Origin of the sequence: Halopseudomonas sp. MFKK-1, assembly GCF_027474385.1 — a bacterium.
Lineage (GTDB): Bacteria > Pseudomonadota > Gammaproteobacteria > Pseudomonadales > Pseudomonadaceae > Halopseudomonas > Halopseudomonas aestusnigri.
Genome location: NZ_CP114836.1, coordinates 2,401,209 through 2,856,839 on the forward strand (window position 1 = coordinate 2,401,209; position 455,631 = coordinate 2,856,839).

The window sequence follows — 455,631 nt, forward strand, 5'->3', positions numbered from 1 at the left end:
TGAGGGTGATGCCTGGGCGATGCGGGTTCATATCAAGCCCTTTGTGCGCTGGATCTGGCTGGGCGGCCTGATGATGATGGCTGGTGGCCTTCTGGCTGCCAGTGACAAGCGCTACCGTCTCAAGGCGCGCCAGCGCGCCGACCAGCCGGCCAGTCGCGTTGCCGGGGAGCCTGCCTGATGCGTCGTCTATTGCTGATTGTGCCGCTGCTGCTGTTTCTGGTGCTGGCCGGCTTCTTCCTGCAGAGCCTGATGACCAAGGAAGAAGGCGTGACCGAGCTGGAGCTGCCGTCACCGCTGTTGAACAAGCCGTTCCCGACGTTTGATCTGCCATCGGTGATCGATGGCGAGCCGCGCATTACCCAGGCTGATCTCAAGGGCCCGGCGCTGGTCAATATCTGGGCGACCTGGTGTGTTGCCTGCCGCGTCGAGCATCCGGTGCTGAACCGTCTCGCTGCCGAAGGCGTGGTGATCTACGGGGTCAACTACAAGGACACCAATGCAGACGCGATCAAGTGGCTGAAGGACTTTCATAACCCCTATCAGTTGAACATCAGCGATGCTGATGGCCGACTCGGGCTTGATCTGGGCGTTTACGGCGCACCGGAAACCTATCTGATCGATGCCAACGGCGTGATCCGTCACAAGTTTATCGGCGTGATTGACGACCGGGTTTGGGACACCGACCTGGGCGCGCGTTATCAGGCGCTGGTGGAGGAGGCCAAATGAGCCGACGACTGCACTGGCTTGCCCTCGGGCTGCTGCTGATGGCTGGCGGCGTCGGGGCGGCGGTGGATACCTTCGAGTTCAGCTCGGAGCAGGAGCGTGATCGCTTCTACGCCATCGGTTCCGAACTGCGCTGCCCGAAATGTCAGAACCAGAACATTGCCGACTCCGATGCGCCGATTGCGGCTGACCTGCGTCAGGAGGTGTTTCGACTGCTGGAGGACGGGCGCAGTGACGACGAGATCGTCGACTACATGGTCGCCCGCTATGGCGAGTTCGTTCGCTACAAGCCGGCTCTGAACCGCGATACTGCGGTGCTCTGGTTCGGACCGCTGGCGTTCCTGCTGGTTGGCGTGCTGGCGTTGGTCTTACTGGTTCGCCGCCGGCAGCGGGCGGTGAATGAATCCTCTGATGCCGGTCTGTCGCCGCAGGAGCAAAAGCGGCTGGACGAACTGCTCAACAAGAAGAGCCAAGATGACTGATTTGTGGTTGGGAGCCGCCGCCCTGTTGCTGGTCGCGGCCGTGATGATGCTGTGGCCGCTGCGCCGGCGCCAGCGGATGGATCGGGTGGATCGTACCGCCCTGAACGTGGCCCTTTACGAGGAGCGCGTCGCCGAGCTGGAAGCGCAGGCGCGGGCGGGGGATCTGAGTGAGTCGCAGCTTGCTGCCGCCAAGGGCGAGGCCAGTCGGCTGCTGCTTGAAGACACCGCCGCTGCCGACGCGCGGCAGGCGCCGCTGACCCGTCAGTTCACCTGGCTGCTGATTATCGCCGTTCTGGTACTGCCGCTCGCCGTGCTGGGGCTTTATCGTCAGTGGGGCGCGGCCGATGGCCTGGCGCTGTACCGCGAAATGCAGGCTACCCCTCAGGTGGATTCGCTAGAAGCGCTGATCGACCGCACCCGGCGGGTAGTGCAGGTGCAACCCGAGAACGGAGAGGCCTGGTACATGCTGGGGCGCGCCTATATCAGTGCCCAGAACCCGGAAAAGGCGGCCGATGCCTTTGGCAATGCGCTGGCGCGTCTGGGTGAGCAACCCGAGGTATTGGCCCAGCTGGCACAGGCACGTTATTTCGCCAACGGCAACAAGCTCGATGCCGAGTCTGCGCTGGCGCTGGACAAGGCCATCGAGCTGGACCCGCAGCAGCCTACCGCGCTGGGCCTGCTCGGTATCGCCGCCTTCGAGGCGGATGACTTTGCCGGTGCCATTCGTTACTGGCGGCAGTTGCAGCAGGGTATGGCAGAGAACAGTCCCGGCGCTCAGGCCATTCAGGGCGGTATTGACCGTGCCCGTCAGCGCATGATCGATGCCGGCCAGACACCGCCGGAAGCGCCGGTGCTGCTGGCGGTCAAGGCGCAGATCAGCATTGACCCGGCGCTGCGCGCCAGCCTGCCGGATAGCGCCAGTGTATTTGTCTTCATCCGCGAGCCGAACGGCCCGCCGATGCCGCTGGCGGCCAAACGTCTGACCTTGGCCGAGCTGCCTCTGGAGCTGAGCCTGAGTGAAGCCGATGCCATGCTGCCCGGCGTCAAGCTGAGCGCAGAGCAGCCACTTGAGCTGGTCGCGCGGGTATCGCTGGATGGCGATGCGCGCAGCGGTACCCATATCGGCAGGGTCGACGAGGTTCGCGCCGGCTCCGAGCAGGTGTATCAACTGGTCATTGATCAGTCCGTCGAGTAACTCTGTCCGGGCTCCCGGCTGTCCGGCCGGGAGTCATGCCCCGTTTCCTGTTGTCCAATTCGGCATGGCCCTGCCACGGGCCGCTCATACAGGAGGCGGTCGCCATGTTCACCCTGATTCCCTTCGCCAACGACAAGGTGCTGGGCTTTCGCATCGAAGGCAAGATCACCGGCGAGATGCTGGAGCAGATGCTTGCGGTAGTTGAAGCCAAACTGCAGGAACACCCCAGAGCGCGGATCTATGTCGAAATGCCGGCCTTTGAGGGTATGTCGGTTGAAGCCCTGTACAAGGATCTGAAATACGGCATCAGCCACTGGAACCGTTTCGAGCGCGAGGCTGTTGTAACGGATCAGCGCTGGCTCGAAGTGATGGTTGGTCTGGCTGACCGTCTGATTCCGGGCGTTGAGGTAAAGGTCTTTCCGACCAGTGAGGCAGCTACCGCCCGCGACTGGATTCAGGCCCTCTGATTCAGTCCTGCTGTGCTGTTAGTCCTGTTGTACTTCGGGTAGCGTGGTTGCCAGCAGCGCCCCAAGCAGGCCGATGGCCGAGAGCAGCAACAGCATGCCTGCCGCGCCGATCAGGCCGCTGAGCAGGCCGAACAACCCGGTGGCGAGCAGGATCAGGCCAATGACGCTGTTGCCGACCGAAACATAGTCCGTACGTTTGTTGCCGCCGGCCATGTCCAGCACATAGGTCTTGCGGCCGACCCGCACGCCGGCATGGGCAATACCGAGCACGAAGAACGCCAGCGGAAACAGCCAGGCATGCAGCGCGTCGGGCAGGTTGGCCCAGCGATCAACCGCAATCACCAGCGGCCCCAGCAGGCTCGCCAGCAGTGCGGCGCGAATCAGCACCTGACGACTCGACGCATCCGACATCCGCCCCCAAACGCCCGCGCTCAGGCTGCTGGCCAGGCCGTTGGCAACCAGAAAGGCTCCCAGCATGCCAAAGCCGCTCTCCACGTCTCGGGCAAGTACCACGTAGTAGGGCGCCGACAGCGCCGAACACAGCAGCAGCGCCCGGGTGACGACAAAACGCCGGAAGGGCGCGTCGTCGCGCAGCAGGCTGATGTTGCCGAGCGCGTGGCTGAAGGCGTTGCCGCCGCCCTCGGTCGCACCGGGGGCCTCGTCGATGCGCCGGTAAACCAGCGCTGCGAGCATCCATAGCAGTGCCGCGCCAATCAGCAATGCGGCGTAGAACAGCATATCGTCGTCATTTGGCGGATAGATCAGGCAGTAGACCCCGAAGGCCAGAGCCAGCCAGCCGGACAGGCTGGTCGCCAGGCCGTTAAGCCGGCCTCGGCGGGTCTTGGGGACGGTCTTGCCGATCACATCCTTGCTGGCCACCGAGCACAGCCCACGGGCCAGACTGAAGACGATCAGGCAGGCAATGATCAGCCCGCCCGCCAGCGCCCCCTCAAAGAACCACGCCACCGCGCCCATGGCCAGCAACGCCGCTGCCTGCAGCAGGCTGCCGCATACCCAGACGCCGCGCCGATAGGGCAGGCGACGAATCCAGGCGGCGATCAGCAGTTGCGGCAGCATCGAGCCGGACTCGCGAATCGGTACCAGCCAGGCGATCAGCGCAACCGGCGCACCGACCACGCCGAGCAGCCAGGCGAGGGTGGTTTTCGGGTTGGTCAGGGTATCGCCCAGGCTGGTCAGGGTGTTGGCCAGCACCTGCAGGAAGAAGTTCTGCGGCACGTCTGAACAGGCCGAATCGGGGATGTCCTTGCAGACTCTGGCGTCTTCTTCGTTCATCAGCTTGCTGTAGAGGCTGTCGAGTCGCGGTTCTGCGGCCATGATCGTTCCGGTATCCCTGTATGGTGCGGCGCTGAAAGTGTGCCGCAAGCGGCTGCATCAGGCCAGCGAATTGCCCCAAGGGGCTTCTCATGGGCGCGCAGACCGGGTAAAAATGCGGGTTTGCTGGTCGGTTCGACCTGCGACACGGCAGTGCAAGGATATGCCCCTCAATGCGACTCAAGTGCATCAAGCTGGCCGGCTTCAAATCCTTCGTTGATCCAACGACGGTCTACTTCCCGACCAACATGGGCGCGGTGGTCGGGCCGAACGGCTGTGGCAAGTCCAATATCATCGACGCGGTGCGCTGGGTCATGGGCGAAAGTTCGGCCAAGAACCTGCGTGGCGAGTCGATGACCGACGTCATCTTCAACGGTTCCAACTCGCGCAAACCGGTCGGCCAGGCGTCTATCGAGCTGGTGTTCGACAACAGTGACGGCACTCTGCAGGGCGAATACGCCGGTTACAACGAGATATCCATTCGCCGCAAGGTCACCCGCGAAGCGCAGAACCAGTATTTCCTCAACGGCACCAAGTGCCGCCGCCGCGACATTACCGATATCTTCATGGGCACCGGCCTCGGGCCGCGCAGCTACTCGATCATCGAGCAGGGCATGATTTCCCGCCTGATCGAAGCCAAACCGGAAGACCTGCGGCTGTTTATCGAAGAAGCCGCCGGTATCTCCCGCTACAAGGATCGCCGCCGCGAGACCGAAAACCGCATTCGCCGCACCCACGAGAACCTGTCGCGCCTGACCGATCTGCGCGAGGAGCTGGAACGCCAGCTCGCGCATTTGCATCGGCAGGCGCAGGCGGCCGAGAAGTACAAGGAATACAAGGCTGAAGAGCGGCAGCTCAAGGCACAGCTGCAGGCGCTGCGCTGGCAGACGCTGAACGAGCAGGTGGGCCAGCGTGAGCACCGGGTACGCGACCTTGAGGTGGCGCTGGAGGCGCTGATTGCCGAACAGCGCAACGCCGACAGTGAGATCGAAAAACAACGTGATCAGCACAGCGACCTGACCGAGACCTTCAACCGGGTACAGGCCCAGTATTACAGCGTCGGTGCCGATATCAGCCGCATCGAGCAGATTCTGCAGTTCAACCGTGATCGTCAGCGTCAGCTGCACAGCGACATTGAAGAAACCGAGCAGGCCTGGCAGGAAGCGCAGAGCCATCTGACCCAGGACGAAGCCCTGCTGGCAGACCTGCAGGCGGAACTCGATGGCATTGAACCCGAGCTGGAGATGGCCGGCGCCGCCGAAGAAGACATCGCCATCACGCTGCAAAGCGCCGAAGACGCCATGCAGAACTGGCAGAGCGCTTGGGACCAGTTCAACCAGCGCGCGGCTGAACCGCGTCAGCAGGCCGAGGTGGAGCAGTCGCGCATTCGCCACATGGAGCAGTCGGTCGAGCGGCTCGGCGAGCGCATCCAGCGCCTGGAAGACGAACGCAGCGGGCTGAACGCCGGCTCGCTGGATGACGAACTGGCCGAATTGGCCGAACAGCTGGCCGAGCTGGAGCTGCGCAGCGAAACGGATCAAATGAAGCTCTCCGACGTCAGTGAACGCCTGCAGCAGGATCGCGAGACACTGAACGCCCTGCAGCAGGAACAGGATATTCACCGCGGTGAACTGCAGCGTGGCAGTGGCCGTCTGGCTTCGCTTGAAGCGTTGCAGCAGGCAGCCCTGGCCAAGGGCAGCGACGTCGGTGACTGGTTGGCAGGCCAGGGCGTACAGGGCCATGGCCTGCTGGCCGAGCAGCTGCAGGTCGAGAGTGGCTGGGAGCGTGCGGTCGAGGCGGTATTGGCGGATGATCTGCAGGCCATCGCGCTGGATGATCTTGATCAGCTGGATACCGCGCTGGCCAGTTTCGAACAGGGCAGCTTGCGTCTGCTGCAACGCGGCGGCGAGCCGGTCAGCGCACCTGGCAGCCTGCTGGACAAGGTCAGCAGCGGTCTGGACTTGAGCCCCTGGCTGGCCAGCATTCGCCCGGCAGAGAGTCTGGCGCAGGCGCTGAGCGCGCGCGCGATCCTGGCCGCGCACGAATCCTTTATTACCCGCGAAGGCCATTGGGTGGGTCCCAACTGGTTGCGGTTCCGCCGTGGTGAGGCCAGTGAAACCGGCGTGTTGGCCCGTCAGCAGGAGATGGAGCAGCTGCAGGCCAGCCTGGATGAGCAGCAGGCCGCGCTGGAGTCGGGGCAGGAGAAGATCGATCAGTTGCGTGAAGCGCTGCGTCGCCTGGAGCTTGAACGTGATGCGTTGCAGCAGACGCTGGCTGGCACCGGTCGTCAGCAGGGCGAACTCAAGGCGCAGTGGTCGGCGCGTCAGGTGCGTCTCGAGCAGATCAACGCCCGCCGTCAGCGCATCAGCGAAGATCTGGAAGAACTCAAACGCCAGCGCAGCGACGAACTGGAGCAGATCGGTGAAGCCCGGCTGACTCTGCAGGCGGCGCTGGACAGCATGGCCGAAGACACCGGCCGGCGTGAAGAATTGCTGCAGCAGCGTGATCTTGCGCGTGAAACCCTGGACCTCGCCCGCCAGCAGTCCCGTCAGCAAAAAGACCGTGCCCATCAACTGGCGTTGCGCGCGCAGTCACTCAATGCGCAGTTGAAAAGCACGCGGCAGGGGCTGGAACGGCAGCAGGTGCAGGCTGAGCGGCTGTCCGAGCGCCGTGAGCAGCTGCGCATGACGCTGGAAGAAAGTCAGGCGCCGGAAGATGACCAGCGCATCGAGCTGGAAACCCTGCTGGAGCAGCGCATTGCGGTCGAGCAGGAGCTCAGCGCGGCCCGTCAGGCGCTGGAAGGGGTCGACCAGCAAATGCGCGCGCAGGAAACCCGCCGCGTGCAGGCTGAGCAACAGGCGCAGGTGCTGCGCACCCAACTGGATGAACAGCGGCTCAACGCCCGCGACCTGCAAACCCGCCGTCAGGGCCTGCAGGAGCAGTTGACCGAGGCCGGTTACGATCTGCACGGCGTGCTGGCAACACTGCCGCAGGGCGCTAACGAAGGCGATTGGGAGCAGCAACTGGCGCAGTTGGATGCGCGTATCCAGCGTCTGGGCGCGATCAACCTGGCGGCCATCGAAGAATACGACCAGCAGTCAGAGCGCAAACGCTATCTGGATGCGCAAAATGCCGATCTGGAAGAAGCGCTCAGTACGCTTGAGCAGGTTATTCGCAAGATCGACCGGGAGACCCGCGCACGCTTCAAGGAGACCTTCGACAAGATCAATCAGGGGCTGCAGACGCTGTTTCCCAAGGTGTTTGGCGGCGGTCACGCCTATCTGGAGCTGACTGGCGATGACTTGCTCGATACCGGCGTCGCCATCATGGCGCGTCCACCGGGCAAGAAGAATAGCACCATTCACCTGCTGTCCGGCGGGGAAAAGGCGCTGACGGCGATTGCCCTGGTGTTCTCTATCTTCCAGCTCAACCCGGCACCGTTCTGCATGCTCGACGAGGTGGATGCGCCGCTGGATGACGCCAACGTCGGCCGTTATGCGCGTATGGTGAAGGAGATGTCGGCGCGGGTGCAGTTCATCTACATCACCCACAACAAGATCGCCATGGAAATGGCCGATCAGTTGATGGGGGTCACCATGCATGAACCCGGCTGCTCCAGGCTGGTCACAGTGGATGTGGAAGAGGCGGCTGCGTTGGCGGCAGTGTAGTTTTGATGGCGGCCGTGCTAGCATCCGGCCAGACGAGAGGCGGACAGTCAACCGCCCGATCAGCAAAGTGACGACAGGAACGGGTATTCATGGATTTCGGTTTGCGTGAGTGGCTTTTCATCATTGGCCTGCTGGTGATCGCCGGCATTCTGTTTGATGGCTGGCGGCGCATGGGTGGGCGATCAAAAATTCGCTTCAAGCTCGAACGCAACCTCGCTGACCTCCCCGAGGAGGGTAACGACGAGCTGCTCGGACCGCCGCGCGTTGTCAATCGCCAGGAACGTGCCGAACCGTCCTTTGGTGACAGCGGCCCGTCGGCTGCGCCCACAGGCGATGAAAAGTGGCATGAGCCAGAGCAGGTTGGTCTTGATCTGGACGAGCCTCCGGTGCTGGTCGACCCTATCGTTGCCGAGCCGCGCAGCAAGGCCCGTCCGGCCGCTGAAAAGCCTGCTGCCAGCGAAGCGGCTCCGCGCCCTGAGCAGCAAAGCCTGCCGGTGGAGCTGGTGCTGGTAATCAACGTGGTTGCTCGTGACGAGCAGGGCTTTCCCGGTTCTGCGCTGCATCAGAGCATTCTCGAAAGTGGTCTGCGCTACGGCGATATGAATATCTTCCATCGTCATGAAAGCATGAGCGGCAATGGTGATGTGCTGTTCTCCATGGCCAACGCGCTCAAGCCGGGCGTGTTTGATCTGGACGAGCTGGACCAGAGCCACGTCCGCGCGGTCAGTTTCTTCATGGGCCTGCCCGGCCCGCGCCATCCCAAACAGGCACTGGATCTGATGATCGCCGCAGCCCGCAAGCTCGCCCACGAACTGGGCGGTGACCTGAAAGACGAGCAACGCAGCGTACTGACCGCCCAGACCATTGAGCACTATCGGCAGCGTATCGCCGAGTTTGAGCGGCTCAACTACAGCCAACGGCGCTAGGCGCCGCTGGCTAGCCGCAAGCTACAAGCTTCAAGCTACAAGTAACCCGGCTCCGCTGCTCGGGCTCGGAGTGCTTTGGGTTTCGCTTGCAGCTTGCGGCTTAAAGCTTTGGTTCGGTTAGAATAGCCACCGAACTCCCAGCCCAGCGACCGCACATGCCCCAGCACGCCACTCCCGCCGAACGCGCCCTTGCCCTGCGTGAGGAAATCGCGCAGCACAATTACCGCTACTACGTCCTCGACGAGCCTGCAGTGCCGGACGCCGAGTACGATCGGCTGTTCAACGAACTCAAGGCCATCGAGGCGGAGCACCCTGATCTGATCACCCCCGACTCGCCGACCCAGCGGGTGGGTGGTGCGCCTGCATCGGGCTTCGGTGAGGTCAGGCATGAAGTGCCGATGCTCAGCCTGGGCAACGCCTTTGCCGAGCAGGACATGCTTGATTTTGACCGCCGGGTGCGTGAAGGGCTGGACCTGCCGGCTGGCGACCTGTTTGGTGGTGGGGCGGAGGTCGAGTACTGCTGCGAGCCTAAACTGGATGGCCTCGCGGTCAGTCTGCTTTACGAGAACGGGCTGTTGGTGCGCGGCGCTACCCGTGGCGACGGCACAACTGGCGAAGACATTTCCACCAACGTACGCACCATTCGCAATATTCCGCTCAAGCTGCGTGGCGAGGGCTGGCCTGCCGTGCTGGAAGTGCGCGGCGAAGTGTTCATGAGCAAGGCCGGCTTTGAGGCGTTGAATGAGCGTGCGCGCGAGGCGGGCAGCAAAACCTTCGCCAACCCGCGTAACGCTGCAGCCGGCAGCCTGCGCCAGCTTGACCCGACCATTACCGCCAGCCGCCCGCTGGAGTTTTGCTGCTATGGTTTTGGCCGCGTCGACGGCGAGCTGCCCGACAATCAGTACGCTATTTTGCAGGCGTTCAAGGGCTGGGGGATTCCGATCAGCCGTGAATTGAAGCTGGTGAAGGGCGTGGACGGCACCCTGGATTACTACCGCGATATCGGCGAGCGCCGCGCCGGGCTGGAATACGAGATCGACGGCGTGGTGTTCAAGGTCAATCAGCTGAGTTATCAGCGCGAGCTGGGTTTTCGCGCCCGTGAGCCGCGCTGGGCGATTGCCCACAAGTTCCCGGCAATGGAAGAGCTGACCGAGCTGCTGGATGTCGAGTTTCAGGTTGGCCGCACCGGTGCGGTGACGCCGGTGGCACGGCTGAAGCCCGTTCAGGTAGCAGGTGTAACCGTGTCCAACGCGACGCTGCACAACATGGATGAAGTCGCACGGCTGGGTGTGATGATCGGCGACACCGTGATCATCCGCCGCGCCGGCGACGTGATCCCGCAGGTGATGCAGGTGGTTGCCGAGCGTCGCCCGGCCGATGCGCGTCCGGTCGAGGTGCCAACGGCGTGCCCGGTGTGTGGCTCTGCGGTGGAGCGCACCCAGTTGGTCAAGCGCGGCAAATCGGGTTCGACCACCAGCGAAGGCTCGGTCTACCGCTGTGTTGGCCGTCTGACCTGTCAGGCGCAGCTCAAGCAGTCGATCATTCACTTCGTTTCACGCCGCGCCATGGATATCGACGGGCTGGGCGAGAAGAGCGTCGAGCAACTGGTAGATACCGGGCTGGTGGCGTCCCCGGCAGACCTTTACCGGCTGACCTTTGAACAGGTGCTGGCACTGGAGGGGTTTGCCGAGCTGTCGACCAAGAATCTGCTGACCGCTATTCAGGCCAGCAAGAAGCCGACACTGGCTCGTTTCATCTATGCCCTTGGCATTCCCGATGTGGGAGAAGAAACCGCCAAACTGCTGGCGCGTGCGCTGGGCAAGCTGGAGCGTATCGAGCGTGCGCTGCCTGAGGTGCTGGTCTATCTGCCGGATGTGGGGCTGGAAGTGGCGCACGAGATCCACTCCTTCTTCGCCGACGCCCATAACCGCCAGGTCATCGACCAGTTGCTTGAGCGCGGTGTCACGCCTGAGGAGCCGGGCGAGCTGGCGGCCGAGTTTGCTGCTTGCGTCTCGCTGGCCGATTTTCTGGCGCGACTGAATATCCCGGGCATCGCCAACACCGGTGCCGAGCGGCTGGCGAGCCAGTTCGGCAGTCTGGAGAAGATCATTAACGCTGACTGGCTGGACTTGAAACAGGTCGAGCGCCTGAACGACAAGGCAATCAAGGCGCTGCGCGAGTATTTCCAGAACCAGGCCCTGCGCGCCGGCGCGGAAGCTGTCGAGCAGCAGCTGCGCGACTTCGGCATGCACTGGCAAAGCCCGCGCGCGGAGACCTCCGGCGGGTTGTTGCTGGCGGGGCAGACCTGGGTGCTGACCGGCACGCTGGAAGCCATGTCGCGCGATGTTGCCAAAGGGCATCTGGAAAGCCTCGGTGCCAAGGTCGCCGGCAGCGTGTCGGCCAAGACCCATTGCGTTGTCGCAGGGCCCGGTGCCGGCAGCAAGTTGGCCAAGGCCGAGCAGCTGGGTGTGAACGTCTGGACCGAACAGCAGCTGCTCGACATGCTGGCCGAGCATGGCATCAGCGCATGAGCGGCCCCGAGCGCATGAACAGCCTTGAGCGGATAAACGGCCCGGTCGTGCTGGCCCCGATGGAGGGGCTGGCCGATGCACCCATGCGCGATGTGCTGACCCGCATCGGCGGGATCGACTGGTGCGTGAGCGAGTTCATTCGCGTGACCGAAGGGCTGCTCAACGTCGCCACCATTCGCCGCAGCGTGCCGGAAAGCGAGCACGGCTGGTGCACCCGCGCCGGTGTGCCGGTGCGCCCGCAATTGCTCGGCTCGGATGTGCGCTGGATGGGGGAGAACGCGGCGCTGCTGGCGTCGATGGATGCGCCGGCAATTGACATCAACTTCGGCTGCCCGGCCAAGACGGTCAACCGTCATCGTGGCGGCGCCGCGCTGCTGACCGAACCCGAGTTGCTGCGCGAGATTGTTGCCAGCGTGCGCGCGGCAACACCGGCGCATATTCCCGTGACCGCCAAGATGCGCTTGGGCCTGACCGATACCAGCCAGACGCTGGAATGCGCGCAGGCGCTGGCTGACGGCGGCGCCAGCGAGATCACCGTGCATGCGCGCACTAAGGTGGAAGGCTACAAGCCGCCGGCGCATTGGGAGTGGCTGGCGCGCATTCGCGAAGCGGTTGAGGTACCGGTGATCGCCAATGGTGAGGTGTGGAGCACCGAGGACTACCGCCGCATTCGTGAAGTCAGTGGCTGTAACGCCGTGATGATTGGACGCGGATTAGTTAGGTGCCCGGATCTGGGGCTGCGCATCGCGCAGAATACCGATGAGATCGTGCTTGGCTGGGAGTCGCTGTGGCCCTGGCTCGGTGACTTCTTCCGTCAGACTCGGCTGCGGGTAGTAGATCGTCACGCGCCGGGCCGGCTGAAACAATGGTTGGCCATGCTCGGCCAGCATTACCCTGAAGCGCGCGCGTTGTTTGACAGTCTGCGCCGCGAGACCTGCGCTGATGCCGTTACCCGACGGCTGGAAGGCCCGCTGCAATCGGCGGCCTGATTAACCATACCCGGTGTCTCGCCACTATCCCGCCCGGTGCGAAGCCGGGTAGGGTGGTGAACGCCGAAGGCCTCGCCACCATCGCCCTGTCAGCGACCGCCGGTACGGCGGCGCCGGCCTAGAGGCTGCGATTGGTGCTAGGCGGATTTTGCCCGCCCACGGCCGAGCAGCAGAACCTTGGTGTTACCTGAGGCCTGTCCACTTGCCCAAAGCAAATAGGCGGCAAGAAACAGCATTCCACCAAAAAATGCCAGAATGCCCAGCACAATGCCGGAGCCCGAGAACTGGTGGCGCCAGGCTACCCAGATAGCAGACAAACTGAGGAATGACATGAAGTCGAGGTTGAACTGCCCTTGCCAGCTCATTTCGACGATATTGCCAAAGAAAATCGGCAGCAGGTTCCAGCCATGCTCCATTCCGACCAGCATGGTGTATGTCACCAGCCCCAGTGTTATTGCCAATAGATAGGCACGAAACAGCGCCATAGCCTTTTCCCCGTGTTTTACCCGACAAAGCATCCGGTCAGTCGTTACTGTTCCGGCTTGTACCCCAGCCGCAGCCCGCCCCAATGCTCACCATTCACCATGATAGGCACTGACAGATCGTGCATCACCTCGCCGGTATCCCGTTTGTAGGTCTGCAGCAGCAGGGCTTGCTCATGGCTGCCGCAACGCCGGCCGGTCGGATCATCAAACAGTCGCTTGCTGCGGCAGTGCAGGGTGTCGTGCTGTACGTCGCCGGTGGGTTGCTTGCTGAAGCGCAGGTTGTGGGTCGGCACATAGCCCGAGGGAATGGCCGCGATGGCATAGACCAGTTCCGGGTGCTGTTGCAGGAGCGGCTCCTGAATGGCCGGCAGCACCTGATCGGTGTAGCTGTCGAAAGCGCTGCTGTAGCGGGCCGGGTTGCTGCCGGGGATGAGTTTCAGGTTACGGTCAAATAGCGCGCTGCGCTGGATCTTGCCGCTGGCCAGATCCGCCTCAAATCTCGCGGCAATGGCGCTGGCGGTTTGCTGTGCGGCATCGAAGAAGCGTTGGTGGTATTCGTCCAGGGCGACATCAGCCAGCATCTCACTGACCTGCTCGGCCAGCGACACCAGGTTGATCGCTTCGCCGCCGAGGCGTCGGGTTTGCTCATCACTCTGTTCGATATCGCTGCGTACCTGCTCCAGCGCGCTGCTCAGGTTGGCCAGCTGGTCACGATTGGTCAGGCTACTGTCGGCGATCTGCCCGGTAACGGCCTTAACCTCGTCACCCTGGGTGCTGATTTCTTCCAGCTGGCCGGCGGCACTTTCAATCAGGCTGACGCCGCCCTGGACCTGCTCTACCAGCGCGGCAAAGTCGGCATTTACCCGCTGACTCTGCTGATGCATGCGTTCAATGATCTCGGCGACTTCAGAGGTGGAGGAGGCGGTGCGGGCGGCCAGTGCCCTGACTTCATCGGCGACGACGGCGAAACCACGGCCCATGTCTCCTGCACGGGCGGCTTCGATGGCGGCATTGAGAGCGAGCAGATTGGTCTGGCTGGCAATGGAGTCGATTACCTCGGTGACCTGTACGATCCGGGTGGTCTGGGCATTGAGTTCGTTGAGTACCGTGTTGGCTGCGTCAGTCTGGCTGGCCAACTGGTGCATCACCTGGGTGGCCTGATCCAGTGCGTCTCGGCCCTGCTGACTGCGGCTGCGCGCCTGTTCGGCGGCGCCGTCGGCGCGTTCGGCATAACGGCTGGTAGCGTCGACCTCGGCGGCTATCTGCTGGGCGCTGTCGGTCACCTGACGAATCGCCAGCAGCTGTGACTGCTGGCGCTGGCGCAATTGCTCGACCGAGTGCGCGACCTCGGCCGCGGCAATGGCGTTTTGGCTGGTAGCGCGGGACAGGCGCGCGCTGAGATCGGCGCTGCCCGTTGTGCTGCCTGATGGTTCGATCACCGATGACGGGTCGGAGGGCGGATAAAACCAGGGCAGCCCGATCCAGGGCAGCACGGCGAGGATCAGCGCGGGCGCAAGCACGTCAACGCCGGCGCTGTAGTAAAGCCAGCCAAGGGTGCCCAGTTGCAGCAGGGCGAGAATCGCTTTGCCGATAAATCCGGTGTGCATAAGCAGAGGTCCATTCAGGGGCGCAATGCCCAGTATTGTTCTTGTTATGGTCGATTCAGCCTCATTTAGCCATTTGTCTCGGGTACCGACAATTGATCTTTGGTCTTGGCCCGCCGTCAGGCTGGGGGGCAGTCAAGCTGCAGGCTGCGCATGAAGTCGGTGTCGAGCCTGTTCTTCAGCCACAGCGCCGCGCGACTGCGCAGCGCCAGGGGGCCATAACAGGCCAGGGCCTGCCGGTCTGCGGTGGCCAGCAGGGCAAGTGCTCTGGGCTGGGGCTCAAAGCGCAGCTGTGGCGGGCCACCCTGCAATTGGGCGCGCAGATTCGCGCCCAGTATCGGCCCCTGGCGTACGGCGTAAACGCCGGAGTGAGGGCAGCCGGCCAGCGCCGCACAGTCGCCGCTGGCAAAGATCTGCGGATGCGAGGTGCTCTGTAATGTGGCATCGATGCTGGTGAATCCGGCTTTGTCGGTCGCCAGCCCGCTTTGGGGTTGCCAGGCAGCCGGTGCGGTACCGGTAGCCAGGATGACCGCGTCAGCGGCAACCGGCGGGGCATCTGCCGATCTCAGGGTGCCGCGCTCGATTGCCGTGACAGCAGTATTCTCGTGCAGCGTGATACCGCGCTGGGCAAACAGGGATCGGGTCGTGCGCGCAGCTCCGGCTGGGTGCCCGGCGAGCAGCCGGGATGCGCACAGCAGCGTCAGCTGACTGCGGGGCAGAGCCTTTTGCAGCGCCAGAGCCAGCTCTACCGCGGCTGCGCCGCCGCCCAGAATCACCAGCTTCTCCGGGCTTTCGCCGGCCTGCCATGTCTGCCAGTAACGGAACAGATCGGCAAAGGGTTTGGCGCCGATGACGGCAAGGCTCTGGTCATTGTCGGGCGGCGCTGGATTCATTGCACCGCTGTTGATGGATAGTACGGTGCTGCGCAATTGCTCCCCGCTGTCCAGCTCCAGCAGCCGGTTGTCGGCGTCAAGATGTGCCAGCCGCCCGATGTGCAGGGTCAGACCCGTGGCGTCACAGAGCGGGGCCAGTGCAATGCGGCATTGCTCTGGCTGCCAGCGGCCGGCCAGCATGCCGGGCATCATGCCGGAGTACCATGCATGGGGTTCCGGCGAGATCAGTGTGCTGCCGGGCGGAACCTGATAGCCCTGTTCAATCCAGCCGCGCAGGGCGATCAGGTGGGCATGGCCGGCACCGACCATGATTAGGGGTGAGCTCATGGTGCGAGGGCCTTTTCAGAGAGCTGCGGAAACTGTTTGAACAATACATAGCCTCCGGTGATAGACACGCATTGAGGTTGCTGATCGCTGTATTTCGAAATCGACTTTCGCTGTGCGAACCTGATAGTCTCGTCCTGCTGATAATTCCAACTACAAAAAATGGAGCATAGCGTGGACGAGAATAATAGTTATCCGTCGCCCAAACGAGCCTGGCTGACGGTCAGTATTTTGCTGGTTGCCTATGTTCTGTCCTTTGTAGATCGCCAGATTCTGAACCTGCTGGTTGGGCCTATTCGCCAGGACCTGCAGATTTCCGATACTGAAATGAGCCTGCTGATGGGTCTGTCATTTGCCGTTTTCTACACTGTAGCCGGTATTCCGCTGGGGCGGATTGCCGACTCCAAGAGCCGCCGCGGCCTGATCGCTGCGGGCGTGGCCGTGTGGAGTCTGATGACCGCGTTCTGCGGTCTGGCGCAGCAGTACTGGCATTTCATCGTTGGTCGCATTGGCGTGGGCGCAGGAGAAGCTGCGCTGTCTCCAGCTGCCTATTCGCTGATCGCCGACAGCTTCCCGGCCAATCGTCGCGCAACGGCCATCAGTGTCTATGCCATGGGTATTTATCTTGGGGCTGGCGCTGCATTTTTGCTCGGTGGCCTGGTGGTGACGTGGGCTAACGCGCAAGGCCCGATGGTGCTGCCGCTGCTGGGTGAAGTCCGCCCCTGGCAACTGATTTTCCTGGTGCTGGGTGCCGCAGGCCTGCTGTTCTGCCTGGTGCTGCTGGCGATCAAGGAGCCGTCCCGCAAGGGTATTGGTGCCGGCGTCGCCGTGCCGCTGAAGGACGTGGGCCGTTACCTGATGGGTATTCGCAAGGCGGTGCTGTGCCATAACTTCGGTTTTGCCTGTCTGTCGTTTGCTTCCTACGGCGCCTCGGCCTGGATTCCGACCTTCTTTATTCGCAACCACGGGCTGACTCCGGGCGAAGTCGGTGTCTACTACGGCTCGCTGGTGATGGTTGCCGGGTCTCTGGGGATTGTATTCGGCGGGCGTCTCGCCGACTTTCTTGCCCACCGCGGCTGTCGCGATGCCAACATGCGGGTTGGTCTGCTCTCGGCTATCCTGACCCTGCTGTGCAACGTGGTGTATCTGGTCGACAACATGCCGCTGCTGTGGACCATCATGTTCTTTAACGTATTCACGGTCGCCATGCCGTTTGGTGTCGCACCGGCGGCGATTCAGGAGGTCATGCCCAACGCCATGCGTGGTCAGGCCTCGGCCATCTATCTTTTCACCATTACCCTGATCGGTCTGGGTATTGGTCCGACCGCCGTCGCGCTGTTCACCGACTACGTGTTCCAGGACGACATGGCGATCCGTTATTCCATATTCATCGTTGCCAGCGTGATTACCGTGGGCGCCATCATCCTTCTGGCCATGGGGCTCAAACCCTACCGGGAGGCACGGGACACGCTGACACGCTGGGGTGAACAGCAGGGCCAGCCGGGCTGAGGGATAACCCCGGCTGCAGGCTGATGTACTTGAATTTCAACAGGAGCAACAACATGACAGACGCAGTTATCGTATCTACGGCCCGTACCGGCCTGGGCAAATCCTATCGCGGCGCACTGAACAACACCCACAGTGTTGACATGGCCGGCTTCGTCATTGAAGAAGCGGTCAAGCGCGCAGGTATCGACCCGGCGCTGGTTGAAGACGTGATCCTCGGCGCAACCTTCCACGAAGGTGCCCAGGGCAAGAACATGGCGCGTCTGGCTGCCATCCGCGGCGGTCTGCCGGTTACCACTGCCGGTATGTCGCTGAACCGTTTCTGCAGCTCCGGCCTGCAGTCCATCGCCATCGCTGCCCAGCGTGTTGTCAGCGAAAAGATCCCGGCCATCGTTGCCGGTGGCGTTGAGTCCATCAGCCTGTGCCAGAACGACAAGATCAACATGTTCCACGGCACCAACGAGTGGATCATGAAGAACAAGCCCGAGCTGTACCTGTCCATGATCGAGACTGCCGACATCGTAGCCCAGCGCTACAACGTCAGCCGCGAGTCCCAGGACGAGTACTCCCTGCTGAGCCAGCAGCGCGTGGCTGCCGGTCAGCAGAGCGGCAAGTTCGCCGACGAAATCGTACCGTTCAAGGCCATCATGAAGGTCCAGAACAAGGAAACCGGCGAAATCACCGACCAGGAAGTGGTTCTGGATCGTGACGAGTGCAACCGTCCGAGCACCACTCTGGAAGGCCTGTCCTCCCTGCAGCCGGTCCGTGGCCCGGGCAACTTCATCACCGCCGGTAACGCCAGCCAGCTGTCTGACGGCGCGTCTGTCTGCACCGTGATGAACAGCAAGGTTGCCGAACAGCTGAACGTTGAGCCGATGGGTATTTTCCGCGGTTTCGCCGTTGCCGGTTGCGAGCCTGACGAAATGGGCATCGGCCCGGTCTTCGCCATCCCGCGCCTGCTGCAGCGCAATGGCCTGACCATGGACGATATCGGTCTGTGGGAACTGAACGAAGCCTTCGCTTCCCAGGTTGTCTACTGCCGTGACCGTCTGGGCATCCCGGCCGAGAACCTGAACGTCAACGGTGGCTCCATCGCCATCGGCCACCCCTACGGTGTAACCGGCTCCCGCCTGACCGGCCACGCGCTGATCGAAGGCAAGCGCCGCGGCGTCAAGTACGTGGTTGTCACCATGTGCATCGGCGGTGGCCAGGGCGCAGCCGGTCTGTTCGAGATCGTCTGATCCCAGCCGCAAGCTTCAAGCCGTAAGCTGCAAGCAAACCCGGGCCATGCTCGGGTTTCGCTTTTCGGGCTTGGCTTGCCGCTTGAGGCTTGGCGCTTGTAGCTAAAAATTCCAGAGGAATTTTCCGTGTCCCAGAAAATCATCAATACCGACGATCTGGCGTTTCTGCTCTATGAAATGCTGGATATCGAGCGCTTTACCCAATTCCCGCGTTACGAAGACCACAGCCGCGATACCTTTGATGCCGCCATCGAGCTGGCGCTGAAGGTCGCGAGCGAGACCTTTGCACCGCACAACCGCCTGTGCGATGAAGACGAGCCGCGCTTCGAGAATGGCAAGGTTGTGATTCGCCCGGAAGTCTCCGAGGCGCTGGCCGTGCTGCGTGATACCGGCCTGATGGCTGCCTCGCAGGATTACGAGCGTGGCGGCATGCAGCTGCCGGCGGCTGTTGCCCAGACCTGTATCGGACTGATCAAGGGCGCCAACGTCAGCACCCAGGCCTACGCCGGTCTGACCATCGCTGCTTGCAACCTGATCATGGCCCACGGCACCGACGAGCAGAAGCAGCGTTACGCCGAGCCGATGATGGCCGGCCGCTTCTTCGGCACCATGTGCCTGACCGAGCCGCACGCCGGCTCCTCGCTGGGTGACATCAAGTCCCGCGCGATCCCGCAGGACGACGGCACCTACCGCATCAGTGGCAACAAGATCTTTATCTCCGCAGGTGACCACGAGCTGAGCGAGAACATCGTGCACCTGGTGCTGGCCAAGCTGCCCGACGCACCGCCCGGTGCCAAGGGCATCTCGCTGTTTATCGTGCCCAAGTTCCTGGTCAACGACGACGGCAGCCTCGGCGAGCGCAACGACGTTCAACTGGCCGGTCTGATCCACAAGATGGGTTACCGCGGCACCACCTCCACCATGCTCAACTTCGGTGAGAAGGGCGGGGCGGTCGGCTACCTGGTCGGCGAGCCGCACAACGGTCTGGCCGGCATGTTCCACATGATGAACGAGGCCCGCATCGGCGTAGGTCTGGGTTCGGTCATGCTGGGCTACACCGGCTACCTGCACGCGCTGGAATACGCCCGCGAGCGTACCCAGGGGCGTGGTCTGGCCGAGCGTGATCCGGCAACCCCAATGATCCCGCTGGTGCAGCACGCCGACATTCGTCGTCTGCTGCTGGCGCAGAAAGCCTTCGTTGAGGGTGGTCTGTCGCTGTGCCTGTTCTCCTCGACCCTGGTTGACGAGAAGAAGCACGCACCGGATGCCGCAGCGCGCGAAGAGGCCGCTGGTTTGCTCGACCTGCTCACACCGATCGTCAAATCCTGGCCGTCGCAGTTCTGTCTGGAAGCCAACAGCCTGGCGATTCAGGTGCACGGTGGCTACGGCTACACCCGCGAATACCCGGTCGAGCAGTTCTATCGCGACAACCGCCTGAACCCGATCCACGAAGGCACCCACGGTATTCAGGGGCAGGATCTGCTGGGCCGCAAGGTGAGCATGGCCGGTGGCCGGTTCTACCAAAGCCTGCTGACCCGCATCCGCGCCACCCTGAGCGAGTGCGCCAGCGTCGCCGAGCTGAAAGCCAATGCCGAGCTGCTGAGCACTGCGCTGAACACCGTCGAAGGCATCACCGATGCGCTGCAGGCGATGAAGAAGAGCGACCCGGATCGCGCCCTCGCCAACGCCTACCTGTACATGGAGTGCTTCGGTCATCTGGTCGTTGGCTGGCTCTGGCTGCGTCAGGCCCAGGCTGCCCTGCGTGGCCTGCAGAACGGCGGCGAGCGCCCGGCGAGCTTCTATCAGGGCAAGCTCACCGCCTGCGATTACTTCCTGCGTTACGAACTGCCCAAGCCGATGGCACTGGCAGACGTGCTGCGCAGCGCGGATCGCACCACGCTGGATATGCCGCTGGATTGTTTCTGATCCCGCAGGTGTGACGAAAAGCCGGGCCTTGGCCCGGTTTTTTGTGGCTGCCAGAAGTGCGGGCGCTGACTGTTCTGTTGGTGTCGAGGTATCCTTGCGCGATGTACAGCCTTGCCCATCCCGTCACCAGTTCGCTGGAAATCCGCAAAAGCCGTTTCCTTGCCTGCGTTGAGCCCATCGCCGACCGTGCTGCAGCGCAGGCGCGGGTAGATGCCCTGCGCGCCGAACACCCCGGCTGTGGGCATGTGTGCTGGGCACTGCTGGCGGGCGGTCATAGCGCAGCAGTGGACGACGGCGAGCCGTCGGGAACAGCAGGGCGCCCCATGCTGGACGTACTGCGCCATCAGCAGCTCGACGGCGTGCTGGCAACGGTCGTGCGCTATTTCGGCGGCGTAAAGCTTGGCGCCGGCGGGCTGGTGCGCGCCTACACCGATGCGGTTGCCCAGGCGCTGCTGCAAGCCGAGAAGATCGAACACATCCCCAGCCAGACGCTGACCTGCGAACTGGCCTACGCCCACGAAGGCGTCGCCCGTAACCTGATTGCCGAGCTGGGCGGTGAGCTGCTCGAGGTCAGTCATGGCCAGGCCGTGCGGCTGCAGGTGCGCCTGCCCGCCAGCGCCACCGAAACCCTGCATGAGCAACTGATGTCCATTACCCGTGGTGAGCTTGGCTGGGACGCTGAGGGGCCGGTCGAGTGATACTTCACTGCGGATAGGGGCAGTGCAGAGGGTGCCTGAGTGCATGTCAGGAAAGGCCCGCACCTGCACACACGAACCACCCAGCCCGTCTGTCAGCGCACCTTCCTGAACGTCAGGTTATATCGCACCGCGCCGGTGGCGCGGTGATTGGCCTTTTTGCCCAGCGGTGCGACGCCGTGAAAGTACAGTCGACTGACACCACCCCAGACTACCACATCACCGTGCTCGAGCAGCCAGCGACTGGTCGGGTCGCTGCGGTTGGGGCCGCCGAACAGGAAGGTGATGGGGGCGCCGAGGGAGACGGAGACGATGGGGGCGGTGAAGTCCTGTTCGTCCTTGTCCTGGTGTAGGCCCATGCGGGCGCCGGTTTCATAGCGGTTGATCAGGCAGGCTTCCGGGGCGAAGTGGGCGAAGCCGGCGTTTTGCGCGGCGCGCTCGGCCAGTTCTGCGAACAGCGCGGGCATGGCGGGCCAGGGCTGGTTGGTTTGCGGGTCTTGCGGGCTGTAGCGGTAGCCGTGGCGATCGGTGACCCAGCCATAGGCGCCGCAGCTGCTCATGGCGGCGGACATCTGATAGCCGCCGGGGGTGACCTGGTGGCGAAAGGGCGCCTGCGCGGCGATCTGTTCAATGGCTGCCAGCAGGGCGTCGGCGTCATTCAGCGCAAAGCCTTTCAGCAGCCAGGCATCGGGGCCGATCTGCTGCTTTGCCGCTGACGCGGGCGCGGTGAGGTCAAGCAGGCCTTGCATGGCGGCAGTCCGGATTGAATGGTAGGGCTGGGTAAGACGGCATGGGCAGACCGGTAGTTAAGGTGTCCGGCCATGATGCGGGAGCAACGGGTGTTTGCTCAACCCTGAGACTGAATCAGGGAGCCGTCCCCAAGCAGAAGACTCAGACCGTTCGAGTCAGGGGGAGGGCAGGGGGCTGCGCCATGACGACGTGCAATGGTTTGCAGGCCGGGAGAGAAGTACAGAATCAGTTGGCAGTGCAGGTCGCCTGATTCGAGCTTTTGCAGTACCGCTTCACCGGCAGGCACAGGCGCCAGTTCGGCGCGCAGTGCCTCCAGCAGCGGCTCGGCCAGCGTTGGGTCACCGACGACCCAACGCGACCACCCGGCGTTCATCAGAACTTCATGCCCGGCAGGTTGAGCGAGGCGGTGTTGCCGCCGTCGACGGCCAGCGCCTGGCCGGTAACGAAGCTGGCGTCGTCGCTGGCGAGGAAGGCGATGGCGCCGGCGATCTCTTCCGGTCGGCCATAGCGGCGCAGCTCGCAGCGGGTGCCGAGCTTCTCTTCCTTGTTGTTTTCGCGGGCGTACTTGAACACCGGTGCGGTCATGCCGGTTTCAATCAGGCCGGGGCACACGGCGTTGACGCGAATGTTGAACTGGCCGAGGTCGCAGGCCGCGGTCATGGTGAAGTTGATCACGCCAGCCTTGGACGCGCTGTAGGCGTTGCCACCAGCACCAGAGCGAATGCCTGCCACCGAGGCGGTGTTGACGATGGCGCCGCTGTTCTGCTCGCGCATCTGACGCGAGGCGTACTTGGTGAACAGCATGACGCCGAACAGGTTGACGTTGATGATCTTCTGCCAGGTTTCCAGGCTCTGATCGGTGGCGATGCTGTAGTCACCACCGGCGATGCCGGCGTTGTTGCACAGCACGTCCAGGCGGCCGTAGTGAGCGATGGTGTCGGCGACGCACTGCTCAACGGCGGCTTCGTCGCTGACATCCAGTGCGCGCTGCAGTACCTCGGTGCCAGCTGGCAGTTCCTTGATGGTCTGCTCCAGACCTTCGGCGTTGCGGTCCACCAGCATCAGGCGCGCGCCTTCGCTAGCCAGACGTTTGGCGGTGGCACGGCCGATGCCGCTGCCGGCGCCGGTGATCAGGGCGATTCTGTTCTCGAAGCGTTGCATTTCAAACTCCTTTGGGGCGAAAGCGGCAAGCCACAAGCGGCAAGCTGCAAGCAAAGCTGGCGCGGTGTTGATCTGCGCGGGTTGTCTCAAAGTCCAGCAGGGGTATTAAAGGCCGTAAAAACAATTGACTGGCCTGTCGCATAGCGCACCCTGTTGTAGCTTGTAGCTTGTAGCTGCGTTAATGACTAATACTCGGATCATCCGCCGCAGTATTGTTGGCGCCGTTCTGATCGATACCCAACTGGTCGGCCATGTCGCTGGTGTCGACTTGCCAGCTGCTGGCGATGTCGCGTTCAAAGCGTACCGGGGACAGGGCGATCAGGCCGTCGCGCAGGGCACCGACGTCGGTCTGACGGCCGGTGATGCGGTCGGTCTGGCGCTGGAAGCCGAGCCAGTAGTAGGGCACGCCGCGGGTGTCTTCCCGGCGTTCGATGTTCACGCCGCCGATGCTGCCGCGTTGCGGGCGGCAGATGGCGACACCGCGGACGTCTTCCGGCGGGCGAGCCGGGAAGTTGATGTTCATGGCGCAGTCTTCCGGCCAGCCGGCGTCCAGCAGTTGGCGCACCAGGTTGGCCCCGTACTGGCGGGAGGTTTCCCAATATACGTCGTTGCCGGGGATGTAGGCCTGGCTGAGGGCAATGGACGGAATGCCCAGCAGGGTGCCGGTCAGCGCGCCGCCGATAGTGCCGGAGTAGGCGACCGAATCGCTGATGTTGGCGCCGTTGTTGACGCCGGACAGCACCAGATCGGGTTTGACCGGCAGCAGTTCGGCAACGCCGAGCAGGACGCAGTCGCTGGGAGTGCCACTGACGCTGAACCGGCGTTCTTCAAACTGGTGAACGCGCAGCGGGTGGTGGACGGAGATAGACATGGACACGCCGCTCTGGTCCAGATCGGGCGAGACGATCCACACTTCCTCGGCGATCTCGTTGGCAATTTCTTCGAGCACTTGCAGGCCCGGGCCGCGCCAGCCATCGTCGTTGGTCAGCAGTACGCGTTTGACGGGTTTGCTCATTGGCAATCCTCATTGTTCGAAACGGGTGGGGCTTGAATGTGCAACGGGGCAGCTTGAGCTGCCCCGCTTGGTCCTACTTCTGGGCGATTTCCCAGCCACGCTCAGCCAGCAGGCTGGCGCGTTTGCCGACTTCCAGAGCGTCGGCGTTGCTGGCGTTGCCTTGCAGTGCGCGGTGGTAAACACCCTGCACAATGGCGGCCAAACGGAACAGCGAGAAGGCGATGTAGTAGTTCCAGTTCGGCACGCCGCTACGGCCGGTGTATTCGCAGTACCAGTCCAGCAGTTGCTGCTCTTCCGGCAGGCCGAGGGATTTCAGGTCGGCGCCGACCATGCCCTTGGCGCCGTCGACGTTGACCGGCATGTGGTACGGCAGACAGCAGTAGGCCAGATCCGACAGCGGGTGGCCGAGGGTTGCCAGCTCCCAGTCGAGGATCGACACGACCTTGGACTCGGTCGGGTGCAGCATCAGGTTGCCGATGCGGAAGTCGCCGTGGGCGATGGTAGTGCTTTCGTCGGCCGGGATGTTCTCCGGCAGCCACTTCATCAGGGCGTCCATCGCCGGCATGTCGTGGGTGCGGCTGGCTTCGAACTGGCCGCCCCAGCGTTTGACCTGACGGGCAATGTAGTTGTCGGGCTTGCCATAGCCTTCCAGGCCGATGGCCTTCCAGTCGGCGTTGTGCATCTTGGCCATGGTTTCGATCATCGACTGGTAGATCGGCATGCGCTCTTCCTGCGCTACCTCGCTCAGCAGCGGCTGGGAGTAGACGCGGCCTTCGACGTAATCCATGACGTAGAACGCTGTGCCGATGATCTCGGGGTCTTCACACAGCAGGCGTGCGGTCGGTACCGGCACGTCGGTCTTGCCCAGGGCGTTGATGACCTGGAACTCGCGCTCGACCATGTGGGCCGAGGGCAGCAGTTTTCCCGGCGGCTTCTTGCGCAGTACGTAACGCTTGCCGGCGATTTCCAGCAGGAATGTCGGGTTGGACTGGCCACCCTGGAACTGCTGAACCTTGATGCCCTGGTTGGCTCCCGGAAGGTAGTCCTGCAGGTAGTTGGCGAGCTTTGCCTCGTCGAACTTGTGGGCAGGCAATACGTCAATCAGGGTCGCTCCGCTCATCTTTGAAGATCCTGTTGTTGATGGGTCAAGTCGGCAAAAATAACACGCCAGGGCGAGCCCTGGCGCGTTGAACAGCGAGGTGAATCAGACGTTATCAGGCAATGGTATCGCCGCCATCGGCGACGATGGTCTGCCCGGTAACGTACGCCGAGGCGCTGGAGGCCAGAAACAGCGCGACCCCGGCGATATCCACCGGCTCGCCTACGCGGCGCAGCGGCAGCTTCTCTTCCACCTTGCGCAGGCGGTCCGGATCTTCCAGCAGGGCCTGGGCAAAATCGGTACGGATCAGGCCAGGGGCGATGCTGTTGACGCGGATACCCTGCGGGCCCCACTCCAGCGACAGGTTGCGGGCCAGGCCTGCTTCCGCCGCCTTGGACATGCCGTAGACGCCGATATTGGCGCTGGCACGCAGCCCCGCAATGCTCGACAGCAGGACGATGGAACCGCCGCCTTGCTCGACCATGTGCGGGATGACCATGTTGCACAGCCAGAAGGTGCCCTTGACGTTGGTGCCCATGATCTTGTCGAAGGCCTCGTCACTGACTGTGTGGGTCGGGCCATAGACCGGGTTGGTGGCCGCGTTGCAGACCAGTACGTCGATGCGGCCAAAGGCCTCCAGGGTGCGATCAACCAGATTCTGCAGCTGGGCCTTGTCGCCCACATGACAGGCAACCGGCAGAGCGTCGAAGCCCTGACTGCGGAGCTCGTTTGCCACCTGCTGACAGGCGTCAGCCTTGCGGCTGGAAATCACCACCTTGGCGCCAGCCTTGGCGTATTCCTCGGCAATCGACTTACCGATGCCCTTGGTCGAACCGGTGATGATGGCGACTTTACCGGTGAGATCAAACAATGTGCTCATAGAACCTCGCTTCGCTCGAGCCACAAGCTTCAAGCCTCAAGCTAAAACCAGTGCAAGGTCAGCTTTAGGCTTGCAGCTTGCGGCTTGACGCTGCCCTTACAGATATTGGCTCATCTCCATCTTCGCAATGGCATTCAGATGCACTTCGTCCGGGCCGTCGGCCAGGCGCAGGGTGCGGGCTTTGGCGTAGGCGGAGGCGAGGAAGGTGTCCTGGCACACGCCCTTTGCGCCGAAGATCTGAATGGCGCGGTCGATCACGTTGCAGGCCATGGTCGGGGCTACGGCCTTGATCATGGCGATCTGCTGACGGGCGACCTTGTTGCCGAACTTGTCCATGCTGCGCGCGGCGTGCAGGGTCAGCAGGCGGGCCTGGTCGATCTCGCAACGGGAGCGGGCGATCATTTCCGGCACGCTGCCCAGCTTGTACATCGGCTTGCCGAAGGCAACGCGCTCGCTGGCGCGGCGGCACATGGCTTCCAGTGCGCGCTCGGCGATACCGATGCTGCGCATGCAGTGGTGAATGCGGCCCGGGCCAAGGCGACCTTGGGCAATCTCGAAGCCACGGCCCTCACCCAGCAGGATGTTGGAAACCGGGACGCGCACATTGTTGTATTCGATTTCGGCGTGGCCGTGCGGGGCGTGGTCGTAGCCGAATACGTGCAGGTCGCGCACGATCTTCACACCGGGGGTGTCCAGCGGCACCAGAATCATGCTCTGTTGCAGGTGCTTCGGCGCGTTTGGGTCGGTCTTGCCCATGACGATCGCGATCTTGCAGTGCTCGTTCATCGCTCCGGAGGACCACCACTTGGTGCCGTTGATGACGTACTCGTCACCTTCGCGGCGGATCTCGCACTGGATGTTGGTGGCATCGGAGGAGGCGACGTCGGGCTCGGTCATGGAGAAGCAGGAGCGGATTTCACCCGCCAGCAGCGGCTTGAGCCACTGTTCTTTCTGCTCGTCGTTACCGTAGCGCTCGATGGTTTCCATGTTGCCGGTGTCCGGCGCGTTGCAGTTGAAGACTTCACCGGCGAAGGAGACGCGACCCATGATTTCACACAGGTGGGCGTACTCTTCGTTGGTCAGGCCGGCGCCACGCTCGGACTCGGGCAGGAACAGGTTCCACAGACCCTGCGCTCGGGCCTTTTCCTTGAGCTCTTCCAGGATGGCCGGGTGGCCCCACTTGTTCTGTTTTACCTGCTCGTAGAACACGGCTTCGTTGGGGTAAATGTGCTCATCCATGAAGCCCTGGAGCTTGGCTTTCAGATCTTGGACGCGGGGGCTGAGGTCAAACATGTTGAATCCTTTGGCGGTGGTTCGTGGGTATGTGCTGTGATGCTGCTGACCATATAGTCACAGCTGCCAAAGGAGAACGATGTAGTGTCGATGGCAATAGGTATGCATAACTTACCCTGATAACTCAGGGCGGGCATTATTAGTGCGGGCGAGACAAAATCGTCACGCACATGGGCGCGTTATGTCCTGCAGTTCGCTGGGCAGGCGGCCAAGGTCCTCGGGTGTGTCCAGATCCCAGAGTGCCGGGCCTTCCCACAGCGTCAGGCCGGCAGCTTCGAGGCGTTTGCGGGTATCGTTCAGTACCTGCTCGTGACTCCAGTGCATGTTCTGAAAGGGGGCTGGATTGGCTTCACGCTGGCCTATCAGCACATAACCGCCGTCTTCACTGGGAATAATCGCGGTGTCGTGCCGATTTAGTGCACGGCAGGCGGCAAGCACGTGCGTGCTGTCCATGTCGGGGCAGTCGCTGCCAATCAGCAGGGCTCCATCGGGATGCTCGGCAATGGCATTGGCCATGCGTTCGCCGAGGTCTTCGCCGCACTGCTGCCGCAGCTTAAGGCCGTGTTCGCTGGCCAGTGCGCGCAGCACCGGGTGTTCGGGATTGGTGGCGTAGAGAAAGCGCGGCCCCGGCCAGTCGAAGGTCTGGGTCAGGGTGCGTTGCAGGAGTCTGAGGTAGAGATCACGGGCGCCAGTGGCGCCGAGAGCGGGGATCAGTCGGGTTTTCACCCGGCCGGGTTCGGGCGCCTTGGCGAAGATCAGCAGTGGCAGAAAGGCGGATTCAAATTGCATGGCTGTTTCTCGCTTGCAGGACACGTGGTGGCTGTGACCTGGACTCCTGCAAAATGTTCGCCAGTACGGTCATTGTTATCTGGCAACGGTGCCTTTTTGTGATGCAGGTCGGCGTTATGTTTTTCAGCATAGATTCTTGTGCGGGGTGCTGTGGTGCCTGCCGACAACCGGTTACAGTTGACGACGGGGAGCGCTGTAGCGCCGGGCCAGATCACGGGGATCTGCCCCCAGCCAGTAACGCAGCCGCAGCTGCCACATCAGCGTGATGGTGCGCAGGGTGCCGTTCTGCTGCCAGCGCCGGCTGGAGGTAGTGAGGCGCTCGGACAGGCACAGCGGCCTGTCGTGGCGGCGCAGCCGTTTGCTCAGCTCGATGTCTTCCATCAGGGCGATAGGCGCATAGCCGCCCAACTCGTTGAACAGGCGGCGCTCGACAAAGATGGCCTGGTCACCGGTGCACACGGCAGTCAGCCGCGAGCGCCAGTTCATCATCCACGCGACCACCGCCAGCAGTGGCGAGGAGGGGCTGAGCCGGACGTCAAAACGGCCCCAGCGATGCGGGCTGCCTGGTTTTGGCAGCAGATTGATAAAGCCGTCGGGCAGGCGGGTATCGGCGTGCAGAAACAGCAGCCAATCGCCTTTTGCCGGCGCCGCGCCGGCGTTCATCTGGGCTGCCCGGCCCGGCGCAGTCTGGATCAGTTGATCCACCAGCGGCCTGGCAAGGGGCACGGTGCCATCGCTGCTGCCGCCGTCGACCAGAATGATTTCCAGCTCACCGCGCAGCGGTTGCAGCGGCGTAAGGGCGGCAACGATGCCGGCAGCTTCGTTGCGCACCGGCATGATGATCGACAGCTTCAACCGCGCCTCCAGGCGTGAAAGCGTGCGACCCACTGCAGCAGGCGCTCCGGCTGATGGGCACGTTTCCATTGGCCGGCGGCGTACTTGTTCGCTTCGCTCAGGGTTGGGTAGCTGTGCACGGTGCCGAGGATCTTGTTCAGGCCGAGGTTGTGCTTCATCGCCAGCACGTATTCGGCGATCAGCTCACCGGCGTGGGCGCCGACGATGGTGACGCCGAGAATGCGGTCGCGGCCGGGCTCGGTCAGCACCTTGACGAAGCCTTCTGCGGCCTCGTCGGCAATAGCACGGTCCAGGTCGTCGATACCGTAGCGGGTTACCTCATATTCGACCCCTTGTTCTTGCGCTTCGGTTTCCGACAGCCCGACGCGGGCGACCTCCGGATCGGTAAAGGTGCAGTGCGGCAGCACCCGGTAATCCACTTTGAAGCGGCGGAAGCTGCCGAACAGCGCGTTGACGGCGGCATACCAGGCCTGATGGGATGCCGCGTGGGTGAACTGGTAGGGGCCGGTTACATCGCCCACAGCGAAGACGTTGGGGAAGCGGGTGGCGAGATACTCGTTGGTATCCAGCGTGCCGTTGTCGCGCACTGCGAGGCCCAGCGTTTCGATGCCATAGCCCTGGGTGTTGGCTACCCGGCCGAGGGCGACCAGCACGCAGTCAAACTCGATTTCTACTGACTGGTCACTGTCCTGCGAGCGGCAGATAACGGTCGGTGTGCCATTACGCAGTTCAAAGCGCTCGGCCTGGTGGTTGAGGCGCAGATCGACCCCTGCGTTGCCCAGACTGACCGTCACCAGTTCGCTGGCGTCGGCGTCTTCACGGGGCAGCAGGCGGTTGCCGCGCTCAACCTGGATGACCTGCGAGCCGAGCTGCTGGAAGGCCAGTGCCAGCTCGCAGCCGATCGGGCCGCCGCCGAGCACCAGCAACCGGCGCGGTTGCTCGCGCAGGTTCCAGACGGTGTCTGAAGTAACCATCGGCACGCTGTCGAGCCCCGGCAAGTCCGGTACGAGGGGGCGCGCACCGGCAGCGATGATGATATTGCGCGTGCTGATGCTGCGCCCGTTTACCTCTACGTGCCAGGGTGAGGTGATGCGCGCCTCACCGGTGATCACGTCGACGCCGAGGTCGGTGTAGCGCTCGACCGAATCATGTGGCTCGATCTGCTTGATTACCCGCTGGACGCGTTCCATTACCGCGGCAAAGTCGACGGTTGCCTCGGCGTGGCTGTAGCCCAGCGCGGGCGCCGTGCGGACTTCTGCGGCGAGCTTGGCCGAGCGGATCAACGCCTTGGACGGCACGCAGCCGGTGTTGAGGCAATCGCCGCCCATGGCGTGTTTCTCTATCAGGCTGACGTCGGCCTTGACCGCTGCGGCAATGTAGGCGCTGACCAGTCCGCCGCTGCCAGCACCAATTACCACCAGATTGCGGTCGAACTGTTTGGGCTTCTGCCAGCCTTTGTAGACGCGACGGGCCTTGATCACGTCCAGCAGGCGCCGGGCAATCAGGGGGAACAGCCCCAGCAGCACGAAGGCGCCGAGCAGCCCCGGCGAGAGGATGCCGGCCAGCGAGTCGAGCTGACCGAGTTCACGGCCGGCGTTCACGTAAACCAGGGTGCCGGGCAACATGCCGAGCTGGCTGACCCACCAGAAGGTACGGGCGGGCAGGCGGGTGAGGCCCATTGCCAAGTTGATCAGAAAGAACGGAAACGCCGGCACCAGCCGCAGGGCAAACAGGTAGAACGCGCCTTCGCGGTCGATGCCATGGTTGATGCGTTCCAGTCGTGAGCCAAAGCGCTGCTGAACCCAGTCCTGCAACAGAAAGCGGCTGATCAGCATCGCCAGCGTCGCCCCGGCGGTGGAGGCAAAGGACACCAGCAGCAGACCCCAGCCAAGACCAAACAGGGCGCCGCCGATCAGGGTCAGCAGCGCGGCGCCGGGCAGCGACAGCGCCGTCACCAGCACATAGAGCCCCACATACAGGGCGCTGGCGAGTATTGGCTGGCTGGTTACCTGCTGGTCAAGGACCTGCTGCTGGGCTTTCAGCGCGTCCAGACTCAGGTGCTGCTGCAGACCCGAGGCAAAGAAGCCCGCGACCAGCGCCACGACCACGGCGAGCAGCAACAGACGACGCAGGTTCATGACAGCATCTCCAGCGCACAGAGCACGTTGGCGAGGGTAAAGCCCTTGATGCAGGCCTGTTCGGGCGTCATGTCGGTTCCTTGGTTGATGCGCTGCCAATACGACAGCGCAGCGGGTGAGTTGTCAGGCCACTGGCGTTTGAACTCAGCGGCAAAGGCGCGCTGATCGTAAGTGACGGGCAGTGCTTCGACGATCAGCGAGCCGACCCGCACGCGGTAGAGCGCGGCGGCGGAAGCAGTGCGCGCGATGCGCGTGATCAGGCCGTAGCGGCCGTTGTTGAAGTTGGGCATGCCAGCGGCGCCGTTGTTGATCACCGCCCACTCGCCGTTGCTCAGCGCGGCCGGGCTGCAGGTATGGCTGCAGGCAAGTACGCGGATGCAGTTTTCTGCGAACCAGCGGTGCAATTGCTGCTGACGCTCCGGTTTCTGCAGTTGCGCGTGATCGCACTGCCAGCCGGCCAGCGACTGCTCATCGCCGTGGGTGATGGCGATGCGCTCGCCGGCGACGTTGGCTATCAGGGTGGCGGGGCGGTTGCCGAGCTGTTCAGCCATGCCGGGCAGGCTGTTGACCGTCTGTTGCAGCTGCTGATGAATGCGGTTGGAGCGCTCGACCGTGGCGGCGTCGGTCTGCTCCGGGTAGGCGCAGCCGCAACCGAAATCGTCGCCCGCGCGGGCCAGTTCGGTTTCAACATTGCCGCGCAGCGGGTAGTGCCGTTGCAGGCGTTGCTCGATATCGCTGAACACCTCCGGGTCGCGGTCGAACCAGTGGGCGTCACCGTTGAATACGGCTGTGGCGCCGGGTTCGCCAGCGACGCGCCGCTCAATGGCGTCCAGCGCCTGACGGTTACCGTAGAGCCCGCCGATCACGTACAGCACCTCGCACGCAAGGTTTACGGGGGCGCTGAAGGTCTCGGCGGGCAGTCGATAGTCTGCCGGGCAACTACGTCCCTTGCTCATACGGCTTTCCGGGTCAGCATGCCGGGCAACAGGTATCCGGCGGTACACAGAATCAGCCCGTACAGGTTGGTGCCGAGCAGCAGTGCGTAGCGACCGTCACCAATAGCCCAGCTCTGCGGAATCCAGCCAAGGGTGAGGGCAACGCCAAGCCCGATGCCGGTCCAGAAACTCAGGTGAAAGCCGAGCCGGGTGGGCCGCACGAAGCCGTGCAGCAGAAACACCGGTGCCAGCCCGATAACCATGGTGCCGCTGATGGTGGTGGCCTTGAGAATGTCGGTGCCGGCGAGCATCGGCAGGTTGCCGAGCAGGGCGAACACCAGCATGGTCGCCATGCCGACGCCGATGGCTTTCTGGCCCAGATCACGCTGCAGCAGGGCGGGCAACTCGCGGCCGCTGAGGCGGGCGAGGCTGGAGAAGGTCGAGTCGAGGGTGGAGCCGGCGGCGGAAATCATCACCAGCGTCATCACGATCAGTGCGCCAACACCAAGACTTTTCGCCAGCGCGGCGGGTACGTTGCCACCGGCCTCGATACCACCGAGGGTGGCGTGCACGCCGATCAGGCTGAAGGCCAGAATGGCAGCGAAGCCCAGCACGCCAGCCAGGGTGAAGGCGCGCAGCATGGATTTCTCTTCACTGATGAAGCCGCGGTCGGTCAGCACCGGGTCGTGAAAGGGGTAGCTCAGTAGTTGCAGGCAGGCGACCAGAAACAGATCCACACCGGCGTTAAGCGCCCAGTGGCTGGTGCTGGTCAGCTCGGCGGTGCTGTGATTCGGCAATACCAATCCCAGCACCCAGACCAGTGCGATGACGAAGATTGCGGCCTGCGCCGCGTCGGTCAGAATCGAGCTGCGCAGACCGCCGCGCAGGCTGTAGGCCAACGTCACAGCGGTAAACAGCAGTGCTGCGCCGATAAACGCCGGACTGCCGCTGTCGCCGTAGTAGCCGCCGACTACGGCGGTATTGCTCCAGACCTCATTGAACAGGCGAATCAGAATCGCCGCCGAGAACGCCAGCGCGGCGCTGCGGCCGTAGTTGCTGGTCAGAAAGCTGACCAGACTGGTTGCCTGAAAACGTCGGCGCAGGCGGTAGATCACCAGCCCGCAGAGCGGGATAGACAGCCAGTAGGTGGCGTAGGCGAGGCCGCCGACCAGACCAAACTCGGCACCGAGATTGGCGGCATTGGTGACCGACTTGGCGAAGATCCAACTGATGAAGATGCTGGTGGTCAGCAGCAGTGGCGAGGCTTGGCGGCCCTGGCTGTCTTCGCCATTGAAAAAGCCGCCAATGGTGACGGTGCGCGGCGACAGCCAGTACATCAGCGCGCCGTAGGCGATCAGAAAGCCCCAGAAAAACAGGCCGGTAAGGCTAGTCGCGGTCATGTGGTGCAATCCTGTCCCTGATCAGTTTGTATTGAGAACGCCGCCGCAGCTGGAGCCCTGTCCGGCGGTGCAGGCGAAGCAGTGGTCGCGGGTGGCGATGGGGTGGTCGGGCAGATCGGCGTTGAGCAGATCACGCAGGTGCGGACGGTCCGACGCCAGTACCGGCATGGGCAGCTCCAGCATCTGGTTGAAATCGCAGTCGTATAAATAGCCGCGCCAGTCGATGCTGACGGTACTGCGGCACATCAGGCCGGGCAGGTTGCCTGGGCTGAAATTGTCGCGCAGCAGCTGCATGTACTGGTTGAACTGCCCGCGGCTGACCAGGGTACTGCCGAAGCGGGCAATCGGCTGGTTGGTGATGGTGTGCAGGTGGTTGAACTGGATGCCGAAGTCTTCCTGCAGGTGCTGTTTATAGTCTGCTTCCAGCGCTTGCTGCGGCGGCGGCAGGCTGGGGCCTTGCGGGTTGTAGACCAGATTCAGCTCCAAATCGCTGCCTGGCTGGCCGTAGCCCAGCGCGTTCAGCTGCCTGAGCCCGGCGATGCTGCGCTCGAATACGCCGTCGCCGCGCTGGCTGTCGACGTTGTCGCGCGAATAGCAGGGCAGGGAGGCGGAGATCGCCACGCCCGAATCGGCAAGGAATTGTGCCAGATCCTCATGGCCGGGTTCGGACAGGATGGTCAGATTGCAGCGGTCGATCACCTTCAGCCCCGCTGCACGGGCGCGGGCGACCAAGGTGCGAAACTGCGGGTGCATCTCCGGCGCCCCGCCGGTCAGATCCAGCGTGCTGACCGGGTGAGCGTCAATGACGTCACACAGCAGCTCGATCAGCTCGTCCGACAAGGCCTCGGTGCGGGTTGGTCCGGCGTTGACGTGGCAGTGCAGGCAACGCTGGTTGCAGCGGTAGGTGAGATTTACCTGTAGCGTTTCGAGTGCACTGCGCCGAAGCGATGGAAAGTCCAGCTGATTCAGTAAGGGCAGGGTATCGCGCACGTTTTTTCCTCATATCCGTTGACCATCAGACGCAGCAGAATGGGCTTTGTTACAGCGTCGCACATCTTGGTCGGCCTGGCATCAGAGTCTGGAAGCTTGAGAGGGGTTACGCCAGTGCGTCGCCCGTTGGCGGCTTGCGCCTCGGCCGAGTGCGGTACGGGCGCTTTGGTGGTGGCAGACTTGAGTAAGTGTTTAACCTGAGCCCGAGCAATGCTCTGCTCAGGCAGGCGTCAGGGGTTCTCGTCGCTGCGATTCAGCTCGCGCCGATAAGCGGTCGGGCTCATATTGGTCCAGCGGCGGAAGGCGCGGGTAAAGCTGCTGGGGTCCAGAAAGCCCAGCTCGTAGGCAATGCTGGTAAGCGAAAGCTGACCGTCGCTGATCATGCGGAGGGCAGCTTCGCGGCGCACGTCGTCGGCCAGCTGCTCGTAGCTGGTCCCTTCCTGGCTGAGCTTTCTGCGCAGATGGCGCGGACTGATGTTGAGCGGCGCAGCTACCCGTTCTGCGCTGATGTCGCCTGAGCCGAGTAGCAGATGGATACGACGCTTGACCTGTTCGCTCAGCGCGTGGCTGGGCAGCACAGCCTGCATCGCTTCCAGCGTCTCAATCAGCCTTGGCAGGATGAAGGGGCTGGAGGTGGCGAGTGGCTTGTGCATCAGGCGGCGATCCAGAACCAGTCGGTAGTCGTCACCGAACTCCACTGTGTTGCGGGAAAACAGGCGCCGCTGGCCCTCCGGGTCTTCATCTGCGCGAACCAGCTGCAGCTTGCGCACCAGGCCCTGGTCATCCAGATCCAGGCGATTGAAATAGCGGGCCAGATAGCCAATCACCGCTTCCACATGCTGCTGGTGGGGGCTGCCAATCGGGCGCAGTGTCAGCGCAATGCCTTCGTCATCGGGTTCGCACACCAGTTTCAGCTGAATGCTGAACAGGCTGAAGAAACGGGTCAGCAATGTCAGTGCCGCTTCGATATGCTCGCTGGCCGCTGCTGCCAGGGCGAGGGTGGCGAATGGGGTTGGCACAAACACCCGATGCATGCGCAAGGCGAAGTGGGGATCTTCCGAGACTTTCAGGGCTTCGCTCCAGCCGTGGGAACAAAGTGCCTGATCGACGAACTGAGGTTGGCCTACTGGAAGCGTTATCCAGGGAGCCAGCTGGCTGGAGCTGCCCAGTGAGACGCCATACTGTTTCAGTGCCTGTTCCATGGCGCGCAACCAGAAAGCACTTTCGCGCACCCGCGCGAAGGAATCTGAGCTTGAGTATTCGAGCATCGAGACGCTGATCCATTCTTGTTGTGACAAAACAGCATTTTGTCTTTATCGCCGGGCAGTATAGCGATAAATCCGAGCGGGAAAAGCCTGCGCGCAGTTCCGCAGAGCAAAATTATGTTGCAGTTAATGTATCGGCTGCGTTGTTGGCTTTTTTTCTTGGTGATGTATTGCTTTGTGTCTGTCAGGCTGGGTGGGGTTTGGCGAAATTGTCGCGAAAGGCTGCTTGAGGATGACAAGACCCCCTTTAAGCAGGGAGTTTCAGAGCATTTAGAGGCGTTTCCAGGTCCGGGCGGAAGCCTGATGCCGTGACATCTACTCATGCTTATAGTGTCAATTCATCAAATGAATGTCCTTTCCGGTCAAGTATGTTGGCCGTATGGGGCAAGTCTTTCGTGCTGGCCTCGTGACAGACTGCGGGAGCCTTGAACACGCACAGGTCGTGCGTGAGTTCATGTCACCCAAACGGAGCAGCACAATGACAAAAAAAATGCATTGCTGGTCTCTTGCCGCATTGCCTCTGGCGATTGGCATGGCCACTTTCTCGGGCGCTGCAAACGCAGTCGCTTTCAATATCGGTGAAGTCGAAGCCCAACTGGACTCTCAGCTGTCCGTGGGTGTGAGCGTTTCGACTCAGAACGCTGATAAGCGCTTTATCTCTGTAAATAACGGTGGTGAAGCAGCAGCGCGGACTTCCGACGATGGTCGCCAGAACTACGGTTCCGGTGATGCTTTCTCCAAAATTTTCCGCGGTGTTCACGACCTTGAGCTGCGTTACGGCGACTCCGGCGCATTCTTCCGTGGTAAGTATTGGTACGATTTTGAAACCAAGGATGGCCACCAGAGCTTCTATGATATCGACGATTCAAGTCGTGATCCGCTTCAGAAAGCGTCCGGCGTAGCGCTGCTCGACGCGTTCATCTATCACAACTACTTTATCGGCAACAATCCCGGCAATATCCGCCTCGGCCGTCAGGTTGTAAGCTGGGGTGAGTCTACCTTTATTCAGAACTCTATCAACTCCATCAACCCGATTGACGTTGCCGCCCTGCGCCGTCCGGGAGCTGAGTTGAAGGAAGGGCTGCTGCCGGTCGAAATGCTTTATCTGTCTCAGGGCTTGACCGAGAACCTGAGCATGGAGGCGTTCTACCAACTGAAGTGGGCTCCGACCGTTCTCGACAACTGCGGCACCTTCTTTGGCTCGGATACTTTGGCGAAGGGCTGTATTGATCGCTTGGTCTTCAACGGAACAGACTTCCCGCAGGGTGAACAGCCTAATTTCACCTACATCGCCCGCAGCGAGAAGGATCGTGAGGCGAAGGACGAGGGGCAGTTCGGCGTTGCGTTCCGCTGGTTTGTACCTGAGCTGAACGACTCTGAGTTCGGTTTCTACGCTATGAACTATCATAGCCGCTCTCCGATTTACTCCAACATTGCTGGCGATCTGGCTGGTCCGTTCAATAACGGAATTCCGACACCTGGTCTTGATGGAACACTCGGTGCTGCCGGATATTTCTTTGAATATCCCGAAGATATTCGTCTGTACGGCGTGAGCTTACAGACCAGCGTGGCTGGTGCGTCAGTGGGTGGTGAAATCAGCTACCGTCCCAATATGCCGATGCAGATCAACACAGGTGATATGAGCCGTACAGCGCTGCAGCTGGGTGCCGACAATACTCACCGCGATTACGCGGATGTTGCTCCGGGAACCTACATTCCAGGCTATCAGCGTAAAGAGTTCTGGCAGGCCCAGGTCAGCGTAATTCAGTTCTTTGATCGTGTCCTGGGCGCAAGTCGTCTGGCTCTGGTCGGTGAAGCGGGCGTCAACTACATCGGTGGCCTGGGTGACGTGAAGTTTGGTCGTGACTCGCTGTTTGGTCAAAGCCCATTCGTCGATGGCGATACCGGTCTGGGCGCTTTGCCGGCTGGCCAGTGTTCCTCCAACGAGGGTACGGCTGCACCGGGTCGATCCCCGAATGCGGCAAGCTGGTGTGAAAACGATGGTTTCTACACCTCCTGGTCTTCTGGTTACCGCATCCGCGCGTCGCTGGACTACAGCAACGTTATCGCCGGTATCAACCTGAGCCCGAATGTGTCCTGGTCGCACGACGTTGAAGGCTATGGCCCGAACTTCACTGAAGACGCCAAGGCAATCAGCATCGGCCTTAACGCGGACTACGGTAACAAGTACAACGCCAGTATCAGCTACACCGACTTCTTCGACGGCAAGTACAACACCGCCGTTGACCGTGACTTTGCGTCCGTCAGCTTCAGCGTAAGCTTCTAATACGGACCACAGGAGAGTAACACTATGCGTATGCAACAAACTCTGATGGGTGTCGGCGGTCTGGCACTCAGCCTGATGGCCTCAAGCGTCATGGCCCAAACCCTGACCCAGGCTGAAATCGATCAGCTGGGCACTTCCCTGACGCCGATCGGCGCAGAGAAGGCTGGTAATGCTTCCGGCACTATTCCGGCCTGGACCGGTGGTCTGCCGACAGATGCCGGTCAGTCCTTGCCGAACAACTTCCTGGAGAATCCGTTCAAGGGCGAGCAGCCCGAGTTCGTGATCACTGCCCAGAACCTGGAGCAGTACAAGGCTAACCTGACCCCTGGTCAGATCGCCCTGTTCGAGCGCTATCCGGAAACTTTCCGTATGCCGGTCTACCAGAGCAAGCGTACCGTCGCGTTCCCGCAATCTGTCTACGACCAGGTCAAGGCTACTGCCGGCCAGGCCAAGCTGGTCAATGGCGGTGATGGTATCTCCAACTTCGCTCATGGCTCCTTCGCGTTCCCGATTCCGAAGTCCGGTGCTGAAGTGGTTTGGAACCACAACACCCGCTATCGCCTGAACGTGCACCGCTGGTACATGCAGGCCATGCCGCAGACCAACGGCTCCTTCACCCTGATCAAGATGGAAGAGGAAGTCGGTTATCCGGAGCAAATGTCCGATGTTGACGCATCGACCATGCCGAACACCCTGCTGTTCTTCAAGCAGCGTGTGAATGCGCCGGCCCGTCTGGCAGGTAACGTGCTGCTGGTTCACGACAGCCTGGATCAACTGAAAGAGCCGCGCATGGCGTGGGTCTACAACGCCGGTCAGCGCCGTGTACGTCGTGCTCCGCAGGTTGCCTACGACGGCCCGGGTACCGCCTCTGACGGTATGCGTACTTCTGACAACTTCTCCATGTACAACGGTGCACCTGACCGTTACGACTGGACCCTGGTTGGCAAGAAGGAAATCTACATTCCTTACAACAGCGGCAAGCTGACCGAGCCGGGCGTTCAATACGCCGATGTACTGCAGGCTGGTCACGTGAACCCGGAATACACCCGGTTTGAGCTGCACCGTGTATGGGAAGTGCAGGGTAACGTCAAGCAGGGTCAGCGTCATATTTACGCTCAGCGTAACTTCTTTGTTGACGAAGACTCCTGGATGATCAGCATGGCCGACCATTACGATGGTCGTGGCACGCTGTGGCGGGTGGGTGAAGGCCACCTCGGCTTCAACTACCAGCAGAAGATCCCGGGTTATGCACTCGAGACCCTGTACGACCTGCTGGCAGGCCGCTACATCGCTCTGGGTATGTACACCGAAGAGAACTCTGCGCCGCAGTACGACTTCGACCCGAGCTACAACCAGTTCACTCCGGCAGCACTGCGTGCATCCGGCGTTCGCTGAGTTGAGCTGATCGCAGTACAGGAAGGGAGCCGCAAGGCTCCCTTTTTTGTTTATGGGGCTGGAGCTCAGTCGGGAATGTGGCGGGTGCCCGGCAGGATGGCCGGGTGAGTGCAGCTCCTGCGTAGGGACGCGACATGTCGCGTCCGTCAACGCTGGCTAGCTCGTCATGCCAAGCCCTGATGCAGGCCTGGCCAGTGTCAGGAGGGGACGGCGCTTTGCTTTGCCTGGCTGCGAAAGCTGGTTGGGCTCATGCCTGTCCAGCGTCGGAATGCGCGGGTAAAACTGCTGGGGTCAAGAAAGCCCAGTTCGAAGGCAATACGGCCCAGGTTCAGTTTCCCTTCCTTTATAAGGCGAATGGCAAGCTCCATTCGAACCTCATCCAGCAACTTCTCGTAGGTGGTTCGGGTCTCACTGAGTTTGCGGCGAAGGTGCCTCGGGCTCATGTTGAACGGTGTTGCCACCAGTTCTTCAGATACCTCCCGTTCAGACACCAGAACCCGGATGCGCTGTTTGACCTGTTCCGCAAAGTCGAGGTTGGGCAGGTCGCTGAGCATGTCTTCCAGCGAGGCGTCCAGGCGCTTGCGCAGGAAGGCATCGGCATTGGGCAGGGGCGTGCGCAGCAGGCTCCGGTTCAGGCGGAATGACATGCGCTTGGCGCCGAGGCGAACCCGGTTGCCGAGCAGTGTCTCGCACAGGTCCCGGTTGCGTTCGTGCTCGCCAGTGAGGCGGCTTTCCAGCATCAGCGAAGCCCGTCCGATGCCAAGCCCTTCCCAGATCTTGTTGCATTGGCTCATCACCGCTTCCATATGCAGAGGATGCGGGTTGCCGCGCGGCTGGAAGTACAGAGTGAGGTACTGATCATCCTCTACCGAGTAGAGTTGAACCTGGCTGCTGAAAATCGGCATGAAGCGGATGAGGCGCTGAATGGCTTCGCCCAGTGTTTCGCTGGAGGCGGCGGAAAGCGCCAGCAGGGAGAGGGTGTTGGACTGATAGTGGCGGCCCATGCGCAGGCCGAAGCACTCATCCTGGGACAGTTTGGCTGCAGCGTTCCAGAGACGGTTCATATCGCTCTGGCTGATGTGCATCTGGCTGAGGTCTGAAGGCTTGCAATGCTGGCGCAGGTCAGCGGGCAGGTCGCGGACTGTTTTGCCGTACAGTTCGAGCCCCTGGGCAATCCCCTGTGCCCAGAAGCAGCGTTCGTGCACGCGCTCCGAGGAAAGAGCATGGTTCTGTGGAGTCATGGGCTTTGTCGCCTGAATTTTATTATTTTGATCGACTGCAACTGGCGTTAACAATAAAACACAAAGTCCTATTGTGCAAAATTATGCAACGGATAATTGCGGGCTTTGGATCAAGGGTATTCAGCATGTGAATGTCCCTAGCGGCCAAAAAACTCGTCCGAATCGGCCAAATCGCGTTCCGATCTCGTGACAGACTTGGTTCCGGTGCTAGACGGCTCGCGTCGTCTTGAACCCATGATTCAAATCTAACGGAGCAGCACAATGACAAAAAAAATGCATGCTTGGTCGCTTGCCGCATTGCCGCTGGCAATCGGTCTGGCCAGTTTCTCTGGATCGGCTGGGGCAGTTAACTTCAATATCGGTGACGTGGAAGCGCAGCTGGATTCGCAAGTATCTGTAGGTATGAGCGTATCTACTCAGAATGCGGACAAGCGTTTTATTTCGCTGTCCAATGGGGGAGAGGCTGCTGCTCGGACCTCTGACGATGGCCGACTGAACTACAGCTCCGGAGACGTATTTTCCAAAATCTTCCGTGGCGTTCACGACCTTGAGCTTCGCTATGGCGACTCTGGTGCATTTATTCGCGGTAAGTACTGGTACGATTTTGCGACAAAAGACGGCCACCAGAACTTCTACGATATTGACGACTCCGGTCGCCCGCCGCTGGTCAAGGGTGCAGGCGTGGCTTTGCTGGACGCCTTCGTCTACCACAACTATTTCATCGGCAACAATCCGGGCAATATTCGTCTGGGTCGCCAGGTAGTCAGCTGGGGTGAGTCAACCTTTATCGGTAACTCCATCAACTCCATCAACCCGATTGACGTGGCCGCTTTCCGCCGCCCGGGCGCCGAGATCAAGGAAGGTCTGTTGCCGGTCGAGATGCTGTACATCTCTCAGGGCCTGACCGAAAACCTGAGTATGGAAGCCTTTTATCAGCTCAAGTGGCATCCGTACGCGATTGATAACTGCGGTACTTTCTTCGGTTCTGATACCCTGGCCACTGGCTGTAACGATCGCCTGGTTTACGCTGGTACTGACTTCCCGCAAGGTGAACAGCCTGCGGGAACTGTTATTTCTCGTACAGAGAAAGACCGTGAGGCCAAGGACGAAGGGCAGTTTGGTGTCGCTTTCCGCTGGTTCGTTCCTGAGCTGAACGACTCCGAGTTTGGCTTCTACGCTATGAACTACCATAGCCGCACTCCTATCTATTCCAACACTGCGGGTCTGTTTGCAGTGACTACTAACCCCGCTCATCTGCTGCCGGGCTTGGGCGGAACGCTGGGTGCTGCGGGCTATTACTTTGAATATCCGGAAGATATTCGCCTTTATGGCATGAGCTTCCAGACTTCCGTTGCCGGTACTTCGCTGGGTGGTGAAATCAGCTACCGTCCGAACATGCCGCTCCAGCTGAACACCGGTGATATGAGTCGTACCGCTCTGGTGAACCCTGCAACTGGCCAGGACAATACCCACCGTGGCCTGACTGTCGGCTTTGGTGATGATATCGAAGGCTACGAGCGCATGGAGGTTTACCAGGCGCAAGTGACCGCTATCAAGTTCATTGAGCGCGTGCTTGGTGCTAGCCGCTTGTCTCTGGTTGGTGAGGCAGGTGTCAACTATGTTGCCGGTATTGGTGATCTGAAATTTGGTCGTGACTCACTGTTTGGTCAGAGCCCGTTTGTCGAAGGCGATGGCGGTCTGGGAGTGCTCCCTGCAGGTCAGTGTTCCTCTAACGAAGGCACTGCTCCGGCTGGTCGTTCGCCGAATGCCGCAAGCTGGTGTGAAAACGACGGCTTCTACACTGACTGGTCCTGGGGCTATCGTGTCCGCGCCTCGCTGGATTACTCCAACGTTTTCGCTGGGGTGAACCTCAGCCCGAACCTGACTTGGTCGCATGACGTTGAGGGTTACGGCCCGAACTTCACCGAAGATGCCAAGGCAATCAGTATTGGTCTGAACGCCGATTACGCGAACAAGTACAACGCCAGCATCAGCTACACCGACTTCTTCGACGGTAAGTACAACACCGCCGTTGACCGTGACTTTGCGGCCGTCAGCTTCAGCGTAAGCTTCTGATCAGACAGGCCATAAGGAGAAATAACAATATGCGTATGCAACAAACTCTGATGGGTGTCGGCGGTCTGGCCCTGAGCCTGATGGCATCCTCTGTAATGGCGCAAACCCTGACCCAGGCTGAAATCGATCAGCTGGGTACTTCCCTGACACCGATCGGTGCAGAGAAGGCCGGTAATGCTGCGGGGACCATTCCGGAATGGACCGGTGGTCTGCCGCGTGATGCCGGTAAGGAACTGGAAGATCACTTCTACGAGAACCCCTTCGCTGGTGAGCAGCCGGAGTTCGTGATCACCGCTCAGAACTACCAGCAGTACAAGGACAATCTGACCCCGGGTCAGGTCGCCATGTTCGAGCGTTATCCTGAAACCTTCCGTATGCCGGTCTACCAGAGCAAGCGTACTGTCGGTTACCCGCAGTCTGTCTACGATCAGGTCAAGGCAACTGCCGGTCAGGCCAAACTGGTCAACGGCGGTGACGGCATCTCCAACTTCAGCCACGGAACCTTTGCGTTCCCGATTCCGAAGTCCGGTGCCGAGGTTGTCTGGAACCACAACACCCGCTATCGCGTAAACGCTCATCGCTGGTACATGCAGGCCATGCCGCAAACCAACGGATCCTTCACGCTGATCAAGCTGGAAGAGGAAGTGGGTTACCCGCAGCTGATGCCTGACGTCGACGAGTCGACCATGCCGAACACCCTGTTGTTCTTCAAGCAGCGTGTGAACGCTCCGGCCCGTCTGGCAGGTAACGTACTGCTGGTTCACGATAGCCTGGATCAGTTGAAAGAGCCGCGTATGGCGTGGGTATACAACGCCGGTCAGCGCCGTGTACGTCGTGCTCCGCAGGTTGCCTACGACGGCCCGGGTACCGCGTCTGATGGTATGCGTACTTCCGACAACTTCGCCATGTATAACGGTGCACCTGACCGTTATGACTGGACCCTGGTTGGCAAGAAGGAAATCTACATTCCGTACAACAGCGGCAAACTGACCGAGCGTGGCACCCAGTACGCCGACGTTCTGCAAGCTGGTCACGTCAACCCGGAATACACCCGTTTCGAGCTGCACCGCGTATGGGAAGTTCAGGGCAACGTCAAGGCAGGTCAGCGTCACATTTACGCTCAGCGTAACTTCTTCGTTGACGAAGACTCCTGGATGATCACCCTGGCCGATCACTACGATGGTCGCGGTACTCTGTGGCGTGTAGGTGAAGGTCACCTGTCCTTCAACTACGACTACCAGATCCCGGGTTACTCGCTGGAAACGCTGTATGACCTGCTGGCAGGTCGTTACATCGCACTGGGTATGTACACGGAAGAGGTCTCCGCTCCAGACCTGACCTATGTACCGACCTACAATCAGTTCACACCGGCTGCCCTGCGTGCTTCGGGTATCCGTTAAGTTCTGATGCTGCTGTAAACGTTTGGGTTTGAGGGGATATCTTCGGATATCCCCTTTTTTTGTCTCTGGTCCGCTCCCGACAGGGAGCTTCGTCCTTCACTCTGCTAAACTTCGGCTCTGTTAATTCCCGAACTTCAGAGTGACTTCATTGTTCAGCCAATTTGATCTGCACGAGCGTCTGCTCAAGGCGCTTGCCGAGCTTTCCTTTCAGCAACCAACCGAGGTTCAGGCCGCAGCTATTCCGCCTGCCATTGAAGGCAAGGACCTTTATGTCATCGCCCAGACCGGCAGCGGCAAGACGGCCGCGTTCGTGCTGCCCATGCTGCAACGGCTGCTGGCAGACGAAAGCAAGCCGCTCGCGCCCCGCGCTCTGATCCTGGTGCCCACGCGCGAACTGGCCCGTCAGGTGTCGAAGGATTTTGCTGCGCTGGCCAGGTTCACCTTTATCAAGGCTGAGCAGGTTACCGGCGGCGAAGACTTCCGCGTCCAGGCGGCGCGTCTGCGCAAGAATCCGGACATTGTGGTGGCCACTCCGGGACGCGCGCTCGAGCAACTGACAGCGGGCAATCTGGATCTGGGCAGTGTGCAGACTCTGGTGCTGGATGAAGCGGACCGCATGCTGGATATGGGCTTTGCCGAGGATGTGGGCAAGTTGGCTGACGCCTGCCCGGGCGAGCGCCAGACCATGCTGTTTTCCGCCACCAAGGGTAATCGCGGTCTGCAGCGCATGATCGACTCGGTTCTTTCCGAGCCGCAGATTCTTGAGCTGAACTCCGTACGCGATGACACGCCGAGTATCACTCAGCAAGTTATTCCTGCGGACGACAACGCCCACAAGGAAGCCATGCTCAAGTGGCTGTTGCAGAATCAGGGCGATGGCAAGACCATCGTCTTCACCAATACCCGGGTCATGGCGGATCGCCTGAACGGAGTGCTGCGGGCTCTGGATCTGCGCGTCTACGTGCTGCACGGCGAGAAGGATCAGAAAGATCGCTATCTGGCGGTGGAGCGCTTCAAGCAAAGCGCCAACGGTATTCTGGTGGCGACTGACGTTGCTGCCCGTGGTCTGGATATCGTTGAGCTGGATCGGGTCATCAACTTTGACATGCCGCGCAGTGGCGACGACTACCTGCACCGGGTTGGCCGCACCGGCCGTGCGGGTGCCGAAGGTCTGGCTATTTCGCTGGTCAGCCCGCACGAGTGGAACCTGATGTCGAGCATCGAGCGCTACCTGCGCCGCCAGTTCGAGCGTCGTCTGCTGGCTGAAGTGCCCGGCAGTTTCAAGGGGCCTAAAAAGGTCAAGTCTTCGGGCAAGCCGGTTGGCAGCAAGAAAAAGAAAGACGGTAAAAAGGATGGTAAGAAGGCGGCGCCAAAGTCGAAGAAGCCGAGGGCGGGCAAGCGTCCGTCACGCCCGCCGACAGGGCAGGTAGTGACGTCGTCTGACGGTCTGGCACCGCCTAAACGTCGATGATTGAAGGCGGAAGGGGGTTGCGCCCTGCGCAACTCATCCGTTAGAGTCGGGCTATTGTTTAAAGGTAATCAAGCCATGACACACCGTTCCGCCCAGATTGTTGTCGCCAGCGCCCTGCGTGCTGTCGCTTCTGCGCGCGTGGCGGTTGGTTACTTTTATTTTGGGTATTGGTTTAGCCAAAGGCGCGCCTGATACCCCACAGGCGCCCTGAATTGACGGGTCGCCACCAGAGAATCAAGAAACCCCGGTCGGCTACCCGACCGGGGTTTTTTATTTGGCTTTGCAGATTCGAGGAATGACCATGTACGCACAACGCTCTTACAACCCGCGCTCTTACTGCAGCTGGCGATTTTGCTTCGGCACCCTGACCTCACGACATTCACTCGATCGAACACCAAGATAGCGCCGCGGCGGCAAGACCGCCCCGGCTAAGGAAGCAAAAGATGACTGCCACTGTAACCGCACTTGCCAGCGCTGCTCCGACCACCAAGAGTGCCGCCCGCCGCACCCAGACCTTGTCGACACCGGCTCAGCTGCGCGAACGCCTGCCACTGAGCGACGCTCAGGCCGAGGCCATTAACGCTCATCGCCAGGCTGTTCGTGACATCCTTGATGGCAAGGATGACCGTCTGCTGGTGATTACCGGCCCGTGTTCCCTGCATGACCCCGACGCCGCGCTTGAATACGCCGAGCGACTGGCCCAGTTGCAGCGTCGTGTTGCTGATCGCCTGCTGCTGGTCATGCGTGCCTACGTCGAAAAACCGCGTACCACGGTTGGCTGGAAGGGCATGCTCTACGATCCGCAGCTCGACGGCAGCGGTGACATGGCGGCCGGTCTGGCGCTTTCCAGACGCACCATGCTGGCAATCAGTGAGCTGGGTCTGCCGATTGCAACCGAGCTGCTGCAACCGCTGGCCGCCAGCTACCTTGATGACCTGCTCAGCTGGGGTTGCGTTGGTGCGCGTACCAGCGAGTCGCAGATTCACCGGGAGATGGTCAGCGGGTTACACCTGCCGGTTGGCTTCAAGAACGGGACCGACGGCAGTGTGGCGGTTGCCTGTGATGCCATGCGATCCGCCCGGCATCCGCATCAGCATTTCGGCATGGACATGCATGGCCGGCCGGCGCTGGTTGAAACGACCGGCAATGCTGATACGCATATTGTGCTGCGTGGCGGTCATGGCGGCCCGAATTACCAGGCCGAAGCCGTAGCGAGGGTGCGAGCAGAGCTCGAGCGCCTGGGCATGCCGGCCTCGCTGGTGGTCGATTGCAGTCACGCCAACAGCGGCAAGGATCCGCTGCGTCAGCCAGAGGTACTGGCTGATGTGGTTGCCCAGCGCGCTGCGGGCGACCTCAGCCTGCGTGGCGTGATGCTGGAAAGCCATCTGTTTGACGGTTGTCAGGCACTGTCCGGTGAGCTGCGTTACGGCGTATCCATCACCGATGGTTGTCTGGGTTGGGAGGCTACCGAGCAGGCTTTGCTTGCTGCTGCCGATCGACTTCGCTGAGCCGGCCGCCAGCTAACGCAGGTTGAACCGGGGTCGACCGAGCAAACGTCACCAGGAATCGACGGTGGCGTTTGCCCGGGTGCCTCATGCCATTTGTGGCTCGCGGTGTGCGGAATACAGCAAGAATCCACCCAGCGAGCACAGCGCGGCTGCGCTCAGCAGCAGGCCCAACGTCAGTGACGGTGGCAGGGCAATGGCACTGATCAGGCCGGTGCCGATGGCGGCGACAGTCATCTGCAGAAAGCCCAATAACGATGATGCCAGCCCCGCCTGCTCGGCGAAGGGCTGCAGGGTTACTGCGGTGCCCAGCGGGTTGATCACGCCCATACCGGCCAGAAACAGACAGATTGCCAGGCAAAATTGCAGCAGATCCTGGCCTTCATGCAGCAGTACCTGCGACACGCCACCTGACAGCGCAAGCAGACTGCCAATAATCACAACTGGAATGGCGCCCCATCGCTGGGCCAGTCGCGGAGCCAGTATTCCCGCGCTGAAAACCACCAACACCGTCGCGGCAAAGAACACGCCGAGCTGCAGGCTGCTGTAGCCCATCCCGCGTATCATGATGGCTGGCGCGGACGCGAAGAACGCATAGAGTCCGCCGATTACCAGGCTGACTGACAGTGCCGGAAGAGCAAACCGGCGGTCCCCAAGCAACTGCAGATAAGCCGTTGCCGTACCGGCTACAGTCATCTTCAAGCGTGCTGAAGGCGCATGGGTTTCATTCAGCAACAGGCTGTAGCTCAGGATCAGCGCCGAACCCGCTGCGGCGACCAGTACAAAGCTGGTGCGCCAGCCAAACTGACTGTCTATCACGCTACCTATCAAGGGCGAGAAGCCCGGTGCGGCGGCCATGGCAACCATAATGAAAGCCAAGGCCTTTGCCAGCAGCGGGCCGTCATACAGGTCGCGTGCCACCGCTCGCGCCAGTACCGATGCAGCGCACACACCGGCTGCCTGAATCACCCTGGCGGCCACCATGGTGCTCAGGTCGGTTGCGCCAGCGCCGAGCAGGCTGCCAAGCACAAACAGCGTCAGACCACCGAGAATCAGCGGCCGACGACCGTAGCGGTCGGAAAGCGGCCCTACCAGCAGTTGTCCGACAGCAAACACCAGAAAGAAGCTGCTCAACGTCAGCGCCATGTCGGCCGGGGCGGCATTCAGCGAGGCGGCCATCGCCGGGAAGGAGGGCAGAATGATGGTGGTCGACAGTGTGCCGACAGCCGCCAGCCCGGACAGCAGTACCAGCGTGCGGGTCGAGGTCCTCATGCCTGGGCTCCGGCTTTGTGGGTGCTGCTCAGTAGCGCACAGCTGCGTGCAATCACCTGCGGGTCGGTCAGGATTCTGCGGTGCCCCAGACCTTCCAGCTCGACCAGTTCGGAGTCGGCCCAATGGCGGTGCAGGTCAGCCGAGGCGATGAAGGGCACCACACGGTCGGTCGGATCGTGCATGATCAGCGCCGGGTGCCGCAGCCCGTGCTTGAGCGCCTGCAGGTTCATCTCCGCCGGCGGGATGCCGATATGCTGCTCCACCCACGTGCTGAATTCGCGCTGTTCTTCGGCTGTAAGTCCATGCCCCAGCGCCTGCAATTGCAGCATGGGGCTGAGCGAGGAAGGACCGCACAGGTGCACGCTGGCGTTGACACTCAGCCCGTGGGCAAAGGCCCAAAGGCTGGCTGCCGAGCCCAGCGAATGAGCAATCACGCCGTGGATTGGGCCAAGGTGTTCTGCCAGCGCGGCCAGAGCGCGTCCGGCGTGCACCGGGCTGCTGAGACTTCCACCGGAATCACCATGCGCTGGCAGGTCGAAGAGGGTGACTGCAAAGCCAGCGCGCAGCAGCGGGTCGACGAAGGCCGCCAGGTGTGAGCCGCGGCTGTCCCAGCCGTGTACCAGCAGCACGCGCGGGCCGAGACCCATGTTCCAGACGGAGATGTCGCCATCAGCGTAGGGGAAGGTGCCGTGCTGAGCCTGGGAGAGAAGCGCGCGCTCCAGGCTGCTTGCCCGAATGCGCTGCGGCACGCTGAATGCGCGACAGGCGCTATCGATCGCAGATGATGGTGCGGTGCTGGCATGAGAGCTGTTCATGGCGGAACTCCTTTTTAAATGACGACTTTAATTTAAATTAAATGTCGACCATCATCTTAAAGGAGTCAAGCTTTTTCGCTGTCTCGGAAATGGTCAGTTGGAGATAGGAGTGCCTGCCAGCGCCTCGAGGAAGCTTTCCAGTACCAGATGGCGGCGTCTGCCCTTGCGAGTGACTGCAGACAGCACCAGGTCGTAGTGATAGCGAGTGGGATCGAGTGCGCGCATGCGCCCACTGGCAACCCATTGGGCCGCATAGTGGTCCGGCAGGTAGCCGATGTAATGCCCGGTCAGCAGCAGGAAGGCAATGCCCTCGCGGTCGGAGGCTGTGGCGGTACAGCGCAGGGCCTGAAACTGTTGCTGAACCTCGGCCGGAACGCGAAAGCTGGGCGAGATGGCATCGTGGCGGCGCAGTTCTTCCAGCGTCAGCTTGCTGTCCTCCAGTGCAAACAGGGGGTGGCCGGCAGCGCAATAGAGTTCGGCGCGCTCGCTGTACAGCGGCTGGTACTCAAGCCCTGACAGCGCGCCGACCTGCGGAATCACACCAACGTGCAGGCGACCATCCAGTACGCCCTGTTCGACCTGGCCCGGAGCGGACATGCTGATCTGTATGCGCACGTCCGGCCCTCGGGTTTTCAAACGTGCCAGCGCATCTGTGACCCGCATGTGCGGCATGGTGACAAGGTTGTCGGTCAGGCCGATGTTCAATTCGCCGCGCAGGTGCTGGTGCAGACCATTGACCTCGGTGCGGAAGTTTTCCACCGCCGAGAACAATTGCAGTGCGGCCTGATAGACCTCGCGGCCGTCCTCGGTCATGGCAAAGCCCGCGCGCCCGCGCTGGCACAGGCGCAGGCCCAGACGTTGCTCCAGGTCGCTCATCTGCTGGCTGATCGCCGAGCGGCCGATACCCAGCACGCTTTCGGCGACCGAAAAGCCGCCGCATTCGACGACCGTACGAAACACCCGCAGCAGGCGCAAATCAATATCCGAGAGCTGGGCAAAGGGGGCAGGGCGGCGGGATTTCATTGTTTAGTTATTTCCAAACTGAAGGTATGAAAAGTCATGTTTTATCATACCTTTTGCTGTGGCACCGTATAGCCATTGAAAACACCGGCGTAGACGCGCCCTTTGCCGACTTTTCGTGAGGCACCAGCATGCAAGACCAAAGCACCCAACAGATCGCCGGCCAGCTCAAGCTGGATGCGCACTGGATGCCGTTTTCGGCCAACCGCAACTTCCATCGTGACCCGCGCCTGATCGTTGCTGCGAAAGGCAGCTGGCTGACCGATGCCGACGGACGGCAGGTCTACGACAGCCTGTCTGGCCTCTGGACCTGCGGTGCCGGACACTCGCGCAGCGAGATCCAGCAGGCGGTCGCCCAACAGTTGGGGACGATGGATTACTCACCGGGTTTCCAGTTTGGCCACCCGATGTCGTTCCAGCTCGCTGAACAGATCGCTGCCAAACTGCCGGGTGACTTGAATCATGTGTTCTTTACCAACTCCGGGTCCGAGTGTGCCGATACGGCGGTAAAAATGGCGCGTGCCTACTGGCGCTTGAAGGGCCAGCCGAACAAGGCGCGGATGATTGGTCGCGCCCGTGGCTACCATGGTGTCAACATCGCCGGCACCAGTCTGGGCGGCATTGGTGGTAATCGCAAAATGTTCGGTCAGTTGATGGAGGCCGATCATCTGCCGCATACCCTGCAGCCGGGGATGGCGTTTACCCGCGGAATGGCCGAGACCGGCGGTGTCGAGCTGGCCAACGAGATGCTCAAGCTGATCGAGCTGCATGACGCCTCCAATATCGCGGCGGTCATCGTCGAGCCGATGTCAGGCTCGGCGGGTGCCATCGTACCGCCCAAGGGCTACCTGCAGCGTCTGCGCGAAATTTGCGACCAGCATGACATTCTGCTGATTTTTGACGAGGTCATCACCGGTTTTGGTCGCCTGGGCTGCTGGACCGGCGCCGAGTACTTTGGCGTCACCCCGGACATCATGAACCTGGCCAAGCAGATCACCAACGGCGCCATTCCAATGGGGGCGGTGGTTGCAACTAGCGAGATCTACAACACCTTCATGCAACAGAATGCCCCGGAGCACGCGGTCGAGTTCGGTCACGGCTACACCTATTCGGCGCATCCGGTGGCCTGCGCTGCCGGTCTGGCCACCCTGAAACTGCTTGAAGACGACGCGCTGGTGCAACAGGCTTCCGAGCTGGCACCACACTTCGAGCGCACATTGCACGGCCTGCAGGGCGTGAACCATGTACTGGATATCCGTAACTGCGGACTGGCGGGAGCCATTCAGCTGGCGCCGCGTGGCACCGACCCGATCATTCGCCCCTTTGAAGCGGGTATGGCGCTCTGGAAGGCAGGCTTTTATGTTCGCTTTGGTGGCGATACCCTGCAGTTTGGACCGACTTTCAATGCGCGGCCTGAGGATCTGGACCGCCTGTTTGATGCCGTGGGCAGCGTGCTGAGCACGCTTGACTGACTTTTTCGGCTGCCTGCACAGCGGGCAACGCCATGTTTCCCAGGAGTAGATGATGACCAATATTACCCATTTGATCGACGGCCATCCGGTGGCTGGCAGCGGCCGCAGTGCCGACGTGTTCAACCCGTCCACTGGCGCGGTCAGCGGTCAGGTACCGCTGGCCGATGAGTCCGTCATCCAGCAGGCCATTGATTCGGCCAAGGCTGCCTTCCCGGCCTGGCGACGTACGCCGGCGGCCAAGCGTGCGCAGATCATGTTCCGCTTCAAGCAATTGCTGGAAGAGAATGAAAACGCCATCGCAGAAATGATCAGTGCCGAGCACGGCAAGACCATCGAGGACGCCATTGGCGAACTCAAGCGCGGTATCGAGAACGTCGAATACGCCTGCGCCGCCCCGGAGGTTCTCAAGGGCGAATACAGCCGCAACGTCGGCCCGGATATCGACGCCTGGAGCGACTTTCAGCCGGTCGGCGTGGTGGCCGGTATCACCCCGTTCAACTTCCCGGCCATGGTGCCGCTGTGGATGTATCCGCTGGCCATCGTCTGCGGCAACTGCTTCATTCTCAAGCCGTCCGAGCGTGATCCGACGTCCACCTTGTTCATTGCCGAATTGCTGCACCAGGCCGGTCTGCCCAAGGGGGTACTGAACGTCGTCCATGGCGACAAGCAGGCGGTCGATGCGCTGATCGCCGCGCCTGAGGTCAAGGCGCTGAGTTTTGTCGGTTCGACCCCGATTGCCGAATATATCTACGCTGAAGGTACCAGGCGCGGCAAGCGCGTGCAGGCGCTCGGCGGCGCCAAAAATCACGCGGTGCTGATGCCCGATGCGGATCTGGACAACGCGGTCAGCGCATTGATGGGGGCTGCCTACGGCTCCTGCGGCGAGCGCTGCATGGCCATTTCAGTGGCGGTTTGTGTAGGTGATCAGATTGCCGACGCACTGGTCGAGAAACTGGTACCCCAGATCAAGGCGCTGAAGGTCGGTCCAGGCACTACCTGCGGTCTGGATATGGGGCCGCTGGTGACCGGGCAGCATCTGGATAAGGTCACCGGCTACGTTGAAGACGGTGTGAAAGCCGGCGCCGAGCTGGTGGTCGATGGTCGCGGGCTGAGCATCGATGGCCACGAACAGGGCTTCTTCCTCGGTGGTTGCCTGTTTGATCGCGTCACCCCTGAAATGCGCATCTATCAGGAGGAGATATTTGGTCCGGTGCTGTGCGTCGTGCGCGTGAACAGCCTGGAAGAGGCCATGCAACTGATCAACGATCACGAGTACGGTAACGGCACATGTATCTTCACCCGTGACGGTGAGTCTGCGCGTCTGTTCTGTGATGAGATCGAAGTCGGTATGGTCGGCGTCAACGTACCGCTGCCGGTGCCGGTCGCCTATCACAGCTTTGGCGGCTGGAAGCGCTCGCTGTTTGGTGATCTGCACGCCTATGGCCCGGACGGGGTGCGTTTCTATACCCGCCGCAAGGCAATCACGCAGCGCTGGCCCAAGCGCGCCAGTCATGAGGCGGCGCAGTTTGCGTTCCCCAGCAATGGCTGAGCAGTAGGTCTAAAGGCCGCCTCCGGGCGGCCTGTTTGTTTTGGCCATCATTGTTCGCAGTCGAGCCCTAAGCGGTGTTCCTTGAAGGCTTGATTACGATTTTTGATGCCTGTTTAGGTTGGCGGTCTGTGATGTGGCACCTACAATGCGGAGGCTTACGCATTTTGCGTTCTGCCAGCGGGTTCAGGAGCGAACATCCAGGCATGTCAAATAAAAACAGCGCGGATATGCACCGCAGTGAGCAACGTCCCGAGTTCTGGGCCTTGTCCATGCGTTGTTGCCAGTTGGCCGGCACGGTCGACATCTGTTTCTTTTTTATCTTCCTTTGGCTTGGTTCTCCGATTCTGGCCTGGATCAACGTGATCAGCGTCGGCATGTACGTTTGGGCCTATCGTGCTTTCCGCGATCGTCGCAACCGCCTGGCTATCATGCTGATCCGCACCGAAGTGCTGGTGCATGCGGCACTGGGAACGGTGCTGGTTGGCTGGGACAGCGGTTTCCATTATTTCCTGCTGATGTTCATTCCGGCGCTGTTTGCCACCATGCGCCAGCGCAGCGCCTGGACTCTGGCGGTCTGCCTGTGGGGCTATTACGTCGGTCTGTATGTGTTGATGTGGTTTATTGAGCCACTGCAGCCGATCTCGCCCAACGCGCTGTTGTCCGTCAATATCTTTAACTTCACGACCGTTTTCCTGATGTTTGCCTACCTGACCATGTATTACGTGGTGACGGTGACCCGGGCGCACCGGCGACTGGCACGCATGGCGACCACCGACCCATTGACCGGCCTGTTCAATCGGCGGCATATGGTTGACCTGACCGAAAAGCTGCTTGCCCGGGAACAGCGTCAACAGGGGAAGCTGACGCTGATGCTGATGGACCTTGATCATTTCAAGGACATTAACGACCAGTATGGTCATGAACTGGGAGATCGGGTGCTGCAGCGGGTTGCGCTGCTATTGCGTGATCAGGCACGTGAACAGGACTTTGTCGGCCGCTGGGGTGGCGAGGAGTTTCTCGCGGTACTGCCGGAAACCGATCCGGAGCAGGCCCTTGTAGCCGCAGAGCGGATTCGGGCTGCGGTGCAGGCGCTGGAATGGACTGATCTGAAGCCGGGCCTGCAGGTCACGCTCTGTGCGGGTATCAGTCAGTTAAATGACCGGGAAAGCTTCAGCAGTGCCATTGCCCGTGCCGATCGCGCGCTTTACCGGGGCAAGGCGCACGGCCGCAATCGAGTGGAGCAGGCTCGCCTGGGTGATGCAGGTCTGGGGCTGGCAGAACAACCCGTCTGATGGCCTAGTCGGCCTCAAGGGACGGGCCAATCATCCCGGCGACCTGATCGTATACGCCGGGGCAGGCGACCAGGTAGGGGTTGCCCTTGAGTAGCCCTTCGCCGCGCAGGAAGTTGTTGCTGCGCCCGCCGGATTCAGCCAGCAGGGCCAGGCCGGCAACACAATCCCAGCTTTTCAGACGGGTCTCGTAGTAACCCAGCAGCCGCCCGGCGGCGACGTAGGCGGTCATCAGTGCGCCCGAGCCGTTGCGCAGGAACATCCCTCCTGCGTCCAGCAGTTTGCCCAGGAACGGCATGAAGTGCTGCTTTCCGTCTGCGTAGAAGGTACCTACACCCAGTAATCCGGCATGCAGGTCTGTGGCATCGCTGACCCGCATCGGTTGCGCGTTGACCCAGGCACCGAAACCGCGACCGCCATGAAACACCTCGTCGTGATTTGGGTCTGCTACGACGCCAATGGTCGGTACGCCATCGACCAGCAGGCCGATGGACACGCACCAGTTGTGCAGGCCGTGGAGAAAGCAGGCGGTGCCGTCAATGGGGTCAACCACCCAAACACAGCGTGCATTGAGTCGCTCGGCGCCGGTTTCCTCGCCAACAAAGCCGTCCTCGGGGAACGCGGCCATCAGCTGCGCACGGATGAGGTCTTCGAGTTCGCGGTCGGCAGCGCTGACCATATCCTGGTTAAAGCCGCCCTTGTGCTCTACCGCCAGCTGATCGCGCTGGCGATAGAGGGTCAGACCGCGCTGAGCCGCCTCGCGTGCCAACTGGCAGGCCAGCTCGTAGCGACTGTCGAGATCCTGCTCAGAGGCGTCATGCATTGCCGGTTGTGCAATCGGGAGAGGTGGTGAAGGTACGCGAGCTGTCTACGTTGCCCAGTCGGTCCAGAGTACGACGTCCCAGCAGAACCGGGTAATGCATATTGCTGCGGTCGCGCAGGGAAAACTCTTCATTCAGACGTTCGCCGGCAACACACACATCCATGCGCACGACCGGACGCTGTTCCGAACCGCCGGCACCGCGCACGCGAAGATCGCGCTCCAGAGGTCGCTCAAAGGTTTCGCTGATCAGACGGTCTGATTTCAGGTCTTCCAGGGTGACCTTGAAACGCACCCACTGCTGACCGTCGCGCTCGAAGCGCTCAATATCCTCGGCGTGCATGGAGGAGGTGAGTGCACCGGTATCGAGCTTGAACTTGACGGTCATGTCGGCCGGCTCGATGACGCCATGCTCGATCCAGCCGAGGTTACGGGGAGATTCAGCGTGAGCCAGAGGGGATAAAGCGGTGACGCCTGCAAGCAGCGCAGGCAGGAACAGATTCTTGAAAGTGGAAGGCATCGGAATGTCTCCTGTTTACAGCCATTTCAATATGCACAAATGGAATGACCACGGGAAGCGGTAGATAATTCCGCTCCCCCTGACAGGAAAGGGTCCGTTTTCACTATCGAGGGCGGGTCGCTGCTGTCTTTGCATCGACCCGCTCTATCACTGAGGGGTTAGTCGATAGAGGCCGTTGTCGATGTCGGAGGCGAAGTATACGCGCCCCTGTGCATCCGCCGCCAGAGCCGTTGGAATACCGGTCGGAGGCATCCCGGGCCCGGGTTTGAGGCCTATCGGCAGCTGCTCGGCAGCGATTGTGCTCTCACCGGTTTGGGGGTTGATGGTTACCAGGCGCTGGGCGCTCGGCTCGGCTACCAGGAGGTGGCCATCCGGCAGCTCGGCAAGCCCCTCCGGCAGACGCAGGCCTTCGGCTACGCTGGTCAGTTCACCCGTGGCAGGGTTGAAGCGGCTCAGGACGCCGCTCATTTGCGTCAGATAGACCATGCCGTCACGCGCCCGGATCATCTGCACGGGGCCTTGCAGCCCGTTGAGGACGTCGATGCGCTCGCCAAGATCAGCCCCCGACAGCCTCAGCAGCTTGCCGGTGCCCATTTCGCTGACCAGGATACTGCCATCATCCAACTCAACGGCCGCCGACGGGGCATTGAGCTGATGGACCATCGCCAGCGTGCTGTTGTCGGCGCGGCTGATCAGTTGCAGGGTGCCGGTCGAGAAGCTGGTGACCAGCAGGCGCTCTTTGCCGAGGCCGACATTGATCGGGTACTCGGCGTCGGAACCGTGGGCCCGGCGTAGGTCGGTCACCTTGCCACTGGCGGTGTCGATCGCACGCAGTGCGAAAACGTCGGCGATATACAGGGTCTTGCCGTCTTCGCTCAGGGTCAGCCCGGCCGGAACCGCCAGTTCGCCGCCGACAATCTGCCGGGCCTCGCCGGTCTGCGGGTTGACCCGGGTGATGCGGTTGTTGGCCATGTTGGACACGTAGATGTTGTCCTGCGCGTCCAGCGCCAGATTATCCAGTGCGCTGTCCAGCTGGGCGATCACACGGGTTTCGCCGCTGCGCTGGTCAACCTGTTTGAGTTGCCCGCTGAAGGTATCGATGGCGTAGAGGTTGCCCTTGGAGTCGAAGTTGGCTGCAGCCGGGGTCTTGAAGTCGCTGGAGATGACCTTGATCTCGCCATCTTCCGGGTTGATGCGTACCACCTGGCCCTTGAACCAGAGCGGGCCATACAGCCAGCCGTCGGCTCCGACTTCGAAGCCATTGAAGCCGCCCATGTCCTTGGCGATCAGTCTGGGTGGTTGCTGGCCGGTGCGGTCGATCTCCCACAGGGCATCGCCGAGAAATACCTGACTGGCGTAGAGCGCGCCGGTTTCGTCGTTGAAGTCTAGCGAGTTGATGCCGGGCAGATCGCTTGCGAGCACCTGGATCGGAGCGTCGTCATTCTCCCGGTACATGACTTTGCCGGTATAGAAACCGGTCCAGGCCATCTCGCCGTTGGGGCCGATGGCGATGTCGTCGGCCTGGCCGTCGTCCGGGCCGATCAGGGTGCTCACGCTGCCGTTGTCGATATCAACCTGGTAGATGCTGTTGCCGACCACGCTGCCGGCAAGCAGGCGGCCCTGCTTGTCGACGGCCAGGCCGTGGACGCCCTTGAACGGGGAGGGGGCAACGATGACTTCAGGGCTTGAGTAGCTGGTGGCGAGCGCCAGAGGAGCCAGGCTGAACAGCCCGGCCAGGGCCAGAGCCCGCATGGGAGACTTCATTTGCGATCTTCCTTGTTGTTATTGATCTGCTCCGTGATTCTAGACCCTGATAGCCGCCCGTGCGGGCGGCATCATCTGGCTTGATGACGGCGGATAAGTGCAAGGTTCAGGCCGGCTCGCCGGTTTCTTCCAGGTCTTCGCCGATGAATCCGCCGGATTGGCGCGCCCACAGACGGGCGTAAACGCCACCCTGTGCCAGCAGTTCGGTATGGGAGCCCTGTTCGATGATCCTGCCTTGCTCCATCACCACCAGTCGATCCATCTGCGCGATGGTGGACAGGCGGTGAGCGATGGCGATGACGGTCTTGCCGTCCATCAGCCGGTTCAGGTTCTGCTGGATGGCGGCCTCTACGTCGGAGTCCAGTGCCGAGGTGGCTTCATCCAGAATCAGGATGGGCGCGTCCTTGAGCATGACCCGGGCGATGGCGATGCGTTGGCGCTGACCGCCGGACAGTTTGACGCCCCGCTCGCCAACGTGGGCGTCGAAGCCGCGACGACCCTGTGCATCCTCCAGCGTTGCGATGAACTGATCTGCTTCGGCGTCTCGGGCTGCCTGCAGCATCAATTGCTCATCGGCGTCGGGACGACCGTAGAGGATGTTGTCGCGCACAGAGCGATGCAGCAGCGAGGTGTCCTGGGTGACCATGCCGATCTGCTCACGCAGACTGTCCTGCCTGACCTCGGCAATATTCTGGCCATCAATCAGAATGCGCCCGCCTTCAACGTCATAGAAGCGCAGCAGCAGGTTGACCAGGGTCGATTTGCCAGCGCCGGAGCGGCCAACCAGGCCGATCTTCTCGCCAGGACGGATATGCAGGTTGAGGTGATCCATCACGCCGCCGCCCTTGCCATAGTGAAACTCCACGGACTCGAAACGGATATCGCCCTGCGTTACCCGCAGCGCCGGCGCCTGTGGCACGTCCTCGACAAGCTGCGGGCGTGAGATTGAACTGATGCCATCCTGCACGGTACCGATGTTTTCAAACAGCGCCGACAGTTCCCACATGATCCACTGCGACATACCCCACAGGCGCAGCACTAGGCCAACGGCGACGGCCACGGCGCCGACGCTGATACTGCCTTGCACCCAGAGCCACAGCGCCAGCCCGGCGACGCCCAGCAGCAACAGGGCATTGAGCAGGTAGAGCAGGGTATAGAGGGTGGTGACCAGCCGCATCTGGGTGTAAACGGTGGTCATGAAGCCGTCCATGCCTTCGCGGGCATAGGCGGATTCGCGGCGGGCATGGGAGAACAGCTTGACCGTCTGGATATTGGTGTAGCTGTCAACAATTCGGCCGGTCATCACCGAGCGCGCATCGGCCTGGGCTTCGGCGACGCGGCCGAGAATCGGGATATAGTGCCGCATCAGTAATACATACCCTACCAGCCATCCCAGCAGAGGCAGCATCAGACGCCAGTCGGCGTTGCCAACCAGCAGCAGGGTGCCGATAAAGTAGACGCAGATGTAGTTCAGCACGTCGATCAGCTTGATCACGCATTCGCGCACGGCCAATGCGGTCTGCATCAGCTTGGTTGCGATGCGGCCGGCAAACTCGTCCTGGTAGAACGCCATCGACTGCCGGAGCAGGTAGCGGTGGACCAGCCAGCGGATGCGCATTGGATAGTTGCCCATCAGCGTCTGGTGCGTCATCAGGCTGTTGACGAAGATCAACGCCGGCAGTGCGACCAGCACCATAAAGGCCATGCCCGCCAGCTTCCAGCCTTCTGTTTGCAGGAAGGTGTCGCGGTTCTGGACTGAAAGCCAGTCAACAATGCTGCCCAGAAAGCCGAACAGCCAGACCTCGGCAATGGCAATGCAGGCCATCAGCAGCGAGGCGAGAATGATGTAAGGCCAGGCTCCACGGGTGAAGTGCAGGCAAAATGGCAGCAGCCGGCGCGGTGGTTCGCTCAGCTCTTCGGTGGGAAAGGGGTCAAGACGTTTTTCGAACCAGCGGAACATGCATCGGGCCTGCGAGGTGAGCTATAGGGCGGGCCGAGCATTATGAGCGCCGCCGGGGCGAGGCTCAAGCCGGCACTGCCTTGTGTGTCTCTTGGCGCAAATCGATATCGGATCGTTCTCAGAAGAACGGCAGGCCACCGCTGGCAACAAAATGCGGGTTCTCGAAACCGGGTTTGCCATAGAGCAGCGGTGCGCCATCGAACGTCTGGATCTGGCCGCCAGCGGCCGCGAGTACGGCATGACCCGCTGCAATATCCCACTCCATGGTGCGTCCCTGTCTCGGATACAGGTCTGCCTTGCCCGCAGCGATCAGGCACAGTTTCAGTGACGAGCCTGCGTTGATCAGGTTACGAACGGGGCGGCCGGCCAGCAGCCGCTGGAGTGCGTCTGCATCGCCGTGAGAGCGGCTGGCCAGAACGTCCATGCCATCAGCGGCAGGCTGGCGCACCCGAATCGCGTGTCGCCCGCTACTGTCCTGGTAAAACGCCCCCCCGGCCAGTGAGCCGGTGTACAACTGATCCAGGGCCGGAGCCAGAACCACCCCCAGTATCGGACGTCCGTGCTCAATCAGGGCAATGTTGACGGTAAATTCGCCGTTGCGGTTGACGAACTCACGGGTACCGTCCAGCGGGTCGACCAGCCAGAAGCAGTCGTCGACATCAGGGATGTTGCCGGCTGCACAGGCTTCTTCTGCCACCACCGGAAAGGACAATGGCAGGGCGGCCAACCCCTCAAGAATAATGGCTTCGGCCTTTTCGTCGGCTTCTGTGACCGGAGAGGCATCCGCCTTGCCCCGCACGGCAAAATCGCTGTGGTAGATATCCATGATCAGCCTGCCGGCCGCACGACTGAGCGGGATGAGTGCGTCTACGAGCTGCTGTTGGTCACTGGCCTGCATGGCGGTTCCTGAAACGGTTGAGCGGGCCTGAAGGATACCATCAGGTTTCGCGCAACAGGGTTGTTCAGTTCATCTTGGCGGACAGACTCGACCAGCGCCACTCGGCAGGCTGAGTGCACAGTCCGGCTGCGACCGGGCTGTTGTGGACCTGGCGGATGGCGGGCGCTATTTCCCGTGCGTCCGGAATGTAGCGATCCCAGTAGTCGCGCATCCACAGCATGCGCCCGGGTGTTGGCAGTTGCAGCTCTTCCTTGTGCATCAGCATCCAGCGAGTCGTAGCTGTTTTCCAGGCCTGGACGATGCGCGGCATCGAGTAGGTCGGTTCGAGCAGGATGTGGGCGTGGTTGGGCATGATGCACCAGGCGATCAGCTTGTAGCGCTTGCGGTTGTGCAGCTCCAGCGCCTCGGTCAGCTCGGCAGCCATCAACGGGTGCTGCAGCAGGCAGCAACCCTTGCCTTGCTGCAGTACTTCTTCCAGTTGCTGACGTCGCTGCAGTGCCCGCTGGGCCTGCGGGTAGTCCCTGATGGCGTGACTGATGGTGCGCTGGCTGCTTTGCGGAATGGCATCGGCCAGTTTCAGGGTAATCAGTTGGACATCATAGGGGATCTGACGTTCGGGCTGAGCGCCGGGGCGCTGCCAGCCTTGCCAGAGATGGGTGCGATCGAATCGGGGGCTGAAGTGGTCGCGGGACATTGATCTTCCTTGTCGTTGTTCCAATGGGAACCTTAGCAGCGGGAAGCTGGAAGTCCTGACGATGAATTCAGAAGATGTGATGCAAATAGTGTTTTTGGCTCGAGCATGGCTCGAATGGGTGAGGTGGCTAAGATCGAACCTGCCGGGTCAACATCAGCCAGGCTGCGATCAGCAGTAGCCCGGCCACCAGCCCGGAGCTGTTTGCCAGAATGTCTCCCCAGTCGGGGGAGCGGGTGGGGTGAAGTGACTGGACCAGTTCAACAGCTAGTCCGACCAGGCTCATAAAGCCGGCGCGGAACCACCAGCGCCAGCGTGGAAAGGCTGCAAAGCTGAGCAGGGTCAGGGCAAAAATGCCTCCGGCGTGATAACCGGAGGCCTGCCAGGCATAGGCTGTGGGGGGCGGTGTTGGGCGCATGCCCAGGTACAGGCCCAATGCGAGCAGTGCAAAGAATGTCAGTTTGAACCACAGGCTGTAGCGCACCATCAGGCGCTCGATGAGCAGCTTCATGGTCAGCGTGTCAGATTCTGAAAGCTATTGTCGAAACGGTCCAGATCCCGGTCTTGAGTCAGACGGTAGAGTTCATAGTTACGCCAAAGCTTGGCGCCACCATCTCGGGTCAGCGGGTTCCAGCTGAGCGTACCCACGGATTTGGTCGAACTCAGGAAAAAGGCGTCGAAAGGCACCCTGAGGTAAACACCCTTGTCGAAGCTGCCTTCGCCAAACTCTTCCTTGGATACGTCGGTAAAGGTTGCCCAGCCACCAAACTCGAAGCCGTTGCGGAAGCGTCTGGACAGATCAATGGTACCGCCAATGTCCCCGGCCAGATAACGACCTACGCTGCCTTTGATCAGCACGTCATGGAAACCGGTGCGCAGGTAGCCGGTGACATGGCCTGTCAGCGTCGAATAATCACGGAAGCTGAAGTCCTGTCTGTAGCCACGCTGCTTGACCCAGTTGACGTCTACGCCAACCGCCCAATCTACACCATGCGGCCGATAGAGCACCTCAGCGCCAATGCCGCCGTACATGTCTTCCAGCAAACCGGCATACGCCATGCCGAACCAGTCCCGATTGATTTGCTCGGTCTGCGTATATTGCAGACGGTTCAGCTGAACGTCGGAGCTCGTCAGGTACTGGCGCAGGTCCGTACGAACACGCGGCAGGTTGCTTGGACCGTCGTATTCGAACTTGTCATAGTTGTTCAGCAGGTTGATGCCCACTGTGCCATCAAGCCATTTGTTGCGGTCGAAGTAGAACTGACCGTTGGCACGCAGCAGGAACTGGTAGAGGATGAAACTGTCCGGGCCGCCCACGTTCTGCCGGTAGCCGAGTGCCAGGCCTGCGTTGGCTCGATCAAGCTCACCGTTGTACACCTCGCCACCCTGGCGTACCGACGGAACCGCGTTCTCCATGCCATAACGCAAAGCACGACGGTCTGTTTCGAAACGTTCGTATTCACGCAGTGTCTGCGCATTCACGCTGGTCTGGTTCAGCGCCATGCCGTAGGGCTTGTGTACCAGCGTGTACCAGTCGTAGCTGCCTTCTCCCAGACTGTTATCCAGCACCCGGGCGGCTCGACTCATACCCTCCGCATCGCTGGGATAGGTAGTCTGTTGGCCGGTAATGACTACCTCATCACCGTTGACGGCGATGCTCTCAACCGCGATCCCGGCGTTATCTTCCAGCCTCTGGCTGATATTGGCCCAGTCGACATCCGCGCCACTGACGCCTGCAGGAAGCGGGCGGCGGGGTTCGGGAGCCGGGTCCAGCAACTTGGGTGGGCGTTGTACGGACTTGACGTTGGAGCGCAGGGTAATGCCGAACATGGCCGTATTGCCGCGCTCCCAGGCTGCCGTCAGGTCAACATTGCTGCCCAGGCTGTAGAGCACCCCCAGGTTGACCGGGTGGTCCTGCGCCTGGTTGTTACGGAACGGTTCCGACTGGTAATCGTTACCCTCAACCTCCAGTTTCAACCGCACGTTGTCCCACGGCGTCTGGTACTCGATACCGCCGAACAATGCGGGGCGACCACTGAAATAGCTGCTGGTATTCAACGTGCCGCCGGGGTCGTCGTTGCGGGCACGATCATCAAAACTGTCGCTGATCAGCGACAGGGGATTGCCGAAGTCACCGCGGTTCCCGATGTAGCCCCAGGCTACGCCAAGACTGAAATCCAGGTCGTAGAAGCGTTTGTTGGCGACGATGAATTCACTCGAGAACAGGCCGGTACCGCCGATGTCGCGAAAACCCAGAGCAACCTGCGGCAGCCAGCGACTCTCTTGCCAGAGTCGAAACTTGGCATCGATTGCCTTGTCTTTCAGGCTCTGGTCGCTGAAACCCTCGTCGCCATAATTAATGTTGCTGATCGCGATATAGCGGATGGTACTTTCCAGCCACGGTAGCGGTTGCACCGAAATGCTGTAGCGTGAGTAGGGCGAGGTGCGGTTGGCATTGAAGCTGAACTCGCCTGCTGGTGCCATGCGTGCAGTGGGCGTTTGCAGCAGACCGACACCGCCAAAGTCGTGCTGGGTAGTGCGGTAGCGCGGGTTCTCACTGGCCAGTGCGCAGCTGGCTCCGGCGGCCAGCAACGGTAGCGTGGATACGGTGGCCAGTCGACGAAGCAGGTTACTCATGGTCTGCGGAAGCCTCTACACCGGTGTACTGGGTTGCAAGCAAGGCTGCCATCTCGTTATTGAAGGTATTTCCGCTGTCACTGAACAGCGCCGCGCGCAAGGGGACATAGATCATGCCGCCCTCTGCGAGCCAGGCATCTTCGCTGTTCCATGATGCAACACCCAGACGGGTAACAGCCCCGTCCGGTTGTATCAAATAGATCTCGTCGGGGTTTGCTACCCAGTGACGTGGGCACTGATCGATATATCGTTGGGGACGCAAGCCCGATACAAAGTCCAGAGTGCAGGTCGCAGTGACCGCTCCGGTAACCTTGATCGTGCCGGGATTTGCCGGGTAGACCAGATGATCGCCAGGCTCAAGCAGCGGATTGTAGCGAGCCAGGCGCTGCTTCAGCGGATTCATCTCGGCCTGGATTCTGCCGGTTATCGGCATTCGCAGTACCTGCTCCTGCAGATCGGAAAGCAGATCCGTGAGGGAATTGTCGCCTATGGTCGCGGCCTTGACCCGGGCGGTGCCCAGGTCGAACAGAACGCCCGCCTTGAGTTTGCGTTGTTCCGGCTCCGCGCTCTCACGCAGCAATGCGGCACCCAATGGCCAGCTGTTAACGCTGACGCCGGCTGACGTTGTCAGATCCAGCAGGCGTAATCCGTCCCGCCAGGCGTACTCTCCGGGAGTCTGAACCTGCCCCTCAACCATCAGGTTGCTGGCCATCAGCGGTGCGACGTACAGCGCAGCGATCAGCGCAAGCAGCGGAAGTGTCAGCCGTTTCAAGGTTGCTTGCCCCGAGCCGGTTGGTGGGTAAACAGCAAGTCAAACGTTGGCAGGCCGGGTGCCGGATTCTGGATGCTGCGGCGCACGCGGCCGGTCTCCGGGTCGAGCCAGTAGTAATTGGTTGTCTGGAAACCAATCTGCTCCATTCGGATATGTTCGTCGATACGTTGCAACGATTGCTGACCGATTGCCTCAAGGGGGCCGCGATAGTAGACCGCTTCCTGGTGCAGGCCGGTTTGATAGGTCAGCGGCAGATCTACCAGCCGGCTGATGCGGGTACCGTCGGCTACGCCAATCAGGCCACTGCGGAATGGATCGTTGGCTGCGAGCGGAACCAGAACTTCGACGTCCATGCCAACCAGCTGGGTAATGCGGCCGTTATCGGTCTCAAGCTGTTCGGTCACACCTCGCCACTGAATCTGGCCGTGGCTACCGGGCGGCGCAATAAACAGTCCCTGAGCACTGGCGGTGGACACCAGCAGGGTGTCTGCGCGGGGATCGTTTACCCGCTCCGCCGGTATGCGATTACGGTCTTCGTCAAACAGCAGTCGAAAGGAGCTGATGGTGTCTGACGTCAACGAGTTGCAGGCTGTCAGCATTAACAGCCCGCACAGCACCGCACCGGTCCGTAGTGAGATCGTCACTGTCAGACCTGTCAGTTGTCGTTACGCAGATCGTCGTAGTCGCTACCCACCCGAACGGCGGTACCGATGATATTGGCGCTCGGGAACAGCTGGCTGACGAAGCGATTCCAGCGTGTGATGCCGGCGGCGCCAACGAATACCACGTCCTGGGGCCGCATTTCGAACTGGTCGGCCAGAATAAAGGCGGATGGCGATTGGGCGTTCAGCTGGAAGATGGTCGCTTTCTCGGTTTCCAGGTTTTCGACACCACGGATAACGTAGACCTCGCGGCCGCTGGACGTTGCGGGGGAGGGGCCGCCGACAGTTGCCAGAACCTCGCTGAGGGTCATGCGGCTGGTGCTGTAGGACAGCGCGGTCGGCCGTGCTACTTCACCCATCACAAAGACCTTGCGTGCATCGTTGAGCCCCAGATGCAACTTGTCACCGGCTTTGAGATAGATGTTGCCGATGTCACTGGGATGGCTGGTCAGGTAGTCGTAGTCCAGTGTAAATACCTGGCCGTCGCGGATCAGATTCAGGCGAGACAGGTCGGCGCGCTCGCTGTCGATACCGGCCTCACCGATAGCCTGCAGCAGCGTCAGCGGCTGCGAGGTAATGGCGCGGAAGCCGGGCTGCATGAAGGCGCCGCTAAGCGTTACCTTCTGGCTGTTATAGCCAATGATGTTGATGTCGACCTGGGGCTGTTCGATGTACCGGGCGAGCCGTTGGGTAATGACCTTGCGCAGCTCTTCCTGAGTCACGCCGGCAACCTGGACGCTACCGATGAACGGGTAGAACAGGGTGCCGTCGTCCCTCACGACGCGGGCGTTGGCCTCGGTGGCCTGTTGCTGGCCGCCCGGAACTGTCAGTTCGGGGTGATCCCAAACGGTGATGAACAGGCCGTCGTTCGGGCCGAGACGATAGTTGTCCGGGGTGTAATCCAGCAGGGCTGCCGGTACCTGACGGTTGGGCTGTACGGCCTGTTCCTGGGTCAGCACCTTGGGCGTGATCTGGACCATTTCGACCAAACTTTCCTCGGCGGAGTCTTCGGCCAGCAGTCTGTCGGTATCCATGTGCATGCCGGGAGAGAACATGCAGGCTTGCAGAAACAGGGCTGAGAGGCTCAGTGCGGCGAGAGGAAAGCGGTTCATAGGTTTGATCTTATTCGCGTTGTTGTCGGTACAGAACAAAAAGCCATCTGATGTTAAGGGTCAGATGGCTTCGATTGCTTCAAAAGCCGATGTTCAGTTGGAGCCGGTGGTGCCGGTTCCGCCTGCGCCATCGGAGCTGCCGCCAGAAGAACCGGCTGCAGCTGCAGCACCGGCAGCCAGGCCAACACCGAGAGCTGCACCACCCATTCCACCCAGGCCCCCTTGGGCGTCAGGCAGGGTGTCGCCGTTCTGGGTCACGGTCGGATCGTTGACCTGTTGAGTAGTATCATCCTCTGATTGGGCATATGTGACGCTGGAAGCAATCAGCAGGCCCGCAGCAATAACTGAAACCAGTTGCGTTTTCATGGGTATCTCCTTGAGTCCGTGAGCGCGTGCCCACCTGATTATACGCAATGACCTTGGCAAGGGAAGTGCAGGCCGTTTGCTACTGTGGTTGGGCAGGCGTGAGCCCAACCCGGTTGTCAGTTGGTACCGGTAGAGCCGGTTGTACCACTGGTGCTGTCGGAACCGCCCCCGGAAGAACCCAGTGCTGCACCAGCGCCAATGGCTGCCGTCACACCCAGGGTCCAGCCGCCAAGATTGGAAAATCCGCCTTGAGGCTCGGGCTGTTCGGCGATATTGGCCGGCGGCATGGAAGCAGGAGGGCGCGGCAGGTCCTGAATCTTGGGCGGTTGCGGCTGAAACCAGCTCCAGGGCTTGTACCAGAGCGATTGTGCCTGTGCGGCGCCGGCACCAAGCAGCAGGCTGAGAGTGACTCCTGAAATGATCTTGTGCTTCATGTTTGTTCCCGAATAGGTTGCTTTCGCTGGCATCGAGTATACGTCACGATGCCGGCGCGTACAGTACTGCGTTACTTTTTGTCCGACTTGTACTCGTACTGGTAATAGCCGTAATTGCCGTAGCCATAGGCCGAGGCTTTCTTCTCGACTGCGTTGAAAATCGCCCCTTTGATCTCGACACCATTGTTGCGGAAGCGTTGCAGGGTTTGCTCCACTTCCTTCACCGGGTTGAGGCCAAAGCGCGAAACAATCAGGCTGGTGCCGGCCAGGCGGCCAACCAGAGCAGCGTCGGTCACAGCCAGAATCGGTGGCGTGTCGACGATCACGAGGTCATACATGCCACTCAATTGCTTCAGCAGTGATTCGAAGTTCACATGCATCAGCAGTTCGGACGGATTCGGCGGAATCTGGCCGCGCGGAATGAAGTGCAGGTTGGGTACTTCACTCTTCTGCAAGGCGTCGGCCAAGGTGTGGGTATTGACCAGCAGGTTCGACAGCCCGGGTTCCGCCGGCAGGCTCATCAGCTTGTGGGCGTAGCCCTTGCGCATGTCACCGTCGATCAGTACCACCTTCTGACCGGCCTGGGCGACAATGGCAGCCAGGTTGGTGGAGATGAACGACTTGCCGACACTGGGGCTGGGGCCCGAGATCATCAGAATATTGTTGCGTGCTTCCATCATGGCGAAATGCAGGCTGGTGCGCAGGCTGCGCAGGGCCTCAATGGAGAGGTCTGCCGGGTTGGTAGCTGCCAGCAGTTGCGAGTTCTGGGTGATGGTCTTGCCTTTGGCATTGCGCTCGATCTGCTGCTGATCCTTGCTGAACGGGACGGACGCGTAAACAGGCAGGCCTATCTGCTCCAGCAGCTCCGGGTTTTCGATGCCGCGATTCAGTGCGTGGCGCAGCAGGGCAATGGCAACGCCCAGCATGCCACCCAACAGGGTTGCCAGAACGACGATCAGCGCTTTCTTCGGCTTGACCGGCTGGCTGGTATCGACCACCGCATCGTCAATGATCCGGACGTTACCAACCGTGCCTGCGCGCACCACATCCAGCTCCTGCGAGGTGTTGAGCATCGCGGTATAGATTTCGGTACTGACCTTCACATCCCGCGACAGGCGCAGCAGCTCTTGCTGGGTAGCAGGCAGATCGCCGACACGGTCAACCAGCGCATTACGGCGGCTGTTCAACTGATTGAGCTGTTCCATCAGCGCCTGATAGCTGGGGTGCTGGCGAGTGAAGCGGCGCTCCATTTCCGAGCGCTTGAGCTGCAGCTCCGAGATGGAGGTGTCCAGCTCAACCACCTGATCCAGAACCGCCTGGGTCTCGAGGGTGATGTCGACCGATCCGGCTTTGGCCTGATAGGCATTCAGCGCCTGCTCGGCTGCTTCGAGCTGGCGTCGGACGGTGGGCAGCTGCTCCTTCAGGAAGTCGAGGCTTTGCTGGGCCTCTGCGGATTTTCGCTGGACGTTTTGCAGCACATACAGGCGGCTGACTTCATCAAGAATCCGGGCTGCATCGGCCGGGCGCGGACTTTCCAGGTTCAGCAGAAGAATACCGGAGTCGCGACCCTTTTCACTGACGCCGATGTCACGCTGATAGGCGAGGGTGGTGCTCAGACTGTTGCGCTTGGTGACCAGAAACTCGGTCCCGGGATTGGCAATCAGCTTGGCGATCTGGACGCGAAAGCCCTGTTCTTCTATCCGGGTACCGACTTGCCCCTCGAGCAGCAGCTCATCTTCACCATTGAGCAGCGCGAACTGTCCCTCAGCCCCCGCCCGCAGGATAAGCTGCTTGCCTTCCCAGGCTGCGGGCACCTCAAGCTGAAAGATATCCAGCTTTTCCCCGCCCCAGGCGTAGCTGTCCATGCCCAGCAGGGCGTCAGCAACCGGCTGTTGTTCCGTCGGGCTGTAACGACGGTAGAAATATGAGCCGATCACCGGGTACAGCTTGGGTTCGGCTACCACATCCAGCTTGAGATTTTCGACGGTCTGACCAATCACCTTGCGTGACTTCAGCAGTTCGATTTCGGTCGCAGCGGCGCTGGTACTGGCGAACATGTCGGCGGCACCGGCATCGCCAAGCAGACCACCGAGCCCGCTGGATTTCTCTTCAATCTGGATTACCGCATCGGCCCGGTAGATAGGCGTTGCCAGCAGCGCGTAGGCAATACCGACGAACGCAAACACCAGTGTGCAGATGATGATGGTCAGCTTGTGATCGATCAGAGCGCCCAGCAGGGCCAGCAAGTCGATTTCGTCTTGGTTGTTTTGTGCGGCGGCGGGGGTGCTGTTCTGCATCAACAATCAGGTTCCGTGACAGAGTAGGGCGAAGGGTGTAGGGCGATTAAAGATAGCGCAACCAGGCAGTCGTTGCCTTGTCGAGTACCTTGAAAACGTGCTCGAACGCGGGCAGTTGCTGACGATAGGGGTCTGGTACTTCAGCATTGTCCAGCCATTTGCCGATCAGCAGCGCCTTGCCGCGGGTCTCGGGTGCCAGGCTGTGGAGTTTTTGCAGGTGACGCTGTTCCATGGCCAGGATCAGATCCGCCGCGTGCAGCATCTCGGGGGTGACTTGACGGGCCCTGTGCTCTGGCAGCGTGAGGCCGGCGGCGGCCATCACCTGTGCGGCTGAGGCATCTACCGGTTTGTCCACGAGTGCTCCCAGCCCGGCAGAACTGACGGTGATGCCTTTGCCGGCGAGCTTTTGCTGCAGCAGCGCCTCAGCCGTAGGGCTGCGGCAGATGTTGCCGACACAGACAACCAGAATCTTCTTGATCATAGGTTCGCAGGCCTTTGCCTTTGCCAGGTACGCCATCGCAGTCACAGGCTGTCTGGCGTCGTCAATTCATCCCTTGGGCCGGGCATGATAACAGGCTCTGCACGGATGAGAACCCATGGATGTTGCAAATCTGGCGTCAGCAATTTGATGTGCAAGGTGCCTCCGGTTGGGCGATAAGGCCTATTCAACGCACTGTTCCAGCGTGTTCGCGTCAGACTGTTGCCTTTTATCCCTTTGACGCGGCTTAACAAGCTGCAGGGTCAGGCGCAGATTCGTCGACCGGAAGAATCAGTCGCGCCACTCTCCCGGCTCGGCCAGCGCCCGGCCTTGCATGGCCTCAATGCCCAGTTGTTTCAGTGCAGAAACCTCGCTCTGGCTCTGTACCTGCTCTGCGATCAGCAGCAGGTCGATCCGTTGTGCGGTGCGCACCAGTGCTTCCAGATACAGATGCTTGTCGCTCTCGGTATCCAGGTCGCGGATGAAGCTGCTTTCGATCTTCAGGTAGCTCAGGCCAATAAGGGCCAGTTCGCCGATCAGACTGAGCTGGCGGCCAAAGTGCTGAAGGCCCACTTGCACGGACAGCGGACGCAGCTCCTGAGCCAGGCTGGCCAGGTCGTTACACCCTTGCAGGTAGCGCGCGTCAACTTCCAGCGTCAGATGGGCGGCCTCGGTTCGATGCTGCTCCAGCAATTGGCGGATCTGCTTGCGATGCTCTGCATTGTGCAGCGTGTCGTTGGTAATGCTGAGTGCCAGCGGGCCCGGGTGGCGCTGAAGGTGGGACAGGGCCAGCCCGACCATGCAGCGGTCGAAGGCGGGCGATAGCCCCAGACGCTCTATCCATGGCAGAAACTGGCCGGCCATCATGAGTTTGCCATCAGTGCCCCGCAGGCGAACCAGAGCCTTCTGATGCAGCAGTTTCTTGAGATCGTGGCCGTGCAGTACCGGCTGGAAGTGCAAGGTGAAGCTGAAGTCCTTCAGCGCGGCTTCGAGCAGCTCGCGCCAGTCGTGGCTGCTGCCCGGTGACTGACTGCTCTCGTTTGCTGGCTCATAGCCGGGCTGGATGGTTGCGCCGTTCAGGCTCGACTCGGTCATGGCCTGATCAAGTCGCCGCAGTACTTGCTTGCTGTCATCGCCAACCCGGTAGCCGGTAATGCCGAGTTCAATTGGTTGTGCTTCGCCGAGCGACGTCAACGTCTCCAGCGAGGCAACCTGGTTTGCCAGTTGTTCGGCCAGCTTGCGAATGTCGGCAAGGTCGCCGCCCGGCGCCAGAGTGAGAAATTCGCCACCGCGTGAGCGGCAGCAAAGCCAGCTGGGGTGGGCGTTCTGCAGGGCCTGCAGCTGGCCGCCGATGCTTTTGAGCAGCGCGTCTGTGCTGGCTGCGCCGAGTTGCTGGTTGATCCGGTTGAGGTCGGATACCCGCAGGCCGAGCAGCATGCCGTCGGGATTTTCCGTCGAGGTGAGTGCTGCGGCCAGTGCATGATCAAAGGCCAGTCTGTTCGGCAGATCTGTCAGAGCGTCATGGTAAGCCTGACGGCGGTAATGCTCGGTCCGGGCGGCCTCTTCCTCAAACAGGGTCTTTAGCTTGCCGACCATTTGGTTCATGGCGACGACCACGTGCTTGAGCTCGGGCGTCCGGGGGATCCGTGGCAGCGTCCGATACTCGCGCCGGGTGATTGCTTCGGCCTGGTCGGCCATGGACATCAGCGGCGTCAGTTGACGCTTAAGCAACAGAGCGCCGAGAAGGGCGCTGAACAACCCGCAGGCCACCAGCCAGGCCAGGGTACCCAGGGCGCTGTCCCAGAGTTTGTTCAGGGCGAACTGCGGATGGCTGACAACCTCGACGCGTGCGGACTGTTGCCAGCCGTCCATGACGATAGCGTCACCGGCCTGCTCCTGCAGATTGACCAGGTTGACGAACCAGCCAGGCGCCTTGGTCTCGTCAAGGCTGCGTGTGCGTTCAACCAGAACCTCGCCGTTGCTGACCGCATAAACGCGAATGCGGGCGAAGTAGCCACTGTCAAAGATCGAGCTGACCATCAGCTCGATCATGGCCGGATCTCTGACGTGGGGTGTCAGGGACAGGCCAAGCGCGGTAGCAGCGTCCTGAGCATGGGAGCGCAGCTGGGTCTGCAGCTGGTTGCGGGAGCTTTCCAGACTGACGATGAAGCTCCCGCTGAAGGCGACCAGCAGGAACAGACAAATCGCCAGAATAAGCTGTTTGACCAGTGACATGGTTGGGTCCTCTTGACTCAGGGTAAGCCGGGGGCATCGAAGCCCTCGTTCTGCATTTTTTTCAACAGATCCTGCCAGCGCGACAGTTGTTTTGCCGAGCCGGTCTGGGTGTTGCCGCGGCCGGCCAGCCATAGCCCTTCCGCATTGAAACTGTAAACCGGCAACAGGTCGCTGCGCTGCGATGCGGGCAATATGCTATCGATCAGGTTGTCCAATACCAGCGGTTCGCTATCGGGGGTGGCGTAGTAGGTCAGCACCATATGAGCCTGATTCAGTTCCAGCGCCTTGACGTAGGTCAGGCGTAGCTGATCGTTGGATATGCCGGCCCGGCGCAGGCTGAAGTATTTGGCGATGGAGTAGTCTTCGCAGTCTGCCGCACCCTTGACCATGGATTCGGCCGGTGATGCCCAGTAGTCCACCTGGCCCCAGATGTCGATGTCGTCGCTGAAGCGCAGGCGCTGATTGAAGAAGGTGTTGATGGTTTCGAGCTTCTGCGCTTGCTCGAGCGCCTGGCTGTTGTCGAGCATGCTGCGCCATTCCTGCAGGCGCCACTGGGCTTGCATGTCCGGACGATAGAGGGTGTTGATGCGCGCGAAAATCTGTTCGTAGTCCCAGCCGATCGCAGACAGGGCGACCAGCAGCAGACTGGCAGGGAGAAAGAAGCGGAGGCGGATGGGTCGTTTCACTGCAGTGGCATTCCGGCAGCGTTAGCCGAGGTAATGCCACCCAGTGTAGGCAAGCGCGCGCAGTTCGTCATGTCTGCTGCGCGCACCCGTGTGGCTCAGGAACGTTTCAACAGGGCTGGACGAGGCTTTTCTTCCGGGGCGTGGAACAGCAGGAAAAGCTGGGTGAGTACCTGCGGAATGTGCTCGACCATATCCTCGACCATGTCTTCGTCCTGCTCGATCTCGGCGAACTCGGGTTGATCGGCAAACAGGCCGGAGCCGACCATGACCGGCAACAGCAACTCGCTGACCAGCTCTTCGTCATTGCTGAACCAGGCCTCCTCACGCAGGAAAACCCCCTCCATAAAGCCGATACACCAGCTGCGCAGGTCCGAGTAATCGGGCTCGTCACCCAGGGTCAGCTCACAGGGCAGTTCGAGATCCTCGTCGCTGGCCAGCTCGCGAGCGATGCGGGCCTTGAGCTCCAGCAGGGTGCCGATGATCTCGTCCTGCTGCGCGGGGCTCTCGTAGGGCGGGGTTTCGGCGAACAGCTCGGCCAGCAGTTCCTCGTCGGCAACCGGCTCCGGGCTGATGGCCAGTGCGCTCAGGTAGCCACAGGCGGCCATGTAGTCCAGCGCTTCGTCGTGCAGGTCATCGGCGTCCAGAAAAGCTTGCAGGCGCTGGAGTTGGTCATTGAAGGACATGGGACACCTCTCATTGTTTGTTCGGTCATTTTACGCATGCCCCGGGCAATTGCCAAAGACGTTATACTCTGCGGCCGCTGATTCTGCCCATCAACGGAATCGGATCTGGTGAGGAGACCCATGCGCGAGCAAGCACTGCAGCAACTCAGGAACGTGTTTGGCTACGGCGAATTCCGTGGTCAGCAAGCGGATATCATTGATCAGGTGGCCTGTGGCGGCGATGCGCTGGTCTTGATGCCGACCGGTGGTGGCAAGTCACTGTGCTATCAGGTGCCCGGGCTGCTGCGTGAGGGGCTGACAGTGGTGGTTTCGCCGCTGATCGCGTTGATGGACGATCAGGTCGCGACGCTGAACGAGCTGGGGTTGACGGCGGCGGCGCTCAATTCCACGTTGAGCGAAGACGCCCAGCGCGAGGTGGCCCGGCAGATGCGCGCCGGTGAGCTGCAGTTTCTCTATCTGGCCCCGGAGCGTCTGCTCAAACCCCGTACTCTGAATTTTCTGCAGTCTTTGCCGATTGCCCTGTTTGCGATTGACGAGGCGCACTGTGTTTCCCAGTGGGGGCACGATTTTCGCCCCGAGTATCTGCAGCTGGGTCAGTTGGCAGAGCTGTTCCCCGGCGTGCCGCGCATGGCGCTGACCGCCACGGCGGATGAACGTACCCGCGAAGAGATGGTCCAGAGGCTGAAACTGGAGCAGGCTGCCTGCTTTGTTTCCGGCTTTGATCGCCCCAATATTTTTTATCGCATCGTGCCCAAGGATAAGCCCCGTCAGCAGTTGCTCGGTTTTCTGCGCGAGCACAAGGGGGACGCCGGCATTGTCTATTGCCTGTCGCGCAAGAAGGTAGAAGAAACCGCCGCCTGGCTGTGCGAGCAGGGCTGGCCTGCCTTGCCCTATCATGCGGGCTTGCCGCAGGAGTTGCGCTCCACGCATCAGCGCCGCTTCCTAAATGAGGAGGGGCTGGTAATGGTCGCGACCATCGCCTTCGGTATGGGTATCGACAAGTCCAATGTGCGCTTTGTCGCTCATCTGGATCTGCCCAAGAGTGTCGAGGCCTACTACCAGGAAACCGGTCGTGCCGGCCGTGATGGTCTGGCTGCCGACGCCTGGATGGCCTACGGCCTGCAGGATGTGCTGATGCTCAATCAGATCATGGCCGGCTCGGAAGGTGACGAGCGCCATAAACGCATTGAGCGGCACAAGCTTGACGCCATGCTGGCCCTCTGCGAACTGACTACCTGTCGCCGGCAGACGCTGCTGGGCTACTTCGGTGAAACCCTGGAGCAACCCTGCGGTAACTGTGACAACTGCCAGGAGCCGGTTTCGACCTGGGACGGCAGTGAGGCGGCGCGGATGGCGCTGTCGACGATCTATAGAAGCGGTCAGCGTTATGGCGTGGGTCACCTGATCGACATTCTGCTCGGTCGCGATAACGAGAAGATTCGCAGCGCCGGTCATCAGCACCTTTCTACCTACGGGATTGGCAAGTCACTGGGTGAGAATGAATGGCGCTCGGTGTTCCGCCAGTTGATCGCCCTGGCTCTGGTCGAGGTGGATCTCGATGGCTATGGCAGCCTGCGCCTGAGCGAACGCTGTCGTCCGCTGCTGCGTGGCGAGCAGAGCCTGCAGCTGCGCCGTGATGTCAGCAAGCCGGCAGCCTGGGGCAGCCGGGGCAGCAACAAGCCGGTGATTGCCGAGGCTGATCGCGCCCTCTGGGAGTCGTTGCGCACCCTGCGCAAACAGCTGGCGGACGCTCACGGTGTGCCGCCCTACGTCATCTTCACCGACAATACGCTGGTCGATATGCTGCGTCAGCGGCCGACTACCCTGCAGGATATGGCACTGGTCAGTGGCGTCGGTTCGCACAAGCTTGAGCGCTATGGCGCTGATTTTATTCAGGTTCTGGCCGGTGATGGAGCGGCGGCACAGGCTCAGGAGACCCGTGATGCCCATGAGGCGATTGCCATGGTGCGCGCCGGAATGAGCCCGGAACAGGCAGCCATGCAGCTGGGGCAACCGCTTCGCAAGGTCTACGGTCAGCTGGCGCAGGCGATTACCACCGGCAACCTGACCCTGGAGCAGGCTATCGACATCGGACCCGCTCAGCTTGAGCGGTTGCAGGATGCCTTTCTCAATTTCGACGGCGAGGATCTGCCCGGCGTAAGAACCCTGGCGCGTGAGCTGGACGAGCCGGTTGACGAAGGGGTGTTGCACTGCATCCGTGCCGCACTGGTGCTGGAAATCAGCGGCTAGGGGGCTGCCGGTTCAGAACGTCTGGCCCAGCTTCATATACAGGGCCTCGTGGCCCTCTTCGTTGACGCCCAGCCCGAAGAACAGCGGGCCAACCAGCGTATCCATGCCCATCAGCAGGCTGCCGGCACCGAAGTAACCGGTATCGAACCCGGCATCGTCGCGGTTGTATACGCGGCCGTACTCCAGGCTGGCGCCCAGGTAGAAAGGCAGGCTGAGCGTGTTGAAGTAGCTGGGTGCCAGGCGCCGATAATAGACCAGCCGGCCGAGCTGGTAGTTCTGACCGGCCAGACCGTCCTGGCGGAAACCGGAAAACCAGCCGGGGCCGCCGAGACTGAAGCTGCTTTGCGCCACATCCACGTCACTGTCGGTACGACCGATAAAACCGCCCAGTTGCAGGCTGTTGGGGCCGAAGCCGAAGGCTTTGTTGACCCTGAGCTCGATCTGCTGGTAACGCGCGTCGGCCCCCAGATCCGGCTCGGACTGGCGCCAGCTCAGGCGCGCCTCTTCCCCCGAATGCGGGAAGTTCACATCGTCCAGCGTGTCGCGGTCGATCTCCAGCGAGTAGAAGGCTTCGTTGAAGTCGATGGAGGGCAGGTCGGGGTCGCCGATGCGTACTCGCGAGTTGCCGCGGTAGCGCGACAGGCCGAAACGCACTTCACCGCTGTTGGCGATCTGGCGGCCCAGATTCAGGCCGGCACCATAGCGTTTCTGGCGGTAGCCAACGATCGGATCGTCGTCGTCGATAACGTCGATGTTGCGCGCTTCGGCATCGATAAAGGGCGCAACAAAATAGCGTGAGCCATAGTCAAGCGGCTGGTAGAACTCGGTATAGAGCTCCTGTTCCGACCCGACCTGCAGCCGGGTCAGCCATTCCGCGCCGAGCGGGTTGAGACCGTTGACGCGAAAGCTGGCGCCAACGTTGTACTGACTGTCGCCTTCAAAGTCGTCTACCAGATTCAGGCCCAGACGCAGATAATCGGTGCCGGTGCGGCGGCCAGCCGTATGTACCAGCAGGGTGTTGCGGCCCTGGTCGTGGACGATTTCGTAGGTGACTCGGCTGAAATAGTCGGTGCCGTAGATGGTGCCCATGTCGGTTTGCAGGCGGGCCAGATTCAGAGGCTCGCCGATTGGCTGGCGGATCATGCCGAGCACCACCTCGTCGGCCACCTTGCCGCTGTTGTCCACTTCGATGGCATGAATGATGGCCTGGCGCTGAGGCCTGCTGCTGGCCAGGTTGCCGCCGCTGTCGGCACCGTCCGGGGCGACGAATGCCAGCACGCCATTGGCCTCGGCGAGGCTGCGGGCGCCGGCATCAATGGCCTGCTGTGCGTCGGCGAAGCTGCTGAACCCCATGTTGCCAAGCGCCGGTTGCAGCAGCAGGTCACGATCGGTCAGGGTGGCAAGCTGCTTCTCGGTGTTGGTGCGGGTCAGCAGGGTTGTTGTCTGGTCCATGATGTCGAGCACCGAGGTCAGCTCGCTGGCAGACTTCAGCGGAGTGCCGATGTCAACCACGATGACCCTATCCACGCCCATGGCGCGCGCGACGTCGATGGGCACGTTCTTGCTCAGTACACCGTCCACCAGCAGGCGGCCATCCACTTCGACCGGGGCGAAGAATCCGGGCAGTGCCAGGCTGGCTCGGATGGCCAGCGGCAGATGCCCGTGGTCGAATACCACGGCTTCACCTGTGGCAATGTCGGTCGCCACGGCACGGAACGGGATAGGCAACCTGTCGAAGTTGTCGATTTCATTGGTGTGGACCAGCAGGCTTTCCAGCACCACTCCCATGTTCTGGCCCTGCAGCAGGCCAAGCGGCAGGCTGAGAACGCCGTTGTTGAAGGTGAGCCGTTGCTTGACCAGGAAGTCGCGGTCGTCCTGTTTGCGACGGTAGGGTATGTCTTCGCGCTGGGGGGAGTCACTCAGCGCATCCTGCCAGTCCAGTTCGAGTGCGAGCTTCTCCAGTTCTTCGGCACTGTAGCCTGAGGCATAAAGGCCGCCGATGACCGCGCCCATGCTGGTGCCGGCAATGGCGTGGATCGGGATGTTGAGTTCTTCCAGTTGCTTCAGTACGCCGATGTGGGCCAGGCCACGGGCACCGCCGCCGGACAGCACCAGACCGGTACGCAAGGGTTCGGCCGCGGTCCAGCCCGAAAGGATCAGCAACAGTAACGGCAGCAGGCGTTTGAACATGGTGTGGGTCCGGATAAGGCAACGGCTGGAGGCCGCCATTGTATACGAAGCGGCGAATTCCTGCGGTGCTGTGGTGTTGTCATATTGCGGTCATCCGGATGACACAGTCCGGTCACCGCCGGACGGTAGCGTGAAGACAACTTCCCGAGGAGGCAGGCGCATGAATACAGCGGTGTTGTTGCCAGAGGCGCAAAAACAGCGGGTCAGGACGCTGTGGATATCGGATCTCCATTTGGGCACGCGCGGATGCCAGGCCGACAAGTTGGCGACCTTCCTCAAGTCTGTCGAGTGCGATCAGCTGTATCTGGTGGGCGATATCATCGACGGTTGGCGGCTGCGCAAGGGTATCTACTGGCCCCAGGCGCATACCAACGTATTGCGGCGTATCCTCACCATGAGCAAGCGCGGCACCCGGGTAACCTATGTCACCGGCAATCACGACGAGTTTCTGCGGCGCTACTCCACGCTGGTGCTGGGCAATATCGAACTGGTTGACGAGGTGGTACATCAGTGCGATGACGGCCGCCGGCTGCTGGTAATCCACGGCGACCAGTTCGATGTCATTACCCGCTGCCACCGCTGGCTGGCCTTTCTCGGCGATCACGCCTATGAGTTCAGTCTGGTTCTGAACCGCTGGCTCAATCACTGGCGTTCGCGCTTCGGCCTGGGCTACTGGTCATTGTCAGGCTATCTCAAGCATCGGGTGAAGAAAGCGGTTAACTTCATCAGCGAGTTTGAGGAGGCGCTGGCGCACGAATGCAATAAGCGCGGTCTGGATGGCGTGGTGTGCGGGCATATCCACCATGCCGAGATCAGCAGGGTCAGCGGTATCGATTATCTCAACTGCGGTGACTGGGTCGAGTCCTGTACGGCGCTGATCGAACACCAGGATGGCCATATCGAGCTCTATCGCTGGCATGATGCTCAAGCGCAAATGCTGCAGCCGGTGAGCGACGCGCTTGAGGAGCGGGCGGCCTGACGCCGTCTAGACAATGACCTTGTCGCGTAACTTGCGGGCGGCCTGCTCCAGTGCCTTGATGATCTGTTCCTTGTCATAGTTGCGAACGTGAGTGGTATCCAGATACATCGAAAAACCGGTCAGCTCGTGCTCCACATAGGTCGGCGCGGCGCCCAGTTCGCGGCGCAGCCCGACCACTTCGTAAATCTGCACCGGTCGTGAGAAGCCTTTCACGCTGATCTGGCCCTTGTCGCGGCACATGATCAGTTCCTTCACCAGGGAGTAGGTCTCGTGCGAGATCAGAATCTCGCCGGCGTCGGCTGCGCCCTCCAGGCGGCTGGCCAGATTCACCTCGCGGCCGATGATGGTGTAATCCATGCGGGTCGCGGTGCCGAAGTTACCGACGGTGCAGTAACCGGTGCTCAGCCCCATGCGGATTTCCAGCGGCTTGGTGATGCCGCGGCTGCGCCACTGCTGGCGCAGCACCTTCATATGCTTGCGCATGGCAATGGCCATGGAGACCGCAGCCTCTGCGTCCTGCTTGGCGCCACGTGTTGACGGGTCGCCGAAGAAGACCATGACGCAATCACCGACGAACTTGTCGATGGTGCCACCGTATTGCAGGGCGATACGCGACATCTCGTCCAGGTAGTTGTTCAGCAGGTCGGTCAGGGCTTCGGCTTCCAGCTCCTCGGCCAGCTCGGTGAAGCCGCGAATGTCCGAAAAGAATACGGTCAGCTTCTTGCGTCGTGTTTCCAGTCGAGCGCTGCGTTTACCCGAGAAAATGGATTCCCAGACCTGCGGCGACAGGTATTTGGAGAGGTTGGCGGCCAGCCGTGACGTCTTCTCCTGCTCGCGTTGCAGCTGCTGCTGGGCCTGTTCCAGGTGGCGGCCCTGGCGATGCACGAATGCCGCGACGATCAACAGGAAGAAGCCTCCGCTGATAAGGCTGACCAGGGTCACCAGATTCGAGCTGGCGAAGACCAGTTGTGGCTGAAAGGCTGCCGCGCCCAGCAGGGCGCCGGCGATAGTCAGCAGACTGCCGGCGATCAGGTAGGGTGAGCCACCGGCAATCAGGCAGGAGAAGCCTACCAGCAGAAAGAACATCAGGCTGGGTACCACGGTGAATCCGAGCACCGCCATGAACGCGCCGGTATGAACGGCATCGAGGGCAAGCAGGGTAAGGCGCTTGGTGGTTGAGTGTTGGGGCGGGACCTTACGGCTGATCAGGTGAGCCAGTTGCGGATAGGCAAGCGCATAGAGAATGCTGATCAGATAGGCCAGCTGATGGCCGCGTTCGACCAGCACGGCGCTGAAGGTCAAGGCGACGCACAGGTAGGCAATGGTGCGCGAGTAATAACCTTCAAGGGGCGGTTTGGCGAGCGGTTTGTGGGTGTCGGTGATCATGTTCAGTCGAATCCGTGGCCGGGCAAGAGCACCGAGCGGGTGTCTGTGACTGGGCATGATAGGCCGTAATCCGCACGGCGGACAATGCCGCGCGGACAGGCTGCGAGTTGCTGGCGAGGTGTGGATTAATGCCGCGCGTAACCGGGCGTAGCGCAATGCCCGGTGCGTGCGCCGTCCACGCTGCTCGCCTAGACCTTGTAGATACTGTTGCGCGGTTTGGCGAACACGCGGCGCAGCATGGGTTCGAAGAATTCCAGCGGCTCGCTTTCATAATCCGGATCAAAGGCCGGTGCGTCGTACTTGGCGCAGAACTCGGCGGTGTACTGATACTGCGGATGATCCTTGAACTGGTCGCGCAGATGCCGATCCATGCCGAGGTGGTGGAAGAAATAGTAGCCCTGGAAGACGCCGTGCTTTTCAACCATCCAGAGGTTCTCCGGGCTCACAAACGGCTTGAGGATGGCGGCGGCAATGTCCGGGTGGTTGTAGCTGCCCAGGGTGTCACCGATATCGTGCAGCAGCGCGCAGATGACATATTCCTCATCCCGACCGTCACGGTGGGCGCGCGTCGCGGTCTGGATCGAATGTTCCAGGCGATCGATCGGAAATCCGCCGTAGTCACCGTCCAGCAGGCGCAGGTGGGCGAGGATGCGGTCGGGCAGATTCTTGGCGAACGGACGGAAGTGCTCGGAGATGATGCTCCAGTCTTCTGCGGTTCCTTCCTGCATGGCACGGAACGTGGCGTGTTGCTCACCCATGATGGATCTCCTCTTGTTATCTGTTTTGGGTCAGGCTGCAGGCATCATAGAGGCGATAGCTGGAGGTGACTGTCGCTGTGCTGACATTCAGGCGATTCACCGCTCAGAAGCGGATTCGGCCGGTCAGCGCATCGCGCAGCATGACCCAGTCTCCCAGAAAACTGTAAAAGGGATGGGTAAAGGTCGCCGGCTTGTTGTGTTCAAAAAAGAAGTGGCCAACCCAGGCAAACCCGTAGCCGGCGATCGGCAGGGCCAGCAGCCACCACAGATTGCCGCTGAGCAGGCTGTAAAGCAGCAGGATGATTACCAGACTGCTACCGGCGTAGTGCAGGCGGCGACAGGTGTCGTTCTGGTGCTCGCTCAGGTAGTAGGGGTAAAACTCGGCAAAGGTGCTAAAGCGAGTCGGTTCGGGTGTGCTGGATGCTGGCATGATAGCGGTCCTGTAGGTGGCAGAAACGGTTGAACTCGGCCGCTGAGGCGCGTGACATTAGCTTAGAAAATGCAGTAATAGACCGGTATGGCTATCGCGGCCAAGTCGAGCTGCGCAGGTTTTTTATTCGCCTGCACTTTTAGTCTATGATCGTCCGCCGGATACCAAAAACGAACGTCTGAATCCGCTCACAGCGGCGAGAAATCATGGATCGCGCAATACGGACCACATCAGCAGGTTGGGTTTCTGCCATCGGCCACGCTCTGGCCGTCGACGGGCTGGACATTGCTGCAATATTCCGCGAGCTGGGGCTGGATGCCGAGGTGCTGACCGACCCGGATGCGCGGATCAGCCAGGACAGCATGACCCGGGTCTGGCAGCTGGCGGTCGAGCGCAGTGGCAATCCGGCTATCGGCCTGAACATGGCAAGGGTAGTGCGGCCAGGTCATTTCAGTGTGGTCGGTTACTCGCTGATGTCCAGTCGCACGCTGCGAGAAGGCTTTGGCCGGGTGGTGCGCTATCAGCGGCTGATCGGCGAGTCGGCCGATATGGTAATGCAGATCGAACCTGATACCTGCCGGCTGCAATTTGCCATCCACGGCGATCGGTTGCCCGCAGCGCGGCAGAGCGTGGAGGCAGCCATGGCTTACGCGTTGGCGTTCTGCCGCTGGATGACCGCGGAACCCATTGTGCCGCTCAAAGCCACCTTCGCCCGACCCGAGCCACAGGTCACCACGCCCTATCGCGCACTTTTCGATTGCCCGCTGGAGTTCGATGCGCCGAGCTATTCGCTGCTTATGTCCCGTCAGTTGATGGAAGCGCCTCTGGCTACCGCCAATGACAGCCTGGCCAAGTTGCACGATCGCTTTGCCGGCGATTTTCTGGCCCGCTTTGAATCCGACCCTGTCACTCACCAGACCCGTCAGGTACTCTGCCGCCTGTTGCCCCAGGCCGAGCCCAAGCGGCAGACGGTTGCCAGTGCCATGAACATGAGCACGCGGACCCTGCAGCGTCGCCTGCAGGAAGAGGGTGTCAGCTTCCAGCAACTGCTTGAGCGCACCCGCCGGGAACTGGCGCTGCAGTATCTGGGTCAACCCCAACTCACACTGTTCGAGATCGCCTGCATGCTGGGCTTTGCCGATCCGAGCAATTTCTTTCGTGCCTTCAAGCGTTGGTTCGGCCTGCCGCCGGGCCAGTATCGTGAACAGGTACTGCAGGACCAGTCCGAGGAGGAATGATACCCGTGGATGCCTTGACCCTGCTGCATGAGCGGGTTTCCGTGCCGCGCCTGGTTGGCCCGGCCCCGACTGCCGAGCAGCAACAGGCGATGTTTCTGGCTGCCCTGCGGGCGCCTGATCATGCCTATCTTCGTCCCTGGCGTTTTCTGGTCATCGAAGGTGGCGGTCTTGACGCTCTGGGTGAGCTGTTTGGCCGGGCCGCGCTGGCCGATACGCCGGACCTGTCGGCGGATACGCTGGCGCGCTATCAGGGGTTGCCGTTGCGGGCGCCGCTGATGATTGTGGCCATCAGCCGCCATCAGGAACACGCCAAGGTGCCGGTGATCGAGCAGGATCTGGCCTGCGGTGTTGCCGTCGGCAACATGCTGCTGGCAGCACATGCGATGGGGCTGGGGGCGGTTTGGCGTACCGGAGCGCTGGCCTATCACCCGGTGGTGCGTCGCGGGCTGGCGCTAGAGGAAAACGAGCACATTCTGGCCTTTCTCTACGTCGGCCATCCTGCCGGAGAACGCAAGGCGGTGCCGGCCCTGGACGTTGATCGGTTCTTCACTCGCTGGCCGGCACAAGATTGACTCAGTGCTGAACGGTCGGCAGGCTGATGTCGACCCGCAGTCCGCCTGCCGGATTGTGTGAAAAGCACAGACGGCCGCCGTGTCGCGCGATGGCCCGCCGGGCAATCGTCAGCCCCAGACCGTAGCCACTGTCCTGACTCTGGCCCGGCACCCTGAAGAAGGAATCACCAAGTTTGTCCAGCCATTCATCGGCAACCCCCGGACCCTGATCATCAATCCGAATCAGTGCCTGCCCTGCGCTGCGGCGCAGGCTGATCTGAATCTCGCCGTTCTCCGGGCTGAAGCGCACAGCATTGCGAAGCAGGTTATCGATGGCGGCTGCCAACTGGTCCGGCCAGCCGTGGAGCGTTAAACCGGTTTCACCGCTCAGGGCAATGGCAAGATCGGATGCGCCAAAGCGCGCATCCTCAACAATCTCGGCAATCAGCGGGTCCAGGGCAAATGCGCTGGCCGGCTCGCGCCGGGTATCCAGCCGGCTGAGGGTCAGAATGCCGTCAATCAGTTGGTCCAGGCGGTCGCATTCGCGATCCAGACGCTGCCAGAGCGGGTCATCGGCTGGCAGGTTCTGCTGGCTGCCGAGCGCCAGTCCGACGCGAAGCCGCGCCAGCGGCGAGCGCAGTTCATGGGATACATCACGCAGCAGTTGCTGCTGGCTGTCCAGCAGTGTCTGGACCTGCTCGGCCATGCTTTCGAAACGGCGGGCCAATTCGCCAAGCTCGTCGCGACGAGCCGTGGTTTTTTGCAGACGCTGTGCATTGAACTCGCCTTTGGCCAGCGACTGGGCAGCAGCGCCCAGATCACCCAGCGGGCGCGTCAAATAGCGGCTCAGCAGCAGACTCAGCAGGGCCAGCACAACGACCGCCAGACCAATATTGAGCAGCAGGGTTAACGGGGTGCGTTGACTTCGCCACAGGGTTGGGGCGGGTACATGAAGGGCGATGATGTAGCTGGCCTGGTCGGTAGTCCAGGCCAGCTGAAACAGGCGTCCTGGTCCGGGGGGCTGTTCTGGTGGTCCCGGAGGTACGTGTGACTCGGCCTGTAGCCGCGGCCGGCGCGACAGGGTGCCAGGCAGCAGGCTGTCGCCGGCGGCGTCAAACAGTCGAGCGCGCAGGCGATGTTCGCTGCGTTGCCGTTCGAGCCACTGCTGAGCGGCGCTTGGGCCGCTCTGCTCGTAGACGGTTGCAAGCTGCGCTGCAAAGTCGCGCAGCTCGGGATTCAGTTGCAGCAGCAACCAGTCCTGCTGCAGGGCGCGACTGACCAGAAAGCCTGAGCCGCCGACCAGCAGGGTTGCCAGCCAGAGTACGGCAAATACTTTCCAGAACAGGCGCATGCAGCGTTCTCTTGGTCAGGTTCAGCGGTTACAGGGTTCGCCGCGCGACAGGCGGCCTTCGCGGCGTTCCTGCATCTGCTCGCGGCGCTGTTCATGCAGTTGTTCCATCTTTTGCCGTTGCTCGGCGGTCAGGACGGCATCAAAGCGCGCCTTGCTTTCCTCGCGCAAGGTCTGGAACCTGGCGCGCTCTTCTTCACGAATCTGGCTCAGCTGGGCTTTTTGTTCGTCAGTCAGCGACAGCTCTTCAGCCATGCGCTCGAAACCGCGCTGGTGCATTGAACCGTCCCGAGGCTCTGCAGGTGCGGCCATCAGGCCGGCAGACAGGCTCACAGTCAGCAGCAGGGTAGTAGCAAGCAGGGTGTTTTTCATGGTCGTTCTCCGTGGATATCTGACCGGGAAATCCGCTCATTGCCTGCAGAGTCTAGTGATCCTTTTGTCAGCGGCGGCCTGTATTGGGTAAAGACTGTGTAAATCAGCTGCCAAGCAGATAGCCGCGTCCGCGGATCGACTGGATGCGCGGGCGACCGTCCGGGTACGGGCCCAGCTTGCGGCGCAGATTGCTGATGTGCATGTCGAGGCTGCGGTCGTAGGCGCCCAGTGGCTTGCCGAGCGCCTCGCGCGATAGTGTCTGGCGGTCCACTACCTGCGCGGGCCGGGTCATCAGCGCACGCAGAATCAGTGCTTCGCTTTGAGTCAGTTGCAACGGCTCGTCGTCCAGCCAGGCCATCAGGCTGCCGCTGTCCAGGCGCAGGCCGGCATGGGTCAACACCTCGCCGGCGCTGTCTTGTGACGGCTGGCTTCGGCGCAGCAGCGCCCGCAGTCTGGCGACCAGTTCGCGCGGGTCGCAGGGTTTGGCCAGATAGTCGTCAGCGCCCAGTTCGAGGCCGAGAATGCGGTCCACCGGTTCGCCGCGCGCACTGAGCATCAGCAGGGGAGTCCTGCAGCTCTGGCGCAGTTCGCGGAGGATTTCCAGTCCGTTCATGCCGGGCAGCATGACGTCCAGGATGATGACGGCAAAGTGATCGGAGCGCGCAGCCTGGAGGCCGCTGGGGCCGTCGTGGCAGGCGCTCAGGGCAAAGCCGTCGGTGGCAAGCCAGTCGGCCAGCAGGTCGCAAAGTTCCTGATCGTCGTCGATGATCAGGATAGGGGTCAGTTCAGCCATTCGCGGCGTTTCTGGCGGCCCAGCTTGGCCAGCATGAAGCCCAGCAGCAGGCTGCCGGCAACCGTCAGTCCGCCGACCAGGAACCAGCGCTGCTGTTGCGCGACCAGGCGGCTCTGTGCCTCCATGCGCGCTGCCAGATTATCCGCGCGCAGTTGCTGATTTTCTTCCTGCAGCTGGCTGATCTCTTCCGATTCGCCACCGGCGGCGAGCTGGTCGGCGAGGCGCTGACGTTCAGCTTCCACACTGGCCAGTTCGGCCTGGAGCGTGCCGATGTCCTGTTGGCTGTTCGCCGTTGCGCTCGGCGCTGTCTCGGGTGCGACTGTCTCGGGCACGGTATCGGCAGTTTGTGCTGTCGCGGCGTTGACCAGGCCGCACAACATTAGCGCAAGGGTGAATGGTCGTAACATGGGCAGCATCCTTGATCAGGCCGGAAATACACGCTTGAAGGGTTTGACGGTGACCTGCTGGTAGACGCCGGCTGCAACATAGGGATCGTTGTCGGCCCAGTGCTGTGCATCATCCAGTGACGGGAACTCGGCGACCACCAGGCTGCCGGTAAAGCCGGCGCTGCCCGGATCTTCGCTGTCGACTGCCGGCAACGGCCCTGCCAGCAGCAGGCGGCCTTGCTCCTGCAGTGTCTGCAGGCGGGCCAGATGATCCGGGCGGGCGGCCAGACGGGCGGAGAGACTGTCGGGGGTGTCGGTAGCCATGATGGCGTAGAACATGCGGAATCCTTGCTGTGTGATTCGGGCGGACAAATGCAGGGTGGCGAGCCGGCGGACTCTTTCGCAGGCTGCGTTGATTCACGGGCGGACTTACCTGCCTGAGCGTATAGCCGGCATAATAGGCGAAAGTCCCGCCGTGGCGTCAAGCGGCCCGCCAGGAGAGTTTTCGTGATTGTCGACTTGCACATGCACAGCACCGCCTCTGACGGCAGTCTCAGCCCCGAGGCGCTGATGCAGCGCGTCCACGCCGCCGGCGTTGATCTGGTCGCACTGACCGATCACGACTGTATCGATGGCCAGGCAGAGGCCGCAGCGACCGCCCGCGCGCTGGGTGTCCGATGGGTCAGTGGGGTGGAGATGTCCGCCCAGTGGTTTGGCCACACATTGCATATTCTGGGTTATGGATTTGACCTCGATGCACCTGCAATGGTGGATGCGCTCGCAGCGGTGCGCGAGGGGCGCTGGAGCCGCGCTCATCAGATCAGCGAGCGGCTTGCGGGCAAGCGTATGCCTGGTGCGTTCGATGGCGCGGTGGCGGTTCAGCAGGCCGCGGGCGGCGATGCGTCGCAGCCGCCGGGGCGCCCGCACTTTGCCGAATGGATGGTGCAGGCCGGTCATGTTCGCGACCACGGTGAGGCATTCCGCAAGTGGCTCGGTGCCGGCAAGCTCGGCGACATTCGCCAGCATTGGCCGACCGTCGCCGAGGTCGTTAGCCAGATTCGGGCTGCCGGCGGAGTAGCGGTTATTGCGCACCCCTGGCATTACGGGCTGACCCGCAGCAAGCTGAGAGCGTTGCTGCGTGAATTTGCCACTGCCGGAGGCCGGGGCATTGAAGTGGTGAACGGCAAGCAACCGGTCGACCAGGTGGCCTATCTGGGCAAGCTGAGTGTCGAATTCGGTTTTCTGGCCAGTTGTGGCAGCGATTTCCACAGTCCGGATTCGCCCTGGACCAGCCTGGGTAACATGACGGCTCTGCCGGCCGATTGCGATCCGGTCTGGGAGGATCGTGTGTTCTGCGGCTAAACTGCGGGTAAACCATTTCAGAGACGGCTCATGAGTCAATTCTTCCAGATCCACCCGAATAATCCGCAAGTCCGCCTGATTCGTCAGGCGGCTGACATCGTTCGGCAGGGTGGCGTGATTGCCTACCCGACCGACTCGGCCTATGCGCTGGGCTGCCAGTTGGGCAACAAGGCCGCGCTGGAGCGAATTCGGCGCCTGCGTCAGCTTGATGACAAGCACAACTTCACGCTGGTCTGTCGGGACTTGTCCGAGCTGGGTGTCTACGCCAAGGTAGACAACACGACGTTCCGCCTTCTCAAGGCGGCGACTCCCGGGCCCTATACCTTCATTCTGAATGCCACCAGTGAAGTGCCTCGTCTGTTGCTGCATCCCAAACGCCGCACTATTGGCCTGCGCGTGCCGGATCACCAGATCACGCTGGATCTGCTCGAGGCGCTGGGCGAGCCTTTGCTGAGCGTAACGCTGATCCTGCCGGACGATCCGTTGCCGCTGACCGATCCGGAGCAGATTCGGGATCGGCTGGGCAAACTGGTTGATCTGATCATCGATGGCGGAGCCTGTACGGTCGAGCCAACGACTGTGATCAGCCTGCTTGACGGTGAGGCGGAGTTGCTGCGCGAGGGGCGCGGTGATCCGGAGCCGTTCGGTCTGAGTCGCGATGAAAACCTTGACTGATTGCTGTCGGGCGCTGACGCTTGGCGCTTTATCGGTATAATCGCCGCTGGTTAACCATCTCAATACGTCTTTTCAGGAGTTCCCCTTGAGTTCTGTCGATTCGCAGCGCCGGGTTTTGTCAGGCATGCGTCCCACCGGGCGTTTGCATCTGGGCCACTATCACGGTGTGCTGAAAAACTGGGTGAAGCTGCAACATGAGTACGAGTGCTTCTTCTTCGCTGCCGACTGGCACGCGCTGACCACGCACTACGAAGATCCGCAGAGCATCGAGCAGAACGTCTGGGACATGCTGATCGACTGGCTGGCAGCCGGTGTCAGCGGTACCTCGTCAACCCTGTTTATCCAGTCACAGGTGCCCGAGCACGCAGAGCTGCATCTGCTCCTGTCGATGGTGACGCCGGTCAGTTGGCTAGAGCGCGTACCGACCTACAAGGATCAGCAGGAAAAGCTCAAGGATCGCGATCTGGCAACCTACGGCTTTCTGGGTTATCCGCTGCTGCAGAGTGCCGATATTCTGATTTACCGCGCCGGCCAGGTGCCGGTTGGTGCTGATCAGGTCGCGCACGTTGAGATTACCCGTGAAGTGGCGCGTCGCTTCAACCATCTGTACGGCAAGGAAGTCGGCTTCGAAGAAAAGGCCGAAGCAGCCGTCAAGAAAATGGGCAAAAAGGCCGCCAAGCTGTATTCCTCGCTGCGCAAGGCCTATCAGGAGCAGGGCGATGCCGAGGCGCTGGAAACGGCTCGTGCGTTGTTGAAAGAGCAGCAGAACATCACTCTGGGTGATCAGGAGCGCCTGTTCGGTTATCTGGAAGGCGGCGGCAAGGTCATCCTGCCCGAGCCGCAGGCGCTGCTGACGCCTGACTCGAAAATGCCGGGTCTGGACGGTCAGAAAATGTCCAAGTCCTACGGCAACACCATCACCCTGCGCGACACCACCGATGAGGTATCCGAGAAGGTGCGCCGCATGCCGACCGATCCGGCCCGCGTGCGCCGCAACGACCCGGGCGATCCGGCCAAGTGTCCGGTCTACCAGTTGCATCAGGTGTATACCGACAAGGCCACCCACGACTGGGTGCAGGAAGGCTGCCGCAGCGCCGGTATCGGTTGTATCGATTGCAAGAAGCCGATCATCGACGCGATCAGCGCTGAGCTTGAGCCGATGCAGCAGCGCGCGGCGGAGTATGAAGCCAACCCGGACGCGGTGCGCATGATCCTCAACGAGGGCACCGAGCGCGCCCGTGACGCCGCGCGGGACACCCTGATCGAAGTGCGTCAGGCCATGGGCCTGCAGTACCGCCAGTAACCGATGGCTGACCCAACGCAGGACGCTGAGGTCAGCCCCGACTCCGATGCCCCGGTGGATCGCTCCCGGGGTGTCGGGCGGCAGCAGGAGCTGCCCCTGGCTGTCGTCTACGGCGAGGCCTACACCGAGGTCCCGCAGGATCTGTATATCCCCCCTGAAGCCCTTGAGGTTTTTCTAGAAGCCTTTGAAGGCCCGCTCGATCTGCTGCTCTATCTGATTCGCAAGCAGAACATCGATATTCTCGACATCCCGGTTGCTGAAATAACGCGTCAGTATATGTCCTACGTCGAGTTGATGAAGGCGGTGCGGCTGGAGCTGGCGGCAGAGTATCTGGTGATGGCGGCGATGCTCGCCGAGATCAAATCTCGCCTGTTACTGCCGCGCCCCGAGGAAATGGAGGATGACGAAGGCGACCCGCGTGCCGAACTGATCCGCCGGCTGCAGGAGTACGAGCGCTTCAAGAAAGCCGCCGAGGATATGGATGCACTGCCGCGCATGGGCAGGGAAACCTGGGCTGTACGGGTCGAGGTAGGTGAGCTGCCCAGCCGGCGTGCCCATCCGGAGGTCAGCATGCAGGAGCTGCTGCTGTCGCTGTCCGAGGTATTGCGCCGGGCAGAAATGTTTGAAAGCCATCAGGTTACCCGCGAGGCGCTGTCGACCCGCGAGCGCATGGCCGAGGTGCTTGACCGGCTCAAGTCAGGGCAATTCGTGCCCTTTGTCAGCCTGTTCACCGCCAGCGAAGGCAAGCTCGGCGTGGTTGTTACCTTTATGGCGGTGCTGGAGCTGGTCAAGGAACAACTGGTTGATCTGGTGCAGAACGAGCCGTTTGCACCCATTCATGTCAAGGCGAGGGGAGAGGATGAGTCAGCCGCCGATTGAACACATCATTGAAGCCGCCCTGCTGGCTGCCGGTCGCGCGTTGTCGATCGACCGTCTGCGCGAACTCTTTGATGAAGACCGGATGCCGGGTTTTGACGACGTTCGCAAGGCGCTGGAAAAAATTGCTGCCAGTTACGAGGGGCGGGCGATCGAGCTGCGCGAGGTTGCCAGCGGCTGGCGCCTGCAGGTGCGCGAGGCTTACGGCCCCTGGGTGGCGCGGCTCTGGGAGGAGCGCCCGCAGCGTTATTCCCGCGCTCTGCTGGAGACCCTGTCGCTGATTGCCTACCGCCAACCCATCACCCGCGGCGAGATTGAAGACATCCGCGGCGTGGCGGTCAGCACCCAGATCGTCAAAACCCTGCTGGATCGCGAATGGGTGCGTATCGTCGGGCACCGAGATGTACCGGGCCGCCCTGCGATGTACGCGACTACTCGCCAGTTTCTCGACTATTTCAATTTGCGCAGCCTGAACGAGCTGCCGCCGCTCGCTGCGGTGCGTGAAATGGATGAGCTGGACCTTGAGCCTGAGCTGGCGTTGTCTGGAGAGAGTGAACAGCCAGTGTCTGTTGATGGGGCAGTGGATGAACCCTGGCTCCCGGTTGAGCCGCTCAAGCCACTGGATTCAGTAGAGGGGCAGAGCGGTTTCCGTAATCTGCTTGATGAGCTCAATGCGATGGAAGCCAATCTCAAGAGTGATTTTGATGACATGCCGGTCTCGGACATGCCGGTCTCGGACATGCCGGTCTCGGACATGCCGGTAGCGGACATGCCGGTCTCGGACATGCCGGTAGCGGACATGCCGGTCGCCGATGAGCACGATCGACCAGATGATTCCGACGAAGAGCCTGTGAACTGATATAGCTGGCGCAGGGCGTCGGTGTTATCCTGCTCGGCTTTTATCTACACCGGGAGGTGCTCCAATGACCGACGAATTTGAAGTAAACGATAGCCCGGCGGCCCCCGCCGCAGGCGAAAAGCTGCAGAAAGTGCTGGCCCGCATGGGGCTGGGCTCGCGCCGCGAAGTGGAAGGCTGGATCGCAGCCGGTCGCGTCAGCGTAAATGGTCAGCGCGCCGAGCTGGGCTGCCGTGTCGACAGCATGGATCAGATCAGTGTCGATGATCGCCCGCTGCGGCGTGACCTGAGCACCGAGGTTGTGCGCCGCGTGATGCTCTACAACAAGCCCGAGGGCGAGGTCTGTACGCGCGATGACCCGGAGGGTCGCCCGACGGTCTTTGATCGCCTGCCGCGTCTCAAGCACGGCCGCTGGATCAATGTTGGCCGTCTCGATATCAACACCAGCGGTCTGCTGCTGTTCACTACTGACGGTGAGCTGGCAAACCGGCTGATGCACCCGTCCTGGCAAATGGATCGCGAGTACGCGGTGCGGGTCATGGGCGAGGTGGATGACGAGATGATTGAGCGTCTGAAGGAAGGTGTCATGCTGGAAGACGGTCCGGCCAAGTTCACCGACATTGTTTCTTCTGGCGGCGAAGGTATCAACCGCTGGTTTCACGTCTGCCTGATGGAAGGCCGCAACCGCGAAGTCCGCCGTCTGTGGGAGTCGCAGGGCGTGCGCGTCAATCGTCTGAAGCGGGTGCGCTTCGGGCCGGTCTTCCTTGGGGCAGAGCTTCCGGTCGGTCGCTGGCGCGAGCTGAAACAGAACGAGCTGGATGCTCTCAGCATGGAAGTGGGGCTGGAGCCGATTGCCCTGCCGGCGATGAAAACCAGCGACAAGGAAAAACTGCAGCGTCTGGCCCGCAAGCCGTCCATGCATCAGGCTCGTCAGCCGCGTGGTGGGCGCAAGCCGACGCGCTCGCGCTGAGGTGTTTGTAAGCAGGCGTGACAGATTACTGTCACGCCGCGTCATCTCCGGGTTTCGGCGTCATCGGTTCGCCCTTTGCACCGTTGTTGATTGCTTAGCGTTTTGCTACAGTGCGCTGTCAAAAATTTATTGTCGACAGTGAGGTTGGCATGGCCAGCGCAGGGAAAGCGAAGAAATCGGGTGGGCGTTCGACTCAGGTTTCTGTATTCAACCGTCATCCGTTAACAGTTTTGATGTTGGCTTCGGGCATGATGCCCGGCTGGAGTCTGGCCAACGACATCACGCTGCACACCGGTAGTGGAGGGCAGACCGCCACCACGATTGCGGTCAACGGCGCCAATACCGACATCACCACCGCAACGGTGCGTGGTCAAACCGGCTTCAACTCCTTCGGTAACTTCACTGTCGACGCCGGCAATACGGTCAATCTGCACGTGCCCGGTGGCGCGAGCAATCTCGTCAACCTCGTCCACGACTCGCGCGCGGTCATCAACGGTACCCTGAACGGCCTCAAGGGTGGCAAGGTTGGCGGCAATATCATCTTTGCCGACCCGCACGGCTTTGTTGTTGGCGCCTCCGGTGTGGTCAACGTCGGCAGCCTGACCGTCACCACGCCCAATACCGCGACCATGGACGAGCTGCACCGGATTGCGGCAGTTGATGGTGCTGTGACCGACAGTCAGGCCGATGACTACGTCGCCAGGTTGGCTGCCGGCGAGCTGCCCAGCGCCGAGCTGGCCAGTGATGGCAGTAATGCGATTGTCATTCGCGGCATGGTCAATACCAACGGTTCGATCAACCTCCACGGTGCTTCGGTACTGGTTGAGGCCACTGCCAACCTGCAGGCCGGCACCGACGTTGCCCGGACTGTGTTCAACAGCACGGTAAATACCGAGGGCCTGGCGATTGGCGACGCGGTTGCCCGTGCTGATGGCGGAATCGTTATCACCGCGACTGACAATGTCGAAATCTCCGGCGAGCTGGCTGCGCTGATGGCCGATGACTCGGGGGCGCAGGTTCAGATCGCAGCTCGGAAGTCGCTGGAACTGAATGGCGATGCGTTGATCAGTACGCGAGGCGAGAATGGGCAGGACAGCGGTAATGTCACCCTGGAGGCGCCGTCAATTACGCTCGCCGCCAATGCTCAGGTGGTTACCCGCGCCACCGGTGCGGGTCGCTCGGGCGATATTGCGCTCAACGCGCTCAGTGATATCAGCTGTACCTTCTGTGACGAAGACGCCGAAGCTCAGACCCTTGATGACCTGAAAACCGGCATTCAGTATCAGGCCAATCCCTGGTTATCCGCCAATCTGGGCAAAGCCGAAATCATCGTCGGTGAGAACGCTGTGCTGGACGCCGGACACGCTACCGGTGACAACGCCGGCGACGTTACCCTGGATGCCTACGGGCTGAACAGGCAAATGGCCGGGTACGCCGAAGCCGGTGCGCGGATTGATGTTGACGGCACTATCACCGGACGTAATGTCACCATCACCGCTGACGCGCGGGCCGAGGTTTCTCGCGACATTCTCGGCATGCTGCTCAGCAAGTACGACCTCAAGGACGACATCGCCCAGCTGGCTTCCGACAATGGCTGGAGCGAGGCAGAAACCTGGGCCAATGTGCTCGATACTCTGGCCGATCCTATCAAGGCCTACGCCGGAACGGCAGACACCAACGCCTTTCTGGAAACACCGACCAACTTTTCCGAACTGACCCTGCTGGTGCCGAACCTGTCGGCCTACATCGCCAAGGCCGACGCTGTCGTTGATATTGGCGCCACAGCCAATATCAACGCCAGTAACGATCTGACCGCCTGGGCAACCACCCAGCGCGCGGTAGACAGCTCCACCTGGAGCATTCCGGTACTCGGCAAGAAAATTCCCTTCGGCTTCGATGCTGCCTACGGCCAGATTTCCGGCCTGACCGAGGTCGTGGTGAACTCGGGCGCTACGCTCGATGTTGGGCGGGACTTGTCGGTAGTCGCGCACAGTGACAACAGCCTGTCGGTCACCGCTGCTGCAGAAAACAGCGTTGATGGCGAAGGCAGTGCACTCAAGACCATGGGTCTTGGGTTCGGCATGGCGATGAGCAATATCAACACCCGCGCGGTGGTCGCCGATGGCGCCAACCTGACGGTGGACCGGGATGTCAACGTACTCGCGCTGACCGAGCAGGAGCTGGAGACCAGTGTCAGCTTCAAGGCCAGTGGTGAGGGTGCAACCGGCGGCCCCGCAGTTGGTGTATCGCTCTTCAATAGCGATACCTACGCCGAGTTCAGTGCCGACCTCGACGGTGCGCGTAACCTGAATGTCAATGCAGCCAATGTGGTCTACAAACAGATTACGTCGGTTACCGTCTCTGCCGGCGCCTCCGAGCCGGGTTATCTGGACAAACTCAAGGAAAAAGCCAACGAGCAGGTAGCCAAGCCGGTTACCGACTACCTCGGTGATAGCCTCAAGGACTTTTTTGGCATCAAGCCCGAGTCCAAGGAAGAGGGCGGCGCCAAGCCGACAACCGACAGCAAGTTCCGTCTGGCCTCGGCAATTGACGTAACCCTGTCCGACCACAGCGTCAAGTCGGTATTGGGCGGTGGTAGCAGTGCACCGGTTATCGACATCAGTGGCGACTTGGCCGTCCAGGCCTGGCAACAGCAGAAAAATCTGCACAACGCCGCCGAAAGTACGGTCAATGCCTCCGCCAAACGCGATGATGGCAGCACCGATGGCGCCGCGGTGTCGTTGAGCGTCGCTGCCGTCTATACCGAACTCGATCAGCAAACCCACGCAATCATTGGTGACGGAACCGAGGTAACCGCCGGCCGAATCGGCGTGGGTGCGCGTTTTGATCAGCCCGTCGGGCTGCTGGGGCTGGACCGCTGGAGTTCGCTCAAGCAGGTCTATGCCAACCTGAAACTGCTTGCTGAGGGTGGGCAGGCCGTTATCGGCAAGATTGCGACCCAGTATGCCAATTCGACTGGCGAGGCTGACAAGCTCGGCATGGCCGGCTCGTTGTCTATATTGCAGAACCGCATCGATACCCTGGCCTGGGCCGGAGACAACGTCAATCTGACTGCTACCTCCACCGACGATGCCCCCTGGGCGAGCCTGCTGGCCGCAGTGCTGCCCGAACTGGACAGTACGACAGCGCTGGAAGCGCGTCGGGAGGCACTGCGCACTCTCGGGTGGGAGTGGTCTGCTCCGCTGCAGGTGACCGCCGACAATCAGCTTGAGCAGTTGGCCATCTCGGGGAACTTCGATGCGCTGTTCGGCACCACGAGTGAGGATGGTGGCGCGGTGGGCGCCGGCATCAATATCCAGATTACCGGTAATCAGGCAGTCGCAGGCATTGGCGCCAACGGCAGCCTGACTGCCGAAGCCATCAATGTGGAGGCGCTGCAGAACGAACTGATCATCGCGGTCAGCCCTTCTGCGGGTAAGGGGGCCAGTGTTGCCGGTAACGGCTCGATCGTCGTCAGCGTTGTGGACAGCACCGTGCATGGCTCGATCCACAGCAGCACCGATGTGACTGCCGATACCGTAAATATCGATGCAGAGCATCAACTGGGTCTCTGGAGCGCCGCCGGCGCCATCGCTGCCTCCGAAAACGTCGGTGTTGGTGCGGGTGTTGCAGTCAACGTCGTCAATACCGACGTCTATGCCCTGGTGGGCGACAATAAGGGCTGGCGTCCGGATTATCTGTCTGACGGCCTGAACGACAGCAGCAAGGGTACATGGCTGGTTAACGATCTGACGCTCAGTGCGCAGAGCTCTGGCCAGAGCGGTGCCTTCTCGATTGCCGGTGCATTGGCGCGCTCCGAGCAGGAACAGGCCCAGCAGGACGAGGTCGCCAGCGAGAGTGGCGGTGCCGATGCCGGCTCGCAGGAGAAGGCCGGTAGCCTCGGCGAGGCGATCAAGACCTCGCTCACCAATGGTTTGGCGCTGATTACCGGCGAAGTGCAGAACGCCAAGGACAAGGCCGTTTCCTCCGGGGAAGCGGCAATGGACAAGATCGGCGAATACTGGGAAAAGCTGCAGACCGCATTCAATGGTGACAGCAGCAGCGACGGCAGTGACGGTACTACCAAGGAAGGCCTGAGCCTCGCGGCTGCCGCCTCTGCCAGCGTCAACGTATCGGGACAGAAGAACCGCGCTCACCTGGGCAACATCGTGCTGGATCCGCGCGATGCCGCCGGCAGCAAGGTCAATGTGCTGTCGCTGAACCAGACCCACCAGTTCAGTGGCTCCGGCGCCGGTGCCCTGACCCTGTCGGGCGGCGACAAGAGCCAGCACAGCGCGGCGCTGTCCGGTGCGGTTGCGTTCAATCAGCTCAAAAACGTCACCGAAGCGCTGATGCAGGACACCGTTCTGCGCAGCAACGATCTGCTCAAGGTGCAGGCTGCCAGTGGTGGCGATCAGATCGCCATGGGGCTTGGGTTGTCAGTCGCGGCCGGTGGCGAGACTAATGTCGCGGTCGCGCTCTCCGGCTCGGCCGGGGTGTTCAATAACAAGACCCGTGCCGCGGTAATCGATAGCCAGATCGAGCAGCGCGCTGCAGCGCCAGGCGTCATTGGGGTCAACGCTTACGATCGTTCCCGCTCGCTGCTGGGCGGTGGTGCCTTTGCTGTCAGCAAGGACAAGGGCGGCAGTGGCGGTGGCTCCATGGTGCTGGCCATTATGGGTAACGAGCTGGAAGCCGAGTGGCTGGGCAGCTCCGCAACCGATTTTGACAGCCTGGAAGTCAAGGCCAACAGTGCCTCTCGCGTGCTGGCCGGTGCGCTGGCTGTTGCTGCCAGTACCGGACAACAGAGTGGCTCCGGTGCCGGCTCGCTGTTCGTTGTGGTGATGAACAACAAGGTCAAGGCGAACGTCGACAAGACAGGCAGCAATGACTCCTCGCTGACTGGCGCAAACGTGACAGTTGCTGCAGCCAGTGTGCCGGGTGGCGACGCGTTGAACGATATCTTCAACTACGACGCCAGCGCCGACACCACGCTCAGTGAAACCGGTCTCGATATGACCGGCAGCAGCGCCACCTCACAGATTGAGGTGGAAGCTGAAACCAACGATGAGCTGTTCAGCGAAGACGGTATCGATACCAATACCGACGAGACATCAAGCACTGCCGATACCACTACCCGCAACCTGTTCGACAGCGGTGATATCGCGGGTGAGGCGGTACTGGCGATTGCCGGCAGCGTTGCCGGCACCGGTGGCAAGGCCGCTGTGGGTGGCGCCATTGGCGTGGTGTACAACGGCAGTGACTACAGTGCCAATGTCGCCAACACCGATATTGACCTGACCGGCGATCTGGCGGTTGTCGCACGCAATGAAACCGATGTTCTCGCCGGCACCATTGGCGCCGCGGGGGCCACAGATATTGCTGTTGCCGGCTCTGCTACGGCCTTGATCGGCCGCGGCTCCGTATCCGCCGAGCTGGATATGACCGGTCGCACCCTGAACGCCGACGATCTGACGGTTCAGGCGCTGAAAACCGGCGGCTTCTACTCGCTGGCCGGCAGTATTGCCGGCAGCAGTAACACGGCTGCCGTTGGTGCGGCATTCAGCATCAACGACATGCAGCAAAGCGCGAAAGCGAATATCGTCGGTGGCACCTATGAATTGACCGGTGACGCCACACTCAGTGCTGCGCAGCAGAGCCGAATCATTACCGCTGCGCTGTCCGGTTCGGTCTCCGCCAGCGGCTCCGGAGTCGGTGCCGCCATGACCTACAACCGCATTGCCGACACGACCACCGCAGAGCTCAGTTCGGCGCTGCTGAACGCACGAAATCTGACCATTTCCGCCAGTCAGCCGAATCTCGGTGCCAGCATCTGGTCGCTGGCGTTCAACCTGGCTGCCGGCGGGGGATCTGCCGGCGTTGGCGCCGGTGTGGCGGTCAACCTGATTGACGCCGAACGCGAAGCAAAACTGAGCAACAGCACTGTCAATCTCAGCGGCAATGCTGCTATGACATCGGCCCTGGATGGCGAAATCTGGAGCATCGGTATCGATGCCGCCGGTGGTGGGACCGCGGGCGTGGGTGGCTCCTTCGCGGCCAACAACATTAACGGCAGGGACGAAGTCAGCATTTTCGGCAGCACCGTTAACGCTGCCGGCAGCAACCAGACATTGTCACTGGATGCCAGCGCAGGTCAGGGCTTGACCATCGCTTCGCTGGCCGGCTCGATTACCGGCGGCGGTACCGCTGCGGTGGGTCTTGCTGCGTCGGTCAACCGCATTGCCGCTGATCGCCGCGCAGTGATCGGAGGCGGCAGCCTGATTGATGGCTTTGCCGATGTCAGCCTCAAGAGCGGTGTGCAGCAGGCGATCTATTCGATCGCTGTTGCCGGTGGCGGTGCCGGTACGGTAGCCGTTAACGGCGCGACCACTACCAATATTCTGGATGGCGAGGAGCGGGCAGAGATTCTCGATAGCCAGCTCGACAACGTGGGTAACCTGTCGCTGTCTGCCGCGGAAGGGGACCGCACCATCTGGGGCCTTGGTGCTGTTGTCAATGGCGCCGGCACCGCTGCGGTCGGGGCCGCGAACGTCAATAACATCATCCTTGCCAAACGAGTGGCGAAGATTGACGAGTCGGCCATCGCACTGACCGGAACCCTGAATCTGAGCAGTGGCGGTGATGCGCTGATACGCTCCGCCGCGTTGGGTGGCGGCGGTGCCGGCACTGCCGCAGTCGGCGCCTCCATCGCGGTCAACGTGGTGGCTGGCGAAGAGTCTGCCAGCATTGAAAACAGCGATATCGACGGTGCCAGTGAACTGACGGTCGAGGTAACTCGCGGCGAGGTCGATATCAAAACCCTCGCCGGTAACGTGCAGGGCGCCGGCAGCGGTGCCGGTGCCGGAGCGGTCGCAGTCAGCACAGTTACTCAGATGCGTCAGGCCTGGATCAGCGACAGCTCTGTGGATCTGGCGAGCGGCGCCGATGCCCGTGTCGAGGCGCTCACCCGAGCCAACATCGATACCCTGGCGCTCAGCGGTGCCGGTGCGGGCACTGCCGCTGCCGTTTTCTCCAATACCAGCAACAATATCGATGCGCGTACCTATGCGCGGGTGCTCAACAGTGACGGTGACGCGGACCGGATGCTGGTCAGAGCGCGTGATGCCTCCAGCATCAATTCGCTGTCGGGTGGCATTGCAGCCGCCGGCAGTGTCGCCGTCGGCGTCGCGACGGCGGTGAACCGCATCAACAACGATATCGAAGCCCGTGTCTCCGGCCGCCATGCGGACGGCGGATTCACGCTGAATGACCTGGCGGTGCAGGCTGAGTCGGATGCCGAGATCAATACCATCTCGGTCTCCGGCGGCTTCTCCGGTACCGCTGCGGTAAATGGTGGTATCTCAACCAGCATTCTGGATACCCGCGCGCGCGCGCTCATCGATGGTGGTGCGGCAATTCTGGCCCGCAACAACGTCGCAGTGACGGCGTTCAACAATGACACCGTCAATTCCTATGCCGGTGTTGTCGCCGGCAGCGGCAACGCGGCTGTCTCCGGTCTGGTAACAGTGAATGTGCTGCAGAGCGAAACCGAAGCAGCGATTCGCGGTGCGACAACCGAGGTAACCGCGCTGGCACTGGGTGCCGGCGTGTCGGTTGATAACGGCGAAGTAGCCAATGCGCCGGATACCGATGCCTGGGCTGATGCCGAACAGTTCAATCCTGTGCTCAATCTGCAGACTGGCTCCGAGCTGGTCAAAGGGGTGGCGGTAAGAGCCACATCGCTGCAGCAGACCGGTCAGACCAGCGTCAGTGCTGCCGTATCTCTGGTCCCGTTGGCCAGCGCCTCGGTTGGTGGTGTGAGCAATACCCAGGTACTGGGTGGCTCCACACTGGCGGCGATTGATGATGCGCAGATCAACCAGAGCAACACCGGTGCTGCGTCTGGTCAGCAGGTCAGCGTTGGCGCCGCCAGCCATAGCTATAGCTTTGGCGGTGTGCTCAACGCGGCGCTTTCGCTTGGCGCTGCAGCGGTCGCTGTGACCGCAGATACCGGTGTTATCAGTCGCGATGTTACTGCCCGGGTGCGTGGCGCCAAGGTCACCAGTCGCGGCGCGATGGATGTCGATGCCAGCGCCACCAACTCCGCCAGCAATATTGTTGTCAGTGCATCCGGTGCGATTGTCGGTGTAGCCGGCAGCGCCGCAGTGCTGGTGCTTGAGGGTAATACCGAGGCTTTGGTCGACGGCGGCAGCGACCTGACCGTGGGCAGCCTCAAGGTGAGTGCGGATGCGATCAACAGTCTGGCGCCAAGCGCAGATACCGCCAGTGGCGGCGCGGTTGGCGCCGGTGCCGGCGTGGCGGTGGGCTACAACCGCAGCACCGTGCGTGCCTGGTTGGGTGCTCAGCAGGGTAGCACCGAGGCGCGCACCAGAATCACCAGCCCCGGCGCGATCAGTGTCGAGGCCGATAGCGTGACCCGGTTGCTCGGCAACAGTGTCAGCGTCAGCGGTGGCGGTGCCGCCATGGCGGGCTCGGTGAACGTATTTATCGTTGAGAACGTCACCGAAGCCGGAGCCGGCAAGCTGGATCTGGGAACCTCGGCAAGTCGGGCCGGCAGTCTGACGGTAGACGCATACGACAAGCTGATTGCTCTGAGCAACGCCGGCTCTGCCGCTATCGGTGGTGTGTCGCTCGGCGCCAGTGCCAACGTGCTGGTAGCCAACAATGCAACCCGCGCGATGCTGCTCGACTCGCAGGTGTATACCACCGGAGCGGTGAAAGTGGCCGCTGCGCGCGATGTGGATGTGCAGCTTTACACCGTCACGGGCGGCGTGGGTGGGAGTGCTGCGCTGGGTGGCAGTGTCGGTCTGCTGATGCTGGGGTCTGGCGCGACCTCGGTCGAGGGCACTGATCCGCTGGATGAACTGGACAGTGGCGGTAACGGTACGCTGTCCATGGTTGACGGTTTCACCAGTCGGGAAACCGCCGAGACCGGCTATGACACCGTGGTGTATGACAGCGCAACCGGTGAGTACGTCATCGAGCGTCGCAGTAACACAGACGAGACCAATCTGCTCAATCAAAGCGGGCGGATTGGCTCAAGTGCGGATCGCCTCAAGGCAGGCACCACCTACTCCCACGAGACGCTGGCCCGCATCAAGGGCGGGCGTGTTGACAGTCAGGGAGCCGTCACGGTTAGCGCGCTCGACTCGATTGCAACGCGCAATCTCACCGGCTCCGCTCAGCTGTCAGGCAGCGCGGCAGTGGGCGCTGCGGTGGCCTATACCCTGTCCAATGCCCGGGTGAGTACCGAGGTCGATGCGACCGTACGTGCCGCTTCGCTGTCGGCCACGGCCAAGAGCAAGGCCCTTAACGGCGAACCGGCGGTGAAGGTCGAGAGTTACACCGGCGCTGCGGGATTTGCTGCCGGTATTGGTGCGGCTGTATCGGTTGCCGATATGAACAACACCATCGGCGTCAATCTGGGTGGTGACCAGCAATACGGCAATGCTCTCAGCGCGACTGCAGAAGATACCCTGGGACTCTCGGTGAAGGCCGATGGTGCCGCTCTGGGCGCCGTGGCAGCTGGTCTGGTTATCGGTACCGGTCTGCGCGACAGCACTGTGGGTGTCAACGTGGCGGCAGGCAGCAGTCTGACGGCCAACGGCATCAGTCTGTCGGCCAATGGTGCCGGTTTGCTCAGCGTAGATACGGTTGGTGCGGCGGGTGGTCTGTTTGCCGCAGGTACCGCCGTCGCGGCGCTGGGTATCGACAGTACCCGGGTTGCCACCGAAGTGGGTGATGGTGCCATGCTGGACGGCAAGGCCGGCGGCGTGACGGTGCAGGCATCCGCAGCGCCGCAGATTGATGTCAGTGCCATCGGCGCAAGTGTGTCTGCAGGTGCCGGCGTGGGTGCCTCCTACGCCCGGGCGCAAGGCAGCACTCGGGTCACGGCCAAGCTGGGTAATGCAGTTGATATCAAGGGCACCGGCGGTCTCAAGGTCGCTGCCAAACTGGATAACCAGCGCAGCGGTAACGAGGTTGATCCCGACGAGGCAGCGGTCCGGGCGCGTTCGGTTGCCGGCAGTGGCGGCCTGTATTTCTCTGCCAATGGTTCGGTTGCCGAGGCGGTTAACAGCTCTACCGTCAGCGCTACCACAGGAACTGACCTCAAACTGCCCTCCGGTCGGGTTGAAATCGATGCCCGTAGCGAAACCCAACAGTACGCCGAAGCCACCGGGATTGCGGTCGGTGGGTTGGCGGTTGGGGCATCTGTTGCCGAGGCGCGCTCGACAACCACCACCGAGGCGAAGCTGGGTGATCGCGCCAATGATCGTCAGGGCGCGTCGCTGCTGACTGATCTGGTCGTCTCTGCCGACGGCGAGGACATCAATCAGGCCAAGAGCATCGCGGGTAGCGGCGGTCTCGTCGCGGGCAATGCCACCATCGCCCGGACCCGCACTACCGGGAACGTGTATGCCGAGATCGGCAAAGCCGTTGACATTGCTGCCGATAGCCTGGCGCTTACCGCCAAGTTCAATGCCCTTTACGGGACCCATGCCAACTCGGTCAACGCCGCGGTAGTCGGCGGCAGTGGTGCCAGCTCCGATAATGAGGTGACAGTCACTACCCGAGCCAGGATCGGTAATGATGCCGCACTGTACCTTGGGCAGGACGCATTGCTCAGCGCCAACTCCAACATCTACACGCGTCATCTTGGTTCTGCTGCCAGCGGTGCCGGTGGCGGCGTGATCAGCGGCCAGGCGGTCACCAATCGGTCTGATGTGACGGCTGATTCGCTGGTGGATATCGGCGAACGGGTAATTCTGGTTGCCGGACTGGCCGGTGGCGATTATGACGGCAAGCTGATTGCCCGTGCCTTTACTCGCCATGAGGTAAACGAAAGTGTCACGCTCAGCACCGGTGGTGCGATTGCCGGCGGCGGTGCGGACAACGTTCACGATGCCAGCTTTACCAATGCGGTCAACGTGGGTGATGGGGCAACCCTCACGGCCTATGGTCAGATCGGTCTGGGTACCTACACCCTATCGTCGTCAGCTATCGAATCCCTGGTCAGCACCTGGGGAGCAGCAGGTGTCGGTGTCGCGAATGCCAAGGCCGATATTGCCAGCCAGCAATCCGTGTCCGTAGGCGAGGGCGCGACGCTGTCTGCGCTGGGCAATATCGATCTGTCGGCAGGCCGTGATCCCGAGGGGCTGTGGCAGACACGCATCAATGCCGATACCGTAGCGCACAGTGTCGTGCGCGGTATTATTGCGGTGCCTGATGCGCGCGCCGAGAGTCTGATCACTAACGTTGCCGGCGTTTCCGTTGAGCAGGGTGCTTCGGTTCTTGCCGCGCGCAACATCACCGCAGGCGGTTACAACGGGCTTAACGCCGCGCTCGCCGATGGCGAGGCGCGAGGTTATCAGCTCGGTTTTATCCCGGTTACCAACCGTGACAGCAGAACCAATGTCGTGCGCGACAGCTTCGCCCATCTTGATGGTAACTTCCTGGCCGGCCGTTATAACGAGCTGATCATCGATATCGCGCCCAACGGTAATGTGACCCAGAGTGCCGGTTTGCCGGTTCTGGTTCTCAGCACCAGCAGCTTTGTTCCGACTGATTTCCTTGACAGTTACTCGGGTATTGACCCGGTTACCAAGCAGATCCTGCGCAGTACCATTTCCAGTTCGGCCACCGGTTCGGTGGAGCTGGGTTCCATGCTGGCGGCAGGCGGTAATATCACCGTCAATGCCGACCGGCTATCGGGCGCCGGTACCCTGACGGCCAACGGCGGTCCCAAGATCCAGGTGACCAACCGCAGCAGCAAGTATCTGCTGGTAGGTGACGTGCTGATTCCGGATGAGCCGGGCGGCCATGTGCTGTTCACCGGGGGAGCCGATCGCTCGCGCTTCACCAGTGGCACCATCAATGAGGTCAACGCTGATCGGCGAGCCCAGGTGCGCATTGACAACAGTTACAGCGGTTACTCGGGCAACGTCAGCTATGGCCCGGCCATTTTCCTGACCGGCGATATCTACAACCTGGGTGGTTTGGTTCATATCTCCAATGCCAAGGGCTCGCTCGGACAGTTCGGCGCTACCTTCGGCCAGCAGGTGCTGGTTGAGGTACCGGAAGGCTCGATGTCGGTCTTCCAGCCGAACGGCTACTGGTCTGTCGGCTCAAACCCGCTTTCGGAGTGGAAGAGCTTCGCCGGCGTGACCGGTTCCACCACTGTCGCCATCGAACTGATTGCCAACTATGTTTACGGCAGCAGTGGACTGTCGAACAACAATGCGGGGCTGCTCCTGCAGGGAGCGCCCAGCAGTGGACAGTCCGGTCGCAGTGATGTTCTGTTTGGAGGGTGTCTGCCTGCGTCGGTAAGCAGCGGCAGTAACTGCTCGGAGAGCACCGGGAAGTCCTACACCGGGCTGGCGTGGCAGTTCCGTGGCATCGATAACGCTGCGTCCTGGATGCCGATTCTGCGCCAGCGCAATCTTCACAGCAGCACCGCCAGCTATGCGTCGGCTGATCTGAGCGGCAGCGCTGCCAGCAAACGAATAGTCGGCGGTCAGGTTGGTATTCAGGCCCGCTATATCGACATCAACGGCACCATTTCCAGTGGTCAGGCAACCAGCCGCACCCTGACCGTCAGTGCCAGCCTCGACAACTGGCTTGCCAGCCATTACTGCGCCAGCAATACCTGTGTTTCTGCGGTCGACATCCCGCTGGAATACCTGTCCGCGACCGGTGGCAGCTCGTTGATTCGTGCCAAGTACGACTTTGTCAATCAACGCATTCTGGTCGATGACGTCAACGCCTCGGGTGGCGGTTACGTCTACCTCAAGGGCGGAATCATCAGTACCAATCCATTGGGGCGGATTGAGGTCAACAACGGCTACGGTCAGGTCAGTATCGACAACCTGTCGCAGGCTCAACTGCAGCTGGGTGCCATTGATACCGGCGCGGGATCGGTGGGTATCGTACAGATCGTCGATACGCTCAAGGCCCCAGTCGCCGGCCAGCACGCCACGTCCTGGTATGTGCATACCCAGGGCAGCGGTCTGTCGGTTTTCGATAACCGCAATGGCGGCACCTCTATCTCCAACGCCTACCTGGTAAGCAGCTCCTCGGCCAGCAGTGCAACGTATTCACCGAGTACGAATCTGCGCTATGAGTGGAGTCAGCAGGCATCACTCCATCGCACATACAGCTACGACGGCGACAGTTACTATGTCAGCGACTGGGCGTGGGTCTACCCGTCAGGGCAGCCGAATGATCCCTGGAATGTCAGCACCGGAAACGTGGTTTACGGGAACGCTTCGCAAGGCGTGTATGAGCAGAATATCAGTGGTTCGCTGAGCAACTTCAAAGGTTTCAACGTCAACTACCACGGTTGCGGTGAAAGCCTGGGATCCGGTTGTAACTGGGGCTTCAAGGCCAGTGGCCAGTACACCAGCGGCGATCGCGCCGGTGAGTACTACTCGCAGTGGAACTATCGTTTCCCGCTCGACGCATCGATCACTATTCGCCATTCGGTCAAGGCCGATAATCCGTTCCAGATTGCTTTTATCGGAAACGCGACAGGGCTGATTGAAGCGACCACACTCAACGACCTGTATGTGGGCGGTCGTCTGAATAACCCGGGCGGCTCGACTACGCTGACGGCTGGTGGCGATATCATCGATATGCCTGACGGCAGCGTCTATACCGGGCATCTGACCCTTAACGCCGGTGGCGAGATCGGTAACGCGGGCAATCGCTTCTCCGCGAGTTTGGCGCCGGGCGGTACCCTGACCGTTCAGGCCGGCTCGGCTGGTGTGAACCTGAACTTGGGTTCTGATGCCATTATCAAGCGTGTTGATGCCGGTAACGGCAGTGGCGATGTGGTTATTTCGGCTTCCGGTGACCTGCTTGGCAGCCAGCAAACCGCTGCTGCTACCCCGCACGTTCGCGGCCGCAACATTACACTGACCAGCCTGTCGGGCGGCATTGGCGAGAGCGGCAAGGCTCTGCGTGTTCATGCCAAAGAGGTTTCAACCCTCAATGGCGGTGTTGAGCACGGGGTACTTAACGCTACTGCCAATCGCGGTATCTACCTGCACGAAACCGAAGGCGACAGCTGGGTCGGCAGTATCCGCTCGGAAACCGGCGACGTCTGGCTGCGGGTTGAGCAGGGCTCTCTGTACGATGCAGGTCGTCGCCTCGCCTCCGACACGCTGGATGAAACCCAGCGCAAGGCGGTTTGGGAGAAACTGCGACTGACCGAAGCCTATGGCGCCGAAGATAATATTTACGCCACCTCGGTCAAGCCGTTCCAGGATCTGGTGGATGCAAGCTACCGTGAATATTGGCAGCTAAAGGCGCTGGGCAGCGTCAGCGGCTCGGAGTTTGTGCTTGATGCCGGCAATCTGGCGTTCATGCGGCCATTGGCTGAGTTGAAGCTGGGTGTCTCCGGGTTGACTGATGCGCAGGTGCAACAGTTTGCCAGCGAACGCTTTGCCGAGCTGGAATCCTTCTTCAGCAATAATGTTGCGGGCGACTGGCGGTCGCAGAGCGCATTCCAGAGTTATGACGCGCTGTTTGCCTACACGGCATCGGCAGCGCAGATCGAGTCGCTTACCAGTGACGCGATCTGGACCGAGAATGAACTGCTGTACGCGATCGAGCTGGCGGCGCTGCGTCCGTCTTCGGGCACCTCTGTGGGTTCTGCCGAGCCTAACCTGACCGGGCGTCATGTCACTGTGCAGGTTGCCGGTGATGTTGGTCAGCTGGCTGATGCGTTGCTGATTGATCTGGCAGACCTCAAGTCCGGTGCACTCAGTGCCGAGCAGGCTGCCGCGCTGGCGCTGGCCAATGCACCGGGTGATGTGGTGTTCAACCGCAATGATGCCGGTGAAGTGGTCAGTCTGTCGGTTAGCCGAACTGCACCTTTCTATGTAGAGGCATCCGAGCGTTTTGATGCCGACGTGACCGGATCGCTGTATCTGCAGTCGGCGGGTGACCTGAAGATTGGCTCGGTCAGTGCCGGAGAGAATGCGCGGCTGGCCGCAGCCGGCAGCATTCTGGCCGCAGAGGGCAGTGGCTTTGGCCAGTTCCAGGTTGGTCAGGATCTGACCCTGCAAGCGGGCACCGGCAGTCTGGGCACAGGCGAGAGTGTAGACACCATGCTGACCCTGAATGTCGGCGGGCGCCTGCTTGCGGCATCCTCAGGTCAGGATGTGGCGCTGCGCTGGGCCAATGGCGACTTCGAGATTGGCCAGGTGTTTGCTGTAGGCGACATTCATCTGGACGCCATCGACGGCAGTCTGATCGGTGTGCTCGATCAGGTGAGCGTCAGTGGCCGCAACATCCACCTGGTTGCCAGGGACGACATTCGGGGCGTCGACGGCGCGCTGCAGATCGAGTTGCAGTCTGCCAGTGCGGGTGAGCTGTCTGGCTATGCCGGCGGCGATGCTGACCTGAGCAGCGGCAAAGCCCTGTCGGTTGGCGAGCTGGCTGCCGAGGGTGATCTGAGCCTGAGCAGCGCTGTTGATCTGCAGGTGCGTGATGTGCAGTCAGGTGCCAACATGCAGCTTGATGCCCAGGGTGACATCACCGTCGCGCAGGCCCAGGCGGGCGGCAATCTGCTGATCAATACGCTGTCTGATGCGATCCTGACCGGCAGTGCGCAGGCAGATGGCAATCTGACCCTGCTGGCGAGCAGCCTGGACATGGCTGACGACAGCCGTTTCAGTGCCGGCGGCACGCTGGCGCTGACCACTGTCGGCGACATGCATCTGGGGCTGCTGGAAAATACCGGTACCGCCGCCACCCAGTTCCTGCTCAAGGCTGGTGGCTTCGTACGCGGCAACGGCGACGGCCAGGTCAACCTCACTGGTTCGCACGCAGGCATCGCCGAGATCGAGGCGGGGCTTGGCATCGGTAGCGAGACCACTGCCTTGCTGGTCGACTTGCCGCAGCTGACGTCGGTAGAGGCGTTGAGTGGCGATATCTATCTGCAACACCGTAACGACCTGTCGATCGGCAGCCTGCTGGCGCAGGACGGTCACGTGGTGCTGGGCAACAATGGCGGGCTGCTGTCGGCCGGTACGCTGGATGCCTATCAGTCATTCGACTTCACCGGTGGCAGTCTGACTGCGACCGAAATCTGGGCGCGTAACGACGACATGGTCGTTGATGCCAGCGGTGCTGTGGACATCGGCTCGCTGTATACGGCGGGTAACCTCGAATTGCTGGTTGATGGTGAACTGGGTCTGACCCGCGCCGAGGTCGATGGCAACGCACTGCTGCAGCATCGTGGTGCTGCCGGTACTGCGCTGCAGTATGGCAGCCTGATTATCGGCGGCGATCTGACTGTGAACGGCGCTGGTGACTGGCAAGGCACCGAGGCCATCGTTGAGAACAACGTGGTGTTCGACGTTGGCAGCGCCGATCTGGGCAGTGTCGACAGCATTACCGGCACCCTGTCGCTGGCAGCCAGCGCGCTGTTTGCCGCCGAGCAGCTGACAAGCCGGACGCAATGGGTTGACCTGCAGGCCGGTTCCGCTCTGCTGGGGGATGTTGAGGCCTATTCGACGCTTGATGCGCACACCTTCGGCGACCTGACCATCGGGACCGGTCGCAGTGGTGGCAACCTGACGCTGACTACCGAAGCTGGCTCGCTCGGAACCATCCGCTTCGGCGAACTGGCCGACGCCGAGGCCCTCGATGTGCTGGTTCCTGCCCATCTCTACTCGGGAGCAGACCTGCTGGTACAAACCGACGGTGACGTTTTTGGCGGCAATGCCGAGGCCGAAGGTGAAGTCCGGATGATCGGTCGCAACCTGTTCTTTGGTCGAGCCCAGAGTCTCGGCACCGATGTGTTCCTGCAGGCAACCGGTGATGCGGGGCAGGGCGACGGCAACATCACCGGCCTGATGGTCGAGGCTGCCCGAGATGTGGCCATCCTGGCCAACGGCAACCTGCTGATGCCGACGGTTCGCTACGGTGGCACCTACTCGTTGAAGGCTGGCCGCGACCTGACTGTCGGTATCGGACAGGATATGAGTCTGGGTGGGTCGGCAGAAGCGGGCCGTGATCTGACCTTTGTGGTCGGCGGCTCTGTTGATCTGGCCAATGTGACGGCCGGCCGGCATGTGAGCATCACCTCTGGCGAGTACATCAACATTAACGACAGCGTCGTGGCCGGAGGCAATATTCTGCTGGATGCGGCAAACGGCGACATTACCGTCGGCAACGACATTATCTCTACCGGCGTGCCCTACCAGGGTGAGTCGCTGAGCGGCAATATTCACCTGACCGCATCTGGTGACATCCGCGCCAGGACGGTGAGCACAGCGTTGGGGCAGATTGACGCTGACGGTCACCACCTGTCGTTCGATAACCTGATTGCCGAGCAGGACATCAACCTGCTGGCACTGGGCGCGATAGCGGTTGGTGAGAGCACCAGCGGCGGCGACCAGGACTGGAGCGCCGATGAAGACATCAGCTTCCAGCGCCTGCTGGCCGGTGGCCAGGTGCTGCTTGATAGCTTGCTTGATACTACGGGTGACGTGGTCGTGGCAGAAGGCGGCCTGACCGCCAATGCGGGTTGGCGCGATGGCACTGCCACGCCGGCGGTTATCGAGTTGCGGCAGGTGGTAACACCGACCATGAGTCTGTGGGCTGGCTCGGCTATTCGGGTTGCCGATGCGCAACTGGGTGTCGCTGCCGATCTGCATGCGCAGGACGTTGAGCTGGGTGCGCAGCAAACCGGCAGTGGTGCACTGCAGTTGCTGGTGACCGGCCTGAACAACGACGGCGCGGCCGGTGATCGTTTTGTCCTGCGGCTGCAGGGCAGTGCGGTTACAACCTCGCTGCTGGACATGGTCTACACCGACTTTGAAACGACTGCTGCCATCGCCGACTTCGACGATATTCGCAATGCCGACTTCTTCCGGTTGAGCACGCCTCAGGCGCTGCTGATCGCGGATAACCTGTCGCCGGCATATCGCGCGGACGCCAATGTGCAGCTGTATGAGCTTGATAAGGCTTTCTGGTTGTATCAAAGCGATGTATCGACCTATACCAACGCCTATGTGCTGCACCGCGATGCGACTCATCTGGTGCGAGTGCCGAACTTTGCCGAAGGGCATCAGGACGGTGGCGTCGACTACCAGGGCATTACCGCTGCGCGTTATGCCCAGGCAATGTTGTCGCCGGACATGATGCACCTTCGCCTTGGCCAATTGATGAATCGCGCTGCGGGTCTAGGAGAGGTACCACAGGAGCAGGTGCAGGTCCCTGAAATGATGGGCCCGCTGAATTTGCAGTGGCCACAGGGTGCAACCAACAACGAGGATGATGAACAGCGGTGGAAAATCTGATGGCAGCGCATGCATGGAGCACCAAGCGAGTATGGACGCTGGCGGCAATGGCCTTGCTGCCTTGCGTTGCCCACGCTCAGGTAGTATTGCCCGGTGGCGTGAGCGCCGGGCAGGTCAACCCTAGTCTGCAACGCGAGCAAATTGATGCCCAGCAGCGTCAGCAGCAGATTGAAGAGCGTGCGCGCCGAATCGAGATACCGGCTTTGCAGGGCGCGCAGCCGGAGCAGGGTGATGCACTCCCGAGCGACAGCCCGCCTTTTGTACTGAGTGGCATCAGCTTCAACCCGTCGGTCTTTCTCACCCAGACGCAATTGAAGGATATCGCCGGACAGTATGTGGGACGCGAGATTACCTTTGCTGACCTCAATGACATGATTCGGCAGGTCAACCAGCTATATACCGACGGTGGTCAGCTGACTGCTCGGGCGATTATCCCGCCGCAGTCCCTGGAGGACGGTCAGCTGCGTGTTGTGCTGGTTGAGGCAAAGCTGGACAGCGTGGTATTCAGTGGCGAGCGGCAACAGGTTGATGAGTCTTTTTATCGCGACCGAATTGGTCTGACCGAAGGGGAGACGCTGGACAGTCCGATGCTGATCGAGGCGATTCGCCGTTTCAATGCGACCAGCCAGGGTCCGCAGCTTTCTGCAGGGTTGGCTCCAGGCGAGCGCTTCGGCACAACGCGGGTGGATCTGGAGCGTTTCGAGCCGAAACGCTTCGACTGGTCGTTGTTTGCCAACAACTACGGAAGTGAGGGAACGGGCTACGAGCAGTTGGGTGGCACGTTCAACTGGTTCTCGCCGACCGGCGTGGCGGACAACATCAGCGCAGTGCTGGTCGGTACCCGCGGTAGCCAGTATCTGAATCTGCGCTATACCCGTCCGGTTACCCGCAGCAACGGCTTTGCCTGGGTTGAAGCGGGGGCCAACAGCATGGAGATCAAGCGAGGCCCGCTGGCTGATCTCAATATCGAAGGGGACTCCAGCAACTATGGCCTGGGCTTTGATCAGCCGTGGTGGCTGTCTGACCGCTGGTTGCTGCTGGGCGGCGTGGGTTACACCTTTCAAACCTCTGAAACGACGCTGGAGGGTGTGACGCTCAGTGAAGTGGACATTCAGGAGGTCTTTCTCAAGGGCCAGTTCGAGTACCGTGCCGCACCCTGGTATACCCGCTACGAACAGCGCCTGCGTCAGGCCTCGCCGGATAACGCCCTGACCGGAGAGAGCGGCAACTTTACCATTCTGACCGGCGACCTGTACTCGTCGCGTCAGTTGGGTGAGGCGTACGAACTGGTGGGCAAAGCGGGCTGGCAATATGCAACCCGTCAGGACGAGTTGCCTTCGGCGCTGCACAAACAGTTTGGCGGGATCAGTGCCCAGCGCGGCTATGAACCCGGCATCATTACGGCCCCATGGGGAGTTAACGCCAGCGTTGAAGGATACTGGCATCTGAGCGAACGCTGGCAGCCCTTTGTATTCATGGACTACGGCAGGGCTATGGAGCTGGGCGATGAAGATGTGGACCTGATCAGCGGCGGCGCCGGTATCAACAGCCGCTGGTGGCATGATCGGGTGTCTGCAAGCCTGGTGGTTGCAGGCGCATTCAAGGACGTAGTGCCCGACCAGGACAGCGGACAGGTATTGCTGCAACTGGTTTTCCGATAGGCTCGGGCTTGGAAAAAACGAAATAACCGGACCCAAGTCCGGACAGGGAGTAGAAGGATGTCAACGTTGTTGCTTTACAAGGAAATCAAGGCGCTCAATCGTGATCAGCACAAGGCGCTCAAGCTGAAAACCGATAAGGGTTGCGAGTTTGCCGCAGGCACGCACATTGTGCCGCTGGCTGGTCTGGAATTTTTCCAGGCTGCACGCAGTTATCCCATTGTGTTTATCGGTGAAGGTGATGGGCTCAGTCCGATTGCGTTGATGGGCCTAAAACAGGGATTGAACAGTTTCGTTGGCGATTCCGGGCAGTGGCGCAGCAACACATACGTGCCCGCGTTCATTCGTCGCTATCCTTTTGTGCTTGCTCAATCGGACAACGATGAGTTTACGGTTTGCTTTGATGAGGCCTATGCCGGCTGGAACGAAGAGGAAGGCCGTGAGCTGTTTGCCGAGTCCGGCGAGAACAGCCCCTATCTGGACGAGATGATCCAGTTCCTGCAGAACTTCACCGCCGAAATGCAGCGCACCCGCCAGTTTGTTGCAATGCTGCGAGAAATGGATCTGCTGGTACCGCGTACGTTGAAGCTGACCCATGTCAGTGGCGAGAGTTTTGTCCTGAAGGACTTCCACGCCGTTGATGAAGAGCGCTTCCTGGCACTGGCTGACGAGCAAGTCCTGGCATTGAACAAGGCCGGGTTCCTCGGCTGGGTTTACGCCCACCTGATGTCGCTGGGCAATGCCAATCTGCTGTTTGAAGACTATCTGGCGAACAAGCCGGCACAGACTCACTGAGTCTGGACGGGGCGGCGCTCGTCGCCCCGCTGCTTCCTACTCCTCCCCGACAACCCGGTTACGGCCATTGCGCTTTGCCGCATACATGCGCTGGTCTGCGCGATCCAGCAGGCTGCGTGCGTCGTCGGTGGGGCGCAGCGTGGCATGGCCAAGGCTGGCCGTCATTGGCAGTGGCTGGCCGTCAATCTGGAACTGCAGCTGTTCAATCGATTGTCGGATGCGCTCGGCTACCAGGTTGCAGGCGTCGGCGTCAGTGTTGTTCAGCAGGACCACGAATTCCTCGCCGCCCAATCGATAAAGCCCGTCTACGTTTCGCAATGTCGCCGTGACGCAGTCGACTACGGCCTTTAGCGCCTCATCTCCGTATGCGTGGCCATAGTTGTCATTGACGCTTTTGAAGTGGTCAACATCCAGTACCAGCAGTGAGAGCGGCTGCCCGCTGCGTTTGCTGCTGCGAATGTCGCGTTCCAGGTTCTGGTTGAGCGCGAGCCGGTTGCCTGCACCGGTGAGCGCATCGTTCAGCGCGCAGGTCAGAGCTTCTCGGTAGAGAAGTGCGTTGCGCAGGGGGAACAGCAGGGTGGCCAGCAGTCCCTCAATGCTGACGAGCTCAGCCTCGTCGAACCGCGTCTGACGACTCAATTGCAGTTCTCCCAGGTAATCTCCGGCGTGCGACATGCGATAGCTGCAGCGGTGGATTCCGTAGTGCCCATGCAGAATCGGGCTGGCTGCGCCGGTATGGCGATACTCCAGCCCATCGATATACAGCAGCTCGCGCAAGGCGTCGTAAAACATGCCCAGCACGCGCTCAAGCTCAAGGCTGGTTTGCAGCGTTTGGGTCAACTCGCGTCGGGTGTCCTGCAGGGTGACATTGGGCTTGCCGTTGCGACGTCGCTGCGAGCAGGTTTGACCGAGCTTTACGCGCGCCGAGTCGAAGTCGATGGTATTTCCCTGAACTGGCATGATTGCTTTATCCGCTAGTCTACTGACAAGGTGGGTAAAGCAATCAATGTGCCATTATTTAAAGTTCTTTATAATCAATGCCTTAGGCTTTGTTTGTTCTGGGCTATGGCTGCTTGCGGCAAAAAAATGCCGCCCTCGACCGGGGCGGCGATGGTGGCGCGGCAAGGGATCGTCAATATCCCGTCTTACTGGGCGTTGATCGCCTGACCATTGCAATCCTGGCTATCGGGGCCGAGCAAATAGAGAAATGCGGGCATGATGGCATCCGGCGCCGGATTGGTTTCTACCGGCTCGTTCGGGTATGCCTTGGCCCGCATGCGGGTGCGGGTGGCCCCCGGGTTCAGGCTATTGACCCGGATGTTGCTGGTGCCGTCCTGTTCGTCTGCCAGAACCTGCATCATGCCTTCCACTGCGAACTTGCTGATCGCGTAGGGGCCCCAGTAAGCGCGACCTTTGCGACCGACGCTGGAGGACAGCAGGACGATCGACGCATCACTGGACGCACGCAGCAGCGGCATCATGGCCTTGGTCAGCAGGAAGGGGGCATTGACGTTGACCTGCATTACCCGCATCCAGGCATCCGCCTTGACGTTGTCCAGCAGGGTGCGCGGCCCGAGTTCGGCGGCGTTGTGTACCAGGCCATCGAGTTTGCCGAAGGTATCGAACAGCTGGTCGGCCAGGTCTTCGTAGTCCTTTTCCGTTGCTGTTTCCAGATTCAGCGGGCACAGCGCCGGTTGCGGATGACCGGCTGCCTCGATGGCGTCGTATACCTCTTCCAGTTTGCTCTGGGTACGGCCCACCAGCACAACTGTCGCGCCATGGACGGCACAACTCAGCGCGCAGGCGCGGCCGATGCCATCGCCGGCGCCGGTAATCAGAATCACGCGTCCGGCCAGCAGGTCGGCGGGGGCGGTATAGTCAAACATGCATTGTCTCCGGGTTGTGCCGGCCGCGCAGCCAGGGCTGCAGATCGCTGGCGGTTTGAACACTGTGGGTAGCCTGCCAGCTTGCAGGGTCTTCGTCTGGCGGCAGATAGCCGTAGAGTGCGGCTATGGTTGTCAGTCCGGCGGCCTGGCCCGCCTGAATATCGCGCAGGTGGTCGCCTATGAAGACGCAGCGTTGCGGATCGGCGCCTAGCTCGGCGCAGGCCTTGAGCACCGGTTCCGGGTGCGGCTTGCCTCGACTGACCTGATCCGGGCAGACCAGGCTGGCGCAGCGCTCGGCCAGACCAATCTGTTCCATCAGCGGTATGCTGAAGCGACTCAGCTTGTTGGTCACAACGCCCCAGGGCAGGCCCTCGGCTTCCAGCCAGTCGAGCAGCGGCAGGATGCCGGGGAACGGTCGGGTGTGCACGCTCAAGGCCTGCTCGTAGCGACTGAGAAATTCCTCCCGCAGGACATCAAAGCCGGGCTCGCCCGGGCGCGTGGCAAAGGCGGCCGACAGCATGCCGATGGAGCCGTCGGATACCTGTGCGCGGATCAGCGCCGGTGCCACGCGTGGACGCTGGTGGTCGTCCAGCATGGCGTCGATGACGGCCATGAAGTCGTCAACGGTGTCCAGCAGGGTGCCGTCCAGATCAAACAGAACGCCGCTGAGCATCAGGCGTCGGCTCCCAGCTGGCAGTAGACCATGTAGTTCACGTCGACGTCGCTGCCGAGTTTGTAGGTGCGGGTCAGCGGGTTGTAGGTCAGGCCGGTGATGTCCTGAAGGTCCAGCCCGGCGTCACGAATCCAGCCGCCCAGCTCGGCCGGACGAATGAACTTGGCGAACTCGTGAGTGCCGCGCGGCAGCATGCGCAGGACGTATTCTGCGCCGACGATGGCGAACAGGAATGACTTGGGGTTGCGGTTGATGGTCGAGAAGAACACCTGGCCGCCGGGTTTGAGCAGGCGGGTGCAGGCGCGAATGACCGAGCCCGGGTCGGGTACGTGCTCCAGCATCTCCAGACAGGTCACTACGTCAAAGGTGCCGGCGTGTTGCTCGGCGAACTCTTCAGCGGTGCTTTGTTCATATTCGACGCTGACGCCGGATTCGAGCTGATGCAGGCGGGCCACGGCCAGCGGCGCTTCGCCCATGTCGATGCCGGTGACCTGGGCGCCGCGCTGGGCCATGGCTTCGGCCAGAATGCCGCCACCGCAACCTACATCCAGTACCTTCTTGCCCGCCAGACCAACGCGCTCATCGATCCAGTTGGTACGCAACGGGTTGATTTCGTGCAGTGGTTTGAACTCGCTGTTGCGGTCCCACCAGCGGCTGGCCAACGCTTCAAACTTGGCGATTTCGGCGCGATCGACGTTAAGACTCATGGGTATCCCCTTTGGCGATGAGTTCAGCCAGGCTGCGAGCCTGCTGCAGAATGGGTTGTGGATCGATTTCGGTCAGTTGTCCGTCACGCAGCTTGCAGCGCCCGGCAACCCAGACATCACTGACCTGACTGGCGCTGCAGGTATAAAGCAGTTGGGACACGGGATGATAGAGCGGCTGCTGGGCCAGACCGGACAGGTTGACAGCGGTCAGGTCGGCGGCCTTGCCGACCTCGATGGAGCCGGTTTCCTCGTCCAGTCCAAGTGCACGTGCGCCGGCGAGCGTGGCCATGTGCAGGGCGCTGTGGGCGTCCAGCGCGGTCGGGGCGCCGGCGACGATCTTTGCCAGCATGGCAGCGGTGCGCATTTCGCCAAGCATGTCGAGATCATTGTTGCTGGCGGCGCCGTCGGTGCCGAGCGCCACATTCAGGCCGGCGTCCAGCAGGCGCTGAACCGGCATCATGCCACTGGCCAGCTTCAGGTTTGATTCGGGGCAGTGGATCAGCTGGACACCGTGCTCGACCAGCAGGTCGAGGTCTTCGTCGTTGATCTCGGTGACATGCACGGCCTGCAGACGCGGGCTTAGCAGACCCAGCTGTTGCAGGCGACGCAACGGGCGCAGGCCGGTCTGCGCTACCGCGTCGGCTACCTCGCCGGCAGTCTCGTGGAGATGCATGTGAATCGGCATGTCCAGTTCGTCCGCCAGGGTGCGGATGCGGGTCAGGTTCTCATCGCCGACGGTATAGGGTGCGTGTGGGCCGAACGCGACGCTGATCAGGCCGTTGTGACGGGTGTCATCGCGCAGGCGCAATCCCTTGGCAATGGCCTCTTCAGCATTGCGTGCACCCGGGATCGGATTATCTATGACCGGAAAGCACAGTTGGGCCCGGATACCCGCATCCATTGCGGCGGCCGCGGCTACGTCCGGGAAGAAATACATGTCGGAAAAACAGGTTGTGCCGCCGCGCAGCATCTCGGCAATCGCAAGGTCAGTGCCCAGACGGACAAAATCGGCGTTGACCCAGCGGCCTTCTGCGGGCCATATATGGTCTGTCAGCCATGTCATCAGCGGCAGATCGTCGGCCAGGCCACGGAACAGCGTCATGGCTGCGTGGCCATGGGCGTTGATCAGGCCCGGAATCAGGACATGGTCTGGCAGGTCGCGTCGCTCGCGCGGATTCAACGCGTTGGCGGAGGCCACCGGCACAATGCCGACGATGCGCCCCTGATGGACTGCCAGGGCATGATTTTCAAGGACCTGGCCGTGCGGGACAACGGGCACGATCCAGCGTGGCACGATCAGCAGATCGAGCTCGCGGGGCAGCGTGGTCATGTTCAGTTCACCTTGCATCATGGTCGGCAAGTATACCTGCTGGTGGTGCGCAAATGCAGCGTGAAAGTGGCGGCGGTTGCTGACAGGCCGCCGCATCGGAATAGGGGATTCGCTCATGTTGCATGTAGAGACCGTAGCTGTAGACCATCCGTTGCAGGGCCTGGTCTGGTTGCCCGAGGGAAAGCTCCGGGTGCTGGATTTGCGCACGCTTGATGGTCAGCCGGCAGTTGCTACCTGCTCGGCGCCGGCCGAGGTGCTGGTTCTGATGCGTGATGGCGCCGTCTGCGGAGGGGTTGCGCTGGGGATCGCTGCAGCCTATGCGCTGGCGCTGGCTGCGCGCAGGCCGGTTCCTCCGGTTGCCTGGATGGAAGTATTGCAGCCGCTGATGGATGAACTGGCGGCGATACAGCCGATGGCAGCGGCATTGCAGTGGGCGCTGGGCATCATGCGCCAAACGGTTGTCAGTTCCAGGTCGGGGGATGACATGGCGCTGCGGTTGCTGCAGGCAGCCCAGGCTATTCAGGCCGCCGATCGTGAGGCCAATCAGGTCATGGCGCGGCTCGGGGTGCAGCTGTTGCGGCGCCACAAGGCATCTGTTCATCGGATCATGCTGCATGGCTATGGTGGCGACCTGTCCGGTGGCGGTGGTGGCACCACCTATGGGGTAGTGCGCTCTGCAAGTGCGGCAGGGCTGGTGGGCGAGGTGCTGGTCAACGAGGCCCGTTCAACCATGCCGCACGCGGAGGCGGGTGTCTTCGAGCTTGTGCGTGACGGGGTATCTGCCTCCTTGCATGCCGACGTCGAAGCCGGGCGGCTGATGAAATATGACGGGGTTACCTGGGTGGTGGTTGGTGCGGAGAAAATTGCGGCCAATGGCGACGTGATCGGTCCACTGGGCAGCTACGCGCTGGCCATTCTGGCAATGCACCACGGTCTGCGTTTTATGGTGGTGGCATCCACAGCCACCATTGATTCGAGTTTGCCTGATGCTGATGATCTGAGGCCGGATCAGTTGGGAGGAGCTGCGCCCGGTGGGTTCGGCGGCGGGGAGATGGCGCTGGATGTGACGCCGGTCGAGTTGATAGACGCGATCGTCACTGAAAAGGGCATTATCGAGCAACCGGACGAGGGCAAAATTGCCAATCTGATGAGTGTGCGTCAGCTGCACTGAGACGCTGGCGCAGGTGTGCTTCATGCTCCCGCCTGCGGGTTGTCTGTGGTATCCTCTGCCGCTTTGATCGGGCGGGACGCGTCCCGCTGCGGGCCTCGGCCTGCGGTGCGGGTTGGTCGGCGTGTTCGTCCTCCTTGCGCATGTGACTAATGCTTTTGGCATCAATGGGTTGCCGACAATAAAAGGAATGCCGTTTCATGGGTGAACTGGCCAAAGAGATCCTTCCAGTCAATATCGAAGACGAACTGAAGCAGTCCTATCTGGATTATGCGATGAGCGTAATTGTCGGACGGGCACTGCCGGACGTGCGCGATGGCCTCAAGCCGGTGCACCGTCGCGTGCTGTACGCGATGAGCGAACTGGGCAACGACTGGAACAAGCCGTACCTGAAGTCGGCCCGTGTTGTTGGTGACGTGATCGGTAAGTACCACCCGCACGGTGACTCTGCCGTATACGACACTATCGTGCGTATGGCGCAGGACTTTTCCATGCGCTATCCGCTGGTCGACGGTCAGGGCAACTTCGGTTCCATCGATGGCGATAACGCGGCAGCAATGCGTTACACCGAAGTGCGGATGGCCAAGCTGACCCATGAACTGTTGGCCGATCTGGACAAGGAAACCGTCGACTGGGTACCCAACTACGACGGCAAGGAGCAGATTCCAGACGTCCTGCCGACCAAGATTCCGCACCTGCTGGTCAACGGTTCCAGTGGTATCGCCGTCGGTATGGCGACCAATATCCCGCCGCACAACCTGACCGAAGTGATCAACGGCTGTCTGGCGGTGATCAGCAATCCCGATATCAGCATCGACGAGCTGATGGAGTTCATTCCGGGGCCTGACTTCCCGACCGCCGGTATCATCAATGGTCGTGCGGGCATCGTTGAGGCCTACCGTACCGGGCGCGGTCGCATTTACGTCCGTGCTCGCTGCCATATCGAAGATATCGACAAGGTTGGCGGTCGCCAGCAGATCGTGATTTCCGAATTGCCCTACCAGCTCAACAAGGCGCGTCTGATCGAGAAGATCGCCGAACTGGTAAAAGAGAAGAAGCTTGAGGGTATTACCGAGCTGCGCGATGAGTCTGACAAGGACGGTATCCGCGTGGTAATCGAGTTGCGCCGGGGCGAAGTGCCCGAGGTGATACTCAACAACCTTTATGCCCAGACCCAGATGCAGAGTGTTTTCGGCATCAACGTGGTCGGCCTGCTCGATGGCCAGCCGAAGATCCTGAACCTCAAGGAGCTGCTGGAGGCGTTCGTGCGCCACCGCCGCGAGGTGGTTACCCGCCGTACCGTGTATGAGCTGCGCAAGGCCCGTGAGCGCGGTCACATCCTCGAAGGTCAGGCGGTTGCGCTGTCCAACATTGATCCGGTGATCGAGCTGATCAAGCAGTCGCCGACCCCGGCCGAAGCCAAGGAGCGCCTGCTGGCGACTGCCTGGGCGCCGGGCACGGTGATCGAAATGGTCGAACGTGCGGGTGCCGAATCCTGCCGCCCTGACGGGCTCGGTGAGGAATTCGGCCTGCGCGATGGTCAGTACTACCTGTCTGCCGAACAGGCCCAGGCGATTCTCGACATGCGCCTGCATCGCCTGACCGGTCTGGAACACGAAAAACTGCTCACCGAGTATCAGCAGATTCTGGAACAGATTGGTGAGCTGCTGCGCATTCTCAACAGCCATGAACGTCTGATGGAAGTCATCGTTGAAGAGCTGGAACAGGTCAAGGAAGCCTTCGGCGACGAGCGTCGTACCGAGATCGTTGCGTCGCGCATGGATCTGACCATCGCTGATCTGATTACCGAAGAAGAGCGCGTGGTGACCATTTCCCACGGTGGCTATGCCAAGAGCCAGCCGCTGACCGATTACCAGGCTCAGCGCCGTGGTGGTCGCGGTAAGGCGGCGACCGGTGTGAAAGATGAAGACTACGTCGAGCACCTGCTGGTTGCCAACAGTCATGCCACGCTGCTGCTGTTCTCCAGCCGCGGTAAGGTTTACTGGCTGAAAACCTACGAAATTCCTGAGGCTTCGCGCACCGCGCGCGGCCGTCCGCTGGTGAATTTGCTGCCGCTGGAAGAGGGCGAGTGGATTACCGCGATGCTGCAGATTGATCTGGAAGCGTTGCAGCAACAGAGTGCCGAGGAAGGCGAAGAGCTGGATGATGAAAACAGTGTGATCGAAGGCGAGGCTGTTGAGGTCGAGTCCGATGACGCTGATGCTGAAGATGGCGACGATGACGACAGCGATGAGCCTACCGGCGCCTACATCTTTATGGCAACCGCGCGCGGTACCGTGAAGAAAACACCGCTGGTGCAGTTCAGCCGTCCGCGCAGCAACGGCCTTATCGCGCTGCGTCTGGAAGAAGGCGACACCCTGATCGCTGCAGCCATCACCGATGGTTCGCGCGACATCATGCTGTTCTCCGACGGCGGCAAGGTCATTCGCTTCAAGGAGCGCCACGTGCGCACCATGGGGCGTACTGCCCGCGGTGTGCGTGGTATGCGCCTGCCGACCGGTCAACGCCTGATCTCGATGCTGATTCCGGAGCGCGAAGCACAGATTCTGACCGCTTCCGAGCGCGGCTATGGCAAGCGTACGGTTCTGGAAGAGTTCCCCCGACGCGGCCGTGGTGGTCAGGGCGTCATCGCCATGGTGTCCAACGAGCGCAATGGCCCGCTGGTTGGTGCCGTACAGGTAGTTGACGGTGAGGAAATCATGCTGATTTCCGATCAGGGTACGCTGGTGCGGACCCGGGTCAGCGAGGTATCCAGCCTGTCGCGCAATACCCAGGGCGTGATGCTGATCCGCCTGGCACCGGAAGAGAAGCTTGTCGGTCTGGAGCGCGTGCAGGAACCGTCTGACGAAGACGAAGAAGATGTTGAGCTGGAAGGTGAGGCGGCCGCCGACGGCGAGGCCCAGCTCCCGGCAGGTGATGAGCAGCAACCCGTGGATGATCAGGAGTAATCGTGAGTAAGCGTCTGTTCAATTTCTGTGCAGGGCCGGCCGCGTTGCCGGAAGCGGTGCTGCAGCGGGCTCAGGCCGAGCTGCTTGACTGGCAGGGCAAGGGCCTGTCGATCATGGAAATGAGCCACCGCAGCGACGAGTTCGTCTCGGTAGCCCAGCAGGCCGAACAGGACCTGCGCGACCTGATGTCCATTCCTGACAACTACAAGGTGCTGTTCCTGCAGGGCGGCGCCAGTCAGCAGTTTGCCCAGGTCCCGTTGAACCTGATGCCCGAGGGGGGCAGTGCGGACTATATCGATACCGGTATCTGGTCGCGCAAGGCCATCGAGGAAGCGTCGCGGTTCGGTAACGTCAATGTCGCCGGCAGCGCCAAGTCATACGATTACTTCGCGATTCCCGGTCAGAACGAATGGCAGCTGTCCGCTGATGCGGCTTACGTGCATTACTGCCCGAACGAAACCATCGGCGGGCTCGAGTTCAACTGGGTGCCGCAGACCGGCGAGGTGCCGCTGGTGGCGGATATGTCCTCGACCATCCTGTCGCGCCCGGTTGATGTATCGCAATTCGGCATGATCTATGCCGGTGCGCAAAAAAATATCGGCCCGAGCGGTCTGGTCGTCGTGATCGTGCGTGAAGACCTGCTGGGTCGGGCGCGTGCCAGCTGTCCGACCATGCTGGACTATGCCGTCGCCGCCAAGAACGATTCGATGTACAACACGCCTCCGACCTTTGCCTGGTACCTGTCTGGCCTGATCTTCCAGTGGCTGAAGGAGCAGGGCGGTCTGGAGGCGGTCAAGCGCGTCAACGATGCCAAGCAGAAAGCCCTGTACTCGGCGATTGATGCCAGCGAGCTGTACACCAACCCGATCAACGTGGCCGATCGCTCCTGGATGAACATCCCGTTCCGTCTGGCCGATGATCGCCTGGACAAACCCTTCCTGGCTGGCGCTGAAGAGCGCGGCCTGCTGAACCTGAAGGGTCACCGTTCGGTGGGCGGCATGCGTGCCTCCATCTACAACGCGGTGCCGCAAGCGGCGGTTGACGCTCTGGTGGCCTATATGGCCGAGTTCGAACAGCAGCACGGTTGATACTCATGTCTGATGAAGATCAGTTGAAGGCGCTGCGCAAGCGCATCGACACCATTGATGAAAAGATTCTTGACCTGATCAGTGAGCGCGCAACCTGTGCGCAGACGGTCGCTCAGGTCAAGCAGAAGGCGCTGGAACCTGGTGTCAAGCCGGTGTTCTATCGCCCCGAACGTGAAGCCTGGGTGCTCAAGCACATCATGGAGCTGAACAAGGGGCCGCTCGATAACGAAGAAATGGCCCGTCTGTTCCGTGAGATCATGTCGGCCTGTCTGGCGCTTGAAGAGCCGCTGCGTGTGGCCTACCTCGGCCCGGAAGGCACCTTTACCCAGGCGGCTGCGCTCAAGCATTTTGGTCACTCGGTGGTCAGTGTGCCGATGGCGGCAATCGACGAGATCTTCCGTGAAGTTGCTGCAGGCGCGGTGCATTTCGGTGTGGTGCCGGTAGAGAACTCCACCGAAGGCGCGATCAATCACACGCTGGACAGCTTCCTTGAGCACGATCTGGTGATCTGCGGTGAAGTGGAGCTGCGTATACACCACCATCTGCTGGTGGGTGAGAACACCAAGACCGACAAGATTTCCCGCGTCTACTCCCACGCCCAGTCGCTGGCCCAGTGTCGCAAATGGCTCGATGCCCACTATCCGAATGTCGAGCGCGTTGCGGTTGCCAGCAACGCCGATGCGGCGCGGCGGGTCAAGGGCGAGTGGAACTCGGCGGCGATCGCCGGCGATATGGCGGCCGACCTCTACGGTCTGACCCGTCTGGCCGAGAAGATCGAAGATCGCCCGGACAACTCCACGCGCTTTCTGATCATCGGTAACCAGCAGGTTCCGCCGACCGGCGACGACAAGACATCGATCATCGTCTCCATGCGCAACAAGCCGGGTGCTCTGCATCATCTGCTGGAGCCGTTCCACTCCAACGGTATTGATCTCAGTCGCATCGAAACCCGCCCGTCGCGCAGCGGCAAGTGGACCTATGTGTTCTTTATCGATTTCTTCGGTCATCAGCACGATCCGTTGATCAAGGATGTGCTGGAGAAGATCAACGACGACTCGGTAGCACTCAAGGTGCTGGGGTCGTATCCGAAGGCGGTGCTCTAAATCATCAGCGACAAGCTGCAAGCCGCAAGCTGCAAGCAACTGCGGCCTGGTGTGACTTGAAGCTTGCTGCTTGTAGCTTGAGGCTTGTGTTCTATGAGTTGCGATTTTCTCAGCCTGGCGCGTCCAGGCGTACAGAAGCTGTCCCCCTATGTGCCGGGTAAGCCGGTCGAGGAATTGGCGCGCGAGTTTGGGCTGCGCCCTCAGGATATCGTCAAGCTGGCGAGTAACGAGAACCCGCTGGGTCCCAGCCCGGCGGTGCGGGAGGCCATTGCCGCTGCGTTGCCGGAGCTGACTCGTTATCCGGACGGTAACGGCTTTGCATTGAAGCAGGCGTTGGCGGCGAAGTCGGGGGTGAATACGGCCGGTATCACTTTGGGCAACGGTTCCAACGATATTCTTGAGCTGGTTGCGCGTGCCTTCGTGGGGCCTGAACATGAAGTGGTGTTCAGTGATCATGCCTTTGCGGTGTATCCGATTGTGACCCAGGCGGTGGGTGCCAGGGCAGTATCGGTGCCGGCCAAGGACTGGGGGCATGATCTGGACGCCATGGCGGCGGCCATCACGCCGTCTACCCGCGTGGTCTTTATCGCCAACCCGAACAATCCGACCGGTACCTGGATTGAGCGCGATGCGCTGGAAGCGTTTCTGGATCGCGTACCCGAGAACGTGATAGTCGTGCTGGACGAGGCCTATACCGAATACGTTGAAACCGACGATGTTCCCAACGGTGTCGACTATCTCGGGCGCTACAGCAACCTGCTGGTGTCGCGCACATTCTCCAAGGCCTACGGTCTGGCAGCGCTGCGTGTGGGCTACGGCCTGTCCCACCCGGCAATTGCCGATGCACTGAATCGGGTGCGTCAGCCGTTCAATGTCAACAGCCTCGCGCTGGCCGCTGCGCTGGCTGCCCTGGAGGACGAGGCGTACCTGATCGAAAGTCGCCGCATCAACCGTATTGGCATGCAGCAGCTGGAAGAAGGATGTGCCGCGCTTGGGCTGAGCTGGATTCCGTCCCGTGGCAACTTCCTGGCTATTGATCTGGGGCGCGAGGCTGCGCCGGTGTTCCAGGGGCTGCTGCGTGAGGGTGTGATCGTGCGGCCGGTGGCCAACTACGGCATGCCGAATTACCTGCGCGTGACCATAGGCTTGCCGGCCGAAAACCAGCGTTTTCTCGATGCCCTGAAGCAGGTGCTGGCGCGTGTCTAACGTAACCACGCTGTCACAGGGCACGCCGATAATCGGGCGCCTGGCTGTTATCGGTCTGGGGCTGATTGGCGGCTCTTTTGCCAAGGGTATGCGCGAGAGCGGCCTTTGCCGGGAAGTCATTGGTTGTGATCTGGACCCGGTTGCCCGTCGTCAGGCTGTTCCCCTTGGTGTGGTTGACAGTACGACTGCAGATCTGGCGGAAGCCGTCCGGGGTGCCGATCTGATCATGCTGGCCGTGCCAGTGCTGGGCATGCGCGCGGTGCTGGCCCAGTTGGCTGCGATGGATCTCGGTCAGGCGGTAATGACCGATGTGGGAAGTACCAAGGGTGCGGTTGCGCTGGCGGTAGAAGAGGTTTTTGGACAGGTGCCAGCCAACTTCGTGCCGGGACATCCGATCGCCGGTTCTGAAAAGAGCGGTGTGGAAGCGTCCCGCGCCGATCTGTTTCGTCATCATAAGGTCATTTTGACGCCTTTGGAGCAGACGGCCGATAGTGCTATCGAGCTGGTGCAGCGTTGCTGGCAGGCGCTGGGTGCCGATGTGGAGCAGATGTCACTGGCCGACCATGACGAAGTCCTGGCGGCCACCAGTCATCTGCCGCATCTGCTGGCCTTTTCGCTGGTCGATACGCTGGCGTCGCGTAACGAGAATCTTGAGATTTTCCGATACGCGGCAGGTGGTTTCCGGGACTTTACCCGCATTGCCGCGAGTGATCCGGTGATGTGGCGCGATGTGTTTCTGGCCAACCGGGATGCGGTACTTCGCAGCCTGGACGCCTTTACTCAGGATCTGGGTCGGCTGCGTGAGGCGGTGGAAACCCGCGATGCCAACACGCTGCTCGGTGTGTTTACCCGAGCCAAGTCGGCACGAGAGCATTTCAGCACTATTCTGGCCCGCAGGGCTTACATGGAACCTATGCAAAGCAAAGAATTCAATTTCATCGCGCGCCCTGGCGGGCAGGTGAGCGGCCGCATTCGCGTGCCGGGCGATAAATCCATTTCCCACCGCTCCATCATGCTCGGCTCCCTGGCCGAAGGTGTGACCGAGGTTGAGGGTTTTCTCGAGGGTGAGGACAGCCTGGCAACACTGCAGGCATTTCGCGATATGGGTGTGGTTATCGAAGGTCCGCATCATGGTCGAGTCACGATCAATGGTGTGGGTCTGCACGGCCTGAAGGCGCCGCCGGGCTCGCTGTATCTGGGTAACTCCGGTACTTCCATGCGCCTGCTTTCCGGCCTGCTGGCGGGGCAGGAGTTCGACACCGTGCTGACCGGCGATGCGTCGTTGTCCAAGCGCCCGATGGGGCGGGTGGCCAAGCCCCTGCGCGAGATGGGTGCGCAGATCGAAACCGGTGATGAAGGTCGTCCGCCGCTGCGCATCAAGGGTGGCAGTCGCATGATGGGTATGGACTATCAGATGCCGATGGCCAGTGCGCAGGTCAAGTCCTGCATTCTGCTGGCCGGCCTGTATGCTTCCGGTGCCACGTCCGTGACCGAGCCGGCGCCGACCCGTGATCATACCGAGCGCATGCTCAAGGGCTTCGGTTATCCGGTCAAAGTCGATGGCGATACCGTCACCATCGAGTCAGGTCACAAGCTGACTGCCTGTCGTATCGACGTGCCGGCAGATATTTCTTCTGCGGCGTTCTTCATGGTGGCCGCCAGCATCTGCGAGGGCGCGGATCTGACGCTCGAGCACGTCGGCATCAACCCGACTCGCATCGGCATCATCAACATCCTGCGCGAAATGGGCGGCAACCTGGAGTTGCTGAACGAGCGCGAAGTAGGTGGTGAGCCGGTTGCCGATATTCGCGTGCGTTACGCTCCGCTAAAAGGCATCGATATCCCGGTGGATCAGGTGCCGCTGGCAATCGACGAGTTCCCGGTGTTGTTTGTTGCTGCAGCCTGCGCCGAAGGGCGCACTATCCTGCGTGACGCCGAAGAGCTGCGGGTCAAGGAGTCGGACCGGATCCAGGTCATGGCTGATGGTCTGCAGGCGCTGGGCGTCAAGGCCGAGCCGACTCCGGATGGCATTATCATCGACGGCGGCCCGATTGGCGGTGGCAGCGTTGAAAGCCACGGAGACCATCGTATTGCGATGTCGTTCTCGGTAGCCGCGCTGCGCGCCACCGGTGACATTTACATCAAGGACTGCGCCAACGTGGCAACGTCGTTCCCGGGCTTTGTCGAACTGGCGCAGTCGGTCGGCATGAAAGTCCAACTGGAGGAAAGCGCGTGATTGATCAACAGGCCCCCGTCATTACCATCGACGGCCCCGGCGGCTCAGGCAAGGGAACCATTGCCGGTCTGCTGGCCCGCCGACTGGGCTGGAATCTGCTCGACTCGGGGGCGCTGTATCGTTTGCTGGCATTTGCCGCCCGCAATCACGGGGTTGACCTGACCAACGAAGCCGCGCTTGAGGCCTTGGCTGCGCACCTGGACGTGCAGTTTGTTGCTGCCGAGGACGGGCGCGAGCAGCAGATTATTCTGGAAGGTGAGGACGTCAGCCGGGCTATTCGCACCGAAGCGGTCGGCGCTGGCGCCTCTCAGGTTGCGGCGCTGCCGGCCGTGCGCGACGCCCTGCTGCAGCGTCAGCGTGCGTTTCGTGAGGCACCCGGTCTGGTCGCGGACGGTCGTGATATGGGAACGGTGGTCTTCGCCGACGCCCAGCTAAAAGTGTATCTGACAGCCAGCGCCCAGGAGCGCGCGTCCCGTCGTCATCGGCAGTTGCTCGAAAAGGGCGAAACTGCTAATCTGGCGAGTCTTCTAGATGAGATCGTCGCCCGTGACGAGCGCGATATGAATCGCAGCGTCGCTCCGCTCAAGCCAGCGGACGATGCCATTCAGATCGACTCCACGCAGATGGGCATCGAAGAAGTACTTGAAACAGTCCACGCAATGGCGCTTGAGCGCAATTTGCTGGGCTGATCAGTTGGTACTTTCCGGGCAACCAGCGACACCGGAAGGCGCATTGAGATAATCAACCCACGCAAGCTGGTGGCGTGGCGGGACAGTGGCTGCACAGCGCGCTCTTGAGCGGCTATGCGGTAGCATCCCAAATACTTAATTTACAGGATTCCAAATGAGCGAAAGCTTTGCCGAACTTTTTGAAGAAAGCCTAAAAACCCTTGATATGGAGCCGGGCTCCATCATCACTGGTATCGTTGTGGACATTGACTCCGACTGGGTCACCGTTCACGCCGGTCTGAAATCAGAGGGTGTCATCCCGCGTGATCAGTTCCTGGACGAGCAGGGCGAACTGACCATCGCTGTGGGTGATGAGGTGCACGTTGCACTGGATGCCGTTGAAGACGGTTTCGGTGAAACCAAGCTGTCCCGCGAGAAGGCCAAGCGCGCCGAATCGTGGAAGGTCCTCGAAGCTGCTTTCGCTGCAGAAGAAGTCGTCAAGGGCGTCATCAACGGCAAGGTCAAAGGTGGCTTTACCGTCGACGTCAACACCATCCGTGCGTTCCTGCCGGGCTCGCTGGTTGACGTACGTCCCGTACGTGATACCACCCACCTGGAAAACAAGGAACTGGAATTCAAGGTCATCAAGCTGGACCAGAAGCGCAACAACGTTGTCGTTTCCCGTCGTGCTGTCCTGGAAGCCGAGAACTCCGCCGAGCGCGAAGCCCTGCTGGAAACCCTGCAGGAAGGTCAAGTCGTCAAGGGTATCGTCAAGAACCTCACCGATTACGGTGCGTTCGTCGACCTGGGCGGCGTCGATGGCCTGCTGCACATTACCGACATGGCGTGGAAGCGTATCAAGCATCCGTCCGAGATCGTCAACGTTGGCGACGAGATCGACGTCAAGGTCCTGAAGTTCGACCGCGAGCGCAACCGCGTTTCTCTGGGTCTGAAGCAACTGGGCGAAGATCCGTGGGTTGCTATCACCGGTCGTTATCCGGAAGGCACTCGCGTTACCGCCAAGGTCACCAACCTGACCGACTACGGCTGCTTCGCCGAGCTGGAAGAAGGCGTTGAAGGCCTGGTTCACGTTTCCGAAATGGACTGGACCAACAAGAACATCCACCCGTCCAAGGTTGTCAACGTTGGCGACGAAGTGGAAGTTATGGTTCTGGACATCGACGAAGACCGTCGTCGTATCTCCCTGGGGATCAAGCAGTGCAAGATGAACCCGTGGGAAGAGTTCTCCAGCAAGTTCAACAAGGGCGACAAGATCTCCGGTTCCATCAAGTCCATCACCGACTTCGGTATCTTCATCGGTCTGGATGGCGGCATCGACGGTCTGGTTCACCTGTCCGACATCTCCTGGAACGAAGCTGGCGAAGAAGCGGTACGTCGCTTCAAGAAAGGCGACGAGATCGAGACTGTCATCCTGTCTGTTGATCCGGAGCGTGAGCGTATCTCCCTGGGCGTCAAGCAGCTGGAAGACGATCCGTTCTCCAACTTCGTTTCCCTGAACGAGAAGGGCAGCATCATCACCGGTACCGTCAAGGAAGTTGATGCCAAGGGTGCAGTAATCACTCTGGGCGACGACATCGAAGGCACTCTGAAAGCCTCCGAAATCAGCCGTGACCGTATCGAAGACGCTCGCAACGTTCTGAACGTTGGCGATGAAGTCGAAGCCAAGATCATTGGTGTCGACCGCAAGAGCCGCGTTATCAGCCTGTCCATCAAGGCGAAGGACGTTGAAGACGAGAAAGAAGCCATGCAGGATCTGCGTAAGCAGGAAATGCTGGCCGCTGGTCCGACCACCATTGGTGATCTGATCAAGCAGCAGATGGAAGGCAAGGGCAACTAAGCCTTTCCAGCTGTAAAAAAGGGTGACTTCGGTCGCCCTTTTTTGTGCCCGCCCGTTAGAGCGGCTACAAGCCACAAGCCACAAGCCGCAAGCCGCAAGCTTCAAGTAAAACCCTGGCTTGCCAGTTGCGCGGATTCTCTGAGGATTATGAATACGTGAGAAGGCTTATAGAAAAGACTTGATAGCCCGGTAAGGCAACGCATCCTGATTACGCTTGCAGCTTGCAGCTTGCAGCTTGCAGCTTGCAGCTTGCAGCTTGCAGCTTGCAGCTTGCAGCTTGCAGCTTGCAGCTGCGAAGCGCGCAAGCGCTTCGCTTAACAGGCTGTTCAAACCTAGTCAAGCATGGTACAACCTTGTAAAACGAGTCTACTCGCTTGATAAGAAAGGGAAAACCATGACCAAGTCGGAGTTGATCGAGCGCATTGTCGAGCAGCAGGGGCAGCTGTCGGCGAAGGATGTCGAGTTGGCAATAAAAACCATGCTGGAGCATATGTCCCAGGCACTGGCTACCGGGGAGCGTATCGAGATTCGCGGGTTTGGCAGCTTCTCGCTGCATTACCGAGCGCCTCGGGTCGGTCGTAACCCGAAAACCGGAGACTCTGTCGAGTTGGACGGCAAGTTCGTTCCTCACTTCAAGCCAGGCAAGGAGTTACGTGACCGGGTTAACGAGTCGCTCGAAAACGCCTGATCCCATACCTCGCCGCCGACACCCTGGGTTATACTTCGCAAACACTCAACGGATGCGGAGTCGTCTCACATGCTGTGGTTAAAGCGCGTGTTGCTGATCCTGGTTTTCCTGCTGGTCGCACTGGCAACCATGGATTTCATGCTGGAAAACCAGCAAAGCATTTCGCTGCAGTTTCTCGAAATGCAGTCTCCTGCTCTTCCTCTCTCCCTCTATGTTGTTCTTTCGTTCATCCTCGGCAGTGTGCTGGGCATTTTCGTTGGCTGGCTGATCACCACGCGTCTGCGTTTGAAGCTGATGGTGCAAAGCAATGAGCTCAATCGCTACCGCAAGGAAATAGATAAGCTGCGCACTCAAGCTGTCAAAGGCTGATCCCATGCAGGAACTGATGTTCCTGGGCCTGTTTGTGCTGGCCCTTGCCATAGGCTGGTTTCTGGGCCGCAGGGAGGCGATCAAGGTGGGCTTTATGCTCAAGCCTCACGGGAGTGCTGTCGATCGGCAGTACTTTATCGGCCTGAATTACCTCCTGAATGAGCAGCCGGACGAGGCGATTGAGACCTTTATTCGCGCCCTGGAGGTCAATCCGGAAACTGTCGAGACACATATCGCTATTGGCAAGCTGTTTTGCCAGCGTGGTGATGTGGAGCGGGCGATCAAGGTGCATCAGAATCTGCTGGCGCGGCCAAATCTCACCGCTCTGCAGGCGGACCGTGTCCAGCTTGAGCTGGCAAGGGATTATCTGGCCGTTGGCATGCACCAGCGTGCTGAACGCTTGCTTGAGGCATTGGCCGATTCCAGATCGTCCTTGCGCGCCGAGGCGTTGGGTGATCTGGTTACGGTCTACGAGCAGCAGCATGAATGGCGGCAGGCTATTGCTATCGGGCGCAGATTGCTGCGTGAGCAGCCGCGGTTTGCCGTGACGCTGGCGCAATATCACTGCGAGATGGCGGTTGTGGCCCTGGCCTCCAGAGAATTCGAGCAAGCCCGTAGCTGGTTGCAGGCCGCCTTAAAGGTAGATGCCGGATGCGTTCGGGCGCTTATCCTTCTGGCAGAGCTGGAGGAGCGTTTGGGTAATCTCAAGGCGCTACCCGGGTTGCTGCGTCGAGTCGCCGCCGATTCTCCCGACTTTGTGCCCGAGGTGCTGGCGTTGGCGGAGCGCTGTGCGGATAATGGCGCGCTGAATTTGGCTGACTATCTGGATCAGGCGCTCGGCCAGGCGGGCTCGCCGCCGGTCAGAATACTCTTGGCCCGTGCGCAGCACATGCGACGAGCTGAGGGCCGGGAAGCGGCAGAGCGATTCCTGCTTCAACACCTTGAGCGACGGCCCTCGCTGGGCGGTGTGCTGGGATTATTGAGACTGGGGGATGAGTGTGACTCCGAGACCGGTGTGTCAGCCTCTCGTCGGTTGCTGGAAACGCTTCAGCGCGCTCGGCCGCAATACCGCTGTGAGCACTGCGGTTTTTCCGGTATCAAGTTGCACTGGCAATGTCCAGGCTGCCAGCAATGGTCTACGGTCAAGCCGCTGAAAGGTCATGAGCTGACCTGATGTCTGCCGAAAAATGTTATTACCAACAGGAAATATGTTATGCCGACTACCAGCCCTATTATCGTTGCCCTTGATTTTCCTGAGGCGAATGCAGCCCTGGAGATGGCTAAGGCGCTGGACCCGGGAAAATGTCGCGTGAAGGTGGGTAAGGAGCTGTTCAGCAGTGCCGGTCCGGCAGTTGTCGAGTCGCTGCAGCGTCTGGGGTTTGAGGTTTTTCTGGATCTCAAGTTTCATGATATCCCCAACACGACCGCCAGCGCCGTTCGCGCTGCCGCCGAGCTGGGGGTTTGGATGGTCAATGTTCATGCCAGCGGCGGTCGAAGGATGATGGAAGCCTGCCGCGATATTCTGGAGCGCCGCGGTGGCCAGCGCCCATTGCTGACAGCGGTGACCATTCTGACCAGCCTGGAGCAGGAAGACCTGCAGGAAGTCGGAGTCGATATTGAGCCGATGGTCCAGGTACAGCGTCTGGCGCGCCTGACCCAGGACTGTGGTCTCGACGGTGTGGTCTGTTCAGCACGTGAGGCGCGCGCGCTGCGCGGTGCACTGGGTGAGGACTTCCTGCTGGTAACGCCGGGCATCCGCCCGGCTGATAGTGCAGCTGACGATCAGAAGCGCATTGTGACGCCCGCCCAGGCGCTGGAAAATGGCAGCAGCTATCTGGTCATCGGGAGACCGATTACCCGTGCCGATGAGCCGGGTGCCGCACTTGAGGCGATTCTGGCCACGCTCTGAGTGGCGGGGGCGGACAACAAAGGCCGGGTTATTCCGGCCTTTGTCGTTTCAGGGCGTTATTGCGACTTTAAGTACGCCGTCCCGTTGGTGGCTGAAGAGGTCATAGGCCTCGACGATGTCATCCAGTGCAAAACGATGGGTGACCATGGGCGTCAGGTCTACTCGGCCGGAGGCGACCACCGCCATCAAGCGGCGCATGCGCTCCTTGCCCCCGGGGCAGAGCGTGGTAATGATCTTGTGATCTCCCAGGCCGGCGGCAAATGCATCGAGCGGCATGGACAGTTTCCCCGAGTAGACTCCCAGGCTGGAAAGGGTGCCACCGGGTTTCAGCGAGCGCAGACAGGATTCGAAGGTCTGCTGGGTGCCCAGTGCTTCAATGGCAACGTCCACGCCTGCGCCGCCAGTAATCTCCTGAATGCGCTGCACCGGATCCTGCTCCCGAAAGTTGATGGTGATATCGGCGCCGAGCTGGCGGGCGACCGCGAGCCGCTCGGGCACACCATCTACGACGATGATGCGGGTTGCGCCCATCAGTTTTGCGCCAGCGGTTGCGCATAGGCCGATTGGTCCCTGGGCAAATATCGCCACTGTATCGCCAATGCGGATATGACCACTCTCCGCTCCGCCAAAGCCGGTACTCATGATGTCCGGGCACATCAGCACCTGTTCGTCGCTCAGTCCGTCGGGTACGGGGGTGAGGTTGGCCTGGGCGTTGGGGATGCGCACATACTCGGCCTGGCAGCCGTCAATACTGTTACCCAGTTGCCAGCCACCCATGGCTTGCCCGCCACATTGGCTGGAATGCCCGTCAAGGCACGGATGGCATTGCCCACAGGGGGTGATGGCGCCGGCAATGACGCGCTGCCCGATCTCGTAACCGGTGACGGCGCTGCCCAGCTTTTCGATGATGCCGACGGGTTCGTGACCAACGATCAGCCCCGGTCGCACCGGATACTCACCCTTGAGAATATGGACATCGGTACCGCAGATCGTCGTGGTGGTAACGCGGAGCAGGGCGTCGGTAGGCCCGATGTCAGGAATGGGGCGTTGCTGGAGTTCGATTTTGCCGGGTTCAACAAACACGGCTGCGCGCATGGTGCTCATAACTCCTCCTTGACCAGGCAGTGAGGTGGAGATATGAGCATAGTTGATCTCGAGCGTGAGAGTTTGACCGGGATCAATTCAAGGCAAGCAGCACCTCTCGACGGTGCTGCAGGGGGAGGGCTTTACTCAGCCGATCTGGGACTGCTGATAATTTTCCAGGCCAACAGCTTCGATCAGGCTCAGTTGGGTTTCCAGCCAGTCGACGTGCTCTTCTTCTGCTTCGAGAATGTCTTCACAGACTTCACGGCTGCCGTAGTCGCCCGCGGTCTCGCAGAACGCAATCGCTTCTTTCAGTGCCGGCAGAGCCTGCATCTGCAGTTTCAGATCACAGTCGAGGATTTCCTTGGTGTTTTCGCCGATCTTCAGCTTGCCAAGGTCTTGCAGGTTGGGGAGGCCTTCCAGGAAAAGGATACGCTTGATCAGCCGATCCGCGTGCTTCATGACGTGAATCGACTCGTGGTATTCCTTGTCACCGAGCTTTTCCAGGCCCCAGTCCTGCAGCATGCGGGCGTGCAGAAAGTACTGGTTGATGGCAATCAGTTCAAAACCGAGGACGGTGTTCAGGTGCTGGATGACTTTTTTGTCGCCTTTCATAGCGCTGCCCTCTGGACTATTCAGTCCTGCAGTGTGGGCTGGCGCTAGCAGGTTGTCAAATCTAAGTGCTTGAAAAGAAAGGCGTTAAAAATGATTATCAGGCGATAATGAGAGTCGCCATCAGGCGGCAATGAATTGACCTGTGGCCATGCCGGCGGAAGCTTGCGCGGTAAGTGTTTCATTCAGCAGCGATTTGCAGTCACGGGCGCATTTGCCGCACTGCGTACCCACATCAAGATCATTGCGCAGGTCGCGCATCGAGCAGGCCCCGCCAGCGATGGCGTCCTTGATCTGGTTGTCGGTTACACCCTTGCAGAGACATACGTACATGCAATCACTCCTGAACAGCCATGGCTGACAATAGGTGCATGCTAATTTGAATGAGAATGATTGTCAAAGGAAATAGCATCCATCTATCTGGCTGATTGAGCGTGCTGGATATCAGGGTGACTGTGTCGGAGAGGTAGCGACATGGCGGGCCGTGATGCCCGCCTGCAGGGCAGGTCAGTCGAGAACGTCGTAGATGATCGATTCAATAACGCCGGTGGTTACATCTGCTAGAACGACATCGCGGTCGATCTGTCGCCACTCATAGCCGTCATAGTGGGGCAGTCTATCGGCCAAGCGCGGGTCCAGTTGCCTCGCTATGCCCGGAGGCAGGGGTTTGCCGCGTGCCAGGTTCTTGCGAATGCCCGGTGGCAGATTGCTGCCGCGTGTTACCAGATCGCGGTTATCCCGGAAGATGCGACGAATGACGTCCTCTTCAACACGGTCGTAGGGCCGACTGTAACGGTCCCGGTCCCGGTCCCGGTCCCGGTCTTCATAATGATCACGGTCATGGTGTCGATCCCGATCTCGGTCGCGATCATCGCGGAACTGGCTCTGGTGCGGAGAGTGACCATTGTTGCCGTTGCCGCGCTCCTCCTGCCTGGCCTGGGAGGGAGTTGCGATGACCGCGGCGAGCAGGCCGGCAATCAGCATCGGGGTTATCTTCGGGTGCATAGACCTTTCCTCAAGTCAGTTGTCATGAGCTTTGGAGCGCCAAACTGGCGTGGCGGTTCCCGGCTATTTGTCTGGCTGAGGTGTTTTCGCTGTCCAGATCAGACTCCAGAGCAGGGCGCCGGCGCCAAGCCATAGGGTTTCCGGCAGCACGCCGCCGCGACCCAGCCACTCGTGGGCCAGCCACGGGCCGATCAACTGAGTAACACTGTAGAGCGCAATCAGGGCGGCTGACAGTCTGGGGCCCTGATGCGGTTGCAGGCTGCGGCCCAGCCGCTGGGTCAGCAGCACTGCGCCGAGAAAGCTGCTGCCCATGAGCAGTGAGCAAAGTGCGATACCCCATACGCCCGGCAGCAGCAAGGCAAAAACGACGCTGGCAAGCTGTGTTGCGTAATTGATCATCAGGGCTGGCTGGTCACCAAGGCGCTGTCCCAGATGATTCCACAGCCAGGCTGCGGGCAAGGTCGTGCAGGCGACGATCAACCAGCTCTGGTGCACCATTGGATGAGCCTCGCCAAGCTGAATGCTGGCGATCATCGGCAGAAAGGTCATCGGCAAAATGTAGCCCAGACCGGCACCGGCATAGGCGAAGAACAGCGGACGCGTTTGCTTGTCCAGTAGCGGGGAACGGCCGCTGGCCGTTGGCGCAACAGATGGTGCTGGCTGGGCGCCAACCCGCAGACGCACGATGATCCAGCCGCCCCAGAGTGCCAGCGGAAGACTGAGCAGGGCTGCAGGCCACCAGCGTGCTGCCGCGGTCTGAGCGAACCCGGGCGGGTTGGCGAGTACGCCGGAAACCAGCAGCCCTGCACCGACCCCAAGGTATATCAGGCCGCTGAGGTTGATGCGCTGGCGCGCCGCCAACCACTCCATGACCAGTGCGGGGACCATGACAAAAATCAAACCGTTGCTCACGCCGTTGCCGAGCCGCAGCACAGAGATGCCGGTTGTTCGGTCGGTCAGTGCCAGACCAAGCAGGGTAAGGCAGTGCAAAGCCAAAGCCGCAGGCACCGTGCGGGCAATCTGCGCCGGCTGGTGCCAGCGAATGGCGATCAGCGCACCAATCAGGTAGCCAATGTAGTTCCAGGTAGCCAGCGATGCCCCCTGGCTGGTAGTGAACTGTCCGTCTCCCACAAGCAGTGGGAGCAAGGGGGTGAAGATAAATCGGCCGAGGCCATGTACCACCAGCAGCAGTATTGCAGCGGCGGCCACTGCCTGGAGGATGGATGGTGCGCGAGTCGGCATCGGACAGCTCCCGATTCATGTTTGGAGGGTGCGGCATCTGGCTCTTCAACAGAAGCTGGCTGCGCCATCAACACTGCGAATAGCCGGTATACGCTTTACTGATGATGAGGCTGAAGTGGGGTTCTTGCTGCTGCAGGCCGCATGTGTTCTGGGTTTTGCGCTTTACGACGCGGCCGCAGCATAGCAGCGGCTGAAACAAATTGCATGAAGTTGGGTTGGGCCGCCGAGCTGGCAAGGGGTGCGACAGACACACTCTGCGATATAGAGTATACAAACGTACACCGGCACTCCCCATGTCGGTGTGGGTGAGAAGACAAATATAAGAAAGCGGGCGATGCTCGCACGATTCTCTGGAGAGTGGCATGTCCCAGTCGAACACCGATGCAAATGGCGTTCTGAAACGCTCAACGATTCTGCTCCACGGGTCCATCGGCATGCCGCTGGCCATTATCGGCTACCCCCTGGTGGTCTACCTTCCCCCGTTCTACGCCCAGGAAGTGGGTCTGAACATGGCGCTGATGGCGCTGGTGCTGGTCATCGCTCGCCTGTCTGATGTGGTGACCGATCCGCTGATCGGTACGCTGAGTGATCGCTGGCGTACCCGCTTTGGCCGGCGCAAGCCCTGGCTGGTGATGGGGGTGCCGTTGATGCTGGCGGGAACGGTGATGATATTCATGCCTCCGGACGGAGCAGGCATTGGTCATCTGTTGCTCTGGACGGTGCTGATGTACCTGGGCTGGACCATGGTGACCCTGCCGTATGGCGCCTGGGGCGCGGAGCTGTCCAATCAGTATCACCAGCGCAGTCGGGTGGTGGCCTCCCGTGAGGGGTTCGTGCTGATCGGGCTGTTTCTGGCGGCGCTCGCGCCGGCGCTGGTGCAGGCACTGGGGGCGCGCTATCAGGCGGGCCAGACTGACGGCTGGCTGATGGAGACAGCGGTATTGCTGTTCGGCAAGGATGGTGAGCTGGGTATCGGCTACGGTCCGATTCTCGCCGTCATGGCCTGGATGCTGCTGATTCTGCTGCCGTTAACCGTGTTCTGGGTCGTGGGTGCGGTCAAGGAAGCGCCCCCACAGTCGGCGCAGCGGACCGATTGGAAGAAGGGCCTGCGGGTAATGAAGAACAACGGCCCGTTCAAGCGAATGATTCTGATGCTGCTGGTTGTGGTTACCGGCGAAGCGTTCCGCAATGCGCTGTCGGTGTTTTTCATGCAGCACGTCATTCAGATTCAGGGCCAGATCGGTCTGATGTATCTGCTGTACTTTGGCATTGGCATTGTCGGCATTCCGTTCTGGCTGCATGTGGGCAAACGCATCGGCAAGCATCGCGCGTTCTGTGCAGCGCTGGCCATCTCCAGCACCAGTATCCTCGGCATGTTTTTCCTTGGGGCTGGGCAGCTGTTGCCCTTTGCCGTGCTGTTTGCGATCAAGGGCTTCTGCTTTGCCGCGTTCCAGTTCCTGCCGCTGTCGATGCTGGCCGATATTGTCGACCTGGATACCGCTCGTAGCCGGGAGCATCGCACCGGTCTGTTTTTCGCCATCAGCGGCATGGCGCAGAAAGCGGCGATGGCCTTGGGCCTGGGTTTATCGCTTGGTCTGCTGTCGCTGGTGGGCTTTGACGCCAAGGCTGTTGAGCACAGTGCCCATCAGTTGTTATCGCTGCGCGTACTGTACATTCTCGGACCGGTTCTGCTTTACATGACGGCGTTCTTCATCGCCTGGCGCTATCCGTTGACAGCCGCGCGGCAGGAGCGCATTCACGGCTGGGTTGTACGCCGTGAGGCACGGCTGAGCGTGACGGCTGTCTCTCGCTGAGCCGTCTATTGGCGATTTTGTCGGCACATTCCGCGCGCGGGTGTGCCGACATTGGGTATGCTGGCGTCCTGAACAGGAAGCGGGTGGTGCTGGTATGCCACCCGAGTCGCACATCTGACCTGAAGGACGCGCAGGATCATGTCGGAACACTCGCAGTTTCGTTTGCTGGGCAGCAAACGGTTTCTCCCTTTTTTCCTCAGCCAGCTGCTTGGCGCCTTTAATGACAATCTCTTCAAGCAGGCGCTGATTCTGGCGATCCTGTTCAAGCTGAGTTTCAACGCCGACCGCGATCTGCTGATCAACCTCAGCGCATTGCTTTTTATTCTGCCTTTCTTTCTGTTTTCGGCGCTGGGTGGACAGTTCGGCGAGAAGTTCGACAAGGATATGCTGATCCGCCGCATCAAGCTGGGCGAGGTCGGCATCATGTTGCTGGGAGCGCTTGGGCTCTGGCTTGGCAGCCTGCCGCTGTTGCTGGTGGTGCTGTTTGCGATGGGCACGCAGTCGGCGCTGTTTGGCCCGGTCAAATACTCGATTCTGCCGCAGGCGCTGGCAGAGGACGAACTGGTCGGCGGCAATGCGCTGGTCGAGATGGGCACCTTTCTGGCGATTCTGGGTGGCACACTCTGCGCAGGCATTCTCATGGCCTCGGGCGGCTGGGCTGCGCTGGTGGGTGGCTCGGTGGTGCTGGTCGCCATCGGTGGCTATCTGGCGGCGTGCCGAATTCCTGCGGCTAGCGCCGGCCTGCCGAACCTGGCCATCGACTGGAATATTTTCCGCCAGTCTTGGGTGATTCTGCGATTGGGCCTGAAAGAGCAGGTGCCGTCGGTGTCGCGCTCGATTCTCGGCAACTCCTGGTTCTGGTTCCTCGGCGCAACCTATCTGACCCAGATCCCCGGTTTTGCCAAGGATTACCTGCACGGGGATGAAAGCGTTGTGACGCTGATTCTGACCGTCTTTTCGGTAGGTATAGCGCTGGGCTCGGTGCTGTGCGAGCGGTTGTCCGGGCATAAGGTCGAGATTGGCCTGGTACCCTTCGGCTCCCTTGGGTTGAGCGTGTTTGGCCTGCTGATCTGGAGTCTTTCAGGCAGCATTGCCGTCGGGGCTTCGCCCTATGACTGGATAGAATTGCTCAAGCAGCCGGGCGCCTGGGGTGTGATGGGCAGTATTCTCGGGTTGGGCGTGTTTGGCGGCTTTTACATCGTGCCGCTGTATGCATTGATTCAGTCACGCAGCCATGAGGATGAGCGCGCGCGCGTCATTGCCGCCAATAACATCCTCAATGCCTTGCTGATGGTGTGCTCGGCGATTCTCGCGATCGTCATGCTCAGTGTGCTGGAGCTGTCGATCCCGACCCTGTTCCTGACCATTTCGCTGCTTAACCTGCTGGTCAACGGCTACATCTTCAAGGTGGTGCCCGAGTTCAGCATGCGCTTTCTCATCTGGCTGCTGGGCCACTCCATGTACCGGGTTGAACATCGCAATCTGGAGGCGATTCCGGATGAGGGCCCCTGCGTGCTGGTCTGCAACCACGTGTCGTTTGTGGATGCGTTGCTGATTGGCGGCGCAGTGCGCCGCCCCGTGCGTTTTGTCATGTATTACAAGATTTACCAGCTGCCGGTGCTCAACTTTGTTTTCCGCACCGCGGGTACGGTCCCGATTGCCGGTCGCCAGGAAGATGGGGCAGTGTACGAGGCTGCCTTCAAGCGTATTTCCGAGTATCTGCGGGCGGGGGAGGTGGTGTGTATCTTCCCCGAGGGCAAGCTGACCGCCGATGGCGAGATGGATGTGTTTCGTGCCGGCATCACGCGGATTCTGGAAAGCGACCCGGTACCGGTCATCCCGATGGCATTGCAGGGGTTGTGGGGCAGCTTCTTCAGTCGTGACCCGAGAAAGGGCTTCTTCCGCCGCTTCTGGTCGCGGGTCGGGCTGGTTGCGGGCGAGCCTGTTGCTCCCGAAGATGCATTGCCCGAGCGCCTGCATCAGCAGGTATTGGCGTTGCGCGGGGCTCGGCGCTGAGCTCGGTGGTACGCAACAACACTGGACCACAACCCTGCGTAGGGACGCAGCATGCTGCGTCCGAAGGCCGTGACCAGCGCGCTGCGGCCGAGTTGCGGACGCGACATGTCGCGTCCCTACGGGTAGCGATCAGTGGTTGTGGCCACCGACGCCATGGGCGTGGCCGTGGGCCAGCTCTTCTTCGGTAGCTGCGCGCACGTCCAGGATCTCGACGTTGAAGGTCAGCTCACGGCCGGCCAGCGGGTGGTTGGTATCAACCAGAATCTGGGACAGCCCGGGCTTGACTACCACAACCTGACGCGGGCCCTGCTCGGTCTGCAGCACGGCGATCATGCCCGGCTTCCACTTTTTGGCGCCTTGCAGGTACTTGGCCTGCACTTTCTGCAGGGCGTCCTCGCGCGGTTGGCCATAGGCCTTCTCCGGTGGGATGGTGACGCTGAAGGATTCGCCTGCGCTGCGACCCTCCATGGCTTCCACCAGACCATCAATCAGACCTGTCTGACCATGCAGATACAGCACCGGCTCATGCTCGCGAGAGGATTCGATCGGGCCATCGGCATCGGACAGGTCGTAGTGAAACTGGACAACGGTTTTCTCGGCAATCTGCATGGTTCAATTCGCTTGGGTTGAGTGATCAAAGGCGGTCATTATCCAGACTCGAGCAGTATATTTCCATCCGCGCTTCAGTTGCCCCAGAGTTCCTCCAGGCGTGCATCACGGCCGCAGGTGGTGCGGTAGAAGTTATAGCGCAGCGGATTTTTCTGGTAGTAGTCCTGGTGGTACTCCTCGGCCGGGTAAAACGGCTGACGCGGCAGAATCAGCGTGGCGATCGGCTGCTCGAATCGGCCAGAACGCGCCAAGGCCTCGCGCGAAGCCTCCAGTAGGGCCTTTTGTTTGTCGTTGGCGTAGTAGAGCGCACTGCTGTACTGGCTGCCATGATCACAGAACTGGGCATTGGGTGTGATCGGGTCGATGGTCTTCCAGAAGGCTTCCACCAGTGTGGCGTAGCTGGTCTTGCTCGGGTCGAAGAACACGGCCACCGATTCGATATGGCCGGTGCCACCAGCAGACACTTGCTGGTAATCAGCGGTGCTGGCTTCTCCGCCGGTGTAGCCCGAAATGGTTTCGACGACGCCGGGCATCTTGTCGAAATCCGACTCGGTGCACCAGAAACAGCCTCCGGCAAACACCGCCATTTCCGTACCGGCAGGCCCTTCGGTAATCGCCTCATTGGCAAAACTGGCCGGCGCAATCAACAGCAGACCAAGCAGTATTGAGCGGATCATGCGTCACCTCGCAGGGCCGGCAGTGGCTCGCCGGCGGCAATGAACTTAAGGGCCACGCCGTTGTTGCACCAGCGCTCACCGCGCGGCGGCGGACCATCATTGAATACGTGCCCCTGATGCCCGCCACAGCGAGCGCAGTGGTACTCGGTGCGCGGCCAGATCAGCGCGTAATCCTGTTTGGTGCCCATGTGGCCAGCTATCGGCTGGGTAAAGCTGGGCCAGCCGGTACCGCTGTCAAACTTGTGCTTGGATGAGAACAGCGGCAGGTGGCAGGCGGCGCACACATAGGTGCCGTTGTCGTACAGCTTGTCCAGCGGGCTGCTGCCGGGGCGTTCGGTATCTTCCTCGAAGAGCACTTTCCAGGCGGCTTCCGAGACCTTGTCACGCCAGTAATCCGGGCTGAGATCCAGAGCTTGTACTGTCGATTCATGGAAGGCATCGGCAGCCTGGGCGTTGGCGGTCAACAGGGGCAAGGCCGGTGCGGCCATCAGGCCGGAAAGCAGGGTGCGGCGTTTCATGGTCGTTCCTGTGCTGTGAGTTCAATTATCAGACGCCTTGCAGGGGCATTTGTTACATCGAGTCTGAATGATCATTCGGAATGATTGTGGCTGAGACAGCTTGGCGGTGTGTCCCATGGTAGGTAAATTAGCCATTCCAATCCCATAACAGAGTAGAACAACAATGATCGGATTACGGATACGTACCCTGTTGGGCGGGATGTTGCTCGCCGGCGGCCTCGTCTCTGGCAGTTGGGCTGACAGCGCGCCCGAGGCGTTCTCCCAGCAGCGTCTGGATGCCTTTGGTGCGGCGATGGCCGAGGAAGTCCAGCAGGGGCGAATCGCGGGCATTGCAACGCTGGTCTACCAACACGGTGAGGTGGTACAGCGTGGCCAATACGGGTTTGCCGACCGCGAGCAGGGCAAGCCGCTGACGTCCGACAGCCTCTACAAGATTTTCTCGCTGACCAAGCTGGTGACGGGCACTGCGCTGCTGACGCTCTACGACGAGGGGCGTTTCGAGCTGGATGAGCCGGTCGGTAAATACATTCCCGAGCTGCAAAATCTTCAGGTTGCCATCGCCGATGGCCCGGACGGTATGCCCGAGACGGAGCCGGCAGCGCATCCGGTGACCATTCGTGAGCTGATGACCCACACCGGCGGCTTTACCTATGGTCGCTTCGGCAATACCCAGGTCGATCAGCTGTATGTCAAGGCGGATATTCAGAACCCCGATTCCACCTTCGCCGACATGATGGCCAAGCTGCAGCACATTCCGCTGCTCTATCAGCCGGGCACCGTATGGAATTACAGCATCTCGGTTGATATTCAGGCCTATCTGGTCGAGGTGCTGTCGGGCAAATCGTTTGATGTCTACCTGCAGGAGCGCCTGTTCGATCCGCTGAAGATGGTCGATACCGATTTTTATGCGCCGGCAGGCAAGGCCGAGCGACTGGCGCTGTCCTACAAGCCACAGGAAGACGGTTCGCTGGCGCCGTTGCCCAATACACCGTTCCTCAGCAAGCCGCGGTTTCTCAATGGTGGCGGCGGGCTGATCTCGTCAATGGATGACTACCTGCGGTTCGCGCGCATGTTGCTGGCTGGCGGCGAGCTGGACGGGGTGCGGATTCTCAAGCCGGAAACGGTCGAGTTGATGCGTCAGAACCAGCTGCCGGAGGGCGTGGACAATATTGGCCCGTTCTTTCCCGGTAACCAGTTTGGCCTGAACGTGGCGGTGGTCAACGACTCGCCCGCTGCGGGTTACTTGCCCGAAGGCACGTTCTGGTGGTGGGGGATTCAAGGGGCCTGGTGCTGGATTGACCCAAGCAACGACGCCATCATCATCGGCATGATGCAGAATACCGACTATCGTCTGTCGCGGATGATTCACGGCAAGGCGAGCAGGGCGCTGTACGGCCCGGCGCAGCCCTGACGCGGTCGCGCGCGGAGAAGCCTGCGGCGTTCTCCGCGCACTGCGGGCTCAGGCAGAGCGACCGGTATCCAGTACCTGCTCCAGTGGCAGCTGGGCGTGCAGATTGACGCTGCCTTGGGCTGGAAACACGACCAGGTGCTCCGCCGCGACCCGAAGCCCGACCTCGTCGCCGGGCTGATGGTCGGCGTGGCTGGGAAACAGGGCTTCCAGCTGGGTGCCGGTCTGCAGTTGCATACGGTAGAGGATGGTTGCGCCCTGGAAGGTGCGATCAATAATTCGCGCCCGCAGCTCGCTGTGAGCATCTCCCACCAGGTCATCCGGCCGTAACAGGACATCGACCGCACCGCCTACCGGCAGCTGGTAAGCCCGGTTGCCGTGAATGACTCCCAGCTCGGTCTGTACCGTGTCGCTGGAGAGCAGTTGCCCACGAATGAAGTAACCCTGACCGATGAAGCTGGCAACAAAGGGCGTCGCCGGTTCGTGGTAGAGGTTGTACGGGGTGTCCCATTGCTGCAGTTGGCCGTCTTTCAGCACGCCGACGTGATCGCACACGGCAAAGGCCTCGGCCTGATCATGGGTCACCAGCATGGCACTGATACCGCGGGACTTGAGAATGTCGCGCACTTCAGCCGAGAGTCGGCGGCGCAGTTCACCATCGAGATTGGAGAAGGGTTCATCCAGCAACAGCAGACGCGGGTTGGGAGCCATGGCCCGAGCCAGCGCAACGCGCTGCTGTTGACCGCCGGACAGCTCATGCGGATAGCGTGAGCCTAGCTTGTCCAGCTTGACCAGAGCCAGAAGCTCTTCGACGATGCGTTTGCGATCCGGACTCTTGTGAATGCCGAAGCCGACATTTTCGGCGACGGTCAGATGCGGGAACAGTGCATAGTCCTGAAACACCATGCCAATTTGCCGCTGCTCGGGGGCAACTCGCAGGGTTGGGGTGCTAAGGGCCTTGCCATCGAGCAGGATTTCGCCGCCGCTGATGGGTTCAAACCCGGCGATGGCGCGCAGAGTCGTGGTTTTGCCACAGCCGGACGGCCCCAGCAGACAGCCTATGTCACCTTCTCGCAGGCGAATACTCAGGTCGTTGACGATCAACTGCCGGCCATAGCCGCATTTGAGGTTGTTCAGCTCTAGTACCGGGCTGGACATGCTGCCTCACTCAACCAGCAAAAATTCGACCAGCGCCTTTTGAGCGTGCAGGCGGTTTTCGGCCTGATCCCAGACAACGCTGCGCGGATCGTCCATCAGTTCGTCGCTGACTTCCTCTCCGCGGTGGGCCGGAAGGCAGTGCATAAACAGTACGGACTCGTCGGCCGCATCGAGCATCGCAGGCGTGACCTGATAGGGCGCGAACTGCTTCAGGCGTGCTTGTGCTTCGTCTTCCTGGCCCATGGACGCCCAGACGTCGGTATTGACCAGATGGGCGCCGGCAACGGCTTCCATCGGATCGCGCATTACGGTGACACGGTCACCGGCCTGTTGAAGGAACTGCGCCGAGGGCTCGTAGCCTTCCGGGCAGGCGACGCGAAGCTGGAAATCAAACTGGATGGCAGCCTGGATAAAGGTATTGCACATGTTGTTTCCATCGCCAATCCAGGCCACGGTCTTGCCCTTGATCGGACCGCGGTGCTCCAGATAGGTCTGCATGTCGGCCAGCAGCTGGCAGGGGTGCAGGTCGTCGCTCAGGCCATTGATGATCGGCACCTTGGAGTACTGGGCAAAGGTTTCCAGCGTGCTGTGGGCGAAGGTGCGGATCATGATCGCATCGCACATGCTGGACAGTACACGGGCGCTGTCTTCGATCGGCTCGCCGCGGCCCAGTTGGGTGTCACGCGGGGACAGGAAGATGGCCTGGCCACCCAGATGAATCATGCCGGCTTCAAAGGAGACGCGGGTACGGGTCGAGGCCTTTTCGAAGATCATCCCCAGTACGCGGTTTTTCAGCGGCTCGTACACCACGCCCTGGCGATGCAGTGACTTGAGTTCGATGCCGCGCTTGATCAGACCAATGAGTTCTGCTTCGGAGCAGTCCATCAGCGATAGAAAGTGCCGTGTAGTCATATGTGTACTACCTGAGTTACCTCGGCCGCCCGGCGACCGGAAACAGTGACCCGTACCACGACCTGACGGCCTGGTATCAGCCACAGCAAATAAAGAGAAGCGGGGATCTTATAGGGAAATTCCGGGCAAAGGCAAATAAAGCGGTCTGGCCGGCAGATTCAGTGGCTGAATAGACCCGTATTCTGCCGCGCGCGGCGCGGTGGCGAGCCAACCGCAACAGCCCCTAGAATGGCTGATCATAATAATACCTGCCTGGTGAATGACATGTCTGTGACCCACTACCGCGCCTGCCACCTGTGCGAGGCCATCTGTGGCCTGGCGATTGAGACCGAAGGTGACCGCATTCTCTCAATCAAGGGCGACCCGCAAGACCCCTTCAGCCGCGGCCACATCTGCCCCAAGGCGATTGCCCTGCAGGATATCCAGGATGATCCGCAGCGCCTGCGCCGGCCGGTGAAGCGGGTTGACGAGCGCTGGGAAGAGATCAGCTGGGACGAGGCGTTTGCACTGGTGACAGAGCGTCTGGCGGAGATCCAGCAAAAGCATGGCAATAACGCCGTGGGCGTCTACATGGGCAACCCGAATGTGCATAACTACGGCTCCATGACCCATGGCAACTACTTCCTGGGGCAACTGCACACCCGTCAGCGCTACTCGGCCACCTCGGTTGATCAACTGCCGCACCATCTGGTGTCGCTCTGGCTCTATGGCCACATGCTGATGATCCCGATCCCTGATATTGACCACACCGATTACTTCCTGATGCTCGGCGCGAATCCGCTGGCCTCCAATGGCAGCATCATGACCGTGCCGGACGTGACCAAGCGCATCAAGGCGCTGCAAGGGCGGGGTGGCAAGCTGGTAGTGGTCGATCCGCGGCGTAGCGAAACCGCTGCCATCGCCAGCGAGCACCTGTTCATTCAGCCAGGCACCGACGTTGCATTGCTGCTTGGCTTGCTCAACACCCTGTTCAGCGAGCAGCTGACCCGCCAAAGCCCGGTACTCGATGCCGTAGCAGGGCTGGCAGAGGTGCGCGATGCGGTTGCCGAGTTCACCGCCGAGCGGATGGCTCCGGCGTGCGGCATTCCAGTCGAACAGATCCGCCAGTTGGCACGTGACTTTGCTGGCGCCGAGCGCGCGGTTTGCTATGGCCGCATGGGCGTGTCGGTACAGCGTTACGGCACCCTCTGCCAGTGGCTGATTCAGATCATCAACCTGGTCACCGGCAATGTGGATGTGCCCGGCGGTTCGCTGTTTCCAGAGCCTGCGTTTGAGGTGGCATCGGCCCGGCGCCCCGGCCATTTTGACAAGTGGCGCTCGCGGGTCTCCGGGCTTCCGGAGTTTAACGGCGAGCTGCCGGTTGCTGCGCTGGCTGAGGAAATTCTCACCCCGGGCGAGGGGCAGATACGCGCGTTGGTCACCTCGGCGGGTAACCCTGTGCTGTCCACGCCCAACGGTCGTCAGCTTGATGCAGCGCTGGAGAGTCTGGAGTTCATGGTCAGTGTGGACCTCTATATCAACGAGACCACCCGTCACGCCGACGTGATTCTGCCGCCCACCGCATCGCTGGAACACGATCACTACGACATCACGTTCAATAACTTCGCTGTGCGCAACGTCACCCGCTATAACCAGCCTGTGTTGAGTAAGCCCGAGGGCGCGTTGCACGATTGGGAGATATTTGTCGGACTAGGCAAGGCCTTTGCCGCTGCCACCGGGCAGCCGGCGCGGCCGACGCAGCCACCCCATGAACTGGTCGATATGGCGGTGCGGGCCGGTCCCTATGGCGACCGCCTGTCGCTGGATGTACTCAAGGAAAACCCGCACGGTATCGATCTTGGCCCGCTGCAGCCCAACCTGTTGCGTCGAATTCAGACCGAGAGCCGGCGCATTGAACTGGCTCAGCCTGCCATGCTGCAGGATCTGCAGCGGGTTGCCGCCGAGCTGGCAGAACTGGCACCCGCCGCTGGTGAGCTGCGCTTGATCGGTCGTCGCCATGTGCGCAGCAATAACTCCTGGATGCATAACTATCAGCGTCTGGTGAAGGGCAAGCCGCGTGATCAGTTGCTGATGCATCCGGACGACCTGACCGCGCGCAATCTGCAGGATGGGCAGCAGGTAACCGTGCGCTCGCGGGTGGGTGAGGTGCAGGTGGCGGTGTGCGCCAGCGATGAAATGGCACCGGGCGTAGTCAGTCTGCCCCACGGTTGGGGGCACAACCGGCCCGGCATTCAGATGGATGTTGCCGAGCAGCATGCCGGTGTCAGCGTCAACGACCTGACCGATGAGCGCTTCCTTGACCCGGTCACCGGCAACGCCGCGCTGAACGGTCTGCGGGTTGAGGTGGTGGCAGCATAAGCGGGCGCTTTGCTGTAGAATGCCCGGTCAGCAACGCGTTCGAACGCCCTTTACGTCACGAGGAATACCATGGATATCATCGATACCATCAAAGAACAGATCGCCAATAACCCGGTGCTGATCTACATGAAAGGCGCGCCGAATGCTCCGCAGTGCGGCTTCTCTGCCCGTGCCGTGCAGGCGCTGATGGCCTGTGGCGAGAAGTTTGCCTATGTGGATATCCTGCAGAACCCGGAAATTCGCGCCAACCTGCCGGCTTACGCCAACTGGCCTACGTTCCCGCAGTTGTGGATCAACGGTGAACTGGTTGGTGGCAGTGACATTATTCTGGAACTGCACGAATCCGGTGAGCTGCAGGAAATGATCAAGGCTGCCCAACCGGCAGCCTGAAGCTCTTCCACTACTGCAGTAAAACGCCCGAGCGCTTCAAGCCTCGGGCGTTTTTGTTTTTCCTGCCTGATCAAGTCAGTGGCAGTGGGGTGGGGAGGGGCGTGAAACCGGCACGCATGCTCCGCAGGGATTACCGCTGGGGCTGGCTCCGAGCTCCGAGTGAATGTTGCCGCTGTTCGTGGATCAGATCGACAATGCCATTGCTGGGCTGGTAACCGTTGACGGTATCCAGCAGCAAGGCTCGGACATCATCGTAGGCATCTGCTTTCACTGCCTGACTCATACGGTTCAGTACGTCACGCAGGGTTGGCCAGTCGATGAACTCCTCGTTTGCCCGATGGATCTTGGGGTGCGCGGTCGGTTCTGGGTTGTCGCCGATCAGCAGCTCTTCGTAGAGCTTTTCCCCGGGTCGCAGGCCAGTGAAGGTAATGGCGATATCGCCGTTGGGGTCTACCTCGTCCCGTACGGTCAGACCCGACAGCATGATCATCTTGTGTGCCAGTTCGATAATGCGCACCGGCTCGCCCATGTCCAGCACAAACACGTCGCCGCCTTCTCCCATGGAGCCCGCCTGAACAACAAGCTGCGCAGCCTCGGGAATGGTCATGAAGTAGCGGGTAATATCGGGATGGGTGACGGTAATCGGTCCGCCGCGCTTGATCTGTGAGCGAAACAGCGGGATCACCGACCCAGACGAGCCCAGTACATTACCAAAACGCACCATGGTAAAGCGGGTGCGATTGAGCACCGGCACGCCACTATCGTCGCCCCACAGATTCGGTGCAGACTCGGCGCTGAGCGCCTGCAGTACCATTTCCGCCAGGCGCTTGGTCGCACCCATCACATTGGTTGGACGAACGGCCTTGTCGGTAGAGATCAGTACGCAGTTCTGCACGCCGCAGCGAATCGCCGCCTGAGCGACTTTCAGAGTGCCGAACACGTTGTTCATGATGCCTTCGGCCACATTGTGCTCGACCATGGGAACATGCTTGTAGGCGGCGGCATGGTAGACCGTGTTCACCTTCCAGGCAGCCATGGCGTCGACCAGGCGGCCACTGTTGCGCACCGAGCCCAGAATCGGGATCAGCTCTATTTGCAGCTGCTGGGCGTTGATCCAGCCCTGCAGCTCGGTATGAATGGCATACAGACCGAACTCGTTGTGCTCAAACAGGACAAGCTTGGTCGGACCGGCATTGACGATCTGGCGGCACAGCTCACTGCCGATGGAGCCGCCGGCGCCCGTTACCAGCACGACCTTGTCCCGAATGCAGAAGTCCATCAGTTGTTCGACCGGCTCGACAGGGTCACGCCCCAGCAGATCGGCAATGTCCACTTCCTGCAGGTCGTCAACCTTCACCTTGCCGCTGGCAATATCCATGATCCCCGGGATACTGCGCACGTGAACCTGAAATCCGGCCAGGTGATACAGGATCTGCTGCCGGGTTGCTCGTGTTGCAGACGGAATGGCCAGCAGGACTTCCTTGATATCCGCCTCGGCGATCAATTTTGCGATGTGCTCGGAAGAGTACACCGGCAACCCGCCTATGACTCGCCCGACCAGACTGGGATCGTCGTCGATGAAGGCCTTGGGTTTATACATTCGCCCCAGACGCAGCGACGCCAGCAACTGATTGCCTGCCGCTCCAGCACCGAAAATCGCTACCGGCACGCCGGCTTCCTGATCGACAGCGGTCTGCTGCGGTCGAGGACCTGCGCCCATAAGCCAGTCACCCATGAAGTACTCACGGGCAGCAAGGCGCAAGCCGCCGATCAACAGCAGCGATAGCCACCAGTATGAAACCATGGCCGAGCGCGGAAACAGGATATCCCAGCCGCTGTCGCGCGCGGCCAGTACCACCATGACCAGGGCCAGGAATGACAGCGTTACCGCCTTGAAGATACACAGCAGCGCCTGACTGCCGAAGTAGCGCATAACCGCGCGGTACATGCCCATGCGAATGTAGATAGGCAGTGCGAGCGCCGGCGCGAGGACAAACAGCAGACGTTGTTCACTCGTGGGGAATACCCAGTTGGTTTCTGCACCCAGGCGCAGGAACAGTGCAAGCCACAGGGCAGCCCAGATCAGAAGTAGGTCCGCAACAATCTGGATGGAGCGCTTCTGGGCGTAACTCAATCCAATCAGTCTTTCCTTGAGCATCTTGCTCTCCAACGTAACAAAACAGGTGCGAGTATACGTGATGTTAAATAGCTATTATCCGATACAGTTTGAGGTCAATTTTGTGCATTGCCCATTTCCTGTCGGCACATCAATCTGTCGGTTATCCAGACCCGGAAATAGCCCGATATTATTGGTGCGATAAAGAATCGAGTCGGCAAGCACTCTGCATGCAGTGCTTCCTGGTGAGGATAGCCGGGCGCGCACCATCATGCCTTCGAACTCATCACACTATTGGTCGACGTGAGCCTGTTGTGACCCGATATGCCCGAGGCAGTTCACCGGTAACCGTTGGGGTTCTGTTGCTGCCAGCGCCAGGCGTCGACACACATGGCGTCGACATCATGCTCGGCGTGCCAGCCGAGCTCACGGGCAGCGAGGGCAGGGTCGGCATAGCAACTGCCCACGTCGCCGGGGCGCCGGTCGACGACCTGGTAGGCCAGCGTCTTGCCGCAGGCTCGCTCGAAGGCATGCAGCATGTCGAGTACGGAGTATCCGTTGCCGGTGCCCAGATTGAAGGCGGCCAGCCCCTGCCGGCGTGCAAGCCATTGCAGCGCCTTGACGTGCCCCTCTGCCAGGTCCATGACGTGGATATAGTCGCGCACGCCGGTCCCATCGGGGGTGTCGTAGTCGCCGCCAAAGACGCTCAGATGGTCGCGGCGGCCGACGGCAACCTGGGCGATGTAGGGCAGCAGGTTGTTGGGAATGTCGGCAGGGTCTTCACCGATCTGCCCGCTGGGGTGTGCCCCGACCGGGTTGAAGTAGCGCAGCAGCGCCAGGTTCCAGCTGGCGTCGCTTCTGTAGAGGTCACGCAGCATTTCCTCGATCATCAGTTTCGACCGGCCGTAGGGGTTGGTGGCACTGGTCGGAAAGTCCTCGGTGATCGGCAGGCTGGCCGGGTCGCCATAGACGGTGGCTGATGAGCTGAACACCAGGTCATGAACCCCGGCCTTGTGCATGGCCTGCAACAGCGTGAGCGTGCCGCTGACGTTGTTGTGGTAGTACGTCAGCGGCTCTGCAACCGATTCTCCCACCGCCTTGAGGCCGGCAAAGTGAATCACCGCGCCAATCTGGTTGGTGGCGAACACACGGTCCAGCAGGGCGCTGTCGTTGACATCGCCGGTGACCAGATCGAGCGTTTTGCCGGTGAGAGCCTGCACACGTTTCAGGGCCTCGGGCGAGCTGTTGCTGAAGTTGTCCAGCACGATGACCTGGTAGTCGCTTTCGAGCAGGCGCAGGCAGGTATGCGAGCCGATATAGCCGGCGCCGCCGGTGACCAGAATGGTGTCTGTGTCGGTTTTCATGCTTGTCTCCGGTAGCGGCGCATGTGCTCAGACAGGCGCCGCAGTCTCAACCGTCTTTACTCGACGGTAACGGATTTGGCCAGATTGCGCGGCTTGTCGACATCGGTTCCCTTGACCAGCGCGACGTGGTAGCTCAGCAACTGCAGCGGCAGGGTATAGATGATTGGCGAGATGCAATCTTCCACCCAGGGCAGGCGGATATTGCTGACTTCCGGATCAGCGCTCTGCTCGATGGTTTCGCAGGCGAAGTTGATCAACTGACCGCCGCGCGCGCGCACTTCTTCCAGGTTGGACTTGAGCTTTTCCAGCAGGCTGTCGCTCGGCGCGACGGACACCACCGGCATGTCTTCATCGACCAGTGCCAGCGGGCCGTGCTTCAGTTCGCCGGCGGCGTAGGCCTCGGCATGAATATAGGAAATTTCCTTGAGCTTGAGCGCACCCTCCATCGCAATGGGGTAGTGCGGGCCGCGGCCGAGGAACAGCGCGTGATGCTTGTTGGCGAACTGCTCGGCCAGCGCAACAATGGTCGGCTCCAGCCCCAGAACCTGTTCAACCAGCGCCGGCAGGTTGCGCAGCGCATCAACATTGCGGGCGACGAACTGGTTATGGCCCCGCGCCTGGGCCAGGGCCGTGGTCAGCCACAGCAGCGAGACCAGTTGGGTGGTGAAGGCCTTGGTGGAGGCAACGCCGATTTCCGGGCCCGCATGGGTCAGCAGGCGCCAGTCGGCTTCGCGTACCAGCGAGCTGCCGGCGACGTTGCAGATGGCGAGGGTGGCCAGGTAGCCCTGGTCCTTGGCATAGCGCAGGGCGGCCAGGGTGTCAGCGGTTTCGCCGGACTGGGAAATCGTGATCAGCAGGGTATTGGCCGGAACCACGACGCTGCGATAACGGTATTCGCTGGCGACTTCGACCTGGCAGGGAATGCCGGCCTGTTCTTCGATCCAGTAGCGGGCGACCAGACCGGCGTGGTAGCTGGTGCCACAGGCAACGATATGGATGTTGGCGATATCGGCCAGGCGGGTTTCCGCCTCGGGGCCGAGGATCGCGGTCAGCACGTGATCGTCGCCCAGTGTGCCGGCCAGGGTGTCGCTGATGGCCTGCGGCTGCTCAAAGATTTCCTTGAGCATGAAGTGACGGTATTCACCCTTGTCCAGGCTGTGCGCTGCATGTTCGTAGCGGACTGCCGGTCGATCGGCTGAGTTGCCGGCGCGGTCCCATATCTCGCAGTGGGTCAGCGTGATGCGGGCGTAGTCGCCTTCTTCCAGATAGCGGAAACGGTCGGTGACCTGCAACAGTGCCAGCGGGTCGGAGGCAAGATAATGTTCGCCGCTGCCTTCACCGATCACCAGCGGGCTGCCCATGCGTGAGCAGTAGAGGGTACCGGGTTCGGAGTCATGAATGACGGCGAGCGCGTAGGCGCCGTGAATCTCGCTCAGGGTGCTGCGGAACGCGCTGAGCATGTCACCGGTTTCGGCAAAATGGTGCGCCAGCAGGTGAGCGACGACCTCGGTATCGGTTTCGGACGTAAAGCTGTAGCCCAGATCCTGCAGCTGTTTGCGCAGCGGAGCGTGGTTCTCGATGATGCCGTTGTGGACGATGGCCAGTCCGTTGGACAGGTGAGGGTGTGCGTTGTGTTCTGCCGGTTTGCCGTGAGTAGCCCAACGGGTGTGGGCGATACCGAGGTGGCCGCTTACCGGCTTGGCCTGCAGTGCGTTTTCCAGCTCGACAACCTTGCCAACGGCACGTATGCGCTGAATGGTGCCGGCACTGTCTACAACTGCGACGCCAGCCGAGTCGTAGCCGCGGTACTCAAGACGCCGCAGACCCTCAAGCAGGATGGGAGTGATGTCACGCTGGGCGGTGGCACCGACGATTCCGCACATGGATATATCCTTGTTTCACAGGCAAAGGCAGGCAGTTTAGCACCGTCGCCAGACGGGTGGGTAACGTCGGAGTGACGGCAGCATAAGGTTGTTGAAAAGCTGGGGTATGGGGGGCAGTGAGGTCGGCCGGCCGAGCTTGACTCGGCCGGCGCTGGGCAAGATAGCAGGTCAGCGTCGGTTGAAACGTTCGACCAGATTAACCTGGCGCTGCGCGGTATTGGCCAGTTCGCCACTGAGCTCGGCGCTGCGGCTGGCCTGCTTCTCGGTGCTGTCTGCCAAAGTAGCGATATTGGTTACGTTACGGTTGATCTCTTCGGCAACGCTGCTCTGTTCCTCGGCAGCGCTAGCGATTTGACCGGCCATCTCATTGATGCGCTCGATAGCCTGGCGAATCCCCTCCAGTGCTTCATCGGCTTCAGCGACCTGAGCGACACCGCGCTCGGCCTGCTCGTTGCCGGCCTGCATGGTGTCGACGGTGCTCTGGGCGGCCTGCTGCAGGTTGGCAATCAGGCTGTGGATCTGCTCGGTCGATTCGGCGGTACGGCTGGCCAGGGCTCGAACCTCGTCGGCGACCACGGCGAAACCGCGACCCTGCTCACCAGCGCGGGCCGCTTCGATGGCGGCGTTCAGGGCCAGCAGATTGGTTTGCTCGGCGATGCCCTTGATGACGTCCACCACGGTGCCGATCTCGCGAGCATCGGATGCCAATTTATTGGTAACCGTGCTGGCCGAGTCAACTGCGCCAGAGAGGTTCTCGATGGCGATTCGTGCATTGCTGGCGAGCCGCTTGCCCTGCACGGCCAGATCGGCCGCATCGCGGGTCGCTTCAGCTGTACTTTGTACGTTGCCGGAGACCTGCAGAGTCGCGGCTGCCATCTGGTTGATAGCGGTTGCGACCTGGTCGGTTTCGGCGCGCTGCTGGGCCAGACCTTCGCTGCTGCGACGGGCAATCTCGCTGGCTTCCTGCGCCTGTTCCTTGAGGCGTGCCGCGCTGTCACCAACCCGGGTAAGACAGGTTTGCAGTCGGGCCTGCTGGCTGTGAATCGCCATCTCCAACTGGCCCATGGTGCCGCGAAACGGGGTATACATTTGCGCCAGCAGGGGATCGCTGATGCTGTTGCCGGCCATTTTGACGATGCGCTGCAGGCGGTGTTCCAGTGCCGATTTCATCGCATAGCCTGCCGGCAGGCCGGCAAGGGCGGCGACGGCTACGCCCGGCCAGCCGAACAGGGTGCCGGCGGCACCGCTGGCTGCCATGGCCAGGACCGCTGGCAGGACCTGAAGGGCCATACCCGCAAAGTCGCCCTGAACTGCATTGCCGCCCCGAGCCAGGCGCTGGTAAAGCGCAGTGGCTCGTTCGATCTGACCAGCAGTGGGTTTGACCCTCACCGATTCATAGCCGGTAATCTGGCCGTTTTCCCAGATCGGTGTGACGAAGGCATTGACCCAGTAATGGTCGCCGTTCTTGCAGCGATTCTTGACGATGCCCATCCACGCCTTGCCGGCTTTCAGGTCGGCCCACATATGAGCGAAGACCGCTGGCGGAACGTCAGGATGGCGCACGAGGTTGTGAGATGTGCCGACCAGCTCCTCGCGGGTAAAACCACTGATCTCGACGAAAACATCGTTGCAATAGGTGATGACGCCCTTGAGATTGGTGGTCGAGATCAGACGCTGGTCCGCCGCAAAGCTTCGTTCACGCTGGGTTACGGGTTGATTGTTACGCATCGGCGAATGTCCTTGAGTGTCTGTCCGGGAGCAGTAGCGGACTGACTGTTGTCTAAGCTGGTATATCGGCAGTGAGTGCGATGGCTGTAGGGCGGCATTTCAAATGTTGTGCGGCGTTTTGTCTGCTAGCTTTGGAAGATCACGTGCCATCGTCGCGGGCCTCTGCCAGAGGCCTCGCCGAACCGTGCCGCAGAGTATAGCAATCCATGCCGGCAGCGTGCCGGTGCAAGGAGGTTTATCGCATGACCCAAGCCAATAGCCTGAGTACGCTCGATACGCTGGATGTATCCGGCGAGCACTACCAGTACCACTCGCTGAAGCGCGCGGCCGCCAGCTTGAGCGGCATAGAGCAACTGCCCAAGTCGCTCAAGGTGCTGCTGGAGAATCTGCTGCGTAATGAGGATGGCGAGACGGTCACGCTGGATGATATTCGCGCCGTAAGTCAGTGGCTGGAGCAGCGTCGATCCGACCGTGAAATTCAGTACCGTCCGGCGCGGGTGTTGATGCAGGACTTTACCGGGGTGCCGGCGGTCGTGGATTTGGCCGCCATGCGTGATGCGGTTGCGCGGGCTGGTGGCGATCCGGAGCAGATCAATCCGCTGTCGCCGGTCGATCTGGTCATCGACCACTCGGTGATGGTTGATCGCTTTGCCAGCGACTCGGCCTTTCATGACAACGTCGAAATCGAGATGCAGCGTAACGGTGAGCGTTACGCATTCCTGCGCTGGGGGCAAAAGGCCTTTCAGAACTTTCGCGTGGTGCCGCCGGGCACCGGCATTTGTCACCAGGTTAATCTGGAGTACCTGGCCCAGACCGTTTGGGCCGCCGAGGTGGACGGTGAGCAGTGGGCCTGGCCTGATACCCTGGTCGGCACTGACTCGCACACCACCATGATCAACGGGCTGGGCGTACTGGGCTGGGGCGTCGGCGGTATCGAGGCCGAGGCGGCCATGCTCGGGCAGCCGGTTTCGATGCTGATCCCGGAAGTGATCGGTTTCAAACTGACCGGCCGTCTGCGCGAGGGCATCACCGCCACCGATCTGGTGCTGACCGTTACCCAGATGCTGCGCAGCAAGGGCGTGGTCGGCAAGTTTGTTGAATTCTACGGCGATGGTCTGGCCGACCTGCCGCTGGCGGATCGCGCGACCATTGCCAACATGGCGCCGGAGTACGGTGCGACCTGCGGTTTCTTCCCGGTGGATGAGGAAACTCTGCGGTATCTGCGCCTCAGCGGCCGTCCTGATGCGGTGGTGCAGCGGGTCGAGGCGTATTGCAAGGCGCAGGGACTGTGGCGCGAGGAGGGCGACGAGCCGGCGTTTACCGACAGCCTGCACCTGGACATGAGTACCGTGGAGGCCAGCCTGGCCGGTCCGCGTCGACCGCAGGATCGGGTGGCCCTGTCGGAGGTACCCGAAGCCTTCGATGCACTGCTGGCGCTGCAGCTCGCACCGGCGGATACCGAGCAGGCGCGGCTGGAAAGTGAAGGCGGTGCCGGTACCGCCGTCGGCGGCCCGAATGCCCATGCCACGGTGCAGCTGGATGGCAAGGAGTACGCGCTGGACCACGGCGCCGTGGTCATCGCCGCGATTACCTCCTGTACCAATACCTCCAATCCGAGTGTGATGATGGCTGCCGGTCTTCTGGCGAAGAAGGCTCTGGAGCGGGGGCTGCAGCGCAAGCCTTGGGTCAAGTCGTCACTTGCGCCGGGCTCCAAGGTGGTGACCGACTATCTGAATAAGGCCGGTCTGACCGAGAGCCTCGATGCGCTCGGATTCAATCTGGTGGGCTATGGCTGCACCACCTGTATCGGCAACTCCGGGCCGCTGCCCGACGAGGTGGCCCGGGTTGTCAGCGAACACGATCTGGCCGTGTCGGCGGTGCTGTCCGGCAACCGTAACTTCGAAGGGCGGGTGCATCCGCAGGTCAAGGCCAACTGGCTGGCGTCGCCGCCGCTGGTGGTGGCCTACGCGCTGGCCGGCAACACCCGAATCAACCTGCGCGAAGAGCCGCTTGGTCTGGATCAGGACAACCGCCCGGTATTTCTCAAGGACATCTGGCCGACCAACGTCGAGATCGCCGAGGCCGTGGCGCTGGTCGAGGACGAGATGTTCCGCACCCGCTATGCCGACGTGTTTACCGGAGATGATCACTGGCGCTCGATCAGCGTCAGCGAGGGCAAGACCTATGCCTGGGATGATGCCTCAACCTACGTGAAAAACCCGCCGTACTTTGATGCCATCGACCAGCCACTGGAATCCCTGCAGCCGGTTACCGGGGCGCGGGTGCTGGCGGTATTCGGCGATTCGATTACCACGGACCACATTTCGCCCGCCGGCAATATCAAGGCAAGCTCGCCGGCAGGTGAATATCTGCAGTCGCTGGGCGTCGAACCGGCCGACTTCAACTCTTACGGTTCGCGACGTGGTAACCACGAAGTGATGATGCGCGGCACCTTCGCCAACATCCGTATCCGCAATCGGATGCTCGGTGGCGAGGAGGGCGGTGAGACCATTCATGTGCCTTCCGGTGAGCGGATGTCGATATATGATGCAGCCATGCGCTATCAGCAGGATGGCACGCCGCTGGTGGTGCTGGCCGGCAAGGAGTACGGCACCGGTTCAAGCCGGGATTGGGCGGCCAAGGGCACCAATCTGCTCGGTGTGAAGGCCGTGCTGGCCGAGAGCTTCGAGCGCATCCACCGTTCCAACCTGGTCGGTATGGGGGTGTTGCCGCTGCAGTTTGTGGATGGTCAGAGCGTGGCCGAGCTGGGTTTGACCGGGCACGAGCAGATCGAGATCAACGGCATCAGCGATGAGCTCAAGCCGGGGCAGCGGCTGACGGTGGAGGCGACCGGTGATGATGGTAAGAGTGTGAGCTTCGAGATGCTCTGCCGAATCGATACCGTCAATGAGATCGCCTACTTCAAGGCGGGCGGCATTCTGCACCATGTGTTGCGCGAGATGCTTGATTAGAGCTGTCGCCATTGCGTTCATCTGCCTGCCGGAGACCCTTCTTCGGCCAGGCAAGGCGAAGCGGCAACAGACCTCAGATGGCAGAAAAAGAAAAACCCCTGACTCAATGAGTCAGGGGTTTTGCTGTTGGTCGGAGCGACTGGAATCGAACCAGCGACCTTCTCGTCCCGAACGAGACGCGCTACCAGGCTGCGCTACGCTCCGTTGTGGGCGGCATTTTACCTAAAGTTTGTCATCGCACAAGAGGCAAACGAAAAAAATCGACTGTTTTTCACAGGGTTACTGCAACGCCTGCCACAGGGTAGGGGTGTTGGCGCTGGTCAGGCGTGGTTCGTCAGCGGCCAGATCGAGGCAGATCGCGTCCATTGTTCGCAACCAGCGCAACGGGCTGCGCTCCCCTTGCAGCCAGGCGTATTCCAGCGCCGGCAGCAGCCCGCGCGGGATCAGGCAGGGCAGCGGCTGGGGCTGCTCACCAGTGCGAAAAAACACCGGACGGTCAGGATCGGCTTGGCTAATCAGGCGTTCAAGCAAGGGTTGGTCGATCAACGGCATATCACAGGGCAGCACCAAAAGCTGCTCGCCGCGCGCCTGGCGCAAGCCGCTCAGAATGCCGGCCAGCGGGCCAGGATAGTCCGTGCTGCTGTCGGTCACCAGTTGGTCGGCCCATTGCCGGTATTGCTCAGCATTGCGATTGCAACTGATCAGCAGCTCATCGGCCACGCTGCGCAACAGCGCGCTCATATGGGCGCTGACAGGGGCGCCGCGGTAGGCGAGCAGGCCCTTGTCTGCACCGCCGACGCGGCGGCCCTGGCCGCCGGCCAGCAGCAGGGCGCTGATACGGGGTGATGCTGACATGTTCAATGCTCTGGCTGGTGTGGTCTGTGTTATAACACCGGGCCTGTAGCGGACGAAAGCAGCGCCCCTGCTGATTGCCGTCCGGCATTACCCGAACGCAAGGAATCCATCCATGAGCTGCTCACCCGATACTCCCTTCGCCGCCCTTGGCATCGCCGTGCTGACCGTCAGCGACACCCGTACCCTGGAAACCGATACCTCTGGCCAGCTGCTGGCGGACAGTCTGACCGCCGCTGGTCATCGTCTGGCCGATCGCCAACTGCTGCCCGACGACCGTTACCAGATGCGCGCACTGGTGTCGGCCTGGATCGCCGACCCGGCAGTCGAGGTCGTGCTGATTACCGGTGGCACCGGCTTCACCGGCCGTGACAGCACTCCGGAGGCCATCGCGCCGCTGCTGGACAAGCAGGTCGATGGCTTTGGTGAGTTGTTCCGTCAGGTCTCCTATGAAGACATTGGCACGTCCACGCTGCAATCCCGCGCGCTGGCCGGGCTGGCCAACCGCACGCTGGTGGTCTGCATGCCGGGCTCGTCCAATGCCTGCCGCACGGCCTGGACGCGGATTCTCGAAACCCAGCTGGACAGTCGTACCCGCCCGTGCAACTTCGTGCAGCATCTGGGCAATCCGGATCAGGACGGTCGCCGCGCATGAGCCTGATGCCGGTTGCCGAGGCCCTGCAGCGGCTGCTCGCCAGCGCGGCCGCCCATCAGCAGCAGCCCGTGCGGGTGTTGTCGCTGACCGATGCGCTGGGGCAGATTCTGGCCGAGCCGGTCTGCTCTGCGATCGACGTGCCGCCCTGGGACAACAGTGCGATGGACGGTTACGCGCTGGCCGAGGCTGATCTGGCGCAGGCGATGGCTGATGGCCTGCCGGTCAGTCAGCGCATCACCGCCGGGGTTGCTCCGGCGGCGCTGCAACCTGGCACCTGTGCACGCATCTTTACCGGTGCACCCTTGCCTGCTGGCGCCAATGCCGTGCAGATGCAGGAGAATACCGAGCTGCTGGCGGATGGCCGGGTGCGTCTGCTGGAGCCGGTGGCTGCCGGTTACAACGTCCGACGCCAAGCGCAGGACGTCGTTGCCGGTCAGCCGTTGCTGGCTGCCGGAATCCGGCTGAAACCGCAGGATCTGGGGGTAATTGCCTCGGTAGGGATTGATCAGGTCGGGGTCCGCACGCCGCTGCGGGTAGCGGTGGTAGCGACCGGTGACGAGCTGGTCGAGCCGGGGCAGCCGCTGAGCCCCGGACAGATCTACAACAGCAACCGCTTTACCTTGATCGGTTTGTTGCAGGGCATGGGGCAGACTGTGGTCGACGCCGGTATTCTGCCGGATGACCTTGCCTCGACCCGTGATCGCCTGCAGCAGTTGGCCAGGCAGGTTGATGTGATTATTACTTCCGGCGGGGTGTCGGTCGGCGAGGCGGACTGTCTCGGTCAGGCGTTGCGCGAGGCCGGTGAGGTCGATCTGTGGAAGCTGGCGATCAAGCCGGGCAAGCCGTTCACGCTGGGTCACTACGCAGGTGTGCCCGTGCTCGGTCTGCCCGGGAATCCGGCGGCGACGCTGGTCACGTTTTTGCTGCTGGTGCGTCCCTATCTGTTGACCCGCCTTGGCGCAGCGGAGGTGGCCGCACCTGCCTATACCTTGCCTGCCGGGTTCGCCTGGAGTCGCGCTGGCAGTCGTGAGGAGTACCTGCGTGCGCATGTCGAAGACGGCCGCGTAATGCTGTCGGGCAATCAAAGCTCCGGTGTGCTCAGCAGCGCCAGTCGCGCCAGTGGCCTGTTACGGGTGCCAGCCGGGCACACCTTCAGCCCCGGTGATCTGGTCGCGTTTCTGCCATTCTCGGGCCTGCTCGGCTGATCGAAAGACAGGATGCTGCCTGGAAAGGCCGAGTTCCCACTCGGCCATGGGTTGGCGCACAGGTCTGCCTATCGAGCGGGAGCCGAACTTCCCGGCGCTGAAAGACCACACTCCAGCGTGGCCCGTGCCGTTGCCCGTTCGGCGGCCCTCTGCGGCTGATAGCGGGCTATTTCTTGATGCTTCAGATGAAAATCAGCGTTTCCGATATGGATACGCTGAAGTGGTTTTTTACATATTTTGTTACATGTATGATCTGGTCGTATTCAAATTCATTCTCAATTGCGACTGATTGTCATGCTTGTTCCATTCCTGATCATGCTGCGCGAAGGCCTCGAGGCCGCGCTGATTGTCGGCATCATTGCCAGCTACCTCCGTCAGACCGGCCGTGCCGCGTGGATGCCGGTCATCTGGACCGGTATTTTCCTCGCCGTCACATTGGCGTTGCTCGGTGGCGCGGCCCTGCAGTTGGTCAGCGCCGAGTTTCCCCAGCGTCAGCAGGAGATGTTTGAAGCGGCTGTCGGTTTGATTGCCGTTGGTGTGCTGACCTGGATGGTGTTCTGGATGCGGCGCGCGTCGCAGGGGCTGCGCAGTGAGCTGACTGGCGCATTGGACCAGGCTTTTCAGGGCGGTCAGGGGCAAACCTGGGCGCTGATCGGCATGGTCTTTCTGGCGGTTGCCCGCGAGGGGCTGGAGTCGGTGTTCTTTCTGCTGGCGGTGTTCCAGCAGGGGCGGGGCACCGGAGCACCGCTGGGCGCGCTGCTTGGCGTCCTGTGCTCGGTACTGGCCGGCTGGACGCTCTATCGTGGCAGCCTGCGCTTGAATCTGAGGCACTTTTTCCGCGGCACCGGCCTGTTCATTCTGCTGGTGGCTGCTGGTCTGTTCTCGGGTGCGGTGCGCGCATTGCACGAGGCGGGCCTGTGGAATTATGGCCAGCGCAATGTCTTCGATCTGAGCGAATGGCTGCCGCTGGACACTCCGCTGGGCAGCCTGTTTGCCGGCATCTTTGGCTATCAGCCCGCGCCCAGCGCCAGTGAAGTCGTCGCTTATCTGGGCTTCCTGTTGATCACCCTGTTTTTCTTCTTCCGACCCGGTACTGCGCAGCTCGCTAGACCTGCCGCAGCGCGGGTTGGTGGTTGAGTTTTACACCTGTCCAACACTGCCTGCGAGTGTCCTGATGTCTGATCCTTTTGCTTCTGCTCCGTCGCCGCTTGCGTTGCGGGCTGGCATGGCTGGTGCTGCCGTGCTGATGCTCGGCGCGCTGGGTATTTTCTATTTGTCGCTGGGTTCGAAGTCGTCAACCGACACGACTGATACTCACCAGATCACCATTGACGCCAGTGGTTGTTCACCGAACACGCTTACCGTGCCTGCCGGTGCTCAACGCTTTACCGTGTTCAACGAGAGTGAGCGTGCGATCGAGTGGGAAATTCTCGATGGCGTGATGGTACTGGAGGAGCGTGAGAACATAGCTCCCGGCCTGCATCAGCAACTGACAGCCACGTTGCTGCCCGGTGAATACCAGATGACCTGTGGCCTGCTCAGTAATCCGCGCGGGACGCTGACCGTGACTGCTGTGGCCGGGCAGACCGTTGCCGCCGATCTGTCCGCACGCGCACTGATCGGTCCGTTGGCTGAGTACCGCGTCTACCTGACGCTGGAAGGGCGGGCGCTGGCGCGCGCGGTCGGCAACCTGCATCAGCAGATTGCTCATAACAACCTGGACGCGGCGCAGCAAGCCTGGCTGGATGCACGCGCAATCGATCAGCACATGGCGCTCGCCGTAGGTCTGTTCAGCGATCTGGATCAACGGCTGAATGCGCGCGCCGAGTACTTCGCAGAGCGCGAACAGGATGCCGATTTTCGCGGCTTTGAACGCCTGGCTTATGGCTTGTTTGAACAGCAGACCACCGACGGATTGCTGCCGGTCGTCAAGCAGCTGAGTGCCGACGTTGGCGCGCTGCGCTCACGTTTGAGTGCCCAGGGTGTACCGGCCTCCCAACTGGCCAATGGCGCCGGCCGGGTATTGCAGGCCTGGCATGACCAGCAGCAGAACAACGATCAGCTCAGCAGCAGGGCGCTCAGTGATCTGCAGGGCTTGCAGGCAGGTATCGACAAGGTCGTATCGCTGCTGCTTCCGGTTCTCCGGCAGTCGCACCCGCAGGAGTCTGAGGCCCTGCAGGCGGCCAATGCGTCGCTGGCCGAGCAGGTGCCTGCCGCTGACACCCAAACCCTATTGCTGGCCAGCCAGCAGCTGGCGGACCAATTGGCCAGCGTCAACGCGCTGCTGGCCGGTGCTTACTGATATTCAGGATCGAGAGTACGTATGAGTGATCGTGATGACCTTTTACCGGGCTGCCCGTTCTCCGGCCTTAATCGCCGCCGCTTCCTGCAGGGCCTGGGCGCAGCGGGTATCGGTGCCGCTGCTACTGCACTGAGCAGCGGCGCGCTGGCCGACCAGCAGGTGCGCGCCGCAGAGGTGACCGATGCGCCATCCAGCTCGGCTACCCATCAATCCCACCCGTTTTATGGCGTCCAGCAGCAGGGCATTGTTACCCCGCGCCCGGCGGTTGGCATGTTGGCCAGCTTTGATGTGCTGGTGGCTGATCGCCAAGGTCTGGAGCGCTTGCTGCGCACGCTGACCGAGCGCATGGCTTTTCTGACTCAGGGCGGCACCTATGAGCAGCGTGACCCACGCTACCCACCGGCGGATTCCGGCATCCTCGGCCCCAACATCGACCCTGACGGGCTGACCATTACGCTGTCGGTCGGTGCCTCGCTGTTTGATGACCGCTTCGGGCTGGGCGCGGTCAAACCCCGTCACCTGCAGCGCATGGTCGCGTTCTCCAACGATGCGCTGGATGCCGATCGCTGCCACGGTGATATTTCCCTGCAGTTCTGTGCCAACACCGAGGGCACCACCATTCACGCCCTGCGTGACATCATCAAGAACACCCCCGGCATGCTGATGCTGCGCTGGAAACAGGAAGGCACGGTGCCGGTCATGGCGCCGCGCTCCGACGGCTCGACCGAGAGTGCGCGCAACTACCTTGGTTTCCGCGATGGCACCGCCAACCCGCCGGCAGACAACAGCGGCCTGATGCAGAACGTGGTGTGGGTCGATGCCAGTAACCAGGAGCCCGAATGGGCACGCAACGGCAGCTATCAGGCCGTGCGCATCATCCGCAACTTCGTCGAACGCTGGGACCGCACGCCACTGCAGGAGCAGGAAGCCATCTTTGGTCGTCGTCGCGATAGCGGCGCGCCCATGCATGGCGGCATCGAGCATGATCTGCCGGTCTACGACAACGACCCCGACGGTAAGGTGACGCCGCTGGACTCGCATATCCGGCTGGCCAACCCGCGCACCCATGGCAGCGAGCGCAACCTGATTCTGCGCCGTCCGTTCAACTACTCCAACGGCGTCGAAGCCAACGGTCAACTGGATATGGGCTTGCTGTTCATCGCCTATCAGGCGGACCTGGAGGCCGGTTTTATTACCGTTCAGAAGCGCCTGGACGGTGAACCGCTGGAGGAATACATCAAGCCCGTAGGCGGCGGCTACTTCTTCACGCTGCCGGGCGTACAAGCCGGGGACTACCTCGGCAGCAGCATGCTGGCTGCCAGCCGGCGCCATTCGTGATTGGCCTTAATACGTCTATTCAGGAGCAGGACAATGTCTAACCTTCGCACCGTCATTACCGCCGCTGCCTTCGGGCTGGTTGCCATGCAGGCACAGGCCGCTGTGGCACCGCAGGATCTGGTCAATCCGATTACCGACTACAAGCTTTATGTGCTCGACAACCTGGAGCAGTTCAGCAGCCACACCCGTGAGTTCACCGATGCCATCAAGGCTGGCGAACTGCAGCGTGCCCAACAGCTGTACGCACCGACCCGTATTTACTACGAGCGCATCGAGCCCATTGCCGAACTGTTTGCCGACCTCGATGCCAGCATCGACGCCCGTGAAGACGACTACGAGCATGGCGTGCAGGACCCGACCTTCACCGGTTTTCACCGCCTGGAGTATGGCCTGTTTCACGAGCACAGCACCGCTGGCCTGGGCGACTATGCCGAGCGCCTGATGAATGATGTCGAGACTCTGGAGCAGAGTGTGCAGGACCTGACCTTCCCGCCGGAGAAAGTGGTGGGTGGCGCTGCCGCGTTGATGGAAGAGGTCGCCGCGACCAAGGTCTCCGGTGAAGAGGATCGCTACAGCCACACCGACCTGTGGGACTTCCAGGGCAATCTGGATGGCTCGAAGAAGATCTTCGAACTGGTCAAACCGCTGGCGGCGCAGGAAGATCCGGCGTTTGTTGCACGTATCGAAGAAAACTTCACCGCCATCGAACACACCCTGGCGCATTACTACCTGATCGAGGGTGATGCCAGCAGTGGGTTTGCGTCCTACGACAAGGTCAGCGAACGTGATCGCCGTGCGCTGGTCGGGTCGGTCACGGTGCTGGCGGAAGAGCTGTCGACCTTGCGTGGGTTATTGGGGCTGAACTAACCCCCGGGCACGGCGTACCGCGCCCCTGCGGTGTGTGTCACGCCGATCTTTGTGTAGGGGCACAGCATGCTGTGCCCGAGCGGATGTACCTTGCGCCGATCGTTGCGGGGGGCGTGGTATGCGGCGTTATTACTCCCGCACCCGCCGAATCGCATCCAGCCAGCCTTCATACAAGGTATCGCGCTGGGTTTCCGCCATCTCGGGCGCGAAGGTGCGCTCGCAGGCCCAGTGGCTGGCGATATCGTCGAGGTCTTTGAATATGCCGAGCTGCAGGCCGGCCAGATAGGCCGCACCGAGCGCCGTGGTTTCGGTGACCTGCGGGCGGTCGACGGTGACGCCCAGGATATTGGCCAGCTCCTGTACCACCCAGTTGTTGATCACCATGCCGCCGTCCACACGCAGGGCGGCGGTGCTCTGGGCGCCATCGGCCTGCATGGCTTCGAGCAGGTCGCGGGTCTGGAAACAGACCGATTGCAGGCCGGCGGCGACGATCTGGGCGATGCCGGTATCGCGAGTCAGGCCGAAGATGGCGCCGCGTGCGGTCGGGTCCCAGTAGGGCGCGCCCAGGCCGGTAAAGGCGGGCACCAGATAGACACCGGTGTGCTCACCAGCCTGGCGGGCGAGGGCTTCGGTTTCGCCCGCGTGCTGGATCAGCTTGAGACCGTCGCGTAGCCACTGGATGGCGGCGCCGGCGACGAAAATACTGCCTTCCAGCGCATAGCTGGTCTGGCCGTTGAGCCGGTAGCCGACGGTGGTCAGCAGACGGTTTTGCGAGCGGATCGGCGTGCTGCCGGTGTTCATCACCATGAAGCAGCCGGTGCCGTAGGTGCTCTTGACCATGCCCGGCTCGAAGCAGGCCTGACCGATCAGCGCAGCCTGCTGATCGCCGGCGATACCGCAGACCGGGATGCTGGCACCGAGCACCTCGGGCGCGGTCTGGCCAAAGTCGGCGGCGCTGTCCATCACCTCGGGCAGCAGGCTGGCCGGAATATCGAGCAATTGCAGCAGGTCGTCATCCCATTGCTGGGTATGGATATTGAACAGCATGGTGCGCGAGGCGTTGGTGGCGTCGGTGCGGTGGACCTTGCCGCCGGTCAGACGCCAGAGCAGGAAGCAGTCTACGGTGCCGAAACGCAGCTCATTGCGCTCGGCGCGCGCGCGTGCGCCCGGCACATTGTCCAGAATCCAGCGCAGCTTGGTTGCGGAGAAGTAGGGGTCGATCAGCAATCCGGTGCGCTCGCTGATCATCGCCTCATGGCCGGCGGCCTTGAGTTCGGCACAGTAGCTGGCGGTGCGGCGATCCTGCCAGACAATGGCGCGATAGAGCAGCTCGCCGCTGGCGGCGTCCCACACCAGGGTGGTTTCGCGCTGGTTGGTGATGCCGATCCCGGCTACCTCGCTGGCGCTGATGCCGGCTTTTTCCAGCACCTCGCGGCAGACCGCGAGCGTTGAACTCCAGATCTCTTCGCCATCGTGTTCCACCCAGCCGTCGTTCGGAAAGTGCTGGGCGAATTCCTGCTGGGCAACGTGCTCTGGGCGGCCGCTTGCGCTGAACAAAATGGCGCGGCTGCTGGTGGTGCCCTGGTCGATGGCGAGGATCGGCTTGGCCATGGAGGTGTCCTGTTATTGGTTTTGTCTGGAAGTGGTCAGTCGCGGCACAGCTCGCAGAGCAGGGCGCTGGTCTGTTGTTGCAAATCGGCTGCCGCAAGTTCGATTTCGAGCCCACGGCGGCCGCCACTGATGTACATGCTGGGCCAGTTGGCAGCGCTGGCGTCGATAAAGGTGCGCAGGCGTTTTTTCTGCCCGAGCGGACTGATGCCGCCGACCAGATAGCCGGTGCTGCGCTGGGCGGCGGCGGGATCCGCCATCGCGGTTTTCTTGGCCCCGGCGGCAGTGGCGAGCGCCTTGAGGTTCAGTTTGTCGGAGACCGGCACTACGGCGACCAGCAGTTCGCCGGTTTCGGTGGCGGCCAGCAGGGTCTTGAATACGCGCCCGTGCTCCAGCCCGAGTTTGTCGGCGGCTTCGGTGCCGTAAGACTCTGCCTGAGGATCGTGGGTGTAGCGATGTAACTGATAGGCAACCTTGGCCTTGTCGAGCAGTTTGGTGGCAGGAGTCATGTCGCGTCCGCGGTACTTTGGGAAAACAGTGCTCCCCAAGGGTAAACCGCGCGCGGGAAACGGCCAAGGGGCGGGTGCATACTGAGTGCACCGTCACAGCGGGTGTCTTGTCGCTGACACAGTCCTCGTTGCACACTGCTGCGTGCGGTTAAAAACGAATAACAAAGGAGCCCCCATGCTGCCACCCCATCCGGATGAGCGCCAAGCTGCGCAAACAAGATCCTCCAAACTAGTGGATCTGGTCGTCATTGGTGGCGGTATCAATGGCAGTGGCATCGCGGTGGATGCGGCAGGCAGGGGGCTTTCGGTGCTGTTGTGCGAGCAGCACGACCTTGCCGCCCATACCTCGTCGGCCAGCAGCAAGCTGGTGCACGGGGGGCTGCGCTACCTCGAACAGTTCGATTTTCGTTTGGTGCGCGAGGCGCTGGGCGAGCGCGAGGTGCTGATGGCCAAGGCACCGCACCTGATCTGGTCGCTGCGCTTTGTGCTGCCGCACCGACCCCATTTGCGTCCGCGCTGGATGCTGCGTGCGGGGTTGTTTCTCTACGACCATCTGCACCGGGGGATCACTCTGCCGCGCTCCAAAGCGCTGGAGCTGAACGGGCAGGGCATTCTCAATCCGGTGATCAGTCACGCGTTCGAATATTCCGACTGCTGGGCAGATGATTCGCGCCTGGTTGCGTTGAATGCGGTGCAGGCGGCCAGCCTGGGCGCTGACATTCGCCTGCATACCCGCTGCGAGTCGGCGAGGCGTCGTAACGATCTCTGGGAAATCGACCTGCTGGGCCCTGACGGAAAGCTTGAACGGGTGACCGCACGGGCGCTGGTCAATGCCTCCGGGCCCTGGGCGGCGCGGGTCATGGAGCGGGTGGTTGACCAGCGTTCGCCGCACGGCGTGCGGCTGGTCAAGGGCAGCCATATCGTAGTGCCGCAGATTCACCGCGGCAAGGAAGCCTACATCCTGCAGAACGAAGACAAGCGCATCGTGTTTGTGCTGCCCTACGAAGGGCAGTTTTCGCTAATCGGCACCACCGACGTCGACTTTCAGGGTGATCCATCGGTGGTCGAGCCGGATGCGTCTGAGGTCGACTACCTGATCAGCGTGGTCAATGCCCACTTCAAGCGTCAGTTGCGTGCCGAGGATGTGGTGCATAGCTTTGCCGGGGTCCGGCCGCTGATCAGCACCGACACCGCGAAACCCTCGGAAGTCAGTCGCGACTACAGCCTGACATTGGACGGAGAGATCGGCCAGGCGCCGCTGCTCGCTGTTTTTGGTGGCAAGCTGACGACCTATCGGCGGTTGGCCGAGAATGCAATGGATCAGCTGGCCCGCTGGTTTCCGGAGGCCGGCAAGGCCTGGACAGCCGAGCATGCGCTGATTGGTGGTGACTTCGAGTCGCAGGCCAGCCTGCATGCGCAGTTGCGTGCCGAGTTTCGCTGGCTGGCGGAGGAGCAGATTGCGCGTTACGTGCGCAGTTACGGCACCCTGTGCCGGGTGTTCCTGCGTGGCATGCGCTGTGCGCCGGACATGGGCGAGGACTTTGGCGCCGGGTTGACCGAGCGCGAGGTGAAATACCTGCGTGAACACGAGTGGGCGCGGGATGCCGAAACGCTGCTCTGGCGGCGCAGCAAACTGGGCTTGCACCTCAGTGCGGACCAGCAGGCACGACTGGCCGCTTATCTAGAGGAACTCAACACGGCCGAGCGGGAAGTCTGCCCGTCCTGAGACGGGCAGAGGGGCTGATCAGTCGGCGATCTTGACCACCAGCTTGCCGAAATTCTTGCCTTCGAGCAGGCCCATGAAGGCCTCCGGCGCGTTCTCAAGACCGTCTACGCGATCTTCCTTGACGCGTACCTTGCCTTCGGCCACCCAGGGGGTCATCGCCTTGAGGAAGTCCGGGTAGCAATGGCCGTAGTTGTCGAAAATGATGAAACCCTGCATGCGGATACGCTGGCTCAGCATCAGGCGCATCAGTTGCGGCATGCGGTCCGGGCCGTCCGGCAGCGAGGTCATGTTGTACTGGGCAATCAGACCGCACAGCGGGATGCGCGCGTGGGCGTTGAGCAGCGGCATGACGGCGTCAAACACCTTGCCTCCAACGTTCTCGAAGTACACATCGATACCATCCGGGCAGGCGGCCGCCAGTTTCTCGGCCAGTGCCGGATCCTTATGGTCGATGCAGGCGTCAAAGCCCAGTTCCTTCACGGCGTAGTCACACTTCTCCGCGCCACCGGCTACGCCAACTGCTCGGCAGCCCATCAGCTTGGCAACCTGGCCGACCACGGTGCCGACCGGGCCGGTGGCCGCGCCAACTACGACGGTTTCACCCGGCTTGGGCTGGCCGATGTCGGTCAGGCCCATATAGCCGGTAAAACCGGGCATGCCCAGCACGCCGAGTGCCAGCGACGGTTCAGCCATGTTCGGATCAAGGCGGAACACCATGCTGCCGTCGGACAGGGTGTAGTCCTGCCAGCCGGAGGCAAAGCACATCACCAGATCGCCGACCTTATAACCGTCGAGTTCCGAGGCGATGACCTCGCTGACCGTGCCGCAGGTCATCACGCCGCCAACCGGCACCGGGTCGGCGTAGGACTTGGCGTCGCTCATGCGCCCGCGCATGTAGGGGTCAAGCGACATCCAGCGGTTGCGCAGTAGCATCTGCCCCGGGACAGGCGTGGGCACTGGGGATTCAACCATCTGGAAGTTGGCCGCCGTTGGTGCGCCGACTGGGCGGGAGGCAAGAAGGATCTGGCGATTGACGTTTGCTGTCTGGGGCATTGTTGTTTTCCTTTGACCAGGTGGTTGCCGGTGTCGTCCGCAGACGACCGTGTCCGGCACAATGCCCCTGTGTACAGGCCGCGGTCAAGCTGACCCCGGCCTGGTTGATAGTGCGCTATAGATGGCTCAGTTTCGCGCTTTGCAACGCTGTCGAAATGCCTGCCGCCAGGCCTGCAGGAAGTCGCTCGCCTGCCCACCCCGATGGGGGTAGGAGGTCTCCCAGATTCGCGCTAGGCTAGCGGGGTCGCAGTGCTCGGGCAGTCGCAGCTGCTGATGCTGGTACACCAGCCAGGCTATCGCGGTGGCGTAAGCCAGGTTGTAGCCGAGCTCCGCATGCGGGTCGCGCAGAAAGCAGTGCTGGCTGGCGAGGCCTCTGATGCGGCTGGCCAGATCGGGTTGCCGGGCCAGATACTCGTCCCACAGGCGGGTGTGCAGTCGGGGGCTGATACCATAGGGGCCGATAGCCAGCTCGACGCGCTTGGCCTCGGGCAGGCGAGCAGTGCAGAGCAGGGTGCCCAGCAGCAGCTGGCCGGTGTGCTGGCAGCTGATGCCGAGGTAGTCGAGGGTTGGCTGCAGGATGTTTTGCTGCAGAGTGGCCGTATCACCGAGTTGAAAGAGGTTGAAGGCTGCACCCTGTGCGGGCTGCTCATGTGTATGCGGTGCTGCAATGGCGGACATCGGTTTACGTCCTGTAGGTTACCGTCATGTTTTAAAGCATAGCGGCAGTTTTTTCCGGTAATACGTTGTTTTTAAATTATTTTGAATGCTGCGGCTCGTCGCATATAACGGGTCGTCATAACGGCTGTATTCATAACAACAATGGGCTTTGAACCATGCAGGAATCGACCTCCCGGAGCAGTTCTGCTCCGATTGATGAGCCGGCCTTTCTGGCCGAGCAGCGGGGCTTGAGGCGGCTGCGCTTCAGCAAGACGATTGAAGACGCATTTCAGCATTATCTGCATGCCAAGATGGCGAGTCGGGTCGTGGTCGTGGCGACCTCGTCCATCGTGTTCATGTTGCTTTTCATGTGGCTGGATTACGTCTATCTGCCCCCGGAGCTTGCAACGTACACGCTGAGTATTCGCGCTGTTGGCCTGGGCGTGATCTGTTTTGCCATCTGGTATTCCAACCGACCCGGAAGGGTGCCTCCTCGCTATGCCTTTGCGATGGCGACGGTGGGGTACATCTGTGTCGGTATCATGGTGGCCATGGTGATTACCATGGCCCGTGCCGCTGAGGTTTCCATTCGGGTCACCCACGACGGCCTGTATCTGGTTCTGCTGTCCGGGATGTTTCTGCTGGCCCTGCCGATGCGGCATGCCGTGCTGGGTTCCTGGACTATCGTGCTGAGTTATCTGTTTGCCGAGATGATGATGAGTGCGCCGGCAAGGATGCTGATTTCCGATGGCATTTTCCTGTCCAATTTCGCGGTCATGGGCTCGCTCGGCACCTATCTTTACGAGTATATGCAGCGTCGTGCCTATCTCAACGAGCAGTTGCTGGAAGCCGCCCGCCGCCGCGCCGAACGCGAGAGTCAGAGCAAAACGCACTTTCTGGCGACCGCCAGCCATGACCTGCGTCAGCCGCTGCATGCCATGCTTCTGTTCATTCAGCATTTGCAGGAGCAGCCGCTTAATGGCGAGGCACAGCGCACGGTCGGGCGCCTGAGCGACTCGACCCAGTTGCTGCAGGCCATGCTCAACTCGCTGCTGGACATCTCGCGGCTGAGTGTCGGTATGGTGCGCCCCCAGATACGCTCCTTCAACCTGGCGCCCTGGCTGCAGCGGCTGATTGCCAGTCTGGACAGTGTTGCCCTGCGGCGGGGAATTCAACTCGAGTTGCACTGTGCACCTTATCTCGCGGTGCGCAGTGACACGTTGCTGCTTGAGCGGCTGCTGCGCAACTATCTGAACAATGCGCTGTTGCACGCCGATGCCACAGTGGTACGCGTTGAGGTGAGCCGCAATGAGGATCATCTGCGGATCGCGGTAATCGATAACGGCTGCGGCCTGGAGGAGGCCGACCAGGAGCGGATCTTCGAGGAGTTCACCCAGTTGCGCAACCCGGCTCGAACGCTCGACAAGGGCGTTGGCCTTGGGCTCAGTATCTGTCGTCAGATATTGCACCTGCTGCAGTACCCCTCCGGGTTGAATTCGCGCCCAGGGGAGGGGGCCTGCTTCTGGGTCGAGGTGCCCGTCGGCGAGTGGCAGGCTCAGCCCGAGGAGCCCATGCAGGCTGTTGTGCCCAATCTGCATGGGCAGGTGGCACTGATTGAGAATGACCGGGTCAGCCGGGAGGCGATGCAGTCGCTGCTGTCGAGCTGGGGCTGTGTGGTCTGGGCGTTTGCCAGCGCTGATGAGGCGCTGGCCGAACTCGGTACAGCAGGTGTGGACGTGGTGCTCAGTGACTATCGACTCGAAGGCGAGCTGAATGGTCTTGAGTTGATCCGGCAGCTGCGTGAACGGGGCATCTTTGGCGGTCCGGCAGCGCTGGTAACGGCCGATACGTCGGATGATCTGGTGGAGTCAGCGCGCCTGGCCGACCTGCATTTGCTCAACAAGCCGGTGCTGCCGGCGCGCCTGCGCCGGCTGGTTCACGAGATGCTGGAGCATGCTGGCCGGTCCGCTGCGGATGCCCGTTCCGGTGCTAGAAACTCACCAGGCCGAGCTTGCGAGCCTGAGTGACACACTCGGTTCGGTTGTGGCAGTCCAGTGAGGAGAACAGCGCCTTGAGGTGGGTTTTGACGGTATCTTCCGACAGTGAAAGGCGCTGGCATATCACCTTGTTCGGCAGCCCCTCGGCGAGCAGGTCCAGTATCTCAAGCTGGCGTGGCGTGATGCCGACTTCTCGGGCACTGGTCTGGCGGTCAATTTTCAGTGCGGTGTCGCCGATCACCACCTGGGCACCGTACAAAAGTTGGGTTACGGCGTCCAGCAGGGTCTTGCCGTCGGTTGTCTTGCTGATGAAGCCGGCCGCGCCCAGCTGCAGGGCAGCCTCCAGATCGCTGGGGCTGTTGCTGGCGCTGAGGATGGCGATAGGCACCATGGCGTCCGCGGCCCGCAACTTCTGCATCAGCGACAGGCCGCTGCTGTCCGGCAGTTGCAGATCGAGCAGGATCAGGTCATAGGGGTATTCCCTGACCAGTTGCAGGGCTTCGGCAGCGTTGCGGGCGTGATCAAGCCTGACTCCCTCACACAGCGAGCCGAGCGTCAGGCTCAGGCCATCCAGGTAGATCTGATGGTCATCAATCAGCAATAACCGGGTGTCCGGTGGCAGGCTGCTCATGGCACGTCCTCGACTCAGGTGCCGCAGATCACCAAGCAGGCGTCGCGGCGTTTGTTATTGTTTGCCGCCTGATGATATGCAAAGCCCGCAGTGAGCACCACCCCGATCATATCGGGGTGGGATCTCAGTCGCGCGGTGGCAGCTGTTTGCGCAGTTCCTGAAGCTCGCTGCGCAGGGCTTGCAGTTCGCTCATCAGCGCCTGTGTCGAGGGGTGTTCGACCTCTGGCTCGGCGCTGCTGTTGGCTTCCCGCTGATGCTGGATGGCATCCACAATGACCGCAATAAACAGGTTCAGCATCATGAAGGTAGCGATCAGAATGAATGGCACAAAATACAGCCAGGCGTAGGGAAACTCCTCCATCACCGGTCGAACTATGCCCATCGACCAGCTCTCCAGTGTCATCACCTGGAACAGGGTATACAGGCTGGCGCCCAGCGTGCCGAACCACTCTGGAAAGTGGCTGCCGAACAGCTGAGTCGCGATCACGGCCGCGACATAGAAGATCAGGCCCAGCAGCGCAACGATGCTGCCCATGCCCGGCAGGGAAGACAGCAGCGACTGCACCACAATTTTCATGCTGGGGACGATGGAAATCAGGCGCAGCACCCGCAGTACACGCAGGGCGCGCAGAACGGCCAGCGGGCCGCTTGCCGGTACCAGTGCAATGGCAATCACCAGCGTGTCGAACAGACCCCACGGGTCACGCAACAGTCGCCAGCCGTGGGCGATAAAGCGCAGACCGATCTCGATTACGAAGCAGCCGAGGATCAGTTGATCGAGCAGGCGTAGCACATGCCCCCAGCGTTGCATCAGGGCCGGTGCGGTTTCCAGTCCGAGAATCACTGCGTTGATCAGAATCAGGGTGGTGATGAGGTATTGAAAGCGAGGGCGTTCCAGCCAGGCGGCCAGACGCTCGCGCCAGGGCGTGTTGAGTTCCAGGGTTGTGTTCATGGTGGTCTTCGGGAGAGGAGATAATGGCCCGCAGGGCGGGCCCTTGATGTCAGTGCTCGTTTTCTGCAAAGGCGCAGAGTGTGTAAGTCGGGATGCCTGCGTCCTGCATGATCTGCGAGCCACCCAGATCCGGCAGATCAATAATGGCGGCGGCTTCGTAGACGCTGGCACCGCATTGGCGAACCAGGCTGGCCGCCGCGAGGAAGGTGCCGCCGGTGGCAATCAGATCATCCAGCAGCAGTACCTGTTCACCGCCGGCGAGGGCGTCGCGGTGCATCTGCATGGTGGCTTCACCGTATTCGGTGGCATAGCTGGCGCCGATGGTATCGGCTGGCAGCTTGCCGGCCTTGCGCAGCAGCACCAGAGGACGATTGAGTTCATAGGCCAGGATCGAGCCGATCAGAAAGCCGCGCGCGTCGATGGCGCCGATGTGGGTTACTGGGCTGTCGATATAGCGCTGGATCAGGCTGTCGGCCACCATGCGCAGGCCCTTCGGCGACTGAAACAGGGGCGTGATGTCGCGGAAGGTCACGCCTTCCTTGGGAAAGCCGGGCACCGGCCGGATCAGCGATTTGATCGCGTATTCGTCAAAGATCATCGATAGGTCCTGAAAATCAGTCGAGCTGGCCGCCAGCCAGCGCACACAGCTCGCCGTGGTTGAGAATCTCTACTTCCTTGCCCTCGGCGGCGATCAGTCCCTGTTGCTGGAAGCGGGTAAATACGCGGGATACGGTTTCCACCGCCAGACCCAGATAGTTGCCGATATCGTTACGCGACATGGCCAGCCGGAAGGAGCGGGCCGAGTATCCCCGGGCACGGAAACGCGCCGACAGGTTGATCAGCAGCGTAGCAATGCGTTCGTCCGCAGTCTTCTTCGACAGCAGCATCATCATCTGCTGGTCATCACGGATTTCGCGACTCATCAGGCGCATTACCTGGCGGCGCAGGGTTGGCATGCTGGCAGTCAGATCATCCAGGCGCTCGAACGGGATTTCACATACGGATGTGGTTTCCAGTGCTACCGCGGTAACCGGCTGGCGCTCACCGTCCATACCAGAAAGCCCAATCAGCTCACTGGCCAGATGGAAGCCGGTAATCTGTTCGACACCTGCATCATCAACGGTGAAGGTCTTGATGGTGCCGGAGCGCAGTGCATACAGGGAGTCAAATGAATCACCCTGTCGGAAAAGCACCTCACCCTTGCGCAGCGGTCGGCCACGCTTGACGATGCTGTCCAGGCTGTCCAGTTCCTGATCCTGCAGCGCCAGTGGCAGGCACATGGCGGCGAGGCTGCAGTCCTTGCAGTGCGCTTCGGGTAGCGCTTTTAGTTTGATTGCATCGGTCATGACGGTCGTGGCTCTGTTTGTCGATGGACAAAGCGTACAACATGCGCGGCAAGGCTGCCACGCCCGGGTTTGTTGCAACAGGTGTTCAGCCGTGGGCGTGCTGCGCCGCAGTGGGCAGGCTGAGCTGCTCTATCAGCCATTTCTGATGCGGCCCGGGCAGGGTCCAGACGCCGAACAGGATCACCATCAGGGCGGCGCCAATCCGCAGGCTGCGACGTCTGAGCAGGGCAGTCAGGCGTTCAGCAGCAGCGCCGGTTGCGAGTAACGTCGGCAGGGTACCAAGGCCAAAGGCAAGCATCAGCAGTGCCGAGGTGGCTGCATCACCGTGGCTGCTGCTCCAGATCAGGGTGCTGTAGACCAGGCCGCAGGGAAGCCAGCCCCACAGGCCGCCGAGCAGCAGGGCCTGGCCGGGACGCTGCACAGGCAGCAGACGTCTGGCGTGGGGTTCGATTTGCCGCCACAGGCCGCGGCCGATGGTTTCGATGCGGGTCAGGCCCGACCACCAGTTGGCCAGATACAGCCCCATGGCGATCATCAGCAGGCCGGCGACACCCCGCAGGATCAGGTCCAGGCCCAGACCATGCAAGGCCCAGCCGAGGCTGCCAATGATGGCACCGGCCAGGGTATAGCTGGCGATGCGCCCGGCGTTGTAGGCCAGCAACAGGCGCCAGAGCGGCCAGCCGCGTCGTTGCGCCGGCGGGATGGCCATGGTGAGCGCCCCCATCAGACCGCCACACATGCCGATGCAGTGGCCACCGCCGAGCAGCCCCAGAGCCAGTGCAGTCAGTAGCTGGGCGACAAGCAGCTCACTCATTTGTCTTGATCGCTGTCGTCGCGCTCGGCGTCGCCTTCGCGCTTCTGGGCGGCGAGGTGGGCTGGATCGTCGTCATCAAACAGGATGCTGTGGGCAGGGCTGTCCAGGTCATCGTACTGGCCGTTATTGACCGCCCAGTTGAAGATCCAGATCGCGGTAATCACCAGGGCGATGGCAATCGGCACGAGGATGTAGAGAACGGTCATGCACTGGGCTCCGGTTGGGCACTGTGGTGCTGCGCTGCGACGGGCGGGCGGATGCGCGTGAGTCGCAGGGCATTGAGCACCACCAGCAGCGAGCTGAGGGACATGCCAAGGGCGGCGAGCGCCGGTGTAACAAAGCCGAACGCAGCCAGCGGCAGCACCGCGAGATTATACAGCGTAGCCCAGCCCAGATTCTCGATCATGATCGCGCGGGTCTTGCGCGCGATGGTCATAGCCTGCAGCAGCGCGCTGAGATGGCTGCCGAGCAATACCGCATCGGCGTTGGTCTTGGCCAGATCGGAGGCGTTACCCATGGCAATGGAAATGTCGGCGCTGGCCAGCACCGGCACATCGTTGACGCCGTCACCAAGCATCAGCACCTTTTCACCGGCCGCCTGCCGGGCCTGCACGAAGGCCAGCTTGTCATCCGGGGCAGCGTTGCCGATGGCCTCTTCAATACCCAGCTCCCGGGCGACCCGGTCGACCACCCGCTGGTGGTCACCCGACAGCAGCACGATCTGCAATCCACGGGCCTTGAGCCCGTCGATCAGCTCGTGCGCGTCGCTGCGCAGACGATCATTGAGCGCGAACCAGCACAGTGGGCCATCGGCTCCGGCAAGCAGCAACCATTGGCCGTCGCCGACAGGACGCTCGGGCTCTGGCTGACCGGACAGGGCCATGGCGAAGGCGGGTTTGCCAATGCGCAGCGGCCGGCCTTCGCAGCGCCCGTCGAGTCCGTGGCCGGGTTCATTGCTGCAGTGCTCGGCTTGCTCGCTGCTGCGGCCAAAGGCGCGGGCAATCGGGTGTTCAGAATGGCTTTCCAGCATTTGTGCCCAGCGCAACGCCTGGTCAGCGTCGACGCCGGGGAAGGGCTGTATCTGTTCAAGGGTCATGCGCCCCTCGGTCAGGGTGCCGGTCTTATCCAGGATGACTGTCTGAACCTGCGGCAGGCCTTCAAGCACGTGCCCGCGGGTGATCAGCAGGCCGAGCTTGTGCAGGCTGCCTGTAGCGGTAGTCAGCGCAGTAGGCGTAGCCAGCGACAGGGCGCACGGACATGTCGCCACCAGCATCGCCAGCACGATCCAGAATGCGGTGTGCAGGTCGGCAGCCCACCACCATGCGCCACCGACTACAACCGCGGCCAGCAGCACGGTGAGCAGGAAGTACTGGGCCACGTCGTCGGCAAGACGGCCGAGCCTCGGCTTGTCGGACTGGGCACGTTCGAGCAGGCGAACGATGGCAGACAATCGGGTCTGCTCTCCCAGTGCATCGATGCGCAGGCGCAGCGGTCCTTCGACATTCAGCGTGCCGGCGGTCACCGGATCACCGGCAGCCTTGGCAATCGGCAGGTATTCACCGGACAGGGCCGATTCGTCGACACTGCTCTGGCCGCTGATGATGGTGCCGTCAGCCGGGATGCTCTCGCCGGGCTTGACCTCAACCACGTCACCGCAACGCAGCTCTTCAAGCATGATCCGTTGTGTGCTGCCATCGGCCTCGACGCGCAAGGCGCTGGGCGGCAGCAGATTGACCAGCTTTGCGGTACTTTCGACCGTGCGCTGGCGCGCGCGCCGCTCCAGATAGCGGCCGGCCAGCAGAAACAGGGCAAACATGGTGACCGAGTCAAAATACACCTCGCCGCTGCCGATCAGGGTGGCATAGATGCCGGCCAGGTAGGCGCCGCCAATGGCCAGCGAGACGGAAACGTCCATGCTCAGGCGGCGGTTGCGCAGGTCGCGCCAGGCGCCCTGAAAGAAGGGCGCGCAGCTGTAGAACACTACCGGCGTCGTCATCAGCAGGCTGGCCCAGCGCAGCAGGTCGGCCATGCGTTCGGTGACGTCCTGATTGAACTCCTCGGACAGCGCCATAGTCGCCATCATTACCTGCATGAACAGCAGCCCGGCCAGGCCAAGGCGACGCAGGTAACGGCGGTTTTCCGCGGCAATCTGTTCTGAAGCCTTGTCCGGCTCGTAGGGGTGAGCGGCGTAGCCGATTTTGCGCAGGCTCTTGAGCAGGCCGGAGAGGCGGGTTTGGTTATCCTTCCAGCGCAGGCTAAGGCGCTGATTGCCCATGTTCAGCGCGACGTCGGTGACGCCGGGCTGAGCGCGCAGGTGGCGCTCAATCAGCCAGCCACAGGCAGCGCAGCTGATGCCTTCCACCAGCAGAACGGCTTGGTGCTCTTCTCCATCGCGCTGGGCGAAGCGCTGCTGCACGTCCTCGCGGTCATACAGTTCCAGCTCATCCTGGAGCGCGCGCGGCATGGCCTCGGGGTTGGCGGAGGTTTCGGTGCGGTGGCGGTAGTAGGACTCCAGGCCGGCGCTGCAGATAGCCTGAGCAACAGCCTGACAGCCGGGGCAGCACATGGGGCGTTGCTCACCAAGAATGGTGACATGCCAGGGCGCGCCGGAGGGAACCGGCTCGCCGCAGTGGTAACAGGGGGTAGGGTGGGACATGCCTTACTTTGCAGTCAGCTGGTATTGCTTGCCCTTGGCCAGGTGCACTTCGCCGGTCAGGCGCCAGCCGTCATCGCCTGCATTGGCCGGATCACTGAGTTCGACATAGCGGCGCCCCTCGATACGGTTCTCGAGCTGGCCGGTGTAGGTATTGCCCTGAATCTGGCGCAGCATCACCGTGCGGTCACGGGAGGCGTGTGTCGGTGAAATCAGGTCAAGCTTGAGGCCCGCGGGCAGCGCCTGCAGCTCACCGCTGAGCTGCAGACTGATGTCGCCGGTCACGTCATCAATACCGAACTCGGCCGCAACGCCAATGGCACTGGCGTTGCGGTCCTGGTCCAGGTACAGGTTGATGGCCTTGCCTTCGCTGTAATAGTTGTCGCGGACCAGACTGTCGGGGTTAAGCCCGGCAATCATCAGCAGCCCGATCCCGATCACTACGGCAAAGCCGAGAATGGCAATGATGAACCACGCCCAGAACTGCTTGTACCAGGGTGAGGCTGAGGTGTCGTGCTGCGTCATGCTTGATCCTGTATCTGTCAGCGAACCTGTGGGGCCATAAACCGGCTTTCGGCTTCGGCCTGCACATCTTCATCATCGGTTGCCGTCACGGTGAAGGTGATCGGGATGTTGGTCGCGCCGGCAAGCTCGACCGGATCCATCTGCACGTTCAATGGCAGTTCCAGTTTGCGGCTGGGTGCCACGGTCAGACGGTTATCCGGAAGCTCAAGCTGCAGGCCCGGATGCCCCTGAACCTCGACTCGATAGCTCCGCTCGGTCTGTGCCTTGTTGAAAATTTTGACAATGTACACGTTCTCGATAGCACCGGCACTGGTTTCTCGATACAGAACATTGCGGTCGCGCTCAATGTCCAGCGATACCTGGCTGAGGTTGCCCACGGTGATGATGAACAGGCAGATCATGGCCACCAGGGCGGCACCGTAGCCGATCAGGCGAGGGCGCAGCCAATGGGTGCTCTTGCCTTCCAGCGCGTGCTCGGTGGTATAGCGAATCAGTCCGCGCGGGTATTCCATCTTGTCCATGATCTCGTCACAGGCGTCGACGCAGGCCGCGCAGCCGATGCACTCGTACTGCAGACCGTTGCGGATGTCGATACCGGTCGGGCAGACCTGTACGCAGACGTTGCAGTCGATACAGTCACCCTTGCCGACTTCGGCCGGGTCAACGCCTTTCTTGCGCGAGCCACGCGGTTCGCCGCGTTTGGCATCGTAGGACACGATCAGGGTGTCGGCATCGAACATCACGCTCTGAAAGCGTGCATAGGGGCACATGTAGATGCACACCTGCTCGCGCATCCAGCCGGCGTTGATGTAGGTCGCAGCGGTAAAGAAAAACACCCAGAACAGCGCCCAGCCGGCGATTTGCAGGGTGAAGATATCGGCAAACAGGCCACGGATAGGGGTGAAATAGCCAACAAAGGTAATTGCGGTAATCAGTGATACCGCCAGCCAGATACTGTGTTTGGCCGCCTTGCGCATCAGCTTGTTGGCGCTCATCGGCTCCTTGTTGAGCCTGATGCGGGCGTTGCGCTCACCCTCGGTAACACGCTCGGCCCACATGAAGATCCAGGTCCAGACGGTTTGCGGGCAGGTGTAACCGCACCAGACGCGGCCGGCGAACACGGTGATAAAGAACAGGCCGAAGGCGCAGATAATCAGCAAAAACGAGAGCAGGAAGAAATCTTCCGGCTGGAACGTAGCGCCAAAAATGTGGAACTGGCGAGCAGGCAGATCCCAAAGCACGGCCTGACGATCACCCCAGGGCAGCCAGACGGTGCCAAAGTACATGAGAAACAGGAAGCCGACGCCAATCAGGCGAATGTTCTTGAACAGACCCTTGTAGGAGCGGGTCTGGATCTTGTCGCGTTTGGCGTAGAGGTCAATGGTTTCGACCTTGGGAGTTACATCTTCGAGAGGGATCTTGCTCATGGTCAGGCTAACCCTATCAGGCAGGTAGGATGGTTCGGCAGACTGGCCTTGCGTAGGGACAGACTTTGCCTTCAGTACAGAACATAGACTGCTTGGGCTATCAGAACAATGCGACCGGTAGTCGCGCGCAAGGTCTGTTGATCTGGGTCATAAAGCAAAACGGGGAGACAATGTCTCCCCGTTTTGGTCAGCTCAGGCTGCGATTACTGCGCGTCTTTGTGGGACAGGCTGTAAACGTAGGAGGCAAGCATGTGGATCTTGTCCTCGCCCAGGTGGGCCTGGCTGGGCATGTGGCCGTTACGACCGTAACGAATGGTCTGCTGCACCTGCAGGAAGCTGGAGCCGTAGAGCCAGATGTCGTCGGTCAGGTTCGGTGCACCCAGTTGCTGGTTGCCCTTGCCGTCGCCACCGTGACAGACCGCACAGGTGTTGGTGTAGGTGGTCTTGCCTGCGGCCAGATCGACGCCTTCGGTTTCCAGACCAGACAGGCTGCGAACATAACCGGAGACGTTGCGAACACCGTCTTCACCAATAACGGCCAGCCACGCCGGCATTGCAGCCTGGCGGCCTGCACGCAGGGTGGTCTTGATGGTTTCCGGGTCACCGCCGTACAGCCAGTCGTTGTCGGTCAGATTCGGGAAACCGAACGCGCCGCGTGCGTCAGAACCGTGGCAAACCGAGCAGTTGGTGGCGAACAGACGCTGGCCGATGGCAACCGCTTCCGGCACCTTGGCAACTTCCTCAACCGGCATGGCGGTGTACTTGGCGAAGATAGGGGCGAAACGCTCTTCAGCGCGCGCTACTTCCGCTTCGTACTGGCTTTCCTGGGTCCAGTTCAGGTAGCCCGGCCATTTGCCCAGACCCGGGAACAGGAACAGATAGACCGCAGAAAACACCATGGTCAGAACGAACAGGACAAACCACCAGCGGGGCAGGGGGTTGTCGTATTCCTCAATGCCGTCAAAGCTGTGGCCCATGGTCTCGTTGGTCGGACCAGGGCGCTGGGTTTTGCGGGTGGCCAGCAGCAGCCAGAGAATCAGGCCAAGGCAGGTCAGGGTCAGAATGACAATGTACCCGCTCCAGAAATTAGTCATTACTTGTTACTCCTAGCATCTTTATGCTGCTCGTCCGAGGTCTCGTGCTCGTCTTCGTCGGCAAACGGCAGCTGAGCGGCTTCGTCGAAGTCCTTCTTCTTGTGTGAGCTGTAGGCCCAGATCACAACGCCGATGAAGGCCGCCATGGCGAAGACGGTGCCGAGACCCTGGAGAGTGCTGTTATCCATGGTGGCTTACCGATCCGACAGGACAGTGCCCAGGTGCTGCAGGTAAGCGATCAGAGCATCCATTTCGGATACGCCCTGAACGGCTTCCTTGGCACCGGCGATGTCGTCGTCGGTATAGGGAACACCCATGCTGCGCAGCACTTCCATCTTCTTGGCGGTGTACTTGCCATCAAGTACAGCGTCCTGAAGCCACGGGAAGGGCGGCATCTTGGATTCCGGCACTACGTCCTGAGGGTTGATCAGGTGAGCGCGGTGCCAGTCGTCGGAGTAACGACCGCCGACACGGGCCAGGTCCGGACCGGTACGCTTGGAGCCCCACAGGAAGGGGTGATCCCAAACGCTTTCACCGGCAACCGAGTAGTGACCATAGCGTTCGGTCTCGGCACGGAACGGACGGATCATCTGCGAGTGGCAGCCAACGCAGCCTTCGCGGATGTAGATGTCACGGCCTTCCAGCTCAACCGCGGTGTAGGGGCGCAGGCCTTCTACCGGCTCGGTGGTTTCCGGCTGGAAGAACAGCGGGACGATCTGAACCAGACCGCCGAAGCTGATGGCGATGACAATCAGAACGACCATCAGGCCAAGGTTTTTTTCTACTGTTTCATGCAGTTTCATTTAACGCGTCCCTCAGGCAGTCTGTGCGGCGGCTTCGAGGTTGGCCGCTTTGCTGTGGCGCACGGTACGCCAAACGTTGTAAGCCATCAGCAGCATACCGATCAGGAAGAAGGCACCGCCGATCATGCGGACGATGAAGCCGTAGTGGCTTGCTTCCAGTGCTTCAACGAAGGAGTAGGTCGGTGTGCCGTCGACGTTCACTGCACGCCACATCAGGCCCTGGGTGATGCCGTTGACCCACATGGAGACGATGTACAGCACGGTGCCGATAGTCGCCAGCCAGAAGTGCGTGTTGATCAGCGCGGTGCTGTACATGGCTTCACGGCCGAAGACTTTCGGGATCAGGTGGTACAGCGATCCAATGGAGATCATGGCAACCCAGCCCAGAGCACCGGCGTGTACGTGACCAATGGTCCAGTCGGTGTAGTGGGACAGCGCGTTGACGGTCTTGATCGCCATCATCGGGCCTTCAAAGGTGGACATGCCGTAGAACGCCAGAGCCACAACCAGGAAGCGCAGGATCGGGTCGGTGCGCAGTTTGTGCCAGGCGCCGGACAGGGTCATCATGCCGTTGATCATACCGCCCCAGGAGGGAGCCAGCAGAATCAGGGACATGATCATGCCCAGGGACTGAGCCCAGTCAGGCAGAGCGGTGTAGTGCAGGTGGTGCGGGCCGGCCCAGATGTAGATGGAGATCAGCGCCCAGAAGTGCACGATGGACAGGCGGTACGAGTAGATCGGACGCTCGGCCTGCTTGGGAACGAAGTAGTACATCATGCCCAGGAAGCCGGCGGTCAGGAAGAAACCAACCGCGTTGTGACCATACCACCACTGAATCATCGCATCCGTTGCACCGGCATACATGGAGTAGGACTTGGTCAGGCTGACCGGAATCGCCATGCTGTTGACGATGTGCAGGACAGCAACGGTGAGGATGAAGCCACCGAAGAACCAGTTACCCACGTAGATGTGCTTCATCTTGCGCTTCATGATGGTGCCGAAGAACACCAGAGCATAGCTGACCCAGACGACAGCAATCAGGATGTCGATCGGCCATTCCAGCTCAGCGTATTCCTTGCTGGAGGTCAGACCCATCGGCAGGGTAATGGCGGCGAGCACGATGACTGCCTGCCAGCCCCAGAACGTGAAGGCAGCCAGGCCATCAGAGACCAGGCGGGCCTGCGAGGTACGCTGTACCACGTAGTAGGAGGTAGCAAACAGGGCACATCCGCCAAAGGCGAAGATGACCGCGTTAGTGTGCAACGGACGCAGGCGTCCGAAGGTAGTCCACGGCAAGCCAAAATTCAGTTCGGGCCAGACCAGTTGGGACGCAATGAAGACGCCCATGGCCATGCCCACGATACCCCAGACCACCGTCATGACGGCGAACTGGCGTACCACCTTATAGTTATAGGCTGTCGGAGTGGTAGCTGTGCTCATGCGAGATTCCACGGATAGCAGTTGGTTTATGGGTATTAAAGCGCTGGCAAGTATGAGGAAAGCCCGCGCTCATTGCAATGACATAGGTCAGTGCTACGGCGCCTTGCAGGGCCTCTGGACTGGCCTCCCGATCGACGTCCGTGTACCGTGCCGAGTATTTTCGACCGGCCTCGGATGGGGTCGGAACAGCTGTCCAACGTGCTGCGTCGTCCTGTCGTGCGTCCGGCGCAGCGCCGCCTACCTGAGACTAGTCATGCTGGTTTCAGATGTGAAGCCGGCAGCGCTCGCAGGTGTGTGACATGGTGTCGCACGCTTTCGGTGCAACCGTTCAGACAGGTAAATAAATGAAGGAAGAGATGACGGCTTCAGGTTTTCTGGTTAATGACCCATCAACATCACCGATCGCGCAGTTGATGCTCGCTCATGGCGCAGGCGCGCCCATGGACAGCCCGTTCATGAATCTGCTGGCCGCTGCGCTGGCGGCCCGCGGGGTTCGGGTGCTGCGGTTCGAGTTCCCCTACATGGCGGAGCGCCGGCGTACCGGCGGCAAGCGCCCGCCCAACCCGATGAGTGTGCTGGAGCAGGCGTTTCGGCTTCAGGCTGCGCAGCTGCAAGGGCCATTCTTCGTGGGTGGCAAGTCGATGGGGGGGCGAGTCGCCAGCATGTTTGCGGCTGAGGTCGGGGCGGCGGGGTTTGTCTGCTTCGGTTATCCGTTCCATCCACCGGGCAAGCCGGAGCGTATGCGCACGGAGCATCTCGCTGCACTTTGCTGCCCCGGGCTTGTCATACAGGGGACCCGCGATCCGTTTGGCAAGCCCGACGAGGTTGCGGGGTATGACCTGGACCCAGCGCTGGGTCTGCATTGGCTGGACGGTGGCGAGCATGACTTCAGACCGCTCAAGGCGAGCGGTCTGGCGCAGCAGGATCTGATCGAGCAGGCGGCCGATGCGGCGGCCGCGTTCATGACGGGTCAGTGAGGCGAGCCGGGCGGCAGGTTGCGGGCTGGCCTGACCCGCGCCCTGCGCCCGACCCGGTTCAGACGCCGAGTGCTGCCGGCATCACCGCGGCAGACATGGTGCCCCAGCGGCGGCCTTTGACGAACAGTGGTACATACAGTACGAAGATCACTGTGCTGGTGCCGGGTAGTACGAAGGTGCCCATGTTCAGGTAGGTGCAGCTGCTCATCACGCGCAGGTCGCTCTCGCTGGCGACCGCAAAGCGTTTGTAATTGCTGCGGGCTGCATCGATGCGCGGGTCCCCGGTTGGCGGCTGTGAGGACGCGCTGCGACTGGTCGGCAGGTAGCCCTTTTCGTTCACCGCCGCCATGTACACGATGCCATCCTTGCCGCCCTGATCCCACTCATCCAGCAGGGGACGAATGCGCTCGATAAAGGCGTCTGCCCAGCGCACATCATGCTTCGGCGGGTTGGTGTTGGGAATGGCTGTGTAATTTTGCTCGAACAGGTCCACGCCCCGATCCGCGATTTCGTCCAGCCGGGATTCGATTTCGCGACGACGGGCCATCAGCAGTTCGGTCACTGCCTCCATATGGCCTTCGCCAAGGCGGAACCCGGCGAGGGCGCGCAGCGCCAGGTTGGTGTTGTCGCGCAGCGAGTCAGCCTGACGGAAGCTGGACTCCATGTGCTGACTGATAGTCAGGCTCAGATCACGAATTTCGCTGCCATGCTTGAGGGTCTCGGCATTGCTGGCAGTCAGCTGTTCCAGCGCGCTGCTGACCATGAGCAGGTCGTCATTGGCGCGCTGGAAGTCGTCAACCATCGCGTCGAACTGATCTGCTGCGGTGCTGACTGCCATGCCGGTTGATTCGGTTTGCTCGAGCATGTTCTGGGTCTGGTGATCGGCGCCAGCCATCGCGGAGGTCATCTGCTCCATCAGCTGACTGATCTGGTCGGCAGCGTTACCGACCTTGGCAGACAGGTTGCGCACCTCATCGGCGACCACGGCAAACCCGCGCCCCTGCTCGCCGGCGCGCGCTGCCTCGATGGCCGCGTTGAGGGCCAGCATGTTGGTTTGGGCGGAGAAATCCTGAACCGTGGTGAGAATCTCGCGAATGCGGGTCGAGCTGTTGTTCAGTGCGTTGACGTTGTCCTTGAAGCCGGTCATGGCGCTGCTGATCTGTTGCATCTGGCTACGCGCGTCGTTCATCTGCAGTCGCGACTGGCGGGCAATGTCGAGATTGCGGGAATTGACCTCGGTAACGCCGGTGGCGCGGCTGGAAATGTCGTGCAGGGCACTGGTGGTCTGTTCGCTGGCCTGAAAGATCAGTTCGGACAGCTGCTGTTGCACCTTGGCGTCCCGCGCCGCCTGCTCTGACAGCAGGCGGCTGTTGGCCGATGCCAGCGCTGTGCCCAGGCTGTTGAGCTGCAGCTCCATGATGATGCCGCGCAGACGCTCGTTGAGGCTGACGAACGCCTGACTTGCCTCGTCCTGCTCAAGATCGGCTGCGTTGACGCGCAGGTCAATCTGCTTGCTGTTGATGCGTTTGAACAGGGCGCCCAGCCCGCGTCCCTGGCGTGCTCCGGTGCGGCTCATCCAGGTGAAGGCTAGCGTCGGCGGGATCATGGCCAGCGCCGCCCAGAACAGCGCGCCGGAGGCGCTTGAAATGACCGCTGCGAACAGGAAGGCTTCGCAGGCCAGCAGGCCGCTGAGCGTCAGGCGTTCCTTACTGGATGGGCTGGCTGGATTGTCGGCAAGGGCGTTGCTTTGTTGTTGGGAAATCATGCGGCCTCCGGGGCTGCCTGGCTTTCTTATTATCGTTATAGCATCGCGTTGCGCCTCTGGATCGGGCGTTTGCGGCATGCTTCGGGGTTCCTCACGCCAGCATATCGGCATTACTTCTCATTTTCGATAGGGCAAAAACGCCATAGTTGGAGGCATATTTGCGTTGCCGTCTAGGTGGCCAGTGAGGGTAGCCAGAGCGAGAGTTGCGGAAACAGCACAAGCAGTACGGTTGCCAGCAGCAGGATCAGGATGAACGGCGGGGTGCCACGTATGACATCGAAGTAGGGGCGCCGGAAGATCGCCATCGCGGTGAAGATATCGCAGCCGAAGGGCGGTGTGGCCGAGCCGATGGCGGCCTGGAGTGTCACGATCACGCCCACATGAACGGGGTCAAGACCGGCGGCCTCCACGGCGGGTTTGAACAGCGGGGTCAGAATCAGGATGACGACGATCGGGTCGACGAACATGCATCCTATAAAGAAGGAAACAGCGATCAGACCCAACACCAGGGTAGGGCTGTGACCGATGCTGCTGATAACGGGTTCCAGAATCGCCTGGGGAATGCCGGCGAAGGAAATGGCGTAGGTAAAGGCGTTGCCGGCTGCGACGAGAATGAACACCACTGCAGTAATCAGCCCGGTTGAAAGCGCGACGTCCCAGAGCTCGCTGAGCTTGACCGCACGCAACACCACGACCTCCAGCACCAGGGCATACAGCACCGCAATGGCCGCGGCCTCTGTCGGACTGAAGATGCCGCCGTAGATGCCGCCGACCACTACCAGCGGAAAGCCCAGCGGCAGTAACGCCTTTTTCAATGTGGTCAGTCGGGTGGCCCAGTTGCTGCGTGGCTCCGGCGTGATACCCATGCGAATCGAGGCGATCCAGCAGTAGATGGAAAACAGCAGCAGAATCAGCAGGCCCGGAATGATGCCGGCGATAAACAGATCGCCGATCGAAGAGCCGGAAATAACACCGTAGATGATCATGCCGATACTCGGTGGGATCAGCAGGGCAATGTCGCTGGCATTGATGATCAGCGCCAGCGCAAAGGAGTCCGGGTAGCCTTTCTCAAGCAGCTTGGGCCGCATCGGCCCGCCCATGGCGACAACGGTAGCCTGGGTCGAACCGGAGACCGCGCCAAACAGCGTGCAACTGGCTGCCGTGGTGATCGGCAGGCCGCCGCGAAGGTGGCCGACAAAGCTTTGCACCAGATCCAGCAAGCGGTTGGCGGTATGCCCGCGTGTCATCAGGTCCGCTGCAAAGATGAACAGCGGAACGGCAGCGAGGGCCCAGGACTGCACACCGCTGATCATCTGCCCCATCAGCAGTTCGACGTTACCCAGCCCGATGACCAGAAACAGCAGCATCAGCGCCGCTACCAGCAGTGGCACCATCATCGGGAAGCCCAGGGCCAGCAGTACGATCATGGTTATGAGGGTCAGGGTCAGCATCGGTGGTCCGTGTCAGGGCAATCAGGGAGTGCTGTCGTCGGGGGCAGCGAGATACTCGTCCTTCTCGCTGAAGGACCGGTAGGTGTCGCTTGAGGTGAGGTTGCGCACGGCGGTCAGCCAGAACTGGATACCGGCCAGAAGCAGGCCGATCGGTGCCGCCAGGTAGGGTATCCATAGCGGGATTTGCAACGCCGAAGACGTGCGTCCGCGCTCGGCCATGGTGGCAACGTACTCGCTGGCATACCAGGCCAGATAGAACATCAGCGCGCCGGTTCCCAGGCTGATGATGATCAGCAGGACCTTGCGCGGCCGGCCGCTGAGCTGATCAAAAAAGGCTGACATGCTGATATGACGGGCCCGGCGGACAGCGTAACCGAGGCCGGCAAAGGTCATGATGACGAGGCTCATCTGGGTCAGTTCGACCTGGCCGGTGACGCCGTTGCCGAACAGCTGTCGGCCCAATACGTGAATGATCAGCAGGGCAGCCAGGAACAGCACGCTGGCACCGAGGACGCTCTTTTCCAGCCATTCGGTGAGGCGGTCCACGCCTTCAAGCAGGCGCAGCACCGGTGAAGCGGGGCGACGGTTTGCCGAGCTGTCGGCAGGTCGGGACATCGGTTTGTTCCTTTTCGCGGCGCTAACGGTCGTATCGTGACCGAAAAGGCTAACTCGGGGAGTTAGGCGCCGACTTCTGTCTGTAGATGGACGTAGTAGTCACATTCAGCTCAGATGGTGAATTTGTACTCCTTTTTTGACCTTAACCCATATCAATCGTCTTTGCACGACGTGAACATGCGCGAATGCTGTGTTAGGGTTTGGCAGGAAACCAGAACAATTGAAAAGGAGTGTTCCATGAATTTGCGTAATGGTTGCCTTCTTGCGGCTGCGGTAATGCTGGCTGCCTGCGGATCCGAAGAAGAACCTGTTGCCAGTGGTAATGGCTCAGAGACGCCTGAGCAGAGCGCTGTGGCCGAGGCCGATGCCGTGGAAACCGAAACCTGGGGTTTCGCCCTTGAAGAGATTGAAGGCAGCGTGCAGTACGAATACGGTGCCAGGTTTGCCGAGCTGATCAAGGAAAAGACCGACGGCGCTGTGGAGGTCAAACTCTATCCCTATGGCCAGCTGGGTGGTCTCACGGATATCTATGATCAGGTGCAGTCCGGCGCGATCCAGTTTGCCTTCGGTTCCGGCTTTCTCGGCGGCACGGTTCCCGAGTCGCAGCTGTTCAGCCTGAACTTCGTGCTGACCGACGACGAAAAGACCAATACGGAAATTCTCAACGCCCCCGAGTTCCGCAAGAACGACGATCTGGTTGCCTCCTACCGCGACCGTGGTCTGCAGCCGCTGGCTATCGTGCCCGAGGGCTGGCAGGTCTGGAGTGCCAACAAGGCGATCCGCTCACCGGCTGACTTCGACGGCATGGCGATTCGCACCATGGACAATCGTCTGCTGCGCGAAACCTACAGCGCCTACGGCGCCGATCCCACCACCATGGAATACGGCGAGCTGTTCAGCGGCATGCAGCTGGGCCAGCTGGACGGCAATATCCAGCCCGTATTCGCCCATCAGGAGATGGACTTCTACAAGGTTCAGGACTATCTGATCTTCGCCAATCAGGCGCAGTTCATCGCTACCTTTATGGCCAACAGCGACTGGTATGACGGCCTCACCGACGAGCGCAAGGCAATCATTGATGATGCCGTAGTCGAGCTGGTGCCGTGGATCCACGACGTGCAGACTCGCCTCAATACCGAGCGCCTGGACATCATCACTGAAAACAGCGACATCGAGCTGGTGTACCTGACGCCGGAGGAGCGCGAGGTGTTCCGTGAGCGCAGCCTGCCTGTGCGTGATGTGTTTGCCGAGATGGTGGGTGAGCGCGGCACCCGTCTGATGAACACCCTGATCGAGCAGGTTGAGGCGGCCTCTGCGGCCGAACCGGCAGACGAGTCTGCCCAGACCGAGTCCGAATCGGCGCAGGAGCCGTTGAAAGACGCTGCCTGATTCGCTCCGTAAGGCTGACGGCCCGTCCGGCGCAAGCCGGGCGGGCCGTCTTGCGTTTGTCCTGCGCTCTTTCATCATCGCAGATGAGCCAGTAGCATAGCGGCCTGTTTCCGCCAGTCCTTACGGGATATCGCCATGACTACGCTTGATCGTGCCGCCGTTGAGCAGGCCCTTGCTCAATATCAGGATCCTTACCTTCGTACCGACCTGCTCAGTGCCGGCTGTTTGCGCAGGCTGGATATCGACGGCGGGCGCGTCGAGGCCGAACTGGTGCTGGGCTATGCCGCTGGCAGCCTGGTCGGTGGCATCGCCCAGATGATGCAGATGGCGGTCGAGAATGTAGATGGTGTGACTGCGGCAAAGGTCAGCGTGCGTTGCGAGATTCAGGCCGGTAACGTGCAGGGGCAGGTGCCGGCACTGGAGAAGGTGAAGAACATTATTGCCGTTGCCTCGGGCAAGGGCGGGGTTGGCAAATCCACGACCGCAGCCAACCTGGCGCTGGCGCTGGCCCGTGAAGGGGCCAAAGTCGGGGTGCTGGATGCCGACATCTATGGCCCGAGCATGGGGCTGATGCTGGGTCTGCCGGAAGGCACGCGTCCGCAGGTCAGTGACGGCAAGTGGTTTGTCCCGCCACGCGCGCATGGCCTGCAGGTCATGTCGATGGCGTTTCTGGTTGATGACAATACGCCGGTGGTCTGGCGCGGGCCGATGGTCTCGGGCGCGCTGATGCAGCTGCTGACCCAGACGGCCTGGGATGAGCTGGACTATCTGGTGGTCGACATGCCGCCGGGCACTGGTGACATTCAGCTGACTCTGGCGCAGAAGGTGCCGGTGACCGGTGCGGTGATCGTTACCACGCCGCAGGACCTGGCACTGTTGGATGCGCGCAAGGGCATCGGCATGTTCGAGAAGGTCAATATCCCGGTGCTGGGCGTGGTCGAGAACATGGCCATTCACATCTGCTCCAACTGTGGTCACGCCGAGCATCTGTTCGGTGAGGGCGGTGGCGAGCGCCTGGCGGCGGACTATGGTGTCGAGCTGCTCGGTTCCATGCCGCTGTCGATGATGATTCGCGAGCAGGCCGACGGCGGCAAGCCGACCGTAATTGCCGAGCCGGAATGCCAGATCAGCATGGTTTATCAGGATATGGCGCGCCATGCGGCAGCGCGTATCGTTGAATTGGCGAATGCCGCACAAATGCCGGAAATCAGTATCAGCGACGACTGATCTCCGGACTTTTGTCGACGGGTATAACCCGGTAACATGCAGAGTCTTTTTTTCGCACCGCCTATTTCAGGACACGCCATGAGCATCAAATCCGACCGTTGGATCCGTACCCAGTCCCAGGAACACGGGATGATCGAGCCCTTTGTCGAACGCCAGATTCGCGGTGCGGAAGGGGATCGGGTGATTTCCTATGGTGTGTCGAGTTACGGCTACGACGTGCGCTGCGCCGATGAGTTCAAGGTGTTCACCAACATCCACTCGGCGGTAGTTGATCCGAAGAACTTTGACGAGAAGAGCTTCGTCGATATCCAGAGCGACGTGTGCATTATTCCGCCAAACTCCTTCGCGCTGGCGCGTACCGTTGAGTACTTCCGTATTCCGCGCAATGTACTGACGATCTGCCTTGGCAAGAGTACCTATGCGCGCTGCGGCATTATCGTCAACGTGACCCCGCTTGAACCGGAATGGGAAGGCCACGTGACCCTCGAGTTCTCCAACACCACCAACCTGCCGGCGAAGATTTACGCCAACGAAGGCGTGGCGCAGATGCTGTTCTTTGAATCGGACGAGCCCTGCGAAGTGTCCTACCGCGACCGCGGCGGCAAGTATCAGGGCCAGCGCGGCGTGACCCTGCCGCGGGCGTGATGCCTGAGTAATGAAAAACCGGCTGCGTGCCGGTTTTTTTATGCCCGAGTTTCAGTCGTAAGCTGACAGGCAAAAAGAAGCCGGTCTGCAAGCCTGCCGTGGTACAGGTTGCGAGACCGGCGCAAGATGCCGCTTTAGCTGACGGGAACCCTCGGAGCAGGGCGCCCGTTTTCAGACTCGGTACTTACAGGCTCTTGGAGACCGACAGGGTGACGTTGGCGTCGCAAGAGTCTTGATCGGAGTAGGCGCAGTCGTCACCCAGATCGGTGTCGCTGTACATGACAGCCCAGTCGAGGCCCAGCATGGTTTTGCCCAGGGTAACGGCCCAGTCACCGTATTTCTCGTCACCGCTGACGCCGTCCAGCGGGTCTTTGGTGTCAGTCAGACCGTAGTGCAGGCCCAGACCGATATCGTAGGGCAGGGCAAAGTCGTAGCCGATGTAGGTGTACAGCGAGCTGGAGGGGTCGTAAGCGTACTTGGCGCCAACGGTGAAGCCGTACAGGCTCAGGCTGGCCAGGGCTTCTTCAACATCGATGGAGCTGTTTTTCGGGTAGGTGTAGGTAGCCCAGGAGAGGTCGTAGCTGATGTCGTCGGTGATGCTTCCGCCGTAACCCGCGTAGTAGTCGATTTCTACGCTGGAGCCGCCGAAGTCTTCGGAGTCGATGTTGGACGCCCAGGCGCCGACATACAGGCCGCTTTCGTGTGCGAAGTCCAGGCTGCCCTGGATAGCGCCAGCGCCGTCAGTTTGAGACTGACCACGCCAGATGTAATCGGTAGCCAGCGTCACAGTCATGCTGGAGTCAATTTTGCCAATTGCGGTATCGAACTCTTCAGCGTGAGCCATGTTGGCAAAAGACAGTGTGCTGGCGGTAGCAACGGCAACTGCAAGTTTCTTCATCATCACGTATTACCCCGTAGGTTTTGATTTAAGTGCGTTGGCACAGGTCCTATAGCATTTTGCTTGCCAACAATTTTTTTTATATTTAAATCAGATATATACGTATGTTTTGAAGGAAAATTGCACAGCCGTAACCCGAACGTCACAGAGCCCGTGCCCGTAATTGGTGCGGGAAAATGGTCGCCGTGTTGCATTGTGTGGCAGCAGGTGCAAGCGCTAGCGTGGGAGCGTCACCTGCGTGCGGTTGACCATGGCCAGCAGGGCTTTACTGCGTTGATAGCGCAGCAGTTTGTCGCGCAGTGAGATGGGAGCGTCGTCGCCGGGCTCATAGCCATTGGCGCGGTAGAACGGCACCAGGTTGGGAGCGCAGAACAGCCAGATGTCACCGCGATGCTGCTGGCGTACATGTTCTAACAGGCTGCTCGCCAAGCCCTGACTGCGCTGTGCAGGGGCAACCAGCAATCCGGTCAGCCACCAGCACTGATCGACCGTCTGCAGGCAGAGACAGGCTTGAAGCTCGTGAGTGCGTGCCACCCAGACTTGATGGTGACCGCGGGCTTTCATGCCGCTGTGGTATTGGCGGTAGAACTTGTTGGCCAGCGGCCGCTGTTCGTCGCTCAGGCGCATGAATGCGGTAGCTGCTGATGGCGCGGATGCGGCAGATGGGTCTGGCATGTCTACTCGTTGCGTCCTCGACTGCGGCCCAGCAGGGCGCACCCCCCGGCCAGGGCAAGAAACACGGGTGTCAGCAGCCTTGCGGCGCTGGCGTATTGATCGTCAAAGCCACCAAAGGCGAACACGGCTGATGATAGCGCGATGATGCTGAAGGCGATGGCCCAGTTGAACATGGGGGATCTCCTTGGTACTGCGGTACAGAGAGTGTTAAACGGTCTGGCGTCCAGCGCGCCTGCCTGAGTGGTTTCCATTATATGAAAACGAATTGTCGCTTTGGGATCTGTGCTCACGGTGAAGTCCCTTTTCGGTCGGCAGCTGAGATTAGAGGCTCAGCTTGCCGGCTGTGGAAAATCCGCCCGGGGCGGGTTCTGTATTGCTGACCGGGCGGGTAGTGCCGATCTGCAGGCCGCGGGTATCGACTTGCTGAACACCCGGCGTATGCCGCGCCGTGGCGACCGCAACGCGATAGTCGCTGGTGGTCAGTACGGTTCCGCGCAGGCTCACAACGCCATTGCGGCAGCTGACGGCAATGCGGATGCCTTGCGTGTTACCCTGCCATGCCAGTCGCGCGCGCAAAGCCTTTGCGATGCTGGCGTCGTCGACTGATTGAACTATCACGGCGGGATTTTGCTCCATGAAGTAGCTGCTGCTTGGCGTTGATGCGCCGCAGGCCATGCTTGAAAGCAGGCCGGTGGACAGGGCAAGCAAGGCGGTAGGTAGGGCGCTGTGCATGTCATCTATCTCCGGTTAAGGGTGTTGTCGAGCTTCGCTTGTGGCGAGAAGCCGAACACGCAAAGGTGATAGAGCAAGCACTGTGCCGCTCCCGGGTTTTTATTTAATGCTATGTAAATCAGTAATTTATAAATTAAAGGTGGTGTCGTGTTCAGTGCGAATTGCATGATCTTTCCCGAAGGGTCGTGCAGATTGCACGGTGACAGTGGCGCGACGGCATGACAGGAGTCGTGAATCAATGGAAGCGAATCAAGGCAACGGACGTATTCTGCTGGTCGACGACGAACCGGCGATCCTGCGGACCTTTCGTTACTGTCTCGAGGATGAGGGCTATCAGGTAGCGACGGCCAGTAGCGGGGCACAGGCCGAAGCGGTTTTGCAGGGGCAGGTGTTTGATCTGTGCTTTCTTGATCTCAGGCTTGGCGAGGAAAGTGGTCTGGATGTAATGGCGCGTATGCGGGCGCAGGCGCCGTGGATGCGGGTCGTGATCGTGACCGCGCATTCGGCGGTCGATACCGCGGTTGATGCCATGCAGGCAGGCGCGGCGGATTATCTGGTCAAGCCCTGCAGCCCTGATCAATTGCGCATGGCTGCGGCCAAGCAGCTTGAAGTGCGTCAGATGGAAGCGCGTCTGGAGAGTCTGGAGCAGGCCGTAGAACAGACGCGAGTCGCGCCCGAGTCGCGCAGCCCCGCGATGATGGCGGTGCTGGAGACGGCCCGGCAGGTCGCCGGCACTGACGCCAATATTCTGATCCTGGGCGAGTCGGGTACCGGCAAGGGTGAGCTGGCCCGATTGATTCATGGCTGGAGCGGGCGCAGCCAGCGTGACTGCGTGACCATCAACTGCCCGTCGCTGACTGCCGAGCTGATGGAAAGTGAACTGTTTGGTCACAGCAAGGGCGCCTTTACCGGCGCGAGCGAGAGTACTCTGGGCCGGGTCAGTCAGGCCGACGGCGGCACTTTATTTCTCGACGAGATAGGCGATTTCCCGTTGACCCTGCAGCCCAAGCTGCTGCGCTTCATTCAGGACAAGGTCTACGAGCGGGTTGGTGACCCGGTGACCCGGCAGGCGGATGTGCGGATTCTGGCGGCGACCAATCTGGATCTGGCCGAGATGGTCAAGCAGGGGCTGTTTCGCGAAGACCTGCTCTACCGGCTGAACGTGATTACCCTGACGCTGCCGCCGCTGCGGGAGCGCCCTGATGACGTTCTTGATCTGGCCGAGCGCTTTCTGGCGCGCTTCGTCAAGGAATACGCCCGTCCGGCCAGGGGCTTCAGCGAGGATGCCAGGCAGGCGCTGCTGAATTACCACTGGCCCGGCAATATCCGCGAACTGCGTAATGTGATCGAGCGCGTCAGTATCATCTGTGCCGAGGAGCAGGTTGCTGCCAGTCATCTCGGGTTGGGCGAACCGGATCACGGCAACACCGCGCCGCGCGTCGGCTCCAATCTCAGCCTGAGCGAGCTGGAACGCGCGCACATTGCCGCCGTTCTGGCCTCCAGCGCCACGCTGGATCAGGCGGCCCGCACGCTCGGCATCGATGCCTCCACCCTGTATCGCAAACGCAAGCAGCTTGGCCTATGAAGCTGCGAACTCAACTGTTTCTGAGCAGCAGCGCATTGCTGACCGTGGCGCTGGTGGGCTTGCTGGTAGGCCTGTTCGGAGTACTCAGTCTGACCCAGTCGCAGACCTACAGCGTCGGCAGCAACATCGGCATTCTCAAGGCTTCTCTCGGCATGCGTCAGGAGATCGGTCGACAGGTGACCCTGCTGCTGTCAGAACAACTGGATCGCGAGGCGCTGAGTACATCGGACGAGCGCTTCAAGGAGTGGCTGGCCAAGGCCGGTGAGCAGGCCCGAACCGATGAGGACCGTCAGGCTGTGGCTGAAATCGGTCGGGCCTATGCGGTCTACGACGATGTGCTCTACCGGCCGCGCACCCTGCGCCGGGATCTGCTCTCGGATGACACCTTCAGCCTCAGCGTGGCCGCCATGCGTGATCGCATTAACGAGGTGCAGTACCGCTATCTGGCTTATGTTGAGGCGGCCGAAAGCACAGCGCATCAGCGCGCCTGGCTGATTGCCGGGCTACTGGGGCTGATCGGCCTGGCCGTGCTGCTGCTGGGGCTGTTGACCGCACACAGCATCGCCCAGCGTTTTGGTCGGCCGATCGAGGCGCTGGCCAAAGCGGCGGACAAGATTGGCCAGGGTGACTTCAACGTCACTCTGCCGCTGTCCCCGGTCAATGAGATCAGCGCCCTGAGTCGTCGATTTGGCGTTATGGCCGAAGCCCTGCGCGAGTTCAAGAACAGCGATCTGGAGGCCTTGCAGTCCGAGCAACGGCGCCTGCAGGCGGTGCTCGACAGTATCGACGATGGCCTGCTGATCCTTGATCAGCAGGGCGATGTTGATCACTTCAACCCGGTGGCGCGGCGTCAGCTCGACTGGGATTCGCGCGAGCTGGGTCAGACGCTGGGCCAGGCCATGGGGCACCCCGAGCTGGACGAGCAGGTCCGGGAGGTGCTGGCCGGCAATACCTTTGGTAGCGAGCAGGAGGATCTGGCGGTCGAGGTCGCAGGGGAAACCCGGCTGCTGGATTACAGCCTGACACCGGTAGTGCGAACCGACAGCTGGGTCCAGGGGGCGGTCATGGTACTGCGCGACGTGACCGAGCAGCGGGCATTCGAGCGGGTGCGGCGTGAGTTTGTGCTGAGGGCGTCCCATGAGCTGCGCACGCCGGTGACCGGCATGCACATGGCATTCTCCCTCCTGCAGGAACGTTTGCAGTTCGCCGAGGGCAGTCGTGAGCGGGATCTGCTGGAAACGGTAGACGAGGAAATGCGCAGGCTGGTCGATCTGATTAACGACCTGCTCAATTTCTCACGCTACCAGAATGGACTGCAGAAGCTGGAACTGGCGCCCTGTGATCCGGTCGAGCTGGTTTCTGCAGCGGTGGCCCGTTTTCAGGCGCAGGCAGATGAACGGGGTATTTCCCTGCAGTTGGACGTCAGCGAGGATGCGCCGCGGGCGCGGCTGGACCGACTGCAGATTGAGCGGGTGCTGGACAACCTGATCGGCAATGCCCTGCGTCACTCTCAGCAGGGCGGTCAGGTTGCCGTGCGCCTGCGCCGGCAGGGTGAGCGGGTATGGTTCAGCGTTGAGGACAATGGCGAAGGCATTGCCTACAGCCAGCAGGTGCGGGTATTCGAACCCTTTGTGCAGGTCGGCAGCAAGAAGGGTGGCGCCGGGCTGGGTCTGGCGCTGTGCAAGGAGGTGGTGCAATTGCATGGCGGCAACATCGGCGTGCAGTCGCGCCCGGGTGCGGGCGCGCAGTTCTACTTCACGCTGCCGCTTTAGGCCCGCCTAGCGCTTGCCCATCGAACGGCGGGTGCCACGCGGCGGCATGTGTACGCGCTTGGTGTGCGGATCGAAGCCGGCCTTGCCCTGCTTGGGAGCGTTGGCCTTGTCTGCCTGCTTGCTGGCCGCAGCGAACAGGGCGCCAAGACCGCCTGTCTTGCTGGCAGGAGAGACGTCGGTTGTCGCATCGGTCGAGGTTGGGTCTTGGTGATCGGTCATGGTGCGCTCGGCGGGTGAACCTGAAAGGCGGCGAGTATAACGGGCTTGTTGCTGCCGTCATACGCGCTTTTATCGGGTTTCTTCAGGTTCATCGTGGCATGCCTGATTACATGGCGCCCCACAGCACAGCCTCAGTCCCGGCCGCTGACCGCGATATCGGGCAGGACTGACGGCAACGGGAGAAGACGTTTATTGCTCAACACGGTAGGCTACGGCTTGGCGGTCAGACGGCCGCCCGACCCATTCGCCAGCCGCTACCAGCCGTCATGCAACCGATTGTCCATGCCAACACCGAAACCCTGAGCCTGCGCCAGCTCGATGAGCTCAATGCCCTGCCGAAGGGCACCTCCTTCCGTCTTTTTCGCCGCTGCGAGCAGCAGCTTGAGGAAGGGCGGGATTTTTTCTACCTGCCGGCGGATGAACACAAGGCGCTGATCAACGATCTCAAGGCGTCAGGTCAGATCTACGCCACCACAGTCAATCTGGTACTGCTGACGCGCACGGGTTACGCGCGCATGCAGCAGATTACCCGCGGCGCATCCTGATCACGGCAGCCGAGGGGCTAGCGTTCTTGCGCTTTAACCCACTTGGACACGGCGGGTGGTGAGTAGCGGCGAACCCTGTCGAGCAGGCTGTCGACCTGGTTGTCGACAATCAGCATGTCGCGGTAGGGCTGGCGCATAAAGCCCTCGGTCAGGGCGTGGTCCAGGAAGGCAATCAGTTGATCGTAGTAGCCGGCGGCGTTGAACAGCGCACACGGCTTCTGATGGTGCCCCAGTTGGCCCCAGGTCCAGACTTCGAACAGTTCCTCAAAGGTGCCGACGCCACCGGGCAGGGCGATAAACCCGTCGGACAGATCCGCCATCATTGCCTTGCGTTCGTGCATTGAGCCGACTTCATGCAGGGTGGTCAGCCCTTCGTGGGCCAATTCGCGTTCAACCAGATGACGCGGAATCACGCCAATCACGTCGCCGCCGGCGGCCAGCGCCGCGTCGGCCACTGCGCCCATCAGGCCAACCTGCGCACCGCCGTAGACCAGACCGATGCCGGCCTTGGCCAGTGCCGTGCCGAGCTGCTGCGCAGCGGCGAGGTATTCGGGTTTGTTACCGGGGCTGGAACCGCAGAAAACACACAGACGCATGGGTACTCCTGATGAAACGGGAAGGGGCGCGACGGCCAGAGCGCCGACGAAGGGAGGACTTTACCCTTGAAGGGCTAATTTTTCCAGATTAGCGCAGGCCGGCTAAGCGCCGAGCAGAGCTCTGGCGACCAATCCGGCAGCGATGCTGAAGCCGAAACTCAGCAGGGTGCCCAACAGTACGTACTCGGACACCGGCCGCTTGGCCGAGCGGGTATCGTTGAAGCGCATGATGCTTTTGGCAGCCAGCAGAAAGCCGATGGCCGGCCACTGGCCCATCACCACAAAGGCGAAGATCAGCAGGCGCTCAAGAAAGCCGATCAGCCGTCCGGCCTGTTTCAGCGATTGCTCGTCCTGCAGGTCGCTGTGATTGAGCCAGGGCGTCAGGATCTGCGCAATCAGAGTTGAGGTCGGGTGCAGCAAAAACAGCGTTGCCAGTGCCAGGATCAATGCGTCTGGCTGCAACAGGCGCGCCAGCGCATCCGCGAGCTGCGGCCAGTTGCCGGTGGCGGCGCTCCACAAACCGACGAGGATAAGCACTGGCAGCAGTTGGCTGAACAGCGCAGTGCTGAAGAACGACTGCGGTCTGATCAGCCGCTGGTGTTCCACTAGCAGTTGGCTGCACAGCACCAGAATAAAGCCCAGCAGGGCGGTGCTCAGACTCTGGGACAGCAGCAACGCGCCAATGGCGAGCGCCAGCGGCAACGCCTTGAGGATCAGCCAGGCTCGTTGCTGCATGCGGCTGGCCTCTGGCGGCAGCGGCCTTGCGTTGGCCCATAAGCTGCTGAGCATGTGCAAGAGCAGCATCAGCAGCAGCAAGACAGAGTCAGTCATCAGTGAGCTCCTGAATCCACTCGCGGCTGCGAGCCAGATAGCGATCCATGAGCGCGGCCTCGGCCCGTTGCAACGCCTTGTGAACCGTTACCTGAGCCTTGTCCATGTGTTCGGCCAGAGCCTTCTGGCTGACCGCAAGGGTGGTATGCAACCACCAGGTCTGCGCCTCAACTCGCGTCCACTGCTCGATCACCCGCGCCGCGAACGCGGTCGGCAGCTCAAGGCGATCTAGCAGGCTGGCATCATGGGTGAACAGTCCAAGGCTGTCCTTCTTCATAGTGTCGAGCCCCTGCCCGGACAGCACGAAAGCCTCGCCGTAGCGGTTGACCGCGGCTGCCTGGCCAATCCCGACAGCAATCCGGGCATCGTACCGCTCGTGCTCCGGGCTGGCGGCAATCAGTGCGGCGCGCAGCAGCACCGCGCAACGCACTGCATCTGCTGCAACGTCCAGGGTCAGTTGAAAACCATCGCCGCGGTACAGTTCGTATTGGAATGGGCAGACGGCTTGCAGCTGCTGCAACGCATCACGTAGCTGGTTGATGTAATCCTGCGTATCCTCAACACCTTGAGAATCGATCAGGTCGCCGGTCAATACGGCTGCAATAGTCATATAAGCGTGTCCCTGTGCAATCTGCTTTGACGTTAGCCGTAATACGCTAATTTTTCAATATTAGCTTTAAAAGGCTATATTTTTATCGAGTAAAGACCATCGGATGAGGCAGGCACCATGATTCCTCGGCTCTGTGTTACTACCCTGAGCGTGACCGATTTGCAGGCTCATCTCTTTACTGCCCACAAGGCCAACTGGTTTGACATCACCGATGGGCTACCGTGCTTTGCCGAGCGCGCGCCCGGCGCGGAGTAACCCGGATGCTTGAATTGCTCGAAGCATTGGCGCGCGGGCTGTTGCTGCTTGGCCGTCTGATCCTCGAAGCGGGCGCCGTTCTGGACCTCAGCCTGCGCATTCCCGGCCGCGGGTTGCTGCGTTGCCTGTGGCCACCGCACTGGCTGCGCCGGCATACCTACAGTGCCTGGCTTGAGACATCGGCTGGCGTGCTGTTCTGGTTGCTGTTGGCGTTTGCGCTGTATTCCCTGGATCAGTATCTTGCCGTCTGACCTGCCACGGAATACGTCATGTATTTGCCTGCACATTTTGCCGAAACCCGCACCACTGAACTGCATGCCCTGATTGGCGAAAACCCGCTGGGTACGCTGGTAACCGTCGGCCCGGACGGGCTGGACGCCAACCATATTCCGTTCGAGCTGCTGACCGGGCAGGGTGAGCACGGCGTGCTGCAGGCGCACCTGGCGCGGGCCAACCCGCTGGTCGAGCAGATTGTGGACGGCATGAGCGTGATGGTCGTCTTTCAGGGCCCGCAAGCTTATATCTCGCCAAACTGGTACCCCAGCAAGCACGAAACCCACCAGCAGGTGCCGACCTGGAATTATCAGGTTGTGCATGCCCACGGGCGCATCCACCTGCGTGACGACGAGCGCTTTGTGCGCGGCATCGTGGCGCGCCTGACCCGTGAACATGAGACGCGCGCGCAAGAGCCGCGCCCGTGGCGCATGACTGACTCAAGCCCGGATTACATCGCCCGAATGCTGGCGGCGATTGTCGGCATCGAAATCGAGATCGAACGCCTGGTCAGCAAGTTCAAATTGAGCCAGAACAAGACCCCGCAAGACGTTGCGGGCGCCGCTGATGCCCTGGCACATAGCGGCCATGCCGAGCTGGCGGCGGCCATGAACAAGCCGCTCGTCTGACCGGCGCGAGTCACAGCCGGGCGCTCGATGGCCTGCATGGATGCATCGCTCCGGCAGCGCCTCGGTGACCACGATAGTCCCTTTTTTGGATCGCGTTGCGCTGCATCGGCCCTGAACTGGTGCGCGGTGTTCGCACGGGGTGTCCGCAAGCCCCGGCGGGTCGTGGCAGAGTGATGGCACCGTTCTTGCTGAGAGGTCTGTCCAGTCAGTCAGGTTTTTCTCAGGGTGCTCCACCATGCTGTCCATGCTTCGAAACCTCTCCATGCGCGGCAAATTGTTGCTGCTCCTGCTGCCGGCGTTGGCCGGCACACTGTATTTCTCCGGCGCCACGGTAATTGACCGTTACACCCATCTGCAGCAGACCGAATCATCGCGGGCACTGTTCGACCTGGTGCTGAGCGCCGATCCGGCGCTGGAGAATCTGCAAAAGGAGCGGGGTCTCACCGCCTTATTCATTGCCACCGGTGGCGCCGATGGCCGGGTCGTCGAGCGCCTTGAAGGCCAGCGGGCAGCTACCGATGCCAGCCTCGATGCCCTGAGCAACGCCATGGCCGCCATGCAGGGTCGCGAGCGGGTTGCCATCGCGGCCCAGCTGGGCCTGATCAATGAGGCGCTGGATGCGCTGGCGCCGCTGCGGGCCAGGGTCCTCAATGAAGATGTCGACGCCGAGTTGGCCTATCGGACCTATAGCGCCGCGGTTGAACGGATGATTGCCCTGATTCCCGAGATTCTGCTGCAGGCTAACGAGCCGCGCCTGACGCGTCTGATGGGAGCCTTCCTGGCGCTCACCGAGGCAACCGAGTCGGGAGCACGGGAGATGGCCGCGGGCGCTGCGGTGCTCAGCGAGGGCGGCATTTCGCTGGCGCTGGCGAGGGAGGTCAGTGCAGCAGATGCGCGCAGTCAGGCACTGCTGGATGCGGCCGCCAATCTGGTTGGTGCCTCCCTGCAGGGGCAGTTGCTGGCGTTGGCCGAACGGCCGGAAAACATCGCCTTCAGCGCATTGCGTGATCGTCTGATCGGTTCCGAATACGGCTTTCTCGGGATGGCCAATATCGAGTGGTTTGACAGCGCCAGTCACGCCATCGACGGTGTTTACCAGCTCAAGCAGCAGGTCGCTGACGACATGGCTGCGGGCACCGAGCGCGTGCTGGCCGGCGCGCGTGCCGATCTGCGTCGGGCAGCCATCATCGGTGCGCTGGTGATCGGCATGGTGCTGCTGCTGGCGCTGCTGATCATCATTGGGGTGTCCAGCCAGGTAAACCAGCTGCTGGGTGATTTCCGTCAGGTCATGGAACGCAAGGATCTGTCGGTGCGCACCCGGGTCTGCTCGAAGGACGAGATGGGGCTGATCGGCACGGCCCTGAACAGCCTGATCGAGACCTTCTCCGGTGCGCTGAGTCAGATCGATGAAACCAGCGTGCGGCTGGCATCGGCCTCCGAGCAGACCCGTGCCACCGCCAGCCAGAACTCCGATCAGGTAGGGCAGCAGCAGGCTTTGGTGGATCAGGTCGCAGCAGCGGCAGAGGAAATGTCCAGCACCTCGGAAGAAATCTCGCGCAATACCCAGCAGGTTGCCGAAGCCGCCCAGCATGCCTCAAAGCGCAACGAGGCAGGGCGGCGGGTGGTGCAGGAAAGCGTTGGTCGCATTCGCCATCTGGCCGGTGCCATCGAGCAGGTCAACGGCCAAATGGAGCGCCTGCAGGCCAGCAGCGAATCCATCACCCGGGTCATCGACGTGATCAGAACAGTAGCGGACCAGACCAACCTGCTGGCGCTCAACGCCGCAATTGAGGCGGCCAGGGCAGGGGAGCACGGTCGTGGCTTTGCTGTGGTCGCCGACGAAGTGCGCAATCTGGCGCGCCAGACCCACGATTCCACCGTTGAAATCGAAACCATGATCAGCAGCCTGCGCGACATTACCGACAGTGTGCGCGGCGCGGTAATCGACAGCCACAAACTGGCCAATCTCAGCGCCGATGAAGCCGAAACCCTGGAAGACACCCTTGCCGGCATCCTGCAGGACGTCGACCGTATTTCCGGTATGTCATCGCAAATCGCCTCTGCCGCTGAACAGCAGGTCGCGGTCACGCGGGATATCTCGCGCAGCATGAGCTCCGTGCGGGAAACCTCTCTGCAAACCCTCAACGGCTCGCGGGAAATTTCTCAGGTCACCGACAGCCAGGCGCAGCTGGCAGGTGAGCTGCAGGCATTGGCGCAGGGGTTCAGAGTGTAGTGCCGGCTTGCTGGCCGGCTGAGTTAAAAAGTATTTCTGTATCAGCATGGCGTTAGGCTACTATCGGGCTCAGCGAAGGCCATGCGGCAGGTAATGGCGCTTCAAGTTCATTTCAGTTTGCCAGGGAAGGTAAGCACTCCATGTTGACTCCCCCACTTTTTCCGAACTGAACCGACACACAGGCGGGCTGCTTGCGCTGCGTTGTGCCGGTTGGTGTCTGCTTTGTGGCCGTGTGCGCCCGAAGTAGTACCAAGCTGCAGAGTGAGAGCCCCTGCCAGCAGAGACGAAAAGAAAAATGAAATTTCTGAGCAGTGCGGGATTTTTCAAACAGCAACGTGGCGGTTGCCGCGTATTCGTTCGAGCTGATCTTGGCCAGGAGCTGAGCAACGCTCTATACGGCATGCTGAGTGATCGCCTTCGCCTTGTCAGAGAAGGACGCGAGCGCGATGTGCTGGAGCTGGGCGAGCGTGCTGTTCTGGCCAAAACGGCAGTGTTTCGCCATCGAAATAGTCGAATCAGGGCGACCTTCGGCCTCAAGCGGCATGGCGCTTATGATCGCGGCGTGATGGAAATTCACAACCAGCTGGGGCTGCTCAATTGCCCGCATGTGCCGCAAATTATCGGCTACGGATACCGGCGTAACTGGCTCGGGCTGGTTGTTTCCACCACGCTGGCGACCGAGTTCATTGGCCAGTCCTGCAATTTGCTGGAGTTCATTCAGGCGCACCCGGAACAGCAAAATGCCGCGCTGCTGTTGGCTTTCAGCGCCATCCGTGAGCATCTGAGTCACTCGCACCTGCATCTTGATCTCTGGGCCGGGAATATTCTGGTTACCCCTGACCTGTCCAGAAGCTGGCTAGTGGATGTGGAGTACTTCAAGTTTGCGCCCAATGGCTCACTGGAAGATAAGCTCGGGTTCTGTCTTGGCTATTTGCACAATCACACCATCCACCGGTTCATCAGTCTGGATGACTACGTTCAACTGGTCCGGCAGTGGTTGAAAGACAGCGAGCAGGCGCTGTGCCACGAGTCGACCCTGGCAACCTGCATCCAGAACGCAAATAAGCCCCTGAGCAGAAAGCAGCGGTTGATGACCTTTTAAATCCGCGCTGTCCATCGCCCGGCTTGGCGCAGGGTGAAAAGCCGCTTTACCTGACGCCGGTATAGGATTACCGTTTTGACATGGCAATGAGCCAGTCAAGGAGCCCACGGATGGCGCGCAGACGATCCTCTGCATTCGACGATTTCATTTTTCTGCTGTCCCGCCTGCCGTGGTGGGTCAGCATGCTGCTTGCTCTGGTCAGCTGGCTTGTCCTGCATCCCATTGCCACCGCACCGCCCAGCACTTCCACCGTGCTGCGCCCAGGTGACATGGGCGGCGTGCTGGCAGGGCACCTGTGGCGCACCTTCGCCCTGTTCGGCCAGTACCTGATTCCAGCCTGCTGCGTGTTCGGCGCCATTGGCTCCATCGCCGGGCGCTACAAACGCAAGCAACTGCTCAATAGCGTCGCAAACGCCACCCAACCGGCCAGAACCATCGACGGCCTCAGCTGGCAGCAGTTCGAGCAACTGATCGGCGAAGCCTTCCGCAAGCAGGGCTATAGCATCACCGAAACTGGCGCTAACGGCCCGGATGGCGGCGTAGATCTGATCCTGCGCAAGCACAACGAAAAATACCTGGTGCAATGCAAACACTGGCGCTCATTGAAAGTGGGCGTACCAGTGGTGCGCGAATTCTTCGGCGCCATGGCCGCAGAAGGCGCAGTGGGCGGTTATGTGGTTACCTCCGGCCAATTCACCAAAGAAGCCAAAGCCTTCGCCCAGGGCCGCAATATCCAGCTGATCGACGGTGCAGGCCTCAAGCGCCTGATGCATAAACAGCCATCTGAACTATCGGTAGCGCAGCCAACCATCAACTCGACACCTACTGCCACGCCTCCAATACCTGAAACCACCGCTGAACCGCATTGCCCTCTGTGCAACAGCAGCATGATCAAACGCACCGCTCGCAAAGGCACGAACGCCGGTAAGGTGTTCTGGGGATGTAGCGCCTATCCGAAGTGCAGAGGAATTGTGAATGTGTAACCCCGCCAGATTACCCAATGGTATGCAGACCGACATGCCATACAGGGTTATTGGATGCGCAAAATGCAGATGTCACGCGAATATGAGTAATGTGGGGCTGGGTTTTGTAATAGGTTGTTTTTAATGAGGTTTTTAAAGCGGCAGTTTGGGTTTGGGGCGGTGATATGAAGAAGTCACGGATATGCAATGATGAAGCTGTTGGTCCACTCAGCTGTTAGGGTAAAAGGAAAGTTATGCAGCTTGATACCGGCTTTTCCTGTAATTCTGTTATATGGTTAACTAGCCTTCCGGATTCTGAATTCGGTCCCACTCGAAGAATGGTGGAAGACATGGAGTCTTTGAAAGCTGAGATATCCATCGGGTTTCAGCATATTCAGGTTACTAGCGCGGCCCACCTCAAAAGCCTCTTGGCAGAGCTTTCGTATCACGCATCTGAGTACGGAATGCGACCTTTATTGCACTTCGATATGCATGGCAACAAGGAAGAAGGGTTGCATATTGTTCAGTCCTCTGAATACTGCTCTTGGGATGAGCTTTATAGCAGCCTTCAAGGTCTTAATCAGGCAACTGGAAATAACTTGGCTGTAGTCGGCGCAGCGTGCTTTGGTCTTCGATCAATTATGCCGATAAAGCTAGATAAACCCGCTCCCTTCTTCGTTCTTTTAGCGCCTGAGGAAGAGGTTTACGTTGGGTTTCTAGAAGATAATGCCGTACGCTTTTATCGCGAGCTTTTTGCGTCAGGAAGTCTTGATACTGCATATAGCCGATACTTATCTGACGAATTTAAGTATTTCCATTGTGAGAAGATGCTGTTCATAGTTGTTGCCAAGTATATCAGGGCTGGGTGTAAAGGTAAGTCCGCCCAGGAACGAAGAGAACGGCTTCTTACGGAAGTGTTCAGTCAAGGCATGGATAAGACAGAAGACAACTTGAGATCGGTACGCAATAAAATCAAGGAAGGACTGAAGCCTGACCAGGCACTGTTAGATAGGTATGCAAAAACATTTTTAGTGGGCAGAACATGCAGTTTCGGCATGCAGCAACTTTTAGGGGTCTTGGATGGCGATAAACCCTAACAAATTGCTGCACTCGGATAAATTACTCGCTTCGCTCGCAATTTACCGGTGAGCAAGGCGTTAGGCGCACGAGATAGCTGAGGGGCTAGTGGAATCAATGGATATGGACCAAAGCATAAGAGCAGAAGCAGAAGTTTTTGCAGACTTGTCGGAATTATGCGCTTCTCCTGGTTATCTGCATGCCATTGCTTATTTTTGTTTTAGGGACAATACAATACGTTACGGCGATGTGATGACGCCGGAAGACGTTCTTGAGCAATTCGGAATGGATCGACTAGTCAGAACGGAAATTTCAACCCTTATAGGGTTGTCTTGTAAAGCTGACTTAAATGCAGAAATGCAAACACCGGAAACCATTCAAAGATATATAGATGAAACCGAGATGCTTTTAAAAGAAATGCATCATTCAATGATGCCTAACATGAGGGAGATATTCGATCCTGAACAGGCGTCCGATCCAAACTTCAATCCGTTTGAAAATGGCGATTTTCTAAGAGAAGCTATTTTTTATGGCGGCGAATCTGCTTATCACTTCCAGTACCGAGATTTATCATCGCTAAAGTACAAGGGAGATAGTGATTGGTTGATTTATAATAAGGGGTTTTCATCTGAGGATGCAATATCAGCTATTACAGCAATACAAGAACTCCAGAACAGGAAAATAAATGAGTTTATTCCTAGTCTAGATATTAACAATCCAAGCAGCTGGACTGCGCTGGACGCGTACAAGTTTACAGCTGAAGAAATTTCAGCAGAGTCTGGTATTGACTTGGGTATAGTAACTAACGTTATAGAATCATTTGTTTCTCCTATTGGGATGAGTGATTTTTCTTCTCTCGATGATTTTAACCCTAAGAATGCTTACCCCATAATAAAGACTTCAGATACTGAATATCTTCTCTTCCAAAATTACAGCCTTGTTGAGGCCCTATACGAAACACCATTCTTTTGGTTTTACGAAGATAAAGCTTACCGAAGCACTGCAATGAAAAACAGAGGTGATTTCACTGAGTCATTCTCTGCGCAGAGAATGACGCGTGTTTTTGGCGATAGGAATGTCTTTCTAAATGTAGAGATAGTCGATTCAAAAAGAAATATAGTCGGTGAAATCGATGTTTTAATAGTCTATGCGAATCGAGCGATAATCTTACAGGCGAAATCGAAGAAATTAACTATTGCTGCCAGGAAAGGTAACGACCTTAGCTTAAGGGATGACTTCAAAAAAGCGGTTCAAGATGCTTACGACCAAGCCTACTCATGTGCAACTTTACTAACTGACCTAAGTTATAAGCTGATTGATGATAGTGGTAATGAGCTAGAGATCGAAAGAAATCTTTGTGAAATTTACCCTTTTTGTGTGGTTTCAGATCACTATCCAGCCCTATCTTTTCAAGCGAGGCAGTTTCTAAATTTCAGTAAAACGGAAATAATTAAGCCGCCTTTTGTAATGGATGTGTTCTTTTTGGACGTAGCAACGGAAATGTTGGAGACTCCACTTCATTTCTTGAGTTACGTAAATAGAAGGACCGAATATAACGACAAGGTTTTTTCTACCCATGAGCTGACAATACTCTCTTATCACCTAAAACAAAATCTTTGGGTTGATGATGAGTATACGATGATGCACCTAGGCGACGACATTTGTGCCGATCTAGATCTGGCTATGTTAGTGAGGCGCTGTAAGGTTGCTGGAGAAAGAACGCCCGAAGGAATTCTAACAAAATTTCGAGATACAACTGTTGGCAGATTGATAACACAAATTGAAAAACAGGAAGATCCAGGAACTATCGACCTCGGGTTTATGCTGTTACTTCTTAGTGAAGATACGGTGAATCAGCTAAATACGGGCATTGACCACATTGCAAAATTAGCGATGAATGACCATAAGTGTCATGATTTGACGATTGCCATAGGAGCGCGCTCCACTGGACTGACAGTCCACTGTAATTCAGACCCTATAGCGGTTGCTGGGCCTAAATTGGAGCGCCATGCAGAGAGAAGAAAGTATAGCCAAAAGGCTAAGGAATGGTTCGGCATATGCATAGATCCAGAAACCAAAAAGCTTAAATTTGGCTTGAAGCTACTCTATGAATGGGAACAGTCGGATGAACTTGACAGGATTCTAGCTGATGCCCCTAAGCCACAGAGAAAGATAAACATTGGTACTGTGGTTAAAGGAAGAAAAATAGGGCGCAATGAAATATGTCTATGTGGAAGCGGGGTTAAGTACAAAAAATGTTGCCTGAAGTAGCGTTGTCTGTACACGGTAGATATTCGCCTAACAAGTGCATGTTGTCGGACTGGTTTTCCGCTGCGCTCCAAACCAGCCGAAAATGCGGGCGTCAGGCTCACAAGGAGGTTTATCATGAAAATAAATATGGCTCACCTACGAGAACGCGCTACAACTGGCGGCTGGATCAATTTTGCCGTCTTTGATGCAAAGTCCACTAGCGGAGATAACGACGGTCTTTTGTATCAACTTACTCAGGCTGCGCGTGCAGCTGGACTTCAAGTCGACCAGTCTGCTTTGGCGTATAGCTCAGGCGGCAGAATAAGATTTTATGGAGATAGGAATCTGGTTGCGTATTTGTCTAAAGGCTGGCGGCCTCTGTGGACACACACCATTGATGTGTAAACCTAACCAGTGGTTCTAATCATTTGCATCGGTCGTTGGGACGGCTTAAAGCCCGTCCCTTAACCAAACGTTAGCCCGCTACCACCTGGACCAACCAAATTGAAACGGGTTATCCCGTCAGTCATTCTGGCGATTCTCCTTGTTACGCTGCTGTCAGAGTTCTTCAAGGTCATTGATTTTTGCCGTGCGCCCGCAGCCTTCGCGTTGCTGGCCCATGTCTCTGCTGTCCATGATGTTGTGCTGCACCAATATGGCTTGGCCTTTCTGCTGATCAAGCTACTGGCATCGCTTGTCGTGTTTGCGTGCTGGTTCAGGGTGTTGCTGTGGCCCGAGCGGTTTGGCTGGCTGCGCTGCGGCACGTTTATCTATGCTGGCTTTCAGCTACTGGTGGGTGTGTTGGTGGTGACGGGAATAAACGGGGCGCTGCACTATGCTGCCGGCTTGCCGGTGGCACTATGGGATTTTTCGCTGCTGGTGGCAGCGGGTGCGTGGGGTGTGAGCCTGTACCTGGGGTGTGTTGTGGTTGGAGTGCCGCTGCTACTGGTTATTCTGGCGCAGCGTCATCATCGACGGAGTGTCGGGCAGCAAAGTGGAGAGTGATATGAGGACAGTCGGGTTGCTGGGTGGCATGAGTTGGGAGAGCACGGCCGGCTATTACAAGGCGATCAATGAAGGTGTCAAACAGCAGCTGGGTGGTCTGCATTCCGCCCGGATCGTGTTGTTCAGTGTCGATTTCGAGCCAATCGAGCGGTTGCAGCGTGAGGGCGACTGGGAGGGTGCGGCGCGGGTGCTGTCTGAAGCAGCCCGGAAGATTGAAGGGGCCGGGGCTGATTTTCTGTTGATCTGTACCAACACCATGCACAAGGTGGCACCGCAGATTCAGAGTGCTATCGGCATCCCGTTGCTACACATTGCCGATGCGACCGCAGACGTGCTGGTCAGCAACCAGGTGAAAAAGGTCGGCCTGCTCGGCACGGCGTTCACCATGGAGCAGGACTTTTACAAGGGCAGGCTTCAGGAGCAGTTCGGCATCGAGGTAATCGTGCCCACAGCGGACGACCGCCGCATCGTGCATTCGGTTATTTATGCGGAGCTGTGCCTGGGCACAATCACTCCGGAGTCAAAGGCCGAGTTTCTGCGCATTATCGACGGGTTGTTTGCGAGCGGGGCAGAGGGGGTGATTCTCGGCTGCACCGAAATCAGCATGCTGGTCACGCAGGCTGATACCGCGGTGCCGCTTTATGACACTACCCGGATTCACGCAGACAGGGCGGTTGCCGAGCTGATCTAGAGCCCGGTAAATCAGTCGCTGCTGCTGGCCAAGCCACCTCTGGTCGTGCGTTAAGCTCGTCATCGTTAACGTCAGAGCCAGCAGAGGCTTTGTTGTTATCTCGATGAACGCCACCGGACAGAAAATCGTGCTTTACCTGTATCGGTGATGCGGTTACCTTGCGGATGTGGCAATAAGCCAGTTCGCAAAGGCCCAAGGATGGCGCAGATATCATTTCCAGGCAGTTCTGCTGTCGGATCATCTTCTTATCATCGGTCGCATCTGCTGCCCGGTGGTTTTGGCGGCCGTGCCTCGGGCGCCGGTACATGCTTTATCCCCTTGTATTTTCTTGCTCGCCTGGCACTGGTGCGCTTTGTCGTCGCTCGTGTGTGCCAGGAGCGGCCACTCGAATGGGTGTGGTCCTCATGCCGATTCACTTGTACGCGTGAAGGGAGGGCTGGCGAAAGAAACAGACAGAGCAGCTGTTAGGTTACGTCATTGGGTGTGGCGTAAAGGGAAGTGAAAAATACAACAAGAAAGAGGCCGTATGAATTCCATTAGATTGATGTTTTCCCTGTTTTTAATTGCATTTCTGTCGGGCTGTATGACGACCAAATCCTACGTCGACCCCACCTATGGGAAGACTGCTTATAGCGACATCAAGTCGGTTGCAACGCCATACAACTCAAACGTCAGTGTCGAGTTTCGGCGCAACGGTACTCACTTTGCTCGTGCCGATTCAGAATTGCGCGGCCATGTAGAGCGAACCTTGCGTGCCTCCGGCGTGGTTGTACCGGGCGCAGCAGGCGCCAACTACAGCATCCGTGTCATTGTGAACAATGTGGGTAACGTCAGTGGCGCAGCTGCCAAGGGCTTTGCTACCGGTCTGACGCTGGGTGCCGCGGGCTCGCTGGTTACCGATTACTACGAAGCAACCATCGAGCTTGTGGATGCGGATGGCAATACCCACTCCGGTTCATACAAGCATGCGCTGCATACGACCATTGGCAATAAGCGTGCGCCCTTCAACACGCAACCGACAACGCCGGCAGATGCGTTCGGTCGTGTTGTTGAGCAAACGGTTCTGAATTTCATTAAAGAGATGCAGGAACAAGGGCTGCTGAGCTTCTGCGAGCCGGTACTTCCAGCTCGCGCCTGATACCGCCTTGCTGACTGCGGTCGGGCCGGACTCTGCTTCCCGGCCGCAGATTAGGGAGTTGGTATGAGATTGAGGGCATTGTATGCCGCGTCGCCCCTGGCGATGTTTATGCTTTTTTGTGTCTGGTGGCTCACTGATTGGCGCTTGGAAGGCGAGCCTGCGCAGCACTGACCGTCAACTCGGTTAGCGACTCCTTCTCACCGTCTCCGACGGATTCTCACCAAACAACGCTTTGTAATCCCGGGCAAACTGCCCCGGATGCCAGAAGCCGCTGTCTGCCGCGATGACGGCGATAGGGCTGGTTTGTTGCGGGTCGCTGAGGGCGCGGCGAACGCGGTTGAGGCGGGCGCTGCGCAGGAACTGCAGCGGGCTGATGCCAAGAATGCTCTCGAAGCTGTATTGCAAGGTGCGACGGCTGACGTGTACGCGCTCGCACAGCTCGGGAATGCTCAGCGGGGCTTCCGGGTGTTCGGCCAGATAGGCTTTCACTTGCTCGACTACCTTGCGCCGATGCGCGTAGCTGGGCGCTGCGGCCGGTTGGGCGGCGTTGGCGACCAGTTCCAGCAGGGCCTGGCTGGCGAGTTGCTTCTGGTGTTCACTATCGAGTCCGAGGGCGCCGCGGTAGAGCACTTGCTCCAGCAGGCCGCGAACCTGGTCGAGCTGCTCCTGCGGTACGGTCAGACGCGGGCTGTGTTCGAGTGATTTCAGATCCAGCGCGCGCTCTTCGCGCTCGGCGGCGCGCAGTAGCATTTCTTCCTTGATGACGATGCCGTAGATGTCGAAGGCATCGGGGGTCATCAATTCAAAGTCGCGGCTGCCGGGGCGGCACATCAGTTGATCACTGCCGACCTCAAGACCGTTAATGCGGCAGTCTGCCGCGCGGGCGGGGATACCCAGCCAGAGCGCATCCTTCCAGACGTTGCACTGCTGGCGCAGCGCACGGTTGGTGTGCTCCTTGAACAGTTGGCAGCCGTCCAGCGCCACTTCATCTATTCGCCCATAGAAGCGCCCGCCGCCCAACTGGTCATATTCCTGCTGCCAGTTGGTCAGGTTGTGGGCGTGTTCGTCGGCGTCCTGTGCCTCACGTGTGCTCCTTGCTGGTGCGTTGTGCTCCGTTATGGGCTGCATTGGCGAGCGCTCGCGTGTTCAGTTGGCGGCATCCTAACGCAGGATGCTCGGGTGGAATATGCCTCAAAGGGCTTCAGTGGGCCGCCTGGGGCACTTTTGCCAAATCTTGATAGCCCGCTGGAACAGGCATCGCATCTGTTTCAGGCATCTTCCGCTGCTTCGCGTGACTTGCGCGACATTCGCAGCAATTTGCATGCCTGAGGTAACACGATGACGCATTCCTACCGCTATACGCTGGGCAGCCGAACCTTCGGCTTCCGCGATCTGGCCGAGTTGATGGCCAAGGCGACTCCACAGCGCTCCGGTGATCGACTGGCCGGGGTTATTGCGCTGTCTGCCGAGGAGCGCGCGGTCGCGCAGATGGCGCTGGCCGAGGTACCACTGAAGACCTTCCTGAACGAAGCGCTGGTGCCCTATGAAGCGGACGAGATCACTCGGTTGATTATCGACGAGCATGAGCCGGCGGCGTTTGCGCCCATATCGCACCTGACCGTCGGGGACTTTCGCAACTGGCTGCTGAGCGACCACGCGACCCCGGAGGTATTGCAGTCGATCCGTGCGGGCGTGACGCCGGAGATGGCGGCGGCGGTGAGCAAGATCATGCGCAATCAGGATCTGATTCTGGTCGCCAGGAAGTGCCATGTGACCACCGCGTTTCGCAACACCATCGGATTGCCCGGTCGGCTGTCGACCCGCTTGCAGCCAAATCACCCGACCGATGATGTCAACGGCATCGCTGCCAGCATTCTCGATGGGCTGCTCTACGGTAACGGTGATGCGGTGATTGGTATCAACCCTGCTACCGACAACGTGGCGCAGGCCATCAAATTGATGAAGCTGATGGGCGAGGTGATCGAGAAGTATGAGATCCCGACCCAATCCTGCGTACTGACCCATGTGACCAATACCATCGAGTGCATCGAGGCCGGGGCGCCGGTTGATCTGGTGTTCCAGTCGATCGGTGGCACCGAGGGAACGAACACTAGCTTCGGTTTCAACCTGGCTACCCTGGCCGAAGCGCAGCAGGCGGCGTTGAGCCTGAAGCGCGGTACGGTGGGCAACAACGTGATGTATTTCGAGACGGGGCAGGGCAGTGCGCTGTCGGCCAACGCGCATCATGGTCTGGACCAGCAGACCTGCGAGGCCCGCGCGTATGCAGTCGCGCGCAAGTTCAAGCCGCTGCTGGTCAACACTGTGGTCGGTTTTATTGGCCCGGAGTACCTGTTCGACGGCAAGGAAATCATTCGGGCCGGGCTGGAAGATCACTTCTGCGCCAAGCTGCTCGGCGTGCCGATGGGCTGCGATGTCTGTTACACCAACCACGCCGAAGCGGATCAAAACGACATGGACAACCTGCTGACCCTGCTGGGCGTGGCGGGCTGCTCCTTCGTGATGGGCATCCCCGGCTCGGACGACATCATGCTCAATTACCAGACCACTTCATTCCATGACGCGCTGTATGCGCGCCGTGCGCTGGGGCTGCGGCCATCGCCGGAGTTTGAGCAGTGGCTGATCCGCATGCAGATCATGCGCGATGCCGACCGTCACATTCTGCACGACGCGCTGCCTGAGCCCTTTGCCCGCTCACTGAAGGCGTTGCCGGGAGGCAGAGCATGAGTTCGTCAAATGACAAAACCCGCAACCAGCCCGGTGCGGTGGTCGAGAACCCCTGGCGTCGCCTGCGCGAATTTACCGATGCGCGTATTGGCTTAGGGCGCGCAGGGATCAGCCTGCCGACCAGCGAGCTGCTGGCGTTCCAGCTGTCCCACGCGCAGGCCCGCGACGCGGTGCATCTGCCGCTGGATATCGACGCCCTTTGCAGTGAGCTGGCTGCTGACCCGCAGTTGGCTGCGCTGGGTGAGCCGATTCGCCTGCACAGTCAGGCGACTGATCGCATGACCTATCTGCAGCGTCCGGATCTGGGCCGTCTGCTGGACGACGCCTCGCGTGAGCAACTGATCAAACTGGGCTGCGAGCAGCCGAGCGATCTGGCCATCGTGATCGTGGACGGCCTGTCATCCCGCGCGATTGCGCAGAACGCGGTGCCGTTTCTGCAGCGCTTTATGGGCTTGCTCGCCAGCGAGTTACCGGAGTGCTCACTGGCGCCGCTGACCATCGTTGAGCAGGGCCGCGTTGCCGTTGGTGATGACGTGGGCGCGCTGCTCAACGCCCGCGCGGTATTGCTGCTGATTGGTGAGCGTCCGGGTCTGAGTTCGCCGGACAGCCTTGGGCTGTACCTGACCTGGTCGCCCAAACCGGGGCTGACCGATGCATCACGCAACTGCATTTCCAACGTGCGGCCGGCAGGGCTGCCGCATGTCGAGGGGGCCAAGCGGGCGCTGTATCTGCTGCGCGAGGCGCAGCGGCTGAAGCTCTCGGGGGTCAACCTCAAGGACCGCACCGAAGACGCGGTGATCGAGCACGGCGGCAGCGGTCGCAATTTTCTGGTTTCCGAGTGACGTCGGGGAGGCGTCATTCACAACTGCAACACCACTGAGGATCTCTCATGTCTAACGACCATCAGGCGTACCTTGCCAAACGGCAACTCAAGCGCGGGACTGCGGGCTGGATTCTGCTCGCCGGGCTCGGCGTCTCTTATGTTATTTCCGGTGATTTTGCCGGCTGGAACTTCGGCATCGCGCAGGCGGGCTGGGCGGGCTTTGCGATTGCCGCAGTGCTCATGGGGTTGATGTATCTGACCCTGGTACTGTCGCTGGCGGAAATGTCCGCGGCCATTCCGGCTGCGGGTGGTGGTTACAGCTTTGCCCGGCAGGCGATGGGACCGACCGGGGGCTTTCTGACCGGGCTTGCGGTGTTGATCGAATATGCGCTGGCTCCGGCGGCCATCGTTATCTTCATTGGTTCGGCGGTGGAAGCGCTGCTCGGTTTCAACGGGCCGTGGGTCTACGCAATCTTCTATCTGGTGTTCGTCGGCATTCACCTGGCGGGCGTGGGTGAAGCGTTGAAAGTGATGATGGTAATCAGCGGTCTGGCGGTCTTCGCCATCGTGGCTACCGGTGTGGCGCTGGTCATGCACTTCGATATCAACAACCTGTTCGACATCGCCATGACCGACGCCAACGGTGCCAGCGAGCTGCTGCCGCTGGGCTGGTACGGCGTGTGGGCGGCACTGCCGTTCGCCATGTGGCTGTTCCTGGCGGTTGAAGGTGTGCCGCTGGCAGCTGAAGAAGCCAAGGACCCGGGCAAGGACGTGCCCAAGGGCATTATCGGTGCCATGCTCTTCCTGCTGTTCACTGCGCTGATGGTGGTGGTGCTGGTGCCCGGCGCCGCAGGGGCGCAAGCCATGGGCGAAAGCGCGGTACCGCTGGTGGATGCGCTGAACGCAACCGGTAACACCAGTCTGGCGACACTGGTCAACGTGCTGGGTCTGGCCGGTCTGGTGGCGTCGTTCTTCTCGATCATCTACGGCTACAGCCGTCTGGTGTTTGCTCTGTCACGTGCCGGTTATTTGCCCAAGTCGCTGTCACTGACCACCGATCGCAAGGTGCCGGCCCGCGCACTGATTGTGCCGGGTATCTTCGGCTTTATCGCCTCGCTGAGCGGTGAGGGTGATCTGATGCTGGCGATGGCTGTTGTCGGTGCGACCGTGTCCTACGCACTGATGGCGCTCAGTCACATCCTGCTGCGCATCAAACAGCCAGAGCTGCCACGCCCCTACAAGACCCCGGGCGGCGTGGTGACCTCGGGTATCGCGCTGGTGCTGTCACTGATTGCACTGACCGGCGTCTACGCTTTCGATCCGCGTGCGTTCTTCTTCACCATGGGCCTGTTCGTGATCGGTGCTGCGTACTACTTCGGCTACAGCCGCAAGCATCTGGTTGCCAAGTCCGCCGACGAAGAGTTTGCCATGCTGGCCGAGGCAGAATCGGATCTGGCTGCTGCCTGATTCAAGTCTGCACAGCAACACAAAGGCCGCCTCGGGCGGCCTTTGTGTTTTGTGTTGTGCTGTCTGGTTGGAATCGCCTATTGGCCAAAGGCCATTTCTGGTCTGTTCCTGCTGTGATTGCTCTGTATATACTGGCCGCAAAAAAGCCGACAGAAGGAATTGGGGCATGGCCGTCGTAGGGATAGATCTGGGCACCACAAACAGCCTGATCAGTGTTTGGCGTGACGACAAGAGCATCATCATTCCCAACGCGCTGGGTGAATTGCTGACACCCTCGGTAGTCAGCGTAGATGATGATGGCATGGTCACGGTTGGTCGTGCTGCGAAGGACCGGCTGGTTACCCATCCTGAAAAAACGGCTGCACAGTTCAAGCGTCTCATGGGTACCAGTGAGAGGATCAGGCTGGGCAATCGCCAGTTCAGCGCCGAGGAACTCTCTGCGCTGGTACTCAAGCAGCTCAAGGCGGATGCCGAGGTATACCTCGGTGAGCCCGTTGACGAGGCAATCATCAGCGTTCCCGCTTATTTCAACAATCATCAGCGTACTGCCACCCTGAATGCTGCTCGCCTTGCCGGACTCAAGGCAGAGCGACTGATCAATGAGCCAACCGCCGCGGCACTGGCGTACGGTATTCAGGAAAACGAAGAGGAATGCCGTTTTATCGTCATTGACCTGGGCGGCGGAACGCTCGACGTTTCCATTCTGGAAAAATTCGAAGACCTGCTTGAGGTGCATGCCACCAGTGGTGACAGTTTTCTGGGGGGCGAGGATTTTACTGCGGCCATGCTTGGTGCCGTCTGTGAGCAAATCGGCTGCGAGCGCCAAAGTCTGAGCAGGGAAGATCGTGCACATCTGTATCGCGTTTGTGACGAAGCCAAAAAAGCCCTGGCCGAGCAGCACGAGGTGCTGATGACGCTCAGTCTGGCTGGCAAGGAACACAGTCTCACATTTACGCGTGACGCCTTTGTTCAGGCGTGCATTGTGCTGCTGGAGCGGATCCGGGGGCCAATCGAGCGCGCGGTGCTCGATGCCGGCATGAGCCGCGATGATTTTGACGAGGTCATCCTGGTTGGCGGCGCCACCCGCATGCCTGTCGTGCGCAGTCATGTGGGACGGCTGTTCGGCCGTATACCGGCCATCACCATCGACCCCGACCTTGTTGTTGCCATGGGGGCGGCGGTGCAGGCTGCCCTGAAGGAGCGTGACGCCGGTCTGCGCGACACGGTGCTGACGGATGTGTGTCCGTTTTCACTGGGTATCGAGATCGCCAAGGATATTGGCGGCGAGCGTGCGCATGGATTTTTCAGCGTGATCATTCCGCGTAACACGGTCATCCCGACCAGTCGGGTGGATCGCTACTACACCGTTGCCGACAATCAGAGGGTGGTGAACCTGTCGGTGTTTCAGGGCGAACAGCGGATGGTGCGCAACAACATCAAGATTGGCGAATTGGCGGTTCAGCTTCCTGGCGGCAGGGCCGGCGAGGAGTCGGTTGATGTGCGCTTTACCTACGACATCAATGGTGTACTCGAAGTGGAGGCGGTGGTCGTCAGTACCGGCGTTCGGAGCACGCTGGTGATTCAGAACACCACCAGCGAACTGGACGAGAAGACGCTGGAGCGGCTGCTCAAGGAGATGGAAAAACTCAAGTTTCACCCTCGTGAGGACAGCGCCAACATTGCCTTGATGGGTGAAGCAGAGAGGATGTGGGCAGAGACGCTTGGTGAGGAACGCCGCTATCTTGAGGAGTTGATTGAGTATTTCGAGGCGGCCATGGACTCACAGGATTTACAGCGCTGCGCTGCTGCCCGTGACGCCGTTGGCCAGAAACTGGCGGAGCTGCGTAACAGCCGGGGGCGCTGGTGAGCTGCTGGGTGACGCTGGGCGTCGAACCCTACAGCGATCTGCGCACCATCAAGCGGGCCTACGCCCGGTTGTTGAAGGATGTGCATCCGGAGGAGCGACCGGCCGAGTTCATGGCGCTGCGAGAAGCCTATGAGCGGGCGTCGGTAATGAGTGCCCGGGAAGCTGCGCGCACAGGCCCTCGGGAGCCCGAGCCGGGCCCGGCTCCCGCGGAGCAGCTTGAGGCAGCGGCGGCGTCACCTGATGTGCACGAGCCGGATCCGGCCCTTTTGGAGGCGCTGCGTGTGCAGCGCGAGCAGGAGCAGGAAGAGGCCGACGCTCGGCAGCGCTTCAATCTGCGTATGCAGGCGCTGGCTGATGCTTTCATTGAAGTGCTCGACGACCCCCAGCGCCGCGCCGATCCAGCAATTTGGCAGGCGCTGCTGAGTACACCGGAGCTGAGCAATCTGGACATCCGGTTGCGTCATGGCGCCAACCTTCTTCCGGCAGTCATTGATCTGCTGGAAGCGCCGGAACAATCGCTGTTGCCGCCCGGCGTTCTGGTGCTTCTTGATGACAGCTTTCACTGGACTCAGGACCAGAACATCAATTGGCCGGTGAGTGAGGAGTCAATGCAGCGGCTGTGTCTGCTGGTTGGTGCAGCGCACAGAAGTATTGCAAGTGCTCCTCCGCGCACGGGGTGGGGGTGGTTTTTCAGTTCCATGTTCCGTCCCGACGGGCGCCTGAGTCGAACCGAGTTTTTCACTGGAATGACGCTATTGCTCCCCGCGGCATTTTTGGTTGCGTTCGCGATGGCTATCCTGCTGCCACAGCAATTGAGAGACGCTGTGATTATCGTGATTTGGCTGGTGGCGGTTTACGCTGTTGTCATCGCACTTATCAAGCGTATCAGGGACTCCGGAACCAATATCTATATTGCGCTTGTGCTGGGTATCGCGTTTCCGGTGATGAACCTGCTGTATATCTTTGGCAACTCAAGAGATCCAGTATCGACACCGGGCAATCCAAGGGCGCGTTTTGTTGATCCCTATGTGATGGCGGCTCATTCATTGTTTCGCAGCGGCTTTCGTTATGGAATCCAGCAACGGGTTCGCCGGTTTTTTCTCAGCATGAAGCCCTCGCTGGCATGGAGCCTGATTCTGCTGCCTGTTGCTGTCGCGGGTTTGCTTACCGTGGCGACCTTATTGGGCGCCAAGTTTTTCTGAACCGGGCAGCCGTCTGCGCAAACGGGTGGCTGTGATACTTCGCACGTTTGGATCTTCAGACGGCGTCGTCCGAGAGGAAAAAGGCGTAACCCGCGCCACCGCTGCGTTTGGCTGCGTACATGGCGTTGTCGGCGCGGTGCATCAGCCGACGTTGGCTGTCGCCATGTTCTGGATAGACGGCGATACCGACGCTCGGTGTGCAGGTCAGGGTATGGCCTTCAATCAGGAAGGGTGCGCTCAGATTGCCGAGGATTTTTCCCGCGACGGTTGCGGCATCCTGTTGCTCTCGGATGCCGTCGAGTACTACTGCAAATTCGTCGCCGCCCAGTCGGCCGCAGCTGTCGGATTCGCGCACGCTCTGGCGCAATCTGTGGGCTACCTGTTGCAGCAGATGGTCGCCAACGGCATGGCCGTAGGTGTCATTGATCTGTTTGAAACTGTCCAGATCCAGATACAGCACGGCCAGTCGTCCATTGTTGCGCTCCGCTCGCTGCAGGCCAGTTTGCAGTCGGTCCATCAGCAGGGCGCGGTTGGGTAGCCTGGTCAGTTGATCGTGCTGCGCCAGAAAGGAAAGCCGGGTGTGGGCCTGGTGTCGGCTGATCGCGGTCGCCAGCTGGCTGGCAACGAATTGCAGAAAGGATATATCACGTTCGTCGAAGCCGTTATTTGCAGGCTGGTGGTGGACGATAAGGGCGCCGATAGGGGTCGTGTCGTTCAGAAGAGGCACGCAGAGCGGGTTCTCGGGCGCATCTGGAGCGCTCGCCGGGGTGTCATAGTGCTGTGGGCGTATCATTGGGGCCAGAGACGGGTGGGCTGCAAGCGGCCCCTGCGCGGGGGGCGGCAGGTCTTCACCGGCGTGGTAGGGGAAGGTCAGCTGATCTGCCTCGGCGTCATAGAGTGCAACAGTAAGCGTCCTGGTCGGCAAGTGCTGGTTAATCAGGTCGTACATGCGCTGGTAGAGCATCGGCAATGTTTCTGCCGAGTGCACCGCGGCAGAAACCGCATAGACGGCGGCTTGTCTGGCCTCGGCCTGTTTTCGCCTGGTGATGTCGCGGGCAACGCCAACACGCACCTGCTCGGCCTCGAACCACTGGGCCGACCACATGATGTGGACGATATGGCCCTGCTTGTGAATGTAGCGGTTTTCGTGGTCAGCCGAGGGCTTCCCTGCGGTAATCTGTCGGGCAAGCTGGCGGGTGGCTTCCCGGTCATCGGGATGCATCAGCTCAAACGTGGTGCGGCCTATCAGTTCTTCGGGCGAATAGCCGAAAACCCGTTTGCTGGCTGCGCTAACGGATAAAAAGCGTCCTTCCTTGTCTACGACGCAAACGACATCCAGCAGCAAATCCAGTAGCTTGTCGTGAGGAATCAGGGGTGCTGGGTTCATGCCGCTCAATATAGTGGCAGAGTGCCTCGGCTCGCTACCGCGCGCCGATGTTTTTTTCGGTCTGCCTTCTGGCGACCGGCTGCGAGCGTGTCTGGGAGCCGGCCGCGCGACCAGTGGTCCGCTGCGTCGTCGAGTGCGACATGACATTCGCGGTAAAAGCCGGATAATGGCCGGCTGTTCAATTCGCCCCTCAAACGCTGGTGCATGCATGGAAATCAAGGTCAACTTTCTCGACAACCTGCGACTTGAAGCCAAATTCGATGACTTCACGGTGGTGGCTGACCAGCCGATTCGCTACAAGGGCGATGGCTCCGCGCCGGGGCCGTTTGATTACTTTCTGGCGTCGTCGGCGCTGTGCGCGGCGTATTTCGTCAAGCTGTACTGCAACACCCGCAATATCCCGACGGACAACATTCGCTTGTCGCAGAACAACATCGTTGACCCGGAAGATCGCTACAAGCAGATCTTCAAGATTCAGGTTGAGCTGCCCGCCGATATTTCCGAGAAGGACCGCCTTGGCATCCTGCGTTCAATTGAACGCTGCACGGTCAAGAAGGTAGTGCAGACCGGCCCGGACTTTGTCATCGAAGAGGTCGAAAATCTGGACGCCGACGCCCAGTCGCTGCTGATGCCGGTGCAGACCGTGGGTGAGGGCACGCGGATTCTTGGCAAGGACCTGCCGCTGGAACAGACCATCGCCAACATGTCCGGCATTCTCGCCGGGCTGGGCATGAAGATCGAAATCGCCTCCTGGCGCAACATCGTGCCCAACGTCTGGTCGCTGCATATCCGCGATGCGCAGTCGCCGCTGTGCTTTACCAACGGCAAGGGCGCGACCAAGGAGGCGGCGCTGGCCTCGGCACTGGGCGAGTTCATCGAGCGGCTGAACTGCAACTTCTTCTATAACGACCAGTTCTGGGGCGAAGACATCGCCAATGCCGAGTTCGTCCACTATCCGAACGAGCGCTGGTTCAAGGTCGGACGCAATGATGCGCTGCCCACGGGGCTGCTCGATTCCCATTGTCTGGCGATCTACAACCCGGAAGGCGAACTGCGCGGCTCGCACCTGATCGACACCAACTCCGGCAACGCCGAGCGTGGCATCTGCGCGCTGCCGTTCGTGCGGCAGTCTGACGGCAAGGAGGTGTACTTTCCCTCCAATCTGATCGAAAACCTGTTCCTCAGCAACGGCATGAGCGCGGGCAATACCCTGGCCGAAGCGCAGGTGCAGTGTTTGTCGGAGATCTTTGAGCGGGCGGTCAAGCGCGAGATTCTGGAAGGTGAGCTGGCGCTGCCGGATGTGCCGGATTCTGTGCTGGCGAAGTATCCGGGCATTGTTGCCGGCATCAAGGGGCTGGAAGAGCAGGGCTTCCAGGTCCTGGTGAAGGACGCTTCGCTCGGCGGCCGCTTTCCGGTCATGTGCGTGACGCTGATGAACCCGCGCACTGGCGGTGTGTTTGCCTCCTTTGGCGCGCACCCGAGCCTCGAAGTGGCACTGGAGCGCAGCCTCACCGAGCTGCTGCAGGGGCGCAGCTTTGAAGGGTTGAACGACCTGCCGCAGCCGACCTTCGAGTCTCAGGCGGTGACCGAGCCGAACAACTTTGTTGAGCACTTTATCGACTCCAGCGGTGTGGTGTCCTGGCGCTTCTTCAGCGCCAAACCCGACTACGATTTTGTCGAGTGGGACTTCTCCGGTGAGGGCGCAAACTCCAACCAGCAGGAAGCGGACACCCTGTTCGGCATCCTCAAGGACATCGGCAAGGAAGCCTATATGGCGACCTACACCGATCTGGGTGCCAACGCCTGCCGGATTCTGGTGCCGGACTATTCCGAGATTTATCCGGTCGAGGATCTGATCTGGGACAACACCAACAAGGCGCTGCTGTTCCGCGAAGACATTCTCAATCTGCACAGCCTGAGTGATGAGCAGTTGCAGGGTCTGGTCGAGCGGCTGGAAGAAAGCGAGCTGGATGACTACACCGACATCAAGACGCTGATCGGCATCGAGTTCGACGACAACACCACCTGGGGTCAATTGACCATTCTTGAGCTGAAGCTGCTGATCTATCTGGCGCTGGAGCGCTTCGAGGACGCCAAGGAGCAGGTCGAAGCCTTTCTGCAGTTCAACGACAACACCGTCGAGCGCGGTCTGTTCTATCAGGCGGTCAACGTGGTGTTGGAAGTGCTGCTGGACGAGGAGCTTGAACTGGCCGATTTTGAGCCCAACTTCCGGCGCATGTTCGGCAACGAGCGGATGGACGCGGTGATCGGCTCGGTCGACGGCAGCGTGCGCTTCTACGGCCTGACGCCGACCAGCATGAAGCTGGAAGGGCTGGACCGCCACCTGCGCCTGATCGACAGTTACAAAAAGCTCCACGCCGCGCGGGCCAAGGCGGCGGCCAGCGTCGCCCGCAATGACGACGCCACAGCCAAACCCATCCTGCAACCCTCCCGCACGCGCTCCGCCGCCTGGCGCAAAAACCCGTAGGGCATGAACGATGTCGGGGCCACGTCGGTGGCCAACGCTGAGCGCTGACCATCCTACACGTAGGGCGGACAAAGCCGCAGGCGTGTCCGCGCGCAAGGCGCCACGCTACCACTCTGCAGCCAATGCTACGCTGAGATAGCGATGTCTGGGCCACTTCGGTGGCCAACGCTGCGCGCTGACCACCCTACGGCTGGGGTGCTTCACTCGCCGAATTGGATGCTTTGCTCGTTTGGTGCATCGCCCCAATCCGCCGGATAGATACCGGCGGCAACCGCGCGGTGAAAGCTTGAGTAGGGCCAGTCTGCCAGCCGGGTTACATGCCCGTGTTTTATCGGGTTGTAATGGATGTAATCGATGTGCCGCGCATAATCTCGCTCATCACGAATCAGGTGCTCCCAATAACGTCGTTGCCAAATGCCGCGCTCCCGTCGGCGCTGCCGCCTGCTGCTTATGGGCTCATTCTTCGGTAGGCGACTGGAAACCCCATGCTTTATCAACTGCCAGCACAGGGCATAGTTTGCGTCACCGGGTGGTAGCGTCCACACGCAATGCATGTGTTCGGGCAGCACCACCCAAGAATCGATATCAAAGGGCAGGCGGGCCTTGGTGCGGCGCACGCACTCTCGCAGCAGGTCAATCTCACGCACCAGCAGATCGCTCTTGCGGTCGTGCAGGGTGACGGTGAAGAAGTAGCTGGCGCCCGGGGCGCGTGCGCGGCGGTAGCGGGGCATGGGCTGATGGTTCCCTGATGGCGACGCTTTACCCTGGGCCAGCGGCGCTCAGCGGCCAATCAGTTCAGAGCGGGGATGTGATGCGTTCGGGGTTTGCCGGGGCCGATTCTGTGGCCTGTTGGTGCTGGCTTCAGGGCCTGAGGTAGCGGGAGACAATGCGCTGGTAACTGCCATCACTGACCAACTCACGTATGGCTGCAGCGTAGGCGTAGACGAAATTCTGATCATTGCTGCGCTTGCTGAAAGCTACTTCGGCGGCGTCGGCAGAGACGACCACGTCGGTGGCCGTGATCAGGCGGCTAAGCCCCAGTTGTCTGATTTCCCAGGCGCCGGTGTGTTCGTCGGCGATGACTCCGTCGATGCGGCCCTTACTGATCATGTTCCAGAGGTTTGAGCGGTTGTTGACCATGAGCACCCTATCGGCGTAGCTCGGATCGCTCATCAATAGCGCATAATCCGGGCCGTATTGAACGTCGATTTGTGCGCCAAGGCGAAAGGGCAGGTCGGACAGCTCGGGTAATCGCGTTATTGGCCAGCGTTCAATGACGTCCTGGCGAGCGAACAGGATGTTGCGAGAGGGTGGCAGTACGGCGCCGGAAAAGTGCGCATACGCTTCGCGCTCCGGAAGTCTAAAGGCGCCGGGCAGGATATCGAGGCGGCCAAGTTCGAGTTCTTTCAATGCCCGTGCCCAGGGCAGCTTGCGTAATCTTGTTTTGCAGCCGAGCCGCTCCATTGCAGCGTCGTTCAGTTCAACGTAAATACCACCGACACTGCCGTCTGGCAGCTCCATGCTCAGCGGTGGATCGTCATTCCAGCGCAGGGTTTTCTCGCAGGGTGGCTCGGCCATCGCCGGTGCGCTGAGCAACAGCAACAGGCCAAGCCACAGGCTGCGTTGAGCCATCTTGGGCTTATGCTGACTGGCTGGAATCTGCTGCATCCGTTTCTCGATATTCAATGGCCGATTTTGGCAGTCTAACAGCACCAGCCCCGGGTGCGAAAAGGGGGCTGAGCGGACAAATTTCACGGTACGACAGGATTGCCCGCGCGGCCATTGCGCTGTGCTGAAACGACGCACCGCTGCCTGTCAGGCCGGTTCAGCGATCAGTTCCGGTCCTGGTGCCCGGCTCAGGCCCTGCACCAGCGCGTCGATCTGGCGCTGCGCAAGCGCCACCGAGTTGGCCAGCACCTCACCGCCGATCTCCTGGCCCTCAATCGCAATCTGATGCACCTGATTGATACCGATAAAGTTGAGGGCGGTAATCAGGGCTGGCTCGAGGTGATTTAGCGCTTCCAGTTCACCCCCGGGGCCGAAGCCGATACCGCCGCGGGCAGTGAGAATAACGGCGTGGCGTGGACGATCTGCCAGCAGCGGGGTGTACGGATCGTCCGGGTTGCTGGTGTCGATATCGACTGTTTTACCCGGACGTACGATCTGGTCGATCCAGGCTTTCAGTGCGGCGGGCATGCCGAAGTTGTAAAGCGGAACGCCGATGACCAGGATGTCGGCGGCGATCAGTTCATCGGCAAGCTGGTTACTTTCAGCCAGGGTGTCATGCATCCAGGGGTCACGTTGTGCCTCAGGCGTGAAGCTGGCCGCGATCCAGTCGTGGCTGATAAAGGCGGGCGGATTCTGGCCGATGTCGCGGTAGGTGACCGTGTCGTCCGGTCGCTGGGCCAGCCACTGGCTGACAAAGCGCTGGCTGAGATTGCGGCTGTGCGAGCCGTGCAGGTCCTTGCCGGCAAGGCCGGGGCGGGCGCTGACGTCGAGCTGAAGAATGTGCGGCATGGTAAGTCTCCTGAAGTTGAATTCATCTGAAAATGGCAGCAGACTCAGCCTAAGTTCGCCTGTTCAGTGCGACAAACGATGAATATTTTTATATATGGATGAAAAGGATTCATCTATGACGCAGCGCAAATTACCGCCCTTGGCTGCCCTTCGCGCGTTCGAGGCGGCTGCCCGGCACGAGAGTGCCAAGCAGGCGGCAGAGGAATTGTCGGTAACTGCAACGGCGATCAGCCATCAGATTCGCTCGCTGGAGGAGTCTCTTGGTATTTCGCTATTTGTACGCAGGCCGCGCAAGCTTGAGCTGACTGCACAGGGGCGCGAGCTCAAGGATGTGCTGGAAGACGCGTTCAACAATATCGGTGCAGCAGTTGCGCGCCTGCGCAGTACCCCGCAGCGCCAGGCGATTACCTTGAGCACAACGCCGGTGATCGCTTCGCGCTGGCTGCTGTCCTGGGTTTGCATGCTTCGTGAAACCCATCCCGATATTGATCTGCGTATCCACGCATCCCATGAGGCTGTGGCGCTGGATGGTATTACGGCCGATATCGCCATCCGTTATGGCGATGGCCGCTGGCCGGGGCTGGTGGCCGAGAAGTTGCTCGACAACACCTTCATCCCGGCTTGCAGCTCACTTTTGGGATTGCGCGATGTCAGTGAGCTGCCAAGGCATCCGCTGATCCACTTTCGCAGTGCCTCGGCTGGCTCCGGGCCGGTGGATTGGGCGGGCTGGCAGAAACTGGCGAGGGTGCCGGGCCTGGATGTGAGTGCCGGACTGGTGTTTTCGGATGAGACCCACGCGGTGTCGGCTGCAGTCGGCGCACAGGGTGTGGCCTTGATGAGCCGTGAATTGATCGAGGACGAACTGGCCGCTGGTCGGCTGGTGCAGCCCTTCGGGCCGGAGATCAAGGGCAAGGCGTTTTATCTGGTCTACCCGGAAAGCCGCAAGCATGACCCAGTCATTCAGGCGGTGAGGGATTGGGTCATGGCGGTGCCGGGCGGGGTCTGCACGCTTTGAAATCGGGCTGCGTTTGGCTGCGGGACCGATGGCGGACACGCTGCGCTGAGTCCGCCCTGCGGTTGGGCCGCAGGTAGGGTGGACTAAGCCGCAGGCGTGTCCACCGAAAGTGCATGATGCGGCACGGATGGAATCGCGAGCCTGCTGGCGGACACGCTTCGCTTAGTCCGCCCTACGATTGGGCCGCAGGTAGGGTGGACAAAGCCGCAGGCGTGTCCACCGAGCAGCGCTTACAGCCCCAGCTTCTGCGCGACGTAGTCGGCATCCTTGTCACCGCGTCCGGACAGGTTGACCAGGATGTGGCTGTCTTTCGGCAGGTTTGGTGCTTCGCGCATGGCCCAGGCCACTGCGTGAGCGCTTTCCAGCGCCGGAATGATGCCTTCGGTACGTGACAGGGTCATAAAGGCATCCAGACATTCCTGATCGGTAGCGGATTGGTAGTCGACGCGACCGATGTCCTTCAGGTAGCTGTGCTGCGGGCCAACGCCCGGATAGTCCAGACCGGAAGCAATCGAGTGCACGGCAGACGGATTGCCCTGTTCGTCTTCCAGCACGTAGCAGGCCATGCCGTGCAGTTCACCAGGCTTGCCGACCGACATGGTGGCGGCGTGGCGGCCGACCTTGTCCAGACCTTCGCCAGCCGGCTCTACGCCGACCAGATGCACGGCCTCGTCGTTCAGGAAGGCGGTAAACATGCCCATGGCGTTGGAGCCGCCCCCAACGCAGGCAGCAACGTGATCAGGCAGACGGTTGTACCTGGCGAGGAATTGCTCGCGTGACTCGTTACCGATGATCGACTGGAAGTCGCGCACCATTTTCGGGAACGGGTGTGGGCCAACCACTGAACCAATGGCGTAGATATAGTCCGTCGGGTTCTTCAGGTACTCCTCAAAGGCGCTGTCCACCGCTTCTTTCAGCGTCGCTGCGCCGCGGGTAACCGGCACCAGCTTGCATCCCAGAATGCGCATCTTGGTGACGTTGGGGTGTTCCTTTTCGATATCCACCTGACCCATGTGAATCTCGCAGGGAATACCCACCAGCGCACAGGCGGTAGCCAGTGCCACACCATGCTGCCCGGCGCCGGTCTCGGCGATCACCTTCTTCTTGCCCATGAACTTGGCCAGCAGTGCTTCACCCAGGCAGTGATTGATCTTGTGCGCGCCGGTATGGTTCAGGTCTTCACGCTTGAGATGAATCTGCGCGCCACCAAGCTTGTCCGACAGGCGTTTGGCGTGAAAGATCGGGCTGGGGCGGCCGACGTAATCGGCAAACAGACTGGCCAGCTCCTGCTGAAAGTCGTCGCGCTGACGGATCTCTTCGTACGCCGCATCGATATCGTCCATCGCCTGCTTCAGCTCCGGCGGAACCAACTGGCCGCCGTAGGGGCCGAAATAGCCGTTGGCATCAGGCATTGCAGCAAAGCGCGAGTCTTGGGTCATGGTGTGGGTGTCCTTGCAGTTTGAGCGGGTATTAAGGCAGGAGCGTAGTGTAACCAGTGACGCAGTGCGCTGCATCAAGACATCTGTGCGGCCTGATGACGCTCCACCCGGCAGTGACGTTGGTCGATTTTCAGATGTTTTTCTTCCGCTTCGATATATCATGCGCCACCGCAACTGACGCTTCAGGTCGCCATGTCCCATAACGCCATTTACACCGATCTTTCCGGTTACTACGACCTGATGTGTGCGGACATTGACTACCAGGCGCAAGGCCAGTGTGTTCAGCGTATTCATCAGCTGTTTGGCAATGGCGGCAAACGCCATCTGGATCTGGCCTGCGGCACCGGCCCGCATGTGCGCCACTTTCTCGATGCGGGCTTTCAGAGCAGCGGGTTGGACATCAATCAGCCGATGCTCGACCTCGCGCAGCAGCGATGCCCGGAGGCGACGTTTTCGCAGCAGGATATGTGCGGTTTCAGCATCACGCAGCCGCTCGACCTGATTACCTGCTTTCTCTACTCCATCCACTACAGCGGCAGCATCGAGCGGCTGCGCGCGTGCATCGCCAGCGTTCATGCTGCGCTGGCCGATGGCGGGGTGTTCTGCTTCAACGTAGTCGATAAAAGCCAAATCGATAACAGTTCCTTCGTGTCCCACACGGCCCATCAGGATGGGGCGGCGTTTCGTTTCAGCTCGGGCTGGTATTACGCAGGCGAGGGCGAGCAGCAGCGCTTGCGTCTGCGCATCGAGCGGACCGATGGCAGTGGAACCCAGTTGTGGAGAGACGAGCACCCGATGGTGGCGATGACCTTCAGCGAGCTGATCGAGGTGCTGGAGCCGTATTTCGAGCTGCAGGTCCTGGAACATGACTATCAGCGGCTGGTGCCGTGGGATGAGGTGTCAGGGAATGCGTTGGTTGTCGGTGTGAAGCGCTGAGGCCAGGAAAATCGGCTTGGCGCAAGGATGGCCGCGCGCGTCTGACATGCCGCCGGGCGAAGGGTATATTTACACCGCGCCTGCCAGCCCGTTCAGCCTTTGTTCAGCGGTGAAAATTTGATTTCCCCTAACTACGGCGGTCCCACATCAACTATTAGGTCGCTTTGGCGAACCGGCACAGGCTTCAAAAAACTGGCGAGTTGCTCTTGCTGCTCGAGCAGGAACGGAGCGTCCTGGACTCGGGCGTAGAGGTTTAGAAGGCGCTTTTCGGCTCGGGTGAGGATGGTTTCGTAGAGCATGGGAATGATCTTGACCTCCTCGCCATGGGTGGTTGGATCATCCTCACCTTGTTCGATGATGCTGCCGAGAATGAAGCCGTCCACCCGTGTGTGCTGACGAATATGTCCCTTCGCCTTCAGCTCTTTTACATACTTCCAAACCTGATCTTTTTCACGGGAGCCGAGCGGCAATTCGGTAGTCTTGAGGTCCACGATCACGACGTGCGCCGCACCATTCTCGTTGTAGTCCTCGTCGTAGGACGATCTGGCATAGAAGCTGACGCTGCAATCTGGCAGGGCCACAAAATCCGGGCGGTTGCGGCTGCCCTTGCCTTGGCAGTCGCCGAATAGTTGGCGGATTACGGAGGTCATGCCCTTGTTGGAGGTGAATTCGATGGACTCGAACTGGGCACCGAACATCCACAAGCCACGCTCGAACAGCGGTTGCAATTCGTGCACTTCGTCAATGCCTGCGACCTGAATCTTGGTGCGAAGCTCTCCGATGAGTTTTAGGCGGTTCTGGATCTCGTCGAGCACAAGCTTGGCCATGCTGACGGTCCATTCGGAGAGGATGGTGTGCAGGGTGTCGTAATCGTTCGGCTCGCATTTATGCAATAGATCAAGTAGGCCATAGCGTGACTTGGCCTTTTCCAGCTTGGCCAGAATCGTGGAGAGCTGAACAATCTCCTGTTCGCCAAAGTTGGGGCAGGTCTCTACTACTTCGTCGATGAAGGCCTCGACGCGATCCTTACTGATGGGGGAGAGGGTGTTGACGGTATTGCCGACACGCTCAAAAACCGCCGCACGCTTAGCTTCGCGCTCACTTTCACCGCAACCGTGAATGATCCGCCGGATGTGGTCCTGAACAGCTTCGCGGGTAGTACGCCAGGCCGGATTCTCGTCCTTGAACCCGCTCCAGTCAGGGGTGACTGCGTCATGCTGGTTCAGGAAGTCGGCCTGGACGATGAAGGTGAAACGCTTGGCTTCGGACGTGCGGCCATCGAGAACGCGTTCGTAGTCGCTGCGACTCCATTTGCAGTCACCAACGGCACGATTCTGCACCCACCAGGCAATGCCATGCTGCTTGGTGGTTCGGTCAGCCTTCTTGGTATCGATATGCAGGATGGTCACTTTCCCTAGATCAGGGATTTCAATCTCCTCGCTGGACAGCAACTCGGGGATGTCTCTGAAGGTGATTGGGCTTCCGTTGATCGAAACTGTGAACGCTGGGTTCGCCAGAAAGCGGCTGCCAATTAGCTCGCGGGCTTGCTCTTCGCTGAACCTCAAGGTAGGGATGCTGCCGTTACCAATGATCTCCGTACCGTGACCTTTGATGCCCTCGGCCTTGAAGGACACTTCTTCCAGCACCAGTGGCTCGGTTAGCGTTCGATGAACCCTGCAGACGAATTCCTGGCCATTCTTGCGTGAAGTGATCAGGTACTCATCGGCAAAGCAGAAACTAGCGAAACGGCCTTTGCCGTTCTTACCAAAAACAGGACGGGGAAGACCTTCAACGTCTTGCGGAGGCGCAGCGATTGCGCCCTGCACTGAGAGTCGGTTGTAGGCAATGGTGCGCCAGATGTGCTGGAACTCGTCACGGGTCATCCCGTTGCCGTTGTCCTTGATCCTAAATGGCCTACCTGAATCAACTGCTGGCCAGGTAATCTCAACCTGGGTGGCGTAGGCATCCCAGCAGTTGGCGACTAGCTCGACGATGGCGGTTGCTGGGTCGGTGACGATGGCCCCCGCGTAGCTTTCGAGAAATCGGGCATCGTAGAGAAGAGATCGTTGCTCCATGCGCTTATCATCCGTAGGCCTATTTAACCGATTGCACGCGTTGCTGGCAGATCATCCACGCATCGCATATCGACAGATACTATGCGACACCTCCGGAGTTGTGAATCGCCCATAGTTCCGTCGTTCCTCGTCCAGCGACCATGGCCGTCTGAAGAGCCAAAATAAAGGGCCGCCGTTTGGCAGCCCTTTTGGGTGTATCCGTTTCACACACTGCGAGATGGTTTCACGGATTGGAGGCTTTGAGCGGACTGAGCATCAATCCCAGCTCAACGCACCGCCAGTTTGATACTCGATCACTCGGGTCTCGAAGAAGTTTTTCTCTTTCTTCAGATCCATGATCTCGCTCATCCACGGGAAGGGGTTGGTGGTGCCGGGGTACTGTTCCTTCAGGCCGATCTGGGTCAGGCGGCGGTTGGCGATGAACTTGAGGTAGTCCTCCATCATCGCGGCGTTCATGCCGAGCACGCCGCGGGGCATGGTGTCGCGGGCGTATTCGATTTCCAGCTGCGCGCCCTGGAGAATCATCTGGGTTGCTTCGTCCTTCATGGCATCGTCCCACAGGTGCGGGTTTTCGATCTTGATCTGGTTGATCACGTCGATGCCGAAGTTCAGGTGCATGGATTCGTCGCGCAGGATGTACTGGAACTGCTCGGCGGTGCCGGTCATCTTGTTGCGGCGACCCATGGACAGGATCTGGGTGAAGCCGCAGTAGAAGAAGATGCCTTCCAGAACGCAGTAGTAGGCGATCAGGTTGCGCAGCAGTTCCTTGTCGGTCTCGACGGTGCCGGTGGTGAAGGTCGGGTCGGAGATCGAGCGGGTGTACTTGAGGCCCCAAGAGGCCTTTTTCGCGACGCTCGGGATCTCGTGGTACATGTTGAATATCTCGCCTTCATCCATGCCCAGCGACTCGATGCAGTACTGGTAGGCGTGGGTGTGGATCGCCTCTTCGAAGGCCTGACGCAGGATGTACTGGCGGCACTCGGGGTTGGTGATCAGGCGGTACACGGCCAGCACCAGGTTGTTGGCGACCAGACTGTCGGCGGTGGAGAAGAAACCGAGGTTGCGCTTGACGATGCGGCGCTCGTCTTCGGTCAAGCCGTCTGCGCTCTTCCACAGGGCGATGTCGGCGGTCATGTTGACCTCTTGCGGCATCCAGTGGTTGGCACAACCGTCGAGGTACTTCTGCCAGGCCCATTCGTACTTGAACGGGACCAGCTGGTTGAGGTCTGCGCGGGCGTTGATCATCTGCTTGTCGCCAACCTGCACGCGGGCGGCGGAGCCTTCCAGATCGTCCAGACCTTCCTGGATATCGAGCTCATCCAGTGCGGCCTTGGCGCGGGCGATGGCGTCGGAGTCGTCCGCGCTGATCTGACGCGCGTCCTCCACCGAACCTTCGGCAATATTTTCCATTACCGGGCTGTCGGTGAGCGGCGCGCTCGGTTGGGCGGCTGCCTTGGCGGCGGGTGCGGTGGTGGTGTCTTCGCTGTCGAAATCGTCCCAGCTGAGCATGGTATGTCTCCCTTTGGTCGACAGCCGCAAGCTTTAAGCTGCAAGCGGCAAGTTGTTTGGTGTGGCGGCGGCGAGCGGTGTGAACCTTGGACTCGGCGCGGCGCTTGGTTTTTTCTGGATTCCCGCCTTCGCGGGAATGACGCGAGGGTTGGAAATCACGCTGTGTTTTAAACGCTCCGAGCGGGACTGCTTGTAGCTTGCAGCTTGAGGCTTGCCGCTGGGCCTGCCTTATTGGCAGGCCTCGCAGTCCGGGTCATCAATGGAACACGCCTTCGGCACCGGCGCCGGGCCAGCGGGTGCTGCACTCAGCGTCGGCTCTGCGCCGCTGGCGACGGCGTTCAGCTTGCCGGTGTTGACGGTCGATTTCTCGGTGCTGGTGGCAGCCAGGGCACGCAGGTAGTAGGTGGTTTTCAGGCCACGGAACCACGCCATGCGGTAGGTCACGTCCAGCTTCTTGCCGCTGGCGCCAGAGATGTACAGGTTCAGCGACTGGGCCTGATCGATCCATTTCTGGCGGCGGCTGGCGGCTTCGACGATCCACTTGGTTTCGACTTCAAACGCGGTGGCGTACAGCGCCTTGAGGTCGTCCGGGATGCGGTCGATCTGCTGTACCGATCCGTCGTAGTACTTGAGGTCGTTGACCATGACCGCGTCCCACATGCCGCGTGCCTTGAGGTCGCGCACCAGATAGGGGTTGATCACGGTGAACTCGCCGGACAGGTTCGATTTGACGTACAGGTTCTGGTAGGTCGGCTCGATCGACTGCGATACGCCGGTAATGTTGGCGATGGTCGCGGTCGGCGCGATGGCCATGATGTTGGAGTTGCGAATGCCTTTCTTGACGCGCTCGCGCACCGGCTCCCAGTCCAGGGTGACGCTGCGGTCCACTTCGATGTACTTGGCGCCGCGCTGCTCGGTCAGAATGTCGAGCGAGTCATAGGGCAGGATGCCTTGCGACCACAGCGAGCCTTCGAAGCTGGAGTAGCTGCCGCGCTCGTCGGCCAGATCACAGGAGGCCTGGATGGCGAAGTAGCTGATGGCTTCCATCGACTGGTCGGCAAAGGCGACGGCCTCGTTGGAGCCGTAGGCGATGTGCTGCAGGTAGAGCGCATCCTGGAAGCCCATCAGACCCAGACCAACCGGGCGGTGCTTGAGGTTGGAGTTGCGGGCCTGCGGTACCGAGTAGTAGTTGATGTCGATGACGTTATCAAGCATGCGTACCGCAGTGCGCACGGTGCGCTCCAGCTTGGCGGTGTCGAGCTTGCCGTCAACAATGTGGTTGACCAGGTTGACCGAGCCCAGGTTACAGACAGCGATTTCGTCCGCGCTGGTGTTCAGGGTGATCTCGGTGCACAGGTTGGAGCTGTGGACTACACCGGCGTGCTGCTGCGGGCTGCGCAGGTTGCAGGCGTCCTTGAAGGTCAGCCACGGGTGGCCGGTTTCGAACAGCATGCTGAGCATCTTGCGCCACAGGTCGGCGGCACGCACTTTCTTGTGCAGTTTCAGCTTGCCGTACTCGGTCAGCGCTTCGTAGTACTCGTAGCGCTCTTCGAAGGCCTTGCCGGTCAGATCGTGCAGGTCCGGCACGTCGGAAGGCGAGAACAGGGTCCATTGGCCGTCTTCGAACACGCGCTTCATGAACAGGTCCGGAATCCAGTTGGCGGTGTTCATGTCGTGGGTGCGGCGACGGTCGTCACCGGTGTTCTTGCGCAGCTCGAGGAACTCTTCGATATCCAGGTGCCAGGTTTCCAGATAGCCGCAGACCGCGCCCTTGCGCTTGCCGCCCTGGTTCACCGCAACGGCGGTGTCGTTTACCACTTTCAGGAAGGGCACGACGCCCTGGCTCTTGCCGTTGGTGCCCTTGATATAGGCGCCCATGGCGCGAACCGGCGTCCAGTCGTTGCCCAGGCCGCCGGCAAATTTGGACAGCATCGCGTTGTCGTGGATCGCCTTGTAGATGCCGGACAGCTCGTCCGGCACGGTGGTGAGATAGCAGGACGACAGCTGCGGGCGCAGGGTGCCGGCGTTGAACAGGGTCGGCGTGGAGGCCATGTAGTCGAAGCTGGACAGCAGGTTATAGAACTCGATGGCGCGCTCGTTCTTCTGCGGCTCTTCAATGGCCAGACCCATGGCGACGCGCATGAAGAAGATCTGCGGCAGTTCGATACGGGTGCCGTCGCGGTGCAGGAAGTAGCGATCGTACAGGGTTTGCAGGCCGAGGTAGCCGAACAGCTGGTCGCGGTTGTGGTCGAGCGCTGCGCCCAGTTGCTCCAGATCGTAGTCGGCCAGTTTGGCGTCCAGCAGTTCGTAGTCGATACCGGCCTTGACGTAGGCGGGCAGCGTCCTGGCGTACAGCTCGGCCATCTCGCCGTGGGTGGCACTGGACGCAATATCGAGGTGACTGAGGGCTTCGGCACGCAGGTTGTCGAGCAGCAGTCGGGCGGTGACCTGACTGTAGCTCGGCTCGCGCTCGACCAGGGTGCGGGAGGTCATTACCAGCGCGGTGTTGACGTCGAGCTGGGTCACGCCGTCGTACAGGTTCTTCAGGGTTTCCTGCTCGATGTGGTTGGCGTCAACTTCCGGCAGGCCTTCGCAGGCTTCGGCGATGACGGTGCGCAGGCGGCCCAGGTCCAGCGGCTCGCGGCTGCCGTCGGGCAGGGTGATGCGGATGCTGGGGTGGGCTTCGGCGACGCTCTGGCGCGCCTGACGCTGGCGGGCGTGCTCTTCACGGTAGAGCACGTAGGCGCGGGCGATCTTCTGTTCACCGGAGCGCATCAGCGCCAGCTCGACCTGATCCTGAATCTCTTCAATATGCAGCGTGCCACCGGAGGGCAGGCGACGCTTGAAGATCGCGCTGATCACATCGGTCAGTTCATTGACGGTCTCGCGAATCCGCGAGGATGCCGCGGCCTGGCTGCCTTCTACGGCCAGAAACGCCTTGGTCATGGCGATACGGATCTTGTCGTCGGTATAGGGCACCAGGGTGCCGTTGCGTTTGATGACGCGAAGCTGTCCTGGGGCGCTCAGCTGCAGGTCCGAATTTTGTTCGTCGTCTGTGTGCCGCGCGGATGATGTGGTGTCAGCGGCGGAAGGGGTGACCTGCATGACATGCTCCTTTTTGGTCGTTAACACAATATGTAGATATTCGCGCAAGCTGGCGCAGCCAGCTCGGGACGTGCTGTTCAAGCGGCAGACAGTCAGCTGCGGCTTACGGCTGCTGGTGACTATTTGATCAATATGTAGATGTCTGCCTTTCGTTTGGCACAAGATAGTGTGTGTTTTCGAGTGTGGCAAGGCGATTATTTGTCGATTTCATCGCATAACTGCCTTGACCTCGGCGCAGATCAGAGCTGGTGCGGGTTTGCAGGCTTGAAGAAAAAAATACTATATCTAGTGTTTGCCTTTTTCTTGTTTTCAGATTGATGTCAGCGCCGGAAGAAGCTGTTTCCAGTGCTCTGGGTCAGGGGCTGTGGCCTGAAGGCAAGCGAGTGCTACAATCGCCGGCTGATTTGAGTAGTTCAGCGAGCGGGAGGCATGGGTGGAGGCAGACAGCGGTTACATCCTGATTGTTGAGGACGACCAGAAGCTGGCGGGTCTGATTGCCGAGTTTTTGCAGGCTCAGGGGCTTCAGGTTGCGGTTGAGGCGGATGGCAGCGCTGCCGTGCAGCGAATTCTCGACACCCAGCCGGCGCTGGTCGTGCTTGACCTGATGCTGCCGGGCGAGGACGGGCACTCGATTTGCGAGCGGGTCCGTGCGGCAGGTTTTCTGCGGCCGATCCTGATGCTGACGGCACGCAGCGAGGACGAGGCCCAGATTCGTGGCCTGGAGCTGGGTGCCGACGATTATGTAAGCAAACCGGTCCGCCCGCAGGTGCTGCTGGCGCGCATCCGTGCGCTGTTGCGCAGAACCAGCGAGCCGGAAACCAGCGAGGCGCCGACGCGTCTGGAGTTTGGTGAGCTGATCATTGATAACGACCGTCGTGAGGCGTGGCTGCGCGGCGAGTTGATCGAGCTGACCGGTGCCGAGTTTGATCTGCTCTGGTTGCTGGCCAGTAACGCTGGCCGGATTCTCAGCCGTGAGGAGATCTTTATCGCTCTGCGTGGTATCGAGTATGACGGTCAGGACCGCTCCATCGATGTGCGTATTTCGCGTATCCGCCCCAAGATCGGCGATGATCCGGACCTTCCGCGACTGATCAAGACCGTCCGCAGCAAAGGCTATCTGTTCGTCAGCCCCGGCCCGGATCAGCCGTGAACTCGATTTTTCTGCGCATCTACGGCGGCATGTTGCTGGTACTGGTCGCCGTCTCCCTGCTGGCGCTGGTCAGCATCCGCATGATCAACGATGTGCGCGCAGAGGATTACCGCGAGCGCATGGCGACAGGCACTTTCCGCCTCATGGCAGATAACCTGGAGCCGATGGACGAAGCCGAGCGGCAGAAAGCGCTGGCCGTGTGGATGCGGCTGATCGGTGTGCCCCTGGAGTTGCGCCAGCTGGACGACCTGGGGCTGGAGTCGAGCAGTTGGTCGCGGCTGATTCAGGGGCGTGTGCTGGTGCTCAGCAGCGCGCCATCCGAGGTCCGGGTATACAGTCTGGTGGACCTCAGCCAGCAGCAGGTGCTGACCGCCGATATCGAGAAGATCTCCGAGCAACTGGGTCGCGCTACCCTGTTTCTGATTGCCGACGAGCTGGTGCGGCACCCTGAAAGTGACATGCCAACCTGGCTGCAGCGACTGCGGCGAGACAAGGGTTTCGGCTTTCCGCTTAATCTCACCCGCCTTAACGAAACCGATCTGGATGTCGACCAACGCCGGCGTCTGGATGAGTTCGATACCGTGCTGAGCCTGGGGCCGGACGGCAACGCGGTGATGATGTACATGAAAATCCCGGATACCAACTGGGTAGTCAGCCTCGGACCGATCTATCAGATGCAGGAGTATCCGCCTGAGATGCTGCTGATGACCGGCTTGCTGGCGCTGTCGCTCAGTGGTCTGCTGATTTATCTGCTGGTGCGTCAGTTGGAGCAGCGGCTGATGAATCTGGAGTCGGCGGCGACGCATCTGGCGCGCGGTAATCTGGATGCCCGGGCGGAGGCTATCGGCAGCGACTCGGTTGGCAGTCTGGCACGGGCGTTCAATGATATGGCCGGCCACCTGCAACGCATGATGCGTATTCAACAGGAGATGATTCGAGCCGTCTCGCACGAGCTGCGCACGCCGGTAGCGCGCTTGCGCTTCGGTCTGGAGATGGTGGAGACAGCCAGCAGTGAAGCTGATCTGAAACGCTATCTCGACAGCATGGACGGTGATTTGACCGAACTGGACAAACTGGTCGACGAGATTCTGACCTACGCCCGTCTTGAACAGGGCGCGCCGGCTCTGGTGCTGCAGCCGGTGGATGTGCTGGCGACGGTGGAGCAGGTTGTGACCGAGTTGTTGCCGTTGGCTGCCAGCGTGCAGCTGGAGCATGAAGATCTGTCCCATGGCCGGGCCCATGTGGTGGACGCCGAGGAGCGTTACCTGCATCGGGCACTGACCAACCTGGTCAGCAATGCCCTGCGTCATGCGGCCTCGCGGGTCAAGGTGACTACACGCGTTGCCAACGGCCGCTGCAGGCTGACTGTGGAAGATGACGGCCCCGGGATTCCGGAGGCCTACCGCGAGCGCATCTTTACTCCCTTCCTTCGGCTGGACGACAGCCGTACCCGTGCCAGCGGTGGTTATGGCCTGGGGTTATCCATTGTTCGCCGCATTGCCTACTGGCACCGCGGCTACGCACGGGTCGAAACGTCCAAGGAGCTGGGCGGAGCTGCCTTCATTATCGACTGGCCGCTGCGCCAGGCGTCGTAGCATGGAGAACCGCGCAGCGTTCTCCGTGGGTTCATGTGCCAACGCGCGGAGAAGCCTGCGGCGTTCTCCGCCCTACGGAGGTTGCGGGCTGCGGGGGCGGTAGCATGGAGAACCGCGCAGCGTTCTCCGTGGGTTCATGTGCCGACGCGCGGAGAAGCCTGCGGCGTGCTCCGCCCTGCGGAGATGGCGTGTTGCGGGAGGGCGGTAGCATGGAGAACCGCGCAGCGTTCTCCGTGAGCTCATTTGCCGACGCGCGGAGACTCCCCACCGGACAAATCGCGTCTCAGCGCTGATGACCGTTGACCAGCAGGCGGAACGCCGTGGTAGCTGGGCCTGGCTCGGGTTTACGGCCGCAGATCAGGTCGCAATAAATGGCGCTTTCGCCGATACGCACGATGTACAGAGCAAGGCTCTGGGCATCCATCTCTGGCTTGATTTCACCAGCCGCAATCGCCTTTTCGAACATTTGCTGCCAGGTACTGATCAGGCGCTCCTGCAGGCCTGAGGCACGGGCAGTGAGCAATTGCAGGCCCCATTGCGGCTCGGCTTGCAGAAAATCGTACATGGGGCGCGCGTTGATCAATGCAACATTGATGTCTTCGTAGATCTGCGTGAGATAGTCGATGCCCGTGAGGTTGGGAGTCTGTTCGGCACGGGCGATGGCTTCATCGTAGATACGCTTGTACAGCGACCACAGAATTTCGCCCATCAACAAATCCTTGTTGCCGACCCAGCGCATCAGTGTGGCTCGTCCGATACCCAGCTCTTCCGCGAGTTGCGACAGGTTCAGACGGCGGCCTTCCAGCCACCAGCTGCGTGCCATGCGAAAGGCCGATATCGGCGTCGCGCGTTCGTCGGATTTGCGTTTTGAGAGGGCAAGGGAGAGGGGAGTCTGCTGACTGGTCATTCGGTGCTTTCCTGGCGTTTTAGGTTTCTTCTTCGTATTTGGCTTGCATGGTAGCAATGCTGATACCAAGAATGAAAGTGTCCCGTGTGTGAATCACCAGTAGTAATACGAGTGAATTTGTAACCACGCGTCATCGGCTCGCCAACGAACCGTTTCGTCTGATCCGCAAGCGGCCGGATCAGACGTCTCGACTGTGTATCAGCCGCGGCCGATGAACGGCATCCTGGTTGCCATGATGGTCATGAACTGGACGTTGGTTTCCAGTGGCAGTTCGGCCATCTGAACAACCGCCTGGGCGACATGCTCCACGTCCATCACCGGCTCGGCCATGATCTCGCCATTGGCCTGCGGTATGCCGCGTTGCATGGGTGCAGCCATCTCGGTAGCGGCGTTGCCGATATCGATCTGCCCGCAGGCAATATTGTATTTGCGACCATCCAGCGAGGTGGACTTGGTCAGGCCGGTCATGCCGTGCTTGGACGCGGTGTAGGGGGCTGAGTTCGGGCGCGGAGCCGTGGCTGAAATCGAGCCGTTGTTGATGATGCGTCCGCCCATCGGCGTCTGGGCTTTCATCAGCCGAAAGGCTTGCTGGGTACAGAGGAAGGCACCTGTCAGGTTGGTGTCGATAGTGGCCTTCCAGGCGTCGAACGGCAGCTCTTCCAGCGGTAACGGCGGCGCGCCGGTACCGGCATTGTTGAACAGAACGTCCAGCCGCCCCCAGGTTGCCTGTACCTGGTCGAACAGCGCTTTCACGGATGACGGGTCGCGCACATCGGAGGGGATCACCAGAGCATTATTGGCAAGCTCGTCGAGCCCTTCGAGACTGCGCTGCAGCTTGTCGGCGTTGCGACCAGTAAGGGCCACGTGATAGCCGGCCTTGAGCAGGGCAATACTGGTAGCTCGGCCAATGCCTGTGCCGGCACCGGTAACCAGGGCGACTTTGAGTGGGGAGTCGGTCATCGGGATTCCTCTGTGTTTTAGGCTGGGCAGAGGATACACCACCGACGGGCACTCAAGTGTCGCCATCCCGACAGCATCCTGGCGGTCGGGATGGCGCGGGCATTAGTTGATGCCCTTGCGACGTACATCCCAGTCGCGGTCGCTGCACAGGTCACAATTGCTGCCGTAGAACGTGTCTTCGGCGCTGGCGTCGTCCATCAGATGGTAGCGGAACCAGGCGGTTGAGGGGCCACGGTAGTCGCCCGCATTGCCGACCGGCTCGAAATGGCTGGCTCTGGACAGTTCACCCCAGAATACCGGCACGTTAGCGCGGTTGTAGACTGGCAAGGCGTTCAAGGTCGGGCTGGCGATGGTGTCGGCGCTGCCGGTCATCAGGAACATGGGACCATTCTGGTTGGATTGCGAGCTGCTGTTGTGGCCCAGACCAATAGTGTACGGCTGGAACGGCGCAGTGACTTTGATGCGGTAGTCCTGCCCCGCCATGATGGTGCCGCCACCGCCTTGGGAGTGCCCGGCCGCGCCAATGCGGTTGAGGTCCAGCTTGTTCGCATAGGTGCCGGTGCTGCGGTTGTTCTGGGTGGTCAGGTAGTCGACGCAACCCAGCATTTCCTGGCCGGTGCCGGCGTTGGAGGTATTGGCTGCGATCACGACGAAACCGTGCGAGGCCCAGTGCTCAAGCAGGGCTGCGTAGGTGCTGGGCGAGGCAGTGGTGCCGTTTCCCCAGACGATGATCGGGTGTTTGAGGTTGTTCTCGCCGAGGGTGGACGGGCGAAACACTGTGCAGCTGCTGCCCGCGCTGCCGCTGGTCGTCGCGAATGGGCCATCGGCGCTGAAGCTGCCAACGCCGGGGAAACCGGTCCCGGTAGCCGGGTTGCCGGTGCCGCCACCACCACCGGGGTTGGTGGCCAGCGCGATGCTGGAAAGCGACAAGCCGAGCGCGAGTGTGGCCAGTTTGAACATCTGTGCATTCATCCTGTGAGTCCTTTTGTCTTGTTGTTGGAATGGCTGCGCAAGGTGCGCAGAAGGCTCACGGTAGGGGGCTTGCGTGTGAGGTAAAGTCGCCCGGATGGGTTATCCGGGCGGTTTGTATCGATATCGAGATAAGCAGAGTCTGAGGTTTCGTCGATAACTTATTGTTTTTCATAGGAAAATACGGGGAATTGGTGGCGCGGCGGCGCAGTGCCACGTCACCCGAATGGGCTCAGTCGTTGCCCCGCGCGCTGACCCCCTCAAGCGTCGCAAAGGAGGTGTCCTTGGCGGTAAGCAGAAAGTCCTGCAGGTAGGGCATTGTCATCATGTCTTCACGCACCGCAGCGTAAAGAGTTCCGAATAGGCCGTCCGGTCCAAGCCGGCAGGCGCTGACGTAGCCCTTGTGCAGATATTCGGCCAGCGCCCAGTTGGGCAGGCAGCACACACCGCGGCCGGAGGCCACCAGCTGCATCATCATGACCGTCATCTCGGCAGTACGCACACCTGCCGGCTCGACTCCGGCGGGTTCAAGAAACTGCTTGAAAACGTCGAGGCGCTCGCGCTCAACCGGGTAGGTGATTAACGTCTCACCAGCCAGATCATCGGGTCTGATGTGGTGACGGGTACTCAGCGGATGCTGGTTGCTGACCGCCAGCAGGGCCTCGTAGGTAAACAGGGGGACATAGCTGATGCCGGGGATATCGAGCGGGTCTGAGGTGACAACCAGATCCAGGTCGCCACGGGACAACGCCGGCAGCGGAGCGAAGAAGAACCCCGAGGCAAAGTCGACCTCGACCTCGGGCCAGGCGTTGCGGAACTGATCGATAGTCGGCATCAGCCATTGGAAGCAGCTGTGACACTCGATGGCCATATGCAGGCGCCCGGCCTGGCCGCCCGCAAGCCGCTGAATATCGCGCTCGGCCTGGCGCACCTGGGGCAGCAGGGTGTCGGCCAGACGCAGCAGCCGCAGACCTGCGCTGGTAAAGCGCACCGGCTTGCTCTTGCGCACAAACAGGCTCATGCCGAGCCGTTCTTCCAGATCCTTGATCTGATGCGACAGGGCTGACTGGGTCAGATGCAGACGCTCGGCGGCTTCAACAAGGCTTTCTGCCTCGCGCAGGGTGGTCAGGGTGCGCAGGTGGCGGAGTTCAAGCATGGCAGCGGGTCTATATGAGAAAAATCGAACTATAGCATGAGCAAGGTGAGTTTGATTCAGTGCTCGCCGCGGGGGAGTATCGCCACTTTGTTGAGCGATCAGGAGAACTCCCATGCTGCTGCACCAAACCGGCCCCGCGGTATCACTTGCGCAGGAGTCAGCGCGCTGGCACCAGCAGGCTGACGCAGGTATGGCATGGGTCAGCATCGCAGCAGCGGGTATGCCGCCGTTTGACTCGCTACTGGAGCGGGTTGCCAGTGCGCGAGCCTGCGGATTCAACGTCAAGTCGATCATTCCGGGGCCGTTGTCGTTGCTGTGGTCACTCAGTGATGGGAGCGAGGCGGGGCTTGAGCAACTGGATGGCTTGCTGGACGCCTATGACGATCTGCTGCTTGCCCTCGGCAAACACGGGGTGGAGTGGGTCGAGCTGAATGAGCCGCAACTGACGCAGCCGCTTTCCCCGGTATGGGGTGCGGCCTGCGAGCGCAGCTACAACCGGTTGCAGCGTACGGCACTGAGACGGCTGCTGGCAGTGAGTGGAGGCCCGCTGGTCGACAATCTGGGGTTGGCCTGCAGCCTCCCGGTTGATGCGCTGCAGATCGAGTTGCACGATGCGGAGCGTGAACTGGTTGCTGCGCTGGATCGGCTTCCTGCCTATAAGGCGCTGTCACTGGTGCTGCCTCAACCCGAACAGTCGGCAGCGCTAGCGGCGCAGCTACGGAGTGTGCATCAGCGCCTGGGTGATCGGCTTTGGCTGGCGGCCAGCGATGAAGGTGAGCTTGCGTATTGGGCAGTGGAAATCGGCAACCCGTCGTCTATTGCTGCCTGACGCTTCAACCTGTGCCGGTCTGCCTGTAGAGTAGCGCCCCATTACCTTTCGGGAGCGAATCATGCAGGAACTGTTACTACATTGCCGTCCAGGCTTCGAGGGCGAAGCCGCTGCGGAAATGCAGGAACTGGCTAACGAGCAGGGCATTGCCGGCTACCCCGTGACCCGTGACGGCAGCGCGCTGGTGCGTTTTGTCTGTCCGGAGACGGGCGATGCCGAGCAGCTGATGCGGGCCATTGATTTCCAGCAACTGATCTTCGTTCGTCAGTGGGCGCTGGGCAACTGGGTCGATCTCGATCCGGAAGATCGCGTCAGCCCCATTATTACCGCCTGTGCCCAGGGCCCGATTGCCTCGCTGATCTGGCTGGAAACCGCCGATACCAATGATGGCAAGGCGCTCGCGGCGCTTACCAAAAAGCTCAAGGGGCCGCTCGAACGCGCGCTGACCAAAACCCGGTTTGTGCGCCCGAACAAGACTGAGCTGCCGCGCCTGCACCTGTGCTTCGAGAGTGGCCAGAAGGTGTTTGTTGGCTGGTCCTGGGCTGACAATGGCGCGCCCTGGCCGATGGGCATTCCCCGTTTGCGCGTACCGAAAGAAGCGCCGAGCCGCTCGACGCTGAAACTGGAAGAGGCGTGGCACCACTTTATCCCGCGTGATGACTGGGACGTGCGCCTGAAGGCAGGCATGACAGCGGTCGACCTTGGCGCCGCCCCCGGCGGCTGGACCTGGCAGCTGGTCAACCGGCTGATGAAGGTGATTGCCGTCGACAACGGCCCCATGGATCGTCGCCTGATGGACAGCGGACAGGTCGAGCACGTGCAGGCCGACGGCTACATGTACAAGCCCAAACGCACTGTTGACTGGATGGTCTGCGACATCGTCGACAAGCCCGCCCGCAGCAGCGCCCTGGCCGCCAAATGGATTACCCAGAAACTTTGCCGCGAACTGATCATCAACTTCAAACTGCCAATGAAGCAGCGCTATCCGGAGGTGGTCCAGTGCCTGGCGCATATTCAGGACGCGCTCGAGGCGGCCGGCATCAGGGCAGAAGTTGCCTGCAAGCAGCTCTATACCGACCGTGAAGAAGTTACCTGCCATATTCGAGTGTTGCGTTAGGCCTGATTTCCTCAGTCGCGCCGCCTGCGAGAAGCCCTGCCTGCCGTCATAGATTGAGGCTGCAGCCGGTTTGCGACGCTTCAGAGCCTTGCCGTCGATCTACCGACGGCATCGCTATCGCATTGCCCTGCTGGCAGTGTTGCCCCTGATTCGTTCACCCTGCGCGATTGCTTGCTTCCGGTGCGGGGCGCATATCCGCTCAGACATCGCGGCGCCAGGCAGACCCCCCGGCTCTGGCGGGGATCCTGTCAGGGTATTTTTGCCATCATGAGCTCAGCTAATGCAGCGGTGAAATACGTTCAGTTTTGTTCAATTTCGGCCTGACTTAAACTGCCATCTGTTCCCTGGTGTACGCACCGGAAAAGGAAATTTAGAACCCCTGACGGGCTGTTGCTGCACTCAGGGGTTTCCAGACGTCAGGATACCGACTGCCATGAATACCGAGTTTGAGTTTGCCATCAAAAGCATTCCCTTTGATGAGCATTACCACCCCTCCGACAGCACGCGGATAACTACCAATTTCGCCAACCTGGCGCGTGGTGAAAATCGCCAGGAGAATCTGAGCAACGCCTTGAGGATGATTAATAACCGCTTCAACGCGCTGGCACATTGGGATAATCCCAAGGGCGAACGGTACGCAATCGAGCTGGAAATTATTTCTGTTGAAATGACGCTCGAGGCAACAGGGGCTGCTGACAGCTTTCCTGCAATCGAGATATTGAAAACCAATATCCTTGATAAAAAGACTGACAGATACATTGAAGGGATCGTTGGCAACAACTTTTCATCGTACCTGCGCGATTACGACTTTAGCGTAGTGTTGCCGGACCACAACAAGGGGCAGCCCGGCTTCAGCGTGCCCGCCAATTTTGGCGATCTGCACGGCAAGTTATTCAAGTATTTTGTCGATTCAGGTGCGTATAAACAGCACTTCAAGAAGTTGCCCGTGATCTGCCTTAGTGTTTCGGATAACAAGATCTACCATCGGACGGGAAACCAGCACCCTGTTCTGGGCTTTGAATATGAACCAAATGAGTCTTCGTTAACTGAGCAGTATTTTAAGAAGATGGGGCTGGCTGTCCGCTATTTCATGCCGCCAAACAGCGTTGCACCGCTGGCGTTCTACTTCTTCGGAGACCTGCTTAACGATTACACCGATCTGGAGCTGATCAGCACCATCAGCACCATGGAAACCTTCCAGAAGATCTATCGGCCCGAGATATATAACGCGAACGCTGCTGCCGGGAAGTGCTATCAACCCAACTTGCAAAATCCGGATCACTCACTGACCCGCATTGTCTATGACCGAAAGGAACGCAGCGAGCTTGCTGTTGCGCAGGGGAAGTTTGCTGAAGAGCGTTTTATCAAGCCTTATCGGGATCTGCTTGAGCAGTGGTCTGCCAGTTGCTCTCTTTAAATAACCAGGATTCACGGCACGATTTACCATGAATAAACTATTACCTACGTCAACTGCGGGCAGCCTGCCCAAACCATCCTGGCTTGCGGAACCGGAGAAGCTGTGGTCACCCTGGAAGCTTGAGGGTGAAGCGCTGCGCGATGGCAAGCGCGATGCATTGCGTCTGTCACTGCATGAGCAGCAATGCGCCGGCATCGATATTGTGAGTGATGGTGAACAAACTCGTCAGCACTTCGTAACCACCTTTATTGAGCATCTCGATGGAGTCGATTTCGCGAAGCGGGAAACTGTCCGGATTCGTGATCGGTACGATGCCAGTGTGCCGACTGTCACTGGCTCGGTTGCTCGCCGGAAGCCTGTGTTTGTTGAGGACGCAATCTATTTACGGCAACTGACGGATCAACCTGTCAAATGGGCACTGCCAGGGCCCATGACCATGATTGATACGCTTTACGATGCGCACTATAAAAGCCGCGAAAAGCTGGCTTGGGAATTCGCCAAGATTCTCAATCAGGAAGCCAAAGAACTCGAGGCCGCAGGTGTCGACATTATTCAGTTTGATGAGCCTGCTTTTAACGTGTTCTTTGATGAACTGAATGACTGGGGGGTTGCCACATTGGAGCGAGCCATAGAGGGTCTGAAATGTGAAACGGCGGTTCACATTTGCTATGGCTACGGCATCAAGGCTAATACCGACTGGAAAAAAACGCTGGGCTCGGAGTGGCGCCAATACGAAGAAGCGTTCCCCAAACTGCAAAAATCCAGGATTGATATGATTTCGCTGGAGTGCCAAAACTCGCATGTTCCGATGGACCTGATTGAGCTGATCCGCGGAAAGAAGGTGATGTTGGGTGCCATTGATGTGGCAAGCAATACGGTAGAAACACCGGAGGAGGTTGCCAGCACCCTGCGCAAGGCGCTGCAGTTTGTTGATGCAGACAAGCTTTATCCGTGCACCAACTGCGGCATGGCGCCTTTGTCTCGAGAGCTGGCCAGAGGGAAGCTGAGCGCCTTGAGCGCCGGCGCGGAAATTGTTCGCCAGGAGCTCCTTGCCTAGCAATTGGAGGATGTAGTGGCGTGCGTGCGGTGATGATTGAACGTGTAGATCAATCACGCTGCCGGTAATGGGCTGGGGTTGGAAAGACCCCGGCTCAGGTTCGCCGCCTGACATATTGCTGTCAGCCTCTCCAGTCACGCTCTATCTGGATTTTTGATTTCAGGATCTGCCATGTCTGTTCCCAGCTCCACCATAGACCCCCTGCGCTTTCGCGCAGCTCTTGGACACTATGCTTCCGGTATCACCGTCATCACCTCAAACGTCGATGGCGAGCCGATTGGCTTTACCTGTCAGTCGTTCTACAGCGTATCGATGAGCCCGCCGCTGGTCTCTTTCAGCGTCAAGTCCGACTCGTACAGCTACCCCAAGATTCGCCGCGCGGGTCGGTTCGCGGTCAATATCCTGTCCGTCGATCAGGTCAGCATATCCAACCGGTTTGCTCGGCAAGGCGCGAATAAGTGGCTCGGCGTTGAGTGGCGGAACTCACCTTTGGGAAATCCTGTCATCGATGGCAGCCTGCACTGGCTGGATTGCGAAGTCCATGCTGAACACATCGCGGGTGATCATCTGATCGTGATTGGCAAGGTAAAGGCGTTAAGCCTGGAAGAGGCTATTTCTGTCGAGCCGCTGCTGTATTTCAAGGGGCAATATTATTCACTGCCTGCCAGCATTCCGGGTGATTGACGGGTTCTGCCTTGCTGGTGAGTCTGTTAATGGTTGCGCTCATCAAAATTCGTATATCTGTCTGCCCGGCGTAAGCACGATGTGCGGTATCCGGTCCCTGACCATGGCAATCACTTCGGCCTGCTGGTCTTTGCGGAAGTACAGTCGGACATCCTGGCTGGTGAACTGCTCCGGATTATCTATCTGGGCTGCGTACTCGGCGGGTAGTTCGTAGGGTAGTGTCAGCACGATGAGGCCTTGCTCGGCGTCCAGCATCGCCTCCAGCACCTCGCTCCACAGATAGTCATCCTGCTGAAAGTCCTGCCAGTAGGTTTGGTAGCTCGAGTCGCCACCCACCGAGGCCAGGCCTATCCCCACCAAAGCCGGGCCGGCCAATGCGGCAATGGATAGCGCCGGGTTGCTGATCAATAGCATCAGGACAATCCCGATCATCACGAAAGGGATGACGCGTATAAAGATAAACACCATGTCAGGAATGTCTTGCCAGCGGCACACCTCAAGATGTTTGTCGGTTGCACGGTAGACAAAGACGGTTTTTTGCATTGCTTGTTTGTAGAAGATAAAGGTCATGGGTATTGCAGCCAGGAAGGCCGAGTGACCCATGCCTACCCATAGGCCGAACCCAACCGTTATTAACGTGCTTATGACAATGATGCTGCCTTCAGGGATTATTCTCTTGTCGATTGCTTTGACCGTCCATGTTAATAACGTATTTTCCTCGGTATGTTTCCATCCCATTTTCTCTGAGAGCTCTACTGTTTTGCGCCATGAGGTCCTTCTCATTAAATGACTCCCAGATTGAGACCGGAATTTGAACATGCTCTCACCGACTCAGATTTGGATGTGGAGATGCTAGCCGGTTCGACTTGCCAATTTTTTACGTAAGGATTCTCATGCAACGCTCCTTCCTGTATTCCGGCCAGGTTGATGCTGAATCGATAGCCGAGATTGTCGGGGCGTTGCAGTACAGCAGGTGGATAGTTGATGCTGATATCGAGTCGGTCCATGCCACGGGAACGGGGTATGTGGACGAGCCAGATACGCCAGTCAGTCGCCTGGTAGACAGGCCAAACCGTGTTTGGCTGATTGCGGGCTCCAAGGGAAGCCCATTCTCCAAGCTCATTAAGTTCGATCCAGCGGCCCTCTGACATGTAGCCCGAGTACATGCCCGCGCGGTAGCTGGTTTCTCTGTCGGAGCGAAACCAGTTTCCTTCTGTAACCATCATTGGGTGGATGCTTGCCGTGTGTCCGGCGATGCTAGGAGGGAAAATCAGCTTTAGCCAAACACCGTCTTCCAGTGTTTTGGCAATAATGGTGGGGCGCAGTAGTATCTCATGTAGCGCAAGCATTTCGCTTTTTCGGCCATCCTCATTGTCAGGCCAATAGTTAGAGTAGCTTTTGCTCCAACTACTACGGTAAAGCCACAACCTGAAACCCTCTAGTTTCATAGCATCTGCCAATAGCGACGCCGCGAGGTAAAGAGTTCCAGTTAACAGGAGGGCAATTACCGCCCAGGGTGCAAATATTGCTCCTGTCGAGAATGTTCCCGTCCAAGCACCTATTGATGCGCTCAGTTGGAAGATTGCAACTCCGCCCATAGCAATGGCCGCTATTTGCTTTAAGCGCAAGGCCAGTCGTCTATTGTACGATTCTGTGCCTTCGATTTGCCCTTGTAATGCCAGAATCTCTGATGCCGCTGCGATTACTGAAAGCGCAGACACAGCAATTGCTCGCATTGCAAAACTCTTGAACAGTGCCCTGTACTCTAAGCCGATTTTCCACTTATGGGCCGCAGCACTGGTAAGTCGCAGTAGTTGCGCTTTAGCCCCGTTAGTTTTAACCGAGCCCGTTAGGCCGCTAATCCTCGACCACGCCGGTATCAACGTCATTGTGGCCAAGCTCGCCAGCATGCTGCTGGCTGCCGTGCTGACCGCCAACTGGTCTTGCCGGTTCCATTCGCCGCTGGTGCCGGCTGCGGTCATGGCCTCGTGGAAGTTCCAGATGTTGAGTACGGTGACCAGGCCGGCGAGACCTTGGGCGGCGTTGCGTTTTGTCCATTCGTTTACCCGCTTGAGGTAGGCGCCATAGTCTCGTGCTTTCAGTTCCAGCTGTTGCGCCAGCTCCGCACGGACCAGGGTCTGTATGGAGTAGGTGCGGTGCTCGGTATGAGTACGCAGGGTCTGGGTATTGAGTTCGCCGTTGATCAGAACCTTGTTTGGCATCTCCAGCATGAGGGCGTCGAGCTGGCGTTTGAGTTGGTGGACGTCTCTTGTCGCTGCCATGCGGTCGTGGGTTCTGCCGGTTGTTACCACGCGGGTCTGGGCGTCTAGTCGGCGGGTTAGTTGCGTGACCTTGCGCATCCAGGCGGCTTGCTTCTGCTGATATTCGCTGTCAATCAGCAAAAACGGGCGGGTTTCATTGATCTGGCTATGTATGGATACCGAGATGGTTGCGTGGGCGATGGTTTTCCAGCGCGGCGCATGGCGGCTGCTGATGGCGGGAAGCAGCTTGAATTCGAATGCTTGCCAGGTCTTCTCGTAGTTGGCGGCGGCCACGCGCACTAAGGTTTCGTAGGCTTTCTGCGCTGGCCTGCCCAGGCGCTGAAAGATCGCGCTGTTGCGGATGGTTTCGTTGCTGAGGACGTCGCTGATTTCCTGTGTGCGCTTGGCGACGGAGGCACTGGTCGTCAGAGATATGCCGTTCTCTTCGACGAACTCCCTGGCCAGTTGCTCGATACCTGAGGCGAGCTCTGCGTCGAAGTTGTAGTTGGCCAGACCAATCAGCGTTTTGGGGGTGGCGTAGTCCTCAATTACCCATTGCTGCGCCTGTTGATCATGGGCGAGGAAGGAGAGCCAGGCGTCGGCGTGGTTGATCAGGCTCAGGCACTGCTCTTCGTCCGTCTGATCGAGGAACAGGCCCAGCGGATCGGGACCAATCCGCTTCAGCCAGGTGATCAGGTCTTGCAGGCAGGGCGTCAGTCTGGCCTGTATACCCTCTAGCTCTTGCGCTTTTTCCAGCGTGAAGGTTTGTGATTCCTCAAAGCGCACCTGATCGCGCAGGGTTTCCCGTGTGCCCCATTGTTCAACCAGACCGTCCAGTTTGGCCGGTGCGTCCTGACCGTATCCGCTAATCAGTTGCTGCTGGTGCTGTTCTAACGTCTGGCCCGCGGCGAATGCGCTGATTCCGTCCGTTGGTCTGTTCAATTCCTTCAGGTAGCGCGCCTTGGCAGTGAGATAGTCCTGCGCCTTCTGTTTGAATGCGTGAAAGGCTTCTGGTGACAGCCCCATCTCTGACTCCAGTAGAGAGAAATCAACACCGGCCAGCAGTTCGATATGTTGAGCTATGGTCAGCTTGTGCAGGTGTTGCTCTTCGAACTGGCTGAGTTCGAGCGCCGGTCCGGCGCTCTGCATGCCGAGGTCATCAAGGATGCCAAGATGATCGTCCAGCGCGATGAACAGGGCGGAGTCCTGGTCGGGTACGCTGGCAAGCACGGTGTTGCTGCCCAGGGCCGGTTTGTATGTGGCGTCTTCACCTGTGGCCTGTGTGGGCAGCGTGGTGCTGTCGAAGCGCTGGCCGGGCACGGCTGTGCCGGTGTTGATATCGGCGACTGTCTCGCCCAAGTGCCTCAGCGGGGCGCAGTGGGGTGCCGAGAGCGTTTTGGCATAGGTGGCCAGATCGAGTCCACGCATCCAGTTTGCCTGATTGGCGGGGGCCTGCATGCGCTCGTGTGTCCAGGCGGTCCACCGCTCGGCTGAGTAGGCGATATACAGCTGGTGTTGGCGTGGGTAGAGCAGATGACTCACGCCATTTGAGCAGGAAAGTGGCTGGCCCGCAGCGGCGGTGCTGCTGGCGACCTTGCTGAAGCGAGAGCCGGTTATCTGGTATTCGTCCAGGGTATTGGCGGTGCGGTCGATCACATACAGCCAACCGTCGCGCAGTTGCCGCAGGGTATAGCTACGCCGGTTCAGCTCGGGCAGTGATTGATGGCCCTGCCAGTGTGGCGGAATTGGGTTGGGGCCAGGCTGGTCCGGACTGTCCGCGGCCTCGTCAATCGCGTAACGCACCGGGAAGATGGCAACCTCTCGCTGCTGCAGCGGGCATTGGGCGGTGGCGCTGGCGGGCTTGTCTTCGAAGGTGGCCCAGAGGCTTTCCAGTAATGCGAGTTCCCTATGCAAGACGGTCATGGGTTTCATCATCCCTGATTGGCGCGGTTGCGCGGTCGCGGCAGTAATGCTGCAGTCGTTGGTCGGGTGTCGCCGGCAGCTCCCTCGGCGCCCGGGCTAGCCATCGTCGATACGGCCCCTGTGGATTGCCAGCAAAGTCGCTGCCGTCACGCAGGGCCAGTTCGCACCAGATGGCGATGCTGCGCTCGGTGCTCAGGCCAAAGGCGTCGGCATCCGAGAGTCGGGCGTTGAACCAGTTGTCCCGTGTCTGTTCGGGTAATGCTGATAGCGCGGTTTGGTGGTTTTCCTGCAGCCAGCGGTAAAGACGTTCTTTCAGTTGCTGTTGATAGGCTTGCTGCAGCGCTGACAGCTGCGGGTAGCCGAGCAGGCAAGCGGGCAGGCCGCTTTGCGCTGCCGGGGGCGCGGAGGAGAAATCGTGCCAGTGTTGCGGCTGTTGCGGCAGCAGTACGTTGGGTGGCGCGGCGATACGCCAGCGGGTGACTGGACCCATGACAGCAGGGAGAGCGTCGGCGTCGTAGCTGTGCAGCCAGAACCAGGCAACCTGTGGGTCGGCATAACGCAGCAGGATTTTTGCGCCGGAAACGTCAGTGACCTGATTGAAACGTCGAAGATGACTGGCGACGACATCTGCAAGCGCCCGGCTTTCAAGCACCGCAGCGCTTGCGCGCAGCTCTGCGCTGGTTTCGATTTCATAAAAAAGTGCAGAAGCCGAATCGGTGCTTACCAGCAGCGGGCCCAGATCGGCTGCGCTGTGCCAGGGGGAGCCGAAGTAAAGCGGCTCGACCTCCAATACCTCATCGCGCACATACAGGCGCGCCAGGGCATTGTGATAACGGGCACCGTCGACCAGCAGGTATCGATGCATCATGTCGCGATACCGGCTGTTTGCGTATTGTGCGCCTGGTTGATGCCATCCAGGTACAGAGCAGACTGTACTGTGGCAGTTAGGGAGAACATCCGTGTTCCTTGCAGTGCGATCCATGCGGCGCCCGAGCGGAAGGTCTCAGGCCGGAATCTAAAGCTTAGGGGGATCGACAGACGATGGCTGCGGGAAGCGCGGAAAAATTGGAGGCAGTGCGCATTTGCTGACAAAAATGCGTTGATTCAGGCGTCACGCCAGAGTCGCCCGGATGCTCTCTGGCGTGGTAGATCGCTGTGCTGAGCGTGTTACAGCGGCTCAAGCAGGGTGATGCGCTCTTCTTCCAGCAGTATGGGAGCAAACTTGCTGATGGCGTCGCGGCGGGCTTCCGACTCTTCCCAGCGCTCCCAGGAGCGGATGTTTTGCCAGGTCACCATGATCACACGCCGGTTGGGATGCTCCAGATCACGGAACGACTCACCCGAGATGAACCCAGGCGACTGGATGGCCGCCGACAGCACGCGCCGCGCGACTTCTTCGTAGGGTACTTCCAGACCTTCTGCGATATCCCTTTCAATCAACACCTTGATCATGCTTTTTCCTTACCCGTTTCGGGGTGTTGCGTCTTGACGACTTTCCCTCCCAGTTTCGGCCGACAGACTGCGTCTGGCAAGCGCTGTGGCATTTCGGGATAATCGGCGTTTTCTGCTGCGGGACCTGCCCATGTCTGATGCCACCGCTACTCTCGATACCCAGGGCCTGATGTGCCCCGAGCCGGTCATGATGCTGCACAACGCGGTGCGCGATATGGCCGCCGGTGAGCTGCTTCAGGTGCTTGCGACCGACCCGTCCACCCAGCGCGATATCCCGCGTTTTTGCAGTTTTCTCGGTCACGAGCTGGTTGAGCAGCACGAGACTGGTGGCATCTTCCATTACCTGATTCGCAAGGCTGGCTGAGCCGCGCCTCAGGGCGTCTGCCAGCCGGCTTGCCCGGGTGCGGACTGGCAGGCGCCAAGCACGTCCTGCCAGGCGCGAGTGTGTTCATCGACGGCCTGCCGGTAGCTATCCCACAACGCCTCTGGATTACCCGCCAGACGATCCAGCGCCTGCGCTGTGGCGGGTGGAATGTGCGCAACAGCACGTAATTGCTTGATCTGCGCGGCCCAGGGCTCGCCGAGCCGTTGCAGTTGCGCCAGATAGGGTTGGATCTCGCCGGCGTAGAACAAGACAAAGACGTTGAGCAGAATCTTCGACCGCTCTGATGGCTGGCTCATCGGGCACAAATAGGTTGCTGGTTGTGCTCGCAGCATCGCGGTGGCCTGCTGGAGACCGTGTCGGGTTTGCGCCAGCGCGGTAATCAGCTGGCTGCTGCGCTGACTGCGTTGCAGTGCCTGGAACAGCGGATCCAGCTCGCCAACTGGCGGGGGGAGGTGTTCGGGCAGGGCACTGCCAATCGCCGTCAGTTGCTGCAGTGCCGGTAGCGCCTCGTCGGTCAGGGGGGCGCTGGTCACCGGCAGCGGCTCGGTGGCAAAGCGCAGATAATGCTCTGCCTCGCTGCTGGCGTTGATCGCGTTCCAGAATACCGCTGGCAACTGGCTGCGCTTGCGCTCGGCGATGTCGCTCAGCTCGGTCAGCAGCTCCTGCTGCGGCGGGTCGTCTGCAAGGCTTTGCCGGCAACTGTCCAGCGCGCGCAGCAGCTCACCCTCGTAGCCCAGACGGCTGCTCCAGGGCATGACCTTGCCCAGCACACTGTTGCGTTCGGCAATGCGCTGCTGCAGTGGTTTGCATTGATGCACATCGATCAGCAGATCGAGCAGGCTGATGCGTTCGGCGGGGATGTCGTAGAGCCGGTCACGGCGCTCTGCGAGCCGGTACTGACTGAGCTGGTTGGCATCAAACGGGATGAACTCCTGCTTGAGCACGCGTGCGACGCGGCTCAGATAATTGTCCATTTGCTGCTCGGCATCGGGCACAGGCTGGCAGCCGACACAGAGCGCGGCGATGGACAGCAGAACAAGCAATACGGGCGATGAGCGCATGACGCCAGTATGCCCTAGTGTTGAAGCCCGTGCTGGTAAACGGGTTTGCGGCTGACCGCCCGCAGGCGCAGGCCGAGGAACAGGGCGGCGCTGCTAAGGCCGACAATCAGCCCGATCCAGAAGCCGGCCGGGCCTCTGGCCGGACCCAGCCAGTCGGTCAGGCCCAGCACGTAACCGGTCGGCAGGCCAATCAGCCAGTAGGCGATCATGGTCAGCAGCATTGGCAGACGGGTGTCCTGAAAACCTCGCAACGCGCCGGCGCAGGCCACCTGCACCGCATCCGAGAACTGGTATAGCGCAGCGAGCACAAACAGGCTGGAAGCCAGCGCCAGTACCTGCGGATCCTGGGTGTAGATCAGCGGAATCTGCCTGGCCAGGGTGAACATGATGATGGCCGCGATGGCGGCAAACAGCAGTGCCAGCACCAGACCCACCTTGGTTGCCAGCATGGCGGCACGGGCGCCACCGCGCCCCAGGTTGTGGCCCACGCGTACGGTAATGGCCAGCCCCAGACTGAAAGGCACCATGAATGCCAGCGAGGTGAAGTTCAGGGTGACCTGGTGAGCGGCAACTACAATGGCACCTAGGCTGCCAATCAGCAGGGCAATTACTGCGAACATGCTGGTTTCGGCAAACAAGGCGATGCCGATCGGGAAGCCCAAGCCTATCAGCTCGCCCTGGGTGCGCGCCTTGGGCCAGTCGAACCGCTCGAACAGGCCGCAGGGTTGATAGAACGATGCGCGCCTGAGGTGCACCAGCAGGCAGCCCAGCATCGCCCACATGACGATCGCCGTGGCGACGCCGCAGCCGACCGCGCCCATGGCCGGAAAGCCGAATTTGCCGTAGACCAGCACATAGTTGGCGGGGACGTTGATCAGCAGTCCGATGAAGCCAATCAGCATGGCCGGTTTGGTGCGTGAGAGACCGTCGCTCAGCCCGCGCAGAGCCAGCATGACGCCGACCGCCGGGAAGCCGAGGGAGATGGCCAGCAGGTAGTCGAGGGTCACCGGGACCAGCTGCGGATCGACCTCCATCCAGCCCAGCACTGGTCGCATCAGGTTGAGAAACAGCATGCAGCCACAGCCGATCATCAGCCCCAGCCAGGCGCCCTGGCGCACCAGCGCACCGGTTTCACTGATACGACCGGCACCATTGGCGGCAGCAACCTTGGAGGTGACAATCATCATCACCCCGGTGAGAAACAGCAGGGTCGGAATCCAGAATGAGTTACCCAGCGCCACCGCTGCCAGCGCTTCGGCACTGACGCGCCCGGCCATGGCGGTGTCGACAAAGCCCAGCAGGGTATGTGCCAGCTGCGCCGCGATGATCGGGAGCACCAGCGCAATCAGGGCGCGCAGTTCTGTTACAATGCGCGCCCGAGCGGGCAGGGGGGGAGTACTGGTCATTCTGGCCGGACCTGACGTAAAAACCGTCCATGCTAGCAATTTACGGCGTATTGTCCAGCTGCACCGTCACGGTGCTTTCCGGCCTTGCGCCCAGGGCCGGTTCGAGCCCTGGCACCCAGTCACTCAGTACCCTTGGTTTTCAGCATGCATCACGACTGTCAGGACCTGATTCGTTTGTTCGACGAGTGTTTTCTCGCCGACCTCAATACCTGTCTGCTGGGCGGCTATCCGGAGCCCGAGTACCTGCCGGCCGATGCGTCGCATCCGCACCACCGTATCCTGTTTACCCGAGATTACTTTCGCAGCGCATTGCATGAGGTTGCGCACTGGTGTGTTGCCGGGCCGGAGCGTCGACTGTTGCCGGACTTTGGTTACTGGTACGCGCCGGATGGCCGCACCGCTGAGCAGCAGCGCACCTTCGAGAGCGTGGAGGTCAAACCGCAGGCGCTGGAAATGATTTTTTGTCTGGCTGCCGGGCATCGCTTTGACGTGAGCACCGACAACCTTAACGGCGAGCAGACCGACCCGGGGCCCTTCCGCGCCAAGGTGCATGCGCAGGCGAAGGTGTACCTGCAACAGGGCATGGGCGAGCGTCCGACCCGGTTTGCTCAGGCGTTACTCGACGCCTACCAGCCGGGACGCCTGCTCGACCCTGGGCTATTCTCCGAAGTGGCTGCAGCCTAGACCGTCATCGGTATGACCTGCGCACCGCGCGGCCTGTGTAGCTCAACTGGCTCGGTGGCGACAAGGGCATCCGGTGCGAGGTATTGCAGCACCGCATCGCGGGTCTGAATCCAGGCTTCGCGGCTTTCCATATCCAGAAAATGCCCGGCGCCCTGTATCGTGGCAAAGCTGCTGCGACGCACGTAGCGGTTGAAGTCGCGGGCGTCCTCGACGCTGGTATAGCGGTCCCGGTCGCCGTTGATAAACAGGATCGGCACGTCAATATCGGCGCTGCCGCGCAGATAGCATCGGGTATCCTGGGTCAGTACCTGACTGACGTGGAACGCCATCTGATGGTATTCGTGCTCTTCCAGGCTGATGATGTGACGAAAGTTGAAGCGTTTGACCAGCGAGGGCAGGTACTCGCCAATGGTCGAGTTGAGCAGCTCGCCCAGTTGGCGGCGCTCGGCATTGAGCAGCAGGTCGATGCCGCGTTCGAGATAGTCACGCATGGCCGAATTGATCATCGGTGAAAATGCCAGCACGATGGCCTTCTTTATCCGCGCCGGGCGCTGGGCCAGGGCCAGAAGGGCTGAGGCGCCGCCCCACGAAAACGACATCAGGTGGTCGGCCTGATAATGCTCTATCAGCTCCAGCAGGATTCCGGCTTCCTGCTCCTTGGTAATCGGCCGCCGGTTGCTGTTGAGCGGCTTTGACTGACCCGCGTACGGCTCATCAAATAACACCACATTGAAGTGCGGCTGCAGGTAGCGCACCGTCTGCGCGAACGAGGCCGTGGTGGCCAGAGAACCGTTGACCAGAATGACCGTACCGCGCGGTGCCGGGCTCGCGTAATAGTGGGTGTGGATGCGAAATAGCCCCAGTGTTTCTACAACGTTGTGTTCTGCTTTCATATTCCCTGTCTCCGGAATTGGCTGGACCCGGCCGCGCTGGCGGGTCATACAGGGCAGTTGCAGGCAAATGGCCGTAAACAAGCAAAATCGCCAGGCAGGCGCGATGCGCGACCGCTGTGATTGTGGTTATGGCGACAGGGTGGTGAGGACAGTTCCAGGTGCGGCGCAGTGGGCTGTGCGTCGGTGCTCCCGTTACTCAGGCAGGTCCTGCAAGGTGAGGCAGTGCCTCAAAAAAACGCTTGGAATCATTATCAGACCGAAAAGTCACATTCGGACTGTGAGTTTCAGTTAAGCAGCGGCGTTGTCTCGGTGCAAGCAGTTGTTGCAACAAGGCGACAAAATGCGCAGCCAGGTGGACAGCGCAGCCACCAACGCTCGACAATGCCCGCGTCCCCTCTGTCAGGTGCCCCGCTCATGCATATCGTTGCCGACGAAAATATTCCCCTGCTGCAGGCCTTCTTTGCCGATCAAGGCCGGCTGACGACGCTGCCCGGGCGCAGTATCCGCCGTGAGCATCTGCTGGACGCCGATGCGCTGCTGGTGCGTTCGGTGACGCGGGTTGACCCCGCCATGCTCGAGGGCACGCCGGTACAATTTGTCGGTACCTGCACCATTGGCACCGATCATCTGGATTTGCCGGGGCTGGCTGCGGCCGGTATTCAGGTTGCCAGTGCGCCCGGTTGCAACGCGCGCGGTGTGGTCGAGTATGTGCTCAGCTGTCTGCTGACCCTGTCGGAACGAACTGGCCTGCCGTGGCGTGAGCGCCGGGTGGGTATCGTTGGTGTTGGCGAAGTGGGTAGTCGTCTGGCGGCAACGCTTGGCGCGCTGGGCGTGGAGTGCGTACTGTGCGATCCGCCGCGGGCCGCCCGTGGTGAGGCGGGGTTTGTCGATCTGGATGCGTTGCTGGCGCAGGTAGACGTGGTCAGCTGCCATGTGCCGCTGACCCGCAACGGCCCGGATGCAACCTGGCATCTGATCGATGCGCCCCGTTTGATGGCCCTGCAGCACGGGACCTGGCTGATCAACAGCAGCCGCGGCCCGGTGATCGACAATCATGCGTTGTCTGTGCTGCTGGCTGAACGCCCCGATGTGCAGGTGGCGCTGGATGTCTGGGAGCTGGAGCCGCAGGTCGATACCGCGTTGCTCAAGCTGTGTGCGTTGGGAACGCCGCATATTGCCGGCTACAGTCTGGATGGCAAACTGCGTGGCACCGAGCTGATCTATCAGGCTCTGTGTCGGCACCGGGGCGAGCAGCCGAGACTGACGTTACAGGCTCTGGCGCCGGAGGCCGGTTGTGCGCAGCTGCAGTTCAGTGCCGAGACGCCGGCCCAGTGGCTGCTGGAAAAGGCGCTGCGCCAGGTGTACGACGTGCGCGATGATGACGCCCGGTTCCGGGCGGTGATGATGCCACTGGCGGGTCAGAGTACCGGGGCTGCTTTTGATGCGCTGCGCAAGGAGTATCCGCTGCGCCGCGAATGCCCGCAGGTAAGGATTCTGCAGGCGGATGGGGAAGGGCAGGCCGCGCTGCTGGCGGCCGCCGGATTCAGTGTTTGAAGCGCGGTTGCGCTGCCACCCACTGACGGTCCAGTTGCTCACAGGCGTGCTGGATCATCTGTTCGGTAATGGCGACTTCGCGACCGGCTTCATCGATGATAAAACCACCGACGCAGTGAGCCGGGTGCAGCAGAATCTCGGCGGTTTCACGACACGGTTTCAGGGCAGGCACGTTCATGGTTGTCTCCCGTTATCAGTCAGGTTCAGCCGCATTGGCAGCTGAACGCAGGATATGGCATTGCCATGACGGATTTGTGACATGGAAAACCCGATAGCAGAACATCACAACACCCGTTTTCGTCTGGGGTTGATTATCAACCCGCTGGCGGGGGTGGGCGGTCGTGCGGCGCTCAAGGGCTCCGATGGCGTAGCCGAGCAGGCGTTGGCAATGGGCGTTGAACCGCAGGCGCACAGCCGGGTAAGGCAGGCGCTGGAGTCGCTGCTGCCGCTGCGTGATCGCATCCGGCTGTTGGCTGCCCCTGGGGTGATGGGCGCCGATTTGTTGACTGATATGGGCTTTGACTGCGAGGTGGTCGGGGCGCTGTCTTGCCCACCGGAAACATCCGCTAAAGACACTGAAACCATTGCCCGGCAGATGAGCGAGCTGGGTGTGGACCTGCTGCTGTTTGCCGGCGGCGACGGTACTGCACGCAACATATGCAACCAGCTCGACGGGCGTCAGCTGGTGCTGGGTATTCCGGCCGGGGTCAAGATTCATTCCGGCGTGTATGCGGTCAATCCGCGCGCTGCCGGTGAGCTGGTCGCGCTGCTGGTGCAGGGCGAGCTGGTGCGGCTGCGTGAAGCGGATGTGCGCGACATCGACGAGCAGGCATTTCGCAACGGTCAGGTGCGTACCCGGCATTATGGTGAGCTATCGGTGCCTGAGGAGGGGCGTTTCGTCCAGCAGGTCAAGCAGGGCGGCCGGGAAGTGGAAACCCTGGTACTGGACGATATCGCAGCCGGACTGCAGGAAGCGCAGGAAGATGGCACAGGCTGGATCCTCGGCCCCGGCTCAACCATGCTGGGCCTGCTGGAGGCCATGGGGCTCGAAGGTACTCTGCTTGGCGTCGATGTATTGCGCGACGGTGAGGTGATCCTGCGTGATGCGACCGAGCAGCAGCTCTGGGAGTTGGTCGAGCAGGGCGGCGACTGGCGCATTCTGGTCACCGCCATCGGTGGTCAGGGCCATATTCTCGGGCGCGGCAACCAGCAGTTGTCACCGCGGATCATCCGCGCTGTCGGGCTCGATAACCTGCTGGTGGTCGCTACCAAAACCAAGCTGCGCAGCCTTGCCGGACGCCCCTTTCTGGTCGATACCGGTGACAGCTCGCTCGACAGTGAACTGAGCGGCTTGCGTCGGGTACTCAGCGGGTATCGTGAGGAAATGCTCTATCCGGTGAACTGGAAGGCGGAGTAAGGCAAGATAGGGCGCGTCCGGGCTGCGGTCAGCGATGCTGCTGGCGCCATCGTGCTGCCGACGTCGTTGTTTATCCTGAAGGGTGGTAATGAACAGACGCGATATCAAAAAGGCCCACGAGCAGAGTGTGCTGCGCTCCTTCAAGCGTTATCTCGAAGGGAGCGGGCGCAGTCTGGAGATTCTCGACTATCCCGATCCGCCGGACGCTATCGTTGTCCTTGACGGCTCACCCTGCTGGATCGAGATTACCGATGCCTTTATCGGTGCTGATTTTGCCCGGAGCCTGACCAGCTTTGCCGCCGATGATGTGGAGTACATCCCGGCCGGACGCGGGATGACCGTCAACCCGGATGAAAACTTTGCCGAGGAGGTGGTCGCGGTCGTGGAGAAGAAGTACGCCAAGGCCTCCATCACCGATATATACGAGGCGAGCGGCGCGGGCATTCTGCTGGTCGGCCTGTACTCGCCGTTTGTGTTCGAGCGTGAAATTACGCAGATTGTCAAAGTGCTTGCTGCGGTACGCCAGCAACACGACGGTCGGTTCAGCGAGATGTATGTCTACAACGCCGTTCATGATTTTTTTCTGGTTCCCTGACCCAAGGGCTGGCAGGCTGCGCGTTAAACTCGCTTTAGCCGGTTCCGGGCCTGCCCTATCCGCAGCGTCAGTCAATGAGGTATGAAACGTGAACAGGATAAATCCGAAGAAGCTTCTCCACAGCAAGTGGACGGCGGTTGCGCCGGTCAACCGGGAAAAGCATTTCATGATTACCGACGTTGAGGTCGATGAGGAAGGGCAGGTAATTGGCTGCGAGATCGAGGCGGTCCTTTCCAAGCGTCAGGCTCAGATTGACTGGCGTGAGCTGAAGGACGACGCCAGGTGGCTGCAAGGCTGGAAGTGACGTCTCGCGGCGCATGACATGGCCGTTGCGCTGGCGTAGGCTGCTGGCAGCGGGGCCGCGTCGGTGTTGTGAACAGCAATCTGGCAGCCGCTGCCTCACGCGGTTGCGCATCATCAGGCTCATCAGCTCACAGGCGGTGGGTACACGCTAAGGAATGGCACTATGAAAAAATGGCTGTTGGCAGTCTTGTTACCGCCGCTGTTGTCCGCCTGCTCCAATTCGGAGGAGGAGGCCCGCACGCTGCTCAACCATGCTATTCAGGACTGGGATCGGGGTGAGCTTGCGCTTGCACTTCAGGCCTTCGATCGGATCGAGGATCAGTATCTGCACACCGCTGCGGCTACCGATGCCTTGACGGAGCGAGCAGCGCGAATAGAAAGCTACCGCCTGGAGTTCGGCCCGGAGGCAAATCAGCGGCGCAACAGGGGGCTGGTGTCGCGTGATGTTCTTCAGCACCTTGAAGCGGTGCACCAGCGCAGCGGACTTTACCCGACAGGGCTGAGCGAAGGGGCAGACGCCTATCAGGGCCAGTTTGGCGCGTATCTCGAGCAATGCAGCTACCAGAGCCGATTGCCGCAGTATGGTTATCAGCTTGATTGCAGCAAGGCGGATGCGGCCTATCAACAGGAGCGGCGGCGCGGCGCGATGTCGGCCGCTGGCCGCCAAGAGTCCGCCCGGATCATCAAGTCCGCAGGCGATCTTGTGTCTGCGGCTACTACCTGGGGAGCGCGCCTGAATCCCTCTGGAGACATCCCTACCGGGCGGTTTCAGGCTTTTTATATCAATACCAGGCAACCGCAGCAGGTGATTGCTACAGAGACCGTGGATAACATCGCGATCAACTATATTCGGGATGACTTCCATGGCATCGAATCGGGCGACTTCGGTGGCTACTGGGTCGGCAACCTCATGTTTGAGGAGCCGACCGTAAAGCGGATTTCGGTCAGTCAGAGCTGGGCCAAGTCACGCGTTCTGATTGATGGTCGGGTGCTCTATGAGGGCGGCTCCGATCAGTCGGTGCTGTATCGCTTTGAGCCGGGTGTGCACAAGCTGGAGGTCGAGTACGTCAACAACTGGCATACCACCGAGTTCAACGTGGACATCAGCAGCGAGCAGACCTATCTCGAGGCCAGTGAGATTCGCGCACGCCTGGGCGAGGCGCTACCTGCAGATGTGACCCTGTATTACGCCGGTGTCTATGAGAGCAGCGCACAGGATATGTCCATCGTGCTGAACCTGGAGCACACACAAGGGCCGGTCGCGCTGGTCCTGAGCTCCTACAGTCCGGTCAGGTGGCATTTGTCCAACCCGTTTGGTGTCGACGTCAGGGCAGTTGTCTATGGCGCCTACAAGCCTGGCTCCAGGCTGGATGGCGACCTGCCCGAATCACTGCTCAGATTGCCGGCCAAGTCCCGGATCGGGTCGTACCGCGTGGGTGCGGAGTGCAGTTGTACTGCTGGAACTTTTCATTGTTCCGGGGGGAGCCTGGGGCCTACGCTGAGTGCGCTGAAGGGATTGACGGGTGTGTCGCTGAGCGGTTTTTCCGGCAGCTATTCGGCATCGGCACTGGCGGTTCCAGCGACCCGAATCGACGAGGCGTTTTTGGCCCGGCTGGCGGCTGATGAAGCGAACGTTGCTTCGCAGCGTGCGGCTTGCAAGACAGAAAATGACCCTGACTTCGAGACGCTTCTGGGTGATCCCTGAGCGGGATTGTCGTTGCCTTAATGGCGCCAGACAGGGTGGAGGTTTGAAACAAAAAAAGGGATCAGGTGAAGCACCCGATCCCTTTCTTTTAGCCGTCTGACGATTTAGCGGTAGTTACCGGCGCGCAGCGCAGCGATGCGCTCATCCAGCGGCGGATGACTCATCAGCAGACCGGCCAGACCATTTTTCAGACCGCCGTTGATACCGAAGGCGGTCATCTCGCCGGGCAGCTCAACCGGAATCCCTTGCTCGGCTTTCAGATGCTCCAGCGCTGCGATCATGGCACCGGCACCGGCCAGCTGGGCCCCGGCGGCATCGGCGCGGAACTCACGCTGACGGGAGAACCACATGACGATGATGCTGGCGAGGATGCCCAGTACCAGCTCGGCAAAGATGGTTGCGATGAAATAGCCGATGCCGGGGCCGTCACTTTCGTTCTTGAATACCGCGCGATCAACGAAGTTGCCGATGATGCGGGCAAAGAACATGACGAAGGTGTTTACCACGCCCTGGATCAGCGACAGGGTGACCATGTCACCGTTGGCTACGTGACCGATCTCGTGTGCCATAACCGCTTTCACTTCGGCTGGGCTGAAACGCTGCAGCATGCCTTCAGACACGGCAACCAGCGACGCGTTCTTGTTCCAGCCGGTGGCAAACGCGTTTGGCGCGCGGGACGGGAAGATTGCCACTTCCGGCATGCCGATGCCGGCGGTGCGCGCCAGTTCTTCAACGGTGCTTACCAGCCAGCGCTCCTGCTGGGTTTGTGGCTGTTCGATCACGCGGGCACCGGTGCTGCGCTTGGCCATCCACTTGGACAGGAACAGCGAAACGAAGGAGCCGGCAAAACCGAATACGGCACAGAAGATCAGCAGCGACTGCAGGTTCATGCCACCCTGACCATCGTGGACGCTGCCAACGCCCAGCAGGCTCAAGGTGACACTGGCAACCAGAATCACTGCTACGTTGGTAGCCAGAAACAACAGTATTCGCATCATGGGGGTATCTAATCCTATCGAATGAAAACTGGGTGTTGCAGACGCCTGCTCAAGGCTTGGGCGATTTACATGGGGCTTATATTGGGCGAAAGCCCGTGTCTTTCAACGACGACTCTATGACAAAACGTGTCTTGAGCGGGTTCCGCTGCGATGGGTCACGATTGACGGCGAAAGCACTGCTGAACGGCGTCGAAGATTTCGTTGCCAGAGCCGCTGCGCAGGGCATCGCGCAGGCGTTGGGCAAGGGTAGCTCGCTGGCGTGCGACACTGGCTGGCAGGTCTGCCTGCAAACGTTGCGGGTCAGGTGCAGAGAGCAGGGTGAAGGCGCGTTCGGTCAGGCAGCACTGATCAATCGCTTCCTGGCGGATAGTGTCGGTGTAGCGCAGGAACCCTTCCTGGGCGAGCCACAGCATGGTGCTGAAACAGGCCATGTGTCGTGGTGCGGGAACGCCAAATGCATCGGGTTCATGTTCGCCGATCAGATCAACGACAAACAGGCTGCCCGGTTGCGGAAAACGGTTGTACAGCGCCACCAGGATGCGCGCGACATCCTGGTGGAAGTCCTCAATATGAAGGTCCGCTGCCACGGGGCTTACTGCCGGTAGCTCTTGAGGAAGTTGCCGATGCGGCCAATCGCCATTTCCAGATCGTCCTTGCGCGGCAGAGAGACGATGCGGAAGTGGTCAGGCCATGGCCAATTGAAGGCGGTACCCTGGACGATCAGAATCTTTTCCTGCAGCAGCAGGTCGAGCACGAACTTCTCGTCGTTATGGATCGGGTAGACCTTGGGGTCCAGGCGCGGGAACAGATACAGCGCGCCCTTGGGCTTGGTGCAGCTGACGCCGGGAATCTCGTTGAGCAGTTCCCAGGCGGTGTCACGCTGTTCCAGCAGGCGGCCGCCGGGCAGAATCAGGTCATTGATGCTCTGGTAGCCGCCGAGAGCCGTCTGGATCGCGTGCTGAGCCGGCACGTTGGCGCACAGACGCATCGATGCCAGGATTTCCAGGCCTTCCAGATAGCTGGTGGCGTGCTGCTTGGGACCGCTGATAACCATCCAGCCGGAACGGAAGCCGGCAACCCGGTAGGACTTGGACAGACCGTTGAACGTCAGGCAAAGCACATCGGGGGCGACTGCCGCCAGTGATTCGTGGACAGCGCCGTCGTACAGGATCTTGTCGTAGATCTCGTCGGCAAACAGGATCAGGTTGTGCTCGCGGGCGACCTGGGCCAGTTGCTCAAGCACTTCGCGTGGGTACACCGCGCCGGTCGGGTTGTTCGGGTTGATGACGACCATGGCTCGGGTATTGGGAGTAATCTTGCTGCGGATGTCCTCAATGTCCGGATACCAGTCTGACTGTTCGTCGCACAGGTAATGCACAGGCTTGCCGCCGGAGAGGCTGACCGAAGCGGTCCACAGCGGATAGTCCGGGGCCGGGATCAACACTTCATCGCCGTTGTTCAGCAGGCCCTGCATGGACATCACGATCAGCTCGGAGACGCCGTTGCCAAGGTAGATATCCTCGATGCCGACACCCGGAATGTTCTTGGTCTGGGTGTAATGCATCACCGCCTTGCGTGCCGAGAACAGGCCGCGCGAGTCGCTGTAGCCCTGGGCGGTTGGCAGGTTGAGGATGACGTCCTGGAGGATTTCCTCCGGCGCCTCGAAACCGAAGGGTGCAGGGTTGCCAATGTTCAACTTGAGAATGCGGTGACCTTCTTCCTCGAGGCGCTTGGCGTGCCGCAGAACGGGCCCGCGAATGTCGTAGCAGACATTGGCCAATTTGTTGGACTTGCTAACCTGCATGATGCTTACCTTGTCGATCCAGGGCTGGGTGGGATGTGTCGGGGAGGCGATTGGAGACTTCCCTGAGCGCGCGTAAAGCGCTCATCATACGTCTTGCGTGGGCGAGTGTGAAAGCCCGATTACGGTTATCCGGAGTGAATTCATGAACAAGATCAGCAAGAGTGAATCCGAGTGGCGCGAGCAGTTGTCCGAGTCGCAGTTCCAGGTCTGTCGCCTGAAGGGAACCGAACGCCCGTTTACCGGTGCCTACTACCGCAATACCACCCCCGGGGTATATCACTGCATCTGCTGCGATGCCGCACTGTTTGACACCGATACCCAGTTTGATGCTGGCTGCGGCTGGCCGAGCTATTACCAACCGGTACGTCCTGAGGTTGTAGAGGAACACGAGGACTTCAGTCATGGCATGCACCGTATCGAGGTGACCTGCGCCCAGTGCGATGCGCACCTGGGGCACGTGTTTCCGGACGGTCCGCCGCCGACCGGGCTGCGCTACTGCATCAACTCGGTTTGCCTGCGGTTGGAGCCGCGCGAAGCATGATTAGTTGTGTGCAATTTTGTTGACATAAAGTTATTTGTGGCTAGGCTGGCGGGTGAACATTCCATTTCAGTCCTGTTTTTCAAGGAAGCCATCATGAGCAAGTTGCTGGACATACCCTGCACCACAATCGACAACCGCGACTCTTCCCTGGCAGAGCTGGGCGGCAAGGCCTACCTGGTAGTCAATACCGCCAGCAAGTGCGGTTTTACCCCCCAGTACAAGGGCCTTGAAGCGTTGTGGCAGGACTATCGGGATCGCGGTTTGCGGGTCGCCGGCTTCCCGTGCAATCAGTTTGGCGCCCAGGAGCCCGGCAGCAGCGATGAAATCAGCCAGTTCTGCGAGCTCAATTACGGTGTCAGCTTCCCGCTGTTTAAAAAGGTCGAGGTCAATGGCAGTAACGCCCATCCGCTGTTTGTCGAACTGAAAAGGCAGGCTCCGGGCCTGCTGGGCAGCAAGGGCATAAAATGGAACTTCACCAAGTTTCTGGTTGATGGCCAGGGCACGGTGGTCAAGCGCTATGCGCCGACCACTGCGCCCGATGAGCTGCGTGCGGATATCGAGGCGTTGTTGTCGTGAGTGCAGCGCGTAACCCTGATGAGCTGGACGATCTGCTGGCACTGGATAACCAGCTCTGCTTTGCTCTGTATGCCGCTTCGCGGGCCCTGATGCGGACCTATCGTCCCTTGCTGGAGCCGCTGGGGCTGACCTATCCGCAGTATCTGGTCATGCTGGTGCTGTGGGAGTGGCAACGGCAGCCGCCCGCGCATCCCGGTGTCAAGGCGCTGGGGGAGCGGTTGCAGCTTGACTCCGGGACCCTGACGCCGCTGCTCAAGCGCCTGGAGGCGCAGGGTCTGGTTCGACGCGAGCGAGTCAGGGGAGGCGATGAGCGTCAGCTTCAGGTCAGCCTCACTGAGGCTGGCGAGCGTCTGCGCGAGCAGGCCGGTGAAGTACCTCGGGCGCTGATGTGCAGCACGGGCATGAGCGCCGAGCAGGTCATGACCCTGCGCCGGGGCCTGGATCAGTTGCTTGGCGAGCTGCAGGAGTAACCTGGTCTGTCGGTGTCAGCCAGCGCTGCAGTACCGCCTGCAGATCTTCGCGCTTGAAGGGTTTTGCCAGGTAGTCGTCCATGCCTGCATCCTTGCAGCGCTGGCGGTCCTCATGCAGCGCATTGGCGGTGAGCGCAACGATGGGCAGGTGCTGCCAGCGCGGGTCGGCGCGCATGCGTCGGCTGGTTTCGTAGCCGTCCATTACCGGCATGTTGCAGTCCATCAATACCAGTGCGTAATCCTGTTCTGCCAGTTTGCCGAGTGCGATTTCGCCGTGCTCGGCCAAGTCCACCTCGAACCCCAGGCGGCTGAGCATGCCCTTGGCCACCATCTGATTGACAGCGTTGTCCTCAACCAGCAGCAGTCTCTGGCCGTTGCCCATCTGCTGCTCGGTGCTGCTTTTTTCGCTGCGAGGCTGAGCCTCGAACAGGCCATCGATGGCAAGCGCCAGACGATGTCTCGCCGGCGGCGTGGCGACCTGCTGGCGAACGTGGCAGGCCTCGGCCCGCGTCTGATCCAGTTGCTGGCTGTAGCTGCAGATGAGCAGGCGAGGAATATCCGGCCTGATGTCCCGTAGCCGCTCGGCCAGCTGTGGACTGTCGATCAGCCAGCAGCTGGCGGCCGGCAGGTCCCCTGCGAAGTTGTCGCTTGGCTCGTAGTCGATACGCTTGCAGCGCATCTGCCAGCTTTCCAGCAGGCGCTGCAGTGTGGCGCCCTGAAGGTGGCCGCGCTGATTCCAGATCAGTACGCTGCAAGGCTGTGGCCGTTTGTAGCGCGGTGCCTGCTCATGGCGCAGCAGTGGCAGTCGTACGCTGAAGGTGCTGCCGCGCCCCGGTGTCGACTCGACACTGAGTTCGCCGTGCATCGCGTCTGTCAGGCTCTTGCACAGGGTCAGGCCGAGGCCTGTGCCACCGAACCGCCTGGAAATCTGAGCGTCGGCCTGGGTGAAGGGCGAGAATATCTCGTTGATTGCCTGCGCTGGAATACCGATGCCGGTGTCGCTGACGCTGATGCAGACATGCCGTTGCTCGCCGTCGCTGCGCTCCAGCGTCAGACGCAGAGCGACATGGCCCTGCTCGGTGAACTTCAGGGCATTGGAGAGCAGGTTGCTGATGATCTGACGGATGCGTGTCGGGTCGCCAAGCAGCAGTCCGGGCAGGTTGGGGTCGATTTCGCAGATCAGTTCGAGGTCCTGCTTGCCGGCGTTCTGGGAAAGCAGGCTGGCCGTTTCCTCAAGCAGAGCGCCGAGGTCGAAGGGAATCTGTTCCAGCTGCAGCTTGCCGGCCTCGAACTTGGACAGGTCGAGGATGTCATTGAGCAACGCAACCAGCACCTTGCCCGAGTCGTAGGCGATAGACAGCTGCTGGCGCTGCTCCTCGTTGAGCGGGCTATCCAGGGTCAGGCCGATCATTCCCAACAGGCCGTTGATCGGTGTGCGGATTTCATGGCTCATGTTGGCAAGGAAGGCCGAGCGCGCGCGTGCCATATCCAGTGCTGCCTCGCGGGAGGCCTCCAGCTCCCGGTTGGATTCGCGCAACTGCGCATTGGTGTGCTGGAGTTCGGTGGTGCGTGATTCCACGATGCTTTCCAGCTCCTCAAGATACTTGCGCAGCCGCTCCTCGGCGCGCAGCTTCTGGCGCAGGTTGACATCGATGCTCTGCAACTGACGGTTAATCACCTCGACCAGCGCGCCAATCTCGTCACGCTCGTGACCATCAGGACAGGGCAGGCGGCTACGCTCGCCCTCGGTTTTCATGTTCAGCAGGTCATTGATCAGATGCACAAGCGGCTTGGTCAGCATGGCATAGAACAGCACCATGAGGATCAGCGACAGCACCAGGCTGAGTACGAAGCCGGAAAGCATCGTGAGTCCTGCGCGGCGCAGGAAGCTCGCCCCCTGGTAGAACGTGTCGACTTCGATGACCAGATGGCCCAGCAGCTCACTGGGGGCATGGTCGACGTACAGGGGCTGGGAGTAATCACGGCGGCGACCGAACAGGGCGTCGCTGACGGCTCGATAGCCGCTGTTTGCCATTGGACGGCTGACGCTGGCCAGGGCAATGCCGTTGTTGTCGATAATCTCTGCACGAACGACTTCAGGCGCCTCCAGCAGACCGTTGACCAGCTCCAGCGCCAGCTCGGCATCAATGTTGTAGGCAATGCGTGCGGCGGGGCTGAGACTGACGTTGATCTGGGCTTGGACTTCCTGGTCGATCAGTGCGTCCTCAGAGCGATAGTCGACAACCACCTGTATCAGACTAAGCAGAGTTCCGAGAATAAAGGCGGCGAGGACGCTGAGGCGCGCCTGCTTGAACGACAGTCGGTTGGTGAAGCGGATATCCATAAATGGGCGTCGATTCCAGTGGCGTCCTTTGCTGAGCTTAGCGCAATTGTCGGGTGGGTGATGGCCCTTTATAGCGGTAGTGGTGACAGTGACGCTGGCGTGGCATTCTTGCACGTTTGACGGCCAAAGGAGAAACCCATGTCGGGCATGAGTAGCGAGCAGTTCATGCAGCGTGTCGCGGACTTCATCGATCGCTTCGAGCGCACCTTGCCGGCAACGCCCTCTGCGGTTGACTGGAGCAGTACCTTCGCCGCGCGCTGGAGCATGGAAGGGCAGCTGTGCCAACTGCGTCCGCTGCAGGTCAGTCTCAGTTTGCGGCTGGACGATCTGGTGGGTGTTGATCGCCAAAAGCAGTTGCTGGAGAGCAATACCGGCCAGTTTGTTCGCGGCCTGCCGGCCAATAATGCGCTGCTCTGGGGGGCGCGCGGCACGGGCAAGTCTTCACTGGTCCGGGCGCTGCTCAGTGAGTACGCGCAAGCCGGGATGCGTCTGATTGAAGTAGACAAGGCCGATTTGGTGCATTTGTCTGCGCTCCTGCCGCTACTTGCCGGTCAGCCCTGGCGCTTCGTGCTGTTCTGTGACGATCTTGCTTTTGAGGCGGATGACAGTGGCTACAAGGCGCTGAAGACGGTCCTGGACGGTACCGTCGAAGCCAGCCCGGAAAATATCCTGCTCTATGCCACCAGCAACCGGCGCCATCTGCTGCCCGAGCACAACAGTGACAATCTGTCCGCCAGACAGGTTGATGGAGAGATTCATCCGGGCGAAGCGATCGAGGAAAAGATCGCGCTGTCGGACCGTTTCGGTCTTTGGGTTTCCTTTTACCCCTTCAGTCAGGAACATTACCTGGCGGTGGTGCAAAAATGGCTGGGTCAGTTGGCTGGCGAGTACGGATTGCAGTGGCAATGGGACGAGCAGCTGCAGCTTGAGGCCCTGCGCTGGGCGACGGGGCGGGGCAATCGCAATGGCCGCTGCGCCTATCAGTTTGCCCGTTCCTGGGTGGGGCGTCAGTTGCTCGGCAACTGACGCGGGGAATCAGCGTTACATGCGACCGCTGAGCTTGGCGACCAGTTGATGCTCGGCCGGAAGCAGGGCCGAGACGCTCTCGCGTGCGGTGACGCGGCTCAGCAGTGAGGCCAGTCCGGGCCAGCGTGCTTCGTCTATCAGCTCGCCAGCGTGGGCCATGTTGATCAACTGACAGACGACAGCGATATCGGCCATGCTAAACTGGTCGCCGAGAAAGAAACGCCGTTCTCCGAGTTCACGCTCCAGGTAGTCGAACAGCGGCGGCAGGTGCTCGTTCAGCGATGCCTGCACCCTGGCTTCATCGGCGGGCTCTCCGACGCTGCAAGCGACGATGCGGGGAAAGAACACACCAAAGGTACAGTGCGCTGCCAGCTCATAGTCGGCATATTTCTCCAGCCAGCGAACGCGGGCGGCTTCTTCCGGCGTGCTGCCGTAGAGCGAAGGGCCGCCGCGGCTGTCCTGCAGATACTGGGCTATGACCGCAGAGTCCGCCAGCTTGACGTCGCCATCAACAATCGCTGGTATGCGCCCGAGTGGACTGATGTCGTAGTACCAGTCCGGCTGGCCGCGGGGCGGAATGAACGTGTGCTCGTAGGGGATCTGATGTTCCGCCAGCAGGATGCGCACCTTGCGCACAAAGGGGGACAAGATGGCGCCATAGAGAGTCAAGGCCATGTCAGGGCTCCGGTATTGTTGGGTCAGTACTTCGGCGCGCTTTGGCGCCGAGCGAGTGTGGTTCACAGGGGAGAATCCCAGGATATTGGCCGCTTTCGCTGAACGTGCAGGCAGCGCGGGCGTCTGCCCGCTGCGTCAGTCGTCGTAGACGGCTTTCTTTTGCCAGCCGGCGTCTTCCGATTCCAGCTCGGCGAGGCCGGCGGTCAGTTCACTGGGTTGACCTTCATCGGCCCGGTTCTGTTCTACCACCGCTGCTTCTGCACGTTGCAGCAGGCGCTTGTACTGCTCCAGATGTTTCGCCAGCCCCGGGTTATTCAGCCGAGTAATAAAGGCGATGGCGCGCTCGTATTGCAACTTGGCCACTCGCGGTTTGCCTTGCTGCATGCCCAGCTTGGCGGTTGCATTGAAGGTATCCAGTGTGGCACTGATCAGGAACCGGCGCACCTGACCGCCCGCCTGCTTGAAGGTGGCGTTGTCGATTAGCCGGTCCTGTTCTGCCAGCTGCAACTGCTTGAACAGGTTTTCCAGCTGCAGCCGTGCTTCCTTGCCCTTGGCTTCACTGTCCAGCTCGGCAACGGGGTTGCTCGGCAGCTTACCTTCAGCAATGGTTGCCCGGGTTTGTTCCAGACGCTGGGCAGCATCGGCAGATTTGCCGATACGACAAAGCCGCTCCAGCAGGGCCGTCTCAATCTCCAGAATTACCTTTGCGAGTTCTGGCGGCATGAACTGGCCGGGGACGCTGGCCATGGCCTGCCGGCTGAGTTTGATGCGCGCATTCAGTTCCGCGACCTGGCGAGCGCGCTCCAGCCTGTTACGCTCGAGGCTGTGGCTTATGAATCCCACGCAGACGAGAATGACCAACCCTCCCGCCAGCAGACCGCCAATGAGTAATGGGGACACGCTCTTGTCTCTCTTTTTAAGTCGGAGCTTTAACGATAACCGGTGTCGATACTGACCTGGTTTCACTGCAGATCAATGTCACTTTCGCATCATGGCCGACAGAAATCGGTCGGACAAGCTTTTTTCCCGGTTTGGGCGTGCGGGTGTGAGCTGCGCAGGCTGCCGTGCATGGTCGATGCGAGTTGTTGCTAGCCTGCTGTGCGCAGCAAAAAAACCTGAAAAAATATCAGCTTGAGGGGTTGACGGTGTTTCGGGCGGTGCATAAAATGCGCGCCACTTGCAGCGAACATCACGCAGCAGGTAGCCAGAGGTAATACTCGGCATAGAGAAGTCCGGATACGTCCCCTTCGTCTAGTGGCCTAGGACACCGCCCTTTCACGGCGGTAACAGGGGTTCGAGTCCCCTAGGGGACGCCACTTTCGGCGTCAGATTTGCGGGAATAGCTCAGTTGGTAGAGCACGACCTTGCCAAGGTCGGGGTCGCGAGTTCGAGTCTCGTTTCCCGCTCCAGATTCAACAAATAAACCGTCCTTGAGGCGGTTTTTTTGTGCCCGTACGCGATTCGGGTTTTGTTGAAGATGCTTAATATTAGTTGTTGACGAGGTCGCGGGTGACGCATAAAATGCGCGCCACTTGCAGCGAACAACACGTTGCAGGTAGCCAGAGGTAATACTCGGCATAGAGAAGTCCGGATACGTCCCCTTCGTCTAGTGGCCTAGGACACCGCCCTTTCACGGCGGTAACAGGGGTTCGAGTCCCCTAGGGGACGCCATTTTCGGCGTCAGATTTGCGGGAATAGCTCAGTTGGTAGAGCACGACCTTGCCAAGGTCGGGGTCGCGAGTTCGAGTCTCGTTTCCCGCTCCAGATTCAGCAAAAAAACCGTCCTTGAGACGGTTTTTTTTGTGCCCGAAATTCGGGCGCAAAAGGAATGGCTCAGTTGGTAGAGCGCGACCTTGCCGAGGTCGGGGCTGGGCGGGTAGCCTCGCGAGTTCGAGTCTCGTTTCCCGCTCCAGATTCAGCAAAAAAACCGTCCTTGAGACGGTTATTTTGTGCCCGAAATTCGGGCGCAAAAGGAATGGCTCAGTTGGTAGAACGCGACCTTGCCGAGGTCGGGCTGGGCGGGTAGCTGCTGGGCGGGTAGCCTCGCGAGTTCGAGTCTCGTTTCCCGCTCCAGATTCAACAAATAAACCGTCCTTGAGGCGGTTTTTTTGTGCCCGAAATTCGGGCGCGCAGTAAGGGCAGGGCGGCAGGGCCGACCTTGCCTCAACGGGGCAAGGCCGGTAATCGCCTCAGCGCGCCTGCAGCAACTGGCGGGCCTGCTCCCAGTCGAAGGGTTCGCCGCGGGCTTCCGCTTCGGCGCGGTGTTCATCCAGCAACTGATATTGGGCGATTTCTTCGTCAGGCATGAAGTGCAGGCAGTCGCCGCCAAAGTACCAGAGCAGGTCGCGGGGAATCAGGTGGGCGATCTGTGGGTAGCGGGCGATAATCTGGCAGAGGATATCCTGGCCCAGATACATATCATCGTGATTGCCCTGTTGGAGCTGGTTCAGCAGCTCATTGAAACGCTCCATAAACAGTTCGTTGCTTTCTTCGGGTAGCTGTTCAAGCAGTGCCGACTGGGCGCGGATGGTGTCGTACAGGCTCTGCAACAGAGCCAGGTGATAGTCGTGATAGCCGAGTGTGTTGTTCATGGAGGACTCCTGATAGCGCAATGGCGGGGAGTCTATCAGGTTGCGAGCCACACCGCGCGGCGCGCGCAGAGGGTGGCCGGCGCTGTGGCCGGCCACCTGTCGCGCTAGGTGCTTTCGGTTTTGCCAGCCTTGCGGCGAGCGGGTTTATGCGGAGTCATTTCTTCCTTCGAAAAATCATCGACGGTAATCACCGCCAGGCGCGCAGCACGAGCCTCGCGCACCAGTTCGGCTTCCTCCGGGCTGATCACGCCGCTTTCGGCTGCAACTGCCAGCGTATCGGCATCGCTGTCATGGTCAAGCTCGCCCGAGCGCAGGGCCTTGTGCAGGCGTGCTTCGATAGGATCGGCGAGGATGACCTTGCTCAGCGCGCTGTTGAGCAGGCCGGTTACGTCGTTTGGATCCGCGCTCTGATAGCAGCCGGCAATCAGCCGATCACGTGAGGCGCCCGGGCGCATCAGGCGGCGGGCTATTTCGGCGCCGATCCGGTCACTCGGCGGATCAAGCCTGCGACCGAGCGGGAAGATAATGGTGCGAAGCAGGCAGCCCATCGATCGGTTCGGGAAGTTGCGCAGCACCTCGTGCAGGCTGGTTTCGATCCGATGCAGGAGGTCTTCCAGTCCCCACTGTACGAAGGGCAGATCCTCCTCCTGGCGCCCCTGGTCGTCGAAGTGCTTGAGGGTCGCGCTGGCAAGATAAAGATTGCTCATGATATCGCCCAGGCGTGCGGAGAGTCGCTCACGGCGTTTCAGCTCACCGCCCAGCATCAGCATGGTGCAGTCTGTCAGCGTGGCAAAAGCAGCCGCCAGACGTGAAAGCTGCTGGTAGTAACGGCGGGTTTGCGGGTAGTCCGGCACGCCGGCCAGACGTCCACCGGTCACGCCCAGCAGCAGGCTGGCGGACGCATTGCTGAGCGAGAAGCCAATGTGCTCGAACAGCAGTCGATCAAAGTGGGTCAGGGCCTCGTTGTGATCGTCCAGTGCGGCGGCCTGCATTTCCCGCAGGACATAAGGATGGCAGCGAATGGCGCCCTGGCCGAAGATCATCATGTTGCGGGTCAGAATGTTGGCGCCCTCGACGGTGATCGAGATCGGCACGGACTGATAGGCGCGGCCGAGGTAATTTCGCGGGCCCATGCAGATGCCCTTGCCGCCGTGCACGTCCATGGCATCGTTGATGCACTGGCGCATGCGCTCGGTAAGGTGGTACTTGACCACTGCGGACAGCACCGAGGGCTTTTCGCCCAGATCGACGGCGCCGGCGGTCATGGTGCGCGCGGCATCCATAACATAGGTGTTGCCGCCGATTCGGGCCAGCGCTTCCTGAATGCCTTCAAACTCCCCGATGGGCAGATTGAACTGCTGGCGGATGCGGGCATAGGCGCCGGTGGTCATGCTGGCCATCTTGGCAGCGCCAATGCTGCCGGCCGGCAGCGAGATAGAGCGCCCGACCGACAGACAGTTCATCAACATCATCCAGCCCTGACCGATGCGTTCCTGCCCACCGATCAGGTAATCCATGGGGATGAATACGTCTGTGCCCGAGTTGGGACCGTTCATAAAGGCAGCATTGAGCGGGAAGTGGCGTCGCCCGATGTTGACACCCTCGGTGTTGGTGGGAATCAGCGCAAGGGTGATGCCAAGCGACTCTTCGTCGCCGAGCAGGTGATCCGGGTCATAGGCCTTGAAGGCCAGGCCCAGCACCGTTGCCACGGGGCCTAGGGTGATATAGCGCTTCTCCCAGGTAACGCGCAGGCCGATGACTTCCTCGCCGTTCCACTGGCCCTTGCAGATAATGCCCTTGTCGGGCATGGCTCCGGCATCGGACCCGGCTTCAGGCGCAGTCAGGGCAAAGCAGGGGACCTCTTCGCCACGGGCCAGACGGGGCAGGTAGTGCTCTTTCTGTTCCTCGGTGCCGTAGTGCATCAGCAGCTCGGCAGGGCCGAGCGAGTTGGGCACCATGACTGTCGAGCCCAGATCGCCGCTGCGGCTGGCCAGTTTCATCGCGATCTGGGAGTGGGCGAAGGCCGAGAAGCCCTTGCCGCCGTACTCCTTGGGGATGATCAGGCCAAAGAAGCCGTTGTCCTTGATGAATTGCCAGACGTTCGGTGGCAGGTCCTGTAATTCGGTAGTGACTTGCCACTCGTTGGTCATTTGGCACAGCTGTTCAACCGGGCCATCAAGAAATGCCTGCTCCTCTTCGGTCAGGCGCGGGGTCGGGAAGTTGTGCAGCTTGCCCCAGTCAGGGCGACCGCTGAACAGCTCGCCGTCCCACCAGACGGTGCCGGCATCCAGGGCTTGCTGTTCGGTGTCCGATAACGGCGGCAGTACCTTGCGGAACCAGCCGAGCAAGGGCGCGCTGATACTCTGGCGACGCCAGTCCGGCAGGTTGAGCGGTACGGCAATGCCAAGGAATACAGCCCACAACAGCAGATCAAGCAGCCAGTGGGTGGAGCCGAGTAGCGTCATTACGGCGAGATAGGCTGCTACGCCGATGGTGGCATTGAGCAGGCTCGTTCGGATGTAGGCCAGGCCGGCGATACACAGTAGCAGGCCGATCAGCCAAAGCAGGGTCATCATAATACGCACTCCTTTTCGGTACATCTCTGCAGACCAGAGGATGTGCTGAAAAATTCCGTTCGACCTTCGATCCCCGGCGGACGCAGGTGATGACGCGCTCGGTGCCGGGCGATGTGTGGTGATACTGCGGAGAAATATCGTTATTCAGCACCCTTTCAGCATAGCCGGTTTGGGTGGGAGGGGCGGGAGTGGAGCAGTGACAGGGTATTACGGGCGCCATAAGGCGCCCGTAACGGAGGCGTCAGCCGTCGACGGTGTCGAGGTCCTGACGGATAGTGCGGCCGGCGAGATAGTAGTGCGCGCAGGCCCAGATGTTGACGAATGCCGCGCCGATCAGGGCATAGCGCAGGCTGTCGGAGCCGAACGGGCCGCTGACCAGGTCACTGACAATACCGATCAGTTGCGGGCCCAGGCCCAGGCCGACCAGATTCAGTACCAGCAGCATGATGGCCGAGGCCAGGGCGCGACTGCGCAGCGGGGTCAGGCTCTGGATCATGGCGAAGCTGGGGCCGAGATAGAAGGCACCAAGGAACACCGCCGGGCAATACACAACCAGCGCCCAGAAGGTGCTGTCTACCATATAAAAGGCAATGATGAAGGGAATCGCCAGCAGTTTGGCCAGGCCGACAATCCATGCGTTCCAGCTGGCGTCGCGTGCTGCCAGTTTGTCTGCCAGCATGCCGCCAATCCAGGCGCCCAGGCCGCCAACAACGCCCATCAGCGGACCAAGGAACAGACCTACCTGGCCGGGAGTCAGGCCGTGGCTGCGAATCAGGAACGCCGGGTTCCAGACGATGGTGCCGTAACCGACCAGTGCCGTCAGGGTAACCCCCAGAACCACGTGGCGCGTGGTGCGCACGCGCCACAATACGGCAAAACCGGCCTTGATATTGACCTTGCCCATCGGCGGCGGCTTGACGCCATCCGCGAAGCCGCGCGGCGGCTCGATCATGGTGAAACGCACCAGCAGGGCGATCAGGATGCCGGGCAGACCAACCACGAAGAAGGCAGCACGCCAGCCCCACCATTCAGCGACAAAACCACCGACGATAAAGCCAATCATAATCCCGAGGTAGACGCCCAGGGCATAGATCGACATGGCGCTGGAGCGTTGCTCCTTCGGATAGAGGTCGGCAATCATCGAGTGCGACGGCGGACTCGAGCCGGCTTCACCGATGCCGACGCCAATGCGGGCGATGGCCAGTTGCCAGAAGTTCTGCGCAAGACCGCACACCGCAGTCATGGCACTCCAGATGGCAATGGACCAGGCAATAATGTTGCGGCGGTTGGAGCGGTCGGCAAAGATCGCGATCGGAATACCCAGGGTTGCGTAGAACAGGGCAAAGGCGATGCCGGACAGGAAGCCCAGCTGGGTGTCCGACAGCAACAGGTCGGCCTTCAAGGGTTCGATCAGGATACCGACGATGTTGCGGTCGACGTGGCTGGACGTGTAGGCCAGGACCAGAATCAACAACGCGTAGCGTCGATAGGCGGGGGTAATGCGATGACTGACGTCTTGCGTGTCAGCCGCGGTGTCTGGCGTTTGGGCCATGTGTTGTCTCCGGCGTTTGTTGTTCTGCGGCGAGAATACGTTGTCCCGCAGATCGTAACAATCAACCGCATGGCTGCATTTGTAGCAAAATTGTAAGCCGCTTATTCCGCACAGCGGTATCTGTATTCGCAATTTGGGTGCGAATTCCTCGAGGTGCCAGCAGTTGGACTTGATTCCTGCGTATCTGCCCCCATAGTTAGCCCTCCACTTCCAAGCGTGAGGCAAGGCATGACTGCAGCTATACGTATCCGGGGGCTTGAGAAGACCTATGCCACCGGAATGCGCGCTCTCAAGGGCATCGATCTGGAGGTGCGCGAGGGCGACTTTTTTGCTCTGCTGGGGCCCAACGGGGCAGGCAAGTCGACGACGATCGGCATTCTGTCTTCTCTGGTCAACAAGTCGGCAGGCGAAGTCAGCATCTTCGGGCATGACATTGATCGCGAGCTGCTTGCAGCCAAGCGCTGCATCGGGGTGGTGCCGCAGGAGTTCAACTTCAGTCAGTTCGAGAAGGTAATCGACATTCTGGTCAGCCAGGCCGGCTATTACGGCATCCCGCTGGCCCGCGCACGTGAGCGCGCCGAGCATTATCTCAAGCGACTTGGGTTGTGGGAAAAACGCGACGTACCCTCTCGCATGCTGTCCGGTGGCATGAAGCGTCGGCTGATGATTGCCCGCGCGCTGATCCACGAGCCCAAACTGTTGATTCTGGATGAGCCCACCGCCGGCGTGGATATCGAAATTCGCCGCTCGATGTGGCAGTTCCTTCAGGAGATCAATGCCCAAGGCATCACCATTGTGCTGACCACGCACTATCTGGAAGAGGCTGAGCAGCTGTGCCGCCACATCGCGATTATCGATGAGGGCCGGATCATTCATAACACCAGCATGCGTGCGCTGCTGAAAGAGCTGCATGTCGAAACCTTCCTGCTCGATACGCGCCAGACCCTGACCGACGCGCCGGCACTGGCAGGTTACGCGGCGCGACTCGTTGACGAGCACACGCTTGAGGTGCAGGTGGACAAGGCGCAAGGTCTGAATGCGTTGTTTGCAGCGCTCACAGAGTCCGGAATCGAGGTGGTGAGCATGCGCAACAAAAGTAACCGGCTGGAGGAGTTGTTTCTTACGCTGGTGGATGAAAACGCCGAGAAGAAGGGGGCCTGAGCATGCAGTACTGGCAACAGGGCTGGGTGGCATTCACGACCATCCTGACCAAGGAGATTCGCCGCTTTACCCGGATATGGGCGCAGACATTGCTCCCGCCGGCGATCACCATGACGCTGTATTTCGTCATCTTTGGTCACCTGATCGGCAGTCGCATTGGCGAGATGGGCGGGTTCCGTTATATCGATTACATCGTACCGGGCCTGATCATGATGTCGGTGATTACCAACAGCTATTCCAACGTGGTCTCGAGTTTCTTCAGTACCAAGTTTCAGCGCTCCATTGAGGAGCTGATGGTGGCTCCGGTGTCGCCGCATGTGATCCTGCTTGGCTACACCTTTGGCGGTGTTGCCCGCGGGCTGGCCGTCGGGCTGATCGTAACGCTGACGTCACTGTTCTTCACCAAGCTGCGTGTTGAGCACGTTTGGCTGACCATTGTGGTGGTCTTCTTTACCTCGCTGGTGTTTTCGCTCGGCGGCTTTATCAACGCGGTATTCGCCCGGACCTTCGACGATATCTCGATCGTGCCGACCTTCGTGCTGACGCCGCTGACCTATCTGGGTGGGGTATTCTACTCGATCAACCTGTTGCCGCCGTTCTGGCATGCGGTGTCGCAGGTCAACCCGATTCTGCATATGGTCAACGCGTTCCGATACGGCATTCTCGGGGTGTCCGATATTCCAATCGCGACTGCCCTGATCATCATGGCTATCTTTACCGTGGCGCTCTACAGCGTGAGCTACTGGTTGCTGGTCAGAGGCACGGGTATGCGGCAATAATGGGCGCGGGCCGTCAGCCGGCGGCCCGTTGTCGATCCCCGGGGTATTCCATGTCTGATCATCCTGCGACCGAGTCGCCGCTGGGCAAGTCCAGTACCTACATCAGCGTTTACACGCCGTCGCTGCTGTATCCAATCTCACGACTGCCGAAATGGCAGGAGTTGGGGCTGGATCCGCAGCAACTGCCGTTTCACGGCGCTGATATCTGGAACTGCTTCGAATTGTCCTGGCTGACACCCTCTGGCAAGCCCGTGGTGGCTGCGGCCGAGTTCGTGTTCCCGATCAAGGCGGCGCGGATTGTCGAGTCCAAGTCCTTCAAGCTGTACCTGAACTCACTCAATCAGACGGTTTTTCGTGATCGCCACGACCTGTTGAAGACGCTGGAAACCGACCTGTCGGTTGCGGCGCAGGGGCCGGTCATGGTCCGCTTGCTGAGCATGCAGCAGCTGCATCAGGCGGGTTTGCTGGTATTGCCCGGTACCTGTGTCGATGATCTGGAGGTTGAGGTATCCGAGTACAGTTACGATCCGTCGCTGCTGACCCTTGCACCCAACGCAGGGCCGGTGACCGAGGTCCTTCACAGTCATTTGCTGAAATCCAACTGCCCGGTGACAGGTCAGCCGGATTGGGGTTCTGTGCAGATCAGCTACAGCGGGCCTCAACTCGATCACGCGTCTCTGCTGCGCTACCTGGTTTCGTTCAGGCAGCACTCGGATTTCCACGAGCAATGCGTGGAACGTATCTTCCTGGATATTCTCAAGCTGTTGGGTGAAGGGGCGACGCTGACGGTTTATGCGCGCTATGTTCGTCGGGGTGGATTGGACATCAATCCCTGGCGCTCAACGCAACCCGGCATGCCGGAAAACCTGCGATTGGCGCGACAGTAGGAAAAGTACCGGTGCTCCGCCGCAGCGGAGCACCGGGATTGTCAGATGCCCATGTCGGCCAGGCTCTGCATCACGCTGCGCAGGGTACTTGCAAGGGTGGGGTGACGGGCCTCGAATTGTTCGGCCATCAGGTTGACGCCGTCCACCAGGCTTGGGTCTTCATCAACTTGCAGATCCGTGGTTTCATTCAGCAGTCGTGCCTCAAGGCTGGTTGCCAGCGCCTGCAGGGCTTCGTGCTCTTCGCTGCTAAGCGGCGAGTTGCTTTCATTCAGTGTTTGCTGCAAAGACTCCAGCTGAGACTTCAAACGATCTGAGGGCATACGGTTCTCCTGTCCATCCGGTTTGGTTCCACTATACCCCCAGATCAATACGACGTCCGCCGCTTTTGCGCCAATCAGCCCGTTGTCTGACGCAGCGCAATATCCCGCAGACAGCTGTCAAGTTCGCTAATGTCATCAATGACATAGTGAGCGCCAGCGTTCATCATCGTCATGGTTGCCTGCAGCCGTATGCGATCCTGTTCGTCATGTGTCAGTGTTGCCCAGCGCTCGTTGCCATGTCGGTCCAGAGCGCCGCTGAGTGCGGTGCCAACCGTCCAAAGGCCGGCGTTGAGCCCCGCGCTGATGCCGTCGGCGCAGCCGCTCACAAGAACGCAGCGTTTCAGGGCGCTGGCCTTGAGGCGCACGGCAACGGCGGCGGGAAGGTCGGGCGCAGGGAAGGGGCGCAGCTGGTCGTCGCTGCGAACGGTGGCGTCGGTTAGCGCGTCCAGCGAGGCGAACGGATGGTCAGGAGCTTGAATAATCAGGCCGGTGCGGATGTCGTCATGGCGCAGCCGCTCCAGGGCAGGAATTGCCTGCGGCAGCAATGTGGCGGCGCTGGCGTTCGATCGGGCTGTTGTCAAGGTGCCTGAAAGATCGAAGAGAACAGCCTCGATCTGCTGTGCGGTCATGTGCGGTGCTCCTGGTCGCAAACGCGTGTTGACCGCACATGATGGTTGCAAAATGTGTCAGCTTTATGACCCGGCTTCGTCCAGCGGCTCGGCTCCCATGGCAAGCCGAACGCTGTTGGGTACCGGAATCGGGCGCTGATTGTCGACAGTAATCCAGACCATCTTGACGTCGCCGTACCCGATCACATCGGGCTGGCCCTTGATGTAAAGCTTGTGCTCGAGCGTCAGACTGGTGCGACCAACCACGCCGGCGTACAGCTCAACAATGATGGTGCCCGGGTGGAAGGCCGGCTTCAGAAAATGGTGGGTGCAGGTCAGCAGCACCAGGCCCTGGCCTACCTCACGTCGGGGCGCTCCCAGGCCGTCCAGCCACTCGATGCGGGCGTCTTCCAGATACTGGTAATACCGGGTGTTGTTGACGTGCTGGTTGCTGTCCATATCGCCATAGCGAATGGGGATTTCGGTGGTATAGAGCAGGGTCTTGTTCGGATCGGTCATGGTAAATATCACTGAAATTCACGGAAATTATGCATTACACTGGCAGGCCCGCAGAGCCCTTCGGCGACTGCATCTCAAAAGCGAAGAATGGAGAAACCGCTGATGAATCTGTTGAATACAGGAGCCTTGGCAATGGTGTTGTCGGCGCTGTCGCTGACCTGTATTACACCCGTTTTTGCTGCCGATGACTACGACGATTACGCGTCGGAGTATGCGGATCCGGATCCGTGGGAGCGTTTCAATCGCGTCACCTTCAGCTTCAACGATACGGTAGACCGCTATACGCTCAAGCCGGTTGCCAAGGGCTACAAGGCGGTAACTCCGCAATTTATGCGCGATGGGGTGGGCAACTTCTTCAACAACCTCGAAGAGCCGGCCAACTTCCTGAACAATGGCCTGCAGGGCAAGTTCAACGAAGCCGGTGTCGACATGTCGCGCTTCCTGTTCAACACCTTGCTGGGTGGCTTCGGTCTGGTGGATGTGGCTACTCGCATGGGGCTGGAGCGCAACGATGAGGACCTGGGGCAGACCCTTGGTTACTGGGGGGTTGAGAGCGGGCCGTATCTGGTTTTGCCCTTCCTCGGGCCCAATACAGTGCGCGATACGGCGTCGAAGCTTCCAGAGAACTTCCTCAATTACACCTACACCGGCTATATGAACGACGTGCGCGTTCGTAACCAGATGTTTGCGCTGGAGACGGTCGATATCCGCAGTGGTCTGCTGGATCAGGAGCGCCTGATCACCGGAGATCGCTACACCTTTGTTCGCAATGCCTATCTTCAGAATCGCGAATACAAGGTGCGTGACGGTAACGTCCCCGACGAGTTCTGATCGCCGGGGTGGGGCACGGCTGTGTCAGTTCAGGCTGTCGAATCGCAGCCCGATACTGAAGCGGCCGTTGTTCTCTGCCTGGCAGCGCACTACCTCTCCTTTGGCCTGCAGCCCTTGCATGCCGGGGGTGGGTGAGGGAATCGACAGGGTGATGAGCGTGCCAGCGGCGACGGCTTCACCCGCCGTGACCTGGGCTCCCTGGTTGGAAAGGTCGCGGCAAATAACGTCGCACGAATGGTTATCGGCACCAAAGGTAAGTGTGGCGGCAGTTTCCACCGTCATACGCATGAAATCACGCTTCTCACTGTACTGCTGATCATGAAACGACATCGGCGACTCCGGCTCTGGCAGATATGTCGGTTTTTCTGGTTTTCTACCCGTCATCCTAGTTCCGAGTCGAGACCTCGACAAGCACCCTGCGGTCCTTCTGCAACGGTTGCTTGCGGCAACGGATGGGAGTAGTGTTTCCCCTTTGAAAACGCCGGGTTATTTCCGGTTTATCCAAATCACCCTGTGGTCGCCGCGAATGATGCGCGCAGCGACAATGACGTAGGGATTCTATGCAGCCTCCAGGCACCACACTGCTGGTGATCGATGACGACGACAAGGCTCGTCAGAGTCTGTCGGCACTGTTGGAAGGGAACGGGTATGACGTGCTCCAGGCGACGAACGCTGGTAGTGGCCTGACCCTGTTCAACACCCGGCATCCCGAGCTGATCCTGTGTGATCTGCAACTCGGCGACAATCAGGGCTTTGAGCTGGTTCGCCAGATGACCGAGTCGGCGCATGGCGCCCCGGTTATTGTCATGTCGGCTGACGGCGCAATGAACGACGTGGTGCAGGCGCTCAGACTGGGTGCCAGCGACTTTCTCCTCAATCCCCTGAATGACCCCGAGGTACTGGAGCACGCGGTGCGGCGAGCGCTTGACCGTTATCGCCTGCGTCTGGAGAACGAACGGATTCGCGAGCGGCTTGAACGTGCCAACCGCGAGCTTGAGGTCCACCTCAAGGAGCTGCGTGACGATCAGGCTGCCGGGCATCAGGTGCAGCTCAACATGCTGCCTGTCACACCCTGGGTCAGTGGCGAGTACACCCTTGAGCACAAGCTGATTCCGTCGTTGTACCTCTCGGGGGACTTTGTTGACTATTTCCGGGTATCCGACTCGCAGTTGGCGTTCTATTTGGCAGACGTGTCTGGCCATGGGTCTTCTTCTGCCTTCGTGACCGTGTTGCTCAAGTTCATGACCACCCGTTTGCTTTATGAGCGTCGCAAGCTGGAAGGCCAGGGACGTATCGAGTTCAAGCCCTCAGACGTGCTGGGCCACATCAACCGCAGCCTGATCAGCTGCAAGCTTGGCAAGCATGTAACCATGCTCGGTGGTGTGATTGATGAGCAGGACCAGACGCTGACCTACAGTATTGGTGGCCACCTGCCGCTGCCGGTGATCTGCGCCGATGGCGAGGCGCACTATCTGACAGGCAAGGGGCGGCCGGTAGGCTTGTTCGAGGATGCCGAGTATCAGGATCAGACCATCCCTTTGCCGGAGCGCTTCAGTCTTACCTTGTGTTCCGATGGTGTGCTGGACTGTCTGCAAGGGGCTACCCTGAAGGAGAAGGAAGCGCGTCTTCCTGTGCTGATAGCCGAGCAGGATGGCCGCATGCAAGGTATCATGGCGTCCCTCGGGCTGGGGCCCGATAAAACGATGCCCGATGATATATCCGTATTGGTGTTGAGCAGGAACGCAGAATGATGACGACTGGCAAGATTCAGTTTGCGGAAGCGCAAGGCACCTTTGTGCTCAAGTTTATCGGTGACGTGCGCCTGACGCTGTGTGCGGCGCTGGATGCCTATATCGAAAAGATCTTCAGTGTGCTGACTTTCAAGGCCATTGTGATCGATCTGACAGAGACAGAGTGCATCGACAGCACCTCGCTGGGGCTGCTTGCGAAGCTTTCAATCCTGTCGCGGCAGAAGGTTGGTTTTTTGCCGACGCTGGTATCCAACCATGAAGACATGAACCGCCTGCTGCAGAGCATGGGGTTTGATCAGGTCTTCAATATCGTGTCCGAATCCACGCCGACCTGCGAGGAGCTGCAGGATTTGCCGGCGCAGATGCTTTCCGAAGACAAGGTCAAACACAAGGTGCTGGAGGCCCATCGCATTCTGATGGACCTCAACGACAGTAACCGTGAAGCGTTTCGCGACCTGGTCAGTGCACTGGAAAAGTCAGACAGCTAAGCCCAGCCTGCTTGCAACCAACTGTTCCAGCTTGAGCTGGTCTGCCGCGAAAGCCCGAATTCCCTCAGCCAGCTTCTCGGTTGCCATGGCGTCCTCATTGTGAGCCCAGCGAAAGCCGATCTGATCCAGCTCGACACGCGGGTCGACAGCCCCTTCCCGCAGCAATCGTGACGGCGTCAGTGTGCCGGCCTGATCGGCCAGGCTCTCCAGCAGTTGCGGGCTGATGGTCAGGCGGTCACAGCCGGCCAAGGCTTCGATTTGTCCGGTGTTGCGGAAGCTGGCACCCATCACGACTGTCTCGTACATGTGCGCCTTGTAATAACGGAAGATGCGCGCCACCGATTGCACGCCCGGATCATCAAAACCGCTGAAGTCGCGGCCTTCGTGCTGCTTGTACCAGTCATAGATTCGGCCCACGAAGGGCGAAATCAGATAGACCCCGGCATCGGCACAGGCCTGGGCCTGCGCAAACGAGAACAGCAGCGTCAGGTTGCACTGGATACCTTCGCGTTCCAGCGCGGCGGCGGCCTGAATCCCTTCCCAGGTGGCGGCAATCTTGATCAGTACCCGATCACGGGTGATGCCGGCACGTTCGTACAGCTCGATCAGCTCGCAGGCCTTGCGAAAGGTCGCGTCCTGATCAAACGACAGGCGCGCGTCCACCTCGGTAGAAATGCGCCCCGGGATCAGTCCCAGGATCTCACTGCCAACCGCTACCGCAAAGCGATCACAGGCGTTGCCAAGCGGCTCTGCGCTGCCTTTTGCCTCGCCGATAGCACGTTCCAGCAGAGGCGCGCAGCTGGGCAGGCCTGCAGCCTTGAGCAGCAGTGAGGGGTTGGTGGTCGCGTCGATCGGCTGGTGCTGGCGGATGGCATCGATGTCACCGGTGTCGGCGACGATCAGGGTGTGTTGTTTCAGGCTTTCGAGTTTTGAGGTCATGGTGCGGTGGTACTCCCTAGTCTGCTCCGACCTTACCTCATAGGCTTTGACAGCCGCAATCAGCCAACGCGTGCCTGCATCTGTTCCAGCAGCGCATCGTACAGCGCCAGCGGCTCGTCGGTGCGATGAATGGTCGTGCTCAGCTCGCGGCGGAAGTGGCGCGCGCCGGGTAAGCCCTGGAACAGCCCGAGCATATGGCGCGTAATGTGGTGCATCTGGCCGCCGGCGGCGATGTGGCGCTCGATATACGGGCGCATCAGTGCCATCACCTCGATCCGTGACGGCAGCGGATAGTCGTCACCGAAGAAGCGGCGATCTACCTCGGATAGCAACCATGGGTTATGGTACGCCTCGCGACCGACCATGACGCCATCAACGTGGGCAAGCTGCGCTTGCATGACATCCAGGTCGGTCAGGCCGCCGTTGAGGATGATTTCCAGCTGCGGGAAGTCGCGCTTGAGCTGATGCACCACCTCGTACTTTAGCGGCGGTATCTCGCGATTCTCCTTCGGCGACAGCCCCTCCAGAATGGCAATGCGCGCATGCACTGTGAAGCTGGTGCAGCCTGCGGCGTGAACAGTGCCAACGAAATCGCACAGTTCCTCGTAACTCTCCCTGCCGTTGATGCCGATGCGATGCTTGACCGTAATCGGCGTGCTGCAGGCATCCTGCATCGCCTTCACACAGTCACCCACCAGCGCCGGATGCGCCATCAGGCAGGCGCCGATCATATTGTTCTGCACCCGGTCGCTGGGGCAGCCGACGTTCAGGTTAACCTCGGCGTAGCCGGCTCGCTCGGCCAGCACCGCGCACTGAGCCAGCTCCTGCGGATTACTGCCGCCCAATTGCAACGCCAGCGGCTGCTCCTCGGCGCTGTATCCCAGAAACCGCTCGGGATCACCATGCAGCACCGCACCGGTTGTCACCATCTCGGTATACAGCAATGCGTGCCGGCTGATCAGCCGCGCAAAGTAGCGATAGTGGCGATCAGTCCAGTCCATCATCGGCGCAACGCTGAAGCGGCGATTGGGCTCTAGGCGCGTGGTTACTGGGCTGGATTGCGATTCTGGGTGCATTTTCTACTGCCTGTTTATTGCCTATTTTGTGCCGTTTTCGCCCGTTTTTGATATGTCGTTGCTACAATGTAGCAAGGCTTTCAAAAAATGTAGCAAGGGAAAATGGGCTCAATTACTACGCGCAAGCGCAAGAACGGATCATCGAGTCACACCGCCCAGATCAGGATCATGCGGGGTGGGGTGACAGTTTATCAGGAAAGCCAGACCTTCGATCGCAAGCAGGCGGCCACCGCCTGGCTGAAGCGACGGGAGGGGGAGTTGGCCCAGCCCGGTGCCCTTGACCGGGCGATGCGCGAGGGAGCGACGGTTGCTGAGATGATCGACCAGTACATCGATCAGGTGGGCACGATGCGCCCGCTCGGTAAGACGAAGCTGGCGACCCTGAAAGCGATCGCATCAAGTTGGCTCGGTGAGGTGATGGATTGCGACCTGACCAGTCAGGTGCTGGTTGAGTACGCCACCTGGCGCGCTGGCCCGGAGGGCGGCGGTGTCACACCTCAAACCGTGGGCAATGATCTGTCGCATCTGGGGGCGGTTCTGGCGGTAGCCAAGCCTGCGTGGGGGTATGAGGTCGACCCGCATGCGATGACTGATGCTCGCAAGGTGCTGCGCAAGATGGGTCTCACCTCGCGTAGCAAAGAACGCAACCGGCGTCCGACGCTTGAAGAGCTGGATCTGCTGCTGCAGCACTTTGCTGACATGCAGCAACGGCGCCCGAGTTCTATCAACATGCTGAAGGTGATCGGCTTCGCGCTATTCTCTACGCGCCGACAGGATGAGATTACTCGGATCCTCTGGGAAGACGTGGACGCCGAGCATAAGCGGGTTATGGTGCGGGACATGAAGAACCCGGGCCAGAAGATCGGCAATAACGTCTGGTGTTCTCTGCCGGACGAAGCCTGGGCGATCCTCCAGAGCATGCCGCGGGAGTGCGCCGAGGTATTCCCCTATAACAGCTCATCAGTCAGTGCTGCCTGGATCCGGGCCTGCAAGTTCCTGCAGATCGATGACCTGCACTTTCACGATCTGCGGCATGAGGGTGTGAGCCGGTTGTTTGAGATGGCTTGGGATATCCCTCGGGTGGCCAGCGTGTCAGGCCACCGGGACTGGAACTCGCTGCGGCGCTACACGCACCTGCGCAAGCAGGGTGACAAGTACGCGGACTGGGAGTGGCTGCAGCGCATTGTTGATGCGCCGGTAGATTTGGGTTCGCGGGCTACCTGATCGGTAGCGGTAATTGCTCGGGCGGCTGTTGCATATAGCCCGCGCCCATACATGCAAGGCCGATCTGATTGTGGCTCATGGTCGCTATCGGGTGCACTGAGCAGGGGAGGCCCTGTGCTGTGCACCAGCTGCCACGGCGGTGCTGGCATGTCCTGCAGGTGTGGTCGGGTGTTGCCCAGTAGCGGGCGCGCCCAGCTTCGCCTGCTGATCTGGTGAGCTGCAGCCAGCGCGCCCATCTATGGCGGCGTTCGCTGGCTGTTGATGCCGCTGGCAGCAGGTCGTGCCAGCGGATCGAAAGTGACACAGGGCCCGGCACGTCAGCTGGCCTTCTTGAAGCGGCCGTGTAGCTTGTCATTTTCCACAACTGCGCGCCGGCGCTGCTCGTCCAGGTAGGTCGCGAGATCCTGCAGGTGTACCCCCTTTGCCGCTTTCTGGCTTCCCTCAATCCGCGTGATCGGCAGATCGATCTCGCCGGCCATGACCTTGCGCAGCATCTTCTCCGGCGTCAGGTGCTGGAAGTAGTCGTTGCAGACTCTCTCCAGCGGCACGATGGCCAAGCCGTTGTACTGCGCCATCAGTAGAAACAGCGTGTTCATGCTGCAGCCCTCCGCATTGTCCGCAGCGCAGCAGCAAACAGGCGCTCGGCTTTCTCGTCTTCAACGTCTTGCTGACGTGGCATTGCGATCCATCCGAACGAATGGACCTGGACGCCGTTGCCCTCCAGCCCTATCTCGATCTTTACCTTGGCCAGCAGCCGCTGGTGCTCCTCTTCAAGCGTGGGCGTCAGGTCGGCCTGCACCATCGGTGAGCTGAGGTTTACGACAGCTGTGTGCATGCGCTTGTCGTCGGTCATCACGGCCATCAGGATGCACCAGGGGTGCGCCCATTGGGCGATCGCGCCGGCCTGGTAGCGGTCGAGCAGGGAGACGCGCTCGAGCTTCATGTCGACCGTGCGCACCTCACCGTAGCCGAGGGCGCTGTGATGCACGATGGCGACGGTGCGCAGCAGGATCTCCGTCATCTTGTTCCGGCGCTTCTGGATGCTGTGTTTGCGCGCTGTCATTGGGCCTCCTGCTGGCGGCGCTGCTGGCCGATCTGTTGGCGTTTGCGAGAGCAGCGGTTGTGGTTGCCCTGGTTGCGGCGGTGGCCGCAGATGTCGCAGTGCTGTGGTAGGTCGAGGCTGCGCAGGATGAGTGGGGTTTTCATGCCGCCACCCCCTGCATCAGCTGCTGATCGTGCTCGTTGGCTTGCACCAGCGCGGCCATGGGGTATGGGCTGACGCTGTTGCCGACCATCTTCACCTGGTCCGATTTGCTGAACGTGCGGCCGTCGTGGCCGCGGTCGATGATGTAGTTGCTGGGCATGCCTTGGCAGCCGTAGAGCTCGCGGGGCTGGAGCATGCGCAGGCCGATATCGATGATGACGTAGGGTGTGCCCTGGTACAGGACGGTCACCAGTGCGAGCCTGTCGCGGGTGGTGATGGTGTCCAGGGGCTTGCCTGGGTCGCGGGCATCGCCGTTGCCGTAGTAGTTGATCAGGAAGGCGGCAACGCGCAGGGCTTTCTCCTCGATCACCTCGGGGGAGAGGGTGCATTCAACCAGGGCGTGATGCAGCCCTGCAGCCGTTACCGCCGGCAGCGGTTTATCGGCTGCTTGGCCGTCGCAGTTCTGCCGCAGGGTGACCAAATTGGCGGTGACCAGCTGCTGCTGGCTGGCTTTGCCGACGATGGTGCTGGCTGGCCGAGTGAGCGGGTGGCCGGGCGTGGTGTTGTAGCCGCCGTTCATTTGGGCCATGAAAGCGCAAGCGATCGCTTGCCCGCCGCCAGCAGAGCCGGTGATGGTTGGGGCTGGGCCGGTGATGGCTCGGCTGCCGATGCCCCAGCGCTGCGCGCTGCCTGGTTTGCCTTCGCCATGCGCTGCGTTGATCAGCACCGCGCTGGCAATTCCCATCGCATGCGCTGCGCCTGCAGGGCGTTTGCTGCCGCCGCCGCTGGTGATCGTCGGTAGTGGCTCGTCGAGGCGGTGGCCAATGCTGTCGGCGCGGAACTTGACAAGCGTTGGTGCGGTGAGCGCAAACGCCCCTCCTTTGGGTTGGCCGGTGATGGTGCGCAATGGTTCGTCGACGGGGTGTACGCGGTCGCTGCTCCAGTTGGCGATCGGCACGATGAAGGGCTGCGCACTATCGAGCACAAAGCGGCGGATGCCTTTGGCGATGCGGCGCATGGTGGCATCGGCCAGCGGGCGGGGGCGGTCGAAGATCGACGGGCAGGGCAGGCTGAAGTCGATGTGATCGGCTGCGGCTGGCCAGCGCTTCTGGCCGCGCTTGGGCTTCTCGAAGTGCGTCGGCTCAGGCCAGCAGATGGGCAGGCCGTCGCGGCGGGCGACCAGAAACAGGCGCTCGCGGGTGGTGGCTGCGCCGTAGTCGCAGGCGCGCAGCAGCTGGTGCTCTACCTGGTACCCAAGCCCGCGCAGGTGCTTAAGGAAGGCGCGCCACGTTTTGCCCTTGCGCTTCGGGTCGGGGATCAGGAACTGGTTCTGCACCGGTACCCGCTCGCCCGGGTCGGCAACGCGGTTGATGGTCTTGTTTGTGCGGGGGCAGGTGATGCGGTCGAGTGTGACCACGCGCCCGGTGACCTTGCAGCGCTTAGCTACCAGTGGCCCCCAGTTGCGGATCTGCTTGACGTTTTCCATCGTGATCATTGCCGGCGCCGCCTGGCCTGCCCACATGGCGATAACCCACGACAGTGACCGGCTTGCGGTGCTACGCGGTTGGCCGCCTGCTGCCTGGCTGTGGTGGGTGCAGTCTGGAGAGGCGTGCAGGTGTGCCACTCGGCGCCCGCCGGTGACCTCGTGCGGCTTCACTTCGTACACGTCGCACGTGAAGTGCTGGGTGTAGGGGTGATTCACGCGGTGCATGCTGATCGCGTTCTCGTTGTGGTTGACCGCGATATCCACCGGCTTGCCGGTCGCCATTTCGGTACCGGTGCTGGCCCCGCCGCCACCTGCGAACAGATCGATGCGCAGGTCGTTGGCGTAGTTGAGCTGGTATTGGGTGTGGAGGTTCATAGGGCTTCCTCTTTCCGCATCCAGCGCCAGAACCGCTCGCTGATTGTTCGCTTGCGCTTCGCTTTGGTCGGCTCTGATGCCGGTGGAGGCGCATAGCAATGCACGCCGCCATTACACCCGTATTCATGGCAAGCAGTCTGATTGCACACTTTGCGAAGGCCTGTTCCTCCGCAAAGCTCGCAGTTCGGGCCGCAGCGCTTTTTAACTAGCCGTGATAAGCGCGGGCAGGGATAGACTTCGCCCCAATAGCCGCGCACTTCGCGGCAGTCTGCTCGCCCTACAGTGCCCGCATCTGTTACTACTTCGCGCGGCATGCTCACCGACGGGGATAGGCGCTCTGCTTCCTCGTGCTCTGTGCCTCGCTCGATCACTTTGCACCTCCACTCTCAGCTGGTCCTTTCTGCTCAGGGCGCTTCTCGTCCAGGCAGTACAGCTGCAGGAATTCATCCACTGCAGCGATATCGCCGGCGTAGTAACGGGTGGCCATTTCTTCGAGGTGCTTGAGCATTTCGCGTGCGCCGAACTGGAGGCGGCCGCCAACCCGGTTGAGCATGCCGGCAGCGCTGATGCGCATGCCCTGGTGTTTTGGGGCGAGGGGCACGGCTTTCAGTGCTGGGGAGTGTGTGGCAGTGCGCGGGACACTTGGGTCAATGGTGATAACTTTGCGAACTTCCCACGGCGCAGTGTTCCCGCGTGCCATAGCGGAGATGTTGCGGGCTATGCACCATAAAGCGCGATCTTCCGAACTGTCCTGCCAGTGATTACGCTCTTCACTGGTTTCGCCGGCGAGGTAACGCACTTGCCATTTTTCCTGTTCCGCCATCTCGGCAGGCAAGGAGGCGCAGGTGTTGTTGCTGTATGTCACAGGTGCGTGCTGCAGAGCGGTCAAAATCTTGAAAGGTGGAAGCCCTGCTTGAGGCGCAGGGCTCACCCCCAGCAGCGATGCCATTTCACCCGCGCCCGCGGCGCAGTTCGCGCAGTGTCCGCGACCCTCGATGAAGCCTGCACCGTGGCTGCTGAGGGGATAGCTGTCGCCGCATTCGCAGGTCACTGGTGGTGCGTCTGCCTCGGTGCAGGCCTCGGCAGTTGCCGCAGCCAGCACGGCGAGCGCCTGGGTCTGCGTTGGCCAGGTCAGGCGCACCTCGGTACCGGGGGCGGTGAACAGCAGGCAGGCCGCCTCCTCTTCATCCGGCCCCAGCATCAGGCAGGGCTCAACGGTAACGCCGGGTTGCCCGAGGTGGATGGTTTGGCAGAGCGTTGGCGAGATAGTGCCCGCCTCGATAGCTGCCTGCTTGGCCAGCTCTTTGCCGCGCTCAACGCCGGTGGCGTAGGCGTGGTTCTGCAGCTCGATCAGCAGGTCGTTGATGCGGCCGGTAACCTGCTCGTGCTGGGTGCCGATGGCGCTGTAGTCGTCTTCGTGGATACCGTTCACTGGGCACCTCCGTCGCGCAGTGCTGCGCGGTCCAGTCGTTCGATTTCGGCGATGATCAGGGCGCCGGCTTTGATCAGCTCGCGGCGGCGGTCACCGAGTTTTGGTTGCCAGCCTTTGGGTGTGATGGCTTCTGCCAGGGTGTTGCCGTAGCCGGTGCTGCGGGCGTCCCAGTCCCGGCATGCTTCGGGCAGGGCGTACAGGGCAGCAAAGGCGGCGATTTCATCACTGGCGTGCTCGTCGTCGTGCTCGGGGGTCCAGCCTTCGGCATTGACCTGGCGCAGCCGTTCATTGCGCAGCTCAAGTGCAACGTTCAGGTGCGTTGCTGTCCCGATGATGCAGGGGGGGCGGTTGGTTTCCGGACAAGAGTAAAGGTTGGTGTTAGGCGGCTGAGCATTGTGCATCGCCGCCTGCACATAGTTGGCCGCGTCCAGCAGCTCTTCCAGCAGGTGCTGCAGCCATTCGTTCAGGGTCAGGTCGTCGCGCTCGGTGGTGACGCCGTACTTCTTGAGGCCGACAAGGGAGCGGTCCAGCAGCAGCTGGCGGTTGCGTTCGACGTTCTGGTCAGGTGACTGCATATCACACCCCCTCTGCGCATTCGTGGCGCATCAGCTGGATGTCGATGTCCAGCATCTGGTTGCGCAGGTTGTCGATTGTCTTCTGCTGGCGAAAGCGGGCAGCTTCTCCCTCGGCCGGGGTGCGCAGCAGCAGGGCGATGTTGGCGGCATGGGCGGCGTGTTGCTGCATCAGCTCTTGCCGGGTGCGAATGGGTTGGCCTGTCATGCTGCCTCCTGCGTTGCGCGGGCGCGGTTGAGGTCGTCGACGATACGGAAACCGCAGGAGGCAAGGTTTTTGGCCTGCTTGGCTTCGCGGAAGTGGCCGGCGGCGTGGAGCGCGGGCGAGCTGAGGTTGAGCTTTTCGGCCATCTGCTGGATGGTGCTGACGTCGCGCTCGCTGAGCGGGGTGCACTTGGCGCGCAGGGCTTGCAGCTCCTGCTCGTGGTTCAGCTGCTGCTGTTCCAGTGCCTGGGCGTAGTCCGACTTGGTGCGCTCCAGCTGGTTCTTGAGGCTGACTGTCTCGCGGCGTAGGTCGTTGTTGTTACGGTTTGCCGAGTTCATACCGGCTCGCAGCTTGCTGAGTTCGGCTCGGCCCATGCTGCTGCCGCGCTCAAATGCGTCATAAGCCCACCAGCAGGCGATGGCCAACAGGGCGATCAGGACGAGGATGGCGGCGCCCAGGTAGTGGATGGCGGTGAGGGTGGTTGGTTCGGTCATTGGCTGTGTCTCCCTGCGCCCGGTGCGCAGTGGTAGGTGCTGCACCGGGCTGGCTGCTGTTGGTGGTTACTTGCCGATGGCGAAGGTGCCGACGGTGAGGTCTGCGACTTCGCTCAGCTCGTTCAGTAGTACTTGCTTAAACTCCTGCGCCATGTCTTCTTCGTTCTGTTCCTGCATGGCCCAGCGGGGCATCAGCGTTGGCTTCTCGCCGGTGCGGATGCTGATCCGCAGGATGAAGGTGCGTGCTGCAAGGCCCTCATACGGCACAGTGGTGAAGTGCAGTTCGGCCGGCTGCTTCTCGGCGTGCTTGGCTTCAATGGAGTCCATCGCACTGCGGCTGGTACCGAAGTTGCTCTCGGAGCTGGTGCGCTCTGCCTTCGCAGTGATGGTGATGGTGCGGATCTTCTGTACGGCATCGGCGACTTCCATCTTCTCGCCGTTGGCGTCGATCACGACCAGGTTGCCGTGCCAGTCCTCCATCCATTCGGCCAGTTTGGTCTGGCCGAGGTGTTCGCCGGCGATCTGCTTCATGGCCTTGAACGCAGCGGTGGGCTTGAGCTGCAGCAGCGCTTCGTCGTCACCGTGGCCTGGCTCTTCGATGTGGCCGAGATTGAAGATGACATTGCAGGCCATGCGCTCTGCGTCTACGAATCCGATGGTGGCGAAGGTTTCTACGCGGTGCTCTTTGACGTACTTGCAGAAGTCGGCGATGGATTCGGTGCGCAGTTGCCCGCGGAAGCGACTGCGGAACTCTTGCAGATGCTCGATGTTCTTCAGCGAGTAGCTATCAGGAACCAGCAGTGCGGGAGTGAACGACTCCAGCGGCTTGCCGTAGGCGACGTTGGCGGCGTCTGTGATTTGCTTGAGTGTTTCTGCTGTCAGCATTAGGTCTTTCCTTGTGGTAGGTGGATTGGTGCTGCTGGCGGTCAGTCGCGGGCGACGACCGGGGCGTCCTGCTTGCTAAACAGTTGGCCGCTGGGGTTGTCTGCGAACAGCTGCAGGCCGTTGGCAGTGACGAAGAACGGTGTCTCGGTGGCCGTGTCTTCACGCTTGCTGCCGCGCTTGGTTGGCTCGGTAAAGTCCAGCTTGTGGGCCACTTTCACCTGGTGGCTGTCGCCGATCTGGCTCAGCTCAAGCGTGAGGGTGACTTTGCCCTTCTTGCCGTGCTCAACGACGCCGGCGGCGACGTGCGAAAGGGCCATGCCCATCTGGTTGGCGAGTACGCCGGCGTTCAAGCTGGCGATGAACTCGCCCGGGTCGGTAGGTTTCATTGGTGCTTCCTCTTGGTGGTTGCGGTTGATCAGGCTTCGTCGGGCTGGGCTACAGCACGGACGAGGGCCATGATTCCGGTTTGAATGTCGGTCTTGCCGATGGCTGCCCAGCGCTCTGGTTCTGCGCGGGAGAAACGAACGAACTCATGCACTGCGGCCTGCTGGCCATTCTCTGAAGCGATGGCCTTTTTTTGCCGCTGATCGAGTAGGTGATTAGCCAGTTCGGCCTGCAGCTGCAGCAGCTCTGTGCCTTTGGCCTTGATGCGGTTCATCAGGTCAACTTCTTCCTGATTCAGCTCGCGGTAGCCGCTGATCTTGCGGTGTTGGTTTTCCACGTGGGTTTCCTCTGGTTGTGTGCCGCTTAGGCGGCGTTGGCCTGTTTGAGCTGGGCGTCAAGGTATCGGGCCAGCTCTTCCAGGGTGACGACCAGCGGGCTGCGCTTGGATGCGTGCAGCCGCTGGAGCGTGATTTGCAGCTCACCGGTATCGATCAGCCGGCGCAGGTGGCGGTCTGTGCGAATGTGCGGGAAGTGCTCGGCGCGCAGTTCGCTCAGGGTGAGATACGGCAGCGTGTAGCGGCGCTGCAGCTGTGCCAGGGTGGCGGTGGTCATGCTGCCTCCGGTGACAGGTCGCCCAGGGCGAGCAGTTCGCGCAGGCCTTCGACGGTCTTGGCCTGGATGGTGCGCATGACGTGCTCGCCGTCCATGACTGTGATCTGCAGCATGTCCAGATCACGACCAGACAGCCCAACGCTGACGCTCAGCGGGTGCGGGAAGCGGGCAATGCCCAGGTGCAGGGCTTCTGCAAGGCGCAGGGCTTGGTCGTCCAGCAGGGTGAGGCGCTGCAGGGCGTCGTCTGCTGCCTTGCTGGCCTGCTTGGTGTCCACATAGCTGGGGTGTTGCAGGTGCAGCTGCAGCAGCTTGATCGCGCCGATGGTGTCGGAGATCAGCGGCAGGGGGTTGGTGGAGGTCTTGTTGATCATGCGGCCTCCTCAATCTGCACGCCCAGCAGGCCGGCCAGCCAGCGCAGGCCCTTCTCGGTGACAAGGGTTTTGGCGTAGGTGACGCCGTTGCCGTTGTTCAGTTGCGGGTTGCCGTTGTGCGACTTGAGGCACACACGGAAGCGCCCGGCCTCGATGTCGCTCTGGTTGTTGGGCAGATTGAACTGGTCAAGGATTTTGCGGGCCTTGAGTTCACGGCACAGGCGGGTGCGCCCGGTGCCGAGCGCTTTGGCTGCTTGGCCGAGGTCGAATTCACGCGGCATGGGTGGGCTCCTGTTCTGCTCGGTAATCGCGGGCGGCGTAATCCCCTGCGTTGCTCTTGAGCTCAACCAGTCGGGTAGCCTCAGAGAAGTCGATCACGCCCAGGAAGGCCGCCATATTGATCAGGCCGCCGAGGTGCCCATACTCGCCAAGGTCGAAGCTTTTGGGGCGGCGAACTTGTTCCAGCATGCGGGCTATTGCTCTGAGAGCCACTTTCCGCTGTTCTTCCCGGCTCACGCTGCACGCTCCAGCCGGCCATTGGCGCAGTCTTCAATCCAGCGCTGGGCGCGGTGCTTGAGGGTTTTGTCAGCTTGCACCAGTGGTAGCGTGGTGCTGTTGACGGTGCCGCAGGCGCGCAGGGTGAGGTTGATGCGCTGATCATCGTGCTGGGTTTCCAGCTTGGCGCGCACGCGCTCGCCGTTGGGCTGCTCGAGCACAACGAGGAAAGAGCCGCGGTTTTTAATCTGGTGAACCAGCAGGCGCTGGCTGTTGGCGGTGAGCTTGTTCACGCGGCGTCACCTCCGTTCCACGGGCCGAGGTCTTCGGGGCGGTCTGAGGCGCGCAGGGCAGCACCGCGGCGGTTGCCACCGATAACGATGGCCATGCCGGTGCGGGCGATGACTGCTGCGATAGCTGCCGGATTAGTGGCTGCGGTGGGGTGCAGGTATACCCTGCAGGTGTTGCTTGGCTGTGTCTGCATTGTGCTGAACCTGTGTGGTAGGTGGGTTCAACACAAATCTAGTTTACCTTCAGGTAGTTTGCAATACCTGATAGGTAGTTTTTTGGGTTGTTTCGATCAGAGGTCCGATATCTTCCAGCGAGCGCGTCCGCAGATATGCCACTCCTCATCCAGTTTGATCACGCGATCTGGCCAGCTGTCGTTCAGGGCGTAGAGGTAGTATTCGTCGCCTTCGCGGCGCAGTTGCTTGAAGGTCACGCCGTTGTCTCTGGTGCGCTTTGCCACCACGAAGCAGCCGGGGGTTGCCTCCAGTGATGGGTCAATAACGACCTTGTCGCCATCAACAAACTTGGGCTCCATGCTGATGCCTTCGATCCGCAGGATGAAAGCGTTGGGGCCAACTGGGCCGGGGGCCTCGATCCACTCTTCGGCGTCGCCTGGGTGGAATTGGTCGAATGCTTCGCAAAAGGTACCTGCCACCACGCTTCCTATCACTGGTAGCTGCCGTCCGGCTGGGCGACCGGCTGACACGTTCTGATGTTCTGGGAAGTCCAGGGCGCCCTTCGGGATGTTGAATGCCTTTTCGATCTCCCGCGCTACCTGCTCCCCGATTTTCTTGTGGGGGTTTCTGCCTGCGAAAGCTGAGACCTGAGCAGGGGATTTCCCAAGCAGCTCGGCAAACTCCTTCAGCTTGAGTTTGCGCTCTGCCAGCAGGCGGAGTGTGTTTTGGTAGCGAATGTCTTGGACTGTCATGGCGTAAGTATCTGGTTAGTTACCTCTGGGGTAAATTGCCAATGGGGTATTGCGTGAAAACTACCTATCAGGTAGCTTTGTCGGCAGGAGGATCACGCCATGACCTTAAAAGACTTCATTAAGGGCCTGGACGCTCAAGCCCTTGAGGCTTACGCGGCGGCCTGCAACACCACGGTGAACTATCTCACCACTCACATTCTGTATGCGACCAAGGAGCCAAGCGTGCGCTTGATGAAAAGCCTTGCTCAGCACAGCGGCGGCGCAGTAGCCATGCAGGACGTGTTGTTGCATTACGGTCTGCTTGGCCCGGAGCCGGTAGCAGCCTGAGCAATACCCGCCGGATACACAGCCACGTTAAGCACGGCGGGAGCCGGTAGCGGGAGCCTCACCAGCAGACCGCTACCGGCACAGAGCAAGAAACAAAGCCAGCCGCGTTGCGACTGGCTGAATAGGTGTCAGAGCCAAGGGACCACCTACCACGGAAGACCCAAGGCCCTGACGGGGTTGGTGAGCAGCTACCACACCGCTCACCGCACAACAGTCAGCCCCTGACACAGCCAGTGCAAAGGGGCCGGCGACTGCTGTAGACCAAGGATAAGCGCCCCTGCGCGCCTTGGCTACGGCGTTAAAGGGGAAATAAGACCTATGAGCCGTAAAGACTTGCTGCCGGACGCTGGGCCGGTGCTGTCACTCAGGGCCGCGCTGTATCGCGCTTGCCGTGATTTCCGCGGGGGCATTACTGCTGTTGCCCTGGAAATGGGGGTGTCACCCGATGCGCTGACCAAGGCGCTCAGCCCCAGCCTTAACCGCCCGATCATGCCGGAGTGGATCGAGGACATTCTCACCATCACCCAAGACGAACGCCTTGCTGCGGCGCTGGTGCGCCCCAGTGGGGCGGTCGCGTTCAAGCCACAGCCGGTCAAGGTCACGCCGCAGGCGCTGCTTGGGCTGGCAGCAATGGCCGGTGCAGACGCCAGCTTTGTGGCCAGCCTGCATGAGGGCGTGGCTGATGGGCGCTGGGATCTGCACGAGGTGCTGAAGCTGGAGCACTGCGCTGGGCGTGTGATTGCCGAGCTGCTGGGCATTTGCGCCGGCGCGCGGCAAGCGATGGAAGACGCGGAGGGCGCAGACCATGGCTGATGCTTGCGACCTGGGCAGCGACCGCGCCCAGCAGATGCTCGATGATGCCCTCGCGGCCCGCCTCCAGAAAGCCTCGCGGCCCGCTATCGACCACCCGTACTGCCTCGACTGTGATGAAGCCATTCCCCTCAAGCGGCGCGAGGCGCTGCCGGGGGTTGAGTGCTGTGTGGATTGCCAGGCGATCCGTGAGCATAAGGGGGTGGGCAATGGCTGATCTGCCTGACATTACCCTCGATGACCTGCCGGGGCTGCTGGCCCATATCGATGCACATGACCGCGAGACCTGGGTGCAGGTGGCCATGGGCGTTAAGTCCGAGTTTGGTGAGGCTGGGTTTGATGATTGGAACAGCTGGAGCCAGAACGGCGACTCATACAAGGCAGCCGACGCTAAGTCGGTCTGGAAGAGCTGCAAGCGCGGCAAGACGGGTATCGGCACCGTTATCCATCTGGCAAAGGAGCGGGGTTGGAAGCCGCGCAAGCAGAGCCTGACCGCGGAAGAAAAGCGCCGCCAGCGGGCTGAGCAGGAGGCCCGCCGCAAGCAGCGTGAGGCTGAGGTGCTGGCGGACGAAGAGCGCAAGGCGAACATGCAGCAGCAGATCCAGGCTGCAACTGTTCGCCTGCTGTCTGAGTTCACCAAGGCGCGGGGCAAATCTGCGTACCTGGAGCGCAAGCAGGCGCCGGCATTCGGGGTGCGCTTCGTGACGCAGCCGGTGTTAATGGTGACCGACGACAAGCGCGGGGTGTGTGAGATTTGGACCGGGGAGAGTATCGGTCAGTTTTTCCAGTCGATGCCAAACCCGCGCCCTGACCATCTGTCATTCCGCAAGTACGGGCCGGGGGACATTCTGATCCCGCTGGCCGATCTGGACGGTACCGTTTGGAGCCACCAGAGCATTAACGGCAACGGCACCAAGCTGTTCCCGAAGTTTGCCCGCAAGCAGGGTTGCTGCCATTGGGTGGGGCGGTCGGATGATATGCAGGTGATCGCGCTGGCCGAGGGTTACGCGACGGCCTGCAGCGTGTACCAGGCGACGCAGTGGCCGACGATCATGTGTGTGGACCTGGGCAACATGGCGCACATTGCCCGCGGCATCCGTGAGCGCTACCCGCACGCGCAGCTGGTGATTGCCGGTGATGATGACCCCAAAGCGAGCGGGGATAACCCGGGCAGGGTGCAGGCCGAGGCGCTGGCGTTGGAGTTTGACGCGGTTGCGGTGTTTCCGGTACCGCCGGAGCAGAGCAGGGAGGCGGCATGACGGCATCCCGCAAGATCGATTGGAATGACCTGCACGTAGAGTTTGGGCTGGACGTGGTGCGCGAGCAGTTGCAGCGTGCTGCGGCAAATGCGCCGTTGCCGCGTGTGCGCACTGCAGGCGAGCCTGACGCGGCTGATGACCTTCCCCCGGCCCCATCTGACAAAGCGCCCGCCGCTGGTGCGGCACCGCCAGAAGAGGGGGCGGGGGAGGCTCCGGGCTGGACGCTGGAGAAGGTGACGGCCCGGTTTGCGCTGGTTGAGGGTGAGACGAAGGTATTCGACCTGCACCGCAAGGTGGTCGTGAAGAAGACGGGCTTCTTGGCGATGGTGGGCAAGGCGCTGGGCAACCAGTGGTATGACCTGCCGAGCAAGAAGGGCGTGGACCCTGAGCATGCGAAACGGTTGGAGACTGATGCGAAGCTGGGCAAGCGGCTGGGCAAGTCGAAGGGGCAGGTCACGACAAAGGACTTGTACTGGCGTTATGTGTACCTGGATGGCTCGCAGGATATCTATGACCGCCAGCTGCGGCAGCGTTTGCCATCGGCGGCGGTGAAGTTGGCGCTGGGTGATGCGTTCAGCCTGTGGCAGAACTCGGACCAACGACAGGTAATCCCGGCTGCGAATCTGGTGTTTGACCCGCGCATGACGGAAAGCCCGAAGGATACGATCAATACGTTTGAGGGCCTGCCTCTTACCCCGAACCCCGATCTAGAGTTGTGCCGTGGCATCGTCTGGTTGCTGGGGTTTCTGTGCAACGGCCAGCAGGATGCGGTCGACTGGCTGACGAAGTGGCTGGCCTTCCCGCTGCAGCATGTGGGCGCGAAGTTGGACACGGCGGTGCTGATGCACTCGACGATGGAGGGCTCGGGTAAGAGCCTGCTGTTCGGCGACATCATGCGGCCAATCTATGGGGAATACGGCGCGACGGTTGGCCAAGTGCAGCTGGAGAGCAGCTGGAGCCAGTGGCAGTCGAGCAAGCTGTATGGCCTGTTTGAGGAGGTCGTCAGCCGGGACCAGCGCTACAACCAAACCGGCAAGATCAAGCACATGGTCACCGGCAAGACGGTGCGCATCGAGAGCAAGTTCATGAACGGGTGGGAAGAGGCGAACTATATGAACGCCGTGTTCCTGTCCAACGAGATCCTGCCCTGGCCGATCGGGGAGAACGACCGGCGCATGCTGGTGCTGTGGCCAGAGCTGACGCTGCCGGAAAAGGCGCAGAAGCGGATCGGCTGGGAGCTGGCCAACGGGGGTATTGAGGCGTTCTACCAGTACCTGCTGGATTATGACCTTGGCGACTTTGACGAGCGCACCAGGCCACCGAAGACGCCAGCGCGGCAGCGCTTGGTGGAGCTGAGCTTTACCGCGTGGGAGACGTTCTACAACCTCTGGAAGACTGACGGGCTGGGCATTCCGTTCAGCCCTTGCCGCACGCAGGACCTATACGGTCTATTCACTGAGTGGTGCTCGCGGGGTGGTGAGCACAAGCTGAGCGAGACGAAGTTCGGGCTGTTCCTCGGTACCAAGCCGGATACATACAAGTCGCCGGGGCAGTACTTCTGGTACGACGACTTCAACAACCGAAGGCGCTCGATGTTCTTTGTGCCTAACCCGCCTGATGGGCTCGACCTGTCGGATGGCAAGCGGCTGGGCCAGTTGGTGCGCGATTGGCGCAGGCAGGCTGCTGAGGCGGGCTGGCACCCGGAGAAGTGGGACGGCTGCATTGGATACAGCGCGCCGCTGCGTAATGCGGGAGGCCCTGATGCGTAATCTGTCCGGGGTGTCTAGGGTGTGTCTAGGGTTGCAGAATCAAACCCTAGACAGCTACAGCCCGCGTGTTAGAGCGGCTGGCGTTCAAGTGTCTAGGGTTGCAGGGGTTTTTACGCGCGCGCGGGCGCGTATTTATCGCAATCAGCTTTGGTGTTTTTTGTTCATGCGTGAGGAAAAAACCCTATCAACCCTAGACACCCTAGACAGTTATAAAAAAGTGTTTGTTTTTAAAAGGGTTTTGCTGTCTGGGGTTGTGTCTAGGGTTGGTCGATTTCTGTCTAGGGTTGGAAAACAGGGGGTGTTGCGATGATCGAGCGGGTTGAAATGGCCCTGATTACCTGGGGAGACCAGTATCGGCGGCGGGGCACGGTGGCAATGCTGCAGTGCACGCTTGGTGCATTGATCGATGCGCAGGGCGAGATGATCCGGAGTACGGCCCCGGGCGGGTCATCAGTGTGTGAGCTGGCCTCTGGTGACATGGGCGCACTCGGTGAGGCTGTCGAGAAAGCGCTGGTGCGTATTCGGCAGCCGGTTGAGGCGGGCGGGCATGGCAAGGTGGGCGTTGAGCTGGCCAAGCTGGCCCGGGTGCGTTATCTGACCGACCCGATGCCGCTGGTGGAGCAGCAGACCCGGCGTATGGGCTGGCGGTCGCAGGCGACCTACCGCAGCAAGCTCCACCAGCTGCATGTGCTGGTGGAGCCGATCTTGCTGGCTGAGTTGCCCTGGCTGAGCCGGGTGGCGTGAAAATAGTCTCTACCGTTCGTCGGGCGTGTTTTGGCGCTAACGCGCGTTCAACACACCTTGCACGCACTGCCCACGCAAAGCCACGGAGACGGCGTTAATCGATGGTTTACGCCTTTGACGGTGTAGCGTAAAAAGTCCTCTAACGTTTCATTCGTGCGTCAGCAGCAAGCGCACAACGCTTCCCCTGCTGGACTGGCTGCCAGCAAACCCCAAACCCCGCTCCGGCGGGGTTTTCTATTTCCGGTGTACAGGTAGCCGGCAGCATTCGATTTGGCCTCATGCGTGTGGCCTCGCATTACGGAGACCCAGTATGACCGACATCAGCAGCGGGACTATCGCAGCGGCCGGGCTGGTCGGTGTGTCTGCGGCGAGCCTTGTCCCGGGCGTTGACCTGGAAGCTGTGATCGGCGCATTCGCCGGGGCGCTGTTCTTCATGGTGATGTCCAAGGACCTGAGCTGGAAGGCGCGGGCCGGGAACTTCCTGTTCTCGTGGGTCGGTGGGTATTTCTTTGCTGCCGAGGTGGTTGCTCGCGAGTGGGCTACTACCTCGGCTTTGCCGGCGCTGCTGGGCGGACTGTTCATTGTGGCGTTCTGCGTGAGCATCATGGAGTTTGTGCAGACAGGGAAGGCGCCCGGCTGGTTATCCATTATCCCTGGCTTCGGTAAGAAATGATGATCGACCTGTCTACCCTGATCGCCTCGATGCTGTGCGGCGCTATCTGCTGGCGTGTGGCTACGTTTCGCCGGCAGGGTGCTCGCTATCGTCCGGGCATGAGCGTTTGCGCATACCTGCTGGCGGTTAGCACTGGCGGTTACTCGCTGACCGTGGCCCTTGCGCCGTTTACTGGTCACCAGGTGGCACCGGTCAGCCCGTTCCTGCTGATCGTGTTTGTGATCCTCGCGGTCATGGTCTGGCGGTCACGCGGCAACGTGGCAGCGGTGCTGCGCAAGGCTGAGGGGTGAGGCGGTGATCGGCGCTGGTCTGGCCGTCACCGACCTGGACGACGCGCTGGCAGATCTGGCGAAGCTGGGCAAGCAGGCCAATCCTGCACTGGCATGGGCGGTCAACGAGGTTGGAGCCGAGGCCATCAAGATGCTGCAGGCCGAGGCCCGCACTGCATTCGACAGGCCCACGCGCTTTACTCTGAACGCATTCAGGCTGCTGCGTGCCAAGCCATCGGCACCCGAGGCGGCGGTCTGGGTCAAGGATGAGAAGGACGGGGCGGGCGGTGGTCAGGCGCCCGAGGCTTGGTTTGAGCCGCAAGTCTACGGCGGCGGCAGATCGGTCAAGCGGTCGGAGTACCGGTTGCGGGAAAAGGGCATCTTGCCTTCGGGTATGTTCCTGGCCCCGGGGCCGGGCGCGCGGATGGACGCCTACGGCAACATGTCTCGCGGTCACATGCAGCAAGTGCTTTCTGGTCTGGGTGCAGACAACCCGTCTGGCTCGACCATCGTCGCAACCCGCAGCGCTCGGTCATTGAAGAAGGGCCACGCGAAGGCGTTCTTCGTGATGAAGCGCGGCAAGACCCCCATTGGTATCGCAGAGCGAAGAGGCAAGACCCTTGCTCTGGTGCTGCTGTTCGTTAAGCAACCCAACTACTCGGCCCGCTTCGACTTTCATCGGGTCGTCCGGCGGGTGGCTGAGAACGATGCGCTGGTGGAAGGCGCGATCGGCAGGGCCATCGAGCGGTTCGGGGGGTAGGGGCGGATGGTGCACCGATTTGGGGCGCCCGAAAGGGGTGCCGGGGCCCCTGGGGCGGCGAAACGGGCAAGGGTTATTCGGCTCGCGTTTTCTCGTTAGCGGGAGGGCGTGAGACTTAGTTAACAGGGTGAACTGGTTAACCGGGTTGGGTTAACGGTTAACGGGTGATGGTATGCAGACAGCCAGCAAGTCGGAATTCGCGGCGCTGATGGGCTGCTCCAAGGCCTACGTCTCCAAGCTGGCGAAGCAAGACCGGCTGGTGCTGGATGAATCTGGCAGGGTGCTGGTCGAAGAGACGCGCGCCCTGCTGGAGGCCAGTGCGGACCCGAGCAAGGCGGGCGTTGCCGAGCGTCACCAGCGCGAGCGGGTGGAGAAGGGCGTCGGCGCTCACGTATCACCTACTGCTCCAGCAGACACCGCGCCGCCGGCACCGAAGCCCTCGGGCCAATACGATTACCAGTCGTCCCGCGCACAGCGGGAACACTACCTGGCGCAGCTTGCCGAGAGCGAAGCCCGCAAGGCTGCGGGGAGCCTGGTTGAGCGTCAGGCGGTGGAAGATGCGGCCTTTGCTGCTGGTCGCGCGCTGCGTGATCTGGTGCTTGGGCTGCCAAAGCAGGTTGCGCCAGAGCTGGCGGCCATCACTGACCCGTGGGAACTGGAGCGGGTACTGACTACCCATCTGCGGCGAGTGCTGGAGGATGCAAGCCGACTGAGTGCGGCGGATCTAGAGCGGGTGCTGCAGCCACAGAGCTGAACCTATGAACATTGACTACGCGGACGGTGCCGAGCAGTACCGCTCGGCGTTATGTCGTGGGCTGGAGCCAGACCCCGAGCTTTGGATTGATGAATGGGCTGACGAGTACATGCGGATTCCGCGTGATACCGGTGCCGCGGAGCCAGGCCCCTATCGGACTGACCGGACACCATACGCTCGCGAGCCGATGCGTTGTCTGTCGCCAGCTCACCCGGCCAAGCGCGTGGTGACCAAGGTCGCCTCGCAGATGATGAAGACGCAGATCGCACTGAACTGGATTGGTGGCGTGATTCACATGGCGCCGTCGAACATCCTGACGCTGCTGCCCAGCCTCGGGCTGGCCAAGCGGGTCAGCGGGCGTATCGACAAGACGGTCAAGGCGTCGCCAGCGCTGCGCGAGAAGGTGGCGGTTTCGCGGTCGCGCGACTCGCGCAACACGATGGACACAAAGGAGTTTGAGGGCGGCACGCTGTACGTCACCACCGCTGGCTCTGCTGCCAACCTGGCGGAAGTATCGGCCCGGTATGTGTACGGCGATGAGGTCGACCGCTGGGACGTTGACGTTCAGAACGAAGGCGACCCGGTCGAGCTGGCCGAGGCTCGCGGCTCCACCTTTGGCCGTAACGCCAAGTTCTACTTCTCCAGCTCGCCAACGGTTAAGGGTGCCTCGCGCATCACTGACCTGTTTGAGCAGGGCGATCAGCGCCACTACTACGTGCCTTGCCCCTACTGCGGCGAGTACCAGCACCTGGAGTGGCAGAACCTAAAGTGGGCCAAAGACTACAGCTGGGCTGGCATGGTCTGCTGCAACGAACACTGCAGCGGGCAGGGCGCTTTTATTGAAGAGCACCACAAGGCCGAGATGCTGGCCAAGGGCGAATGGCGTGCTCATGCGGTAGGCGATGGGGAGACGGTCAGCTTCACGCTGTCTGCCCTTTACATGCCGCTTGGCTGGAAGAGCTGGATAGATCTGGCCCGCCAGTACGACAAGGCCGCGGCCGCCCTGGCCAAGGGCGACCTTGAGCCCATGCAGGTGTTCTACAACACCCGCTTGGCTGAGGTCTGGGACAGTGCCCAAGAGATGACCAAGGCTGAGGAGCTGCAGAAGCGGGCCGAGGATTATCGGCTTGGTACCGTGCCTGCGCCGGCCATGCTGCTGACTGCGGCAGTGGATACTCAAGACGACCGGCTTGAAATGCTGGTGATCGGCTGGGGCGAAGGGCTTGAGCGCTGGACTGTGGATCACAAGGTGATTCAGGGCCGGCCAGAGGACGACCGTACCTGGGCGCTGCTGGATGAAGAGCTTAAGCGCCGTTACCTGCACGCGTCAGGCATTGAACTGTCGATTCGTGCAGCGGCTATCGACTCCGGTGGCCACCACACCCAAGAGGTTTACCAGTTCTGCCGCCTGCGGCGCTGGCGCAACATCTTCGCGGTGAAGGGGGCGAGCAAGCCCGGGCGCCCTGTTATTGCACAGCGACCGTCCAAGGTCGATGTGACCTGGAAGGGGACCACCGAGAAAGAGGGTGCCGAGCTGTGGTTGATCGGTACCGACACCGCCAAGGACTGGATCTACAACCGGTATGGCCTCAAGGAAGGGCCGGGCGCGCTGCACTTTTCCAACGACCTGCCGGACGACTTCTACGCGCAGTGCGTAGCAGAGCGGAAGATCACCCGCTATGTGCGCGGGTACCGGCGCGTGGAGTGGACCAAGGCCAAGGCTGACAGAAACGAAGGGCTCGACCTGCTGGTGTATAACCTGGCCATGGCGCACTACCTGAGCATCCCGCGTTACAGCGTGGCTGACTGGGAGCGTCTGCGCACGGCATTCAACCAACGTAGCCTGTTCAGCGAGCCGACGGACATCACTGCACCGCCACCGGGTGATGAAGACTCGCCGGAATCGCCAGAGCCGCCCAGCAAGCCAGAGCCAAAACCACCCGCACCTGCACCAGCTGCAGCGCGGCGTCGCACTTCCCGCAGCGGGTACCTGTCCCGCAGATAGATCAAGGGGCAAATCATGAGCACTGCACAGCAGCGCCTGGACGGTGTTCGGGCGCAAATCGATGAAGTCCTGAAGAAAGGCCAGCGGACCCGCAAGGGAGACCGCGAGCTGCAGCGTGCCGAACTGGCCAGCCTGCGGATGCTGGAGGCCGAGTACATCAAACAACTGTCGCGCGAAAGCGCAGGCAAGGCTGGCCGCTCACGCACAGTGCGGCTGTATCACGGGGGCAAGGGCATCTGATGAGCAGAATCCGAGTTACCCCGCAACGTATCCGCAACAGTTATGACGGAGCAGGTACTGGCCGCCGCGCGAAGGGCTGGGAGGCTCCGGCTGCGGCGCTCAATAGCGTTGCATTACCTGCGCTGCCGTTGCTTCGCCGGCGCAGCCGTGCGGCGGTCAGGAACGACCCCTACGCACTGTCGGCCATCAGCAAGCGCGTTACCAACATCATCGGTACTGGCATCACGCCACGCCCCCAGATCAAGGACGACGAGATTCGCTCGCTGCTGCAGGAGCGATGGGAGGACTGGTGCGACGAAGCCGATGCGGATGGGCGCACCGACTTCTATGGCCTGCAGGCCTTGATCGGCCGGATGGTGGAAGAGGCCGGCGAGTGCTTCGTGCGCTACCGGTACCGGCGAGACAGCGATGGGCTGGCGGTACCGTTCCAGTTGCAGGTTCTGCCGGCTGAGTTTGTGCCGATCGATCGCAACTTCAAAACCCGGCGTGGCAACGTGGTGCGGGCCGGTATCGAGTTTGATGCGGTCGGCAAACGCGTCGCTTATTGGATGTATCAGCAGAACCCCGGTGATAGCGGCGCGCAACTGGCTGGCTACAACACGCTGCATCGGATTCCTGCTGACCAGGTGCTGCACGTTTATGAGGTGCTGGAGGCCGGACAGCTGCGAGGTATTCCGCGCCTGACGCCGGTGCTGCTGCGGCTCAAGTCGTTGGACAACTACGATGACGCGGTGCTGTTCCGGCAGGAGGTCAGCAACCTGTTCGCCGGCTTCATCAAGAAGCCGCCATCCGAAGGCCCGCCCGAGGTGGACCCGGTAACAGGCGAGCGGATTGTCACCGCTGCTGACGGCACACCGATGGTTGCTCTTGAGCCTGGCTCAATGCAGGAGCTGCTGGAGGGCGAGGAGATTGAGTTTTCCGATCCGCCGGACGCTGGCAATACCTACGTCGACTTCATGCGGCAGCAGCTGCAGGCCGCGGCGGCTGGCGTAGAGTTGCCCTATGAGCTGCTCACCGGCGACATGAAGGACATCAGCGACAGGGTGCTGCGCATCCTGTTGAACGACTTCCGGCGCCGCATTGAGCAACTGCAGTTCTCGGTCTACGTGCACCAGCTTTGCCGCCCAGTGCGTATTGCCTGGCTGGACGCGGCGTACTTATCGGGTGCACTTGATCTGCCGGACTACCCCACGCGGTTTCGGGACTACCGGCGCACACGCTGGATTCCGCAGGGCTGGGCATATCACCACCCGGTGCAGGACGTGCAAGGCAAGATCCTTGAGATCGGCGCAGGTCTGCTGAGCCGCAGCGAGCATGCGCTGCGCACGGGGTATGACGCGGAAGTGATCGACAACGAGAACGCCCAAGACAACGCCCGGGCCAAGCGCCTCGGCCTCAGTTACAAAACCGACACCTCGGCTGTTCAGGACACTGGCGACGGGGGCACCACCGACGAGGAAGACAAACCATGAAGAAACAACTGCACTGCGCTATTGCCGTTGCAATGGCCGCTGCGGCCACGGTGCCGTGGCGGATCATGAACAAGGGCGACGGGGCTGCTGGGCCGCAGGATGGCACCTGGTACCGCTTTAACAACCTGGCCGCCGAAGACCAGACCACTCCGCTGGAGATCGAAATCTACGGCGAGATTGGCTCGTGGGGCAAAACCGCCGCTCAGTTCCTAGAAGAGCTGAAGGCTGCGGACGATGGCAAGCGCCAGATCGTGGTAGCCATCAACAGCGTAGGCGGTGAGGTGGGCGACGGCTTTGCCATCCACAACGCATTGCAGCGTCTGGGCGAGCGGGTAACCGCGCGCATCGACGGCTTTGCCATCAGCGCTGCCGGTGTCGTCGCGATGGGTGCCCACAAAGTTCAGATGCACGACAACGCCATGCTGATGATGCACAACCCCTGGGCATGGGCGGCTGGCGACAGCGAAGAGTTTCGCAAGGTCGCAGACATCATGGACCAGATGCTGGAAGGCATCATCGCCAGCTTCAAGCACCGGCCGAACCTCACGGTGGACGATGCCGAGCTGCGCCGGATGATCAACGCCGAGACTTGGCTGACGGCTGCAGAAGCCAAGGGCATGGGCTTTGTGGATGAAGTGCTCACCGGTGCCGGCAGCGTCAGCAACACCACCAGCCTGCGCATCCTTAACCGTTACCGCAATATGCCCGAATCGGTACGTGCGCAGGTTGAGAAGGAGCCGGAGCAGCCTGCCGATCCGGATGTGCCGCCAACGGATGAGCCGACCACCACTGAGCCGCAGAACAGCAACGATCCGGACAAGGCCGCACTGGCGGCGCTGGCCGTTGCCGAGTGCAGCAAGGCGGGCATCGCCGATCACGCAGACGTGATCATTAAAGCCAGCGGGCTGAAGGATGAAGCCGCCATCAAGGCTGCCGTGAAGCAGGCCAAGGATGTGAAGGCGCTTTGCGTTCTGGCCAAGCAGGCAGGCATGGCCCCCGACCTAATCAAGGACTGCGCCACGGTGGACGTGGCCCGCAGCAAGCTCTTCGACAAGCTGGTCGCCAACAGCGGTCAGGTTGAAATCACCAACCACCCCAAGGTGGACGATCAGCCCGCGCCCAGTGCGAAGGCGGTCGACCCTGGCGCCGTGTATGCCAAGCGGCGTAATCAGCAAACTGCCTCGAAAGGAGCGCAAGCATGAGTATCAAAACCGAAGGCGTGCACGCCGGTGAATTCCTCCTTTCGGAGGCCAACGGTGCGCGTAGCCGAGAAAACATTGTGATCGTAAAAGGTGCAGGCCAGCTGGCAGCCGGCACGCTGCTGGCAATGATCACTGCCGCCAACGCCATGGTGCCGACGGCTGCAGGCGGTAACACCGGCAACGGCACCATCGGCAGCATTGCCATCAGCAGTGAGGCGGTATCTGGCACGTACCTGCTGACCATCACCGAGGCTGCGGCCAACGGCGGTACCTTTGAGGTTACCGCATCGAACGGCGCAGTCATCGGCACCGGCGAGGTTGGTGTGGCCTTTGAGGCCGCAGGCATTGGCTTCACCCTGGCTGATGGCAGCACCGACTTTGCCGAGGGCGATGCCTTCACGCTGGCGGTGACGGCCAACCTGGACGAATACGTGCCCTACGACGATGACGGCACGGACGATGGCCGCCGCACCGCTTCCGCCATTCTGTATGGCCCGGTGGATGCCACTGATGTGGATGTCATGGCAGTCGGCATCGTGCGCGACGCGGAGGTCACCGAACGCCTGCTGACTGGCCTGGACGCTAACGGTCGCGCTGATCTGGCAGCCCTTGGCATCGTCATCCGGCCCTGATCAATGCCAGCAGAGCTGATCTGACTGTTTATCCCCCAACCCCGCACTCGCGGGGTTTTTTATTGCAAGGAGCCCACCATGGCTGAGATTTCCATTTTTGAAGATGAAGCCTTCAGCGTCTCGTCGCTGCTGGCGGTCATCAATGACACTCCGCAGGTAGCCGGCCAGATCGGTGCCTCGGGCCTGTTCTCTGAGCAGGGTGTCAACTCCACTGTTGTCCAGATCGAAAAGGACGGCACCACGCTGGCACTCGTACCCGCGGGCGAGCGCGGCAGCGTCGGCATGGCTGTGCTGGCCGACAAGCGCCAACTGATCCCGTTCAACACCGTGCACCTGCCTCAGACCTTCAAGGTGCTCGCTGATGAGATCCAAGGCATTCGCGCTGTGGGCAGCTCCACTGAGCTGCAGCAGGCGCAGCGGGTTATCGAGCGCCGTTTGAACAAGGCGCAGATGAATCTGGATGTTACCCACGAGTATCAGCGTGTGGGTTCTATCAACGGCCTGGTGCTGGATGCCGATGGCAAAACAGTCCTGCTGGATATCTTCCAGCGCTTCGGCCTGACCCGCCCCAAGGCGTTCTCCTTTGAACTGAACAACCAAGACACCGACATCAGCGTCAAGTGCGTTGAGGTTCTGGATATTCAGGAGGACGCACTGGGTGCGCTCACCGGTACTGGCCCCCGCGCCTGGTGCGGTAAAGACTTCTGGAACAAGCTGATCTCGCACCCGAAGGTGGTCGACACCTATAAGGGCAGCGAAGCTGCCAGTTCGCTGCGCGGTGACCGCCGGATGGCCTTTGAGTTTGGCGGCATCCTCTGGGAGCGCTATCGCGGCAAGCTGAGTGGCCAGCCCTTCGTGGCTGACAACGAGGCCCGTCTGGTGCCGGAGGGTGTGCCGGACCTGTTCATCAGTGCCTTTGCCCCGGCGGACTACATGGAAACGGTCAACACCGAGGGCCTGCCGTACTACGCCAAGCTGGAGCGTATGCCGTTTGATAAGGGTATCGCGGGCGAGGCGCAGTCCAACCCGCTGCACCTGTGCACCAAGCCGCTGGCGGTGCGCACGCTGACCATCTAACCGTGGCCAGCTTCGCTGATCTGGCAGACGACATGGACGCCACCCTGCTGGACTCGCTCAAGGATGGGCGCGTCGACTTCCTCACCGCATCCGGGTCGGTTGCGGTTGAGGGGCTCGATGCCATCGTCGAGCAGGATGTCGAGCGCATCAACGAGCTGTCCGGTGCGGTTGATCGCGTGGTCACCATCTGTGTGCTGAAAGGCCCGCTGGGCAGCTATGACCGCAAGGGCGCGTTCCGCAGCAACGCGGACGAGCCGGTCAAACTGCTCGCCGGCAAGACCATGCATCTGGACGGCATCGAGTCTGATGACGGTTCTCTTATCACTTTCTACGTGAGGCCCTGATATGCCTGCTGACGTACAGAGCCTGCTGCTGGCAGAGCTGGAACAGCGGTTGGCCGCGGTGCCCGACTTTGGCGCGCTGGTGTTTGAAGACAGCGTGCTGCGGGTGCTGGATGAGGCCGACCCCGCGCTGCCGGACAGCTTCATCATCCTGCAGCCCGGCGACACGCAGGAGCTGCAGCGCGTCGGCGACGCCGGGGTGCGCGAGCAAACCACGGTAAGCGTGACCCTGGTCACCAAGCTCCGTGCGTTCGCCCCGGCGCTGCGTGCTGGGCGGCTGGCGGTGAAAGTCGCGCTGGCAGGGCAGAAGGCAGGGCTGGCGGTTCAGGGCGTGCAGCAGGTTGCTATGCCCAGCGAGTCATCGCTACCGCCCGCGCCCGGTCGCCTGTGGGCCGCCCACGTCATGCAGCTGCAAATCAACTACCAACAACCCCTCAAATAACCGGAGGCATTCATGCCGAAGCACAACGTCACCGCGCCATTCAATTGGAATGCGGGCGGCAAGGTCGTGGCCTATCCAAAGGGCGAGCAGAATCTGCCGCCGGATGTGGCCGCCCACGCCATCAAAAACGGGTTTGTTGCCAAGCCCACCGAAGCAACCGCCAAGCAGCCGGCCGCGCCTGAGAAGGCCGAGCCCGCCAATAAGGCTTAACGGGAGTAACCCTTCATGGCACAAGTAGATCGTTCGTTTATCGGCGAGGGCATTGCCTACGCTCGCGCCTATCAGAGCCAGGATGCGCTGCTGGATATCGGCAACTGCGATGTCTTCAACATCTCCTACCAGACCAACCGCATTGCCCTGCCGAACTACCGTGGCGGTGGCGGCAACCGTAACGTCCGTGATCGTGTGACGGATGTGAACACCACGCTCGGCCTGTGGGACCTGACGCCTGAGAACATCGCGCGTGCGACCCGTGCGACTGTGACCGAAGTCGACACCACGCCCATTGTGGATGAAGCCCTGGCCTGCGCCGGTGTGCTGGGTGAGCTGATTCCGTTCAAGCACCTGCCGGACCTCACGGTTGCGCCGGTACTGAAAACAGCGTCAGACACTGCGCTGGTTGCCGGTACCGACTACCTGCTGAACCAGCACGGCATCATCGTGTTGAGCACCACCAACATCACCAGCGCCGGCGTCAAAGCCAGCTACACTCCGCGCGGTGCCAGCGTCATCCAGATGCTGACTGCGCCTGCGGTCGAGCTGGAGATTTACATTGCCGGCTTGAATGATGCCCAGTCGGGTGAGCCCTACAGCCTGCGCGTTCATCGCGTGAAGCTGGGCCTTGTCAGCCAGATGCAAGCCTTCGGTCAGGAGTACCTGAAACTGGAGATCCCGGGTGAAGCGCTGGCGGATGACCGCATCACCGGTACCGGCATCAGCAAGTTCTGCCAGATGGATATGGCGGCTTGATGCGGTGAGTGATGTGCTAAGGTGCCCTCAGTTGAAAGGAGGGCACCTTATGTCTGCAAGGATGGCATGTGTAGTTGTTGGACTGGCTGCTGCGGCGCTGAGTGCGCCAGGGTATGGTCAGGTTTATCAATGCAAGGATCAGAACGGTCGGCCGGTATTTACCGACAAGCCTTGCGCTGGATCGTTGCAGGATGCCGGGGGAGGCTCGGAAGATACCGGCGGCCCAATCCGGGCGCAGCAGTTGATCCTGATGGAGTCTCAGTATCGAGTGAAAGTTGCTCGGATGCTGAACCGGCTCTCAACCGAGCACGCTCATTGTCGTCAGCGCATAGCGCCCGAGACGGCAGGTGTATCCCGTGACTACAGCACCCCGGACAATCCGTCGTTCTTTGTCCAGTGTGGTGATCGTCAGGTTCCAACGGTGGTTCGCTTCACTATGCGGGATATCGATGGCCGAGGCAGCATTGCGGTACCGGTTCAGATTGAAGAGCGGGCTGCGGTCAGGCGGTGCGAGCAGGAAGCTCGGGATCGGGCCTACCGGGCTGACTCGGTGGACTTCTCACGAATTCTGGATCTGGCGTTCAACGCCCGGCCTAATGGCGAGAGTACGGTGATCAGCAGCTTCACTGCTGAAAACGCATTCGGTGCCGAAAACAAGTTTGATATTCGATGCGACTTCTCTGGTGAGAGGTTGATTGACGTGCGTATTTCACGGGCTAGATAGCTGCGTGATCGAACACCTAGAACCCTGCCTCGGCAGGGTTTTTTATTGCCCGGAGAAAACCCATGGCTGGCATCAAAGACCGCCTGATTCAGTTCATCTTGCGCGGCAAGGATGATCTGTCGCCCGAGGCCCGCAAGGCGGCCAAGGCGCTGGAGGATGTGCAGTCACAGAGCCAGAGCCTGCGTGATGAGTTTGACCGGGCGCGTTCTGCCCGTGGCCTTGCTGAGAGCCTGAAGCAAACCCAGCGCGCTGCTGAGCAGGCAGAGCAGGCGCTGGTGCAAAATGACTTGCAGGTGCGTGAGCTGCGTGAGGCGCTGAACCAGTCGCCGGAAGCTGCGGGCCTTGCGCAGTCGCTCAAGGAAGCCGAGCGCGAAGGCCGCAAGCTGGCCAAGCAAGTGGCCGAGCTGAACGCCAGCCTGAGCGATCACGAAGCTGCCGCACGTGACGCGGGTATCGATACCGCAGACCTGGCCAACGAAGAGAAGCGGCTGGCCGCCGAGCTGGCCAAGGCCAAGGCAGCAGTGGGCGACAACACCGATGAGGTGCGGCGCCTGGAGAATGAGCTGCGCAAGGCGTCGCGGGCATCCTCTGAGTATCGCTCGCGCGTTGATGCCGCCCGCTCGGCGATGACCTCCGGTGCCAAGCAAGTGCTGGCCTTTGCTGCGGCCTACGTCTCGCTCAATGCTGCGTTCAGCCTGGTGCAGAAAGGCCTGAATCTGGTGCGCGATGGCATCTACTCGATGCTGCAAACCGGCGACCAGTTCGAGGGCATGCAGACCCAGCTCACTGCCTTGATGGGCTCTATCGAGGGCGGCGAGCAGGCCACGGAGTGGATCAAGCGCTTTACCCGCGACACGCCCCTGCAACTGCAGGACGTGACCGAAGCGTTCACGCTGCTCAAGGCATTCGGCCTTGACCCAATGGATGGGACGCTGCAGGCCATCACCGACCAGTCCGAGAAGCTCGGCGGCGGTATGGAAAAGCTGACCGGTATCTCGTCGGCCCTCGGCCAGGCGTGGGCCAAGCAGAAGCTGCAGGGCGAAGAGATTCTGCAGCTGGTCGAACGCGGTGTGCCCGTGTGGGATCTGCTGCAGAAGGTAACCGGCAAAAACACCGAGCAGCTGCAGGAGCTGAGCAGCAAGGGCAAGCTGGGCCGTGATGTAATCCGTGACCTGATCACCGAGATTGGCAAAGCGGCTGAGGGCTCGGCAGCGGCCAACATGAGCCGCCTCACTGGCATCGTCAGCAACCTGCGTGACGTGGCGGCTGACTTCCTCGATCGCATCGCCAAAAGCGGCGCGCTCGATTACGTCAAACAGCAGCTGCTGGGCGTGGCCGATGCCATCGACCAGATGGATCGTGACGGCAAGTTGGATCAGCTGGCCACCACCCTGTCCGATGCATTCATCGAGGCGTCGGAGTGGGTCAAGCGGTTCATCGGCGACATTGCAGACTTTGACCTCAGCGAGCTGAGCGACAAGGCCAGCACCTGGCTGAGCGATCTGGGTGCCAAGCTGGACGACGCCCGCATGCGGGTGCAGCTGTTTGTGGCGCCGTTCACCACCCTGTTTCAGGGGCTGGTGGCTGGCTTCGCGGCCATTGGGCTTGCTGCCGTGACGCTGGCTAAGAACATCGCTGACCCGTTCTTGGCAGCAGGGGAGGCAATCGCAGACGCCTTCAACCTGGACAGCTTGAAGGAGCGCATCAGCAATACCCGCAGCGAGATCACAATGCTGCAGGGCGCGCTGGTCAATCAGATCGAGCAGTCCGGCGAGAGTATCCGCAACGCGTGGGACGTAACCACCCGGCATCAGGTGCGGGGCGCGCGGGATGTGACCGACGCGGTCAAGGCCGAGACTGATCAGCAGCGCATGATGAATCAAGCGCTGGCTGATGAAATGGTCAACAACCAGCAGCTGGTGAAGAACGCCGCGATTGAAGCGGCCATCGCCGGCACTCAGGCCATCGCTGACTTTGCCGAAGCCCAGAAGCTGATCGACACCGCCACCACGGTGGAGCAGCTGCAAGGCCTGCGCGGGGCCATGCTGAGTGCATATCAGGACGGTGCCATCACCCAGCAGGAATACGCCGCCGGGCTCGGCATCGTTGCCGACAAGCTGGACGAAGTAGGGGGCGAGGCCGCCAAAACCGCCAAGTCCCTCTCTGATGTGATCGACGAGCTGGAAGACTTCTCCGGCGTCCAGAAGGCCATCAGCAGCGCCAAGACTGACGTTGATATCAGCAAGCTGCGCACCGCCATCAGCTCACTGTATGAAGACGGCAAGCTGTCGGTTGATGAGTACAACAAAGCCATCAAGGCGCTGGAGAAACAACAGGACAAGCTGAGCGAATCGACCGGCAACCAGGCCGACGCCCAGACAAACCTTGAGAAGCAACTGCAGGCGGTGACCGACGCGCTGGCCGAGCAGGCAGCTGCAGAGCAAGCTGCAGCAGATGCCAGGGCAGAGCAGCAAGCAGTCTTCCGCGACGCCTTCAGCACCTTCTTCGACGAGGTGATGACCGCCGCCCGCTCGCCGCTGGCCGAGCTGAGCGATAAGGCGCTGCAAGCGTTTGACGCGCTCAAGGGCATCAGCAGCGTTGATGTGGATCTGGACACCAGTAGTCTCGAAGGCACTGCGGCGTCGCTGAACATCGTCAACGACCAGCTGGCCGACCTGCAGAACAACCTCGACAACCGCATGCGTGGGCCGTTTGCGCGCTGGGCAGATGAAACCCTGTTCGCCAGTCGCAAGCTCCAGGAACAGTTCCTGGAGCAGAAGCTGGCACTGCAGCGGCTGATGGACGGGTATGAGAAGGGCGCGGTCTCGCTGGCCAGCTTCAAGGTGCAGGCCGTTGGCCTCAAGTCCAGCCTGGACCTGCTGGACGCCTCCGACTTCTCCGAGCTGGACAGCGCCTTGGAGTCGGTCAAGCAGCAGTTTGAGTCGGTGGCCGATAGCGCGAAGGGCACGCTCGCCAGCATCCGGGACGAGCTGGACAAGGTGCGCGGCAACGAAGAAGCGATCGAGCGCCGTCGTATGCAAAGCCGGCAGGCTGAGCTGCAGGCCCAGATTGCCGAAGCGCAGGCAGTGGGCAATCAGGCCGCCGTTGCAGACCTGCGGCAAGCCCTCGGCATGCTGCGGACTATCCAGTCCGAGACCGAACTGGCCCGCGAAACCGAAGCCCGGCAGCAACGGCGTGAAGCCGTCGCAGCGGCAGCGCCGGAAGCCGCGCCCACCCCCAGCACGATCATCCGGCTGGAAACGGCGCAGGGCCGTTCTGTCGATGTGAGCGTGCCCACCGGGCAGCAAGACGCACTGCTGGGGATTCTTGAACAGGCTGGATTGAGGAGCGTGTGATGCCATTAACCCTTGGCGCAGTGGACCTGGCTGCCGATCCGGATCTGGCCGGCGACCAGATGGAATGGGTAGACGAGTTTGACTGGGACGCCATCACCCAAAGCCAGGAACGCGGCCTCACCGGCGCGCTGCTGATTCAGGAGGGCGTCAAGCTGCATGGCCGGCCCATCACCCTGCAGAGCAACGGCGGGGCCTGGTTCACGCTGGCCACCGTCCGGGCGCTGGAGGCGCTGCGCGATCAACCCGGTGCAGTGATGCAACTGGTGCTGCCGCGCGGTGATCAGTACTGGGTGACGTGGAACCGCGAGAGCGGCCCGCCCCTTGCTGCCAAGCAGGTGATCCGCTCACAAGCCATGGACGACACCGTGTATGAGCTGACCCTGCGGCTGATCACCGTCGCGCCGCCGCCAGAGCCAGAGCCTGAAAGCTGAAAGCTGTCTATAGTGGGATTCGCTGATTGGTGGGAAAAAGCATTCAATTGGTGTAGATTCTTCCGCCACGACAGGACAGGGAAGGGTTATGGCTGCTATTGAAATCAGGGACGATGCGGGTGCTTTGGAGCTTTTGCACGCGTTGTTGGAGTCTCCAGATATGGAGGTTCCAGAGGTCAAGTTTATTGACTGGCCAAAGTTCGAGCTTCATGTAAAGGGCGAGCGTTATCACTCGACGATTACGCCTGAGTTGATGAAGTCTTTCCTGCTTTTTCAGACAAACCTCAACAAGTCGTATGCGCTTGCAAAGTACGCTGACTCAGGTCATCGGCTCCGTGATGCTGAACGAGAAGACCTCAAGCTGCTGGTGGAAGTTGGTGAAGGCAGCTCAGGATTCATAGCGAAACTTGAAGATCAGTTCTTAAAGATAGGTGATGCACTGGCGGAGGGGGTTAAGGATATGGAACCGCGTCAAAAGCTAATCGCCATACTCTTCCTTGGCAGTGCTGCAGTAGGCGGGTGGTCTGTAGATACTTACCTGCAAAACAAGAAGGAAGTCCGGCTTGCGGAAATCGCGGCTCTTGAACATGAGGCTGAGCGGGAGGAGCGAATTCAGACTCTGCAGGTAATGCAGCAGATTGACGCCCAGCACACCGAAGCTATGCAGGGTATGTTCAACCGGGTTGTCGACGAGTTGCCGCAACTCACCACTATTTCAGAGCGCATGGCGGCCTCGTATGACGAGATTATCGCTAGCACTGCTGACTCAGAGTGGATTGAGATGCAGGGCCGCCGTGTTGATGGCGCAGTTGTCAGTGAGTTGGGTAACTCTCCCAGAAATCGTTCTGTAGAAGATCGTGTGGCTGGGGTGTACCGAATTCAGAACGTAGATCACTCAAGCCCTACAGATTACCGCTTCAAGCTCTATGACGTGACCAGGCGTCAGGAGATCGTGGCCACTTTACCCAAAGACGGCAGCATGGTTACCGATCAGATTCTGGACTTACTTCAGGACGCTGAGTGGGGGCGTAAGGTCGTTGCCTTGCACCTAATCACAAAGGTGCGAAGCGGTAGAGTTGTTAAAGCTGAGATTGAGAAGGTGGCACGAGTCGAAGATCAGGCTCGCTACGCAGAGCAAGATCCCGCAGCTGAATAAATCACATTGGTGTCCCAGAAACCCTGCCCCGGCAGGGTTTTTTTATGCCCGGAGAAAAGCATGACCATCACCGTCAATGACGTGAAAATCCTCAAGTCCCAACGCCTGACCGATGAAAACGACGGCGGCGGGCGCGCCACCGGTGATGCCGTGGTCGACGGTGAGGTGAACAATCTGTTCCCCGACATCAGCCGGCTTGACCGCACCCTGGGCCGCATCGCGCTGCGCAAGGTGTTTGCCGGTGTGCTGACCGAGAATGCGGACGCCTACCTGGGTGCGCACTCCATCGTCACCAAAGCCCCTGCGGATCCGCGCGTGGCCGTGCTGCTGTTCAACAGCAACAGCCAGACCGATGAGCGCTCCGACGCCCGCTCGGTGATCGAGGGCTACGTGGTCCCGTCGACCGTTGCGCAGTTTGAGCTGTTGGGCGATCAGTACGCCGGCCAGCGCGCAATCACAGGCATTCAGCGGCAAGAGGCCCGGGTGCCGGAGGTGGGTGATGTGTTCCAGCTCACCAGCGGAGCCAACAGCCAATACGTGCGCGTGCAGGCGGTGGAGGCTGCGCTCGAGGAGTTCGTATACGACTACGGCAACGGCAACTTTGTGAACTTCACCCGGCGCCGCCTCTCGATCACGATCACCGCGCCGCTGAACGTCAAGTTCCCGGGCGGGCAGGCTGTGCCCGGTGGCACCAGCGCGACCAACCTGGCCAACGAACCCAAGAGCGTGGTGCTCGCCACGCAGGTTGCAGACTCGGCCCGGTACTACGGCATCAGCCCGCTGGCTGCCGCGATCACCGCTGGCGACATGACTGTCAATGTGGATTCGGTCTACTCGCAGTTGGTACCCAGCGCGGTGAAAGAAAGCGCGCTGACCAATCAGCTCGGCGGTGCCCGCAAGCGCTACGTTGTGCCGGCCAGCCCGACCAGCCGCACGGTTACGTTGCAGTTCGCGCAGGTCACGGCAGGCCAGAGCCGCAGCTTTATCACCCACGGCGCCGCCCTGGGTAGCCTGTCGCTCAGCATTAACGGCGGCGTGTATGCAGACGAAGGGCAGGGCGAGCTGACCTGGCGCAGCGGTGCCAACAACTTCACGCGCATCACCGTCGATTACGAAACGGGCGAGATCAACGCCTACCGGTCCAGCACCTACACCGGCTCGGCCAGCCTCACCTATCAGCCGGCAGCAGCGGTCACAGGGGAGAGCGTCACCGGTGAGATCGAAGTGGTGCTGGCCACGCGTGGCTTTGCCTACACGCTCAACCTTGCCGAGGCCAAGCCGCGCCCCGGCACGCTGTCGATCAGCTTTATGGCGCTGGGCAAATGGTATGAGCTGCGGGATCTGGGCAACGGCGAGCTGTCGGGCGAGGGCAGCGGCACGGTTGACTTTGCCACCGGCGCGGTGAGCATCAGCCTCAACGCGTTGCCGGATGTCAACACCAGCCTGGTCTACACCTACGTTTGCCAGATCGACGACAACCTGCAAACCCACACCGGCGCCGGTACCGCGCCGCAGATTCGCGTAGAGCACCAGCTGCCGCATGAGGGCGTTGAACCTGGCAGCGTGGTGGTCACCGTACTGCAGGGCGGCGTCAGCCAGACCCTGCTGGACCAGGGCGACGGCACCCTGTCCGGCGCAGCCGGTACCGGTTCCGTGGTCTACCTCACTGGCACCGTGCGGCTGGAGCTGGTCAGCACGCCCGACCAGGGCAGCAGCATCGTTATCGACTACAACCGCGGCGGCGTGGATGTGGATACCCCGCTCACGGCAGCGCCGGACTCGGGCGGCATCGTCAGCGGGGTAATCCCCGGTGCGCCCTTGCAGCCGGGCAGCGTCAACATCCGTTGGCAGTCCACGCGCAAATCGCTGGTGCCATCCGGTACCGATGGCGTCGCCTACAGCGGCGTGCAGCTTGTGGACTACGAAGCCAACGACGATGGCGTCGGCAACTGGATCGGCTTCATCGGCAGCATCAACTACACAACCGGGGCGTTCAGCCTGCAGGTTGAGCAGCTCTACGACTACGTAGAGCACGAAGTCCAATACAACATGACCGAGGTATAACGATGGGCGTAGTCGCGGGTAAACGATACAAAAGCACGCCGCGCACGGTTACCACCGTTGTGCCGCGTCAGGAGGTATTCGGCGGCACGCTCATGGTGCGTGCCCAGGCTGCCGGTGCCACGTATGAAAGCCAGAGCCACTCAGTCAGCACCCCGGCGCTGGAGCTGGACCTGCTGCCCGGTGTGGCAGACCCCATCGTGCCCGGCAGCCTGGTGCTGCATTGGGGCGGCGAGACCTACATTGATCGCGCCGGCGTGCTGTTCCGCGCGGTCAACACCAGCACCAACGCCGGTGTGGCCGTGGGCACCGTGGACTACCTCGGCCGCAAGGCCACGCTGGCCAGCTACCCGGCAGGCATCAGTGGCGGCGTCACGCGCCTCGCCTGCCTCACCAGCAGCGCGGGCTTCAGCACCACCGAACTCACGTTCCGCACGCCCGGCGCACCGCTGCGGCCTGCCAGCCTGCAGATCACCGTAGTGCGGGCAGACACAGCAGAAATCGTCACCGCAACGGCAGACCTGAACGGCAACATCACCAGCGGCATTGTTCACGGCACCGTAGACATTCAAACCGGCATCGTTCGCCTGCGCTTCACCACTGACCCGCTCGACGTGAGCGGCGCAGCCAGCGTGCCGGTGATCGCATCACTGATCACATACAACGCCGTTGTGCAGACCAGCCTGCCAATGTCCGCAGAGCTGCTGGGGCTCGACCCGGTACGCCTGCCGGCAGACGGGCGAGTGCCGGTGTACCGCGACGGCGACGTGCTGGTGATTCAGCACACCGCAGAGACAGAGGCCACCCCGGTGGCCGGTCAAACGGTGCAGCTGCCGCGTATCTATCAGGCAGCCATTGAAGTGGTCGACGCCAACGGCGTTGCCCTGCGCCCGGATCAGTACACCACTGACCGCGAGCTGGGCACGCTGACCTGGGCAGACCCGTTCACCGCCGTGGATGCCGAAGGCAACCCGCTGACCAGCCCGCTGGTGATCCGCGACCGCGTGGAGCACATGACCGTGTGTACCGAGGTGCAAATTACCGGCGCGCTCGGCATCGGCTCGCCCGTGCCGTGGGACCTGCCCGCCGCTGAAACGGTGGTCAGCAGCGCCGTTACCTGGGGCGACCTGCAGGCGCGGGTCTACAACTGGTTCACGCAGAAAACCTGGAACACCGGCTCACCCAACTGGACGGACGCCCAGCAAGGCGACAGCACTACCGCCCAGTTCAACCTGCTGAACTACCCGATCGAGATCACCAACATCGGCGCGATCAGCGGCAAGTGGGCAATCATTTTCACCGGCTCCAGCACCTTCAACGTGGTGGAGGAGCAACTGGGTGTCATCGCCACTGGCACCACCGGCAGCGACTGTTCTCCGATCAACCCGGCCACCGGCTCGCCTTACTTCGTGATCCGGGCTGCAGGCTGGGGCACCGGCTGGGCGGCCAGTAACGCGGTGCGCTTCAACACCGATGCCTGTCTCGGCCCGATGTGGATCGTGCGCACGGTTGTCAGCGGGCAGGGCACGGTTGAAGACGACCAGTTCAAGATCCAGATTCGTGGGGATGCAGACTGATGAGTGAAGAGAATCTGGTTGGCGGCATCGTGAATGCCCAAGTCTCTGTTGAGTCGCTGCCAGCTTCGCGCCAGATCGTGGCTGTTGAGCGTCAGGCTGATGGAACCTGGCGTGTCTGTGGCCACGGTCAGAGTGGCGCGGATGGGCTGGCGGAGTTCTCGGTCCAAGCTCGGCCTGAATCAACGATCTACGCACTAGCGGTCGATGAATGGGGAACTCCTTGGACTTCGGGCATGACGGTCGCAGTGGGTGATCTGGTACGCCCGACCAATTTTGTTGGTTGGCTATATCGCGCCACGCAGGGCGGTGCGCTTCCAGTGGATGAGCCCGTCTGGTGGAACAGTTCTTCGCTCGGTCCTCAGCCGGCTGGGACTGCTGTTCTGGAGGCTGAGCGTTATTACCAACCAATCTCGCATGGCCCGCTCGCTGTTGAGTTTACGGACGAGTTTGATGCTGATTGGCCCAGTGTCGCGGCGCTGCTGCATTTTGATGGCAGCCCGGGCTCTGCGCAAATTCTTGACGAGACTGGCAGGGTTTGGACTGCTTATGGAAACGCAAGGCTTGCGGAAGATGAATCAGCTTTTGGTGGGTCAAGCCTGTTGTTGGATGGCTCTGGAGATTTTCTTGCAACGGCTCACGACCCAAAGCTATCGGTGGCTAATGGTGATCATACAATCGAAGGTAAGCTTACTCCATCCTCGCTAAGTGGAGTCAAAGCCTTTGTGGTGAAGCGGAATACCAGTTCAACGCCGACTGGATTTTCTTTCGGCATTGAAAACGGCAAGTTGTTTGCAATTGCGTGGGGTGGGGGCGGTAACACCGTGGTTTTCCCGCAGGGCAATACTGTTCTCAAAGTTGGCGTTTCCTACCGTGTCGCCTTGGTCATTAAAGGCCTTGTCTGGTCTATTTATTTAGATGGCATATTGGAGGCATCGGCAAGTCGCACTGGTGAGATTACTGGCAATACGAGCTCAGTGTTAATTGGGCGCGACCCGACAAACTCCGGACGGGATTTTGCTGGACGTATTGATGAGTTTAGATGGACGGGCGTTGCCCGATACACCGAAAACTATACGCCTGCTACTGAGCCATTCCCGAGTCGATAAGCTATGCCTGCTTACTTGCCTGGTTCTACGAACTTTGATTTCAGCGGACCTGAGTATGTTCCGTCGTTGCCGGCGGTTTTTGATTTCGGTGCCAGCACTCCCTCTGGCTACGTCCTGCCCCCCAGCCTAGTCACCTCGCTAACCAGCACCTGGTCTCGCCCATCTGCAGCAGCAGACGCTGGAGCGGTGGCAGGCTGGGGGGCAGTAGGCCAGCGCGATGCAGCGGGCGTGTCTGGGTGGGGTATCGGCCAAGTGATCGACCTGCAGCGCGGCGCGCCGTGGTCTGGGGTGCCAGCGAAGGACAGCAGCAGCGATCTGGAGTGGGGCACTGCCAGCGCTATGGATGGCGCAGCAACCCGCGCGCAATGGGGCGATCTTCCGGCCAAGGATCTGGGCGTTGCGCCGGGGTGGGATCAGAGCATTCAGCCGGTCGAGTGGCAGGTGCGACTGGTCTACAACCCGCGCGTGCCGGCAAAGGATGCGACCACCCGTGGCCGCTACCAGCGCAGCGCTGAGTATCGCGTGCGCAAGCTGCAGCAGCAGAGCAGCCAGCTTTATGTGCCGCCGCAGCCGTTGGCGTTCGCGTTCGATGGGGGGCTGTACACGCCGGCGGTGAACGGTGCGGTGTTCTTCACCTTCGCGCTGCCGCCAACGGTGGCCGGCCAGATCGGCCCTGTCGATGCCTCAACTGGGTTGCCCGTCCGCCCTGCGCGCCGGGTCAACCACGGCAGTCGCTTGCCCTGGGGTAGAGCAACCCCGCTGGACCCAGTGCCGACCGGCATTGAATACCCGGACTACGAAGGCCCCATCACCATCATCACCCCGCCGGCCGAGCCGGATATTCTGGAGACATACATGATCGCCAACAGCGTCAGCGTTGTGGTGCTGCCCGATCGCGTGCCGCTGGAGGCAACAAACCTGCGCATAGGGCGTGATATCGATAGCTTCGCCTGGACGCTCTCGGCCAACCTGTTCGGGCGCACGTCGCTCAATCAGGTGCGGCCGGACGCCAGCGGCCCGAAGGAAGTGGAGGTGACCATCAATGGCCACGTCTGGGTGTTCCTGATCGAGCGCTACAGCGGCACCGGCCAGCTCAGTAAAGAAGCCTACGGCATCACCGGCGTCAGCCGCACCCAGCTGCTGGCCGCGCCTTACGCACCAGCCCGCAGCAAGGTGAACACGGCAGACATCAACGCCGAGCTGGCCGCCAGCAATGAGCTGATCAACACCGGCTTCACCTTGAACTGGGACAGCTACACCCTCGGCCCGCCCGATTGGACGCTGCCGGCCGGGGCGTTTAGTTACCAGAGCCAGACGCCAATGCAGGTGATTGCCTCGCTAGCGGAGACGGCTGGCGGCGTGGTCAGCCCTGCAATGGCCAGCGATGAGCTGACTATCCTGCCTCGCTACCGCGCGCCGGTCTGGCAATGGTCCAGCGCCGTGATGGACCGCATCATTCCTGCCGCTATCGTCAGCGACTGGGGCAGCGAGTGGCAGCCGCAGCCTGACTGGAACGGCTGTTACGTCAGCGGCACCAACTATGGTGTCGCGGTCGATGTGCGCCGCGCCGGTACCGCCGGCGACAACCCTGCGCCGGACGTGTTCGCAGACTGGATCACCGGCACCGAAGTGGCCCGCAGCCGTGGCATTGCCGAGATCAGCAAGGGTGGCAATCAGGAGATTGTCACCCTGAACCTGCCGCTCTTCCCAGCAGAAACTGCGCCCGGGCTGGTCACGCCAGCGCAGCTTTGTGAGGTGCGCGACGTTGACGAAACCTGGCGCGGCCTGTGCCTGAGCACAGAGATCACCGCAGAGGGCATTGGCGCAAGCCGGGTCAAGCAAAGCATCCGCCTCGAACGGCATCACGCGGAGGGCGCGTAGTGGCAACAGTCAACCCGTGGAAACGCTTCATCGGCCTGCTGCCCGGCGGCAGCCGCACAGTCGGCACCGTGGCTAGCGTCAACAGCACAACAGGAACCAGCACCGTCACCCTGCGCAACGGCGTGAATGTGGTGGTGCAGGGCTCCAGCGTCGGGGTAGGGCAAAAGGCATTCATCACAGACGGCCGCATCACCGGCCAAGCGCCAAGCCTGCCGCAGTACGACATTGAGGTATAGCGGGGGAGAGTTGCCGGTACTGCAAAACCCGGCTTGGAACGCCCACATCCCTGTAGAGCCAGCCGATAGTGCCTGCCCGTGTGGGCGCTGTCGCTGGCAAATACCAACAAACGATAACCCCATCACAACAGCCGCCGCAGGGCGGCTTTTTCATGTCGAGGTTCCAATGGATTTTGATGAAGCCTTTGACCGGCTGATCGGTCATGAGGGCGGGTACGTCAATCACCCTGCTGACCCGGGCGGTGCCACCAACTTCGGTATCACTGAGCGGGTGGCTCGGGCACATGGGTACCTGGGGGATATGCGGCAACTGACGCGCAGCCAAGCCAGAGAAATTTATCGTGTGGCCTACTGGGGGCGAGCGCGTGCCGACGAATATGACGGCGCTATTGGGTTCCAGCTGTTCGATGCGGCGGTGAATCACGGCATTGAGAACGCGGTGCGGTTCCTACAGCGCGCAGTTGATGTTGCCGATGACGGTGATGTGGGCAGCATCACGCTCAATGCAGTGCGAGCGATGACCGTCACGGATGTGCTGATGCGCTTCAATGCAGAGCGCCTGCAGTTCTACACCAAGCTCTCCACTTGGCCCCAGTTCGGCAAGGGCTGGGCGCGGCGGGTAGTGGGCAACCTACGTTATGGAGCGGTCGACGCGTGAGTGTCGTCGGGTCAGCTTTCTGTGTTGAGCAGGGCTGCTGCCAGTTGGCGAAGTTCTGCCTGGGCTTCCCGGCGCTCAGCAGGGCTTAGCTCTTCATCGGCGCCGGCGTCGGCGTGGAGTTCGGCGTCGAGCAGTAGTGCAGCCGCATATCGCCGAGCGATTTGGCGTGCCAAGCCTTTCCTAACCAGTTCCGTATTCATGAATCCGTCACTCGGCGTCTTGTTGGGTGGCTGAAGTCGTGGGCAACGCCCGCGCAAAAAAAGAGAGGGCGCCGATACCGAGTGGTGCAACACCCGGCACCGGCACCGACCTGCAGAGCAAGCCTGCAAGCCAGCCAAGGCCCCCCGCTCACGCGCGAGCCGGGCAAGCCTAGCACGTTCCAAAAAGGCTATGCAGATGAGAATCGACCTTCGTTGTGGTCACTGTGACCGAAAACTCGCCACGGCTTCTGGGCCGTATGACCTGACAATCAAGTGTCCCCGCTGCAAGGGGATGAACCAGTTGAAGGCCTCGAGCCTCCCGAACAGAGCGCCGATGAGCGCCGCTTCTGGAGTACTCGATGCAGACTCTACCAATCATTAAATGGATGGGCGGCAAGCGCCGCCTGGCTGACCGAATCCTCCCGCTGTATCCACCGCATGAGTGCTATGTGGAGCCGTTTGCTGGCGGCGCCGCGTTGTTCTTCATGAAGCCGGCGTCAGAGGTGGAGGTCATCAACGACATCAACGGCGAGCTGATCAATCTCTACCGGGTGGTGCAGAACCACCTGGAAGAGTTTGTCCGGCAGTTCAAGTGGGCGCTGTCGAGTCGGCAGGTGTTCAAGTGGTTGCAGGACACTCGCCCCGAAACGCTGACCGATATCCAGCGGGCTGCGCGGTTTTACTACCTGCAGCAGTCGGCGTTTGGGGGCAAGATCACGGGGCAGACCTACGGCACGGCGACCACGCAGGCGCCCGGGCTGAATCTGCTCCGGATCGAAGAAAGCCTGTCCGCTGCGCATCTGCGGTTGGCTCAAACCTATATCGAGAACCTGCCCTGGGACGAGTGCGTGCGGCGGTATGACCGTGAGCACACGCTCTTCTATCTCGATCCTCCTTACTGGTTGACCGAGGGTTACGGCGTCGACTTCCCGTGGGCGCAGTACCAGCTTATGGCCAAGCTGCTGAAAGAGATTAAGGGCAAGGCGATCGTCAGCCTCAACGACCACCCGGACGTGCGCGAAGTCTTCGCCGGCTACCACTTTGAAGCGACGGACATTCGCTACACGGTTGGCAGCGGTAAGGGCTCCGAGGCCAAGGAAGTGCTGATCTTCAACTGGGATCTGGCGGCAGAGCCTGCCGGACTCTTCTGACCGCTGCCGCCTGGCAGCAACGGAGTATCCATGATCAATTACATCAGGCTCGGCATCGCTGCCGGCGCGCTGGCCGTTGCTGCTGCCGGCGGCGCAGCTGCAGCGTGGGCATGGCAAGACAACGCATGGGCGGCGAAGCTGGCCAGCGCCCAGACCGCGCACGAATCAACCCTTGGGGAGATCGCTCGAGCAGGCGCGCAACAGTTGCGGCAGCAGCAGGAGCTGTACGTTGCCCAGCAAGCACGCCTGCAGGCGCTAGACACCGCTCACTACCAGGAGATGCAAGATGCAAAAGCTGAAAACGAAAGCCTGCGCCGCGATTACAGTCATGCTGATGATGAGCGCCGCCGGTTGCGGATCGCAGTCAAGGTCGCCCGAGCTGACGCTGTCGTCGCCGGAACCCTTGCCGAGTCCGCAGCCAGCAGCTTGGGCGATGTCGCCACCCTCGAACTCAGTGGAGCAGCTGGACAAGCTGTTTGGGATATCCGAGCAGGAATGATTGAGGACCGGGAGAAGCTGCTCTATCTGCAGGGCTATGCGTCGGAGTGCAAAAAACAGGGAGGCCCATAGCTAGAGCCTCCCTGAGGTTTAGTTCGAGTAAGGGAATTGAACGTCCAGTATGCTCTGAACCACCCGGTAGATGCTTTCTGCCACCGCTACATGGGAGTCTTGGCCTACGATGTGAATCCTCTCTTCGTGCTCTGCCCCAGGCTCAATGCAGATCAGTAGTCCGCGCTCATCATATAGGGCCTCACAGCGGACTGCGATGCGGCGCTTCGGGTAGGCGTTGGGGGCGGTTTCGATAGTTACTGCGATTGCAAAGAGAATTGCCCAGTCGGCCCCGGGCAGCTGGAACGGTCTGAGCTCTTTGAACTGCTCGTCTTGGTAAAGGCCCAATGAGACATAGCGCTCTTTCTTTCCATTGAGTTCGTATGTTTTGTCTGGTAGCTCCAGAAAGTTTTCAAAAGCCCGGACTGTGTTACCGGCGGCATCCTGTAGCGGTTTCCAGAAGTTTTCTTCCCTCTGCATCCGCGACTTTTCTAATTTGCTAAGCTCTTCAAATTTGGACATTGCAAGTTCCCTTTGTTGGTTCCTCTAGTCTCTACGCCATATTCATCCCAGCCCGGTCGAAGTCGGCGCCAGGTCAGGATGGCAGAGATCACTCTGGCCTGCAAAGCCAGGACTGCGAGTAAGCCACACCATCTATCTCTTCAATGCCTGTCAGCACCATCCCATTCGCCTGCATTGAGTGCAGCTGCACATCCACTAGGTCCGGAAGCGGACCTGCCTCAAGCGGCCCTCCACTGCCAGCTGTCCTAGCTACCACCGACGCCCGCCCCTGAACGCAGCTTTCGTGCTCGATCCGCACGTTGCACCGTAGCCGCTCACCTCGGCTGATCTGGTCGGGGGTGAGCTTACGACCCTTAACCCTCATTCGCGTGACATAGAAAATCATGGCAACCTCAAAATCTGTATATCCATACAGTTTATTTTGGTTTCTGAGTTTTGTGAACGATGCTACTGGGCGGGGTGGTTGCTACAAAATTGCTACGCTTGTTTCTTGTTGTTGTTTAACTTAATGATTTAATTGATTAAGTGTGTTTTATCGTTCCAATCCATCATCGGCGCAACGCTGAAGCGGTGATTGGGCTCTTGGCGCGTGGTTGCTGGGCTGGATATGGGTTCCGGGTGCATTTCTGACTGCCTGTTAGGTTACTGAGTTCTGCTGCCAACCCCTTTGCGCGTTGCTGGCGTTGATGCTGTGAGAGGCCTGCGATGGTGTCCGCCGGGCTGGGGGCGGGCAGTTTATCAGGAAAGTCGGCGCTCGGCGGCAGCTTGTCCGATCGGCGGGGCTGCTATGCCTTTGGCGCCGAGCCTGAGCTGGTCTGTATCGATTGCTGTCCCTGTCACGATTGCATCCTTACAATGCGACCCTTTTCGCAAAAGCTCAGTGTTTATGAAGTCTCTGATCGTTTCCCTTTTTGTTCTGCTGTGCGTTGTTCCCCATGTATTTGCCGATGCGCCCGAGGGTTTCTCCGCGGCCAAGGCCGTGGCCAAGCGGCATATTTTCTTTGATGAGTTTGCCCTGGAGCAGGGTGACCTGTACTGCGGTTGTCGCTGGGACTGGGTAGGGCGATCCGGGGGGCGAATTGATGCCGACTCCTGCGGCTATGAAACCCGGGCCCAGCAGGTCCGGGCCGAGCGCATTGAATGGGAGCATATTGTGCCGGCCTGGGTATTCGGTCATCAGCGCCAGTGCTGGCAGAGCGGTGGTCGGCGCAATTGTACGGCACAGGACCCGGTATTCCGTGCCATGGAGGCTGATCTGTTCAACCTCTATCCCGCCGTCGGCGAGGTTAACGGCGATCGCAGCAACTACCAGTACGCGATGGTGCGCGGGGTATCGCCGCAGTATGGTGCCTGCCCGTCAAAGGTCGACTTCAAGGGGCGGGCTGCCGAGCCGCGGGATGAGGTCAAGGGGCTGGTGGCGCGGGTGCATTTTTACATGTACGACCGTTATGGGTTGTCGATGTCCCGTCAGCAGCAGCAATTGCTGATGGCCTGGGACCGGCAGTATCCGGTGAGCGAGTGGGAGCGCGAATGGAGTGATCGTACCGCGCGGGTGATGGGTCATGAAAATCCGTTTGTGACAGGTGCAGCCGTTTGGACACGCGGCTATCGGCCTTCCCGTTCCGGTCTGGCATCGGCAGCGCGGGAGGTTGGTCAACCGGCGGCCTTCAGATCAGGTGTGATTATTGGCAACCGTAACAGCCGGGTATATCACCTGCCGGACGGCTGCCCGAGCTACGATCGAGTCGCGGAGCGTAATCAGGTGCATTTTGAGAGTGAAGAGCAGGCGCAGAGGGCGGGCTTCAGCAAGGCGGGCAACTGCCGTTAGTACCTGTCTGCCAGGCGCTGGGCTCTGCGGTGACGCCGCCATTCACCCCGTTGATAGCATCGTGATCACGGCAGGCGTAGTGCTTTCGTACCCGGCAGCGATCGGACAGACTCATTGTTAAGCCCGTTCCAGACGGCTTTTGCCCGCAGCAGAGCGAGGCGCTACAACAACAATAGAGGTCAGCCCATGCAGCAGCCACAACAAGCCAGAAATGCCTGGCGTGTGCTCTTCCTTCTGTTCCTGGCGAACATGTTCAACTTTTTCGACCGCACCATTCCGGCGATCATTATTGAGCCGCTGCGCATGGAGTGGGATCTGAGTGATTTTCAGCTCGGTCTGGGCGGTACGGCCTTTACGGTCATCTATGCGCTGGCCGGCATTCAGCTCGGTCGCATGGCTGACGTCGGCTCGCGCCGCAAGATCATGGGCTGGGGCCTGGCGGTCTGGAGCGGCTTTACTGCGCTGACCGGTGCTGCCTGGAACTTCTGGAGCTTCCTGATCATTCGCATGGGTGTCGGCGTGGGCGAGGCAAGCTATGCACCTGCGGCAAATTCGCTGATTGGTGACCTGTTTCCGGCGCACAAGCGTGCCCGCGCCATGGGTATTTTCATGCTGGGGCTGCCGCTTGGGTTGCTGCTGGCGTTCTTTACGGTTGGCGCTATGGTCGAGGCATTCGACAGCTGGCGTGCGCCGTTCTACATTGCTGCTGTCCCGGGCCTTGTGCTGGCGGTCTTCGTGTTCATGATCAAGGAGCCTGCCCGTGGCGCTGCCGAGGTGGTCAAGACCAGCGCGGCACCGGTCGACAAGCCGATGCGCAAGATATTCGCGGTGCGTACCTTCTGGTGGCTGACGCTGGCCGGGCTGGCCTACAACTTTGCATCCTACGCCTGCAACTCGTTCATGGTGCCGATGCTGCAACGGTACTTTCACCTGTCGTTGCAGCAGGCCGCGGTATCCACCGGCATCATCGTGGGTGTGACGGGCTTGATCGGTCTGGTCACCGGCGGCTGGATTGCCGACAAGGTTCATCAGCGCTGGGCAACCGGGCGACTGATGTTCGGCGCGATCAGCATGCTGATCTCCGCGCTCGCCACCGGTTATGCGTTGCTGCAGGATGAGATTGCGATTGGTGTGTTTATCACTGTGTTCTCGATCGGCTGGCTCTTTTCCTACAACTACTTCACCAGCGTTTACACCGCCATTCAGGACGTGATCGAGCCGCGTCTGCGTGGCACGGCGGTGGCCCTGTTCTTCGCCTGTCTGTATCTGCTCGGCGGTGGCATGGGGCCGGTTGTGGTCGGCCTGCTGTCAGATCAGTTTGCCGAGGCGGCCCGGGTCGCGGCCGGCGCTGCGGAGATGAACGAGCTGTTCAAGGCGCAGGGGCTGCATGACGCCATGATCTCTATTCCGGTTGCGCTGCTGGCGGCTATGGCAGCGCTGCTGATGGGCGCGCGCTCCTTCGTTGCGGACAGCAAACGGATGGAGGCGTCAATGGCAGCCGATGCACAGCTGATCGACGAGGCTGATACTGCTGCAGCACCGGCGTGAAGCTGGTGCTGTGCTTGCTGTTGTGGTGAGGACAGGGCAGGCCGCCACGCGGCTTGCCTGAACCGCGCACGGTGTTACCTGGGCAAGCTCATCAGGTGTAACTGTCGTGCCCGGGCTGCAGGGCATCGAGCAGGTTGCCAACCTTGGTGAGGGTTTCCTGGTATTCGGCGTCCAGTTCGGAGTCGGCAACGACGCCGCCGCCGCCCCAGCAGTAGATGCTGCCCTCGTGGCACACCAGGCTGCGAATGGCGATATTGAAATCCATCTGGCCTTCGCAGCCAAGGTAGCCAACACTGCCGCAATACAGGCTGCGACGCACCGGTTCCAGCTCCTCGATAATCTGCATGGCGCGAATCTTCGGCGCGCCGGTGATCGACCCGCCGGGGAAGGCGCGCATCAGCAGGTCGATGGCATCGCTGTCACTGCGCAGGCGGCCGGTGATACTGCTGACCAGATGGTGCACGTTGGGATAGCTTTCCAGGCTGAACAGCTCAGGTACCCGAATGCTGCCGGGCTCGCAGCTGCGCCCGAGATCGTTACGCAGCAGGTCGACGATCATGAGGTTCTCCGCCCGGTCCTTTTCGCAGCGCTGCAGTTCTTCGGCCAGCGCTTGATCCTGCTGCGGCGTGCTGCCCCGCGGCCGCGTACCCTTGATCGGCCGCGTCTCGACCCGGCCGTTCTGCACTTCGATAAAGCGCTCGGGCGACAGGCTCAGCAGCGTGCCGCCAGCCATTTCCAGATAGGCAGAGAAAGGCGTTGGGCTGCGCTCGCGCAGCGCGCAATAGGCGCTGAGCGGATCGCCCTGGTAATGGCTGCTGAACCGTTGGGCCAGGTTGATCTGATAACAGTCACCGGCATGAATGTAATCCTGAACCCGGGCGAAGGCCTCAGTGTACTGTGCCTTGCCTTGTTCGGCCGCGAAAGGCTCGCATAGCGAGAACGCTTGCCTGGGCGCCGCGTTGCTGTCCAATTGTCTGAGTAGCGCCTGCTCCCGTGCGCTGGGCACCTGGGGATGGCAGACCAGCCAGCAGCGTTGAAGCTGATGATCGCTGACTACGCTCCAGTCATAGAGGCCGAAACTGAGGTCCGGCAGAGCAATGTCGTGCCGCGCGAGGCAGGGCAGGGACTCCAGCTGGCGACCGTAGTCATAGGCCAGGTAACCGACCAGCCCCGCGCCAAACGGCAAACGCAGGTCGCCGGGCCAGCGGGCCGGACCCAGCTGTCGCAGGGCTGCGCGCAGGTGCTGTTGCACCTGCGCTGCGGGCTGGTCATCGATGATCTGCAGCAGCGGGCCTGCACAAAGGATGCTGTAGCGACCGAGCTGGTTGCGCCGGTCCGCCGAGTCGAGCAGCACCGGCGCGCCAAGGGCGCGCACGGACTCAAGCCGGGGGATCGGATCAGCCTGGTAGGGCAGCTCGTGCAGCCGATACGCGGGAGTGTCTCCGGTCATGCGGTGCCGGCGTTCGCCTCGTCGCTGGACATCGGCGCATTGGGCAGTTTGCCGAAGTGCTTCTGGGAAAACGCAACGCGCTCTTCAACGGATTCCTCGCGGCCTTCCTTCTTCAATTGGGCGAGATGCCGCTCGACGATGTGCGCGCGGGTAGTCAGGCCGGCATCGTTGGCGATCTGAATGTTCAGGCCGGGTCGGGCGTTGAGCTCCAGAATCAGCGGCCCCTTGTCCTGATCCAGCACCAGATCCACGCCGATGTAGCCCAGGCCCGACAGCTCATAGCAGGACGCCGCCAGACGCATGAAGCCGTTCCAGTCCGGCAGCTGCACGCCGTCCACCTCGTTGGTGGTGTCCGGGTGCTTGCTGATGATCTTGTTCAACCAGGTACCCTTGAGGGTGATGCCGGTTGCCAGATCGACCCCTACACCGATGGCGCCCTGGTGCAGGTTGGCCTTGCCGTTCGATTGCCGGGTCGGCAGTCGCAGCATGGCCATGACCGGGTAGCCCATCAGGCAGATGATGCGAATGTCCGGCACACCTTCGTAGCTGATGCTCTTGAAGATCTGGTCCGGGGTAACGCGGTATTCGATCAGCACACGGTCGCGGTGACCGCCGAGCGAGTAAAGCCCGGACAGGATGCTGGAGATGTGATGGCCGATTTCATCGCGGCTGATGATCTTGCCGCCGACGGTCTTGTACATGCCCTCGAAGCGGTCGGCGATGACGATGATGCCGTCGCCGCCTGCGCCCTGCGCCGGTTTGATCACGAAGTCGCGATGATTGGCAACGATACTGTCGAACTTGTCGAAGTCTTTCTCGGTTTCGATGATGCCGTACAGCTCCGGCACGTGAATGCCGGCGGCGATGGCGCGCTCCTTGGTCAGGATCTTGTCGTCCACCACCGGGTACAGGTGCCGCTTGTTGTACTTGAGCACGTAATCGGCGTTACGCCGGTTGATGCCCATCACACCGGCGTCGGATAGCGCTTTCCAGGTTTTCCAGAAAAACATGTCGGCTCCTCAGCTCTTGATCAGCGCCTTGAAGCGCATCAGCTCGGTGAGGCGGTAACCGCGGTAGCGACCCATTGCCAGCATGAAGGCCACCAGAATCAGCAGCACAGCCGGGAAGGTGAAGACGAAGTAGGTCAGCTCCGGAATGGTCATCAGCAGATGCGCCAGCGTCGCGGCAATCAGGGTGCCTACGGCTGCCTTCAGAGACTGCGCACCACCGCGCTCTTCCCAGGTGATGGACAGGCGCTCGATGGTCATGGTCAGAATCACCATCGGGAACAGCGACACGGCCAGTGCCTTTTCCAGCCCCAGCTTGTGGCTGAACAGACTGATTGCAGCGATGACCAGCACCACGAAGGTCAGTACCACGGACAGGCGCGGCAGCATCTGCAGCTTGAGGTGTTCAAGATAGGAGCGCAGCGACAGGCCCAGGGCGGTGATCAGGGTAAACAGCGCGATACCCCAGCCCAGCTCGGTTTCACGGAAGGCGAGGGCGATCAGCACCGGCGTGAATGTGCCCAGTGTCTGCATGCCGATCAGGTTGCGCAGAATCAGAATCACCAGCACGCCGACCGGGATCATGATCATGACTTGATAAACCCGCTGGGATTGCAGCGGCAGGCCATACAGCGAGTATTCGAGCAGCGCCGATGCGCTGTTCTGGGTGGTCAGCTTGGCCAGACGCAGTGCGTTCATCTCACTGTTGCTGACAGTAAGGGTCACGTTAGCCTGACGACCGCCTTCCAGGGCCAGCAGCGGATCACTGCCGGTCCACCAGACCAGGCGGTTATCGGGAATACCCTGTTGCCCGGTTTCCGGGTGGAAATACAGCCAGCGCTCGCCGTTGTAGCTGCGCAGCCAGAGTTCAGGCGTCTGCGCTTCGGTGTTTTCCAGGCGGATGGTGTGTACCAGCTCCAGCGGGATGCGCGCGTTGGACAGCAGCAGATCGATGACCCGGGCCTTGTCCATTGCGCTGGTGCCACCGGCCAGCAGCAGCTTGACGTTATCGTCGGTGATGTCGTTGACGCGGCGAATGGTTTCGCTGATGAAGGTCTCGATATCCGCCGAGTGCTGGCGAATCGGGTTGATCAGCGCGTCAGCTGCGACCTGTTCCGGCCCTTCCAGCTGGACCGGTTGCGGTGTTGGCGGCGGCGCGGCCTTGGCCTGCTCTTCGCTGTAGCGCTTGGTCAGCACCAGACGGTAGTAGAGAGTCTGGGTGCCGCTGGCACGGCGCGAGGACCAGGTAACCCGACGGTTGCCCTTCTGGTTGTTGATGCTCACGCCGTAGTTGTTGGAGATAAAGCTCTCATTCAGGCTGACGTACTCCTGATCGAGCGGCGGAATGAAAAACTGCGCCTTGATCGGTGTGCCGGGAGCAGCGCGAAACTCTACTTTCGCATCGAGGCTCCAGATATCGTCGGTTTCATCCTCGGTAACCGGAATATCAAGGACATAGATCTGGTAACCGGTAATGAGTACGCCGAGGGCAACCAGCGTGGCGATCAGGATCTTCAGGTGCAGATTTATTGATTGCATAGTTATCTCAACAACTGTTGTAGGGCGGCCTGTCTGTATGGCACTCCGGCAGGCGCGGCAGGCTGGCGGCATCTTAGCATGCGCGCACGGCCGCTCGTAGATACCCCCGGCCCCCTTTTTTTGCGGCCTCTGGCAGACCTTTATTAAAGCCTCGGGTTCCGTCGGATTGTTGGCAGGATTCCGACGAAACCGTCAATTGAGCATAGTTCAACCCGGATAACTTGGCGGATTGTTGACAATCCGTTGTTTTGGGGCGCAAAATTCAATCCGTTTTCAACTTGGTAAACAGGATTGTAGACAATTGACTGAGGCGACCCTTGAGGGGCCTGCACAAACGCTGTCAGATGGAGCGTTCGAGCGTATCCAGGCAGCGATCGTAAAGGGCGAGATTGCCCCGGGCACCCGTATCAGCGAGCAGTATCTGTCCACGACCTTTGGTATTGGTCGCGGGCCGTTGCGTGAGGCGATTCGCCGGCTTGAGGGGCGTCGTCTGGTGGTACGCATTCCCCATGCCGGGGTGCGGGTCGTGTCCCTCGACTACGCTGAACTGATTGAGCTGTATCACGTTCGTGAAGCGCTGGAGGGCATGGCCTGCCGGCTGGCCGCGCAGAACATGACCGCTGACGAGATCGCCGCGCTGCGCGATGTGCTCGCCATGCATGAGCAACACAGCGGGCTCAAGGCCAACAAGTCCTACTATCAGCAGGAAGGCGATCTGGATATCCACTATCTGATCGTGCAGGGGAGCAAGAACCGCACCCTGAGTCACATGCTCTGCGATGAGCTCTATCAGCTGGTACGCATGTACCGCTACCGCTTCTCGACCACCCCCAAACGGCCGAAGCAGGCCTTTGCCGAGCACCACAATATTATTCAGGCCATCGCCGACCGCGATGGCGAGCTGGCGGAAATGCTGATGCGCCGTCATATCAGCGCATCACGCCGCAACATCGAGCGTCGACTGCAGGAGCAGGGCGATGCTGTCACTTCCTCAGGAGGAACAGTCTGATGTCGAAAACCCCGGGTAAACGTTTCCGCGAAGCACTCGCCGCCGAAAGTCCGCTGCAGATTATCGGTGCCATTAACGCCAACCACGCGCTGCTGGCCAAGCGCGCCGGTTTCCAGGCTATCTACCTGTCGGGTGGCGGTGTCGCTGCCGGTTCGCTGGGTCTGCCGGATCTGGGTATCAACACTCTGGAAGACGTGCTGATCGACGTGCGTCGCATCACTGACGTCTGCGACCTGCCGCTGCTGGTCGACATCGACACCGGCTTTGGCCCGAGCGCGTTCAACATCGAGCGTACCGTCAAGAGCCTGATCAAGGCTGGCGCAGCTGCTGCCCACATCGAAGACCAGGTCGGCGCCAAGCGCTGCGGTCACCGTCCGGGCAAGGAAATCGTCTCCACCGAGGAGATGGTTGACCGCGTCAAAGCCGCTGCCGACGCCAGGACCGATCCGGACTTCTTCCTGATCGCCCGTACCGACGCCATCCAGGCCGAAGGTGTAGATGCGGCCATCGAGCGCTGCAAGGCCTACGTTGAAGCAGGCGCCGACGGCATCTTCGCTGAAGCCGCCTATGATCTGCCCACCTACGAGCGCTTCGTGAAAGAGCTGAACGTGCCGATCCTGGCCAACATCACCGAGTTCGGTGCGACGCCGCTGTTTACCCGTGAAGAGCTGGCCTCGGTAGGCGTTGCCATTCAGCTGTACCCGCTGTCTGCCTTCCGCGCTGCCAACAAGGCTGCCGAGAATGTGTACAACGCCATTCGTACCGAAGGCCATCAGCAGAACGTGATCGACACCATGCAGACCCGTGCCGAGCTGTACGATCGCATCGGTTATCACGCGTTCGAGCAGAAGCTCGACGCCCTGTTTGCTGCCGGCAAGAAGTAAATCCCGGTATTGGCCCCGCGCAGGCGGGGCCGTCATTCATCTATAAGAACGATCCGTGAGGAGACCAACGCATGACGTCCAACACCGAGACCCCGACTTTCAAGCCGAAGAAGTCTGTTGCCCTGAGCGGCACGGCTGCCGGCAACACCGCGCTGTGCACCGTCGGTCGCAGCGGTAACGATCTGCACTACCGTGGCTACGATATCCTGGATGTCGCCACCACCTGCGAATTCGAAGAAATCGCCCACCTGCTGGTGCACGGCAAGCTGCCGACCATCGCCGAGCTGACTGGCTACAAGGCCAAGCTGAAAGCGCTGCGCGGCCTGCCGGCTGCGGTCATGGCTGCCCTCGAGCAGCTGCCGCCGTCTGCCCACCCGATGGATGTGATGCGTACCGGTGTGTCCGTTCTGGGCTGTGTGTCCCCCGAGAAGGACGATCACAACCACCCGGGTGCGCGTGATATTGCCGATAAGCTGATGGCTTCTTTTGGGTCCATGCTGCTGTACTGGTACCACTTCAGCCACAACGGCAAGCGCATCGACGTCGAGACCGACGACGACTCCATCGGCGGTCACTTCCTGCACCTGCTGCACGGTGAGAAGCCGCGTGAGTCCTGGGTGCGTGCCATGCACACCAGCCTCAACCTGTACGCCGAGCACGAGTTCAACGCCTCTACCTTTACCAGCCGTGTGATCGCCGGTACCGGCTCCGACATGCATTCATGCATCGCCGGTGCGATCGGCGCGCTGCGTGGTCCGAAGCACGGCGGCGCCAACGAAGTCGCCTTCGAGATCCAGAAGCGCTACGACAACCCGGATGAGGCTGAGGCCGACATCCGTGCCCGCGTCGAGAAGAAGGAAGTTGTGATCGGCTTCGGTCACCCGGTTTACACCGTTTCCGACCCGCGCAACAAGGTGATCAAGGAAGTCGCTCGCCAGCTGTCTGCCGAGCAGAACAACACCAAGATGTATGACATCGCCGAGCGTCTGGAAAGCGTGATGTGGGAAATCAAGAAGATGTTCCCCAATCTCGACTGGTTCAGCGCCGTGAGCTACCACATGATGGGCGTGCCCACCGCGATGTTCACCCCGCTGTTCGTGATTGCCCGTACCGCTGGCTGGTCCAGCCACGTGATCGAGCAGCGTATCGACGGCAAGATTATTCGTCCGAGCGCCAACTACGTTGGCCCAGAAGATGTGCCGTTCGTGGCACTCAAGGATCGCAAGTAAGATGAATACCCAATTCCGCAAAGCCCTGCCGGGTACCCAGCTGGATTACTTCGACGCCAAAGAGGCGGTTGAAGCGATCCAGGCCGGTGCCTGGGCCAAGCTGCCCTATACCTCTCGCGTGCTGGCCGAGCAGCTGGTACGTCGCTGCGATCCGGCGGACCTGACCGCATCGCTGGAGCAGCTGGTTTACCGCAAGCGCGATCTGGACTTCCCCTGGTATCCGGCGCGCGTTGTCTGTCACGACATTCTCGGTCAAACCGCACTGGTCGATCTGGCCGGTCTGCGTGACGCCATCGCCGAGAAGGGTGGTGACCCGTCCAAGGTCAACCCGGTGGTGCCGACCCAACTGATCGTTGACCACTCGCTGGCCGTTGAAGCGCCCGGTTTCGACCCGGATGCGTTCGAGAAGAACCGCGCCATCGAAGATCGTCGCAACGAAGACCGCTTCCACTTTATCGAGTGGACCAAGACCGCGTTCAAGAACGTCGACGTGATCCCGGCCGGTAACGGCATCATGCACCAGATCAACCTGGAGAAGATGAGCCCGGTGATTCAGGCGCGTGAAGGCGTGGCCTTCCCCGACACCTGCGTTGGTACTGACTCGCACACGCCGCACGTTGACGCGCTGGGCGTGATCGCCATCGGTGTCGGTGGTCTGGAAGCCGAAACCGTGATGTTGGGTCACCCGTCGATGATGCGCCTGCCCGATATCGTCGGTGTCGAGCTGACCGGCAAGCGTCAGCCGGGTATCACCGCGACCGACATCGTTCTGGCGCTGACCGAGTTCCTGCGTCAGGAGCGGGTGGTTGGTGCCTACGTCGAGTTCTTCGGCGAGGGTGCAGACAGCCTGACCATCGGCGACCGTGCGACCATCTCCAACATGTGCCCCGAGTACGGTGCCACCGCTTCGATGTTCTACATCGACGGCCAGACCATCGACTACCTCAAGCTGACCGGTCGCGAGCCCGAGCAGGTGGCACTGGTCGAGACCTATGCCAAGGAGCTGGGGCTGTGGAGTGATGCGCTGAAGACCGCCGAGTACGAGCGCGTGCTGCGCTTCGATCTGGGCACCGTCGTGCGTAACATGGCTGGCCCGTCAAACCCGCACCGTCGCCTGCCGACCTCGGCACTGGCCGAGCGTGGCATTTCCGACGAAGCCAAGTGGGAAGCCGGCAAGGGTGAAGAAGCCCAGGGCCTGATGCCCGATGGCGCGGTGATCATCGCCGCCATCACCAGCTGCACCAACACCTCCAACCCGCGCAACGTCGTGGCCGCCGGTCTGCTGGCCAAGAAAGCCAACGACCTGGGTCTGGTCCGCAAGCCGTGGGTGAAAACCTCCTTCGCACCGGGTTCCAAGGTTGCCAAGCTGTACCTGGAAGAAGCCGGTCTGCTGCCGGAGCTGGAGAAGCTGGGCTTCGGTATCGTTGCCTACGCCTGCACCACCTGTAACGGTATGTCCGGTGCGCTGGATCCGAAGATCCAGCAGGAAATCATCGACCGTGACCTGTACGCCACTGCGGTGCTGTCCGGTAACCGTAACTTCGACGGCCGTATCCACCCGTACGCCAAACAGGCGTTCCTGGCGTCGCCGCCGCTGGTTGTGGCTTACGCCATCGCCGGTACCGTGCGTTTCGACATCGAGCAGGACGTGCTGGGCACCGACAAGGACGGCAATCCGGTCACCCTGAAAGACCTGTGGCCGAGCGACGAAGAGATCGACGCCATCGTGGCCTCCAGCGTCAAGCCGGAGCAGTTCCGCCAGATCTACATCCCGATGTTCGATCTGGGCAGCGTGCAGGAAGCCGAAAGCCCGCTGTACGACTGGCGCCCGATGTCGACCTACATCCGTCGTCCGCCGTACTGGGAAGGCGCACTGGCTGGTGAGCGCACGCTCAAGGGGATGCGTCCGCTGGCGATCCTGCCGGACAACATCACCACCGATCACCTGTCGCCGTCCAACGCGATTCTGATGGACTCGGCGGCGGGTGAGTACCTGCACAAGATGGGCCTGCCGGAAGAGGACTTCAACTCCTACGCTACCCACCGTGGTGACCACCTGACTGCGCAGCGCGCGACCTTCGCCAACCCGCAACTGGTCAACGAAATGGCCGTGGTGGATGGTCAGGTGAAGAAGGGCTCGCTGGCCCGTGTTGAGCCGGAAGGCCAGGTCATGCGCATGTGGGAAGCGATCGAAACCTACATGAACCGCAAGCAGAACCTGATCATCATCGCCGGTGCCGACTACGGTCAGGGCTCGTCCCGTGACTGGGCGGCCAAGGGCGTGCGCCTGGCGGGTGTTGAAGTGATCGTGGCCGAAGGCTTCGAGCGCATTCACCGCACCAACCTGGTGGGCATGGGTGTGCTGCCGGTCGAGTTCAAGCCGGGTACTACCCGCCTGACGCTGGGCCTGGACGGCACCGAGACCTATGACATCAAGGGTGAAGTATCGCCGCGCTGCGATCTGACCCTGGTGATCAATCGCCGCAATGGTGAGGTGGTAGAGGTGCCGGTCACCTGCCGTCTGGATACCGCTGCCGATGTCAGCGTGTACAAGGCAGGTGGGGTGCTGCAGCGCTTCGCCAAGGACTTCCTTGAGTCAGAGCAAGGTTGATCCAGTACCGGGGCGCTTGCGCCCCGGTGTTCTTTTCAGGAGACGTTTTCATGGCTCATGCAGCCCAAGTCAAAATTCCCGCCACCTACATTCGTGGCGGTACCAGTAAAGGCGTGTTCTTCCGCCTGCAGGATTTGCCCGAGCGCTGCCAGGTGCCGGGTGAGGCGCGTGACAAGCTGTTCATGCGCGTGATCGGCAGCCCCGATCCCTACAGTGCGCACATCGACGGCATGGGCGGCGCCACTTCGTCGACCTCCAAGTGCGTGATTCTGTCGAAAAGCAGCCAGCCCGAGCACGACGTCGATTATCTCTATGGTCAGGTCTCGATAGACAGTGCCTTCGTTGACTGGAGCGGCAACTGCGGCAACCTGTCGACCGCTGCGGGTGCCTTTGCCATTCACGCAGGTCTGGTAGACCCGGCGCGGATTCCGGATAACGGCATCTGTGTGGTCCGCATCTGGCAAGCCAATATTCAGAAGACCATCATCGCCCATGTGCCGATCACCAACGGTGAAGTGCAGGAAACCGGTGATTTCGAACTGGATGGCGTGACCTTCCCGGCGGCCGAAATCGTACTGGAGTTCCTTGATCCGTCCGACGACGGTGAAGAGGGTGGTTCGATGTTCCCCACCGGCAATCTGGTCGACGACCTCGAAGTGCCCGGTGTCGGCACCTTCAAGGCGACCATGATCACCGCGGGTATCCCGACGGTGTTCGTCAATGCCGAAGACATCGGCTACCAGGGCACCGAGCTGCGCGAAGACATCAACAGTGATCCGGCTCAGCTGGCGCGTTTCGAGCAGATTCGTATCGCCGGTGCGCTGCGTATGGGGTTGATCAAAACGCCGGAAGAAGCCGCCAAGCGTCAGCACACGCCAAAGATTGCCTTCGTCTCGCCGCCCAAGACCTATCAGGCTTCCAGTGGCAAGCAGATCGAGGCGTCGGATGTTGATCTGCTGGTGCGCGCCCTGTCCATGGGCAAACTGCACCACGCCATGATGGGCACCTGCGCGGTCGCCATCGGCACCGCAGCAGCCATTCCGGGCACGCTGGTCAACCTGGCTGCCGGTGGTGGTGAGCGCGAAGCCGTGCGCTTTGGTCACCCGTCCGGGTCGCTGCGCGTTGGCGCTGAAGCCAAACAGGTCGACGGTCAGTGGGTCGTCACCAAAGCCATCATGAGCCGCAGCGCGCGGATCCTGATGGAAGGCAACGTCCGGGTGCCCGGCGACGCGTTCTGATGTGCTGAGCTGTGCCGCGTGCTAGGCTCGCTTGACTCTGGTAACGCGGTGGAGCAATTGCATGAATCTGAATCTGTCGGGCCGGCGTGCGCTGGTCTGTGGTGCAAGTCAGGGGCTGGGCGAGGCCTGTGCCCGTCAATTGGCCGAGCAGGGCGCAGAGGTGGTATTGCTGGCCCGTTCGCTCGACAAATTGCAGTCGGTACGCGCTAGCCTGGCAACCGGGCACGGGCAGCGCCACAGTGTACTGGCGGTGGATGCCCATGATCGCGCGGCGCTGACACTCGCGCTGGTCAACGAACTGGAGCGGGGCGGGGTCATCCACATCTGGCTCAACAACACCGGTGGCCCGGCGCCCGGGCGCGCCAGCGATGCCGAGCCCGACGCCTATGCCGCAGCACTCACGCAGCACATGGTGCACGCGCAGGTTATCCTCCGGCACCTGCTGCCGGGTATGCGCGAAGCCGGTTACGGGCGCATCCTCAATGTGCTGTCTACTTCGGTCAAGCAACCGTTGGCCAATCTCGGGGTGTCCAACACCGTGCGGGCTGCTGTCGCCAACTGGGCCAAAACCCTGGCGTCCGAGCTGGCCGCCGACGGCATTACCGTCAACAACGTGCTGCCCGGGTTGACTCAAACGCCCAGGCTGGACAGCCTGATTGCCAACACCGCCGCCCGCAGCGAGCGGTCGACAGAACAGGTTGCCAAGGCCATGGCGGCCAGCGTGCCGGTAGGGCGTTTTGCCGAGCCGGCCGAGTTTGCCAATGCCGTCGGTTTTCTCGCCTCGCCAGCGGCTTCCTATATCAACGGCATCAATCTGCCGGTGGATGGCGGCATGACCGGCTCGCTCTGACCGTCTGCGCGCACACAAAAACGCCCGGCACTGGCCGGGCGTTTTTCTGTCTGCGGCAGCAGTCTGCTCAGCTGTGCAGATGCTCGCAGGCGTGCAGGGTGTTTTCCAGCAGGCAGGCACGGGTCATCGGGCCTACGCCGCCCGGCACCGGCGTGATCCAGCTGGCGCGCTCGGCGGCCGGGCCGAACTCCACGTCGCCAACCAGGCGGCCGTCGTCCATGCGGTTGATACCCACATCAATCACGATCGCGCCCGGTTTGATCCATTCGCCCTTTACCAGTCCGGGCTTGCCGGCGGCAACCACCACCAGGTCGGAGCGGCGAATGTGGTCTTCCAGATTCTTGGTAAAGCGGTGAGTCACAGTAGTGGTGCAGCCAGCCAGCAGCAGCTCCAGCGCCATGGGTCGGCCGACGATATTGGAGGCGCCAACGACGGTTGCGTCCATGCCGTACAGGTCGGCACCAGTGCTCTTGAGCAGGCGCACGATACCCATTGGCGTGCAGGGGCGCAGCAGTGGCATGCGCTGGGCCAGGCGGCCGATGTTATAGGGGTGGAAGCCGTCCACATCCTTGTCGGGGCGGATGCGCTCCAGCAGCTGCGAGGCCTCCAGGTGGGCCGGCAGCGGCAGCTGGACCAGAATGCCGTCGATTTCCGGATCGTCGTTCAGGTGGTCGATCAGGTCGAGCAGCTCCTGCTGGCTGGTGGTCGCCGGCAGGTCATGCGAACGGGACAGGAACCCGACTTCTTCGCAATCCTTGCGCTTGTGCGAAACATAGACCTGGGAGGCCGGGTCACTGCCGACCAGGATGACAGCCAGGCCCGGCAGACGCAGACCGTTTTGCTTGCGTTTGGCAACTTTACTGGCGATTTCCTTGCGGAGGTTGGCGGCAATCTGCTTGCCATCAATGAGTTGGGCGTTCATGGGGTTCCTGACGCAGAAAAAAGTGGCGCTATTGTGGCATGCCGGACCCCGCGGAAAAAGGGCGAGCAGGGCAGGTTGTCGGAAAACCCCGAAGACTGTGCTGAATTGCCATGCGGCTATTGATGGTCAGTGCAGGGAATCAGGATAACTTCCTCATGTGATTAAATTTTTTTGTTCTGAGCGTTGACGTGGTGGGCGCCGCTAAGTATTATTCGCCCCGCTTCACAAACACAGCGACACCGGTTTGGAAGGCGACCAGGCAGCACCGAATTAGCGTCACAAGTTGATTCGGAATCTCAGTCCTAACGGGCGAAAGAATGCACAGGGCGCCCGTAGCTCAGCTGGATAGAGCATCCGCCTTCTAAGCGGATGGTCGCAGGTTCGAGTCCTGCCGGGCGTGCCATTAAGGCAAGGCTGCGTGGTCGAGAAGCATGTAGTGGTGGGCGTAGCTCAGTTGGTAGAGCACAGGATTGTGACTCCTGTTGTCGTGGGTTCGATCCCCATCGTCCACCCCACTTATTCAAGAAAATGCCAGGCTCTGCCTGGCGTTTTCGTTTGAAGCGCTGCAAAGCGGACGTGGTGAAATTGGTAGACACACCAGATTTAGGTTCTGGCGCCGCGAGGTGTGGGAGTTCGAGTCTCCCCGTCCGCACCATCTTTTAGTCGGATTGATGCATGTCCGATGGCTTCAGCAAAAAACCGCCTCGCAAGGGCGGTTTTTGGTTTCTGGCGTTCGTGGATTTCGCTCACTTCTTTTTGACTGTTTTTATTCCCTGCTTGGGTTTTTCGTGAGTGCCGTAAGCACAGGCAAGCAGGGCCATGGTTGTGAGCGGGGTAGCGAGGGTGTCCATAGCGCAGGTCTCCTTGCGAGTGTTCGATGCCGTGAGTCGGGTTGCTTGAGCTAGACGAGCGAGCGGTCCGTTTTTTCGGAAATGGGGCCTTGATGGTGAGTGGGCAGGCGTTGTTTGGCGCTTTATCGTTGCGGTGATGACTTCTGCCATTCAAGCGACTAGAATGTCGTCCCTTTGGAATCTACCAATAACCATTTTCTTTGTCTGTTGAACGAGGACTATCCATGCAAGTTTCGGTTGAAACCACTTCCGGCCTCGAGCGCCGTATGACCGTAGGCATTCCTGCCGATCGTATTGAAAACGAGGTCAACAAGCGTCTGCAGCAGACCGCCAAGCGCGCCCGCGTTGATGGTTTCCGTCCTGGCAAGGTGCCGATGAGCGTTATCCGCAAGCGCTTCGGTGCTTCCGCTCATCAGGAAGTTATCGGCGAAGTGATCCAGTCCTCTTTCTACGAAGCCATCATGCAGGAAAAGCTGAACCCGGCCGGTGCGCCGAGCGTTGAGCCCAAGAGCATGGAAGCTGGCAAGGATTTCGAATACGTTGCCACCTTCGAAGTCTACCCGGAAGTCACTCTGGCCGGTTTCGAGGCTATCAGCGTTGAACGTCCCGAGTCCGAAGTGACCGAAGCTGACGTCGACACCATGCTGGAAACCCTGCGCAAGCAGAACACCCGCTTTGAAGCGGTTGAGCGTGCTGCCGAGAATGGCGACCAGGTTACCATCGACTTCGTTGGCAAGATCGACGGCGAAGCCTTCCAGGGCGGCACTGCCAATGGCACCACTCTGGTTCTGGGTTCCGGCCGCATGATTCCGGGCTTTGAAGAAGGCCTGGTCGGTGCCAAGGCAGGCGACAGCCTGACTCTGAACGTCACCTTCCCTGAGGATTATCAGAACCTGGATCTGGCCGGTAAGGCTGCCGAGTTCGAAACGACCGTTCAAGCAGTTGCTGCGCCGGCTCTGCCGGAGCTGAACGACGAGTTCTTCGCCCAGTTCGGTGTGAACGAAGGTGGTCTGGAAGGCTTCCGCGCCGAAGTTCGCAAGAACATGGAGCGTGAGCTGCGTCAGGCGATCAAGACCAAGGTCAAGGGCCAGGTCATGGACGGTCTGCTGAAGACCAACACCGTTGAGGTGCCGAAGGCGCTGATCAGCAACGAAATCGATCGTCTGCGCGAGCAGGCTGTTCAGCAGTTTGGCGGTGCCAACATTCAGGCCAGCCAGCTGCCGGCCGAGCTGTTCGAGGAGCAGGCCAAGCGTCGCGTCAGCCTGGGCCTGATCGTGGCTGAAGTGGTCAAGCAAAACGACATCAAGCCGGACAACGATCGCGTTCGCGCCATGGTTGAAGAGCTGGCCTCTGCTTACCAGGAGCCGGAGCAGGTCGTTAACTGGTACTACCAGAATGAGCAGCAGCTGGGTGAAATCCAGTCGGTTGTGCTGGAAGAACAAGTCGTGGATACTGTGCTGCAGAAGGCGCAAGTGACTGATAAGAAAGTCGCTTATGAAGAGGCCGTGAAGCCGGCACAACCTGCTCAGGTTGAAGCTGGTGAGGCCGAGGAAGCTAAAGCAGACGAGTAATTCGCTGCCGCTTTCCGTCAACGCAAGCCAGCCTTCGGGCTGGCTTGTGTGTTTTTGCGACTAGCACATTCGGAGTGACAGGAATCCATGACCCAAAACAGCTTTATGCAGTTGCCCCCAGACGTGAAGGCCGCAGGCGGTCTGGTCCCGATGGTGATCGAGCAGTCTGCTCGGGGCGAACGTTCCTATGACATTTATTCGCGGCTGCTGAAAGAGCGCGTCATCTTCCTCGTGGGTCAGGTGGAAGATTACATGGCCAACCTGGTCGTGGCGCAGCTGCTGTTCCTTGAATCGGAAAACCCCGACAAGGACATCCATCTGTATATCAACTCTCCGGGCGGTTCCGTGACGGCTGGCATGGCGATCTACGACACCATGCAGTTCATCAAGCCGAACGTCAGCACCCTGTGCATTGGTCAGGCGTGCAGCATGGGTGCACTGTTGCTGGCTGGCGGCGCTGCCGGCAAGCGCTTCTGCCTGCCGCACGCGCGGATGATGATTCACCAGCCGCTGGGCGGTTTCCAGGGTCAGGCGTCTGACATCGAGATCCATGCCCGCGAGATCCTGTTCATTCGCGAGCGCCTGAACAAGGTGCTGGCGGACCATACCGGTCAGCCGCTGGACGTGATTGCCCGCGACACCGATCGTGATCGCTTCATGAGTGGTGCCGAGGCGGTCGAGTACGGTCTCATCGACCAGGTTCTGGAGTCGCGCGCCGGCGCCGAGTAAACGCTGTTTAACGCCGGCTTGCCCTGTGCTCCGTGTCCCTCCCTGAGGCTGGCGCGGGGCCGTGTGGCCGGTGCAAGTTGATCGGATCGCACTTGCAAAGTGGGGCCAATGCCCCCATCTTTGTATTCGAGAGCGATTCAAGAGTAGGGGTTTTCGATGACCGATATGACTGGGAAGGGCGACGACAACGGCAAGTTGCTGTATTGCTCCTTCTGCGGCAAGAGCCAGCATGAAGTGCGCAAGCTGATTGCCGGCCCCTCCGTGTTTATCTGCGATGAGTGCGTTGACCTGTGCAACGACATCATTCGCGAGGAAGTACAGGAAAGTCAGACCGAGAGCAGTCAGCAGAAGCTGCCGACGCCGGTCGAAATCTGCTCGATTCTGGACCAGTACGTGATTGGTCAGCAGCGAGCCAAGAAAGTGTTGTCTGTTGCGGTCTACAACCACTACAAGCGGCTGAATCAGCGCCAGGGCAAGGATGATGTCGAGCTGGGCAAGAGCAATATTCTGCTCATCGGCCCGACCGGTTCCGGCAAGACGCTGCTGGCCGAGACGCTCGCACGCCTGTTGAACGTGCCGTTCACCATTGCCGACGCCACGACACTGACTGAAGCCGGCTACGTTGGTGAAGATGTTGAAAACATCATTCAGAAACTGCTGCAGAAGTGCGATTACGATGTCGAGAAGGCCCAGATGGGTATTGTCTACATCGACGAAATCGACAAGATTTCGCGCAAGTCCGATAACCCGTCCATCACGCGTGACGTGTCGGGTGAAGGTGTTCAGCAGGCGCTGCTGAAGCTGATCGAAGGTACTGTTGCGTCTGTTCCGCCGCAAGGTGGACGCAAGCATCCGCAGCAGGAGTTTTTGCAGGTAGATACCCGCAACATCCTGTTTATCTGCGGTGGTGCGTTTGCCGGGCTGGAAAAGGTCATCCGTGATCGCTCCGAGAAGAGCGGTATCGGCTTCAATGCAACCGTTCGCAGCAAGGACGGCGGCAAGAAGGTCGGGGATACCCTGAAAGATGTTGAGCCGGACGATCTGGTGCGTTTCGGTCTGATCCCCGAGTTCGTTGGTCGTCTGCCGGTCATCGCAACGCTGAACGAGCTGGATGAAGAGGCATTGATCCAGATTCTGACAGAGCCGAAGAACGCGCTGACCAAACAGTATGCGCGCCTGTTCGACATGGAAGGTGTTGAGCTGGAGTTCCGTAACGATGCGCTGAAGGCAATCGCCTCCCGTGCGCTGGAACGCAAGACTGGCGCCCGTGGCCTGCGCTCCATTCTGGAGAGCGTGCTGCTGGAAACCATGTATGAAATCCCCTCTGCTGAAAACGTCAGCAAGGTGGTCATCGATGAAAACGTCATCAGCGGCGACGCCAAGCCGTTGCTGATCTACGAAACACCGGAACAGCCGCCCAAGGCCGTGCCGGAAGACTGATCGTCGATGCTGCAGCGCCGCCCTCGGGCGGCGTTGTTGTTTTCGGGTTGCGGTTCTGCAACCGGATTGTCATTGATGCCGTTTCCGCGCTTGTAATTTTCCGCAGCAGCCCCCATGTTGAATCCATGACATCTACACGTATCGGTGCCGCATTGCAGGGTACCCTTCATCGAGCGAGCCTCTGCCATGACGACTTCTAGCGAATTCCCGCTCCTGCCACTGCGCGACGTAGTGGTTTATCCGCATATGGTCATCCCGCTGTTTGTCGGGCGTGACAAATCCATTCAGGCGCTCGACGCCGCCATGTCGGCCAACAAGCAAGTGCTGCTGGTTGCCCAGCGGGACCCGGGTGATGACGATCCGGGCCGCGACGGCCTTTACGAGATGGGCACCCTGGCGACCATCCTGCAGCTGCTCAAGCTGCCTGACGGCACGGTGAAGGTGCTGGTTGAGGGTGAACGCCGGGCCCGTATTACCGAACTCGACGATATTGGCAGCTATCAGCGTGCCGAGGTCGAGTTGCTGGATGACTCGGCGCTGGATGAGCGCGAGGCCGAGGTGCTGGTGCGCAGCCTGATGAGTCAGTTTGAGCAGTTTGTGCAGCTCGGCAAGAAAGTACCGGCCGAGGTTGTATCTTCGCTGTCCAGTATTGAAGAACCTGGTCGTCTGGTTGACACCATGGCAGCGCACCTGTCGCTCAAGCTGGATGAAAAACAGAAGATTCTTGAAATTCTGCCGCTGCGTGACCGGGTTGAGCACGTGCTTGGTGTTCTGGACGGCGAAATCGACCTGCTGCAGGTCGAGAAGCGTATCCGTGGCCGGGTCAAGAAGCAGATGGAGCGCAGTCAGCGCGAGTACTATCTGAACGAGCAGATGAAGGCTATCCAGAAAGAGATGGGTAATCTCGAGGATGGCCACAGCGAGTTTGATGATCTGCGTCGCAAGATTGACGAGGCAGGCATGAGTGAAGAGGCGCTGGCCAAGGCCAATGCCGAGCTGAACAAGCTGAAGATGATGTCACCCATGTCGGCTGAGGCCACGGTTGTGCGCTCCTACATTGACTGGCTGACCGCGGTGCCGTGGAAGAAGGCGACCAAGGTCAAGCACGACATCCAGCGCGCCGAGAAGGTGCTCGAAGAGGATCACTATGGCCTGGAAGAGGTCAAGGAGCGCATTCTCGAGTATTTGGCGGTGCAGAAGCGGGTACGCAAGCTGAAAGGGCCCGTCCTGTGTCTGGTGGGCCCTCCGGGCGTCGGCAAGACGTCATTGGGCGAGTCGCTGGCGCGTGCAACCAATCGCGAGTTTGTGCGCATGGCCCTGGGTGGCGTGCGTGACGAGGCCGAGATTCGTGGTCACCGCCGCACTTACATTGGTTCCATGCCGGGCAAGCTGATTCAGAAAATGACCAAGGCCGGGGTCAAGAACCCGCTGTTCCTGCTCGATGAAATCGACAAGATGGGGCAGGACATGCGCGGCGATCCGTCTTCAGCGCTGCTGGAAGTACTTGATCCCGAGCAAAATCACGCCTTCAACGATCATTATCTGGAGGTGGATTACGATCTCTCGGATGTGATGTTCATCTGTACTTCCAACTCGATGAACATCCCGGCGCCGCTGCTGGACCGGATGGAGATCATCCGCATTCCGGGTTACACCGAAGACGAGAAGATCAACATTGCCCAGCGTTATCTGGTGCCCAAGCAGACCAAGAACAACGGGCTGAAAAAGGGCGAGCTGACCTTCACCCAGGAATCGCTGCGTGACCTGATTCGCTACTACACCCGTGAAGCGGGCGTGCGTGGCCTGGAGCGCCAGATTGCCAAGGTCTGTCGCAAGGTCGTCAAGGAACAGTCTGCCGAGCGCAAGCCCAAGCCGGTGGTGCTGGACGAGGCGCTGCTTGAGCATTATCTGGGCGTACGCAAGTTCAAGTACGGTCTGGCCGAGGAGAGTGATCAGGTTGGTCAGGTAACGGGCCTGGCCTGGACCCAGGTGGGCGGAGAACTGCTCAGTCTGGAAGCGGTTGTGGTGCCCGGCAAGGGCCGCCAGATCAAGACCGGTTCGCTCGGTGACGTGATGCAGGAGTCGATCAGTGCGGCCCTGACTGTGGTGCGCAGTCGCGCTGCGAGCCTCGGTATTGCGGCTGATTTTCACGAGAAGAACGACATTCACATCCACGTGCCGGAAGGGGCAACGCCCAAGGATGGTCCGAGTGCCGGTATCGGCATGTGCACCGCGCTGGTGTCGGCGTTGACCGGGATTCCGGTGCGCGCAGATGTCGCGATGACCGGCGAAATCGCGCTGCGCGGGCAGGTTCTGCCCATCGGCGGGCTGAAGGAAAAACTGCTTGCGGCGCACCGCGGAGGTATCCGTACCGTGATCATTCCGCACGACAACGTACGTGATCTGAAGGAAATTCCGGAGAAGATCCGTCAGGATATCGAGATCAAACCGGTGAAATGGATTGACGAAGTGTTGGCTATTGCGCTGCAATACGCGCCGGAGCCCTTGAAAGAAGGGGTTGAAGAGATGGTGGCAAAGGATGACAATCGCGAGACTGATGAAAAGGGACGCATCAGTACTCACTGATAGGATCGTCAGAGTTTGGTGGGTGATGGATTCCGCTGTGGATGCTTTCACTGACCCGTCCAGAGTGCCGATGGCACTCCTTGACACGGTTTTTGACCGCTTGCTATAAAGCGGCTTCGACCTAAGCAGGTATGCTGACTGGCCACAGCTTTGCTAAGACCAAAAGCTTACATAATGACTAACTACTCATTGAACTAGATAAGGGGACTTAGAGTGAACAAGTCTGAACTGATTGATGCTATCGCCGCATCTGCCGATATTCCGAAAGCTGCTGCCGGTCGTGCTCTGGACGCCGTCATCGACTCCATCACCGGTGCTCTGAAAGACGGTGATTCGGTTGTTCTGGTAGGTTTCGGTACGTTCGCAGTGAAAGAGCGTGCAGCTCGCACTGGTCGCAACCCGCAGACCGGCCAGCCGATCGAGATCAGCGCTGCCAAGATCCCCAGCTTCAAGGCTGGCAAGGCTCTGAAGGACGCCGTTAACTGATCGCGTCCCTGATCTGATGTGACACATTCGGCACGTTTCGGATGTGTTTCGGGGGCGGTAACCAGGCTGCCAGTGATGGTGTCTCCAGCCGGTCCCGACAGTTAGCAGAAAGGCGCATCAATGTGATGCGCCTTTTTTGTTTGTTGGACAAATAAAAAACGACGCCGGAACCATTCCGGAGGCAGATAGCCTTAGGGTCGTACTTTGTAGATGCTTTGGGGGCATGATGCTGCAAAAAATGAGGGACAATGCACAGAGCTGGGTCGCCAAGGTGATCGTCGGCATCATCGTGCTGATTTTTGCGCTGACAGGGTGGGAATCCATCAACCGCTTCAGCAGCAAGGCCGATGAAGCAGCCGAGGTTAACGGAGAGCCGATTACCAAGCTTGAGCTGGAAGAGGCGGTCAGCCTGCAGCGTCGCCAGCTGATGCAGCAACTTCAGCAGATGGGTGGGCAGTTTGATCCCAGCATGATCGACGAAGCCTTTCTGCGCAGCACCGTGCTGGACAGCATGATCGAGCGGTCCGTGCTGATTCAGGGCGCCCGGGAAGCCGGCTTCGAAATCTCCGAGCAGATGATCGATCAGCTCATTCTGAGCACACCGGATTTTCAGGTTGATGGCAAGTTTGACGCCAACCGCTTTGATATCGTGATCCGCAACATGGGTATGCCCTCACGGATGGCCTTCCGTGATCTGGTGCGCCAGCAGCTGTTGATCACCCAGTTCCGTAACGGCTACGAAGCTACTGCGTTTGCCACGCCGGTCGAGGTGCGCCAGCTCAGCAACCTGGAAAACCAGACGCGTGATTTCGCCATGCTGGCCGTCCCGCTGGGTGAGATCGATGCCGACGTCAGCGATGCCGAAGTTGAGGCGTTCTACACCGCCAACGCGCAGCAGTTCATGACCCCCGAGCGCGTGGTGCTGGATACCCTGACCCTGGCACGTAAGGACTTCTTCGACCAGGTCGAGGTGGATGAAGAGGCCGTTCAGCAGCTGTATGAGCGCGAAATCGGCAACCTGGCCGAGCAGCGTCGTGCCTCGCACATTCTGGTTGAGGTTGGTGACGATGAAGCCGCTGCCAAGGCCCGCATCGACGAGGCTGCCGCACGTATTGCAGCCGGTGAGGATTTTGCCAAGGTTGCCGAAGAGATGTCTGATGACACCGGCAGCTCCCGTGATGGTGGCGATCTGGGCTATATCGTCAAGGGCAGCTTTGACCAGGCCTTTGACGATGCGCTGTTCGCCCTGCAGGCGGATCAGGTTTCCGAGCCGGTTCGCACCAGCTACGGCTTTCAGCTGATCAAGCTGACTGATCTCAAGGCGCCGGAGGTACCGTCTCTGGAGTCGATGCGTGATCAACTGGTGCAGGAGCTGAAAGTCGAGCAGGTTGAGCGTCGATTCGTGGAAGCGTCCCAGCAGTTGGCCAACCTGGCCCACGAAGCGTCCGATCTGAGCGAGCCGGCAGCGGCACTGGGTTTGACCATCGAGACCATCGGTCCGGTCGAGCGTCTGGGTGGCGAGGGTCTGGCAGCGAACCCGAAGGTCATGAATGCGGCGTTCAGCGATGACGTGCTGAACAACGGCTTCAACAGCGATCTGATCGAGCTGGATGCCGATACCGTTGCAGTTGTACGCGTGAAGCAGCACCTGACGCCGGAGCAGCGCCCGCTGGCAGATGTTCGTGATGATATCCGTGCACGACTTGCCACCACCAAGGCCGAGCAGGCTGCGGCGGCGAAGGCAGAACAGTTGATCGAGCAGTTGCGTGCAGATGCCCTGAGCATCGAAGCGGTTGCCGAACAGCAGGGACTCGAGTGGCAGCAGCATGAAGCTGTGACACGCGGCGAGAACCAGATTGATCAGGCACTTCTGCGCAACGTGTTCGCGATGCCCAAGCCGGATGGTGATCAGCCTGCCTACGCCAGCTTCAAGCGTGCTGCCGGTGGTTACTGGCTGGTTGCGCTCAAGGGCGTCTCGGTTGCCGAAGATGTGCAGTCCACGGACGCCGGTTCTGATCCCTTCGCGCTGTTTGTCGCCGGGCAGTCAGGTCAGCAGGACTTTGCAGCTGCCCAGCAGCAACTACGTAATGAAGCCGAGATCGAGCGCTACTGAGCGGGCGATCAGGGTTATGTGAAAAAAGGCGCTTCGGCGCCTTTTTTTATGGTTAATCATGGAATGTCGGAGTACTCGCCTGAGACGCCGTTGGCTGCCTCTACCCTGCGGCGCAGCGTCCGCTCCGCTGACCGTTGCTTACGGGTGAATACGAGCGAATGCTAAGGCTCCCGATTAACTGCACTCGCGTCACGTCCCTGCGTTAACGCCCTGGATGCGCGAGGAACAAAAAAAACCGCTGCGACCAATCGGGGGTGGCGCAGCGGCTAAATTCCAGGCAATCGTGTGGGGGGGGCTGGATGGAGCAGGATTACTTCAGGGCAATGCTGTAGCTCAGAATCAGGCGGTTCTCGTCGATATCCCGGGTGGCGTCGGAGCGGACCATCGCATTACGCCAGCGCAGCGCGAGGTTTTTGAACGTGCCGCTCTGAACGGTGTAACTGACATCGATATCGCGCTCCCATTCCTTACCCTCGGTGCCACCAACGTCGAAGTTGTCGCCGGTAACATAACGGGCAAAGGCGTTCAGGCCGGGGATGCCGAGCGCGGCAAAGTTGAGATCGTAGCGCGCTTGCCAGGACTGTTCGTCGGCCCGGGCGAAGTCGAGAATCTGCACATAGTTGACGATGTACGGATCGGTTTCCGCCAGATACGGGAAGGCGGTATCGCCGTCGCTGTCCTGATAGCCAACGCGGAAGGTGTGGGGGCCGGTTGCCGCGGACAGTGTCAGCGAAGTCAGTTGATGATCGATCTTGAGCGGCTGATTACCATCATCGCCGCTGTCGAACCAGGCCAGATTGACGCCGAGCTTCCAGTCTCCCACTGGCTGGGTGTGAATCAGATTGACCAGATTCTGGTTGTAGACGTCCTGAAGCTCCGCGCGCCAGAGGCCAATGGTGGTGTTCTTGCTGTTGAAGGCGTAGCTGCCGCCAAGGTAGTTGAAGCGATCGGATGCGCCGCCAACGGTGGAGCGGATGTCCTCCCGGTTGCTGCTGTTGCGGTAGTTCACCTCGCGCAACTGGCCGGCCTGGATATCGAGATTCTCGATTTCGTTGATGGCCAGGCTGGCGCCACTGAAGCTCTGGGGCAGCAGACGCGAGTCACCCGAACTGGCAATCGGCAGTTTTGGCATCAGGCCGCCAACCTTGAGTACCGAGTTGGACAGGCGGGCCTTGATTGCGGCCGTCGCCTCGCTGTAGCTGTCTGCGCCTTCGTCACCATAGGCATTGGCCAGCAGTCCGGAACCGGCACGCTCATCATCGGAATCGAGCTTGATGCCAAGGCCTGCGTAGACGTCGACACCCAGGCCCAGCGGGCCCGGCGTATAGCCGGATTCTGCCTTGAAGATGAAGCCCTGGGCCCATTCCTCCGCCTTGGACTGTGCGCCGGGATCTCTGAAATCGCGATTGAAATAGAAGTTGCGCAGTTGCAGTGACGCGGTGGCATCGTCTGCGAATCCCGCAGCCTGGGCACTGCTGCAGGCGATCGCCGCGGTAACGGCAAGCGCAAGGGGAGTCACATGCTTCATTGTTATTCTCCTGATGTGAAGTGTGGCATGGGTTACGCCGAGGGAAATAAAGCATGCGACCGCACGCTTGACCTTACGACCATCGTCGAACTGTCATGCGGGTGTCTTGAAATTGACCTGATGAAGTGGCAGCGGCGGCTCTGTGTCAGGCCCTGCAGGCCGCCAGGCTGGCGACCTGTACTTTAGTCTAATGCGAGCCCTGATCAGGACATGCCGTTGGCAAAAGCGGGGTTGCTCATGTCAATCAGTGGACGAATGCCGGCCAGGGCCCGGGTGTAATGCAGCAGCACATCGAGGTTGTAATCCAGCCGCTGACGCAGGCGCTCATCGGCTGCGGATTCGGGTTCTTCGCCGTTCATGACGTGGTTAACATCGCGCACGATGAGATGCTCGGGGATGTAGCAAAGGCGGCAATTCTTGTAACTGGAGGCGCGCAATTCGCTGATCGGAAAGGCGCCGCCAACCCCGGCAGAAATGCCGCCTAGCATGGCCGGCTTGTGCGCCAATTGCGCCTTGCTTGCATAAAGGAAGAAGTTCTTGATCGCCGGGCACGCCATGCCATGCCACTCCGGGGCGAGGATGATGACGGCGTCTGCCCGACTGAGGCGAGCCTCGTATTCTTCCCAGGGGCCACTTTCGTCCGCCGGCCATAGCGGGAGAGGGGAGCGACCCAGATCAATGATGGATACCGCGTCTGCTTCCAGATCGTGCGCTCGAATCAGGCGGTTGCCAATGAATCCGGCGACTTTGGCGGTTTGGCTATCAACCCGGCTGCTGCCGGCGACAATGACGATGTGATGCATGGCGGGCCTCTATTACAAAGTTGGAGGGTTACTGTACCCGATATGACTGCCGGGCCGCCTTTGGTCAGTGCTTTTTGACAGCGTCGGGGCAGTGGGGCAGAGTACGCGACCTTTGGGGCGCCTGCCTTCTGGCGTCGGTATGTGGTGGCCGTAAAGGGCGGCAGAAAAAACATGGGGAGTGTGCAATGAACGCAGTGGTAGCGGCTGTTGCCGTGATGCTGATACTGAGCCTGTGCCGGGTGCACGTGGTAGTCGCGCTGATCTTCGGCGCCTTGACCGGTGGCCTGCTGGGTGGGCTTGGTCTGGAAACGACGCTGAGCACCTTCCAATCAGGACTGGGCAAGGGCGCAAATATTGCTCTGAGTTATGCCTTGCTGGGTGCCTTTGCCGTGGCAATCGCCAAGTCGGGCCTGGCGCACGCGCTGGCCGATAAGGGGCTGCGACTGGTAGACAGCCGCCGAGAGGGCAGCGGCACGGTACTCAAGCTGATGCTGTTGCTGGTGCTGTTGGGGGTGGCAATATCGTCACAGAATATCCTGCCTATCCACATTGCCTTTATCCCGTTGCTGGTGCCGCCGTTGCTGTTCGTGATGGCGCGCTTGCAGCTGGATCGTCGCGCGGTAGCCTGTGCGCTGACCTTTGGCTTGATTACCCCCTACATGTTCCTGCCGGTCGGTTTTGGCGGCATTTTCCTCAATGACATTCTGCTGGCCAATGTTGCCGAAAGCGGCGTTGTGGTGGACGGTGTCAATGTCATGCATGCCATGGCACTGCCGGCGCTGGGCATGTTGTTCGGTCTGCTGGTGGCGGTCTTTATCAGTTATCGCAAGCCGCGTGCCTACGATGAACAGCGGATCAGCGAGGTAGAGCGTACGGAAAGCCGTTACAACCCGATGTCGCTGCTGGTTGCGCTCGCCGCCGTGGTCGCAGCCTTTGTCATTCAGCTGTGGCTGGATTCGATGATCATGGGCGCGCTCGCCGGCTTCGTGATTTTCTCGGTGTCGGGAGTTGTGCGCTGGCGTGAGGCTGACGGTGTCTTCACCGAAGGCATGAAGATGATGGCCATGATCGGCTTTATCATGATTGCCGCCGCCGGCTTTGCCGAAGTAATGCGGGCTACCGGCGCCATCGGGACACTGGTCGACAGCTCTGCGGCAGTGATTGGCGATAATCGTGCGCTGGCGGCGCTGCTGATGTTGCTGGTCGGGTTGCTGATTACCATGGGTATCGGTTCGTCGTTCTCGACCATTCCGATCATCGCGGCAATCTATGTACCGCTGGCAATGCAGTTGGGCTTCAGCCCGGCGGCGATTGTTGCTCTGGTCGGTACTGCTGCGGCGCTGGGTGATGCCGGTTCCCCCGCGTCTGACTCGACCCTCGGCCCGACTGCGGGTCTGAACGTGGATGGGCAGCACAACCACATCTGGGACACCGTGGTGCCGACCTTTATCCACTACAACCTGCCGCTGATCATTTTCGGCTGGATTGCGGTGATGGTGCTGTAACGCATCGAGGTGAAAAAAAGCCCTGCTCGGGAAACCGGGCAGGGCTTTTTTGTGGTTATTGGCGGAATGCCAGGGGCAAAAACTGTCGTGCTGTTTCCTGATGCGATATGCGAGGGGGTAGGCGGCGCGCAAGCAGATGTTTGATTTGTTCAGCATTGTGCTGCCACCGAGTCCCCATTTCGCCTTCACGGCGAGCCAAGGGGGGCTGCTTGCCCAGCCCCCCTTGGCGATCCCCCCGGGCACCCGGCTACGCGGCCCTGCGGGTTCGCTGCGTTGCTCCGCTTGGCAGGGGCCGGCAGAACTCGGCTCTGCGAGCCTCAGACAGGCTGCCGTCCTGTTTCCTGCCAACCCTGCGCTACTCGCCCGCGTAAACGGGACGAACCCCGGTGCACACTTCATCATTCGAGTATTCGGTTAACTGCCCTGGAATACGCGCTTGTCGCATTCCCACGGGCTGACTCGATGAATCACAAAAAAGCCCAGCCCGGGAATCCGGGCTGGGCTTTTTCGCTGCAGCAGTCCAATCAGATTCTGAAGCGGCGCACCAGCTCATCGATCTGCCGGCCCAGGCTGGCGAGATGTTGACCGGCCTGCGCGGTTTCGCGGGCGCCGTCGGTGGTCTCGCGGGCCAGTTCCGCCGCTTCGGTGACGTTGCGATTGACGTCTTCGACCACGGTTGACTGCTGGGTGGTTGCGCTGGCAATCGAGGCGTTGAGTGCGACCAGTTGCTGCATCGACTGGGCAATCTGTTCGAGTGCCGCGCCGGCTTCGTTCACCTGGTCTACGCTCGCCTGAGAGTGGCGGCTGCTTTCATTGATCACGCCGACGACCGTCTGGGTATTGGTCTGCAGCTTGCTGATCATATTGTGAATTTCTTCGGTCGACTGCTGGGTGCGCTGGGCCAGATTGCGCACTTCATCGGCCACCACGGCAAAGCCGCGACCCATCTCGCCGGCGCGTGCCGCCTCAATGGCTGCGTTGAGTGCCAGCAGGTTGGTCTGCTCGGCGATGTTGCGGATCACATCCAGTACCGAGGTGATTTCATGGGCATCGCTGGACAGGGTTTCCATATGCTGGACGGCGGTATTGACGCTGTCGGACAGCAAGCGAATCTCATGGATGGTCTGTTCGACCTGCTGGCGGCCGTTGGCTGCGCCCTGGTTGGCGTTTTCTACCTCCTGGGCGGCGGCGTTGGCGTTTTGGGCTACGTCCTGAACGCCGTAGGTGATTTCGTTGATGGCGGTGGCCATCAGCTCCATGCGTTCTGACTGGCGGCTCATGTCGCGCAGGCTGTTGTTGCTGATCTGGTCCAGCTGCTGGCTGGAGCTGATCAGTTGACGCGCGCTGTCACCCAGTTGGCCAATGATGTCGGCCAGGTTGCGGTTGAAGCGGTTGAAGTAACTGGCGATCTGCGACAGTTCATCGCGGGCGTCGTCGTCCAGGCGGCGGGTCAGGTCGGCCTCGCCACTGGCAATGCCGCGCATGGCGTTGACGATCTTGTCCAGCGGCTGGGAAATGCTCCGGCCGATGACAAACAGCAGCATGAACATGACCAGAATCACCAGGACGCTGACAACCAGTGAATTGATCAGCGCGTCGCGGAATTTGGCCTGCATGGCGTCAACATAGATGCCTGTGCCCACCATGTAGTCCCAGGGCTTGAAATGCTTGAATGCAGCGATCTTCTGTGAACCTTCCTCCTCGCCCGGTTTGGGCCAGGAGTACTGGAAGCTTGCGGTGCCTTCGCTGCGTGCCTTGCGTACCATTTCGGCGATGACATTGACGCCTTCCTGGTTGCGCATGGTGGAGAGGTCGGTGCCGACTGTCTGGGGAGCAAGCGGGTGCATGATCATGATGTTGTTCATGTCATTTACCCAGTAATATTCGTTCCCGTCGTAGCGCAGCGCAGCCAGTGCACTCAGGGCTTCCTTGCGGGCCTGCTCGCCGGTCAGTTCGCCGTTGAGCTCTTTCTGGTGATAGAAGGCCATGAGATCATGCGCAACCTCGACCAGATGGGTTGCCTTGACGATTTCGCCGTCGCGGATTTCCCGATGCAGGTTGGACAGCGAAAGCCCTTCTGTCATCAGGGTGCTGGCCAGGGCAATAATCATGATCAGCCAAACTCGCTGACTGATTCGAATGTTGCGCAACAGCTTCATGAAACCTCCGCACGCCTTGTGCTTGTGTCTATTATTTTTTTGTGGTGCCGGCAACGAATCCTGTTCGCAGTGGCCTTAAGGTTATCGGTTGAATACGTCAAAACCTGAGCGGTATTTTCCCGTCATCCGTGCTGGCGATTTGACTGCAAGCGAGCCGGGCTTGCAAGGGGTTATCTGTTTTTGTGATCTTTGCTTATAAGGTGCGCGGTGTCGCACGCTCTGTTTCGCCGGCTGCAAGGCTGGTGGTCAACCAAGGTAAGGGTATCTCATGCGGTCAGTAGTGAAAGTGGCAGCGTTATCGGTTGGTCTGTGGTGTGCCATGGCCGGAACGGGTGTGTCGGCGGCGGATGAGCCGGTTCGGTTCGGACCCAGAGTCGTCGGGTGGATCGAGAAGGGCCTCATTCTGCCTGAATACACGGCGGTCAAGATCAAGGTGGATTCCGGCGCACTGACCTCGTCGATGCATGCGGTCAATATCGAGGAGTTCGAGCACATGGGCCACGAATGGGTCCGCTACGATGTGCCGGTGCGTGATGCAGACACCGACGAGATGGTCACCATGCACTTTGAGCGCCCGGTGTTTCGCCGCATTCTGGTGCGCGGTGCGGGTGGGTCTGATCGCCGGCCGGTGGTCAAGATGTCGATCTGCATGGGCGACCGGGTTTACGAGGAGCAGTTTTCCCTGCGTGACCGGGGTGACATGAACTATCCGGTGCTGATTGGCCGCCGCACCATTGAGCATGTGGGGCTGATCGACGTTTCAAAGACCTTTATGCACAAGCCCAGTTGTTCCGAGGCCGACTACGATCAGGAGCGTCAGCGACAGCACGATCGTGAGGAGAAGGGGGCGGGTAACGAGCCGATGACTCCGGCTGGGGAAGTAGACGCCTGAACAAATCGGCCGCCCCTGGGCGGCCGATTTGCTTTACCACATCAGATCGTCGGGGATTTCGTATCCTGCGTACGGATCGTCCTCTGCAGGCGTTTCTTTCTTCACTTCTGCAACATGGACAGGCCAGTGGGGGGCGCGCTCGCGGACTTTTTCGGCGATGTCCAGGGGGATCAGCACGAAGCCGCCTGACAGCCGGGTAATGCCCAGGCGACCGCGGCTGAGCAGGCCGAACTGGTCCTCGGTAACGTGGATCTTCTTGATCTTGTTCTTGCTGACGAACTGATAGGGCGTTTCGCCACCGGTGCGATCGACCACGTTCTGTTCGATCATCTGCTTGGCCTGGGCTTCGGCCGCCTTGCGTGCGGCTTCGGCCTGGCGCTGCTGGTTCAGTTCGCGGTCACGTTCGGCCTTTTGTTCGCGGGCTTTTTGCGCAGCGCTGGGGCCAGCGTCACCAGCCGGCTGGGCCTTGGCTTCCTTCTTCTTGGCGCGTTGCGCCTGCTTGAGTTTCTTCTCGTCGACCAGTCCGGCCTTGAGCAGTTGAGCTTGTAGTGAATTGACCATGGTTTGTCAGCGTCGTGTAGATGCGGCGCCGCGGCGGCGCCTGGTTGAAGTCTGGCGTATCAGCGGCATAGTCTACCGCGTTGTTCAGCGCTTTTCTTCCTCGGCTTCCTCAGCCTTGAGCTGCGCTTCGCGGGCCTTGACCTTGGCCAGTGTCTCCGGGCTGACACGGTTGCTGCCGGCGTTGTCGCGCAGCAAAAGCAGGCTGCCGATTATGCTGCCCAACGCCAGCACCATGAAAAGCCATCCATACCAGGGCATGGGATTCTCCTTGGGATAAATACCTGACCCATCATGGGCGCAGCCACTGCGGATAACAAGCCCGGGGTTCAGGCACGCATGGAATGGTTGAGCATCTGCAGGGTGTAGCCAATCAGCTGCTCGGCGGGCATTTGTGGCTGCTCACAGGGGTCTGGCTGGCGTGTCTGCAGGATCACGCCATGCAGCGCACCACGCAGGTAGCAGGCCGTCAACACGGGGTCTGCCACGCGCTCAGGGTGCAGACTGCCGTCGGCGACACCATCGGTGAGTGACTGGATCATGCAGGCCATCGACTGGTCGTAGCAACTGGCCAACTCCTGCAGCTGCTCATCGCTGTCGACCAGATGAGAAAAGGTGCTGGCATCGGTCAGCAGGTCGAAGTAGTCCGGCGCCTCAACGCTGAACTGGTAATAACTCCAGCCGATACGCTGCAACTGCTCCAGGCCGCTGCCGCCGGCTGTCTGTGCGGCCTGAAAGCGCGTGAGCAACTGCTGTCCGGCGCGCAGCATAAGCCCTCGCATGATCGCCGCCTTGTCCTTGAAATAGACATACAGGAGGGCGCGGCTGAGCTGCGCGCCGCGGGCGATCTCATCCATTGCGGTGCGTTCGTAACCCTTGCTGAAGAAGCACTGTTCGGCACTGTCGAGAATGCTTTCCCGGCGTTCCTGCTTTTCCCGTTCTCTGCGTTCGTTGGCGCTCATCGGCTCTCTCGATTGCGGTAGTAAAAAACAGTCTGTCATTTGTTGACAATATGTCAATCTCTGACAGAGTGTTAATCAGGTTTTCTTTCCGGGAGCAGGATGATGGTCTGTGCATCAGGTTGGCAAGGGCGGTGTGGTCATTTCTTGGCGCTGTCTTCAGCGTTGATAGCGAGTCTGGCGCTGGCGGGTTGTCGCGCAGAGGGTGTGGACGGACCGGTTGTGGCTGCGCAGGAGCTCGTGCCGGTCAGGGTCGCGGAGGTCGCCGCAGCCGATCAGGCAGAGATGCTGCATTTCGCTGGCAGCGCCCGGGCCCGGCAGCGCGCCAGTCTGACCTTTCAGGTTGGCGGCACGCTGGCGAGCCGACCGTTGCAGCTTGGGCAGGCCGTTGCCGCCGGCGACGTTCTGGCGACGTTGTATAACCCTCAGCTCGAGCCGGCGCGTGATGCAGCCCGGGCGCGGCTGGCCGAGCTGCAGGTGCAGGCAGCGCAGGCGCGCAGAGATCTGCAGCGTACCGAGCAGCTGTTCCAGCGCGGCGCACTTTCGAAGGCCGATCAGGAGCAGCAGGCGGCGCGGCTGGAGGCGCTGCAGGCCGGTGTTCGGAGCGCCCGGGCAAGTTTGCAGCAGAGTGAACGGCTGAACAGTGAAACCCGTATGCGCGCGCCTTTCGACGGCACCATCGAAGACTTGCTGGTCGAGCCCGGCGAGTTTGTCGCCGCAGGTCAGCCGGTGTTGCAGATGGCGGCGAGCGGCGGTGCCGAGGTAGAAGTGCTGGTGCCGGCAGAGTTGCTGCAGGGGCTTGAGGTCGGTCAGGTGGTGCCGGTGTGGTCGGTGCTTCGTGATGTGCAGCTGGAGGGGAGGCTGGCAGAGATCGGTCGCGGTGCGTCGATTGGCTCGGTGCTGTATCCGCTGGTGGTCAGCCTGGATGCGCAGGTCATGGCCGGGGAGGCACTGGAGGTTGGTCTGCATCCGGTGCGCAAGGATGGCCTGAGCGTTCCCCTGGCTGCGGTGATGCGCTCGGCTGAGGGGCTGTCGGTGTTTCGCCTGGCAGGGGAGCGGGTAGAGCGGGTTGGCATCGCGGTTGCCGGCTTTGAGGGGGAGCGAGCGCTGATTGGTGAGGGCGCATTGGCTGCCGGTGATCAGGTCGTCTACGCCGGCCTCAGCCGATTGGCTGACGGCGACAGCGTGGAGTTGCTGCCATGAACCTGCGCCGCGTGTTGCGTCCTCGTCTGCTGGGTATGGTGGTGGTGATGCTGGCGCTGCTGGGTGTTGCGTCCTACCTGACCATGGCGCGACAGGAAGACCCCAGCTTTCCGTATCGGGCGGGTTTGATCACGGTGATTTACCCCGGCGCGGTGGCCGAGTCGGTCGAGCGTCTGGTGCTGGAGCCCTTGTCCGATGAGCTGTCGCAGGTATCGGAAGTCGATTTCATCAAGGCTACCGCTCGCACCGGCGTCGCGCTGGTATCCGTCATGCTGGATGACAATATCTACGACACCGATGCGGCCTGGGATCGTGTACGTCAGGCAATGACGCGCGCGGAGCTGTCGTTTCCCGCCGGGGTGCGCAGCATCGAGCTGGATGACCGGCTGCTGGATATTCCTGCGGTGGTGTTGGCAGTGCGTGGCGATGCATCGGTGGTGCGCCTGAGTGATGAGGCCGAGCGCCTGAAGCGCCAATTGATGGATCTGCCGGGGCTGGCGCGGGTTGAACTGTATGGCGATACCGAGGAGCAGATCACCATCGCGCTGCACGATGCCGAGCTGCGCCGGCTCGGTTTGTCGCCGCAGGCGCTGTCGAGCGTGCTGGCGCAGCGTAATCAGGTTATTCCCGGCGGCTTTGTTGTGGTGGGTTCGCAGCGGCTCGGAGTGCTGCCCAACAGTGAATTTGTTGATCTGGACGCACTCAAGGCGACCCAGATTCCGCTGCCGAACGGCGGCAGCGTGCCGCTCGCAGCCATCGCTGATATCTGGCGTGGTCCGGTCGAGCCGATTGGCGAGCGGGCCTGGTTTGATGGTGATCAGAGCGTTCTGGTCGGGCTGATTCTGGAGCGGGGGCAGGTCGACGCTATCCGCTTTGGCGAGCAGTTGCGTGCGCGGCTGGATACCTTGCGCCCGGAGTTTGCGCCGCTGCAGGTCGACGAAATGTTCTTTCAGCCCGATCAGGTCAAGGAGCGGCTGGAGGGGCTGGAGCAGAACCTGCTCAGCAGTGTGCTGATCATCGTCGCTGTGGTGCTCCTGGGGATGGGCTGGCGGATGGGAATTCTGGTGGCAGCCATGCTGCCGCTGGTGGCGCTCATCAGTCTTGGGCTCTACGACCTCGGTGGCGGCATCCTGCACCAGATCGCGGTGATCGGGATGGTCATCTCGCTGGGTATCCTGATCGACAATGCGATTGTCATGGTCGAGAACATTCAGGATCGCCTGAATGCCGGCGAGGCCCGCTGGCAGGCGGCCTTTGGTGCGGTGCGCGAGTTGGCCGGTCCACTGGGCGCGTCTACCGCCACCACGCTGGCAGCCTTTACGCCGATGCTGCTGTCGAAGGGCGGAACGGCAGATTTTACCCGCGGGATTCCGGTCATGATCATGCTCACGCTGATCGTCAGTTATCTGCTGGCGATCAGTGTCGCGCCGATGCTGTCAGGGCACTTTCTCAAGGCGGCTGCGACGCGCATGAACCCGCGGATGGAAGCCTTTTCGTCAGCTCTGGCGCGGCTCAGTGAGCGCGCGCCGAAGCGCATGCTGCTGCTGGGCGCCGGGGTGGTTGCACTGAGTCTGGCGCTGGCTCCGCTGGTCAAGCTGCAATTCTTCCCCAATGCCGACCGGCCGCAACTGGTGGTCGAGCTGTTCATGCCGGAGGGGACGGATCAGCGCTATACCACCGAGGTGGCAGCCCTGCTGGAAGGGGAATTGATGGCGCAGCCGGGCGTACTGTCGGTGCATCGCTTCGTGGGTGCTACCGGCCCGAGTTTCTATTACAACCTCAACCGCTATCCGAAGGCGCCGAACCGTGCCCGGCTGGTGGTCAACACCAGTGCGCTGGGAGATACCCCCTCGCTGCAGCATTGGGTGCGTGAGCGCGTGTCTACGCAGTGGCCGGAGCTGGATGTGGTAGCTACCACTCTGGGTCAGGGGCCGCCGCGCGAGGCGCCGGTCGAGCTGCGGGTCTATCACCACGATGATCGTCAGCGCATTGCCGCCGCCGAGCAGCTGTTTGCCGTACTCAAGCAGGTTCCCGGCGCGGTAGACGTGCGTCACGATATCGACCTCGGCGTACCAACGGTCAAGATTGAGGTGGATGATGCCCAGGCGCAGCGCTTTGGTCTCAGCCGCGCGGACGTTGCCCAGGCGCTGTTCCGCCAGAGTCTGGGGACGACGGTGGAACAGTACCGTCAGGAGCTGGACCCGATCCCGATTCTGCTGCGCACCCATGAGGGCAGTCAGCAATCGTTGCAACGTTTGTTGTCCGCGAACGTTTTCAATGCCGCAGGGCAGGCGGTGCCGCTGACCGCGGTTGCGAGGGTGGTGCCGGCCTGGCAGCCGGCGAGTATCCGGCAGCGTGATGGCGTGCGGGTGCTGACCGTTACTGCGGGGCTGGAGCAGGGTTTCAGTTTCAGTCAGGTGCTGGGTGGCTTGCAGGCGCGGCTGGCGGATGCCGTGCTGCCGGCAGGGACCCGGCTGGAAATCGGCGGTGACAGCGAAGGGTCTGGCGACGCCAACCGTGCGCTCTTTACCACGGCACCGATCGGTATCCTGCTGCTGTTGTTCTTCCTGTTGCTGCAGTTCAATTCGTTCAAACGTCTTGGCATTGTTTTGCTCACGGTCCCGTTGGCCAGTGCCGGGGTGTTGCCGGGGCTGGTGTTCTCCGGTGTGCCGTTTGGCTTCCAGTCGTTGCTTGGGGTGATTGCCCTGGTCGGTATTGTGGTCAACAACGCGATTGTGCTGATCGATGTGGTCGATCAGGGACTGGCGCAGGGCAGGGCGATCGATCAGTCGGTGTCGGATGCCGTGATGCGTCGAACCCGTCCGATTTTGCTGACCACCGCCACCACCATCGCCGGGCTGCTGCCGTTGGCATTCTCCAGTTCGACACTCTGGCCGCCGATGGCCTGGGCGATTATTTCGGGGCTGCTCGCGTCCACGGTACTGACATTGCTGGTGGTTCCGGCGGTCTGTCGGCTGTGGTTGCGACCGGCAACCCCGTGGGCGGAAAAGGCGGCAATGCAGATGAACTGAGTGCCGAACGGGCACACTGAAGAAATTTTCAATAAATCGTCTGCAAGTGCTTGACTCGGTTGGTGGAATCTATAGAATGCGCGCCAGTTCCGACGGACAAGTTGATCGACTTCAAGGCGATTTACGGCGTTCGGAAGAACGATGCGCAGCGGTAGTTCAGTTGGTTAGAATACCGGCCTGTCACGCCGGGGGTCGCGGGTTCGAGTCCCGTCCGCTGCGCCATTATTCAAGAAGCCCCAGTTCGCAAGAACTGGGGTTTTTTTGTGCCTGTTTTTCGGTCGCCTCGGTGCTAGCCCAGATGGCCGGGGTCAATTGGCTCGCCGTTCCAGGCATGCAGCCGCGCGCGGATATCTTCGAACATGGCGTCATATTCATGGTGCGCTTTCAGTGACATGAACTCCGGCGTCAACACTCCGTGGCGGCGCAGAATATGATCAATATTGCTGGCGAAGTTGAACGCCGTATCGCGTGGCAGCGAAAAGTGTTCGTGCACCTCGGCATCGTTAATCGTGCCATCGACGCTGAACTCGACTGCACGGCACTGGTCCGCGATGGTGTAGTGAATGTCGATGCTGAACCCGCTATCGCTGGGCAGCAGGCGCATACGGTTGATATGCAGGTGGCCCGGTTCAAACATGTCTTCCTCCTGGGCAAGGTGGGGACGCTCGACCAGTTATAGGCCTAATTGAGTGTCGGGGAAACTGTTGTGCTGAAAGCGTGGTGCATCCGACGGTCGTTTGGTAGGAGGCGCCGGGGGTATGCCGAGCCCGAGCTTGACAGGGCGGGAGGTGGCCACTACTCTCTGCCGCGCTTCAGGTGCCCTCCATCTCGAGGAGGGTGAAACTGGGAAGCCGGTGCGTCTGCCAGATCAGACAATTCCGGCGCTGCCCCCGCAACGGTAAGCGACGTCCGCCTATTTGGCGAGGCGCCTGATAAACGCCACTGTGCTCGATGCATGGGAAGGCTCAGGTCGCCGGACTCACGTCCACTCGCAAGCCCGGAGACCGGCCTGATGCCTTTCACGACAGTGCGGTGGGCGCTGTAGGTGTACGGCGTCTTCCGTTGTGTTCATGCCGTGTTCCTGCCGTCTCCGTCTGTCCCGATTCGACAATGTCGTACGGGTGGGTACGACGGAGCAACCACACAGCATGACTATTCCTGTACGCGCCCCTCTGGCGCTGGGCCTTATTGGCCTTTCTTCCCTTTCTTTCGCCAGCACCCTGGATCTCGGCAGTGATGTTGTCACTGCCACCCGCACCAGTCAGGCCAGCAGTATCGCAGCCACCACCGTGTTCGAGCGGACCGACATCGAGCGGTTGCAGGTCAATACCGCTGAAGAGCTGCTGCGCCGCGCGACCGGGGTCAACCTGATCAACAACGGCGGCCCGGGCAAAAGTACCTCGCTGCAGATTCGCGGCAGCAACGACAAACACGTGCTGGTGATGATCGACGGCGTGCGTATCGGCTCGGCGACCTCCGGCGTTGCCGCACTGCAGAACCTGCCGGTTGAGCAGATCGAGCGGATCGAGATCGTCCGCGGCCCGCGCTCCAGCCTGTATGGCTCCGAGGCCATTGGCGGGGTGGTGCAGATCTTCACCCGCAAGGGCGGTGATGGCCTGACGCCGTACTTCTCGACCACTGTTGGCAGTCGCCAGCATCGCGCCGCTACTGCCGGTGCGTCCGGTGGGAATGACAACGCCTGGTTCAACCTGGGTGTCAGCAGCCTGGATACCGAAGGCTATGATGCGCGCCCGTCGCGGGAAGTGGACCACGATGGTTACCGTGAGCTGTCGGCCAATCTGTCTGGTGGTTACCGGTTTGCCAACGGCTTGCTGCTGGATGCCAACCTGCTGCAGGTCGAGTCGCACAACGACTACGACTCCGGCAACAAGGCCAACGCCGACAGTGTGCTCAGCGCGTATGGCGTGCGCGCCAAATATTCTCCGGTGTCTTTCTGGGATGTGACGCTGCAGGTCGGCCACAGTGAGGACAAGAACGAGAACTTCAAGGGCAGCACCTTTGACACGCGTTATGACACGCGACGCGACAGTGCCAGCTGGCAGAACAATTTTGCCCTGAGCGAAAACCAGTTGCTCACCGTCGGTTACGACTGGCAGCAAGACAGCATCAGCAGCAGCGTCGATTACCCCGAGGACAGCCGCTACAACCACGGCCTGTTTGCCCAATATCTGCTGCACGCCGGCCGTCACGAATGGCAGCTGGGTCTGCGTCACGACGACAACGAGGCCTACGGCGAGCACACCACCGGCAGTGTCGGTTACGGCTATGCGCTGACCGACAGCATCAGCCTGACCTCCAGCTATGGCACGGCCTTCAGTGCGCCAACCTTCAATCAGTTGTACTTCCCCGGATACGGCAATCCGGATATCCAGGCGGAAACCTCGCGCAACATCGAAGTGGGCCTGCGTGGCCAGCACCGCTGGGGCAGCTGGTCGGCCAACGCCTTCCGCAATGATATCGACGACATGATTGCCAGTGTCCGCGTGGGTGGGGTGTCGATGGCCGAGAACGTCGACAAGGCGCGCATTACCGGTCTGGAACTGGAAGTGCTGACCCAGCAGCTGGGCTGGAACTGGCAGGCCAACCTGACCCTGCAGGACCCGGAAAACCGTTCCAGCAGCGCCAATGACGACCTGCTGCTGCGCCGTGTTCCCGAGCAGATCTTCAACCTGGATGTCGACCGCCGCTTCGGCCGTATCGGCCTGGGTGCGAGCGTTCACGCCGAGGGTCGGCGCTGGGACAACGCGACCAACACCAGCGACCTGCATGGCTACAACACGGTCGAGCTGCGGGCCGAGTACTGGCTCAGCCATGCCTGGCGCGTTCAGGCGCGGGTCAGCAACCTGTTCGACAACGAGTATGAAACCGCCGCGACCTACACGCAGCCGGGCCGCGCTGGGTACCTGACCCTGCGTTATCAGCCGCTGTAATCGCGTTGTTTGACTGGCGCTGCCGTTCGCGGCGGCGCCCTGAATAAAAAGCCGGGCGATGCCCGGCACTGACGTTTGGATAAACCGCAAAGGAGAAAGGCTGTGCTGAAAACCTCGAAACATACCCAACTGGTGGTTGGCGCGCTGCTGCTGGCGCTGATGATCATGACGCGCGGTAGCCACTTCCCGCAGCTCAACCTGCCAAGCGCCTCCTGGGCGGTGTTCTTCCTGGTCGGCGTGCTGCTGCGCCCGGTTTGGGCCTACCCCCTGTTCTTTGCAGTCGCTTTTGTAGTGGACGTGATGACGGTCGGCTGGGTAAATGCCGGTCACCACTGCATGACTATCGCCTACTGGGCGCTGCTGCCCGGTTACGCCGCACTCTGGTTCGGCGGCCGGATGTACGCTGGCTGGCACCGTGACCAGGCTTCCGCGCTGCTGGTTCTGGTGCCGACCATGATGCTCAGTGCGCTGGTCTGTCAGGTCTTCACCAGCGGCGGCTTCTACTGGTTCTCCGGCCGCCACGCCGAGCCAACCTTTACCGGCATGATCGAGCGTCTGGCCCATTACTACCCGTCCTACCTGAGCACCATGGCCGCGTACGTTGCTGTAGCGGTGGTTCTCTATGTCGGCGCGCGCAGCGCCGCTGCGCTGTTCGGTAACGCGAGCCAGCGCGCATGAGTGAGTCTGCCGAGCGCGATCAGCGCCATCGTGAGCGCATGCAGCGCAAGAAGCAGGTGGTCGATCAGAAAATCGCCCAGGCACCTGACGAGCGCGGCGTGCTGCTGGTGCTGACCGGTAATGGCAAGGGCAAGAGCAGCTCCGGTTTCGGCATGGCTGCTCGGGCGCTGGGACATGGTCTGCGTGTCGGCATCGTGCAGTTCATCAAGGGCGCGCGCAGCACCGGTGAGGAAACCTTCTTTCGGCGCTTTCCCGATGAGGTGCGCTATCACGTCATGGGCGCTGGCTTCACCTGGGAAACCCAGGATCGGCAGGACGATATCGCCAAGGCCGAGGCCGCCTGGGCCGTTGCAGTCGAGCTGATGCGCGATCCACAGGTCGCGCTGGTGCTGCTGGACGAGCTGAATATCGCGCTGAAATACGGTTACCTGCAGCTCGATCAGGTGATTACCGATATTCAGGCGCGACCGGCGCATCAGCATGTGGTGGTCACCGGCCGCGGTGCGCCACCGGCGCTGGTTGAAGCAGCCGATACCGTGACGGAGATGGGCATGACCAAGCACGCCTTCAAGGCGGGTATCAAGGCGCAGAAGGGGGTGGAGTTTTGACCGCGCGTAGCTGTCCGGCGATGCTGATCGCCGCGCCTGCCTCGGGGCAGGGCAAAACCACGGTAACCGCCGCGCTGGCGCGCCTGCACAGCCGGCAGGGCCGCAAGGTGCGGGTGTTCAAATGTGGCCCGGACTTTCTCGATCCGATGATTCTGCAGGCCGTCAGTGGTGCGCCGGTATATCAGCTGGACCTTTGGATGGTGGGTCTTGAGCAGTCGCGTCGGCTGCTCTGGGAAGCGGCGGCCGAGGCTGATCTGATCCTGATTGAAGGGGTTATGGGGCTGTTCGACGGTACGCCCTCTGCGGCCGACCTTGCCCGTGAGTTTGGCGTGCCGGTACTGGGCGTGATCGATGGCTCCGGCATGGCGCAAACCTTTGCGGCAATGGCCTGGGGACTGGCGAACTTCCAGCCGGATCTCGGCTTTGCCGGGGTGCTGGGCAACAAGCTCGGCAGCGTGCGTCATGGCGAGATTCTGCGCGACAGCCTGCCAGACAGCCTGCACTGGTATGGCGGCCTGCCCAGGTCGACAGATATGGAACTGCCCAGCCGGCATCTCGGTCTGGTGCAGGCGGCAGAGCTGCCGGACCTGCTGGCACGGCTGGATGCCGCGGCCGATGCGCTAGAGCAGAGCAGTGGCGCACCCCTGCCGGAACCGGTGAGCTTCCCGGTGCCGAGTGCCGAGGCGCTGCAGCCGCTGTTGGCGGGTGTGCGTATCGGCGTAGCGCGCGATCAGGCTTTTGCCTTTGTCTATCAGGCCAATCTGGCGCTGCTGCAGGCAATGGGCGCCGAGCTGATCTTCTTCTCGCCGCTGACCGACGAGACACTGCCGGAGGTGGACAGTGTGTATCTGCCCGGCGGCTATCCCGAGCTGCACGGCGATACGCTGGCTGGCAATGAGGCGATGGCGCAGGCGCTGCACGCGCATCACGCTGCGGGCAAGCCGCTGGTGGCCGAGTGCGGCGGCATGTTGTATCTGTTTGACGCTCTGACCGACCGTGATGGCGTGCAGCACCGCATGGCCGGCCTGCTGCCGGGCAAGGCGGTGATGCAGTTGCGCCTTGCCGCACTGGCGCTGCAGGAGGTGCGCTTGCCCGAGGGCTCGCTGCGCGGCCACACCTTCCATCACTCGCTGCTGGATACCCGGCTGGAGCCGCTGGCACAGGGCGAATGCCCTAACTACCGGCGCACCAGCGAAGCGGTGTTTCGTGACGGCCGACTGACGGCGTCCTACATCCATTTCTACCTGCCGAGCAATCCGCAGGCTGCGGCGGCGCTGTTCCGGCCATGACCCGGCACGCCTTTGACCCGCTGGAGCGTGACGCGGTGTACCGGGCCATTCGCGAGCGCCGCGACATGCGCCACTTTGCTGCGGGCGAGGTACCGGAGGAGCAACTGCTGCGGTTGCTGCAGGCCGCGCATCAGGCCCCGAGTGTCGGCCTGATGCAGCCGTGGCGCTTTGTGCGTATTACCCGTCAGGCGCTGCGCGAGTCGATCCATCAGTTGGTCGAGCAGGAACGGCTGGAGACGGCGCGTGCCCTGGGCGAGCGGGAGGACGAGTTCATGCGGCTCAAGGTCGAAGGGGTGCTGAGCTGCGCTGAACTGCTGGTCGCAGCCTTGCCACCGGGGCGCGAGGCCTATGTGTTTGGTCGCCGGACCATGCCGGACATGGATCTGGCCTCGGTTGCCTGCGCCATCCAGAACCTCTGGCTGGCGGCGCGGGCAGAGGGGCTGGGGCTGGGCTGGGTCTCGCTGTTTGATCCGCAGGCGCTGGCCGACCTGCTGGCGTTGCCGACGGGTGCGCGCCCGGTCGCGGTGCTCTGTCTGGGCCCGGTCGACGCGTTCTACAGCCGGCCGATGCTGGAGCAGGAGCACTGGACCGAGGCCCGACCGCTGGCAGACATGCTGTTTACCGATCAATGGGAGGAGCGCTGATGAGCGCGTTCGGACCGCAACGTATCGTTTGCCTGTCGACTGAAACCTGCGAAGTGCTCTATGCGCTCGGTGAACAGCAGCGCATTGTCGGCATTTCCGGATTTACCGTGCGGCCCCCGCAGGCGCGCAAGGAAAAACCCAAGATCGGCGCGTTCACCAGCGCCAAGCACGATGAGATTCTCGCTCTGCAGCCGGATCTGGTGCTGGGTTACTGCGACCTGCAGGCAGACATGGTTGCCGACCTGGCGCGGGCAGGGCTGGAAGTTCACCTGTTCAACCAGCGCAGTATTACCGGCATTTTGGCAATGATCAGCACGCTGGGGGCGCTGGTAGGCGCTGCAGATCGCGCTGCAGCGCTGGTTCAGGAGCTGGAAGGGCGCATGGCGGCGGTTGCCGCGCAGGCAGCGGCACTGCCGCGTCGCCCGCGGGTGTATTTCGAGGAGTGGAATGAGCCGCTGATCAGTGGCATCGGCTGGGTCAGCGAACTGATCACCCTGGCCGGTGGCGACGACTGTTTCAGTGATCTGGCCGCACTGCCACGGGCGAAGCAGCGCATCATCGCCGACCCGCTTGAGGTGGTGCGGCGTGCGCCCGATATCATCATCGGCTCCTGGTGCGGCAAGCGCTTTCGTCCGGAACAGGTGGTCGAGCGAGACGGCTGGAATCAGGTTCCGGCGGTGGCGCAGGCGCAGCTGTTCGAGATCAAGTCGGCCGACATTCTGCAGCCGGGGATCGGCGCGCTGACCGACGGGCTGGATCAGCTCGCTGCGCTGATTTGCCAATGGGCGCAGTCATGAGTCTGCTTGGACCGCTGGTGGTGGCCGGGGTGGCGCTGGATGCGATGTTCGGTGAACCGCGTCGGCATCATCCGCTGGTGGGCTTTGGCAACCTTGCTGCCGGGCTTGAGCGACGTTTGAATACGGCGGCTGGCGGCAGTATCGCCCGCGGTGCGCTGGCCTGGGTGCTGGCCGTGGTGCCGCCGGTGGTGCTGATCTGGTGGCTGGCGGCGCAGCCGCTGATCGGCTGGCTGGTGTCGCTGGTCTGCCTGTATGCGGCCATCGGCTGGGAAAGCCTGGGCGCCCATGCCCGGCCCGTCGCACAGGCGCTTGAGCGCGGGGATCTGCCCCGTGCGCGCGAGCTGGTCGGGCGCATGGTCAGCCGCGACACTCGCGCGCTGGACGAGGAGGGTGTGGCCCGCGCCACCGTCGAGTCGGTGCTGGAGAATGGAAGTGATGCGGTGTTTGCGGCGCTGTTCTGGTTCGCTGTGGCCGGCGCCCCTGGTGTTGTTCTGTACCGATTGGCCAACACCCTCGATGCGATGTGGGGGTATCGCTCGCCGCGTTTTCTGCTGTTCGGCGGCGCCGCGGCGCGGCTGGATGATCTGCTCAATTTTATTCCTGCCCGGCTGGTGGCGTTGAGCTACGCCCTGTGTGGCAACGCGCGGCTGGCTTGGCGTTGCTGGCGCAGCCAGGCCCCGCTGTGGGACAGCCCCAACGCCGGACCGGTGATGGCCGCGGGCGCCGGCGCGCTGGAGCGGAGGTTGGGTGGCCCGGCGATCTATCACGGCGTTATTGAAGAGCGACCGTTGCTCGGCGAGGGGCCACGGGCCACGGCTGTCGACATCGACCGGGCGCTGCTGCTGGTGCGCCGCAGCGTGCTGCTGTGGGTGCTGGTGATCGTACTGATCTGGGGAGTTAGCCATGCTTGAACACGGAGGGCGTTTGCGTGAAGCCGCCCGGCGCTTCAAGCGGCCGGTAGAGCAGTGGCTGGATCTGTCGACCGGCATCTCGCCCTTTGCCTGGCCGGTGCCGGCACTGCCGCAGTCGATCTGGCAGCGGCTGCCCGAAACCGACGACAACCTGTCCGGCGTGGCCTGCGATTATTACGGCGCCCCCGCCGCATTGCCGGTGGCCGGCTCGCAGGCGGCCATTCAGGCGTTGCCGCTCCTGCGGGCAAACAGCCGGGTAGGGGTGCTGGAGCCGACCTATGCCGAACACACCGAGGCCTGGCGCCGGGCCGGGCACGCGGTGCGCAGCGTTACGCAGGCGGAGCTGCCGCAACTGCTCGGTGAGCTCGACGTGCTGGTGGTCGTGAACCCCAATAATCCCACCGGCCGGCGACTGGACGCTGAACAGCTGCTTGGCTGGCACGCCGAGTTGGCCGCCCGCGCCGGCTGGCTGGTGGTCGATGAAGCCTTTATGGATGTTACGCCCGAGCACAGCCTTGCCGGCTTCACCGACCGGGAAGGGCTAATCGTGCTGCGCTCGCTGGGTAAGTTCTTTGGTCTGGCCGGTCTGCGTTTGGGATTTGTCCTGGCGGCTCCTGCCTTGCTGGGCCAACTGGAGAAGGCTCTGGGCCCCTGGGCCGTGAGCGGTCCGGCCCGGGCTGTCGGCCTTGCCGCGCTGCGCGATGCCAGCACCCAGCAGCTCTGGCGCTACCGACTGCAGAATGCCAGCGAGCGACTCGACGCGCTGCTGACCCGGGCCGGTCTGAGCGGTGGCGCGGGCTGCGCCCTGTTCCAGTGGCGCGAATCTGAGTGTGCCGAACGGATTTATTTGAATCTGGCCCGGCAGGGCGTGTTGGTGCGCCTGTTTCCGGTCCTCAACGGACTGCGTTTTGGTTTGCCTAATCATCAGCGTGACTGGGAACGACTGGAGCAGGCCCTGAATACAAGCATGAGACAACGCAAATGACGACGCTGATGGTGCAGGGCACCACCTCCGATGCCGGCAAAAGTACGCTGGTCAGCGCCTTGTGCCGCTGGCTGGTTCGCCAGAACGTGGTGGTGGTGCCGTTCAAACCGCAGAACATGGCGCTGAATGCTGCAGTGACCACCAATGGCGGCGAGATTGGCCGGGCGCAGGCGGTGCAGGCGCAGGCCGCGCGGCTGCCGACCCACACCGACATGAACCCGATTCTGCTCAAGCCGAATACCGACGTGGGCGCGCAGGTAATCATCAACGGCCATCCGATCGGCAGCATGGATGCGGTGAGCTACCACGCCTACAAGCCGACCGCGATGCAGGCGGTGCTGGCAGCCCATGGACGCCTTTGCGAGTGGGCGCAGGTCGTGATGGTGGAAGGCGCCGGTTCGCCGGCCGAGATCAATCTGCGTGAAGGCGATATCGCCAATATGGGCTTTGCCGAGGCGGTTGATTGCCCGGTGATCATCGTTGCCGACATCGACAAGGGCGGGGTATTCGCGCACCTGGCCGGCACGCTGGCGCTGCTGTCCGAATCAGAGCAGGCCCGGGTAAGGGGCTTTGTCATCAACCGTTTCCGTGGCGACATCGCGCTGCTGGAACCGGGGCTGCGGTGGCTGGAGCAGTACACCGGCAAACCGGTGCTCGGCGTGCTGCCGTACCTGCACGACCTGCACCTGGAGGCCGAAGACGCGGTCGAGACGCGGCAGGTCGGCGGCGCTGCCGATACGCTGCGCATAGTCGTGCCGGTGCTGCCGCGTATCAGCAATCACACCGACTTTGACCCGTTGCGCCTGCATCCGCAGGTTGACCTGCAGTTTATTCCGGCCGGGCAGGCGCTGCCCGCGGCTGACCTGATCATTCTGCCCGGCTCCAAGAGCGTACGGGCGGATCTACAGCATCTGCGTGCGCAGGGCTGGGATCGGGATATAGCCCGCCATCTGCGCTACGGCGGCCGGCTGCTGGGTATCTGTGGCGGGTTTCAGATGCTCGGTAGTCTGATTGACGATCCGCTGGGGCTCGAAGGGGTGGCTGGCGCCGAACCGGGTCTTGGGCTGCTGGCAATGACCACAGAGTTGCGTGCCGAGAAGCAGTTGCGCAACGTGCACGGGCGCCTGCGCCTCGATCGCGCTGAGGTCAACGGCTATGAAATTCACGCCGGCGTCAGCGAGGGCGAAGCGCTGGAAAATCCTCTGGTGCTGCTGGATGACGACCGCGCCGACGGTGCCCTGAGTGAGGATGGGCAGGTGGCCGGCACTTATCTGCACGGGCTGTTCGAGTCGCCGGCGGCGCAGCAGGCGCTGCTTGGCTGGGCCGGGCTGCGGGCGGCACAGGGTGTGGACTACGCCGCCCTGCGCGAACGGGATCTGGATCGGCTCGCCGATCTGGTCGAACAGCATCTGGATACCGCTGCCCTGCGCGAGCTGTGCGGGGTGGCCCATGGCTGAGTTGATACTCGGTGGTGCGCGCTCCGGCAAGAGCCGATATGCCGAGCGGCGGGCAACTGAAAGCGGGTTGGACGTGGTGTATATCGCCACCTGCCAGCCGCGCGATGCGGAGATGCGCGAGCGCATCGAACGCCACCGCGACCAGCGCCCGGCCCATTGGGCACTGGTCGAGGAGCCGCTCGCGCTGGCGCGGGTGCTCCGGGAGCAGGCCCGTGAAGACCGCTGCCTGCTGGTCGACTGCCTGACGCTGTGGCTGAGCAACCTGCTGCTGACCGACGACCCGCAGGCCTGGGCGCGTGAACGCAGCGCGTTGCTGGAAACGTTGCCTGCGTTACCGGGTCGGGTGCTGCTGGTGAGCAACGAGACCGGACTGGGCGTGGTGCCGATGGGCGAGTTGACGCGTCGCTTTGTCGATGAGGCCGGCTGGCTGCATCAGGCGCTGGCGGCCGACTGCGAGCGAGTGGTGTTTTGCGTCGCGGGCCTGCCGCAGGTGTTGAAAGGAGAGCCGTTGTGAGTGTCTGGTGGCAGCAGCCGGCGCAGCCGGTGGATAGAGGGCGCCTGGCGCAGGCGCTGGCGAGAGAGGCGCAACTCACTAAACCGGCCGGCTCGCTTGGGCGACTGGAGCAAATCGCGGCCACACTGGCCAGCCTGCAGCGCTGTGCTGCGCCGCGGCTGGAGCGTATCTGGATCACTATTTTTGCGGCTGATCACGGCATTGCGACGGAGGGAGTATCGGCCTTCCCGCAGGAGGTGACCGGACAGATGCTGGCCAACTTTGCCCGCGGCGGTGCGGCCATCAGCGTGTTGGCGCGGCATCTGGGGGCGCCTTTGGAGCTCGTTGATCTGGGGTTGGCGCACGAGATTGCGCCGCTGCCGGGTGTGCGCCACCTCGGTATAGCGGCGGGCACGGAGAGTTTTCTGCATGGCGCGGCGATGACTGCCGCCCAGTGCGATGCTGCGCTGAGTGCTGGTCAGGAGGCCGTTCAGCGTGCTGTTGAGGACGGTGCCGAGCTCTTTATCGGCGGCGAGATGGGCATCGGTAATACCAGCAGCGCCTGTGCGCTGTCGGCCTTGCTGCTGGATCAGCCGGTGAGCGAGCTGGTGGGCCTGGGTACCGGGCTCACGGCGCTCGGCTTGCGGCACAAGACCAAGATCATCGAGCGCGCGGTCGCCCATCACCGTCCCCATGCCAATGATGCGCTGGAGACCCTGCGCCGGGTTGGCGGGCTGGAAGTCGCGGCGCTGGCCGGTGCCTATATCGCCGCTGCGCAGAACGGGTTGCCGGTGCTGGTGGATGGTTACATCAGCACTGCTGCCGCGCTGTGCGCGGTGCGTATGAATGCCGATGTGCGCAGCTGGCTGTTCTACAGCCATCGTGGTGCCGAGCCAGGCCATCGCTTGCTGTTGCAGGCGCTGGACGCCGAGCCTTTGCTGGCGCTGGACCTGCGGCTGGGGGAGGCGAGCGGTGCGGCACTGGCGGTGCCCCTGCTGCAGGCGGCCTGTCGGCTGCACAATGAAATGGCGACCTTCGCCGAAGCCGCGGTGTCGGGGAGCTTCAAATGAGTTTGAGTCTGCTGTTACTGCGCCACGGCGAGACCGAGTTGGGTGGCGGCCTGCGCGGCAGTCTGGATGACGACCTGACCGAGCAGGGTTGGCAGCAGATGTGGTCGGCGTTGCCGGCGCAGCCCCGGTGGCAGCGCATCGTCAGCTCCCCGCTGCGCCGCTGCGCCCAGTTTGCGCTGCAGCTGAGCCTGCGTGACCGACTGCCGCTGACGTATGCGGACGGTCTGCGTGAGCTGCATTTCGGGCAGTGGGAAGGGCGTCATCCGCGCGACCTGATGGTCGATCAGGCGGATGCGCTGGGGGCTTTCTGGTCCGACCCCCATGGTTTTACGCCGCCTGATGGCGAGCCGATGGTGCGTTTTTCCGAGCGCGTCTGGGCGGCGTTGGCGCAGCTGGAACAGGATTATCCTGGCCAGACATTACTGCTGGTTACCCACGGCGGAGTGATGCGATTGCTGCTGGCGGCGGCACGTGGCTTGCCGCCGAGCCAGCTGTTGCAGGTTGAAGTTGAGCACGGCGCGCTGCATCGGCTGCGCTACGCGGGCGGTGCTGTCGAGGAGCTGCGGTCGTGATTGCCTTTGGTCTGGCGCTGCAGTTGCTCAGTCGCATTCCGGTTCGCCTGTGGCGCGCTCCTACTGCGCGGGAGTTGGGGCGCTCCGTGCTGTGGTACCCGACGGTGGGCGTGTTGCTCGGGTTGGCGCTGCTGCTGTTGGCTGCATTGCTGGGCGACCTTGACGCTCCGCTCAAGGCGGCGCTGCTGCTGGTGTTCTGGGTCTGGTTCAGCGGTGGGCTGCATCTGGATGGGCTGGCCGATACGGCGGACGCCTGGGTTGGCGGCATGGGCAGCGTCGAACGCACGCTGGCGATCATGAAAGACCCGGCCTGTGGGCCGATCGGAGTTGTCTCGCTGCTGCTGGTGCTGCTGGTGAAGTGGGCTGCCTTGGTCAGTCTGCTTGAGACAGGTGCCTGGCTCGCCTTGTTGCTGGTGCCGTGGGTAGCGCGTGGCGCGCTGGCGGGCCTGCTGTTTAGCACGCCTTACGTGCGCCCGCAGGGCATGGGCGCACAACTGGTCGAGCACATGCCGCGGGCGCGCCTGTTGCAGGTACTGGTACTGCAGGCCGTGCTGGTGCTGCTGTTTGGCTGGAGCGGGTTGCTGGCGCTGCTGGTAGCGACTTTGCTGACATTGTTCTGGCGTCAGCGCCTGCGTACGCGGATCGGCGGCACCACCGGTGATACCGCAGGCGCGTTGGTGGAAGTGCTGGAGGCGGCGTTGCTGGTGGCGCTGGTTGTGCTGCCTGGCTGATGCAGATCAATTCCTCGGGGAACCTCTGTGGTTAACCTTCATCTGACTGTCATCTGCGGCCGCTAGGGTCGTTACTGCAACAGACACGCAAAGAAGGAAAATCACATGAGTGATTACATTGAAGAGTTGATCGAGCTGCAGTCCCAACAGTGGGACGACGACGTGGAAGATGCCGAAGAGCTGTAACTGCTCTTCGCGTCATTTCTCCAAGTGTATTCCAAGTCATTGTTTTAAATATTCCTCCGCTTTATTTTCTGCAAAGATCGCCTTGCGGTAACTCCCGGGCGCAGCGCCTGTCCAGCGCTTGAAGGCGCGCTGAAACGCCTCCGGCGATGAGAACCCCAGCAGGAAGGAAATCTCCCCCAGCGCCATTTCGGTATCGCGGATGTAGGTCACCGCGAGGTCGCGGCGCATGTCGTCAATGATGTTTTGATAGCCTGTTCCGGCCTCCTGCTGGAGCCGCCGTCGCAGGGTCCAGGCGGGTAGTCCGAGTGTTGTGGCAACCTCTGCCAGCGTTGGCGGCTGGCCATCCAGCTGAGGCGCAACCAGTGTCTCGACCCGCTCACGCAATCCCCGATGGCGGGTCAGTTCGCTCAGGCGCTGCCGGCACAGCTCGCGCAGATCGGCGTGGGTGGCGGCGGCGCTTTGCTCCAACGGCAGGTCGAGGCTACGCGGCTCCCAGACAATCTGGTTGTGTGACTGCTCGAAATGCACAGGACAGCCGAATACCGCTTCATAGCGGGCGGCATAGGGCGGCGCCGGAAACTCGATGTGTACCTCGCGCAGCTGCGCCCTCCCGCCGGTCAGATCACGGCCGATCCGGGCCCGCGCCGCCAGCGCCGAGTCCACCACGAACAGGTTGAACATGTTGTACGGGCTGATCGAGTAAAAGCGCACCGCCGGCGGCTCGAAGCTGGAGTGGCCGCGGTAATTCTGGCTACCCAGCAGCTCGAACTCGATCATGGTGCTGAAGGCGGCACGCAGGGTCGGGGCGCTTTGCGCTGCCATGCCGGTCAGGCCGAGGTGGCTGATGCGGCTGGACTGGCCCATCAACAGGCCGATGGCGGGCTCGCGTGTATAGCGAATGGCCGCGTTACCCAGGCGCATGAAACGGGGAATGCTGATGCGGGCGTGGGGCTGGGCGAGCAGCTCGTCGGTGATTCTGAAACGGCTCAACAGTGGCGCCGGGTCGTGGCCGAGTTGCTGTACGACCTCGCGCAGGCTGAGCAGATAACCAACGGAGATATCACCGAGTTTCATGGCGTGTGGGGGTCGCTGTGGAAGGTCGCACGCTAGTGTAATTCAGGGTTATGAAAGTGTCACTTCGGGTTATTGAGTAAGCACCCGGCTGGGCCTATTGTTGGCTCCACAACGAGGCGCCGGACAGGTATCCGCCGCGCCGATCCTGATGATGCCGGAGTAACCGATGAGCGAACAATCTCTGTATCCGCACCTGCTGGCCCCGCTGGACCTGGGCTTTACCACGCTGCGCAACCGTACCCTGATGGGGTCAATGCATACCGGTCTGGAAGAACGCCCGAACGGTTTCAACCGCCAGGCGGCCTACTTTGCCGAGCGCGCCCGTGGGGGTGCCGGCCTTATCGTTACCGGTGGTATTGGTCCGAACGAGGAGGGCTGCGTTGCCCATGGCGCGGCCAAGATGACCACGCCGGAAGAAGCGGCCCAGCACAAGGTGATCACTGACGCTGTGCACGCCGAAGGCGGCAAGATCTGCATGCAGATTCTGCACGCAGGCCGTTACGCCTACAGCCCCAAGCAGGTCTCTGCCAGTGCGGTACAGGCGCCGATCAACCCGTTCACCCCCAAGGAGCTGGACGAGGAAGGGATCGAAAAGCAGATTGCCGACTTTGCCCGCTGCGCCGCACTGGCCAAGGAAGCGGGTTATGACGGCGTCGAAGTCATGGGCTCGGAAGGCTACTTCATCAACCAGTTTCTGGTTGCCCACGTCAACAAGCGTACCGACCGCTGGGGCGGCAGCTACGAGAACCGCATGCGCCTGCCGGTCGAGATCGTGCGCCGCGTACGCGAGGCGGTCGGCCCGGAATTCATCATCATCTATCGCCTGTCGATGCTCGATCTGGTCGAGGGCGGCAGCACCTGGGATGAGATCGTCATGCTCGCCAAGGCGATTGAGAAGGCCGGTGCGACCATCATCAACACCGGTATCGGCTGGCACGAAGCGCGGATTCCGACCATCGCCACCAAGGTGCCGCGTGGTGCCTTCGCCAAGGTGACCGCCAAGCTCAAGGGCGAGGTCTCGATCCCGCTGGTCACTACCAACCGCATCAATACCCCGGAACTGGCCGATCAACTGCTGGCTGACGGCGCGGCTGACATGATCTCCATGGCGCGCCCGTTCCTGGCGGACCCCGAGTTCGTCAACAAGGCTGCTGCTGGCCGTGCCGACGAGATCAATACCTGTATCGGCTGCAACCAGGCCTGCCTGGACCACACCTTTGGCGGCAAGCTGACCAGCTGTCTGGTCAACCCGCGAGCCTGCCACGAGACCGAGCTGAACTTTATCCCGACCACCCAGGTGAAGAACATTGCGGTAGTGGGTGCAGGCCCGGCCGGTCTGGCCGCTGCCACCGTGGCTGCCGAGCGCGGCCATCAGGTCACCCTGTTTGATTCGGCCGACAAGATCGGCGGTCAGTTCAACATCGCCAAGCTTATCCCGGGCAAGGAAGAGTTCTACGAGACCCTGCGTTACTTCGGCAAGCGGATCGAGAAGACCGGCGTCAAGCTGGAGCTTAACCGCCGTGTTGATGCGAGCGATCTGACGGAGTTTGACGAAGTCATTCTCGCCACCGGTATCGTGCCGCGCACACCGGATATTCCCGGTATCGACCATCCCAAGGTGATCAGCTATCTGGATGCCATCCTGCAGCGCAAGCCGGTTGGCCATAAGGTCGCCGTGATCGGCGCCGGCGGTATCGGCTTTGACGTTTCGGAGATGATCACCCACCAGGGCACCAGCCCAAGCCAGGATATCGACCTGTTCTGGAAGGAATGGGGTATTGATCCGGAGCTGAAGGCGCGTGGCGGCATTGCCGGCATTACCCCGCAACCGCATCCGCCGGCCCGTGAGGTCTACCTGCTGCAGCGCAAGAACAGCAAGGTCGGCAATGGGCTGGGCAAAACCACCGGCTGGATTCACCGCGCCGGCCTGAAAAGCAAGCAGGTGCAGATGCTCAACTCGGTCAACTATCTGAAGATTGACGACGAGGGCCTGCATATCCGCATTGGCGAAAACGGGGAGCCGAAGGTGTTGCCGGTTGACACCATTATCCTCTGTGCCGGTCAGGAGCCGCTGCGCGAGTTGCAGGATGGCCTGGTTGCCGCCGGCAAGACTGTTCATCTGATCGGCGGCGCCGACGTGGCGGCCGAGCTGGATGCCAAGCGTGCCATCGATCAGGGCTCGCGTCTGGCGGCCGCGCTCTGATCGGCCTGACGTAGTCCGTGCGCAGCGCCCGGTTATCGGGCGCTGCCGTTTGCATCCGTTCTGCGACGGATGTCCGCTTTTTCCCTTCAACAGCGCCGAGCCTGCCGATCGCTTGCCAAGTCGATCACACACCTGAATGAACCTTTTGCCTACACTTGTTGCCTGAGAAATCGCGGGGTGCATTCGCCCTGAAAAAGGCGCACATTGATGCTCGGGGCAAGGAGAAAAGGTCATGAATACGCCAACAAAGCCGCTGTTGACCGAGGCGGTCATGTTCTTTTCGGAGCGGGGCATCTGCAAGGAGATGCTGTTCCCCGAGTTCGAGGCATTGCTGGATGGTCTGGTGGCAGCACCCGAGCACGCCGATGAAACCGTGCAGGCGGTGTTTCTGCAGATCAATACCCGGCTGCACGTGCGCGCTGCGGTGTTCTTCAATATCGACTTTGACCTCGATGGCTACGTCAATCGCCTGTGGAACCTGCCGCTGCGGCAAATCGCCGAGCGCGGTGATCGCGGCCCGGATATGGGCGGCGGCCCGATTCGGCTGGTCTGCCTCGGGTTCAACAAGCAGCCGCAGTATCGGGCAATGCTGTGGAAGCCGGGCACGCGCGGCAACAGCAATGATCTGGCGCTGGTCAAGGAAGCTGTTGCCAACAACGCACTGGGTATTCTTGGCGAGGATGAGGAGGCGATTCGCTACATCGCGCCCGAGCGCCTGCACATGGCGGCCGAAGACACCTGGTACGGTGGCGGGCAGGTCAATGATGTGGATGACCTCATCCCGTTGACGTCCACGCGACCTGTGGCACCGAGTGGTGCAGGCGAGCTTCAGCAACTGCGTGAACAGCATGCGCGGGAAGTACGCGACCTGCGCCAGCAGATCGATACGCTGACTACGCGAATCAAGGCCATGGCCATCGAGAAGGATCAGGCACTGGTCGAGCTCAAAGGCATCCACGCTGATCATCTCGAGATTGTTCAGGGCGAGTTGCTGGACATCAAGCAGGAACTGGCGGAGCAGCAGCGGATCAACGCTGCCCTCAAGCGTGAGCTGGGCAAGGTGCAAAATCGGACCGCAAGCGATCACGAATAACCTCCGCAGCGCCAGGGCGGGTTCAGCCGTTCGGCCAGTTATTACCTACACATAGCAGTCGTTCGCTTGCCAGTGGTGGCTGGTCCGCAGTACAGAACATCACGGCGCGGCGCTCTCCTGCGCGCTCGCTTATTCTGCCCATCTGATGTACGTCCAGATCTGCTCCGCTTTCTGGCTCAGGCGGCATCAACCACGCCTTGTGAGCCATGGGTTGCCAGCGATGCGTGGGGGCCAGCGATTTCAACTCATGTTGATGACACCAGTGCAGCGGTGCGGCGGGCGGTTGCTGACCCTCTACCGGAGGTACCTGCCGAAGCAGGTGCTGAAACAGCCCTCCCTGCAGCCAGGCGGCCGAGCAGTCCGGCAGGGGCAGCGCGCGATGGGCCGTCGCCAGTTCCGGTAGCCGCGCCGCCAGCGGCAGCTGGTGTTCACGCAGCCGCTGCAGTTTGCTGGCCAGATTGTCGCGCGGATCCACGCCCCACCAGATGGCAGGATCACTGACAGCACTGTCAGTTGAATGCAGCTCGGGTCTGGCGAGATAAAACTTGATCGCCAGTTCGAGGTGAACCACGGCGCCATCGGCCGCCTCAATGATCAGGTCCAGTTCGCCATAGGTGTGCGCGCCGTCACGCAGGGCCAGATTGTGGGCCAGGATGCGGGTGTCGGGAGCAAGGCTGAGCAGGGCATGCCAGAGGCGTTCGTAATAATTGCCCAGACGACGGTCCGGTGATTCGCCGAGTAACGCGTCGAGCGCAGCAGGGGCCTGGTCCAGGGTCTGCAGGGCGTGCAGCAATTGCTCGGGATCGTCCCGCCATGCGCTGCCTTGCAGCGGGTCGCGCATGGGCAGCAGCCGGTCGTTGAGCAGGGGCGGGCTGAAGGCAATCCAGGCCATGTCGCGGACGCTGGCGTGTGCAAAGACGGGCAGCATGAAACCTCTCGTATTTGCCAGCCCAGGCTGGCTGCGGAATAATCGGCGCTCGTCCGCTCAGTCTCGGGCATCTCTGACACGAACGCAAAGAGGTGGTATGGATCAGTTCCGCAATATCGGTCTCATCGGACGCCTCGGCAGCGGGCGGGTGGTCGATACCCTGAAACGCCTCAAGCGCTTTCTGCTCGATACCGGGCACACGGTGATTCTTGAGGATGCGGTGGCGGATTTGCTTCCCGGCCACCAGCAACAGGTCTGTTCGCGCAAGATGATGGGCGAGATCTGTGATCTGGTAATCGTGGTGGGCGGCGACGGCAGTCTGCTTGGTGCGGCCCGGGCGCTGTGCCGCTACAACATTCCGGTGCTGGGGGTTAACCGTGGCGGCCTCGGCTTTCTGACCGATATTCCGCCGGACGAACTGGAACAGAAGGTTGGCGATGTGCTGGCCGGCCAGTACATGGTCGAGACCCGCTTTCTGCTGGACGCCTTCGTGCGTCGCGGCGAGGAGCAGCTGGGTACCAGCGAGGCGCTGAACGATGTGCTGCTGCATCCGGGCAAGTCGGCGCGGATGATCGAGTTTGAGCTGTATGTGGACGGCCAGTTTGTCTACAGCCAGAAATCCGATGGCCTGATTGTCGCCACCCCGACCGGATCGACCGCCTATGCGCTGTCGGCCGGTGGCCCGATCATGCATCCGAAGCTGGATGCCGTGGTGCTGGTGCCGATGTTCCCGCACACGCTGTCGAGCCGACCGATCGTGGTCGATGGCAACAGCGAACTCAAGATCATTATCTCCAAGCAGAGCGGTATCTATCCGCAGGTCAGCTGTGATGGCCAGGTGCACATCTCCTGTGCGCCCGGTGACAGCATTACCATCCGCAAGAAGCCGCAGAAGCTGCGTCTGCTGCATCCGCTGGATCACAACTTCTACGCGATCTGTCGCAGCAAGCTCGGCTGGTCCAGCCGGCTGACGGATCAGTAGGCTACGGATGGTCGAGAATCAGGGTTACGACATCATTGGCGATGTGCACGGTTGTGCGCATACGCTGGAGCGCCTGCTTGAGCTGATGGGCTATCGGGTGCAGGCCGGCGTCTGGCGCCACCCGCAGCGCAAGGCGCTGTTTCTTGGTGACATTATTGACCGCGGTCCGCGTATTCGCGAGGCATTGCATCTGGTCCATGGCATGGTCGAGGCGGGTGAAGCGCAGTGCATCATGGGCAACCATGAGTTCAATGCCCTGTGCTGGGAAACCCGCGCACCGGCCGGCAGTGGCCGCGAGTATCTGCGTGAGCACAACGAGCGCCACCTGCGTCAGATCGGCGACACCCTGGAGCAGTTTGCAAACTGGCCGCAGGAGTGGCGCGACTTTGTCGGCTGGTTCGGCCAGCTGCCGCTGTTTCTCGATTTTGGTCTGTTCCGTATGGTGCATGCCTGCTGGGACGCCCGGCTGATACAGCCGCTGCGTGAGCAGTATCCGGATGGGCGGGTGGATCGCGAGTTCATCGAAGCCTCGGTGGAGCGGGGCAGCTTTGCCGCCCAGACCTTTGACCGACTGCTGCGTGGCACCGACATGCGCTTGCCGCACGGCATGACCATGACCGGCAAGGACGGCTTTACTCGGGCCTTTTTCCGCACCAAGTTCTGGGAAGAAGCGCCGCTGACCTACGGCGACGTGGTATTTCAACCTGATGCGCTGCCCACCGAGATTGCTGCCAGACCGCTCAGCGAGGATCAGCGCGCCGAGTTGCTGATCTATGGTCCGGAACAGCCGATGCTGTTTGTGGGTCATTACTGGCAGCAGGGGCGGCCGCATCCGATTCGCTCCAATCTGGCCTGCCTGGATTACAGCGCGGTCAAGTACGGCAAGCTGGTGGCCTATCGGTGGGACGGCGAGCGCCATCTGGATCGCGACCACTTTGTCTGGGTCGACGTTCCCAGGCTCGATTGAGGTGTTTCATGCTCAAGGCTTTGACCTGTCAGCTCGATGAGGACCTGTCGCCGCTGGTGCGTTTTCTGCGCAGTCATGGCGTGGTACACCGAGTGGTGGAAGAGGGTGGCATGCAGGTGGTCTGGGTGGTCGACGAAGCTGCCGCCCAGATTGTTCGCGCGGCCTACGCGCAGGGGCCGCAAGCGCTGGCGGACAGCCCGGCGCCGCAGCGCCCGTCCAGCCAGGCAGCGCAGTTCTGGCGCCGGGCACATCGGTTGATACCGGTTACCCTGGCGGTACTGGCGCTTACCGCTGTGGTGGCATTGCTGACCGGCCTTGGCGGCGACGCGCGTGGCATTGTGATGTTTACCTTTACGCCGCTGGAAGACTCCGGCTACCTGGCGGCGCAGCCCGACATGACCCAGTGGTGGCGGTTGATTACACCGATCTTCCTGCACTTCGGTGTCATGCACCTGGCGTTCAATGCACTCTGGTACTGGGAGCTGGGTCGGCGTATCGAGATGCGCTCCGGCGGGCTCTGGCTGCTCGGGCTGACGCTGCTGATCGGTGTGCTGTCCAACACCGCCCAGTGGCTGTGGAGTGGCAGCAGCCTGTTTGGCGGGCTCTCCGGCGTGCTCTATGGCCTGCTGGGCTACTGTTGGGTTTACCAAAAGCTCGCGCCCAACGTGTTTTTTGATCTGCCACGCGGCGTGGTCATCATGATGCTGGCGTGGCTGGTGCTGTGCATGACCGGGCTGATCACGCTGCTGGGCTTTGGTGCCATTGCAAACGCGGCGCATGTCAGCGGCTTTGTTGCCGGGTGCGCCATTGGCGCCGTGGCCGGAACGCTGCAGCGGCTGCGGTGAGCGAGTACAATAGCGGTTTTTCATCATTCCAGCGGGAGGCGCGATGACCACTTTCATCGATATGCTGCGCAACATCACCCCTGATATTTATCAGAGCCTCAAGCTCGCTGTGGAGATCGGCAAGTGGCCGGATGGCCGCAAGCTGACGCAAGAGCAGAAGGAGCTGTGCCTGCAGGCGATGATTGCCTGGGAACAGGACAACCTGCCGGAAGAGGAACGTACCGGTTACATGGGGCCGCAGAGCTGCAAGTCGCAGCAGAAAGAGGTGCCGAACATCCTGTTTTCGACCGGTTCGGAGACCCTGCATTGAGTCTTTTGCAGTTCGAAGGCAACGTCAGCAAGATGATCGGTCTGCTCGATACAGCCGACGCTCCGGTCGATTACAGTCTGCCCATCGGCGAAGAGCGGGTGCCGCTGAACGGCCTGCTGGGCAAGACCATACGGCTGGAGGCCATGGGGCCGATTCACTGCGTGCACTGCGGCCGCAAGACCAAGAAGAGCTTTAATCAGGGTTACTGCTACCCCTGCTTTACCAAGCTGGCGCAGTGCGACAGCTGCATCATGAGCCCGGAAAAGTGCCATTACGACCAGGGTACCTGTCGTGAACCGGCCTGGGGCGAGCAGTTCTGCATGACCGACCATATCGTTTATCTGGCCAACTCCTCGGGCCTGAAGGTGGGGATTACCCGGGCCTCTCAGGTGCCGACCCGCTGGGTCGATCAGGGGGCCAGTCAGGCGTTGCCGATTCTGCGCGTCGCTACCCGCCAGCAATCCGGTCTGGTGGAAGACTTGCTGCGTCAGCAGGTGGCAGACAAGACCAACTGGCGTGCCCTGCTCAAGGGCGACCCCGAGCCGCTGGACCTGTGCGCCGAGCGTGATCGCCTGCTCGATAATGCCGAGGCCGGCATAGCCGAGCTGCAGGCGCGATTCGGGCTGCAGGCCGTGCAGCTATTGCCGCAGGCCGAGGCGCTGGAGATTCGCTACCCGGTTGAGCACTACGTCGCCAAGCCGCAGTCGGCCAACCTGGACAAGGAGCCGGTGCTGGAAGGCACTCTGCTCGGCATCAAGGGGCAGTATCTGCTGCTCGACACCGCAGTCATCAATATTCGCAAGTACACAGCCTATCAGTTGGCCTTCAGCGCCAGTTGAGCCATTTCGGCAGGGCCGCCCTGCAGCGGGGCGGCCGAACATGAATTCAGCGGCCGGTCTGGCCGCAGCGGAGCCTGAACATGCGTACCGAACAACCAAAGACGATATACCTCAAGGATTACAAGGCGCCGGATTACTGGATCGACGAGACCCAGCTGACCTTCGAGTTGTTTGAAGATCATGCATTGGTGCACAGCCGTCTGGCCCTGCGCCTGAATACCGAACGCCATGCCGAGACCGCCTTGCCGCCGCTGGTGCTGGACGGCCAGCAACTGGAGCTGCAAAAGGTGGTACTGGACGAGCAGGAGCTGGGCGAGGGCGCCTACCAGGTCGACAGTGGCAGCCTGACCCTGCAACCGACCCGCGCGCAATTCGAACTGGCCCTGACTACCCGTATCGAGCCGCAGAACAACACTGCGCTGGAAGGGCTGTACAAGTCTGGCAGCATGTTCTGCACCCAGTGCGAGGCCGAAGGCTTCCGCAAGATTACCTACTACCTCGATCGCCCGGATGTGATGAGCCGGTTCACCACCACGGTGATCGCCGAGCGCGAGCGCTATCCGGTGCTGCTGTCGAACGGCAACCCGATTGCCTCGGGCGAGCACGAAGGCGGGCGCCACTGGGTCAGCTGGGAAGACCCGTTCCCGAAGCCGGCTTACCTGTTTGCGCTGGTCGCCGGTGACCTGTGTCTGCTGCAGGACAGCTTCACCACCATGAGCGGGCGTACCATTGACCTGCGCATCTACGTCGAGCCGGAAAACCGCACCCAGTGCGACCACGCGATGGACAGCCTCAAGCGCTCCATGCGCTGGGACGAAGAGGTCTATGGCCGCGAGTACGATCTGGACATCTTCATGATCGTCGCGGTCAACGACTTCAACATGGGCGCGATGGAGAACAAGGGCCTCAATATCTTCAACTCCAGCTGTGTGCTGGCCCACCAGGACACGGCCACTGATATGGCCTTCCAGCGGGTTGAAGCGGTGGTGGCGCACGAGTACTTCCACAACTGGTCGGGCAATCGGGTGACTTGCCGCGACTGGTTCCAGCTGTCGCTCAAGGAGGGGTTTACCGTCTTCCGCGACTCGGAGTTTTCTGCCGACATGAACTCGCGCACGGTCAAGCGCATCGAGGATGTCACCTTCCTGCGGGCCAACCAGTTCGCCGAGGACGCCGGCCCGATGGCGCATCCGGTACGCCCGGACTCCTTTATCGAGATATCCAACTTCTACACCCTGACCGTGTACGAGAAGGGCGCCGAAGTGGTGCGCATGCTGCACACCCTGTTGGGCGAAGAGGGCTTCCGCAAGGGCACCGACCTGTATTTCGAGCGCCACGATGGTCAGGCGGTCACCTGCGACGACTTTATCAAGGCGCTGGAAGACGCCAACGGTGCCGACTTTACCCAGTTCAAGCGCTGGTACAGCCAGGCCGGCACCCCGCGCCTGAATGTGCGCAGCGAGTACGACGCGGCCAGTCGCGAGTATCGCCTGCATTTCAGTCAGGTCTGCCCGCCAACCCCCGGTCAGCCCGAGAAACAACCGCAGGTCATCCCGGTACGCATGGCGCTGCTGGACCGTGACGGCAACGAAATTCCGTTGCAGCTGGAGGGCAAGGCCCTTGGCAACGAAGCAGTGGTGTCGATTACCGAAGCAGAGCAGACCCTGGTGTTCGAGAATGTACCGAACTGCCCGCTGCCGTCGCTGCTGCGCGGCTTCTCCGCGCCGGTCAAGCTCAGCTACCCGTACAGCCGCGATGATCGGGTGTTTCTTGCCAAGCACGACCCGGACGGCTTCAACCGCTGGGAAGCGGCGCAGGGACTGGCGGTTGACGTGCTGCAGGGGCTGGTCGAGATTCATCGTGCCGGTCGTCCGCTGAACCTGGATCAGCGGCTGGTCGAGGTCATGCGCAGCGTGATTGCCGACGCCGAGCTGGATGCTGCCATGGTCGCGGAAATCATCCGTCTGCCCTCCGAAGCCTATCTGATCGAGCTGGCCGAGGTTGCCGACGTGGATGCCATCCACTACACCCGCGAGTGGTTGCGTCGGGCACTGGCCGAGGCACTGCGTGACGAGATGTCGGCGCGTTATCAGATTCTGGCCGCGGCCGGGTCGGGGGCGTTCAGCGCCAAGGCCGATGCCATGGCGGCGCGCAGCCTGAAAAACAGCCTGCTGAGCTATCTGATGCTGACGGGTGAGCAGCAGGTGGTGGGCTGGTGCGTGCGCCAGTTTGTCGAGGCGACCAATATGACTGACCGCCAGGCCGCGCTGGTGGCGCTGGTCAATTCGCCGTTCGAGCAGCAGCGTGAAGCGGCGCTGGCCGAGTTCGCCGAGCGCTGGGCGGAGTACCCTCTGGTCATGGACCAGTGGTTCAGCATTCAGGCTGCAGCCAGCCAGCCCGGCGCGCTGGAGCGCGTGCGCAAGCTTATGGAGCACCCGCTGTTCACCATGCGTAACCCGAACAAGGTGCGTGCGCTGATCGGCGCCTTTGCCAACCAGAACCTGATCAATTTCCATGCGCTGGACGGCAGTGGCTATGCGTTTCTGGCTGACCGGATCATTGAACTGGATCGCAGTAATCCGCAGATTGCCTCGCGGCTGGTAACGCCACTCAGCCGCTGGCGCAAGTTCGAGCCCAAGCGCCAGGAGCTGATGAAGGCGGAGCTGGCGCGCATCATGGCGCAAAGCCCGTTGTCGCCTGATGTCTATGAGGTGGTCAGCAAGTCGCTGGCTTGACCCGGCGAGCCCGCGCCCGTGTTGGGCGCGGGTCTTGAAGTCGGCCTTGATAAATGAGTTACTCAGCACACGCAAGGCCGAAATTTTAATAAAAAATTACCGAGAGGTATTTGTGCAGCGCCTTGCGGGCCTCTAATATGCCTTGTCCGCTGGAGGGATAACTGATTCGGGGGCGCCTGTGTGGGGTGCGGTCCGGGTTGATAATAAAACGTGTTCCCGTAGCGGAGCAGAAGCACCTATAAAAACAAAGAGGGGTGGTGTATGCGTAAGCCGTGCAATTGGCGCGCTCCATTCGTGGCCCGGACAGACCTGAACGCGTCGGGCAACTATCTTAAGAAAGGCTTTTCTCTCAGTGCGTTGACACAGGCCGTGATGCTGTCCGGCATGATGGCACTGGGCGCCGCATCAGCCCATGCCGCTGATGTCGCCGAGGAAAGCGTTCAACCTGCAATCAAGTCGGATCTGGCAGCCCATACCCTGTTGGTCGATGCGGCCGTCGCCGGTGATCGCCTGGTTGCTGTTGGCAGCCGTGGTCATATCGTTTATTCCGATGATCAGGGCAAGACCTGGACACAGGCGAACGTTCCTGTCCGTCAGCTGCTGACAGCCGTCTACTTTGCCGACGACAAGAACGGCTGGGCGGTGGGGCACGATTCGCTGATCCTGCATACCAGTGATGCCGGAGCAAACTGGGAGATGCAATACCGCGATCCCGAGCTGGATCAACCGATTGATCCGGAAGGCCCGAGCTTGCTTGAGCGTCCGCTGATGGATGTCTGGTTCAAGAATGCCAATACCGGTTTTGCAATTGGTGCCTACGGCACCTTCCTGCGTACCGATGATGGCGGCAAAACCTGGGAAGATCGCTCCTACGACATCGATAATCCCGATGGCTTCCATTACAACGCGATCACCGCCGTCAAGGGCGCCGGCCTGATGCTGGCTGGCGAAATGGGCACCCTGTACCGCTCGCCGGACTTCGGTGATACCTGGGAAACCCTGACCGATCTGCCCTATGACGGCTCTTGGTTTGGCGCTTCCGGTACCAGCAGCGACAACGTGGTTCTGGTCTGGGGCCTGCGTGGAAACATGTTCCGCTCCACCGACTTCGGTGACACTTGGGAGCAGGTCGAGCTGCTGACGCCGAACAACGGTCCGCTGGAAGCGACCCTGCTGGGTGGTGGTCTGTCCGGTGACGGCAAGCTGGTGGTCGTCGGTGCTGGCGGCGTTGTGCTGAGCAGTACTGATGGCGGCAACAGCTTTGACGTGATGACCCGTCCTGACCGTATCGCACTGGCTTCTGCCAAGGCGCTGGGTGACGGCGAACTGCTGCTGGTCGGTCAACATGGTGTCGCCACCATGCCGGCAAGCGCCTTGAAAGCTCACTGATAATAATTACAAGCCAGGAGAATCTGGATGTCTTTTGACCAGAGTAACGCACCATTCATGGAGCGGTTGGTATTTAATAACCGCCTTGCCGTGGTGATTATTTTCTCTCTCGTGTCCCTGTTTCTGGGGTATCAGGCGCTGCAGGTGCGACCCGACACCAGCTTTGCCAAGATGATCCCGCTGGAACATCCCTATATCGTCAACATGCTTGAGCACCAGAATGATCTGGCCAACCTCGGCAACTCGATCCGCATTGCGGTCGCCATCGAAGACGGTGATATTTTCAGCACCGAGTACATGGAGACGCTCAAGCAGATCAACGACGAAGTCTTCTTCCTGCCCGGTGTAGACCGTTCGAATCTGCGTTCGCTGTGGACGCCGAACGTGCGCTGGACCGAGGTAACCGAGTACGGTTTCGACGGTGGCCCGGTAACCAACCATCCGTCCTACACCAACGAGGAGGATCTGGAAGAGCTGCGTGCCAATGTCCTGAAATCCGGTGAGATCGGTCGACTGGTCGCGAACAACTTCAAGTCGAGCATCATCGAGGTGCCGCTGCAGGAGTTCTATCCCAATCCGGACAACCAGAGCGAGCTGTTGCGTCTGGATTACAAGCAGTTCTCGCACCTGCTGGAAGAGAAGATTCGTGATCGCTTCCAGTCCGAAAACCCGAACATCAAGATTCACATTGTCGGTTTCGCCAAGAAGGTGGGTGATCTGATCGATGGTCTGATCGGCGTTGTCGGCTTCTTCGGCATTGCGTTCGTCATTACCTTCGTTCTGCTGTACATGTTTACCTGGTGTATTCGCAGTACCGTATCGGTGCTGGTGACTACCGTGATTGCGGTGATCTGGCAGCTGGGTCTGATCAACCTGGTCGGTTTTGGTCTGGACCCGTATTCGATGCTGGTGCCGTTCCTGATCTTCGCCATCGGTATTTCCCACGGGGTGCAGAAGATCAACGGTATTGCCCTGCAGTCCGGTGGGGCGGATAACGCGCTGGTGGCGGCACGTCTGACCTTCCGTCAGCTGTTCCTGCCGGGCATGATCGCGATTCTGGCTGACGCGGTAGGCTTTATTACCCTTTTGGTCATCAAGATCGACGTGATCCACGAACTGGCAATCGGTGCATCCATCGGTGTTGCGGTGATCGTGTTTACCAACCTGATCATGCTGCCGGTCACCATTTCCTATCTGGGCATCAGCAAGAAGGCGGTTGAGCGCTCCAAGCGCGATGCGGTTCGCGAGCATCCGTTCTGGCGCTTCCTGTCCAACGTCGCTCATCCGAATGTGGCGCCCTGGATGGTCATCGTTGCTCTGGTCGCCGGTACTACCTGCTTCGTTTACCAGAAGAACAACATCAAGGTCGGTGACCTGGATGCCGGTGCGCCGGAGCTGCGTCCGGATTCGCGCTACAACAAGGACAACGATTTCATCATCCAGAACTACACCACCAGCTCCGACATTCTGGTTGTCATGGTTGCGACTCCGCCGGAGAAATGCTCTGCCTACGAAACCATGGAAGCGATCGATCAGCTGCAGTGGAAGATGCAGAACCTGGAAGGCGTGCAGTCCGCTGTGTCTCTGGTAACCGTCGCCAAGCAGGTGATCATGGGCTCCAACGAGGGCAACCTGAAGTGGCAGGGGCTGTCGCGTAATCAGGATGTGCTGAACAACGCCATCAGCCGTGCGCCGTCGGGCATGTTCAACGCGGCCTGTTCGCTGGCTCCGGTCATGGTCTTCCTGGATGACCACAAGGCTGACACCCTCAAGCGCGCCACGGCGGCCGTCGAAGAGTTCGCAGCCGAGTACAACACCGATGACATGGAGTTCAAGCTGGCGGCCGGTAACGCCGGTATCGAGGCGGCAACCAACGAGATCATCTCCAGCTCCGAACTGCTGATTCTGGTGCTGGTATACATCTGGGTAGGTGTGATGTGCATGATCACCTTCCGTTCGCTGCCGGCGACCATCTGTATCGTACTGCCGCTGATCCTGACCTCGGTGCTGGGTAACGCGCTGATGGCCTTCCTCGGCATCGGTATGAAGGTGGCAACGCTGCCGGTTATCGCGCTGGGCGTGGGTATCGGTGTGGACTACGGTATCTATATCTACAGCCGTCTGGAGAGCTTCCTGCGTCAAGGCATGCCGCTGCAGGAGGCCTATTACGAGACCCTGCGCTCCACTGGTAAGGCGGTACTGTTTACCGGTCTGTGTCTGGCGATCGGTGTCGCGACCTGGATCTTCTCTGCAATCAAGTTCCAGGCTGACATGGGTCTGATGCTGACCTTTATGTTCCTGGTCAACATGATCGGTGCGATGCTGCTGCTGCCGGCACTGGCGCGCTTCCTGATCAACCCGGAGAAGGTACGGAAGTCCAGCGGTAGCAAGCTGTCGCATTGATAGCTGACTGCTGTAAAGAAACCCGCCAACCGGCGGGTTTTTTTATGTCTCGGCGCCTGCTTTCAATCGCCGGTGCCACGGATTATTCGCCAGCCTGCTCCAATACATCATGTATTCAATAAACTGTGTGACGAAATATTGCAGTGAAAATGCGGCCTTCTGCATTGATAACGTGATTAACAAAAGATAACCGTGAGCCGTTGGCGCCGCCTCCCCGTGCTCGTTACCATGGGCAGTCCCGTTCAATAACGGAAAGATGGATAACAATAAGGGGGAATGGTGTATGCGCGAGCCCACTCGTTGGCGCACTCAAACGACTCAACTGGCCTTTGCCATCGGCCAGCGGGCGCAGTTCCGCAAGCAATCCTTTGCTGCACGTGTGCTCAAGGCCGCTGGCCTGGGCGCTGTACTGATGACCGCATCAATCACACCCGCTCTGGCTGCCGATACCGTTGCTGAAGCACCCAAGCCGGCGATCATGTCTGATCTGGCCAGTCACTCTCTGCTGCTGGATGTCGCGTCTGCCGGCGATCGTCTGGTGGCCGTGGGCAGCCGTGGCCATATTGTCTATTCGGATGATCAGGGGGCAAGCTGGACTCAGGCTGCGTCTCCGGTCCGCCAACTGCTGACGGCGGTGTATTTCGCCGATGCCAATAACGGCTGGGCGGTCGGCCACGATGGCGTGATCCTGCATTCCAGTGATGCCGGTGCCAGCTGGGAGCTGCAGTACCGTGACCCCGCCCTGGATGAAGCGGCCGATCCGGATGGCCCGGGCCTGCTTGAGCGCCCGCTGATGGACGTCTGGTTCCGTGATGCCAACACGGGTTTTGCCTTCGGTGCCTATGGTACTTACCTGCGCACCGATGACGCGGGCAAGACCTGGGAAGACCTGTCTTTCGACATCGATAACCCCGATGGCTTCCACTACAACGCGGTGACCGCCGTTCAAGGCACCGGCCTGTTCCTGGTTGGCGAGATGGGCACCATGTACCGTTCCCCCGACTTTGGTGACAGCTGGGAAACCTTGCAGACGTCGCCCTATGACGGTACCTGGTTCGGTACCGCCGGTACCGGTCTTGAAGGCCAGGTCGTAGTCTGGGGTTTGCGCGGCAACATGTACCGCTCGGCTGATTTCGGCGAAAGCTGGGAGCAGGTCGAGCTGCACACCCCGAACAACGGCCCGCTGGAAGCAACCCTGCTGGGTGGCAACCTGTCTGCTGACGGTTCGCTGTCGGTTGTTGGCGCCGGTGGCGTGGTGGTGACCAGCACCGATCATGGCAAGACCTTCAATGTTGCGGTTCGTCCGGACCGCGTTGCCCTGGCAACAGCCAAGCGCCTGCCAGACGGCGAGCTGGTGCTGGTCGGCCAGCAAGGCGTGGTCAAGGCGGCAGCCAACGGCCTGCCCGAAAACCAATAACAAACAGCTGCCAGGAGAGTCTGGATGTCCAAGCTTCATCAGGAAACGAGCGCTCCCTTTGTGGAACGCTTGATCTTCAACAATCGGATTGTTGTTCTTCTGCTGTTCGCGCTGCTGACCGTGTTCTTCGGTTATCAGGCTGCGCAGGTCAAGCCCGATACCAGCTTCGAGAAGATGATTCCTCTCAAGCATCCCTACATTGCCAACATGATCGCGCACGAGAACGATCTGCCGAACCTCGGCAACTCGATTCGCATCGCTGTCGAGATCAAGGATGGCGACATCTTCAGTACCGAGTACATGGAGACCCTCAAGCGGATCAACGACGAGGTGTTCTTCCTGCCCGGTGTTGACCGCTCCAACCTGCGCTCGCTGTGGACGCCGAACGTGCGCTGGACCGAGGTGACCGAATACGGTTTCGATGGTGGTCCGGTTGCCAATCGTCCGGCCTATCTGAGCGAGGCCGACCTGGAAGAGCTGCGCGAAAACGTGCTCAAGTCCGGTGAAATCGGTCGTCTGGTGGCGAACAACTTCAAGTCCACCATCATCGACATCCCGCTGCAGGAAGCGTATCCCAACCCGGAGAATCAGGGCGAACTGATTCAGCTCGACTACGGCGATTTCTCCCGTCAGCTGGAAGAGAAGATCCGCAGCGAGTTTCAGGGCGAGAACCCGAACATCCAGATTCACATTGTCGGCTTTGCCAAGAAGGTTGGTGACCTGATCGACGGCATCATCAAGGTAGTGATGTTCTTCGGTGCCGCGCTGCTGATCACCTTTGTTCTGCTGATGATGTTCACCCGCTGCCTGAAAAGCTCGATCACCACACTGGTGTGCTCGGTTATCGCGGTGGTCTGGCAGCTTGGCTTGCTGCGTACCCTGGGCTTTGGTCTGGACCCGTACTCGATTCTGGTTCCGTTCCTGGTATTTGCCATCGGTATTTCCCACGGTGTGCAGATCATCAATGGCATGGCGATCGAGTACACCAACGCCGATGACAGCCAGACCGCTGCCCGTCGCGCGTTCCGTGCACTGTACATCCCGGGCATCGTTGCACTGATTTCCGATGCGGTCGGCTTCGTAACCCTGCTGCTGATCGAGATCGAGGTCATCCGTGAGCTGGGTATCGCAGCGTCCGTGGGTGTGGGTGTGATCATCCTGACCAACCTGATGCTGCTGCCGATCCTCATGTCCTACATCGGTATCAGCCGCAAGGCGGTCGAGCGCAACCGCAACATGGCCAACCGTCCGCAAGGCCTGTGGCTCGGTGTTGCCAAGTTTGCTCATCCGACGGTCGCGCCGATTTCGGTCGTGCTGGCCATCATCGCCTTCGGCTTTGGTATCTATCACGGCAAGAACGTGGCCATCGGCGACCTGGATCCGGGTGCTCCGGAGCTGCGTGCCGACTCGCGCTACAACCTGGATAACCAGTTCATCATCGAAAACTATTCCACCAGCTCCGACATTCTGGTGGTCATGGTCAAGACGCCAGACGAGATGTGCTCGGCCTACGAGACCATGGAGGCCATCGATCAGCTGGAATGGCGGATGAACAACCTGGAGGGCGTCCAGTCGGCGGTATCGCTGGTGACGGTAGCCAAACAGGTGATCATGGGTAACAACGAGGGCAACCTGAAGTGGCAAACCCTGTCGCGTAACCAGGACAACCTGAACAACGCCATCAGCCGTGCGCCGTCGGGCATGTTCAACTCGGCCTGCTCGCTGGCTCCGGTCATGATCTTCCTTGACGACCACAAGGCAGACACCCTGAAGCGGGCGACCGCAGAAGTGGAAGCATTCGCTGCCGAGTACAACACCGAGGACATGCAGTTCTTGCTGGCTGCCGGTAACGCCGGTATCGAAGCGGCGACCAACGTCGTGATCGAAGCATCCCAGACCAAGATGCTGCTCACCGTATACGCGGTGGTCATCCTCATGTGTCTGATTACCTTCCGTTCGATCCGCGCGGTGCTGTGTATCATCATCCCGCTGGCCCTGACCTCGGTTCTGGCCAACGCCCTGATGGCATTCCTGGGCATCGGCGTGAAGGTGGCAACGTTGCCGGTAATTGCGCTCGGTGTGGGTATCGGTGTCGACTACGGCATCTATATCTACAGCCGTCTGGAAACCTATCTGCGTCAGGGCCTGCCGCTGCAGGAGGCCTACTATGAAACCCTGAAGACCACGGGTAAGGCCGTGACCTTCACCGGCTTCACCCTGGCCATTGGTGTGGCGACCTGGATTTTCTCCGCGATCAAGTTCCAGGCCGACATGGGTATCCTGCTGACCTTCATGTTCCTGTGGAACATGTTCGGCGCACTCTGGCTGCTGCCGGCACTGGCTCGCTTCCTGATCCGTCCGGAGAAGCTGCGTAGCTGAGTGGTTTGAGCTGCACAAAAAAACCGCCTTCGGGCGGTTTTTTTGTGGGGGGCGGTTCAACGCTGAGTTTCGAGATAAACGCATCTGTTGGAGGTCGTTGCTCAGCGGTCCGGGGAGGGCAGGGGTAATGCTGTAACTGGGAAGAGATAATTCGAGTAGCAGAGCTGTTTGCCGAGTTGCCGCGATCCTCATTTTTCGCCTTTCCTGGCGAGCCAAGGGGGACCGCTTGCCCGGCCCCCCTTAGCAATCCCCCCGGGCACCCGGCTACGCGGCCCTGCGGGTTCGCTGCGTTGCTCGGTCTGGCGGGGGCCGGCAGAACTCGTCGCTACGCTCCTCAAACAGGCTGCCGTCCTTCTTCCCGCCAGCCCTGCGCTACTCGCCCGCGTAAACGGGACTAACCCCGATGCACACTCGACCATCGGTGCCGTATTGGACCGACAGTAGGGAGGCTCAGTTAATGAGATTCGATGATCTGCCAAGGCAGACCTTGTTGGGCGTCGATACGACAAACCAAGGTTTGTCTGCGTTACACATCCGGATATAACGGCTCTATTGCATTTTCACCCAGCGCTTCGGCCTCGCGCTGGCGGGCTTGGGTTACCTTGCGAACGGCGCGCCAGAGCGGTTTTCCGCGCCAGGCGTGTTCGGTCTGGCCAAACAGGCAGCCGTTCAGGTCATCCAGCGCGTCGGCAAGGATGGGGTGGGCGTGGCTGAGGGCGATGAGGTCGCTTTCCTGCTGCTTGGCCCAGTGCTCCAATGCCTTGCGGGCCTCGGCAGGCTGGTTGTGACGACAGGCTGTTTGCAGGTCGGCCAGCGGATTCCCGGCCTGATCGGCTTCGAGATTGACCGTATCTTCGCCCAGCTCATCGAGGGCGATCAGGGCACGTCGGGCGGTGCGCAGCTGCAGCAGCGCCCAGCCCAGTGCCGCCAGCAGCAATGCGGTAGCAAGCTGCCACGGCCAGAGCAGTGGCAACTCGCCGGCGGGTTGGCTGGGGTAGGGGGCACTGGTGTCGTTAAAGCTGCTGTTGCCGCGAACCGTCAGGGTTACGGCGTCGAGCTCGGACACTTCCAGCTGGTCGGTGGTGGTGTTCCACCATTGCACACGGATCGCCGGCACGGTGAAACGTCCTGCGTGACGCGCTACCACCGCCGAGCTTTCCTGGCGCAGCCCCAGTATGCCGTTGCTCGACAGTTGGTTCTCCAGCTGGGGCTGGTCGCTATATTGGCGCAGCTCGTCTTGGTCATTGGTCAGGGTGTTGAGTTCAGGCAACTGGGTTGCGGTTAGCCCGTCCGCCTGGATCGACAGGGTTCTTGTCAGCGGCTCTCCGCGGGTCAGCTCGGTACTCGGATCAGGCTGCCAGTTCTGGCTCAGCCTGACCTGTCTGGCGGGAAGCCAGGGAACGCCTGCAGGGTAGGTGTCGGGGATGGGTTTGACGGTCAGTTGCTGGCTCGGCGATCGCAGCTGAATAAAGCGGGCGTTATGGGTTCCGGGTTGGCCTTCGGAGGCGCGCGGCGGCACCGCGGTGGCGCTGAACAGTTGGGAGGGAATGTCCAGTGTGCCGCTGTGCTGCGGATAGATGGCATAGCGGACCTCAATGACACCGTGGATGACGCCGTTGATCTCCTGCTCGTAGGTTTTGGGCGCGCCGAGCGTCTCAACGCGGGCATCGGGTATTTCCAGCCCGCTGAGGGTCGAGTCGTCGTACAGCGAGACCGAATGGTAGATACGCAGGGTCAGCAGCACCTGGGCCTGAACATAGGGCGTGCGGGTATCCAATTCACTGTCGATGAAGATCGGCGCAATGTCGGATGGACTGATATCGCGAGCCTGCTCGGCGCTCAGCACGCGCAGGGTAACCGGCTCGCTGCGCTCATCGGCCAGTTGCAGCGGAGGAATCACCACAAAGCCGGTGCGCAGCGGCATCAGGCGCACGATCCAGCGGGTCACCGGCAGGCTGCGTCCGTTGATGGTACTGACCAGATTGAGCTTGCGGCTGGATTCGATCCTGAAGTGTTGCTCCAGCGGAGTCAGGTCCGGCGCATCATCGCGCTTTGCCAGAGTGCTTTCCAGGGTCAGTTCCAACGGTTGCCCTTCGATCAACTGGGTGCGATCCACACTTGCCTGCAAAGCCGCGAAAGCGGGCAGACCGATGGTTAGCAGTAGCAGGGTGAAAAGCAGCTGGCGCATCATCGAGGGCGTCCGTCGTTTTGTTGCAGGTGCTGATACAGGAACTTGCGACGCAGCAGCTCAGCAGGGTTATCGGGTATGTCCCGCAGCCATTGTTGCACAGCCTGGCGCTGTTCGATCTGTCGCCGACCGCCGGCACCGCCGCCCATGACGGTGCTGTCGCCGTTCTCCAGCTCCGGACTGTCGATCAGTTCCCCGGCAACCGCTGGTTCACTGCTGCTGCCCGTGCTTTCGGCATTGTTCGCGGAGCTGCTGGCGGAGCTTGCGGATATACCGGTCTGGGCGCCGGGTTTGTCGGCATCGGCTGCGCTGGCGTTCGATACGCCGGCACCGTCTTCGGTGTCGCTGCTGCGATTGCCGCTGCCAGCGCCGGTTTCGGGTTGCGGCGAAGACTCTGTACCGTTGGGTGCGGTCTGTTCGGTTTTCTGTTCTGCCAGATAGGCTTCAACCCGCTCGCGGTTGTGACGTGCTGCGGTATGGTCGGGTGCCCGTGTCAGTGTCTGTTCGAAGGCCGCGAGCGCGGCGGGGTAGTCGCCAGCAAGCGCCAGGGCGGTACCGTGGCTGAAATGCAGTTCCGCATTGTCCGGCTGTTGCTCGGCCAGCGTGCCCCAGACCTCTGCCGCTCCGGCGTAGTCGCCGCTCTCAAGCAGGGCATGGGCTCGCCACTGCGGGTCTTCGAAGCGTGCTGCCGCGTCCGCTGCCCGTCCTTCGGCCATCATGGCTGCGGCCTGCTGGTCGGGTCGTAACCACAGATCGGCCCAGCTCATTGCAGAGGCCGGCGGTGGCAGCCAGATGGCGCAGAACATCAGAAGCAGCCAGCCACGGCGTGCGCCAAGGGCCACCAGTGGCAGTAGAAGCAGCACAAGCCAGTGGCCCTGGTCGCTGCGCTGACGTTGTTCGGCGCCCGCCTGTTGCGCTGCCTGCTCGCTGTTGAGCAGTTGGGTCATATCACTGTCATCCAGAGTCATGCGGGCGTAGCGTCCGCCATGCGAGTAGGCGAACTCGGCCAACTCGGGTTCATTCAGACGTGGCAGCAGGATGCGCCCCTTGTCGTCGCGCATGAAGCCGCCCTCTGCCAGTGGTACCGGTGCGCCATCGGCAGTTCCGATGCCAATGACCTGCAGACTGTCGCCCAAGCGCTCGGCGGCCAGTTCAAGACGAGCGCGGTCAAGGTCCTCGATACCGCTGGTCAGCAACAATACCTGAGTGGCGCTGTCACCTTGTTCATTGCGCAGGCTGGCGGCCAGCAACAGGGCCTGGTCGGCCTGCTGGCCCCGAACCGGCATGATGTCGGGATGCAGGGCGTCGAGCAGATTGATCAGCGTGCGGTGATCTCGAGTCAGCGGTGCGACCAGGTGAGCACTGCCGGCGTAGGCAACAAGCGCTGCCCGGCGGTCGGGGTAACGCTCCAGAATGTCGCGAATCTTGCGTTTGGCGCGCTCCAGCCGCGTCGGCTGCAGGTCATTGGACAGCATGCTGCGCGACACCTGCAGCACCAGGATCAGGCTGCTGCTGTCTTCACGTTGTACGCTGTCGGTTGACTCCCAGGCCGGGCCGGCGAGGGCGATCAGACCCAGTGTCCAGACGGCGGCCAGCAGCAGATAGCGGCCGATGTAATGCCGGCCCGGCTGACCCTCTACCAGCGCCTTGCGCATCGCCGTCGGCAGCAGACTGTCCCAGCCCGAGCGTTGACGGCGATGGCGGTACAGGTACCAGCACAACGCCAGGATCGGCACTATGCCGAGCAACCAGAGCGGGCGCAAAAAGGTGAAGGGCAGCATGGGTTCAGTCGGCATGCAGCCTCCGGCGCAGCGAGGGGCTGCTCCACAACAGGCTGATCAGTAGCGCGATGGCCAGCGGCCAATGGTAAAGCGGCAGTGCCTGGCGAGTCGCCGGGCCACTGCGCAGGCTGGGTTCAAGCTGCTCGATGCGCTCGACGGCGCTCGCCAGCGAGGCGCTGTCGCGCACTCTGAAGTAGGCGCCGTCGGTAATCTTGGCGATTTCCTGCAGGGTTGGTTCATCCAGATCGCTGGCCGGATCGGCATTGCCCTCGAGCAGACTCATCAGATCCGTGTTGCCCTGACTTTCAGCGCCGACGCCGATGGTGAAGATCCGAATATGCTCGTCAGCGGCAAGTCTTGCGGCCTGAATCGGCGATATGCTGCCGGCGGTATTGGCGCCATCGGTTACCAGCAGCAACACCCGGCTGTTGGTTGGCTGTTCCATCAGGCGCTTGATGGCCAGGCCAATGGCATCGCCAATGGCGGTATCGCGCCCGGCCAGGCCGATAAAGGCTTCATCCAGCCATTGCCGGACGCTGTGCAAATCGTATGTCAGCGGGGACTGCACGTAGGCGCGGGTACCGAACAGGATCAGACCGATGCGGTCACCGGTGCGCTGTTCGATCAGCGCATCAAGCCAGTGCTTGACCACGCTGAGTCGGTCGCTGGGCTGGTCATCCAGACGCATGTCACGGGTGTCCATGCTGGCTGACAGATCCACCGCCAGCATCATGTCGCGGCCGCTGCTCGGAGGCGGCAAGGGGGCGCCGAGCAGTTGCGGGCGAGCCGCCGCCAGCACCAGCAGCAGCCAGATCAGAATGAGCGGTGCCGAGCGTCGATGGGTGCCCGCAGCGGAGAGTTGGGCGGCATTCAGCCTCTGCAGACGTGCCAGAAAGGCGATCTGCAGCGCGGCCTCTGGCCGTTTTGCCGGCGGCAGCAGCCAGCGCAGCAGCCATGGCAGCGGCAGCAGCAGAAGACTCGCGGGCCAGGCCAGTTCAAACATGATTGTGCCTTATCCAGCGCAGCAGCTCGCGTTGCAGGACGCGGCGATCAGCAACACTGAGGTGGGCATCGGCCTGGTACAGGGTGCCACCAAGTGGTGCCAGCACGTCGGCCCGCGGCTTGGGGTAGTGCTGGCACAGGTAGCTGACCCAGGCGTTGCCATACAGCCGGGTAGCGGCAATCTCGCCTCGGCTTTTCAGATGGCGCTTGAGCTGGGTGTTGAGTGCGGCCAGCCAGTCGTGATCCGAGAGGTCGTCGGCAATTTCCCAAAGAATGCGCTGGGCCTTGAGCCGCCTGCGTTGCCGGCGCCGATTGAGCAGTATCGCCAGTGGTGAGAGGATGACCAGCAGCAACAGCAGCAGGGCGAGCGCGATCCAGCCCGGCGCCGGGGGCCACCAGCTGATCGGGGGCGGCAGGGCGGGCAGCAGCAGGCTGCCTTCCAGCGGGCTGGTCATGTCTGCGGCGCCTTTGGCAGGCTGCCGAAGTTGTCGCGCAGTTGCTCGTGGGCGGGTGACCGGGTGTCCAGCGGCAGCAGACTGCAGCGCAGGCGGCGAGCGAGTCTGAGCCAGGCCTGGCGCTGGGACTGGAACTGGGCGGTGTAGGCTTCACGCAGCGAGGTGTCGCCGCTGTTGAGGGTCAGCCGTTGTTCTCCCTGGACAAAATCCAGTGCACCGTTGGCGGGTAGCTCGCTGTCGAGCGGATCAAATACCGGCAGCAGGATCAGGTCGTTGTGACCGGCCAGCGGCACCAGCAGGCTCTGGTTCAGACCATCGATGGCAGCGTGATCACAGACGATGTACAGGATGCTGCCCGGACGAATGATTTCCCGACTATGGCGTAGCGCCAGATTGAGCGCCTCGGAAGCCGGCTCAAGCGGTTCCGAAGGTTCAGGTGTCAGCAGGTGATTGGCCTGAACCAGCAGCTGCAACAGTTGGAGCAGAGCCTTGCGGTCGCGCCGTGGACGTACCTCGTGGCATTGTCCGGGGCCAAACACCATGCCACCAACTCGATCGTGGTGTGCCAGTGCCGTCCAGGCGATCAGGGCGCAGGTTTCTGCGGCCAGTACCGATTTGAGGCAGCGCTGGCTGCCGAAGAACAGCCGGGGGCTCTGCTCGCCGATCAGGAACACCGGGCGTTCGCGTTCTTCATTGAATACCTTGGTGTGCACCTTCTGGCTGCGTGCGGTTACCCGCCAGTCGATGTTGCGAATGTCATCGCCCGGCAGGTAGGCGCGAACCTGATCAAAGTCGACCCCTCGGCCACGCAGGCGCGAGTTTTGCTGACCGGTCTGCCGGCCGCTGCGTACCGGGCGGGTGAACAGGGGCAGCTCGTGGCAATGTCGGCGTGTCGCCAGCAATGCGTCGAGGCTGGTGTGCAGGGCCGGATCAAGGTTGACCGTCATGGTTCAGACAACAGGGACCGAGTCGATAAGCAGGTTGATCGCCTGGTCACTGTCGATGCCGGCTGCTTCGGCTTCAAAGCTCAGCAGAACCCGGTGACGCAGCACATCGTGGGCAATTGCCTGCACATCCTCCGGACTAACGAAATCACGGCCGGCCAGCCAGGCGTGGGCGCGGGCGCAGCGATCAAGGGCGATGGTGCCGCGCGGACTGGCACCCATTTCGAGCCATTCGGCCAACTGCGGGTTGTACTGGTCAGGGCGTCGGGTCGCCATCACCAGCTGGATGAGGTATTCCTCCACCGCCTCGGCCATAAACAGGTCCAGTACCTCCTGGCGGGCGGCCAGAATGCTTTGCTGGGTGATGCGCTCGGCCATTTTCGGTTCGTCGCCGCGCGCTTCGCCGCGGGCCAGTTGCAGGATCTGACGCTCCAGCGCCGCATCCGGAAAGCCGATCCGCACGTGCATCAGAAAGCGGTCAAGCTGTGCCTCAGGGAGCGGGTAGGTGCCTTCCTGCTCGATCGGGTTCTGGGTCGCCATCACCATGAACAGCTCGGGCAAGGCGTAGGTCTGGCGACCGATGCTGACCTGACGCTCGGCCATTGCCTCAAGCAGCGCCGACTGGACCTTGGCCGGAGCACGGTTGATTTCGTCAGCCAGTACCAGGTGATGAAAAATTGGCCCTTGCTGGAAACTGAAGGTGGTGGTTTCCGGGTGGTATACCTCGGTGCCGGTGATGTCGGCCGGCAGCAGATCCGGGGTGAACTGGATTCGATGAAAATCCGCTTCGATGCCTTCGGACAGGGCCTTGATCGCCTTGGTCTTGGCCAGACCGGGCGCACCTTCGACCAGCACGTGGCCGCCGGCGAGCAGGCTGATCAGCATGCGATCGATCAGATGCTCCTGGCCGAAAATGTGCTGGCCCATAAAGGCCTTCAACTGCAGCAGGGATTCCCGATGGGTCATGTGTTATCCGTTGTCCTGGTTCACTGGCTGGCGTCAGTGTACGTCACTTTAACGAAATCCCTTTGGTCTAGACTATCCTCTGATCACAATTAATCCGGCGCAGCAGGTTGCGGCCCTCGGGCACCGATCTGCCAGACGCCTCAGATACACCCCGCGATTCGGGAGGTCGGCAAGATGGCGTTGATCATGGCCAGCTCCAAGCAGGCATTTATCGATTCATTGACCGAGCGTTTGCGCGCGCTGGTCGGCAAGGCCGACCGTGACAGCATCGGCCTGTTCTGCAACAACTTCTTCGGCATCGCCTCCCACGCCGAACTGGCCTCGCGTCAGGATCATGACCTGCTCGGCTGCACCCTTTCTGCCTGGCGCTTCCTGCAGAACCTGCCCGGGGGTGAGGTAAAGCTGCGCGTGTTCAACCCCGATACCCAGCAGCATGGCTGGCAGAGCACCCATACGGTGGTGGAAGTGGTGCACCGCGACCTGCCGTTTCTGGTCGACTCGGTGCGCATGGAGCTCAACCGTCAGGGCTATGCGATTCACAACCTCTATAACAGCATCATGACGGTGGTGCGCGACGAGGGCGGCAAGCTTGTTCAACTGCTGCCGGGCGGCAGCGAGGCGAAGGGCGGTCGTGCCGAGTCGGTAATGTATGTCGAGATCGACCGCGCGACCACCAACGCGGATTTGCGCACCTTGCAAGATGGTCTGCTCGAAGCATTGAGCAACGTCCGGGCGACGGTAAAGGACTTTCCGGCCATGCGCGAGCGGGTACTTGAACTGATCGCCATGCTGGGCAGCCGCAAGCGCCAGTATTTCGCAAGGGAAGAGCGCACCGAGGCGGTGGCGTTTCTCGAGTGGCTGCTGGAGGACCACTTCACCTTCCTCGGCTATGAGTGCTTCGCGATCAATGAGGGGTTGCCGCAACAGCAGCTGGGTCTGCGCACCGGAGCGAGCCTGGGCGCACTGGCACTGAATCCGCGAGACGAAAGTGTGCAGGATTTGCCGGAGCAGGTGATCCGTTACCTGCAGGCGCCGCTGCTGCTGTCGTTCGCCAAGGCATCGCAGCTCAGCCGGGTGCACAGACCGGCCTACCCGGACTATGTCTCGGTACGCGAGGTCGATTCGGACGGTCGGGTCGTTCAGGAACACCGTTTCATGGGGCTCTACACCTCGCGGGTGTATTCGGCGCTGGTCGACAATATCCCACACGTGCGCCGCAAGGTCGCGCACGTGCGTTCTGTCTCCGGGTTTCTGCCGCGCAGTCATCTGGCCAAGGAACTGGAACAGGTGCTGCAGGTGCTGCCGCGCGATGACCTGTTTCAGATGTCGGTCGACGAACTGGCCCAAACCTCGCTCAATATCGTGCAGATGCAGGAGCGCAACCAGATACGCCTGTTCCTGCGGCGCGGCAATTACGGGCGCTTCTATTACGCCCTGGCGTTCGTGCCACGCGATGTCTACTCGACCGATATCCGCCTGAAGATTCAGACGGTGCTGATGGAGCGGCTGCAGGCGAGCGAAAGCGAGTTCTGGACCTATTTTTCCGAATCCATTCTGGCGCGTACCCAGTTTATTCTGCGCGTTGACCCGACTAAAAATCCGGATATCGACCCCGTGAAAATTGAACAGGAAGTGGTGCGCGCCTGCCGCAACTGGCAGGACGAGTTTCGTGACCGGCTGCTGGAAAGCATGGGGGAGGCGCGTGCCACTGACGTGCTGGCCCATCTCGGGGACGGCTTCCCGCCGGGCTACAGTGATCGTTTTACCCCGGCGACCGGTGTCGTCGACCTGCAAACGCTGCTGGAGCTGACGCCCGAGTCGCCGCTGGCGATGAGCTTCTATCAGCCTCTGGCCCAGCAGCAGGGCATTCTGCACTGCAAGCTGTATCATCTCAGCGATTCTCTGCCGCTGTCGGATGTGATTCCGGTGCTTGAGAATCTGGGGCTGCGGGTGCTTGGCGAGTTTCCCTTCCGCATTACCCAGGCCGATGGCACCGCTTTCTGGATTCACGACTTCGAGTTTACCTTCGTCGGCGGCGCAACCCTGGACATCCAGGAAGCCAACGAACTGTTTCGTGACGCGTTCAAGGCCGTCTGGTCCGGTCAGGCAGAGAATGACGGGTTCAATCGTCTGGTATTGCTGGCGGGCCTGCCCTGGCGTGATGTGGCCCTGTTGCGTGCCTATGCCCGCTACCTGAAACAGATCCGCCTGGGCTTCGAACTGCCCTATATCGCCAGTACCCTGGTTGCCCATGCCGACATTGCACGCGAACTGGTGCGCCTGTTCCGCACCCGCTTTTATCTGGCCCGCAAGCTGAGTGCCGAGGATCTTGGCGAAATGCAGCAGAAGCTTGAGCGGGCCGTTCTCGGTGCGCTGGACGAGGTAGCCGTGCTGAATGAAGACCGTATCCTGCGCCGCTACCTGGACCTGATCAAGGCAACCCTGCGCACCAACTTCTACCAGCCGGACGCCAACGGCCAGAGCAAGGATTACCTCAGTCTCAAGTTTGATCCCTCGGCGATTCCCGAGTTGCCGCTGCCCCGTCCGATGTTCGAAATCTTTGTTTATTCGCCGCGGGTGGAAGGGGTTCACCTGCGTGGCGGCAAGGTCGCCCGCGGCGGTCTGCGCTGGTCGGATCGGGAGGAGGACTACCGTACCGAGGTGCTCGGGCTGGTGAAGGCGCAGCAGGTCAAGAATGCGGTCATCGTGCCGGTTGGTGCCAAGGGTGGATTCGTTCCGCGCCGGCTGCCTTCGGGTGGCACGCGCGACGAGGTCCAACAGGAGGCGATCGCCTGCTACCGGCTGTTCATTCAGGGTCTGCTGGATATTACCGACAACCTGGCCGACGGCAAGGTGGTGCCGCCGCCCAACGTGGTTCGTCACGACGCCGATGATCCGTACCTGGTGGTGGCGGCAGACAAGGGCACGGCAACTTTCTCGGATATAGCCAACGAGATCGCCGCCGGCTACGGTTTCTGGCTCGGTGATGCCTTCGCCTCCGGCGGCTCGGCGGGCTATGACCACAAGAAAATGGGTATTACCGCCCGCGGTGCCTGGGTGTCGGTGCAGCGGCACTTCCGGGAGCTGGGCATCAATGTGCAGACCGATCCGATCAGCGTGATCGGCATCGGAGATATGGCCGGCGACGTCTTCGGCAACGGCCTGCTGCAGTCGCGCACGCTCAAGCTGGTGGCGGCATTCAATCACCAGCATATCTTTATCGACCCGGAGCCGGATCCCGAGCGCAGCTTTGCCGAACGTGAGCGCCTGTTCAGCCTGCCTCGCTCGAGTTGGGCAGACTATGATCGCGACCTGATTTCCGAAGGCGGCGGGGTATTTTCTCGCAGCCTCAAGCAGATCACCCTAACGCCGCAGATGCGTGAACGCTTTGCGATCAGTGCCGAACGGCTGACCCCGACCGAGTTGATTCAGCAACTGCTCAAGGCGCCGGTTGACCTGATCTGGAATGGCGGCATTGGTACCTATGTGAAAGCCAGCAGCGAGACCCACGCCGATGTCGGAGACAAGGCCAACGATGCGCTGCGGGTCAACGGGCGTGACCTGCGTTGCCGGGTGGTGGGTGAGGGCGGCAACCTGGGGCTGACCCAGTTGGGGCGAATCGAATACTGCCTCCATGGCGGCGCGCTCAACACCGACTTTATCGACAATGCCGGCGGCGTTGACTGCTCCGACCACGAGGTCAATATCAAGATTTTGCTCAACGAAGTGGTCGCCGCCCAGGACATGACCGCCAAACAGCGCAACAGGCTGCTGGCCAGCATGACCGACTCGGTAGCCGAGCTGGTGCTGGGCAACAACTACAAGCAGACCCAGGCCATCAGCCTGGCCCAGCGCCAGGCCGCGCAGACCATGGGGGAGTACCAGCGGTTCATCAGCGCGATGGAAGGCAGCGGCAAGCTCAATCGTGCCCTGGAGTTCCTGCCCGAAGACGACCAGCTGGCCGAGCGCAAGGCCAGCGGCAAGGGGCTGACCCGCGCCGAGCTGTCGGTGCTGATCTCCTACTCCAAGGCGGATCTCAAGGAGGCGCTGGTTGCCTCAGACGTACCCGAAGATGCATACCTTGCGCGCGAGCTTGAAACCGCCTTCCCGCCGGTGCTGCTCAAATCCTGGCGCGACGCGCTGGGTCGACATCGTCTGCGCCGCGAGATCGTCGCCACCCAGCTGGCCAATAATCTGGTCAACCATATGGGGATCACCTTTCTGCGACGGCTGGAACAGTCGACCGGTGCCGCTGCTGCCGATATCGCCCGGGCCTGGGTTGTTGCCCGCGACGTGTTCGAGCTGCAGACGCATTTTGCCGGTATCGAGGCGCTGGATTACCAGGTTTCGGCAGAGGTACAGCTTGAGCTGATGGAAGAGCTGATGCGACTTGGTCGCCGGGCAAGCCGCTGGTTTATTCGTAACCGGCGCAGCGAGCTGTCACCCGAGCGCGAGGTGGCACACTTCGGGCCTTGCGTGCGAACACTGGCAGAACGCTTCGATCAGTTGCTGGAAGGGGATGTGCGGCAGCTCTGGGATGATCGCTATCAGCACTACGTCGATGAAGGGGTGCCCGAAGCCATCGCTCGGGTGGTCGCCGGAACCGGCCATGCCTACACGCTGCTTGGCATTGTTGAAGCCGCCGATGCAACCGGGCAGAATGCCGAGCGCGTTGCGCAGGTATTTTTCGCGCTCGGCTCCCAGCTTCAACTTCCCTGGTTCAGTCAACAGGTGGCCGGCTTGCAGGTGGATAACCACTGGCAGGCGCTGGCGCGTGAAAGCTATCGGGATGATCTCGACTGGCAGGCACGCAGCATGACCGTTGCTGCTCTGCAGGGCGGCGATGCGTCAACACCGGTGGAGGCACTGGTGGCTGAATGGGTCGATCGCAATCAGTCGATGGTGCTGCGCTGGCAGGCCATGCTGGGTGAACTCAGGAGCGCCGGTGCCGGTGATTACCCCATAGTGGCGGTGGCGATGCGCGAGTTGCTGGATTTGGCCCAGCATGCCCGTCTCACCTCTCAGGACAATGAATGCAGCAACTGATAATCGATCTGGCGTTACCCGCCGAGCGCTACCTGGCCTGGTATCAGGGCCGCGCCGAGCGGGTGTTGATGTACAGCCGTGATGGCCGGCGTGTGAGTTTGCCGGCCCATCACCTGCGGCCCTTCCTGACCCATCAGGGGGTTTACGGCAGTTTTCTCATGCAATTTACCGATGACGGCAAATTGCTCAAGCTGGAGCGTCTGGCCGGCTGAGCCTGGGCGCCTGATTCAGGTATACTCTGCAGCCTGATTTTCTGCCCCTGGATGCCCGCCATGTACGATCTGCTTCGCTCGCTGATGTTCCGCCTGCCCGCGGAAACCTCCCACGACCTTGCACTGGACATGATCGGCGCCGCCGGGCGGCTGCGACTCGCCGAGAAGCTGGTGCGCCCGGTACCGGCTCAACCGGTAGAGGTGATGGGGCTGACCTTTGACAACCCGGTCGGGCTGGCTGCCGGACTGGACAAGAACGCGGTTGCCGTCGACGGCATGGCAGCAATGGGCTTCGGCTTTCTGGAGGTCGGTACGGTCACGCCGCGGCCGCAACCAGGCAACCCCAAGCCGCGCCTGTTCCGTCTGCCCGAGCAACTGGCAATCATCAACCGCTTCGGATTCAACAACGAAGGCGTTGATGCCATGCTGGAGCGTCTGGTCGGTGTGCGCTACCAGGGTGTGCTGGGTATCAATATCGGCAAGAACGCGGTGACGCCCGTCGAGAACGCCGTTGATGATTATCTCTACTGTCTGCGCAAGGTCTATGACCGTGCCAGTTACGTCACCGTCAACCTGTCGTCACCCAATACTCCCGGTCTGCGTACCCTGCAATACGGCGAGACCCTGAAGGTGTTGCTTGGCCAGATCAAGCAGTGCCAAAAGGTGCTGGCCGAGGAGCGTGGCCGTTATGTGCCGATTGCCATCAAGATTGCGCCGGACATGACCGCTGATGAGGTGGCCCTGGTTGGTGCAACGCTACTGGCAGAGGGAATGGATGCCGTGATCGCGACCAACACCACGCTGGATCGCAGTGCGGTAGCCGATTCACCTTATGCCAGTGAGGCTGGTGGCTTGTCCGGTGCGCCGCTGACCGATATGTCGACCGAGGTAATCCGCCTGCTGGCCGCCGAGCTGAAAGGGCAGATGCCGATCATTGGCGTGGGCGGTATCTTCAGTGGTGCCGATGCAGCCGACAAGATCGCCGCCGGAGCCAGCCTGGTCCAGCTTTACAGCGGGTTTATCTATCGTGGGCCGGAATTGATTCGTGAATGTGCGGATGCCATTGCGGTCATGCCCCGGTGAAAATGGAAGCCCCCGCAGAGCGGGGGCTGGGTGGGCCTTCCAGAGGCCCGGCGCTATGGGCAAGCGCCTTTGGGAAAGATGAGTTGACTGACTGGGAGTCTAGCCTACGGCATGCATCTCGTTGAGTCGGTGCACGCCGGAAATACCGGTAAAGCCATCCCAACGGTCCGCGCGGCCTTCACGCCAACCATTGATCCAATTCTGTCTGGTAGAGGGATTGTTGAAAGGGCAGGTGTCTTGGGATTTGCCGCTCACTCCGTGCTGGTAACCACGCTGAAATGCTCGTTCCATCGGATCACGCTTGAGTCTTCTCATAGGGTAGCGTCCTCGTGTGGTATGACATTGTGGAACAGTCGAACCGTCGATCCGTTCCAAGGTAGCGCGTAGCCAGTGTTTGTCTACGCTGCAGGGAAGCCGGTCGAAAAAGGTGTATTGGACCCGGCTTCTAATAGGGTCACCGCTCAAGTCATACCCTGTTGTACCCTATCGGTCGTCACCGCTACAAAGACCGATTTGGCATACCTGAGGCAGCTGGTTAGCTGTCACTGAAATATAAACGTCATCGTATTCCGGAAATCAACGACATGCGCGAGATCCTTGAATTTTTTGTTACCTGTCCGAAGGGTGTGGAGGGTCTGCTGCGCGATGAAGTGCTCGCATTGGGCGCCGATGCTGCCAAGGAAACCGTTGCCGGTGTCTCAGTGCAGGGCGATATCGAACTCGGTTACCGCCTGTGTCTGTGGTCGCGCCTGGGCAACCGGGTACTGCTGGTGCTCAAGCGTTTTTTGGCCGGCACGGCCGAGGACCTGTATGCCGGCGTGCAGCTTATCGACTGGCGCGATCACCTGGCGGTGGATGGCACCCTGGCGATTGATTTTACCGGCACTCTGGCCGGGGTAGACAACACGCACTTCGGTGCGCTCAAGGTCAAGGATGCGATCGTCGACCAGCTGCGTCGCCCTGACGGTACCCGTCCTGGGGTGGATAAGGTACGGCCGGATCTGCGCATCAACGTCCATTGTCACCGTGGCGAAGTTCAGCTGGCGCTGGACCTGTCTGGTGCCAGTCTGCACCAGCGCGGCTACCGTCTTCAGCAGGGTGCGGCGCCGCTCAAGGAGAACCTGGCGGCGGCCATTCTGATCCGTGCGGGCTGGCCGGCGCTGGCTGAGGCTGGCGGTGCGCTGACCGATCCGATGTGCGGTTCGGGTACTTTTCTGGTGGAAGCGGCGTTGATCGCGGCCGATGTTGCCCCCAACCTGCAGCGCGAGCACTGGGGCTTCAGCCGCTGGCAGCAGCACGTACCTGTGCTCTGGCAAAAGGTGCTGGCCGAGGCCCGCGAGCGTGCCGAGCGCGGGCTGGCACGTCCGCCGCTGTGGATTCGCGGCTATGAGGCCGACCCCCGTCTGCTGCAGCCGGTTCGCAACAATATTCAACGTGCCGGCGTGGGGGAGTGGGTCAAGGTGTTCCAGGGTGAACTGGCGACCTTCGCGCCAAACCCGGATCGCGGGCAGAAGGGTCTGGTGGTCTGCAACCCGCCCTATGGCGAGCGCCTGGGCACGACCGCAAGTCTGGTGTATCTCTACCAGAAGCTGGGTGAGGTGCTGCGTCAGCAGTGTCAGGGCTGGCAGGCGGCGATCTTTACCGGCAATGCGGATCTGGGCAAGCGCATGGGGATTCGCAGTCACAAGCAATACAACCTGTTTAATGGCGCGCTGCCGTGCAAGTTGTTGCTGATGGATCTGCAATCGGAACGCTTTGTCACCAAGGCAGCCGATACTCCGGCAGGTGCAGCGGCGCCGGTCGAAGCCGCCCGCCTCAGTGAGTCGGCGCAAATGTTTGCCAACCGGCTGAAAAAGAACCTCAAGAACCTCGGCAAGTGGGCGCGTCAGCAGGGCATCGAGTGCTACCGGGTCTACGATGCCGACATGCCGGAATTCGCCGTAGCGGTTGATCTGTATGGCGATCGGGTGCACGTTCAGGAATATGCGCCGCCGCAGTCGATTGATGAAGACAAGGCGCAGGCGCGCCTGCAGGACGTCATGGCGGCGCTGCCGCAGGTGCTGGGTGTGCCACCCGAGCATATCGCCCTGAAGCAGCGCCAGCGTCAGTCCGGCAAGCAGCAGTATCAGCGCATGGCTCAGCAGGGAGAGTTCTTCGAGGTGCGTGAAGGACAGGTGCGTCTGCTGGTCAACCTGACCGACTATCTGGACACCGGACTGTTTCTTGATCACCGCCCAATCCGTCTGCGTATCGCCGCCGAGGCCAAGGGCAAGCGTTTCCTCAACCTGTTCTGCTACACCGCAACCGCCACCGTGCATGCGGCCGCAGCCGGTGCCCGCTCAACCACCAGTGTGGATCTGTCCAATACCTATCTGGACTGGGCGCGGCGCAATCTGTCGCTCAATGGCCTGTCTGACCTGCACAAGCTGGTGCGCTCTGATGTGATGGCGTGGCTGGAGCAGGCAGGGGATCAGCAATTCGATCTGATCTTTATCGACCCGCCTACCTTCTCGAACTCGAAAAAGCTGGAAGGGGTATTTGACGTGCAGCGCGATCATGCGCGCTTGCTGGAGCTGGCGATGAAGCGCCTGGCGCCGGGCGGGGTACTGTATTTCTCCAATAACTTCCGGCGTTTCCGCATGGATCCTGCGGTGGAAGCTCGGTATCTGGTAACCGATATCTCGGCCGAGACACTGGATCGCGATTTCCAGCGTAACAGCCGGATTCATCGGACCTGGAAATTCACTCATCGCCCCTGAGGGCGATGAGCTTTACCACTCTAGCGGCTGCTGGCGCTGGCGATGTCGGTCGGTGCCCGGCGGTAGACATCCTGCAGCACCAGATCCAGCGCCTGACCACTGGCGCCGGCGGCGGCGTGGTTGACGATGGCGGTCACCGCCCAGCTCTGGCCGTTGGCATCGCGGGTAATGCCGGCGATGGCCTTGACGTTACGAAGTGAGCCGGTCTTGATGTGGGCCTGGCCGGCAACCGGCGTATTGCGCAGGCGGCGGCGCATGGTGCCGTCCATGGCGGCCAGCGGCATGGATGCGATGAACTCGGCGCTGTAGGGGCTTTGCCAGGCTTGCGCGAGCAGCTGTGCCATTTCGCGGGCGGTCATGCGTTCCATGCGTGAGAGACCGGAGCCGTTTTCCATGACCAGCGTGTTGGCGCGAATCCCCTTGTCGTTCAGCCAGGCGTTGATCACGCGTACGGCGGCCTTGTGATCGTCACGGTCGGCAGCAATGCGATGTTCCCGGCCGATGGTCAGGAACAGCTGCCGCGCCATGGTGTTGTTACTCCATTTGTTGATGTCGCGGACCACTTCAACCAGGTCGGGCGAGGTGCTGCGCGAGACCAGGCGGGCGCTTGCCGGCGCACGACCGATCTGGTTGCCGCCGAGGATGCTGCCGCCCATTTCGGCCCACAGCGTGCGCAGGGTGCTGGCGGTGTAGGTGGTCGCGGTCAGGGCTGTCAGATAGCGCTGGGCCATGCACCCCTCGTGCAGGTTGCCGGTGAGGGTAATCACGGCCTCGTGGCCGCTGTCCTGGATGCTGTAGGCGACGTTGGGTGCCGGACAGCTGCGGTTGGGCGCCGGTAGCAGGGCAATCTGGTTGACCACCTTGACCTCGGGGAGCGCCGGCTCAAGGTTGATGCGCACGCCGCCGCGTTCGGCATAGCTGCTGAGCACAAATACCTTCAGGTTGGTCAGCAACGGATCGGGCTCGACCAGAAATGGACGGTTCTGGTTGCCGCTGTCATCAATGAACGGCGGGATGTCGGCGGGGAAGCGCATGTCGGCCGGTTGCAGGACCAGATCGCCGTTGATCGTGCGAATGCCCGCCGCCTTCAGATCACGCAGCATCAGCCACATGCGTTCCAGCGTCAGCTTGGGATCGCCGCCACTGCGGAAAATCAGATCGCCCTGCAGGGTGCCATCGACGACCGGACCGTCTACCAGCAGGTCGCTGTTCCACTGATAGGTGGGCCCCAGCAGCTCCAGCGCAGCGTAGGTGGTTACCAGCTTCATGGTTGACGCCGGGTTGACTGGCTGGTCGGCATTGATGAACTGGGCCATGCCCTGGTTTTCAAGCGGGATGACGGCCAGTGACAGGGCATCGGACGGGATTTTGGCGGCCTGCAGGGCGCTGTTGACGCGGGCGGGAATGGTGCCGCTGTCGGCGGCCTGCAGTGGGGTGGCAATGAGGCTGATCGTGGGGATCAGGCAGAGCAGGGTGCGCGTGAAAAGGTTGGACATGGTATCCAGCTCCGTAGCCTGTGGATTGCTGACGACAGAGCTGTCTGTTCGTCAGTTGCCGTTTTCTCGCATCATCACTTAAATAATGATTTGGGCCAAGAGGTTAAAGTAATTTGTTAGATCAACGGTCGGCCTGCTGCAACCCCAGCAGCCTGCGCCACAGCAGCCAGCTGAGTGGCAGCAGCAACAGACTGATCGCCAGGGACAGCCAGAGTCCGAGCGTGCGTAACCGATACGCCTCGGACAGCAGTTCGGCTTCGGGTATCAGCACGGCAAGGTAAACGTCCGGCGTTCCGAGGATGTTGATTCTCTGCTGCTGAATGACCCAGCGCTGGCCCTCCAGCTCCTTGATTGTCTGGCGCTCCTGCTCGTAGCCGTCCTGAGCCAGGGTCGCCAGCAGGGTGCTGCCCAGTTCATTGAATCTGCGGGGCTCCAGCGAGTTGCTGCCCTGGGTGGTGTGCAGCAGGCGGTTAGGGTCCTGATAGGCTACGACAACGCCATCGGAGGTATACAGAATGAGCTCTGATGAAGGTGTCATGCGTTGCTGGCGCAGGGCTTCTGAGAGCCTGTCCAGGGTCAGGTCGGCCCCCAGCACAGCAAGGTCGTTGCTTGCTCGTGCCAAGGTGGTGCCGAATTCGCGGGTCGAGAAAAACAGGTAGGGCGTAGTGATAAGGCGCTGATTGGCTGCGCTGGCCGCGGCATACCAGGGGCGCTCGCGGGGGTCATAACCCTCGTCCGGGGCCATGCGTGCCTCGATGATCTGCAGGTTTTCGTTCAGGAACAGGTAGCTGTTCTGCCGGGTGGTTGCTGAGCTGCCGATGTGCCAGGCCATCCAGCGGGCCTGTCGCGGCGCGCTGAAGCGTTGCAGGCTTAGCCGATTTCCAAGCGGGCGCAACATCAGATAGTCGCCGCCTTGCCAGCCGATGTAGACGGAGTTGAGCTGCACGTTGTCGCTGAGCACCTGTGCCATCATCGGCAGGTAGTCCAGCCGTTCCGACAGGTTGGTGGTGGTCACCAGCTTGCTCAGGGCCATGATATTCAGCGCCTGCATGGGCGGATGATAGATGTTTTCAAGCTCGCCACTGACCTGATCGACGATACGCTGGAAGAGGGCGTCTCCGTCGGTGCGAATCAGTTTGTCGAGCTGCTGGTAGTGAAACAGACTCAGGGAAATACCAAGGAGCAGCATCGGCAGCATGCCCAGCAGAAGGAAAATGGAATGTCGGCTGCGAGCGGTCCGTTTCGTATCTGGCATGCGAGTCCTTGGCTGCGTCCAATGCGGTGATGCAGCCAATATAGACTATTGCCGAGGGGCTGGCAGCCGGAACAGACGCCGGGCGTTCTCGCTGGTGTGTTGACTGAGCTGGTCCAGCGGCTGCTGCCGGCAGCTGGCAACCATCTGTGCGACTTCCGGCAAAAACGCAGGCTCGTTGCGCCGGTTCTTCGGCTTGGGATCAAGCGTCCGTGGCAGTAACCAGGGGGCATCGGTTTCCAGCAGCAGCCGGTTGTCGGGGATATCCCTGGCCAGCATCTGCAGGTCGGTTCCGCGGCGCTCGTCGCAAATCCAGCCGGTGATGCCGATATGCAGATCAAGGTCGAGGTAGGCGTACAGTGCCTTGCGGTCAGCGGTAAAGCAGTGCACCACGGCACCGCTGAGCTGGTCGCGATAATCACGCAGAACGTTGATCAGCGTGTCGCTGGCTTCGCGTTCATGGAGAAAGACCGGCAGCCGGGTCTCCACGGCTATTGCGAGCTGCTCTTCCAGTGCGCGCAACTGGTCCGGGCGCGGTGAGAAGTCGCGGTTGTAATCGAGGCCGCATTCGCCAATGGCGCGAACGGCAGGCTGTTGGCTCAGTTCAAGTAACTGACGGCTGCTGTCTGCAGTCCAGTGACGCGCCTCGTGCGGATGCACGCCGGCGGTTGTGAAGAGGTGTTCAGGATGATCCGCGCACAGAGCAAGCAGGTGTTCTGCCTGCTCCAGCGAGGTCATGGTCAGCAACTGCTGGCTGACACCGGCCTGACGGGCCCGCTCCAGTACCGCGTCACGGTCGCTGTCGAAGGCTTTGTCCGTCAGGTTGACACCGATGTCGACCCATTCCATCTGCAGTGCGTCCCTCAGGCCTTGCGCGGGCCTTTGGGCTTGCCGGCGAACTCACGGCGAGGCGGCTTGCCTCGGGGCGCGCGGTCACGTGGCGGCAATTCACCTTCAGGCAGCGGCCAGGCCTTGATCTGCAGGGTCACGCCGTTGATTTCGGCGCCGGCCAGGCGGTTCAGTACCGACTGGTCGAGCGTCGGCAGGAACACACCAGTGTGCTCGTTGAACAGCTTGATGTGGCCGATCTGCTGACGCTGCAGGCCTCCTACCTTGACCAGCACGTCGACCAGCGGCTTGGGCATCAGGCCGGTCTTGCGACCGCCTTGAACCTTGTAGCGGGTCAGGCCGGCGTCGCGGTCAAACTCTTCGCGCTCACGGCGCGGCGGCGCGCTCGGCAGGTCGGCAACAGGCTCCAGCAGGGCCTTGGCGCTCGGCAGCAGGGTCAGCAGCGCGGCGGCCAGTTCGGTGGCATCCAGGCTAGTGAGTTCCTGCAGATCGCTGACCAGCTGCTGATGCAGGGCGGTGGCGTTCTCGCGGGCGTCGTTCAGACGTGATGCCAGCTTGTTCAGGCGGCCACTGCGTACCGCATCGGCAGTCGGCAGGGCCTGCGGCTCGATTTTCTGGCCGGTAGCGCGCTCGAGTACGTGCAGCAGACGACGCTCGCGCGGGGTTGCGAACAGAATCGCCGTGCCCTGACGACCGGCGCGACCGGTACGACCGATACGGTGTACATAGCTTTCGCTGTCGTGCGGCAGATCGTAGTTGAGCACGTGGGTGATGCGCTCGACGTCCAGTCCGCGGGCTGCCACGTCGGTAGCCACGACGATGTCGAGCAGGCCGCGCTTGAGGCGATCGACCACTTGCTCGCGCAGCTGCTGGGTCAGGTCGCCGTTCAGTGCTGCCGCAGCGAAGCCACGCGCTTCAAGGCGCTCGGCCAGCTCAAGACTGGCAGTCTTGGTGCGCACGAAGACAATCATGGCTTCAACCGGCTCGACTTCGAGCAGGCGGGTCATGGCGTCCAGTTTGTGGTGGTTGGAGACTTCCCAGACTTTCTGGGTAATGGTCTCGAGACTGCTGCTGGCGCCACTGTGCAGGCGGATTTCGGCAGGCTCTTTCATGTGGTTGCGCGCGACATTGCGCACACCCGGCGGCATGGTTGCGGAGAACAGTGCCTTCTGGGTGGTGTCTGGAACCGCTTCAAAGACCGCTTCCAGATCGTCGGCGAAGCCCATCTTGAGCATCTCGTCGGCTTCGTCGAGTGCCAGGTAGCGCAGCTCCTGCAGCTTCAGGCTTCCGCGGCGCAGGTGATCGGTCAGTCGGCCCGGCGTGGCGACAACAACATGCGCGCCGCGCTCAAGTGCCTTGAACTGGGGGGCGAAAGCCGAGCCGCCATACAGGGCGAGAACGGTAAAGCCGCGCATGTTCTGGGCGTAGCGTTGGAACGCCTCTGCAACCTGCAGAGCGAGCTCGCGGGTTGGGGTCAGAATCAGCGCCTGAGTGGCGCGCAGGCTGACATCAATGCCAGCGAGTACGGGCAGCGCGAAGGCTGCAGTCTTGCCGGTACCGGTCTGTGCCAGACCGAGCAGATCCTTGCCGGCCAGAAGCGTCGGGATGGCTTCAGCCTGGATAGGGGAGGGAGTTTCGTAGCCAAGGCTGTTGAGAGCCTCGAGGAGATGAGCGGGCAGGCCGAGGTCGGCAAATTGCCGGGCCGGAGCGGTTTCGGACATACGGGAAGTGAACCTTAGGGAAGAGATAGCCGCGTAGTATACGCGCTTTATGAAAAAATTGCCCGTGCCATTTGTCTGACCTGTTCAGCGGCGGCACAAGATGTCAGGCTTGGAGGCCAACTGACAGGATCAAGGAGTACCGAATGGGACGTCTCGTTGAAGGCCAGTGGGTCGATCAGTGGTATGACACCGACAGTAATGGCGGCGCCTTCAAGCGCGAGGATGCCGGGTTTCGCGAGTGGGTTGCTGCCGATACGCGCTTTGCGCCGGATTCAGGCCGCTACCATCTTTATGTCTCGCTGGCATGTCCGTGGGCGCATCGCACGCTGATCATGCGGCGGCTGAAGGGGCTCGAGGAACATATCGATGTCACAGTCGTGCATCCGCACATGCTGGAGCAGGGCTGGGAGTTTGCCGAGCCCGAGCCGCTCTACGGTTATCGCTGCATGCACCAGCTGTATACCCATGCCCGGGCGAACTACACCGGGCGCGTGACCGTTCCCGTGCTCTGGGATCGGCGTGAGGAGACGATCGTCAACAACGAGTCTGCCGAGATTATCCGTATCTTCAACAGCGCGTTTGATGCGCTGACCGGTAACCGTGACGACTATTATCCGGCAGCGCTTCAGGACGAGATCGAGCGGATCAACGAGCGGGTCTACAGTGAGATCAACAACGGGGTGTACAAGGCCGGGTTTGCGACCGATCAGCAGGTCTACGAACAGGCTTGCCGTGAGCTGTTTTCCGCGCTTGACTGGCTGGAGGCGCTGCTTGGCGAGCGCCGTTATCTGACCGGTAGCCGGCTGACCCTGGCCGATTGGCGCCTGTTTACCACGCTGGTGCGCTTTGACCCGGTCTATCACGGGCACTTCAAGTGCAATCTGCGGCGCATCGAGGACTACCCGAATCTGCTGGGGTATCTGCGTGAGCTGTATCAGTATCCGGGGATTGCGGACACGGTGGATTTCAGTCATATCAAGCAGCATTACTACTACAGTCACCCGACCATCAATCCCAACCGGATTGTCGCGCTGGGTATGGGGCCGGATCTGCTTGCGCCCCACCAACGTGACGGGTTGACCGCTGATACACCGCAGCAGGGACGTTAACGTGAGCGAGATGCAACATCTGATTACCCCGGCACTGATTTTCTCCGGGGTGGCGCTGGTCAGTCTGGTTTGCCAGCTTGGGGCCTGGCGCCTGCGTCTGCCGGCGATTCTGTTTCTGCTGTTGGCGGGCATCCTGCTTGGGCCGGTCGCAGGGCTATTGTCGCCAGATGACTTCCTTGGTGAGCTGCTGTTTCCGCTGGTGTCGCTGTGTGTCGCCCTGATCCTGTTTGAAGGCAGCCTGACGCTGAAGTTCGAACAGCTCAAGGAAACCGGTACCGTGGTGCGCAGGCTGGTTACTCTGGGTGCGCTGGTGACCTGGGGGGTTATCAGTGTTGCCTGCCACTGGCTGATTGGCCTGGATCCCGGTCTGTCTGCGTTGTTCGGTGCGCTTGTGGTGGTAACCGGGCCCACGGTGATTGTGCCGATGCTGCGTACCCTGCGTGCAACCCAGCGAATCTCGCGTGTGTTGCGTTGGGAAGGCATCCTGATTGATCCGATCGGTGCGCTGCTGGCGGTACTGGTCTACGAATGGATTGCTGCCCAGAGCGCGGGTGACAGCGGCTTGCTGGCCGGTTCGCTGATCTTCTTCAAGGTAGTGTGCTACGGCACGGTCGCCGGGGTGGCTGGTGGTGCGCTGATGGCGACCGCCATGCGTCGGCGCTGGATTCCCGAATACCTTGAGGTGCTGGCCTCGCTGACTCTGGTGCTGGTGACCTTCACGCTGGCCAACGAGCTGGCCCATGAATCCGGTTTGCTGGCTGTGACGGTGATGGGTATCTGGCTGGCCAATGCTCGCGGTGTGGATATCGAAGAGATCCTGGTGTTCAAGGAGCATCTGTCGGTGCTGCTGATTTCCGGGCTGTTTATCCTGCTGGCGGCGCGACTGGATCTGGATGCACTGCTTGCCCTGGGCCTGCCGGCGCTGGCCCTGCTGCTGGTGATCCAGTTCGTTGCAAGGCCGCTGGCGGTCTGGATAAGCAGCCTGGGCAGCGAGCTTAATTGGCGAGAGCGGGCGTTGATTGCCTGGATCGGCCCGCGCGGGATTGTCGCTGCGGCGGTCTCGGCACTGTTTGCCCTGCGTCTGGAGCAGGCCGGTTATGAGGATGCGGCGCTGGTCAGTGCGCTGACCTTTGCCGTGATTATCGGCACGGTGGTGTTTCAGAGCGCGACTGCGCGAACCGTTGCGCGCCTGCTCGGGGTTACCGAGCCTGAGCGTCGCGGGGTACTCATGATCGGTGCCAATGCGGTAGCTCGGGCACTGGGTGAGGTGTTGCAGAAGCTGGAAGTGCCGCTGCTGGTGGTCGACACCCATTGGGAGTCGATCAGCCAGGCACGGATGAAGGGACTGCGCACCCTGCGCGGTAATCCCCTGTCGGCACAGGTCGACAGCATCCTTGATCTGACCGGGCTGGGTACCCTGCTGACCATGACGCCGGAGCGCGAACGCAACGCGCTGCTGAACCAGCATTTTCGTCGCGACTTTGCAGCCCACCGTATCTACACCGTACGCAATGAGCGCAGCGGTGCCAGTGAGCGCCTGCAGATATCGTCGAGGCACGAGGGCGCGCCGCTCGGCCCCGAGGGGCTGACCTTCAGCAAGCTCTCCAGTCTGGTCAGTCAGGGGGCGCGCTTCAAGGCAACGACGCTCACCGAGGACTTCGGCTTCAGTCAGTGGCAGCAGGAGGCGGGCAAGGGGCGTATCGCCTTGCTGGCCCTGACGCCTGAGCGCCGGGTACGGGTGTTCTCGCCGGCTCAGCCGTTCGAGCCGGCAGCGGACTGGACACTGATTTACCTGGAGACCGAGCCCGAGTCTGCGGCTCGTCGCAACGCAGAAAAGGGAGAAAAGACAGAAAAGGGTGATAGCGGGGAGGCGCAGGCACGCGAGTAGGCAGGCATCGACAGAAGCCCGCGCCTGCACCGAAAATAACCGGTAACCCGCGTGCATGGTCGCCGCCAAACCCCGATACAGGACATCATGGATACCAACGTCATTACGCCGGAAGGTCATGCTGCGCTTAAAGAGGAGCTCGATACTCTGTGGCGCAAGGAACGTCCGGAGGTCACCCGACTGGTGCAGTGGGCTGCCAGTCTGGGAGACCGCTCCGAGAACGCCGATTATCAGTACAACAAGAAACGGCTGCGCGAAATCGACCGTCGGGTACGGTTTCTGCGCAATCGTCTCGACAAGCTGCGGGTGGTTGAATACAGCCCGGTGCAGGAGGGGCGTGCCTTCTTCGGGGCCTGGGTCGAACTGGTCGATGAGGACGACAACACCCTGCGTTTCAGAATTGTCGGCCCTGACGAAATCTATGGCCGCAAGGACTATGTGTCGGTCAACGCGCCGATCGTCAGGGCGTGTCTTGGCAAGGTGGTTGGCGATGAAGTGGTTGTGCGCACGCCGGAATCCGAAAAAAGCTGGGAGATCACGGATATTTGCTACCAGCCTGAGGGCCGCTAGCGTGCGGCCGGATTACTGCAGGGTAGTGCGCAGCCGACGTAACGCCGCATAGAAGAACACCAGCCCGATGGCAGCCAGGGCCAGCAGCTGCGGCCAGATAATGCCGATGCCGGCGCCTCTGAGCAGAACGCCCTGTGCCAGTTGAACAAAGTGCGTGGTCGGAGCCAGCGACATGATGGTCTGCACCACGACCGGCATGCTCTCGCGCGGCGTTACCGCTCCGGAGAGGATTTCCAGCGGTATCAGCACCAGAATGATCAGCAGCCCGAGCTGCGGCATGGAGCGCGCCACGGTACCAAGGAAAATCCCCATCGATGTGGTTGCAAAAAGGTGCAGCGCGGTGCCGGCCAGAAACAGGCTGACTGCGCCCTGAATGGGTACGCCCAGCCAGTCCTGTACCACCAGACGCAGCGACAGTGCGCAGGCGATCAGTACCACCAGGCCCATGGCCCATACCTTTGCCAGCATGATTTCCAGCGGCGTCACCGGCATGACCAGAAGGTGCTCGATGGTGCCGTGTTCGCGCTCACGAATCAGCGCCGCACCCGTGAGGATGATCGACAGCATCGTAATCTGGTTGATGACTTCGCTTATCGAGCCGAACCAGCTGGCCTCCAGGTTCGGGTTGTAGGCCATGCGTACCACCGCTTCCAGAGGCAGGGCTGCCGCGCCGCTATAGCCCTGCACAAAGGCGGTGGTTTCATTCTGGATGATCTGCTGAATGTGGCCGGCGCCACTGAACGCCTGGCTGATCTGGGTGGCATCGACATTGAGCTGGATCGTCGGTTGCTGTCCGGCCAGCAGGTCACGCTGAAAGTCCGGAGGAATGTTCAGGGTGAAGGTGTAGAGCCCGCTGTCCATGCCCCGATCCATCTGGCGGTGGTTGATCAGGGTCGGGGGCATGAAGTAGGGCAGCTGGAAAGCGTCGATCAGCCGGCTGGAAACCTGCGAGCGATCCTCGTCTACCACCGCTATGGTTGCCCGGTTTGGCGTTTCCGGCATCGCCGTGGCGGAGGAGTAGATGGCCATGCTGAATGCGTAGATGATCAGTATGACCATCGCCGGGTCCCGGGCGAGGCTGCGCAGCTCCTTTACTCCCAGCTGCAGTACGTTACTCAACGCTCGGCGCATGTCACTGTTCCTGCTTTTTCAGTCCCGCGACGCTGGCCAGCGTCAGTACCGGTATCGCCAGTAGCAGGGGGATGAAGTAGAAATAGAGGTCGCTGAACCCCAATGCCTTGGAAAACACGCCGCGGGAAATGATCAGGAAGTGGGTGGTGGGATACAGCTGCCCGATCATCGCGCCGAGCCCCTCCATTGCAGACACCGGATGCATCATGCCGGAGAACTGGACCGCCGGAATCAGCGTTGCGATGGCGGTACCGAAGATGGCAGCGATCTGGCTTTTCAGCAGCGAGGAGACCAGCAACCCGAGGCCGGTCGCGCATACGATATACAGCAGGCCGCCGAGCAGCAGGCTCGGCAGGCTGCCCTTGATCGGGACATCGAAAGCCAGCACCGCGAGCAGCAGCAATGCGATGAAATTGATGAAGCCGAGTACCACGTAGGGCAGCTGCTTGCCGAGCAGGAACTCGAGCCGGGTTACCGGGGTTACATAGAAATTGGTGATGGAGCCCAGCTCCTTTTCGCGCACCACTGCCAACGCGGTGAGCATGGCCGGAATCATCATCAGCAGAATCGGAATTACCGCCGGCACCATCGCGGGCAGGCTCTTCACATCGGGGTTGTAGCGATATCGCGTTTCCACGTTCACCAGGCTGACCGCGATGGGTGTGGGTTGACGGCTTGCCAGTGAACGCAGGTAGTTCAAATGAATGCCCTGGGCATAGCCACGCAGGGTATCGGCCCGCACCGGCATGGCACCGTCGACCCAGTAGGCAACCTGCGGGAAATCGCCGCGCAGCAGGTCGCGTCCGAAGCCGGGCGGGATTTCCAGCGCCAGGCTGATGTCGCCGGCTCGCATGCGTTGCTCCAGCTCGGCATGGCTGTGCAGTGGCGGGCGCTCAATAAAATAGCCGGAACCGGCCAGCTCCAGCGCGTAGGCCTGGCTGTAGGTGGTCTGGTCCCGGTCCAGTACGGCGAAGGTCAGGTCGTCCACATCCATGTTGATGCCGTACCCCATGATCACCATCAGCAGAACCGAGCCGGCCAGTGCGAGCAGCGCACGCAACGGATCGCGCTTGAGTTCCATCGCCTCCCGGCGGGTATAGCTGAGCATTCGGCGCAAACTGAAACGGGGAGGGCGCTTTTCGGTGTCAGGCTGAGCGACTGAGGATGACAGCGCAGCAGCGTCAGGCACCTGCTCTTGCTGACCACTGGCCTCGCGCAACCAGTCGATGAACGCGTCCTCCAGCGTTGCCTTGCCCCGCTGCTGCCGCAGATCATCGGGTGCACCGCTGACCAGTACCTTGCCGGCGTGCATTAACGACATCCGGTCGCAACGCTCGGCCTCGTTCATGAAGTGAGTCGAGATGAAGATGGTAACGCCGTCCTCCCGCGACAGCCTGACCAGCAGGCTCCAGAACAGATCCCGGGCGATCGGGTCCACCCCCGAGGTGGGCTCGTCGAGAATCAGCACCTCCGGTTTATGAATCACCGCCACCGCGAGCGAAAGGCGTTGACGCACCCCCAGTGGCAGGGACAGCGGCAAGCTGTCAGCAACTGCCTGCAGATTGAACTGCGTAAGCAGTTCATCAATCCGCTCGGCACTTTGCTCGGCGGGGAGCTGAAACAGCTTGGCGTGCAGCGCCAGGTTCTGGCGCACCGTCAGTTCGCTGTACAACGAAAATGACTGGGACATGTAGCCAACCCGCATGCGGATGGCCATGTCGGTCGGGTCAACCGGCTTGCCCAGCAACCAGGCTTCGCCCTCGCTGAAGGGCAGCAGGCCGGTGAGCATTTTCATTGTGGTCGACTTGCCACAGCCGTTGGAACCGAGAAAGCCGAAGATTTCCCCACGCTCAATGCGGAAATTCACCTTGTCGACCGCGACGAAATCGCCGAAGCGGCAGGTCAGGTCGTGAGCCTCGATGGCAATACCGGTATGCATCGTGCGCGGCGGTATCTGCAACTGCTTGTGCTGACGGCGTTTTTCCTCTGGCAGCAGCGCAACGAAGGCCTGCTCGAGGCTGCTGCTGTTGGTGTCGGCGAGAATCTGCTGTGGCGTGCCGGTTGCAAGTACCTTGCCGGCATCCATTGCAACCAGCCAGTCAAAGCCCTGGGCCTCATCCATATAGGCACTGGCGATCAGCACGCTCATCTGCGGCCTGCCGGCACGGATGCGTCGAATAAGCTCCCAGAACTGGCTGCGTGACAGGGGGTCGACACCGGTAGTGGGCTCGTCCAGGACCAGCAGGTCAGGGTCATGGATCAGCGCGCAGCACAGCCCCAGCTTTTGCTTCATGCCGCCGGAGAGCTTGCCGGCCGGGCGATCGGCAAACCGGCTCATGCCGGTGCTGGCCAGTAACTGCTGGATGCGCTGCTTGCGCTCGGCTTCACCCTGATTGAACAGCCGGCCAAAGAATTCGAGGTTCTCGGCCACGCTGAGGGTCGGATACAGGTTCTTGCCCAGCCCCTGGGGCATGAAGGCGATACGCGGGCACACGTGACTGCGGTGGCTGGCGCTGCGCATGTCCCCACCCAGGACCTGCAACTCGCCCCGTTGCAGGCGACGCGCGCCGGCGACCAGTGCCAGCAGGCTGGATTTGCCAACGCCATCCGGGCCAATCAGACCGACCATACAGCCCGGCGGCAGGTCAAGGGTGACCTTGTCCAGGGCAGCGACGTGCTTGTAATGCAGGCTGATATCGCGCAGTTGGGCGACCGGCGGCGGCTGGCTCATGTTCAGTTGCCGACGTTAACGCTGAGTGCGTCGGGCCACTCGGCACTGGCATCCAGTTTCAGCCAGGCGACGCCGGGCAGGCCGGTCTTGACCTGTTCGATATGCTGCTCCAGCAGCGCCGGGTCGATACGTGCGCGAATGCGGAACATCATTTTTTCCCGCTCCTGCTCCGTTTCCACCGATTTGGGCGTGAACTGGGCCACGCTGGAGACGTAGCTGACCGTGGCCGGAATCACATACTGCGGCGCAGCATCGATAATGATCCGCGCATCGGAGCCCATCGCGACGCGACCCGCCAGCCGTTCGGGCAGAAAGAAGGTCATGTAGACATCGGTCAGATCCACCAGATTCAAAACCCGGCCACCTGCGCCAAGTACCTCACCGGGCTGAACGGTACGAAACTGCACCCTTGCCTTGCGATCGGCGGTCAGCTTGCTGTCGTTGATATCTGCAGCGATGCGCTCTACCGCTGCGCGTGTAGCATCCAGCGCTGATTCGGCTTCGATTACCTGCGAGCGCGCCGCGGCAATGCCGGCCTCGGTTGCGTGGATCTGGGCCCGCGCCGATGCAACGGCTGCCTCGGCGCTCTGCATGGCCGCCAGGGCATCGTCCAGCTGCTGGCGCGAGGCGGCGCTGCGCTGGACCAGTACACTGATGCGCTCATGGCGCTTGCGCGCTGCATTGTGTTCAGCCTGGCGCTGCAGCAACAACGCCTCTGCGGCAGAGCGCTCGCTTTCGCGCAGGCCAACCTGGGCGCGGGCTGTCTGGATAGCGTTCTCGGCCTGCCGAGCCTGTGCCTCGGCCTGCAGCAGTTGCGCCTGCAGTACGCTGGTATCCATTTCGGCCAGCAGCTGTCCGGGCTCGACGAAATCCCCTTCGTCGACCAGGATCCGGGCAATACGTCCACCGAGCTTGGTCGCGATGTTGATCTCGGTCGCCTCAATCCGGCCGTTACCGCTGGCAAAGCCATCACCGTAGCCGTCAGGCTGCAGCTCCAGCCAGGTAACCAGAGCAATGCCGGCGAGCACGGCTGCGGCGATCAGGGCCCGAACGAGATGGCGAGGAGGTTTTGGCATGACGGTTCCTTGTGCTGGGGGCGGCTGGCTGCTGTTGCCAAGCCGCTGAAATCCATTCTAGACGCTTTGCTGCGAGGTGAGGTTGACGTCGATCAAGTGCGGCGGCCATGCGTCAAGAAACCCGAGCAGCTGCCGAACCGGATATTCCGGTGTTGATCGACGGCTGCATTCGGGGCTGCTCAGGCGCCGCGGTTGATCAGGCGCATGGGGCTTTGCTGGAGCACCGCCCTGGTCCCCCAGACGCCCGCGCAACCGATCAGCAAGGCCGCTGCCGAGGGTGTCAGCAGCCAAAACAGCAAATGCGGTGCCCAATCCAGATTCAGCGCAAATCGATACAGCGCCCAGGTGGCCAGCTCTGCGGCCACCACTGCCATCAGGCCGGACATCAGCCCCAGAAGCAAAAACTCCATCCAGCTTGCGCGGCGCAGCAGCGCTCGCCCGGCCCCCAGTGTGCGCAGCAATGCGCCCTGATACAGCCGTTCGTCAAGGGTAGCCTGCAGGGCGGCAAACAGCACTGTCATCCCGGCGAGCAGAACAAACAGCAGGACATATTCCACTGCCAGCGTGACCTGCCTGAGAATGTCGCGAATCTGGGCCAGCAAGGGGCCGACTTCCAGCAGCGTCATTGCCGGGAACTGACGGTTCAGCTCCCGCAGGGCACCGCGTTGCTCGGCCGGCAAATAGAAACTGGTCAGCAGGGTCGCGGGGAAGCCGTCAAGGTCCCCCGGGGCGAAGATCATGTAGAAGTTGGGCGTGAAGTTGTCCCATTCGACGCTGCGGACGCTGCTGACCTCGGCGTCCAGACTCCTGCCTTCAATGACGAATCCCAGCCTGTCACCAAGGGTGACACCAAGGCTGTCGGCCAGCTCGGCCTCGATGGACACACGGGCCATGGCGGATGGAGCAGGGGCTGCGACTGCTGGCCACCACTGGCCTTCGCGCAGTTGATTGTCTGCTGGCAGCTCGGCTGCCCAGGTCAGGCTGAGGTCACGGTTGATGGCCCGGGTTCCGCGATCGCGATTGCCATCTTCCTTGCTTACCTCGGTGCGCACGGGCTCGCCGTTGATGCTGACCAGACGTCCTGGCGTGACCGGGTAGAGCGGGGCGCTGCGTGCACCGATGTCCTCCAGTGCCTGGCTGAACGCCTGTTGTTCAGCTGGGAGTACGTTCAGTACGAAGTGGTTGGGAGCGTCGTCCGGTAATTGATTCTGCCAGGTACTGAGCAGCTCGGTCCGCAGGATCAGGACAACCAGCATGCACATGAAAATCAGACCGAATGACAGCATCTGCGTGGCGGCGGCCGTTGGGCGCTTGAGCAGTTCACCGCTGCCCAACCGCCAGGCCAGGCTGGCCTCGCGCAGCTTGCCGGCGACCGCGCGCAGCAGCAGCCAGGCGAGCAGCCCGAGCAGCAATGCAGCGAGTGCTCCGCCGAACAGCATGGCCAGGGTGATGGTCAGATCGCCGGTGAACTGCCACATCAGCAGGCTGAGGACGGCGAGGGCGAGCCCATAGATCAGCCAGCTGCTGACAGGCATCGGTTCGAGGTCGCGGCGCAGCACCCGCAAAGGCGCGACGTTGCCAAGTCGCAGCAGCGGCGGCAGGGCAAATCCGAGCAGTGCGCTGAAACCGGTAGCCGCGCCAACCAGCAGCGGCAAGATGCCCGGCTCCGGCAACCGTGGCGGCAGCAGATCGGCGAGCAGTTGCATCAGGCCCCACTGCACGACAAGCCCCAGGGCGAGGCCGGCCACGGTGGCAATGATCCCGATATACAGTAGTTGAAGGGTGAACAGGGTGAGCACCTGCCGGCGTTGCAGTCCCATACAGCGCAGCAGGGCGCTACTGTCGAAATGACGAAACGCAAAACGCCCGGATGACAGTGCCACGGCAACCCCAGCCAAAATAATGGCCGCAATACTGGCAAGGCCTAGGAACTGATTGGCCCGCGTTAGCGCATTGCCAACCTGGCGGTTTCCGTCTTCCACGCTGCTGAGTCGCTGGTTTACCCCCAGCAGCGGGTCTATCCAGTTACGGTAACGCTCCAGTGCCTGGCGTTCGCCGCTCAACAGCAAGCGATAGGTTACCCGGCTGCCGGGCTGGACCACGCCGGTCGCGTCAAGGTCATCGAGGTTCATCAGCACCCGCGGGGTGAGACTGTAGAAGTCGCTTGCACGGTCAGGTTCATGGGTCAGTACAGCGCTAATTCGCAGCGTCGCATAGCCAACCTCCAGGCTGTCGCCGACCTGAACTCTCAGCTGGTTCAGCAAGCGTGGTTCCACCCAGATTTCACCGGCAGCCGGTACGGAGCGGGTTGCTGTTTCCTCGGCAAAAGCGGAACGGCTGATACGTAACTCGCCGCGCAAGGGATACGCCGCGTCAACCGCCTTGACACTGGATAGCTGCATTGCCGAGTCGCTGGCCATGACGCTGGAAAACTCGAGCTGACGACTGAGCATCAGGTCATTGACTGCCGCCTGCTCTGCGTAACTGTCCGGCAAGGGGCTACGCGAGGAGACAACCAGATCGGCGCCCAGAAACTCTGCGGCGCGATCGGTCATGCTGCGCTCAAGCCGTTGGGTAAACAGACTGATGGCGGAGCTGATGGTCACCGCGATAAGCAGGGCACCCAGCAGCACGGTCAGTTCGCCCGCCCGCCATTCCCTGCGCAACAGGCGCCAGGCCAGTCGGGCCAGCGGCGGTCGGTTCATGCATCGTCTCCAAGCAGGCGGCCCGCCTGCATGCGTACTGCGTGCTGGCAACGGTCGGCCAGCTGCGCGTCATGCGTTACCAGCACCAGGGTGGTGCCGCGCTCGCGATTGAGTGCAAACAGCAGGTCGCTGATGCGCTCGCCGGTGGCTGCGTCCAGGTTGCCGGTTGGCTCGTCGGCAAACAGGATGCTGGGTTCGCTGGCAAAGGCGCGGGCGATGGCTACCCGTTGCTGTTCGCCACCAGAGAGTTGCTGGGGGTAGTGCTGGCGCCGGGCTTCGAGTCCGACCCGCTGCAGCAGTTCGCCGGCGCGTTCCCGTGCGTCGGATCGCCCGGCCAGCTCCAGTGGCAGCATGACATTTTCCAGCGCGGTGAGGCTGTCCAGCAGCTGAAAGGATTGAAAGACGAAGCCTACCTCACGGCCGCGCAGTGTCGCGCGCTGGTCTTCGTTGAGTGCCGTGAGGTCTTCGCCGGCGAGTATGACCTGACCACTGCTTGGCAGGTCCAGACCGGCCAGCAGGCTGAGCAGGGTTGACTTGCCCGATCCCGAAGCGCCGACAATGGCCAGGCTGCTGCTGCGTTCGATACTGAGTGAGACGTCGTCGAGGATCTGCAGCGGCGCTTCCGAGCTGGTCACGACTTTGCTAAGGTGGCGAGCGATTACAACGGCATCGGACATGGTGTACGGACCTGATGAATGGCTTGAGAAACTGGTTGGGAGCGGTACTGCTGTATCTGCTCTCCTTTCCTGCGGCAGCTCAGGGGATCCTGATTGTCGGTGATAGTATCAGCGCCGCTTTCGGTCTGGAAATTGGTGAGGGCTGGGTTGCCCTGCTGGAGCGGCGGCTGGAGACGGAAAATTACCCTTTGCCGGTCCATAATGCCTCTGTCAGCGGAGATACCACCGCCGGTGGTCTGGCTCGCTTGCCAGCGCTGTTGGGGCAGCATGCGCCGGACCTGGTCATCCTCGAGCTGGGTGGTAATGATGGCCTTCGCGGCCTGCCGCCGGATAATATGCAACAGAATCTTACTGCCATGGTTGAACAGTCGCGTGCGGCCGGCGCTGACGTCATACTGCTGGGTATGCGGATCCCACCCAATTATGGTGTTCGCTATACGCAAGCCTTTGAGCAGGTGTACCGGCAGATTGCCGATCGACAGCAGGTGCCGCTGGTGCCGTTCCTGCTCGAAGGCGTGGCTGATCGCGGTGAACTGATGCAGGCCGATGGCATTCATCCGAACGCGCAGGGGCAGCCGGGTATTCTCGATAATGCCTGGCCGGTAATACGTGAATGGGTTCTGACGCAGCAGCCTGCTGCGATAAACGATTAAGGTGGAGCCCTGAATTGAGTGTGTCCTGGATGGCCAGACGCTGGTGTCTGGTGGAGCAGGATGAGCAGCGGGATCTGTTTGTGGAAGATCCCTGGCATGTTCACCTGGTTGATATCAATCTGCGGCTCGACGTACCCCGTGAGCGCACCCTGTGTGGAGACCTGTTGCCGTCGTCGCCGATCTACCGTGAGTTGACGCGTGCGGATCTGCGTAACCTGTGTCCGACCTGTGTTGATCTGGCCGAGCAGGCGAGGGTGGCAGGGCGTCGTCCTGTCGCTGCGCGCAATAATGGCGATAGCGGACAAATGCAGCAGTTTGACTTGAATATGATGCTAAGTGGGAGCTGAAGGAATGTTGAGCGTGTGTTCTCGACTGGGCAGAATCACCGCGGCGCTGCTGTTTACCGGGCTGGGCCTTGGTGCGGCCCAGGCAAACGACTACCCGTTGTTGTCGGCGGATCAGGATCTGATTGGCGAGGTCACCCGCTATCAGGCGCTCTATGAGGATACCTTTGCCGACCTTGGCAGTGCGCGGGGTTTCGGATATCTGGAGATGACCGCGGCGAACCCGGGTATCGACCCCTGGTTGCCCGGCGAGGGAGTCGAAATCATCCTCCCGGGCCAGCACATCCTTCCGGTCGGGCAGCGCGAAGGTGTGGTCATCAATCTCCCCGAATTTCGCATGTATTACTTCCACAAGGGCGGTGAACTGGTTTCCAGCTACCCGGTTGGTATCGGCCGCGAAGGCTGGTCCTCGCCGATTGGTGAAACGCGCATTCTGCGCAAGGAAGCCAACCCCTCCTGGTATCCACCCAAATCCATCCTGGAGGAGCACGCTGCCAATGGTGACCCGTTGCCGTCAGTAGTGCCGCCGGGGCCGAATAACCCGATGGGCCCGTTCAAGATGAATCTGGCGCTCAGTGGTTATGTGATCCATGGCACCAACAAGAAGTTCGGTATCGGAACGCGGGTCAGTCATGGCTGTTTCCGGATGCGTAACGAGGATATCACCGAGCTGTTTCCGCAGGTGCCGGTCGGCACGCCGGTAACCATTGTCAACCAGCCTTATAAGCTGGGCGTCAAGGATGGCTTGCTGTACCTGGAGGTACATACCGCCCTGGATGAACATGGCATGCCTTCAACACTGGACAAGCAGGCGGCGATTCAGGCGTTGCTGGAAGAGCAGCAGGAGAAGGTGCGGGGGTTTCGGCTGGACTGGACGGCGATTCGCGATCTGGTTTATGCCGAGAGCGGTATTCCGGGCGTAATTGGACAACCGATCCGGACCATGTGATCCGGATCGGCAAAGCTGGCCTTACTTCTGGCTGGCTTTCTCGAGCATGCGCAGGGCGCGCTCGTTGGCTTCGTCAGCAGTCTGCTGTGCGCGCTGAGCGGCAGCCAGAGCTTCTTCGGCCTTGCGGTAAGCTTCGTCAGCACGGGCTTGGGCACTGGCAGTAGCGTTTTCGTTAGCGGCAACGCGAGCGCTCAGTTCCTTTTCCATGCTGTTGCTGCAGCCGGCGGCCAGCAGAGCGGCCAGAGCTACGGCGGATACTTTCAGTGCAGTTTTCATAACTTTCCCCTTGTGTAAAAAGTCTTGCTTCAAGAACGCACAGCCCAAGACCGAAAAAGTGGCTCGAAGTTCCATCGGTCTTCGGCTGTACGTTCCTGATAGCGCCAGTAATAGTAGCAGTTGCATCGTGGGTTGGAAGTAGGCAACCGATAATTCTGTTACCAATACACAACAATAAAGCGCTCTGATTCCGGCGCTAAAGGCTTTGTAGTGAATCTGCGCTGGGGTAATGTAGCCAGCGCAGTCAACTACAAGGATAAAAACAATGCTCGGAAATCTCGGTCTTCTCGCCGGCGTGACGTTACTTATTTATCTGGCCTTGCGAGGGATCAATATCTTTATTGCGTCTCTGGTCTGCGCATTGGTGGTCGCGCTGACCAACAATATGCTGATCTCGCAAACCTTTCTGGAGTTCTTCCCGTTTGGCCCGCTGGGTGCGTTTACCTTTGCCGGGAAGTTCTTTTTGCTGTTCCTCTGTGGCGCTATTTTCGGCAAGGTGATGGCGACCAGTCAGGCGGCCAAGAGTATCGCGTTATCGATCACTCGCGCGCTGGGTGTGCGTCATACGCTGCTGGTTGGCATGATCGTCTGCGCCTTGCTGACCTACGGCGGTGTTGTGGTGTTTGTGGTGGTGTTCACCATGTATCCGCTGGGTATCACGCTGATGCGTGAAGCCAACCTGCCCAAGCGGCTTTGGGCGGCTGCGACCTCGGTTGGCGCGGGCACCTTCACCATGACCGCGCTGCCGGGAACGCCGTCCATTCATAACGTGATTTCTGCCAGTGCGCTGGGTACCGACCTGTTTGCCGGAGGCTGGATCGGCATCTTTGCTGCGCTGATTATGGCTGGTCTTGGCATGTGGTATGTGGAAAGCCAGTGGAAACGCGCCCAGGCCCGCGGCGAAGGGTTTGTCGAAAATGCCCAGGACCGTCGCATGGAGCAGCTTATCGGTGATCCGAATGATGCACCGGTATGGTGGATGGCGTTGATTCCCATGGTAGTGGTGCTGGGCTCGATCATGCTGCCACGCGCTATTCTGGGTCTGGCTGACTGGTCTGAAAGCGACAGTATCGTCGCTCGCGTTCTGTTGTTCAGTGCAGCGCAGCCGATCATCTGGCCCAGTATCTCGCTCATTCTTGGTTCGCTGACCTGCGTACTGCTGTTTCCGGGCTTGCGTCGCAAGGCGGCGCAGGCATTCGGTCAGGGCGCTGATGATTCCATCATGCCGTTGCTCAATACCGCTGCGGTGATCGGTTTTGGCGGTGTGGTGACCCAGACTGCCGGGTTCGCCCAGTTTGCTAACTGGATCCTGAATGTCGATTTACCGCCTTTGCTGTCGGTGTTTGCCTCGGTCAGTGTGGTCTCGGCGATTGTCGGCTCGTCGTCCGGTGGCCTGCAGATCTTTATGCAGTCGCTCGGGCCGCATTACATCGAGATGGGTGTTGACCCCGAGATCCTGCACCGTATCGCTGCCATCGCCGCTGGCGGGCTGGATTCGCTGCCGCACTGTGGCGCGGTGATTGCGACCTTCATGATCATGGGTATTACCCACAAGGAAGCCTATCGCGACATCTTTGTGGTGACGGTGGCTGTGCCGGTCATTGCCTGTCTGGCATCCATTGCCCTGCTGATGTCGCTGGGAATGGGGATGGTTTCGGCGGGGTAGTTCACTTTTTGAGACGGGCGGGGAAACATTCCGCCCGATCTCGGTCTATAGTGGATAACTCTTCGCTCGACGCTTTCTGCCTGGGAGACAGACAATGAATATGAATGCGACCATCCAGCACGATCAGGACGGCAAGCAGTTCTATATTACATTGGACGGTATGCGGGCATATCTGGCCTATATGGACTTGGGCAAGAACACGCTGGATATCTATAGGACCTTCGTTCCAGACAGTCTTCGTGGCAAGGGGGTGGCTGCCCGCCTGACTGCCCATGCGCTGACATACGCGCAGGAGCATGGTTATACGGTGATCCCGTCCTGCTCATACGTTGAACGCTATATGGATCGCAATGCGGCAGCGGTCAGTTAGGTGCTCAGTCATATCGCCATAAAAAAACCGGCCATTGGCCGGTTTTTTTATGGCTGAGGACCTCAGTCCTGCTTCAGGCGCGCGCGGCGCGGCAGTACATCCTTGAGCTTGTCGCGCATGGAACGCACGCTTTGCACCGTGGTGGCCCAGTCAATGCAGGCATCGGTCACGGACACGCCGTATTGCAGTTGGGACAGGTCCTTCGGAATCGACTGGTTACCCCAGCCAATATTGCTCTCAACCATCAGGCCGATGATGGAGTCATTGCCTTCCAGGATCTGGTTGGCCACGTTATCCATCACCAGCGGCTGCAAGCCCGGATCCTTGTTGGAGTTGGCGTGGCTGCAGTCGACCATGATGTTCTTGCTGATACCGGCCTTTTCCAGATCCTTCTCGCACAGCGCTACGCTGACCGAGTCGTAGTTCGGCTTACCGTTACCGCCGCGCAAGACGACGTGACCATAGGGGTTGCCCTTGGTGGTCACGATCGAGACCTGGCCCTGCTGATTGATGCCGAGGAAACGGTGTGGGCTGGATACCGATTGCAGCGCGTTGATCGCCACTGCCAGTCCGCCGTCGGTACCGTTCTTGAAACCTACGGCCGAGGACAGACCGGAGGACATTTCCCGGTGGGTCTGTGATTCGGTGGTGCGGGCCCCGATGGCAGACCAGGAGATGAGATCCTGCAGGTATTGCGGCGAAATCGGATCAAGCGCTTCGGTTGCCGTTGGCAGCCCCATTTCGGTCAGGTCGCGCAGCAACTGGCGACCAATCTTCAGGCCGTCCTGAATCTTGAAGGAGTCATCCAGGTAGGGGTCGTTGATCAATCCCTTCCAGCCCACGGTTGTGCGCGGCTTTTCGAAGTAGACGCGCATGACCAGATACAGGGTGTCGCCTACTTCCGCCGCCAGCTCCTTGAGGCGTGCGGCGTAGTCCTTGGCAGCGTTGACGTCGTGGATGGAGCAGGGGCCGATGACAATAAACAGGCGATGGTCCTTGCCGTCGAGAATGTCGCGAATGACCTGGCGGCTTTGCACCACGGTCGCCTGTGCGGCTTCGCTAAGCGGAATCTGAGCCTTGAGCTGTTCAGGCGTAATCAGAATCTCATTGGAGGTTATGTTCAGGTCATCAATAGGTAAATCGGCCATCAGTCATCCCGGAATGTGGTGCTCGCCACGGCAATGCGGCGCTTTTTGAGTGCTACACAGCTTAATCAAGCTTGCCGGCTTAGGCTACCCCGCCCAGGCTCTATTGCCCTGAAAAACAATATAAATTGGCCTTTCGTGCTGCACGCTGAGTGGCCGGCGGAAATCGGCGGGTCAAAGCCCGGCCGCTTGCCCGTGCTCAACCGCGATGTGAATGATGGGGCATTTGGCCGCAGGTTTGTCGTGTTATTGACTGTCTCGCCCGGCGCGAGCGGATTAACATGCCTGCATACCAATAAATACATCATCCAGATGAGGGTTGTATGAGTCAGAGTGATCTGAAGATCGGGATTATTGGCACCGGTGCAATCGGCGGTTTCTATGGCGCCATGCTGGTCAATGGCGGAAACGACGTGCACTTTCTGCTGCGCAGCGAATACCAGGCGGTCAAGGAGAAGGGCATCACCATCAACAGCCTGGTCAATCCCGAATTGCATATTCACCCGGTACAGGCCTACCAGGATGCAGCGGATATGCCGAAGTGCGATTGGCTGCTGGTGGGTGCCAAGTCCACAGCAGACAACCTGGGTGACATCATTGCAGCCGCCGGCAAGCCGGATGCCAAGGTGGTTCTGCTGCAAAACGGCCTGAACAACGAAGATCATCTGCGACCGTTGCTGCCGGACAGCATGCACCTGATCGGCGGTCTGTGCTACGTCTGCCTGTTCCGTGAAGGCCCAGGTCTGGTCAAGCACCAGTCCAATGGCATGATCGACCTGGGTTACCACTCCGGCCCCGCTGTATCCAAGGAAGAGCAGCAGGCACTGTTGAAGGAGGGCGCAGCGCTGCTTGAATCCGGCAATATTCCGACGCGGCTGTTGCCCGGTGTTGACGAGGCGCGCTGGCAGAAGCTGGTCTGGAATGCGCCATTCAACGGTATCTCTGTGGTACTCAATGCCGGCACCCAGGAGCTGGTGGGCAACCCCGCCAGTCGCAAGTTGATCACCGAGATGATGGAAGAGGTCATTGCGGCGGCTCGGGCCCGTGGCATCGACATTCCCGACGGCGTGATCGGCTACATGTTCAAGGGCACCGAGATCATGCCCGATTATTATCCGAGCATGTACCACGACTGGCTGCACAAGCGCCCCATGGAGCTGGACGCGTTGTACGGTGAGTTGCTGCGCCTGGGCAAGGAAGCTGGTTGCAGCCTGCCGAAAATAGAGGCAATGTTGGATCAGCTGAAATTCCTCCAGGCCCGCTATCTCAGTAACTAGTAAGGACGCCCCATGCCCACCCTGCTCGGAGACAAACTGGTCATCGCCATCTCCTCCAGAGCGCTGTTTGACCTGGACGAAAGTCATCAGGTTTTTGAGCAGGAAGGGCTGGAGGCCTATCGGCAGTACCAGATTGCCCGGGAAGACATTCCGCTGGAACCGGGAGAGGCCTTTCCGCTGGTGCAGAAGTTGTTGCGTATCAATAACTTGCTTGAGGGCGACAGCCGGGTCGAGGTCGTACTGATATCGCGCAACAGTGCCGATACCGGACTGCGGGTGTTCAATTCGATTCAGCATTACGGGCTTGGCATCACCCGCGCGGCCTTCGCCGGCGGGCGCAGCCCCTTCACCTATATTCCCGCCTTCGGCTGCCAGCTGTTTCTGTCGACCCATGCCGAGGATGTGCGCGCAACGCTGGAGGCGGGATTTGCCGCCGCCACCATCTTTCCCGCCAAGCGGGCCCGTGAGCAACGTGATGAGCTGCGCATTGCCTTTGATGGGGATGCAGTGCTGTTCTCCGATGAATCCGAGCAGGTGTTTCAGAAAGAGGGATTGGCTGCCTTTCAGGCCAGCGAGCAGGCGGCGGCGCGTGAGCCGCTTGGCGGTGGACCTTTCAAGCCGTTTCTTGCCGCGCTCAACCGGATCCAGACCGAGTTTGCTGGCGAACAGTGCCCGATCCGGACGGCATTGTTCACCGCGCGCAGTGCGCCTGCCCATGAGCGGGTGATTCGTACCCTGCGCGAATGGAACATCCGGCTGGACGAATCCTTGTTCCTCGGCGGCTTGGACAAGTCCAGCTTTCTTCAGGCGTTCGGCGCCGACCTGTTCTTTGATGACCAGGAGGGACATTGTCGACGCGCTGTCGATGTGGTCCCCACCGGGCACGTGCCGCACGGCATCAGCAATCTCAAATCCCCGCATTCAGTGTGACCTGAGCCACTCAATCGGCCGTCGGTCGGCCAGTCCCGCGAGATGCCGTATGCGAGCAGGAGTTTATGGACTAAGCTAGCAGGCATATCGGCCTATCTGGTTATAAGCGTGCCTTTGATCCCTGCCTTGGAAGGCGTGGTGCTGCGGCTCGCAAGGGGAAGACAATCATGAAATTGCAGCAACTGCGTTACATCTGGGAAGTAGCCCATCATGAGCTGAACGTATCGGCGACTGCCCAGAGTCTGTATACCTCGCAACCGGGCATCAGCAAGCAGATCAGGCTGCTGGAGGATGAGCTGGGTGTCGAGGTCTTTTCCCGCAGTGGCAAGCACCTGACCCGCATCACACCGGCCGGAGAGCGCATCATTGCCACTGCCGGCGAGATTCTGCGCAAGGTCGACAGCATCAAGCAGATTGCCCAGGAGTTCAGCAACGAGCGCAAGGGCACGCTGACACTGGCAACCACCCACACCCAGGCACGTTATGCGTTGCCGCCAATCATTCAGAAATTCATCAAGAACTACCCGGATGTGTCGCTGCACATGCATCAGGGCACACCGATGCAAATTTGCGAGATGACGGTCGATGGAACGGCCGACTTTGCCATCGCTACCGAAGCACTGGAGCTGTTTTCCGATCTGGTGATGATGCCGTGCTATCGCTGGAACCGCTGCGTTATCGTGCCCAAGGGGCACCCGCTGGCCAGTGGCGCAGAGCTGACCCTGGAAGCATTGGCCGAATGGCCGCTGGTTACCTATGTCTTCGGGTTTACCGGGCGCTCGAAGCTGGATGACGCGTTCAGTAACCGTGGCCTGTCACCGAAGGTCGTGTTCACCGCCGCCGATGCGGATGTGATCAAGACCTATGTGCGGCTCGGCCTGGGCGTCGGTATTGTCGCTCACATGGCTGTCGACCCCGAGATGGATCCCGACCTGGAGGTGATCGATGCCAGTCGCCTGTTCGAGTCCAGCATCACCAAGATCGGCTTTCGTCGCGGCACGTTCCTGCGTGGCTACATGTATGAATTTATTGAGGCGTTCGCGCCGCATCTGACCCGCGAGATGATTGATCGGGCGCTGCAGTGCAGCAGCAAGCTCGAGCTGGAAGCATTATTTGATGGGGTGGAGCTGCCGGTTCACTGACGTGCAGCGGCTGCTGAGGGAGAGAAGAAGGCCGGCGTATAGAGATGCGCCGGCTTTTTCAGTTTCAGGACTTGGCGATCAGGTTGCTGCCGTGCAGGCCGCATTCCTTTTTCGTTGCCTCTTCCCACCACCAGCGACCTTCACGCTCGTGCTGGTTCGGCAATACAGGGCGGGTGCAGGGCTCGCAGCCGATGCTGATAAAACCACGCTCGTGCAGCGGGTTGTAGGGAATCTCCAGCATGCGGATGTAGTTCCAGACGTCCTCGCTGGTGTAATTGGCCAGCGGATTGAATTTGACCAGTGAGTGCGTCGAGGTCGAGAACCCGCCGTCCAGCTGCACCACCGGAACATCTGCCCGGGTCGGGCTCTGATCCTTGCGCTGCCCGGTGATCCAGGCATCGACGCTGGCCAGTTTGCGGCGCAGCGGCGCAATCTTGCGCACGCCACAGCATTCGCCATGACCGCTCTCGTAGAAGTCGAACAGGCCTTTTTCGCGCACATAGGCTTCAAGCTGCTGGTGGTCGGGCGACAACACCTCAAGCTGGATCCCGTAATGCTTGCGCACCTGCTCCAGAAACCGATAGGTCTCGGCGTGCAGGCGGCCGGTGTCGAGGGTAAATACCTTGACGTTCGGGTTGAGTTTCCAGGCCATGTCCAGCACGACGATGTCGTCGGCGCCGCTGAACGACAGCCAGAGGTTGTCGAAGTTGGCGAATGCCAGCTCCAGAATCTGTTGAGGGGATTTGCTGGCGTAGTCGACAGCCAGTTGATCGATGTCGAAGGTACTCATGGAAATCAGGCTCTCAATCCGGCGGTGGATCGGTGTGCCACCGTTCTGTGATCGGCAGTCTAGCAAAGGCCGCCTTAGTCCATCCTCTTTTATTTGGTTATACTTTTATGCGATTTTCGACTTAGAACGGCAGGCTCCAGCCGCCTTGTGATTGCGCCGAGACCCGCTTGCCGGTAGATTGTGCGCCAGTCTCAAATGTGAATCTCAGGAGTGTCGTGTGGAAATCGCTTGCCTTGACCTGGAAGGGGTGCTGGTCCCTGAAATCTGGATTGCCTTTGCCGAGAAAACCGGCATTGAGGAGCTCAAGGCAACCACCCGTGACATTCCCGACTATGACGTGCTGATGAAGCAGCGCCTGTCCATTCTCGACAAGCACGGCCTCAAACTGTCGGATATTCAGGAAGTCATTGCGACCCTCAAACCGCTTGATGGCGCCGTCGAGTTTGTCGACTGGCTGCGCGAGCGTTTCCAGGTGGTTATTCTGTCGGACACCTTCTACGAGTTTTCCCAGCCGTTGATGCGCCAGCTCGGTTTCCCGACGCTACTGTGTCACCGCCTGATTACCGACGAAACCGACCGGGTCGTTGACTACCAGTTGCGTCAGAAGGATCCCAAGCGTCAGTCGGTGATTGCGCTCAAGAGCCTGTACTACCGCATCATTGCCGCAGGCGATTCGTACAACGACACCACCATGCTCTCGGAAGCGCATGCCGGCATCCTGTTCCACGCGCCGGAAAACGTGATTCGCGAGTTTCCCCAGTTCCCGGCGGTGCATACCTACGAGGACCTGAAAAAGGCCTTCATCGCAGCGTCCAACCGCGACCTGTCGCTCTGATCTGATGCAGCCGGCGGTCCCGCCGCCGGCTGCCATCGCCGCCGGACCGCCGGTGGCCACCCTGTTTTGCTTCCCTTTCTGAATGCTTCCAACAGCGCAGCCACGCTGCTGATCCGCGCTGCCGGATCAAAGGCCAGTGCCGTGCGCAGTTCACGCCATACCGGTTTTGGTATGCCATGTGGTTTCTGTAAACCGGTTTCTTGCTGCATGCGCATTGCCTGGCGCGCCGTCAGGCGGCTGAAGGGGTGGTGCCCGCTGGCCAACTCATACAGGACACAGGCGACCGCATACAGATCAGCGGCCGCGGTCAACTCTTCGCCATCGAGCAGCTCCAGCGCAGCGTAACGTGGTGTCCAGGCGGCCAGACGTCGGCTGAGCCGGGGTAATCGCTGCAGGGGACCCCGACAGCCTCGTCCCAGCCCGAAATCAAACAGACGCAGGCCGGCGGTGCTCAGGATGATATTGCCCGGCTTCAGATCACCGTGCAGCACGCCGGCGTCGTGTGCATGGGCAAGGGCAGACAGCAGGCCGACTGCGAGGGGTTGCAGCGCCGGCCAGGCCATCCCGTCGGGATGGTCGGCGATGATCTGATCCAGCGCAGGGCCCTCAAGCAACTCAAGCGTCATGAATGCCCGACCGCTCGCCGGGTCGATGTGGTAGCTGTAGGGGCGGATCACATTCGGATGGTGCAGGCGGCAGGTGAGGGCATATTCCGCGTAAAGCAGAGCGTTGGCATCGGCATGGGCGGCAAATTGATCGTTCAGGGCCTTCAGTGCCACACTGGGTCGGGGGTCGTTGAATTGCTCGCGCAGCAGGTCACGCACCTGATAGACCGCACCCATGCCTCCCACCCCAAGCAGGCGCTCAATACGGTATCGGTTGCCCAGCAGTTCGGGTATGGCGGCTGGTGCAACCGGAGGCGTCCTGGAGGGCATCAGCTTGCTCCTGCACCGATTCTGACAACGACTGCGCTCAGGTTGTCGCGGGCCGGCCCCCGCAATGCCAGGCTCACCAGCTGCGCCGCGCCGCTGCTGTCTTGGTGTTCAAGGGCCGAGGACAGTTGCGCGGGGCTCAGCTCCCGATGCAGGCCGTCACTGCACAGCAGCAAGGTATCACCCGGTTGAATCATGAACGTCACACTGTCCAGTTTCAGATGGTCATGCGCGCCGACTGCTCGGGTCAGTACGTGGGCACCAGGGTGTGAGGCGGCCTCGGTGCTGGTTACAGCGCCCCGGTCTATCAGTTGCTGCAGCAGCGAGTGGTCGCGGGTCAGTTGGTGAAGTGTTTGCTGGCGCCAGAGATAACAGCGACTGTCACCTGCCCACAGGCAGAGCGCCCGGTTTGCACTTGCCAGAAGGATGACCACGGTGCTGCCGACTGGACCGGCTGGCTGGCCCTGCACCTGGGTCATGTCTTGCGTTAGCCTGCGGTTGACCTGCTGCAGGGCCTGACGCACCCGACGCTGGTTCTGGTCGATATTTCCAGTCAGCTCAAGTGCGCCCAGTGTGTCGATTATCAGGCGGCTGGCGAGTGCGCCGTTGCGGTGACCGCCCATACCGTCAGCGACCGCCCAGAGCCCGTAGTCCTGAAGGGCCAGAATGGCATCTTCATTGTGTCGACGCTGATTGCCTGGATCGGTTTGAGAGCAGCTTGACCAGTTCATTGCAGGCGGGCCGGGAGGTTGAAGCCCGCCAGCAGGCCGGGCTGGAACGGGTTTGGAGAGCGTTGACTGTGCAGCAGATAGCGGGCACGCATGCCGCCGATATTGGCCCGCAGCTGAAGCGCGTCGCGTTGTTCCTCCTGCTCGAGTGTCAGTTGCTCAAGCAGGCGAAACAGCGACCAGGTACCCTGCTGGCCGTGCAGGGTCATTCGCCGGCCTCCCAGATCCTCCAGGGTTAAGCTGATGCGGCTGTCGTCCAGGCTTGCCGGCCAGGTGAACGCCTTGGGAATGATGGGGCCGTGGCGATATTCCAGCTGATGGCTCCCGTAATAAAAGCTGGCGCGGCTGAGGCTGGCATCAAGTGAGTAGGGTTCCAGGCGAAACCCGATGCCCGGCTCAAGCGGATTGCTGGCAAAAAAACTGTCGTGAATGGTCCTGGCCCGGTTCAGTTGTGTCAGCAGCCTTGCGGATATGGGCAATGCCCGCCCGTCCAGCAGTCGCAGCCGGTAGCCTGTGTCCGTGCTGATCAAAAATGGCTCCAGATACTGGTCGGTAAAGCCTTGAATAGTGCCCTCCTGCTGGAAGAAACGCTGGAAGTCGCCTAGCTCCACTTCCCGCTGACTGACTGGATTGAAGGGGTAGTAGTCGGCGATTGCGTCCCGGTATGGGCGATACACCTGGCTGCGATACTGGCCGTTCAGATACTCGGCCGCTGCGCTCAGCACGGTTCGCCAACTCTGGTCGGCAAGCTGCTTCACCCATAGCTGCAGCGGCGGCGGCAGCTGAGCTGCGCTGTCGCGGGTCGCGCCGATTGCATCGCGTTGGCGCTGCATGCGTGCGCTGGCCATCTTGTAGGCAAGCAGTCCGCGGGCGCTGCTGTCGCTGAGCTGGGCGAGCTGGTGTTGCAATTGACCGATGCTTTGCAATGCGCCAGCCAATTCCGGAGCGGGCATGGCATCGTCATCAAGCAGGCGGTGAAGGTGGCTGAAGTGCTGTTGCATGGCCAGCTTGCCTGCGCTGGGTGTTGGGTCGTCAGCTGTTATCAGTCGAGTGTGGAGCCTGATCTCCTGCAGCAGCGTCAGCAGGGGGGAGTGCCCGGACGAGAGCGCCGCCAGCTGATCCGCGCTAGCGCCGGACTGTGGTTGCAGGCGGAGGCTGGCCAGGGCGCGATTCCAATGCGAGGTGTAATCCTGAAAGTAGATGCTCTCCACGTCTGCCATCAGGGCCTGCTCGGTTTGCCTGTTAACCGGTTCGGCGAGGCCCAGTACCCAGTCGTCGGCCAGCAAGTCATGAATCAGCGCCGGACCTCTGGTTTTGATCAGGCTTTCATAGCCGGTATGGATGTAGAACCCGGGAATGTCGACCGGTTCGGCTGTCAGTAACCGGTGGTGGCGTCCAAGGCGGGCATCGAGGCGGTAGTCGGGGAGGGATCTGGAGCGCTCCCGGAGCAATCGGTAGCAAAGCCGGGGCAGGGGCTCTTGCCGCATGATCTCCCTGGCGCTGGCTATCAGGGACTCATCAAGCGTCTGGGGCATTGGAGCGGAGGCAAGCAGGCGGCTTAGATGGGCCTCCAGGCTCTCTCTGACCGCGGGTTGTCTGGGGTAGCGGCGCGTCCACTCCGTGTGCATCCAGTCCTCAAGGTAGGCGCTGTCCAGACGCTCCGGCAGACCCAGCATCAGGTAGGCGCGCAGGTGCCCGATCAACTGCTGGCGGTCTTCAAAGTCGGTGCTCAGACGGTATTCCAGCTGACGCATTACCAGTGGCAGCAGGAAGGTACGGAGTGCATCTGCATAGGCCTTTTCGACCACCGGCAGAGTCGCCTCGGACTGCTCAAGGCTCAGGCGCTGGAGGCCGGCAGGCATCGACGCCGGCTGGGGTATCAGCGTTGCCGCGTAGCGGGTATCGAGCTGCTGTAGCAAGGGTTCTATTCGGCTGTGTGCCTGGACCGCGGCAGCATCCTGGACGACGTGTCGGCCAAGCTCGGCAAGTTGCTGCAGCTGCTCGGTCTCGTGCCCGTAGCGCCAAGCCCAGCCAGTTGCAGACAGTGTCACACAAGCTGCGGCGAGACCGACCGTGACCCGTTGCCTGGTGCGTTGTCGCGTACGCTGCTCGTCTGCAACCGTGACGCCATCAGGCCGCCCGGCAAGGGGATTTTCCAGCAGTCGCCTGCTGAAGGCGCCTTGAACCGGAGGGCGCGGCAGCGAGCCGGGGACGAGAACGTCGTGTTCGCTGGCAGCGATCGTCAGATAGATTCCATGCACTCGACTGCCCTGCTGGTAGCTGTTGCTGGCAAATGCCTGGTTGAGGAACTGACGAAGCGACCCTTCCAGTTTCGCCAGTTGATAGGGAAGATCGTAAAGACGGCCGCGGCGCAGGCTGTCCGACTCCTGTTGGGTTCGACAGAGGATTTGACGATTCAGCTGAGCCAGCAGTGGGCCAAGGGCGCCGGTACTGGCCCGTGCCGGGTCCGCTGCACCCGGCAGCGTCGCGCCCAGTGGTTGCAGACGCTGCTCCGGTGTCAGTTGCTGGCATAACTCAATGATGCCGGGCAGCAGATCGGCCTTGCTCAGCAGCAGGTAAATTGGCAGATCGAGTCCCAGTGCCTTGCGCAACGTGCTCAGTGCAAGCCTGTACCGGCGTGCCAGTTGGTCGAGCTCAAGGGTGTTCTGCGTGGTCAGCAGGTCCATTGGCAGCATCAGCGCGATGGCATTGAGCGCCGGCGCCCGACGCTGACGCAATAGCCCCAGCAGTGCTGTCCAGGCCGGTGAAGGTGGCTCCTGATCTGCGGACGGCAGGCAACTGCCACCCACTTGAAGCCAACTGCAGTGGCTGAGGCTGTGCCACTCTGCCGGGCTGATCCCCTGGGGCCCATGGGGGGCAGTGACAGTTGTGCAGTATCCGCTTAACTCTGCGCTTGCAAACAGGCGCTTCTTGCCCGAGCTCTCCGGGCCGAGCAGCAGATACCAGGGTTGTCGACGTTGCTGGCGTTGGCTTACCCCGTGCTCTGCCAGCAGGTGGCGACTCAATCTGTAGCGTTGTTCCAGGGCGACGCGGGCCTGCAGGGTTGCTGCGTTGCTGGCGGCTTGCTCGCCGTTTGCTCGCCTTTGCTTGAGCTGATCGAGCAACTGCCAGACCAGCCAGGGCGAGAGCAGAATCGTACCAGCCAGCAGGCGGCTGCCGGGGCCGGCCAGTATGGCATTGCCGTTGAAGGCGATGTTCGGGCCGAGTACCCAGATCAAGGCAGCGAGGATCAGCAGTATCAGCAGAGACCAGCCGGCAGGTTTGCGCAGATAGGAGGCTACCCGCTGATAAAGGGCCTTCATCGTTTGACTCCCGGTTGTGCGGTGATGCTCGCGCTGCTGGTCAGGTAAGGCTCCAGCGCGGCGTTGCGGTGTTGCTCCAGATAATGGTTGAACCCCAGGAACAGGATTGTCAGGCAGCTGGCGGTGGCTACCGCCGTCACCCAGCCGGGCAACGGCCTCACCGGGGGGCACGGTTCAGGGTGGACGATCTGTGAGCCCAGGTGCATATCCGGCGGGCTGCGGTATTGCTGCAGCGCGGCGTGCAAGCGGCTGCGAATGTGTTCCAGTTCTTGCTGGCCGCGCAGTTGCAGCCGGTAGCGACCTTCAAAACCGAGGCAGAGGCAGGCCAGCATCAATTCGAGCATGTCGATATGCCGGGCCATGTCCTGTGACAGGCGGGTGAGCAACAGAAAGAACTTCTCTCCCCCAAAGGTTTCCTGGTGGAAGGCGCTGAGAAGGCTGCGGCTGGACCAGTTGCTGTTGTTGCCCCAGCGGGTATTGAGAATGGCTTCGTCCAGGGCTGTGCAGAGCACGTATCGGGCAGCCTGCCTGCTGGCAGGCGCAACCTCGAGGTGTCTGCACTGCTGGTCAAACTGCCGTATGCCGGCTTCCAGGGTGACGCGCAGGACGTCGATTGGCTCGCGCTCGCCGCTGCCGGTGCGCAGGGCGACCAGTTCGGACAGCAGTGGCGCTGCGGCGGCGAGCAGCGGGTTGGGCTGCACGTCAGTGGTGCGGCACAGATCATCGTCTGTTCGCGGTGCGATGCACGCCGCGGATGCCGCGTGGTCGGTCAGCGAGTATGGAGTGTGCCCGGCCATGCTGCCGGACAGGATGACAGTGCGATCGTCGTCAGGGTAGTCGCCGTTGTACATGCAAGTCAGTCTCTGATAGCCCACAGGGCCAGTTTCAGTTCGGGCAGATCGCCGGCGGCGTGGAAGGCAATGCCGCCGGAGCGTGATAGCTGTGCGCGTTCATCGCTGCCGGGTGTCAGCGCGAAATAGCAGTGGTCCCGGCGGAAGGGAAGCTGTCTGGGCGCGACGGGCAGTGGCTGCAGGCGGATGCCGGGCAGGTGCAGGTTGACCAACTGACGAATATGTTCGACGGCGCCGACCTTGAGGTGGTTGGGCAAACGGCTGCGCAGTTCCTCGCTGCTGCAGGCTGCCGTTGCGGCGAGTACAAAGCGTGCCCCGTCAATGAGGTCGGGGTCGTTGATGGGCGCGACTTGTACACCATACTGACGCTGCTGCAGCGGTAACTCGACACTGTGCTGTTCCAGCACGCTGGACAGACGTTGCCGCAGGACCCGCATCAGGGCATCGAAACTCCGGCTTTGATCAATATGCTGATATTGCAGCTCCGGCGGTGGCCGCCGACTGTCGGAGCAGAATGTCGCCAGCTCTGCCTGCAACGACAGCAGAATACTGTACAGCTCGGCGGCGGGTGTCTGGGTCCTGTGCTGGTGGTGCCGGAGGATTGCCTCATGGCGGTTGATCAACTGCAGGGTCAGCAGATCCCCGATCTCAGCCCCGGCGGCCTGGCCACGGGCGAGCATTCGTTCTGCCAATACGTCTGCGCGCTGCTGCAGCAGGCTGATTACCTCCTGCAGGCAGCGTCCGAGAAAGGGGCTGGGCTGACAGTGAATAAAGGTTGCCGGAAAACGCTCGTCCAGCCTGACGCCTCCGTCGGCAGTGCTGTCGCGGACCGTACAGACCCTCAGGCGGACCAGCCCGGGCGATTGTGCGTCAGTGTCCAGTTGCAGTTGAAGGTTCGGTCTGGCGCAGAGCAGCGGGCTCCCTGTTTCGGCGTGTCCGTTACTCTCGTTCAACGGCTGGGTGACGGTCACGAACCGGGCCATGGCGGTGTCGCGTTCAGGGGGGGCAGCCCCTGTGGGTTCAGCGGCCTGCAGTGGCAGGGTCAGATAAATGTCGGTGTCGGTCTGGTTGGCGGGGATATCCAGCGCGAGTGGTGTCGGGGCGCTGTCCAGTTGAAACAGCGTGCCATCCGGCAGCAGGCCGCTGGCCTGGCTGATGACCAGTTTCCCCATTGGCAGAAAGGCTTCGTCGATCTTGAGGCTGTGAAAGCCCCACGCGTCTGCGAGCAGGCCTTTGATGCGTAGCGCCAATTGCTGTTCGTGGTACCTGTCCTGCCCCTGGAAGTGCTGGGGGCGCAGCAGCATGCCCTCCTGCCAGACGATCTTCAGTGCCTGCATGTCATGGTGCTCCATTGCTGACTGGCGGGTGCAGCCCGTTGCTTTCGAGCTGCACTCGAATGGCGTTGCGCTTGCGCGGGGCCAGGTCCAGGGTCAGACGCCAGCGGGCACCGGCCAGGTCGCGATAGCTGGCCACCAGCCCGAGATGACGGGTGTCCGGTTGCAGGGCCAGTTTCAGTGTGCGCTGCTCGCCCGGGCGCAGCTCCATCTCTTCCATAGCCAGCAGGTCCGGTGCCAGCATCGCTGCCGGACGCTGCTGCAAATCGAAGTAGTCGGCTTGCTCGAAAGCGGCGGCATGGCTGAGTTCAACCAGTTGCAGTACCAGCGGAGAGGGCCTGCCGTTCAGGTCCGGATTGAGTTGGTCCGACGCATTCAGGGTCAGATTGAGTTTGGTCAGATCAGAGTAGGGTGACAGCTGGCTGCAGGCACCAAGCAGCGCGCAGGCTGTGAGACTGACAAGGAAACGGGCAAAGGGCATGGGGTTATCCGAGATGTTGGTGAAACGCGCCCAGAAGGCGTGCCTGATCCTGATAGGTGCGATTGAACGCATCGCTGAATAGCTGCTGCAGCTGCTCCGGCCGCCGGGCATAGACTTCACACAGTGCGCGCCAGCGGGCGCTTTCACTGCGCAGTGGGCCCATCGATCCGACCAGGTGGTGAGGTGCGAGTAGTTGAGTCAGACGCTCGGTGCATTGGCGGTTGGCCTGTTGCATTGCCAATATCTGGGCGCGCAGTCGGTGACAGCCGCTGCGCAGCAAGCCGGTGGCGTCTGGCTCATGCTGTAACAGGTGCTCAAGCAGTGCCTGGGGCGTATCGTGCTGGAGGCCGGGATGGGGGTGGTCCCTGAGACCCAGAGTCTCGTCCAGCTGCTGCGCTGCGCGCAGGCTGAGTTGCAGCTCGCCCAG

The 455,631-nt window shown here is 60.9% G+C and carries 397 protein-coding genes, 10 tRNA genes and 1 riboswitch (2 of these 408 running past the window's edge); of the genes, 213 read left to right on the top strand and 194 right to left on the bottom strand.

From position 1 onward, the window contains the following. The 5 genes from O5O48_RS11275 to O5O48_RS11295 form a co-directional block, all read left to right on the top strand. Positions 1-178, top strand: partial view of a heme lyase CcmF/NrfE family subunit gene (locus O5O48_RS11275; RefSeq protein WP_228246157.1) — the final stretch only. 1,796 nt of this gene lie to the left of the window's left edge; only the last 178 of its 1,974 coding nucleotides appear in the window; the start codon falls outside the window, past its left edge; the stop codon is at positions 176-178. Then, positions 178-726 carry a DsbE family thiol:disulfide interchange protein gene (locus O5O48_RS11280; protein ID WP_228246156.1) on the top strand — a complete coding sequence of 183 codons (549 nt, stop codon included), beginning with the start codon at positions 178-180 and terminating at the stop codon, positions 724-726. Before O5O48_RS11275 ends, O5O48_RS11280 begins: the two co-directional genes overlap by 1 nt. Continuing rightward, entirely contained in the window at positions 723-1,205 is a 483-nt protein-coding gene (locus O5O48_RS11285) for a cytochrome c-type biogenesis protein (RefSeq protein WP_269687039.1), read from the top strand. Before O5O48_RS11280 ends, O5O48_RS11285 begins: the two co-directional genes overlap by 4 nt. Next, positions 1,198-2,400 carry a c-type cytochrome biogenesis protein CcmI gene (gene ccmI / locus O5O48_RS11290; protein WP_269687040.1) on the top strand — a complete coding sequence of 401 codons (1,203 nt, stop codon included), beginning with the start codon at positions 1,198-1,200 and terminating at the stop codon, positions 2,398-2,400. Before O5O48_RS11285 ends, ccmI begins: the two co-directional genes overlap by 8 nt. Positions 2,401-2,504: 104 nt before the next feature. After that, on the top strand, positions 2,505-2,867 hold the full coding sequence (locus tag O5O48_RS11295; protein ID WP_233048226.1) for an STAS/SEC14 domain-containing protein: 363 nt from the start codon (positions 2,505-2,507) through the stop codon (positions 2,865-2,867). Positions 2,868-2,885: 18 nt separating this feature from the next. On the opposite strand, the gene O5O48_RS11300 is transcribed toward O5O48_RS11295, so the two are convergent. Continuing rightward, on the bottom strand, positions 2,886-4,202 hold the full coding sequence (locus tag O5O48_RS11300) for an MFS transporter (RefSeq protein ID WP_233048225.1): 1,317 nt from the start codon (positions 4,200-4,202) through the stop codon (positions 2,886-2,888). Positions 4,203-4,372: 170 nt separating this feature from the next. On the opposite strand from O5O48_RS11300, the gene smc reads away from it, so the two are divergent. The 4 genes from smc to O5O48_RS11320 all read left to right on the top strand — a co-directional run bounded on the left by smc (position 4,373) and on the right by O5O48_RS11320 (position 12,313). Next, positions 4,373-7,867 carry a chromosome segregation protein SMC gene (gene smc, locus O5O48_RS11305; RefSeq protein WP_269687041.1) on the top strand — a complete coding sequence of 1,165 codons (3,495 nt, stop codon included), beginning with the start codon at positions 4,373-4,375 and terminating at the stop codon, positions 7,865-7,867. Between the two features lie 89 nt (positions 7,868-7,956). Beyond that, complete coding sequence (gene zipA, locus O5O48_RS11310) at positions 7,957-8,793, top strand: cell division protein ZipA (RefSeq protein WP_228246150.1); 837 nt, start codon at positions 7,957-7,959, stop codon at positions 8,791-8,793. 155 nt (positions 8,794-8,948) lie between these two features. Next, entirely contained in the window at positions 8,949-11,324 is a 2,376-nt protein-coding gene (gene ligA / locus O5O48_RS11315; protein ID WP_269687042.1) for an NAD-dependent DNA ligase LigA, read from the top strand. After that, complete coding sequence (locus tag O5O48_RS11320) at positions 11,321-12,313, top strand: tRNA dihydrouridine synthase (RefSeq protein ID WP_269687043.1); 993 nt, start codon at positions 11,321-11,323, stop codon at positions 12,311-12,313. Before ligA ends, O5O48_RS11320 begins: the two co-directional genes overlap by 4 nt. A gap of 137 nt (positions 12,314-12,450) precedes the next feature. Here the strand turns inward: O5O48_RS11320 and O5O48_RS11325 are convergent, their stop codons facing one another. The 3 genes from O5O48_RS11325 to O5O48_RS11335 all read right to left on the bottom strand — a co-directional run bounded on the left by O5O48_RS11325 (position 12,451) and on the right by O5O48_RS11335 (position 15,622). After that, positions 12,451-12,798 (bottom strand): hypothetical protein, encoded by a 348-nt coding sequence (locus O5O48_RS11325; RefSeq protein ID WP_228246147.1) that lies wholly within the window; start codon positions 12,796-12,798, stop codon positions 12,451-12,453. A gap of 44 nt (positions 12,799-12,842) precedes the next feature. Continuing rightward, positions 12,843-14,405 carry a methyl-accepting chemotaxis protein gene (locus O5O48_RS11330; RefSeq protein ID WP_269687044.1) on the bottom strand — a complete coding sequence of 521 codons (1,563 nt, stop codon included), beginning with the start codon at positions 14,403-14,405 and terminating at the stop codon, positions 12,843-12,845. A 116-nt stretch (positions 14,406-14,521) separates the two neighbouring features. Then, a complete protein-coding gene (locus O5O48_RS11335) occupies positions 14,522-15,622 on the bottom strand; it encodes an FAD-dependent oxidoreductase (protein ID WP_269687045.1) in 1,101 nt (366 codons plus the stop codon). A gap of 171 nt (positions 15,623-15,793) precedes the next feature. Here O5O48_RS11335 and O5O48_RS11340 point away from each other — a divergent pair, with 171 nt between their 5' ends. The 4 genes from O5O48_RS11340 (at position 15,794) to O5O48_RS11355 (ending at position 20,990) form a co-directional block, all read left to right on the top strand. Then, positions 15,794-17,128, top strand: coding sequence for a spinster family MFS transporter (locus O5O48_RS11340; protein ID WP_233048218.1), 1,335 nt, complete (start codon positions 15,794-15,796; stop codon positions 17,126-17,128). A 53-nt stretch (positions 17,129-17,181) separates the two neighbouring features. Next, entirely contained in the window at positions 17,182-18,366 is a 1,185-nt protein-coding gene (locus tag O5O48_RS11345) for an acetyl-CoA C-acyltransferase (protein ID WP_088273690.1), read from the top strand. A gap of 126 nt (positions 18,367-18,492) precedes the next feature. Continuing rightward, positions 18,493-20,292, top strand: a complete 1,800-nt coding sequence (locus tag O5O48_RS11350; protein WP_269687046.1) for an acyl-CoA dehydrogenase — start codon at positions 18,493-18,495, stop codon at positions 20,290-20,292. A gap of 101 nt (positions 20,293-20,393) precedes the next feature. Then, entirely contained in the window at positions 20,394-20,990 is a 597-nt protein-coding gene (locus O5O48_RS11355) for an IMPACT family protein (RefSeq protein ID WP_269687047.1), read from the top strand. A 92-nt stretch (positions 20,991-21,082) separates the two neighbouring features. On the opposite strand, the gene alkB is transcribed toward O5O48_RS11355, so the two are convergent. The 14 genes from alkB to O5O48_RS11425 all read right to left on the bottom strand — a co-directional run bounded on the left by alkB (position 21,083) and on the right by O5O48_RS11425 (position 35,494). After that, a complete protein-coding gene (alkB, locus tag O5O48_RS11360) occupies positions 21,083-21,736 on the bottom strand; it encodes a DNA oxidative demethylase AlkB (protein ID WP_269687048.1) in 654 nt (217 codons plus the stop codon). Positions 21,737-21,834: 98 nt separating this feature from the next. Next, positions 21,835-22,110, bottom strand: coding sequence for a hypothetical protein (locus O5O48_RS11365; RefSeq protein ID WP_269687049.1), 276 nt, complete (start codon positions 22,108-22,110; stop codon positions 21,835-21,837). Then, positions 22,110-22,898: an SDR family NAD(P)-dependent oxidoreductase gene (locus tag O5O48_RS11370; RefSeq protein WP_228246137.1), complete on the bottom strand. Its 789-nt coding sequence runs from the start codon at positions 22,896-22,898 to the stop codon at positions 22,110-22,112. Before O5O48_RS11370 ends, O5O48_RS11365 begins: the two co-directional genes overlap by 1 nt. A 178-nt stretch (positions 22,899-23,076) precedes the next feature. After that, positions 23,077-23,913, bottom strand: coding sequence for a 5'/3'-nucleotidase SurE (gene surE / locus O5O48_RS11375; RefSeq protein ID WP_233048213.1), 837 nt, complete (start codon positions 23,911-23,913; stop codon positions 23,077-23,079). A 73-nt stretch (positions 23,914-23,986) separates the two neighbouring features. Beyond that, complete coding sequence (locus tag O5O48_RS11380) at positions 23,987-25,033, bottom strand: phosphotransferase (RefSeq protein ID WP_088273703.1); 1,047 nt, start codon at positions 25,031-25,033, stop codon at positions 23,987-23,989. A 94-nt stretch (positions 25,034-25,127) separates the two neighbouring features. Next, positions 25,128-25,892 carry an SDR family NAD(P)-dependent oxidoreductase gene (locus O5O48_RS11385; protein WP_269687050.1) on the bottom strand — a complete coding sequence of 255 codons (765 nt, stop codon included), beginning with the start codon at positions 25,890-25,892 and terminating at the stop codon, positions 25,128-25,130. Between the two features lie 96 nt (positions 25,893-25,988). Further along, a complete protein-coding gene (locus O5O48_RS11390) occupies positions 25,989-27,185 on the bottom strand; it encodes an acyl-CoA dehydrogenase family protein (RefSeq protein WP_233048211.1) in 1,197 nt (398 codons plus the stop codon). Positions 27,186-27,347: 162 nt separating this feature from the next. Then, entirely contained in the window at positions 27,348-27,974 is a 627-nt protein-coding gene (locus O5O48_RS11395; RefSeq protein ID WP_269687051.1) for a TIGR04282 family arsenosugar biosynthesis glycosyltransferase, read from the bottom strand. 171 nt (positions 27,975-28,145) lie between these two features. Then, positions 28,146-28,862, bottom strand: coding sequence for a TIGR04283 family arsenosugar biosynthesis glycosyltransferase (locus O5O48_RS11400; RefSeq protein WP_269687052.1), 717 nt, complete (start codon positions 28,860-28,862; stop codon positions 28,146-28,148). Next, a complete protein-coding gene (locus O5O48_RS11405; RefSeq protein ID WP_269687053.1) occupies positions 28,826-30,967 on the bottom strand; it encodes an FAD-dependent oxidoreductase in 2,142 nt (713 codons plus the stop codon). The genes O5O48_RS11400 and O5O48_RS11405 overlap by 37 nt, the downstream gene beginning before the upstream one ends. Continuing rightward, positions 30,964-31,923, bottom strand: a complete 960-nt coding sequence (locus O5O48_RS11410) for a metallophosphoesterase family protein (RefSeq protein WP_269687054.1) — start codon at positions 31,921-31,923, stop codon at positions 30,964-30,966. Before O5O48_RS11410 ends, O5O48_RS11405 begins: the two co-directional genes overlap by 4 nt. Continuing rightward, a complete protein-coding gene (locus tag O5O48_RS11415) occupies positions 31,920-33,302 on the bottom strand; it encodes a sodium:solute symporter (RefSeq protein WP_269687055.1) in 1,383 nt (460 codons plus the stop codon). The genes O5O48_RS11410 and O5O48_RS11415 overlap by 4 nt, the downstream gene beginning before the upstream one ends. 21 nt (positions 33,303-33,323) lie before the next feature. Continuing rightward, positions 33,324-34,292, bottom strand: coding sequence for an arsenosugar biosynthesis radical SAM (seleno)protein ArsS (gene arsS, locus O5O48_RS11420; protein WP_269687056.1), 969 nt, complete (start codon positions 34,290-34,292; stop codon positions 33,324-33,326). Positions 34,293-34,522: 230 nt separating this feature from the next. Then, a complete protein-coding gene (locus O5O48_RS11425; RefSeq protein ID WP_228246129.1) occupies positions 34,523-35,494 on the bottom strand; it encodes a helix-turn-helix transcriptional regulator in 972 nt (323 codons plus the stop codon). A gap of 541 nt (positions 35,495-36,035) precedes the next feature. On the opposite strand from O5O48_RS11425, the gene O5O48_RS11430 reads away from it, so the two are divergent. Next, a complete protein-coding gene (locus O5O48_RS11430; RefSeq protein ID WP_269688694.1) occupies positions 36,036-37,844 on the top strand; it encodes a DUF1302 domain-containing protein in 1,809 nt (602 codons plus the stop codon). A 30-nt stretch (positions 37,845-37,874) separates the two neighbouring features. Further along, positions 37,875-39,239, top strand: a complete 1,365-nt coding sequence (locus O5O48_RS11435; protein ID WP_269688695.1) for a DUF1329 domain-containing protein — start codon at positions 37,875-37,877, stop codon at positions 39,237-39,239. Between the two features lie 197 nt (positions 39,240-39,436). Here the strand turns inward: O5O48_RS11435 and O5O48_RS11440 are convergent, their stop codons facing one another. Further along, on the bottom strand, positions 39,437-40,480 hold the full coding sequence (locus O5O48_RS11440; protein WP_269687057.1) for a helix-turn-helix domain-containing protein: 1,044 nt from the start codon (positions 40,478-40,480) through the stop codon (positions 39,437-39,439). A 261-nt stretch (positions 40,481-40,741) separates the two neighbouring features. Between O5O48_RS11440 and O5O48_RS11445 the strand changes: the two genes are divergently transcribed. The 4 genes from O5O48_RS11445 to O5O48_RS11460 all read left to right on the top strand — a co-directional run bounded on the left by O5O48_RS11445 (position 40,742) and on the right by O5O48_RS11460 (position 46,935). Beyond that, positions 40,742-42,556 carry a DUF1302 domain-containing protein gene (locus tag O5O48_RS11445; protein ID WP_269687058.1) on the top strand — a complete coding sequence of 605 codons (1,815 nt, stop codon included), beginning with the start codon at positions 40,742-40,744 and terminating at the stop codon, positions 42,554-42,556. A 35-nt stretch (positions 42,557-42,591) separates the two neighbouring features. Further along, a complete protein-coding gene (locus tag O5O48_RS11450; protein ID WP_228246180.1) occupies positions 42,592-43,956 on the top strand; it encodes a DUF1329 domain-containing protein in 1,365 nt (454 codons plus the stop codon). A 148-nt stretch (positions 43,957-44,104) separates the two neighbouring features. Next, positions 44,105-45,427, top strand: coding sequence for a DEAD/DEAH box helicase (locus tag O5O48_RS11455; protein WP_088273717.1), 1,323 nt, complete (start codon positions 44,105-44,107; stop codon positions 45,425-45,427). 443 nt (positions 45,428-45,870) lie between these two features. Next, entirely contained in the window at positions 45,871-46,935 is a 1,065-nt protein-coding gene (locus O5O48_RS11460; protein WP_269687059.1) for a 3-deoxy-7-phosphoheptulonate synthase, read from the top strand. Positions 46,936-47,019: 84 nt separating this feature from the next. Here O5O48_RS11460 and O5O48_RS11465 read toward each other — a convergent pair whose 3' ends face one another. The 3 genes from O5O48_RS11465 to O5O48_RS11475 all read right to left on the bottom strand — a co-directional run bounded on the left by O5O48_RS11465 (position 47,020) and on the right by O5O48_RS11475 (position 50,042). After that, on the bottom strand, positions 47,020-48,204 hold the full coding sequence (locus O5O48_RS11465; protein ID WP_269687060.1) for a multidrug effflux MFS transporter: 1,185 nt from the start codon (positions 48,202-48,204) through the stop codon (positions 47,020-47,022). Then, on the bottom strand, positions 48,201-49,019 hold the full coding sequence (locus O5O48_RS11470) for an alpha/beta hydrolase (RefSeq protein WP_269687061.1): 819 nt from the start codon (positions 49,017-49,019) through the stop codon (positions 48,201-48,203). The genes O5O48_RS11465 and O5O48_RS11470 overlap by 4 nt, the downstream gene beginning before the upstream one ends. A gap of 93 nt (positions 49,020-49,112) precedes the next feature. After that, on the bottom strand, positions 49,113-50,042 hold the full coding sequence (locus O5O48_RS11475; RefSeq protein WP_269687062.1) for a LysR family transcriptional regulator: 930 nt from the start codon (positions 50,040-50,042) through the stop codon (positions 49,113-49,115). 128 nt (positions 50,043-50,170) lie between these two features. Here O5O48_RS11475 and O5O48_RS11480 point away from each other — a divergent pair, with 128 nt between their 5' ends. From O5O48_RS11480 to O5O48_RS11490, 3 genes are all read left to right on the top strand, one after another. Next, positions 50,171-51,511 (top strand): aspartate aminotransferase family protein, encoded by a 1,341-nt coding sequence (locus tag O5O48_RS11480; protein WP_269687063.1) that lies wholly within the window; start codon positions 50,171-50,173, stop codon positions 51,509-51,511. A gap of 52 nt (positions 51,512-51,563) precedes the next feature. Then, positions 51,564-53,060, top strand: coding sequence for a CoA-acylating methylmalonate-semialdehyde dehydrogenase (locus tag O5O48_RS11485; protein WP_233048194.1), 1,497 nt, complete (start codon positions 51,564-51,566; stop codon positions 53,058-53,060). A gap of 203 nt (positions 53,061-53,263) precedes the next feature. Continuing rightward, on the top strand, positions 53,264-54,352 hold the full coding sequence (locus tag O5O48_RS11490; RefSeq protein ID WP_233048193.1) for a GGDEF domain-containing protein: 1,089 nt from the start codon (positions 53,264-53,266) through the stop codon (positions 54,350-54,352). Between the two features lie 4 nt (positions 54,353-54,356). Here O5O48_RS11490 and O5O48_RS11495 read toward each other — a convergent pair whose 3' ends face one another. The 18 genes from O5O48_RS11495 to O5O48_RS11580 all read right to left on the bottom strand — a co-directional run bounded on the left by O5O48_RS11495 (position 54,357) and on the right by O5O48_RS11580 (position 73,364). After that, positions 54,357-55,172: an inositol monophosphatase family protein gene (locus O5O48_RS11495; protein WP_228246120.1), complete on the bottom strand. Its 816-nt coding sequence runs from the start codon at positions 55,170-55,172 to the stop codon at positions 54,357-54,359. After that, positions 55,165-55,689, bottom strand: coding sequence for a retropepsin-like aspartic peptidase RloA3 (gene rloA3 / locus O5O48_RS11500; protein ID WP_228246119.1), 525 nt, complete (start codon positions 55,687-55,689; stop codon positions 55,165-55,167). The genes O5O48_RS11495 and rloA3 (O5O48_RS11500) overlap by 8 nt, the downstream gene beginning before the upstream one ends. A gap of 147 nt (positions 55,690-55,836) precedes the next feature. After that, positions 55,837-57,453, bottom strand: a complete 1,617-nt coding sequence (locus tag O5O48_RS11505; RefSeq protein ID WP_228246118.1) for an SMP-30/gluconolactonase/LRE family protein — start codon at positions 57,451-57,453, stop codon at positions 55,837-55,839. 106 nt (positions 57,454-57,559) lie between these two features. Next, on the bottom strand, positions 57,560-59,413 hold the full coding sequence (locus tag O5O48_RS11510; RefSeq protein ID WP_269687064.1) for an ABC transporter ATP-binding protein: 1,854 nt from the start codon (positions 59,411-59,413) through the stop codon (positions 57,560-57,562). Positions 59,414-59,531: 118 nt separating this feature from the next. Further along, positions 59,532-60,311, bottom strand: a complete 780-nt coding sequence (gene cysQ, locus O5O48_RS11515; protein ID WP_269687065.1) for a 3'(2'),5'-bisphosphate nucleotidase CysQ — start codon at positions 60,309-60,311, stop codon at positions 59,532-59,534. Positions 60,312-60,375: 64 nt separating this feature from the next. Further along, a complete protein-coding gene (locus tag O5O48_RS11520; protein ID WP_269687066.1) occupies positions 60,376-61,005 on the bottom strand; it encodes a transposase in 630 nt (209 codons plus the stop codon). Positions 61,006-61,132: 127 nt separating this feature from the next. Continuing rightward, the gene (locus tag O5O48_RS11525) at positions 61,133-61,513 is read right to left on the bottom strand and encodes a VanZ family protein (RefSeq protein WP_228246114.1); all 381 of its coding nucleotides are present in this window, start codon (positions 61,511-61,513) and stop codon (positions 61,133-61,135) included. A gap of 2 nt (positions 61,514-61,515) precedes the next feature. After that, on the bottom strand, positions 61,516-63,639 hold the full coding sequence (locus O5O48_RS11530; protein WP_269687067.1) for a YjbH domain-containing protein: 2,124 nt from the start codon (positions 63,637-63,639) through the stop codon (positions 61,516-61,518). Then, complete coding sequence (locus O5O48_RS11535; protein WP_269687068.1) at positions 63,632-64,411, bottom strand: capsule biosynthesis GfcC family protein; 780 nt, start codon at positions 64,409-64,411, stop codon at positions 63,632-63,634. The genes O5O48_RS11530 and O5O48_RS11535 overlap by 8 nt, the downstream gene beginning before the upstream one ends. Further along, positions 64,408-65,055, bottom strand: coding sequence for a YjbF family lipoprotein (locus O5O48_RS11540; RefSeq protein WP_228246111.1), 648 nt, complete (start codon positions 65,053-65,055; stop codon positions 64,408-64,410). The genes O5O48_RS11535 and O5O48_RS11540 overlap by 4 nt, the downstream gene beginning before the upstream one ends. 11 nt (positions 65,056-65,066) lie before the next feature. After that, on the bottom strand, positions 65,067-66,185 hold the full coding sequence (locus tag O5O48_RS11545) for a polysaccharide biosynthesis/export family protein (protein WP_269687069.1): 1,119 nt from the start codon (positions 66,183-66,185) through the stop codon (positions 65,067-65,069). A gap of 93 nt (positions 66,186-66,278) precedes the next feature. Beyond that, the gene (locus O5O48_RS11550) at positions 66,279-66,551 is read right to left on the bottom strand and encodes a hypothetical protein (RefSeq protein ID WP_269687070.1); all 273 of its coding nucleotides are present in this window, start codon (positions 66,549-66,551) and stop codon (positions 66,279-66,281) included. Between the two features lie 116 nt (positions 66,552-66,667). Continuing rightward, positions 66,668-66,985: a hypothetical protein gene (locus O5O48_RS11555; protein ID WP_269687071.1), complete on the bottom strand. Its 318-nt coding sequence runs from the start codon at positions 66,983-66,985 to the stop codon at positions 66,668-66,670. Positions 66,986-67,056: 71 nt separating this feature from the next. Then, positions 67,057-69,282 carry a polysaccharide biosynthesis tyrosine autokinase gene (locus O5O48_RS11560; protein ID WP_269687072.1) on the bottom strand — a complete coding sequence of 742 codons (2,226 nt, stop codon included), beginning with the start codon at positions 69,280-69,282 and terminating at the stop codon, positions 67,057-67,059. 46 nt (positions 69,283-69,328) lie between these two features. Next, positions 69,329-69,763, bottom strand: coding sequence for a low molecular weight protein-tyrosine-phosphatase (locus tag O5O48_RS11565; protein ID WP_088273935.1), 435 nt, complete (start codon positions 69,761-69,763; stop codon positions 69,329-69,331). Positions 69,764-70,051: 288 nt separating this feature from the next. Next, positions 70,052-71,995, bottom strand: a complete 1,944-nt coding sequence (locus tag O5O48_RS11570; RefSeq protein ID WP_269687073.1) for a bifunctional diguanylate cyclase/phosphodiesterase — start codon at positions 71,993-71,995, stop codon at positions 70,052-70,054. Positions 71,996-72,012: 17 nt separating this feature from the next. Next, positions 72,013-72,669, bottom strand: coding sequence for a transglutaminase-like cysteine peptidase (locus O5O48_RS11575; protein ID WP_434006964.1), 657 nt, complete (start codon positions 72,667-72,669; stop codon positions 72,013-72,015). A 107-nt stretch (positions 72,670-72,776) separates the two neighbouring features. After that, a complete protein-coding gene (locus O5O48_RS11580; RefSeq protein ID WP_228246104.1) occupies positions 72,777-73,364 on the bottom strand; it encodes a UPF0149 family protein in 588 nt (195 codons plus the stop codon). A 120-nt stretch (positions 73,365-73,484) separates the two neighbouring features. Here O5O48_RS11580 and recQ point away from each other — a divergent pair, with 120 nt between their 5' ends. Continuing rightward, the gene (recQ, locus tag O5O48_RS11585; RefSeq protein ID WP_269687074.1) at positions 73,485-75,614 is read left to right on the top strand and encodes a DNA helicase RecQ; all 2,130 of its coding nucleotides are present in this window, start codon (positions 73,485-73,487) and stop codon (positions 75,612-75,614) included. Positions 75,615-75,626: 12 nt separating this feature from the next. On the opposite strand, the gene O5O48_RS11590 is transcribed toward recQ, so the two are convergent. Further along, positions 75,627-77,804 (bottom strand): patatin-like phospholipase family protein, encoded by a 2,178-nt coding sequence (locus O5O48_RS11590; protein ID WP_233048178.1) that lies wholly within the window; start codon positions 77,802-77,804, stop codon positions 75,627-75,629. A 160-nt stretch (positions 77,805-77,964) separates the two neighbouring features. Here O5O48_RS11590 and O5O48_RS11595 point away from each other — a divergent pair, with 160 nt between their 5' ends. Beyond that, positions 77,965-78,783, top strand: coding sequence for a UDP-2,3-diacylglucosamine diphosphatase (locus O5O48_RS11595; protein ID WP_269687075.1), 819 nt, complete (start codon positions 77,965-77,967; stop codon positions 78,781-78,783). 6 nt (positions 78,784-78,789) lie between these two features. Here O5O48_RS11595 and O5O48_RS11600 read toward each other — a convergent pair whose 3' ends face one another. The 3 genes from O5O48_RS11600 to O5O48_RS11610 form a co-directional block, all read right to left on the bottom strand. Next, complete coding sequence (locus tag O5O48_RS11600) at positions 78,790-80,169, bottom strand: adenylate/guanylate cyclase domain-containing protein (RefSeq protein WP_269688697.1); 1,380 nt, start codon at positions 80,167-80,169, stop codon at positions 78,790-78,792. 188 nt (positions 80,170-80,357) lie between these two features. After that, complete coding sequence (locus O5O48_RS11605; protein ID WP_088273745.1) at positions 80,358-80,927, bottom strand: HD domain-containing protein; 570 nt, start codon at positions 80,925-80,927, stop codon at positions 80,358-80,360. A gap of 103 nt (positions 80,928-81,030) precedes the next feature. After that, positions 81,031-81,357 (bottom strand): Mpo1-like protein, encoded by a 327-nt coding sequence (locus tag O5O48_RS11610; RefSeq protein ID WP_228246101.1) that lies wholly within the window; start codon positions 81,355-81,357, stop codon positions 81,031-81,033. Between the two features lie 206 nt (positions 81,358-81,563). On the opposite strand from O5O48_RS11610, the gene O5O48_RS11615 reads away from it, so the two are divergent. Both O5O48_RS11615 and O5O48_RS11620 read left to right on the top strand, forming a co-directional pair. Then, a complete protein-coding gene (locus O5O48_RS11615; protein WP_269687076.1) occupies positions 81,564-82,595 on the top strand; it encodes an AraC family transcriptional regulator in 1,032 nt (343 codons plus the stop codon). A gap of 5 nt (positions 82,596-82,600) precedes the next feature. Continuing rightward, complete coding sequence (locus O5O48_RS11620; RefSeq protein ID WP_228246099.1) at positions 82,601-83,167, top strand: nitroreductase family protein; 567 nt, start codon at positions 82,601-82,603, stop codon at positions 83,165-83,167. Between the two features lies 1 nt (position 83,168). Here the strand turns inward: O5O48_RS11620 and O5O48_RS11625 are convergent, their stop codons facing one another. The 5 genes from O5O48_RS11625 to O5O48_RS11645 all read right to left on the bottom strand — a co-directional run bounded on the left by O5O48_RS11625 (position 83,169) and on the right by O5O48_RS11645 (position 86,384). After that, on the bottom strand, positions 83,169-84,497 hold the full coding sequence (locus O5O48_RS11625) for a HAMP domain-containing sensor histidine kinase (protein WP_269687077.1): 1,329 nt from the start codon (positions 84,495-84,497) through the stop codon (positions 83,169-83,171). A 21-nt stretch (positions 84,498-84,518) separates the two neighbouring features. Continuing rightward, positions 84,519-84,866, bottom strand: coding sequence for a Spy/CpxP family protein refolding chaperone (locus O5O48_RS11630; RefSeq protein WP_233048173.1), 348 nt, complete (start codon positions 84,864-84,866; stop codon positions 84,519-84,521). Positions 84,867-84,969: 103 nt separating this feature from the next. Further along, entirely contained in the window at positions 84,970-85,650 is a 681-nt protein-coding gene (locus O5O48_RS11635; protein ID WP_233049883.1) for a response regulator transcription factor, read from the bottom strand. Further along, positions 85,647-86,066: a hypothetical protein gene (locus tag O5O48_RS11640; RefSeq protein ID WP_228246096.1), complete on the bottom strand. Its 420-nt coding sequence runs from the start codon at positions 86,064-86,066 to the stop codon at positions 85,647-85,649. The genes O5O48_RS11635 and O5O48_RS11640 overlap by 4 nt, the downstream gene beginning before the upstream one ends. Positions 86,067-86,081: 15 nt before the next feature. Then, positions 86,082-86,384 carry a YciI family protein gene (locus tag O5O48_RS11645; protein ID WP_228246095.1) on the bottom strand — a complete coding sequence of 101 codons (303 nt, stop codon included), beginning with the start codon at positions 86,382-86,384 and terminating at the stop codon, positions 86,082-86,084. 168 nt (positions 86,385-86,552) lie between these two features. On the opposite strand from O5O48_RS11645, the gene O5O48_RS11650 reads away from it, so the two are divergent. The 9 genes from O5O48_RS11650 to O5O48_RS11690 all read left to right on the top strand — a co-directional run bounded on the left by O5O48_RS11650 (position 86,553) and on the right by O5O48_RS11690 (position 112,872). Then, the gene (locus O5O48_RS11650) at positions 86,553-87,407 is read left to right on the top strand and encodes a PHP domain-containing protein (protein ID WP_269687078.1); all 855 of its coding nucleotides are present in this window, start codon (positions 86,553-86,555) and stop codon (positions 87,405-87,407) included. A 30-nt stretch (positions 87,408-87,437) separates the two neighbouring features. Beyond that, positions 87,438-88,082 (top strand): L-threonylcarbamoyladenylate synthase, encoded by a 645-nt coding sequence (locus O5O48_RS11655; RefSeq protein ID WP_088273754.1) that lies wholly within the window; start codon positions 87,438-87,440, stop codon positions 88,080-88,082. A 124-nt stretch (positions 88,083-88,206) separates the two neighbouring features. Next, the gene (locus O5O48_RS11660; RefSeq protein WP_235005723.1) at positions 88,207-89,385 is read left to right on the top strand and encodes a tryptophan--tRNA ligase; all 1,179 of its coding nucleotides are present in this window, start codon (positions 88,207-88,209) and stop codon (positions 89,383-89,385) included. A 3-nt stretch (positions 89,386-89,388) separates the two neighbouring features. After that, entirely contained in the window at positions 89,389-90,264 is an 876-nt protein-coding gene (locus O5O48_RS11665) for a segregation and condensation protein A (RefSeq protein WP_228246093.1), read from the top strand. Further along, positions 90,245-91,120 (top strand): SMC-Scp complex subunit ScpB, encoded by an 876-nt coding sequence (gene scpB, locus O5O48_RS11670; protein WP_269687079.1) that lies wholly within the window; start codon positions 90,245-90,247, stop codon positions 91,118-91,120. The genes O5O48_RS11665 and scpB overlap by 20 nt, the downstream gene beginning before the upstream one ends. A 64-nt stretch (positions 91,121-91,184) precedes the next feature. Next, entirely contained in the window at positions 91,185-92,087 is a 903-nt protein-coding gene (gene rluB, locus O5O48_RS11675; RefSeq protein ID WP_269687080.1) for a 23S rRNA pseudouridine(2605) synthase RluB, read from the top strand. A 248-nt stretch (positions 92,088-92,335) separates the two neighbouring features. After that, entirely contained in the window at positions 92,336-110,419 is an 18,084-nt protein-coding gene (locus tag O5O48_RS11680; protein WP_269687081.1) for a leukotoxin LktA family filamentous adhesin, read from the top strand. After that, on the top strand, positions 110,419-112,080 hold the full coding sequence (locus O5O48_RS11685; protein ID WP_269687082.1) for a ShlB/FhaC/HecB family hemolysin secretion/activation protein: 1,662 nt from the start codon (positions 110,419-110,421) through the stop codon (positions 112,078-112,080). Before O5O48_RS11680 ends, O5O48_RS11685 begins: the two co-directional genes overlap by 1 nt. Before the next feature lie 57 nt (positions 112,081-112,137). Further along, entirely contained in the window at positions 112,138-112,872 is a 735-nt protein-coding gene (locus O5O48_RS11690) for a SapC family protein (RefSeq protein ID WP_088273761.1), read from the top strand. A 36-nt stretch (positions 112,873-112,908) separates the two neighbouring features. On the opposite strand, the gene O5O48_RS11695 is transcribed toward O5O48_RS11690, so the two are convergent. The 5 genes from O5O48_RS11695 to O5O48_RS11715 form a co-directional block, all read right to left on the bottom strand. Then, entirely contained in the window at positions 112,909-113,832 is a 924-nt protein-coding gene (locus O5O48_RS11695; protein WP_228246088.1) for a GGDEF domain-containing protein, read from the bottom strand. A 185-nt stretch (positions 113,833-114,017) separates the two neighbouring features. Next, complete coding sequence (locus O5O48_RS11700) at positions 114,018-114,758, bottom strand: YciK family oxidoreductase (protein ID WP_269687083.1); 741 nt, start codon at positions 114,756-114,758, stop codon at positions 114,018-114,020. After that, the gene (locus tag O5O48_RS11705; protein ID WP_228246086.1) at positions 114,751-115,431 is read right to left on the bottom strand and encodes an HAD family hydrolase; all 681 of its coding nucleotides are present in this window, start codon (positions 115,429-115,431) and stop codon (positions 114,751-114,753) included. Before O5O48_RS11705 ends, O5O48_RS11700 begins: the two co-directional genes overlap by 8 nt. Further along, the gene (ubiG, locus tag O5O48_RS11710) at positions 115,431-116,138 is read right to left on the bottom strand and encodes a bifunctional 2-polyprenyl-6-hydroxyphenol methylase/3-demethylubiquinol 3-O-methyltransferase UbiG (protein ID WP_228246085.1); all 708 of its coding nucleotides are present in this window, start codon (positions 116,136-116,138) and stop codon (positions 115,431-115,433) included. The genes O5O48_RS11705 and ubiG overlap by 1 nt, the downstream gene beginning before the upstream one ends. Further along, positions 116,128-117,468, bottom strand: a complete 1,341-nt coding sequence (locus tag O5O48_RS11715; protein ID WP_233048166.1) for a TRZ/ATZ family hydrolase — start codon at positions 117,466-117,468, stop codon at positions 116,128-116,130. Before O5O48_RS11715 ends, ubiG begins: the two co-directional genes overlap by 11 nt. A 115-nt stretch (positions 117,469-117,583) precedes the next feature. On the opposite strand from O5O48_RS11715, the gene O5O48_RS11720 reads away from it, so the two are divergent. The 12 genes from O5O48_RS11720 to pyrF all read left to right on the top strand — a co-directional run bounded on the left by O5O48_RS11720 (position 117,584) and on the right by pyrF (position 132,730). After that, a complete protein-coding gene (locus O5O48_RS11720) occupies positions 117,584-118,639 on the top strand; it encodes an S-methyl-5-thioribose-1-phosphate isomerase (RefSeq protein ID WP_233048165.1) in 1,056 nt (351 codons plus the stop codon). A gap of 197 nt (positions 118,640-118,836) precedes the next feature. Continuing rightward, positions 118,837-121,605 (top strand): DNA gyrase subunit A, encoded by a 2,769-nt coding sequence (gene gyrA, locus O5O48_RS11725; RefSeq protein WP_228246082.1) that lies wholly within the window; start codon positions 118,837-118,839, stop codon positions 121,603-121,605. Between the two features lie 2 nt (positions 121,606-121,607). Then, positions 121,608-122,693 (top strand): 3-phosphoserine/phosphohydroxythreonine transaminase, encoded by a 1,086-nt coding sequence (gene serC, locus O5O48_RS11730; RefSeq protein ID WP_228246081.1) that lies wholly within the window; start codon positions 121,608-121,610, stop codon positions 122,691-122,693. 5 nt (positions 122,694-122,698) lie between these two features. Beyond that, complete coding sequence (gene pheA / locus O5O48_RS11735) at positions 122,699-123,796, top strand: prephenate dehydratase (RefSeq protein WP_228246080.1); 1,098 nt, start codon at positions 122,699-122,701, stop codon at positions 123,794-123,796. Positions 123,797-123,889: 93 nt separating this feature from the next. Next, positions 123,890-125,002, top strand: a complete 1,113-nt coding sequence (gene hisC, locus O5O48_RS11740; RefSeq protein ID WP_269687084.1) for a histidinol-phosphate transaminase — start codon at positions 123,890-123,892, stop codon at positions 125,000-125,002. Continuing rightward, positions 124,995-127,238 (top strand): bifunctional prephenate dehydrogenase/3-phosphoshikimate 1-carboxyvinyltransferase, encoded by a 2,244-nt coding sequence (locus O5O48_RS11745; RefSeq protein ID WP_228246078.1) that lies wholly within the window; start codon positions 124,995-124,997, stop codon positions 127,236-127,238. Before hisC ends, O5O48_RS11745 begins: the two co-directional genes overlap by 8 nt. Next, positions 127,238-127,927: a (d)CMP kinase gene (gene cmk, locus O5O48_RS11750; protein ID WP_088273939.1), complete on the top strand. Its 690-nt coding sequence runs from the start codon at positions 127,238-127,240 to the stop codon at positions 127,925-127,927. Before O5O48_RS11745 ends, cmk begins: the two co-directional genes overlap by 1 nt. A 154-nt stretch (positions 127,928-128,081) precedes the next feature. Beyond that, positions 128,082-129,764 (top strand): 30S ribosomal protein S1, encoded by a 1,683-nt coding sequence (gene rpsA / locus O5O48_RS11755; RefSeq protein WP_088273772.1) that lies wholly within the window; start codon positions 128,082-128,084, stop codon positions 129,762-129,764. A gap of 394 nt (positions 129,765-130,158) precedes the next feature. Beyond that, complete coding sequence (ihfB, locus tag O5O48_RS11760; RefSeq protein WP_088273773.1) at positions 130,159-130,452, top strand: integration host factor subunit beta; 294 nt, start codon at positions 130,159-130,161, stop codon at positions 130,450-130,452. A gap of 87 nt (positions 130,453-130,539) precedes the next feature. Beyond that, complete coding sequence (locus O5O48_RS11765; protein WP_269687085.1) at positions 130,540-130,821, top strand: LapA family protein; 282 nt, start codon at positions 130,540-130,542, stop codon at positions 130,819-130,821. A gap of 4 nt (positions 130,822-130,825) precedes the next feature. Next, entirely contained in the window at positions 130,826-131,995 is a 1,170-nt protein-coding gene (gene lapB / locus O5O48_RS11770) for a lipopolysaccharide assembly protein LapB (protein WP_269687086.1), read from the top strand. A gap of 39 nt (positions 131,996-132,034) precedes the next feature. Continuing rightward, a complete protein-coding gene (gene pyrF, locus O5O48_RS11775) occupies positions 132,035-132,730 on the top strand; it encodes an orotidine-5'-phosphate decarboxylase (RefSeq protein ID WP_269687087.1) in 696 nt (231 codons plus the stop codon). Positions 132,731-132,778: 48 nt separating this feature from the next. Here pyrF and O5O48_RS11780 read toward each other — a convergent pair whose 3' ends face one another. From O5O48_RS11780 to O5O48_RS11800, 5 genes are all read right to left on the bottom strand, one after another. Beyond that, complete coding sequence (locus O5O48_RS11780; protein ID WP_233048161.1) at positions 132,779-133,834, bottom strand: NAD(P)-dependent alcohol dehydrogenase; 1,056 nt, start codon at positions 133,832-133,834, stop codon at positions 132,779-132,781. Between the two features lie 126 nt (positions 133,835-133,960). Then, a complete protein-coding gene (bfr, locus tag O5O48_RS11785; RefSeq protein ID WP_233048160.1) occupies positions 133,961-134,428 on the bottom strand; it encodes a bacterioferritin in 468 nt (155 codons plus the stop codon). 120 nt (positions 134,429-134,548) lie between these two features. Beyond that, positions 134,549-134,758: a bacterioferritin-associated ferredoxin gene (locus tag O5O48_RS11790; RefSeq protein ID WP_228246073.1), complete on the bottom strand. Its 210-nt coding sequence runs from the start codon at positions 134,756-134,758 to the stop codon at positions 134,549-134,551. Positions 134,759-134,932: 174 nt separating this feature from the next. Then, positions 134,933-135,430, bottom strand: a complete 498-nt coding sequence (locus O5O48_RS11795; RefSeq protein ID WP_269687088.1) for an anti-virulence regulator CigR family protein — start codon at positions 135,428-135,430, stop codon at positions 134,933-134,935. A 63-nt stretch (positions 135,431-135,493) separates the two neighbouring features. Further along, on the bottom strand, positions 135,494-136,672 hold the full coding sequence (locus O5O48_RS11800) for a YbfB/YjiJ family MFS transporter (RefSeq protein ID WP_228246071.1): 1,179 nt from the start codon (positions 136,670-136,672) through the stop codon (positions 135,494-135,496). 362 nt (positions 136,673-137,034) lie between these two features. Here O5O48_RS11800 and O5O48_RS11805 point away from each other — a divergent pair, with 362 nt between their 5' ends. After that, positions 137,035-138,486 (top strand): MFS transporter, encoded by a 1,452-nt coding sequence (locus tag O5O48_RS11805; RefSeq protein ID WP_228246070.1) that lies wholly within the window; start codon positions 137,035-137,037, stop codon positions 138,484-138,486. 138 nt (positions 138,487-138,624) lie between these two features. Then, positions 138,625-140,502, top strand: coding sequence for an MFS transporter (locus O5O48_RS11810; RefSeq protein ID WP_228246069.1), 1,878 nt, complete (start codon positions 138,625-138,627; stop codon positions 140,500-140,502). Between the two features lie 129 nt (positions 140,503-140,631). Here O5O48_RS11810 and O5O48_RS11815 read toward each other — a convergent pair whose 3' ends face one another. The 3 genes from O5O48_RS11815 to msrB (O5O48_RS11825) form a co-directional block, all read right to left on the bottom strand. Continuing rightward, complete coding sequence (locus tag O5O48_RS11815; protein WP_088273785.1) at positions 140,632-141,111, bottom strand: FKBP-type peptidyl-prolyl cis-trans isomerase; 480 nt, start codon at positions 141,109-141,111, stop codon at positions 140,632-140,634. A 74-nt stretch (positions 141,112-141,185) separates the two neighbouring features. After that, on the bottom strand, positions 141,186-141,788 hold the full coding sequence (msrA, locus tag O5O48_RS11820; RefSeq protein ID WP_269687089.1) for a peptide-methionine (S)-S-oxide reductase MsrA: 603 nt from the start codon (positions 141,786-141,788) through the stop codon (positions 141,186-141,188). Next, positions 141,785-142,306, bottom strand: a complete 522-nt coding sequence (gene msrB / locus O5O48_RS11825) for a peptide-methionine (R)-S-oxide reductase MsrB (RefSeq protein ID WP_269687090.1) — start codon at positions 142,304-142,306, stop codon at positions 141,785-141,787. Before msrB (O5O48_RS11825) ends, msrA begins: the two co-directional genes overlap by 4 nt. A 163-nt stretch (positions 142,307-142,469) precedes the next feature. Here msrB (O5O48_RS11825) and O5O48_RS11830 point away from each other — a divergent pair, with 163 nt between their 5' ends. Beyond that, positions 142,470-143,717 carry a serine hydrolase domain-containing protein gene (locus O5O48_RS11830; RefSeq protein WP_269687091.1) on the top strand — a complete coding sequence of 416 codons (1,248 nt, stop codon included), beginning with the start codon at positions 142,470-142,472 and terminating at the stop codon, positions 143,715-143,717. A gap of 48 nt (positions 143,718-143,765) precedes the next feature. Here the strand turns inward: O5O48_RS11830 and O5O48_RS11835 are convergent, their stop codons facing one another. Both O5O48_RS11835 and argF read right to left on the bottom strand, forming a co-directional pair. Next, positions 143,766-144,872, bottom strand: a complete 1,107-nt coding sequence (locus O5O48_RS11835) for an ABC transporter ATP-binding protein (protein ID WP_228246064.1) — start codon at positions 144,870-144,872, stop codon at positions 143,766-143,768. Between the two features lie 6 nt (positions 144,873-144,878). Then, on the bottom strand, positions 144,879-145,784 hold the full coding sequence (gene argF / locus O5O48_RS11840; protein WP_228246063.1) for an ornithine carbamoyltransferase: 906 nt from the start codon (positions 145,782-145,784) through the stop codon (positions 144,879-144,881). 264 nt (positions 145,785-146,048) lie between these two features. On the opposite strand from argF, the gene O5O48_RS11845 reads away from it, so the two are divergent. Together O5O48_RS11845 and grxD are read left to right on the top strand one after the other, a co-directional pair. Next, positions 146,049-148,142: a molybdopterin oxidoreductase family protein gene (locus O5O48_RS11845; RefSeq protein ID WP_269687092.1), complete on the top strand. Its 2,094-nt coding sequence runs from the start codon at positions 146,049-146,051 to the stop codon at positions 148,140-148,142. Between the two features lie 69 nt (positions 148,143-148,211). Next, positions 148,212-148,532: a Grx4 family monothiol glutaredoxin gene (gene grxD, locus O5O48_RS11850; RefSeq protein ID WP_088273791.1), complete on the top strand. Its 321-nt coding sequence runs from the start codon at positions 148,212-148,214 to the stop codon at positions 148,530-148,532. A gap of 130 nt (positions 148,533-148,662) precedes the next feature. Here grxD and O5O48_RS11855 read toward each other — a convergent pair whose 3' ends face one another. The 4 genes from O5O48_RS11855 to O5O48_RS11870 form a co-directional block, all read right to left on the bottom strand. Further along, positions 148,663-150,690 carry a polysaccharide biosynthesis protein gene (locus O5O48_RS11855; RefSeq protein WP_269687093.1) on the bottom strand — a complete coding sequence of 676 codons (2,028 nt, stop codon included), beginning with the start codon at positions 150,688-150,690 and terminating at the stop codon, positions 148,663-148,665. Positions 150,691-150,986: 296 nt separating this feature from the next. Continuing rightward, the gene (galE, locus tag O5O48_RS11860; RefSeq protein WP_269687094.1) at positions 150,987-152,012 is read right to left on the bottom strand and encodes a UDP-glucose 4-epimerase GalE; all 1,026 of its coding nucleotides are present in this window, start codon (positions 152,010-152,012) and stop codon (positions 150,987-150,989) included. Between the two features lie 56 nt (positions 152,013-152,068). Then, a complete protein-coding gene (glmS, locus tag O5O48_RS11865) occupies positions 152,069-153,895 on the bottom strand; it encodes a glutamine--fructose-6-phosphate transaminase (isomerizing) (RefSeq protein WP_269687095.1) in 1,827 nt (608 codons plus the stop codon). A gap of 168 nt (positions 153,896-154,063) precedes the next feature. Beyond that, positions 154,064-155,623, bottom strand: a complete 1,560-nt coding sequence (locus tag O5O48_RS11870) for a methyl-accepting chemotaxis protein (protein ID WP_269687096.1) — start codon at positions 155,621-155,623, stop codon at positions 154,064-154,066. Between the two features lie 242 nt (positions 155,624-155,865). Here O5O48_RS11870 and acnA point away from each other — a divergent pair, with 242 nt between their 5' ends. Further along, complete coding sequence (gene acnA / locus O5O48_RS11875) at positions 155,866-158,595, top strand: aconitate hydratase AcnA (RefSeq protein ID WP_269687097.1); 2,730 nt, start codon at positions 155,866-155,868, stop codon at positions 158,593-158,595. A gap of 127 nt (positions 158,596-158,722) precedes the next feature. Here acnA and O5O48_RS11880 read toward each other — a convergent pair. Beyond that, positions 158,723-158,799, bottom strand: a tRNA-Pro gene (locus tag O5O48_RS11880). 75 nt (positions 158,800-158,874) lie between these two features. Beyond that, positions 158,875-159,456 (bottom strand): molybdenum cofactor guanylyltransferase MobA, encoded by a 582-nt coding sequence (mobA, locus tag O5O48_RS11885; protein ID WP_269687098.1) that lies wholly within the window; start codon positions 159,454-159,456, stop codon positions 158,875-158,877. A gap of 106 nt (positions 159,457-159,562) precedes the next feature. Here mobA and moaB point away from each other — a divergent pair, with 106 nt between their 5' ends. The 6 genes from moaB (at position 159,563) to efeO (ending at position 165,814) form a co-directional block, all read left to right on the top strand. Continuing rightward, a complete protein-coding gene (gene moaB, locus O5O48_RS11890; RefSeq protein ID WP_228247363.1) occupies positions 159,563-160,102 on the top strand; it encodes a molybdenum cofactor biosynthesis protein B in 540 nt (179 codons plus the stop codon). Further along, a complete protein-coding gene (locus O5O48_RS11895) occupies positions 160,099-161,307 on the top strand; it encodes a molybdopterin molybdotransferase MoeA (RefSeq protein WP_269687099.1) in 1,209 nt (402 codons plus the stop codon). Before moaB ends, O5O48_RS11895 begins: the two co-directional genes overlap by 4 nt. 294 nt (positions 161,308-161,601) lie before the next feature. Next, positions 161,602-162,444 carry an iron uptake transporter permease EfeU gene (efeU, locus tag O5O48_RS11900; RefSeq protein ID WP_269687100.1) on the top strand — a complete coding sequence of 281 codons (843 nt, stop codon included), beginning with the start codon at positions 161,602-161,604 and terminating at the stop codon, positions 162,442-162,444. A gap of 37 nt (positions 162,445-162,481) precedes the next feature. Beyond that, positions 162,482-163,609, top strand: a complete 1,128-nt coding sequence (locus O5O48_RS11905; RefSeq protein ID WP_269687101.1) for a cupredoxin domain-containing protein — start codon at positions 162,482-162,484, stop codon at positions 163,607-163,609. A gap of 21 nt (positions 163,610-163,630) precedes the next feature. Beyond that, positions 163,631-164,947, top strand: a complete 1,317-nt coding sequence (gene efeB, locus O5O48_RS11910) for an iron uptake transporter deferrochelatase/peroxidase subunit (protein ID WP_269687102.1) — start codon at positions 163,631-163,633, stop codon at positions 164,945-164,947. Between the two features lie 33 nt (positions 164,948-164,980). Continuing rightward, positions 164,981-165,814 carry an iron uptake system protein EfeO gene (efeO, locus tag O5O48_RS11915; protein WP_269687103.1) on the top strand — a complete coding sequence of 278 codons (834 nt, stop codon included), beginning with the start codon at positions 164,981-164,983 and terminating at the stop codon, positions 165,812-165,814. Positions 165,815-165,943: 129 nt separating this feature from the next. Here efeO and glpK read toward each other — a convergent pair whose 3' ends face one another. Together glpK and ybaK are read right to left on the bottom strand one after the other, a co-directional pair. Next, positions 165,944-167,425 carry a glycerol kinase GlpK gene (gene glpK / locus O5O48_RS11920; protein ID WP_269687104.1) on the bottom strand — a complete coding sequence of 494 codons (1,482 nt, stop codon included), beginning with the start codon at positions 167,423-167,425 and terminating at the stop codon, positions 165,944-165,946. Positions 167,426-167,460: 35 nt separating this feature from the next. Continuing rightward, positions 167,461-167,931 (bottom strand): Cys-tRNA(Pro) deacylase, encoded by a 471-nt coding sequence (gene ybaK / locus O5O48_RS11925; RefSeq protein ID WP_088273803.1) that lies wholly within the window; start codon positions 167,929-167,931, stop codon positions 167,461-167,463. A 175-nt stretch (positions 167,932-168,106) separates the two neighbouring features. Here ybaK and glpD point away from each other — a divergent pair, with 175 nt between their 5' ends. After that, complete coding sequence (glpD, locus tag O5O48_RS11930; RefSeq protein WP_269687105.1) at positions 168,107-169,657, top strand: glycerol-3-phosphate dehydrogenase; 1,551 nt, start codon at positions 168,107-168,109, stop codon at positions 169,655-169,657. An 18-nt stretch (positions 169,658-169,675) separates the two neighbouring features. Here glpD and O5O48_RS11935 read toward each other — a convergent pair whose 3' ends face one another. Then, on the bottom strand, positions 169,676-170,710 hold the full coding sequence (locus tag O5O48_RS11935; RefSeq protein WP_269687106.1) for an NADP-dependent oxidoreductase: 1,035 nt from the start codon (positions 170,708-170,710) through the stop codon (positions 169,676-169,678). A 126-nt stretch (positions 170,711-170,836) separates the two neighbouring features. Continuing rightward, positions 170,837-171,388 (bottom strand): hypothetical protein, encoded by a 552-nt coding sequence (locus tag O5O48_RS11940; protein ID WP_269687107.1) that lies wholly within the window; start codon positions 171,386-171,388, stop codon positions 170,837-170,839. 155 nt (positions 171,389-171,543) lie between these two features. Between O5O48_RS11940 and O5O48_RS11945 the strand changes: the two genes are divergently transcribed. Next, complete coding sequence (locus O5O48_RS11945) at positions 171,544-173,394, top strand: ATP-binding response regulator (protein WP_269687108.1); 1,851 nt, start codon at positions 171,544-171,546, stop codon at positions 173,392-173,394. On the opposite strand, the gene O5O48_RS11950 is transcribed toward O5O48_RS11945, so the two are convergent. From O5O48_RS11950 to ccoN, 13 genes are all read right to left on the bottom strand, one after another. Beyond that, the gene (locus tag O5O48_RS11950) at positions 173,357-173,995 is read right to left on the bottom strand and encodes a response regulator (protein WP_269687109.1); all 639 of its coding nucleotides are present in this window, start codon (positions 173,993-173,995) and stop codon (positions 173,357-173,359) included. The two genes, O5O48_RS11945 and O5O48_RS11950, sit on opposite strands and share 38 nt — an antisense overlap. A gap of 124 nt (positions 173,996-174,119) precedes the next feature. Continuing rightward, positions 174,120-174,947: an ion transporter gene (locus O5O48_RS11955; RefSeq protein WP_269687110.1), complete on the bottom strand. Its 828-nt coding sequence runs from the start codon at positions 174,945-174,947 to the stop codon at positions 174,120-174,122. 49 nt (positions 174,948-174,996) lie between these two features. Beyond that, positions 174,997-175,545: an adenine phosphoribosyltransferase gene (locus tag O5O48_RS11960; RefSeq protein ID WP_228247376.1), complete on the bottom strand. Its 549-nt coding sequence runs from the start codon at positions 175,543-175,545 to the stop codon at positions 174,997-174,999. Positions 175,546-175,561: 16 nt separating this feature from the next. Continuing rightward, on the bottom strand, positions 175,562-176,293 hold the full coding sequence (gene fnr, locus O5O48_RS11965; protein ID WP_088273810.1) for a fumarate/nitrate reduction transcriptional regulator Fnr: 732 nt from the start codon (positions 176,291-176,293) through the stop codon (positions 175,562-175,564). An 85-nt stretch (positions 176,294-176,378) separates the two neighbouring features. Next, positions 176,379-177,107 (bottom strand): sulfite exporter TauE/SafE family protein, encoded by a 729-nt coding sequence (locus tag O5O48_RS11970; protein ID WP_228247377.1) that lies wholly within the window; start codon positions 177,105-177,107, stop codon positions 176,379-176,381. Beyond that, on the bottom strand, positions 177,104-177,313 hold the full coding sequence (gene ccoS / locus O5O48_RS11975; protein WP_228247378.1) for a cbb3-type cytochrome oxidase assembly protein CcoS: 210 nt from the start codon (positions 177,311-177,313) through the stop codon (positions 177,104-177,106). Before ccoS ends, O5O48_RS11970 begins: the two co-directional genes overlap by 4 nt. Then, positions 177,310-179,763, bottom strand: coding sequence for a heavy metal translocating P-type ATPase (locus tag O5O48_RS11980; protein WP_233048151.1), 2,454 nt, complete (start codon positions 179,761-179,763; stop codon positions 177,310-177,312). Before O5O48_RS11980 ends, ccoS begins: the two co-directional genes overlap by 4 nt. 3 nt (positions 179,764-179,766) lie before the next feature. Continuing rightward, positions 179,767-180,285, bottom strand: coding sequence for a FixH family protein (locus O5O48_RS11985; RefSeq protein ID WP_228247380.1), 519 nt, complete (start codon positions 180,283-180,285; stop codon positions 179,767-179,769). Between the two features lie 17 nt (positions 180,286-180,302). Next, positions 180,303-181,712 carry a cytochrome c oxidase accessory protein CcoG gene (gene ccoG, locus O5O48_RS11990; protein WP_228247381.1) on the bottom strand — a complete coding sequence of 470 codons (1,410 nt, stop codon included), beginning with the start codon at positions 181,710-181,712 and terminating at the stop codon, positions 180,303-180,305. A 203-nt stretch (positions 181,713-181,915) separates the two neighbouring features. Next, positions 181,916-182,806 carry a cytochrome-c oxidase, cbb3-type subunit III gene (gene ccoP / locus O5O48_RS11995; RefSeq protein ID WP_228247382.1) on the bottom strand — a complete coding sequence of 297 codons (891 nt, stop codon included), beginning with the start codon at positions 182,804-182,806 and terminating at the stop codon, positions 181,916-181,918. Continuing rightward, positions 182,806-182,994: a cbb3-type cytochrome oxidase subunit 3 gene (locus tag O5O48_RS12000; protein WP_228247383.1), complete on the bottom strand. Its 189-nt coding sequence runs from the start codon at positions 182,992-182,994 to the stop codon at positions 182,806-182,808. Before O5O48_RS12000 ends, ccoP begins: the two co-directional genes overlap by 1 nt. Positions 182,995-183,000: 6 nt before the next feature. Beyond that, a complete protein-coding gene (gene ccoO / locus O5O48_RS12005) occupies positions 183,001-183,609 on the bottom strand; it encodes a cytochrome-c oxidase, cbb3-type subunit II (RefSeq protein WP_228247384.1) in 609 nt (202 codons plus the stop codon). A gap of 12 nt (positions 183,610-183,621) precedes the next feature. Beyond that, complete coding sequence (gene ccoN, locus O5O48_RS12010) at positions 183,622-185,049, bottom strand: cytochrome-c oxidase, cbb3-type subunit I (protein WP_228247385.1); 1,428 nt, start codon at positions 185,047-185,049, stop codon at positions 183,622-183,624. A 344-nt stretch (positions 185,050-185,393) separates the two neighbouring features. Here ccoN and O5O48_RS12015 point away from each other — a divergent pair, with 344 nt between their 5' ends. After that, positions 185,394-186,026: an alpha/beta fold hydrolase gene (locus tag O5O48_RS12015; RefSeq protein WP_269687111.1), complete on the top strand. Its 633-nt coding sequence runs from the start codon at positions 185,394-185,396 to the stop codon at positions 186,024-186,026. A gap of 58 nt (positions 186,027-186,084) precedes the next feature. Here the strand turns inward: O5O48_RS12015 and O5O48_RS12020 are convergent, their stop codons facing one another. The 3 genes from O5O48_RS12020 to O5O48_RS12030 all read right to left on the bottom strand — a co-directional run bounded on the left by O5O48_RS12020 (position 186,085) and on the right by O5O48_RS12030 (position 189,857). Then, the gene (locus O5O48_RS12020) at positions 186,085-187,791 is read right to left on the bottom strand and encodes a methyl-accepting chemotaxis protein (protein ID WP_269687112.1); all 1,707 of its coding nucleotides are present in this window, start codon (positions 187,789-187,791) and stop codon (positions 186,085-186,087) included. Positions 187,792-187,961: 170 nt separating this feature from the next. After that, complete coding sequence (locus tag O5O48_RS12025; RefSeq protein ID WP_269687113.1) at positions 187,962-189,242, bottom strand: TRAP transporter large permease; 1,281 nt, start codon at positions 189,240-189,242, stop codon at positions 187,962-187,964. A 21-nt stretch (positions 189,243-189,263) separates the two neighbouring features. Further along, on the bottom strand, positions 189,264-189,857 hold the full coding sequence (locus O5O48_RS12030; RefSeq protein ID WP_269687114.1) for a TRAP transporter small permease: 594 nt from the start codon (positions 189,855-189,857) through the stop codon (positions 189,264-189,266). 237 nt (positions 189,858-190,094) lie between these two features. On the opposite strand from O5O48_RS12030, the gene O5O48_RS12035 reads away from it, so the two are divergent. From O5O48_RS12035 to dcd, 3 genes are all read left to right on the top strand, one after another. Next, positions 190,095-191,246 carry a TRAP transporter substrate-binding protein gene (locus O5O48_RS12035; RefSeq protein ID WP_269687115.1) on the top strand — a complete coding sequence of 384 codons (1,152 nt, stop codon included), beginning with the start codon at positions 190,095-190,097 and terminating at the stop codon, positions 191,244-191,246. A gap of 135 nt (positions 191,247-191,381) precedes the next feature. Continuing rightward, a complete protein-coding gene (gene apbC / locus O5O48_RS12040) occupies positions 191,382-192,473 on the top strand; it encodes an iron-sulfur cluster carrier protein ApbC (protein ID WP_228247391.1) in 1,092 nt (363 codons plus the stop codon). Positions 192,474-192,551: 78 nt separating this feature from the next. Beyond that, positions 192,552-193,118 carry a dCTP deaminase gene (dcd, locus tag O5O48_RS12045; protein ID WP_088273825.1) on the top strand — a complete coding sequence of 189 codons (567 nt, stop codon included), beginning with the start codon at positions 192,552-192,554 and terminating at the stop codon, positions 193,116-193,118. A 184-nt stretch (positions 193,119-193,302) separates the two neighbouring features. Here the strand turns inward: dcd and O5O48_RS12050 are convergent, their stop codons facing one another. From O5O48_RS12050 to O5O48_RS12065, 4 genes are all read right to left on the bottom strand, one after another. After that, on the bottom strand, positions 193,303-194,019 hold the full coding sequence (locus tag O5O48_RS12050; RefSeq protein ID WP_269687116.1) for a TorF family putative porin: 717 nt from the start codon (positions 194,017-194,019) through the stop codon (positions 193,303-193,305). 213 nt (positions 194,020-194,232) lie between these two features. Continuing rightward, positions 194,233-194,691: a GNAT family N-acetyltransferase gene (locus O5O48_RS12055; protein ID WP_269687117.1), complete on the bottom strand. Its 459-nt coding sequence runs from the start codon at positions 194,689-194,691 to the stop codon at positions 194,233-194,235. A gap of 2 nt (positions 194,692-194,693) precedes the next feature. Then, entirely contained in the window at positions 194,694-194,864 is a 171-nt protein-coding gene (locus O5O48_RS12060) for a DUF1328 domain-containing protein (protein WP_088273828.1), read from the bottom strand. Between the two features lie 148 nt (positions 194,865-195,012). Then, positions 195,013-195,423, bottom strand: coding sequence for a BON domain-containing protein (locus O5O48_RS12065; RefSeq protein ID WP_233048147.1), 411 nt, complete (start codon positions 195,421-195,423; stop codon positions 195,013-195,015). Between the two features lie 238 nt (positions 195,424-195,661). Between O5O48_RS12065 and algB the strand changes: the two genes are divergently transcribed. Together algB and O5O48_RS12075 are read left to right on the top strand one after the other, a co-directional pair. Next, positions 195,662-197,008, top strand: a complete 1,347-nt coding sequence (gene algB / locus O5O48_RS12070; protein WP_269687118.1) for a sigma-54-dependent response regulator transcription factor AlgB — start codon at positions 195,662-195,664, stop codon at positions 197,006-197,008. Further along, positions 197,005-198,780: an ATP-binding protein gene (locus O5O48_RS12075; RefSeq protein WP_269687119.1), complete on the top strand. Its 1,776-nt coding sequence runs from the start codon at positions 197,005-197,007 to the stop codon at positions 198,778-198,780. Before algB ends, O5O48_RS12075 begins: the two co-directional genes overlap by 4 nt. A 6-nt stretch (positions 198,781-198,786) precedes the next feature. Here O5O48_RS12075 and O5O48_RS12080 read toward each other — a convergent pair whose 3' ends face one another. After that, the gene (locus tag O5O48_RS12080; protein WP_228247396.1) at positions 198,787-198,999 is read right to left on the bottom strand and encodes a hypothetical protein; all 213 of its coding nucleotides are present in this window, start codon (positions 198,997-198,999) and stop codon (positions 198,787-198,789) included. 266 nt (positions 199,000-199,265) lie between these two features. On the opposite strand from O5O48_RS12080, the gene O5O48_RS12085 reads away from it, so the two are divergent. Continuing rightward, on the top strand, positions 199,266-199,544 hold the full coding sequence (locus O5O48_RS12085) for an ORF6N domain-containing protein (RefSeq protein ID WP_228247397.1): 279 nt from the start codon (positions 199,266-199,268) through the stop codon (positions 199,542-199,544). Positions 199,545-199,561: 17 nt separating this feature from the next. Here the strand turns inward: O5O48_RS12085 and O5O48_RS12090 are convergent, their stop codons facing one another. From O5O48_RS12090 to O5O48_RS12100, 3 genes are all read right to left on the bottom strand, one after another. Next, positions 199,562-200,140 carry a TIGR00730 family Rossman fold protein gene (locus O5O48_RS12090; RefSeq protein ID WP_228247398.1) on the bottom strand — a complete coding sequence of 193 codons (579 nt, stop codon included), beginning with the start codon at positions 200,138-200,140 and terminating at the stop codon, positions 199,562-199,564. Positions 200,141-200,242: 102 nt separating this feature from the next. After that, positions 200,243-200,971 (bottom strand): hypothetical protein, encoded by a 729-nt coding sequence (locus O5O48_RS12095; protein ID WP_228247399.1) that lies wholly within the window; start codon positions 200,969-200,971, stop codon positions 200,243-200,245. Beyond that, on the bottom strand, positions 200,964-201,581 hold the full coding sequence (locus tag O5O48_RS12100) for a hypothetical protein (RefSeq protein ID WP_228247400.1): 618 nt from the start codon (positions 201,579-201,581) through the stop codon (positions 200,964-200,966). The genes O5O48_RS12095 and O5O48_RS12100 overlap by 8 nt, the downstream gene beginning before the upstream one ends. Before the next feature lie 260 nt (positions 201,582-201,841). Between O5O48_RS12100 and O5O48_RS12105 the strand changes: the two genes are divergently transcribed. The 11 genes from O5O48_RS12105 to O5O48_RS12155 all read left to right on the top strand — a co-directional run bounded on the left by O5O48_RS12105 (position 201,842) and on the right by O5O48_RS12155 (position 213,196). Continuing rightward, complete coding sequence (locus tag O5O48_RS12105; RefSeq protein WP_088273838.1) at positions 201,842-202,087, top strand: hypothetical protein; 246 nt, start codon at positions 201,842-201,844, stop codon at positions 202,085-202,087. An 18-nt stretch (positions 202,088-202,105) separates the two neighbouring features. Next, a complete protein-coding gene (locus O5O48_RS12110) occupies positions 202,106-202,738 on the top strand; it encodes an FMN-binding negative transcriptional regulator (RefSeq protein WP_269687120.1) in 633 nt (210 codons plus the stop codon). 235 nt (positions 202,739-202,973) lie between these two features. After that, positions 202,974-204,971, top strand: a complete 1,998-nt coding sequence (locus tag O5O48_RS12115) for a methyl-accepting chemotaxis protein (RefSeq protein ID WP_269687121.1) — start codon at positions 202,974-202,976, stop codon at positions 204,969-204,971. Between the two features lie 295 nt (positions 204,972-205,266). Continuing rightward, positions 205,267-206,073 carry a hypothetical protein gene (locus O5O48_RS12120; protein WP_269687122.1) on the top strand — a complete coding sequence of 269 codons (807 nt, stop codon included), beginning with the start codon at positions 205,267-205,269 and terminating at the stop codon, positions 206,071-206,073. Positions 206,074-206,183: 110 nt separating this feature from the next. Beyond that, positions 206,184-207,056: a restriction endonuclease gene (locus tag O5O48_RS12125; protein ID WP_269687123.1), complete on the top strand. Its 873-nt coding sequence runs from the start codon at positions 206,184-206,186 to the stop codon at positions 207,054-207,056. A 233-nt stretch (positions 207,057-207,289) separates the two neighbouring features. Continuing rightward, positions 207,290-208,132, top strand: coding sequence for a hypothetical protein (locus O5O48_RS12130; protein ID WP_269687124.1), 843 nt, complete (start codon positions 207,290-207,292; stop codon positions 208,130-208,132). 97 nt (positions 208,133-208,229) lie between these two features. Further along, entirely contained in the window at positions 208,230-210,383 is a 2,154-nt protein-coding gene (locus O5O48_RS12135; RefSeq protein ID WP_269687125.1) for a nuclease-related domain-containing protein, read from the top strand. Between the two features lie 114 nt (positions 210,384-210,497). Further along, positions 210,498-210,767: a hypothetical protein gene (locus O5O48_RS12140; RefSeq protein ID WP_269687126.1), complete on the top strand. Its 270-nt coding sequence runs from the start codon at positions 210,498-210,500 to the stop codon at positions 210,765-210,767. Between the two features lie 99 nt (positions 210,768-210,866). After that, the gene (locus O5O48_RS12145) at positions 210,867-211,367 is read left to right on the top strand and encodes a hypothetical protein (protein WP_269687127.1); all 501 of its coding nucleotides are present in this window, start codon (positions 210,867-210,869) and stop codon (positions 211,365-211,367) included. A 1-nt stretch (position 211,368) separates the two neighbouring features. Beyond that, on the top strand, positions 211,369-212,058 hold the full coding sequence (locus O5O48_RS12150) for an aspartate/glutamate racemase family protein (RefSeq protein WP_269687128.1): 690 nt from the start codon (positions 211,369-211,371) through the stop codon (positions 212,056-212,058). Between the two features lie 526 nt (positions 212,059-212,584). Continuing rightward, positions 212,585-213,196 (top strand): hypothetical protein, encoded by a 612-nt coding sequence (locus O5O48_RS12155; protein ID WP_269687129.1) that lies wholly within the window; start codon positions 212,585-212,587, stop codon positions 213,194-213,196. Positions 213,197-213,379: 183 nt separating this feature from the next. Here the strand turns inward: O5O48_RS12155 and O5O48_RS12160 are convergent, their stop codons facing one another. Next, positions 213,380-214,324, bottom strand: a complete 945-nt coding sequence (locus tag O5O48_RS12160; RefSeq protein WP_269687130.1) for a helix-turn-helix domain-containing protein — start codon at positions 214,322-214,324, stop codon at positions 213,380-213,382. A gap of 210 nt (positions 214,325-214,534) precedes the next feature. Between O5O48_RS12160 and O5O48_RS12165 the strand changes: the two genes are divergently transcribed. From O5O48_RS12165 to O5O48_RS12185, 5 genes are all read left to right on the top strand, one after another. After that, the gene (locus O5O48_RS12165) at positions 214,535-215,941 is read left to right on the top strand and encodes an ethanolamine ammonia-lyase subunit EutB (RefSeq protein ID WP_269687131.1); all 1,407 of its coding nucleotides are present in this window, start codon (positions 214,535-214,537) and stop codon (positions 215,939-215,941) included. Beyond that, entirely contained in the window at positions 215,938-216,783 is an 846-nt protein-coding gene (eutC, locus tag O5O48_RS12170) for an ethanolamine ammonia-lyase subunit EutC (protein WP_269687132.1), read from the top strand. The genes O5O48_RS12165 and eutC overlap by 4 nt, the downstream gene beginning before the upstream one ends. A 47-nt stretch (positions 216,784-216,830) precedes the next feature. After that, the gene (gene eat, locus O5O48_RS12175; protein ID WP_269687133.1) at positions 216,831-218,231 is read left to right on the top strand and encodes an ethanolamine permease; all 1,401 of its coding nucleotides are present in this window, start codon (positions 216,831-216,833) and stop codon (positions 218,229-218,231) included. Between the two features lie 166 nt (positions 218,232-218,397). Continuing rightward, positions 218,398-220,098, top strand: coding sequence for a molecular chaperone HscC (locus O5O48_RS12180; RefSeq protein ID WP_269687134.1), 1,701 nt, complete (start codon positions 218,398-218,400; stop codon positions 220,096-220,098). Further along, positions 220,095-221,300, top strand: coding sequence for a J domain-containing protein (locus O5O48_RS12185; protein WP_269687135.1), 1,206 nt, complete (start codon positions 220,095-220,097; stop codon positions 221,298-221,300). Before O5O48_RS12180 ends, O5O48_RS12185 begins: the two co-directional genes overlap by 4 nt. Before the next feature lie 55 nt (positions 221,301-221,355). Here the strand turns inward: O5O48_RS12185 and O5O48_RS12190 are convergent, their stop codons facing one another. Beyond that, positions 221,356-222,687 carry a sensor domain-containing protein gene (locus O5O48_RS12190; RefSeq protein ID WP_269687136.1) on the bottom strand — a complete coding sequence of 444 codons (1,332 nt, stop codon included), beginning with the start codon at positions 222,685-222,687 and terminating at the stop codon, positions 221,356-221,358. A 208-nt stretch (positions 222,688-222,895) separates the two neighbouring features. Here O5O48_RS12190 and O5O48_RS12195 point away from each other — a divergent pair, with 208 nt between their 5' ends. After that, positions 222,896-225,175: an OsmC domain/YcaO domain-containing protein gene (locus tag O5O48_RS12195; RefSeq protein ID WP_269687137.1), complete on the top strand. Its 2,280-nt coding sequence runs from the start codon at positions 222,896-222,898 to the stop codon at positions 225,173-225,175. Positions 225,176-225,375: 200 nt separating this feature from the next. On the opposite strand, the gene O5O48_RS12200 is transcribed toward O5O48_RS12195, so the two are convergent. From O5O48_RS12200 to O5O48_RS12210, 3 genes are all read right to left on the bottom strand, one after another. After that, the gene (locus O5O48_RS12200; protein WP_269687138.1) at positions 225,376-225,906 is read right to left on the bottom strand and encodes an REP-associated tyrosine transposase; all 531 of its coding nucleotides are present in this window, start codon (positions 225,904-225,906) and stop codon (positions 225,376-225,378) included. A gap of 130 nt (positions 225,907-226,036) precedes the next feature. Then, positions 226,037-226,843: a substrate-binding periplasmic protein gene (locus O5O48_RS12205; RefSeq protein WP_269687139.1), complete on the bottom strand. Its 807-nt coding sequence runs from the start codon at positions 226,841-226,843 to the stop codon at positions 226,037-226,039. 147 nt (positions 226,844-226,990) lie between these two features. Continuing rightward, positions 226,991-227,692, bottom strand: coding sequence for an FMN-dependent NADH-azoreductase (locus tag O5O48_RS12210; RefSeq protein ID WP_269687140.1), 702 nt, complete (start codon positions 227,690-227,692; stop codon positions 226,991-226,993). A gap of 115 nt (positions 227,693-227,807) precedes the next feature. Here O5O48_RS12210 and O5O48_RS12215 point away from each other — a divergent pair, with 115 nt between their 5' ends. Beyond that, positions 227,808-228,707: a LysR substrate-binding domain-containing protein gene (locus O5O48_RS12215; protein ID WP_269687141.1), complete on the top strand. Its 900-nt coding sequence runs from the start codon at positions 227,808-227,810 to the stop codon at positions 228,705-228,707. A 230-nt stretch (positions 228,708-228,937) separates the two neighbouring features. Here the strand turns inward: O5O48_RS12215 and trpB are convergent, their stop codons facing one another. Further along, positions 228,938-230,146, bottom strand: coding sequence for a tryptophan synthase subunit beta (gene trpB / locus O5O48_RS12220; RefSeq protein ID WP_269687142.1), 1,209 nt, complete (start codon positions 230,144-230,146; stop codon positions 228,938-228,940). Positions 230,147-230,338: 192 nt separating this feature from the next. Here trpB and O5O48_RS12225 point away from each other — a divergent pair, with 192 nt between their 5' ends. After that, entirely contained in the window at positions 230,339-231,082 is a 744-nt protein-coding gene (locus tag O5O48_RS12225) for a class I SAM-dependent DNA methyltransferase (protein WP_269687143.1), read from the top strand. Between the two features lie 131 nt (positions 231,083-231,213). Here O5O48_RS12225 and O5O48_RS12230 read toward each other — a convergent pair whose 3' ends face one another. The 3 genes from O5O48_RS12230 to O5O48_RS12240 all read right to left on the bottom strand — a co-directional run bounded on the left by O5O48_RS12230 (position 231,214) and on the right by O5O48_RS12240 (position 237,771). Next, complete coding sequence (locus O5O48_RS12230) at positions 231,214-233,157, bottom strand: ATP-binding protein (RefSeq protein ID WP_269687144.1); 1,944 nt, start codon at positions 233,155-233,157, stop codon at positions 231,214-231,216. 255 nt (positions 233,158-233,412) lie between these two features. Next, positions 233,413-234,666 (bottom strand): ribonucleotide-diphosphate reductase subunit beta, encoded by a 1,254-nt coding sequence (locus O5O48_RS12235; protein ID WP_088273861.1) that lies wholly within the window; start codon positions 234,664-234,666, stop codon positions 233,413-233,415. 228 nt (positions 234,667-234,894) lie between these two features. Next, on the bottom strand, positions 234,895-237,771 hold the full coding sequence (locus tag O5O48_RS12240) for a ribonucleoside-diphosphate reductase subunit alpha (protein WP_269687145.1): 2,877 nt from the start codon (positions 237,769-237,771) through the stop codon (positions 234,895-234,897). Positions 237,772-238,204: 433 nt separating this feature from the next. On the opposite strand from O5O48_RS12240, the gene O5O48_RS12245 reads away from it, so the two are divergent. Together O5O48_RS12245 and O5O48_RS12250 are read left to right on the top strand one after the other, a co-directional pair. Continuing rightward, positions 238,205-238,921, top strand: coding sequence for a response regulator transcription factor (locus tag O5O48_RS12245; protein ID WP_269687146.1), 717 nt, complete (start codon positions 238,205-238,207; stop codon positions 238,919-238,921). Beyond that, a complete protein-coding gene (locus tag O5O48_RS12250; protein ID WP_269687147.1) occupies positions 238,918-240,516 on the top strand; it encodes an ATP-binding protein in 1,599 nt (532 codons plus the stop codon). Before O5O48_RS12245 ends, O5O48_RS12250 begins: the two co-directional genes overlap by 4 nt. A 283-nt stretch (positions 240,517-240,799) precedes the next feature. On the opposite strand, the gene O5O48_RS12255 is transcribed toward O5O48_RS12250, so the two are convergent. The 4 genes from O5O48_RS12255 to O5O48_RS12270 form a co-directional block, all read right to left on the bottom strand. Continuing rightward, positions 240,800-241,423: a QsdR family transcriptional regulator gene (locus O5O48_RS12255; RefSeq protein WP_088273865.1), complete on the bottom strand. Its 624-nt coding sequence runs from the start codon at positions 241,421-241,423 to the stop codon at positions 240,800-240,802. Between the two features lie 198 nt (positions 241,424-241,621). Further along, on the bottom strand, positions 241,622-242,383 hold the full coding sequence (locus O5O48_RS12260; RefSeq protein ID WP_088273866.1) for an SDR family oxidoreductase: 762 nt from the start codon (positions 242,381-242,383) through the stop codon (positions 241,622-241,624). 102 nt (positions 242,384-242,485) lie between these two features. After that, positions 242,486-243,355, bottom strand: coding sequence for an alpha/beta hydrolase family protein (locus tag O5O48_RS12265; RefSeq protein WP_269687148.1), 870 nt, complete (start codon positions 243,353-243,355; stop codon positions 242,486-242,488). A gap of 229 nt (positions 243,356-243,584) precedes the next feature. Next, a complete protein-coding gene (locus O5O48_RS12270; RefSeq protein ID WP_269687149.1) occupies positions 243,585-244,508 on the bottom strand; it encodes a LysR family transcriptional regulator in 924 nt (307 codons plus the stop codon). A 112-nt stretch (positions 244,509-244,620) separates the two neighbouring features. On the opposite strand from O5O48_RS12270, the gene O5O48_RS12275 reads away from it, so the two are divergent. From O5O48_RS12275 to O5O48_RS12295, 5 genes are all read left to right on the top strand, one after another. Continuing rightward, positions 244,621-245,337, top strand: a complete 717-nt coding sequence (locus O5O48_RS12275; protein WP_269687150.1) for a 5-methyltetrahydropteroyltriglutamate--homocysteine methyltransferase — start codon at positions 244,621-244,623, stop codon at positions 245,335-245,337. Positions 245,338-245,398: 61 nt separating this feature from the next. Beyond that, positions 245,399-246,454, top strand: coding sequence for a 23S rRNA (cytidine(2498)-2'-O)-methyltransferase RlmM (gene rlmM / locus O5O48_RS12280; RefSeq protein WP_269687151.1), 1,056 nt, complete (start codon positions 245,399-245,401; stop codon positions 246,452-246,454). 433 nt (positions 246,455-246,887) lie between these two features. Further along, entirely contained in the window at positions 246,888-247,871 is a 984-nt protein-coding gene (locus O5O48_RS12285) for a DUF1852 domain-containing protein (protein WP_269687152.1), read from the top strand. A gap of 28 nt (positions 247,872-247,899) precedes the next feature. Next, entirely contained in the window at positions 247,900-248,928 is a 1,029-nt protein-coding gene (locus tag O5O48_RS12290) for a methionine synthase (RefSeq protein ID WP_228247758.1), read from the top strand. 171 nt (positions 248,929-249,099) lie between these two features. Further along, positions 249,100-249,612: a flavin reductase family protein gene (locus O5O48_RS12295; RefSeq protein ID WP_269687153.1), complete on the top strand. Its 513-nt coding sequence runs from the start codon at positions 249,100-249,102 to the stop codon at positions 249,610-249,612. A 42-nt stretch (positions 249,613-249,654) separates the two neighbouring features. Here the strand turns inward: O5O48_RS12295 and O5O48_RS12300 are convergent, their stop codons facing one another. The 4 genes from O5O48_RS12300 to O5O48_RS12315 all read right to left on the bottom strand — a co-directional run bounded on the left by O5O48_RS12300 (position 249,655) and on the right by O5O48_RS12315 (position 255,248). Then, positions 249,655-250,395 (bottom strand): hypothetical protein, encoded by a 741-nt coding sequence (locus O5O48_RS12300; RefSeq protein ID WP_269687154.1) that lies wholly within the window; start codon positions 250,393-250,395, stop codon positions 249,655-249,657. Next, a complete protein-coding gene (locus O5O48_RS12305) occupies positions 250,395-253,796 on the bottom strand; it encodes a T6SS effector BTH_I2691 family protein (protein ID WP_269687155.1) in 3,402 nt (1,133 codons plus the stop codon). Before O5O48_RS12305 ends, O5O48_RS12300 begins: the two co-directional genes overlap by 1 nt. Further along, complete coding sequence (locus O5O48_RS12310; protein ID WP_228247408.1) at positions 253,780-254,664, bottom strand: DUF4123 domain-containing protein; 885 nt, start codon at positions 254,662-254,664, stop codon at positions 253,780-253,782. The genes O5O48_RS12305 and O5O48_RS12310 overlap by 17 nt, the downstream gene beginning before the upstream one ends. A 299-nt stretch (positions 254,665-254,963) precedes the next feature. Then, complete coding sequence (locus tag O5O48_RS12315; RefSeq protein ID WP_088273877.1) at positions 254,964-255,248, bottom strand: antibiotic biosynthesis monooxygenase family protein; 285 nt, start codon at positions 255,246-255,248, stop codon at positions 254,964-254,966. Between the two features lie 130 nt (positions 255,249-255,378). Here O5O48_RS12315 and tusA point away from each other — a divergent pair, with 130 nt between their 5' ends. Then, complete coding sequence (tusA, locus tag O5O48_RS12320; protein ID WP_088273878.1) at positions 255,379-255,612, top strand: sulfurtransferase TusA; 234 nt, start codon at positions 255,379-255,381, stop codon at positions 255,610-255,612. Positions 255,613-255,620: 8 nt separating this feature from the next. On the opposite strand, the gene O5O48_RS12325 is transcribed toward tusA, so the two are convergent. Both O5O48_RS12325 and O5O48_RS12330 read right to left on the bottom strand, forming a co-directional pair. Beyond that, a complete protein-coding gene (locus O5O48_RS12325) occupies positions 255,621-256,694 on the bottom strand; it encodes a DUF3080 family protein (protein ID WP_269687156.1) in 1,074 nt (357 codons plus the stop codon). A 14-nt stretch (positions 256,695-256,708) separates the two neighbouring features. Further along, entirely contained in the window at positions 256,709-258,100 is a 1,392-nt protein-coding gene (locus tag O5O48_RS12330; RefSeq protein WP_269687157.1) for an MATE family efflux transporter, read from the bottom strand. 144 nt (positions 258,101-258,244) lie between these two features. Here O5O48_RS12330 and O5O48_RS12335 point away from each other — a divergent pair, with 144 nt between their 5' ends. Continuing rightward, positions 258,245-258,784 carry an elongation factor P hydroxylase gene (locus O5O48_RS12335; RefSeq protein ID WP_269687158.1) on the top strand — a complete coding sequence of 180 codons (540 nt, stop codon included), beginning with the start codon at positions 258,245-258,247 and terminating at the stop codon, positions 258,782-258,784. On the opposite strand, the gene O5O48_RS12340 is transcribed toward O5O48_RS12335, so the two are convergent. Then, on the bottom strand, positions 258,781-259,677 hold the full coding sequence (locus O5O48_RS12340; protein WP_228247412.1) for an alpha/beta fold hydrolase: 897 nt from the start codon (positions 259,675-259,677) through the stop codon (positions 258,781-258,783). The two genes, O5O48_RS12335 and O5O48_RS12340, sit on opposite strands and share 4 nt — an antisense overlap. A gap of 414 nt (positions 259,678-260,091) precedes the next feature. Between O5O48_RS12340 and pdxB the strand changes: the two genes are divergently transcribed. Next, a complete protein-coding gene (pdxB, locus tag O5O48_RS12345; protein ID WP_269687159.1) occupies positions 260,092-261,231 on the top strand; it encodes a 4-phosphoerythronate dehydrogenase PdxB in 1,140 nt (379 codons plus the stop codon). Here pdxB and O5O48_RS12350 read toward each other — a convergent pair. Continuing rightward, on the bottom strand, positions 261,221-261,409 hold the full coding sequence (locus O5O48_RS12350) for a PA1571 family protein (protein ID WP_228247414.1): 189 nt from the start codon (positions 261,407-261,409) through the stop codon (positions 261,221-261,223). The genes pdxB and O5O48_RS12350 overlap by 11 nt on opposite strands. 81 nt (positions 261,410-261,490) lie before the next feature. Here O5O48_RS12350 and O5O48_RS12355 point away from each other — a divergent pair, with 81 nt between their 5' ends. The 4 genes from O5O48_RS12355 (at position 261,491) to O5O48_RS12370 (ending at position 265,251) form a co-directional block, all read left to right on the top strand. Next, positions 261,491-262,648 (top strand): ATP-NAD kinase family protein, encoded by a 1,158-nt coding sequence (locus O5O48_RS12355; RefSeq protein WP_269687160.1) that lies wholly within the window; start codon positions 261,491-261,493, stop codon positions 262,646-262,648. Between the two features lie 88 nt (positions 262,649-262,736). Next, a complete protein-coding gene (locus tag O5O48_RS12360) occupies positions 262,737-263,243 on the top strand; it encodes a hypothetical protein (protein WP_233049824.1) in 507 nt (168 codons plus the stop codon). A gap of 88 nt (positions 263,244-263,331) precedes the next feature. After that, on the top strand, positions 263,332-263,547 hold the full coding sequence (locus tag O5O48_RS12365; RefSeq protein WP_088273886.1) for a TIGR02450 family Trp-rich protein: 216 nt from the start codon (positions 263,332-263,334) through the stop codon (positions 263,545-263,547). A 162-nt stretch (positions 263,548-263,709) separates the two neighbouring features. After that, on the top strand, positions 263,710-265,251 hold the full coding sequence (locus tag O5O48_RS12370) for a hypothetical protein (protein ID WP_088273887.1): 1,542 nt from the start codon (positions 263,710-263,712) through the stop codon (positions 265,249-265,251). A 104-nt stretch (positions 265,252-265,355) separates the two neighbouring features. Here the strand turns inward: O5O48_RS12370 and htpX are convergent, their stop codons facing one another. The 3 genes from htpX to O5O48_RS12385 form a co-directional block, all read right to left on the bottom strand. Beyond that, positions 265,356-266,249 (bottom strand): protease HtpX, encoded by an 894-nt coding sequence (gene htpX / locus O5O48_RS12375; protein WP_088278052.1) that lies wholly within the window; start codon positions 266,247-266,249, stop codon positions 265,356-265,358. Positions 266,250-266,404: 155 nt separating this feature from the next. Beyond that, entirely contained in the window at positions 266,405-266,836 is a 432-nt protein-coding gene (locus O5O48_RS12380) for a hypothetical protein (protein WP_228247419.1), read from the bottom strand. A gap of 5 nt (positions 266,837-266,841) precedes the next feature. Next, positions 266,842-268,053 (bottom strand): pyridoxal phosphate-dependent aminotransferase, encoded by a 1,212-nt coding sequence (locus tag O5O48_RS12385; protein WP_269687161.1) that lies wholly within the window; start codon positions 268,051-268,053, stop codon positions 266,842-266,844. A 142-nt stretch (positions 268,054-268,195) separates the two neighbouring features. Between O5O48_RS12385 and msrB (O5O48_RS12390) the strand changes: the two genes are divergently transcribed. From msrB (O5O48_RS12390) to O5O48_RS12400, 3 genes are all read left to right on the top strand, one after another. After that, a complete protein-coding gene (msrB, locus tag O5O48_RS12390; RefSeq protein ID WP_269687162.1) occupies positions 268,196-268,594 on the top strand; it encodes a peptide-methionine (R)-S-oxide reductase MsrB in 399 nt (132 codons plus the stop codon). 93 nt (positions 268,595-268,687) lie between these two features. Then, complete coding sequence (locus tag O5O48_RS12395; RefSeq protein WP_172409681.1) at positions 268,688-269,170, top strand: glutathione peroxidase; 483 nt, start codon at positions 268,688-268,690, stop codon at positions 269,168-269,170. Then, complete coding sequence (locus O5O48_RS12400) at positions 269,167-269,640, top strand: MarR family winged helix-turn-helix transcriptional regulator (protein ID WP_228247421.1); 474 nt, start codon at positions 269,167-269,169, stop codon at positions 269,638-269,640. The genes O5O48_RS12395 and O5O48_RS12400 overlap by 4 nt, the downstream gene beginning before the upstream one ends. On the opposite strand, the gene O5O48_RS12405 is transcribed toward O5O48_RS12400, so the two are convergent. Further along, positions 269,588-271,984, bottom strand: a complete 2,397-nt coding sequence (locus O5O48_RS12405) for an ATP-binding protein (RefSeq protein WP_269687163.1) — start codon at positions 271,982-271,984, stop codon at positions 269,588-269,590. The genes O5O48_RS12400 and O5O48_RS12405 overlap by 53 nt on opposite strands. 147 nt (positions 271,985-272,131) lie before the next feature. Between O5O48_RS12405 and O5O48_RS12410 the strand changes: the two genes are divergently transcribed. Further along, positions 272,132-273,010: an ATP-binding protein gene (locus O5O48_RS12410; protein ID WP_269688698.1), complete on the top strand. Its 879-nt coding sequence runs from the start codon at positions 272,132-272,134 to the stop codon at positions 273,008-273,010. Positions 273,011-273,025: 15 nt separating this feature from the next. On the opposite strand, the gene O5O48_RS12415 is transcribed toward O5O48_RS12410, so the two are convergent. From O5O48_RS12415 to O5O48_RS12425, 3 genes are all read right to left on the bottom strand, one after another. Next, positions 273,026-273,685: a glutathione S-transferase family protein gene (locus tag O5O48_RS12415; protein ID WP_269687164.1), complete on the bottom strand. Its 660-nt coding sequence runs from the start codon at positions 273,683-273,685 to the stop codon at positions 273,026-273,028. A gap of 135 nt (positions 273,686-273,820) precedes the next feature. Continuing rightward, a complete protein-coding gene (locus O5O48_RS12420; RefSeq protein ID WP_269687165.1) occupies positions 273,821-274,585 on the bottom strand; it encodes a hypothetical protein in 765 nt (254 codons plus the stop codon). A gap of 78 nt (positions 274,586-274,663) precedes the next feature. Next, the gene (locus tag O5O48_RS12425; protein ID WP_269687166.1) at positions 274,664-274,909 is read right to left on the bottom strand and encodes a hypothetical protein; all 246 of its coding nucleotides are present in this window, start codon (positions 274,907-274,909) and stop codon (positions 274,664-274,666) included. Between the two features lie 16 nt (positions 274,910-274,925). Between O5O48_RS12425 and O5O48_RS12430 the strand changes: the two genes are divergently transcribed. The 5 genes from O5O48_RS12430 (at position 274,926) to O5O48_RS12450 (ending at position 275,597) form a co-directional block, all read left to right on the top strand. Beyond that, positions 274,926-275,001 (top strand) — tRNA-Glu (locus tag O5O48_RS12430). A gap of 17 nt (positions 275,002-275,018) precedes the next feature. Next, positions 275,019-275,094 (top strand) — tRNA-Gly (locus O5O48_RS12435). A gap of 186 nt (positions 275,095-275,280) precedes the next feature. Further along, a tRNA-Glu gene (locus O5O48_RS12440) sits at positions 275,281-275,356 on the top strand. 17 nt (positions 275,357-275,373) lie between these two features. Next, positions 275,374-275,449: transfer RNA gene (locus O5O48_RS12445), tRNA-Gly, on the top strand. A 53-nt stretch (positions 275,450-275,502) separates the two neighbouring features. Further along, positions 275,503-275,597, top strand: a tRNA-Gly gene (locus O5O48_RS12450). A gap of 277 nt (positions 275,598-275,874) precedes the next feature. Here the strand turns inward: O5O48_RS12450 and O5O48_RS12455 are convergent. The 3 genes from O5O48_RS12455 to O5O48_RS12465 all read right to left on the bottom strand — a co-directional run bounded on the left by O5O48_RS12455 (position 275,875) and on the right by O5O48_RS12465 (position 280,404). Next, entirely contained in the window at positions 275,875-276,276 is a 402-nt protein-coding gene (locus tag O5O48_RS12455; RefSeq protein ID WP_233049817.1) for a PA2817 family protein, read from the bottom strand. 104 nt (positions 276,277-276,380) lie between these two features. Beyond that, complete coding sequence (locus tag O5O48_RS12460) at positions 276,381-278,849, bottom strand: acyl-CoA dehydrogenase (RefSeq protein WP_269688699.1); 2,469 nt, start codon at positions 278,847-278,849, stop codon at positions 276,381-276,383. Positions 278,850-279,093: 244 nt separating this feature from the next. Next, positions 279,094-280,404, bottom strand: a complete 1,311-nt coding sequence (locus O5O48_RS12465; protein ID WP_228246594.1) for a spinster family MFS transporter — start codon at positions 280,402-280,404, stop codon at positions 279,094-279,096. A gap of 228 nt (positions 280,405-280,632) precedes the next feature. On the opposite strand from O5O48_RS12465, the gene O5O48_RS12470 reads away from it, so the two are divergent. Genes O5O48_RS12470 through queF form a run of 3 tightly spaced genes read left to right on the top strand, consistent with a single transcriptional unit; the run spans position 280,633 to position 283,231 of the window. Then, complete coding sequence (locus tag O5O48_RS12470; protein WP_088273949.1) at positions 280,633-281,565, top strand: ABC transporter ATP-binding protein; 933 nt, start codon at positions 280,633-280,635, stop codon at positions 281,563-281,565. Between the two features lie 2 nt (positions 281,566-281,567). Further along, positions 281,568-282,344, top strand: a complete 777-nt coding sequence (locus O5O48_RS12475; RefSeq protein ID WP_088273950.1) for an ABC transporter permease — start codon at positions 281,568-281,570, stop codon at positions 282,342-282,344. 50 nt (positions 282,345-282,394) lie between these two features. Beyond that, positions 282,395-283,231: an NADPH-dependent 7-cyano-7-deazaguanine reductase QueF gene (gene queF / locus O5O48_RS12480; RefSeq protein WP_269687167.1), complete on the top strand. Its 837-nt coding sequence runs from the start codon at positions 282,395-282,397 to the stop codon at positions 283,229-283,231. Between the two features lie 41 nt (positions 283,232-283,272). On the opposite strand, the gene O5O48_RS12485 is transcribed toward queF, so the two are convergent. From O5O48_RS12485 to O5O48_RS12495, 3 genes are all read right to left on the bottom strand, one after another. Continuing rightward, on the bottom strand, positions 283,273-283,551 hold the full coding sequence (locus O5O48_RS12485; RefSeq protein WP_088273952.1) for a DUF4404 family protein: 279 nt from the start codon (positions 283,549-283,551) through the stop codon (positions 283,273-283,275). A gap of 74 nt (positions 283,552-283,625) precedes the next feature. After that, on the bottom strand, positions 283,626-284,180 hold the full coding sequence (locus O5O48_RS12490) for a hypothetical protein (protein ID WP_269687168.1): 555 nt from the start codon (positions 284,178-284,180) through the stop codon (positions 283,626-283,628). 63 nt (positions 284,181-284,243) lie between these two features. Then, complete coding sequence (locus O5O48_RS12495) at positions 284,244-284,678, bottom strand: acyl-CoA thioesterase (RefSeq protein ID WP_088273954.1); 435 nt, start codon at positions 284,676-284,678, stop codon at positions 284,244-284,246. A 102-nt stretch (positions 284,679-284,780) separates the two neighbouring features. On the opposite strand from O5O48_RS12495, the gene O5O48_RS12500 reads away from it, so the two are divergent. Then, positions 284,781-285,509: an MlaA family lipoprotein gene (locus O5O48_RS12500; protein ID WP_269687169.1), complete on the top strand. Its 729-nt coding sequence runs from the start codon at positions 284,781-284,783 to the stop codon at positions 285,507-285,509. 24 nt (positions 285,510-285,533) lie between these two features. Here the strand turns inward: O5O48_RS12500 and O5O48_RS12505 are convergent, their stop codons facing one another. Next, a complete protein-coding gene (locus O5O48_RS12505; RefSeq protein WP_160003140.1) occupies positions 285,534-285,839 on the bottom strand; it encodes a PilZ domain-containing protein in 306 nt (101 codons plus the stop codon). Positions 285,840-286,069: 230 nt separating this feature from the next. Between O5O48_RS12505 and O5O48_RS12510 the strand changes: the two genes are divergently transcribed. Together O5O48_RS12510 and rssC are read left to right on the top strand one after the other, a co-directional pair. Next, the gene (locus tag O5O48_RS12510) at positions 286,070-287,260 is read left to right on the top strand and encodes a PP2C family protein-serine/threonine phosphatase (RefSeq protein WP_269687170.1); all 1,191 of its coding nucleotides are present in this window, start codon (positions 286,070-286,072) and stop codon (positions 287,258-287,260) included. Beyond that, on the top strand, positions 287,260-287,748 hold the full coding sequence (gene rssC / locus O5O48_RS12515) for an anti-sigma factor antagonist RssC (RefSeq protein ID WP_088274321.1): 489 nt from the start codon (positions 287,260-287,262) through the stop codon (positions 287,746-287,748). Before O5O48_RS12510 ends, rssC begins: the two co-directional genes overlap by 1 nt. Here rssC and tal read toward each other — a convergent pair. Beyond that, positions 287,737-288,687 carry a transaldolase gene (gene tal / locus O5O48_RS12520; RefSeq protein WP_269687171.1) on the bottom strand — a complete coding sequence of 317 codons (951 nt, stop codon included), beginning with the start codon at positions 288,685-288,687 and terminating at the stop codon, positions 287,737-287,739. The two genes, rssC and tal, sit on opposite strands and share 12 nt — an antisense overlap. A 59-nt stretch (positions 288,688-288,746) precedes the next feature. Then, positions 288,747-289,763 carry a tRNA dihydrouridine(20/20a) synthase DusA gene (dusA, locus tag O5O48_RS12525; RefSeq protein WP_269687172.1) on the bottom strand — a complete coding sequence of 339 codons (1,017 nt, stop codon included), beginning with the start codon at positions 289,761-289,763 and terminating at the stop codon, positions 288,747-288,749. A 102-nt stretch (positions 289,764-289,865) separates the two neighbouring features. Here dusA and O5O48_RS12530 point away from each other — a divergent pair, with 102 nt between their 5' ends. Continuing rightward, a complete protein-coding gene (locus O5O48_RS12530) occupies positions 289,866-290,987 on the top strand; it encodes a site-specific integrase (protein WP_434006942.1) in 1,122 nt (373 codons plus the stop codon). 317 nt (positions 290,988-291,304) lie between these two features. On the opposite strand, the gene O5O48_RS12535 is transcribed toward O5O48_RS12530, so the two are convergent. The 18 genes from O5O48_RS12535 to O5O48_RS12620 all read right to left on the bottom strand — a co-directional run bounded on the left by O5O48_RS12535 (position 291,305) and on the right by O5O48_RS12620 (position 300,718). Then, positions 291,305-291,583, bottom strand: coding sequence for a pyocin activator PrtN family protein (locus O5O48_RS12535; protein WP_269687174.1), 279 nt, complete (start codon positions 291,581-291,583; stop codon positions 291,305-291,307). Further along, positions 291,580-292,050 (bottom strand): hypothetical protein, encoded by a 471-nt coding sequence (locus tag O5O48_RS12540; protein ID WP_269687175.1) that lies wholly within the window; start codon positions 292,048-292,050, stop codon positions 291,580-291,582. The genes O5O48_RS12535 and O5O48_RS12540 overlap by 4 nt, the downstream gene beginning before the upstream one ends. Further along, positions 292,047-292,193 (bottom strand): hypothetical protein, encoded by a 147-nt coding sequence (locus O5O48_RS12545; protein ID WP_269687176.1) that lies wholly within the window; start codon positions 292,191-292,193, stop codon positions 292,047-292,049. Before O5O48_RS12545 ends, O5O48_RS12540 begins: the two co-directional genes overlap by 4 nt. After that, a complete protein-coding gene (locus O5O48_RS12550; protein ID WP_269687177.1) occupies positions 292,190-294,052 on the bottom strand; it encodes a DNA cytosine methyltransferase in 1,863 nt (620 codons plus the stop codon). The genes O5O48_RS12545 and O5O48_RS12550 overlap by 4 nt, the downstream gene beginning before the upstream one ends. A gap of 367 nt (positions 294,053-294,419) precedes the next feature. After that, on the bottom strand, positions 294,420-295,484 hold the full coding sequence (locus tag O5O48_RS12555; RefSeq protein WP_269687178.1) for a hypothetical protein: 1,065 nt from the start codon (positions 295,482-295,484) through the stop codon (positions 294,420-294,422). Then, the gene (locus O5O48_RS12560; protein WP_269687179.1) at positions 295,481-296,059 is read right to left on the bottom strand and encodes a hypothetical protein; all 579 of its coding nucleotides are present in this window, start codon (positions 296,057-296,059) and stop codon (positions 295,481-295,483) included. Before O5O48_RS12560 ends, O5O48_RS12555 begins: the two co-directional genes overlap by 4 nt. Before the next feature lies 1 nt (position 296,060). Continuing rightward, positions 296,061-296,264 (bottom strand): hypothetical protein, encoded by a 204-nt coding sequence (locus O5O48_RS12565; RefSeq protein ID WP_269687180.1) that lies wholly within the window; start codon positions 296,262-296,264, stop codon positions 296,061-296,063. Then, positions 296,261-296,755 carry a hypothetical protein gene (locus O5O48_RS12570; RefSeq protein ID WP_269687181.1) on the bottom strand — a complete coding sequence of 165 codons (495 nt, stop codon included), beginning with the start codon at positions 296,753-296,755 and terminating at the stop codon, positions 296,261-296,263. The genes O5O48_RS12565 and O5O48_RS12570 overlap by 4 nt, the downstream gene beginning before the upstream one ends. Positions 296,756-296,821: 66 nt before the next feature. After that, positions 296,822-297,640, bottom strand: coding sequence for a DUF2303 family protein (locus O5O48_RS12575; RefSeq protein ID WP_233048838.1), 819 nt, complete (start codon positions 297,638-297,640; stop codon positions 296,822-296,824). Positions 297,641-297,681: 41 nt separating this feature from the next. Then, the gene (locus tag O5O48_RS12580) at positions 297,682-298,026 is read right to left on the bottom strand and encodes a hypothetical protein (protein WP_233048839.1); all 345 of its coding nucleotides are present in this window, start codon (positions 298,024-298,026) and stop codon (positions 297,682-297,684) included. A gap of 29 nt (positions 298,027-298,055) precedes the next feature. Further along, positions 298,056-298,361 (bottom strand): Acb2/Tad1 domain-containing protein, encoded by a 306-nt coding sequence (locus tag O5O48_RS12585; protein ID WP_269687182.1) that lies wholly within the window; start codon positions 298,359-298,361, stop codon positions 298,056-298,058. Positions 298,362-298,387: 26 nt separating this feature from the next. Beyond that, positions 298,388-298,636 (bottom strand): pyocin activator PrtN family protein, encoded by a 249-nt coding sequence (locus O5O48_RS12590; RefSeq protein WP_269687183.1) that lies wholly within the window; start codon positions 298,634-298,636, stop codon positions 298,388-298,390. Further along, the gene (locus tag O5O48_RS12595; protein ID WP_269687184.1) at positions 298,633-299,007 is read right to left on the bottom strand and encodes a hypothetical protein; all 375 of its coding nucleotides are present in this window, start codon (positions 299,005-299,007) and stop codon (positions 298,633-298,635) included. Before O5O48_RS12595 ends, O5O48_RS12590 begins: the two co-directional genes overlap by 4 nt. Beyond that, positions 299,004-299,288 carry a phage antirepressor KilAC domain-containing protein gene (locus tag O5O48_RS12600; RefSeq protein ID WP_269687185.1) on the bottom strand — a complete coding sequence of 95 codons (285 nt, stop codon included), beginning with the start codon at positions 299,286-299,288 and terminating at the stop codon, positions 299,004-299,006. The genes O5O48_RS12595 and O5O48_RS12600 overlap by 4 nt, the downstream gene beginning before the upstream one ends. Next, complete coding sequence (locus O5O48_RS12605; RefSeq protein WP_269687186.1) at positions 299,278-299,475, bottom strand: hypothetical protein; 198 nt, start codon at positions 299,473-299,475, stop codon at positions 299,278-299,280. Before O5O48_RS12605 ends, O5O48_RS12600 begins: the two co-directional genes overlap by 11 nt. Before the next feature lie 44 nt (positions 299,476-299,519). Next, positions 299,520-299,795 carry a hypothetical protein gene (locus tag O5O48_RS12610; protein ID WP_269687187.1) on the bottom strand — a complete coding sequence of 92 codons (276 nt, stop codon included), beginning with the start codon at positions 299,793-299,795 and terminating at the stop codon, positions 299,520-299,522. Then, positions 299,792-299,986 carry a hypothetical protein gene (locus O5O48_RS12615; RefSeq protein WP_269687188.1) on the bottom strand — a complete coding sequence of 65 codons (195 nt, stop codon included), beginning with the start codon at positions 299,984-299,986 and terminating at the stop codon, positions 299,792-299,794. The genes O5O48_RS12610 and O5O48_RS12615 overlap by 4 nt, the downstream gene beginning before the upstream one ends. Positions 299,987-300,082: 96 nt before the next feature. Then, positions 300,083-300,718 (bottom strand): LexA family protein, encoded by a 636-nt coding sequence (locus O5O48_RS12620; protein ID WP_269687189.1) that lies wholly within the window; start codon positions 300,716-300,718, stop codon positions 300,083-300,085. Positions 300,719-300,817: 99 nt separating this feature from the next. On the opposite strand from O5O48_RS12620, the gene O5O48_RS12625 reads away from it, so the two are divergent. From O5O48_RS12625 to O5O48_RS12770, 30 genes are all read left to right on the top strand, one after another. Continuing rightward, positions 300,818-301,045 (top strand): hypothetical protein, encoded by a 228-nt coding sequence (locus tag O5O48_RS12625; protein WP_269687190.1) that lies wholly within the window; start codon positions 300,818-300,820, stop codon positions 301,043-301,045. Positions 301,046-301,363: 318 nt separating this feature from the next. Next, a complete protein-coding gene (locus O5O48_RS12630) occupies positions 301,364-301,858 on the top strand; it encodes a phage regulatory CII family protein (RefSeq protein ID WP_269687191.1) in 495 nt (164 codons plus the stop codon). Next, positions 301,851-302,072: a TraR/DksA C4-type zinc finger protein gene (locus O5O48_RS12635; protein ID WP_269687192.1), complete on the top strand. Its 222-nt coding sequence runs from the start codon at positions 301,851-301,853 to the stop codon at positions 302,070-302,072. The genes O5O48_RS12630 and O5O48_RS12635 overlap by 8 nt, the downstream gene beginning before the upstream one ends. Then, complete coding sequence (locus O5O48_RS12640) at positions 302,065-303,114, top strand: PriCT-2 domain-containing protein (RefSeq protein WP_269687193.1); 1,050 nt, start codon at positions 302,065-302,067, stop codon at positions 303,112-303,114. The genes O5O48_RS12635 and O5O48_RS12640 overlap by 8 nt, the downstream gene beginning before the upstream one ends. Beyond that, positions 303,111-304,883 carry a DUF5906 domain-containing protein gene (locus O5O48_RS12645; protein ID WP_269687194.1) on the top strand — a complete coding sequence of 591 codons (1,773 nt, stop codon included), beginning with the start codon at positions 303,111-303,113 and terminating at the stop codon, positions 304,881-304,883. Before O5O48_RS12640 ends, O5O48_RS12645 begins: the two co-directional genes overlap by 4 nt. Positions 304,884-305,189: 306 nt before the next feature. After that, on the top strand, positions 305,190-305,627 hold the full coding sequence (locus O5O48_RS12650) for a hypothetical protein (RefSeq protein WP_269687195.1): 438 nt from the start codon (positions 305,190-305,192) through the stop codon (positions 305,625-305,627). 310 nt (positions 305,628-305,937) lie between these two features. Next, on the top strand, positions 305,938-306,300 hold the full coding sequence (locus O5O48_RS12655; RefSeq protein WP_269687196.1) for a putative holin: 363 nt from the start codon (positions 305,938-305,940) through the stop codon (positions 306,298-306,300). Next, positions 306,300-306,590: a phage holin family protein gene (locus O5O48_RS12660; protein ID WP_269687197.1), complete on the top strand. Its 291-nt coding sequence runs from the start codon at positions 306,300-306,302 to the stop codon at positions 306,588-306,590. The genes O5O48_RS12655 and O5O48_RS12660 overlap by 1 nt, the downstream gene beginning before the upstream one ends. A gap of 4 nt (positions 306,591-306,594) precedes the next feature. Then, on the top strand, positions 306,595-307,329 hold the full coding sequence (locus O5O48_RS12665; protein WP_332367344.1) for a hypothetical protein: 735 nt from the start codon (positions 306,595-306,597) through the stop codon (positions 307,327-307,329). Between the two features lie 172 nt (positions 307,330-307,501). Continuing rightward, positions 307,502-308,083 (top strand): terminase small subunit, encoded by a 582-nt coding sequence (locus O5O48_RS12670; protein WP_269687198.1) that lies wholly within the window; start codon positions 307,502-307,504, stop codon positions 308,081-308,083. A gap of 4 nt (positions 308,084-308,087) precedes the next feature. Then, complete coding sequence (locus O5O48_RS12675; protein ID WP_269687199.1) at positions 308,088-310,088, top strand: phage terminase large subunit family protein; 2,001 nt, start codon at positions 308,088-308,090, stop codon at positions 310,086-310,088. Positions 310,089-310,103: 15 nt separating this feature from the next. After that, positions 310,104-310,328 (top strand): hypothetical protein, encoded by a 225-nt coding sequence (locus tag O5O48_RS12680; protein WP_269687200.1) that lies wholly within the window; start codon positions 310,104-310,106, stop codon positions 310,326-310,328. Beyond that, the gene (locus tag O5O48_RS12685; protein WP_269687201.1) at positions 310,328-311,800 is read left to right on the top strand and encodes a phage portal protein; all 1,473 of its coding nucleotides are present in this window, start codon (positions 310,328-310,330) and stop codon (positions 311,798-311,800) included. The genes O5O48_RS12680 and O5O48_RS12685 overlap by 1 nt, the downstream gene beginning before the upstream one ends. Continuing rightward, a complete protein-coding gene (locus tag O5O48_RS12690) occupies positions 311,797-313,002 on the top strand; it encodes a head maturation protease, ClpP-related (protein ID WP_269687202.1) in 1,206 nt (401 codons plus the stop codon). The genes O5O48_RS12685 and O5O48_RS12690 overlap by 4 nt, the downstream gene beginning before the upstream one ends. Then, positions 312,999-313,634, top strand: coding sequence for a head decoration protein (locus tag O5O48_RS12695; protein WP_269687203.1), 636 nt, complete (start codon positions 312,999-313,001; stop codon positions 313,632-313,634). Before O5O48_RS12690 ends, O5O48_RS12695 begins: the two co-directional genes overlap by 4 nt. A 78-nt stretch (positions 313,635-313,712) precedes the next feature. After that, positions 313,713-314,711 carry a major capsid protein gene (locus tag O5O48_RS12700; protein ID WP_269687204.1) on the top strand — a complete coding sequence of 333 codons (999 nt, stop codon included), beginning with the start codon at positions 313,713-313,715 and terminating at the stop codon, positions 314,709-314,711. Positions 314,712-314,713: 2 nt separating this feature from the next. Beyond that, positions 314,714-315,055 carry a hypothetical protein gene (locus tag O5O48_RS12705; RefSeq protein WP_269687205.1) on the top strand — a complete coding sequence of 114 codons (342 nt, stop codon included), beginning with the start codon at positions 314,714-314,716 and terminating at the stop codon, positions 315,053-315,055. Between the two features lies 1 nt (position 315,056). Continuing rightward, positions 315,057-315,494 (top strand): hypothetical protein, encoded by a 438-nt coding sequence (locus O5O48_RS12710; protein WP_269687206.1) that lies wholly within the window; start codon positions 315,057-315,059, stop codon positions 315,492-315,494. Positions 315,495-315,506: 12 nt separating this feature from the next. Next, positions 315,507-315,704 carry a hypothetical protein gene (locus O5O48_RS12715; protein WP_269687207.1) on the top strand — a complete coding sequence of 66 codons (198 nt, stop codon included), beginning with the start codon at positions 315,507-315,509 and terminating at the stop codon, positions 315,702-315,704. Positions 315,705-315,719: 15 nt separating this feature from the next. Further along, complete coding sequence (locus tag O5O48_RS12720; RefSeq protein WP_269687208.1) at positions 315,720-316,463, top strand: hypothetical protein; 744 nt, start codon at positions 315,720-315,722, stop codon at positions 316,461-316,463. A gap of 49 nt (positions 316,464-316,512) precedes the next feature. Next, positions 316,513-317,187, top strand: a complete 675-nt coding sequence (locus tag O5O48_RS12725; protein ID WP_269687209.1) for a DUF4124 domain-containing protein — start codon at positions 316,513-316,515, stop codon at positions 317,185-317,187. Positions 317,188-317,249: 62 nt separating this feature from the next. Continuing rightward, positions 317,250-320,543, top strand: a complete 3,294-nt coding sequence (locus O5O48_RS12730; protein ID WP_269687210.1) for a tape measure protein — start codon at positions 317,250-317,252, stop codon at positions 320,541-320,543. Beyond that, a complete protein-coding gene (locus O5O48_RS12735) occupies positions 320,543-320,974 on the top strand; it encodes a hypothetical protein (protein ID WP_269687211.1) in 432 nt (143 codons plus the stop codon). The genes O5O48_RS12730 and O5O48_RS12735 overlap by 1 nt, the downstream gene beginning before the upstream one ends. 88 nt (positions 320,975-321,062) lie before the next feature. Continuing rightward, the gene (locus O5O48_RS12740; RefSeq protein WP_088273997.1) at positions 321,063-322,130 is read left to right on the top strand and encodes a hypothetical protein; all 1,068 of its coding nucleotides are present in this window, start codon (positions 321,063-321,065) and stop codon (positions 322,128-322,130) included. A gap of 60 nt (positions 322,131-322,190) precedes the next feature. Further along, positions 322,191-324,194 (top strand): hypothetical protein, encoded by a 2,004-nt coding sequence (locus O5O48_RS12745; RefSeq protein WP_269687212.1) that lies wholly within the window; start codon positions 322,191-322,193, stop codon positions 324,192-324,194. 2 nt (positions 324,195-324,196) lie between these two features. Then, the gene (locus tag O5O48_RS12750) at positions 324,197-325,768 is read left to right on the top strand and encodes a hypothetical protein (RefSeq protein ID WP_269687213.1); all 1,572 of its coding nucleotides are present in this window, start codon (positions 324,197-324,199) and stop codon (positions 325,766-325,768) included. Further along, positions 325,768-326,874, top strand: a complete 1,107-nt coding sequence (locus O5O48_RS12755) for a LamG domain-containing protein (RefSeq protein WP_269687214.1) — start codon at positions 325,768-325,770, stop codon at positions 326,872-326,874. The genes O5O48_RS12750 and O5O48_RS12755 overlap by 1 nt, the downstream gene beginning before the upstream one ends. A 228-nt stretch (positions 326,875-327,102) precedes the next feature. Then, entirely contained in the window at positions 327,103-328,755 is a 1,653-nt protein-coding gene (locus O5O48_RS12760; RefSeq protein WP_269687215.1) for a hypothetical protein, read from the top strand. Beyond that, entirely contained in the window at positions 328,755-328,991 is a 237-nt protein-coding gene (locus tag O5O48_RS12765) for a hypothetical protein (RefSeq protein ID WP_269687216.1), read from the top strand. Before O5O48_RS12760 ends, O5O48_RS12765 begins: the two co-directional genes overlap by 1 nt. Positions 328,992-329,157: 166 nt before the next feature. After that, entirely contained in the window at positions 329,158-329,649 is a 492-nt protein-coding gene (locus O5O48_RS12770; protein ID WP_269687217.1) for a glycoside hydrolase family 108 protein, read from the top strand. Positions 329,650-329,660: 11 nt separating this feature from the next. Here the strand turns inward: O5O48_RS12770 and O5O48_RS12775 are convergent, their stop codons facing one another. Continuing rightward, positions 329,661-329,849, bottom strand: a complete 189-nt coding sequence (locus O5O48_RS12775; protein ID WP_269687218.1) for a hypothetical protein — start codon at positions 329,847-329,849, stop codon at positions 329,661-329,663. A 196-nt stretch (positions 329,850-330,045) separates the two neighbouring features. Here O5O48_RS12775 and O5O48_RS12780 point away from each other — a divergent pair, with 196 nt between their 5' ends. Genes O5O48_RS12780 through O5O48_RS12790 form a run of 3 tightly spaced genes read left to right on the top strand, consistent with a single transcriptional unit; the run spans position 330,046 to position 331,570 of the window. Then, a complete protein-coding gene (locus tag O5O48_RS12780; protein WP_269687219.1) occupies positions 330,046-330,231 on the top strand; it encodes a Com family DNA-binding transcriptional regulator in 186 nt (61 codons plus the stop codon). Next, complete coding sequence (locus O5O48_RS12785) at positions 330,209-331,000, top strand: DNA adenine methylase (RefSeq protein WP_269687220.1); 792 nt, start codon at positions 330,209-330,211, stop codon at positions 330,998-331,000. Before O5O48_RS12780 ends, O5O48_RS12785 begins: the two co-directional genes overlap by 23 nt. 30 nt (positions 331,001-331,030) lie before the next feature. Then, positions 331,031-331,570 carry a lysis system i-spanin subunit Rz gene (locus tag O5O48_RS12790; protein WP_269687221.1) on the top strand — a complete coding sequence of 180 codons (540 nt, stop codon included), beginning with the start codon at positions 331,031-331,033 and terminating at the stop codon, positions 331,568-331,570. 18 nt (positions 331,571-331,588) lie between these two features. On the opposite strand, the gene O5O48_RS12795 is transcribed toward O5O48_RS12790, so the two are convergent. Then, the gene (locus tag O5O48_RS12795; RefSeq protein WP_269687222.1) at positions 331,589-332,071 is read right to left on the bottom strand and encodes a hypothetical protein; all 483 of its coding nucleotides are present in this window, start codon (positions 332,069-332,071) and stop codon (positions 331,589-331,591) included. 886 nt (positions 332,072-332,957) lie between these two features. Here O5O48_RS12795 and O5O48_RS12800 point away from each other — a divergent pair. After that, the gene (locus O5O48_RS12800) at positions 332,958-333,899 is read left to right on the top strand and encodes an endonuclease (RefSeq protein WP_233049811.1); all 942 of its coding nucleotides are present in this window, start codon (positions 332,958-332,960) and stop codon (positions 333,897-333,899) included. Positions 333,900-334,085: 186 nt separating this feature from the next. Further along, positions 334,086-335,447, top strand: coding sequence for a spinster family MFS transporter (locus tag O5O48_RS12805; RefSeq protein ID WP_228246909.1), 1,362 nt, complete (start codon positions 334,086-334,088; stop codon positions 335,445-335,447). Between the two features lie 91 nt (positions 335,448-335,538). Here the strand turns inward: O5O48_RS12805 and pabB are convergent, their stop codons facing one another. Genes pabB through rloB form a run of 3 tightly spaced genes read right to left on the bottom strand, consistent with a single transcriptional unit; the run spans position 335,539 to position 339,443 of the window. Further along, positions 335,539-336,897 carry an aminodeoxychorismate synthase component I gene (gene pabB / locus O5O48_RS12810; RefSeq protein ID WP_269687223.1) on the bottom strand — a complete coding sequence of 453 codons (1,359 nt, stop codon included), beginning with the start codon at positions 336,895-336,897 and terminating at the stop codon, positions 335,539-335,541. Continuing rightward, entirely contained in the window at positions 336,894-337,907 is a 1,014-nt protein-coding gene (locus tag O5O48_RS12815) for an alpha-L-glutamate ligase-like protein (protein ID WP_088274009.1), read from the bottom strand. The genes pabB and O5O48_RS12815 overlap by 4 nt, the downstream gene beginning before the upstream one ends. 9 nt (positions 337,908-337,916) lie before the next feature. Next, positions 337,917-339,443, bottom strand: a complete 1,527-nt coding sequence (gene rloB / locus O5O48_RS12820; protein WP_228246911.1) for an osmotic stress tolerance membrane protein RloB — start codon at positions 339,441-339,443, stop codon at positions 337,917-337,919. Between the two features lie 301 nt (positions 339,444-339,744). On the opposite strand from rloB, the gene O5O48_RS12825 reads away from it, so the two are divergent. The 6 genes from O5O48_RS12825 to O5O48_RS12850 all read left to right on the top strand — a co-directional run bounded on the left by O5O48_RS12825 (position 339,745) and on the right by O5O48_RS12850 (position 347,264). Next, entirely contained in the window at positions 339,745-340,452 is a 708-nt protein-coding gene (locus tag O5O48_RS12825) for a GntR family transcriptional regulator (protein WP_269687224.1), read from the top strand. Further along, positions 340,452-341,336 (top strand): methylisocitrate lyase, encoded by an 885-nt coding sequence (prpB, locus tag O5O48_RS12830; RefSeq protein WP_269687225.1) that lies wholly within the window; start codon positions 340,452-340,454, stop codon positions 341,334-341,336. Before O5O48_RS12825 ends, prpB begins: the two co-directional genes overlap by 1 nt. A 71-nt stretch (positions 341,337-341,407) precedes the next feature. After that, positions 341,408-342,565, top strand: coding sequence for a bifunctional 2-methylcitrate synthase/citrate synthase (gene prpC / locus O5O48_RS12835; RefSeq protein WP_088274013.1), 1,158 nt, complete (start codon positions 341,408-341,410; stop codon positions 342,563-342,565). Position 342,566: 1 nt separating this feature from the next. Beyond that, the gene (gene acnD, locus O5O48_RS12840) at positions 342,567-345,176 is read left to right on the top strand and encodes a Fe/S-dependent 2-methylisocitrate dehydratase AcnD (RefSeq protein WP_233049808.1); all 2,610 of its coding nucleotides are present in this window, start codon (positions 342,567-342,569) and stop codon (positions 345,174-345,176) included. A gap of 50 nt (positions 345,177-345,226) precedes the next feature. Then, positions 345,227-346,414 carry a 2-methylaconitate cis-trans isomerase PrpF gene (gene prpF / locus O5O48_RS12845; RefSeq protein WP_269687226.1) on the top strand — a complete coding sequence of 396 codons (1,188 nt, stop codon included), beginning with the start codon at positions 345,227-345,229 and terminating at the stop codon, positions 346,412-346,414. Positions 346,415-346,475: 61 nt separating this feature from the next. Further along, positions 346,476-347,264, top strand: a complete 789-nt coding sequence (locus tag O5O48_RS12850) for an SDR family oxidoreductase (RefSeq protein WP_269687227.1) — start codon at positions 346,476-346,478, stop codon at positions 347,262-347,264. A 67-nt stretch (positions 347,265-347,331) separates the two neighbouring features. Here the strand turns inward: O5O48_RS12850 and folD are convergent, their stop codons facing one another. Continuing rightward, the gene (folD, locus tag O5O48_RS12855) at positions 347,332-348,186 is read right to left on the bottom strand and encodes a bifunctional methylenetetrahydrofolate dehydrogenase/methenyltetrahydrofolate cyclohydrolase FolD (protein WP_269687228.1); all 855 of its coding nucleotides are present in this window, start codon (positions 348,184-348,186) and stop codon (positions 347,332-347,334) included. Between the two features lie 326 nt (positions 348,187-348,512). Here folD and O5O48_RS12860 point away from each other — a divergent pair. The 9 genes from O5O48_RS12860 (at position 348,513) to O5O48_RS12900 (ending at position 357,962) form a co-directional block, all read left to right on the top strand. Continuing rightward, positions 348,513-348,589: transfer RNA gene (locus tag O5O48_RS12860), tRNA-Arg, on the top strand. A gap of 36 nt (positions 348,590-348,625) precedes the next feature. Then, positions 348,626-348,701, top strand: a tRNA-His gene (locus O5O48_RS12865). Between the two features lie 55 nt (positions 348,702-348,756). Further along, positions 348,757-348,841, top strand: a tRNA-Leu gene (locus O5O48_RS12870). Between the two features lie 420 nt (positions 348,842-349,261). Then, positions 349,262-350,608 carry a trigger factor gene (gene tig, locus O5O48_RS12875; protein ID WP_269687229.1) on the top strand — a complete coding sequence of 449 codons (1,347 nt, stop codon included), beginning with the start codon at positions 349,262-349,264 and terminating at the stop codon, positions 350,606-350,608. A gap of 87 nt (positions 350,609-350,695) precedes the next feature. After that, the gene (gene clpP / locus O5O48_RS12880) at positions 350,696-351,337 is read left to right on the top strand and encodes an ATP-dependent Clp endopeptidase proteolytic subunit ClpP (RefSeq protein WP_088274019.1); all 642 of its coding nucleotides are present in this window, start codon (positions 350,696-350,698) and stop codon (positions 351,335-351,337) included. A 156-nt stretch (positions 351,338-351,493) separates the two neighbouring features. Continuing rightward, the gene (clpX, locus tag O5O48_RS12885) at positions 351,494-352,777 is read left to right on the top strand and encodes an ATP-dependent Clp protease ATP-binding subunit ClpX (protein WP_088274020.1); all 1,284 of its coding nucleotides are present in this window, start codon (positions 351,494-351,496) and stop codon (positions 352,775-352,777) included. Between the two features lie 186 nt (positions 352,778-352,963). After that, a complete protein-coding gene (gene lon / locus O5O48_RS12890) occupies positions 352,964-355,363 on the top strand; it encodes an endopeptidase La (RefSeq protein WP_233049803.1) in 2,400 nt (799 codons plus the stop codon). A 213-nt stretch (positions 355,364-355,576) separates the two neighbouring features. Further along, on the top strand, positions 355,577-355,849 hold the full coding sequence (gene hupB, locus O5O48_RS12895) for a nucleoid-associated protein HU-beta (protein WP_088274022.1): 273 nt from the start codon (positions 355,577-355,579) through the stop codon (positions 355,847-355,849). Positions 355,850-356,087: 238 nt separating this feature from the next. Then, positions 356,088-357,962, top strand: a complete 1,875-nt coding sequence (locus O5O48_RS12900) for a SurA N-terminal domain-containing protein (protein WP_233049802.1) — start codon at positions 356,088-356,090, stop codon at positions 357,960-357,962. A gap of 310 nt (positions 357,963-358,272) precedes the next feature. Here the strand turns inward: O5O48_RS12900 and O5O48_RS12905 are convergent, their stop codons facing one another. Together O5O48_RS12905 and O5O48_RS12910 are read right to left on the bottom strand one after the other, a co-directional pair. After that, complete coding sequence (locus O5O48_RS12905) at positions 358,273-359,490, bottom strand: OprD family porin (RefSeq protein WP_233049801.1); 1,218 nt, start codon at positions 359,488-359,490, stop codon at positions 358,273-358,275. Positions 359,491-359,693: 203 nt separating this feature from the next. Further along, entirely contained in the window at positions 359,694-360,293 is a 600-nt protein-coding gene (locus O5O48_RS12910) for an NADPH-dependent FMN reductase (protein WP_269687230.1), read from the bottom strand. Between the two features lie 185 nt (positions 360,294-360,478). On the opposite strand from O5O48_RS12910, the gene O5O48_RS12915 reads away from it, so the two are divergent. Next, the gene (locus tag O5O48_RS12915) at positions 360,479-361,798 is read left to right on the top strand and encodes a Na+/H+ antiporter family protein (RefSeq protein WP_228246923.1); all 1,320 of its coding nucleotides are present in this window, start codon (positions 360,479-360,481) and stop codon (positions 361,796-361,798) included. A 524-nt stretch (positions 361,799-362,322) separates the two neighbouring features. Here O5O48_RS12915 and O5O48_RS12920 read toward each other — a convergent pair. Next, complete coding sequence (locus tag O5O48_RS12920; RefSeq protein WP_088274026.1) at positions 362,323-363,957, bottom strand: methyl-accepting chemotaxis protein; 1,635 nt, start codon at positions 363,955-363,957, stop codon at positions 362,323-362,325. Positions 363,958-364,225: 268 nt separating this feature from the next. On the opposite strand from O5O48_RS12920, the gene rloA3 (O5O48_RS12925) reads away from it, so the two are divergent. Then, a complete protein-coding gene (gene rloA3 / locus O5O48_RS12925) occupies positions 364,226-364,849 on the top strand; it encodes a retropepsin-like aspartic peptidase RloA3 (RefSeq protein WP_172409638.1) in 624 nt (207 codons plus the stop codon). Positions 364,850-364,882: 33 nt separating this feature from the next. Here the strand turns inward: rloA3 (O5O48_RS12925) and O5O48_RS12930 are convergent, their stop codons facing one another. From O5O48_RS12930 to O5O48_RS12940, 3 genes are all read right to left on the bottom strand, one after another. After that, complete coding sequence (locus O5O48_RS12930; protein WP_228246924.1) at positions 364,883-365,410, bottom strand: DUF2058 domain-containing protein; 528 nt, start codon at positions 365,408-365,410, stop codon at positions 364,883-364,885. An 84-nt stretch (positions 365,411-365,494) separates the two neighbouring features. Continuing rightward, positions 365,495-365,668, bottom strand: a complete 174-nt coding sequence (locus O5O48_RS12935) for a DUF2897 family protein (RefSeq protein ID WP_088274029.1) — start codon at positions 365,666-365,668, stop codon at positions 365,495-365,497. 68 nt (positions 365,669-365,736) lie between these two features. Then, the gene (locus O5O48_RS12940; RefSeq protein WP_233049798.1) at positions 365,737-366,369 is read right to left on the bottom strand and encodes a TetR/AcrR family transcriptional regulator; all 633 of its coding nucleotides are present in this window, start codon (positions 366,367-366,369) and stop codon (positions 365,737-365,739) included. 144 nt (positions 366,370-366,513) lie between these two features. On the opposite strand from O5O48_RS12940, the gene O5O48_RS12945 reads away from it, so the two are divergent. From O5O48_RS12945 to O5O48_RS12955, 3 genes are all read left to right on the top strand, one after another. After that, positions 366,514-367,569, top strand: a complete 1,056-nt coding sequence (locus tag O5O48_RS12945) for an efflux RND transporter periplasmic adaptor subunit (protein WP_269687231.1) — start codon at positions 366,514-366,516, stop codon at positions 367,567-367,569. After that, a complete protein-coding gene (locus O5O48_RS12950) occupies positions 367,566-370,601 on the top strand; it encodes an efflux RND transporter permease subunit (protein WP_269687232.1) in 3,036 nt (1,011 codons plus the stop codon). Before O5O48_RS12945 ends, O5O48_RS12950 begins: the two co-directional genes overlap by 4 nt. A 145-nt stretch (positions 370,602-370,746) precedes the next feature. Then, a tRNA-Asp gene (locus O5O48_RS12955) sits at positions 370,747-370,823 on the top strand. Positions 370,824-370,890: 67 nt separating this feature from the next. Here the strand turns inward: O5O48_RS12955 and O5O48_RS12960 are convergent. Further along, positions 370,891-371,238: a DUF5064 family protein gene (locus tag O5O48_RS12960; RefSeq protein WP_228246809.1), complete on the bottom strand. Its 348-nt coding sequence runs from the start codon at positions 371,236-371,238 to the stop codon at positions 370,891-370,893. A 160-nt stretch (positions 371,239-371,398) separates the two neighbouring features. Then, positions 371,399-371,628, top strand: a riboswitch (cobalamin riboswitch). Positions 371,629-371,749: 121 nt separating this feature from the next. Between O5O48_RS12960 and btuB the strand changes: the two genes are divergently transcribed. The 13 genes from btuB (at position 371,750) to O5O48_RS13025 (ending at position 383,787) form a co-directional block, all read left to right on the top strand. After that, a complete protein-coding gene (gene btuB / locus O5O48_RS12965) occupies positions 371,750-373,552 on the top strand; it encodes a TonB-dependent vitamin B12 receptor (RefSeq protein WP_269687233.1) in 1,803 nt (600 codons plus the stop codon). 102 nt (positions 373,553-373,654) lie between these two features. Next, positions 373,655-374,230, top strand: coding sequence for a hypothetical protein (locus O5O48_RS12970; RefSeq protein WP_269687234.1), 576 nt, complete (start codon positions 373,655-373,657; stop codon positions 374,228-374,230). After that, a complete protein-coding gene (gene cobO, locus O5O48_RS12975) occupies positions 374,227-374,838 on the top strand; it encodes a cob(I)yrinic acid a,c-diamide adenosyltransferase (RefSeq protein WP_269687235.1) in 612 nt (203 codons plus the stop codon). The genes O5O48_RS12970 and cobO overlap by 4 nt, the downstream gene beginning before the upstream one ends. After that, a complete protein-coding gene (locus tag O5O48_RS12980; RefSeq protein WP_269687236.1) occupies positions 374,835-376,127 on the top strand; it encodes a cobyrinate a,c-diamide synthase in 1,293 nt (430 codons plus the stop codon). Before cobO ends, O5O48_RS12980 begins: the two co-directional genes overlap by 4 nt. Next, positions 376,124-376,771: a 5,6-dimethylbenzimidazole synthase gene (gene bluB, locus O5O48_RS12985; protein WP_269687237.1), complete on the top strand. Its 648-nt coding sequence runs from the start codon at positions 376,124-376,126 to the stop codon at positions 376,769-376,771. Before O5O48_RS12980 ends, bluB begins: the two co-directional genes overlap by 4 nt. Next, on the top strand, positions 376,771-377,568 hold the full coding sequence (locus O5O48_RS12990) for a cobalamin-binding protein (protein WP_269687238.1): 798 nt from the start codon (positions 376,771-376,773) through the stop codon (positions 377,566-377,568). Before bluB ends, O5O48_RS12990 begins: the two co-directional genes overlap by 1 nt. Then, positions 377,565-378,479, top strand: a complete 915-nt coding sequence (gene cbiB / locus O5O48_RS12995) for an adenosylcobinamide-phosphate synthase CbiB (protein WP_269687239.1) — start codon at positions 377,565-377,567, stop codon at positions 378,477-378,479. Before O5O48_RS12990 ends, cbiB begins: the two co-directional genes overlap by 4 nt. Next, positions 378,472-379,464, top strand: coding sequence for a threonine-phosphate decarboxylase CobD (cobD, locus tag O5O48_RS13000; protein WP_233049787.1), 993 nt, complete (start codon positions 378,472-378,474; stop codon positions 379,462-379,464). Before cbiB ends, cobD begins: the two co-directional genes overlap by 8 nt. After that, a complete protein-coding gene (locus O5O48_RS13005) occupies positions 379,461-380,921 on the top strand; it encodes a cobyric acid synthase (RefSeq protein ID WP_233049786.1) in 1,461 nt (486 codons plus the stop codon). Before cobD ends, O5O48_RS13005 begins: the two co-directional genes overlap by 4 nt. Next, on the top strand, positions 380,914-381,435 hold the full coding sequence (cobU, locus tag O5O48_RS13010; RefSeq protein WP_233049785.1) for a bifunctional adenosylcobinamide kinase/adenosylcobinamide-phosphate guanylyltransferase: 522 nt from the start codon (positions 380,914-380,916) through the stop codon (positions 381,433-381,435). The genes O5O48_RS13005 and cobU overlap by 8 nt, the downstream gene beginning before the upstream one ends. After that, the gene (cobT, locus tag O5O48_RS13015; protein ID WP_269687240.1) at positions 381,432-382,484 is read left to right on the top strand and encodes a nicotinate-nucleotide--dimethylbenzimidazole phosphoribosyltransferase; all 1,053 of its coding nucleotides are present in this window, start codon (positions 381,432-381,434) and stop codon (positions 382,482-382,484) included. The genes cobU and cobT overlap by 4 nt, the downstream gene beginning before the upstream one ends. Beyond that, entirely contained in the window at positions 382,481-383,056 is a 576-nt protein-coding gene (locus O5O48_RS13020; protein WP_269687241.1) for a histidine phosphatase family protein, read from the top strand. Before cobT ends, O5O48_RS13020 begins: the two co-directional genes overlap by 4 nt. Further along, entirely contained in the window at positions 383,053-383,787 is a 735-nt protein-coding gene (locus O5O48_RS13025) for an adenosylcobinamide-GDP ribazoletransferase (protein WP_269687242.1), read from the top strand. The genes O5O48_RS13020 and O5O48_RS13025 overlap by 4 nt, the downstream gene beginning before the upstream one ends. A 222-nt stretch (positions 383,788-384,009) precedes the next feature. Here O5O48_RS13025 and O5O48_RS13030 read toward each other — a convergent pair whose 3' ends face one another. Then, entirely contained in the window at positions 384,010-385,047 is a 1,038-nt protein-coding gene (locus O5O48_RS13030) for an AraC family transcriptional regulator (RefSeq protein WP_269687243.1), read from the bottom strand. Between the two features lie 166 nt (positions 385,048-385,213). On the opposite strand from O5O48_RS13030, the gene O5O48_RS13035 reads away from it, so the two are divergent. Continuing rightward, positions 385,214-387,250 (top strand): NADPH-dependent 2,4-dienoyl-CoA reductase, encoded by a 2,037-nt coding sequence (locus O5O48_RS13035; protein WP_269687244.1) that lies wholly within the window; start codon positions 385,214-385,216, stop codon positions 387,248-387,250. A gap of 232 nt (positions 387,251-387,482) precedes the next feature. Next, complete coding sequence (locus O5O48_RS13040) at positions 387,483-388,343, top strand: hypothetical protein (protein WP_228246793.1); 861 nt, start codon at positions 387,483-387,485, stop codon at positions 388,341-388,343. A 22-nt stretch (positions 388,344-388,365) separates the two neighbouring features. Here the strand turns inward: O5O48_RS13040 and O5O48_RS13045 are convergent, their stop codons facing one another. Then, a complete protein-coding gene (locus tag O5O48_RS13045) occupies positions 388,366-389,271 on the bottom strand; it encodes a DUF1853 family protein (protein ID WP_228246792.1) in 906 nt (301 codons plus the stop codon). Positions 389,272-389,368: 97 nt separating this feature from the next. Here O5O48_RS13045 and O5O48_RS13050 point away from each other — a divergent pair, with 97 nt between their 5' ends. From O5O48_RS13050 to O5O48_RS13095, 10 genes are all read left to right on the top strand, one after another. Further along, positions 389,369-390,253, top strand: a complete 885-nt coding sequence (locus O5O48_RS13050; protein WP_088274050.1) for an NAD(+) kinase — start codon at positions 389,369-389,371, stop codon at positions 390,251-390,253. Positions 390,254-390,260: 7 nt separating this feature from the next. Continuing rightward, the gene (locus tag O5O48_RS13055; RefSeq protein WP_269687245.1) at positions 390,261-391,220 is read left to right on the top strand and encodes a metallophosphoesterase; all 960 of its coding nucleotides are present in this window, start codon (positions 390,261-390,263) and stop codon (positions 391,218-391,220) included. 8 nt (positions 391,221-391,228) lie between these two features. Then, complete coding sequence (locus O5O48_RS13060) at positions 391,229-392,065, top strand: rhomboid family intramembrane serine protease (RefSeq protein ID WP_269687246.1); 837 nt, start codon at positions 391,229-391,231, stop codon at positions 392,063-392,065. Between the two features lie 43 nt (positions 392,066-392,108). After that, a complete protein-coding gene (locus O5O48_RS13065) occupies positions 392,109-392,375 on the top strand; it encodes a YeaC family protein (RefSeq protein ID WP_228246789.1) in 267 nt (88 codons plus the stop codon). Between the two features lie 32 nt (positions 392,376-392,407). Further along, positions 392,408-393,214: a DUF2797 domain-containing protein gene (locus tag O5O48_RS13070; protein WP_269688701.1), complete on the top strand. Its 807-nt coding sequence runs from the start codon at positions 392,408-392,410 to the stop codon at positions 393,212-393,214. An 80-nt stretch (positions 393,215-393,294) separates the two neighbouring features. Next, positions 393,295-395,949, top strand: a complete 2,655-nt coding sequence (gene pepN, locus O5O48_RS13075) for an aminopeptidase N (RefSeq protein ID WP_269687247.1) — start codon at positions 393,295-393,297, stop codon at positions 395,947-395,949. Between the two features lie 261 nt (positions 395,950-396,210). Then, positions 396,211-397,338 (top strand): WD40/YVTN/BNR-like repeat-containing protein, encoded by a 1,128-nt coding sequence (locus O5O48_RS13080; RefSeq protein ID WP_228246787.1) that lies wholly within the window; start codon positions 396,211-396,213, stop codon positions 397,336-397,338. Positions 397,339-397,365: 27 nt separating this feature from the next. Next, positions 397,366-399,741 (top strand): efflux RND transporter permease subunit, encoded by a 2,376-nt coding sequence (locus tag O5O48_RS13085; RefSeq protein WP_088274056.1) that lies wholly within the window; start codon positions 397,366-397,368, stop codon positions 399,739-399,741. 283 nt (positions 399,742-400,024) lie between these two features. Further along, on the top strand, positions 400,025-401,158 hold the full coding sequence (locus O5O48_RS13090) for a YCF48-related protein (RefSeq protein ID WP_228246786.1): 1,134 nt from the start codon (positions 400,025-400,027) through the stop codon (positions 401,156-401,158). A gap of 24 nt (positions 401,159-401,182) precedes the next feature. Then, positions 401,183-403,537, top strand: a complete 2,355-nt coding sequence (locus tag O5O48_RS13095) for an efflux RND transporter permease subunit (protein ID WP_088274058.1) — start codon at positions 401,183-401,185, stop codon at positions 403,535-403,537. Between the two features lie 526 nt (positions 403,538-404,063). Here O5O48_RS13095 and O5O48_RS13100 read toward each other — a convergent pair. From O5O48_RS13100 to O5O48_RS13125, 6 genes are read right to left on the bottom strand one after another with little or no spacing between them, the layout of a single operon-like run. Further along, positions 404,064-405,725, bottom strand: a complete 1,662-nt coding sequence (locus O5O48_RS13100; RefSeq protein WP_269687248.1) for a BatD family protein — start codon at positions 405,723-405,725, stop codon at positions 404,064-404,066. Next, on the bottom strand, positions 405,725-407,521 hold the full coding sequence (locus O5O48_RS13105) for a vWA domain-containing protein (protein WP_269687249.1): 1,797 nt from the start codon (positions 407,519-407,521) through the stop codon (positions 405,725-405,727). Before O5O48_RS13105 ends, O5O48_RS13100 begins: the two co-directional genes overlap by 1 nt. Then, positions 407,511-408,509: a VWA domain-containing protein gene (locus O5O48_RS13110; protein ID WP_233049774.1), complete on the bottom strand. Its 999-nt coding sequence runs from the start codon at positions 408,507-408,509 to the stop codon at positions 407,511-407,513. Before O5O48_RS13110 ends, O5O48_RS13105 begins: the two co-directional genes overlap by 11 nt. Next, positions 408,502-408,963 (bottom strand): DUF4381 domain-containing protein, encoded by a 462-nt coding sequence (locus O5O48_RS13115; protein ID WP_269687250.1) that lies wholly within the window; start codon positions 408,961-408,963, stop codon positions 408,502-408,504. The genes O5O48_RS13110 and O5O48_RS13115 overlap by 8 nt, the downstream gene beginning before the upstream one ends. After that, complete coding sequence (locus O5O48_RS13120) at positions 408,960-409,910, bottom strand: DUF58 domain-containing protein (RefSeq protein WP_228246781.1); 951 nt, start codon at positions 409,908-409,910, stop codon at positions 408,960-408,962. Before O5O48_RS13120 ends, O5O48_RS13115 begins: the two co-directional genes overlap by 4 nt. A gap of 3 nt (positions 409,911-409,913) precedes the next feature. Further along, positions 409,914-410,873 carry an AAA family ATPase gene (locus O5O48_RS13125; protein WP_228246780.1) on the bottom strand — a complete coding sequence of 320 codons (960 nt, stop codon included), beginning with the start codon at positions 410,871-410,873 and terminating at the stop codon, positions 409,914-409,916. Positions 410,874-411,047: 174 nt separating this feature from the next. Between O5O48_RS13125 and O5O48_RS13130 the strand changes: the two genes are divergently transcribed. Genes O5O48_RS13130 through O5O48_RS13140 form a run of 3 tightly spaced genes read left to right on the top strand, consistent with a single transcriptional unit; the run spans position 411,048 to position 417,214 of the window. Then, positions 411,048-415,919, top strand: a complete 4,872-nt coding sequence (locus tag O5O48_RS13130; RefSeq protein ID WP_269687251.1) for an NAD-glutamate dehydrogenase — start codon at positions 411,048-411,050, stop codon at positions 415,917-415,919. Beyond that, a complete protein-coding gene (locus O5O48_RS13135) occupies positions 415,907-416,131 on the top strand; it encodes a DUF2835 domain-containing protein (protein WP_088274066.1) in 225 nt (74 codons plus the stop codon). The genes O5O48_RS13130 and O5O48_RS13135 overlap by 13 nt, the downstream gene beginning before the upstream one ends. Positions 416,132-416,191: 60 nt before the next feature. Beyond that, complete coding sequence (locus O5O48_RS13140) at positions 416,192-417,214, top strand: quinone-dependent dihydroorotate dehydrogenase (RefSeq protein WP_269687252.1); 1,023 nt, start codon at positions 416,192-416,194, stop codon at positions 417,212-417,214. Between the two features lie 99 nt (positions 417,215-417,313). Here the strand turns inward: O5O48_RS13140 and rmf are convergent, their stop codons facing one another. Then, entirely contained in the window at positions 417,314-417,529 is a 216-nt protein-coding gene (rmf, locus tag O5O48_RS13145; protein WP_088274068.1) for a ribosome modulation factor, read from the bottom strand. Between the two features lie 269 nt (positions 417,530-417,798). Between rmf and rlmKL the strand changes: the two genes are divergently transcribed. Then, positions 417,799-419,973 (top strand): bifunctional 23S rRNA (guanine(2069)-N(7))-methyltransferase RlmK/23S rRNA (guanine(2445)-N(2))-methyltransferase RlmL, encoded by a 2,175-nt coding sequence (rlmKL, locus tag O5O48_RS13150; protein ID WP_269687253.1) that lies wholly within the window; start codon positions 417,799-417,801, stop codon positions 419,971-419,973. Positions 419,974-419,993: 20 nt separating this feature from the next. On the opposite strand, the gene dacB is transcribed toward rlmKL, so the two are convergent. From dacB to O5O48_RS13170, 4 genes are all read right to left on the bottom strand, one after another. Next, positions 419,994-421,469 carry a D-alanyl-D-alanine carboxypeptidase/D-alanyl-D-alanine endopeptidase gene (gene dacB, locus O5O48_RS13155; RefSeq protein WP_233049771.1) on the bottom strand — a complete coding sequence of 492 codons (1,476 nt, stop codon included), beginning with the start codon at positions 421,467-421,469 and terminating at the stop codon, positions 419,994-419,996. 121 nt (positions 421,470-421,590) lie between these two features. Further along, positions 421,591-422,724 carry a PDC sensor domain-containing protein gene (locus tag O5O48_RS13160; protein ID WP_228246775.1) on the bottom strand — a complete coding sequence of 378 codons (1,134 nt, stop codon included), beginning with the start codon at positions 422,722-422,724 and terminating at the stop codon, positions 421,591-421,593. Between the two features lie 45 nt (positions 422,725-422,769). After that, a complete protein-coding gene (locus tag O5O48_RS13165; RefSeq protein WP_269687254.1) occupies positions 422,770-423,570 on the bottom strand; it encodes a TatD family hydrolase in 801 nt (266 codons plus the stop codon). Positions 423,571-423,584: 14 nt separating this feature from the next. Further along, positions 423,585-425,291: a DEAD/DEAH box helicase gene (locus O5O48_RS13170; protein WP_088274073.1), complete on the bottom strand. Its 1,707-nt coding sequence runs from the start codon at positions 425,289-425,291 to the stop codon at positions 423,585-423,587. Between the two features lie 143 nt (positions 425,292-425,434). Between O5O48_RS13170 and O5O48_RS13175 the strand changes: the two genes are divergently transcribed. The 3 genes from O5O48_RS13175 to greB all read left to right on the top strand — a co-directional run bounded on the left by O5O48_RS13175 (position 425,435) and on the right by greB (position 428,858). Further along, complete coding sequence (locus tag O5O48_RS13175) at positions 425,435-426,400, top strand: glutathione S-transferase family protein (RefSeq protein WP_269687255.1); 966 nt, start codon at positions 425,435-425,437, stop codon at positions 426,398-426,400. A gap of 1 nt (position 426,401) precedes the next feature. Continuing rightward, entirely contained in the window at positions 426,402-428,288 is a 1,887-nt protein-coding gene (locus tag O5O48_RS13180) for a cation:proton antiporter (protein WP_434006943.1), read from the top strand. Positions 428,289-428,375: 87 nt separating this feature from the next. Then, on the top strand, positions 428,376-428,858 hold the full coding sequence (gene greB / locus O5O48_RS13185; RefSeq protein ID WP_233049768.1) for a transcription elongation factor GreB: 483 nt from the start codon (positions 428,376-428,378) through the stop codon (positions 428,856-428,858). Between the two features lie 12 nt (positions 428,859-428,870). Here greB and O5O48_RS13190 read toward each other — a convergent pair whose 3' ends face one another. The 5 genes from O5O48_RS13190 to O5O48_RS13210 form a co-directional block, all read right to left on the bottom strand. Further along, entirely contained in the window at positions 428,871-429,989 is a 1,119-nt protein-coding gene (locus tag O5O48_RS13190; RefSeq protein ID WP_269687256.1) for an ABC transporter permease, read from the bottom strand. A gap of 1 nt (position 429,990) precedes the next feature. Further along, the gene (rbbA, locus tag O5O48_RS13195) at positions 429,991-432,720 is read right to left on the bottom strand and encodes a ribosome-associated ATPase/putative transporter RbbA (RefSeq protein ID WP_269687257.1); all 2,730 of its coding nucleotides are present in this window, start codon (positions 432,718-432,720) and stop codon (positions 429,991-429,993) included. Between the two features lie 2 nt (positions 432,721-432,722). After that, a complete protein-coding gene (locus O5O48_RS13200; RefSeq protein ID WP_228246769.1) occupies positions 432,723-433,796 on the bottom strand; it encodes an HlyD family secretion protein in 1,074 nt (357 codons plus the stop codon). 179 nt (positions 433,797-433,975) lie between these two features. Then, the gene (locus O5O48_RS13205) at positions 433,976-436,501 is read right to left on the bottom strand and encodes an ABC transporter permease (RefSeq protein ID WP_269687258.1); all 2,526 of its coding nucleotides are present in this window, start codon (positions 436,499-436,501) and stop codon (positions 433,976-433,978) included. Then, positions 436,498-437,178 carry an ABC transporter ATP-binding protein gene (locus tag O5O48_RS13210; RefSeq protein ID WP_228246767.1) on the bottom strand — a complete coding sequence of 227 codons (681 nt, stop codon included), beginning with the start codon at positions 437,176-437,178 and terminating at the stop codon, positions 436,498-436,500. Before O5O48_RS13210 ends, O5O48_RS13205 begins: the two co-directional genes overlap by 4 nt. 14 nt (positions 437,179-437,192) lie before the next feature. Between O5O48_RS13210 and O5O48_RS13215 the strand changes: the two genes are divergently transcribed. Genes O5O48_RS13215 through O5O48_RS13225 form a run of 3 tightly spaced genes read left to right on the top strand, consistent with a single transcriptional unit; the run spans position 437,193 to position 439,124 of the window. Then, entirely contained in the window at positions 437,193-437,831 is a 639-nt protein-coding gene (locus O5O48_RS13215) for an arylesterase (RefSeq protein WP_088274081.1), read from the top strand. 14 nt (positions 437,832-437,845) lie between these two features. Further along, positions 437,846-438,178 carry a hypothetical protein gene (locus tag O5O48_RS13220; RefSeq protein WP_233049764.1) on the top strand — a complete coding sequence of 111 codons (333 nt, stop codon included), beginning with the start codon at positions 437,846-437,848 and terminating at the stop codon, positions 438,176-438,178. 13 nt (positions 438,179-438,191) lie between these two features. Further along, complete coding sequence (locus tag O5O48_RS13225) at positions 438,192-439,124, top strand: L,D-transpeptidase family protein (protein WP_233049763.1); 933 nt, start codon at positions 438,192-438,194, stop codon at positions 439,122-439,124. A 21-nt stretch (positions 439,125-439,145) separates the two neighbouring features. On the opposite strand, the gene O5O48_RS13230 is transcribed toward O5O48_RS13225, so the two are convergent. After that, a complete protein-coding gene (locus O5O48_RS13230) occupies positions 439,146-439,400 on the bottom strand; it encodes an Lpp/OprI family alanine-zipper lipoprotein (protein ID WP_088274083.1) in 255 nt (84 codons plus the stop codon). Positions 439,401-439,665: 265 nt separating this feature from the next. Between O5O48_RS13230 and O5O48_RS13235 the strand changes: the two genes are divergently transcribed. Together O5O48_RS13235 and O5O48_RS13240 are read left to right on the top strand one after the other, a co-directional pair. Then, positions 439,666-441,066 carry a GntP family permease gene (locus O5O48_RS13235; protein ID WP_228246764.1) on the top strand — a complete coding sequence of 467 codons (1,401 nt, stop codon included), beginning with the start codon at positions 439,666-439,668 and terminating at the stop codon, positions 441,064-441,066. Between the two features lie 94 nt (positions 441,067-441,160). Continuing rightward, a complete protein-coding gene (locus tag O5O48_RS13240) occupies positions 441,161-441,436 on the top strand; it encodes a GNAT family N-acetyltransferase (RefSeq protein ID WP_228246763.1) in 276 nt (91 codons plus the stop codon). 62 nt (positions 441,437-441,498) lie between these two features. Here the strand turns inward: O5O48_RS13240 and O5O48_RS13245 are convergent, their stop codons facing one another. Further along, a complete protein-coding gene (locus O5O48_RS13245) occupies positions 441,499-442,584 on the bottom strand; it encodes a 3-deoxy-7-phosphoheptulonate synthase (protein ID WP_088274086.1) in 1,086 nt (361 codons plus the stop codon). A 320-nt stretch (positions 442,585-442,904) separates the two neighbouring features. Here O5O48_RS13245 and O5O48_RS13250 point away from each other — a divergent pair, with 320 nt between their 5' ends. From O5O48_RS13250 to cysB, 3 genes are all read left to right on the top strand, one after another. Further along, positions 442,905-443,858: a putative 2-dehydropantoate 2-reductase gene (locus O5O48_RS13250; protein ID WP_269687259.1), complete on the top strand. Its 954-nt coding sequence runs from the start codon at positions 442,905-442,907 to the stop codon at positions 443,856-443,858. Positions 443,859-443,870: 12 nt separating this feature from the next. After that, a complete protein-coding gene (locus tag O5O48_RS13255) occupies positions 443,871-444,788 on the top strand; it encodes a 5'-nucleotidase (RefSeq protein ID WP_088274088.1) in 918 nt (305 codons plus the stop codon). 167 nt (positions 444,789-444,955) lie between these two features. Continuing rightward, entirely contained in the window at positions 444,956-445,930 is a 975-nt protein-coding gene (cysB, locus tag O5O48_RS13260) for an HTH-type transcriptional regulator CysB (RefSeq protein ID WP_269687260.1), read from the top strand. A gap of 64 nt (positions 445,931-445,994) precedes the next feature. Here the strand turns inward: cysB and O5O48_RS13265 are convergent, their stop codons facing one another. Continuing rightward, positions 445,995-446,720 carry a phosphoadenylyl-sulfate reductase gene (locus tag O5O48_RS13265; protein WP_269687261.1) on the bottom strand — a complete coding sequence of 242 codons (726 nt, stop codon included), beginning with the start codon at positions 446,718-446,720 and terminating at the stop codon, positions 445,995-445,997. Positions 446,721-446,937: 217 nt separating this feature from the next. Here O5O48_RS13265 and thrH point away from each other — a divergent pair, with 217 nt between their 5' ends. Continuing rightward, positions 446,938-447,555 carry a bifunctional phosphoserine phosphatase/homoserine phosphotransferase ThrH gene (gene thrH / locus O5O48_RS13270; protein ID WP_088274091.1) on the top strand — a complete coding sequence of 206 codons (618 nt, stop codon included), beginning with the start codon at positions 446,938-446,940 and terminating at the stop codon, positions 447,553-447,555. Here the strand turns inward: thrH and O5O48_RS13275 are convergent. The 7 genes in view from O5O48_RS13275 to O5O48_RS13305 are tightly spaced (at most 5 nt apart) and all read right to left on the bottom strand, a layout consistent with a single transcriptional unit that may run on beyond the window. Next, on the bottom strand, positions 447,498-448,490 hold the full coding sequence (locus O5O48_RS13275) for a serine/threonine-protein kinase (protein ID WP_269687262.1): 993 nt from the start codon (positions 448,488-448,490) through the stop codon (positions 447,498-447,500). The two genes, thrH and O5O48_RS13275, sit on opposite strands and share 58 nt — an antisense overlap. Further along, entirely contained in the window at positions 448,490-449,218 is a 729-nt protein-coding gene (locus tag O5O48_RS13280; protein ID WP_228247188.1) for a PP2C family protein-serine/threonine phosphatase, read from the bottom strand. The genes O5O48_RS13275 and O5O48_RS13280 overlap by 1 nt, the downstream gene beginning before the upstream one ends. Continuing rightward, complete coding sequence (tssM, locus tag O5O48_RS13285; RefSeq protein ID WP_269687263.1) at positions 449,215-452,538, bottom strand: type VI secretion system membrane subunit TssM; 3,324 nt, start codon at positions 452,536-452,538, stop codon at positions 449,215-449,217. The genes O5O48_RS13280 and tssM overlap by 4 nt, the downstream gene beginning before the upstream one ends. Then, complete coding sequence (icmH, locus tag O5O48_RS13290; protein ID WP_269687264.1) at positions 452,535-453,389, bottom strand: type IVB secretion system protein IcmH/DotU; 855 nt, start codon at positions 453,387-453,389, stop codon at positions 452,535-452,537. The genes tssM and icmH overlap by 4 nt, the downstream gene beginning before the upstream one ends. Positions 453,390-453,394: 5 nt before the next feature. Then, positions 453,395-454,726 (bottom strand): type VI secretion system baseplate subunit TssK, encoded by a 1,332-nt coding sequence (tssK, locus tag O5O48_RS13295; protein ID WP_269687265.1) that lies wholly within the window; start codon positions 454,724-454,726, stop codon positions 453,395-453,397. 1 nt (position 454,727) lies between these two features. Further along, a complete protein-coding gene (gene tssJ, locus O5O48_RS13300; protein WP_269687266.1) occupies positions 454,728-455,204 on the bottom strand; it encodes a type VI secretion system lipoprotein TssJ in 477 nt (158 codons plus the stop codon). Between the two features lie 4 nt (positions 455,205-455,208). Beyond that, positions 455,209-455,631: the 3' end of a type VI secretion system-associated FHA domain protein gene (locus tag O5O48_RS13305; protein WP_269687267.1), read on the bottom strand. The gene runs 663 nt beyond the window's last position; the window shows 423 of its 1,086 coding nt (coding positions 664-1,086); its start codon lies off the right edge, out of view; it ends in the stop codon at positions 455,209-455,211.

What these genes read in the sequence shown, in the direction of transcription:
- O5O48_RS12910 (WP_269687230.1), bottom strand. Translation starts at nt 360,293, where the DNA reads ATGCATCACATCGTCATTGTCGCCGGCAGCAGCCGGGTTGATAGCCAA.
- O5O48_RS12065 (WP_233048147.1), bottom strand. Translation starts at nt 195,423, where the DNA reads ATGCACAGCGCCCTACCTACCGCCTTGCTTGCCCTGTCCACCGGCCTG.
- O5O48_RS12405 (WP_269687163.1), bottom strand. Translation starts at nt 271,984, where the DNA reads ATGGATATCCGCTTCACCAACCGACTGTCGTTCAAGCAGGCGCGCCTC.
- O5O48_RS11655 (WP_088273754.1), top strand. Translation starts at nt 87,438, where the DNA reads ATGAGTCAATTCTTCCAGATCCACCCGAATAATCCGCAAGTCCGCCTG.
- O5O48_RS12360 (WP_233049824.1), top strand. Translation starts at nt 262,737, where the DNA reads ATGAACAGACGCGATATCAAAAAGGCCCACGAGCAGAGTGTGCTGCGC.
- moaB (WP_228247363.1), top strand. Translation starts at nt 159,563, where the DNA reads ATGAGCTGCTCACCCGATACTCCCTTCGCCGCCCTTGGCATCGCCGTG.
- O5O48_RS12295 (WP_269687153.1), top strand. Translation starts at nt 249,100, where the DNA reads ATGTCTGTTCCCAGCTCCACCATAGACCCCCTGCGCTTTCGCGCAGCT.
- O5O48_RS11280 (WP_228246156.1), top strand. Translation starts at nt 178, where the DNA reads ATGCGTCGTCTATTGCTGATTGTGCCGCTGCTGCTGTTTCTGGTGCTG.
- O5O48_RS12635 (WP_269687192.1), top strand. Translation starts at nt 301,851, where the DNA reads ATGGCTGATGCTTGCGACCTGGGCAGCGACCGCGCCCAGCAGATGCTC.
- O5O48_RS13090 (WP_228246786.1), top strand. Translation starts at nt 400,025, where the DNA reads ATGCGCGAGCCCACTCGTTGGCGCACTCAAACGACTCAACTGGCCTTT.
- O5O48_RS11695 (WP_228246088.1), bottom strand. Translation starts at nt 113,832, where the DNA reads ATGCCAGTTCAGGGAAATACCATCGACTTCGACTCGGCGCGCGTAAAG.
- efeB (WP_269687102.1), top strand. Translation starts at nt 163,631, where the DNA reads ATGAGTGATCGTGATGACCTTTTACCGGGCTGCCCGTTCTCCGGCCTT.
- rbbA (WP_269687257.1), bottom strand. Translation starts at nt 432,720, where the DNA reads ATGAGCCAGCCGCCGCCGGTCGCCCAACTGCGCGATATCAGCCTGCAT.
- O5O48_RS12900 (WP_233049802.1), top strand. Translation starts at nt 356,088, where the DNA reads ATGAGGGACAATGCACAGAGCTGGGTCGCCAAGGTGATCGTCGGCATC.
- queF (WP_269687167.1), top strand. Translation starts at nt 282,395, where the DNA reads ATGTCTGATCATCCTGCGACCGAGTCGCCGCTGGGCAAGTCCAGTACC.
- rloA3 (WP_172409638.1), top strand. Translation starts at nt 364,226, where the DNA reads ATGCGGTCAGTAGTGAAAGTGGCAGCGTTATCGGTTGGTCTGTGGTGT.
- O5O48_RS11485 (WP_233048194.1), top strand. Translation starts at nt 51,564, where the DNA reads ATGACCAATATTACCCATTTGATCGACGGCCATCCGGTGGCTGGCAGC.
- O5O48_RS12625 (WP_269687190.1), top strand. Translation starts at nt 300,818, where the DNA reads ATGACCTTAAAAGACTTCATTAAGGGCCTGGACGCTCAAGCCCTTGAG.
- O5O48_RS11630 (WP_233048173.1), bottom strand. Translation starts at nt 84,866, where the DNA reads ATGAAAAACACCCTGCTTGCTACTACCCTGCTGCTGACTGTGAGCCTG.
- O5O48_RS11640 (WP_228246096.1), bottom strand. Translation starts at nt 86,066, where the DNA reads ATGTTACGACCATTCACCCTTGCGCTAATGTTGTGCGGCCTGGTCAAC.
- ligA (WP_269687042.1), top strand. Translation starts at nt 8,949, where the DNA reads ATGCCCCAGCACGCCACTCCCGCCGAACGCGCCCTTGCCCTGCGTGAG.
- cobD (WP_233049787.1), top strand. Translation starts at nt 378,472, where the DNA reads ATGCTTGAACACGGAGGGCGTTTGCGTGAAGCCGCCCGGCGCTTCAAG.
- rlmKL (WP_269687253.1), top strand. Translation starts at nt 417,799, where the DNA reads ATGCGCGAGATCCTTGAATTTTTTGTTACCTGTCCGAAGGGTGTGGAG.
- gyrA (WP_228246082.1), top strand. Translation starts at nt 118,837, where the DNA reads ATGGGTGAACTGGCCAAAGAGATCCTTCCAGTCAATATCGAAGACGAA.
- O5O48_RS13230 (WP_088274083.1), bottom strand. Translation starts at nt 439,400, where the DNA reads ATGAAAACTGCACTGAAAGTATCCGCCGTAGCTCTGGCCGCTCTGCTG.
- O5O48_RS11300 (WP_233048225.1), bottom strand. Translation starts at nt 4,202, where the DNA reads ATGGCCGCAGAACCGCGACTCGACAGCCTCTACAGCAAGCTGATGAAC.
- O5O48_RS12510 (WP_269687170.1), top strand. Translation starts at nt 286,070, where the DNA reads ATGCAGCCTCCAGGCACCACACTGCTGGTGATCGATGACGACGACAAG.
- O5O48_RS11600 (WP_269688697.1), bottom strand. Translation starts at nt 80,169, where the DNA reads ATGATCACCGACACCCACAAACCGCTCGCCAAACCGCCCCTTGAAGGT.
- icmH (WP_269687264.1), bottom strand. Translation starts at nt 453,389, where the DNA reads ATGTACAACGGCGACTACCCTGACGACGATCGCACTGTCATCCTGTCC.
- O5O48_RS12425 (WP_269687166.1), bottom strand. Translation starts at nt 274,909, where the DNA reads ATGCCGAGTATTACCTCTGGCTACCTGCTGCGTGATGTTCGCTGCAAG.
- O5O48_RS13045 (WP_228246792.1), bottom strand. Translation starts at nt 389,271, where the DNA reads ATGCTGCCCGTCTTTGCACACGCCAGCGTCCGCGACATGGCCTGGATT.
- O5O48_RS12935 (WP_088274029.1), bottom strand. Translation starts at nt 365,668, where the DNA reads ATGCCCTGGTATGGATGGCTTTTCATGGTGCTGGCGTTGGGCAGCATA.
- O5O48_RS12410 (WP_269688698.1), top strand. Translation starts at nt 272,132, where the DNA reads ATGAGTAGCGAGCAGTTCATGCAGCGTGTCGCGGACTTCATCGATCGC.
- O5O48_RS12210 (WP_269687140.1), bottom strand. Translation starts at nt 227,692, where the DNA reads ATGCCGCACATTCTTCAGCTCGACGTCAGCGCCCGCCCCGGCCTTGCC.
- O5O48_RS12780 (WP_269687219.1), top strand. Translation starts at nt 330,046, where the DNA reads ATGAGAATCGACCTTCGTTGTGGTCACTGTGACCGAAAACTCGCCACG.
- O5O48_RS12560 (WP_269687179.1), bottom strand. Translation starts at nt 296,059, where the DNA reads ATGCAGTCACCTGACCAGAACGTCGAACGCAACCGCCAGCTGCTGCTG.
- O5O48_RS12815 (WP_088274009.1), bottom strand. Translation starts at nt 337,907, where the DNA reads ATGTTTTTCTGGAAAACCTGGAAAGCGCTATCCGACGCCGGTGTGATG.
- pabB (WP_269687223.1), bottom strand. Translation starts at nt 336,897, where the DNA reads ATGACCGGAGACACTCCCGCGTATCGGCTGCACGAGCTGCCCTACCAG.
- O5O48_RS12795 (WP_269687222.1), bottom strand. Translation starts at nt 332,071, where the DNA reads ATGTCCAAATTTGAAGAGCTTAGCAAATTAGAAAAGTCGCGGATGCAG.
- O5O48_RS12165 (WP_269687131.1), top strand. Translation starts at nt 214,535, where the DNA reads ATGACGCATTCCTACCGCTATACGCTGGGCAGCCGAACCTTCGGCTTC.
- O5O48_RS11610 (WP_228246101.1), bottom strand. Translation starts at nt 81,357, where the DNA reads ATGCCAGCATCCAGCACACCCGAACCGACTCGCTTTAGCACCTTTGCC.
- scpB (WP_269687079.1), top strand. Translation starts at nt 90,245, where the DNA reads ATGAGTCAGCCGCCGATTGAACACATCATTGAAGCCGCCCTGCTGGCT.
- O5O48_RS12290 (WP_228247758.1), top strand. Translation starts at nt 247,900, where the DNA reads ATGAATAAACTATTACCTACGTCAACTGCGGGCAGCCTGCCCAAACCA.
- O5O48_RS13205 (WP_269687258.1), bottom strand. Translation starts at nt 436,501, where the DNA reads ATGAACCGACCGCCGCTGGCCCGACTGGCCTGGCGCCTGTTGCGCAGG.
- O5O48_RS11435 (WP_269688695.1), top strand. Translation starts at nt 37,875, where the DNA reads ATGCAACAAACTCTGATGGGTGTCGGCGGTCTGGCACTCAGCCTGATG.
- O5O48_RS12620 (WP_269687189.1), bottom strand. Translation starts at nt 300,718, where the DNA reads ATGACAGTCCAAGACATTCGCTACCAAAACACACTCCGCCTGCTGGCA.
- O5O48_RS11720 (WP_233048165.1), top strand. Translation starts at nt 117,584, where the DNA reads ATGTTGCATGTAGAGACCGTAGCTGTAGACCATCCGTTGCAGGGCCTG.
- rloA3 (WP_228246119.1), bottom strand. Translation starts at nt 55,689, where the DNA reads ATGCCTTCCACTTTCAAGAATCTGTTCCTGCCTGCGCTGCTTGCAGGC.
- glmS (WP_269687095.1), bottom strand. Translation starts at nt 153,895, where the DNA reads ATGTGCGGAATCGTCGGTGCCACCGCCCAGCGTGACATCACTCCCATC.
- O5O48_RS11395 (WP_269687051.1), bottom strand. Translation starts at nt 27,974, where the DNA reads ATGCAATTTGAATCCGCCTTTCTGCCACTGCTGATCTTCGCCAAGGCG.
- O5O48_RS12340 (WP_228247412.1), bottom strand. Translation starts at nt 259,677, where the DNA reads ATGAAAGCAGAACACAACGTTGTAGAAACACTGGGGCTATTTCGCATC.
- O5O48_RS11460 (WP_269687059.1), top strand. Translation starts at nt 45,871, where the DNA reads ATGACTGCCACTGTAACCGCACTTGCCAGCGCTGCTCCGACCACCAAG.
- O5O48_RS11660 (WP_235005723.1), top strand. Translation starts at nt 88,207, where the DNA reads ATGCGTCCCACCGGGCGTTTGCATCTGGGCCACTATCACGGTGTGCTG.
- O5O48_RS12940 (WP_233049798.1), bottom strand. Translation starts at nt 366,369, where the DNA reads ATGAGCGCCAACGAACGCAGAGAACGGGAAAAGCAGGAACGCCGGGAA.
- tal (WP_269687171.1), bottom strand. Translation starts at nt 288,687, where the DNA reads ATGACCTCAAAACTCGAAAGCCTGAAACAACACACCCTGATCGTCGCC.
- O5O48_RS12130 (WP_269687124.1), top strand. Translation starts at nt 207,290, where the DNA reads ATGCAGCTTGATACCGGCTTTTCCTGTAATTCTGTTATATGGTTAACT.
- O5O48_RS11895 (WP_269687099.1), top strand. Translation starts at nt 160,099, where the DNA reads ATGAGCCTGATGCCGGTTGCCGAGGCCCTGCAGCGGCTGCTCGCCAGC.
- O5O48_RS12470 (WP_088273949.1), top strand. Translation starts at nt 280,633, where the DNA reads ATGACTGCAGCTATACGTATCCGGGGGCTTGAGAAGACCTATGCCACC.
- O5O48_RS11355 (WP_269687047.1), top strand. Translation starts at nt 20,394, where the DNA reads ATGTACAGCCTTGCCCATCCCGTCACCAGTTCGCTGGAAATCCGCAAA.
- O5O48_RS11445 (WP_269687058.1), top strand. Translation starts at nt 40,742, where the DNA reads ATGACAAAAAAAATGCATGCTTGGTCGCTTGCCGCATTGCCGCTGGCA.
- O5O48_RS12200 (WP_269687138.1), bottom strand. Translation starts at nt 225,906, where the DNA reads ATGCCCCGCTACCGCCGCGCACGCGCCCCGGGCGCCAGCTACTTCTTC.
- glpD (WP_269687105.1), top strand. Translation starts at nt 168,107, where the DNA reads ATGCTGCCACCCCATCCGGATGAGCGCCAAGCTGCGCAAACAAGATCC.
- O5O48_RS13115 (WP_269687250.1), bottom strand. Translation starts at nt 408,963, where the DNA reads ATGACCAGCCCGCTGGAAGGCAGCCTGCTGCTGCCCGCCCTGCCGCCC.
- O5O48_RS12645 (WP_269687194.1), top strand. Translation starts at nt 303,111, where the DNA reads ATGACGGCATCCCGCAAGATCGATTGGAATGACCTGCACGTAGAGTTT.
- O5O48_RS11645 (WP_228246095.1), bottom strand. Translation starts at nt 86,384, where the DNA reads ATGTTCTACGCCATCATGGCTACCGACACCCCCGACAGTCTCTCCGCC.
- acnA (WP_269687097.1), top strand. Translation starts at nt 155,866, where the DNA reads ATGACCCAAGCCAATAGCCTGAGTACGCTCGATACGCTGGATGTATCC.
- O5O48_RS11580 (WP_228246104.1), bottom strand. Translation starts at nt 73,364, where the DNA reads ATGTCCTTCAATGACCAACTCCAGCGCCTGCAAGCTTTTCTGGACGCC.
- O5O48_RS12750 (WP_269687213.1), top strand. Translation starts at nt 324,197, where the DNA reads ATGGGCGTAGTCGCGGGTAAACGATACAAAAGCACGCCGCGCACGGTT.
- O5O48_RS13060 (WP_269687246.1), top strand. Translation starts at nt 391,229, where the DNA reads ATGCTCAAGGCTTTGACCTGTCAGCTCGATGAGGACCTGTCGCCGCTG.
- O5O48_RS11845 (WP_269687092.1), top strand. Translation starts at nt 146,049, where the DNA reads ATGTCTGTGACCCACTACCGCGCCTGCCACCTGTGCGAGGCCATCTGT.
- pyrF (WP_269687087.1), top strand. Translation starts at nt 132,035, where the DNA reads ATGCCGACTACCAGCCCTATTATCGTTGCCCTTGATTTTCCTGAGGCG.
- O5O48_RS11480 (WP_269687063.1), top strand. Translation starts at nt 50,171, where the DNA reads ATGCAAGACCAAAGCACCCAACAGATCGCCGGCCAGCTCAAGCTGGAT.
- O5O48_RS12790 (WP_269687221.1), top strand. Translation starts at nt 331,031, where the DNA reads ATGATCAATTACATCAGGCTCGGCATCGCTGCCGGCGCGCTGGCCGTT.
- O5O48_RS11405 (WP_269687053.1), bottom strand. Translation starts at nt 30,967, where the DNA reads ATGAACCTGCGTCGTCTGTTGCTGCTCGCCGTGGTCGTGGCGCTGGTC.
- O5O48_RS13125 (WP_228246780.1), bottom strand. Translation starts at nt 410,873, where the DNA reads ATGACCCATCGGGAATCCCTGCTGCAGTTGAAGGCCTTTATGGGCCAG.
- prpB (WP_269687225.1), top strand. Translation starts at nt 340,452, where the DNA reads ATGTCGAAAACCCCGGGTAAACGTTTCCGCGAAGCACTCGCCGCCGAA.
- O5O48_RS11325 (WP_228246147.1), bottom strand. Translation starts at nt 12,798, where the DNA reads ATGGCGCTGTTTCGTGCCTATCTATTGGCAATAACACTGGGGCTGGTG.
- O5O48_RS11285 (WP_269687039.1), top strand. Translation starts at nt 723, where the DNA reads ATGAGCCGACGACTGCACTGGCTTGCCCTCGGGCTGCTGCTGATGGCT.
- O5O48_RS12135 (WP_269687125.1), top strand. Translation starts at nt 208,230, where the DNA reads ATGGATATGGACCAAAGCATAAGAGCAGAAGCAGAAGTTTTTGCAGAC.
- rloB (WP_228246911.1), bottom strand. Translation starts at nt 339,443, where the DNA reads ATGCAATCAATAAATCTGCACCTGAAGATCCTGATCGCCACGCTGGTT.
- O5O48_RS12060 (WP_088273828.1), bottom strand. Translation starts at nt 194,864, where the DNA reads ATGTTCAACTGGGCCATCGCCTTCAGCATCATCGCGCTATCATCAGCC.
- O5O48_RS11525 (WP_228246114.1), bottom strand. Translation starts at nt 61,513, where the DNA reads ATGAAGCTGCTCATCGAGCGCCTGATGGTGCGCTACAGCCTGTGGTTC.
- O5O48_RS12155 (WP_269687129.1), top strand. Translation starts at nt 212,585, where the DNA reads ATGAATTCCATTAGATTGATGTTTTCCCTGTTTTTAATTGCATTTCTG.
- O5O48_RS12545 (WP_269687176.1), bottom strand. Translation starts at nt 292,193, where the DNA reads ATGAAAACCCCACTCATCCTGCGCAGCCTCGACCTACCACAGCACTGC.
- apbC (WP_228247391.1), top strand. Translation starts at nt 191,382, where the DNA reads ATGACTACGCTTGATCGTGCCGCCGTTGAGCAGGCCCTTGCTCAATAT.
- tusA (WP_088273878.1), top strand. Translation starts at nt 255,379, where the DNA reads ATGTCTGATGCCACCGCTACTCTCGATACCCAGGGCCTGATGTGCCCC.
- O5O48_RS12015 (WP_269687111.1), top strand. Translation starts at nt 185,394, where the DNA reads ATGAAGGAAGAGATGACGGCTTCAGGTTTTCTGGTTAATGACCCATCA.
- O5O48_RS11595 (WP_269687075.1), top strand. Translation starts at nt 77,965, where the DNA reads ATGAATACAGCGGTGTTGTTGCCAGAGGCGCAAAAACAGCGGGTCAGG.
- tssK (WP_269687265.1), bottom strand. Translation starts at nt 454,726, where the DNA reads ATGCAGGCACTGAAGATCGTCTGGCAGGAGGGCATGCTGCTGCGCCCC.
- O5O48_RS12950 (WP_269687232.1), top strand. Translation starts at nt 367,566, where the DNA reads ATGAACCTGCGCCGCGTGTTGCGTCCTCGTCTGCTGGGTATGGTGGTG.
- O5O48_RS13140 (WP_269687252.1), top strand. Translation starts at nt 416,192, where the DNA reads ATGTACGATCTGCTTCGCTCGCTGATGTTCCGCCTGCCCGCGGAAACC.
- O5O48_RS12960 (WP_228246809.1), bottom strand. Translation starts at nt 371,238, where the DNA reads ATGTTTGAACCGGGCCACCTGCATATCAACCGTATGCGCCTGCTGCCC.
- O5O48_RS13130 (WP_269687251.1), top strand. Translation starts at nt 411,048, where the DNA reads ATGGCGTTGATCATGGCCAGCTCCAAGCAGGCATTTATCGATTCATTG.
- lapB (WP_269687086.1), top strand. Translation starts at nt 130,826, where the DNA reads ATGCAGGAACTGATGTTCCTGGGCCTGTTTGTGCTGGCCCTTGCCATA.
- cysB (WP_269687260.1), top strand. Translation starts at nt 444,956, where the DNA reads ATGAAATTGCAGCAACTGCGTTACATCTGGGAAGTAGCCCATCATGAG.
- O5O48_RS12205 (WP_269687139.1), bottom strand. Translation starts at nt 226,843, where the DNA reads ATGCAGCAGATTCCAGCCAGTCAGCATAAGCCCAAGATGGCTCAACGC.
- O5O48_RS11520 (WP_269687066.1), bottom strand. Translation starts at nt 61,005, where the DNA reads ATGTCCCGCGACCACTTCAGCCCCCGATTCGATCGCACCCATCTCTGG.
- O5O48_RS12475 (WP_088273950.1), top strand. Translation starts at nt 281,568, where the DNA reads ATGCAGTACTGGCAACAGGGCTGGGTGGCATTCACGACCATCCTGACC.
- O5O48_RS13105 (WP_269687249.1), bottom strand. Translation starts at nt 407,521, where the DNA reads ATGCCGACTGAACCCATGCTGCCCTTCACCTTTTTGCGCCCGCTCTGG.
- pepN (WP_269687247.1), top strand. Translation starts at nt 393,295, where the DNA reads ATGCGTACCGAACAACCAAAGACGATATACCTCAAGGATTACAAGGCG.
- O5O48_RS12110 (WP_269687120.1), top strand. Translation starts at nt 202,106, where the DNA reads ATGTATTTGCCTGCACATTTTGCCGAAACCCGCACCACTGAACTGCAT.
- O5O48_RS13240 (WP_228246763.1), top strand. Translation starts at nt 441,161, where the DNA reads ATGAATATGAATGCGACCATCCAGCACGATCAGGACGGCAAGCAGTTC.
- rlmM (WP_269687151.1), top strand. Translation starts at nt 245,399, where the DNA reads ATGCAGGAACTGTTACTACATTGCCGTCCAGGCTTCGAGGGCGAAGCC.
- O5O48_RS11475 (WP_269687062.1), bottom strand. Translation starts at nt 50,042, where the DNA reads ATGAAATCCCGCCGCCCTGCCCCCTTTGCCCAGCTCTCGGATATTGAT.
- O5O48_RS12775 (WP_269687218.1), bottom strand. Translation starts at nt 329,849, where the DNA reads ATGAATACGGAACTGGTTAGGAAAGGCTTGGCACGCCAAATCGCTCGG.
- O5O48_RS11790 (WP_228246073.1), bottom strand. Translation starts at nt 134,758, where the DNA reads ATGTACGTATGTCTCTGCAAGGGTGTAACCGACAACCAGATCAAGGAC.
- O5O48_RS12850 (WP_269687227.1), top strand. Translation starts at nt 346,476, where the DNA reads ATGAATCTGAATCTGTCGGGCCGGCGTGCGCTGGTCTGTGGTGCAAGT.
- O5O48_RS11465 (WP_269687060.1), bottom strand. Translation starts at nt 48,204, where the DNA reads ATGAGGACCTCGACCCGCACGCTGGTACTGCTGTCCGGGCTGGCGGCT.
- O5O48_RS12355 (WP_269687160.1), top strand. Translation starts at nt 261,491, where the DNA reads ATGGAAAACCCGATAGCAGAACATCACAACACCCGTTTTCGTCTGGGG.
- O5O48_RS11665 (WP_228246093.1), top strand. Translation starts at nt 89,389, where the DNA reads ATGGCTGACCCAACGCAGGACGCTGAGGTCAGCCCCGACTCCGATGCC.
- efeU (WP_269687100.1), top strand. Translation starts at nt 161,602, where the DNA reads ATGCTTGTTCCATTCCTGATCATGCTGCGCGAAGGCCTCGAGGCCGCG.
- O5O48_RS13085 (WP_088274056.1), top strand. Translation starts at nt 397,366, where the DNA reads ATGTCTTTTGACCAGAGTAACGCACCATTCATGGAGCGGTTGGTATTT.
- O5O48_RS11855 (WP_269687093.1), bottom strand. Translation starts at nt 150,690, where the DNA reads ATGCTCAAGGAAAGACTGATTGGATTGAGTTACGCCCAGAAGCGCTCC.
- O5O48_RS11945 (WP_269687108.1), top strand. Translation starts at nt 171,544, where the DNA reads ATGCAGGAATCGACCTCCCGGAGCAGTTCTGCTCCGATTGATGAGCCG.
- O5O48_RS11390 (WP_233048211.1), bottom strand. Translation starts at nt 27,185, where the DNA reads ATGTTTGACCTCAGCCCCCGCGTCCAAGATCTGAAAGCCAAGCTCCAG.
- O5O48_RS12710 (WP_269687206.1), top strand. Translation starts at nt 315,057, where the DNA reads ATGCCTGCTGACGTACAGAGCCTGCTGCTGGCAGAGCTGGAACAGCGG.
- O5O48_RS11365 (WP_269687049.1), bottom strand. Translation starts at nt 22,110, where the DNA reads ATGAACGCCGGGTGGTCGCGTTGGGTCGTCGGTGACCCAACGCTGGCC.
- O5O48_RS13245 (WP_088274086.1), bottom strand. Translation starts at nt 442,584, where the DNA reads ATGGCCGATTTACCTATTGATGACCTGAACATAACCTCCAATGAGATT.
- O5O48_RS12305 (WP_269687155.1), bottom strand. Translation starts at nt 253,796, where the DNA reads ATGACCGTCTTGCATAGGGAACTCGCATTACTGGAAAGCCTCTGGGCC.
- O5O48_RS12920 (WP_088274026.1), bottom strand. Translation starts at nt 363,957, where the DNA reads ATGAAGCTGTTGCGCAACATTCGAATCAGTCAGCGAGTTTGGCTGATC.
- O5O48_RS12035 (WP_269687115.1), top strand. Translation starts at nt 190,095, where the DNA reads ATGAATTTGCGTAATGGTTGCCTTCTTGCGGCTGCGGTAATGCTGGCT.
- O5O48_RS11960 (WP_228247376.1), bottom strand. Translation starts at nt 175,545, where the DNA reads ATGATCTTTGACGAATACGCGATCAAATCGCTGATCCGGCCGGTGCCC.
- O5O48_RS11625 (WP_269687077.1), bottom strand. Translation starts at nt 84,497, where the DNA reads ATGCGCCTGTTCTGGAAAGTATTTGCCGTACTCTGGCTGGCAACCCTG.
- hisC (WP_269687084.1), top strand. Translation starts at nt 123,890, where the DNA reads ATGAGTTGCGATTTTCTCAGCCTGGCGCGTCCAGGCGTACAGAAGCTG.
- O5O48_RS12685 (WP_269687201.1), top strand. Translation starts at nt 310,328, where the DNA reads ATGAGCAGAATCCGAGTTACCCCGCAACGTATCCGCAACAGTTATGAC.
- folD (WP_269687228.1), bottom strand. Translation starts at nt 348,186, where the DNA reads ATGAACGCCCAACTCATTGATGGCAAGCAGATTGCCGCCAACCTCCGC.
- O5O48_RS12270 (WP_269687149.1), bottom strand. Translation starts at nt 244,508, where the DNA reads ATGCTTGAACTCCGCCACCTGCGCACCCTGACCACCCTGCGCGAGGCA.
- O5O48_RS12690 (WP_269687202.1), top strand. Translation starts at nt 311,797, where the DNA reads ATGAAGAAACAACTGCACTGCGCTATTGCCGTTGCAATGGCCGCTGCG.
- O5O48_RS12095 (WP_228247399.1), bottom strand. Translation starts at nt 200,971, where the DNA reads ATGACTGACTCTGTCTTGCTGCTGCTGATGCTGCTCTTGCACATGCTC.
- ccoS (WP_228247378.1), bottom strand. Translation starts at nt 177,313, where the DNA reads ATGACCGTTCTCTACATCCTCGTGCCGATTGCCATCGCCCTGGTGATT.
- clpX (WP_088274020.1), top strand. Translation starts at nt 351,494, where the DNA reads ATGACCGATATGACTGGGAAGGGCGACGACAACGGCAAGTTGCTGTAT.
- O5O48_RS12930 (WP_228246924.1), bottom strand. Translation starts at nt 365,410, where the DNA reads ATGGTCAATTCACTACAAGCTCAACTGCTCAAGGCCGGACTGGTCGAC.
- O5O48_RS11810 (WP_228246069.1), top strand. Translation starts at nt 138,625, where the DNA reads ATGTCGGAACACTCGCAGTTTCGTTTGCTGGGCAGCAAACGGTTTCTC.
- O5O48_RS11830 (WP_269687091.1), top strand. Translation starts at nt 142,470, where the DNA reads ATGATCGGATTACGGATACGTACCCTGTTGGGCGGGATGTTGCTCGCC.
- O5O48_RS12650 (WP_269687195.1), top strand. Translation starts at nt 305,190, where the DNA reads ATGATCGAGCGGGTTGAAATGGCCCTGATTACCTGGGGAGACCAGTAT.
- O5O48_RS11970 (WP_228247377.1), bottom strand. Translation starts at nt 177,107, where the DNA reads ATGAGTGAGCTGCTTGTCGCCCAGCTACTGACTGCACTGGCTCTGGGG.
- O5O48_RS11440 (WP_269687057.1), bottom strand. Translation starts at nt 40,480, where the DNA reads ATGACTCCACAGAACCATGCTCTTTCCTCGGAGCGCGTGCACGAACGC.
- O5O48_RS11570 (WP_269687073.1), bottom strand. Translation starts at nt 71,995, where the DNA reads ATGTCACTGGTCAAACAGCTTATTCTGGCGATTTGTCTGTTCCTGCTG.
- ccoO (WP_228247384.1), bottom strand. Translation starts at nt 183,609, where the DNA reads ATGAAACTGCATGAAACAGTAGAAAAAAACCTTGGCCTGATGGTCGTT.
- O5O48_RS12195 (WP_269687137.1), top strand. Translation starts at nt 222,896, where the DNA reads ATGGAAATCAAGGTCAACTTTCTCGACAACCTGCGACTTGAAGCCAAA.
- htpX (WP_088278052.1), bottom strand. Translation starts at nt 266,249, where the DNA reads ATGATGCGAATACTGTTGTTTCTGGCTACCAACGTAGCAGTGATTCTG.
- dcd (WP_088273825.1), top strand. Translation starts at nt 192,552, where the DNA reads ATGAGCATCAAATCCGACCGTTGGATCCGTACCCAGTCCCAGGAACAC.
- O5O48_RS11835 (WP_228246064.1), bottom strand. Translation starts at nt 144,872, where the DNA reads ATGTCCAGCCCGGTACTAGAGCTGAACAACCTCAAATGCGGCTATGGC.
- efeO (WP_269687103.1), top strand. Translation starts at nt 164,981, where the DNA reads ATGTCTAACCTTCGCACCGTCATTACCGCCGCTGCCTTCGGGCTGGTT.
- O5O48_RS12495 (WP_088273954.1), bottom strand. Translation starts at nt 284,678, where the DNA reads ATGACCGATCCGAACAAGACCCTGCTCTATACCACCGAAATCCCCATT.
- O5O48_RS13020 (WP_269687241.1), top strand. Translation starts at nt 382,481, where the DNA reads ATGAGTTTGAGTCTGCTGTTACTGCGCCACGGCGAGACCGAGTTGGGT.
- O5O48_RS13235 (WP_228246764.1), top strand. Translation starts at nt 439,666, where the DNA reads ATGCTCGGAAATCTCGGTCTTCTCGCCGGCGTGACGTTACTTATTTAT.
- rluB (WP_269687080.1), top strand. Translation starts at nt 91,185, where the DNA reads ATGACCGACGAATTTGAAGTAAACGATAGCCCGGCGGCCCCCGCCGCA.
- fnr (WP_088273810.1), bottom strand. Translation starts at nt 176,293, where the DNA reads ATGACCGATGCAATCAAACTAAAAGCGCTACCCGAAGCGCACTGCAAG.
- O5O48_RS11870 (WP_269687096.1), bottom strand. Translation starts at nt 155,623, where the DNA reads ATGCGTAACAATCAACCCGTAACCCAGCGTGAACGAAGCTTTGCGGCG.
- bluB (WP_269687237.1), top strand. Translation starts at nt 376,124, where the DNA reads ATGACCCGGCACGCCTTTGACCCGCTGGAGCGTGACGCGGTGTACCGG.
- O5O48_RS13120 (WP_228246781.1), bottom strand. Translation starts at nt 409,910, where the DNA reads ATGACGGTCAACCTTGATCCGGCCCTGCACACCAGCCTCGACGCATTG.
- O5O48_RS12085 (WP_228247397.1), top strand. Translation starts at nt 199,266, where the DNA reads ATGCAACCGATTGTCCATGCCAACACCGAAACCCTGAGCCTGCGCCAG.
- O5O48_RS13190 (WP_269687256.1), bottom strand. Translation starts at nt 429,989, where the DNA reads ATGCGCCGAGCGTTGAGTAACGTACTGCAGCTGGGAGTAAAGGAGCTG.
- O5O48_RS12125 (WP_269687123.1), top strand. Translation starts at nt 206,184, where the DNA reads ATGGCGCGCAGACGATCCTCTGCATTCGACGATTTCATTTTTCTGCTG.
- clpP (WP_088274019.1), top strand. Translation starts at nt 350,696, where the DNA reads ATGACCCAAAACAGCTTTATGCAGTTGCCCCCAGACGTGAAGGCCGCA.
- dusA (WP_269687172.1), bottom strand. Translation starts at nt 289,763, where the DNA reads ATGCACCCAGAATCGCAATCCAGCCCAGTAACCACGCGCCTAGAGCCC.
- O5O48_RS12350 (WP_228247414.1), bottom strand. Translation starts at nt 261,409, where the DNA reads ATGAACGTGCCTGCCCTGAAACCGTGTCGTGAAACCGCCGAGATTCTG.
- O5O48_RS11370 (WP_228246137.1), bottom strand. Translation starts at nt 22,898, where the DNA reads ATGCAACGCTTCGAGAACAGAATCGCCCTGATCACCGGCGCCGGCAGC.
- ccoG (WP_228247381.1), bottom strand. Translation starts at nt 181,712, where the DNA reads ATGAGCAAGATCCCTCTCGAAGATGTAACTCCCAAGGTCGAAACCATT.
- O5O48_RS12030 (WP_269687114.1), bottom strand. Translation starts at nt 189,857, where the DNA reads ATGTCCCGACCTGCCGACAGCTCGGCAAACCGTCGCCCCGCTTCACCG.
- dacB (WP_233049771.1), bottom strand. Translation starts at nt 421,469, where the DNA reads ATGTCCAACCTTTTCACGCGCACCCTGCTCTGCCTGATCCCCACGATC.
- lon (WP_233049803.1), top strand. Translation starts at nt 352,964, where the DNA reads ATGACGACTTCTAGCGAATTCCCGCTCCTGCCACTGCGCGACGTAGTG.
- rssC (WP_088274321.1), top strand. Translation starts at nt 287,260, where the DNA reads ATGACGACTGGCAAGATTCAGTTTGCGGAAGCGCAAGGCACCTTTGTG.
- O5O48_RS11795 (WP_269687088.1), bottom strand. Translation starts at nt 135,430, where the DNA reads ATGCACCCGAAGATAACCCCGATGCTGATTGCCGGCCTGCTCGCCGCG.
- tssJ (WP_269687266.1), bottom strand. Translation starts at nt 455,204, where the DNA reads ATGCCCTTTGCCCGTTTCCTTGTCAGTCTCACAGCCTGCGCGCTGCTT.
- O5O48_RS12905 (WP_233049801.1), bottom strand. Translation starts at nt 359,490, where the DNA reads ATGAAGCATGTGACTCCCCTTGCGCTTGCCGTTACCGCGGCGATCGCC.
- O5O48_RS12285 (WP_269687152.1), top strand. Translation starts at nt 246,888, where the DNA reads ATGAATACCGAGTTTGAGTTTGCCATCAAAAGCATTCCCTTTGATGAG.
- greB (WP_233049768.1), top strand. Translation starts at nt 428,376, where the DNA reads ATGGATACCAACGTCATTACGCCGGAAGGTCATGCTGCGCTTAAAGAG.
- O5O48_RS11410 (WP_269687054.1), bottom strand. Translation starts at nt 31,923, where the DNA reads ATGAGCAAGGGACGTAGTTGCCCGGCAGACTATCGACTGCCCGCCGAG.
- O5O48_RS12020 (WP_269687112.1), bottom strand. Translation starts at nt 187,791, where the DNA reads ATGATTTCCCAACAACAAAGCAACGCCCTTGCCGACAATCCAGCCAGC.
- O5O48_RS11705 (WP_228246086.1), bottom strand. Translation starts at nt 115,431, where the DNA reads ATGCTCAGCGGCGTTCTGTTTGATCTGGACGGCACCCTGCTGGACACC.
- O5O48_RS11555 (WP_269687071.1), bottom strand. Translation starts at nt 66,985, where the DNA reads ATGAAGCACAAGATCATTTCAGGAGTCACTCTCAGCCTGCTGCTTGGT.
- O5O48_RS12695 (WP_269687203.1), top strand. Translation starts at nt 312,999, where the DNA reads ATGAGTATCAAAACCGAAGGCGTGCACGCCGGTGAATTCCTCCTTTCG.
- cobO (WP_269687235.1), top strand. Translation starts at nt 374,227, where the DNA reads ATGAGTGAGTCTGCCGAGCGCGATCAGCGCCATCGTGAGCGCATGCAG.
- O5O48_RS11495 (WP_228246120.1), bottom strand. Translation starts at nt 55,172, where the DNA reads ATGCATGACGCCTCTGAGCAGGATCTCGACAGTCGCTACGAGCTGGCC.
- O5O48_RS12785 (WP_269687220.1), top strand. Translation starts at nt 330,209, where the DNA reads ATGCAGACTCTACCAATCATTAAATGGATGGGCGGCAAGCGCCGCCTG.
- O5O48_RS13055 (WP_269687245.1), top strand. Translation starts at nt 390,261, where the DNA reads ATGGTCGAGAATCAGGGTTACGACATCATTGGCGATGTGCACGGTTGT.
- O5O48_RS12675 (WP_269687199.1), top strand. Translation starts at nt 308,088, where the DNA reads ATGAACATTGACTACGCGGACGGTGCCGAGCAGTACCGCTCGGCGTTA.
- O5O48_RS13100 (WP_269687248.1), bottom strand. Translation starts at nt 405,725, where the DNA reads ATGCGCCAGCTGCTTTTCACCCTGCTACTGCTAACCATCGGTCTGCCC.
- O5O48_RS12640 (WP_269687193.1), top strand. Translation starts at nt 302,065, where the DNA reads ATGGCTGATCTGCCTGACATTACCCTCGATGACCTGCCGGGGCTGCTG.
- O5O48_RS13040 (WP_228246793.1), top strand. Translation starts at nt 387,483, where the DNA reads ATGAATACGCCAACAAAGCCGCTGTTGACCGAGGCGGTCATGTTCTTT.
- O5O48_RS11415 (WP_269687055.1), bottom strand. Translation starts at nt 33,302, where the DNA reads ATGACCGCGACTAGCCTTACCGGCCTGTTTTTCTGGGGCTTTCTGATC.
- O5O48_RS11430 (WP_269688694.1), top strand. Translation starts at nt 36,036, where the DNA reads ATGACAAAAAAAATGCATTGCTGGTCTCTTGCCGCATTGCCTCTGGCG.
- O5O48_RS13175 (WP_269687255.1), top strand. Translation starts at nt 425,435, where the DNA reads ATGGGACGTCTCGTTGAAGGCCAGTGGGTCGATCAGTGGTATGACACC.
- O5O48_RS11330 (WP_269687044.1), bottom strand. Translation starts at nt 14,405, where the DNA reads ATGCACACCGGATTTATCGGCAAAGCGATTCTCGCCCTGCTGCAACTG.
- algB (WP_269687118.1), top strand. Translation starts at nt 195,662, where the DNA reads ATGGAAGCGAATCAAGGCAACGGACGTATTCTGCTGGTCGACGACGAA.
- O5O48_RS12075 (WP_269687119.1), top strand. Translation starts at nt 197,005, where the DNA reads ATGAAGCTGCGAACTCAACTGTTTCTGAGCAGCAGCGCATTGCTGACC.
- O5O48_RS11700 (WP_269687083.1), bottom strand. Translation starts at nt 114,758, where the DNA reads ATGTTTGACTATACCGCCCCCGCCGACCTGCTGGCCGGACGCGTGATT.
- O5O48_RS11380 (WP_088273703.1), bottom strand. Translation starts at nt 25,033, where the DNA reads ATGAGCGGAGCGACCCTGATTGACGTATTGCCTGCCCACAAGTTCGAC.
- O5O48_RS11690 (WP_088273761.1), top strand. Translation starts at nt 112,138, where the DNA reads ATGTCAACGTTGTTGCTTTACAAGGAAATCAAGGCGCTCAATCGTGAT.
- pdxB (WP_269687159.1), top strand. Translation starts at nt 260,092, where the DNA reads ATGCATATCGTTGCCGACGAAAATATTCCCCTGCTGCAGGCCTTCTTT.
- O5O48_RS13255 (WP_088274088.1), top strand. Translation starts at nt 443,871, where the DNA reads ATGCCCACCCTGCTCGGAGACAAACTGGTCATCGCCATCTCCTCCAGA.
- O5O48_RS11805 (WP_228246070.1), top strand. Translation starts at nt 137,035, where the DNA reads ATGTCCCAGTCGAACACCGATGCAAATGGCGTTCTGAAACGCTCAACG.
- O5O48_RS12755 (WP_269687214.1), top strand. Translation starts at nt 325,768, where the DNA reads ATGAGTGAAGAGAATCTGGTTGGCGGCATCGTGAATGCCCAAGTCTCT.
- msrA (WP_269687089.1), bottom strand. Translation starts at nt 141,788, where the DNA reads ATGATCCGCTCAATACTGCTTGGTCTGCTGTTGATTGCGCCGGCCAGT.
- recQ (WP_269687074.1), top strand. Translation starts at nt 73,485, where the DNA reads ATGCGCGAGCAAGCACTGCAGCAACTCAGGAACGTGTTTGGCTACGGC.
- O5O48_RS12190 (WP_269687136.1), bottom strand. Translation starts at nt 222,687, where the DNA reads ATGAACCCAGCACCCCTGATTCCTCACGACAAGCTACTGGATTTGCTG.
- O5O48_RS12915 (WP_228246923.1), top strand. Translation starts at nt 360,479, where the DNA reads ATGAACGCAGTGGTAGCGGCTGTTGCCGTGATGCTGATACTGAGCCTG.
- O5O48_RS12120 (WP_269687122.1), top strand. Translation starts at nt 205,267, where the DNA reads ATGAAATTTCTGAGCAGTGCGGGATTTTTCAAACAGCAACGTGGCGGT.
- pheA (WP_228246080.1), top strand. Translation starts at nt 122,699, where the DNA reads ATGTCTGATGAAGATCAGTTGAAGGCGCTGCGCAAGCGCATCGACACC.
- O5O48_RS11800 (WP_228246071.1), bottom strand. Translation starts at nt 136,672, where the DNA reads ATGCCGACTCGCGCACCATCCATCCTCCAGGCAGTGGCCGCCGCTGCA.
- O5O48_RS12505 (WP_160003140.1), bottom strand. Translation starts at nt 285,839, where the DNA reads ATGTCGTTTCATGATCAGCAGTACAGTGAGAAGCGTGATTTCATGCGT.
- O5O48_RS12225 (WP_269687143.1), top strand. Translation starts at nt 230,339, where the DNA reads ATGTCCCATAACGCCATTTACACCGATCTTTCCGGTTACTACGACCTG.
- O5O48_RS11560 (WP_269687072.1), bottom strand. Translation starts at nt 69,282, where the DNA reads ATGCAGAACAGCACCCCCGCCGCCGCACAAAACAACCAAGACGAAATC.
- O5O48_RS13200 (WP_228246769.1), bottom strand. Translation starts at nt 433,796, where the DNA reads ATGCCAAAACCTCCTCGCCATCTCGTTCGGGCCCTGATCGCCGCAGCC.
- eat (WP_269687133.1), top strand. Translation starts at nt 216,831, where the DNA reads ATGTCTAACGACCATCAGGCGTACCTTGCCAAACGGCAACTCAAGCGC.
- O5O48_RS12460 (WP_269688699.1), bottom strand. Translation starts at nt 278,849, where the DNA reads ATGACCCTGCTTTGGCTGATCGGCCTGCTACTGTGTATCGCCGGCCTG.
- O5O48_RS12260 (WP_088273866.1), bottom strand. Translation starts at nt 242,383, where the DNA reads ATGACCGACTCCCCACTCAAAGTCGCCCTGGTTACCGGTGCCGGCACA.
- O5O48_RS12415 (WP_269687164.1), bottom strand. Translation starts at nt 273,685, where the DNA reads ATGGCCTTGACTCTCTATGGCGCCATCTTGTCCCCCTTTGTGCGCAAG.
- O5O48_RS12080 (WP_228247396.1), bottom strand. Translation starts at nt 198,999, where the DNA reads ATGACCGATCACCAAGACCCAACCTCGACCGATGCGACAACCGACGTC.
- O5O48_RS12570 (WP_269687181.1), bottom strand. Translation starts at nt 296,755, where the DNA reads ATGACCGAACCAACCACCCTCACCGCCATCCACTACCTGGGCGCCGCC.
- btuB (WP_269687233.1), top strand. Translation starts at nt 371,750, where the DNA reads ATGACTATTCCTGTACGCGCCCCTCTGGCGCTGGGCCTTATTGGCCTT.
- O5O48_RS11550 (WP_269687070.1), bottom strand. Translation starts at nt 66,551, where the DNA reads ATGAAAACGCAACTGGTTTCAGTTATTGCTGCGGGCCTGCTGATTGCT.
- eutC (WP_269687132.1), top strand. Translation starts at nt 215,938, where the DNA reads ATGAGTTCGTCAAATGACAAAACCCGCAACCAGCCCGGTGCGGTGGTC.
- O5O48_RS11905 (WP_269687101.1), top strand. Translation starts at nt 162,482, where the DNA reads ATGTCTGATCCTTTTGCTTCTGCTCCGTCGCCGCTTGCGTTGCGGGCT.
- O5O48_RS11980 (WP_233048151.1), bottom strand. Translation starts at nt 179,763, where the DNA reads ATGTCCCACCCTACCCCCTGTTACCACTGCGGCGAGCCGGTTCCCTCC.
- O5O48_RS12680 (WP_269687200.1), top strand. Translation starts at nt 310,104, where the DNA reads ATGAGCACTGCACAGCAGCGCCTGGACGGTGTTCGGGCGCAAATCGAT.
- O5O48_RS12800 (WP_233049811.1), top strand. Translation starts at nt 332,958, where the DNA reads ATGAAGTCTCTGATCGTTTCCCTTTTTGTTCTGCTGTGCGTTGTTCCC.
- O5O48_RS11940 (WP_269687107.1), bottom strand. Translation starts at nt 171,388, where the DNA reads ATGTCCGCCATTGCAGCACCGCATACACATGAGCAGCCCGCACAGGGT.
- grxD (WP_088273791.1), top strand. Translation starts at nt 148,212, where the DNA reads ATGGATATCATCGATACCATCAAAGAACAGATCGCCAATAACCCGGTG.
- prpF (WP_269687226.1), top strand. Translation starts at nt 345,227, where the DNA reads ATGGCTCATGCAGCCCAAGTCAAAATTCCCGCCACCTACATTCGTGGC.
- O5O48_RS12235 (WP_088273861.1), bottom strand. Translation starts at nt 234,666, where the DNA reads ATGCTCAGCTGGGACGATTTCGACAGCGAAGACACCACCACCGCACCC.
- glpK (WP_269687104.1), bottom strand. Translation starts at nt 167,425, where the DNA reads ATGGCCAAGCCGATCCTCGCCATCGACCAGGGCACCACCAGCAGCCGC.
- O5O48_RS13265 (WP_269687261.1), bottom strand. Translation starts at nt 446,720, where the DNA reads ATGAGTACCTTCGACATCGATCAACTGGCTGTCGACTACGCCAGCAAA.
- O5O48_RS11345 (WP_088273690.1), top strand. Translation starts at nt 17,182, where the DNA reads ATGACAGACGCAGTTATCGTATCTACGGCCCGTACCGGCCTGGGCAAA.
- cbiB (WP_269687239.1), top strand. Translation starts at nt 377,565, where the DNA reads ATGAGTCTGCTTGGACCGCTGGTGGTGGCCGGGGTGGCGCTGGATGCG.
- O5O48_RS12770 (WP_269687217.1), top strand. Translation starts at nt 329,158, where the DNA reads ATGGATTTTGATGAAGCCTTTGACCGGCTGATCGGTCATGAGGGCGGG.
- O5O48_RS12055 (WP_269687117.1), bottom strand. Translation starts at nt 194,691, where the DNA reads ATGCCAGACCCATCTGCCGCATCCGCGCCATCAGCAGCTACCGCATTC.
- rmf (WP_088274068.1), bottom strand. Translation starts at nt 417,529, where the DNA reads ATGAGAAGACTCAAGCGTGATCCGATGGAACGAGCATTTCAGCGTGGT.
- O5O48_RS12720 (WP_269687208.1), top strand. Translation starts at nt 315,720, where the DNA reads ATGGCACAAGTAGATCGTTCGTTTATCGGCGAGGGCATTGCCTACGCT.
- O5O48_RS12700 (WP_269687204.1), top strand. Translation starts at nt 313,713, where the DNA reads ATGGCTGAGATTTCCATTTTTGAAGATGAAGCCTTCAGCGTCTCGTCG.
- O5O48_RS11545 (WP_269687069.1), bottom strand. Translation starts at nt 66,185, where the DNA reads ATGAACCGCTTTCCTCTCGCCGCACTGAGCCTCTCAGCCCTGTTTCTG.
- msrB (WP_269687090.1), bottom strand. Translation starts at nt 142,306, where the DNA reads ATGAAACGCCGCACCCTGCTTTCCGGCCTGATGGCCGCACCGGCCTTG.
- O5O48_RS13135 (WP_088274066.1), top strand. Translation starts at nt 415,907, where the DNA reads ATGCAGCAACTGATAATCGATCTGGCGTTACCCGCCGAGCGCTACCTG.
- O5O48_RS12630 (WP_269687191.1), top strand. Translation starts at nt 301,364, where the DNA reads ATGAGCCGTAAAGACTTGCTGCCGGACGCTGGGCCGGTGCTGTCACTC.
- O5O48_RS12115 (WP_269687121.1), top strand. Translation starts at nt 202,974, where the DNA reads ATGCTGTCCATGCTTCGAAACCTCTCCATGCGCGGCAAATTGTTGCTG.
- ihfB (WP_088273773.1), top strand. Translation starts at nt 130,159, where the DNA reads ATGACCAAGTCGGAGTTGATCGAGCGCATTGTCGAGCAGCAGGGGCAG.
- O5O48_RS12240 (WP_269687145.1), bottom strand. Translation starts at nt 237,771, where the DNA reads ATGCAGGTCACCCCTTCCGCCGCTGACACCACATCATCCGCGCGGCAC.
- O5O48_RS12100 (WP_228247400.1), bottom strand. Translation starts at nt 201,581, where the DNA reads ATGACTATTGCAGCCGTATTGACCGGCGACCTGATCGATTCTCAAGGT.
- O5O48_RS13065 (WP_228246789.1), top strand. Translation starts at nt 392,109, where the DNA reads ATGACCACTTTCATCGATATGCTGCGCAACATCACCCCTGATATTTAT.
- O5O48_RS13170 (WP_088274073.1), bottom strand. Translation starts at nt 425,291, where the DNA reads ATGTCCGAAACCGCTCCGGCCCGGCAATTTGCCGACCTCGGCCTGCCC.
- O5O48_RS12990 (WP_269687238.1), top strand. Translation starts at nt 376,771, where the DNA reads ATGAGCGCGTTCGGACCGCAACGTATCGTTTGCCTGTCGACTGAAACC.
- O5O48_RS11320 (WP_269687043.1), top strand. Translation starts at nt 11,321, where the DNA reads ATGAGCGGCCCCGAGCGCATGAACAGCCTTGAGCGGATAAACGGCCCG.
- O5O48_RS12370 (WP_088273887.1), top strand. Translation starts at nt 263,710, where the DNA reads ATGAAAAAATGGCTGTTGGCAGTCTTGTTACCGCCGCTGTTGTCCGCC.
- O5O48_RS11565 (WP_088273935.1), bottom strand. Translation starts at nt 69,763, where the DNA reads ATGATCAAGAAGATTCTGGTTGTCTGTGTCGGCAACATCTGCCGCAGC.
- ccmI (WP_269687040.1), top strand. Translation starts at nt 1,198, where the DNA reads ATGACTGATTTGTGGTTGGGAGCCGCCGCCCTGTTGCTGGTCGCGGCC.
- ubiG (WP_228246085.1), bottom strand. Translation starts at nt 116,138, where the DNA reads ATGAGTCTTAACGTCGATCGCGCCGAAATCGCCAAGTTTGAAGCGTTG.
- O5O48_RS12395 (WP_172409681.1), top strand. Translation starts at nt 268,688, where the DNA reads ATGAGCAAGTTGCTGGACATACCCTGCACCACAATCGACAACCGCGAC.
- acnD (WP_233049808.1), top strand. Translation starts at nt 342,567, where the DNA reads ATGAATACCCAATTCCGCAAAGCCCTGCCGGGTACCCAGCTGGATTAC.
- O5O48_RS12180 (WP_269687134.1), top strand. Translation starts at nt 218,398, where the DNA reads ATGGCCGTCGTAGGGATAGATCTGGGCACCACAAACAGCCTGATCAGT.
- O5O48_RS12335 (WP_269687158.1), top strand. Translation starts at nt 258,245, where the DNA reads ATGCATCACGACTGTCAGGACCTGATTCGTTTGTTCGACGAGTGTTTT.
- O5O48_RS13080 (WP_228246787.1), top strand. Translation starts at nt 396,211, where the DNA reads ATGCGTAAGCCGTGCAATTGGCGCGCTCCATTCGTGGCCCGGACAGAC.
- O5O48_RS12530 (WP_434006942.1), top strand. Translation starts at nt 289,866, where the DNA reads ATGGGCTCAATTACTACGCGCAAGCGCAAGAACGGATCATCGAGTCAC.
- O5O48_RS12150 (WP_269687128.1), top strand. Translation starts at nt 211,369, where the DNA reads ATGAGGACAGTCGGGTTGCTGGGTGGCATGAGTTGGGAGAGCACGGCC.
- O5O48_RS12230 (WP_269687144.1), bottom strand. Translation starts at nt 233,157, where the DNA reads ATGGAGCAACGATCTCTTCTCTACGATGCCCGATTTCTCGAAAGCTAC.
- O5O48_RS12325 (WP_269687156.1), bottom strand. Translation starts at nt 256,694, where the DNA reads ATGCGCTCATCGCCCGTATTGCTTGTTCTGCTGTCCATCGCCGCGCTC.
- O5O48_RS12660 (WP_269687197.1), top strand. Translation starts at nt 306,300, where the DNA reads ATGATCGACCTGTCTACCCTGATCGCCTCGATGCTGTGCGGCGCTATC.
- smc (WP_269687041.1), top strand. Translation starts at nt 4,373, where the DNA reads ATGCGACTCAAGTGCATCAAGCTGGCCGGCTTCAAATCCTTCGTTGAT.
- O5O48_RS13035 (WP_269687244.1), top strand. Translation starts at nt 385,214, where the DNA reads ATGAGCGAACAATCTCTGTATCCGCACCTGCTGGCCCCGCTGGACCTG.
- O5O48_RS13250 (WP_269687259.1), top strand. Translation starts at nt 442,905, where the DNA reads ATGAGTCAGAGTGATCTGAAGATCGGGATTATTGGCACCGGTGCAATC.
- bfr (WP_233048160.1), bottom strand. Translation starts at nt 134,428, where the DNA reads ATGAAAGGCGACAAAAAAGTCATCCAGCACCTGAACACCGTCCTCGGT.
- O5O48_RS12725 (WP_269687209.1), top strand. Translation starts at nt 316,513, where the DNA reads ATGTCTGCAAGGATGGCATGTGTAGTTGTTGGACTGGCTGCTGCGGCG.
- O5O48_RS13210 (WP_228246767.1), bottom strand. Translation starts at nt 437,178, where the DNA reads ATGTCCGATGCCGTTGTAATCGCTCGCCACCTTAGCAAAGTCGTGACC.
- msrB (WP_269687162.1), top strand. Translation starts at nt 268,196, where the DNA reads ATGAACAAGATCAGCAAGAGTGAATCCGAGTGGCGCGAGCAGTTGTCC.
- prpC (WP_088274013.1), top strand. Translation starts at nt 341,408, where the DNA reads ATGACGTCCAACACCGAGACCCCGACTTTCAAGCCGAAGAAGTCTGTT.
- surE (WP_233048213.1), bottom strand. Translation starts at nt 23,913, where the DNA reads ATGAGCAAACCCGTCAAACGCGTACTGCTGACCAACGACGATGGCTGG.
- O5O48_RS12455 (WP_233049817.1), bottom strand. Translation starts at nt 276,276, where the DNA reads ATGAACAACACACTCGGCTATCACGACTATCACCTGGCTCTGTTGCAG.
- O5O48_RS12310 (WP_228247408.1), bottom strand. Translation starts at nt 254,664, where the DNA reads ATGATGCATCGATACCTGCTGGTCGACGGTGCCCGTTATCACAATGCC.
- O5O48_RS12215 (WP_269687141.1), top strand. Translation starts at nt 227,808, where the DNA reads ATGACGCAGCGCAAATTACCGCCCTTGGCTGCCCTTCGCGCGTTCGAG.
- O5O48_RS11780 (WP_233048161.1), bottom strand. Translation starts at nt 133,834, where the DNA reads ATGAGCACCATGCGCGCAGCCGTGTTTGTTGAACCCGGCAAAATCGAA.
- O5O48_RS12485 (WP_088273952.1), bottom strand. Translation starts at nt 283,551, where the DNA reads ATGCCCTCAGATCGTTTGAAGTCTCAGCTGGAGTCTTTGCAGCAAACA.
- alkB (WP_269687048.1), bottom strand. Translation starts at nt 21,736, where the DNA reads ATGCAAGGCCTGCTTGACCTCACCGCGCCCGCGTCAGCGGCAAAGCAG.
- cysQ (WP_269687065.1), bottom strand. Translation starts at nt 60,311, where the DNA reads ATGCAGGCCAGTGACCAACAGCAGCTCGTAGACGCACTCATCCCGCTC.
- O5O48_RS11470 (WP_269687061.1), bottom strand. Translation starts at nt 49,019, where the DNA reads ATGAACAGCTCTCATGCCAGCACCGCACCATCATCTGCGATCGATAGC.
- O5O48_RS12385 (WP_269687161.1), bottom strand. Translation starts at nt 268,053, where the DNA reads ATGCAGGTTAGCAAGTCCAACAAATTGGCCAATGTCTGCTACGACATT.
- O5O48_RS11450 (WP_228246180.1), top strand. Translation starts at nt 42,592, where the DNA reads ATGCAACAAACTCTGATGGGTGTCGGCGGTCTGGCCCTGAGCCTGATG.
- O5O48_RS13050 (WP_088274050.1), top strand. Translation starts at nt 389,369, where the DNA reads ATGGATCAGTTCCGCAATATCGGTCTCATCGGACGCCTCGGCAGCGGG.
- O5O48_RS12275 (WP_269687150.1), top strand. Translation starts at nt 244,621, where the DNA reads ATGCTGCTGCACCAAACCGGCCCCGCGGTATCACTTGCGCAGGAGTCA.
- ccoN (WP_228247385.1), bottom strand. Translation starts at nt 185,049, where the DNA reads ATGAGCACAGCTACCACTCCGACAGCCTATAACTATAAGGTGGTACGC.
- O5O48_RS13275 (WP_269687262.1), bottom strand. Translation starts at nt 448,490, where the DNA reads ATGCCCTCCAGGACGCCTCCGGTTGCACCAGCCGCCATACCCGAACTG.
- O5O48_RS13215 (WP_088274081.1), top strand. Translation starts at nt 437,193, where the DNA reads ATGAATGGCTTGAGAAACTGGTTGGGAGCGGTACTGCTGTATCTGCTC.
- trpB (WP_269687142.1), bottom strand. Translation starts at nt 230,146, where the DNA reads ATGACCCAAGACTCGCGCTTTGCTGCAATGCCTGATGCCAACGGCTAT.
- O5O48_RS12500 (WP_269687169.1), top strand. Translation starts at nt 284,781, where the DNA reads ATGAATCTGTTGAATACAGGAGCCTTGGCAATGGTGTTGTCGGCGCTG.
- O5O48_RS11985 (WP_228247380.1), bottom strand. Translation starts at nt 180,285, where the DNA reads ATGACGCAGCACGACACCTCAGCCTCACCCTGGTACAAGCAGTTCTGG.
- O5O48_RS11715 (WP_233048166.1), bottom strand. Translation starts at nt 117,468, where the DNA reads ATGACCACGCTGCCCCGCGAGCTCGATCTGCTGATCGTGCCACGCTGG.
- O5O48_RS12255 (WP_088273865.1), bottom strand. Translation starts at nt 241,423, where the DNA reads ATGACCAGTCAGCAGACTCCCCTCTCCCTTGCCCTCTCAAAACGCAAA.
- O5O48_RS12490 (WP_269687168.1), bottom strand. Translation starts at nt 284,180, where the DNA reads ATGACCGCACAGCAGATCGAGGCTGTTCTCTTCGATCTTTCAGGCACC.
- O5O48_RS12465 (WP_228246594.1), bottom strand. Translation starts at nt 280,404, where the DNA reads ATGGCCCAAACGCCAGACACCGCGGCTGACACGCAAGACGTCAGTCAT.
- ybaK (WP_088273803.1), bottom strand. Translation starts at nt 167,931, where the DNA reads ATGACTCCTGCCACCAAACTGCTCGACAAGGCCAAGGTTGCCTATCAG.
- O5O48_RS12615 (WP_269687188.1), bottom strand. Translation starts at nt 299,986, where the DNA reads ATGCAGACACAGCCAAGCAACACCTGCAGGGTATACCTGCACCCCACC.
- O5O48_RS12140 (WP_269687126.1), top strand. Translation starts at nt 210,498, where the DNA reads ATGAAAATAAATATGGCTCACCTACGAGAACGCGCTACAACTGGCGGC.
- O5O48_RS11615 (WP_269687076.1), top strand. Translation starts at nt 81,564, where the DNA reads ATGGATCGCGCAATACGGACCACATCAGCAGGTTGGGTTTCTGCCATC.
- argF (WP_228246063.1), bottom strand. Translation starts at nt 145,784, where the DNA reads ATGACTACACGGCACTTTCTATCGCTGATGGACTGCTCCGAAGCAGAA.
- rpsA (WP_088273772.1), top strand. Translation starts at nt 128,082, where the DNA reads ATGAGCGAAAGCTTTGCCGAACTTTTTGAAGAAAGCCTAAAAACCCTT.
- O5O48_RS13030 (WP_269687243.1), bottom strand. Translation starts at nt 385,047, where the DNA reads ATGAAACTCGGTGATATCTCCGTTGGTTATCTGCTCAGCCTGCGCGAG.
- zipA (WP_228246150.1), top strand. Translation starts at nt 7,957, where the DNA reads ATGGATTTCGGTTTGCGTGAGTGGCTTTTCATCATTGGCCTGCTGGTG.
- cobU (WP_233049785.1), top strand. Translation starts at nt 380,914, where the DNA reads ATGGCTGAGTTGATACTCGGTGGTGCGCGCTCCGGCAAGAGCCGATAT.
- O5O48_RS12655 (WP_269687196.1), top strand. Translation starts at nt 305,938, where the DNA reads ATGACCGACATCAGCAGCGGGACTATCGCAGCGGCCGGGCTGGTCGGT.
- ccoP (WP_228247382.1), bottom strand. Translation starts at nt 182,806, where the DNA reads ATGACTAATTTCTGGAGCGGGTACATTGTCATTCTGACCCTGACCTGC.
- O5O48_RS13110 (WP_233049774.1), bottom strand. Translation starts at nt 408,509, where the DNA reads ATGTTTGAACTGGCCTGGCCCGCGAGTCTTCTGCTGCTGCCGCTGCCA.
- O5O48_RS11335 (WP_269687045.1), bottom strand. Translation starts at nt 15,622, where the DNA reads ATGAGCTCACCCCTAATCATGGTCGGTGCCGGCCATGCCCACCTGATC.
- O5O48_RS12105 (WP_088273838.1), top strand. Translation starts at nt 201,842, where the DNA reads ATGCTTGAATTGCTCGAAGCATTGGCGCGCGGGCTGTTGCTGCTTGGC.
- O5O48_RS12600 (WP_269687185.1), bottom strand. Translation starts at nt 299,288, where the DNA reads ATGCCGCGTGAATTCGACCTCGGCCAAGCAGCCAAAGCGCTCGGCACC.
- O5O48_RS11490 (WP_233048193.1), top strand. Translation starts at nt 53,264, where the DNA reads ATGTCAAATAAAAACAGCGCGGATATGCACCGCAGTGAGCAACGTCCC.
- O5O48_RS11505 (WP_228246118.1), bottom strand. Translation starts at nt 57,453, where the DNA reads ATGAAGTCTCCCATGCGGGCTCTGGCCCTGGCCGGGCTGTTCAGCCTG.
- O5O48_RS12300 (WP_269687154.1), bottom strand. Translation starts at nt 250,395, where the DNA reads ATGAGAAGGACCTCATGGCGCAAAACAGTAGAGCTCTCAGAGAAAATG.
- O5O48_RS11935 (WP_269687106.1), bottom strand. Translation starts at nt 170,710, where the DNA reads ATGCCCCAGACAGCAAACGTCAATCGCCAGATCCTTCTTGCCTCCCGC.
- O5O48_RS11815 (WP_088273785.1), bottom strand. Translation starts at nt 141,111, where the DNA reads ATGCAGATTGCCGAGAAAACCGTTGTCCAGTTTCACTACGACCTGTCC.
- O5O48_RS12330 (WP_269687157.1), bottom strand. Translation starts at nt 258,100, where the DNA reads ATGACCAGTACTCCCCCCCTGCCCGCTCGGGCGCGCATTGTAACAGAA.
- O5O48_RS11680 (WP_269687081.1), top strand. Translation starts at nt 92,336, where the DNA reads ATGATGCCCGGCTGGAGTCTGGCCAACGACATCACGCTGCACACCGGT.
- O5O48_RS12535 (WP_269687174.1), bottom strand. Translation starts at nt 291,583, where the DNA reads ATGAACACGCTGTTTCTACTGATGGCGCAGTACAACGGCTTGGCCATC.
- O5O48_RS12595 (WP_269687184.1), bottom strand. Translation starts at nt 299,007, where the DNA reads ATGATCAACAAGACCTCCACCAACCCCCTGCCGCTGATCTCCGACACC.
- O5O48_RS13280 (WP_228247188.1), bottom strand. Translation starts at nt 449,218, where the DNA reads ATGAACTGGTCAAGCTGCTCTCAAACCGATCCAGGCAATCAGCGTCGA.
- O5O48_RS13005 (WP_233049786.1), top strand. Translation starts at nt 379,461, where the DNA reads ATGACGACGCTGATGGTGCAGGGCACCACCTCCGATGCCGGCAAAAGT.
- O5O48_RS12575 (WP_233048838.1), bottom strand. Translation starts at nt 297,640, where the DNA reads ATGCTGACAGCAGAAACACTCAAGCAAATCACAGACGCCGCCAACGTC.
- O5O48_RS11530 (WP_269687067.1), bottom strand. Translation starts at nt 63,639, where the DNA reads ATGAGTAACCTGCTTCGTCGACTGGCCACCGTATCCACGCTACCGTTG.
- O5O48_RS13160 (WP_228246775.1), bottom strand. Translation starts at nt 422,724, where the DNA reads ATGCCAGATACGAAACGGACCGCTCGCAGCCGACATTCCATTTTCCTT.
- O5O48_RS13070 (WP_269688701.1), top strand. Translation starts at nt 392,408, where the DNA reads ATGATCGGTCTGCTCGATACAGCCGACGCTCCGGTCGATTACAGTCTG.
- O5O48_RS12745 (WP_269687212.1), top strand. Translation starts at nt 322,191, where the DNA reads ATGACCATCACCGTCAATGACGTGAAAATCCTCAAGTCCCAACGCCTG.
- O5O48_RS11955 (WP_269687110.1), bottom strand. Translation starts at nt 174,947, where the DNA reads ATGAACACAACCCTGGAACTCAACACGCCCTGGCGCGAGCGTCTGGCC.
- O5O48_RS11385 (WP_269687050.1), bottom strand. Translation starts at nt 25,892, where the DNA reads ATGAGCACATTGTTTGATCTCACCGGTAAAGTCGCCATCATCACCGGT.
- tig (WP_269687229.1), top strand. Translation starts at nt 349,262, where the DNA reads ATGCAAGTTTCGGTTGAAACCACTTCCGGCCTCGAGCGCCGTATGACC.
- O5O48_RS12050 (WP_269687116.1), bottom strand. Translation starts at nt 194,019, where the DNA reads ATGATGAAGAAACTTGCAGTTGCCGTTGCTACCGCCAGCACACTGTCT.
- O5O48_RS11590 (WP_233048178.1), bottom strand. Translation starts at nt 77,804, where the DNA reads ATGTTCAAACGCCTGCTGCCGTTACTGTTGCTGATCCTTTCGGGCTGG.
- O5O48_RS11425 (WP_228246129.1), bottom strand. Translation starts at nt 35,494, where the DNA reads ATGGAACAGGCACTGAAACAGTATGGCGTCTCACTGGGCAGCTCCAGC.
- O5O48_RS12740 (WP_088273997.1), top strand. Translation starts at nt 321,063, where the DNA reads ATGGCTGCTATTGAAATCAGGGACGATGCGGGTGCTTTGGAGCTTTTG.
- O5O48_RS11510 (WP_269687064.1), bottom strand. Translation starts at nt 59,413, where the DNA reads ATGTTCCGCTGGTTCGAAAAACGTCTTGACCCCTTTCCCACCGAAGAG.
- O5O48_RS12000 (WP_228247383.1), bottom strand. Translation starts at nt 182,994, where the DNA reads ATGGATAACAGCACTCTCCAGGGTCTCGGCACCGTCTTCGCCATGGCG.
- O5O48_RS11950 (WP_269687109.1), bottom strand. Translation starts at nt 173,995, where the DNA reads ATGAGCAGCCTGCCACCGGACACCCGGTTATTGCTGATTGATGACCAT.
- O5O48_RS13165 (WP_269687254.1), bottom strand. Translation starts at nt 423,570, where the DNA reads ATGGAATGGGTCGACATCGGTGTCAACCTGACGGACAAAGCCTTCGAC.
- O5O48_RS12025 (WP_269687113.1), bottom strand. Translation starts at nt 189,242, where the DNA reads ATGCTGACCCTGACCCTCATAACCATGATCGTACTGCTGGCCCTGGGC.
- O5O48_RS12580 (WP_233048839.1), bottom strand. Translation starts at nt 298,026, where the DNA reads ATGAAACCTACCGACCCGGGCGAGTTCATCGCCAGCTTGAACGCCGGC.
- O5O48_RS12605 (WP_269687186.1), bottom strand. Translation starts at nt 299,475, where the DNA reads ATGCTGGAACAAGTTCGCCGCCCCAAAAGCTTCGACCTTGGCGAGTAT.
- O5O48_RS12670 (WP_269687198.1), top strand. Translation starts at nt 307,502, where the DNA reads ATGCAGACAGCCAGCAAGTCGGAATTCGCGGCGCTGATGGGCTGCTCC.
- O5O48_RS12715 (WP_269687207.1), top strand. Translation starts at nt 315,507, where the DNA reads ATGCCGAAGCACAACGTCACCGCGCCATTCAATTGGAATGCGGGCGGC.
- O5O48_RS12540 (WP_269687175.1), bottom strand. Translation starts at nt 292,050, where the DNA reads ATGACAGCGCGCAAACACAGCATCCAGAAGCGCCGGAACAAGATGACG.
- O5O48_RS12735 (WP_269687211.1), top strand. Translation starts at nt 320,543, where the DNA reads ATGCCATTAACCCTTGGCGCAGTGGACCTGGCTGCCGATCCGGATCTG.
- O5O48_RS12550 (WP_269687177.1), bottom strand. Translation starts at nt 294,052, where the DNA reads ATGAACCTCCACACCCAATACCAGCTCAACTACGCCAACGACCTGCGC.
- galE (WP_269687094.1), bottom strand. Translation starts at nt 152,012, where the DNA reads ATGAAAACCGACACAGACACCATTCTGGTCACCGGCGGCGCCGGCTAT.
- O5O48_RS12265 (WP_269687148.1), bottom strand. Translation starts at nt 243,355, where the DNA reads ATGAATGCACAGATGTTCAAACTGGCCACACTCGCGCTCGGCTTGTCG.
- O5O48_RS12315 (WP_088273877.1), bottom strand. Translation starts at nt 255,248, where the DNA reads ATGATCAAGGTGTTGATTGAAAGGGATATCGCAGAAGGTCTGGAAGTA.
- tssM (WP_269687263.1), bottom strand. Translation starts at nt 452,538, where the DNA reads ATGAAGGCCCTTTATCAGCGGGTAGCCTCCTATCTGCGCAAACCTGCC.
- O5O48_RS12160 (WP_269687130.1), bottom strand. Translation starts at nt 214,324, where the DNA reads ATGCAGCCCATAACGGAGCACAACGCACCAGCAAGGAGCACACGTGAG.
- O5O48_RS12090 (WP_228247398.1), bottom strand. Translation starts at nt 200,140, where the DNA reads ATGCGTCTGTGTGTTTTCTGCGGTTCCAGCCCCGGTAACAAACCCGAA.
- O5O48_RS12590 (WP_269687183.1), bottom strand. Translation starts at nt 298,636, where the DNA reads ATGACCACCGCCACCCTGGCACAGCTGCAGCGCCGCTACACGCTGCCG.
- O5O48_RS11295 (WP_233048226.1), top strand. Translation starts at nt 2,505, where the DNA reads ATGTTCACCCTGATTCCCTTCGCCAACGACAAGGTGCTGGGCTTTCGC.
- O5O48_RS11685 (WP_269687082.1), top strand. Translation starts at nt 110,419, where the DNA reads ATGGCAGCGCATGCATGGAGCACCAAGCGAGTATGGACGCTGGCGGCA.
- O5O48_RS13095 (WP_088274058.1), top strand. Translation starts at nt 401,183, where the DNA reads ATGTCCAAGCTTCATCAGGAAACGAGCGCTCCCTTTGTGGAACGCTTG.
- O5O48_RS12565 (WP_269687180.1), bottom strand. Translation starts at nt 296,264, where the DNA reads ATGACAGGCCAACCCATTCGCACCCGGCAAGAGCTGATGCAGCAACAC.
- O5O48_RS12805 (WP_228246909.1), top strand. Translation starts at nt 334,086, where the DNA reads ATGCAGCAGCCACAACAAGCCAGAAATGCCTGGCGTGTGCTCTTCCTT.
- O5O48_RS12730 (WP_269687210.1), top strand. Translation starts at nt 317,250, where the DNA reads ATGGCTGGCATCAAAGACCGCCTGATTCAGTTCATCTTGCGCGGCAAG.
- O5O48_RS11605 (WP_088273745.1), bottom strand. Translation starts at nt 80,927, where the DNA reads ATGGGTGAGCAACACGCCACGTTCCGTGCCATGCAGGAAGGAACCGCA.